Source organism: Planomicrobium stackebrandtii (genome assembly GCF_030814955.1).
In the GTDB taxonomy this organism is placed as follows: Bacteria; Bacillota; Bacilli; order Bacillales_A; family Planococcaceae; genus Planococcus; species Planococcus stackebrandtii.
Genome location: NZ_JAUSWB010000005.1, coordinates 57672 through 390328, shown reverse-complemented (window position 1 = coordinate 390328; position 332657 = coordinate 57672). Strand labels below are relative to the sequence as shown.

The 332657-nt window shown below is 45.2% G+C and carries 323 protein-coding genes, 3 pseudogenes and 6 riboswitches (1 of these 332 only partly in view); of the genes and pseudogenes, 97 read left to right on the top strand and 229 right to left on the bottom strand.

Annotated features, from left to right (window positions below; all coding sequences use genetic code 11):
* Positions 1–133 precede the first annotated feature (133 nt).
* From QOZ98_RS11670 to QOZ98_RS11660, 3 genes are all read right to left on the bottom strand, one after another.
* A complete protein-coding gene (locus QOZ98_RS11670; RefSeq protein ID WP_308787612.1) occupies positions 134–760 on the bottom strand; it encodes a YIP1 family protein in 627 nt (208 codons plus the stop codon).
* 199 nt (positions 761–959) lie between these two features.
* Complete coding sequence (locus QOZ98_RS11665) at positions 960–1859, bottom strand: SDR family NAD(P)-dependent oxidoreductase (protein ID WP_308787611.1); 900 nt, start codon at positions 1857–1859, stop codon at positions 960–962.
* 28 nt (positions 1860–1887) lie between these two features.
* Positions 1888–2790: an SDR family NAD(P)-dependent oxidoreductase gene (locus QOZ98_RS11660; protein ID WP_308787610.1), complete on the bottom strand. Its 903-nt coding sequence runs from the start codon at positions 2788–2790 to the stop codon at positions 1888–1890.
* Positions 2791–2927: 137 nt separating this feature from the next.
* Between QOZ98_RS11660 and QOZ98_RS11655 the strand changes: the two genes are divergently transcribed.
* From QOZ98_RS11655 to moaC, 3 genes are read left to right on the top strand one after another with little or no spacing between them, the layout of a single operon-like run.
* Entirely contained in the window at positions 2928–3095 is a 168-nt protein-coding gene (locus QOZ98_RS11655; protein ID WP_308787609.1) for an alpha/beta fold hydrolase, read from the top strand.
* On the top strand, positions 3095–3787 hold the full coding sequence (locus QOZ98_RS11650; protein ID WP_308787629.1) for an alpha/beta fold hydrolase: 693 nt from the start codon (positions 3095–3097) through the stop codon (positions 3785–3787). The genes QOZ98_RS11655 and QOZ98_RS11650 overlap by 1 nt, the downstream gene beginning before the upstream one ends.
* Positions 3788–3847: 60 nt before the next feature.
* Positions 3848–4336: a cyclic pyranopterin monophosphate synthase MoaC gene (gene moaC / locus QOZ98_RS11645; protein WP_308787608.1), complete on the top strand. Its 489-nt coding sequence runs from the start codon at positions 3848–3850 to the stop codon at positions 4334–4336.
* A gap of 105 nt (positions 4337–4441) precedes the next feature.
* Here moaC and QOZ98_RS11640 read toward each other — a convergent pair whose 3' ends face one another.
* From QOZ98_RS11640 to modA, 5 genes are all read right to left on the bottom strand, one after another.
* Positions 4442–4957, bottom strand: a complete 516-nt coding sequence (locus tag QOZ98_RS11640) for a MogA/MoaB family molybdenum cofactor biosynthesis protein (RefSeq protein WP_308787607.1) — start codon at positions 4955–4957, stop codon at positions 4442–4444.
* A gap of 18 nt (positions 4958–4975) precedes the next feature.
* Positions 4976–5995 carry a ThiF family adenylyltransferase gene (locus QOZ98_RS11635; RefSeq protein ID WP_308787606.1) on the bottom strand — a complete coding sequence of 340 codons (1020 nt, stop codon included), beginning with the start codon at positions 5993–5995 and terminating at the stop codon, positions 4976–4978.
* Positions 5996–6084: 89 nt separating this feature from the next.
* A complete protein-coding gene (locus QOZ98_RS11630; RefSeq protein WP_308787605.1) occupies positions 6085–6723 on the bottom strand; it encodes an ATP-binding cassette domain-containing protein in 639 nt (212 codons plus the stop codon).
* Positions 6724–6727: 4 nt separating this feature from the next.
* Positions 6728–7411, bottom strand: coding sequence for a molybdate ABC transporter permease subunit (gene modB, locus QOZ98_RS11625; protein ID WP_308787604.1), 684 nt, complete (start codon positions 7409–7411; stop codon positions 6728–6730).
* Entirely contained in the window at positions 7408–8175 is a 768-nt protein-coding gene (gene modA, locus QOZ98_RS11620; RefSeq protein ID WP_308787603.1) for a molybdate ABC transporter substrate-binding protein, read from the bottom strand. The genes modB and modA overlap by 4 nt, the downstream gene beginning before the upstream one ends.
* A gap of 171 nt (positions 8176–8346) precedes the next feature.
* Positions 8347–8457, top strand: a riboswitch (SAM riboswitch).
* Positions 8458–8538: 81 nt separating this feature from the next.
* Here modA and QOZ98_RS11615 point away from each other — a divergent pair.
* A complete protein-coding gene (locus QOZ98_RS11615) occupies positions 8539–9201 on the top strand; it encodes a sulfite oxidase-like oxidoreductase (protein ID WP_308787628.1) in 663 nt (220 codons plus the stop codon).
* Positions 9202–9398: 197 nt separating this feature from the next.
* Here the strand turns inward: QOZ98_RS11615 and QOZ98_RS11610 are convergent, their stop codons facing one another.
* Positions 9399–10292 carry an alpha/beta hydrolase gene (locus QOZ98_RS11610; RefSeq protein ID WP_308787602.1) on the bottom strand — a complete coding sequence of 298 codons (894 nt, stop codon included), beginning with the start codon at positions 10290–10292 and terminating at the stop codon, positions 9399–9401.
* A gap of 988 nt (positions 10293–11280) precedes the next feature.
* On the opposite strand from QOZ98_RS11610, the gene QOZ98_RS11605 reads away from it, so the two are divergent.
* Entirely contained in the window at positions 11281–12219 is a 939-nt protein-coding gene (locus QOZ98_RS11605) for a Gfo/Idh/MocA family protein (protein WP_308787601.1), read from the top strand.
* A gap of 93 nt (positions 12220–12312) precedes the next feature.
* Positions 12313–12984: an HAD family hydrolase gene (locus tag QOZ98_RS11600; protein WP_308787600.1), complete on the top strand. Its 672-nt coding sequence runs from the start codon at positions 12313–12315 to the stop codon at positions 12982–12984.
* A gap of 115 nt (positions 12985–13099) precedes the next feature.
* Here QOZ98_RS11600 and QOZ98_RS11595 read toward each other — a convergent pair whose 3' ends face one another.
* Entirely contained in the window at positions 13100–13825 is a 726-nt protein-coding gene (locus tag QOZ98_RS11595) for a class I SAM-dependent methyltransferase (protein WP_308787599.1), read from the bottom strand.
* A gap of 166 nt (positions 13826–13991) precedes the next feature.
* On the opposite strand from QOZ98_RS11595, the gene QOZ98_RS11590 reads away from it, so the two are divergent.
* A complete protein-coding gene (locus QOZ98_RS11590; RefSeq protein WP_308787598.1) occupies positions 13992–14579 on the top strand; it encodes a hypothetical protein in 588 nt (195 codons plus the stop codon).
* Positions 14580–14755: 176 nt separating this feature from the next.
* Here QOZ98_RS11590 and QOZ98_RS11585 read toward each other — a convergent pair whose 3' ends face one another.
* Both QOZ98_RS11585 and QOZ98_RS11580 read right to left on the bottom strand, forming a co-directional pair.
* The gene (locus tag QOZ98_RS11585) at positions 14756–15148 is read right to left on the bottom strand and encodes an RDD family protein (RefSeq protein WP_308787597.1); all 393 of its coding nucleotides are present in this window, start codon (positions 15146–15148) and stop codon (positions 14756–14758) included.
* Positions 15149–15153: 5 nt separating this feature from the next.
* Positions 15154–15543 carry a DUF4181 domain-containing protein gene (locus QOZ98_RS11580; protein WP_308787596.1) on the bottom strand — a complete coding sequence of 130 codons (390 nt, stop codon included), beginning with the start codon at positions 15541–15543 and terminating at the stop codon, positions 15154–15156.
* A gap of 137 nt (positions 15544–15680) precedes the next feature.
* Here QOZ98_RS11580 and QOZ98_RS11575 point away from each other — a divergent pair, with 137 nt between their 5' ends.
* A complete protein-coding gene (locus tag QOZ98_RS11575) occupies positions 15681–16025 on the top strand; it encodes a hypothetical protein (protein ID WP_308787595.1) in 345 nt (114 codons plus the stop codon).
* Between the two features lie 67 nt (positions 16026–16092).
* On the top strand, positions 16093–16695 hold the full coding sequence (locus tag QOZ98_RS11570) for a hypothetical protein (RefSeq protein WP_308787594.1): 603 nt from the start codon (positions 16093–16095) through the stop codon (positions 16693–16695).
* Positions 16696–16758: 63 nt separating this feature from the next.
* Here the strand turns inward: QOZ98_RS11570 and QOZ98_RS11565 are convergent, their stop codons facing one another.
* The gene (locus tag QOZ98_RS11565; protein WP_308787593.1) at positions 16759–17493 is read right to left on the bottom strand and encodes a glucose 1-dehydrogenase; all 735 of its coding nucleotides are present in this window, start codon (positions 17491–17493) and stop codon (positions 16759–16761) included.
* Positions 17494–17649: 156 nt separating this feature from the next.
* Here QOZ98_RS11565 and QOZ98_RS11560 point away from each other — a divergent pair, with 156 nt between their 5' ends.
* A complete protein-coding gene (locus QOZ98_RS11560; RefSeq protein ID WP_308787592.1) occupies positions 17650–18234 on the top strand; it encodes a TetR/AcrR family transcriptional regulator in 585 nt (194 codons plus the stop codon).
* Between the two features lie 71 nt (positions 18235–18305).
* Here QOZ98_RS11560 and QOZ98_RS11555 read toward each other — a convergent pair whose 3' ends face one another.
* The gene (locus tag QOZ98_RS11555) at positions 18306–18677 is read right to left on the bottom strand and encodes a hypothetical protein (RefSeq protein ID WP_308787591.1); all 372 of its coding nucleotides are present in this window, start codon (positions 18675–18677) and stop codon (positions 18306–18308) included.
* A gap of 386 nt (positions 18678–19063) precedes the next feature.
* On the opposite strand from QOZ98_RS11555, the gene QOZ98_RS11550 reads away from it, so the two are divergent.
* Positions 19064–20296 (top strand): AI-2E family transporter, encoded by a 1233-nt coding sequence (locus QOZ98_RS11550; protein ID WP_308787590.1) that lies wholly within the window; start codon positions 19064–19066, stop codon positions 20294–20296.
* Positions 20297–20352: 56 nt separating this feature from the next.
* Here QOZ98_RS11550 and QOZ98_RS11545 read toward each other — a convergent pair whose 3' ends face one another.
* From QOZ98_RS11545 to QOZ98_RS11535, 3 genes are all read right to left on the bottom strand, one after another.
* Positions 20353–20799: a DUF4357 domain-containing protein gene (locus QOZ98_RS11545; RefSeq protein WP_308787589.1), complete on the bottom strand. Its 447-nt coding sequence runs from the start codon at positions 20797–20799 to the stop codon at positions 20353–20355.
* Positions 20800–20935: 136 nt separating this feature from the next.
* Positions 20936–23830, bottom strand: a complete 2895-nt coding sequence (locus tag QOZ98_RS11540) for a DEAD/DEAH box helicase (RefSeq protein WP_308787588.1) — start codon at positions 23828–23830, stop codon at positions 20936–20938.
* Between the two features lie 31 nt (positions 23831–23861).
* A complete protein-coding gene (locus QOZ98_RS11535) occupies positions 23862–24266 on the bottom strand; it encodes a (deoxy)nucleoside triphosphate pyrophosphohydrolase (RefSeq protein WP_308787587.1) in 405 nt (134 codons plus the stop codon).
* Between the two features lie 256 nt (positions 24267–24522).
* Here QOZ98_RS11535 and QOZ98_RS11530 point away from each other — a divergent pair, with 256 nt between their 5' ends.
* From QOZ98_RS11530 to QOZ98_RS11520, 3 genes are all read left to right on the top strand, one after another.
* Positions 24523–25878 (top strand): hypothetical protein, encoded by a 1356-nt coding sequence (locus QOZ98_RS11530; RefSeq protein ID WP_308787586.1) that lies wholly within the window; start codon positions 24523–24525, stop codon positions 25876–25878.
* A gap of 185 nt (positions 25879–26063) precedes the next feature.
* Positions 26064–26441, top strand: coding sequence for a hypothetical protein (locus QOZ98_RS11525; RefSeq protein ID WP_142826712.1), 378 nt, complete (start codon positions 26064–26066; stop codon positions 26439–26441).
* A gap of 181 nt (positions 26442–26622) precedes the next feature.
* The gene (locus QOZ98_RS11520) at positions 26623–26808 is read left to right on the top strand and encodes a LapA family protein (RefSeq protein ID WP_308787585.1); all 186 of its coding nucleotides are present in this window, start codon (positions 26623–26625) and stop codon (positions 26806–26808) included.
* Between the two features lie 225 nt (positions 26809–27033).
* On the opposite strand, the gene QOZ98_RS11515 is transcribed toward QOZ98_RS11520, so the two are convergent.
* From QOZ98_RS11515 to QOZ98_RS11475, 9 genes are all read right to left on the bottom strand, one after another.
* Complete coding sequence (locus QOZ98_RS11515) at positions 27034–27486, bottom strand: hypothetical protein (RefSeq protein ID WP_308787584.1); 453 nt, start codon at positions 27484–27486, stop codon at positions 27034–27036.
* 422 nt (positions 27487–27908) lie between these two features.
* Positions 27909–28928: a 2-hydroxyacid dehydrogenase gene (locus tag QOZ98_RS11510; RefSeq protein ID WP_308787583.1), complete on the bottom strand. Its 1020-nt coding sequence runs from the start codon at positions 28926–28928 to the stop codon at positions 27909–27911.
* Positions 28929–29219: 291 nt separating this feature from the next.
* Positions 29220–29822 carry a flavin reductase family protein gene (locus tag QOZ98_RS11505; protein ID WP_308787582.1) on the bottom strand — a complete coding sequence of 201 codons (603 nt, stop codon included), beginning with the start codon at positions 29820–29822 and terminating at the stop codon, positions 29220–29222.
* 24 nt (positions 29823–29846) lie between these two features.
* A complete protein-coding gene (locus tag QOZ98_RS11500; protein WP_308787581.1) occupies positions 29847–31106 on the bottom strand; it encodes an MFS transporter in 1260 nt (419 codons plus the stop codon).
* Between the two features lie 25 nt (positions 31107–31131).
* Positions 31132–32655: a sodium:solute symporter family protein gene (locus tag QOZ98_RS11495; RefSeq protein WP_308787580.1), complete on the bottom strand. Its 1524-nt coding sequence runs from the start codon at positions 32653–32655 to the stop codon at positions 31132–31134.
* Positions 32648–32908, bottom strand: coding sequence for a hypothetical protein (locus tag QOZ98_RS11490; RefSeq protein WP_308787579.1), 261 nt, complete (start codon positions 32906–32908; stop codon positions 32648–32650). Before QOZ98_RS11490 ends, QOZ98_RS11495 begins: the two co-directional genes overlap by 8 nt.
* 63 nt (positions 32909–32971) lie before the next feature.
* Positions 32972–33571, bottom strand: coding sequence for a 3-isopropylmalate dehydratase small subunit (gene leuD, locus QOZ98_RS11485; protein WP_308787578.1), 600 nt, complete (start codon positions 33569–33571; stop codon positions 32972–32974).
* 3 nt (positions 33572–33574) lie between these two features.
* Positions 33575–34993 (bottom strand): 3-isopropylmalate dehydratase large subunit, encoded by a 1419-nt coding sequence (gene leuC, locus QOZ98_RS11480; RefSeq protein ID WP_308787577.1) that lies wholly within the window; start codon positions 34991–34993, stop codon positions 33575–33577.
* Between the two features lie 19 nt (positions 34994–35012).
* Positions 35013–36221, bottom strand: a complete 1209-nt coding sequence (locus QOZ98_RS11475) for a CaiB/BaiF CoA transferase family protein (protein WP_308787627.1) — start codon at positions 36219–36221, stop codon at positions 35013–35015.
* A 380-nt stretch (positions 36222–36601) separates the two neighbouring features.
* Here QOZ98_RS11475 and QOZ98_RS11470 point away from each other — a divergent pair, with 380 nt between their 5' ends.
* From QOZ98_RS11470 to QOZ98_RS11460, 3 genes and pseudogenes are all read left to right on the top strand, one after another.
* The gene (locus QOZ98_RS11470) at positions 36602–37270 is read left to right on the top strand and encodes a GntR family transcriptional regulator (RefSeq protein ID WP_308787576.1); all 669 of its coding nucleotides are present in this window, start codon (positions 36602–36604) and stop codon (positions 37268–37270) included.
* Positions 37270–38145, top strand: a complete 876-nt coding sequence (locus QOZ98_RS11465) for a hydroxymethylglutaryl-CoA lyase (RefSeq protein WP_308787575.1) — start codon at positions 37270–37272, stop codon at positions 38143–38145. The genes QOZ98_RS11470 and QOZ98_RS11465 overlap by 1 nt, the downstream gene beginning before the upstream one ends.
* Positions 38146–38322: 177 nt before the next feature.
* A pseudogene (locus QOZ98_RS11460) lies at positions 38323–38718 on the top strand (RidA family protein); the annotation flags it as partial.
* Between the two features lie 103 nt (positions 38719–38821).
* Here the strand turns inward: QOZ98_RS11460 and QOZ98_RS11455 are convergent.
* From QOZ98_RS11455 to QOZ98_RS11445, 3 genes are all read right to left on the bottom strand, one after another.
* Positions 38822–39355 carry a glutathione peroxidase gene (locus QOZ98_RS11455; RefSeq protein WP_308787574.1) on the bottom strand — a complete coding sequence of 178 codons (534 nt, stop codon included), beginning with the start codon at positions 39353–39355 and terminating at the stop codon, positions 38822–38824.
* 163 nt (positions 39356–39518) lie between these two features.
* Positions 39519–40487, bottom strand: a complete 969-nt coding sequence (locus QOZ98_RS11450; protein WP_308787573.1) for an aldo/keto reductase — start codon at positions 40485–40487, stop codon at positions 39519–39521.
* Between the two features lie 32 nt (positions 40488–40519).
* Entirely contained in the window at positions 40520–41308 is a 789-nt protein-coding gene (locus QOZ98_RS11445; RefSeq protein ID WP_308787572.1) for an N-acyl homoserine lactonase family protein, read from the bottom strand.
* A gap of 520 nt (positions 41309–41828) precedes the next feature.
* Here QOZ98_RS11445 and QOZ98_RS11440 point away from each other — a divergent pair.
* Entirely contained in the window at positions 41829–44225 is a 2397-nt protein-coding gene (locus QOZ98_RS11440; protein WP_308787571.1) for a putative bifunctional diguanylate cyclase/phosphodiesterase, read from the top strand.
* Positions 44226–44460: 235 nt separating this feature from the next.
* Here the strand turns inward: QOZ98_RS11440 and QOZ98_RS11435 are convergent, their stop codons facing one another.
* A complete protein-coding gene (locus QOZ98_RS11435; RefSeq protein ID WP_308787570.1) occupies positions 44461–46758 on the bottom strand; it encodes a bifunctional diguanylate cyclase/phosphodiesterase in 2298 nt (765 codons plus the stop codon).
* A gap of 499 nt (positions 46759–47257) precedes the next feature.
* The gene (locus tag QOZ98_RS11430; RefSeq protein WP_308787569.1) at positions 47258–47692 is read right to left on the bottom strand and encodes a YndM family protein; all 435 of its coding nucleotides are present in this window, start codon (positions 47690–47692) and stop codon (positions 47258–47260) included.
* Between the two features lie 243 nt (positions 47693–47935).
* Here QOZ98_RS11430 and QOZ98_RS11425 point away from each other — a divergent pair, with 243 nt between their 5' ends.
* Complete coding sequence (locus QOZ98_RS11425) at positions 47936–48247, top strand: hypothetical protein (RefSeq protein WP_308787568.1); 312 nt, start codon at positions 47936–47938, stop codon at positions 48245–48247.
* A 507-nt stretch (positions 48248–48754) separates the two neighbouring features.
* Here QOZ98_RS11425 and QOZ98_RS11420 read toward each other — a convergent pair.
* The 8 genes and pseudogenes from QOZ98_RS11420 to zwf all read right to left on the bottom strand — a co-directional run bounded on the left by QOZ98_RS11420 (position 48755) and on the right by zwf (position 56383).
* Positions 48755–49360: a flavin reductase family protein gene (locus QOZ98_RS11420; RefSeq protein ID WP_308787567.1), complete on the bottom strand. Its 606-nt coding sequence runs from the start codon at positions 49358–49360 to the stop codon at positions 48755–48757.
* 173 nt (positions 49361–49533) lie between these two features.
* Positions 49534–50076 carry an NADPH-dependent FMN reductase gene (locus tag QOZ98_RS11415; protein WP_407676707.1) on the bottom strand — a complete coding sequence of 181 codons (543 nt, stop codon included), beginning with the start codon at positions 50074–50076 and terminating at the stop codon, positions 49534–49536.
* 65 nt (positions 50077–50141) lie between these two features.
* Positions 50142–51125, bottom strand: coding sequence for a ring-cleaving dioxygenase (locus QOZ98_RS11410; protein ID WP_308787565.1), 984 nt, complete (start codon positions 51123–51125; stop codon positions 50142–50144).
* Between the two features lie 70 nt (positions 51126–51195).
* Positions 51196–51630: a MarR family winged helix-turn-helix transcriptional regulator gene (locus QOZ98_RS11405; RefSeq protein WP_308787564.1), complete on the bottom strand. Its 435-nt coding sequence runs from the start codon at positions 51628–51630 to the stop codon at positions 51196–51198.
* Between the two features lie 193 nt (positions 51631–51823).
* On the bottom strand, positions 51824–52162 hold the full coding sequence (locus QOZ98_RS11400; RefSeq protein ID WP_142826692.1) for an ArsR/SmtB family transcription factor: 339 nt from the start codon (positions 52160–52162) through the stop codon (positions 51824–51826).
* Positions 52163–52183: 21 nt separating this feature from the next.
* Positions 52184–53950, bottom strand: a complete 1767-nt coding sequence (locus QOZ98_RS11395; protein ID WP_308787563.1) for a SulP family inorganic anion transporter — start codon at positions 53948–53950, stop codon at positions 52184–52186.
* 193 nt (positions 53951–54143) lie between these two features.
* Positions 54144–54706, bottom strand: a pseudogene (locus tag QOZ98_RS11390) (NADPH-dependent FMN reductase).
* Between the two features lie 159 nt (positions 54707–54865).
* Complete coding sequence (zwf, locus tag QOZ98_RS11385; RefSeq protein ID WP_308787562.1) at positions 54866–56383, bottom strand: glucose-6-phosphate dehydrogenase; 1518 nt, start codon at positions 56381–56383, stop codon at positions 54866–54868.
* A gap of 275 nt (positions 56384–56658) precedes the next feature.
* On the opposite strand from zwf, the gene hxlA reads away from it, so the two are divergent.
* From hxlA to QOZ98_RS11345, 8 genes are all read left to right on the top strand, one after another.
* Entirely contained in the window at positions 56659–57300 is a 642-nt protein-coding gene (gene hxlA / locus QOZ98_RS11380; RefSeq protein WP_308787561.1) for a 3-hexulose-6-phosphate synthase, read from the top strand.
* Position 57301: 1 nt separating this feature from the next.
* Complete coding sequence (gene hxlB, locus QOZ98_RS11375; protein WP_308787560.1) at positions 57302–57856, top strand: 6-phospho-3-hexuloisomerase; 555 nt, start codon at positions 57302–57304, stop codon at positions 57854–57856.
* A gap of 166 nt (positions 57857–58022) precedes the next feature.
* A complete protein-coding gene (locus QOZ98_RS11370) occupies positions 58023–58643 on the top strand; it encodes a cyclase family protein (protein WP_308787559.1) in 621 nt (206 codons plus the stop codon).
* A gap of 32 nt (positions 58644–58675) precedes the next feature.
* On the top strand, positions 58676–59536 hold the full coding sequence (locus QOZ98_RS11365; protein ID WP_308787558.1) for a Cof-type HAD-IIB family hydrolase: 861 nt from the start codon (positions 58676–58678) through the stop codon (positions 59534–59536).
* Positions 59508–59870 (top strand): winged helix-turn-helix transcriptional regulator, encoded by a 363-nt coding sequence (locus QOZ98_RS11360; protein ID WP_308787557.1) that lies wholly within the window; start codon positions 59508–59510, stop codon positions 59868–59870. Before QOZ98_RS11365 ends, QOZ98_RS11360 begins: the two co-directional genes overlap by 29 nt.
* 198 nt (positions 59871–60068) lie before the next feature.
* The gene (locus tag QOZ98_RS11355; RefSeq protein WP_308787556.1) at positions 60069–61148 is read left to right on the top strand and encodes an AI-2E family transporter; all 1080 of its coding nucleotides are present in this window, start codon (positions 60069–60071) and stop codon (positions 61146–61148) included.
* A gap of 99 nt (positions 61149–61247) precedes the next feature.
* Entirely contained in the window at positions 61248–62093 is an 846-nt protein-coding gene (locus QOZ98_RS11350; RefSeq protein WP_308787555.1) for an SDR family oxidoreductase, read from the top strand.
* Positions 62094–62564: 471 nt separating this feature from the next.
* On the top strand, positions 62565–63458 hold the full coding sequence (locus tag QOZ98_RS11345; protein WP_308787554.1) for an SDR family oxidoreductase: 894 nt from the start codon (positions 62565–62567) through the stop codon (positions 63456–63458).
* 109 nt (positions 63459–63567) lie between these two features.
* Here the strand turns inward: QOZ98_RS11345 and QOZ98_RS11340 are convergent, their stop codons facing one another.
* The 3 genes from QOZ98_RS11340 to QOZ98_RS11330 form a co-directional block, all read right to left on the bottom strand.
* On the bottom strand, positions 63568–64125 hold the full coding sequence (locus tag QOZ98_RS11340) for a copper resistance CopC family protein (protein ID WP_308787553.1): 558 nt from the start codon (positions 64123–64125) through the stop codon (positions 63568–63570).
* Between the two features lie 47 nt (positions 64126–64172).
* Positions 64173–64427, bottom strand: a complete 255-nt coding sequence (locus QOZ98_RS11335; protein WP_308787552.1) for an anti-sigma factor — start codon at positions 64425–64427, stop codon at positions 64173–64175.
* A 96-nt stretch (positions 64428–64523) separates the two neighbouring features.
* On the bottom strand, positions 64524–65885 hold the full coding sequence (locus QOZ98_RS11330; RefSeq protein WP_308785682.1) for a copper amine oxidase: 1362 nt from the start codon (positions 65883–65885) through the stop codon (positions 64524–64526).
* Positions 65886–66342: 457 nt separating this feature from the next.
* Between QOZ98_RS11330 and QOZ98_RS11325 the strand changes: the two genes are divergently transcribed.
* Positions 66343–66834, top strand: coding sequence for a plastocyanin/azurin family copper-binding protein (locus QOZ98_RS11325; protein WP_308787551.1), 492 nt, complete (start codon positions 66343–66345; stop codon positions 66832–66834).
* Between the two features lie 628 nt (positions 66835–67462).
* The gene (locus QOZ98_RS11320; protein ID WP_308787550.1) at positions 67463–69085 is read left to right on the top strand and encodes a sensor domain-containing diguanylate cyclase; all 1623 of its coding nucleotides are present in this window, start codon (positions 67463–67465) and stop codon (positions 69083–69085) included.
* A gap of 93 nt (positions 69086–69178) precedes the next feature.
* Here the strand turns inward: QOZ98_RS11320 and QOZ98_RS11315 are convergent, their stop codons facing one another.
* The 4 genes from QOZ98_RS11315 to QOZ98_RS11300 all read right to left on the bottom strand — a co-directional run bounded on the left by QOZ98_RS11315 (position 69179) and on the right by QOZ98_RS11300 (position 73610).
* Positions 69179–69769, bottom strand: coding sequence for a DUF2812 domain-containing protein (locus QOZ98_RS11315; protein ID WP_308787549.1), 591 nt, complete (start codon positions 69767–69769; stop codon positions 69179–69181).
* The gene (locus tag QOZ98_RS11310; protein ID WP_308787548.1) at positions 69756–70079 is read right to left on the bottom strand and encodes a PadR family transcriptional regulator; all 324 of its coding nucleotides are present in this window, start codon (positions 70077–70079) and stop codon (positions 69756–69758) included. Before QOZ98_RS11310 ends, QOZ98_RS11315 begins: the two co-directional genes overlap by 14 nt.
* Positions 70080–70267: 188 nt before the next feature.
* Positions 70268–71707 carry a 6-phospho-beta-glucosidase BglA gene (gene bglA, locus QOZ98_RS11305; protein WP_308787547.1) on the bottom strand — a complete coding sequence of 480 codons (1440 nt, stop codon included), beginning with the start codon at positions 71705–71707 and terminating at the stop codon, positions 70268–70270.
* A gap of 13 nt (positions 71708–71720) precedes the next feature.
* Positions 71721–73610 carry a beta-glucoside-specific PTS transporter subunit IIABC gene (locus QOZ98_RS11300; protein ID WP_308787546.1) on the bottom strand — a complete coding sequence of 630 codons (1890 nt, stop codon included), beginning with the start codon at positions 73608–73610 and terminating at the stop codon, positions 71721–71723.
* A gap of 167 nt (positions 73611–73777) precedes the next feature.
* Here QOZ98_RS11300 and QOZ98_RS11295 point away from each other — a divergent pair, with 167 nt between their 5' ends.
* Positions 73778–74479 (top strand): GntR family transcriptional regulator, encoded by a 702-nt coding sequence (locus tag QOZ98_RS11295; RefSeq protein WP_308787545.1) that lies wholly within the window; start codon positions 73778–73780, stop codon positions 74477–74479.
* A 157-nt stretch (positions 74480–74636) separates the two neighbouring features.
* Here the strand turns inward: QOZ98_RS11295 and QOZ98_RS11290 are convergent, their stop codons facing one another.
* From QOZ98_RS11290 to QOZ98_RS11275, 4 genes are all read right to left on the bottom strand, one after another.
* The gene (locus QOZ98_RS11290) at positions 74637–74927 is read right to left on the bottom strand and encodes a hypothetical protein (RefSeq protein WP_308787544.1); all 291 of its coding nucleotides are present in this window, start codon (positions 74925–74927) and stop codon (positions 74637–74639) included.
* Between the two features lie 68 nt (positions 74928–74995).
* A complete protein-coding gene (locus tag QOZ98_RS11285; protein ID WP_308787543.1) occupies positions 74996–75490 on the bottom strand; it encodes a DinB family protein in 495 nt (164 codons plus the stop codon).
* 75 nt (positions 75491–75565) lie between these two features.
* Entirely contained in the window at positions 75566–76504 is a 939-nt protein-coding gene (locus QOZ98_RS11280) for a magnesium transporter CorA family protein (RefSeq protein ID WP_308787542.1), read from the bottom strand.
* Between the two features lie 268 nt (positions 76505–76772).
* Positions 76773–77024, bottom strand: a complete 252-nt coding sequence (locus QOZ98_RS11275; protein WP_308787541.1) for a hypothetical protein — start codon at positions 77022–77024, stop codon at positions 76773–76775.
* A gap of 550 nt (positions 77025–77574) precedes the next feature.
* Between QOZ98_RS11275 and QOZ98_RS11270 the strand changes: the two genes are divergently transcribed.
* Positions 77575–78195, top strand: a complete 621-nt coding sequence (locus QOZ98_RS11270; RefSeq protein ID WP_308787540.1) for a hypothetical protein — start codon at positions 77575–77577, stop codon at positions 78193–78195.
* A 58-nt stretch (positions 78196–78253) separates the two neighbouring features.
* Here the strand turns inward: QOZ98_RS11270 and QOZ98_RS11265 are convergent, their stop codons facing one another.
* The 3 genes from QOZ98_RS11265 to QOZ98_RS11255 all read right to left on the bottom strand — a co-directional run bounded on the left by QOZ98_RS11265 (position 78254) and on the right by QOZ98_RS11255 (position 80118).
* Positions 78254–78643 carry a lipoprotein gene (locus tag QOZ98_RS11265; RefSeq protein WP_308787539.1) on the bottom strand — a complete coding sequence of 130 codons (390 nt, stop codon included), beginning with the start codon at positions 78641–78643 and terminating at the stop codon, positions 78254–78256.
* 422 nt (positions 78644–79065) lie between these two features.
* Entirely contained in the window at positions 79066–79254 is a 189-nt protein-coding gene (locus QOZ98_RS11260; protein WP_142828619.1) for a hypothetical protein, read from the bottom strand.
* Positions 79255–79809: 555 nt separating this feature from the next.
* Positions 79810–80118: a TIGR04104 family putative zinc finger protein gene (locus QOZ98_RS11255; protein WP_308787538.1), complete on the bottom strand. Its 309-nt coding sequence runs from the start codon at positions 80116–80118 to the stop codon at positions 79810–79812.
* A 214-nt stretch (positions 80119–80332) separates the two neighbouring features.
* Between QOZ98_RS11255 and QOZ98_RS11250 the strand changes: the two genes are divergently transcribed.
* Both QOZ98_RS11250 and QOZ98_RS11245 read left to right on the top strand, forming a co-directional pair.
* Positions 80333–80482 (top strand): hypothetical protein, encoded by a 150-nt coding sequence (locus tag QOZ98_RS11250; RefSeq protein WP_308787537.1) that lies wholly within the window; start codon positions 80333–80335, stop codon positions 80480–80482.
* 67 nt (positions 80483–80549) lie between these two features.
* On the top strand, positions 80550–80975 hold the full coding sequence (locus tag QOZ98_RS11245; protein ID WP_308787536.1) for a hypothetical protein: 426 nt from the start codon (positions 80550–80552) through the stop codon (positions 80973–80975).
* Positions 80976–81068: 93 nt separating this feature from the next.
* On the opposite strand, the gene QOZ98_RS11240 is transcribed toward QOZ98_RS11245, so the two are convergent.
* The 3 genes from QOZ98_RS11240 to QOZ98_RS11225 all read right to left on the bottom strand — a co-directional run bounded on the left by QOZ98_RS11240 (position 81069) and on the right by QOZ98_RS11225 (position 85178).
* Positions 81069–83903 (bottom strand): YhgE/Pip domain-containing protein, encoded by a 2835-nt coding sequence (locus QOZ98_RS11240; RefSeq protein ID WP_308787626.1) that lies wholly within the window; start codon positions 83901–83903, stop codon positions 81069–81071.
* Between the two features lie 2 nt (positions 83904–83905).
* The gene (locus tag QOZ98_RS11235) at positions 83906–84412 is read right to left on the bottom strand and encodes an RrF2 family transcriptional regulator (protein WP_308787535.1); all 507 of its coding nucleotides are present in this window, start codon (positions 84410–84412) and stop codon (positions 83906–83908) included.
* Positions 84413–84983: 571 nt separating this feature from the next.
* The gene (locus QOZ98_RS11225) at positions 84984–85178 is read right to left on the bottom strand and encodes a hypothetical protein (RefSeq protein ID WP_308787534.1); all 195 of its coding nucleotides are present in this window, start codon (positions 85176–85178) and stop codon (positions 84984–84986) included.
* Positions 85179–85594: 416 nt separating this feature from the next.
* Between QOZ98_RS11225 and QOZ98_RS11220 the strand changes: the two genes are divergently transcribed.
* Both QOZ98_RS11220 and QOZ98_RS11215 read left to right on the top strand, forming a co-directional pair.
* Positions 85595–86539, top strand: coding sequence for an arsenic resistance protein (locus QOZ98_RS11220; protein WP_308787533.1), 945 nt, complete (start codon positions 85595–85597; stop codon positions 86537–86539).
* A gap of 428 nt (positions 86540–86967) precedes the next feature.
* Positions 86968–88377: a DHA2 family efflux MFS transporter permease subunit gene (locus QOZ98_RS11215; RefSeq protein WP_308787532.1), complete on the top strand. Its 1410-nt coding sequence runs from the start codon at positions 86968–86970 to the stop codon at positions 88375–88377.
* Between the two features lie 172 nt (positions 88378–88549).
* On the opposite strand, the gene QOZ98_RS11210 is transcribed toward QOZ98_RS11215, so the two are convergent.
* Positions 88550–89179 (bottom strand): hypothetical protein, encoded by a 630-nt coding sequence (locus tag QOZ98_RS11210; protein WP_308787531.1) that lies wholly within the window; start codon positions 89177–89179, stop codon positions 88550–88552.
* Between the two features lie 593 nt (positions 89180–89772).
* Here QOZ98_RS11210 and QOZ98_RS11205 point away from each other — a divergent pair.
* Both QOZ98_RS11205 and QOZ98_RS11200 read left to right on the top strand, forming a co-directional pair.
* Positions 89773–90129 (top strand): hypothetical protein, encoded by a 357-nt coding sequence (locus QOZ98_RS11205; protein ID WP_407676709.1) that lies wholly within the window; start codon positions 89773–89775, stop codon positions 90127–90129.
* Between the two features lie 32 nt (positions 90130–90161).
* Positions 90162–90728 (top strand): hypothetical protein, encoded by a 567-nt coding sequence (locus QOZ98_RS11200; protein WP_308787530.1) that lies wholly within the window; start codon positions 90162–90164, stop codon positions 90726–90728.
* Positions 90729–90814: 86 nt separating this feature from the next.
* Here QOZ98_RS11200 and QOZ98_RS11195 read toward each other — a convergent pair whose 3' ends face one another.
* Complete coding sequence (locus QOZ98_RS11195; RefSeq protein ID WP_308787529.1) at positions 90815–91222, bottom strand: DUF4181 domain-containing protein; 408 nt, start codon at positions 91220–91222, stop codon at positions 90815–90817.
* A 24-nt stretch (positions 91223–91246) separates the two neighbouring features.
* Positions 91247–91462: a DUF6366 family protein gene (locus tag QOZ98_RS11190; protein ID WP_308787528.1), complete on the bottom strand. Its 216-nt coding sequence runs from the start codon at positions 91460–91462 to the stop codon at positions 91247–91249.
* 142 nt (positions 91463–91604) lie between these two features.
* Between QOZ98_RS11190 and QOZ98_RS11185 the strand changes: the two genes are divergently transcribed.
* Positions 91605–91781 (top strand): hypothetical protein, encoded by a 177-nt coding sequence (locus tag QOZ98_RS11185; RefSeq protein ID WP_308787527.1) that lies wholly within the window; start codon positions 91605–91607, stop codon positions 91779–91781.
* An 82-nt stretch (positions 91782–91863) separates the two neighbouring features.
* On the opposite strand, the gene QOZ98_RS11180 is transcribed toward QOZ98_RS11185, so the two are convergent.
* The 17 genes from QOZ98_RS11180 to QOZ98_RS11100 form a co-directional block, all read right to left on the bottom strand.
* On the bottom strand, positions 91864–92604 hold the full coding sequence (locus tag QOZ98_RS11180; protein WP_308787526.1) for a GntR family transcriptional regulator: 741 nt from the start codon (positions 92602–92604) through the stop codon (positions 91864–91866).
* Between the two features lie 80 nt (positions 92605–92684).
* Positions 92685–93500: a PfkB family carbohydrate kinase gene (locus QOZ98_RS11175; RefSeq protein WP_308787525.1), complete on the bottom strand. Its 816-nt coding sequence runs from the start codon at positions 93498–93500 to the stop codon at positions 92685–92687.
* Between the two features lie 15 nt (positions 93501–93515).
* Positions 93516–94442 (bottom strand): carbohydrate ABC transporter permease, encoded by a 927-nt coding sequence (locus tag QOZ98_RS11170; RefSeq protein ID WP_308787524.1) that lies wholly within the window; start codon positions 94440–94442, stop codon positions 93516–93518.
* Between the two features lies 1 nt (position 94443).
* On the bottom strand, positions 94444–95346 hold the full coding sequence (locus QOZ98_RS11165; protein WP_308787523.1) for a carbohydrate ABC transporter permease: 903 nt from the start codon (positions 95344–95346) through the stop codon (positions 94444–94446).
* Positions 95347–95403: 57 nt separating this feature from the next.
* The gene (locus tag QOZ98_RS11160) at positions 95404–96675 is read right to left on the bottom strand and encodes an ABC transporter substrate-binding protein (protein WP_308787522.1); all 1272 of its coding nucleotides are present in this window, start codon (positions 96673–96675) and stop codon (positions 95404–95406) included.
* Between the two features lie 34 nt (positions 96676–96709).
* Complete coding sequence (locus tag QOZ98_RS11155; RefSeq protein WP_308787521.1) at positions 96710–97756, bottom strand: SIS domain-containing protein; 1047 nt, start codon at positions 97754–97756, stop codon at positions 96710–96712.
* A 751-nt stretch (positions 97757–98507) separates the two neighbouring features.
* Complete coding sequence (locus QOZ98_RS11150) at positions 98508–98828, bottom strand: Zn-ribbon domain-containing OB-fold protein (RefSeq protein WP_308787520.1); 321 nt, start codon at positions 98826–98828, stop codon at positions 98508–98510.
* Between the two features lie 3 nt (positions 98829–98831).
* Positions 98832–99965 (bottom strand): thiolase C-terminal domain-containing protein, encoded by a 1134-nt coding sequence (locus QOZ98_RS11145; protein WP_308787519.1) that lies wholly within the window; start codon positions 99963–99965, stop codon positions 98832–98834.
* A complete protein-coding gene (locus tag QOZ98_RS11140) occupies positions 99962–101443 on the bottom strand; it encodes a class I adenylate-forming enzyme family protein (protein WP_308787518.1) in 1482 nt (493 codons plus the stop codon). The genes QOZ98_RS11145 and QOZ98_RS11140 overlap by 4 nt, the downstream gene beginning before the upstream one ends.
* Positions 101444–101450: 7 nt before the next feature.
* Complete coding sequence (locus QOZ98_RS11135; protein ID WP_308787517.1) at positions 101451–101972, bottom strand: DNA-binding protein; 522 nt, start codon at positions 101970–101972, stop codon at positions 101451–101453.
* The gene (locus QOZ98_RS11130; RefSeq protein ID WP_308787516.1) at positions 101965–102711 is read right to left on the bottom strand and encodes an SDR family NAD(P)-dependent oxidoreductase; all 747 of its coding nucleotides are present in this window, start codon (positions 102709–102711) and stop codon (positions 101965–101967) included. Before QOZ98_RS11130 ends, QOZ98_RS11135 begins: the two co-directional genes overlap by 8 nt.
* Before the next feature lie 12 nt (positions 102712–102723).
* On the bottom strand, positions 102724–104049 hold the full coding sequence (locus tag QOZ98_RS11125) for a TRAP transporter large permease (protein WP_308787515.1): 1326 nt from the start codon (positions 104047–104049) through the stop codon (positions 102724–102726).
* Positions 104046–104537, bottom strand: coding sequence for a TRAP transporter small permease (locus QOZ98_RS11120; RefSeq protein WP_308787514.1), 492 nt, complete (start codon positions 104535–104537; stop codon positions 104046–104048). The genes QOZ98_RS11125 and QOZ98_RS11120 overlap by 4 nt, the downstream gene beginning before the upstream one ends.
* A 14-nt stretch (positions 104538–104551) precedes the next feature.
* Complete coding sequence (locus tag QOZ98_RS11115; RefSeq protein WP_308787513.1) at positions 104552–105580, bottom strand: DctP family TRAP transporter solute-binding subunit; 1029 nt, start codon at positions 105578–105580, stop codon at positions 104552–104554.
* A gap of 12 nt (positions 105581–105592) precedes the next feature.
* The gene (locus QOZ98_RS11110) at positions 105593–106912 is read right to left on the bottom strand and encodes a (Fe-S)-binding protein (RefSeq protein WP_308787512.1); all 1320 of its coding nucleotides are present in this window, start codon (positions 106910–106912) and stop codon (positions 105593–105595) included.
* Positions 106905–108305 carry an FAD-binding oxidoreductase gene (locus QOZ98_RS11105; protein ID WP_308787511.1) on the bottom strand — a complete coding sequence of 467 codons (1401 nt, stop codon included), beginning with the start codon at positions 108303–108305 and terminating at the stop codon, positions 106905–106907. Before QOZ98_RS11105 ends, QOZ98_RS11110 begins: the two co-directional genes overlap by 8 nt.
* Positions 108306–108462: 157 nt before the next feature.
* Complete coding sequence (locus tag QOZ98_RS11100; RefSeq protein ID WP_308787510.1) at positions 108463–109554, bottom strand: CdaR family transcriptional regulator; 1092 nt, start codon at positions 109552–109554, stop codon at positions 108463–108465.
* A 160-nt stretch (positions 109555–109714) separates the two neighbouring features.
* Between QOZ98_RS11100 and QOZ98_RS11095 the strand changes: the two genes are divergently transcribed.
* Positions 109715–110671, top strand: coding sequence for a bile acid:sodium symporter family protein (locus QOZ98_RS11095; protein WP_308787509.1), 957 nt, complete (start codon positions 109715–109717; stop codon positions 110669–110671).
* 181 nt (positions 110672–110852) lie between these two features.
* Here QOZ98_RS11095 and QOZ98_RS11090 read toward each other — a convergent pair whose 3' ends face one another.
* The 8 genes from QOZ98_RS11090 to QOZ98_RS11055 form a co-directional block, all read right to left on the bottom strand.
* Complete coding sequence (locus QOZ98_RS11090; protein ID WP_308787508.1) at positions 110853–111803, bottom strand: ribose-phosphate diphosphokinase; 951 nt, start codon at positions 111801–111803, stop codon at positions 110853–110855.
* 500 nt (positions 111804–112303) lie between these two features.
* A complete protein-coding gene (locus QOZ98_RS11085; RefSeq protein WP_308787507.1) occupies positions 112304–113065 on the bottom strand; it encodes an HNH endonuclease in 762 nt (253 codons plus the stop codon).
* 124 nt (positions 113066–113189) lie between these two features.
* The gene (locus tag QOZ98_RS11080) at positions 113190–113957 is read right to left on the bottom strand and encodes a DUF6339 family protein (protein ID WP_308787506.1); all 768 of its coding nucleotides are present in this window, start codon (positions 113955–113957) and stop codon (positions 113190–113192) included.
* Positions 113954–114805: a hypothetical protein gene (locus QOZ98_RS11075; protein WP_308787505.1), complete on the bottom strand. Its 852-nt coding sequence runs from the start codon at positions 114803–114805 to the stop codon at positions 113954–113956. Before QOZ98_RS11075 ends, QOZ98_RS11080 begins: the two co-directional genes overlap by 4 nt.
* A complete protein-coding gene (locus QOZ98_RS11070) occupies positions 114792–116723 on the bottom strand; it encodes a hypothetical protein (protein WP_308787504.1) in 1932 nt (643 codons plus the stop codon). The genes QOZ98_RS11075 and QOZ98_RS11070 overlap by 14 nt, the downstream gene beginning before the upstream one ends.
* A gap of 103 nt (positions 116724–116826) precedes the next feature.
* Positions 116827–117090 (bottom strand): hypothetical protein, encoded by a 264-nt coding sequence (locus tag QOZ98_RS11065; protein ID WP_308787503.1) that lies wholly within the window; start codon positions 117088–117090, stop codon positions 116827–116829.
* A gap of 125 nt (positions 117091–117215) precedes the next feature.
* Positions 117216–118445: a DGQHR domain-containing protein gene (locus tag QOZ98_RS11060; protein ID WP_308787502.1), complete on the bottom strand. Its 1230-nt coding sequence runs from the start codon at positions 118443–118445 to the stop codon at positions 117216–117218.
* A gap of 23 nt (positions 118446–118468) precedes the next feature.
* Complete coding sequence (locus QOZ98_RS11055; RefSeq protein WP_308787501.1) at positions 118469–118942, bottom strand: HNH endonuclease; 474 nt, start codon at positions 118940–118942, stop codon at positions 118469–118471.
* Between the two features lie 324 nt (positions 118943–119266).
* On the opposite strand from QOZ98_RS11055, the gene QOZ98_RS11050 reads away from it, so the two are divergent.
* The 3 genes from QOZ98_RS11050 to dcm all read left to right on the top strand — a co-directional run bounded on the left by QOZ98_RS11050 (position 119267) and on the right by dcm (position 121888).
* Positions 119267–119851 (top strand): hypothetical protein, encoded by a 585-nt coding sequence (locus QOZ98_RS11050; protein WP_308787500.1) that lies wholly within the window; start codon positions 119267–119269, stop codon positions 119849–119851.
* A gap of 209 nt (positions 119852–120060) precedes the next feature.
* Entirely contained in the window at positions 120061–120504 is a 444-nt protein-coding gene (locus QOZ98_RS11045; RefSeq protein ID WP_308787499.1) for a very short patch repair endonuclease, read from the top strand.
* Positions 120505–120625: 121 nt separating this feature from the next.
* Positions 120626–121888: a DNA (cytosine-5-)-methyltransferase gene (gene dcm / locus QOZ98_RS11040; RefSeq protein WP_308787498.1), complete on the top strand. Its 1263-nt coding sequence runs from the start codon at positions 120626–120628 to the stop codon at positions 121886–121888.
* A gap of 173 nt (positions 121889–122061) precedes the next feature.
* Here dcm and QOZ98_RS11035 read toward each other — a convergent pair whose 3' ends face one another.
* From QOZ98_RS11035 to QOZ98_RS11010, 6 genes are all read right to left on the bottom strand, one after another.
* Positions 122062–123534 (bottom strand): MutH/Sau3AI family endonuclease, encoded by a 1473-nt coding sequence (locus QOZ98_RS11035; RefSeq protein WP_308787497.1) that lies wholly within the window; start codon positions 123532–123534, stop codon positions 122062–122064.
* A 319-nt stretch (positions 123535–123853) separates the two neighbouring features.
* A complete protein-coding gene (locus tag QOZ98_RS11030; protein ID WP_308787496.1) occupies positions 123854–124825 on the bottom strand; it encodes a DNA/RNA non-specific endonuclease in 972 nt (323 codons plus the stop codon).
* 195 nt (positions 124826–125020) lie between these two features.
* The gene (locus QOZ98_RS11025) at positions 125021–127336 is read right to left on the bottom strand and encodes an MMPL family transporter (RefSeq protein WP_308787495.1); all 2316 of its coding nucleotides are present in this window, start codon (positions 127334–127336) and stop codon (positions 125021–125023) included.
* Between the two features lie 26 nt (positions 127337–127362).
* Positions 127363–127974: a TetR/AcrR family transcriptional regulator gene (locus QOZ98_RS11020; RefSeq protein WP_308787494.1), complete on the bottom strand. Its 612-nt coding sequence runs from the start codon at positions 127972–127974 to the stop codon at positions 127363–127365.
* Between the two features lie 540 nt (positions 127975–128514).
* A complete protein-coding gene (locus tag QOZ98_RS11015) occupies positions 128515–128769 on the bottom strand; it encodes a hypothetical protein (RefSeq protein ID WP_142828585.1) in 255 nt (84 codons plus the stop codon).
* A 23-nt stretch (positions 128770–128792) separates the two neighbouring features.
* Complete coding sequence (locus QOZ98_RS11010; protein WP_308787493.1) at positions 128793–129686, bottom strand: acyl-ACP desaturase; 894 nt, start codon at positions 129684–129686, stop codon at positions 128793–128795.
* 212 nt (positions 129687–129898) lie between these two features.
* Here QOZ98_RS11010 and QOZ98_RS11005 point away from each other — a divergent pair, with 212 nt between their 5' ends.
* Both QOZ98_RS11005 and QOZ98_RS11000 read left to right on the top strand, forming a co-directional pair.
* A complete protein-coding gene (locus tag QOZ98_RS11005; protein ID WP_308787492.1) occupies positions 129899–130462 on the top strand; it encodes a GNAT family N-acetyltransferase in 564 nt (187 codons plus the stop codon).
* Between the two features lie 57 nt (positions 130463–130519).
* Positions 130520–130804 (top strand): annotated as a pseudogene (locus QOZ98_RS11000) (cyanophycinase); the annotation flags it as partial.
* Between the two features lie 451 nt (positions 130805–131255).
* On the opposite strand, the gene QOZ98_RS10995 reads toward QOZ98_RS11000, so the two are convergent.
* On the bottom strand, positions 131256–132341 hold the full coding sequence (locus QOZ98_RS10995; protein ID WP_308787491.1) for a fatty acid desaturase family protein: 1086 nt from the start codon (positions 132339–132341) through the stop codon (positions 131256–131258).
* A gap of 466 nt (positions 132342–132807) precedes the next feature.
* On the opposite strand from QOZ98_RS10995, the gene QOZ98_RS10990 reads away from it, so the two are divergent.
* Entirely contained in the window at positions 132808–133059 is a 252-nt protein-coding gene (locus tag QOZ98_RS10990) for a hypothetical protein (RefSeq protein WP_308787490.1), read from the top strand.
* A 176-nt stretch (positions 133060–133235) separates the two neighbouring features.
* On the opposite strand, the gene QOZ98_RS10985 is transcribed toward QOZ98_RS10990, so the two are convergent.
* Positions 133236–134309: an aldo/keto reductase gene (locus tag QOZ98_RS10985; protein ID WP_308787489.1), complete on the bottom strand. Its 1074-nt coding sequence runs from the start codon at positions 134307–134309 to the stop codon at positions 133236–133238.
* Positions 134310–134704: 395 nt separating this feature from the next.
* On the opposite strand from QOZ98_RS10985, the gene abc-f reads away from it, so the two are divergent.
* Positions 134705–136339, top strand: coding sequence for a ribosomal protection-like ABC-F family protein (gene abc-f, locus QOZ98_RS10980; RefSeq protein ID WP_308787488.1), 1635 nt, complete (start codon positions 134705–134707; stop codon positions 136337–136339).
* A gap of 500 nt (positions 136340–136839) precedes the next feature.
* Here the strand turns inward: abc-f and QOZ98_RS10975 are convergent, their stop codons facing one another.
* The 7 genes from QOZ98_RS10975 to QOZ98_RS10945 all read right to left on the bottom strand — a co-directional run bounded on the left by QOZ98_RS10975 (position 136840) and on the right by QOZ98_RS10945 (position 141794).
* Entirely contained in the window at positions 136840–138063 is a 1224-nt protein-coding gene (locus tag QOZ98_RS10975) for an ABC transporter permease (protein WP_308787487.1), read from the bottom strand.
* The gene (locus QOZ98_RS10970; RefSeq protein ID WP_308787486.1) at positions 138056–138988 is read right to left on the bottom strand and encodes an ABC transporter ATP-binding protein; all 933 of its coding nucleotides are present in this window, start codon (positions 138986–138988) and stop codon (positions 138056–138058) included. Before QOZ98_RS10970 ends, QOZ98_RS10975 begins: the two co-directional genes overlap by 8 nt.
* Positions 138989–139019: 31 nt before the next feature.
* The gene (locus QOZ98_RS10965) at positions 139020–139865 is read right to left on the bottom strand and encodes an ABC transporter ATP-binding protein (protein ID WP_308787485.1); all 846 of its coding nucleotides are present in this window, start codon (positions 139863–139865) and stop codon (positions 139020–139022) included.
* A 3-nt stretch (positions 139866–139868) separates the two neighbouring features.
* The gene (locus QOZ98_RS10960; RefSeq protein WP_308787484.1) at positions 139869–140258 is read right to left on the bottom strand and encodes a GntR family transcriptional regulator; all 390 of its coding nucleotides are present in this window, start codon (positions 140256–140258) and stop codon (positions 139869–139871) included.
* Between the two features lie 15 nt (positions 140259–140273).
* Positions 140274–140996, bottom strand: a complete 723-nt coding sequence (locus QOZ98_RS10955; protein WP_308787483.1) for a hypothetical protein — start codon at positions 140994–140996, stop codon at positions 140274–140276.
* Positions 140997–141179: 183 nt separating this feature from the next.
* Complete coding sequence (locus tag QOZ98_RS10950) at positions 141180–141509, bottom strand: TIGR04104 family putative zinc finger protein (protein WP_308787482.1); 330 nt, start codon at positions 141507–141509, stop codon at positions 141180–141182.
* Positions 141510–141524: 15 nt separating this feature from the next.
* A complete protein-coding gene (locus QOZ98_RS10945; protein ID WP_308787481.1) occupies positions 141525–141794 on the bottom strand; it encodes a hypothetical protein in 270 nt (89 codons plus the stop codon).
* Positions 141795–141962: 168 nt separating this feature from the next.
* Here QOZ98_RS10945 and QOZ98_RS10940 point away from each other — a divergent pair, with 168 nt between their 5' ends.
* Positions 141963–142781 (top strand): aldo/keto reductase, encoded by an 819-nt coding sequence (locus QOZ98_RS10940; RefSeq protein WP_308787480.1) that lies wholly within the window; start codon positions 141963–141965, stop codon positions 142779–142781.
* A gap of 283 nt (positions 142782–143064) precedes the next feature.
* On the opposite strand, the gene QOZ98_RS10935 is transcribed toward QOZ98_RS10940, so the two are convergent.
* The 6 genes from QOZ98_RS10935 to QOZ98_RS10910 all read right to left on the bottom strand — a co-directional run bounded on the left by QOZ98_RS10935 (position 143065) and on the right by QOZ98_RS10910 (position 152150).
* The gene (locus QOZ98_RS10935; protein WP_308787479.1) at positions 143065–145053 is read right to left on the bottom strand and encodes a glycosyl hydrolase 53 family protein; all 1989 of its coding nucleotides are present in this window, start codon (positions 145051–145053) and stop codon (positions 143065–143067) included.
* 350 nt (positions 145054–145403) lie between these two features.
* Positions 145404–147467 carry a beta-galactosidase gene (locus QOZ98_RS10930; protein ID WP_308787624.1) on the bottom strand — a complete coding sequence of 688 codons (2064 nt, stop codon included), beginning with the start codon at positions 147465–147467 and terminating at the stop codon, positions 145404–145406.
* Between the two features lie 31 nt (positions 147468–147498).
* A complete protein-coding gene (locus QOZ98_RS10925) occupies positions 147499–148338 on the bottom strand; it encodes a sugar ABC transporter permease (RefSeq protein WP_142828570.1) in 840 nt (279 codons plus the stop codon).
* A gap of 2 nt (positions 148339–148340) precedes the next feature.
* Entirely contained in the window at positions 148341–149597 is a 1257-nt protein-coding gene (locus QOZ98_RS10920) for a sugar ABC transporter permease (RefSeq protein WP_308787478.1), read from the bottom strand.
* Positions 149598–149707: 110 nt separating this feature from the next.
* A complete protein-coding gene (locus QOZ98_RS10915) occupies positions 149708–150958 on the bottom strand; it encodes an extracellular solute-binding protein (RefSeq protein WP_308787623.1) in 1251 nt (416 codons plus the stop codon).
* Positions 150959–151157: 199 nt separating this feature from the next.
* On the bottom strand, positions 151158–152150 hold the full coding sequence (locus QOZ98_RS10910) for a LacI family DNA-binding transcriptional regulator (protein ID WP_308787477.1): 993 nt from the start codon (positions 152148–152150) through the stop codon (positions 151158–151160).
* A 446-nt stretch (positions 152151–152596) separates the two neighbouring features.
* On the opposite strand from QOZ98_RS10910, the gene QOZ98_RS10905 reads away from it, so the two are divergent.
* Entirely contained in the window at positions 152597–154210 is a 1614-nt protein-coding gene (locus QOZ98_RS10905; protein WP_308787476.1) for a glutathione ABC transporter substrate-binding protein, read from the top strand.
* A gap of 69 nt (positions 154211–154279) precedes the next feature.
* Here QOZ98_RS10905 and QOZ98_RS10900 read toward each other — a convergent pair whose 3' ends face one another.
* Positions 154280–155347: a M42 family metallopeptidase gene (locus tag QOZ98_RS10900; protein ID WP_308787475.1), complete on the bottom strand. Its 1068-nt coding sequence runs from the start codon at positions 155345–155347 to the stop codon at positions 154280–154282.
* A 163-nt stretch (positions 155348–155510) separates the two neighbouring features.
* On the opposite strand from QOZ98_RS10900, the gene QOZ98_RS10895 reads away from it, so the two are divergent.
* The 4 genes from QOZ98_RS10895 to QOZ98_RS10880 all read left to right on the top strand — a co-directional run bounded on the left by QOZ98_RS10895 (position 155511) and on the right by QOZ98_RS10880 (position 160610).
* Positions 155511–156635: an amidohydrolase gene (locus QOZ98_RS10895; RefSeq protein ID WP_308787474.1), complete on the top strand. Its 1125-nt coding sequence runs from the start codon at positions 155511–155513 to the stop codon at positions 156633–156635.
* A gap of 143 nt (positions 156636–156778) precedes the next feature.
* On the top strand, positions 156779–157597 hold the full coding sequence (locus tag QOZ98_RS10890; protein ID WP_308787473.1) for an alpha/beta fold hydrolase: 819 nt from the start codon (positions 156779–156781) through the stop codon (positions 157595–157597).
* A gap of 648 nt (positions 157598–158245) precedes the next feature.
* Entirely contained in the window at positions 158246–159580 is a 1335-nt protein-coding gene (locus QOZ98_RS10885; RefSeq protein ID WP_308787472.1) for a hypothetical protein, read from the top strand.
* 58 nt (positions 159581–159638) lie between these two features.
* Positions 159639–160610, top strand: coding sequence for a class F sortase (locus tag QOZ98_RS10880; protein WP_308787471.1), 972 nt, complete (start codon positions 159639–159641; stop codon positions 160608–160610).
* A 72-nt stretch (positions 160611–160682) separates the two neighbouring features.
* Here the strand turns inward: QOZ98_RS10880 and QOZ98_RS10875 are convergent, their stop codons facing one another.
* Genes QOZ98_RS10875 through QOZ98_RS10865 form a run of 3 tightly spaced genes read right to left on the bottom strand, consistent with a single transcriptional unit; the run spans position 160683 to position 162636 of the window.
* Positions 160683–161180 (bottom strand): methylated-DNA--[protein]-cysteine S-methyltransferase, encoded by a 498-nt coding sequence (locus tag QOZ98_RS10875; protein ID WP_308787470.1) that lies wholly within the window; start codon positions 161178–161180, stop codon positions 160683–160685.
* Entirely contained in the window at positions 161177–162070 is an 894-nt protein-coding gene (locus QOZ98_RS10870; RefSeq protein WP_308787469.1) for a DNA-3-methyladenine glycosylase family protein, read from the bottom strand. The genes QOZ98_RS10875 and QOZ98_RS10870 overlap by 4 nt, the downstream gene beginning before the upstream one ends.
* Entirely contained in the window at positions 162067–162636 is a 570-nt protein-coding gene (locus QOZ98_RS10865) for a bifunctional transcriptional activator/DNA repair enzyme AdaA (RefSeq protein ID WP_308787622.1), read from the bottom strand. Before QOZ98_RS10865 ends, QOZ98_RS10870 begins: the two co-directional genes overlap by 4 nt.
* Positions 162637–162985: 349 nt before the next feature.
* On the opposite strand from QOZ98_RS10865, the gene QOZ98_RS10860 reads away from it, so the two are divergent.
* Positions 162986–163342 (top strand): hypothetical protein, encoded by a 357-nt coding sequence (locus QOZ98_RS10860; protein ID WP_308787468.1) that lies wholly within the window; start codon positions 162986–162988, stop codon positions 163340–163342.
* A gap of 81 nt (positions 163343–163423) precedes the next feature.
* Here the strand turns inward: QOZ98_RS10860 and QOZ98_RS10855 are convergent, their stop codons facing one another.
* Positions 163424–164305 carry a fumarylacetoacetate hydrolase family protein gene (locus tag QOZ98_RS10855; protein ID WP_308787467.1) on the bottom strand — a complete coding sequence of 294 codons (882 nt, stop codon included), beginning with the start codon at positions 164303–164305 and terminating at the stop codon, positions 163424–163426.
* 330 nt (positions 164306–164635) lie between these two features.
* On the opposite strand from QOZ98_RS10855, the gene QOZ98_RS10850 reads away from it, so the two are divergent.
* Positions 164636–165595, top strand: a complete 960-nt coding sequence (locus QOZ98_RS10850) for a sugar-binding transcriptional regulator (RefSeq protein ID WP_308787466.1) — start codon at positions 164636–164638, stop codon at positions 165593–165595.
* A gap of 118 nt (positions 165596–165713) precedes the next feature.
* Here QOZ98_RS10850 and lpdA read toward each other — a convergent pair whose 3' ends face one another.
* The 31 genes from lpdA to QOZ98_RS10695 form a co-directional block, all read right to left on the bottom strand.
* Positions 165714–167096: a dihydrolipoyl dehydrogenase gene (gene lpdA, locus QOZ98_RS10845; protein WP_308787465.1), complete on the bottom strand. Its 1383-nt coding sequence runs from the start codon at positions 167094–167096 to the stop codon at positions 165714–165716.
* Between the two features lie 13 nt (positions 167097–167109).
* A complete protein-coding gene (locus QOZ98_RS10840; RefSeq protein WP_308787464.1) occupies positions 167110–168444 on the bottom strand; it encodes a dihydrolipoamide acetyltransferase family protein in 1335 nt (444 codons plus the stop codon).
* A gap of 12 nt (positions 168445–168456) precedes the next feature.
* The gene (locus QOZ98_RS10835) at positions 168457–169440 is read right to left on the bottom strand and encodes an alpha-ketoacid dehydrogenase subunit beta (RefSeq protein WP_308787463.1); all 984 of its coding nucleotides are present in this window, start codon (positions 169438–169440) and stop codon (positions 168457–168459) included.
* A 24-nt stretch (positions 169441–169464) separates the two neighbouring features.
* Positions 169465–170448 (bottom strand): thiamine pyrophosphate-dependent dehydrogenase E1 component subunit alpha, encoded by a 984-nt coding sequence (locus QOZ98_RS10830; protein WP_142828552.1) that lies wholly within the window; start codon positions 170446–170448, stop codon positions 169465–169467.
* Positions 170449–170585: 137 nt separating this feature from the next.
* The gene (locus QOZ98_RS10825) at positions 170586–170933 is read right to left on the bottom strand and encodes a bh protein (RefSeq protein ID WP_142828551.1); all 348 of its coding nucleotides are present in this window, start codon (positions 170931–170933) and stop codon (positions 170586–170588) included.
* Between the two features lie 57 nt (positions 170934–170990).
* On the bottom strand, positions 170991–172316 hold the full coding sequence (locus QOZ98_RS10820; RefSeq protein ID WP_308787462.1) for an NAD(P)H-dependent oxidoreductase: 1326 nt from the start codon (positions 172314–172316) through the stop codon (positions 170991–170993).
* An 18-nt stretch (positions 172317–172334) separates the two neighbouring features.
* Positions 172335–172700 carry a PTS glucitol/sorbitol transporter subunit IIA gene (locus tag QOZ98_RS10815; RefSeq protein ID WP_308787461.1) on the bottom strand — a complete coding sequence of 122 codons (366 nt, stop codon included), beginning with the start codon at positions 172698–172700 and terminating at the stop codon, positions 172335–172337.
* 31 nt (positions 172701–172731) lie between these two features.
* Positions 172732–173784, bottom strand: a complete 1053-nt coding sequence (gene srlE / locus QOZ98_RS10810) for a PTS glucitol/sorbitol transporter subunit IIB (protein ID WP_308787460.1) — start codon at positions 173782–173784, stop codon at positions 172732–172734.
* 35 nt (positions 173785–173819) lie between these two features.
* The gene (srlA, locus tag QOZ98_RS10805; RefSeq protein WP_308787459.1) at positions 173820–174347 is read right to left on the bottom strand and encodes a PTS glucitol/sorbitol transporter subunit IIC; all 528 of its coding nucleotides are present in this window, start codon (positions 174345–174347) and stop codon (positions 173820–173822) included.
* 13 nt (positions 174348–174360) lie between these two features.
* Entirely contained in the window at positions 174361–174747 is a 387-nt protein-coding gene (locus QOZ98_RS10800) for a transcriptional regulator GutM (protein ID WP_308787458.1), read from the bottom strand.
* Positions 174748–175032: 285 nt separating this feature from the next.
* Complete coding sequence (locus QOZ98_RS10795) at positions 175033–176367, bottom strand: MmgE/PrpD family protein (RefSeq protein WP_308787457.1); 1335 nt, start codon at positions 176365–176367, stop codon at positions 175033–175035.
* 2 nt (positions 176368–176369) lie between these two features.
* Positions 176370–177026 carry a GntR family transcriptional regulator gene (locus tag QOZ98_RS10790; RefSeq protein WP_308787456.1) on the bottom strand — a complete coding sequence of 219 codons (657 nt, stop codon included), beginning with the start codon at positions 177024–177026 and terminating at the stop codon, positions 176370–176372.
* Between the two features lie 177 nt (positions 177027–177203).
* The gene (locus tag QOZ98_RS10785; RefSeq protein ID WP_308787455.1) at positions 177204–177890 is read right to left on the bottom strand and encodes a FusB/FusC family EF-G-binding protein; all 687 of its coding nucleotides are present in this window, start codon (positions 177888–177890) and stop codon (positions 177204–177206) included.
* Between the two features lie 346 nt (positions 177891–178236).
* Positions 178237–178935, bottom strand: coding sequence for an aspartate/glutamate racemase family protein (locus tag QOZ98_RS10780; RefSeq protein WP_308787454.1), 699 nt, complete (start codon positions 178933–178935; stop codon positions 178237–178239).
* Between the two features lie 145 nt (positions 178936–179080).
* The gene (locus QOZ98_RS10775) at positions 179081–179824 is read right to left on the bottom strand and encodes an SDR family NAD(P)-dependent oxidoreductase (RefSeq protein ID WP_308787453.1); all 744 of its coding nucleotides are present in this window, start codon (positions 179822–179824) and stop codon (positions 179081–179083) included.
* A 92-nt stretch (positions 179825–179916) separates the two neighbouring features.
* Positions 179917–180771 (bottom strand): phosphonate ABC transporter, permease protein PhnE, encoded by an 855-nt coding sequence (phnE, locus tag QOZ98_RS10770; RefSeq protein ID WP_308787452.1) that lies wholly within the window; start codon positions 180769–180771, stop codon positions 179917–179919.
* Positions 180771–181559 (bottom strand): PhnE/PtxC family ABC transporter permease, encoded by a 789-nt coding sequence (locus tag QOZ98_RS10765; protein ID WP_308787451.1) that lies wholly within the window; start codon positions 181557–181559, stop codon positions 180771–180773. Before QOZ98_RS10765 ends, phnE begins: the two co-directional genes overlap by 1 nt.
* Before the next feature lie 12 nt (positions 181560–181571).
* Positions 181572–182354, bottom strand: coding sequence for a phosphonate ABC transporter ATP-binding protein (gene phnC, locus QOZ98_RS10760; RefSeq protein ID WP_308787450.1), 783 nt, complete (start codon positions 182352–182354; stop codon positions 181572–181574).
* A 78-nt stretch (positions 182355–182432) separates the two neighbouring features.
* Complete coding sequence (locus tag QOZ98_RS10755) at positions 182433–183473, bottom strand: PhnD/SsuA/transferrin family substrate-binding protein (RefSeq protein WP_308787621.1); 1041 nt, start codon at positions 183471–183473, stop codon at positions 182433–182435.
* A gap of 103 nt (positions 183474–183576) precedes the next feature.
* On the bottom strand, positions 183577–184392 hold the full coding sequence (locus QOZ98_RS10750) for a PHP domain-containing protein (protein WP_308787620.1): 816 nt from the start codon (positions 184390–184392) through the stop codon (positions 183577–183579).
* Positions 184382–185107 (bottom strand): phosphonate C-P lyase system protein PhnL, encoded by a 726-nt coding sequence (phnL, locus tag QOZ98_RS10745; protein ID WP_308787449.1) that lies wholly within the window; start codon positions 185105–185107, stop codon positions 184382–184384. The genes QOZ98_RS10750 and phnL overlap by 11 nt, the downstream gene beginning before the upstream one ends.
* A gap of 72 nt (positions 185108–185179) precedes the next feature.
* Entirely contained in the window at positions 185180–186361 is a 1182-nt protein-coding gene (gene phnM / locus QOZ98_RS10740; protein ID WP_308787448.1) for a phosphonate metabolism protein PhnM, read from the bottom strand.
* 13 nt (positions 186362–186374) lie between these two features.
* Entirely contained in the window at positions 186375–187214 is an 840-nt protein-coding gene (locus QOZ98_RS10735; RefSeq protein WP_308787447.1) for an ATP-binding cassette domain-containing protein, read from the bottom strand.
* A complete protein-coding gene (locus tag QOZ98_RS10730; protein WP_308787446.1) occupies positions 187207–188073 on the bottom strand; it encodes an alpha-D-ribose 1-methylphosphonate 5-phosphate C-P-lyase PhnJ in 867 nt (288 codons plus the stop codon). The genes QOZ98_RS10735 and QOZ98_RS10730 overlap by 8 nt, the downstream gene beginning before the upstream one ends.
* Entirely contained in the window at positions 188063–189178 is a 1116-nt protein-coding gene (locus tag QOZ98_RS10725; protein ID WP_308787445.1) for a carbon-phosphorus lyase complex subunit PhnI, read from the bottom strand. Before QOZ98_RS10725 ends, QOZ98_RS10730 begins: the two co-directional genes overlap by 11 nt.
* Positions 189179–189775: a phosphonate C-P lyase system protein PhnH gene (gene phnH, locus QOZ98_RS10720; protein ID WP_308787444.1), complete on the bottom strand. Its 597-nt coding sequence runs from the start codon at positions 189773–189775 to the stop codon at positions 189179–189181. It abuts the gene before it with no gap.
* 36 nt (positions 189776–189811) lie between these two features.
* Complete coding sequence (gene phnG, locus QOZ98_RS10715) at positions 189812–190234, bottom strand: phosphonate C-P lyase system protein PhnG (protein ID WP_308787443.1); 423 nt, start codon at positions 190232–190234, stop codon at positions 189812–189814.
* Between the two features lie 147 nt (positions 190235–190381).
* The gene (locus tag QOZ98_RS10710; RefSeq protein ID WP_308787442.1) at positions 190382–191068 is read right to left on the bottom strand and encodes a GntR family transcriptional regulator; all 687 of its coding nucleotides are present in this window, start codon (positions 191066–191068) and stop codon (positions 190382–190384) included.
* Between the two features lie 64 nt (positions 191069–191132).
* The gene (pabB, locus tag QOZ98_RS10705; protein WP_308787441.1) at positions 191133–192902 is read right to left on the bottom strand and encodes an aminodeoxychorismate synthase component I; all 1770 of its coding nucleotides are present in this window, start codon (positions 192900–192902) and stop codon (positions 191133–191135) included.
* Positions 192877–193500, bottom strand: a complete 624-nt coding sequence (locus QOZ98_RS10700; protein ID WP_308787440.1) for an anthranilate synthase component II — start codon at positions 193498–193500, stop codon at positions 192877–192879. The genes pabB and QOZ98_RS10700 overlap by 26 nt, the downstream gene beginning before the upstream one ends.
* 167 nt (positions 193501–193667) lie before the next feature.
* On the bottom strand, positions 193668–194474 hold the full coding sequence (locus QOZ98_RS10695) for an IclR family transcriptional regulator domain-containing protein (protein WP_308787439.1): 807 nt from the start codon (positions 194472–194474) through the stop codon (positions 193668–193670).
* A gap of 173 nt (positions 194475–194647) precedes the next feature.
* Here QOZ98_RS10695 and QOZ98_RS10690 point away from each other — a divergent pair, with 173 nt between their 5' ends.
* The 8 genes from QOZ98_RS10690 to QOZ98_RS10655 all read left to right on the top strand — a co-directional run bounded on the left by QOZ98_RS10690 (position 194648) and on the right by QOZ98_RS10655 (position 202472).
* Positions 194648–195415, top strand: coding sequence for a dioxygenase family protein (locus QOZ98_RS10690; RefSeq protein WP_308787438.1), 768 nt, complete (start codon positions 194648–194650; stop codon positions 195413–195415).
* 84 nt (positions 195416–195499) lie between these two features.
* Positions 195500–196333, top strand: coding sequence for an alpha/beta fold hydrolase (locus QOZ98_RS10685; protein ID WP_308787437.1), 834 nt, complete (start codon positions 195500–195502; stop codon positions 196331–196333).
* 40 nt (positions 196334–196373) lie between these two features.
* The gene (locus tag QOZ98_RS10680; RefSeq protein WP_308787436.1) at positions 196374–198032 is read left to right on the top strand and encodes an SLC13 family permease; all 1659 of its coding nucleotides are present in this window, start codon (positions 196374–196376) and stop codon (positions 198030–198032) included.
* A 22-nt stretch (positions 198033–198054) separates the two neighbouring features.
* On the top strand, positions 198055–198774 hold the full coding sequence (locus tag QOZ98_RS10675; protein ID WP_308787435.1) for a carboxymuconolactone decarboxylase family protein: 720 nt from the start codon (positions 198055–198057) through the stop codon (positions 198772–198774).
* Positions 198775–198795: 21 nt separating this feature from the next.
* Positions 198796–199482 carry a CoA transferase subunit A gene (locus QOZ98_RS10670; protein WP_308787434.1) on the top strand — a complete coding sequence of 229 codons (687 nt, stop codon included), beginning with the start codon at positions 198796–198798 and terminating at the stop codon, positions 199480–199482.
* Complete coding sequence (locus QOZ98_RS10665; protein WP_308787433.1) at positions 199479–200120, top strand: 3-oxoacid CoA-transferase subunit B; 642 nt, start codon at positions 199479–199481, stop codon at positions 200118–200120. The genes QOZ98_RS10670 and QOZ98_RS10665 overlap by 4 nt, the downstream gene beginning before the upstream one ends.
* Before the next feature lie 22 nt (positions 200121–200142).
* The gene (locus QOZ98_RS10660; protein WP_308787432.1) at positions 200143–201282 is read left to right on the top strand and encodes a muconate cycloisomerase family protein; all 1140 of its coding nucleotides are present in this window, start codon (positions 200143–200145) and stop codon (positions 201280–201282) included.
* Positions 201279–202472, top strand: a complete 1194-nt coding sequence (locus tag QOZ98_RS10655; RefSeq protein ID WP_308787431.1) for a thiolase family protein — start codon at positions 201279–201281, stop codon at positions 202470–202472. The genes QOZ98_RS10660 and QOZ98_RS10655 overlap by 4 nt, the downstream gene beginning before the upstream one ends.
* A gap of 86 nt (positions 202473–202558) precedes the next feature.
* Here the strand turns inward: QOZ98_RS10655 and QOZ98_RS10650 are convergent, their stop codons facing one another.
* The 17 genes from QOZ98_RS10650 to QOZ98_RS10570 form a co-directional block, all read right to left on the bottom strand.
* A complete protein-coding gene (locus QOZ98_RS10650; RefSeq protein ID WP_308787430.1) occupies positions 202559–202906 on the bottom strand; it encodes a GNAT family N-acetyltransferase in 348 nt (115 codons plus the stop codon).
* Between the two features lie 27 nt (positions 202907–202933).
* Positions 202934–203338, bottom strand: a complete 405-nt coding sequence (locus tag QOZ98_RS10645) for a DUF1259 domain-containing protein (protein WP_308787429.1) — start codon at positions 203336–203338, stop codon at positions 202934–202936.
* 496 nt (positions 203339–203834) lie between these two features.
* A complete protein-coding gene (locus tag QOZ98_RS10640) occupies positions 203835–204035 on the bottom strand; it encodes a hypothetical protein (protein ID WP_308787428.1) in 201 nt (66 codons plus the stop codon).
* A 64-nt stretch (positions 204036–204099) separates the two neighbouring features.
* Positions 204100–204555, bottom strand: a complete 456-nt coding sequence (locus tag QOZ98_RS10635; protein WP_308787427.1) for a flavodoxin domain-containing protein — start codon at positions 204553–204555, stop codon at positions 204100–204102.
* The gene (locus QOZ98_RS10630) at positions 204536–205582 is read right to left on the bottom strand and encodes a ribonucleotide-diphosphate reductase subunit beta (RefSeq protein ID WP_308787426.1); all 1047 of its coding nucleotides are present in this window, start codon (positions 205580–205582) and stop codon (positions 204536–204538) included. The genes QOZ98_RS10635 and QOZ98_RS10630 overlap by 20 nt, the downstream gene beginning before the upstream one ends.
* Before the next feature lie 12 nt (positions 205583–205594).
* Positions 205595–207880: a ribonucleoside-diphosphate reductase subunit alpha gene (locus tag QOZ98_RS10625; protein ID WP_308787425.1), complete on the bottom strand. Its 2286-nt coding sequence runs from the start codon at positions 207878–207880 to the stop codon at positions 205595–205597.
* 1 nt (position 207881) lies between these two features.
* Positions 207882–208367, bottom strand: coding sequence for an acyl-CoA thioesterase (locus QOZ98_RS10620; protein WP_308787619.1), 486 nt, complete (start codon positions 208365–208367; stop codon positions 207882–207884).
* Between the two features lie 150 nt (positions 208368–208517).
* Positions 208518–208694: riboswitch (cobalamin riboswitch) on the bottom strand.
* Between the two features lie 102 nt (positions 208695–208796).
* A complete protein-coding gene (locus tag QOZ98_RS10615) occupies positions 208797–209576 on the bottom strand; it encodes a PAS domain S-box protein (protein WP_308787424.1) in 780 nt (259 codons plus the stop codon).
* A 133-nt stretch (positions 209577–209709) separates the two neighbouring features.
* On the bottom strand, positions 209710–209895 hold the full coding sequence (locus tag QOZ98_RS10610; protein ID WP_308787423.1) for a DUF3934 family protein: 186 nt from the start codon (positions 209893–209895) through the stop codon (positions 209710–209712).
* Between the two features lie 171 nt (positions 209896–210066).
* Positions 210067–210543, bottom strand: coding sequence for a glutathione peroxidase (locus QOZ98_RS10605; protein ID WP_308787422.1), 477 nt, complete (start codon positions 210541–210543; stop codon positions 210067–210069).
* Between the two features lie 39 nt (positions 210544–210582).
* Positions 210583–211020, bottom strand: coding sequence for a MarR family winged helix-turn-helix transcriptional regulator (locus tag QOZ98_RS10600; protein ID WP_308787421.1), 438 nt, complete (start codon positions 211018–211020; stop codon positions 210583–210585).
* A gap of 23 nt (positions 211021–211043) precedes the next feature.
* A complete protein-coding gene (locus QOZ98_RS10595) occupies positions 211044–211463 on the bottom strand; it encodes an organic hydroperoxide resistance protein (RefSeq protein WP_308787420.1) in 420 nt (139 codons plus the stop codon).
* A 166-nt stretch (positions 211464–211629) separates the two neighbouring features.
* Positions 211630–212187, bottom strand: coding sequence for a methyltransferase family protein (locus QOZ98_RS10590; RefSeq protein WP_308787419.1), 558 nt, complete (start codon positions 212185–212187; stop codon positions 211630–211632).
* 413 nt (positions 212188–212600) lie between these two features.
* Entirely contained in the window at positions 212601–214253 is a 1653-nt protein-coding gene (locus QOZ98_RS10585) for a b(o/a)3-type cytochrome-c oxidase subunit 1 (RefSeq protein ID WP_308787418.1), read from the bottom strand.
* Positions 214250–214723 carry a cytochrome c oxidase subunit II gene (locus tag QOZ98_RS10580; RefSeq protein WP_142828515.1) on the bottom strand — a complete coding sequence of 158 codons (474 nt, stop codon included), beginning with the start codon at positions 214721–214723 and terminating at the stop codon, positions 214250–214252. Before QOZ98_RS10580 ends, QOZ98_RS10585 begins: the two co-directional genes overlap by 4 nt.
* Positions 214724–214748: 25 nt before the next feature.
* Positions 214749–214871, bottom strand: coding sequence for a cytochrome C oxidase subunit II (locus QOZ98_RS10575; protein WP_308787417.1), 123 nt, complete (start codon positions 214869–214871; stop codon positions 214749–214751).
* 151 nt (positions 214872–215022) lie between these two features.
* On the bottom strand, positions 215023–215685 hold the full coding sequence (locus tag QOZ98_RS10570; RefSeq protein WP_407676708.1) for a Crp/Fnr family transcriptional regulator: 663 nt from the start codon (positions 215683–215685) through the stop codon (positions 215023–215025).
* A 222-nt stretch (positions 215686–215907) separates the two neighbouring features.
* Here QOZ98_RS10570 and QOZ98_RS10565 point away from each other — a divergent pair, with 222 nt between their 5' ends.
* Positions 215908–216372, top strand: a complete 465-nt coding sequence (locus QOZ98_RS10565; protein WP_142828512.1) for a universal stress protein — start codon at positions 215908–215910, stop codon at positions 216370–216372.
* 342 nt (positions 216373–216714) lie between these two features.
* A complete protein-coding gene (locus tag QOZ98_RS10560; protein ID WP_308787415.1) occupies positions 216715–218073 on the top strand; it encodes a murein hydrolase activator EnvC family protein in 1359 nt (452 codons plus the stop codon).
* A gap of 75 nt (positions 218074–218148) precedes the next feature.
* On the opposite strand, the gene QOZ98_RS10555 is transcribed toward QOZ98_RS10560, so the two are convergent.
* On the bottom strand, positions 218149–219189 hold the full coding sequence (locus QOZ98_RS10555) for an NAD(P)-dependent alcohol dehydrogenase (RefSeq protein ID WP_308787414.1): 1041 nt from the start codon (positions 219187–219189) through the stop codon (positions 218149–218151).
* 270 nt (positions 219190–219459) lie between these two features.
* Between QOZ98_RS10555 and QOZ98_RS10550 the strand changes: the two genes are divergently transcribed.
* A complete protein-coding gene (locus QOZ98_RS10550) occupies positions 219460–219870 on the top strand; it encodes a MerR family transcriptional regulator (RefSeq protein WP_308787413.1) in 411 nt (136 codons plus the stop codon).
* A gap of 111 nt (positions 219871–219981) precedes the next feature.
* Here QOZ98_RS10550 and QOZ98_RS10545 read toward each other — a convergent pair whose 3' ends face one another.
* Positions 219982–220326 (bottom strand): hypothetical protein, encoded by a 345-nt coding sequence (locus tag QOZ98_RS10545; protein WP_308787412.1) that lies wholly within the window; start codon positions 220324–220326, stop codon positions 219982–219984.
* Between the two features lie 451 nt (positions 220327–220777).
* Positions 220778–221257 carry a hypothetical protein gene (locus QOZ98_RS10540; protein WP_308787411.1) on the bottom strand — a complete coding sequence of 160 codons (480 nt, stop codon included), beginning with the start codon at positions 221255–221257 and terminating at the stop codon, positions 220778–220780.
* Positions 221258–221583: 326 nt separating this feature from the next.
* Between QOZ98_RS10540 and QOZ98_RS10535 the strand changes: the two genes are divergently transcribed.
* Complete coding sequence (locus tag QOZ98_RS10535; RefSeq protein ID WP_308787410.1) at positions 221584–221781, top strand: hypothetical protein; 198 nt, start codon at positions 221584–221586, stop codon at positions 221779–221781.
* A gap of 405 nt (positions 221782–222186) precedes the next feature.
* Here QOZ98_RS10535 and panB read toward each other — a convergent pair whose 3' ends face one another.
* From panB to QOZ98_RS10505, 6 genes are all read right to left on the bottom strand, one after another.
* Positions 222187–223023 (bottom strand): 3-methyl-2-oxobutanoate hydroxymethyltransferase, encoded by an 837-nt coding sequence (gene panB / locus QOZ98_RS10530; RefSeq protein WP_308787409.1) that lies wholly within the window; start codon positions 223021–223023, stop codon positions 222187–222189.
* Positions 223024–223340: 317 nt separating this feature from the next.
* A complete protein-coding gene (locus tag QOZ98_RS10525; RefSeq protein ID WP_308787408.1) occupies positions 223341–223874 on the bottom strand; it encodes a GNAT family N-acetyltransferase in 534 nt (177 codons plus the stop codon).
* 25 nt (positions 223875–223899) lie between these two features.
* The gene (locus QOZ98_RS10520; protein ID WP_308787618.1) at positions 223900–224244 is read right to left on the bottom strand and encodes a DUF6176 family protein; all 345 of its coding nucleotides are present in this window, start codon (positions 224242–224244) and stop codon (positions 223900–223902) included.
* Positions 224245–224250: 6 nt separating this feature from the next.
* Positions 224251–224733, bottom strand: a complete 483-nt coding sequence (locus QOZ98_RS10515; protein ID WP_308787407.1) for a GNAT family N-acetyltransferase — start codon at positions 224731–224733, stop codon at positions 224251–224253.
* Positions 224733–225491, bottom strand: a complete 759-nt coding sequence (locus QOZ98_RS10510; protein ID WP_308787617.1) for an alpha/beta hydrolase — start codon at positions 225489–225491, stop codon at positions 224733–224735. Before QOZ98_RS10510 ends, QOZ98_RS10515 begins: the two co-directional genes overlap by 1 nt.
* Positions 225492–225521: 30 nt before the next feature.
* On the bottom strand, positions 225522–226217 hold the full coding sequence (locus QOZ98_RS10505) for a Type 1 glutamine amidotransferase-like domain-containing protein (RefSeq protein WP_308787406.1): 696 nt from the start codon (positions 226215–226217) through the stop codon (positions 225522–225524).
* Positions 226218–226323: 106 nt separating this feature from the next.
* Between QOZ98_RS10505 and QOZ98_RS10500 the strand changes: the two genes are divergently transcribed.
* A complete protein-coding gene (locus tag QOZ98_RS10500; protein WP_308787405.1) occupies positions 226324–227094 on the top strand; it encodes a nucleotidyltransferase domain-containing protein in 771 nt (256 codons plus the stop codon).
* Positions 227095–227136: 42 nt separating this feature from the next.
* Here QOZ98_RS10500 and QOZ98_RS10495 read toward each other — a convergent pair whose 3' ends face one another.
* From QOZ98_RS10495 to gnd, 12 genes are all read right to left on the bottom strand, one after another.
* Positions 227137–227832 (bottom strand): Na-translocating system protein MpsC family protein, encoded by a 696-nt coding sequence (locus QOZ98_RS10495; RefSeq protein WP_308787404.1) that lies wholly within the window; start codon positions 227830–227832, stop codon positions 227137–227139.
* A gap of 164 nt (positions 227833–227996) precedes the next feature.
* Positions 227997–228365, bottom strand: coding sequence for a DUF4181 domain-containing protein (locus tag QOZ98_RS10490; RefSeq protein WP_308787403.1), 369 nt, complete (start codon positions 228363–228365; stop codon positions 227997–227999).
* 18 nt (positions 228366–228383) lie between these two features.
* Complete coding sequence (locus QOZ98_RS10485; RefSeq protein ID WP_308787402.1) at positions 228384–228932, bottom strand: GNAT family N-acetyltransferase; 549 nt, start codon at positions 228930–228932, stop codon at positions 228384–228386.
* Entirely contained in the window at positions 228883–229446 is a 564-nt protein-coding gene (locus tag QOZ98_RS10480) for a GNAT family N-acetyltransferase (RefSeq protein ID WP_308787401.1), read from the bottom strand. The genes QOZ98_RS10485 and QOZ98_RS10480 overlap by 50 nt, the downstream gene beginning before the upstream one ends.
* Positions 229447–229461: 15 nt before the next feature.
* Entirely contained in the window at positions 229462–230001 is a 540-nt protein-coding gene (locus tag QOZ98_RS10475) for a GNAT family N-acetyltransferase (RefSeq protein ID WP_308787400.1), read from the bottom strand.
* Between the two features lie 47 nt (positions 230002–230048).
* Positions 230049–230453, bottom strand: a complete 405-nt coding sequence (locus tag QOZ98_RS10470) for a GNAT family N-acetyltransferase (RefSeq protein ID WP_308787399.1) — start codon at positions 230451–230453, stop codon at positions 230049–230051.
* On the bottom strand, positions 230450–230614 hold the full coding sequence (locus tag QOZ98_RS10465; protein WP_308787398.1) for a hypothetical protein: 165 nt from the start codon (positions 230612–230614) through the stop codon (positions 230450–230452). Before QOZ98_RS10465 ends, QOZ98_RS10470 begins: the two co-directional genes overlap by 4 nt.
* Before the next feature lie 20 nt (positions 230615–230634).
* Positions 230635–231063, bottom strand: coding sequence for a DUF4181 domain-containing protein (locus tag QOZ98_RS10460; RefSeq protein WP_308787397.1), 429 nt, complete (start codon positions 231061–231063; stop codon positions 230635–230637).
* Positions 231053–232723, bottom strand: coding sequence for an FAD-binding dehydrogenase (locus tag QOZ98_RS10455; RefSeq protein WP_308787396.1), 1671 nt, complete (start codon positions 232721–232723; stop codon positions 231053–231055). Before QOZ98_RS10455 ends, QOZ98_RS10460 begins: the two co-directional genes overlap by 11 nt.
* Positions 232724–233172: 449 nt before the next feature.
* On the bottom strand, positions 233173–234717 hold the full coding sequence (gene gntK / locus QOZ98_RS10450) for a gluconokinase (protein ID WP_308787395.1): 1545 nt from the start codon (positions 234715–234717) through the stop codon (positions 233173–233175).
* Between the two features lie 66 nt (positions 234718–234783).
* Positions 234784–236124 (bottom strand): GntT/GntP/DsdX family permease, encoded by a 1341-nt coding sequence (locus QOZ98_RS10445; protein WP_308787394.1) that lies wholly within the window; start codon positions 236122–236124, stop codon positions 234784–234786.
* Positions 236125–236274: 150 nt separating this feature from the next.
* Positions 236275–237159 (bottom strand): phosphogluconate dehydrogenase (NAD(+)-dependent, decarboxylating), encoded by an 885-nt coding sequence (gene gnd, locus QOZ98_RS10440; protein ID WP_308787393.1) that lies wholly within the window; start codon positions 237157–237159, stop codon positions 236275–236277.
* A gap of 128 nt (positions 237160–237287) precedes the next feature.
* Between gnd and QOZ98_RS10435 the strand changes: the two genes are divergently transcribed.
* The gene (locus QOZ98_RS10435; RefSeq protein ID WP_308787392.1) at positions 237288–238139 is read left to right on the top strand and encodes a MurR/RpiR family transcriptional regulator; all 852 of its coding nucleotides are present in this window, start codon (positions 237288–237290) and stop codon (positions 238137–238139) included.
* Positions 238140–238178: 39 nt separating this feature from the next.
* Here the strand turns inward: QOZ98_RS10435 and QOZ98_RS10430 are convergent, their stop codons facing one another.
* Both QOZ98_RS10430 and QOZ98_RS10425 read right to left on the bottom strand, forming a co-directional pair.
* The gene (locus QOZ98_RS10430; protein ID WP_308787391.1) at positions 238179–239402 is read right to left on the bottom strand and encodes an MFS transporter; all 1224 of its coding nucleotides are present in this window, start codon (positions 239400–239402) and stop codon (positions 238179–238181) included.
* Positions 239403–239772: 370 nt separating this feature from the next.
* Positions 239773–240132 (bottom strand): winged helix-turn-helix transcriptional regulator, encoded by a 360-nt coding sequence (locus tag QOZ98_RS10425; RefSeq protein ID WP_142828463.1) that lies wholly within the window; start codon positions 240130–240132, stop codon positions 239773–239775.
* A 140-nt stretch (positions 240133–240272) separates the two neighbouring features.
* Here QOZ98_RS10425 and QOZ98_RS10420 point away from each other — a divergent pair, with 140 nt between their 5' ends.
* The 5 genes from QOZ98_RS10420 to QOZ98_RS10400 all read left to right on the top strand — a co-directional run bounded on the left by QOZ98_RS10420 (position 240273) and on the right by QOZ98_RS10400 (position 246606).
* The gene (locus QOZ98_RS10420; RefSeq protein ID WP_308787390.1) at positions 240273–241499 is read left to right on the top strand and encodes an MFS transporter; all 1227 of its coding nucleotides are present in this window, start codon (positions 240273–240275) and stop codon (positions 241497–241499) included.
* A gap of 7 nt (positions 241500–241506) precedes the next feature.
* Positions 241507–242355 carry an aldo/keto reductase gene (locus QOZ98_RS10415; RefSeq protein WP_308787389.1) on the top strand — a complete coding sequence of 283 codons (849 nt, stop codon included), beginning with the start codon at positions 241507–241509 and terminating at the stop codon, positions 242353–242355.
* Positions 242356–242609: 254 nt separating this feature from the next.
* A complete protein-coding gene (locus QOZ98_RS10410; protein WP_308787388.1) occupies positions 242610–244499 on the top strand; it encodes a DUF4084 domain-containing protein in 1890 nt (629 codons plus the stop codon).
* Between the two features lie 193 nt (positions 244500–244692).
* Positions 244693–245916, top strand: a complete 1224-nt coding sequence (locus QOZ98_RS10405) for a dicarboxylate/amino acid:cation symporter (RefSeq protein WP_308787387.1) — start codon at positions 244693–244695, stop codon at positions 245914–245916.
* A gap of 96 nt (positions 245917–246012) precedes the next feature.
* A complete protein-coding gene (locus QOZ98_RS10400; protein ID WP_308787386.1) occupies positions 246013–246606 on the top strand; it encodes a histidine phosphatase family protein in 594 nt (197 codons plus the stop codon).
* Here the strand turns inward: QOZ98_RS10400 and QOZ98_RS10395 are convergent.
* On the bottom strand, positions 246600–247412 hold the full coding sequence (locus tag QOZ98_RS10395; protein WP_308787385.1) for a protein phosphatase 2C domain-containing protein: 813 nt from the start codon (positions 247410–247412) through the stop codon (positions 246600–246602). The two genes, QOZ98_RS10400 and QOZ98_RS10395, sit on opposite strands and share 7 nt — an antisense overlap.
* Positions 247413–247575: 163 nt before the next feature.
* On the opposite strand from QOZ98_RS10395, the gene QOZ98_RS10390 reads away from it, so the two are divergent.
* Both QOZ98_RS10390 and QOZ98_RS10385 read left to right on the top strand, forming a co-directional pair.
* The gene (locus tag QOZ98_RS10390) at positions 247576–247920 is read left to right on the top strand and encodes a heme oxygenase (RefSeq protein WP_308787384.1); all 345 of its coding nucleotides are present in this window, start codon (positions 247576–247578) and stop codon (positions 247918–247920) included.
* Positions 247921–248019: 99 nt separating this feature from the next.
* On the top strand, positions 248020–249219 hold the full coding sequence (locus QOZ98_RS10385; RefSeq protein ID WP_308787383.1) for an MFS transporter: 1200 nt from the start codon (positions 248020–248022) through the stop codon (positions 249217–249219).
* Between the two features lie 276 nt (positions 249220–249495).
* Here QOZ98_RS10385 and QOZ98_RS10380 read toward each other — a convergent pair whose 3' ends face one another.
* Positions 249496–249912, bottom strand: coding sequence for a cupin domain-containing protein (locus tag QOZ98_RS10380; protein ID WP_308787382.1), 417 nt, complete (start codon positions 249910–249912; stop codon positions 249496–249498).
* Positions 249913–249994: 82 nt separating this feature from the next.
* On the bottom strand, positions 249995–251044 hold the full coding sequence (locus QOZ98_RS10375) for an NAD(P)/FAD-dependent oxidoreductase (RefSeq protein WP_308787381.1): 1050 nt from the start codon (positions 251042–251044) through the stop codon (positions 249995–249997).
* Between the two features lie 132 nt (positions 251045–251176).
* Between QOZ98_RS10375 and QOZ98_RS10370 the strand changes: the two genes are divergently transcribed.
* The 4 genes from QOZ98_RS10370 to QOZ98_RS10355 all read left to right on the top strand — a co-directional run bounded on the left by QOZ98_RS10370 (position 251177) and on the right by QOZ98_RS10355 (position 255069).
* Positions 251177–251968 (top strand): ABC transporter ATP-binding protein, encoded by a 792-nt coding sequence (locus QOZ98_RS10370; protein ID WP_308787380.1) that lies wholly within the window; start codon positions 251177–251179, stop codon positions 251966–251968.
* A gap of 5 nt (positions 251969–251973) precedes the next feature.
* A complete protein-coding gene (locus QOZ98_RS10365) occupies positions 251974–252900 on the top strand; it encodes an iron-hydroxamate ABC transporter substrate-binding protein (protein ID WP_308787379.1) in 927 nt (308 codons plus the stop codon).
* 166 nt (positions 252901–253066) lie between these two features.
* The gene (locus tag QOZ98_RS10360) at positions 253067–254065 is read left to right on the top strand and encodes a FecCD family ABC transporter permease (RefSeq protein WP_308787378.1); all 999 of its coding nucleotides are present in this window, start codon (positions 253067–253069) and stop codon (positions 254063–254065) included.
* The gene (locus tag QOZ98_RS10355; protein WP_308787377.1) at positions 254062–255069 is read left to right on the top strand and encodes a FecCD family ABC transporter permease; all 1008 of its coding nucleotides are present in this window, start codon (positions 254062–254064) and stop codon (positions 255067–255069) included. Before QOZ98_RS10360 ends, QOZ98_RS10355 begins: the two co-directional genes overlap by 4 nt.
* Positions 255070–255133: 64 nt before the next feature.
* Here the strand turns inward: QOZ98_RS10355 and QOZ98_RS10350 are convergent, their stop codons facing one another.
* Genes QOZ98_RS10350 through QOZ98_RS10330 form a run of 5 tightly spaced genes read right to left on the bottom strand, consistent with a single transcriptional unit; the run spans position 255134 to position 259108 of the window.
* Positions 255134–255916: an FAD synthetase family protein gene (locus QOZ98_RS10350; protein ID WP_308787376.1), complete on the bottom strand. Its 783-nt coding sequence runs from the start codon at positions 255914–255916 to the stop codon at positions 255134–255136.
* Between the two features lie 16 nt (positions 255917–255932).
* Positions 255933–256940 (bottom strand): 4-hydroxy-2-oxovalerate aldolase, encoded by a 1008-nt coding sequence (dmpG, locus tag QOZ98_RS10345; RefSeq protein WP_308787375.1) that lies wholly within the window; start codon positions 256938–256940, stop codon positions 255933–255935.
* A 12-nt stretch (positions 256941–256952) separates the two neighbouring features.
* Positions 256953–257834, bottom strand: coding sequence for an acetaldehyde dehydrogenase (acetylating) (locus QOZ98_RS10340; protein ID WP_308787374.1), 882 nt, complete (start codon positions 257832–257834; stop codon positions 256953–256955).
* Positions 257831–258622: a 2-keto-4-pentenoate hydratase gene (locus QOZ98_RS10335; RefSeq protein WP_308787373.1), complete on the bottom strand. Its 792-nt coding sequence runs from the start codon at positions 258620–258622 to the stop codon at positions 257831–257833. The genes QOZ98_RS10340 and QOZ98_RS10335 overlap by 4 nt, the downstream gene beginning before the upstream one ends.
* Before the next feature lie 12 nt (positions 258623–258634).
* Complete coding sequence (locus QOZ98_RS10330; protein ID WP_308787372.1) at positions 258635–259108, bottom strand: flavin reductase family protein; 474 nt, start codon at positions 259106–259108, stop codon at positions 258635–258637.
* Between the two features lie 361 nt (positions 259109–259469).
* Between QOZ98_RS10330 and QOZ98_RS10325 the strand changes: the two genes are divergently transcribed.
* The 4 genes from QOZ98_RS10325 (at position 259470) to QOZ98_RS10310 (ending at position 264777) form a co-directional block, all read left to right on the top strand.
* Positions 259470–261290, top strand: coding sequence for a helix-turn-helix domain-containing protein (locus QOZ98_RS10325; protein ID WP_308787371.1), 1821 nt, complete (start codon positions 259470–259472; stop codon positions 261288–261290).
* A gap of 332 nt (positions 261291–261622) precedes the next feature.
* A complete protein-coding gene (locus QOZ98_RS10320; protein ID WP_308787370.1) occupies positions 261623–262828 on the top strand; it encodes an acyl-CoA dehydrogenase family protein in 1206 nt (401 codons plus the stop codon).
* 23 nt (positions 262829–262851) lie between these two features.
* Entirely contained in the window at positions 262852–263823 is a 972-nt protein-coding gene (locus tag QOZ98_RS10315; protein ID WP_308787369.1) for a catechol 2,3-dioxygenase, read from the top strand.
* 117 nt (positions 263824–263940) lie between these two features.
* Positions 263941–264777, top strand: coding sequence for an alpha/beta fold hydrolase (locus tag QOZ98_RS10310; RefSeq protein WP_308787368.1), 837 nt, complete (start codon positions 263941–263943; stop codon positions 264775–264777).
* Between the two features lie 348 nt (positions 264778–265125).
* Here the strand turns inward: QOZ98_RS10310 and QOZ98_RS10305 are convergent, their stop codons facing one another.
* Positions 265126–266130, bottom strand: a complete 1005-nt coding sequence (locus tag QOZ98_RS10305) for an EAL domain-containing protein (protein ID WP_308787367.1) — start codon at positions 266128–266130, stop codon at positions 265126–265128.
* 287 nt (positions 266131–266417) lie between these two features.
* Between QOZ98_RS10305 and QOZ98_RS10300 the strand changes: the two genes are divergently transcribed.
* The gene (locus QOZ98_RS10300; protein ID WP_142828446.1) at positions 266418–266954 is read left to right on the top strand and encodes a dihydrofolate reductase family protein; all 537 of its coding nucleotides are present in this window, start codon (positions 266418–266420) and stop codon (positions 266952–266954) included.
* Between the two features lie 46 nt (positions 266955–267000).
* On the opposite strand, the gene QOZ98_RS10295 is transcribed toward QOZ98_RS10300, so the two are convergent.
* The 5 genes from QOZ98_RS10295 to mtnK form a co-directional block, all read right to left on the bottom strand.
* Positions 267001–268038: an ABC transporter permease gene (locus QOZ98_RS10295; RefSeq protein WP_308787366.1), complete on the bottom strand. Its 1038-nt coding sequence runs from the start codon at positions 268036–268038 to the stop codon at positions 267001–267003.
* Entirely contained in the window at positions 267962–269518 is a 1557-nt protein-coding gene (locus QOZ98_RS10290) for a sugar ABC transporter ATP-binding protein (protein WP_308787365.1), read from the bottom strand. Before QOZ98_RS10290 ends, QOZ98_RS10295 begins: the two co-directional genes overlap by 77 nt.
* A gap of 63 nt (positions 269519–269581) precedes the next feature.
* Positions 269582–270664, bottom strand: a complete 1083-nt coding sequence (locus tag QOZ98_RS10285) for a sugar ABC transporter substrate-binding protein (RefSeq protein ID WP_308787364.1) — start codon at positions 270662–270664, stop codon at positions 269582–269584.
* Positions 270661–271722 carry an S-methyl-5-thioribose-1-phosphate isomerase gene (gene mtnA, locus QOZ98_RS10280; protein WP_308787363.1) on the bottom strand — a complete coding sequence of 354 codons (1062 nt, stop codon included), beginning with the start codon at positions 271720–271722 and terminating at the stop codon, positions 270661–270663. Before mtnA ends, QOZ98_RS10285 begins: the two co-directional genes overlap by 4 nt.
* Positions 271719–272909, bottom strand: coding sequence for an S-methyl-5-thioribose kinase (gene mtnK, locus QOZ98_RS10275; protein WP_308787362.1), 1191 nt, complete (start codon positions 272907–272909; stop codon positions 271719–271721). The genes mtnA and mtnK overlap by 4 nt, the downstream gene beginning before the upstream one ends.
* Positions 272910–272985: 76 nt before the next feature.
* Positions 272986–273137: riboswitch (SAM riboswitch) on the bottom strand.
* Positions 273138–273494: 357 nt separating this feature from the next.
* Positions 273495–273604, top strand: a riboswitch (SAM riboswitch).
* A 73-nt stretch (positions 273605–273677) separates the two neighbouring features.
* Here mtnK and mtnW point away from each other — a divergent pair.
* The 5 genes from mtnW (at position 273678) to QOZ98_RS10250 (ending at position 280061) form a co-directional block, all read left to right on the top strand.
* A complete protein-coding gene (gene mtnW, locus QOZ98_RS10270) occupies positions 273678–274892 on the top strand; it encodes a 2,3-diketo-5-methylthiopentyl-1-phosphate enolase (RefSeq protein ID WP_308787361.1) in 1215 nt (404 codons plus the stop codon).
* Between the two features lie 5 nt (positions 274893–274897).
* Positions 274898–275563: a 2-hydroxy-3-keto-5-methylthiopentenyl-1-phosphate phosphatase gene (locus QOZ98_RS10265; RefSeq protein ID WP_308787360.1), complete on the top strand. Its 666-nt coding sequence runs from the start codon at positions 274898–274900 to the stop codon at positions 275561–275563.
* Positions 275560–276174 (top strand): methylthioribulose 1-phosphate dehydratase, encoded by a 615-nt coding sequence (locus QOZ98_RS10260; protein ID WP_308787359.1) that lies wholly within the window; start codon positions 275560–275562, stop codon positions 276172–276174. The genes QOZ98_RS10265 and QOZ98_RS10260 overlap by 4 nt, the downstream gene beginning before the upstream one ends.
* 15 nt (positions 276175–276189) lie before the next feature.
* A complete protein-coding gene (locus QOZ98_RS10255) occupies positions 276190–276726 on the top strand; it encodes a 1,2-dihydroxy-3-keto-5-methylthiopentene dioxygenase (RefSeq protein WP_308787358.1) in 537 nt (178 codons plus the stop codon).
* Between the two features lie 134 nt (positions 276727–276860).
* Complete coding sequence (locus tag QOZ98_RS10250) at positions 276861–280061, top strand: hypothetical protein (protein WP_308787357.1); 3201 nt, start codon at positions 276861–276863, stop codon at positions 280059–280061.
* Between the two features lie 32 nt (positions 280062–280093).
* Here QOZ98_RS10250 and QOZ98_RS10245 read toward each other — a convergent pair whose 3' ends face one another.
* The 3 genes from QOZ98_RS10245 to QOZ98_RS10235 all read right to left on the bottom strand — a co-directional run bounded on the left by QOZ98_RS10245 (position 280094) and on the right by QOZ98_RS10235 (position 283621).
* Positions 280094–281533 carry a glycosyltransferase gene (locus QOZ98_RS10245; protein ID WP_308787356.1) on the bottom strand — a complete coding sequence of 480 codons (1440 nt, stop codon included), beginning with the start codon at positions 281531–281533 and terminating at the stop codon, positions 280094–280096.
* Entirely contained in the window at positions 281530–282576 is a 1047-nt protein-coding gene (locus QOZ98_RS10240) for a hypothetical protein (protein WP_308787355.1), read from the bottom strand. Before QOZ98_RS10240 ends, QOZ98_RS10245 begins: the two co-directional genes overlap by 4 nt.
* A gap of 175 nt (positions 282577–282751) precedes the next feature.
* Positions 282752–283621, bottom strand: a complete 870-nt coding sequence (locus QOZ98_RS10235) for an amidase (RefSeq protein ID WP_308787354.1) — start codon at positions 283619–283621, stop codon at positions 282752–282754.
* Positions 283622–283666: 45 nt separating this feature from the next.
* Positions 283667–283754: riboswitch (cyclic di-GMP riboswitch) on the bottom strand.
* 125 nt (positions 283755–283879) lie between these two features.
* Here QOZ98_RS10235 and mgtE point away from each other — a divergent pair.
* Complete coding sequence (mgtE, locus tag QOZ98_RS10230) at positions 283880–285238, top strand: magnesium transporter (RefSeq protein WP_308787353.1); 1359 nt, start codon at positions 283880–283882, stop codon at positions 285236–285238.
* A 77-nt stretch (positions 285239–285315) separates the two neighbouring features.
* Positions 285316–285720, top strand: a complete 405-nt coding sequence (locus tag QOZ98_RS10225) for a DUF4395 domain-containing protein (protein WP_308787352.1) — start codon at positions 285316–285318, stop codon at positions 285718–285720.
* Between the two features lie 53 nt (positions 285721–285773).
* On the opposite strand, the gene QOZ98_RS10220 is transcribed toward QOZ98_RS10225, so the two are convergent.
* The 12 genes from QOZ98_RS10220 to mnmH all read right to left on the bottom strand — a co-directional run bounded on the left by QOZ98_RS10220 (position 285774) and on the right by mnmH (position 302842).
* Positions 285774–287051 (bottom strand): glutamate-5-semialdehyde dehydrogenase, encoded by a 1278-nt coding sequence (locus QOZ98_RS10220; RefSeq protein WP_308787351.1) that lies wholly within the window; start codon positions 287049–287051, stop codon positions 285774–285776.
* Between the two features lie 29 nt (positions 287052–287080).
* The gene (gene proB, locus QOZ98_RS10215; RefSeq protein WP_308787350.1) at positions 287081–287851 is read right to left on the bottom strand and encodes a glutamate 5-kinase; all 771 of its coding nucleotides are present in this window, start codon (positions 287849–287851) and stop codon (positions 287081–287083) included.
* Positions 287852–288283: 432 nt separating this feature from the next.
* Positions 288284–289531, bottom strand: coding sequence for a TerD family protein (locus QOZ98_RS10210; RefSeq protein WP_308787349.1), 1248 nt, complete (start codon positions 289529–289531; stop codon positions 288284–288286).
* Positions 289532–289660: 129 nt separating this feature from the next.
* The gene (locus QOZ98_RS10205) at positions 289661–291097 is read right to left on the bottom strand and encodes a carbon starvation CstA family protein (protein WP_308787348.1); all 1437 of its coding nucleotides are present in this window, start codon (positions 291095–291097) and stop codon (positions 289661–289663) included.
* A gap of 282 nt (positions 291098–291379) precedes the next feature.
* Complete coding sequence (locus tag QOZ98_RS10200; RefSeq protein WP_308787347.1) at positions 291380–292381, bottom strand: hypothetical protein; 1002 nt, start codon at positions 292379–292381, stop codon at positions 291380–291382.
* A gap of 273 nt (positions 292382–292654) precedes the next feature.
* Positions 292655–293299, bottom strand: coding sequence for a DUF4352 domain-containing protein (locus tag QOZ98_RS10195; RefSeq protein ID WP_308787346.1), 645 nt, complete (start codon positions 293297–293299; stop codon positions 292655–292657).
* A 35-nt stretch (positions 293300–293334) separates the two neighbouring features.
* Positions 293335–294762: an alkaline phosphatase gene (locus QOZ98_RS10190; RefSeq protein WP_308787345.1), complete on the bottom strand. Its 1428-nt coding sequence runs from the start codon at positions 294760–294762 to the stop codon at positions 293335–293337.
* Between the two features lie 148 nt (positions 294763–294910).
* A complete protein-coding gene (locus tag QOZ98_RS10185; protein ID WP_308787616.1) occupies positions 294911–296116 on the bottom strand; it encodes a multidrug effflux MFS transporter in 1206 nt (401 codons plus the stop codon).
* A 390-nt stretch (positions 296117–296506) separates the two neighbouring features.
* Positions 296507–297580 (bottom strand): branched-chain amino acid aminotransferase, encoded by a 1074-nt coding sequence (locus QOZ98_RS10180; protein WP_308787344.1) that lies wholly within the window; start codon positions 297578–297580, stop codon positions 296507–296509.
* A 148-nt stretch (positions 297581–297728) separates the two neighbouring features.
* A complete protein-coding gene (locus tag QOZ98_RS10175) occupies positions 297729–298343 on the bottom strand; it encodes an NUDIX hydrolase (RefSeq protein ID WP_308787343.1) in 615 nt (204 codons plus the stop codon).
* Positions 298344–298440: 97 nt separating this feature from the next.
* Complete coding sequence (locus tag QOZ98_RS10170; protein WP_308787342.1) at positions 298441–301596, bottom strand: DEAD/DEAH box helicase; 3156 nt, start codon at positions 301594–301596, stop codon at positions 298441–298443.
* A gap of 187 nt (positions 301597–301783) precedes the next feature.
* Positions 301784–302842 carry a tRNA 2-selenouridine(34) synthase MnmH gene (gene mnmH, locus QOZ98_RS10165; RefSeq protein WP_308787341.1) on the bottom strand — a complete coding sequence of 353 codons (1059 nt, stop codon included), beginning with the start codon at positions 302840–302842 and terminating at the stop codon, positions 301784–301786.
* A 393-nt stretch (positions 302843–303235) separates the two neighbouring features.
* Here mnmH and QOZ98_RS10160 point away from each other — a divergent pair, with 393 nt between their 5' ends.
* Positions 303236–304495: a YeeE/YedE family protein gene (locus QOZ98_RS10160; protein WP_308787340.1), complete on the top strand. Its 1260-nt coding sequence runs from the start codon at positions 303236–303238 to the stop codon at positions 304493–304495.
* 78 nt (positions 304496–304573) lie between these two features.
* On the opposite strand, the gene QOZ98_RS10155 is transcribed toward QOZ98_RS10160, so the two are convergent.
* Entirely contained in the window at positions 304574–305455 is an 882-nt protein-coding gene (locus tag QOZ98_RS10155; protein WP_308787339.1) for a Cof-type HAD-IIB family hydrolase, read from the bottom strand.
* A 342-nt stretch (positions 305456–305797) separates the two neighbouring features.
* Here QOZ98_RS10155 and glcT point away from each other — a divergent pair, with 342 nt between their 5' ends.
* From glcT to QOZ98_RS10135, 4 genes are all read left to right on the top strand, one after another.
* Complete coding sequence (glcT, locus tag QOZ98_RS10150) at positions 305798–306640, top strand: glucose PTS transporter transcription antiterminator GlcT (RefSeq protein WP_308787338.1); 843 nt, start codon at positions 305798–305800, stop codon at positions 306638–306640.
* Positions 306641–306800: 160 nt separating this feature from the next.
* Positions 306801–308837 (top strand): glucose-specific PTS transporter subunit IIBC, encoded by a 2037-nt coding sequence (gene ptsG / locus QOZ98_RS10145; RefSeq protein WP_308787337.1) that lies wholly within the window; start codon positions 306801–306803, stop codon positions 308835–308837.
* A gap of 93 nt (positions 308838–308930) precedes the next feature.
* Complete coding sequence (locus QOZ98_RS10140) at positions 308931–309740, top strand: endonuclease/exonuclease/phosphatase family protein (RefSeq protein ID WP_308787336.1); 810 nt, start codon at positions 308931–308933, stop codon at positions 309738–309740.
* 217 nt (positions 309741–309957) lie between these two features.
* Positions 309958–310500, top strand: coding sequence for an ECF transporter S component (locus QOZ98_RS10135; RefSeq protein ID WP_308787335.1), 543 nt, complete (start codon positions 309958–309960; stop codon positions 310498–310500).
* 65 nt (positions 310501–310565) lie between these two features.
* On the opposite strand, the gene QOZ98_RS10130 is transcribed toward QOZ98_RS10135, so the two are convergent.
* From QOZ98_RS10130 to QOZ98_RS10065, 14 genes are all read right to left on the bottom strand, one after another.
* Positions 310566–311207 (bottom strand): O-methyltransferase, encoded by a 642-nt coding sequence (locus tag QOZ98_RS10130; protein WP_308787334.1) that lies wholly within the window; start codon positions 311205–311207, stop codon positions 310566–310568.
* Between the two features lie 270 nt (positions 311208–311477).
* Positions 311478–313007 carry a malate:quinone oxidoreductase gene (locus QOZ98_RS10125; protein WP_308787333.1) on the bottom strand — a complete coding sequence of 510 codons (1530 nt, stop codon included), beginning with the start codon at positions 313005–313007 and terminating at the stop codon, positions 311478–311480.
* Between the two features lie 242 nt (positions 313008–313249).
* The gene (locus QOZ98_RS10120) at positions 313250–314398 is read right to left on the bottom strand and encodes a mannitol-1-phosphate 5-dehydrogenase (RefSeq protein ID WP_308787332.1); all 1149 of its coding nucleotides are present in this window, start codon (positions 314396–314398) and stop codon (positions 313250–313252) included.
* A gap of 6 nt (positions 314399–314404) precedes the next feature.
* Positions 314405–316492, bottom strand: a complete 2088-nt coding sequence (locus QOZ98_RS10115; RefSeq protein ID WP_308787331.1) for a BglG family transcription antiterminator — start codon at positions 316490–316492, stop codon at positions 314405–314407.
* Positions 316493–316588: 96 nt separating this feature from the next.
* Complete coding sequence (locus tag QOZ98_RS10110) at positions 316589–318502, bottom strand: PTS mannitol transporter subunit IICBA (RefSeq protein WP_308787330.1); 1914 nt, start codon at positions 318500–318502, stop codon at positions 316589–316591.
* Between the two features lie 278 nt (positions 318503–318780).
* The gene (locus QOZ98_RS10105) at positions 318781–319920 is read right to left on the bottom strand and encodes a sensor histidine kinase (protein ID WP_308787329.1); all 1140 of its coding nucleotides are present in this window, start codon (positions 319918–319920) and stop codon (positions 318781–318783) included.
* Positions 319904–320596, bottom strand: coding sequence for a response regulator transcription factor (locus QOZ98_RS10100; protein WP_308787328.1), 693 nt, complete (start codon positions 320594–320596; stop codon positions 319904–319906). The genes QOZ98_RS10105 and QOZ98_RS10100 overlap by 17 nt, the downstream gene beginning before the upstream one ends.
* A 29-nt stretch (positions 320597–320625) precedes the next feature.
* The gene (locus tag QOZ98_RS10095; protein WP_308787327.1) at positions 320626–321204 is read right to left on the bottom strand and encodes a VanZ family protein; all 579 of its coding nucleotides are present in this window, start codon (positions 321202–321204) and stop codon (positions 320626–320628) included.
* Positions 321205–321447: 243 nt separating this feature from the next.
* The gene (locus tag QOZ98_RS10090; RefSeq protein WP_308787326.1) at positions 321448–321948 is read right to left on the bottom strand and encodes an LURP-one-related/scramblase family protein; all 501 of its coding nucleotides are present in this window, start codon (positions 321946–321948) and stop codon (positions 321448–321450) included.
* A gap of 181 nt (positions 321949–322129) precedes the next feature.
* A complete protein-coding gene (locus tag QOZ98_RS10085; protein ID WP_308787615.1) occupies positions 322130–322582 on the bottom strand; it encodes a helix-turn-helix domain-containing protein in 453 nt (150 codons plus the stop codon).
* Positions 322583–322754: 172 nt separating this feature from the next.
* Complete coding sequence (mmuM, locus tag QOZ98_RS10080; protein ID WP_308787325.1) at positions 322755–323690, bottom strand: homocysteine S-methyltransferase; 936 nt, start codon at positions 323688–323690, stop codon at positions 322755–322757.
* Positions 323691–323732: 42 nt separating this feature from the next.
* Complete coding sequence (locus QOZ98_RS10075; protein WP_308787324.1) at positions 323733–324473, bottom strand: amino acid ABC transporter ATP-binding protein; 741 nt, start codon at positions 324471–324473, stop codon at positions 323733–323735.
* A complete protein-coding gene (locus QOZ98_RS10070) occupies positions 324470–325192 on the bottom strand; it encodes an amino acid ABC transporter permease (protein WP_308787323.1) in 723 nt (240 codons plus the stop codon). The genes QOZ98_RS10075 and QOZ98_RS10070 overlap by 4 nt, the downstream gene beginning before the upstream one ends.
* A gap of 21 nt (positions 325193–325213) precedes the next feature.
* Positions 325214–326029, bottom strand: a complete 816-nt coding sequence (locus QOZ98_RS10065; protein WP_308787322.1) for a transporter substrate-binding domain-containing protein — start codon at positions 326027–326029, stop codon at positions 325214–325216.
* A 191-nt stretch (positions 326030–326220) separates the two neighbouring features.
* Positions 326221–326325, bottom strand: a riboswitch (SAM riboswitch).
* A 225-nt stretch (positions 326326–326550) separates the two neighbouring features.
* Between QOZ98_RS10065 and solA the strand changes: the two genes are divergently transcribed.
* On the top strand, positions 326551–327738 hold the full coding sequence (gene solA, locus QOZ98_RS10060) for an N-methyl-L-tryptophan oxidase (protein WP_308787321.1): 1188 nt from the start codon (positions 326551–326553) through the stop codon (positions 327736–327738).
* A 76-nt stretch (positions 327739–327814) separates the two neighbouring features.
* Here solA and katG read toward each other — a convergent pair whose 3' ends face one another.
* The 4 genes from katG to QOZ98_RS10040 form a co-directional block, all read right to left on the bottom strand.
* A complete protein-coding gene (katG, locus tag QOZ98_RS10055; protein ID WP_308787320.1) occupies positions 327815–330064 on the bottom strand; it encodes a catalase/peroxidase HPI in 2250 nt (749 codons plus the stop codon).
* A gap of 259 nt (positions 330065–330323) precedes the next feature.
* Complete coding sequence (locus tag QOZ98_RS10050; RefSeq protein WP_308787319.1) at positions 330324–330956, bottom strand: Yip1 family protein; 633 nt, start codon at positions 330954–330956, stop codon at positions 330324–330326.
* 214 nt (positions 330957–331170) lie between these two features.
* Entirely contained in the window at positions 331171–331941 is a 771-nt protein-coding gene (locus tag QOZ98_RS10045; protein WP_308787318.1) for an alpha/beta hydrolase, read from the bottom strand.
* Between the two features lie 191 nt (positions 331942–332132).
* Positions 332133–332657 carry the end of a Gfo/Idh/MocA family protein gene (locus QOZ98_RS10040; RefSeq protein ID WP_308787317.1) on the bottom strand. Its footprint extends 534 nt past the window's final position, so only the last 525 of its 1059 coding nucleotides appear in the window; the start codon falls outside the window, past its right edge; the stop codon is at positions 332133–332135.

The following is a 332657-nucleotide window of genomic DNA, read 5'->3' as shown; positions in this document are numbered from 1 at the left end:
GAGGCTGAAGCTGAGCCCACGGAAAGCGAAGTGGCCGGACCGGTTGGGATGATACACTACTATTCATTTTGGTTAGATTTTGTCTACAGTCTGAAACAAGGCAGCCGGATAGGCTGCCTTGTTTTTTTAACTCCTATACAAGCGCCATCACAATTACAGCAACAATAGCCGAAATCGCAGTAATGAACAGCACGGTCGGGATAATGATGATAAAAAAACCTTTCCAAGCAGAAAGCCTATGCGCTTCACCTACTGCCTTGCACTGGATAAAGAAAGTCCAGATGGAGACAACGGCTAAGATCATGATGAAAAGTAATGACAGCAGATCCGGGGCTGTAAAAGGCATTTCATTTTCTTGCAGGAAATAGGTTTCCGGCATCAACAGCATCCACAAAAGGATGATTGGACTAATCCAAATCTGCGGAATCTGACCTGTCAAAATTGCCCGAAACATACCCGTGTAAGTGGCTTCGCCTTTAAATAACTTGCCGACCACCAAGTAAATGGCAGCACCTATGGCGGTACTTACTGCAACACCGATTGGCCCCAGTAAAAGTGCTCCCAACAAAATTCCCAAGACCGGAAATACCTGTTCAGAGCTCATCGTGCTGAGCAGCCCTCCGGCAAAGCCTGCCATCACAATCAGCAGGAAGATAAAGCCGGAAGACTTTTCTTCGATGACGTTCCGCACTGCAGCACGAGGCCGTGTCCAAATTGCAGTAAATGGATTTAAGTTTTCATAGCCTTCTGTTTTATACAAATTTATTCCCACCTTTAGTAGTTAGATGTTACCACTATTCAAGCATACTGGAATATTAATGTAAATGATAGGAAATTTAGCCATATATCAAATCAAAAGCAATTCTTTTTAAAACTGGAAAAAGCCAGCCTCCTCCTGAGACTGACTTTCCCACTCATTATGTTTCTATCACCGCATGATTTATTTTGAATGATCTTGCTTACTCCTTTTTCATCCGCTCCCGGATACCGCCTTCCACCTCGGACCCCTTTTCCATCGGAATGTACAGGCTGCCATTGGTTGGACCGGCAGGAGGAGCATCTTCAATAACTTTCTTAACAAATTTGGCATTCATTTTTTCTGTAGCGCCGGGGAGAATATGGCTGGAGACAGCCGACGCTTTCGATTTGGCGCCAACCGCTACCGTTTCCTGCGGCTTATCAATCAACTCGATGATCGCATCAATGACAATTTGCGGATCATCCATCGGCTTCATCTCAGCCATATGCCCTGTGTAATTTCCAGTGTGCTCAAACCAAGGCGTATCCGTTGCCCACGGCAGCACGGTACAGACGTGTATATCGTCAAAGCCTTCGAGTTTGACCTCTTCGTTCAACGCGGAGCTGAGCCCCAATACTGCGTGCTTACTGGCACTGTATCCTGTGTAATAGGGAAAAGCGATTTCACTTGTAACCGAACCAACATTGATGAGGATGCCGCGTTTCATTTCCTTGAAATGGCGCAGTGCAAAATGGCTGCCGTTAATGGTTCCTTTGACGTTGACATCAACCACCCGGACCAAATCCTTGACTGGAATTTCTGTAAAAGGACCGATGGCACCAACGCCGGCATTGTTGATCCAGACATCGATTTTGCCGAAGCGGGCGAGGGCTGTTTCAAAGAGATGCGCCACTTGCTCTTCTTGGCTGACATCTGTGGTTACTGCAATCGCATTCGGACCCAGTTCCTCCGCCAGTTTCTCAAGCAATCCGGTCCGGCGCGCAGCAAGCACGAGGTTAGCGCCTTGTGCCGCCAATTCTCTCGCGACACCTTTCCCGAATCCACTGGAAGCACCCGTAATCAAGACTGTCATTCCTTCATGGGATCTCTTTTTTGCCATTGCCTATTCCTCCTCATTTCACATTCAGTCATTTTTGTTCTTTCAATCGCTCACGCAAATTCCCGGATATACCAGTCCCTTCAGGACCCGAATCATATAGGCTCCCCGAAGTTGGCGGTGCAGGCGGTGCATCCTGAATCATTTTTAAGAGAGAGCGTCCGGTCAGCCCTTTTGTCGTTTTCGGCAGCAGAGAACCTGCAGCTGCAATGCCTTTGGATTTAGTGCCGATTTCCACTGTCTTTTGCGGGTTATCGATTAATCCGATGATGGAATCGACGACTTTCTGCGGATCATCCGCCGGGCCCACAATAATTTCATGGCCACTGTAGTTGCCGGCATGCTGGGTCCAAGGCGTATCGGTCACCCATGGATCCACCGAACAGACATGGATGTCCTCAAAGCCATCCATCCGCATTTCCTGATGCAAGCCGTTGCTTAGACCTGAAATACCGTATTTGCTGCCTGTATACGCAGCTCCAAAAGGCATCGGCGTTTTGCTGGCGAAAGAAGAAACATTGATCAGCGTTCCATATCGCTGTTTCTTGAACTGATTTAAAGCATAATGGCTGCCATAAATGGTACCCAGAAAATTGATGTCCACCGTCCGGTTCAAATCCTTCAACGGAGTATCGGTGAAAGAACCATATGTTCCAATGCCGGCGTTATTGATCCATACATCGATGCTGCTGAATACACCCATCACCGTCTCGAACAGTTTTGCAACATCTTCTTCCCGGCTGACGTCAGTTGTCACTGCAATTGCATTGGGTCCACAGGACTCCGCCAGTGCTTCTATTTCCTTCGTGCGACGCGCGGCCAGGACAACATTGGCCCCTTTTGCCGCCAACTGCTGCGCTACCCCTTTGCCGATTCCGCTCGAGGTTCCGGTGATGACGACCGTCAGTCCTGCATGTGTTTTTTTAGTTGCCATTGGTATTCCTCCCATCATTGAAACTGTCTTTATTTCTTACTAAGTACCCCTTTCCTTTTATCAAAAACGTATTTTCCAAAGGGGTTCAAAAAGTCTTTTTCAGGGAATCAGTAATATAAAAAGATAGGAGAGAGAATATGCTGCTCAGGGATTTTCAGACTAGCGTCATCAACACCGGTGAAGCGGAAATTTTTTTACGCTTCGGGGGAGAGGGTCCTCCACTGCTTTTGCTCCATGGCCACCCGCAAACCCATACCATGTGGCATGAGCTGGCTCCACGGCTGGCAAAAATTATACTGTCGTGATGCCGGACCTGCGGGGATATGGGGACAGCTCTAAGCCAGAATCAGCCCATGACCATTCAACGTATTCCAAACGGGCGATGGCGAGAGACCAGATAGAGGTCATGAAACAGCTTGGATTTTCCCGATTCACAGTCATCGGACATGATCGCGGAGCACGCTGCGCTTATCGACTGGCTCTCGACTTTCCGGCAGCAGTAGAAAAGTTAGTGGTCATGGACATCATACCAACCGGAGAAACATTCAGAAGGGCTGATCAAGATTTCGCCATGGGATATTGGCATTGGTTCTTCCTTGCTCAGCCTTTCGACTTTCCGGAACGGGTAATTGGAGAAAACCCCGACAATTTCTATTTTCAAGGTACGCGCCACCTGTTCCATCCGGAAGCGCTCGCGGAATATTGGCGCGGCATCCACAACCCCGGAACAATCCATGCCATGTGCGAGGATTACCGGGCCGCAGCAACAATCGATTTTGAATTGGATGAATCCGACCGGGGAATCATAAAAATCGCTTGCCCTGTCCTTGTCCTTTGGGGTGAAAAAGGGTCTTTGCCAAATTGGTATGAGGTGCTGGATGTTTGGAAAGACTGGGCAGATGACGTGAGAGGCCTCGGAATCGACTGCGGCCATTACCTTGCGGAAGAAGCGCCTGAGGAAACCTATAAGGAGCTGCAAAAGTTCTTAAATGTTTGAAAAAGGATTTCTTCCAGCCATGCTATACTGAAAACATCCACTACTGAAAGGATGATTCTGTTGTCAGAACTGACTCATTTCAATGCCCAGGGGCGCGCCAAAATGGTCGACGTCTCCGATAAGAAAGACAGCGTCCGCACAGCCCGCTCCACTACATCCGTTCTGCTGAACAAAGCGATTTACCAGCAGATCAAGGAAGGCACCAATAAAAAAGGGGATGTTTTTGCCGTTGCCCAGGTAGCCGGCATCATGGCCGCCAAAAATACGGCTCAGATTATCCCGATGTGCCATCCCTTGGCACTCAGCGGTGTCGATATCGAATTCCAATGGAATGTCGATGAAGATGCCAATCATTATGAAGTGCTGCTGACAGCTGAAGTCAAAACGAAAGGGCCGACAGGTGTCGAGATGGAAGCTCTTACAGCCGCTTCTGCTGCAGCATTAACGATCTATGATATGTGCAAAGCCGCCGGCAAAGAAATGGTTATCGGTCCGACGATGCTGCTTCAGAAAACTGGCGGAAAATCAGGCGACTATCTGCGAAAGTAATCGCACCTCCTTTAATCAGCTAGAAAAAAAGCCTATGAATCTGTCACGTTACTGACGGATCCATAGGCTTTCGATATTTGCTTGGTCATTTTTCTTGTCAACTGACTATCCACGCGGCTCACGATGTTTGGTCAATTCAAAGTAGATGTGCTGGATTTCCGGCAAGATTAACCGCTCCATTGCCAATTTCACGGCTCCCCGGGAACCCGGCAGGACAAAAATGGCTTTGTCATTGGCTGCGCCCGCCGCTGCACGGCTTAAGAGTGCCTTCGTACCAACGTCTTCCGTAAAGCTAACGTAACGGAATAGCTCTCCAAACCCGTCAATTTCCTTTTCGAAAAACGGTTCGACTGCTTCCAGCGTGACATCGCGCTTCGCAATCCCCGTTCCGCCGGTTGTGACAATCACATCGATTTCATCCTTCTCCAGCCAGTCGGATAGGATGACCCGGATAGCCGCTACGTCATCTGATACAATAGCATAATCCACGAGCTCCAGTCCCTTGTCCAAAGCTAACTGCTGCACGAGCTTGCCTCCGGTATCCGTTTCCTGTGTCCGAGTATCACTGATGGTCAATACCGCCATGCGCACCTGATGATCCGTTTGGAACGATTCCGACATACAAATCCCCCTTCCTCATTACCCAAATACTTGATGGTACAATTTCCGGCCTTCTGCCACATTGTGGACGCCGTGAATCAGCAATCGGCCATTACCGAACAATACCATGCGGTGATGGAACACTTTCAGTTCGACAAAATAAGGTGTCCGCTTTACTCCAGCTTCCAGCTGGTTGCCGACTTTTTCAGCATCATCCAATGTGATGGGCCGGTTGGGATCAGGCAAAATCTGCACTGCATCACGCCCGCACAAAACCGCATAAGAACTCACGCCTGTTTCGTTAAGCGATGGAAATACGGCATCCGGTCCACATGTTTTACAATGAGGATCTTTGATGCGTGAAACGCCGATATCCAGCTGGCTGTTGTCCCATAAGTTAAAATGATGGATTTTTTTCCGCATCGCTTCATGGTTGCCGCTCAGCCATTTTAACGCTTCCGTACATTGAAGCGCAGCGGTTACCTGGACCGCTGGTGAGATGATGCCGACCGTATCGCAAGTTTCGTTGATTGCCGGAAGTACCGGCAGCAGGCAGCGGAAACAGGAACTTTCCCCCGGTATAAATGGAAAAACCACTCCCGAACTGCCAACACAAGCGCCATAAATCCAAGGTACGCCATATTTGACTGAAGCATCATTGATCAACAGCCGGGTTTCAAAATTGTCAGTGGCATCAACGATCAAGTCGCTTATGGCTGCCAGTTTTTCCACCCCTGCTGCATCCAAGTGCTCCAAATAAGTGAACAAACGCAGATCACTGCGAATGGCTTTCAGCCTTTGCTCCGCCGCAGCCACTTTCGGCAGCATTTGCTGGGCATCCGTTTCAGTGAAAAGCTGCTGGCGCTGCAAATTCGACAGCTCTACATAATCGCGGTCGACCAAGTGTATGGTTCCGACACCGGCACGCGTCAGCGTTTCGGCGATTGCCGAACCCAACGCTCCGCAGCCGATAATCGTGACAGTCGATAAAGCCAGCTTTTCTTGACCGGTTTGTCCAAGCGGCTTGAATAGGACTTGCCTTGAATAGCGTTCATCCACGTTGATTCCCACTTTCTATCGCTTGATTTCTCAAGCCTTTTCTTCATTTCATTAAGTTTACCATTGGCACTCCAAAACTGCAGGCAGCATTAATATACCGTTTGTTCAGTCATCTGTCCTTTTTCAATACGCAAGATTCGGTCTGCCAGCTTTTCGGCATCCGCAATTCGGTGGGTCACAAAGATGATCGGGATTTGCCATTTCTCGTGAATCCGCAGCAATTCGTCCTGGCAACGGTCGCGATTGGCGTCGTCCAATGCTGAAAAAGGTTCATCAAGCAACAGGATATCCGGCTGGACAGCCATTGCACGCGTCAATGCGACACGCTGTTTCTCCCCTCCTGAAATCTGATGCGGGTATTTGCCAAGCAAGCCGGTGATGCCAAGAATTTTTGTCAGTTCGGTAATATGCGAAACATCAGTCCCCCGGGACAGCGCATACAATATGTTTTGTTCGACGCTCAAATGCGGAAACAATGCGTAGTCCTGAAACAAATAGCCGACTTTCCTTTTTTGGATCTTCAGCGGCTTTTGTCCTCCGCTGAAAAACTCTTGGCCGTTTAAGGAAATCGTACCAACATCCGGGTGGACGATGCCTGCCAGGCAATTCAGCAGCGTGGTTTTGCCCGAACCGGAAGAGCCAACCAGTGCCAGGATCTCCCGGTCCAGCTCAAATTGCATCTCCAAACTGAAATGGTCCAGTTGTTTTTGAAAATCCACTAAAAGCATGGGCTCACTCCCTCCCGATTCGTATAGCAGTTTTTTTGCGCCAGTAGTTGACCCAGGTGATGGCAGCCACTCCAAGCGAGGAAATAATCACTACCCAAAACAAGGCTTTTTCCATATCTCCTGCTTCATAGGCAAAATAAATCGCCAACGGCACCGTTTCCGTCACGCCAGGAATATAGCCGGCAATCATTAATGTTGCACCAAATTCACCGATGCCACGCGCGAAAGCTAGAATTAGACCTGCGAGAATTCCCGACCAGGCCAGTGGAAACGTGATGGTCCGAAAAATGCGCCATTCGGAGACTCCCATCGTCCGTGCCACGTTCTCCCAACGCGGATCCACTTTTTCATACGCAGCAAGAACGCTTTGATACATCAGCGGCAAAGAAACGACAAATGAAGCGATGGCCGCACCAATCCAGGTGAAAACTACGCGAAACCCAAACCACTGCTCCAATAAGATGCCAAGTGGACCATTGACGCCGAACAATACGATCAAACCGAATCCGATGACTGTCGGAGGCAAAACCAACGGCAGCAAAATCAAGGCTTCCACAAAGCTTTTGCCGAAAAAGTCGCGCCTGTTCATCAATCGCGCCAGCGCCAGGCTGACCAAAAATACAAAAAAAGTGGAAATAACTGCGACTCTCAGCGACAGCCAAAGCGGAGAAAGATCATATGGCATCATTTGTTTTCTCCACTTGGCCCTAAAAAGCCGTATTCTTCAAGAATAGCCTGCCCTTTTGGACCGGTGACAAAATCCAAAAATGCTTCTGCTGCGGGCTGTTTTTGTGAAGCCCCTACGACAGCTCCAGGATAGACGACAGGATCCGTCTGCCCTGGCATTTCAAGCGTCCCCCTTATTTCCCGGGAAATAGCAGCATCGGAGGAATAGATGATGCCCAGTTCGGCATTTCCGCTTTCGATATAAGTTACAACTTGCCGTGCATCTTTAGCATAGATAAGGCGGCCTTCAAGCAGTTCCCACAAATCTTGGCTGGCCAGCGCCTGCTTCGTATAATCTCCAAGCGGTACACTGTCAGGTTCTCCGACTGCAATGGTTTCTTCTGTATTCATTAATGTTTCCGCAAAATCAGCTGTTTCCGGAAACTCTTCGAGCGAAGCCAGGACCAGGCGATTTTCAGCGAAAGGCATTACGCTTTCTGATTCGATAAGCTGTTGGGACCGAAGTAAATCCATATCTTTTTCACTGGCAGACAAAAATAAATCAGCTGGCGCCCCCTGCTCGATTTGGCTGCGCAGTTTGCTTGATGATCCGTAGTTAAAGCTCAGTTCAATATCCGGTTCTACCTTTTGAAATTCCTCTTCCATCTTCCCCATCGCTTCCGTCAGGCTGGAGGCAGTTGAAACCAACAGTTCCCCGTCATCTGCTGATGTATTGCTGCAGCCGCACATGAGCACAATACTTATAAGACCGATCATTTTTTTCATTTAAAGGACTCCTTATTCGTTTGAAGCAGAGATCTCTCTTTCTGGGCAATTTCTCCACGTACTTCCAGTATAACGCCAGCGGGAGAGAAGCTGAATAATTTTCCGAATAATCTTGTAAGAAAGGAAGAGATTAGGTAAAATGAGGCAAGCAAAAAATTAAATACTGCATCACCCTTATCAAGAGAGGCAGAGGGAATGGCCCGACGACGCCCGGCAACCGCCAGTTCACTAACTGGAATGGTGCCAAATCCAACAGAACCGCAGAGTTCTGATAGATGAGGAAGAGAATTTTGCCGACAGACAACCACTCTTCCACTTTTCAATGGAAGAGTTTTATTAATTTTAGGGAGTGATCGCATGAAGTTGAGCAAAGCCGAACGCATTAAACGAACACGGGTCCCTGTAGTAGATCCCGCTCTGGCCGAGCGCCTGCCGCCTGGGCAAGTCCTCACTGAGCGCTTTCCTGTCCTGCACGAAGGCGATGTTCCGGAATACGATATGGCGACTTGGACACTGAAAATCTTCGGGCAGGTCGACAAAGAAATCACCCTGCATTACGACGATCTATTGAAGTTGCCGCAAACAACCGTGACCCGCGACATCCACTGCGTGACGCGCTGGTCCCGCTTCGACAATACGTTTACGGGCGTCCGCTTTATCGACTTGATGAAAGAATTGGGCGTCACGCCTAAAAGCGGCTACGTCATGCTGCATGGCGACTATGACTACACGACCAATGTCGCTCTGTCAGACCTTGACCGCGAGGATGTACTGCTTGCCCACTCACTTGACGGTGAGCCATTAACTGCCAAGCATGGCTACCCACTCCGATTCGTGGTGCCCCATCTGTATTTTTGGAAAAGCGTCAAATGGGTCCGCGGCATCGAATTTATCGATGAAAACCAACCCGGCTTCTGGGAACAAAATGGGTTCCACATGAATGGCGATCCGTTTCAGGAAGAGCGCTTTTCCGGTGAAGACCTGGAAATTCCAGATGATGAATGGGAGAAAAAAGATTTCGACTGACTCCGGCCACTCGAAATATCAAGGAAATGGCCCTCTTGCTTAGCAAGAAGACCTAAAAAACAGATGTGTTTGAAAATATTCCTGAATAGCCCGGCGTTGGTTGAGTTTAACTTAAGTTTCTTAACAAGCTGTAAAAACACAGTAAGCTTCTTCGCGAAGCTTACTGTGTTTTTAGTTACTTGCAAGCTATTTGAAATTTAGCCTTCTGTTAATTCGTTTAAAGTCGATATGATAAAATCCGGCCGATCCAAATGTATCGAATGTCCTGCGCTCTTTGCAAACTTAACTGTACTTTTTTTCGAAAGCTTTCCTTGTTCGAGTATTAATTGCTGCCACATGTTTTCTAACATCAACAGTTCCGATTCAGGCAAACCTCTGCTGATACCTTCTTGAATTACATAGTCTTTGTCGCGGCCGATAGCGACTAGTGGAGTATCGCCTAGCATACCCAGGTTTTTTATCGTTTTTGCATCTATTTTATAGTTTACGAATTCAGATATCATTGCTTTGTACAAGTTTGGCTTTTGCCGAAACTGGATTAATTGCTTTTGTATATGTGAAGGCAGCTTTTTCTGGTTTTCGGTTAATTGGGAATGAATAATTTCTCTGAGTTCTTCTTCGGTCATACTTGCATAGTTTTGAAAATCCTCTCGCCAATTTTTGTTAGATGAATTTCCCATTAGCCCAGGAAGTTCAAGCTCATCCAGTCTTTCCAAGTCCTCAGATGTAGAATCAATTAAGAGCAATGCTTTTACTTTTTCAGGATAGAGTTTTGAAAAATGCTGTGCGCATAAGCCCCCATAAGAATGTCCGACCAGAATGACTGGATCTACTATTTCTAACCTCTCCATTAGTTGCTTCATCTCTTCAGCATTAGCCGTTGTCGTGCGTTCTTCTTCTCCTATTTCACTTTCTCCTGATCCTGGACGGTGGAACATAATAATTTTATTCGTTTTACTCAGCGCTTCGGTCACTTCAAACCATTCCTCAAACGAACAGCCCATTCCCGGTAAAATAAAGATAGGTACTCCATTTTTTCCTTTTTGCACTACTTCCATTTTTCGATCATTGATGGTGATAAACTGGTTCATAGTTTTCGCTCCTTATCTTGAAGAACACACAATAACCGTTTTCTTCTCCCAGTTGTTTGTATGAATTTTTAAAATATAAATCGCTCAAAATCAATGATATTCAAGAGATATATCCCAGTACATTTCATATTTGGCATCTAGGAACGCTAATTTTTTTCTGTACATATTTTTGCGTGGACAGAGACAAACAAATGCATTTCCTCGTCCCGCCCTCTTTCAAACCTTTTAGGCGTTATTCCCAAATAAAACTGCCATTTTGGTGTCACTGTGATTTCTCGTAATCCGAAAATCGGTCATCTCCTTAACAAGAAGAGTATTGATAGCAGGTTCCAAGTGTTTACAAAAACTTCCATGAAATCTGTTGTAAACTGAGTTATAGGGATGGCCTCTTTTCGGTAAATTGATTGTGGTGACTTATTTTTGCAATAAAAGGTCTTCTTTTTCTATTTATTCATTTACACCAGATATTTTACACGCTCTCAACTGCATTTAAATTACATTCAAGTTTTAGTAAAAGGAATATGTGAAAATAAGTAGAGAAAGGATCAGTAGACCAGATTTAATCCAAATCAATTTATTACTAACGCCAGTCTTTTTTTCTAAATGATATATGTAATGGACTAGTATCAAAAAACCAGCAAAAGTTAATAAGAAATTTGTCGTAGTCGAACTTTCGACAAGCGATATATATCCTAGAAGTCCAAATGCCAGTAAGAGCATGCCTATTGCAGCAACTATCATATAGATGTAAGAAATGCCAATTTTTTTCTTCTCCATTTTTCTCTTCCTCTCTAAGTTTCAGCCTTGGCAACTTTAGTCTTATTTTCGTCAACTTACTTTTACCGACTAGTTCATATACTTATTTTACCATTCCAAAATTTTAATAACAGAAATTTTCCGCTTCACAGAGGAAAAGAGTCCCCCTCCCTTTTGGAAATCTGCGTTAGAATAGAAGACAAGCACATCAGCTACCCTAGGAGGAACTACAATGAAATTTGGCATTATCGGAACCAATTGGATCACTGACCGGTTCATCAAAGCGGCAAAGCAGCATCCAGAATTCACGATTGGAGCGGTCTATTCCCGCACGATGGAAACCGGCAGTGCCTTTGCCGCAAAGCATGAAGTTGAAAACGTCTATACCGATTTGGCTGCGATGTTCAGCAGTGGAGATATTGAAGCTGTTTACATCGCATCCCCCAACGCTTTCCATGCCGAGCAAAGCATCCTGGCGATGGAGCATGGCATTCACGTCCTGTGCGAAAAGCCTGCAGTTACGTCAGTCGAGGAAATGGACCGCGTGATCGAAGCATCGCATACGCATAACATCACCTTTATGGAAGCCATGAAATCGACGGTTACTCCGTCGTTCCTGAATTTGAAAAAGAATTTAAGTAAGATCGGACCCGTTCGCCGATTCGTCTTTCATTACAATCAATATTCTTCGCGCTATGATAATTATAAAAACGGCATCATTGAAAATGCCTTTAAGCCGGAGCTTGGCAACGGCGCCAAAATGGATCTCGGTGTTTACGGGATTGCACCTGTCATCCATTTAGCAGGCGCACCCGAGTCGGCCATGAAGAATAATTACTTATTGTCGACGGGTGCTGATGGACAAGGCAGCATGATTTTGAACTACCCTGATATGGAAGCCATCATTATGTATTCGAAGATTTCGGATTCGTTTATGCCGAGTGAAATTCAAGGCGAGAACGGCATTATTGAAATAGACCGGATCAGCGACCCGAAACACATCACCATCAAATACAGAGACGGCAGCACAGAGGACCTTTCTGTAGCGCATGAATTCGATACGATGTATTATGAGCTGGCAGAGTTCATGGAGTGCGTCAAAAATGGACAACTGGAATCCGCGATCAACACGCACGCCATTTCACGTGAAGTGGCAAAGCTGCTAAGTTAAAGCAGAAGAAATCACCGCCTTTCGCTCTATCTGTTGAGCGTCCTGCAGATAATTAAAAATAAAAATCATTATTTCCAGCAAAGGAAGTGCCTTATGATAAAAGGAATCATATTTGATTTTGACGGTTTGATTTTTGATACGGAAACACATCAATACCATATTTTGCAGGAAATGTTCGGCGAACATGGCAGCGAGCTGCCGCTTGCGCTGTGGCAAAATGAAATCGGCACGGACAGCGGATTTTCTCCATTCCACTATATGGAAGAACAGATTGGGAAGCCAGTCGAGCACGCGCTTCTCGCAGAAAAGTACGAAGAAAAATTTCTTTCGACATTGTCCCTGGAAAAGGCTCGTGACGGCGTGGAAGATTACCTGCAGATGGCAAAAGAACTGGAATTGAAGATTGGCTTAGCGTCCAGCTCCAGCTATCGCTGGGTTTCCGGCCATTTGAAAAACCTCGATCTGTACGATTACTTCCATTGCATCCGGACTTCGGACCATGTGGAAAAAGTGAAACCCGACCCCGCTTTGTATATTCAAGCGGCTCAGTGTCTGGAGCTGCACCCTGAAGAATGCCTGGTTTTTGAAGACTCTGCGCATGGAGCAATGGCAGCGAAGCGTGCGGGCATGGGCTGTGTCATCGTGCCGAACAAAGTGACCCATACCATGGATTTCTGTGAGGTTGAACATAGGCTGGATTCGATGGCGGATATGCCGTTAAAAGATTTGATTGAGTATGTGTCTTCATTGAAAGCAGATCGTTAAACTCAAAAGATGGCTTCTGTTATTCAACCAGAGCCATCTTTTTTGATTTGCATATTATTTTCTCGGTAGTGGCAATAAAAAATGATTTGAGAACACTTTTTGTCTCATTTTTCTTTTACTCCAACTGCGTCGCGGCAATACCGAAATAAGTTCCCGGTTCTTCCGAAAATTCCACCCGTTCGAAATGGGCTTTGAACCCTGCCTCCGCAAGCAGCGCATCCCACTCCGGCATGGAAAACAAGCCGGCTTTCATGCTGTCGTGTTCATGGGTGACCTGCCCGTCCCTGTCCCGCATAACATAGGCATATTCCGTTACCAGCATATGGTCATCCGGGTCGCTGTCATAGCTCCATTCCAAATACCGCATACCTCGTCCATCCTTATCGATTCCACCATGACCTGTCCGCGGTTCGAAAGTTTCCGTGTATTCATCCGGCATGATAAACAGCAGGCCGTCCGGTTTCAGATGCTTTTTGGCGTTTTTCATGACCGCCAGCAAATCGGCTTTTTCTGTAAAATAGGTGATCGCATCATGAATGAATACCAGATCATACGTGCCCTCGACTTCGATTGTCCGCATATCTCCTTGCAGGTGCGGACAATCCGGATTCAGCTCGCGGCTGACCGCCAGCATGTCCGGGGACAGATCCGTCAAAGTCATCGAAAAATACTTTTTCAGGTAAAAGGCATTGCTGCCACCTCCGGAACCAAACTCCAGGGCATCTTTGACCGCGGGATGGTACCGCTTGATAATTTTCAAGAAAAGCTCGGCTTCTTCTTCGTATTCCGTGTGCGGAGACATTAGCGGCCACCATTCTGCCAATTCCTTGTACAGCTTCACGTGGATCACCCTTCCGACTTTTCTTTTATTATATAGCGGCTAAGAAAAGTTTGATAGAAACAACTTATCCATCACTGCAAGCAAACATAGACTAGTTAAACCAGGACTATTAAACTACAATAGACTTAACTTGAAATTTGTCTTATTTGAAGAGAGGAGATGAAAAATGAAAAAAGTTGTTTTGTCGTTTGTCAGCATCGCTGTAATTGTCCTCGCTATCTATCTCGTCACCAGCTATCACATCACTCCAGAGGGGGCATACAATGAACTGCTAGAATCGACAGATGCCACACCTATTCAGACGATAGATGAGGGGCATGTCATCTTGATTGATGACAAAGGTGCGCTTTCCGTTGCACTCATGATTACCGAGTACCGCTTCTTAGTTACGACACTGTATACGGACTTCGAAATTTTCCCCACCAACCTCAACGTGTTCGATGTGGATCTCGATCAAACCATTGCATTTCTAAACGCACCCGGGAATTGGGAGTACACTTACGGTCTTGTTAAAAGTGAAGAAGTAAAATACTTAGAAAGTCCAGGAGACCCTGAATTTGAAGACGCGTTAGCAATTTATCCGCTAACAGACTATATTTCCAACGCCGATGCCGAAGATGTCATTCTCTGGTTTTTTCCTCAGGAGTTAGAAAAGGACACACTGTCCTCCGACCTTAATTTTTTGGATGGGAACGAAGAAGCAGTCGAAGAAATTAAAAATGATTATTTGATAGAGGAGTTTTTCGTTAAATAAAGCGTCACAAAAAGCCGCAGTTGAATCGCTGTTTGAGCACAAGGAAACAGGTTACTGATTCTTAGTACCTTTGTAATCCTCTCTAGCCTAATCTAAAACTGCGGAATTGTTGCTCCAGGCTCTTAAGAAAACATAAAAAAGCTTTCCTTTTCTCAAGGAAAGCCCAATATCGATTTTCAGTTCAACTCTTTAACCATGGTATGCGCATAAAGATCGTGCGGTAATTTTTCGCCTTGATAGGCATCATAGGCATCCCGATCTTTCAAGTACACAATAGGACTAACCGTATCACGATGCACCATCCGTTTCAAAATCTGCTTTGAGGTCGGCTCACCGCCATTTTCGTTTTGCACCTCAATGCTCATCAATTTCTGGCCGATGGTCTGCCCGCTAAGCCGCAGCTGGGCATATTCCAAGCCCCAGAAAATTACGCTTGGCGACACTACCGTATAGACAAAACTACTTTTCGTATTCTTTTTTAACAAAGGTTCTAGTGCAAACGATATTACTGAAGAAATCACTGTGTCGATCAATATCGCTTTTCCTCGTTTTTTTGTTAATTCATTCATACCATTCACCCTTCCATAAGTAGTATTAGGCAGAAGGCCGATAAAATCAGTACGGATTCCGACCATTCATACCAATAACGCTCGTTTTCCCGGTGCAGCAGCCACTCCTCGAGACCCATGAAAAATGTCTGCAGAATAAACAGGCCTGCAATGGGGCTCAACCGGACTGCCAGCGACAGTTCGGAGATTTCCATTTCCACATATACATACATCATCGCAAACACAAACCCTACAAAAATAGTTCCCTGTACGACTAATCCATACCAAATTTTATCCTCGTGAAAAATACTTCTCGAAGTTCTTTTTATGCCGCGCTTTCTTTTCAAATAAAAATGTGCAAAAAGAAAATAGGATGTAAAAAGAACAGCTAATCCAACGATCAAAGCTGGCTGCATGAAAAACCTCCTACATGATGTACTTCTACATTTCGGCCCTGTTCCCCTTCTTTAATCGCAGTGGAATTTAATGAAAAACAACTGAGCTTTCTGACGTTCCTATGGTAAAGTTGTGGCATACGACAGGAGGAACTTGCTTGAACATCGATACCGATTCGCTTGTATTATTTCTATTTGCATGGACGATCCCTTTCTTTATGATGAGGCGGGCCTATTTGAAGATGGATGCAGACGACCAAAGATCAGCGGTGGATGATTTTAAATCGCGCCGATTTATTTTCACGATCGGGTTTGTAGTGCTCGGATTTTTCTTCCTGCATCTTAGCAGTTTGCTTTCTGTCACACCACTGAAAACAATTGGGCTGTTCATATTCGTTGCAGGCGGCATTTTTTCAATAATCGATACGTGGAGGATCAGCAAGCCAAGAAGCTTGGTAATGTTTGCCTTGATGTGTTTGATGATATACCTGAACGTGGACTGACGGTTTGCCGTCATGCCTCTCAGGGAACCCATGAGTTAATAGAGTAAGAGAAAAAGGGGTGTTGACTGTGATCTTTTTTATTATTTGGCTGCTGCTGGTCGGCTACGCTGTGTTTCTGGCACCCGGCGGCGAGGCCGATCCCGTCCTGTCGAACATATTTAGTGGCAATTTCGGAGAAATCGATCCGCTGGTGTTTGCCGTTTTCAATTCGCTGGGCTTGTTTCCGATGGTGTTTTTGACTTTGCTGCTGCTGAATGACCGGCAGAAATGGCCGGCGTGGCCGTTCGCGCTGCTGTCTTTTGTGGTCGGCGCTTTTTCGCTCTTGCTTTATTTCGCATTTGGCGACCGAAAAGCCGAAAGAAGGCTGCGGACTCCGGGTTGGCTCGTCCGCTTTCTCAGTTCCCGGTTCTGGCTGATTCTCCTGATGGTGTCTTGGGCCGCTAATAGCCTGACGCTGCTGCAGGGTTTTTCACTGACAGCTTACCGCGAAGCCTTTTTTGAATCGGGTCTGGTTTCTGTCATGACCGTCGACTGGTTTGTGCTATGGGGCTTGTCCGTCTATGCCGTCCACCGCTTCTATCCAGAGGCGCGGCTTAAAATCTTTGCGTGGATTCCGATTATCGGACCAGTGATTGTGCTGTTCATCAATAAAAAACGTCTGACGCTTTAAAAACTTCGATAAACAAATAAGGCCGTTACGCAGCATTTAGCGTAACGGCCTTATTTTTTCTGCTTATTGCGCGGTCATGCCGCCATCTACTACAAACTCTGACCCTGTGGAATAACTTGCTTCATCAGATGCCAGGAACAAGACCATATTGGAAACTTCCTCCGACTGGGCAACGCGCTTTAATGGAATGTGCTTGGAAAATTCTTCGACAGCCGCTTTTGTGTCTTCCTGAACAACCATTGGCGTCGCGATGACACCCGGATGGACAGAGTTCACGCGGATGCCGTAGTTGGCGCATTCCATGGCTGCTGCTTTGGTCATGCCGCGGACGGCGAATTTTGTATCGGTATAGCCGATTGCTCCGGCCACTAAGCCGTTCATCGATGAAATATTGACGATCGAACCGCCGCCGGCTTTTTGCATGAATGGGATGACCGTCTTCATGCCAAGGAATACCGAAACCTGGTTAATATCCACAATGCGGCGATACTCTTCTTCCGTCGTCTGCAAGATTGATTTTGCCATCGTAATGCCGGCATTGTTGACCAGTACATTTACCTGACCAAATACTCGTTCTGCTCTAGTCACTACAGCCTCCCAGTCTTCAGCGCTTGTCACGTTGTGCTTGATGAACAATGCGTTCTCTCCAAGTTCCGCTGCCAAAGCCTGGCCTTTCTCTTCATTCAAATCTGTCAGTACAACCTTCGCACCTTCCTCGATAAACTTCTTCGCGTGGGATGCGCCCATGCCTTGTGCCGCACCGGTAATGATTGCAACTTTGTTCGTTAAACGCGCCATGTTTTATTCCTCCTATGATTAGCTGAAAATCCATTCATAAATAAACTACATTTGTAATTTAACAGATAATAAATCAATTTGTCCATATGGAAAGATTCATGTCATACTAAATTCACAAACCTGTCCATTTTTCGGACACAACAGGAGGAGAACAGCTTGAATGGCACAGAAGACCGCCGCATCTTGCGGACACAAAAAAAGCTGAAAACGTCGCTGCTGCAGTTATTGCAAGAAAAAAGCCTCGATGAGCTGACCATCACGGAAGTCACGAAACAGGCAAAATGCAACCGTGTCACGTTCTACTCCCATTACAAGGATTTGAACGAGCTTCTTGCCGCTATCGTTGCCGATCATCTGAACGGCCTCGCAAGTTATTTCCGAAAAGGCTTTGAGGATTTGGAGCGCTTTTCTTCGACAGATGTGCAGCGTCATCTGCCGATTTTCGAATACATTTACAACCACCAATTCGTCTTCCGGCTGATCATCACAGGGGAGGTGCTGCCAGGCTCGCAAAACCAATTTTGCGAAAGCCTCGTCCAAGTTGCCGCAACCGAGCTTCGCCTTGAGGAGGAAAGCGAATTGGAAATTCCAACACTCAATTATTTCATGACATATGGCAGCCTTGGTTTCTTCCTCTACTGGACCCAACAGGATTTTAAGGACTCTCCTTTAGTCATGGCTGAAAAACTGGCTGCGCTGCATGGCAAAATGTACACAGGTGCTGTCGTGCTGGACAAATAGCGATCATGAAAAAAAGCATTCCGCTCAGGGAATGCTTTTTTCTAGGATGAACTTCTTTTGATTCGAAAAACTTAAAACAGTTCTGTTTGCCACCTGATAATAGCGATGAAGATGATCATCGCCAGCGCTGTAATCGTGAAGTAAACAATGGATGCCTGATATTTCCTTGATCCTTTTAGGTATTTCCACTCCAAATAGATTTGCGCTGCGCATACGAGCAAAAAAACACTTAACAGCCAAAAGAAAAATACGGCTAGCGAATCTATGAAAACGATATATAAAACAATTATTGCTGCAAGCATAGCCCAACCATTCCAGCGCTCGAATCTTTTGACCGGCATACCTGCCCGCTCTTCCTCATCAATGCCGAACCGTTTTTTTAAATACATGCGCAAAAATCCGAAGCCGAAAATGACAATCAACCAAATAATTAATAGCCACATACTTCACACCTCCTAAGCTCTTGTCTATTCTACAGATAAAATGGGGCATAGTTCCAAATTAACGTTATCTTTACGTAAAAACTCCGTTATTTATCCCCGACGTTACTGGATATGTGGATGGTTTCCTTGTAAAACGGGGATAACTTTGCCGTTTCGTTATATTTGACAGTTATCCACATGTGGATAACGTATCGTAGATGTTTTCTGACAATCGGAGGAATGATAGTTTATGGGACGGAGATGGAGGGAGATAAAGGCTGGAAAAATAAACTTTCCTGTCAGTGTGAAAACTGCGCCATACGGGTATTTTAGGCTTATAATGAAGGAAAGATTACAATATTTGCCTAGCGTCTCAAGCTGTTTTATTCAGGAAAGAGGTGCACGTGATGGAGCAGGACAAAAACAAAAATGCGTTGAGCCATGCAGCTTCCTGGTTTGTGAAATGGGTGCTGAACAACAAGGCGGTATCCGTACTGGTCATTATTCTTTTGATTTTATTGAATTTATTGCTGCTGCCAAAAGTCAGCTACGTCTTTCAGCCATTCTTCGCTTTTTTTGATGTCATGGGACTGCCGCTGATCATGGCAGGCGTCTTGTATTACCTGCTGAATCCGCTTATCGACTGGATGGAAACGAAAAACATTAAGCGCATCGGGGGCATTTCCATCGTCTTTGTCGTGATTATCGGTTTGCTTGCCTGGGGCATCGCGACCCTGATCCCCATCATTCGCGAGCAGACGCTGGGCCTGCTGGAGAATTGGCAGGATTATTTAGCCAGCTTCATCTCACAGATCGATAGCTTTTTCCAAAGCAATATTCTGTCGCAGCTGCAAACACAGCTGACCGGCAATGGAGACAGCCTCTCCACTTCCATCACGGAGCAGGCGGATGATGTCGTTGGTACAACCGTCACCGGCATTGGCAGTGTCTTCGGCATCCTGACGACTACCGTGCTGGCAGTGATTACGACCCCCTTCATCCTGTTTTACCTATTGAAGGACGGCCATCACTTGCCCTACCACATCATGAAGCTTGTCCCATCGAAAATGCGGGAACATACCTATGTCCTGCTGCGTGAAATGAACCTGCAAATCAGCCAGTATATCCGCGGCCAGCTGATTGTCGCCTTTTTTGTCGGGCTGATGTTCTGGATCGGCTTGAGCGTTGTCGGCCTTGAATATGCCCTAACCCTTGGAATCCTGGCGGGTGCTTTGAACTTGATTCCGTTTTTAGGTACTTTTATCGCCTTATTGCCGATCGTCATCATTGCCCTCGTAGTCCATTCGCCGATCATGCTGGTCAAAGTGCTAATTGTCTTTTTCATCGAGCAGACACTGGAAGGACGCGTCATCCAGCCGCTCGTTCTCGGCAGTAACTTAAGTATCCATCCCGTGACCATCATCGCGGTCTTGCTGACAGCTGGCAACCTCTTTGGCATTCCGGGAGTCATTCTCGGAATCCCGGCCTATGCGGTCAGCAAAGTAATTCTCTCGCATCTGTTCAATTGGTACCAGACTTATACCGGATTATATGACGATGAATACAATCCGGCGCCAAAGCCGCTGATTTCAGAAAAGAAAAGAAAAAAACAGCTGAGCTTGAAAAAGAAATTGAGATGACTAAAAACACAAAAAAGCGTAAGGGCCGAATATCGGTCCTTACGCTTTTTCATAGACTAGTTCTTTTCCGCCTCTTTCCAGTCATGCGACCCGCGTACCCAGCCGCCGATCACCGCGCCCATCGCCATCATCGGCGAATTGAACTCGGTATCTTCCATCAGCAAGAGCTGATGCTGAAACGGTACAAGCAGCTTATCCAGCACCAGATTTTCCCGCAGCTTGATGTACTTTTTCGGGCATTTCGGCGAAGTCGATGCCGCAAACTTGGATCCGCGCTGTACAACAAACTTTTCACCCCGGTAAAACCCGGTCGCATCTGCTCCACGCTTGGAAGTGATGGAAAAAATGTCAGGCGCTAGCTCCTTTTCAGGATAAAGCTGCAGCATCCCCGATTCGAACGGATCGATGATTTGCTCCTCGCTGGTTTGGGCGTCCAGCTCCAGAAATTGATAAAGCTCACCTTCCGTGGGATGCTGGATTTTTTTCACATAGTATTCCTTCATCTTTTCTTCCTCCTCTAAAGTAAGTTTCGACTCTCGCTGAAGTAGCGGATGTCTGGTTACTGTAGAAATAGAGCAAGAGATTGAAAAAGGATACAATCGCGGGAAAATAAACTTTGGTATCAATGAGATTACAAAATCAATTTTCCTCGCTGGCAATATAATGATATAGCTTTCCTTCCACCATGTTTTCCAGCGCTAAATTCATATGAACTACGGGTATATCCTTTAAGTTTTTATCTTTCATTAACGCTTGTTCCACACTGGACTTATCCGGAAGAGCCTGTCCCAGATAATAAAAATCCCCGCCTTCGTCATCGTCTTTCTTAATAAACAAATGAAGATCAATATTGCTTTCTGCAGCACCAATAATTGTTTTTACTTCTGCAGACGCTAATGTACGGTTACTTCTTGTGGACCATGTGAAGATTTCGGGACTGATAAAGCCTTCCGTATACGCCACACTCGATTCCACTTCGTCATTTTTATGGTAGGTAACGAAAATCGGGCAGGTCCCATGCTTTGTTTTATAGCCATAAATCGTCGAGCTTTCGTCACTTGTCCAATTTAATAATCGGCAAGCATCTTTGCGGGTATATTTTTTATAAAGTGTTAAGGGCTTATCGCATCGATAATTTTTGTTTAACTCTTTTGCACTTATGACAATATCCAATAACATCGCCTGAAAGCTTGAATTTTGCTCTAGACTTTCTTGAATTTCCTCATTAAATTCAATGCCATCTATCCCGAAATCCACCAGTGGCGTCGTGCCATATTTTTTTCGGGAGCCTTGGTTGAAAAAACTCAGGTCCATGATTCGTTGCACCGACGCTAAGGTTTCTGAATCAAATGAGCAGTTATATGATTGTATGTATTGTTCATACGTATCCATTGTGACTTTTTCTTTTTTGAGCAATAGTTCGAGCAACAGGATTTCATGCAGCCGCTTGCCATTTAAGATTTCCAAAGAAAGCATAGTTAACACCTGTTCTTCGTACGCATTTACCAATGGATCAATTTCCTTAAGCTTCAATAAAAACTGGTGATAGGTTGTATACTTCTGAACAATCACTAACGGATCGATTGAATTGTGGTGAATAAAATCCTGAAGCTGTGGAATATGCCCTATTCTGTTTTTCAACTCGATATAGGCTTCGCGAAGAATCTTCATGTCACTTAAGTTGCTTTTTTTAATCGCTGAGAACACTCGATTTTTCGCTATTTCTTCAAAGTTCACAGTGGAAATGCCTTTGATGTAGCTCGTGTCTTTCATTCGGCGGCGAATATTGTCCTTGTTCTGCGAACGCTCACCAGACAAAGCGATGGGAATGAGGTAGTTATTTTTATAATTCCCAATAAAATCAATGATTGTCACAAATTCTTTGGATCCATGTTTTCGAAGCCCGCGTCCGAGCTGCTGAATAAAAATGATGCTCGACTGTGTTTGTTTCAGCATAACTACTTGATTGACGCTTGGAATATCAATCCCTTCGTTGAAGATATCAACAGTCAAAATATAATCAATGACGCCATTTTCCAACCGTTCGACCTGCAAAATACGCTCTTCTTGAGAATTTTGGCCGGTCAACGCGACAGTCTTTAAGCCTCTGCGGTTAAGCTCTTCTGAAAGTTTGATAGCTTCTTCTTTTCTGCTGCAGAACATGAGACCTCTTACTTTGTCGCCTGAATGGCCATAGTAATAGACCTTTTGCAGAAGATGATCGACACGTTCTTCCGTTATCAGTTTTGAAAAAACCGTCGCTTCGTCAATCACGCCTTCTTCATACTCAACATCTGTTACGCCAAAATAGTGAAACGGACAAAGCATGTCTTCTTCCAATGCTTCCTGCAAGCGAATTTCGTAAGCCACATTGTAATCGAAGAGCTCGTAAATATTGAAGTCATCTGTACGTTCAGGTGTCGCAGTCATTCCCATTAAAAACTTAGGTTGAAAATGCTCAATTACCCTTTGATATGATTTCGCTCCTGCTTTATGTACTTCATCAATTAAAATATAGTCAAACGCCTGCGGGTCTAATTGACGGAGCGTTTCTTCCTTCGAAATAGTTTGGATTGTTGCGAATAAATATCGCGCATCCGTCTCCCGCAAATTACCCGAAAGAATCCCGAAATCTTTTTCTACACCGCCTAATATTCGAATAAAATCAGCTTTGGCTTTTTGAAGAATTTGTTCTCTGTGGACGATAAACAACATTCGTTTTGGTGCAAACTCCCGTACATCAAAAGCGGATAGGTAGGTTTTCCCTGTACCGGTCGCTGAAATCACCAAGCCTTTGTCATTCCCAGATTCCCGCACTGCTTGGATTTCCTGAAGAGCGGCTTTCTGCATTTTGTTAGGTTTGATGTTGATGGATTCTTCTAACGGATTTTCTGTATACACTTCAGGGAATTCGGCCACATTGGTCAATTCTTTCCGGTATTCCATGGGCACATACGATTGTTCGTAGCTTGTGATCCATTGTTCTGTCAGCGGCTGCGCGCTTTCCCACACTTCCTCGAATTGATGATAAAAGTGAGAAACGAATTCGCCATTTTCATGCGAGCTCAATTTGACGTTCCATTCGTAGTTAACCTTTAATGCTTGCGCCGTTAAATTAGAGCTCCCTACGATTAACGTTTGATGCGTGTCATGAGAGAAAATATATCCTTTTGAATGAAAGCCTTTCATACTGGATAATCGGACTTCCACATTATTGATTTTCATCAGTTCTTTAAATACTTTCGGTTGGTTAAAGTTCAAAAAAGTCGAGGTCAGGATTCTTCCTTTAATCCCCTTTTGCTGCAGGTCCGATAAATGGGTTTTTAAAGTCGCTAAGCCACTTTCCGTCACAAAAGCTACAGAAAAGAGAAACGATTGACAGCTATCCAATTCTTCCGTAATGGAATTTAATACAGTCTCATTTGTTTTTGTGTTATTGATCAGTAAAGTAGGCTTAAAACGTTCTCCACTCGGCTTTGTTTGATCGATAAATCCTTTGTATATCGAGTCTTCTAAACTCTGAAGTAAATTCATATTCGTCCTCCGCTCCTCCCAAGTAACCCCCTTATTTCTGAGCTTGGTACGTCTGTTTTAATTTCTGTATCGCCGGTATGTCTGCCGGTGCCCATTCGAGCTTTTCCAGTTCATGCGCTTTCAACCACTGGATTGCAATATGCTCTGTTAACACTGGTTTCCCTTGGACTAATTGGCAATAAAATGTCGTTAAATGGACGATTCCAAAATCGTATTCATACACCGTATGCTCAAGCCGGTCACCAATTTCTACCTGACAATGCATTTCTTCTTGAATTTCTCGTTGCAGGGCTGATTGAGGCGTTTCTGTTTTTTCAATCTTTCCACCCGGAAATTCCCATAAGCCGGGCAAACTTTTTTCCATGCCCCGCTGCGCACATAAGATTTTGTCACCACTTGTGATGACTGCTCCAACTACATGTATATCTTTTTTCATAAGTTTCTTCACCTGCTTCTATAATGATTAGTGATACTAATAACTGTAAAAGTTTCAATTTTCTTTATTCTACCATTTTCTATATGACGATCTATTCTTCTTTGTTATCAAATTTGAATCATTTGCTAAAATACTGTTCCAGCAGTAGATAACTTGGCTTTATATTACGAAATTTTCTAAAGCAACTTTAAAGACGCCCCCAAACTTTTCTGTCAAACTAAATAAAACCGTACCATTTCCAAAAGGAGTCCTTCACATGAAACCAATCATCCGCCCTCTCAGCACCCTGCTCATGGGTGGAACTTATTTGCTGTCTTTTTTCGTTTCTTTTCCTTACTCCACTCTTTTGGTCAGCCTGTTCGCGCTAGTTGTGCTCATTTCCTATTTCCCGTACCTCCCGCGGACGCCGAAAATCCTGATTTCGGTGCTGCTCGTTGTGGGGTTATTGATGGACACGAGCGGCAATGGGGTGCGGGAGTTTTTTGGGGCGCTTCAAACCAACGCCAACCTCTTGGCGATTTTCATCTTTGTGCCATTGCTGTCGATTCCGATTCAGCAGGGGCAGTATTTAAAGTACATAGAAGTCATTTTCGCCCACTCCATTAAGAAAACACATCATCTTTACTTGTTTTCGACAGTGGCTGCTGGCAGTATCGGTGCTGTCATGAACGTCGGGACGCTCCCGATCCTCTATGATTTGACGGATACCTCATCGTTCAAACCATTTGACGAAGTGCGCTTGAAGGCTCTGAGCCGAGGATTTGTCATGGCCTTTTTGTGGTCGCCATATTTCATCTCCATGGCTTTGGTGCTGTCGTATTTTGATGTTACCTGGCTGCAGCTTTTCCCAATCGGCCTTGCGGTCACCGCCATCATGATGGGCCTCGGCTTTTTGGGGGAGCGCAAAAACAATCTCTCTATACCAAAAGCAGTTGCCGTTAAAAACACGGTGAGCCTTGGTACGGCCAAGCGGAAAGTGTTTGAGCTCGCTGTGATCCTGCTGACTGTTACTGCTGCTATCCTTTTTATTGAGAGTTTGAGCGATTTATCCGTGTTGACCATCATTCCGCTGACGGCGATTGTCGTCTCTGCCGTATGGTCATTGTTCCTCGGTACTCCACGTGAGCTTGTCGCGAATTCCCAGCAATACATCCACGTTAAAGTTCCGTCAATGGGAAATGAGCTGTCGATTTTCATCATTGCCGGTGCTTTTGGTACGGCTCTTCTAAACAATGGAGCAGACGATTGGATTCGTTCCCTTTTGGAAGCGTTGAATATTACCCATGTCTTGCTTTTGATTCCGGTGCTGGCCTTGCTGATGACCATTCCGGCATGGATTGGTGTCCATCCGATCATTACCGCCGCTATTTTGGCCATTACTTTGAGCAACTCTCCATTGTTTGCGGATGACCATCTGTATTTGAGCCTTGGTTTGCTGGCCGGGTGGATCCTGGCCATTCTGTCTTCTCCATTTTCCGGACTGAATTTGCTGTTGGCTGCGATTAGCCGGAAAAACTCTGTCTATATCGCATTTAAACTGAATTTTAAGTTCGCCTTGCTGATCTGGATTGTTTGCTATTTGGTGATCTCCGCTTTGTATTTCATTCTTTGAGCGTCTAATAAACTCAGTCTTGAGACACCGCAGCCCCCTAAGCTTTTTCGCAGCAAATAAAATAATATTTCACCTTAACTTCACAATAAGAAACTGATTTTCTTCATTCCCTGTTATATCCAACTAGCTTTGTTACACTAAGGGAAAGGCTTAGCTACTATACCAACACCGAGAGGATTTTTATTTTGAAGACCTATTGGCTTATCGTTGCCGTATTATTGATTAATTTATGTACACTCCTGGTGAATGATTATTTCCCTGGAACGCTTTCTTCGCTCGGCATTCCCACGTGGATCCTGTTTGCAGTGATTGCCCTCATGGTCGTATTGAGCGCATTGACGCTTCGGCCGCGCCGGGAAAAGAAACGCTACATGATCATTTTCCCCGTACTGATGATCGTGGTGCCATTGCTCGTGCTCGCTGTCTTAACCTTGCTTGGCGGAGAATCCCGCAACAGCATCTCGCTGTCGAGCCCTTCATTGTGGGTCGGTGCTGCGGCAACCTTGTGGATTTTCTGGCTCGAATACCTCCGCGCATCCAAAAAAGAGGCAGAGGATACATAAGTTTTAACCGAAGAACAGAGCTTTCTTTCATTAGACTGCAATAGTATTTGTAACAAAGAAACCGTTAATTCCCATAGGAACTAACGGTTTCTTTGATATACTATTAGCAAAAATGTATTTAAAAGCAGAATCTATCCGAATCCTTCGGGAATTTGAGCATTATATTAAAAGGAGAAATTATATGGAAAAGATTATCGCCTTATCCCCGATACTTCTAATGGTGTTTTTAGCTGGCCTTATTATCGTTTTTTTGTTCTTTATGGCAAAAAGTTCAACTCGTTCAGTAAAAATAACCGAATACGAAAAGAAAATCCAAGCATTGGAAGAAGAAAATCAAAGACTCAAAAATAGCCAGGACAGTATGTAAGGCACCTCAAGCCTCTAGATATTTTAAACCCTTAACTAGTAAGTTCAAACAAAAAACAGCACTCCGATCCGCATTTTCGTGAATTGAAGTGCTATTTTGCATAGCGAACCCTATTGTATTTTGTAAAGATAATTGTAACTTAAATTTTTCTTTACTTATTTTCAATTACTTGTTCAACTAAAAACATTAATTGAACAAGAGTTTTCACATACTTTTCGGCTGCTCTCATAAACTGCTGATTCTAATAATCTCTCCTATGTTATAACCTACCCAAGCCCCAATAAATGGGAAATGATAGCTGGGAGAGTCCAATCGCGCAGAGCTAAAATCCACAACAAACAATAAAATTGCAATACCAACACCTACAATACTGATGCCGGCAGCTTCAATTATTCTATTTCGTCTCCACCGTTTCTCTCCCAGGCGATCTTTATCAAATTCCTGCACACGTTTACTTGTCTTTGTACCAACTGGGCGTCCGGTTTTTAGGGTGTACAAGGTGATGGCTAGCACTATCCACATCAGTACAAAAAATATCCCAATAATGATGGAATGCCTCCCGCTATCAGCAAAATAAACAAGCAGCAAGAACAACAACAGCATGGCAAGATTGCCTTGAACTAATTGTATCTTTTTTAAATGCTTAACTTCTTGTACATCCCATTGCGCTTCATCCATGATATCCTACCTTTCATTTTGACAACTCCTTTAACTCTGCTGCCTCATTAGTGGAGGTGTAATGGCTCACAATCTTAAGATCTATTTTAACACAAGTAGTCAGATTACTCCTAAAAAGGTGGAAATCAATAAATATTCCATTTAACGGAAAATAAATGCATGTTAACTTACGTATGAATCTATAGGTCAATATGTTGGCCTATGCTGCCATTGTCATCCAACAAATTAGGAAACAAATCACACTGCAATTTAAATGTACTTTACAAGTAAAACATTGTTGCAGCAATAGAAAAAGACCATCAAGTTTATACGCAATTTGATGGCCTTTTGCATTATAGGTTTAATATTGGCGATAAGAATTAGACACCGTTAGCAAGATAATTTTGTTGCTATTGCGCCACTAAAAAAGCAGTGCCTCTTTCTCATTTTGAGTTGAATTTCTCGGAGAATCGGTGTGGATCTTCCAACAATTCCTGTAACTCCTTGACCACGTCCGGAGGATTTTTGCCGGTCACACCAGCAACCAGGTTTTCCGCGGCTTTCATGGCCATCGCTGCGCGCGTTTTTTCCGTAGCTGATCCGATATGCGGGAGAGCGACGACCTGCTCCATCTGCAGCAGCGGGTTGTCCGGGCTGACGGGCTCCTGTTCAAAGACGTCGAGACCCGCTCCGCGAATCTGCCCTGTTTCCAAAGCCTGGATCAACGCTCTTTCATCCACGACTGCACCTCGGGCACAATTAATGAAAATGGCGCTGTTCTTCATCTTTTCAAACTGCTTTTCTCCCATTAAATGATGTGTTTCGGGAGTCAATGGCACAATCAGGACGACGAAATCGGATTTTTCCAGAAGTGTTTCCAGCTCGCTATAGACGATGCCATATTTCTCTTCCAGTTCGGGCTTAGGGGTGCGGCTGTTGTAAAGGACATCCATTTCAAAACCCAATCGTGCTCGTCTGACAATTTTTTCGCCAATGCGGCCCATACCGATGATGCCCATGGTCGCGTGATGGACGTCGATGCCAAATAAGTCGTGGGACTCCGTTTCTTTATCCCATTTCCCTTGCTTCACGAAATTGTTCAGTTCGGGTACGCGTCTCGCAGTGGCAAGCACCAGGCTGAAGACCAGATCGGCCACCGTTTCATCCAGCACAAAAGGCGTATGCGTACCGAGCACCTTATGCCGTTTCATGGCTTCCAGGTCAAAGGAATCGTAGCCGACAGCCGAATTGCTGATGACTTTCAAGTTGGGCGCACCCTCCAACAGTTTATCCGTAACAGGTGCATGCTGAACCAGCACGCCTTCCACATCCTTTATTTCTTCCATCAGTATGTCCAGCGGTATCCGTCCTTCCCCCTCCCACTTCCGGTAATCACAATGTTCTCCGATGTATTCTTCCACTTCTTGTGAGATAGGGCGGGCGATATAAACTTTAGGTTTCATGTGGTGCCTCCTCTTTAATTTTAGGGCTTGTCAGTAACTTCGATACTGTGGAGCCCATTCCCTTGTTTAAACTAGTTACTTGTTTCATTTATTAGGATGTCACCAAAGAAAGAAGAACCGGCGGCAATAAACCAACAAAAAAAGCTGCCCTATATTGCGAAGGGCAGCTTGTTATCAAGTAGCTTACTTTGTTTTTATTGGTTGTATATTCTTTAGAAGCAATCCTTATTCCATAGTATGGTAATCATAACATCCATCAAATCCGACTTTTCCGTTAGCCGTTGCCGTTCCTCAGTTACCCCTCGGTAATGTAAAAAAACCCTGCATTTCACTATAGCCGTTTGCCAATCGGCCGAGCGGCTTCAGTTTTTCCAGATCCACTTTATAGTTTCCAAGGTAGTAGGCGTCTTTAATATGGTAATGGACCACCTTCCCAAGAATCAAGTGGTCGCTTCCCAGTTCAATGATGCGGTCAAGTTCGAGCTCAAATGAAATAGGCGCTTCTCCCACTTTTGGGGGAGCAACGGATACACTGTCTGCTGCTGTCACTCCAGCGGCTTCGAATTCATCCACATCACTCGGAAAATTTTTAGCGCTTTCATGCATTTCATTGCCCAATTCCGCATTGACAATGTTAATGACGTACTGCCTTTGCGACCGAATGTTTTCCAGCGTATCCTTGACGGTGCCTTCCCGCTCTCCAACGCCCGGTCCGATTGAGATGCACAGCATCGGCGGATTTCTTGAGGCGACAGTGAAGAAGCTGAAAGGTGCGAGGTTGCGCTTGCCATTTTCGTCTATGCTGGATACCCAGGCAATCGCTCTCGGCACTACAGATCCTGACATCAATTTATACGCCTGCTGCGTATCAATATCTCTTAAATCAATATTCATGCTAACTCCTCCAGTGAAGTTTCATCAACCCTCATCTTGTATTTTCTGATTCCTATGTTCTTTTTTCACGATAACCATTGCCAAAAGCAGCAGAGCAATAACCGCAGCCAGCATAAGGGCAAGGAACAGCCAGCCATATGTGAAATCACCAGTCACATCAACGATATAGCCGAACAGCGGCGGCCCGATAATGACCCCCCATGAACCCAGGGTCAAACTGAAGCCGCTGGCAATGCCTGCCTGTTTGATCGGCACGAGCTCGGTTGCAGCATTCATCCAGATTCCATTAAAGCCTGAAATGCAAAAACCGAACAGCACCGTAATCGGCACCATTACCCAAAAGGACGTTCCTTCTGGCAGCTGACTGATGACAAGCGAAGTCAAAATCGATAAGGACGCGATTATGACCAGAACGATAATTCTCTTGCCCGAAAACAAATTGTCGCTGATTACTCCCCAGGCAACACGGCCGAACGAACCGCTGACTTCGGAGATGACCAGCAGCATGCCGGCCAATACTAAGCTGATGCCCAGATGCTCGTAAGCAAACAGCACAATATACGTATTCAGGATGAGTTGGCTTCCGCTCAGTCCCATTGCCGCAAGACTGACGAGGACCAGCGGTTTTTCCTGGAACATCTGAAGAATTGAAGCAAACAAGCGTGCCGGCTTTTCCGTCCCCTGCGATTCTGCTGCCGGGGGATCGTGATAAAACCGATAAGCCAACAAGCCGGTGATGATTAATAGCAGGCAGGCTCCGAACAGGACTGGCCGCCAGCCCCAGGCAACAGCAGCTGGCAGCATCAAAAGTGCGGCCAGAGCCGAACCAAGGGTGACGCCCATCTGTTTGATGCCCATAGCCGTTCCGCGTTTTTCGGAAAACCAGTAGATGATGCCTTTATTGGACGTCGGATGCATCGTCCCGTAGCCGATTCCTCCAAGCACTACCATGAATAACACCAGTGCATAGACAGAAGTTAGCGTCATGAGAATGAAGGACAGTCCCAGGCATAACGATAAAAGAAAGAGCAGCTTTTTTGATCCAATCCGATCCGCCACAAAGCCAGCGGGAATTGACACCAAAGACTGCCCCAAAAATAATGCGGCCGGCAGCATACCGATTTGCGCTTTCGTCAGCGACAGATCTTCTCCGATCAATACCCCAAGCGGTGCTAAGCTTCGGCCGACAAATGCTACCATGATTTGGGCAATCAGCAGCCATGTAAGCATCCGCCAAGGGTTTATGTTTATCAATATGCCATCTTGCAGTATGGATTTATTCATGCCTAGTCATCTCTTTTTATGAGCTTTAATCAGAGTATTCTCTCCGATAAGCCAAGTCGATTTTTTTCAAGTCTTCCTCTTCTTCTTCTGTTACGGTCACTGTTACAAGGTAAGAGCCGACAACCGCGATCAGGAAGTTGGCAGCCAAGCCAATAACTCCGCCGTGAACCCCAAATATAGTTTTATGCCCAGTCCACGTAAGGACTCCTGCAATGATGGCCCCTGTTAACATCCCCCAAAATACAGGTTGTGCAGCCATTCGTTTCCAATACAAACCGAGAACAAATGCCGGGAATACTTGAACCAGCAATTCGAATTTCAAAACAAAAATTTCATATAAAGTTGCTGGCGGATACCAGGCGATCCACAATAGGATAGCTACAGCAAAGATACCCGTCACTTTCCCGACCAAAACTTTCTTGCGCTCCGGTGCGTTAGGATTTATGAACCGGCCGTAGATATCGTTGGACACAATGGATGAAAAACTCAATAATACAGAATCTGCCGTCGATACAATTGCCGCAACAATCGCACCAAAGAAGATGATCATTACCCAGTAAAAGAACCCATTGATGCCTGCTATTTCGTTGGCCATCAAACCGACCAGCTGCTCCGATCCAGCCACATCCAGGTTGGGTATAAGGGCAATCCCTAAAATTCCGATGATGAATACAAGCCCCGTTGTAATCGGCGGCATCCAAGCCATCCGGGAAAATGAACGTTTTAGCGTACGCTCGCTTTCAGCCGCAAAAATCCGTTGAACTGCATGCGGGTATATTGCAGCTCCAAAGCCGACCAGCAGGATCATGCTCAGCCAATTGACTGAAGTCATCATTTCCGGAACCCCGAGCTTGGCTGGTTCGGTTTCAGCGATAAATTGGGTGGCGCCTGCAAAGTTGCCGCCGACCAAATAAACAGCTCCCGCGAGGAATATCACGATGCCGACCATTAAAACGAGGCCCTGCATGACATCCGTGAATGCAACCGCTTTCATTCCACCCAACCATTCATAAATCAGCATGACCAGCACAAAGGCGATAACGGCTACTTGGTACGGAATGGTTCCTCCCGTCAGGCTTGAAGCTGCCTGTCCGATAGCTACCAGCTGCTCCAAAAGATAATTTCCAAGACCCCAAAGCATTAACAGTACAGCCAAAATGGTGACTGCCTTAGATTTGAAACGGTAATCAATCCAGTCGGCCGGCGTGATAAAGTTCAGCTTTTTGGATATTACATATAACCTTGGAGCAAACAATAAGTAGACGCCGATAATGATCGTCATAAACGTAATGGACTGCAGCCAGGCGAAACCGGTCCGATAAGCAGTCGGCGCATATCCGATAATTGTATTCCCACTATATTGTGTCGCATAAAGTGTGAAGAACAAAGCGATGAAGCCTAGATTTTTTCCGGCCAAGTAATAGTTGCTCATGCTATCATGAAGCGTTTTGTCGCCGCGCCCTGAAAAATAACCGATCAGCAGCATGACAACCGCATAGGCAGATAAGATTAAGACACCATCCATACCTGAAAAGGTTAAATCATTCATTCGCTTTCCTCCTCTTCTCTTCTTCTTCAATATCCTCCACAATATTCCAGTGTTTCAAAGTTGCCCAGCTCAAGTAAGCGCAAAGCAGGAGTGAAAAACCAACAATGATCCATGCCCAATAAGGGATGCCTAAAATGAGTGGTTCGTATGATCCTGCCGGCATATACCAGGGAACATTGCCGAGCACAATCAGTACCAGAACAATCCAAATCCATTTTTTACGAATCGGTTCTTTGATTGGCTTATTGTCCATAAGAAAGCTCCTTTTAACGTTCTGTTATTTTGATCACCTGCAACCCTTATCCTTTAATCCTTTTCAGAGGGAGTAATGAATTTTATGGTTTTTTTCAAAATCGGTGATTTCGGCATCGTATTGAATTGTTGCTGAAATTTCATCGAGTCCATTAAGGAGCATATTCCGCCGGTAATCGTCCACTTCAAAATCCTTTTCATACCCTTGCCCATCTGCTATGAAGTTTTTTTCCAGATTGACTGTCAACTGATAACCCGGGACAGACGCTTTTTCAAAAAGCTGCTGCACGTCTTCCGCTGGCAGCTGAATCGGCAGAATGCCGTTTTTAAAACAATTGTTATAGAAAATATCCGCAAATGATGGAGCGATGACGGCACGGAAGCCGAAATCATCGATGGCCCATGGAGCGTGTTCGCGAGATGAACCACAGCCGAAATTGTCACGGGTCAGCAGAACTGTGGCATTGCGGTAAGGTTCACGATTTAGCAGAAAATCAGGATTTTCGTGTTCGTTTTTGTCGAAGCGCCAGTCATAAAATAAAAACTGCCCATATCCGCTCCTTTTAATGCGCTTCAAAAACTGTTTCGGAATGATGGCATCCGTATCGATATTCGCCCGGTCAAGCGGCGCTACAATTCCAGTATGTGTTTTAAAGGCTTCCAATGATTACACCCCTTCTCCCACTTTAATCGGCCAGTTGCGGACATCTACAAAATGTCCTTTGATTGCCGCTGCTGCTGCCATGGATGGGCTGACCAAATGTGATTTTGAATCCCTTCCTTGACGCCCTTCAAAGTTGCGGTTTGAAGTGGAGGCAACACGATCTCCAGGCTTTGCGATGTCGGGATTCATCCCAAGACACATGCTGCATCCGGCTTCCCGCCATTCAAATCCGGCATCCATGAAGATTTCTGCCAGTCCTTCTTCCTCAGCCTGCTGTTTGACAGACTGCGAACCCGGCACCACAAGAGCACGAATCCCTGATGCCACTCGATAACCGGCAACCACTTTAGCGGCTTCACGCAAGTCCTGAATACGCCCGTTTGTACAGGATCCGATAAAAACCGTATTGACGGCAATATCCGTTATGGCCGTTCCAGGCTCCAAATCCATGTAGGCCAATGCGCTTTCAATCATTTGGCGTTTTTCTTCTGCCACCTCCGAAGGTCCCGGCACCTTACTGTTTATGCCAACCACCAAACCTGGATTGGTTCCCCATGTCACCTGCGGTTCGATTTCCGAACAGTCAAATTCGACAGCACGGTCAAAATCAGCATCTTCGTCGCTTTGAAGCAGTTGCCAATCTTCCAGCACCGCCTCCCATTCTTGCCCTTGCGGCACATATTCCTTTCCTTTCAAATAGTCGAAAGTCGTAGCATCCGGGGCAATCAGCCCAGCACGTGCGCCGATTTCAATAGACATATTGCATACCGTCATCCGTTCTTCCATTGTCAGATCGCGGATTGCTTCGCCGCGGTACTCCAGGACGTAGCCGGTCGCAAAATCATGGCCATACTTCCCGATCAGCGCAAGGATCAAATCTTTTGCAGTGACGCCGATTGGCAGCTTGCCGTTAAAATTGATGGCCATCGTCTTTGATTTATACTGCTTTAGCGTCTGGGTAGCCAGTACATGTTCGACTTCGCTTGTACCAATACCAAAAGCAAGTGTTCCGAAAGCGCCGTGTGTTGCAGTATGACTATCGCCGCAGACAATTGTTTGTCCAGGCTGCGTCAGTCCAAGCTCCGGCGCGATGATATGGACAATCCCCTGCCTGGCGCTAAAAAGGTCGAACAATTCAATGCCGAAATCCTTGCAGTTTTGGCGTAATGCTTCTACTTGCTGCTCAGCTATTTTGTCTTCGAACGGGAGATGGCGATCTGTTGTTGGGATCGAATGATCCATCGTCGCCAATGTCCGATCCGGACGGCGGACTTTCCGGTTTGCCAGCCGAAGTCCATCAAAAGCTTGCGGTGACGTTACTTCATGAATCAAGTGAAGATCGATATAAATAATATCTGGCTGCGCTTGCTGTTGCACCACGACGTGGCGGTCCCAAATTTTTTCATAAAGCGTTTTGCCCATAGCAGCTTCCTTCTTTCGGTCAGATAATTTGGTGGTCCTTTAAGTCCTTCAGTTTTTCTTCATCATAGTTCAACAATTTTCCATAAACGGCGGCGTTGTCTTTGCCGATGGATTCAGCTCCCACATGCTTCACTTTTCCAGGAGTCCTGCTAAGTTTCGGGACTACGCCAGGCATCGGAAATTCACCGAGGACCGGATGCTCCGTTTTGATGATCATGTCTCTCGCTGCATAATGCGGATCTTCCACAATATCTTTCGCTGAATAGATGCGCCCGGACGGAACCCCTTTCTCTGCCAGTATTTCCAGCAGCTCTTTCGTATTTATGGATTTCGTCCATTTCTCAATTAATTGGTCAAGCTCTGTCATATGCTCGCTTCTGGCATGATGCGTATGGTATTTCGGGCTTTCAAACAATTCCGGCTGCCCCATCGCTTCACAAAGCCTTTTGAAAACCCCATCTGCATTTCCACCGATGACCACATAGGTATTTTCTTTCGTCAGGTAAATATTAGACGGTGCCACACCCGGAAGAATATTCCCCATCCGCTCACGCACATAACCCGCCAGCAGATAATCAGGGATGGTGCTTTCCATAACCGAAAACACTGACTCATATATGGCCGTGTCGACCATTTGCCCTTTTCCTGAGAAATGCCGTTCATTCAATGCGGTCAATGTACCGATCGTCGCGAACAGTGCCGCTAACGTATCTCCCAGCGAAACTCCGATTCTCGAAGGTGCCCTGTCAGGAAATCCGGTCACGTGGCGGATACCGCCCATCGCTTCACCCACACTGCCAAATCCAGCGCGTTTGTGGTAAGGCCCAGTTTGCCCGTAGCCTGATGTGCGTGTCATGATGATCCGGGGGTTGATCTCAGATAATTCTTCATAAGAAAGATTCCATTTTTCCATGGTGCCCGGCCGGAAATTTTCGATGACTATATCCGCTTCTTTGACCAGATCCCTGAAAATGTTCTGTCCTTCTTGGGTCCTCAAGTTTAACGTCACAGATTTTTTGTTGCGTGACTGGATCGGCCACCAAAGTCCTTCACCGTCTTTTTGCTGCCCCCATTGCCTCATCGGGTCCGCTTTGTCCGGTGCTTCAATCTTGATGATTTCCGCTCCAAAATCTCCAAGCATGCGTCCGGTAAATGGGCCCGCAAGCAATGTCCCCAGTTCCAGCACCCGGATTCCTTCGAGTGGCGATCTTTCTTGTTGTTCGTTCATCGTCGCCGTACCAAGAGTCGTTCCATCTGCTTCCATTGTGTGATTATCTGTTGTCATCCATTGCACCTCCGAGGTATAATTCTGTAGCCTTGAAACAAGCCTCTACTGAGAGCGCTTTCTTTTCTGGTATAGCCTTCGTCTTTTTCAATTGCTGCTAACTGCGATTTCTTCGAAAGATCCAAAGTTAAAAACATAATTTTCTAACAATTTAGCAATTGATTAAAAACTATCACATTGTATACAGTAGGTCAACTCATTTTTCATCCTTAGTAATTTAATAGCTATAAATACCGAAAACACATTTATATTCATAGTAAATTGATTATAGTTTGCTGTTGCGTTTTTTATTGTATACAATAAATTAAAAGTGAGGAGATTATATGAACCCGTATAACGCGATCAAGAACGCAATCATTATCGGAGAATATGAGCCAGGCAAGCGTTTAACAGAAGAAGCTCTTGCGGAATCACTGCAAGTGAGCCGAACCCCGATCCGGGATGCCATTAAACAACTGGAATCGGACGGGCTGATTATTCCATTTAAACGCAGAGGTTATATCGTCAAGGAGTTTTCCATCGAAGACATCCGCCAAATTTATAATTTGCGTGCATTGCTGGAAAGTCATGGCGCCGGCGAAGCCGCTTTAAACCGCACCAAAGAAGAACTGCAGTTTATGCATGAAAAAAATACAGCTTATGAGCAAGCCATCAGCGAACTGAAAAGATCCGATATCTCCACCATAAAAAACATTCAGCAAGCCAATCAGGAGTTCCATGAAGAAATTTTCAAAGCGACGAAAAACGAGCACCTCAGGTCCCATATTTCCAAAGTTGTTGTCGTCCCTTTGATCTTCCGTTCATTTTATTGGTATAACGAACGCCAGCTTCTTCGTTCATTGGAAGTGCATAAGACTATTTTGAAAGCGATTGAGAACCGGGAACCGGAACGTGCGAAAATCGCCATGCAGGAGCACATCTATCAAGGCCGGGATGATGTCCTGGTCCAGATGGCCAACCCGAAAATAGAGTTATCGAAAGGGGAAGTCTAATGATTGAAATTTGTGAAGTGGGTCCTCGTGACGGACTGCAGAATGAAAAGAAACTGGTCACCACTGACCAAAAAGTTGATATGATCACCAAACTGATCGATGCAGGCGCCAAAAAAATAGAAGCAGTATCATTTGTAAATCCGAAAGTTGTTCCGCAAATGGCTGACGCTGAAGAAGTCATGAAGCTAGTTCCCCGGCTTGACGGCGTTTCCTATGCAGGTCTTGTCTTGAGCTATTCCGGTTTGAAGAGAGCGTTGGAAACAGCTGTCGACAGTTATCATGTTGTAACGGCAACCAGCGATGCCTTCAATTTAAAAAATGCCAGAAAAACCGTTGATCAGAATGTAGCGGAGCTAGTGAAGGTCATAAAAGAAGCGGCTGATGCGAAGAAAACAGTAGCAGGCGTTCTCGGCACAGCTTTCGGCTGTCCATTTTCTGGAGATGTTCCTGTTAACCGGGTGCTGGAAATAGCCGAGACCTTCGTCAAAGCAGGCGCAACCGAAATAACATTGGCCGACACAACCGGGCTGGCCACTCCCCTCCAAGTGAGTCATTTGGTTCAGGAATTCCAGAAGCAGTACGGAAATGACATTAAACTCGGCCTCCACTTTCACAATACAAGAGGGTTGGGGTTGGCAAATGTATTAGCGGGCTATCAATCGGGAATCCGCTGCTTCGATTCCTCAATCGGCGGTCTGGGCGGCTGTCCTTTTGCGCCGAAAGCCGTCGGCAATGTCTGCACCGAAGATATGGTCAATATGTTTGTCGGCATGGGCATCGAAACTGGAATGGACCTCCAAGGACTCATCGATACCGCTGTATGGATGGAATTGCAGATGGAGCGCCCGCTGGATGGGATGATGATGAAGCAGTAAGGTGGACAAGCTCGGTAGAATTCAAAACTACGCGCATGCGAAAAAGCTTAATCTGAACAAAGCAGATTAAGACTCTTTTGTAAGAAGTTGCAGTATAGTGCACTATGGAATAATTACAATTAGGTAAAAAAATTCAGTTGCTAACCTTTCAACCACCCAGAAAGGCGGAAAATTCAAATGGACAACAGCAAAATCACACGACGAAATCCTGAGAACATGCCAAAACCTGTCGGCAATTACAGTCACATCACCAAAATACCGAGAAATGCCGAACTGTATGTAACTTCCGGTCAAATTGGCGTGGATCTCAGCGGGAAACTTCCAGAGAGCTTTAATCAGCAACTTATCAATACCTTCGCCAATATACGAAAAGTGCTGGCTTCCGAGCAGTTAACCGCCGGTGACATCATCAAAGTGAACATATGGGCAACCGAGAAGATTGATTGGGAGTTCATGTACTCCGAGTGGTCAAAATTGTTCGGCGGGGAGTATCCTGCAATGACTGTTGGGTACATCACGGAATTGGGCTGGCCTGAAATCAAAATTGAAATTGAGATTTGGGCCGCTAAAGTTTATCACGAAGATCTTTTTTTATGGAGACAAAAGAAAAAAGCAAGGCTGAGCGGGTATCCGTTCAGCCTTGCTTTTGGTTTTCTGCTTTCTTCTATCCTATTCATCAAGCTTCTTTCACAAGCTGCTCAATGATGCGTTCCATCTCTTTCGGTTTGACTGTCGGCGCAAAGCGATGCACCACATTCCCTTTACGGTCTACCAGGAATTTGGTGAAATTCCATTGGATATCAGAGCTTTCCACCATGTCGCGGTCTTCTCTTTGCAAAGCACCCGCCTCGTCAAATTCCTCATCCGCCGCAGCCTGGCTGCGCAAATACTGATATATCGGATGAGCATTTTCGCCATTTACTTCGATTTTTTGGGCAAGCGGAAAACTGACACCAAAATTGGTTGAACAGAACTCCATTATTTCTTCGTCCGTGCCAGGCTCCTGTCCCCCGAACTGATCGCATGGAAACCCGATGATTTCAAAGCCTTTTTCTTTATGCGCTTTGTACAATCCTTCCAATTCTTCGTATTGGGGGGTCAATCCGCATTTACTGGCGGTGTTGACGAACAATAGGACCTCGCCTTTCAAAGTTCCGAAATCTATTTTTTCCCCATTTGATAATTTTGTCTGGTACGAATAAATCGACATGAAAATCCTCCTTCAATAACTATGGTGTATTTACTCCATACAAGCTTAGTATCCCGCTTTTCGGCATCACTTACAAATTCGCTGTTTTCATAAACCAGAAAAACGAAAAAGGACTCCCCCCTTAATAGCAAGGGACAAGTCCTCCTCCTCTTCCGTTAAACCTTTACCCTTCTTCCGATCGATCCGTTGCCGAAGGCGGTGCTGCCGATAATCCCGAGATTTCCTGTCGCCACTCCGGTGTCATGTCGATTTTCAACGCTGCAAGAGAAGGCTCCAGTTGCTCAAGACTGCGGGCTCCGATAATCGGTGCGGTAACGTCAGGATTGGACATGACCCAGGCAACGGCGAGTGTGGCCGGATGCATTTCCCGCTCAGCTGCATATTGCGCGAAGCGGTCGGCGGTCTCAAAATAGGAATTATCAGCATATCGTTTCTGGTAATTTTTCTGCACGACCAGCCTGGCCTGTTCCGGTTTTTTACCGCCTGCATATTTCCCGGTCAACAAGCCGCCGCCCAGCGGACTATAGGAAATCACTCCCATATTCTCTGCAGCAGCAAGCGGCAGAATTTCCACTTCTGCCTGCCGTTTCACCAGGTTGTACATCGGCTGCACACATTCGAAACGGGCCAGGCTTTCTTTGGCCGAGATGCCTAGAGCGGTGGCGATTTGCCAAGCAGCCCAATTGCTTACTGCAGGATAAAGTATTTTCCCTTGGCGCTGAAGGTCATCCATGGTCCGTAAGGTTTCTTCAATCGGCGTCAGTGGATCGAAAGCGTGGACAAAGTAAAACTCAATTCGGTCCGTCTTTAATCGCTTCAGGCTGTTTTCAACTTCCAGCATCATATGCCGGCGGGACAATCCTTTATTGTTAATGCCGGGCCCAGTGGCTCCATTGACTTTCGTCGTCAAGACGATATCGTTCCGGCTGTCCGCAATGCATCTGCCCAGTATCTCTTCTGATACCCCTTTATTGTAGACATTGGCGCAGTCGAAAAAGTTGATGCCTTCTTCCCGGCATCGGTTAAACATGACACGCGAGGTTTCTTCGTCGGCGTTCCCACCGAACGACATCGTCCCAAAACACAGCTTTGATACTTGAATCCCAGTATTGCCAAGTGTTTCATAGTCCATCGTCTTTCCCCCTTTGATCGTTCTCCAATCAATCACGATATCCGTACAATAATTCCTTCAAGCTCAGGACTCGGTGCCGGGAACCTTTCCATCACTTTCGGGTCATGGCCCGGGACCAGAATGGTTGCCTCATCACTCACCGAAAGGACCAGATCGAATGCCTCATACATTTTCGATAGATCATGGATAATTGGATAAGGACGGTCTTGTTCAAAATTTGCATAGAAATGGCTGACATCGGACATTAGGATGACGTTTCCTTCCACAGTTTGCACTTTGACGAATTGCAGACCCGCTGAATGGCCGCCTGTCCCGTATACCGTGATGCCCGGTACAATTTCTTTAATGCCAGACACGAAATCCACGCGGCCTTCCAGGTTTTCTTTAACCAGAAGCAAGACGTCTTCCACTTCCACCAATTGCCTAAACTCCTTGCGGCAAGCGTTCTTTCCTGTCCAAAACATCATCTCGGCTTCCTGCAGAATGAACTGGGCAACCGGGAACTTTTCCAGATTCCCGATATGGTCGTAATGCATATGCGTCACGATGACATGGTTGACATCTTCCGTTTTGATGCCCAAACTGCCCAAGGTTTCAATGGGGCATCTTAAAAAGTCACGCTTTCTTCGAACCGCCACCGCTTCAGTGAATCCGGCGTCAATGACAACCGTATGCGTATTGGATTTCGCGACCCAGATAAAATAATCCATCGGCATGGAACCATCTTCATGGGGATCGCTCCTGCCATAAAAATGTTCAGATGCCCTCGCTTCTCTTGCAGCATATTTGATCGCAAACACTTCGTAGACCCCTTCGTTCATGACTCTCCCCCTAACATGACCCACTGTTTGAAAATTAAGTTTATTATACGCGCCTTTTATGTATTCCATAGCACTGGTTAAATATCCTTTAGTTTATAAATGTTTTAATTCTTAAAGCCGCTTAGAAAAAATCACTTTCAAAAAAAGCACAGCCGAAACGATAATTTTCCGTATGGGCTGTGCTTCCATTTCATCCACACATCAACATTTCACTTAACCATTTTTTATTGATAACTACTAATAATTTTTATAACAATTATATATGGTTATCCAGCAATGCTATCTTGTTATTCCGCATTAAAGTAGGCTTCTTTGCTGTGAACCATATAAAAGTACCTTCTGTTTAAATAGGCCATTAGACTTTATATATGAAAATTAATGAATAATTATTTACACAAAATTGTTATTATCTGTAATATTTATATTTCTTTATACGAAAAACTTCTTTATAATGAAAAGAAATATGAGTGAATTTGTTAAATTCCAATAGTTCTTTTCAAATTCCGCTACTAAAAATGAGGTGAAGAAGATCAATCCTTCCAAAACAAAAAACCTGTTCGCCGGTTTTATCCTTCTTCACATTTCTGTCTATTATGGCTGGATTATATTTGGCGGTACCGGAAGCAGCCAATTGCTGGGCCTTCATTTACTGTCATGGATCGCTCCTTTGGCTGCTGCAATCACCCTGCTCACTGTCTATTTGAAATCAGCCGGCAGGGACCGCTATTTCTGGCTTTTGGCTTCACTGGGATGCCTCAGCTACACGATTGCTGAAAGTATTTGGCTATACAGCCACATCGCAACAAATAGCGAAGTCGCGTATCCAGGATGGCCAGATCTGTTTTATTTTCTTCAGATGTTTTTCTACATAGCCGCTTTTGCTCATCAAATTTTGCAAAAGAAAGAGAGCGCCTACCAGATTAAATTTCTTTTTGATATGGCTGTCCTTGTCTCGGTATCCACAGCGCTCAGCTGGCATTTTCTAATTTCCCCCCTTGTTGCAGGCTCTTCAACTCCTCTGCTGTTTGCTGTATCGATCGGCTACCCTGTCGGTGATTTGCTGCTGCTGTTCGGGGCCATCAGCCTTTACATCGGCTCTCTCCACTTTTTCCCGCGTCGTGTTCTGGCTTTGATTGTGGCGGGGTTGATCGTGCAGGTAATTGCGGATAACGTGCATCTCTACTCAACAATCGCCGGCAGTTACAGCTACGGTAATTTATACGATCCCCTGTGGTCTTTTGGCCTGCTCTTGATGGCACTTGCCAGCTTGCAGGCACTTGAAACTTCAGAAGAAACAGTTTCGCAAACCGCTATTGCACTGCCTGACGGAAAAATCACTTTGCGGCTGCTCCTTCCTTACTTCAGCATGATTCTGCTGTTTGTCGTCATGATCTTTGAACAAAGAGGGGAGATGAACGGGCTGATTGCCGGCGCTGGAGCTTCTGTTCTCCTGTTGATCACCAGACAGATTTTTACTTTGCGGAACAACCAAAAGCTGTTATACCAATACCACAGCCTGACTTCCGTGCTCGAGCACAAAATTGAACAGCGAACGGAAGAAATTACTTCCAAAAACCACCAGCTGGAAAAAGCTGTGCAACAGATGAAGCACATGGCTTATCACGATGTGCTGAGCGGGTTGCCGAACAGGCGGCTGTTTTTGGAGAAGCTTGAAACTTCCATATTTGAGGCGGCACAAAGTTCAAAAAAAGTCGCCGTTGTGTTTATTGATTTGGACCGGTTTAAAAATGTTAATGATACTTTCGGCCATGAGTTCGGGGATTTACTGCTGCGGCGTTTTTCGCAAAAAATCAGTGAAAACCTGCGGTCCAACGATGTTATTTCCCGGCAGGGCGGCGATGAATTCACGTTAATTCTCAACGATATCCAAACCGAAAACGACATTGTTCCAATGATCCACAGACTGCAGTCTGCTCTTTCAATGCCGCTTACTGTCAATGAACAGGAATTGCATATCTCAATGAGCATTGGCATCTCTGTCTTTCCTAAAGATGGTGATACTACAGAAGAATTACTGAAGCACGCCGACAGCGCCATGTATCGTGCAAAGGAAAATGGGAAGAACAGTTACCAATTCTTTACGGATGAAATGGCTTTTACTTCCTCTAGAAAAATAGCACTCGAAAATGATCTGCGCCGCGCAATTACTTATGATGAATTTATCTTGCACTATCAGCCGCAGGTTCAGACTTCAACGGGAGAAATTATCGGCATGGAAGCATTGATTCGCTGGCAAAAAGCAGCCGGGGACGTTATTTCACCAGGCGAGTTTATTCCTTTGGCAGAAGAAACACGGCTGATCCTGCCGATGGGTGAATGGGTGCTCTATACAGCCTGCCGGCAGGCTAAAGAATGGCATGATGCAGGCTTTTCTCAGCTAAAACTGGCTGTGAATTTATCGCCCCTGCAGTTTGCGCAGGATGATTTGCTGTACACCATCGAACAGGCTCTTGAGCAAACAGGTTTTCCCGCTTCTTCGCTCGAACTTGAAATTACGGAAAGCGTTGCCGTTGACGACGCGGAAAAAGCTATTTTCCGCATGCAGGCATTGCGGCAACTGGGCGTGCAGATTGCCATCGACGATTTTGGCACCGGCTACTCGTCGTTGAGCTACCTGAAGCGCTTTCCACTCAACAACTTGAAAATCGCTCAGCCTTTTGTTCAAGACATGGCTGCCAACCTTGATGACAAAGCACTGGTTGAAGCCATGATTTTCATTGCCCACAGCTTGGACATGTCAGTCATTGCGGAAGGTGTGGAAACCGAAGAGCAGCTGGCATTACTGAAAGAACTCGACTGCGATGAAATCCAGGGCTATTTCTACAGCAAGCCGCTGACTGCCGAGAAATTTACAGCTTTGCTGGCGAGCGGACTTTCTTCACAAAGTGTTATGTAGCTCATTTGATTGGATTAACGGCGATGACTGCCGCTCAGGCGTCCCAAAAGACCAACCGCTTTCTTTAACCCTTCCCCTTTTCCCTTAAAGTGACTCGAATTACAGCTTTTCAAAGATTTCAACACAAAACAAACAACTCCTATTTTTGTATGATTGATTACACAAAAATCAATCATACACTAGGAGTTGTTTGTTATTTTTTTAAAATTTAATCGTTATCTTCTCTTAATTTACGCTAAAGCGAACTTTCATGAAGGATATCCTTTAGTTCGATTAATTTATTTAAAGGAATCGGTTCGCTGAAATAGTAGCCTTGCAGCGACGATAGATTTTTTGCTGTGACAAACTCCAACTGATGGATCGTCTCAATTCCTTCTGTTACCACTTCAATTCCTAAGTCATGTAAAATCCCGTAAATACCTTTTAAAAGAATCGTATCCTTTTCATTTTCTGGAACTTTTTGCAGGAAGCTACGATCAATTTTTACGATATCTACATTCAATTTAACTAAGTTGAAAAGAGAGGAGGCACCTACCCCAAAATCATCCAGGGCTACACATATGCCTCTTGCTTTTAACTCTTTAATAAAAATAGCAATTTCTTCATATTCGGTTACGGTGTCGCTTTCGGTGATTTCTATTTGCAATAATTCTGCCGGAAAACCATTTTCCTTCAAAGAACTATCGATAACCGTAAACAACTCATTTTTAGACTTCAGTTGAAATTTCGAAACGTTTACAGCTACTTTAAGCGCTTCATTATATCGCCGGTTCCATTCACCGGCATCTTTTATCGCCTTGCGAATAACCCATTCCCCTAATTCCCTGATGACGCCAATCTCTTCAGCCAACGGAATAAAATGCAACGGCATAATCACTCCATGCTCGGGATGATTCCACCTGACCAAAGCTTCAATTCCCTGTATATGATTTCCCGAACTATCCATGATCGGCTGGTATTCGAGATAAAGCTGATCTAAAGAAACGGCACTCATCAAATCGTTTTTAAGAGTCAAATAATACTTATACAATTGTTTACCGGTCATTTCCTGATAAAAGATGTAATTATTTTTCCCCGTCTGTTTGGCTTCATACATCGCGCTATCTGCGTATTGCAGCAGGTCATCGAGCGTTTTTCCGTCAGTTGGATAAAAACTGACTCCTACACTTGAAGAGATCATTGCCTTCGCCTTGCTCAAAATGAATTCCCTTCGGATTTCACCCATTAACAGCTCGATTTCCTCAACCAGCTCGGATCGTTCCTTATAATCAGTCAAAAGTATAAATTCATCTCCGCCTATGCGGAACAACACACTCCCTCTGTGGTTGGCGTTATCTATGAACCGCAAGCCGATTTGCTTAAGCAACTCATCCCCGTTGCTATGGCCATATAAGTCATTAACCCGCTTAAATCCGTCCAGATCAAAGAATAAAATCGCAAAAGAAGCGTCTTCTTCATTTGCTTTCTTTTCAAATTCTTTGTATAAATTAAATCGATTAGGAAGACTAGTCAATTGATCATAATAAGCCAGTTTCGATACTTCGCTATGAGCTTTTTCCAAGCTCTCCAGCATGCCTTGAACGGACTTTTCCAAGTCGGTGATTTCATCTTTCGCTGTTTTCGAATTTCGTACGTTTAAGGAAAGAGGTTTTTCAAAATCCACATCTTTTAACTGGATAGATAAATAAGAAATTCTCGACAAAACAAAAAAGTCCAACAAATAATAAACCAAGAAAGTAAGCAATAAGGTGGTAAGCGAAAGAGTCAAAAACAAATCGTTCATGCTGCCCAATTTTTCCTTATAATACTCTGCTTCTCTTTTAATTTCTAAGAATAAGCCATCTCCGATATCCATTCTTTCAACCAAAACTTGATCATTTTCGTTATTGAGAACAGGCAGTGAACCTCCTTCTTCTTCAATATTCAGAGTTCGAACATCCACCGCCAATTCATTTCGCATCTTGTCGAAGAAATTATCATTTAATACTTTACCCATTATTAAAGAGCCGGCTGAAGGGCCTTCTCCTTCGCTTGTCAGGATGGGCTCGCTTACTAGCATTAAGTAACCAAACGGTTCTTGATACAAGATGAGCCTACCATTTTGTTCATTTATTGCTTCCAACAATTTGGGAATTGAAGGGAAACTGCCCTCTAGCTCCAGCGGTGTACCGTCCTCCAGATTATAGCCGTCAGAAAAGATTACATTCTCATTATTATCGATATATAACATAAGGTTTATATCGATATTCTCAAACGTGTCTAACAGGATATTGGAGGCAATATAATCCTCATTCTGATCTTGCAAAAACTGATAAGTATCATCCCAGACTGCCCAGTCCGCATTAAGGCGCTGGAGATCTTCACCTTTTCCATTTATATATGCTTGAACGCGGTCGCTGTCAATATCCAACGATGCTTTATCCATCTCTTGAGCATCATCCAATATGAGGGGCCGGATAAACAAAAAAAGTAAAAGGATAAACGTACCCATTGTAATTGCAACCAGTCCTGCAGTCTTTATTTTCAACTTCATTTTATAATCTCCCGCAAATATAGAATTTTTTTCAAATAAATAGATATATTTATACTAATTTATTCTATTATAACAGAGGTTTTTTCAATAAATATGATATTTTTATTGATTTCCAACTATTTTTTCTTCAGTAAACACTGTGGATGAATGAAGAAAAAATAAGGCTAACTGGCGCGGGTATCCGATTCAATATAGGAATTGGTTTCAGCTTTGGAAAAAAGCTAAGGATAGTTAAAAACTCATTGTTGTAGGACATGCTTAGAGTCAGTTTAGCCTTCGAAGTCTTTTACAAGCTTCTAAAAGTGGTCGAACAATCATTATTTTCTCCCTTTTTTTCGTAAAATTGTTTTCAGCGTTTTGCTAATTGAGTCTGTATATCAAAAAGCAGGAGAAGGCACGAATTGTGCCTTCTCCTGCTTTTTCATTGAAACAAAAACGGTTCCTCTTTTCCATCAAAATAACACATTAAAAAAGACCCCGATTAAGGGCCTATTTTGAATCAACGAGTTGTCGTTGTTGTATGGTCATTTTTCTCTGGGAAAACATTGCGGTCAAGGTACTTATGGAAGAACCATTCTCCTGCACCGATCACCAATGCAGAGATAATCGCAGCTTGCATAAGGTCCTCGGTATCGGCAAACAAGGCTTCACCCATCACCCAAATCACCAAGAAGGCCGTTACAATATCGGCTACTGTCGCAATGGCATTGCGTTTTGTGTGGTCGGATTCATTATGATTCGCTCTATTATTGTCTGAGCGATTTCCGGTTTTACGGAAAATCAGAAGATCCCCCAATACATAAGCAACCAAAGTCAAAACAACGCTGATCAATAGCGTATCACTGAACTCCACATCATAAATTCCTGTCAGAATAACTAAAAGGACAACGGCAATCATAACAAATTTGATAATAAGAGCTTTTACATGATTCAAGATGTACTCCTCCTTCGTCTAATTTTTAGGTTCAAATTACATATACCCAGCTATTTTTTAAACTAATCCTATTCCAAAAATTATTTTTCATTTTTTATGATCTTTTAAGTTATACAAAGTAAACTGATTTCAATGAATGACACCTGCACTCTAATTCTAAAAAAATGCTACGTATGCTAAAACCAGGATTAAAGTTGAGAAGATTGGGGAATCTCTTTTGAAAAAGATAGAAGAGGGATGTCTATGCTTCCGGTATTTGAAGAGGATGAAAAAACATTGATTGACGCCATGAGATTAAACGGATTCAATCAAAAGTACAGCGTTAAGAAAAAGATTAAGGAGACCGGTCTCTATTCGATATACCTCATCTCCGCAAACGAACAAATTATGCTGAATGATGAGGTGCTGCTGATCGAACATCCTCCCGCTAAAGAACCATCCGCACATATTTTACCCATCAACCTTACGGAATCAGGAACGGCAACCGAAATAATGAAAGAAATTGCTGAGGCTGTAAGCGCTCATTTTGCCCGGAACGAATACTGGTTCCGCTAATGCATGGAACGCCTTATTAACCATTGATGCACAACAGTTTAAATGATTTTTTCATTTTTATTCATTAGATTAGAAGTTCGAGAAAAGACTGGAAAAGCGCCAAAGGTGACAGACCATATGAAAGAACAGAATGAAAACGATGGAACTAAAGGGCACAAAAAAGCAGAAAAGCAACAGGACCAGAAGAATCAACAATCCTGAATTACGTTTTAAAATAAACCCCGAACAAACCACTTTTTATCTGGTTCGTTCGGGGTTTATTACTGCGGATAAAATTTTCACTATTTCTTTAAATAAAACAAACAAAATCTTCCTTTTATTTGTATTGATGTGACTTAGTTTTGTTTCGATAACTCTTGATATTTTTATCTATCGCCATTTTATTGTTCGTAGTTCAACTTCGGATTTAAATGAATTTCAATCCGCATGCCTATATTGAATTTAACTATATCTGTGCTAGTACTTCAGTTTTTGCAAGCTTACTGAATTAGTTTTCCCGGACTTTTTCTACTTCGGCCGCTCCAGCGAAAAGATTTCGCCAATAGCCGCATAGTTCGATCCTGCCAGCCGGCTCACTGCATCCAATCCTCGCGGGTCGATGCGGCCATTTTCGTAAATACTGTCGTCCACATGAAACTGGACGACTTGTCCGATAAACAAATCACTGCCTGGACCGTCGCCTCCCAGTGCAACAGATTCCACTAAGCGGCACTCCATGCGGATCTTCGATTCCTGAACCCCAGGAACCGAAACGAGCAGACTCGGAATCTGCGTCAGGCCGGCCATTTCCACTTCACTTTCCGAGGGTGGCAAAGAAGCCGCAGTTTCATTGATCTTGCCGACATTGTCGCGGTCCACAACATGCACCACAAACTCACCATTCGCGTAAATATTGCGAGCTGTATCCTTCAGCTCCGCTGCCGGCCGCTGAATTGACAGAGAGACCATTGGCGGATTGGAGGAGACGATGTTGAAATAGCTGAACGGCGCTCCGTTGACCACGCCCGACTCTGATTGAGTCGTTACGAATGCGATGGGGCGCGGAATGATCGAGCCGACCAGCAGTTTATAGTTGTCCCGTTCTTTGTTTTGTTCCGGATTAATTGAGATCATGCTTATCTGCTCCTTTACTGATGGAATTGAAACTTGCATTGATTTTTCTAGTGTAAGAGTAGGGAAAAAAATTCTACTACTTTAAGTATCTCTCTGCACATCTCTATTGTAGCCAAAAAAACAGAATGTGCGGGCTTTCCTGCACATTCTGTGATTTAGGCTGCAAAATTAGATTAGCGGATTGTTTTCAATGCGGTTGACCATGGGATGACCTGATCCAGCATTTGATTGACAGAATCTGCCTGGACTGGTGCCGCTTTTAGTTCGGCTCCGTTTTCAAAATCTGTGAACAGCGACAAAGCCGGGTGGACGCGTACATCCGCCACTGACAATTCACCTAAAATGCCGCGCAAATGTTCTGCAGCACGTGCTCCGCCTACTGAACCATAAGATACGATGCCGGCTGCTTTATTGTTCCATTCCACACGCAGGTAATCGAGGGCATTTTTCAATGATCCTGTGATTGAGTGGTTGTACTCCTGTGCGATAAAGACAAAGCCATCCTGTTTTGCGACTGCTTCAGACCAGCCGGCTGCACCGGATACGTCTCCGCCATTTTCGCCAAGCAGCGGCAATTTGTAGTCAGCGATGTCGATGATTGTATAGTTCGCGTCTCCGCGCTTGTCTGCCAATTCTTTTACCCAGTTTCCGACCTGTGGGCTTAAGCGCCCTTCACGTGTGGAACCTAAGATGATGCCGATGTTTAACTTTGTCATGGGTGTTTCCTCCTCTTGTTGTTTTCCAAAAATTCTACTGAATATGCTCATATTTTTCTCCCTTTTTACAGATATTCTTTTTCGATGGTGCGTGTGCTGCGCACGGTGTCAATCGGACGCACTAATTTCTCGATTTGGCCGCGTTTAGATTCCAAAAATGGCGGCAATGACAATTTTTCTCCAACTGTTTCGTAAGGCTCATCGCCCATAAAGCCAGGTCCGTCTGTTGCCCATTCGAACAGGATGCCTTGTGCTACCCGCACATACAACGACTCAAAGAAAAAGCGGTCGACGTAGCCGGACGTATTGAATCCAAGATTTTGCATGCGGTCGATCCACTCCTGCAATACGCTCGTATCCGCTACCCGGAAGGCTGCGTGGTGGACGGTGCCAAAGCCCTGGCGCCCTGATGGCAGCAATTTGTTGTGCTCGACAATCACTTGCGCTCCGTTTCCGCCTTCGCCCACTTCAAACAGGTAAAAAGATCCTTCTTTTGCGACTTGGCGCATGAGCATGGCTTTTTCCAATACTTCTTTGAATGATTCGAATTCCGCGATGCGGATATGGATAGGGCCAAGGCCTGTGATAGCGAACTCCAGTGGAACCGGTCCATTCTGCCATGGCGTCCCGGATGCTACGCCTTCGTTGTTTTCATCCGATATCAACATGTACTGCTGATCGTCGAAATCGACGAATGATAAGGTTTTCTTGCCGAATACGTCCTGGATGCCTTTATGCTTCACTTCGTATTTGTCAAAGCGCTTGATCCAGTAAGACAAGGCTTCATCCGTCGGGACACGGAATGCTGTTTTGTAGATTTCATTTGTGCCGTGGGTGCCTTTCGGGATGTTCGGGAAATCGAAGAACGTCATGTCGGTCCCCGCCGAACCCTTGTCATCCGCAAAAAATAAATGATAGGTTTGGATATCATCCTGGTTAACGGTTTTTTTGACCAGGCGCATGCCCAGTACATAAGTGAAAAACTCGTAGTTTTTTTCAGCGCTGCTCGTGATTGCGGTTACGTGGTGCATTCCTTTTAATTCGTTCATAAGTATCTCTCCTCATTTTTGGTATAAGTATGGTTATTATCTCGAATCCGAGATATAGGATTAAAAAAATTTAAGCATTTTGTGATCGGCAACCTATCTTTTTGACGGTGCAGATCATTTCTTCCAGTTCCTGCTGCTTAATTCCTTGAAATACATTATTGACGGCTTGTTCGTGCTTCGGAAAAATCGTTTCCATCAATTGCTGGCCTTCAGATGTCAGTTCCGCAAAAGTCACGCGACGGTCTTCCGGGCATGCTTTTCGTTCGACGTAATTTTTCGCTTCCAGTTTATCGACCACATAAGTGATGCTGCTGCTGGCAATCAGAACTTTTTTGCCGATGGATTGAATCGGCTGCCTTCCCCGATGGTACAGCAATTCCAGCACCGAAAACTCGGTCGGGTTCAGCCCGTATTGCGCGACATCCTTTTTAATCAGTTCGTGAAGAGCGTCTGTGGCTCGAACCAGTACAGTCAATGCTTTCAAGTTAAGATTCGGCACTTCCATTCGGTTCACCTCATTTACCTTGAATTAATATATCTTTAATTCGAGATAATCATAACATGTGATTTTTTAAACGTCAACCATCTGAACTGAGTTATCTCTGGGTCTGCTGAGTACAGCCGTTGCCACACCTTTTTTTTTGTATAAAAAAAGAATGGATATCAATCTCTCCATTCCTCAGTGTTTCCATTAAAGTCTACTCTTCTTTATCCGTATACTTGAGCCGATCCAAAATCGTAATCGTTTCCGACAGCTGGTTGTTGAAGATCCTTTTAGCCACATCCAATAGTTCCGTGATCATCGGGTCCCGCAACGAATAAATGACGCGATTTCCTTCTTTTGTGCCGGTGACAATATTTTTCGCTTTTAAAACCGTCAGCTGCTGTGATACGGCCGATCCTTCACTTTCAGCTAATAGCTGGATTTCATTCACACTTTTATCGCCTTCAGCTAATATTTCCAGAATGCGAATCCGAAGTGGATGAGCCAGAGCCTTAAAAAATTCAGATTTAAACCGCTGCATTTCCATATCCAAGCCGTCTCTTCCCTTCTATAGCTATTTTAAATTGTTCGCTTTTTTGTCGGTTGCCGTTTTTACGAATTCCAGTCCAGCTGAAAGAGCCGTACATTCCTTGAAAGCAAAATGCTGGCAGCCCAAGCATTTGGTTTTGTCGAGCTTGCCCAAGGAAAAGTTGATAGCTTCGCCGGTATGCTCAAAGAAATGCTCTTCTCCAGTATAGGCATACAATCCGGTTTTTTTCATTACCGATATCGGATGGGGTTTCATGCCAGAGATTAAAACAGTGCCCTGCTTTGAAAAATCTGTGATGATGCTGGACAAATACGATTCACCTGTTGTGTCCATAAAAGGCACTTTGCCCATTCTGAGCATCAGTACATTCGGTTTGTAATTGATGGTATTCATAATGGATTGCTCAAAAGCCTGGGCTGAACCAAAAAACAAAGGCCCTTCTATATTGTATATGCTTATTTGCGGGCAATCGTGAATATCTGTCACCATATGCGTCCCCATTTTTTCATCTTTGTGGTCTGGGTCGGGCAGCGCTTTTGCTGTTACCAGCAACTCACTCATTTGTTTGGTGAACAAAATGACAGCAAATAGGAGCCCGACTTCCACAGCGACAGTCAAACTGACAAAAACGGTCAACAGAAAAGTGGCAGCCAAAACCAGCGAATCTGCTGTTTTTGTTTTTAACAGGGCGACAAACACATGCCTTTCGCTCATATTCCAAGCGACGATCATTAAGACGGGCGCCATGCTCGCCAATGGAATCACTGAGGCATAAGGGGCAAATAGAATAAGGACCAGGAGAACAACCACCCCATGGATTATCCCTGAAAACGGAGACACTGCCCCGTTTTTTATATTGGTTGCTGTTCGGGCGATGGCGCCGGTAGCAGGAATTCCGCCGAACAAAGGAGTAACCATATTCGCAATGCCCTGGCCAACCAGTTCACGATTGCTGTTGTGCTTACTGCCTGTCATGCCGTCAGCAACAACGGCAGAGAGCAAAGACTCAATCCCACCCAGCATAGCAATGACAAATGCTGGGCCAATCAGCAGTTGGAGGCGCTCAAAAGTAATTTCGGGAACATGAAATTGTGGAAGAGCATTTGAAATTTCCCCAAAAGTAGAACCGATCGTTGCAACTTCAGCAGGAAAAAAAACACTCGCAACGACAGTGGAAACGAGTAAACCGATTAAAGGTCCGGGAACTTTGGGAATAATCTTTGGAGTTACAATAACTGTAATCAGGCAGACAACAGCGGTTAAGACACTATATAGATTGACAGTTTGGATATGGAGGAAGATTTCTTTAACATTCGGCAAGAAGGATTCGTGTTTTTCTACACCGGTCAATCCTAAAAAATTTGCTACCTGCCCCACAAAAATGATGACAGCTATTCCAGACGTAAAGCCGATCGTTACCGGACGCGGGATATATTTTATCAATGAACCGAGTTTGAAAATCCCCATAAAGAGCATGATGACACCGGCCATAAATCCTGCCAGCAGCAAGCTTTCGTACCCGTAAGCGATGACTATGGCAAACAAGACCGGGATAAAGGCTCCTGTAGGACCGCCAATTTGAAATTTGGATCCACCGAAAATCGAAATGAGAATACCGGCAATGATGGTGGTATAGATTCCGTACTCCGGATTTACTCCGGAAGCGATGGCAAAAGCCATCCCTAAAGGAATGGCGATAACGCCGACAACCAAACCTGAGAGAAGGTCCTTTTTGAAGCTTTGGAATGAATAACCTGCGTATCTTCCAGTGAGAAACGGCTTCTTCTTCATAATAAAGACCTTCTTTTTCTTTTTATAGTATATCTGATTATTTGAATATTGCTTAATTCAAATATACACCCAGTCGGTCTATTGTCAACTATTTTCGATTCAAGATAATTTATTGACCCCAAAAGATCTTCAACGCAAAAAGAGCAATCCGAAAAACGGACTGCTCTTGGTATTGATTGTACTGTAAGATTTTTTATTTATTCCGCAAAGGTTCAAATGCATTGGTCCAGGCGTTGACCTGATCGAGCAATGTTGTAACCGAACCTTCATGGACATCTGCCGGTTTGAATTCACTCATCTTAACAAAATCAGTGAACAAAGACATTGCCGGATGGGCTCGGACAGAAGCTACCTGCAGCTCCGCTAAAATGATGCGCAGCGATTCAGCTGCACGGACGCCGCCCGAAGAACCATAGCTGACAATGCCTGCTGCTTTGTTGTTCCACTCTACATACAAATAATCGATGGCATTTTTCAACGCTGACGTTACGCCATGATTATATTCCGGACAAACGAAGACATAGCCATCTAGTTCTGCAATTTTTTGAGACCATGGAATCGCTTCAGGGGTTTTGTAATCCTGGCTATATGCAGCTGATATTGGCTCTGCATACATCGGCAAATTGTAATCCGCCAAATCCACGATTTCATATTCCGCATCTCCGCGCTTGTCTGCGATGCTCTTAACCCATTCTGCAACCTGCACGCTGTTGCGTCCAGGACGTGTGTTCCTGTGATGATACCGATTTTTGTCATAGATAAATTCCTCCTCAAATTGTGATCCTTCTTCGATTACGAACTTTCACTCCTTGATGCCCCTTTATCATATGACAAATACCTCTCAGTTTCAAACTAAATGTCTGAATAGTCTTTTTAATCTTTGGCGGAGCTATGTGCTCTTGCCAAGAATGGTTTCTACCACCATTTATATCCATCAGCCATCAACAATTCATTGGCAGCTCTCGGACCCTTTGAACCGGCAGGATAAAAATGCAACGGCAGTAAATCTTCCTGGAAAGCTTCCAATACCGGTTGAATCCATTCCCACGACAGTTCCACTTCTCTCCAGTTGGCAAAAAATGTGGAGTTGCCGCGGAGTGCATCGTAGAGCAGCAGCTCGTAAGCTTCCGGCTGATCTTCTGAGTTCGTGGACAAATTGGTCCAAACCGGCTTGAATTGGTTGCTGGCAGCATCTTTTAAATTTACGCGCAGCGAAATGCTTTCATTGGGGCTGATTTCAACCATCACTAAATTGGGAGCGGCTCCTTTTAGCATTTCTGAATCCATCGCTCTGTTTTCAAACTCAATGACAATTTGAGTAGATTTTTCATTCATTCGCTTGCCGGTCCGGATATAAAAAGGAATCCCTCTCCACGATGGATGGTCAATCGCAATTCGTGCGGCAACATACGTATCATTTTTCGAGAGATCAGCGACTCCCTCTTCTTCCCGGTACCCGGCAGCCGGAGAATCTTGAATCTCTCCAGACTCGTACTGTCCACGGATAATGTTCTGATGCGCCTGTTCTTTTACAATCGGTTGAAGCGACTCAATGATTTCGGTCTTATTAACCCGGCTTGTATTTACCATAAGGTTGTCCGGCAAATGAACGGCAGTCATCATTACCAGCTGCAACAGGTGATTTTGGACCATGTCGCGAATCGCCCCGGCCTTGTCATAATAACCTGCCCGGTCTTCTATCCCGACCGTCTCGCTCGCTGTAATTTGGACATTTGAAATTTGGTGATGGTTCAGCAGCGACCCCAGCACCGGATTTGCCATAACCAGGGTTTTCAGGTTTTGAACCATCGGCTTGCCAAGATAGTGGTCTATTCTGTAGATTTCCTCTTCCTTGAACACTTTCCCCAAATTATGATTGAGTGTTCTTGCCGTCTCCAGATCCCGGCCAAATGGTTTTTCGACAATGAGGCGATTCCATCCGCTGCTCTTTGAGACTCCGGTTGCGTGCAGGTTGGAAGCAATTCCATCGATTAACCCTGGCGCCACTGACAAGTAAAACAGCCGATTTTGCGGAATGCCCAGTTCGTTTTCTCTTTTTTCGATGAGTTCATCCAGCTGTTGATAGGCCTCTGTTTCGGTTGCATCGAATATGCAATACCGGAACTTCTCTAAAAACTCTTGCAAAGTAGCTGACTGAACAGCTTTTCTGGAGTAGGTATGGAGCGATTTTTCTATTTTCTCTTGAAACACTCCGTCTGTGTAATTTCTTCTGCCCAACCCCACAATCGAAATTGTGTCTGGCAGCTTGTTATCAAGATATAAGTTATAAAGCGCAGGAAACAGCTTTCGCTGTGCCAGATCCCCGGTCGCTCCAAACAAAACAAAAGTCATGTCTTGCATGACCCATTCTCTTTGAGATTCGTCCAATTCATCTATACGATTAAATTCTTCCGTTAAACTCTCGATACTCATGCACTAAACCTCTCCCACTCTATCACTCTATTTTCTGCAGCTTGTAAACGCATCTGATAATCACAACAGCTTCCATTATAGTAGCTTGTCTCCCTTTATGTAAGTACGCAGCTTAAAACACATTAGGTGCCTGGCACAGAAACAATTCTATCCATGCCATCACTGATGGTATACTTTTTGTCAGTATGTGATTTCAAAGTGCGTACTTCACAAAAATGCCAGTAGGACTTAGACTGAGTGTGAGCCAAAATAAGAATATGAGGAGATTCATATATATGAAATTACAACTAGCATTAGATTTAGTAGACATTCCACAAGCAATCGAATTGGTTAAAGAAGTAGAGGCTTTTATCGATATCGTTGAAATCGGAACTCCGGTCATCAACAAAGAAGGCTTAAAAGCCGTTACAGAAATGAAAGCAGCGTTTCCGAACCTGGAAGTTCTTGCAGACGTAAAAATCATGGACGCTGCAGCTTATGAAGTATCGAATGCCTCTGCGGCAGGTGCAGACATTGTCACAATCCTTGCACAAGCAGAAGATTCATCTATCAAAGGCGCAGTTGAAGAAGCGAAAAAACAAGGCAAGAAAATTCTTGTAGACATGATTGCTGTAAAAGACGTTAAAACACGTGCGGCAGAACTTGATCTTCTTGGAGCAGATTACATCTGTGTCCACACTGGATACGATTTGCAGGCAGAAGGCAAAGATTCTTTTGAAGACTTGCGCACCATTAAAAGCGTCGTGAAAAACGCACGCACAGCTATAGCTGGCGGCATCAAACTGGAAACATTGCCAGAAGTCATCAAAGCACAACCTGACTTGATCATTGTCGGCGGCGGCATCACAAGCAAAGACGACAAAGGCGCAGAAGCTGAAAAAATCCAGAACCTGATCAAAGAAAGCGTGACCGTGTAACATGAACACCACGAGCTTTACAGAAGAAATTTTGGCCGAACTAAACCAGACGCTAACACTTATTGACGATACAGAAGCTGAAAAGCTGGTGACCGGCATCCTGCAGGCAGAGAAAATATTTGTCGCAGGCGGCGGCCGCTCCGGCTTTATGGCAAAAGCCTTTGTCATGCGCATGATGCACGTCGGCTTGGATGCATATGTGGTAGGCGAAACGGTGACTCCGAATTTGGAACCCGATGATATTTTCATCGTCGGTTCCGGTTCGGGCGAAACCCAGAGCCTTGCAGCGATGACAGAAAAAGCAAAAGACATCGGTGCTTTGGTAGTGGCTATAACCATTAATCCTCAGTCTGCAATTGGAAGTCTCGCAGACATTACAATTGAAATTCCGGCTCAAGCAAAAGCGGACGGTGCCAGCGGCAAGTCCATCCAACCGATGGGCTCACTGTTTGAGCAGTCGCTTCTCCTATTCTACGATGCGGTGATTCTGAGATTTATGGATAAAAAAGGGCTCGAATCCGATACTATGTACGGCAGGCATGCCAATTTAGAGTAAAATAAATAAGCATGAGCCTGAATTTTTTAGGCTCATGCTTATTTTTCTTGTTCCACAGACCCAAAGCTGGGAATAGTCCAAGCACTTTCACTGGACAGACGCCCAAAAAGCATGCCAAGCTGAACATACTGTGAAAGAAACTATCTGCAACGGAAGGATTGATTGGATGAAAATGTATGATGTAACAGGTGAAATTTTTGAAGGAATGGCCGTATATAAAGACAAACCGGAGAAACAGCCAAAACTAAATCAGCTGACAAACGGCTATGTGACAGAAACACGTTTGGAGATGGATGTCCATACAGGAACGCACATCGACGCCCCGCTTCATATGACTGTTGGCGGCGAAACGTTTGAATCGATTTCGTTGGACAAACTTGTAGGGCAATGCAAAGTGCTGGATTTGACGGCATCCGAGAATGGCATTTCAAAAGCGGACCTGGAAGGGTTCGAGATTGAAAAGGAAGACTTTGTTCTATTTAAAACAAAAAACTCTTTTGACGACCATTTCAATTTCGACTTTATCTACCTTGCAGAAGACGGGGCAAACTACCTTGCAGAGCTCGGGATTCGCGGAGTGGGAACAGACGCCCTTGGAATCGAACGAAGCCAGGAAGGCCACCCAACGCATAAAACATTATTCGCCCATGACATCATCATCATCGAAGGCCTGCGCTTGAAGGAAGTTGAGCAAGGCGAATACTTTATGGTGGCAGCGCCGCTAAAATTAGCCGGCACCGATGCTTCTCCTGCCAGAGTCATGCTGTTTGAAGGATTGAATTTTTAAAGTTGGCAAAAGAAATTCCAAGGAGCAAACCTATGTATAAAATGATTGCGATCGACCTTGATGGAACGCTCTTCACAGACGAACTGACCATTTCACCGGGAACCGTGGCTGCCGTCCAAAAAGCGATAGAACTGGGAACGGTGGTCACGATTGCGACGGGAAGGATGTTCTCTTCCGCAAAACTCGTGGCACAGCAGTTGGGAATCGATGCACCGCTGATCACTTACCAAGGTGCTATGATCAAGGCTGTAGGGGAAGCGGACGCATTGTATGAGCGTGCCGTCTCCCCTGACATTGCCAAAAAGTTAATCCACATTGCCCGTGAGAAAAACATTCACTTGCAAGTCTATCAAAACGATATTCTTTACGGGGCTGCGGAAACGGACAAGCTGATCGCTTATGCCAATGCTGTCCAAGTACCGTATGCAGTAGAACCAGACTTGATGAGGCTCGCGCAAAAAGGGTTTACGAAACTGCTCTTTATCGACGAACCCGATGTATTGGATCTTCTGCAAAAAGAATTGCAGATAATATTCGGCGACTCGGCCTATATCGAGAAGTCCAAAAAGAACTACTTGGAAGTGACGCATCCTGAAGCAAACAAAGGAACTGCTCTTTTGTTCCTGGCGAACCATCTTGGCATCGACCGCTCTGAAATTATCGGGATCGGCGATAACCACAATGATTTTGAGCTGGTCAAAGCGGCCGGCTTTGGCATCGCCATGGGCAATGCTGTACAGGAAGTGAAAGAGATTGCCGACTACACCTCGCTTACCAACAATGACGAAGGTGTACGCCATGCGATTGATGCGTTTATTCTGGAACCGCGGAAAGTGGCCGCAGCGGAGAGAGGAAGCGAAGACCATGCCCAACTTGGGAGAAAAAAGCTTTAATTGCGAAAAAGAACTGACGCTTTCGATCATCGGCGGAAAGTGGAAGATGTTGATCCTCTGGCATTTAGGCAAAGAAGGAACAAAACGGTTTGGCGAGCTGAAAAATCTGATGCCAGGCATCACCCAGCGCATGCTTGTGACTCAATTGCGTGAACTGGAAGAACACTTGATTGTACATCGCGAAATCTATCCGGTTGTGCCCCCTAAAGTCGAGTATTCTCTTACCGACCAGGGACGCAGCCTGATTCCCATTCTTGACTCCATGTACGAATGGGGCAAAGATTATATGGAGCAAAATTTGGACATGACGATTGAAACCAATAAAAATGCTTGAACGAACAAAGCGGATTGCAGCAATATGCAATCCGCTTTTTCTATGGATTCAAATTATGCAGATTAAAGTGATACCGTTAAGGGTACTTGTGCTAAAAGTGGACTATGACCAAAAAAAGGCTTCTTGACCGCTATAGTTGTATCTGTTTTGCTACACACCTTTAACTCTACATTTATACATATCGAAAGGAGTGTTCTAATGACACATAAAGTCTGGTTTCAGACAGCTGTCGCAATTATTTTGACTTTAGTCATCATTCGTTTATTTATCGAAGTGCAAGGTGTATTTTCACCACTTTTCGTAGTTGTTGAAACGATTTTCTTGCCGTTGCTGATTGGCGGAGTGCTGTTTTATTTAACTCGGCCCATCCTTCATTTTCTGCAAAAAAAGAACTTTCCCAAATGGGCAGCCATCTTACTTATTTTTGCGTTAATGGGTCTCCTTTTATGGCTATTTTATATTTTGCTTGCACCAATTGTTTCTGAGCAAATAAATTCACTGGCGGATAATGGCCCGGAAATTATCGAAAGAGCAGAAGAATATGGACAATACCTTTTGAACCAACGCGAACATTTGCCGGATTCTGTACGAGAACAAGTAAACGGGCTGACTGGACAATTCACTGATTTGGCCGGCAATATCAGCTCTTGGTTCCTGGCGTTCCTAATGGGATTGTTTTCAGGTGTTCTTGCGCTCATCCTCGTCCCTTTTTTCCTGGTTTATATTTTAATTGACCACCGTAAGTTTGCACCATTTGTTGCTCAGTTTTTCTCTGGAGAACGAAAAACCTGGATTCGCAAAACTTTGCATGATATAGATGAAACCTTAAAGTCCTATATTGTGGGTCAGCTATTTGTGAGTTTGATTGTAGGTACCATGCTGCTGATCGGATACTTGATCATTGGACTTGACTATGCGTTCCTGCTCGCTTTAATCGGAGTCGCGACTAATGTCATCCCTTTCCTTGGACCTTATATCGCAGTAATTCCAGCCATGATTATTGCACTGGTTCAAGATCCTATTATGGCAGTGTACGTAGCCATTATTATGCTGTTGGCACAGCAAATTGAAGGGAATCTCATCACGCCGAACATCATGGGCAACGCACTGAATGTCCATCCACTAACCGTTATCACTTTAATACTAGCCGCCGGGAATATTGCCGGCATTTGGGGCATCATACTGGCCGTTCCTTTTTACGCCGTTGTCAAAACAATCATATCCAATTTCTATGCCAAACGAAAAGACATTGAGGAAAAAGCTACAGAAAAAGTTTAATACAAGAGGCTCTTTCGTATCCAAAGGTGGATGCTGGTTAGGCAATCGTCCATACCAATTGCGGTTAGAAAGCAAATTTGACAGAAAGCGGTGACTCTAATGACTGTTCTGGTGACCGGTTTTACTGGCAATTCAGGCTATGAGGTTGCTCAGAGTTTAAGGAACAAAGGCCTGCTATTCAAGTGTGCAGTCCGCAATACCGAAAAAGCCATCAAGCATTATGGCAATAAATATGATTTTGTCGCTTTGGATTTTGCTGATCCAGACACTTTTAAGCGAGCATTGCAAGGGGTTAACCAAATTTTTTTAATGTATCCACCAGGTGGAAGCCTGCGATTTGCTGAGTTTCTGGAGCAAGCAAAACAAATGGAAGTTCAGCATATTACCTATTTGTCAGTAAAAGACGCCCAATTTTTGCCGTTTATCCACCATTATAAAAACGAAAAGCTGATTAGAAAATCAGGTATTCCGTATACCTTTGTCCGTGCCGGCTATTTCATGCAAAACCTGAACGACTTTTTACGCGAGGAAATCAAAGAAAATCGACGTATTTTTGTTCCGGCTGGCAAGGGCAAAACAAGCTTTGTCGACGTTCGCGATTTGGCTGAGGTGGTTTCTTTATCTTTTCAAGATCCACAGCTCCATAAAAATAAAGCTTATACGATCACAGGCTCTGAAGCGTTGAATTTTTCACAAGTAGCTGAAAAGATGACCCATGTTCTTCGCGTAGCCATATCCTACACAAATCCATCGGCGAAAGATTTCAAGCAATATATGGTAAGCCACGGAAAAGATAAAGGGTTCATTAATGTCGTCGTCGGCATCCACTTCCCCACCAAACTGGGCTTGGCGAAAGGCGTAACTTCTGATTATCAAAAAGTGACAGGCAAGCAGCCAAGAAAAATAGAGACATACATTCACGATTACCAGAATTTTTGGAAGTAGGATTCTTGCTGATGTGTTAGCAGCAGTTGGGTTCTCGGGTTAACATTTGTTTTAGTTTTTATGGCTCCATCAAAGGAAATGATCTAATATACTCTCTCTCAATCTATATAAGTTGAACTAATAATCTTCAGCCGCCGATATTTCGCAGCTGTCGGCGCATATTCCTCATCTCTTCAAGTTGGAGAATGGAACACACGAGCTCCTTTTTTGCTATGTAAATGGTTCAACGCCTGCTGGGCGGAGCGATAAGATGGGTGTTCTTCGCGGTTTATCATGGGAGGCATGCCCAAATCCGGCAGAAGCGGTTTCTAAAATAAGAATTCTCAAGTTCAACTTATGTAGTAATAGATAGAGTAAATCACAACATTTTTCTTCATGGAGCGCTTACATTCTCTTCGGCAGGTTTCACCCTGCTTTTTAGTGGTAGACAGAAAGAGAAACCATCTTTTACCACTATGAGGAGCGATTTAAATGTCGAATATCCCAAACCCGAGAACGCAATACACAACGGAAGACTTTCCGAAACAATATCAAGAGCCGCCCGGCCTTCAAAACGAAATGAGCCCGCTTCCCGATTGCGGAGAAAAGAGCTATACCGGATCAGGCAAACTAACCGGACGCAAAGCGCTTGTAACCGGCGGTGACTCTGGAATCGGCCGTGCAGCCGCTATTGCCTATGCACGAGAAGGCGCAGACGTCGCCATCAACTATTTGCCGGTGGAACAGCCGGATGCAGAAGAAGTCAAAAAACTGATCGAAGCAGAAGGGCGCAAAGCCATTTTGATCCCGGGAGATTTGAGCAGCGAATCTTTTTGCAAAGAACTTGTCGAACAGGCACATTCGGAACTTGGCGGACTGGACATCCTGGCATTAGTGGCAGGCAAACAGCAAGCGGTCGAAGACATTTTGGATTTGCCGATAGAGCAGCTTGAAAAAACCTTCCAAGTCAACGTCTATTCCATGTACTGGACGGTAAAAGCAGCACTTCCGCATCTTCCTGCAGGGGCTTCCATCATCACGACCAGCTCTGTTGAAGGGTTTGACCCGAGCCCGATGCTGCTCGATTACGCAGCAACGAAATTTGCCATTATCGGCTTCACGAAAGCCCTATCTAAACAACTGGCAGAGAAGGGCATCCGTGTAAATTCAGTTGCTCCAGGCCCAATCTGGACAGCTCTGCAAATTTCAGGCGGACAGCCTCAGGAAAACATTCCGGAATTCGGAAAAGGCACACCTGAGACTCCACTTGGCCGCGCAGGACAGCCTGTTGAATTGTCATCTGTCTACGTATTCCTGGCTTCAACCGAATCCAGCTACGTGACCGGACAAATTTACAGCATAACCGGCGGAATGCCAACTGCTTAACCATAAACTTTATAACTGAGTTACAGAAAAAGCCTACAGAACCGATTTTTCGGCGCTGTAAGCTTTTTCTTTATCTTAAAGTCACTTTCCTGCAACAATTAATCATTTTTCACTTTTTCTTCAATAGCCTGTAAGCGATAAACACGACTGCCAGCAATGCTGCCACAAGGAAAACTGTAATTATCGAGTTTCCTTCATCTTCTGCGGGTTGGACAGCATTCTCTTCTTCAGCTGGAGTTTCTGTTTCAACTACAGCTTCTTCTGTTGTTGGTTCTTCTTCTGTTTCTGCCTCTTCTGCCGCAGGTTCCTCTGCAACTGCTTCAACATTCAACTCAAACGGCACTTCGCCTTCTATCGGATGGCCATCTGCTCCAATGATTTCCCAGCGGATGGTGTAAGCCGCATTTGGCAGTTCTTCCGACAGAGATCCCGTCATGACACTATCTGAAAGTGTGATTTCGTCAAATTCATAAGTAGTTCCTTCACTTTCCAACGTCATCGAGCTTCCCTGTTCGATGACAGTTCCAAAAGTCAGAACCACTTCTTCCAACGGTTCAACCATGACTTCTCCTTCTGCAGGTGATGACGAAGACAGCGTCGTATGCGCCTGCCCGATCAAAGGCAGCGAAAAAATAGCTAGTACGAGTAGCGTTATAATTTTTTTCATCCCTTATTCCCTCATTTCCGATTTCTTGGCTTTGGCTTTCCCCTTCACTATATACTATAGCCAAGTGATGCCGAGCTGGAATCCGTCCCTTCTTCAAATACTATAGCCAATATCCTGGCTTTCATACCGTTAAAGAATGTTGTTTCATTCATTAATTCGGGAAGTTCGCTCATTAATGCTGCAAGTTCCCGGCACTCCCGACAAACCGCTAAGTGCTTTTCAATTCTCTCTTCCCACTGTTTATCAAATGGCAGAGATCCATTGAAGCAATCTATCACAAGGTCACATTCCATCTTCATCATTGAATCTCTCCTTTTGCATTATCAGGGAATAGGCTGCTGTTGCGGAAAACAAAAAGCTAGCCGGTTAGGCTAGCTTTTTATCATCTTTAACAAAGCTTACTGCTTACGTGTGCGAACAGCTACTGCCGTCGTCAGAGCCGCAAGCATTAAGCCAGCCAGTACCCATAGGAATGGGAATGATCCGGTATCCGCTGTGCCGCCCATGCCTGTCGCAGGCATTTCCGATGGCATTTCCGTTGCCCCGAATTCTTCCGGGAACTGGTCCACAATCGCTGCAGACAAGCCAGCTGCCGGCATCGTCATGTGTGCATACGCTTCACGAATCGAGCTGTACGCCGTTTCGTAATCGCCTGCTACGTATGAATCAAATGCGGTCAACAGCTGTTCCACGTGTGCTGTTAAGCCTTCTTCCAGTGCATCCGCCGGAACGCGTCCTTCTGTTGCCGAATCCAGCAAGGCTGCCTGTTCCACGATGTATTCATCCAGTTCCGCACGTGCCTGTTCCTGGCCTTCTGTGTTCTCTTCACCTGTCGCAACTACATAGTCGACAAAATAGCCGATGTGCGATTTCCACGTTTCATCAAACTGTGCGCCGGCTTCTTCGCCGTAGACAGACGTGACGGCAGCCGTCAGGTCATCCGCATTGGCTAAAAGTGCAGCTGATGCCTGGTCAAAGCTTTCCGCGCCGTCAGCACCGTCTTGCATCGCCATGGCCGCAAGTCCAGCGTGCTCCGTGAACGTCGCGTTCAACGTAGCGCGCAAGTCCACTGCCGGGGTATCCGGGTTGGTGTTGTCGAATTTCTCTGGGAATTGCGTCGTGATGGCAATCGACAAGCTTTCCGCGAACATGCTCATGTGGTGGATCGATTCGCGTTCGCCGGCATAAGCCGCTTCGAAGTCCCCCGCTACATACGCATCAAACGCCGTGATCAGCTGATCCACGTGCACGTCCAGTCCTTCTTGAACCGCTGCGGCTGGCAAGAGTCCTTCTGTTGCCGTATCAAAGAAGGCCGATTGTTCCACTTTGTATTCTTCCAAAGCAGCTAACGCCTGATCTTTCGCTTCCTGGTTGTCTTCACCAGTTGCAACTACATAATCAACGAAATAGCCGATGTGCGAATTCCACACTTCCAGGAATGCCGCTCCGCCTTCTTCACCGTAGACCGAAGTCACGGCTGCGGCCAGGTCATCGGAGTTAGCTAGAAGAGCTGCAGAAGCTTGATCAAAATCTTCCGCTCCATCTGCGCCTTTGCGCATCGTTTCAACCGCTAGAAAGGCATGTTCCGTTAATACGGTATCAAGTGCAATGCGTAATTCTGCGGCCGGTGTCGCCGTGCTTGACTCCATCGCCGTTTCGCTTGCCGGAGTTGAATGGCCGTGGCTATCTGCCAATGCCGCCGTTGGTACCAATAAGGCTAATGATAGTGGAAGTGCTAAAAGACATTTGTTTAATTTCATAAAGTATCGCTCCCTTTTTCTTTTTTTTGGTTATATAGGAATAACGCACAGGCAAATCATTTAGATCACTTTATTTTAAAGTTAATTGGATTTAGTTGAATTATTCATCTTAACTGCTGAAATTCCGCGGGTGAATCGATGAAACCCATGTTCTTTCGACACTATTGCGCGGCCTCAATCGCGGCGCACTGGGGCAGGAGCATGCTTCTTTGCTCTACTCAAACCGGATAAACCGGTCGATAATATGATGGCTCTTAATTTCACCTTATATAGAAGGTTTTATTTTCATTCATTAGAGAGCTTCTTTTTTCTTTCCGCATTTGCTTCTCTGTATAATAGTGGGTAGATAAATATGCGTGTTTTTCGTTCTCTCAAAGAAAATATTTTTGACAAACGATAATCTACTTCGACTTTTCTTACGTTCTATAAGAAAGAACAAAGTAGAGGAGGAGAAAAAATGATCCATAAAAAGTTCGGATTACTACTAGCCGCCGGAATTCTTTCACTGGCAGCTTGTGGAGAAGAGCAGCCGACAGCCAACGAGAGTGCTGAAGAAGAAGTTGTGGAACAGGAAAACACAGCGGAGGAAGAGACAAGTACAGAAGAAGAAACTATTGAGGAAGAAGAAGCACCTACGGAACAACCAGAAGAGGAACCTGCCGAAGACAGCGCACCGGAAGCTGAGAGCGGTGCCGCTTCTGCTTTATTGTCAAATGGTGAGATGACCAGTTACGTATTTAATGAAGCGGGCGAGTTTTCGATCTTTTGCGAGCCCCATCCAGTCATGGAAATGACGGTCATCGTAGAAGAAGGCGCAGAACAAACGGGTGAAGTTGCCATAGATATTGCGGACTATGAGTTTGGGGAAGAAACCGTCACAGTTGCCCCAGGCACAACCATAGTATGGACCAATCAAGACCAGGTCCAGCATAATGTCGCGATTAAGTAAACAACCCGAACCAAAACAAAGCAGCCCAGGTATTTTGAAACCTATACCTGGGCTGCTTTTCTTTGTATTCAGTTTTGAAATCGCCATTCAGCAAAATACTCGTTAGCGGAATTTTAGTGTGGCTCTTCAAATACTTGACGCAGTTCAATCTGTCCTTCCCCATGTCCTATAGGGTCCGGCATCCGCTCCTTTAGCTATAACCCGCACGCACACTCATCTATAAAAATAAATAATAATAAACTAATTCTTTGGACTAATATTACAGTTTTTTTAATTTATAACAAGCAATAGTTAATATAGACTATATTAAGTCGAGGAAACGCTGTATATAATTCTTTCTAGCAAGTATTTAAAATAAGTAATTATATCCACCTTTTATTCACTTCGAGTTATTAATTGCCCGGAAAACTTTAGTTGTACAATGAGAGTGTTTATAAAAACCAATCTATTTTTCTGCTTTCTTCGTTGTGAGAGTGAAAAAATTTATAGTTTGGGTGAAAATCCATCCTATCTTTATAGCCTTCCAATCAGGCTTTTTTCTATGGTCGAATTTTCTATACGCTCCATAGCTTTTTCGAGAACCTACTATTACAGAACATTTACTTTTATGAGCTTTGGAGGATGAGTCATGCGTTTATCGTTAAGTCTTCGGACACAACTATCCATTATTTTTGCAGGCACTACCATCCTGCTGATTTTGATCTTCGGCGGTGTTTATGGTGAACGCTCGATCAAACAGGTCGAAGTGGAAATCGGAAACTCGCTTAGTGAATCTGCTTATTTGATGGAGAATAATTTAGATCAGTATATGTGGTCCCGCTACGGCGAAACCATTATGCTCAGCAGCTTGTCCGATATCAGGCAGCTGGAGGACCAGGACGAAGTAGAATCCATGCTCAACCAAACACAGGCGACTTTCCCATCGTTTTCATGGATTGGGCTTACGGACCGAGACGGAACAGTGGTTGCATCTACGGATTCAATCCTAAAAGGAGCCGATATTTCCGAACGGCCGGTTTATTTGGAGGCATTGGAAAAAACCTTTATTGGCGACGTCCACGAGGCAGTATTGCTGGCTGATCTCCTGCCCAACCCAACGGGAGAAGAAATGAAGTTCGTCGATATCAGCACTCCAATTTATGACGACAATGACGACTTTATAGGCGTTTTAGCGACTCACTTAAGCTGGGAATGGGTTGAAGAAGTTGAGGCTTCTATGCTTGATTCGCTGAAAAATCGGGACAGCATCGAGTTTTTGATTGTCAGTAAAATAGATGATGTTGTTATTTTAGGTCCTGATGACCTGCTGGGAAAACCGCTGAATGTGGAAAGCATAGAGTTGGCCAGAACCGGCCAAAATGGGTCGATTATTGAAACTTGGCCGGATGACAAAGAGTATGTCACTGGCTACATGATGGAAAATGGCTATAAGGAGTATCCTGGGTTGGGATGGACGATTTTAGTCAGACAACCAGTGGAAGTTGCCTATGCCCCTACCAAAGAGCTTATGATGTTTTTCCTCATATCCGGACTAATCTTCGTTCTTCTTTTCGCTGTGATCGGCTGGTTTCTTGCGGAACGGTTAACTTCGCCATTAAAAAACATCGCTGGTGCAGCCGATCGCCTGAGGCTCGGGGAGTTTGTCCAGATTCCGCTTTACCGGGGGACATCGGAATTGGAAACCTTATCCCTTTCGTTAAGAAAACTGGTTTCAGATCTTACTCATACAGAATCGGCTTTAGTGGAAATGAAGGAAGTAGCCAACCGGGATGAGCTCACAGGGTTGGCAAACCGGTACGCTCTGGATTATTACTTACGTGAATTTATTCAAAAACAAAAAATGGCAATCGTCTTATATATAGACTTGGATGGATTTAAACTGATCAATGACACACTGGGCCACAATGCAGGCGACGAACTTCTTATCCAAGTAGCCCACCGGCTGCAGAAGATTGTCAGAGAAGGGGAAATGATTTCGAGGGTAGGCGGTGATGAATTTATAGTTGTCCTGCCAGTAGGGAAAGGCGATCTGGCCAACAGAGGAAAGATTGTCGGAGAAAAAATCATTTCATCTATCAATAAGCCGTACTCGCTCGATGGGCAAAGCGCTTCTGTCAGCTGCAGCATCGGAGCCGCTTTTTGGGAAGCATCCGGTTCAATCAATATCGAAGAGACGATCAGAACAGCAGACGAAGCTCTGTATGCAGCAAAAAGAGAAGGAAAAAACCGGATTCACGTGTACGGCTGCTGATTTTATTTCGGACTAAAAAATATACAACAAAAAGGGACACTGACATGAAAAAGTCAGTGTCCCTTTTTTAATGGCCATATCAATAGTCATTGCTTATTCCACTTTCTTTACCCGCTTTAAATATTTCAGATACATCCATGCAAATGCTATCCCCCATACAAGAAGAAGCCACGGGGCGCCGAACCTTATTAACGCAAAAGGCGTTTCGAATAAAAAAGAGAAGAGGAACTGCCCGCCTTCCTTCTCCCAAAGTCCTGGTGTGAAATATGCCTCTTTCAGGCTTTTATAAGGAGAAGAATTGTTCAATATGGAAAACGTGATGAGCAGCAGCAAAAACCCCATAGTTCCGTAATAGGCGAGCAACCGGTGGAGATAGGCTTTTTGCGATGCTTGGTCTGAAAACAGTTCATCTTTTCCATCCGCCGGTTTGAGCCAGTAATGCAGCCAAGTGCTTCCTAAATGCTGCCAGCCGTACTCTTCGTACAATTCGATATAGCGACTCTTGGCTTCTTTTGTTTTAAAGGATTGATAATCGATTCGGATGATCTGATCTGAAGTTGTTGTTTTTTCAAAATCATACATGCCGATTGAACTTACATGTTTGCATAGCCAGCCTTTTTCGGCCATCGCATTCAACCAGTTTTCTTCTTTTTGAATATCCATAAACAACTTAAACTTCTTCATGATTCGCGCCCCCTCCATAAAGTGAAAGAATATGCTGCAAACGCTCCTGTTCGATTCCCAAAATATCCGTCCCTTCACTTGTTATCCGATATACTTTTCTCCTCGAATCTTCAGACGGCAAAAGCTCAATCCAGTGGTACTTCAAAAGGTTTTCGATGGCTCCATACAAAGTTCCCGCAGCGATTCGGACTTGCCCGTTGCTCATCAATTCGACTTTTTGCATGATAGCATATCCATGCAATGGTTCCCTGACAGCCAATAAAATATAATGCATCGTTTCCGTCAACGGGAGCAATTTATGCCTCTTCATGTATTCATCTCCTATACAGTTGAACTATATAATTCTATTTTACACAGTCAAACTGTATAGTTCAACTGTATATAAAATTCCTGGAAAATATTTTCCCGAACTATCCATCGCCATTACTTCCACGCACATAAAAAGAAGAGAAGCTGCGAATCAGCTTCTCTCCTCCAGGCTTTACTATTAACTTCTTTTTACAATTCTTCGCCATTCGTCCCAATCACTTTTTTGTACCATTCAAAAGAATCTTTTTTGGATCGTTTCATGGATCCGTTCCCTTCGTTATCACGGTCGACATGTATCATGCCGTAGCGTTTTTTCATTTCGCCTGTTGTGAATGAAACGATGTCGATAATTCCCCATGGCGTATAGCCCATCAGTTCAACCCCGTCATACGTAACGGCTTTTTTCAAGGCTTCGATATGGGATTTCAAATAGTCGATTCGTTGCGCATCGTGGATTGTACCGTCTTCTTCCACAGTGTCAATTGCGCCAAAGCCGTTTTCAACGATAAACAAAGGAATCTGGTAGCGGTCGTAAAGGCGGTTTAATGTATACCTCAAGCCGGTAGGGTCGATTGCCCAGCCCCAGTCGCTCGATTGGATATAGGGATTTTCCACGCCATTCGGCAATCCGCCGTTGACGATGCTGCCAAGATTGTCATTTTCAACATCGCTTTTTACCGTCGTCGACATGTAATAGCTGAATCCTAAATAGTCGACTTTGCCGTCTCTCAAGATTTCGTCATCGCCCGGTGCCATTTGGATGTTGTAGCCTTCCCGTTCAAACTCTTTCAACACGTAGTTTGGGTAAAAGCCGCGCACATGAACATCCGGGAAGAAATAGCGCTGTCTCATTTCTTCTTCTGCGAGCATGACGTCTGCCGGATTTGAAGAATACGGATAGATCGGCACATGGGACACCATTGCCCCAATCTGGAATTCAGGATTGATAGCCTTTCCTTTTGATACAGCAAGTGCGCTCGCAATCAGTTCGTGATGCCCTGCCTGGTACATCACTTCTTTGGCATTTTCTCCTTCTCCAATGACAACGCCTGAATTTGTCCATAGGAAGATCGGGTTGTTGACGTCCATTTTATTGTTGATTTCGTTGAAGGTCATCCAGTATTTCACTTTATCCTGGTAGCGGTTAAAGCAAACTTCTGCGAATTTGACGAAATGGTCGACCACTTTGCGGCTTCTGAATCCGCCGTACTCTCTTGCCAAGTGGAGCGGCATTTCAAAGTGGGATAGCGTGATGACTGGCTCAATTCCATTTTTCAACAATTCGTCAAATACATTATCATAAAACTGCAATCCTTCTTCGCAAGGCTCTGCCTCGTCTCCTTTTGGAAAAATCCGGCTCCATGCGATGGACGTACGCAAACAGTTTAACCCCATTTCGGCAAACAAAGCGATATCTTCTTTGTATTTGCTGTAGAAATCGATTGCTTCATGGTTCGGATAAAACGTATCCGCTTGGATCGTTTCCGTTATTTCTCTTGCCACACCATGTTCTCCAGCTGTCATAACATCAACGACGCTCGGCCCTTTTCCGCCTTGGTCCCATCCGCCTTCAAATTGGTGAGCGGCTAAAGCGCCGCCCCATAAAAAATCATTTGGTAGTTTTCCCATTTTATCTCTCTCCTTATTTAACAACTGTCAGTAATTTGTCGCCGACCAAGCCATCTAAAATATTCTCAATGATCACTTCTTTATAAGAATCCGTATTGGTAATGATCAAAGGTGTCGTTATTCTGATGCCCTCATTTTCAATAAACTCCCGGTCAAACGTCATAAGCAAATCGCCTTTTTTTATTTTTGCGCCGTCTTCCACGTGCAGCGTAAACGGCTTTCCTTTCAGCATGACGGTATCCAAGCCGACATGGACAAGCAGTTCAGCACCTGAATTGGAACGCAAGCCGATTGCGTGTTTCGTCAATGCAATCATCACGACGGTTCCGTCAAACGGAGCATACAATTTGTTGTCCAGCGGCTCTATGGCAACGCCTTTGCCCATCGCACCTGAACTGAACACTTTATCCGAAACCTCTGAAAGCGGAATCACTTGCCCTCTCAACGGGGCATGGATGGATTCTTCGTTTAAGTTTTGGAAATCCGGTTCTGGTTGTTCTTTCACCGGGTTCTCGGGACTCGCATTTTCTGCTGCATTTTCACCAAATCCAAAAATTTGAATCAATACGATTGGCAGAATAATCGCAATCGCAGACCCGATCAAGATTCCCCAAATTGATGAAGGAAAATCCGGGCTAATGCCATTGACGATGGTTAAAGGTCCCGGCAATCCTGCGTACGCAAAGTAATTGGGATTGAAGAAACTTGCGGTTATGGCTCCCACTGCACCCGCTATGCTCCCAAAAATAAATGGTTTTTTGAATTTCAATGTAATTCCGTAAATGGCCGGTTCGGTAATGCCGAACAGTCCCGTGACGCCGGCTGAAATCCCCAGCTTTTTGGTCGCCTGGCTTTTAGCTTTAATGATAACACCCAATACAGCACCAATTTGGGCAATGACGGCAATCGTTTGATAAGCCTGGAAAGAATCGCGGCCGTACAAATCGAAGTTCGCTAATACCATTGGCGTGACTCCCCAGTGGATGCCGAAAATGACCAGCACTTGCCAGAATCCACCAATGAGTGCTCCAGCCACGGCCGGTGCGTTTTCCGCTAAGAAGTTATAGCCGTTCGCAATTCCATTGGCTCCTAACGTAGAAAGCGGACCAATCAACAGAATGGTCACCGGAACCATGATGACCAGACATAGCAATGGAACAAATAATGGCCGCACAATTTCGTGTATGCGCTTATTTAAAAATCGCTCCAAGTAAGACAGGATCCACACTAGAAATAGCGGAGGCAATACAGAAGATGTATAGACTGTCTGAGACAATGCCATCCCCATGAATGTAATGGTTTCTCCCTCTGCAATTCGTCCGGCCATCTCCGCCCAAGTCGGGCTGACTAATGCCGCACTCGCGGCAACCGCGATAAACGTATTGGTCTTGAAATGATTCGATGCGGTTATGGCAATGAAAATCGGTAAAAATGTAAATGGTGCCCAAGAAATAAAGCTAAAAACTTCATACGTCCCGGTTGCCGCAAAACTCGGAAACAGCAAATTGATTAAAATCAATGCGCCCTGCAAAATACCTGCTGCCGCTAAAATATAAACAAATGGTGCAAAAACAGCGGACATCGTTGCGATGATGCGATTTAAAATGGTCCCTTTGTTTGCACTGGCATCATCTGTCGTGTCGAGTTCAACCAAGTTTGCAAACTCTTCATAAACCTCTCCCACATGCTGCCCAATGACCACTTGGAACTGGCCGCCATTTTCAACGACCGTGATCACGCCCGGCATTTCCGACACATGAGCCTTGGCTTCCGGCTTTGAACGTTTCAAGACAATGCGAAGTCTAGTGGCACAGCGTGCGGCACTCACTATGTTCTCTTCCCCGCCCACAGCTTCCAATATATCTTTTGCCAGTTTTGAATAATCCCTGATTTTTGCTCCCATTTGTCTCACCCCTTTATTTGAATACTCTTACATATTAATTGTACCGGTACAATTAATCAAGTACCAAACAATATAATTATTCATTCTAAATTTACCTGAATGAGCTTTTGGATGCTTTATGGTATAATTCGGGTATCTTTTAGACACTAAAACAAAGAGGTATGCATATGTTAAAATATCAGCACATCGCAGATGAATTGGAAAATTACATAGAAGAACATAAGCTTCAGCAAGGCGATAAACTGCCTGTGCTTCAAGATCTGATGCTCCAATTTGATGTAAGCAAAAGTACGGTGACAAAAGCATTGGAACTGCTGGAGAAAAAAGGGGTCGTTTTCCAAGTCAGAGGAAGCGGTATTTTTGTCAGAAGGCATAAGCGAACAGGCTATATCAGCCTCCTTTCCAATCAAGGATTCAAAAAAACGCTGGAAGAATTCCAAATCACCTCCGAAGTGATTGAACTCGATGTACGAAAACCGACAAAAGAAGCAGCATTCAATTTGAATATCAGCCTCAACGACGATGTGTACTATGTAAAAAGAATTCGCTTTATCCATGGGCAGACGCTGTGCCTGGAGGAATCTTATTTCAATAAATCACTTGTTACCTATTTAAACAAAGAAATTATTACCGAATCGATCTTCAACTACATTACGGAAGGGTTAGGGTTGAGCATCGGATTTGCCGATACGTTTCTTCATGTCGACAAACTGACTGTTGAAGAAGCCCGCTACTTAGCGCTAAAAGAAGGCGATCCCAAATTGGAAGTCGAATCTATTTTCCACTTGACCAATGGCCAGCCATTCGACTTTTCCAAAGTCACATACAACTATGTGCAGTCGCAGTTTTTTCTTCAAGCAGTTCTTTAGAATAGAAGACGGTACTACCCAATAAATCCACATAAAAAGGACGGAGAAAAAAGTATCTTTTTCTCCGTCCTTTTTCGATTGGATTTCTTTAACGAGCTGTCCTTGGAAAATACAATGCGCAATGTACATATGACGCTTCTTACAGCTTCGATTCTTTTTAATGTGCAATATGTATACTGCCGTTCTCCATAATTCGAATCGGCTGATAACTTTTCATAAATTCCACTCCGACATATCCAGTAGAATTCAAATCTGATACCCCTTTTATATAAGCCTCTTCGTCTACAATCAATCGATAGAAGAAACAAGTTCCATCACTGGTATCTAACGACTCTTCAAATACGAACTTCTCTCCATACTTCTCTTCAAAATAATCGATTGCTTCTTCATGACTTTGAAACACTGGCAATTCGGCTTGTTCATATTTGCTTATTCCCTTTTCCGCCATCATTTCCTCTCCTTCCAACCCTTAAATTACTTCTTCGCAATTCTTTCTCTGTTCCTTCAAAACTCATCTTACAGATAACTTTCCAGCTCTTCTTTCTGGCGCAGGTGATGTCGGGAGTGCATTTCAACAAGTCCAAGCCATTCCTTTGCATTCAGCCAGCCGAATCCTCCGTGTTCAACTTTATAATTCGGGTTGATCAAGTTCACTTTTGCTTCCCAGTTTTCCAATCTCCCAATCAGTTCATCCAGCCTGCTTGCCAGCTGTTCTTGGCTGTCGGAATTATTGGGTGGTGCATTCATTTCATCCGGCAGCCTGATTTTAACCGGCGGAAATCCGCCCGCTTTCATTAATTGTTCTCCCGTCCGTGTTTTTCCGAGCGGTTGTTCTTCATTTAGCGATGCACAACTTTCTGCGCTGTCGAGGTACTCATGCGCCACTAGAATTATATGGTCATACATCTGGTCAATGGACCAAACGCCTTCTTTCGGGATATACCGAAGCTGCTCTGGAGAATAGTTACTAAGTTCCTGTTTAAAATGGAACAGTAATTCTTTGCCGCTCATCCAAATCCTCCTTTAAATACTTTAATAGAAATTCTTTAAATTACTAAAGCAATCTTTGACGGTAATTGAACAATTTTAGAAGATCCTTCTTCTCCATAACGCCAAGCCGATTAAAACCACAAAGACCAAGGCGATTGCCAGTGTAATCACCCAAGAGACCGGGTCTTGATTCTCAATCGGCAATGTCACGTTCATCCCAAAGAAACTGAACACCAGTGTAGGAAGCGTTAAAAAAACGGTAAATAGGGTAAGAGTTTTCATTGTATTGTTCAACTCATTGGATATCAGCGAAGAATAGGAACCCGTTATACTATTCAATATTCTCGTATACAATTCGGTGGTTTCAATTCCTTGGTTATTTTCAATTTTCACATCTTCCAGGAGATCTTGGTCGTCTTCATATAATTTAATGGAATGAACACGAAACAGCTTGGTGATGACATCTCCATTAGACTTTAAGGAAGTGAGAAAATACACTAAGCTTTTCTCGATTTCCATTAAGTCGTAAAGCTGCTTGCTCGTTAATGAATCACGCAAGTTGCCTTCTATTTTAAGCCGGTGTTTATTCAGTTGCTTTAAGTTATCTAAATACTGAGTTGAGATGGCCAATAATACTTCTAATGCAAAACGGCTTTTCATTAAGGTGCTGACATTTTTCTTTATAAGGTCGTTTAAAAAGCTGCTCGGCTGGTGACAAACCGTTACGATGTAATCGGCTCCCACGATTATGCCGATCGGAATGGTGATGTACGAATTAAACTGACTATTATTGGAGTCGACTATCGGAAAATCATTAATAATCAACGTACTATTCGCCTCTTCATCGTATTCAATGCGGGCCGTTTCTTCTAAATCCAACGGGTCTTCCAGAAACTCAATCGGGATATTGCAAAGTTGGGATACTCTCTCGAGTTCTTCTTTTGTCGGCGCGGTAATATTGATCCAGCAGTTGTTTTCAAAGTTCTCAACGACTTCTAAAATTCCATCGGGAGAGGATTTATAGATGCTAAGCATTCTATATCCCCCTTTCTATTTTTAATTGAAGGCCGTTTCCAACCACAAATTTAACCCTACCTCAAAATCAAAATAAAAAAAGCTTTTTATAGAAAAAAAGAAGAAAAGATAGGCTTTAATCAGCCTCTCACCTTCCTTCATATCTTCTGCTATTTCGATTTCAGTTTTCATTTCGCTTGCATTCCATTACCAAATCATAAGCATACAACTATGGTATAAGTTAAATATCATCGTACAAAATTTGATTTTTTATCTAAACGCCCCTAACTTATAGTTTGCTAAACTCTGCGCCAATTAATAAAAGATAAGCCATTCCCAACATTGCAAGGTTTGATAGAGTTCCTGCGAGGACGTACCACAGTTCTTTAGATCCTAAAGCAAATCCTATCCCCAATAACGAAATCAACCCAATTATAATTGCATCTGTTCTATCATCTATTGGCAAAAAGAAAAAAACTATACTGGTTATTGCAGCTAGTATTGATAAATAGCCTAACGTGTTTCTTTTATTCCTCTTCATGATTTTACCTCCAGAAAATAGATAGATGCTTCTTTTACTTATCTCTGTTTATCTTGATGGTTTTAACTTATCTTTACTTTATAAATGAATTAAAGCTGCCATTTCTTTATCTTGCAGATTATCATATCCAGTCGAATTTATTTATAATAACGATGCGCTTTCACAAAAAGTTTCCAGTGGTGAATGTGAATTAGAGTAATCTTTTGCCTAAGGAGATTTGTACAGACAAAGGGGAGAGTAAGATGCAATTTGATCAGCCTCTTCTCCCCGTTTTGAATGTATGCAGCTTCTTTTAAATCGGGATATGCAAACCGGGATCTTTTCAAATTAAATCTTCAAAACCTTATAGAGCAGCCTTTTGAATGTATTATTTTTTCTCATGAAAAAAGTTTTGATAAATTTCCTGATAAAGTCCTTAGAATGCGGAATTCGAATGTAACTTAATTGCTAATAAGTTACATTCAGCTAACGTTATGTAAACTGCAAATTAAAGATAAAAGTGTGATACTAAGAACTAGAGATATTCTTTAATGTAAAGGAGGCAAAACTTATGAGTAAGGTTTACATCATTCCTGAAACTATTAGGTCGGATGGAGAAATGTTCTTATGTGACAACGTTCAAAACCTTGTAAAGTTTTATATGGGCCCCTCAGAATCGGCTAATGATCCTGATTCTGATTCGACATGTGAAATGCTAATTGATTTCATTTGTACAAAAGCCCTGTTTCCAATCTTTCTTACATTTGAACCGTTTAGTGGGATGGAAAAGGATTTAGAACGCCTTTCTCAACGCAATAATATTGAATACACATTAAGATTCGAGGGGCTGAAAAACAAACGCTTTCCTGTTTTTAAACTCACCATAGAAACCCCTTCTTCCCTGACTTATGTTCTACAAGAAACTTTTGGGATAGCATCTAGTAATAACTTCTACGCATTTTCTTTTTCCGATAATATCGTGTATAAACCAGTGATATATAAGAGTTGGTTTGGACGCGAGAAGACCTGGATATGGCCACACTTTGACATGAACGGGGCCTCAACGGTTATGGAAATTTGGAATGACGGGAATGGGTTTAACCTCTATACAACCGAATCCCACTTCTCAACAATTGAGAAGTTAGCTAAATATTTCCCACCCAGAACATGGATTGTAAAGAATGAAGATTGACTGTAACTTAATTCACAATAAGTTACAGTCAAATTTAGAAAAGCCATTAAATAAACTTTTAGTTACTTGTCAAAACTAAACTTTCTTTTTGTTCATCCCATTCAATTACTCCAGGGATTTCATCATCCTCAGCATACATAACACATGTTGTGCACGTTGTAGAATCAAATTCGGCATAACTGCCATCTTCGTTTAAAGTACGTGAACCTCCAAATGATTCTTGGTCCTTCTTGTAGAAAAATTGAAAGGTTACTTCTTCAGGCTTTGATTCTTCACCTATATACTCGATTGTTCCCGAAGACTCTCGAACACCGTCCCCCAGATTCTTAAGCAAATAGGTTACTTTCCAGTTCTCACTTTCGCCTGAAAAATTTATTGACTCATCACTATTACTACAACCACTTAGTACTACTAACGTAAAAGCTATTAATAAGAGAATCCTTTTCATTGTAATCTCTCCTCTATCGCTAAAAAGATTAAGTACTATATTGACCTTTTCTTAACAATTCCCCTTATCGTTCTCTATTTAACAAAAGAGTTGAATGTAACTTAACTGCACATAAGTTACATTCAGTTCAGAGTCTTTGTTCAAAGCTACCGTTTAGATTTGGCCAGCTTTTTAAAATTCGTTAGGTTGGTTTTTTAAATACTGAACCAAGGTAATTAACTGTTCTTCTCGTTTCTAGCTCTTTTTAAGTTCATTCTCATATCAGCAAGCCAATCTCGTTTGATTTACCGGATTCGGTAATGTCTGCTCTCAAAAAAGAAAGCTATGTTTTCTAACCAACAAACGAACAAAAAAATGAGCTGGGAAATGCTGCTCCAAGCTCATGGTATCCGTTAGTTATATAACCAATTCCGTTCATTCATTTAAAACATTCCACCTTGATTGTTATCCCGTCCAGCATCCCTGCGAGCCTCTGCTTCGGCTAAATTCTGGTTCAAAGTCTTTTCCTGTTTATTTAAGTTGTATTTTCCCCGAGTCAAAACATCCACAAGAAAACTACCGGCAAATAAAGCTGCCAAGGAACCCCAAAAGATCCACATCATCCAATGCATATATTTCACCCCTTTTCATTTCAGTCATTGCTTCCATCACCCATGACTTCTTAGTATTATTATACGGTTACTACTGGAATAAGTTTCAATATTCAATATTTTAAAAGCAACAATTTATACTTTGTTTCCAGTCGATTACAAATCTAATTATTGTTGAATTGCTTACGCAGTTATTCAACATTGGGCTTGGAAGAAATAAATAAAATCCTTCTGCTTCCTGCACTAAACAACCGAGGCTGCCTTTTTCTGCTTGCCGCACCTTTCGCATGTGTAGACATATAACGCCGGGACTTCGCTGTCTTGGCTAATGCGCTTGTATTTATGCAGTCCGATTCTGCACAACAAGCTGCTTTCCTTGTTGGTCAGCAGCAATAACGGGATCAAGCCTATAAGACTGGCAGCGATCAAAATATAAGGCAAGTTTTACAGATTGAAGGTTTCATCGACTCCAGCCAACAAAAGAACGACGCCGGCCAACAGAAAAAATGAAAAGACGATTTTCAGCTTGGCAATCACCAGAACACCTCCTTCGCTTCTTTTAAAAACAGCTTGACCTCATGTTTCTCCCTGCTGCACATTAGACAATTCGACTAAAGAGAGATTGGCCACTATCAATCCAACAGCCAACGGAACAGCCAGCAGCAGCGAAGTTCCAAAGTCCTGAGGCAGCAAGGGACGGACGACCACGGTAAGGACTAAGCTCACTATCGCCGCGATGCCAATCCGATTCAAAGACTTTTTAGATATGTACTGTTTATCTCCGCAGCGCGAACACGTTCTCCCGCTAGTTCCCCTGTATTTAAATGCGATTTTGCATGTATCTTTCAAACTCCATCTATGTCCACAATTTTGGCATTTCGGCATTTAGTAACCTCCAGAACAAATCTTTTCTTCTATCTTCCAAATACCCTAATTTGTGTGAGATAAAAGAGAATTGGCCAATGGGCTATTTTTTAAAATGAAGAATGGTATTATGGAAATTATAGTTACTAATAATCCCATTATTTACTAATATCCATTCAAACTGATGACTTCAACTTGCCGCTTCAAATAATTACAGGAGGTGCATTCTCCAGATATGAAAAACTTTGCAGATGACATGGCCGGAGCGATTTTAGATATTTTAAAGTTGGTTTGTTACTTTGTAGCCGGTGGATTGATTGTGACCGTTTTATTGTATGCCATCACGTGGGGCATCGAATGGATACTCGTCCCTATCATGACGTAGCGGTTTGACTTTGACCGAACGATAAAGTTCAGTAAGCAGAGATAAACGCTTTTGGGAGCTGATTAAAATGAAATATTTCTTCAAGTTGAATATAATCAGTATGCTGTATGCTCTCATCGTATTTATTCCATTCGAACTGATGTTGAATGTTTACCGCATCAGCAGACTGACAGAATGGAGTATTGGTACGGTGAATATCTTGACCAGTATAGTTCTACTTGCTGCATTTATCGGGGGGACAATGCTGATTTATTCCCTAACCCAAAAGTGGTTGGATCAGAGAAAAGCGAACTTGATAGCCGCAATTTTGTGGCTCCCTTATTTTGTTCTTTTCGTTTTTGCATTTGCTTTCCTTTTCCCTATAACCTATGGAGGAGACGACCCAAACCCTGTGATCGGCCTTTTGGCAATGGGTGGAATGTTGTGTTATCCATTTTACATTCTGCTCCTCAATTCGATTGCTATGTGGAAAGATGAGGAAATTGCAGATTAACCTTTGACTCAATTAACTTTGATATTAGTTATTGGCAAACCAAAAGCCTCTCTCAACTGTCATGTAAGCTGACAGTTGAGAGAGGCTTTTCTGTTAGTTTTCTTCCGCCAGCCTGAATGCTTTTCTGCTTCTGAGACAAAGCACCAGCCACAGCAGTACATTGAAGACAACGAAAAATGCACCGAGCACGCAGATGCTCATCACAAATGTGTCTATCCCATATGCCGAAGACATCGATTCCCGAAAGCCGAGCAGCGCATAGCTCATCGGAACAAAATCATGCACAGTCTGGAAAAATCCATTGGTCAGCTCTACCGGGAACATGCCGCCGCTTGCCCCCAATTGGAGAACGAGCAGGATCATCGCCACAAACCGGCCCGGATTTCCAAACGTCATCCCCAGGAACATGATCAGGAACATATAGGTGAGCGAAGTGATGACCGAGACCGCGATAAACTCTCCGATATGCTCCACTTGAAGGTGGAAGCCGAACAGCATGATGGCGTCGACAATGAGTGCAGCGGCCGTTGCCTGGACAAAGCCGAGTGAGAATTTGCTGAGCCACCAGGCTGTGCCTGATGTCGGGCGTCCTGCCGGTGCATTGATCGGGAATACCAGGTTGAATGATAAAGCCCCAACAAAAAGACCAAGCGACAAAATATACGGTGCCAGTGCATGGCCGTAGTTCGGCACTTCGCTGCGCTGGCTCTCGGTCGCGGTTGCCGGAGCAGCAAGCAAGTCGATGTTGGCATCCGCCAGTTGCGTGCCGTTTACGTCTTCTGCTCCTTCCGCCAAGCTGTCAGCAAGTTCAGATGACCCTTCTGAAAGTTTGCCGAGGCCGTCCCCGAGTTCACCCGAACCTTCTTCCAGCTGATCTGCTCCACCACGAAGGCCGGCTGCACCATCCGCAAGGTCCACTGCCCCGCCGGAAAGCGCCGGAACTCCTTCCGCCAGCCGATTGGCCCCATCCGCTAATTCGCCGGAACCGGAATTCAGCGCTGCCGAGTTGGCAGCCAGCCCATCGGCTCCCTGTTGAAGCTGACCGGCTCCTTGTGCCGCTTCTGATACTCCGGCCGCATAAGCAGCAGTTCCTTGCTCTAATTCCAAGGAGCCTTGCTGCAAGGCGCTCGCACCTTCAACAAGTCCTTCCGAACCGGAAGCAAGCGACGATACGCCTTCGTTCAACGACGAACTGCCTTGCGCTAAACGGTCGACGGCTTCCGCCAGCTTAGGAAGATTTTCCGTAGCTTTTTCCGCTCCTGCCAGCAGTTTGCCACTGCCTTGCATGGTTGCCTCTGCACCTGCTGCAAGAGAGGATGCACCCGGGATCAGCTGATCTGTAAGTGCACTATGGACCGCTCCATATCCGTCGAGTGCCTGAACCGCTTGAGGATTTACTTGCTCCACAGCGCTGTTCAATTCCGCGATCTGTGCCGGCAATGAACCAAGCGACTGAAATGCGGGAATCAGTTGGTCATTCAAATCGGCGGATACTGCAGCGAGGTTCGCTTCAAGCGTTTCAACAGCGGCCTGCTGCATCGCTGCTTGTTCTTGGGTACTGCCGGATACTGCAGCTGTCAGCTCTGCCTGCTGCTCTTCGGTCAGACTGCCAAAGGCTGGTGATGCTTGCAGCGCTTCAACTGCCGAGCCGGAAGATGCTGCCTGCAATTCCTCCACTCCTTGCTGCGCCGCAGCCAAATTGGCCTGCAGCGCTGATGCATCCTGCACATTGCTCGCAGCAACAGCGCCGTTTAATTGGCTGAGGCTTGCTTGAATGCCTGCGAGCCCCTGCTGCAAGCTGTCGATTTGATCGGCAGCGGGCAGGCCGCTATCCAATGCATCCAGACCTTCTTGCAATGCCGAACTTCCGGTCTTTAGTTCGCCAAGGCCTTCGCTCAGCGCCGCTTGGCCGGAAACCAGTTGCTGAATGCCTGAAGAACTGTCCACTAGTCCGCTCGTTTGCGCTTGCAGTTCATGAAGTCCCTCATCCAGCTGTGCACTGCCTTGCTGAGTTTCCGAAAGCCCCTCACTCAACTGCTCCGCTCCCGGCCCAAGAGATCCAAGACCTTCAGCCAGTTTTTCGGAACCTCGAACGAGCGTGGATCCTTTGTCGTTCAATTCCGCTGTCCCTGCAGCAAGTCCATTGACTCCGCTCTGCAGTTTCCCTACCCCTTCCGTATAGTCAAAAATCCCTTTGTTCAGCCCTTCTGCCCCTTCCTGCAACGCGGTAGCACCGCTCGCAAACTGGCCAACGCCAATTTCCAATTGTTCGGCGCCTTCCTGGAAAGTCAAAGTGCCTTCTGACAGTTCGAGCAGCCCTGCCGTTAGGTCGGTGTTGCCGTCCTGCAGCTCTACCGTTCCTGCATCCAGCTGTTCTGCGCCGTCTGCGGCTTTTCCGATACCGTCTCCTAGTGTTTTAATTTGCGTAAAAACCGCTTTTACGTATTCTTTCGTGACGTTTTCCGCTATTTCTTCTTTGATGCTCGTCGTCGCCTGCTTGCTGACCGCTTCAATGAAAAAACCGCGGCCGGGGTTGGTTTCATACTGCAAATTCATGGCTTTTGGCTTGTCGTCCATGACAGATGCCGCATTTGCCGAGAAATTTTCCGGAATGGTCAATACCATGAAATAGTCGCCATCGTTCATTCCTCGCTGTGCTTCTTTGGCATCTGTAAAATGCCAGTCAAGCGTGTCGTTTTCTTTCAGGTTGCCGACCAGTTCGTCACCGACAGCAAAGGTCTTGCCTTCATACTCTACGGCTGCATCTTCGTTAACGACTGCCACTGGCAATTGATCGGTTTTTCCATAAGGATCCCACGACGAACCAAGGAAAAATCCACCATAAATAATAGGAATGAACATCATGACGATCATCGTTCCGAGTAAAAGAGGTTTGGAAAACAGCTGCTTCCATTCCCGTTTCAGCATGTTCACTTGTCATCATCCCGTTCTTTGTCTATTACGTCGCTTAAGGTTTCCCGATTCCAGTTTAAAGTCGGCAAATTCGACGTGCCTAATCCTTCTTTCAACAGATCTGCTGCTGTTACTTTAGAAAAATACTCGATCAGCAAGCGGTCTCCTTGCGAAAAGACGCTGCGGAGAAGCTCCTGCCCTTTTTCGGTGTATTGCTTGTCATGAAACGCGAGTCCGATCAACCCCGTATCCGGATACATCTGAATCGGCCCTTCCATCGCTTCAATCACATCAAGCATGGTAATATCCGCTGCGGGTTTCGCAAGCGAAACACCGCCGTTATTCCCTGAAACCGACACGGCAATCCCCTGGACGACCAATTTTCTAATAATCTTTTTCATATAGGAAGGCGATACGCCCAAGCGCTTGCTGATTTCATCTGAAGCGAGTGGCGCGCTGCTTTCCTGTGTGGCAAGCAAGACGATAATGCATAAGGCTTGCTCTACCCCTTTGGTCAATTGCATCGTGAACACCTCTTTCTTCTACTTTTAATATCCATTATGGATATTCTTTATCCAATTAGTGATGATACGCTCTTTTTTAAAAAATGCAATAGCTGAGTTTGCATTTTCAGCTGATCGGCGAAAAAGAACAAAAGTAAAAACAGCGAAGACTGATCCCTCGCTGCTTTTACATTAGGCGTATTTGCTTCAAACCTTCAAGACTGATTCTTTTCAACGCATTCGGTGCAAGTAAACCGGCCTTCATTTTTTAGATAAGCTTTAATTTCTGTAAATCCTTTTCTTTTGGGGTACCGCATCTTTACATGCACGACCTCGCCCCCTTCAATTTCCCTGTTGCACAATGAGCACTTCGGATTTTCGTTAAACACTGGAATCGCCTCCGGTTCTGTTTAGTAATGCTGGTTTCTAAGAGATTTCTTTCCCCTCTTGCTAATCAGATCGATACGTATTCCTTTTATCGCTTTTACGCTTCGAATTTCTTAACTTGTCCAGCCCCAATGCTATCGGGATCGGAATCATCAGCAGACCATAGGAAAGGCGCGTTAAAAATTGAGCATTTTCAGTGCCTGGATTATTGAACAAGTAGATGTTCAATACGATACACCCAATACCTGAAGATAGCGCCAGTACCAGCAAGACTGACCGTAAAACTATTAAATACAAGCTGCATCACCTCGTCATTTTCTTTTTCAAAAGTGAAAAGAGAAAGACCACCACAATAAAAAACAAAACTGTGAGTGTTACGTCTATCCAGTTGAGCATTCAATTCCTCCTTCTCCCTGTTCTATTTTGATTTATGTAGGTCACTCTACAAAACATAAGACATTTTGTGATCAAGTAAGCAAAAGCCCTATGCTGAAAACTTTCCTTCTTCTTAATTAATACGAATGAATTCGTATTAAGTTACATTCACCAAAAACCTTCTGACCAGTTCAGCATCTTAGTACACTTCATCCATGCCACCCCGTGAATTTCGTCCATCTTAAGAATAAAGTTATTATTTCCACTCTCCATTATACCAAAAATGCCCATAAATGTTATTCTTGAAGTTCAGTATCTATCTATGCAACAAATGAGTAAACAATTTTTTGCAAGTTCATTTTAGCGCTGGTTTTTCAGTATTCACCGGCCATGCTACGATTAAAAACACATAACATTTCGGTTAGGTCAGGTGAACTGCATATGAGCTTATTTGAAAAACTATATACAGTGCTAATTTTGCTGGCGGCCGTTATCGGAATCGGCGCCGGACAAATCGAAGCAATCCGGACAAACGCCGAACACGTTATTATTCCACTCCTCCTAGTGATGCTCTATCTGACCTTTTTGCAGATTCCGCTCCAAAAGGCGAAGCAAGCTTTTGGCAATATCCGATTTTCTTCGGTGACGCTGCTGATGAATTTTGTGTGGACGCCGCTTCTTGCCTGGTTCTTGGCTTCGCTGTTTCTGGGAGACCAGCCAGCTCTTTATATCGGCTTTATCATGCTGCTGGTGACGCCGTGCACAGACTGGTATTTGGTCTTCACCGGAATCGCTAAAGGCAACTTGGCGTTGTCGACGGCGATCCTGCCCGTGAACTTGATTCTGCAAATTATTCTATTGCCGTTCTACCTCCTGCTGTTCGGAGGTACTGCGGGCGTGATTGAGCTTTCGTTTTTGCTGGAAAGCGTTGTTGCTGTGCTGCTCCTTCCTTTATTGTTGGCAATTGCTACAAAAGTGCTCGCTAAAAACCGGACTTGGCCTTCAACAGCCAAATGGAGTGCGCTGCCAGTCGTGTTTCTTAGCTTGGCCATCGCGGCCATGTTCGCTTCCCAAGGCGATCTGCTGCTGAATAACCTGGACTTGCTGTGGCACCTTCTTGTGCCTATCCTGCTGTTTTTCGTGATAAATTTCATTGTCGGCCAAAAGGCGGGAGGACTTATGAAGTTTTCTTATGAAGACACAGCCAGTCTGAATCTCACGACACTGGCGAGAAACTCTCCTATCGCACTGGCCATCGCGCTGACCGCATTTCCCAATCAGCCGCTTATTGCCTTAACGTTAGTGATCGGCCCTTTGCTTGAATTGCCGGTTCTTGCTGTTGCCACACAAGTTTTGCTGAGTCTTCGGAAACGCACCCTGACTTAAAAAGCACAAACGACTCTGCAAAGTCGTTTGTGTTTTTTTCGTTCTTATTCAACGCTGACATTTAGAAATTTTTATTTTTCAATTAAATCTTTTGTGTTTTTTTTGCTTTATTTCCCAATAAAACTATTGAGATTTTTCGAAAAGTGGTAGCACACCCCTTAGAAATGGCGCTAACCCTTGCTGCAGCTGGTTATTCCGACGATTTCCAAACTAGATTCTCTTCTAAAGGATCTGTTCTAAGCGTTTTCATTCCCGACAACATATTGTGCGTATTTTCACATGCAATTTATAAGCTTTTATTCGCAGATAATATGTCAAAGCTGTGGCGGGCCTCTCTTCCAGCCCTTCGAATTATATTGAGTTTTTAAAAGAATTTTTGCTATAGTAGCAAATAGAATCTAAAACTATAGATAGAAAGAAGTTGCGTTATGAAATCTCATGTACAAGTAAAAAGACCAAAAACGATGGCCGCTATTTTAATGATTGGCTCTTTTATTGGGTTATTTGGTGAAACTGCATTAAACATGGCGTTGACCAACATCATGGAAGACTTCGCTATCACCGCAGGGACTGCCCAGTGGCTAACGACCGGCTATTTACTGGTATTGGCCATCTTGGTGCCGTTGTCAGCTTACCTGGTCCGCTGGTTTACGACGCGCCAGCTGATTGTTTCGGCATTGCTCATTTCTTCCCTCGGCGCATTGCTTGCCGCGCTGGCACCGAGTTTTTCTTTCTTGCTGGTCGGCCGTTTGGTCCAAGCGATCGGAACCGGCATCTTCCTGCCGTTAATGTTTAGTGTCATTCTCTTAATCTTCCCGATCCAAAAACGCGGCTCGGTGATGGGCATTGTCGGGTTGGTCATCACCGCAGGTCCCGCTCTTGGACCTACGTTAAGCGGATTGATCATCAATGCCAGCAGCTGGCATTACATTTTCTTTATGATGGTCGCGTTAAATGTCCTGTTGTTAATCGGTGCGTTAAAGACCGAGAACGTCTCGGATATCACCAAACCGAAAATTGACGTCGTCTCGCTCCTATTATCAACGATCGCTTTTGGAGGAATCATCTTTTCCTTGGCGACTTTGGCAGAAACAGCCTTTAGCGAACCGACTGTTTGGGCTCCATTGCTTGCAGGTGTGATCGCCTTGCTGCTGTTCATCAGCCGCCAGCTGAAGATGCCGCAGCCAATGGTCAACTTGCGCGTTTTCAAATACCCGATGTTCACACTTGGAACTGTGCTGATGTTCTTGACCTTGTTCGTCATTCTTTCGGTGGCGATCCTGATTCCGATTTACTTGAAGAGTGTACTGGCTTATACGTCGATTGCCGCAGGTTTGTTGATGCTGCCGGCGAACTTGATCAACATCATCATGGCGCCGATCGTTGGATCCAACTTTGACCGGGTGGGCGCCCGCATCTTTACCCGTGCCGGTTTTGCACTCGTAACCGTTGCAGCTGTCGTTTTCCTTCTGATTTTGTCAGCGACAACTCCGGTATGGCAAATTATTGCCGCTCTGTGCATTTTGTTCCTGGGTATTTCCATGACGATTATGCCCGCACAGACTCACGCGATGAATCAACTGCCGCCAGAGTTGTACGCAGATGGTTCAGCCGCTATGAATACCCTAACTCAATTGGCAGGAGCTGCAGGTACGGCAATCGCAATCACCTTATTCACAGCTGGCCAAGAAAACTACATTGCAGACTTTGGCGCAGGCAATCCCGCTGAGTTTCTGGCCTTCGGCACCCATCACGCGTTCTACGCGGTGTTGGCAGCTGCAGCTATTGGCTTGATCGGATCCTTGTTTATCAAAAACAACCGTGCCATTGCGAAATAACGCAAAACCCTTAACTAGCACTCTAAACCATACAATAGCACTCCGATTCGCAAGGTTTCCAAACCTGAAATCTGCGGATCGGGGTGCTATTTTTTCTTATGCAGCCCCTCCATATCGATTATTTTAAACGTAAAAAAACGCCACCCGAAGGCAGCGTTCATAAAGACTGTTTCTATTCATTGCTTCTCAATTCTTCAAGCAGGCCGTCCTCATACCCATCCAAATATTCTATCTTCCCGATCTTCCCTTCTTCAGGGGCAATTGCACTTCCTTCGAAATCGAATTGATTGGATTCACCGTTTTCATCCTTGTACTCTACTTGGAAAGTGAAATTGTATAGCGTTTTTTCGTTTTCGCTTTGAGCGATGTCAATAGCAGAAGTGTTTAATTCATAATCGGAATCAAAACCAGCATACATAAAAGCGGATGTATTTATGAAAGTATCGTACCCGTTCTCTGTAAAATAGGATGCATAAGTTTCTTCCACATAGCTCATTAGTGCTTGATATTCAGGTGATTCCAGATAGGCTTCATAATCATCCATATATTTGTCTGAAATTTGAGCTTTCATAGCTGTATCGAGTAATTCTTTATATTTCTCGTCCGGCCCATTGAATTCCTTTTCGATAACAGCACGGATCGCTTGTTCACTTTCATCGACTGTCTCTTCCGCTTCTGCTCCAGTGCCCTCTGCGGTACCGTTAGCTGAACAACCCACAATCAATAAAATAGCGAAAATCAAATACAGAATACCGACAGCTTTTTTCATAAAGACGGGTTCGCTTGTTTTAGAAAAACACATAAAATTCCCCCCTTATAATTTTAAAAAATCTTCGACGTTTCGCACGATAAATGTGTTCATAATAGTAATACGAATGAAGCTTCGAATAGATTCACTTTTCTTACAATTAATTTACAATTATATATTACTGCAAAAGAACTTCTTCTTTTTAACTAGAACTAACAACTGAATCAGCGGTCGTTTTATAGTTGAAAGGGCTGTTCATTCATTTGTTAAAAAGGCACGATTTAAATTAGGAAGCTTGATATGAAAGCATCAATAAGACCGCTAATTCGGCTGCGAATTAACGGTTTTATTGATACTTTAGTTTTGATTTCGCGTCTCCAGATTGAATCTTTCACTTCTATCGCAATATCCAACGCCTGCTAAATTTTAGAAAGGTTATCTATGGAAGCCCCACTGAGTTCATCTTAAAAAAAGCGTTAAAATTGAGAGAACTGGTAAAATCATGAAACTTTATTGGGATTTATTAGTATAGTAACAACAAGCATTTTGAACTCGAGGAGATTGGAGGAGAGAAAAGGATGACAACATCAAAAACCAGATTTAAAAGACTGCTTAGATTGAACGAAATTGAATTTTTCCAAATTGAAATGAGTGATACCGACAAAGCAGCATTTTTGTTATATATCGATGAAAGATGGCCAGCAAACTCGCAAGATGGAAATAAAGTTTCTATCTATTTAATCTCTGATTTTGACCTGTCAGATTCCAGTTATGAGGATGTGATAAGTTTTAACAATGATCTTCTCGGAATGAAATACAATTGCTCTTACGTGATGGACATACTGAGAGTCAAAGAAGAATTCGATTTTAATTTCCCCTATGATATGCTCGCCATTTCTACATATGTTCAAACACTGTTAACTAAGCTACATAGCGCTAAAGAGCTTCCTGCTTTAAAAGAAAATGATTTCAACTATTTATCGCAACAGATGTCTGCACGATAGTTTTTTAATAATAAACGCTGGAGGATAAAAGGATGACAAAAAAGCTAGTGTACGCTGCTTTACTGCTCGGGGTTATCGGATTGGGCTGTATGTTCTTTTATATGAGTCAATATGTAATTCAAAATGAGGAAGCGGCTATTCATAAGGAGCTGACAGATTGGCAAAGCAGAGGAGAAGATGTCGAATTCGAGTTTACGACGCTTGATATGGTGCAGTTAGACGATACAAGCTCCCATGTTGTGTTTTTTGAAACGCCCGACCGCAATGTCGGCTACGCGCATTTGATCAAAGGCTGGAACGGAAAATTCAAGATTAACCAATCTGGATGGGGAACAGATTTAGTATCTTTTAGTGATCTTAAAACGAATAAAGGAACATATGGATTAGTAACTGGCAAAAATCAAGGATTGGAAATTGATCACATCAAAGCGGAGTCCAATGACCGGAATTTCAGCTTCACTTTTACTCTCCCAAAAGAAGAGAACTTCTTAGTCTATGAAAAGCTGCCCGGCAATCTGAAAAACACTTTCCTTCCGCACATCACGCTTTATGATGAAAATGGAGAGGACCTTTACCCAATGAGACTACCGGATAACTAAACGGAATGCAGATTTTGGTATACTAAAAATAGAACCATAGAGGCTGTCATCCAGCGCCTCCACGATTCTTATCGATAAATGATCTTTTAATATCCTAGGTTAAGCAAATCAAACTGAAAGGTTACGGCCAGCATGGCTACAAAAACCACCATTTCTCCAATTGTCAGGATCGCCTGCTTGGGGTTGTCCGAGTATTTCCACTCAAAAAATGCCCTAACGCTAAAGTCCGCGATTACCACCAGAAACATTGGCACGAGAAAAAATAGTATGGGATACTCCTCAAAAATAACCCAATATAAAAACGTCATCTGCGCCACCAGCGCCAAAGTTCTAATAAACCAATCAACTTTCTTATGAGTCTTGTTGATATGGTTGTAAGAAAACCACTCCCGTTTTTCTTCCTCAATGTTAAATAGTTTTCTTAAAAAGAACTTTACCAACCTAATCAATACATATAAAATTATGATGCCCAATCCAACTTTCAACCAAAACATGCTACGTCCTCCTTGAAGACCTCTTTAATTAAAAAAGAATTGGTAAATGACATAGCCTAAAAATAGCACAAGAATTAATAAGACCATGCCTTTCCAACCCATGTCGCCCGCAATGTCTGTGACGTTGCCGTTTCCGGCGCTGTTATCAAATCCATCACGCGCAGAGCCTCCAGGATTGCGTTTCAACTCATTTTGTCTGAGGCGTTCTCTGGTTTCCTTAGCATTCTTTCTCGATTCCATCCCACTTCCCCCTCCAATTTACTAATAATTCAATTAATGTATAATGTTATTATGACATAGATTTTTGGTCCTGCTCTTTATTGTTCAAAAAAAGAAGAGTCAACATGTGAGGAAGATCCAGAATAGAACGGAGGGAAAATCCATGAGTGCAAATCTGCTGTTGTCGATTGTGATGATAGTTGTCGGCGTGGTTTTTTTGATTTTGTCGTTCCTGTTTCCAGATGAAATTACAATCGGTGCCTTTATCGCATCCTTGGCCATTGCGGCATTCTTTTATGGACTGCACAAGAAACAAAAGAACCAGATTCATAGCCATTGAATAGAAAAAACACCGCAGAAAATTTTCTGCGGTGTTTTTCATGTAAGCTCTAACTGGCTCATCACTTGATGACTCTATTCGGTCACTCGGTATAATCAGCTTCAATATAGAATTTCACCCGTTCGCCGACCATGTAATACTTGGAGTAATGGACGGGCGACCCATCCGGGCAATAAATGATCTTCTTCACCAGGATGACGGGTGAAGTTTTATTAATTCCTAGGTGTTTGCAAAGCTCTGCTGGGGGGTGGACGTATTCAATCTCTTTTTTCACTTTTGTGAAGGGGATCTTATACTTTTCACGGATCAATGCAAAAGTAGAGACACTGTCATCGAGCAGGTCATAAATGCCGGGATATATATTCACCGGCAAATAGGCAAAGTCTATGCTGAACGGCCCTTCCGCATCTTTGACGAGGCGGACGAGTTCGACGAATTCGGTTTGTTCATGTGCAAAGGCTCTTGAGACTTCAGCATCGTCTGTGATGATCCGCTTGTGCAAAATCTCTTTTTCGATGTTGTTTTCCTCTGTAGACAGCCCTTCCGTAAAGCCTTTCAGATTCAAAAGATGAAGGTCTTTTTTAGAAGCCCGGACAAACGTGCCTTTGCCGCGAATCACTTCGATGACGCCTTCTTCGCCCAGTTCCTTAATGGCCCGGCGTATGGTGATGCGGCTGACGTCAAAAATTCCACACAGCTCGGATTCGTTTGGAATCTTGTCTCCCGCTTTCAGGTTGTTGGTTTTGATCCATGCCTTGATGCCCGACTTTATCTGCTCATACAGCAATACAGGACTATCCGTATCAACGCTGTTTTGATTCATGATTCAAGCTCCCCCCTATACTTAACATTCGATCATTCTGTGATTTAACTGTACATGAGGAGCAATTCGAAAACAAATTTTTAGAATTCTTTCGGGTAGCCGATCCCGCCATAAAATCCGCATGTCACTTCAGCGGACGCTGTAGCTTTTTCGATTGCTTTTTCCATGCTTTCGCCGTTTATATAATTCACCAGAAATCCGCCGATCAAACTATCGCCTGCTCCCATCGTGTCGACAACCGCAATTTCCTGTAATCTCTGTTCAAAAACCTTCTCATCACTGATAAACAAAGCCGGCTCGCTGCCCCTTGTCAGAGCCGCTGCTTTAAAACCGAACCCTTTCAGCTTTTGGACAAACCAGTTCAGCTCTTCTTCCGACAAATCTGCCGCTGAGAAAAAAGCATATTGGATAAATGGCGCCACCTTTTCGATATAGTCCAGCTCCAGGTGGTTGGAGAAATCGTACGAGATGTCAATGACCTTCGCCAGCTTCTCCAGTTCACTTTCCATGGAAGAATAGCAGCTGACGTGGCAGACATCGAACGCTTCAATGAAATCCAGATCTTCTTCAATGAGCTGCAGTTTGAACCGGCGTTGGACTGAATTTTTCGCTCCACTCATGAACACGCGGTCGCCTTCATCCGTCAGGGCAACACGCGGCTGGCCGCTGATCCCTTCCGCTGTACGGGACAGCCCGAAGTCGATGCCTTCTTTTTCCAGCGCATATTTGATGTGCTGCGCTTTTTCATCGGTTGCGAAGATGCCGATGTATGCAGCCTCCTCAGCCCCATTTTTCCGCGCATTGACGGCAACATTGACGCAATTGCCTCCCGGGTAGTATTTCTGTTGATCCAAATAGCAATCCACTACATTATCTCCAACCGCAATCAGCTTCATTCCAAATTCCTCCTCTTATCCTTTCACAGATCCTTCCGACAACCCTCTGACCAAATATCGCTGCAGGAAAATCAACAGGACGACCATCGGGATGGTCGCAATCACCATTCCTGCAAGCAGCACACCCCAATCGGTTCTGAGTGCATCCCTGAAATTCATCAAGCCGGACGGAATGGTTTTCAGCACGTCCGAATCAATGAACACCGTCGCAAACATAAACTCGTTCCAGGCGAAGTAAGCCGTCAACACGATTGTCGTTACAATGATGGGAACCGACAGCGGCAAGTAGATGCGGGCGTAAATGCCAAACTCACTGCAGCCGTCAATGATGGCCGATTCTTCAAGTTCCCTTGGGATACTCAGGAAGAACGCACGGATCAGGATGATCGTCAGTGGCAGACGATATGCCACATACGTTAAGATCAAGGCCCAATGCGTGTTGATCAAATCCATCCAAGTCAGCATTTCAAAAAGTGGGATCAGCGCAACCTGGGGGTTCATCATGATGCCTCCGATGGTGAATATCAGGGCCACATCAATCCATCTCGATTTGTAGCGGGACAACGTAAACGCTGCCATTGATCCAATGATGACGACGAGGACGATAGTCACCACAGTTACCAAAAGGCTGTTGATGAAATATCCGGAAATCCCCATCGACCAGGCCGTCGCGTAGTTCTCGAAATGCCAGACAGATGGCAGCCCCCATACATTGTTATAGATTTCATCATAACTTTTTAAGGAAGAAACCACCATCCAAAACAGTGGGTAAAGGATAACAAAAGCAAACAACAGCAGACCCAGCAGAATCATATTTTTCGAAACTTTCGTCGACAGGCTGGTTTTTCTAGCCGCTTTAACGCCTTTTGCCGAGCGCTCTTTCGTACGCTCCTGGTCACGCGCGAGAAGGTCGGATTTGATATTTTCATTTGTTTTTGTCATCCTATTCATCCTTTCCGGTTCCTGAAACCTTGATTTGGATCAGGGCGAAAATCGCAGTGACTACGAAAATCAGCGTGGCAACAGCGGACCCGTAACCCATATTGTCTTTGAAAAAGCCCTGCTGGTACATATACACCGATAAGGTCATCGAACTCGTTCCCGGACCGCCGTTGGTCAGTATGTACGGTTCGTTGAAAACGAGCATGGATCCTGTGATGGTGATGAGCATGTTGACGAATAAGGCTTCTTTTACTTGCGGAATGGTGATGCTGAAAAACTGCCGGATTTTTCCGGCGCCGTCAATGTTCGCCGCTTCATACAGCTCTTTGGGTATTTTCTGGATTGCTACGATAAACAGCATCGTGATAAAGCCGATGCTCTGCCATTGAGACATCGCGATGACTGCATAAATGGAAGTTGTCGCATTTCCAAGCCACGGCACTGCCAGATTGCCCAAGCCGACCAGTTCCAAAAAGCTGTTTAACAGCCCCATTTGAGGATTGTAGATAAAGTTGAACAGCAAGGCGATAACCGAAATCGAAATCATAACCGGTATGAAATAGATGACACGAAGCATCGGTGCTATCCGTCGGAAGAGCTTGTCTTCCAGGATCGTGGCCAGAATCAACGCGAATGCTACCTGAAAAATAACGGAGATTATGGCGTACTTGATGTTGTTAATCAAGGCAGTCATTACGACTTTATCGCCAAGCAGCTGCTGGAAAGCTGAAAACCCGACATATTCTTTCGTCGGAGAAAAGACGCTAAAGTCAAAAAAGCTGTTATAGAAGTTTTGGACGAGTGGAATATAGATGAAGATTCCCAAGAACAAGAGGCTCGGCAATATGAACAAGGCTGGGATCATCCGGTTTCTTCTGGCAATCATACGTGCACCTTCTTTCATTTTAATAAGTCCTAATATTCATGAGAACATTAGGACTTATCCAGTTCTGGATTGCTGCTATTTTTGGTTTTCCGCTTCCTGCTGCGCTTCTTTCAAGATATCCTCAGGCGTTGTCTGCCCTGTGGCCAAGCTTTGCCCGCCGCGCATAAAGACGTCTGCCACATTGATGTTGACCGCATTATCAAACCATGGCGCGGTCGATGATGCATTAGTGATCAGTTCATATGCCTCTAAACTTGCCGGGTTGACGTTTTCTTCTGTTACCGCTCCTTCAATGGCATTCAACTGCCCGTCTGTTTTCGTGAAGTCAGCAGCCGTTTCTTCGGAAGTCAGGAATTTCAGGAAATCGATGGTTTCTTCTGGTGCGTTTTTGCTGACCATCCAGCCTTCAGGTGCGCCTGTAAGTGCGGTTGGGTCGCCTTTTCCGCCTTCAACTTCCGGAAAGTCAAAGAATCCGAATTCCACATCGCCCGCTTCCTCGACCATCTTGATCTCCGCAAACTGCATATACAATATCGGGACTTCACCGGCAGCGAACATATTGCGCGCCGCTTCGTGATCGATTGCAGTGGAAACTTCGCCCATATAGCTTGTCAGTTCATTGAACATTTCAAGGCCCTGAACATAGCCTGGATCCGTGAACTCGGCTGTTTCCGAGTTATAGTCTTTTTCCAGCACTGCCGGATCAACGACACGTTCGAAAATAGTGCCGAGGTAATGGGAAATTGCCCATGTATTGGTCAGCCCTTCAACCAATGGCTGTTCAAATCCTGCAGCTTGCAGCTTATCGAGCGCTGCAATCAGCTCGTCATAAGTCGTTGGAATTTCGATGTTGTTTTCTTCAAAAACCGCTTTGTTATAGAAGAACGCTTTGCCATCCACTGTAAACGGAATGCCGTACGTCGTGTCATCAAATGTAAAACCGCCAAACTGGGAATCGATGATTTTCGATGACCATTCCTCGTCTTCTTGAATCACGTCATTCAATGGCATGATGCGTTCAGAGGAAACGAGATTTTCTGCGAATGAATCAGACCATGCTGTGAAAATGTCAGGCAGTTCGTCGCTTGATACCAAAACACGGACCTTTTCTTTGTACGCATCATTCAAGACATAGTCCACATTGATGTGGACATCCGGGTTCTGCTCCATGTACTCTTTGATTTTTTCATCATAGAAAGATTTTCTTGGTTCGTTCGGCCATCTGTGGAAAAAGTCGATTTCGACTTTCCCATCCGCATTGGCACTTTGTTCTCCACCTGAATTACATGCAGCTAATAACGTCGAAAGCAGAAGCAACAAAATCGAAAAGCACAATGTCTTCTTCATTTCGTATCCCCTTTCTCCTGAACCCCGTTTATTTTTAGTAATCCATTTTCCACATATATCTTCTGACAGACAACGGATGGCCCGTGTGTTCAGCCAGTGCATCTGCATACAGGCGAAGAACCGATCCTGTAAGCGCCGGGCCGAAGTATTCTTGCAAGTCTTCGTCTACACCTTCATAATTCAAGGTTTCGATGTCGACCACTTCCACTTTGTCGCTGAATTTCTGTACGAAGTCCAGTGCGCGCTCATCCAGCGGACGGCTTGTTCCTGAGCCTTTTACTACCAGGAACGGCACATCGTAATCCGTGATTTCAAAAGGTCCATGGAAGAACTCTCCGGAATGGATGGCGTTTGAATGGATCCACAGCATTTCCATCAACAAGCAGCTCGTAAATGAGTAGGCGTGGTGGATATAGGCGCCGCTGGCCATTGTGTAGATAATCTTTTCGCGTTTGTTCTTTTTGCCGAACTCGTTAGCAGCATCCGCAAACTGTTCGATATTTTTCTGAATGAGATCACCGACATTCGGCAGCTGGCTGACGACGCGCTGGTATTTTTCGTTTGGAGACAATGTGTTCAACAGTTCAAAGATCAATGTGTAGAAAATGCCGACTTCGCCGTCGATGGCATCCGAACCGTCTTTGTAGTTGTAGTGAACGATGTGTTCAGCGGCCTGGCATAAAGGAGATTCCGCTTCCTTTGAGATGGATACAGTCAATGCGCCTTTTTCACGCGCGAAGCTCGCCGCTTCCACCGTTTCAGGAGTGGTTCCCGAATGGGAGCGCAGGATCACCAGCGTATTTTCCCCGACGCCTTTCGGATTGCGGTGGATAAACTCATTGGCAGTGTACACAAAGCTCGGAATTTCCGTTTCCTTGCTGATGAAGTATTCGCCGAACGACAGGGAAGCCATGGAACCGCCGCATGCAACAAAGTAAACGTTCTTAATGTCACGGGCTTTTACCGCCTCCACTACCTTCGCAATTTGAGCCGCATGCTCCGACTTCATGACTGCTCCTTGTACTTCACTGATGATTCCGCCTGCCACTTCTTCAATAATTGTACCTTGTTCCTGTTTCATTCCAACACCTCCAAAATTTATAACGTCATATGACGTTATATTAATTAGTATTATATGCCGAAGTATTTCAAATAGTCAATGTAATTTGAAAATTTAAATTATTTTATTTTTTAAAGGTATTTTAAACACTCTACCAACAGCGCTTCACCTTTATTTTTTGATTCATTAACTCTAAAATTTTCTCCTGTCTCTACCAATCGAAGTTGATTACCCCCACCCGAAATACAAAACAACAAAAAAAGCACCGCATATAGCGGCGCTCAAACTGTAGACAAAGCCTTGCCAAAATGAATAGGAGTCTATAACCCCCGACCGCTCCAGCCACTTCGCTTTCCGGAGGATCAGAGCATCACTGCTTACACAAAAGTCTTCTCGACCAGCGCGGTTGGGAGCGGTTGGCTTTGATCAAAGAAAGAAGGAAGCCTGCTAATCAGTTCCAAAAATAAGTCCCACCAACCCGGATAAACCTTATACTCAAGGAGTTGGAGCGCAAGGTGGCGACTCTTGCAGTACGCGTCCGCCTTGAGCTCGGAATCCGGTATATATAAGATGAAAGGTAAAACTATTCTCTCAATGATCCAAATATTCTCTTGTTTACAAGCTCAGCGGCGCCCTAAGGTGAACACAAATCAACTTTAATAAATCAGTAAAAAGAGATCTATCCCTATTATGATTTGAACCCCGAATGGTAGACACTTTAAAAGTGATCCATTTGGGGTTCAGTTTAGAGGAAGGGTCCAGCTTGTTTATACTAATGCAGTTGAACCCGTTCTGGGACCTTCTTATAAATATATGCCCCTTTTTCAAGGCGGTCAAAAGTGACCTTATCTCCAATTTCTACATCTTCCTCCATCCGGGTAGTGACTTTGGCATTTGCCTCATCTAGGTCAACTAACACAACATTATATGGCGCTATATCAGCGAATTCAGCAGGAGCGATATGAATTTTGGTGTAGCTGTAGACAGTTCCATCATCACTGACTTCCTTTTCTGCGAATTCAGAACTCCTGCATTCTGGACAGTAGAATCTTTTAGAAATTGAGTCTTTTTCACAGCAAGAATAAATTTTCATCTTCTACACCCTCTCCAGGATATGGACAGTCGAATAGGAACCGGTGCCCCCTAAATTTTGAGCCAATGCCAATCGTGGATTTTTCGCCAGCTGGTTCGCCGCATTCCCTCTTAACTGCCGGACCAGTTGATAAATTTGAGCCAAGCCGGTAGCGCCGATTGGATGCCCACGCGATAAGAGTCCTCCGCTCGTATTGACGGGTTTATCTCCATCCACTTTTGTGCGTCCTTCTTCGACCGCTTTCCAGCCTTCCAAACGATTGAAGAATCCAAGTTCTTCGGTAGCAATTATTTCAGTCATGGAAAAACAGTCATGAATTTCCACAACATCAATATCTTCCGGACCCAACCCAGCTTTTTCATAAGCCAGCCGGCCAGATTCTCCAATCGCCGGAATCGACAGCAGATCAATTGCGTCCTGCATTTTTGTCGGTCCTGAGACTTGGGAACTCGCCTTTACAGCGATGGGTGATTTCTTCTTCGAAATCACCACAGCAGCAGCCCCATCCGTCATAGGAGAACAATCAAACAATCCTAAAGGATCAGTGATCATCCGGGCTGACAAAATCTCTTCCAAACTCGTATGTTTGGGGAACTGAGCAAGTGGGTTATTGACGCCATTCTCCCGATTTTTTAGCGCCACTCGTGCCAAATGCTCTTTTGAAGCACCTGTTTCATAAAAATACCGGTTCGCTAACACGCCAAAAAATCCAGGGAACGTTAGGCCAGCCATTTTTTCAGTCGTGGTCGTATCCATCGCCGAGTTGATCGCTTGAGTAACATCCGGAGTGGATGCATGCTTCATCTTTTCAGCTCCCGCCACCAAGACGGTGTCGTATTCGCCACTCATGATGCCAAGAATCCCTTGTCGGAACGCTATTCCACCTGAAGCACAAGCGCCTTCCACTTTAGTGGAAGGGATGTAACCAAGGCCGAGTTCATTTGCGACGATGGCACCCAGAATTTCCTGGTTTGAAATGCTGCCCCCCATAAAATTGCCGACAAATACCGCATCAATTTTTGGATTTCCGGCATCTTTCACAGCTTCGTTGCAAGCTTCCAGCAAGAGTTCTTTTAAAGAAGATTCAAGCCTTCCGAACTTCGTCATTCCAATGCCGTGAATATATGTGCTGGTCATTTTGTCACCTCCACATGCCGTTGTTTCATTTCGCGTTTCAATATTTTTCCGTAAGAGCTTTTTGGCAGTTCTTCCACAATGAAAATCTCTTTCGGTTTTTTAAAGCTTGCTAAATTCTCTTTGCATAAGGCAATCAAGCTCTCTACAGTTACCTCTTTTTTCCCATTCGGTACGACAAAAGCGACGACGCACTCTCCCCATTTATCATCAGAAACACCGATGACACAAGTTTCTTTGACTCCTTTATGAAGGTTCAGCACTTCTTCCACTTCACGGGGATAGATGTTCACACCACCAGAAATGATGACATCCTTCTTGCGGTCCACAATATAAACATATCCCTTTTCGTCACGTCTTCCCAAGTCACCTGTATACAACCAGCCGTCCTGAAGTGTTTCCGAGGTCGCTTTTTCATTATTCCAATAGCCCTTCATTACTAAAGAACCTTTGGCTATAATTTCGCCGACTTCCCCATGGGCCACTTCTTGGTTCTCGCCATCGACAATTTTCACGTCAACGAACATGCCAATGCGTCCGCAGGAATCCAAGCGATGCTGAATTTCGTTTCTCGGCATCATGGTAATGCACATCGGCGCTTCGACTTGACCATAAGTTTCAACAAAAATAGTACCCGCCTTATCAATTGCTTCTTGAAGTTTGCTTGCCGCAATGGGAGAGCCCGCCATATTGATGGATTTAACAGCTGCCAGTTTAGAAGCATCGAAGTTTGGATGCTGAATCATTAAATTGACCATTGTCGGCACTAGAAATAAGACCGACACCTTATCTTCCGCCAAATGATCCAAAAACTCTTCAGGTTCGAATTTATTGTAAACCATCTGAGTTGAACCATATAGCCAAGCGACATGGCTCAAAAAGTTCGCTCCATGTGTAAGCGGCGCTACATGCCCGATAATGTCTTCATAATCCACTTCACAGACCTGTGCCAACGACAAAGCACCTGCAATAATGTTTCGATGCGAAAGCATGACGCCTTTCGGGTTTCCAGTGGTTCCTGAGGTATACATGATCGCAAATAAATCATCCTCGCCAACTTCTTCGGAGAAGGTCCGGCCGAGAAATTTTGCTACTATTTCTTCATATCCTTCACCAATATAAAGGACCGGCACATTCACTTCAATCGCATCAATCAACCCTTGTTCCCCAATCAGTATGCTCAGTTCTGCATCATCAATCATAAACTTATGCTCTTTTGGATGAAGCCGGTAATTCAAAGGCACTTTGACCAATCCAGCCAAAGCTACGGCAATGTCCAACTCGATATGCTCCAGCCGGTTGGACATCAAGATTCCGATACGATCGCCCTTTTTCAGGCCTCGACTATTCAAATATGCCGCTAACGCTTTGGAACGGGCAATAAACTCTTTATAGGTAAAAGAACGCCTCTCGTCTTTGACCGCTATTTTCTCAGGATACGCATCTGCTGATTTAATCGCCAGCTGTCCTAAATTTTCCATTAAACCCTCACTCCTTCTCTCTGAACTGGAATACAGGCATTCCCCAATGGGAATCTCGGCCGCGCTGCAATTCTATTCCGGTTAACGGAAAAATAATGAACTCCACCGTTACGGCTACAGGATTTTCTCCATCTAAAAAATGGCCACCATTCAGCTGCTTATCGCAATCAATCATCATTCCATGAAAATGCACATCTAATTTCCCGTCTTCACCAAAACCTACGAACCCTGAGCCTGATAGCAGTTCAACAGCAGAGTTCGATTTCACTTTTTCAGAATACCGCAAAGTACCTTCCTTCTCTCCCCGCTCCGCCTGCACAAAAGTCGCATGCTTCAAGGAACCGAAACATTGAAAGTGGGCTGATTCTACACTGAAATGGGCACAAACTTCTTTTATGCCTCCTAATAAATCGACATCATTCATTAACCGTCCAGCAATCCGATGCGATGTCTCATCATTTATGGCTTGTATTCGACTTTTATCCAATGCTGACTCCCCTATCACGGCCTGAATGCGATTTTTATCCAATGCTGATCCCTCCATCAACTTTCAGTACTTGGGAAGTGGTGTAACCGGCTTCTTTTGTAGCAAAATACAAGACAGCGTTTGCAATATCATTGGGTTCACCCATCCGGTCGATGACCTGGTTGCTTGTATCATATGCAACGCCGGCAGTGATTGCCGTGGTAGTTGCTCCGGGTGCAACTGAATTGCACGTAATGTTGTATTTCCCAAGTTCTTTTGCCACCCATTTGGTCAGGGCAATAATTCCGCCTTTTGATGCGGCATAAGCAGGGCCGGAGCGGCCGTTTTTCTCGTCGCCGGACACGACGCCGCCGTTAATTCCAGAGACGGAACTGATGTTGATAATGCGCCCGTATTCGGCTTCTTTCATATAGGGATAAACAACTGCCTGTGTAAACAGGAATGCAGCTTTCAGGTTCGTGTCCAGATCGCGGTCCCACATTTCCAACGTCATATCTTCCAGATCTAGTCGGCTGGCTGTTCCAGCATTATTTACCAGAATATGAATTTCCTCGAATTTTTCTATGGTTCGGTTTACAACTGCTTTTACGAATTCGGGGTCTCTGATGTCACCTAGACATTCCAGGTATTCAGCGTCCCCTAACAGGTCAATTGTTTTTTCACAAGAATTCAAATCCACTAAAACAATTTTTGCGCCTTCTTTTGCCATTTGCGCCGATACCGCCTGTCCGATTCCACTTGCTGCTCCAGTAATGATGGCTACTTCATTTTTCAATCTCATATAATCTTCCTCCTATTTCACATTTAGTAAATCTGGCAAGAATGTTGATAATTCTGGAATATAAGTAACCATTAACAGAACGATTATTGCTGCTATGATGAAAGGCACAACCCCTCTTGAAATCTCAACAATATTCGTCTTCGAAATACCAGCCGCTACGTAAAGGTTGAGCCCAACAGGCGGTGTAAACAACCCGATTGCTAAGTTAACAGTCATAAATACACCGAATACGGTCGGATCCACTTCCAGGAAAAGCATGATCGGCAGAAGAATCGGGATAAATATGTAATAAGCTGAAATAGCATCGATAAATGCTCCGGCGATCAAAAGTAGAACATTTACCAATAACAGAATAATGATTGGATTACTTGTGAATCCCATAATTCCATCTGAAATGTCACGGGCAATCTGCTCAGTGGTAATAATATACGCAAAAACGGAGGCTGCACTGACAATGATCATTACAACTGCAGTTTGCAATGCTGCTTCGATAAAGATTTTATAAATACTGCTGAAAGCATTTTTGCGATTAACAAAAATGCCGACGAGCAATCCATAAACCACTGCGACAACCGCGGCTTCAGTAGGAGTAAAGAAGCCCCCGTAAATACCACCTAAGATAATAACTGGAATCATTAGTCCAGGAAGTGCGTGCAGAAAAGCGGTCCAACGTTCTTTTCCGGTTGCTTTGCGGATTTCAAGCCCTCCGGGGATAATGAATTGTCCGCTCTTTTCCTGTCTGTAACGTACAATCATCGCTGCAATCACAAAAGCAATTCCCATCAAAATGCCGGGAATGACACCAGCCATAAAGAGCCGGTTGATTGTAACGGGAATCTGGTCACCCGCAACAACTGCGAACACGATAAACGCAATACTCGGCGGAATGACAATTCCAATCGCTCCAGAACTGGCGACTAACGCCCCTGCAGTTTCTTTTTTATAGCCATTTTTCACCATCGCCGGAATCAGTATTCCACCAATTGCAGCAACCGTCGCAGGGCCAGATCCTGAAATGGCGGCAAAGAAGATGGCCACAATTACGGTTACAAAGATGATGCCGCTCTTACGGTGTCCGACGAGCGTCTGGGCAAAATCGATTAAGCGCTTAGAAATGCCGACATGCTCCATAATCACTCCAGCCAGTATAAAGAATGGGATAGCGAGCAACGTGAACTTCGCCACACTCGTATACATGATATCCGTCACCATTTCCAAACCGAAGATGCCATTGGCATATACCAAGACAGCAATAGAAGAGACTCCGAGAGATATGGCGATAGGAACCCGCAAGAAAACTAGTAAGAAAAACAAACCAAACAACATTAAAGCCATCATTTAGCCTCATCTCCTTCCCGGCCACTAGTGCTCAAATAGCTAAGTTCTTCGACACATACTTGTATGGTTCGTACTACACATAAAAAGGCACCGATCGGCAATGCGGAAGATAAAACCCATTGCGGCCATCCCAATGCCGGCGTGGTTTGTCCGATATCCATCTGGAAGAGGACCATTTGAATGCCATACCATAATAGAATACCGAATAACACCAAACCCATTAATGTAGAAAATAGCACAAGTAATTTTTTGAAGAGTGGATTCATGTGGTCAAAAATCAAGGTAAAGCCAAGGTGTGCGTAACGACGCACACCAACAGCCGTACCGACAAATGTCAGCAAAACAAACAAATTAATGGTAATCTCTTCAGTAAAAGAAAGGGAGATATTCGCTAGATTTCGTGAGACGACATTTCCGAATGCAATGATCGTCATAATCAGAAATGCCGCAAATAAAATAACTTCTTCTAAATAGTTTAGAATTTTCAATTGATAGACCCCTTTCACTCACCTTGGAAAGCTTTTAGTAGGTCCGCGCCCCAGACGTCCGTGTATTTCTCATAAATCGGTTGGACTGCTTCTTTAAATTGTGCAAGTTCTTCTTCGTTTGGAGTGTAGAACTGCATGCCTGCAGCTTCCAACTCTTCAATTTGTTTCGCTTCTTTTTCACGTGCGATTTCAATTTGGAAGTCAGCTGCTTCTTTACCAAGACGATCGAACAATTCCTTGTCTTCATCACTCATTGAATCGTATAGCTTCTTGTTCATGCCAAGAACCAGCGGATCATACGAATAGTTCCACATCGTGATGTAGTCTTGTACTTCGGCAAGTTTCGATGAATGAATTACATCAATCGGGTTTTCCTGTCCATCGATTGTCCCTTGCTGCAATGCGGTAAACACTTCTGAGAAAGTCATCGTTTGCGGATCTGTTCCTAATTGACGATACAAATCGGTGTACATCGTGATACCAGGAATCCTGATTTTTAATCCCTTCAGGTCTTCCGGCGATTTTACTTCAAGCTTACTGTTTGTCAGTTGACGGAAACCATTTTGACCATATCCCAAAGCTTGAACACCTTTTTCCGCCAAAATTCCTTTAAGCATTTCTCCGCCTTCGCCATTGAAAACAGGATCTACTTCTTCTGTGCTGTTAAACAGGAACGGAGCACTTGCCACACCAAACCGGTCATCCAGTATCGAGTAGATGATTGTCGAGTTGAACGTCAAATCAATCGTCCCTTTTGCCAAACCTTCTACGGCTTTACCTGAGTCTCCTCCCGATAATTGCTCATTTGCAAAAAGCTCGAGATTGATCCGGCCATCAGACTCTTCAGCAAGATCCGCTTTCAATTTCTCCGCAGCTTCATACCAAGTGGAAGATTCAGAAACGGTCACTGACATCTTCAAATCATATTCTTCGCCTTCAGCTTCCGCTTCAGCAGACTCTCCACTGGTTCCTGATCCACAAGCTCCTAAAATTAAGGCTACCGACATTCCCATTGCTGCAATACTGAATTTTTTCTTCAACATAAACATTCACCCCTAGTTTTGGTTTTTTTGTACTACTTCATGTAGAAAATCGACGATATGTACTGCCTGCATTTCTTTTTCCAACCCTTCCTGCTGGATGCCGACTTGCATCTGCATTAGACAGCCTGGATTGGAAGTGATAATTTTTGCCGGCTGTAATTCTTTCACTCCCTTCATCTTCAAATCGAGGATTTTCTTAGCCATTTCCGGCTGAAGCAAATTGTAGATACCGGCGGAACCGCAGCAACTTCCCGCATCAATCAATTCTTTATATTCAAAGCCCGGCGCGTCTTGCAGAAGTGACCGGGGCTCCAAAAACACTTTGTTCACATTGCGCAAATGACAGGAATCCTGATAGGTCACAATCGCGCCCTCTTCAGCTGTCATCGCCTTCAACTGAAGGTTCATACCGAGTCTTACGAAAAGAGAAGAGATATCAATTGTTTTCCTGGAAAAGCGCTCTGCTTTTTTCCGGTATTGCGGTTCGCTCTGCAGGTGCTTTCCATACTCAGAAAGAAAGGCTCCGCAGCCGCCAGCATTATTGACGATGAAGGCGTAATCATCAGAGTCGAACGCATCAATATTGGCCTTGGCATTTCTCATCCCTTTTTCCAGCTCGCCGCTATGGCCATGGAGGGCTCCGCAGCATTGCTGTTCTTTCGGAAGAATGACTTCAGCACCCAGCCATTCGAGCAATTCTATCGTCTTGCGGTTGGTTTCCTGGAACAAGGTATCCATAAGACAACCAGTGAAGAATGCTACCTGGGTTGTTTTTGGTTTTTCCAACATTGTTCTTTTTTTCTTGCTTTCTACTTTTGGCAAGACGCCTTCCATCTCTTTCATGAAAGGGGGAAAGAGATTTAAAAAACCAATTTTGCGCGTTGTTGCCTGTAAGCCGGACCGCTGGTAGAACTGCACCAGCTTAACGGTAGAAGCCATTTTTTTCTGGTCTGCGAAAACACCATCGAAGGCTGCTTTGCGAACCATTTTCTCAACCCCACCCTGTGGCTTCGCCTGCTGGACTGCTACGCGTGTTTCCTCTATCAGGACACCGTATTGCACTCCGGCTGGACATGCAGGTTCACAAGCCCTGCAGCCCAGGCACATATCAAAAGCCTCTTCCACTGAACCGTCCCAGACGACATCTCCGTCTCTCATCGCTTTCATCAAAGAAATTCGTCCTCTGGGAGAATGCGTTTCATCCTGGTTTGTGGCTAAGTAAGTAGGACAGGCCGGCAAACAGAATCCACACCGCATACAGTCCATTAAGTATTCTTCACTGACGTTTTCTTGAAAAGATTCTTGCATCCGCTGCTGCAATTCACTAACCATTGTGAATCACCAGCCTCTTCTTCATTTCTTTTGCGAAAATCTTACCGGGATTCATAATGTTTTGCGGATCAATCGATTGTTTGATATTCCGCATTAGCTTCATACCGGATGCTCCCAGCTTCCATTCGAGATAAGGCGCTTTCATTTCTCCGACACCGTGCTCCCCGGTGATCGTTCCACCAAGTTCAATTGCTACTTGGAATATTTCCTCCAAAGCCTTTTCCACCCGTTCCATCTCTTCTTTATCCCGGACGTCCGTCAGACATGTCGGATGTAGATTGCCGTCCCCCGCATGGCCGAATGTGTTGATTTGCACATCGTATTTCACCGCAATTTCCTGGATAGCTTTGACCATTTTGGCAATCTCAGAACGGGGCACCGTTGCATCTTCCAAAATCGTTGTCGGACGCTTTCGGGATAGGGCGGAAAGCGCTGCCCTTCTTCCGGTCTTTAAAATGTCCGCTTCTTTTTCCGAAGCGGCGAGAATCGCTGAGGTAGCCCCGTTCTCTTCCGCTATGGCAATCATTTTCTGGATGTCTTCATCCACCTGCTCATCGTTTCCATCCTGCTCCATCAGCAGCATCGCTTCGGCTTCCCTCGGCAATCCGATTTTCATGAAATCCTCTACCGCTCCAATCGTACCTTTATCCATGAATTCAAGAGTCACTGGAATAATCCGGTTTGCAATGATGGCTGAAACTGTTTTTGCGGCGTCTTCCATCGAGTTGAAATAAGCAATCCCTGTTTTTTTAGTTACTGGCAGCGGTATCAATTTCAAAGTGATTTCCGTGATAACGCCAAGCGTTCCTTCCGCACCCACCAGCAACGACATCAAGTCGTAGCCTGCTACGTCTTTCGCAAGTTTACCCCCGAGCTTCATCACTTCTCCATCAGGAGCAACAAAAGTAAGCGCTTTCACATAATCCTTTGTTACCCCATATTTCAAGCCACGCAGTCCTCCAGAGTTCTCGCTAACGTTGCCCCCGATGGTCGAGATTTTCATCGAACTTGGGTCTGGAGGATAAAACAGGCCATTTTGCTCGACATAAATACTTAAATCTTGTGTAATGACGCCGGGTTGGACGGTAACAGTTAAATTTTCCTTATCCAATTCCAGTATCTTGTTCATGTTGTTGAATAGGAGAACGATTCCTCCCTGGTTCGGAACGGTACCTGCTGCCAAGTTTGTTCCAGATCCTCTGGGCACAATCGGAATTTGTTCTTTTGCACAAATTTTCACAATCTCTGTGATATCTTCTGTGTTTTTAGGTGAAAGGACTAAATCAGGCATCGCCTGAAAATTTGCTGTTGCATCATAGGAGTAAGCGAGCAGATGCGCTTGAGAATCTTTCACATTTTCTGCTCCTACTATTGATATAAAAGGATTTTTCATTTTAACCTCCACTTTTTTCACCGCCTTTGCGTTAACTCTTTCACCAATTATAATATTCTAACTATTCTTTCATCTATGTAATTTAAAAACAAAATTTGTCACAAATTCGTCAATATTTTTGTATAAAAGACCAAATGACCCTATGGGAACCAAAGGGTCATTTCTTTCTGTAAAGGCGAATCGCTGTATGCAGAATGACTAAATCATTTGTATCATGCAAATTTACACTCAATATAGATTGTATTTTGTTTAACCTATAAATCAATGTATTTTTGTGGATATGGAGGCCATCCGCCACCTCTTGAATAGAATTCTTCTTCTGGACCCACGTCTCCAAACTTAACATCAAATCTTCTTCTTTCATTAGAGGTTCGATTGTCCGTCTTAAAAATTCTTTCTGCACTTCTTCGGGAATGGAGTAATAAAGCAACTCCAACTTTAAATCTTCCTCAAATACGATTCTTTCCTGTCTTTCAGATACCGCTAACGCTGTTTCTGCCTGCCGAAACGATTCTTTCAATTCATAAAAATGATTGACATTCCCTATACCAATCGGTAATTTTTGTTTCGCTTTTTTTTGCATCTTAACTAATAAGCTTTGTAAATCGTTCAGTAATTTTTCTTTTGTAATCTCCGGAACCAGCAGAACCAACTTCTCCATCCCCCAGCGAATGATCTTTAGTTCAGGATGGAGGGTCTGGACACGCAACAGGTTTTCCACATCCATAATTTCAAGCTGCTGATACATCTTAATGACCACAATTCGCTTATAAAGCGAACTGTCGATATTGATCATCCTTGCCCGGTCTTCGATCACTTCGATTGAAGAGTCTGTCGTTACCAAATCAAAGAAAAAGAATTCGATTTCGCGGATGCCCCGCTCTTTTTCCTGCTTTGAAATGGATTCTGTGATGAAAAGTTCCGCCACTTTTCTTACAAGCTTTGCATATTTATCGACTTCAGCAGGCTTGCCTGTGATACCCAGAACCCCAATCGGTGTTCCTGAAACGATGATTGGCATAACAATGCCCGGCCGCACTCCCCGCAGTCGTTCGCACATCTCTTTGTTCATGTGGATCTCCTGCTGATTTTTCATCGAGTTGGCGGCCCCTTCATGGTATGTATTTAACCTTGAAGAATCTGTGCTTGCGATAATAAAGCCGTTTTTATCTGTCACGATTACATTTTTATCAATAAGTGAAGAAAGTTCTTGTACCATCTGAGAACTCAGTGTTCCAAAGTCAAACATACTTCCACCTCCCTTATCCCCTACTATAAACTAAATTTTCATTTTATTTTCTGTCAGTTTCATAAGTTCAAGAGCTTTAAAAAGACTGAACTTTAAAAATTAATGGCGTATAATGGAATTTATCTTAAAAAATGTTCGTTCAGAGGAGGAAGATAAAAGAATGGTCTATATTAAATTTATCTCTGAAAAACTTCCATTTCTCATATTGCTCGTTTCAGTCGGAACTTATTTTTCTCCTATCCATTGGCAAGTATCTCCTTGGGTGCCAAGCTTGCTACTCGGAACCGTTATCTTTTTTGCTGGCCTCTCGATGAATATCGACGCATTTAAAGAGATCAAAAAGAAGACTCGGGAATTGCTGCTGATCACCGGGTTGAAATGGACGCTGACTGTGTCCGTCTCTATCGCACTCGCTCACCTGTTCTTTTCAGCAAAGCCGGAAATCGCTGCCGGCCTTGTCTTGGCAGGCACCGTACCAAGTGCGACAGCCGCCACTGTCTATACTTTTCTAGCAGGAGGCAACGCCTCGCTTGTAGTCGCCGCCTCTTTGCTCGACGTCGCCATCAGTCCCATCGTCACACCGCTCGCGATGCTTGGCTTGTCCAGTGAACAAGTCGCTATTTCTTTTTCCGATCTTCTGCTATCGTTCCTGCTAATCGTCGTTTTACCATTGGTACTCGGTCTAGCAGTCCAAAAGGCGCTCCCTAAACTAAAATCCTATACCGGAGCTGCTACTAAACTTGGAACATGCGCGGCACTGCTTCTGATTGTCCACACAATCATCGGCAGCGGAAAAGGAGCGATCACCTCCGAATTGAGTACAATCCCATTGTTAATTGTCGCAACTTTCATCCAAGTGACCTTACCGATGGCTGCCGCTTACTTTATCGCTAAGGCGCTGAAGATGGAAGAGCCTGACGCCCGTGCAGCATTGTTTCAAGTCGGTCTATGTAACACCGCGCTCGCTGCAATACTTGCATATAAGTTCATTGGGGAACTCGGTGTCTTAGCGCCAATCTTTAATATGATTTTCAACTTGTCCATTGGCGCCATGATTGCCAACCGGTTCGGCAAAGAAGACCTTTTGACTAAAAAAGAAAATTGCCGAAGGCTGTAAATGAATCTGTTAATGCCAGAAAATAAATAAGCCGGCATCTTCATAAGAATGAAGAACCAGCTTTTTGCTATTTGTATGTTTTTTTAAGTTGAATCATTCTGCTTTTTTATTTTCGGAAAACATAAAGCAATTGTACTGAATCGAAAAAAGAAGCTTTTCTGCTATTGTCGGACACCTGCGTTTATTCGAATAGTGGCGTAACCGGTTTTTCGTTGTGTACGTGCTCAATCGCTTCAGCTAACAACGGAGCCACGGACAGAATCGTGATTTTCGGCGTCTGTTTTTCTTTCGGTACACGGATGGTGTTGGTAACCACCAGTTCCGTAACAGCCGACTCTTCGATGCGTTGAACCGCTTGGCCTGATAGGACCGCATGGGTGCAGCACGCATAAACAGCTTTCGCACCATTTTCAACCAGCACATTGGCAGCCAACGAAATTGTCTTAGCCGTATCAATGATATCCACGATGATGATGACGTTTTTGCCTTCGATGTCCCCGACGATGTTCACCGTCTCGGGTTCACCTGACTGCATCCGGCGCTTGTCGATAAAGCCGATTGGAACGTCCAAATGGCTCGCCAGTTTACGGGCTCTGCCCAAACCGCCGTTGTCCGGTGCTACAACTATGGCATCTTCCAATCCTTTATCGAGAAAATGCTTCGACAGGATCTTTTCACCAAGCAACTGATCTACCGGCATATTGAAGAATCCTTGAATTTGGGGAGCATGCAAATCCATGGTGATAATGTGTGTAGCCCCTGCTTTTGCCAGCATATTCGCTACCAGTTTCGCCGTAATCGGTTCACGCGAACTTGCTTTCCGGTCCTGGCGCGCATAGCCATAATAAGGCATGACGACGTTGATGGTTTCCGCAGATGCCCGCTTGAGCGCATCGATCATGATCAGCAGTTCCATGACATGCTCATTGCCCGGCTGCGATGTCGATTGGATCAAATAGACCTCTTTGCCTCGAACACTTTCTTCAATGTGAATTTGAACTTCGCCATCGCTAAAGTGGTTAATGGAGCTTTTCCCCAGCTTACAGCCGAGCTCATCTGCGATTTCCTGGGCCAATTCCGGATTTGAATTCAATGTAAAAAGCTTAAACTTTTCCCCTAATTGATAAGCCAAATGATAGCCCCCTTCAAAAATTTGTTGAACCTATTTGATAGCTGAACCTCTTATAGCCAATGTCAACCAACTGGCATAGTAGTTGCAGCAGTTGCTTTTATGATAACGTTTTGTTGCTAGAATAGCTAGCAGCCTATGGATATACACCCTCTCATTTAATTAATAAAAATATTTATGAATCCTTAATTCCTTAATTAAATTACGCGGATTAATTAATATACTTAAAAATGATTCGATGACAGATTGTTGCATACATGCTTCAAATCCCTTCAAAGAATTTAATCACACTATAATGTCCAATTTTTTTAGACACAGAAAAAAGAAGTTGAAGAACTAGCAAAAGTATTCAAGTGAAAATTTTTACACTTTCTTACACAGAGCAAATGCTGGATTCTCAAAAGACGTGAGAATCCAGCATTTATATTATCACTTTATTTTCGAATCCAAAAAGTATTAATGAGAAAGAATTGAATTGTTATAAATTGTTTTTGAAGAAATCTTTATACATCTCGAATTATAGATTTTAATCCTCCTTTTTTAGGCCATGGTCTTTTTCTATGCAACATTCGATGACAATTCGCGCAAACCAATACTAAATCTATCATTCGAGTCTTGGTAGAGTCTTCATATTCAGAAATTGGAACTGTATGATGACATTCTATATATCCTTCGCCAAGTTCTCCATAAGTCTTATAAAAATCAAATGTACAAATTTCGCATACTAAATTATTTTCTTTTATAGCTTGACGTTTCTTTTCTTTTACAGCTTTTATATTTCTTTCACGATGTCTATGCAAGCGATATAAAATCTTGCCTTCTGGAAATACCTCTTCCTCATAGGAATCTTCAGGAGTTGCACATACTTGTTTTTCACTTGAAATATTTAATAATATACTATTAACTACATTACTAAGTTCTTCTGTTCGTTGATAAAATTCTTTCCAAACTTCTTCCTCTAACTTACCTCCACCTTTTAAACCTTCACCTTCATAATTAGGATCTAATCTTAAAAAGTTACTCATTTTCATATTTATGCTATTCGGATTACGGAAGTTTAATAATGCATATCTGTTTTCATGTATGGGTAGAACATTTAAAACTTCGCTAAGTTTCAATACTTCTTCCTGGTAGTTACTAGTTTTGTTAGGATGGTTTTTGAAGTACAAATCTAGCGCAAGTATCAATTCATCCCTTTTCCAAGCAGGATTCTTTTTTGGAATTATATCGTTTGAAATTACTTTATTTGATTTGTCTGAGACCAAAATATTTCATCTCCCCGCTTTTATAATTCCTATTTATTATATGCTCTTAATGAATGTTGTTTTTCATTTAAAAAGTTAACTAACTTTATTTGAAGGGATATGGAATTGCAATGATATGAACAAATTATGCTTCCACTCTTTCTTGCACACTAAGATTAAAAGTATCATTAAGATTCTCCGCTACCAGTTCTTCCACTTCATTTACTGATAGTAAGTCGAGTATCATAGCCCCGCCTAATATATTTAAATATTTAGTTGCTTGTAAAAAATGTTCACGTTTAATTGCAACCCCATCTTCTTTAATTTTATATAAAGCCTTCAAGATACCTATAGTGATTGTACGGTTGGAAGTGAAGTTGCTTGAGAAAAAAATAACACTACGAGCAGAAAAATCTCTTTCTGTAAAAAAATCTGTCAGCCAATATGGATTTTTATCATTTGACGCATCATAGGTCATATAACCAACCCACCAGAGGCGGGAAAGAATATGAACAAAAAGGGAACGCTTAGTTCCATGTTTAAAGAATAAGCTAGAAAACATTCGACTCTCATTCTTTTCTTCGATATCTCTTCGTAGACGATAAAACGTGAAATCTCTAAATTGATTATGTGCTAACCCTGTCCACATTCTTTCTTGCGTAGCTAGCGTAACAGGTAAATGACTTAAAGAATTATAAATAGCCCTGACATTATACTGATCACTTATCGAATAATCATCGTCATAAGATAATTCAGGCATATCGAACTCTATGTTAGTTTCTAATACTTTCCCTTCTTCACTGAAGTAAGTATCGAACCACTTTCCATCTCCACTATAATATTTTTTTAAATATGCCTTACTATTAACTTTCAAGTCTTGCAGAGTTTTTTCAGATACAAAAGTCAATCTCATATTTGCTCCTCCCATGAATTTAGTTTTGTAATCTCCGCAAAACTAGTCGATAATGGTTTTCTGAGAACCAGCTGAGCCGCTTTCAAAGATGAGAGTTTCTCTGTACCAATATCTTCGATACTATAATTGTTCTCCTCAAAAATTTTCTCCAGCACTTGATACCACGTATACTCTTCTAAATCTCTTCTGTTTTCTTGAATTTTTGAAAAGACATATACCAAGCTTGGAAATATCACCGTCGATATTATTGTATTTTTCAGGTTTGTATTTGCATTATTTGCATACGAGTCGTACTCAGTGGCTGGTAGAGATATAATTATATTTGATGCATGTAGTTCAACTTCCATATAGTCTTTTTCCATACCTTTATGAATATCTATAATAGAAGGTAAGTTCATATATTCCGTGTCATCGTCATGCAAAGTTATTTCCAACGCATCTCCAATTCCCAAGAAGTTTCCCTTCTCAAATTTTATAATCATCCCCTGATACCACTCACTCAAAAACGAGTTTTTATAATCTTCAATCTCTGACTCTGCCACTATAAAAGCATGCAGAAAAACCTTTCCTCTCAATTGCATCACATTAACAGTCTTATTGATTTCGGGCTCCGAGCAAGTGATAATTTCCCGATAACTAGTTTGGGGGCATTCCAAATGTACAGCGAATAAGGCTTTCCCTGCTTCTATTAAATCTTCAAGCACTTCATTTTCGAGAAAAAACTTAGCTAGAATTTTAAGTTCACCGAACTCTTCTTTAGTAGCATACTCTACGTTTAAACTCGAATTAACATAATCGTCAGTGAACATACTAAGTACAGGATATGGATACGAATTAGCTATTTTCATAAACGCCCGCCTCCATTACGCAATAATTAGAATATTCAATCTTTATATTCAAATCCAAATTAGTACTTTTATTTGGATTAATAAAATGAAGAGTATTTCCTGAAATCTTCTCAACGGATATTTCAGGATTATTGAATGATACATCTTTAATAGGCAGATCAAAATTACTCTGTTCACCTATTAATTTAAACTTGATTTGTCCTTTTTCAATTTCCTTTTGGGGTATCAGCATAAATCTATATTCTCCATCCTCTTTATTAACACATGAGTATCGTTGCTTGCTGTGGATGTAAAGAGTTTTGAGAAGCAATTTTTCTGCGCTATCTACCTCACCTTTAGAATCGCGATTTATATCATTTGTTCCACCTGGATCAGTAACATTATTATCTGGTACTCCTCCCCCTTGTCCACTTTTCTTACCATCGCCATTACCACCAAATTCACCTTCAGAAAAATCAAATTCTCCTAGCATCTGCTCCGGGGTTTTTTCTATATTAGTAGAATTACTAACACTAGCGGGTTTCTGTCGAATTTCTTTTACATCAATAAACTTTGTTTTTGCTTTGATAGATTCAATTTTCTCTCCACCCTTGCCATCCATCATACTTTTATTCGGCAAGAAATCGCTTAGGCCAATTGCATTCATTGTATCAGCCACTTCTTGATGATAAGTTGCCTTAACTGTGTCACGAATAAACTTACGCAAATCAGAAAATATTTTTTCTCCTAATTTCGGATTTTCTTCAAACCTGTTTGAAAGCCAAGCATTGTGAGCCGGATTTTCCATTTGTTTAAATACTTTATTCATATTTCTACCTTTCATTAATAAAAGACCCGTGAATGAAATACTTCCACTTATATTACTTTGTTCAAAGATTCGCATACCAGTTTTCCTTGTCATTAACACACGTCGGTTTAAATCTTCTCCATCTAATAACAGAAGTTCCGCTTCACCTTCTTTAAACTCTAAGCCATCCTTATATTTTTTTGGCGGATATGGAACTTTAACCGTTTGACTAGAGGTTAGAAGCCTAAAATAGTTTTTTAAGATTTGATTTTCATTATTATCTTCTAATCCATTAATTAAATCTGAGATATTTAAGTGATTAACTACAAATCCATCGACATTCACAATCAATTTTTCTTGAAAAACAGTAAGAAAAAAGTTTCTTAATATCGACTGGATCATTTCATCCTTCCACTCTTGCCTACCGTTAAAAGCTGTTATGAAAATATCAGTCCCTGTCTCTCTCCTATTAAAATAGGAATCGAGCTTAAGTAGAGTTGGGATTGCATTCGAATTTTCATTATTTGTAAAGTAACCCTTCCCCAATGTCACAGAATTATCTTTATTGCGGAATGACATTATATCTGCTACTCCAATATGTGACGAGTGCCCATCTTTATCTAGACTGGAATAGAATAACGTTCTTAAATTCGAGCTCAAAAAAGGTGCTGCTTTTCCTATACCAAAGCTCCCCCCCGATTCATCCTTTTTATTTGAAGAACCCGCTTCTTTGATTAGAGAACTCCATGGCGAACCCAATTCAGCTTTTTGAGCTCCTACCAACCCGACAGTATTAAAATCACTTATGCGTAAACATTCAATATTACTTTCTTTTAATATAGTTATAGCAGAATTAATAAATCTTAAACTTTTCTCATTTCCATTTCTCCATGTTTCCTTACCTTCATAGAAAGCATTAGACAGTTCTAATTTCCCAGGCAATCCGTTAGAAATAAATTTTTTAAATTCCACAATGACCGGTCTATCTGGATCTTTAACCGCATCCAAAGAGTTTTGACAGATTTCACGAGTCAAAGAATCAATAGGGTTATCTCTAAAAGTCTCTAACCCTGCATTATTTATAGAGTTTATATTTCCACCAGTAACCGCAGGAAAATTCCAAAATTCCATAAATTTCACCTACCTTTTATATTTTTAACATTTTGTCTATATTTAATTTAAAATGCTTTTACAAATAATATTCAAATTACAAAGAAAGTATATTAATAAGGGATTAACTTTTATAGAGTGTAGACATTTGCCCATTCATTCCTGGGAAAGCATATAGAGATTTATAAAAGACTACATCAGTAAAGTCTTGTAAAATTTTCTCCGCTAGTTCTTGATGAATATATGTTACATCCTTATATGACTCTAATTCTGCATTATTCTGGGATTCGTAATTAAAAATGAAGATATTTTTAATTCCTTGTTTTTTTAATATACTTATCCAAAATGGAGTATCTATGTTAATACCTAAAATTATATGAGCAACCATTATGCATTCGTCCTTTAATTAAGATAGTTCAATCCCATAAAATTTAGTAAAAAATATTCAGTTTTCAATATTTATAGGTTAAATACTAGTACATGATAAGTAAGATTAAAATTTAAATTAAATGATTATTTATGATCTGCAATATGTTGAGTTAAAGATGTCGATATGGCATTTATACCTTTACCACTCGAATATCCCCCATACACTTCACTCTTCCAGTTTATTGGAAACGATTGATTTTCATCTATTTCTAGGATGTTATTTTTTTTTAAAGTTTTGGATATTATTTTTTTGTAATCTTGGACACTAGGTACCCCATCTGAAACAGTGACCAGATTATGAATTGTACTAAATAACCTCATCATTATCTGAAAACCTAGAGATTTAACTAAAACGTGATTTTTTTCATCAGACCATGCTTCCGGAAAAACCTCACTCCACGCTGTAAAGTAATCATTGATTAAATCTATCTGTCGATTCAAACTCATCTTCTTACCCAGATGTGGCAGTATGAAATTCTTTAGTAGCTTTGAAAAAGTACTATTTGTTACGTATGTTTTTTTCATCTCTTTTGGTCTTTTTCCATCTACTGTTTTAATTCTCTGATAGAGAATCGAACTTTCATTTTTATCTAAACCATCGATGATATTACTTGCTACCTCTTCATCCCCGGCTAGAACCCCAGCTATAGATTTCATAGCTAAAGTATGAACTTGACTAGGCTTTTCTTGTTTTTCATTAATATCAATAAATATTCGAGCCATTTCTTTTTCAGGTAAATCTAAGTAAACTGTGAGTGGCAATTCAAAATCCATCCGGCCAGCAGAATATAATCCTTCTGTACGATGATGCGCATCGATTAAAACTCCTGGAAACAGTATCTCCTCACTATTCCCTTCTAAGTATCCATCTTGATCTATCGGAAGAGATTTTAATTTCTTCTCATACTTGTCTAAATCAATAGAATAAACTGCTACATTCTTTTCCATTATCGATTCTTCAAAACTGACGATTCCTGATAAGTTTGGATGTTTCCCATCTCTGTTTGTGATTAAATTCATTACAACAGCATTTGGAGATGAAAATTTTGAAATGTCCATGGACTTTGATGAAATTTCAGTTATTTTACTTTCCTTCAATGCTCTTTGGATTCCTTTTGGATTGTCGTAATCCTTTGGAATACGACGGGCAATTACAAAAGAAGCATCAACAGGTAATGCTGAGAAATACATTGCATACTCATTTTGTTGGTTCAATTTTATCAATCTTATTTTAAAACTTTTGCCTGACCTCTCTTTAATCTTCATTATTAAACTTATCAACTCGTCTTTTTTCTTAGAATAGGATTTACTCATCACTAACAGCTCCCTTTTCTCCACTATATTATTAGTTCTTTGTAGTCATATCTACCATGCTTCTCCAAATTACATGTTCCACAGAGAAACTGTAAATTCTCTATTGTATCTAACCCACCTTTTACCAAAGGTATTTTATGATCTACTTGCAAATTCTCTATACTTGAACAATGTGCACAGTTTTCATTTCTTTTATTTAAAAGCTTATATTGTTCTATAATTAATTTGCTTCTTTGCACATTCACATTTCCCAGGTAATACCTCCAGAGAGCATCCAAATGAACTTCTGAAAAATTTTTACAGCTTCTTGAATTCAAATAATCCCTAAAGTCAAACCTTCCTCTACTACTTGTCTTCCATTTCAATAAATCCTTTTCATCTGGTCGAAGTTGTTCCACTATCAATTCTTGAACAGTAGGAATAACTTTTTTATAGATATTTTCTTTTTCGACATCAAAATTATTTAAAAGTGCTGTAATCTTTTCATTTTCTTCCATACCTTATTCTCCTAACTAACTAAAAGAATAAAATTCTTTTGTTATTTGTGTTTTACACCAAAGTCAAAGCTTAAAAATTCGAATAAAGATAATAACAGGAATCTGGTTATTTTTAAACTTTAGCTTTTTATTTCCTACATACAAAATAATTACACATCAATATACCTAATAAAAAGATAAAAGAATTACGTAATTTTCAATAACATTAATTAATAATATTTTTTTAACTATTTTATCTAGATAAAATCCAATAATAGGATATTAAATAATCCAATTTAATGATAACATAAAATTCTAACAAATATATCTAAGGGAGAATGCTAAATGCCATTTGAAGAAAATATTATTATCATGAAAGAAAAGTCAAAAGTTGCAGCTAGTCAAGAGAAGCATGCCAATCAATTTTCTCCAGACTCAAAATATCCTAACTTAAAACTTTTTTATCCCGGAAAACTTCAAAATCAAGGTGATTACAAATTGGAATTCTATAGTACTCCACTTACACATCCCGATATAGTTAGAGCTATTTATGAATTTACACTACGTGGGCATGGCCAATTTATTGCAAACTTTTTGGTGGATATTTATAAAAACGGTTTAAAATCCACCCATAATTCTAATCATCAAATAGTTATCAATAAGTTAACTATAGATATGGATGAATTTAAACATTTAGTCTACTGGATTGTACTCCAAGAAGACATAAACTTTCCGAGACCAACTTACAAAGGCGTGAATATGCCTTTTTGGAGATATATAGAGGGAATAATGGCAGCAGAGCATCCTAATTTAATTAACTTAGATCAGGTTATAAGAAGAACTAATAACTATGGCGCTCCACCTCCTCAACCTTTTACACACGCCAATTTAAATCCTTACTTAAGAAAAAGCATAGAGCAGATTAGATAAGTACAATACATATAAACCCCCCAATTCTTTTTTAGAGTTGGGGGGTTTATATGTAGCAGACCATGAAGATCTAACCAATATGAATAATGATTTATATTTACAGATTAATAATTAACTCATCTATTACAATTATCACAAATTATAAGTCTTTGACTTAGCAATGAGGGTAACTATTTACTAACGAAGTATATGATAGGAGCTGGATTTTCATGTCTGATATCATGTCTAAAGAACAACGCAGAAAAACAATGAGTGCTATCCGTGCTCAATCAAAATTGGAAAATATGTTTACTAAAAGACTTTGGAGGCACGGACTACGCTTCCGTAAGAATGTCAGAAAGCTATGTGGAACTCCCGATGTAGTAATTCAAAAATATAAAGTTGTGATTTTTGTCGACTCCTGTTTTTGGCATGGTTGCCCTCTTCACTTCAGACGACCAAAAAGTAATCAGGAGTTCTGGGACAAAAAAATTACCCGAAACCGCGAACGGGATAAAGAAGTTGACAAATATTATATCGAAAAAGGCTGGAACTTAAAGCGGATTTGGGAGCACGAAATACGAAAAGATTTAGAAGCAACTGTAGATGAAACAATAGAGTTCATTAATAGCGCAAAGGATGCTACGAAATCGTCTAGAGTAACAAAAAAGTAGACATCTTATTAATAAAAGATATAATAATTCACATTTTTTCTGCAAATATGCTACTATAGACTGTCGATCCTAACACTTTTTTTAGGTATAATTAAGAAAAAACCGAAAGGATGTTCGGTAAATGGAACAGATAAAGACACTACGAGTCATCGAACTCTTTGCCGGTGTCGGCGGATTCCGACTCGGATTACAGAAAGCCAACCATGAAATCTTCGATGTAGTATGGGGCAACCAGTGGGAACCTTCACGCAAAGCACAAGACGCCTTCGACTGCTACACACGAAATTTTGATACAGGAATTCATTCGAACGAAGACATCACAAAGGTTTCCGACGATACATTCCACGACCTCCGAGCCGATCTCCTTGTGGGCGGCTTCCCTTGCCAAGACTACTCGGTGGCACGCACCAAGTCAGGAGAACAGGGGATTCAAGGTAAGAAGGGCGTCCTCTTCTGGGAAATCAAGCGAGTGATTGAGAACACCCATCCGAAATATGTCCTGCTGGAGAACGTCGACCGCCTGTTGAAATCCCCTTCTTCCCAAAGAGGGCGGGACTTCGCAGTCATGCTGGCCACTTTCAGGGATATGAATTACTCTGTCGAGTGGCGTGTCATCAACGCGGCTGAATACGGCATGGCACAGCGCCGTCGCCGGGTGTTCATCTTCGCCTATAAGAACGGCATCTCTTTCGAGAATCAACAGAAAAACTTCTCTCCTGCAGATATCGTTTTCAATGAAGGTTTCTTCGCCAAGCCTTTTCCGGTCGAAGAGGAACCTTACAAAGACCGCATCTCCTCTGTCGAGCTCCCATCGGATATTGTGGAAATTTCCGATGAATTCTCATACGGATTCCATAATTCGGGCTATATGAAGGGCGGCAAAGTCTTTACGGCACACCTCTCTCCTACATTGGAGGAGCCTATTCCACTTAAGGGTATCCTAGTCGATGAAGAGGCGGTCCCTGAAAAGTTCTACCTGACTGAAGCGAACATCGAGAAATTTGCTTACTTGCGCGGCCCTAAGAGAATCGAGCGGAAAACCACCGAAGGGCATGTCTACCACTTCTCCGAAGGCGGGATGTCCCCTGTGGATGAATTGGACAAGCCGGGTCGAACCATGCTGACAAGCGAAGGTTCAACTAACCGAAGTACCCATATCATCGAAGTCGATGGCAGGAAGCGTTTCCTAACCCCCGTCGAATGCGAGCGTTTGAACGGGTTCCCGGATAATTGGACGGCCGGAATGACAGACCGCATGCGCTATTTCTGTATGGGGAATGCCCTTGTAGTGGATCTGATTCATCGAATGGGCATCCGGATTGAAGAGATTGAAAAAGTGAATGAAGTAAATGAACTCCAAATGGAATTCCCAGCTTTTGGCTGACATCATAGATGTCAGTTTTTTTATTATCCAAAAAGTTTGCTCAAACATTACTGTTTTGATTGAGGATATTTGATAAAACAAAAAATCTGTTCACAGGAAAAACACCATCTCGCTTCTGAACAAGCACTATTCTCAATCGATTAGTTTTCTTTCAACTTTTCGTCCAGATTTTATTAAATATGCTCTACATTTCTTAACATCTCAGTAATAACCTCTCCACGCATCCAAAAATATTGCGAATACATATTGAGGCCGTTAAGTTCTAACGTCTTTTTAGTTGAGTCTGCTCCTGTTCCACGTACAAAGAAAGTGTAATCCTTGGATTTAGGAAAGTTGAGCGAAGTTCTAACTGTATTTGTTTTCTTATTCATACGAGGCCTATTGAATTTGTCTACCTCAATAACCTCTACTAATTCGTCATTATTTACTAAATCGCGAATACGCTGCCATACGGGCTTCACTTCATTTTCTATAATCTCCTCAGAAAATACGAGGCGTTTAAATCCAAGGAATTTATTATCTAAAAGAGGCGCTTTTGTAGACGGTTCCTCGAAAATGATTCCTAAGATTTGTTGTCCACTGAAGTAATTGTAAGCAAACGATTCTTCAAATGGAATATTTACATCTGTCCATTCAGCAAAATCAATTCTAAATAGCTTTGTATCCTCTGTTCGTTTACCATCTTTTGTTTGGACAATTGTTTTTGGAACAAGCCCAACCTTACTGAAAAGATCTATTTTACTTATTTTTTTAGCTGTCCCACCGAACATTTTTACAACAATCTGTTCAGAGATTGATTTTGAAGCATCTTTGCCACTCTCCAAATCGAAAGCGATACTCAATTTTTCAACTAGCTCGCGAACAGTGTTTCCTTTATATTTTACAGCTAGCTTACGCAGTTCTTCATCTAATTCTTTGAAACTAGAGTACGTTTCAGTTAATTCCTCAAATTGTGCACCAAAATGTTTTTGGACTAATGTGGAAACAGCAGATCGCTTCAATCTAAATCGAGGAGGATTTGGCCATTTTGGTGCTGTATCGATTAACATGAGCTGCTTACGTAATTCAGATGAAATACGTGGATACTCTGCTTTTGCATTGGTGTAGTTATCCTTTAAATATTGAATAAAATCACGAACTATCAGCCAGTCATTTTTCAAAATCTCTTTCTCTTCTTCAGAAAACTCATGAAAATGATAGCCCTTAATAGGGAAGTTTGCATAATCGGCAGCCTTTACTGTGATAGGTGAATCGTAATGGTAATAAACCAGCAACATATGCTCTATTTTGCTCCAAAAATGAGATGTATTGAATTCTTCATTTATAATATTACCTGGCGAAACCGCTGTAATAGACATCGGCTCCTTCGCTTCATAAAGGAATTCGCCTTTCTTTTTAGGTTTACGTATACCGGTTGATTTTAATTCCGTCGGCGTACCATCAACTAACAAATCTGGTTTTTTATTTGAATTAGCTGGATATCCTAAAATAGATTGCTCCACTACATCGCCAGCAATTCCTGTTATTTTAGAATGGGCAACGGTTCGAGCAAACACGTTTTTCGTATCAACTTCGCCTAACGTTTTATTTACTACGTTTTTAAAAATCTGTTCTAATTCATCTCTTTTAAATTTATGTAGTGCCATAACGACTCCTCCCCTTTATAATCGGACTTACTTCTAGAATACGATACATAACACTTTAAAACACAGAGATTTATTAAAAACATAATTGGTAATCTTTTTATGTAGATAAATTAGAACATTCAATATAGCAAGAATGGTTATTAATGGAGAGCGTAAAATATCTTGTGTGAATATAAAGCACAAAGCGATAAACTTTAGACATGCACGGACTGAAGGTCTTTACTCAAATAGAAAGTTACAGGGAATCGCAGCATGCCTTACATCATTCAAGGAAGAAACTAGCTTTCTGTCATTTATCTTGCTCTAAAGTTCTCGGAGCTTACTCGCCAACCATCCCATCATCGTCATTATCCCGCATATGCGGATATAACCAATGATCACTCATGATCGGCATACTAAAACCTGCTGCTTCGGCTTCTTTGATTGTCACCTGTCCATTGCCGTTTGTATCGACACTGGCTACATCACCGCCTGTGTTTGCAGCGGGTGACTCGACAGGCTGATTGTCTGTGTCTGAACTAGAGTCAGTAGGCTCACTGCCTGTTAACCCGAGGGATGCGTTTACTTCATCCGGATTCACGTTGTCAAAGGTATCCACGACTTCGTTGCCCATTACCGTATAGGTATATTGATAACTGGAAGGGATCTGCGTTTCCGTATCCGGATAGGTGATGATGGCTTCAAAATTAGTGGCTCCCCCTGCGTCACGGATGACGTCTTCCATGTACGCTTGATCGCCATGGCGGTTAAGCGTACTTTCTTGCGGCGTAATATTATAGGCATTCGACACCCCTCCAAGAGAATCCGCAAGGACATGCCCCTCATCCAATACGTCACTTTCGACCCCAGGCACCTTGGCTTCATCGGAATAGTACCTGCCAGACGATAAGACAGGTTCGGTGCTGTCATCCTGTACAATAATTTCGTCTGCAACGACACGCTCCAGCTGCCCATGTTCATTCGTGAAGGCCCAATAGTCACGGTCTCCATAGCCAATGTTAACGGCAACGTTCGGTTCACGCGTTCCAGACACATCCCCGCCATCCACTTCGATCAGTTCGTATCCTTCGAACAGCTCCTCAGTTGGTTCGGCTGCTGGTTCCTCTGCGGCGGATTCCTCCACAACCGGAGGGACCGTTTCTTCTGTATCGATGCTTTCATTTGCTTCAGCTGTGGTTACTTCTTGTGCAACTGTTTCTGTATCTGTAATTGCTGCATCTTCTATTTCCGTACATCCCACCATAAAAATAACCGTTAAAAGGACGACTAGATACTTCATTTTCTTTTTCATTTAAAGACGCTCCTCTACTAGTTCCATGCTGTTTTAAAATGTTAATTTATAAAAATTAACATTTTAAACATAATAATACTAGTATATTCCAATATTAACTTTATGGTAGTAAATACTTTTATGAAAAATTGATTTTAAAAGAATTACAAGGCAAAACAAAAGCTGCCGGGAGTTTCCCGGCAGCTTAAAGTATGATCATACAGGATTTTCTTCTGCATTTTTCACTTTCACTTTTTCTTCCTTATCCAGTTCCTGCAGGAGTTTTTCTCCTTCGATGTCCAAATCCGGCAGAAGCTTATCAAGCCATTTCGGCAGCCACCAGATTTTGTCACCGAACATCGACATGACCGCTGGCACGAAGATCATCCGGATCAGGAAGGCATCCACAAGAATCCCGAATGCCAAGGCAAAGCCGATCTGCTTGATCATGATGTCGTCCGTGAAGATAAAGCCGGAGAACACCGAGACCATGATCAACGCTGCAGCGACGACCACTTTGCTCGCGGTCTTATACCCATTCACAATGGCACGATCGCCTTTTTGTCCGTGAATATAAGCTTCGCGCATGGAAGAAACAAGAAATACCTGGTAATCCATTGCGAGACCATATAAGATCCCCGTCACCAGTATCGGAATAAAGCTCAACAAGGGACCGCCTGTATCAATTCCGAACACAGAACCGAACCAGCCCCACTGGAACACGGCTGTAGTTGCACCAAATGTGGCCATGATGCTCAGCAGGAAGCCGACAGTCGCTTTGATCGGTATGATGATTGAGCGGAACACAACAAGCAGGATGAGAAGCGACAGGATGACGATGATTCCGATGTAGATTGGGAATACTTCAGCTAATTTCTCTGAGATGTCGATATTGACCGCAGTCAAGCCGGTCACGCCAACTTCAAGCTGTGTGCCTTCGACAGTTGCCGCGTCTGACCGCAAGCTTTCCACCAACTCTTTTGTCGTATCATCTGTCGGTCCGCTTGCTGGAATGATTGAAACGATGGCGATGGTTCCGTCTTCGTTAAAGCCGCCCGGGGACACTTCAGAAATGCCGTCAAGCTGAGCGATATTCGTCAGCAGCTGAACGTATTCCTCTGGATCGACTGGACCCGCATCTTCATTTTCTGCAACGAGCAGCAACGGTCCGTTATAGCCTTCGCCAAAGCTGTCAGATATAATGTCGTAGCTTTGTCTGACAGCCGTATCTTCGTTGGCACTAGCACCGGATGGCATGCCAAGATTCATCTGCAGTACCGGAACCGAAAGAGTGCCAAGAACTGCAATGACGAGCAGAACCGCGACCCATTTGGCTTTGAGGATGCCGGCGATCCAGCTATGCGCAAAGCTTGGTTTAGAGTCTGTTTTTGCCTGTTCTTTCTGTCTTGTCTTAACGGAAACGATTCGTTCACCGATCAGCCCAAGCAATGCGGGCAGAAGGGTCAGTGCGACGAGCAAGTCGATCAGGACAGTCAGCGAAGCGACGATCGCCATGCTGCTCAGGAAAGAAATACCGATGACAAGCAAGCCGCTGAGTGCGATGATGACGGTCAGAGCGGCAAAAAATACCGCACTGCCTGCTGTACCCAGTGCACGGGCTGCCGCTTCTTTTGCGGACAGCTTTTGATCGATGATCAGCTTGCGCTGTCTGTTGACAATGAATAACGCGTAATCAATTCCGACTGCCAGACCAATCATCAAACCCAGGACCGGTGTCAGACTATTGATCTCAAAAAAGCTGGATACGGCGAACGTGCCGCCGACACCTACGCCGACGCCGATCAATGCCACAACAAGCGGCAAACCGGCCGCAATGAGCGAACCGAGCGTGACAACGAGGATCACACCGGCAATTGCCAGTCCAATAATTTCATGCGTGCCGCCGATCGGGATGTCCACCCCTTGCAGTGTGCCTGTCGGGATGACTTCCATCGATGTGTCATCTTCCACGGTAGACGCAGCCGCTGACAATTCAGCGCGCTCATCTTCCGTCAGGTCTTCCGCCTGTTTTGTCATCTGGAATTGGAATAAAGCGACGGTGCCATCTTCAGAAATTTGAACGCCTGGAACCGGCATTTCCTGAACCACGAAAGGCCGGTGGGTGACTGTTGGCGTCTGCAGCTGGCTCAACATTGCCTGCATTTCCTCCATCTGGGCCATCGCTTCCCCGTCCTGCAGCATATCCATCGGATTCACCACATAATCCAACTCATAAATTTCGTTCACGGCCAGTGCGAGAGCTCCCGCATTTGCCGCTTCATCAATCGTTTCCCCTTCCGGAACCTCAAAAATATAACTTCCCTGACCGCCCGAAGCAACCGGGAAATCTTCCGCCAACTGATCCAGAACATCCTGGGCAGCGGTTCCATCAATTCTCGTTTCACTGCTTGTGTTCACACCATTTGTGACGATGGCAGTAATGATGACTCCTAAAATAAGCAGCCAGCTGGCAATGAAAATCCAGGGCTTGCTGTATGCCGTTTTTCCGATGCTGTAAAAAAACTTTGACACGTTTGCAACTCCGTTCTCTATTTTCTTTAATTGAAGCCTTTTCGTAAATGAGCAAAGACAATATCGACATACTTGTTAAACTCATTGTCTGTCCCATGTTGTTCCCCATCTTCCGGCAATTTCACATCGATGCTTTCATCAAGAACCGGCAAAACCGCACCGAACACAGCGCCGATCAGAATATGGTAATACTCTTCCGGATAATCGCTGCCAAACTCCTCACTGATGCCGCGTCTGGCAAAATCCTGTACTTCCTTTAGCGCACCGGTTACATACAACTTAAGTGTAGGATGATTCCGGGACAGGGAAATGAGCCAGTTGAGCCGCTTTAGTTTATTAATCGTAAAGCTGCCCCGAATATACATTTCGATGGTGCTCAGAGGCGTATAATCCTTCGCAGAAAATGAAAATTGGTCGTCTTGCTCCAAGTAATCATTCATCGTCAAAGAATTGGCGATCGCTTCTTCCTTGCATGAAAAATAATTGGCAAACGTCCGGCGCGAATAGCCGGCCTTTGTGACTATATCTTCCACTACAAAACCATCCACTCCCCGCTCCACTGCCAAATCGAAGGCAGCCTCAGCCAAAGCCTGGCGGGTCGCTGTTTTTTTCTTATCCCGTAAACTGCTGTCTGACATTTTGTCACCTCATTTTCGATACTTTTATGTTATAACATAAAAAGTGCACAAAGGGCAAACTTTCTCTTTGTGCACTTTTATAGAAAATTGTATAAGTTTCATTCAGTCGAAAAATCGTACCGTTGTGTCAAGCACAATTAAAGTAAACAGGTTGGAGGGCACAAGTGTCTCTATGTTATGGCTGTGGTCAACTTATTTAAAATTCACCATTCCTCCTCCCTATTTCTTTTCAAAATCATTGTTATCCAAGTGTACGTGTGGATCCTTCTCAATATTTTAGAACGTAAAAAGCCACCCTCCAAAGAAGATGGCTTTCCTTTTTCCGACTCCTGTATCCTCGGTTTCTCATATATAATGAAGCAATTATTTATTCTTGCCGTGTTAATATCATTGGAACCTAGTTGGATTTTTTCACCAAACCAAATTTCATCTATTTCACTAAAGTGATGCATCTTTCATACAGTACGTACTTGTCATACTGTTTTAAGAGATTCAATTTATTGCTCATATGCTTTAGGCTCAATAACTATAGTTGAGTAATTAATTTTCGATTTCAAGAATAGCTTCGATTTCTTCTTGGATCTCTTTATTCACCAAAAGAGAACGTTTTTTTCTCAATTCAAGATCCATTTCTTTGTCAATGAACTTATTCGTATGTTTGTCAAAACAATTAAAACAAATAGAGTAAAAGTCTTTTTTCTCATTCTCTAAAAAATTAAATTCCCATGTTTCAATTTCCAAATAACTTACTTTATCTTTCGTTTCTTTTCCACATAATTCACAAGTTGTTTTCATTATAAAAGAACCCTTTCATCCATCTACCTTTTATTTTTTTCCTGGCGATCTTTAATTCTTTTTAGTCGCCCGTGATATTTCATTATATTTGCTTGTGATTGTTTGGCCTCTTCGCTAGTAGGTTGCAAGTTGGCAATATCCCAGTATTTAATAACGACATCTAATACTTGGTCAAAGTATTGGAGTGGTCCATAATTCGTATCTATTGCAATGGTTTTCATTCTATCGGTAAAGTCTGGCATAACGGCACCTGGCATAGAGAAATTAATAATTACCTTCTCAAAATAAACAATGAAATTCGGATCAAGTTCAAGATGGGCTTTCACTGTGTCGCGATAGAATGCATAATGAAGTGCTTCGTCTTTCGCTACACGTCGAAGTAATGTTGCTAAATCTTTGTCGTGAAGACCCGCTACCTTAGCTACATTATTATAAAAAACCAGTGTAGCTAACTCTTGCAAAGTAGTATAAGCCATGGTTGCTAGAGGATTAGTGAAATCTGGAAACCAGCCACTTTCAACTACTCGTTTTCTTAATTCATGCAATCTTGCGGGATTTACGTTTCGTGTCACCAATAAATACGTTTCAAGTACGTTAGAGTGCTGGTCTTCTTCAGCCGTCCAAGTGCGTACGAAATCATTTATTACTTCCATTGAATTTTTAAATGTATAATCCAAATGTGAAGTATACCAAGGTAAATTTACTTCTGTAAGTAATGCTGTTTCTACGGCAATAATTACACCTTTTGGAAGAGTTACTTGACTCTCCTCCCAAGGAACTCGTTTAAAGGACATGGCCTTGTCCCATGGTATAAATTCGTGATAGCTCCAGTCAATATTTGCAGAGCGTTCCTTATGTAATTGATATAATTCTTTAAGTCGCGGTTCTAAGCGTATATCCAAATCTGAATTTAACATTATCTTTTCTCCTTTAGGTGTTTTTCTAACTTTAAACCATTTGAACTTTTTTAACAATTATAATGGTGATATTCTGGCTGGCTTACTAATTTAACTAAAGATGTGATTAAGAAAGGGTAAACTTCAATTAACGGACCCTTTTTGAACGATTGCTGCCTCCCTCGCTTGAGCCGTAAAGGGAAATTAAATGGAATGAAGGGCGTGTTAGTGGAATGGTCGATCTAGGTAATAAACCCCTATTAGCAGGAGATAAAGTTATTCTTAGACCGTTTAAAAATGAAGATTTTCCTTTTATAGAGGAATGTTTAAAGGACCCGGAAGTATTAAAATTGACGGGAAGCAGTTCGGATTTTAATCGGGAAGCAACACTCCATTGGTACAATACAAGAAATAAACAAACTGATCGCTTGGATCTTGCGATTATTGACCAATCCAAGGGCTTCTTAGTAGGAGAAGTCGTAATCAATGCATACGATGAAAAAAATCATAGCATGAATTTCAGAATTCTCATTGGACCGAGAGGACGAAATCAAGGATTAGGAACGGAAGCAACTCGACTCATCATTGATTATGTATTTAAAAAGACGACACTCGCTCAATTAACTTTAAGTGTTTTCGACTTTAATCCACGGGCACATTATGTTTACGAAAAGGTTGGCTTTGTACAATCGAGCATTGATAAAAACGATTGGGAGTTCGAAGGCAACTGGATTGACTCTATTAATATGAAGTTAACACGAGAGAATTGGCTCAACAGAAGAAAAAATGGGCATTGAACAAAAAGGGGCAACGCAGTAAATTACTGTTGTTTATAATTTGTTACGGAGGTATTTATGAACACTCACTACTATTTAGGTTGGTTTAACAATTTTTTTCCTGAGCATCTGAGTGAAGTGTTGCGGGAGGATATAACAGATAGAAAATCGCTCATTATGATTAGCTCAAATCCATTAGATGATGAAGTAGATGGTGCAGCTGAGCGCTCGTGGCTTAATCATGCTGGCATCTTATTTGATGACTATCATTTAATCAATTATGGCGTTCAAAAAGAAGATGCTCACACCTTGATTCAAAACGCTTCCGTCATTTTCTTACTCGGTGGCGATACAATTAAACAAAAGGTTTGAATTTCCATTAGCATAAACTTATCTTTGCAATCGAAAAAAACGCACCATCCCTAGAACTGTTTCCATCCCAGAATTGATGCGTTTTCTTCATCCGTTACTATATTAAACTTTTAATACCCTATTCTTCTTCCAAAACGATCAGGTCGTAGCTTCTGATGGTAGCGTCTGTTTCAAAGGCGACTGAGACATCGACCTGCTCATTGTCCAGCGATCGCTGCGTCAGCCCTAGCTTATTTGGGAATGCATAAAAATCCGATTATACTAAGATATTTACTAAAGTGGTTATTCATATTTAGAGCTCCACCTCCCGATTTCAGAAGACACTGCCAGGTTTAGCTGGCGCCGCAAAGGAAGTCAGCCCGTTATTTTAAAAAAAGAATCACAAAAGGGCTGTCCCCAAAAGTCATTTTTCATGACCTTTGAGGACAGCCCCTTCAGAACTTTAAGCTTGTTTTATTCCCTCTCTACTACCGCTGCCATTCATCGGCCGCGGCTTAATTGCTTCTGGATTCAGACCATTCCCGAGCGATCCATAGGCCAAACCTGCCTGAGGATCGATTAAGTCTTTCCCATTGTAGTAGACTCTGGGAGTTTTCCATAATGCTTTTAAAGCACTCGACATGGGCATCTCGTGATAGCGAGTTGGCCAGTTATCCTTTATGTGTTCTTTGACCAAAGGATAATACTTCGAGCTCATACTCGGAAAGATGTGATGTTCGGTGTGATAGGAAAAGTTAAAATGCAATACGTCAACCCACCGCGGAACCGTCACCGATAAGGTATTGGCCAGTGGATCATTTACCGGAACGAGTGGATTCAACCGGTGATTAGTCGAAATGTATCCCATGACAATTGCATTCGCAATTAAATGTGGGATCAAAAATATAAACAGCCAGTTTGTTATTCCCACAAAGAAAATCAGCCCTATCCAGGAAACCCACGGCAATAAAAACTGGAACCAGACTGCCCTGCGTTTTTCAGGCTGAAACTCCTTAATGTAAGCGAAAAATATTTTAGTCGAGTGCAGTGTGAATGTAAAACACAAAGCGAAAAACTCCAGAGATGCACGGACTGAAAACGGCAATCGGTAGATCAGTTTCAGCGCAGGCTTTTTGTCTAAGTCTTCTTTTGACAACCACGTATCGGGATCTTTCTCTTCATGCTGCGTATGAACATGGTGGGTCACGTTATGCCATTTGCGCCATAGCAGCGGCCCCGTTAGAAGAGGGAAAAAGAAAACAGCTCCCAGGAAATTGCGCAATCCGGCTCCTTTCACTACCGTTCCGTGTAGGATTTCATGCCCCAGGAATCCCATTGCGGCAAAACTCGCTCCGATTACAAATGAGATGGCGATGTTCGCAAGAAAGGGTAAATCATATAGGCCAATCGCCAACATTCCTGCGATTGTAATAAGTAGATAGGCGAGTCCGCCAAGTAAACGGCCCGGAACCCGGTTAAATGCTTTTTTGGGCAGATGCGGCGATACTTTAGACGCGTACCAGCCAAATGAGTGAAACTCTTTATTCATGTTATTTCCTCCAATTGATATGCAATTACTTCTTCTTTTCATACGATCAGGTACAACCAAAAAACTGGGACAGTAGGGTTTAAATAGATAATCACACTTGCAGACGTCTTTTATATGTTCAAGGGGACAGCCTTTTATGTACGATTAGATGTTCAAGATCTTATAAAAGTTTTAAACGCTGCTTCGAGCGCCTTTAATTTGTAGCCTCCTAAATTCCTCTTCTAAAGCCACAAGCACTGGTTGCAAGAATTCTACTATGCTCTACTGTATAGGTTAACTCCACAAATTCATAATATTTATATGATCTTTTCTTTACTTTTTTATCTTTCTTCTCAATAAACCGAATATAATCAGCCGTTTTTAGAGGTTGAAGTTTAATGAGTCAGGGTAGAAGAGAAATACAAGCACCCATAGAAGAAAATAGAATCATTCAAGAAATTAAAGCTAAACTTGAGGAGGAAACAGAATGGAACAGAGATTAGCAGTCACTAATGATATACTGTTTTTCGCTTTTAGATATGCATTAGGCAGCAGTTCAGATGCCTCTGTACTGGTAATTGGCACCATCAAAGAAAATATCAGCAGTGTAAAAGAGTTCGATTTGAGAAAATACATCCGTGAAATATACGAGTGCAGAAATTCAGGCATAATCACAGATGAGGCAACTTGGCTTGATTTTGCAGATTATCTTCAGGACGAATTGAGGAGCAGGGAGTAATAAAAGATCTGCCTGGATCGTCTTAGGAGTCAATCAGTAAGCTGAAAGCTGCTTAGTTGAATTAGTGATTTTCCCCTGTAGTTTCTTTTTCTTCAGAACAAGCCTTAAAAAGACAAAAACGCACCCATCCCAAGAGCCACCTAAGCTCAGGATAGGTGCCTTTTCTTAATCTTTTTTTATTCCTCTATCCCCATCGACTTCTTATACCCTTCCAAATACGTCTTCTCAGACGGACTGCTCATGTCAAACGAGCTCATGGTGCGGTGCCAGTTCGGATAAATCGGCACCGGACGCGCAGTGGATTCGATCAGGTCGTGCTCGTCTTGCGTCAGCTTGATTTCAAAAGACGCGATGTTTTCTTTCAGCTGCTCCTCGTTGCGGGCTGCGATGACGATTGGTCCGACGTTCGGACGGTCACGGACCCATGCATAGGCGATTTGCGGTACCGAAGCGTTATGGTTGGCTGCGACCTCTTCCAAGGCGTCGATGACCTGGTACAGCCGCTCCTGGTCCTGCACCCAAGGCTCTGGCCATCCGGCGCCTTGGCGTGTGTTCTCAGGCGCTTGTTTGTTGCGGCCGATCTTGCCGTTCAAGAGCCCTTCGCCTAGCGGACTCCAGATCATCGAACCGATGCCGAGCTCGCTGCCGGCCGGAAGCAGTTCGTATTCCGCTTCCCGTGCTTCGGGTGTGTAGTAGATTTGCTGCGTGATCGGCGGGATGTTGCCGGACTGTTCCGCGACCGTAAACGTTCTGGCCAAGGCCCAGCCGCTGTAGTTCGATACGCCCCAATGGCGAATCTTGCCGGACTTCACGAGGCTGGTCATCGCTTCCACCGTTTCCTCGACCGGCGTCTGCCCGTCCCACAAGTGGACAAAATAGACATCGAGATAGTCTGTGCCGAGTCGCTCGAGCGACCCTTCAATGGACGTCAGGATGTTGCTTCGTGAAGCTCCTCTAGCGTTAGGGTTATTTTCGTCTATGTGAAAGCCAGTTTTCGATGTCAGCAACAGTTCGTCGCGCCGTCCTTTAATGGCTGCGCCTAAAACGCGCTCCGCATCCCCTTTTGAATACAGATTGGCGGTATCGAACATATTGATGCCAGCTTCCAGCGACATGTCGACCATCCGGCGCGCCAGCTTTTCATCGATGTTGCCCGCTGCTTCAAAACCGTTTGTTCCACTGAAAGGGACCGTCCCGAGTATGTACTTCGGAACACGCAAACCTGAGTTTCCTAAATATATATATTCCATAATTGCCTCCTCGTTTAGATGCATTGTTTTTTATATTGGACAATACTTGGTTACCCTTTGGCTGCAAGGGCAAAACGGATGCTTTCCTATATTTTTGAAAGCTGACTCCCGAAGTCTTCGTGTTTTCTGCTGTAAACGGCGTAAATCCTGTGCTATACTGGCCTTATCAAACGACAGAAAGGCTGATGGGTGGACGATGCGTAACTAATCTTGTTTTAGCGGCTGAAATTTATAATTTCAACTCATGCAAAATAGGATTAGTCTGCCCACATCTTGATAAACTGTCGAGCCATTGTAAGCTAATGGCTTGTTTCGATCGGGCACCATACGGCTAATCCTTCCAAATTTATTTGGGAGGATTTTTTAGTTCTCCCTGAACCGAAGGGATTGATTGGATGAAAGAACTACTGAAATTGCAAGATGTCCGCTTTGAATTGATGGACACGGTGATTTTCGAAAAGGTCAACGCAAGCGTTCAGCAAGGCGAGGTCATCGGCATCATCGGCAAAAACGGAGCCGGTAAGTCAACCTTGCTTCGGCTGATTGCTGGTGAATTGGAGCCATCAACAGGCGACATCCACTGGCTCCAGCCGAACATCGACACCGTATTTGTGGAACAAGAAACGGAAACGCACTCGTTCAGCGAAGTCACGGCTTCCGAAAGCGCGCTGCTGAAAAAATGGCACGTGCCGGAACATGACTTCCCGCTTCTCAGCGGAGGGGAAAAACTGAAAGCCCGGCTTTCTGCTGGTTTGTCCCGGAATGCCCAACTGCTGTTGCTGGACGAGCCGACCAACCATTTGGACAGCGATAGCATCAGGCTGTTGCTGGCGCAAATCCGCAAGTATCCGGGCACCATCATTATGGTGTCGCATAACCGCCACTTTCTGGATGCAGTTGCAACGAAAATCTGGTCGCTCGAAAACCATAAACTGATCGAACACATCGGCAATTACACCAGCTATACGGAAGCCCGGCAGCAGAAACGGTTGACCCAGCAGCGCGAATACGACAAGCAGCAAAAGATGGTGGAGCGCATCGAATCGCAGATGGACGTGCTCACTTCCTGGTCGCATAAAGCCCATGACGAATCGACCACGCAGGAAGGCTATAAAGAACATTACCGGATGAAAGCCAAACGCATGGACAAGCAGGTCAAATCCAAGCAGAAGCGGCTGGAAAAAGAGTTGGACAAGATCCACGCAGAAGCGCCCGAACCTGAATACGAAGTCAGCTTCTCGATGAACGCCACGCATAAAACCGGCAAGCATTTTCTCGAAGTGAGAGATCTGTCGAAAGCGTTCGGCGGCAAACTGCTGTTTAAAAAAGTGAATTTCGTTATTTTGCACGGGGAAAAAGTCGCCATTGAAGGCGCAAACGGCAGCGGCAAGACGACCTTATTGAAAATCCTGCTCGGGCAGGAACCTGCGGAGGGTAGTGTTTGGCTGTCCCCTTCTGCGAGCATCGGCTACTTGACGCAGGAAGTGTTTGACTTGCCGCTCGAGAAAACGCCGGGTGAGCTGTTTTACAAAGAGACGTTCATAGCGCGCGGCAAAGTCCAGAACTTGATGAAGCATCTCGGCTTTACGGCCGCGCAGTGGAAAGAACCGATCGGCGCCATGAGCATGGGTGAACGCATCAAGTGCAAGTTGATGGTCTATATTCTGGAGGAACGGGACGCGCTGATTCTGGACGAGCCGACCAACCACCTCGACTTGCCGTCGCGTAAGCAGCTCGAGGAGACGCTTGCGCAGTATACGGGCACGATGCTGGTCGTCTCCCATGATCAGGCTTTTCGGGAAAGAACGACCACCAGCAAGCTGGTCATTGCAGATCACCGCATAGAGAAACAACTCGACGCACCCGCTCCGGAACGGGACGAAAATGAGGAATTGCTGATGCGACTTGAAACGGAACGGCAGGAAGTCCTTGGGAAACTGAGTTTCATGACCGCAAAAGACAAGGATTATGCAGCGCTTGACCAGCGGTTTATTGAACTGACGCAGGAGATTAACAGACTGAAATCCTAAATAGCACCTGAGAGAAAGCCGGGTCTAAGATAGACCATTGCCAATATGTAACGAAAGGGACCTTGGTCAAAAAGACCATCAGCAATCGGAAATTCAGAGAGTTTACTGGAATCGGTCCTCCGTCGATCGCTCCAAAACTGTTTGCTGGCTCGAAGATAACCCATCTAGGCAGTTTTAAAGACCGCCAACTACCTCATGCCGGAAACATTTAGCCCGCGGACAGTATTATGCCGAGTTTGGACTGTATTTCATGAGTTTGGACTGTATTTTTCGCATTTGGAGTGTATTTCACTCAACTTGGACAATAAACTCTATAAATGGAATAAAATAATTCTTCTTTTCAAATAAAATCCAAAAAAGGCTTAGACCCGCAAACTACTTTCAGAGAAAACCGTATACAAAGCAAAACCACTGGAGAAAAATCAATCATTTTTCTCCAGTGGTTTTATTCTAGGGACTTATGGGACAGACCCCTTTTTCAAATGGAAGTATTTATATTTCTAGGCGCGGATCCATTTCCAAATTTCGCCTGGTGTCGCATTTTTGCCATACATCAAAATACCAATCTTAAATATTTTCCCGGCCAGCTTCATGAAGACCCAGACACTAACAATGAGGATTGCCAACCCGATGATGATTTCAATCCACGGCCACTCTTCAAGGAGCGACAAACGGAGAATCAGGATCGCTGGCGAAGTGAACGGAATATACGAACCGACTTGTGCCCAGATGCCGCTTGGGTCATTAAACACCGGTCCGACAAAGATCAACGCTGCAAACGGCAGCATCATGATCATCCCTTGGAAGTTTCCAGCAGTCGAAATGTCTGCCATTGTGGCCCCGATGCCGACGAAAAGAGCGGCAAACAATAAGTAGCCCAATACTGCGATTACCAACATCAATGCCAATTCCGGCACGAATAAATACTCAAGTATCGGCACATCGATTTTCCAGACCAGAACCGGCAGCACCAGCACAATAAAGACGAGCACTTGAATGATGCCGAGCACAAAATACCCGATAATCTTGCCTTGCATCAGCTCACCTGGAGTCAGAGAAGACAAGATAATTTCTGCGATTTTGTCTTTTTTCTCTTGAGATGCACTTTGGAAAATCGCCATGCCTGTAAAGACGATCGACAGCAAGACGGCTGCCGCAAATATGCCCGGTACGATGCGCTCCAGGAAGGCGTCATCCATCCCTGCTTCAGTTTCTGCAGATGCATCGGGCGAAGCTTCTTCAAACACAACACCTTGGGTAATAACGCTTGCTTCCTCAGGCGTCAATCCGAGCTCTTCAATTTGCATCGCCTGCAAAGGAGCCCCCAGCAACTGCACTTCATTTATAAAATCGGGACTGATTTCCTCGCTTTGGTAAACCGGCAAGACGCCTCCGTCAAATGCCCGCTCATCGATAAAGACATACGCACTGTTCTCTTCGGATTCGAGTGCCCCTGCAGCTTCCTCTTCCGAAATATCGGTTGGCTGCAGTTCCCATTCGGCTCCAGCTTGCTGGACTGTCGCTTCCAGATTTTCATAGACGCCCAGCTGGTCGTTGACAAATACCGTTGTCGACACTGCGTCCTCATCAGAGTTATTGAACAGGTCGGGAATGAGGTAAAATGCCAGAAACAGAATAGGCGATATAAACAAACCGATAAGGAATGTTTTGTTTTTCATATTCCGTTTGATTTCCCATTTGGCGACTTTCTTCGTATTACGCATCCAAATTCTCCTCTCTCTTCAAGAGATTTTTATCTGTTGCGATGTCGATGAATATTTCATGGAGGGAAATCCGGTCGATGGATAATTCCTGGACATCCAGCTGCGCAGGCAGATTCTTCAGCCAATTGGCCGGCTGTACGTCTTTGGACAAGTACAGCACCGCCGTTTCTTCGTTTTGCTCGACACGCTCGACTTCAGGCAGGCTTTCCAATAAACTCCGTTCATTCACGCCGTGGATGGTGCATTTGAAATTGGCGTATTGCTTTTTCACGTCATCCAGCGGTCCGTAAATCACTTTTGTGCCGCGGTGGATCAGGAACAGCCGATCGGCCATTTCTTCGACCAGGTTCATTTGGTGAGACGACAGCAAAATCGCCGTGCCGTTTTGCGCCAAGCCGCGGATTTCGTTTTTGAACAATTCCTGGCTGACGGGATCTAGGCCGGAAAAAGGTTCATCAAGGATCAAGAGTTCCGGTTCGTGAAGAATAGCGGCGATAAACTGGACTTTCTGCCCCATGCCTTTTGACAATTCTTCCACCGACACCTTATCTTTTCCTTCCAAGTCGAATTTTTTTAACAGCTCAAGCGCACGTTCTTTCGCGCGGTCCAGCGGGTAGTCTTTCAGTTCCGCCAAATACAACAGGATGTCCATGACTTTGACGTTTTTATACAAGCCGCGTTCTTCCGGCAAATAGCCGATTTTATTGCGCGGAATATCCTTCTTTCCTTTGTCCCGGAATGTGATGGTCCCTTCATCCGGATACATGATGCCCATGATGTTGCGGATGGTGGTGGATTTCCCGGCTCCGTTTGGTCCGAGCAGCGCCATGATCTCGCCTTTTTTCACTTCAAATGAAATATTCGATACGATTTTTTTGTCTTTGAAAGACTTCCCTAAATTATCTACAGTCAGCATCGTCTCCACTTGCTTTCATCCTTTCTTGTTCAAGATTGGGTTACTTGAGTAACAGATCGATAATTTCTTCTAAATCCAGTGCGGCGTGATCGATTACCGTGATGTTTTGGACCGCAAAATAATGTTCTGCAGCAGCGGGATCTTCAGATACAAGCTGCTGGCGGTCTCGCGACACTTCTCCGGGGACCGAATCACCAGGTACTCCATCGAGCCAGTAGCGCCGGTAGCTTTCCAGCAGCGCTTCTTTTTCGAAATGGCCAATCGCCTTGCCATCTCTCATGACGAAGAGGTAGTCCGCCAGTTTCCGCAAATCATCTGTCTGGTGGCTGGTGATGATGACGGCCCGTTCTTTAGCGTCCATCCAGTCGATCAGCAAATCCATGAAATGCCGTTTGGACGGAATGTCGAGAAATGCCGTCGGCTCGTCAAGAATTAAGACTTCTGTATTTCGCGGCAGCGCCAGTGCCAAGCTCAGCTTTTGCTGCATGCCTTGTGACATTTTGCCGAACCGTTTGTCCAGCGGAATATCAAACAGCCTAACCATCTGCTCGAACAGGGCTTCATCCCACTCTCCATATAAAGAAGAAATCATTTCTTTCAGCGTCGTGCCGGTATAAGCATCCCACCCGATGATCTTTTGAGGTTGAAAGGCAAGCTTCTGTTTCCAGCTTTCGTCCTTGCCCGCTACGGTTTCGCCAAAAACTTCGATCGTTCCCGCATCGGCATTCGCCAAATTCATGACCAGTTTCAGCAAGGTGCTTTTTCCTGAGCCATTGTTGCCGACCAGTCCGGTGATTGTCCCGGGCTCGATTGTCAAACTGATCGGCCCCAGCTGAAAATCGTCCATGTTTTTTTGCAGAGCGTTTATTTCTATCCATGAAGGCATCGCTTATTCTCCTTTCTTGCGCTTTTCCAGAATTGCATGGAAGATCGCTGTCATTTCTTCATCGCTGTAGTCGTAGCTGCGGGCAGTCTCGATGGCCCGTTCAAAGCTTTCAGAAACCGAAGCCGTTTTCACTTCCTGCTTTAATGCGTTTTTTATTTCCGCTACATACGTGCCTTTGCCGTGGGCGGTTTCGATAAAGCCCTGTGCTTCGAGGTCCTGATAGGCGCGACGTATCGTGATGACGCTGATTTCAAGGTCTTTTGACAGGGCCCGGATGGAAGGCAGCGGCGTTCCGGCAGTGAGATGGCCGCCTGCAATCAATGCCTTCAATTGTTTTTCAATCTGATGGTAAATGGGTTCACGCGATTCTTTGGATAAGCGTATCGGCAGCAAGACCAGGCCCCCCTTTCATAAGAAATCCGCTTTTTCAATATCTTTTTTCATGACCCTTTGCCAGTAATTCCATCCCGCATAGATGACCAACAGGGAAACACCGATGGACAGCAGCGGCCAGTTTTGAGCCAGTCCGATTGTCCAGTAAATCAGGCCTTCTTCTGCCAGCCACTGAAAAGCGGCGTAAAAAACGGCAATGCCGAGCACAAGATAAATCATCGATTTGGCCAGTAGTTTCGTTTCGAATGTTCCGCCTGCTTCACTTGCCGCCATGGCAAAGCCCAGTGCGACTGAAACCGCCAGCCAAATGGTGACAAAAGCCGTGTAGCTCAACGGCGTGATCATTTCCCGAAAACCGGGAGACACAACCAACAGCATGACGAGTAACATTAACTGGTACGGAAAAGAATACACACTGTGGATGATGAAGCGGCTTTTGACAATCACCGCTTTTGGAACCGGCAGCTGCTGGAGCATAATGACTGCAGGAACAGCCCATAAATCCCCGTCCATTTTCTGCATCTGGAATATTTTCGGTTTCATCCAGGCCGGAAACATAATGAACAGCAGCAAAAACAATAAATCAAACGCATAAAAGTTGTCTGCCAGGTAATTATCAAATGATGTTAGAAAAATAAAACCGACGATTGTGTAAAAAGCCAACATGAGCAACGAACGCTTCATTCTTGCCTTTAGTTCAAAACCCGCCAGCCAAGCCGCTTGTTTCCATGTGTGCATAGGTGATCACTCCTCTTCTACTGTTACACTGTATATACTCACATACACAGTAACAAATTTGCTTCGAAGTTGTCAATCGTTTCAACAAAAAATTCTGAAAATGATGTTCCAGCTAATCGCTAAAAAGAGCTCTGCCGCAAGTTGGGGGCACTTGCGGCAAAGCTCTTATGATTGCTGGATCGTTTATTTTTTGGGTGCAGCTTCCCGCCTTAACAGCCCAGCTTCATTGTCTTTGGACAGTTTCATAAAGAACGGATACACGAACAGGGCCATTAGAATTAACATCGGCGTAAGCAATAAAATGTCCCATCCATCTAAATCAAAAATCATTGCCGACACAATAATGATAAAAGCTGGAAGGAAACTGTATATTCGTGTTACCTTTCTCGACTTCGCTACAATGTATTGTGTTTGCCCACAGTATGGGCAGTTTGCTTTATTCGTAAGCTTTAAGGTTTTTAAAACAATCCTTTTCCACGTCCATTTTCGTCCGCAGTTTTCACAGCTTGGCATCTTTACACTCCTTCTTTATTTTGAATATCTTGCATTGTCTCTTTTCAGGTAGCGGGTAAAATAAGCACCGGTGATCAACAGTGCCACGGTCAGCGCCATGGAGACTACTCCAAGGAATCCAAGCCAATAGCCTGCTAGGTTGATCACACCGATCAGCAGAAAGCAGATCGAAGTTACCAGGCTTTTGGGATCTGTGTCAGGAGTTTGTTTCACTTTCTTGAATAATTTATTGACTGCAAATCCTATAAAGATGAGGAGCAGTAGGGTTGCAATAGTTGGCCACACGTTCAGCCGCCTCCTTTTATTTCCCTGTTTCTATATTTACGCGTGGGATTGCAGGAAGTTTCTTATTCCGAAGCTTTCGTGGTTTAGAGCATCCTAAACTCTGGACCCCGTTGCCAGAAAAGTCGTACAATAAGGAAGAACCATAAGCAAAGGGGAGGAATTTTTTCTATGGCAAACGACAAGGTTTTCACTTTCCACAACGGGGTTGAAATTCCCGATATCGGATTCGGCACTTGGCAGATTCCGAACGAAGAAGCTTACGCAGCAGTGACGACTGCTTTGGAAAATGACTATACGCATATCGATACAGCGCTGGCCTATCAGAACGAAGAAAACGTCGGCAAAGCGATTCATGACTTCAATATTTCCCGGGAAAAGGTCTTTATCACCAGCAAGCTTCCGGCTCAAATCAAAGGCTATGACGTGACACTTGCAGCTTTTGAAGAAACCATTTCAAATCTTGGTGTTGATTATTTGGATCTTTATTTGATTCATGCGCCGTGGCCTTGGGATGAAATCGGCAAGGATTGCACCGAAGGCAATATCGAATCGTGGAAAGCGATGGAGAAGCTATACAAAGACGGCAAAATCCGCGCAATCGGCGTGTCCAACTTCTCAGAAAAGGATATCCAGGCACTTTTGGATGCCTGTGACATCGTGCCGATGGCCAACCAAATTCCGTTCTATATCGGCCGCGACCAAGCGGGCTTGCTTGAGTTCTGCAAAAAGCATAACATTGTTGTCGAAGCTTATTCGCCGCTGGCAACCGGACAGATCTTGAACAGCCCTGACATCAAAGAAATGGCTGCTAAATATGGCGTAACGCCTGCTCAATTGTGCATCCGTTATTGTCTGGAGCACGGCACATTGCCACTCCCGAAATCAACGAATAAAGAACGCATCATCGAAAATAGCCAACTGGAGTTCACCATTTCTCCAGAAGATGTCCAAAAGCTGGATGCTTTTGAAGACGTTCGCGCTAAATAACAAAAAAACCGCCAATCGGCGGTTTTTTCAATTTTTATATGAAATGTTTCTTGAAAATCTGGTGTTCCATGCCGATTATTCGAGAATCTGCTTGGTTTTTTCCATCTTTTTGGATATACCGTCCAAAATGGGCTAAATACTGTCCGTACTGCGCCAAATACTGTCCAAAACTGCGCGAATACTGTCCAAATACCACCTTTTACTGTCCAAACTCATTTCCCAACAAAATTTGAAGCAGTTTTCCCCCGCGAATCAATGCTGTATTTCCAGATTGGACGTTCAATTATTGATTAGCCGATTCGGCATCTTGTACCCGGAACAAAGAAAAGTCATCCAGACTTCCCCAGGCGCCGCCATCCGCTTTCACGCTTCCGCCAATCGTCACCGTTCCGTCTTCCACAAGGATTCCATCCAGTTCCGGCTGGCTCCAGTTAGCCCACCCGTTTACAGAGATATCCATCGTGTAACGCTCGCCTGCCGTTTCAGCGTAAATGTACATCTCGGAATTCTCGGCGTCTCCGCCCTGCAAAAAGGCAGAAAGCTTATAGTAGCCAGGCTCCAAACCCGTAATGGTTTGCTCAACCTGGAAATCGACTCGGTCTGCTGAGTAGAAATGCAGCGAATAGTTTCCAGATTTGGCATCCGATGCTTTGTTCTGATAGCTCGTGTGAGCAGCCGAACCGTTTCGGTGGGTGATCTCCCATACGCTCTGGTCGCTGCTTTCAAATCCTGGGTTCTTCACGAAGTTTTCTGGAGAGATTTCCAGGTTCGCTTTGACCGTCCGGCCGTCTTCCAGTTCTCCATTGATCACATAACTGCCGGCGCCGCTGTTGACTGCCTGCTGCAATGCTTCTTCATCCCAAGCGACTTGCGCTGAGCCTTCGCTTCTGTCGTTGTAAGTGACAGTCACCATTTGGGGCAACGCAATTGCCTCTCCCGCAACAGCTGAGATGGTGAGATCTTTTACCTCGTCAATTTGCAATGGAGCTGCTGCCCCTGTCTCCAAGTATTTGAAAACATTCAAAGATGGCAACGGACGGCCGTTAAAATCGAACAGGGCCTGATTGTCGACTGCACTGCCGCCGTACCATTCGCCGGCGTCTTCAGGATCGTATTCCGCAGCAAAGCTTGTCGCCCAGCCTGAACCGTATTTTTCCCAAAGCATTTTGCTCTTCTTCAGCTTTTTGTCAGGCGCTACGGGAATCCAAGCCGGTTCCCAGTAAAACACACCGAGTCCCGCGTCGCCTATTTCTGCAACAGCCGCCGCCACATCTCTGACCGCATGTGCTTGCCCTTGAACCGTAATTGGATAGTCTAAGGTTTGGCCGGTGCTTCTCGGTGCGGTATTTTCGTGGCCATCGCCGTCTTCTGCCGTGTAGGCATATGAAGTTTCCGCAACCATGACTTTTTTGCCATACGTATCCGCTACACTCTTGAGGACCGAAGACAAATTCGTTAATGTGCCGTGCCAGAATGGATAATACGAGCTGGCGAAGACATCGTAGTCCACCTTATTGTCTTCAAGTGTTTGCGCGATCGATGCATATCTTCCCGCAGTTTCCGGGTTGGTGAAGTGCAGCGCGACCAAAATTTCCGGATCAAGCTCTCTGACCGCCTGGCTTCCCTCGTTAAACAGCTCGCTCATGTTGTTCCAGTCTCTTTCACCTGCCATGGCGCCGTTTGTTTCGTTTCCGATCTGCACCATGCCGATGTCAACACCTTCATCAATCATCGCTTGCAGGCTGTCTTCGGTAAAATCGTGAAGCGCGGTTTTCTTGTCTTCAAAGCTTAAGTCTGCCCAAGCTTTTGGCGCCTGCTGCTTGGCAGGGTCTGCCCAGAAATCGGAGTAATGGAAATCCACCAGCACCTGCATGCCATTAGCAGTCGCTCGTTTGCCGATTTCAATCGCCTTTTCCACATCGTTGTTGCCTCCGCCATAACCGTTTCCTTCCGAATCATACGGGTCGTTCCAAACGCGCACTCGGACATAATTGACGCCGGATTGCTCTAATGTCTTGAAGATGTCCTGCTTCTTCCCGGCTTCGTTGTAGAACTTTACTCCGCTGTCTTCCAGTGCAAGTATGCTGGACACATCGACGCCTTTAATAAAATCGTCATCAATTCCAGGCACGCGCTCAACGAAAATATCAGTTTGTACCGGTTCGGGTTCTGCGGCCATTGCTAGTGTATTGCTCAAACCTAGAGAACCCATCACCATCACAGCTGCAGATGCAGCCGCAAGTGAAGCTTTCCATTTTCTACTCTTTGTCATCTTCTTTCCACATCCTTTGATTTATTGTCAAAAAGGATTTTGAGAACCCTTTTACAACCAGAACCAGTTGGAATTTGTTAAAAAGCACCCGCTCAACAGAATTTCTATTAAGAGCGGGTGCCATAGACATTTATATAAGGGGTTTTGTAAAACTATATTCTGTATTTCAGTTGTTATCGCAAGACTAATTCCCGAATAATTGGACATACGTTCTATAAAACCCCAAATACGTTCTGTTGCGTGCGAAATACGTTCCAAAGTGGCTCGATTACGTTCCACAGCAGTCTAAATACGTTCCAAAAGGCCTTTTTACTAGCCGACCTCATTTTTCAGCAATAAAAGTTTTCTCCTTAGCCATTTACCGCCAAAATCCGCACTTCATACTTCGCCAATGCCAGCTCGCCAGACAAGTCCTCGCCGGTCACCAAGTCTTTAGCTTTCGCATCAATCGACACGGTTTGCTCCTGCTCGGTGAAATTCATGACGAATGCGTAGTCTTGGGCTGCATCCTGGCGTACCTGGACCGAAACGCCGGGACCGTGTGCAATCGGGAATACCGGTTGGAGCGACAACTCGCGGATCAACCCTTGGTAGAAATCGCGGTGGAACTGCTCTTCCAAACGGCCGCCAATATAATAAGCCTCCCCTTTTTCATAGCGGTTGCTTGTCACCGCTGGAGTTTCCGCATAAAAATCCTGTTCATACGTTCCGACGACATCCGCTGAATGGTTTTCTAACACCGTCGCGTAATCCGTCAGTTCGTAGGAACGTCCCCCGTAATGGACCGCATTCCGATCGCTTGGATACAGCGTATCCGTTTCAACCGGATTGATGCCGAATACATCTCGCAGGTCTTGATGCCACCCGCCTAAATACGTTAGGTCATACTCATTGACGATGCCGCTGATATAAGTCATCACCACGGTGCCGCCGTCTGCCACAAAACGCTTCAATCGGGCGATTGTTCGTTCGCTCGCCAAGTACAGCATCGGCACGACAAGCAACTTATAGCCCGAGAAATCCTGTTCTTTCGTAATAACATCAACCGGAATGTCCTGTTCCCAGAATGTCCGGTAATGCTCCTGCAACGTTTGCGGGTAGGACTTCGTCTCGCTTCCGTAGCCTTGGGCATGGTCCAGCGCCCAGTTGTTTTCCCAGTCGTACAGGATGGCGACGTCTGCCGGGCGATTGGTTCCGACCACTTGGGACAGCTTGCCTAACGTCTCGCCGACTTTGGATACTTCTTTAAAGACGCGGTTTTCCGCGCTGTTGTCATGGTCGACGACCGCTCCGTGGAATTTTTCTGAAGAGCCGCGTGATTTGCGCCATTGGAAATACAGGATGCTGTCTGAGCCATGCGCCACCATCTGCATGGAAGACAACAGATGCATGCCTGGCCGCTTGGCCTTATTGACTTTATGCCAGTTGACAGCGCTTGGCGTGGATTCCATCAGCAAAAACGGCTGCTGCTTCAAGCTGCGGTACAGATCGTTGATAAAGCCGACTTTCATCGCCAAGTTGGCGGTCGTTTCCCAATCATTGTGCCACGCCGGGTACGCGTCCCAGCTGATGACGTCCAAATGCTTGGCGAACTTGCTGTAATCCAAGCTCTGGAAAGGAATTAAATCATGCGTGTCTGCCATGAAATTGGTGGTGATCGGAATGTCCGGCGTCAACTCTTTGATCGCTGTTACTTCATTTTCAAAGAACGAAATTGTCTGGTCTGTTACAAAACGTTTCCAATCCAAGTTCAAACCGTGCACCATGTTTTCGCCGATTGGCGACGGCGATTCGATTTGTGACCAGTCGCTGAACGTGTGGCTCCAAAACGGCCCCCACCAGGAATCGTTCAAGGCTTTCAAGTCGTCGGCGTATTTCACTTTCAACCAGCTTCTGAACGCATCCTGGCATTTGTCGCAATGGCATTCGCCGCCGTATTCATTGGAGATATGCCACATGAGCAACGCAGGATGCTTGCCGTAGCGTTCTGCGAGCATCCGGTTCATCTTGGCCGTTTTTTCGCGGTAGACCGGTGATGTGAAGCAATGGTTGTGACGCCCTCCGTGCAATTGCTGAACGCGTGATTCGTTGACCCGCAAAACTTCCGGATATTTTTGCGACATCCAGGCTGGACGCGCTCCGCTCGGCGTCGCTAAAATGACGCGGCCGCCGATGCTGGCGATGTTGTCGATAATGCTATCCAGCCATTCAAAATGAAACTGGCCTTCTTCCGGTTCCAGCGTGCTCCAGGCAAAGATGCCCAACGAGAACGTATTGCTGCCCGAAAGCTTCATCAACTTCAGGTCTTCTGCTAAGATCTCCGGATGGTCTAACCATTGGTCAGGGTTGTAGTCTCCACCGTGCAGCATGAAACGAGCCGCGGTGGTATAGGTTTTTTCATTTGTAGGCATAATGTTCTCCTTCCGGTTGCTGCAGTTTTTGCTGTCAGCCTTTTGTTCCGCCTGCCGTCAAACCTGACACAAAGTTCTTTTGCAGCAGGAGGAAAATGATGGCGATCGGGATGCTGATCAAAATGGCGCCGGCGGCAAAGGTTGTAAAGCTCGCACCCATGACGTCATTGACCAAATTATAGAGGCCGATCGGCAATGTGTAATACTCTGGCGACCGCAGGATTGTTGACGCCAGGATAAAGTCCCCAAGCGGCCCCGTAAATCCAGTCATCGCTACGACTGCGATCATCGGCTTTGATAGCGGCATAATGATCTGCAGAAAAATTCTCGTGTTGCTTGCGCCGTCGATTTTGGCGCTTTCATCCAGATCCATCGGAATGGAATCCATATAGCCTTTCATCAAATACGTGTTCAGCGGGATCAATCCGCCGATATACAACAGGATCAACAGCCAGTGGCTGTTCATCATTCCAAGAATCTGCGCTAATACGAAAAGGGCAATCAACGCAGAAAACTGAGGAATCATCTGCAGCAATAAGAACAGCGTCAATGCATTTTGTCGTCCTTTAAAACGGAACCGTGAAAAGGCATAGGCGGTAAACGACACACAGATGACCGCACCGATCATGGTGAACAAGCTGATTTTCAAGGAATTCAAATACCATTGAACATACTGTAGGCTTTCACTTCCCGCAAACAATTCCCGGTAATGGTCCAATGTCGGATTTTGAGGAATCATCGTCGTGCTGATCAAGCTGTTGCCGGGATTAAAGCTGGCTCCTATGGTCCACAGCAGCGGATAAATGATGATGATTGCCATAAAGATCAAAATCGCATGGGAAATCAGGAGACGAAAAAATTTTGCTCGGTTCATTTTCAAGCCCCCTCCTTAAATGCGTCGGTCCGTCTGAACTGCCATAGCGCAATCGCGATGACGAAGACAGACAACAAAATCGTCAATGCGGCTGCCAGCGAATACTGGCTTGACTGCAAGGTCAGCTTATAAATCCAGGAGACGAGGATATCGGTTCCTCCGGCAGTGGATCCGGGAACGGATGGCCCCCCGCCATTAAAGAGGTAAATGATATTGAAATTATTGAAGTTGAACGTATACTGCGTAATGATGACTGGCGCTGTGGCAATTAAAATCATCGGCATGGTGATGTTGCGGAACTGCGCAAAAATCGACGCACCGTCAATTCGGGCCGCTTCATACAGGTCATCCGGAATCGATTGAAGAACGCCCGTCGTGACCAGGAAGATAAATGGAAAGCCGAGCCATCCCTGCATGAGGATCAACGCCAGCTTGGTCCAGTTTTCGTCTGTCAGCCAAGGAATGGCATCGATGCCGACCATCGCCAAAATATCGTTGTTGATGGCGCCGAAGCTGTCATTAAACAACCCGGCAAAAATCAAAATCGTCACAAACCCTGGAACTGCCCAAGGCAATACGAGTACCGTCCGGTAAAACTTCTTGAAGCGAAGATCTTTTTGATTGACCAATACGGCCATAAAAATGCCGAGAGCGACTTGAAGCGTGGAAGCGACAAGCGTCCAGATCACGGTCCAGCCGAGAACACTAAAAAAAGTCGAGCGCCAAATATCGACGGTGAAAATTTTCGCGAATGTATCAAATCCCACCCAATCGGCTAAATTAGCCGGCGGAGAATGGTATAAATCATAATTTGTAAAAGCCAGTGCAAAACTGAAAAGAATCGGAAAAATGACCGCGAAAATCAGGATAAACAACGACGGCCCGCTGATCAAATACGGGTAGCCCTGTGCGATCAAGTTTTGGTAATCGCGTTTCAACGAGCTCATCGGCCTGTTTTCATCACGCCGCTGGCCGTTTTTATAGGCATCCCGCAAATTTACATAGTAGAAAGCAAGACCAAAAATCGTCACGATGATCGCAATCAAACCTTCAGCTAAAAGAAAAATTGAGTTATCGCGCGGGACTTCCGTACCGAGTGTGGCAAGTCCCCAAAAGCCCATGTTCAGAAGGTCGCCGAACACCACGAAAAAGGAGATGCCAAAACCGAGAAACAGGAGTCCTTTAATCCACTGCTTATTATAAAATTGGCCAAGTCCGGGCAGAATTGATAACAATAAGGCTATTTTACGAGCTTGCACTTTCCTCACCTCTTTTTATGTATGGCCCGGCAAACCCGTTTGTTTACCGGCCTTTACAACAAATGGCGCCAACCGTTTTAACGTTTGACACCATTTCTCGCTATTGCAAATCAGTTGCCGCCATGAGTGGCTTCAATTTGTCCTTCAATTGTTTCAACAGCCTGGTTTAATGCGTCTTCAGGTTCTGCTTTGCCTGTCGCGATGGTCTGCAAGGCTGAGTCAGCCGGCGTCCACACTTCATTCATCGACGGGATGTTCGGCGTCAATTCGGCAAAGATGGATTGCTCCGCTACTGCTTGGGCAACTTCGCTTTCAGCTACGACTGGGTCGTTAGCCAACGCTTCTACTGCAGGAACTTCCTGTGTTTCTTCAAAACGGGTACGGGAATTTTCTTCATTTGCCAGGAACACCAGCAATTCTTCGGCAAGTTCTGCATTTTCCGAATAAGCGCTGACGTTGTAGCTTTTCACCCCAATAAATGAACTCATGTTTTCGCCATTGTCCAATTCTGGCAATTTCGCCATTCCAAAGTTGACGCCTGCATCCGTGAACGGATCCACGTTCCAAGGTCCGGAAATAATTGCAGCTGCTTTTCCTTCAGTGAACAAGGACTCTAATACATTAATGCCCTGTTCCCCGATAATTCCTGCCGGGAATAAACCTTCATCGTAGAATTTCTGGATGTAATTTGCACCTTCGATCGATCCTTCATTGTTCAGTCCAACATCCGTCGGGTCGTAGTTGCCATCGGCATCCTGTCCGAAGATGTAGCCGCCGTAGCCGCTCATAACACTTTGTGCGTAATAGATCTGGTCAAACAACGCCAGGAATCCGAACTGGTCGCCCGTTGCCGTTTCCTTCGAATACTCGTACCACTCTTCAAGCGTCGCCGGCAATTCTTCTTCCGTGATCAAATCTTTGTTGTAGTAAAGGATTGTCGACTCTACCGCTTTCGGCAATCCGTAGACTTTTCCGTCTACCATTTGTGACTGCATAGCCGCATCCGTATAAATGGATTGAACGTCTTCTTCAACTGCTACTTCTTTGACCAACCCTTCAATAACTGCCGTGCCGATTTGGTCGCCCGCCATGGTCAAGACGTCCGGTCCGGTTCCGCCTGGCCCATCAAGGCGCAAGTCTTCAATCTGCTGTGCATATGGTTTTTCAACAATTGTGATCGTTACATCATTTTCTTCTTCAAACTGTGCCACGGCATCTCGGATCCCGTCAGCTTTCTCGATATCTTCCCAGACAATCAGTTCACGGTCCTGTTCTTCAGCAGCTTCCCCGCCTGAAGAGCCTTCCCCGCTCTCCTGTGGTCCACATGCACCCAATGCCAAACTTAATGCGACTCCACTCATTAAACCAATATACTTATTAGATTTCTTCACGAACAAACACCCTCTCAAGTCATTTTCGAAACTCTCTCCCAAGTTTCTGATGAAAGCGCTTCCTGAAATTCAATATAGCATTGTTAGAAAAAACTGTAAACAATTAATTTACTGAAAAAAGTAAAAAGTTTTACGAAAATAAAAAACAACCTGTTTTACAGGCTGTTTTCTAGTTCGTGCTTTTTCTGACAATCAAGCTTGCCCCCAAGTACAAGGTCTTTGTGCATTCCCGTTTTTCCAGCAGTTGCTCGAGCAATAAGGAAATGGCATTCTTGCAGATCTCCGCCATGTCGATATGGAATGTAGTGAGGGGCGGTGAAATGTATTTGGCAATGCTGATATTGTTGATGCTGACGACACTGACTCTTTTCGGTATTTGGATACCGTGTTCATTTAACGCCTGAAGGCACCCGACCGCAATCGGATCCGCCGCGATAAAAAAAGCGGTCGGCAACTGGTCGCCCAACTCTTCTATCGCGCTGGTCATCAGTTGATAACCATTGTCTACTGAAAATCCCCGATGGCAATACACATAGCGATCCTGCAACAGCCCTTTTTTCTCCATGTAATCACGGAAAGTCTGCTCGCGGATATCCATTTCGTCGCCGTCTGTATTTGGATTGTGGTAGGTGCCGCCGATAAAGCCGATATCCTGGTGGCCTTTCTCAATGAGAAAGTCGATTGTTTTTCTGGTGATCTGCGCCAAATCCGGTTTTACCGAATCAAAATGCTCCGGATCCGGTGTGGAATCGATAAACACACCATGAGGCGTCAGCTTTCGCAGATGTGCAATTTCTTTATCTGCAAATGTTCCCACTGCGATAAAGCCTTCAATATTATCTGGAATTTGGCTGATGCCGCCCTCTATTTTATAAGTGGTCAATTCCACGTTGGAAAGCTTGGCCATTTTTTCTATTTCAATGCGCATGGTCTTAAAATAAACGTCTTCCAACTCTTCTCTTTCGGTCAGCCAATACAAAAAAGCGATGTTTTTCACGAGTGATTTAACCGTTTTTTTCCGATAGTTCAGCTCTTCCGCTGCATCAAATATCTTTTCCCGTGTTTCTTCAGGCACCGACAAGCTTTGGTCATTGCTCAGCACGCGCGAAACCGTAGAAATAGAAAATCCGGATTTTTCTCCGATGTCTTTAATTGTAGCCAATCCTTCCACCTCCACTTATGATTCAAATCTAATTAAGTAAATTGTTTTACTTAATTTTTACTTGTTTTTTCCTAATTGTCAAGTTATATTAAATTGCTATATAGAACTTACCATTTTATTGACTTATCAAGGGGGAAACACTGTATTTTTCTTTCTGCAGAAGAGACGCCGTTCGATTTTCACACCGGCCGAAGATTTGGAAATAGATTCACCAATGGTTGTGAACAAAGCAAATGACCTAAGTAGAGGGCTAAATCTTTAGGCAAACATCTCGGAGTTTGTTTAGAAACACAGGCATCTCCCGCATTGCTCCACCCTTTCGGATGTTTTGGCTACTAAAATGCGGGACATTGGATTGTTTTGGCAAAAACAATATGCTATCATTGTTATCAGAATATTGCGTCTAGAGTGATATTCCAAAATATGAAGATACAGGGGGAAACTACATGGCATTACCGAGAAAATCAGCTTGGCCTTTTTTATTATTGCTTGTTCTTGCATTGTTCCTGGCAGGATGCGCAGGCGGCGGCAGTGACGACTCTGCAGGTTCAGAGGATGAACCGGCTCCGGACAGCGGCGAGGCGACCCAAGGCGGCGACCTGATACTTGCCGTATTATCCGATGCTTCTTCTTTGGATCCACATGGCGCTAATGACGTACCATCTTCTGTCATTCAGGCAAATATTTTTGAAACCTTAGTAAATCGCGATGAAAACAGCGAAATCATTCCAGGCTTGGCAGAATCATGGGAGCCGGTCGATGAGCTGACTTGGTCTTTCCAGCTTCGTGAAGATGTAACTTTCCATGACGGCGAACCCTTTAACGCAGAAGCCGTCAAAGTGAATTTGGACCGCATTCGCGACGAAGCTTTGGCATCTCCACGCTTTAACTTGTATGAGATGATCTCGGAAGTTGAAGTGATCGGTGATTATGAAGTCCAGATTACCACGGAATATGCCTTTTCTCCATTGCTTGCCCATCTTTCTCACGCAGGCGGCGGCATGATTTCACCAGCATCTATTGAAGCCGATTATGAAGCGGTTGCCGGAGGCGCTGATCCATTCTCGGTTGTTTCCGAAAACCCGGTTGGTACAGGGTTCTTTAAATTTGAATCTTGGGAACCAGGCTCAGAAATTCGCCTGTCGAAAAACGAAGACTATTGGGATACTCCAGCAAATGTAGACACGGTGACATTCCGCGTCGTGCCTGATTCACAGGTGCGCGCAGCAGACCTTGAAACCGGAAACGTCCACATTATCGACCCGGTTCAGCCAAACGAAGTGTCCCGCATCGAAAACTCAGGGGTTGCCTCCATTACACAGGAGCAATCCGCGAGTATTGCCTATCTCGGATTCAATACCGAAAAAGCACCATTTGATGATCCATTAGTGCGTCAGGCGATTTCCTATGCCATCGACCGCGAAGCGATCATCAGCGGCATTTATGATGGTGTCGGTACTGTCGCGCAAGGCCCGGTTGCACCTGGCATCTTCGGCTACACCGAAGACGTTGAGTCAATTGATTTTAATATGGATGAGGCACGGGCTCTTCTTGAAGAAGCCGGCATGGCAGATGGATTCACGACAAGCATCTGGACAAACGATAATCCGCAGCGCCAGGCAATTGCAGTCCTTGTACAGGAAGCTCTTGCTGAATTGAATATTGAGGTTGCCATTGAAGTAATGGAATTCGGCTCTTATATTGAACGGACTTCTGCAGGGGATCACGATATGTTCATCCTTGGCTGGTCCAACTCTACGGGAGACGCAGATTATACGCTGTACCCGCTGTTCCATTCAGCTTCCAAAGGAAATCCTGGGAACCGTTCGTTCTACGACAACCCGGAATTCGATGCGTTGCTTGATGAGGGACGCCGTTCAACTGAAGCTGCTGAACGCGAAGAAATTTACGCAGAAGCGCAAGCGATGCTGGCAGAAGATGCCCCTATGGCTTACCTTCTCCACCAGGATTACCTGGTTGGCGTCGCTGATACCGTAACCGGATTCGAAATCGATGCAGCTGGAATCTATCAGCTGCGAAACGTCTCTATTACGCAATAAAGCCCTAAAAAACCGAAGCCATTTTTACTGGCTTCGGTTTTTTTGTGGTTCCAAAACATTGGTCCAGGATCAGACAAACTTCATGTCTCCCCATTCAGCACTGTCTCTCAGCATCGCTTTCAGCAAAGTAAAGCCAGCTTCAAAATCCTTCAAATCCGCCATTTCGATGGGCGAATGGGAATAGCGGCGCGGGAAAGTGATCGCCGCCCCTAAAATGCCCTCTTTCACCAGGTGAACTGCCGATAGATCCGTCGTCCCGTTGGGCATAACCGACAATTGAATCGGCACATCGTTTCTCTCGGCATATTTGATGATCAAGTCTTTCATTTGCGGAGCCATCAAATTGCCGCGTGCACCTCCACCGGACAACAAGGGCAGCACCGGCCCTCTGCCGATAGCAATCGGATATGTGTTGCCGTCCGGGGTATCTGCGCAGGCAATCGTATCAAGAATGATGGCATAGTCGGGATCAATCTTGTAACCGGCTATTTGTGCTCCCCGCAGACCGACCTCTTCTTGTACCGCGATCACTCCGACCATGGTGCCGCTAAAGTCTTTATCTTGAAAGGTTTTGAATAATTCCACTAACATGACACAGCAGCTGCGGTTATCGATCGCCTTGCCACAGATCAAGTCGCTATTGGTAAACCGGTCAAGATCGCTGATATAAGTGATTGAGTCCCCGATTTCAATGCCCATCTTCAGCACTCTTTCTTTGGAGCGAGCTCCAACATCGACGTACATCTCGCCAATCGGCAAAACTTTGGTTTTTTCGCTGGCGGTCTGCAGATGTCCAGCTTTCACACCGACGACGCCAAAGTGGCCGTTCACATTCACTTTGCGTCCAACCAGCAAGGCATCCATCATACCGCCGGTCCGTTCCATCCGCAGAAACCCTTTGCTGTCGATGGCGCTGACCATGCAGCCGATTTCATCCGAATGGGCCGATACCAATACTGTCGGCCCGGGTTTACTGCCTTCCAAGACGGCATAGATATTGCCCATATGATCAATCTCAACAGTTGCCAGCGGTTCCAGCAATTCGGCCAGCCGTTTGACCACCTGGTGTTCTCTTCCGGGACTGCCCGGCAAAGCTGCAAGCTCTTTTAGTTCTTGGAAAAATTGCTCTTTAAACATATGCATTCTCCTCTTCTTGGATTCTTTACAAGGTTTATTCTACTTGAAAATAGTCTGTCAGTCTTTCGGAAAATTTTGTTTATTCCGAATAGAAGCCATCATCTCACTCTCCACATAATGGTAAACTAATTAATAAGTTTATTCAGAAAGGGGATTTTTATTGATGATCATGATTCAAAATGCGTGTGTTTGGAATGGCAAGGGCAAAATTTTCGAGAATTTTTCTTTACTGATCGATGATAAAAAATTCATCGGCATGGGGGAAGGTCTGGAATTGCCTGCCAGCTGCAAAACGATTGATGCTGGCGGCAAAATTGTCACACAGGGACTCATCGATGTCCACACCCACCTTGGAATTACCGAAGAAGGCATTGGGAAAGACGGCAAAGACCATAACGAAACAAGCAGCCCTGTTACCCCTCAACTGCGTGCAATCGATGGGATCAACCCGTTGGATAGAGGCTTTGAGGATGCGCGCCAGGCCGGCATCACGACAGTTCAGGTTATGCCGGGAAGCGCCAATGTCATTGGCGGCGAAATGTCAGTGCTGAAAACAACAGGTCATATCGTTGATGAAATGGTCATCCGCTCCCCTTCCGGCATGAAAGCGGCAACCGGAGAAAACCCGAAAGTGTTCCACGGTGGAAAAGGAAAAATGCCGACTACCCGAATGGGTGTGGCCGCACTGCTGCGGGAAAACTTGATCGACGCGCGAAATTACATGGAAAGTGAGAAAAAAGAGCGCAAACTCGGGATGGAGAATTTGGTGAAAGTCTTGAACAAAGAAATCCCCCTCCGGGTTCATGCGCACCGGGCGGATGACATTGTCACGGTGCTGCGCTTAAAGCGCGAGTTCGGAATCGATGTCACAATCGAACATTGCACCGAAGGACATCAGATTGCTGACTACATCGTTAAGCACGATGTCCGGGTTTCCGTCGGCCCCACTTTGTCGACACGCTCGAAAGTCGAATTGAAGGACAAGCAATGGTCGACGATCAAATCGCTGCTTGATGCGGGAGTACCTTGCTCGATCACCACAGACCACCCAGTAATCGGCATCCAGTATTTGCTGACAAGCGCCATCCATGCCATCAACCACGGTATTTCAGAAACACAGGCATTGCGCGCACTAACCTCCGATGCTGCAAAACATCTGGGTGTGGAAAACCGTGTAGGTTCGATTGAAGTCGGAAAAGATGCCGATTTCGTCATTTGGAGCGGCAATCCGTTTGAGCTTCAGCACCATCCTGAAGACGTTTTTATTGATGGCGCCAAAGTAAACTAAAATTTTTTTCATCCCATTTATCCTTTGCGGACGCTCGCTAGCCGAAATTTGAAAAGGAGTCTTTGATCTATTGCAGTTTATTTCCTGCCAGCATAGGGAAGCATATCATCAATACATTTTTTAAATTAGAGGAGGAGAAGTTTTTGGGACATTATATTGAAGTGGAAGACGGCGTGAAAGTTTATGCAGAAGATGTAGGATCGGGGCAGCCGGTAGTATTTATCCACGGCTGGCCACTGAACAGCAAATCATTTGAGTCGCAGATCAGCATCCTTGCGCAGCAAAACTTCCGGTTCATCGGCATCGACCTGAGAGGCTACGGAAAATCGGACAAACCGTGGTCAGGCTACGATTACGATACAGCAGCTAGCGATGTTAAAGCGGTCGTTGATCACTTGAAACTTGAAAATTTCGTGCTTGCCGGATTTTCCATGGGCGGACCCATTGCAATTCGCTTCTTAACAAAGTTTGGCCAGCAGGACGTAGACAAATTGCTATTGATGGGAGCGGCGGCTCCTGTGTTCACGCAACGCGACGATTTCAAGATCAACTTGAAACCCAAAGAAGTGGATGACATCATCAAACAAATCAAAGAAGATCGACCGGCTTTTCTTGCTCAATTTGCGGATATGTTCTTTGAACAGAAAAAATCACCGCAATTCCTGCAGTGGTTTCAGCAGCTTGGCCTTGAAGCCGGAGCGCATTCGACCATCAACTCGGCAATTGCATTGAGAGATGAAGACTTGCGCGGCGAATTGGCAGGCATCACCGTGCCAACAGCCATTTTCCACGGGAAAAAAGATGGAATTTGTGCCTATGAACTGGGCGAAGAACTTGAAAAACAAATACCCAATTCCGTTCTTGTTCCATTTAAGGACAGCGGACATGGCATCAACGCAGATGAACCCGAGCGTTTTAACAATGAGTTATTGAGTTTCCTCAGAAGCTCTGGCGTAAAATAAGAATATCCAGAAGGTGTTCATATTAAATGAAAAAACCGCCAAAGTGGCGGTTTTTTTATTTTCATTAAAGTTTGATTCCTGTAATCGATAGTTTTAGGTTGAGTAGGAGAGAAACCGGCTTGAATTTCAGCTTTTCCAGCTTTTATTAGCATGATTATTTCCAGTTAAATGGATATACAATCCAAATCAAACAAAATACAGTCTATTCCCCACCAAATACTGTCCAATCCGGCCAGAATACTGTCCAAACGACCCTATTTACCAGCCAAACGCGATTTCCAGCCAAAAAGAGCCGAATGGAAACAGTTTGCCACAGCAAACTGCCTCTGTCCGTGAGCAAAATCCGCTCACTCCCAACTGTTGCTCTGTAATTTCCATGGTGAAGTTTTATTCATCAATCAGCTGAACAGCTATACAAGAGCTGGTTTCATTACACTCTTAACCATTTACAGCATCGATCTGATTTCATTTTAAAATCACCAGCTATGGCAATCCTTCATCTTACCTCACCCAAATTGTTGCAGTGGATTTCCATTCCAAAGAAGCTTTCCCTATCCTAACGTGCAGTTTCTTTTTTTCAAAAAAGTGATCTAATCTCTGAACCCCTCCGTTATGTTTATATGAATTCAAAAATGAGGAGTGGTTTTTATGAAATGGAATAAAGTTTTAGTACCTGTACTTGGAGCCGCGTTACTAATACCCGGAATGGCAACAACCGCATTGGCAGATGAGCTGCCGCCAACAGAAACAACCGGCGTGGAACTTCGCGCAACATTGGATTCTCTGTTATCGGAGCATTACGCACTCGCTGTCGATTCCATGATGAAAGTCTATGATGGAGACGAAGCGGCAGAAGCAGCAATAGCAGCACTTGATGCCAACGCAGCTGACATGGAGCCGGTCATCGCATCTGTTTACGGCGAAGAAGGCGGAGCGGCTTTTGTCGAAATCTTTGATAAGCACAACATGGGCACGGACGATTACGCCGCTGCTGTGAAAGCCGGCGATGAAGCCATGCAAGAAGAAGCGTTAGTCGAGATTCAGTCATTTGTTGACGACATGGGTGCATTTCTTGGCACCGCAACAGAAGGCAACCTTCCGGAAGACGGCGCAACTGCTGCTCTTCGCGAGCATGAAGATTTCGTTCAGGAAACATTCGATCTATATGTAGAAGGTGACTACGAAGCGGCTTACACGTCTTACCTGGAAGGCTTCACGCAAATCTTTGGAGCCGGAAGCGCCATCAGTGGAGCAATTTCCGCTCAGTTCCCAGATCAGTTTTCTGATCCGAATACACCAGCCGGCGACTTCCGTTCGACAGTCAACCGCATTGCGGCTGAACATTTCGCTTTAGCGCAATTGAGCATGACAAAAGGCTATAATGGTTCTGAGGACTTTGACTTTGCCGATTGGGCACAAGATCAAAACACAGAAGAGTTCCGGACAGCACTTGCTTCTGTCTACGGTGAAGAAGCAAGCAACCAATTTGTTGAACTTTGGAACAACCAGCACATCTCCGTACAAGGTGACCTTGTGACTGCAGCAGCAGCTGACGATCAGCCCGCTGTCGAAGAAGCAACAACTACTTTGACCAGCACGTTTGCAACAGACCTAGGAACTTTCTTGAACGGCGCAACGGAAGACCGCATGCCTTTGGATGAAACCATTGCAGGCGTACAAGCACATGAAACTTCTGTTGTGGATACGTTCCAGCAATACGTCTCAGGCGATTATGCTGCATCTTACGAAACATACCGTGCAGGCTATGCCATCATGTTTGATATCGGCAAAGGATTGAGCGGCGCAATTGTTGATCAATTCCCTGAGAACTTTGAAAACACGGCACCTGAAAAAATGCCGGCAACAGGACTTGGCGGCACTGCTGGCCAGTCGAATACAATGATCCTTTGGATTACATTAAGCACGATGATCTTGTTGGCAGCTGGAACAATCACATACCGCCAAACCAAAAACCAGCAATAACAAATTCAGGGAGGGCCAGTGGCTCTCTCTGTTCCTGATTGGAAAGGAGGAAATGCAGATGAAGCAGCTTGTCACTATGGGAACAGCCATCATTTTATGTCTCGCTTTGTTCATCATTTTGGAGCCTTTGGCTGCCAGCCCAACGGTTGAAGAAAAGGTTGAACCCGTTGAATCCACTGAGCAAGCCGAGCAAGAGGCAGATGAGGAAGAGGTATCCGGCAACTATGTCGACAAGATCGCGGAGTTTCCTATCCTTCCGGAACAACGGGAAAAGCTGCAAATGCTGCAGCGGGAACGCCAGGAAAGCATAAAAGGCATGGAGCCTTCTCAGATTGAAGTTCCTTCTATCGGTGTCAAAGCGGCCATCGAGCCAACCGGCATTTTGGATAACGGCGAAATGGGTGTGCCGGAAGATGTAGATCAAGTTGGCTGGTTTGAGCCTGGCTTTAAAGCGGGCGCAAAAGGCAATGCCGTGTTGGCTGGACATGTCGACAGCTTGACGGGTCCGGCTGTCTTTTATGAGCTGACGGATGTAAAGGTTGGGGAAACCGTAATTTTGACGGATGCCGATGGACGCGAGATGGTTTTTGAGGTGAAGAACCTGACCAGCTACGAAACCGATGAAGCACCAATCGAAGAAATCTTCGGCAACTCGGACAAGCGGATGATCAACTTGATCACTTGCACTGGTGATTTTAACCGCGACATTGGATCGCATGAAGAACGCCTGGTCGTTACAGCCGAATTGGTTTCCGATTCGAGTGTTAAAGAAACACCGCCAGAGCCCCCTGCAAATGTGGCGGCTACTGCTTTCAACATCTCCTGGCACGCGGTGCGTGACGACGCTATTATCGGCTACCGCATCTATGAAGAAGATATTGAAACAGGCGAAATAGAGAAAATCGAAACTGTCTCGCTGTTTGACAGAAAGAAAGTCGAACTCGAAACGGATGACTCAAAACGCTATTTTGTCACTTCGGTGGATGTCGATTTGAATGAATCTGAAAAAGCGGAAGCGCAAGTGAAGTAAGAAACACAGTAAAGCACGTGCAAAACAATAATGAACCCCAGCTGATCAAAATCAGCTGGGGTTCATTATTGTTTATTTTAGGGTTTGAGCATGTTCAGCAAACTCTTTTTCATGGCGGAGCAGCCACTCTTTTCGGGTCAGCGTGCCCGTGTAGCCGGTCAGTTTGCCGGTAGAGCCGATGATGCGATGGCAAGGTACAACAATGGTGAGCTTGTTTTTGCTGTTGGCGTTCCCTACTGCTCTCACGGCCTTGTCGCTGCCGATTGCTTTGGCAATTGCTCCGTATGATACGGTTTCGGCATATGGAACTTCGGTCAATGCCGCCCATACTTTTTGCTGGAATGCGGTGCCAGTAGAGGTAACAGGAAAATCGAATTCCATGCGTTGTCCTTTAAAATATTCTTTCAACTGCTGCTGGCAATCCACAATCACTTGCGGGCTGCCTGGATCGACCGGAAAATCCACTGTGTTTTTTTCACTGAACAGGATGGAAATGATGGCGTCGTCAGTTCCAACGATTTCCACAATGCCAATGGGAGATTGAAATTCAGCGTGATGCAATCCATTCATAATAAAGACCTCCATAGATAGAATGTGGCATATGCCTGCCATCCTTCCCAGTTTTTCGCAAGCTCTGTAATTTCTTCGATTGTCGGCTTCCGGTCCATTTCCAATTGCGCCTTTAAAGCATTGTGCAGGCCGACGTCTGCCAGCGGAAAAGCCGATTGGCTGTGAAGGCATTTCATCATAACGTAATTCGCCGACCATGCACCAATTCCCCGAAGTTCCAATAATGAGCTTTCCATATCCGTTTCCTGGAGCAGCTGTTCTTTTTTCAGGTCACCGGTGGCAATTGCTGATGCAATGCCAAGAATATATTCCGCTTTCCTGCCGGTGAGCTGCAGCGCTCTTAAATCAGCGATGTCCAGCTTGGCAATCGTCTCAGCGCTTGGAAACGCCCAAAATTGCTCGCCTTCGTAAACGAGCGATTCCCCGTAATTCTCGACAAACCTTTTCTTCAAGGTATAGGCGAACGTGAGATTGATCTGCTGCCCCATGACCGCCCATACGAGTGCTTCAAACAAATCCGGAACGCCCATGACCCGCAACCCGTAATATTGCTGGACCACTCCGCTCAGCACCGGATCCGTTTCCGCCATGGCATAAAACCCACGCAAATCTGTTGCTAAATCAAACCAGTCCTCCACATAGGCAACAGCCCTCTTTCTTTCAGCTTCTGGCGGAGCGCCAAGCGGAAACTCGATGCGCAAAGCTCCAGCCGCTGACATTACGCGAAACAGCACAAGCTGCCCATTAAGCTTCAGCAGCTTGGTTACAACGCCGTCTTTAAGCTGGTACAAGTTTTCCTGTGAGGATCGGCCAAGATGAACAAGACATTCCGCAAAATTAAAATCAGCAGGCGTTTTGATTTCTACAAACAGCGCTTCACCCTGTCTCATGAAGAAACCGGCTGGCTTAACTTCCGGAATTCATGCGGAGAGTGAGCTTTGAGCTTGCGGAATATTTTATAGAAATTGGATGGGCTTTGAAAGCCTGTTTCAAAACACACTTCGAGATTTGATAAGCTGGTTCGCTTCAACAGTTCGGCCGCCTTGTCGATCCGGATCTTTTCCAGGGTGGTCCGTGGAGTTTCCAAAGTTTCCTGTTTGAACACACGCTCAAGGTAAGACGGACTCATGCCGACATGAGCAGCTATATCCTGCAAGCTTATGCTTTCCCGATAATTGGCCGTCAGGTATGCCATCACTTGGCGTGTAAGTTCTTCGTCAGGTGAATATTCCGTTTCCGGCTGGCATCTTTTGCATGCCCGAAATCCTTTTTCTTCAGCTTCAGCCATGGTCAAAAAAAAGTCGACGTTGATCTTTTTCGGTTTCCGGGACCGGCAGGATGGACGGCAATAAATTTTGGTTGTTTTAACTGCTGTGTAAAAAAGGCCGTCATACTTCCGGTCACAGGCCATCACTTTTTCCCACATCTCATCAAAGGAAAAACTTATTTTCTCCATCATCTGGTCTCCCTCCGCTTGAATTAATGATTTTCGCCTGATGATATTCCACAAATCCATCTCTTAGCGCAGGCGCGCCCAGGGGCGAGGCGCTAAGTAAAAGCTGGGTTCTGTAGTTCAACTTATATTTTGATCCATCTTATTAATAGATTCTTTGCCTCATTATATCCCAGAACCGTGCAATCTTCAGCTATGCGCTTTCCTTGTTTTCTCCATTCTATAACCATGAAGCGGACTATGCATCCTCAATCTTGCCTTTACGGTCTGGAAAATTGCGAGTGAAAAAATTTTACTTCCAGCCACATTCTCTTATAATGGGTAAGATGTCTATGAAAGAAGGAATAAGTTCATGATACAAATTTTTTGGTACGTTTACGCTGCACTTCTGGCTACGTCCACAATTGCATTTTTCATTCATGGCGGCTACAAAAGCCCAGTTTTTCTGATTGACCTGGCCTTTACGGTCATTGCCTGGATTGGCCTGTTCGGATTTGTGACCCATTTCCAGATTTTCACGCCATTTGCATGGCAAGTGATTCTTGGCGCAGTGGTGTTATGGGACCTGTTGTTTTTCTTCTTTATCAAGGCGCATTTCACTGAACAAGAGCCGGAAGCCGGTACGCTTTCCATGACCGTCTTTTCAGGACTGTTTATGCTGGTATTGCTCGGCCCTCTTTATTACGCTTTATTCCAATACGCATTCTAAGGGCTCTGTCCTGCCGAATGCCAAAGACCGCCTGTATCCAATTTCTAATGGACATAGGCGGTCTTTTTTATGGGCAAAATCCTACCCTTTCAGATCCTCCACCGGGTTCTCCAAAGGTTCAAAGCCATCGATTCGGCAGCCCACCACGTCGCCTTGCCGAATTACCACGGCGCCCGGGGTTCCGGTTGAAATAATATCACCTGGCAGCAAGGTCATGACTTTGGAATGGAAGGAAATCAAAAATTGAGGCTGAAAAGTCATATTCGAGACCGTATTTTCCCTGTGTACTTCCCCGTTGATCATGGTGGCCACTTTCAGCGCAAGAACGTCGTCCACTTCATCGGGCGTCACGAGATGAGGGCCGAAGCTGAAGAACGTATCGAAACTTTTGGCCCTTGTTAAATAACGCGGATTTTTCTGCAGAATGTCTTCCGCTGTCATATCGATGATTGTCGTGTAACCGGCAACAACATCCAATGCGTTTTCTTCCGATACATCTTTGCATGTCTTGCCAATGATGATGCCGAGTTCAGATTCTGCTGTGGTGCGCTCGGATTGCAGCGGCACCTGGATTGTTTCGCCTGGCCCAATAATCGTGGTGGCCGGTTTCATGAAACTTGCAGGTTCTGTGCTGGGTGACACTTCATGGAGGTCAGCTGCATGTTCCACATAATTCAAGCCAATTCCCCAGATTTTCTGCGGACGGCGATAAAGCGGAGCATAGCTGACCTGATCAAAAGGCAGGATCAATTCCTTAAAAGATTCTTCTTTTGTTTTTTGCTGAAATTCATCCTGAAACCAATGATTCAACGCACTCAACTGATCGGATTCCATTAATTCCAATAAATTGGTTGTCCACTGCTGGTTGAATGTTTTGTTTAACTGCTCAAATGTCACCACCCCTGTTGGCAGCACTAATGCGGCCGTTTCCTGACCTTGTTGTTTGATTGTTGCTAAGCGCATTTTTCCATTCCTCCCTTTCGTCTGCAAGAAGCTTTTTCTAATGAGCCCATTAATATGCAAAACTTGTATCCTTTTTATTTTAACTCAACAAATGACGGAAAATTCTATTATTTTAAAAGAGAGCTTAGCTGTAAAACTCTCTTAAAAGAAATCCAGGTAACTTTTGGGTATAAAAGTGAACATTTTAAATGCATCTGCCCCCGCCAAGTTACGCAATCCCTGTCACGGCGGTGTATACAAAGGAGCTTGGAAAACGTATAATAAGGACATGAAAGCGGTTTATAAGATGGCTTATACCCGCAAATCGGACTCTGACGAGAAGGTGCTACGATGATGAATTGGGAAGAACGCAGACAGATCGTAAAGGTCGCTAACCTCTACTATTTCGACGGTCAAACCCAGGCGCAAATCGCCAGTAAGATGGGCGTCTCCCGCCCAGTCATTTCAAAATTGCTGAACAAAGCAAGGGAAATGGGCATTGTGGAAATTTATATCAAGGATGAAAACGCGCATACCGTTGAGTTGGAGCAGCAGCTGGAGAAAACCTATGGACTTAAGGAAGCACTGGTTGTGCCAGCCGCCAATTTGAGCACAGAAATGGTCAAGCATGCTCTCGGCAAAGCAGCGTCTTCCTATGTGTCGAAAAATATTAAAGGCATTAAATCACTGGGCATTTCCTGGGGCAGCACCTTGTCCAAGTTTGTGCAAGAGTATCCGTTTGAACAACACCGGGATTTACAGATTGTCCCGCTGGTGGGGGGAATGGGCCGAAAATTTGTGGACATCCATTCGAATCTGCTTGCTTACCAATTGGCACAGAAGATGAACTCCTATTGTTCCTATTTATACGCACCTGCAATGGTGGAATCACTGGAACTAAAAGAGCGCTTGGTTCAGTCGGAAGATATTGCGATGGTTCTGAAAGAAGGACGCAGCGTGGAAATGGCAGTGGTGGGACTTGGCAATCCGTTTGAAGGCTCGACCATGACGGAGATGCAATATTTGACTTCGAACGATTTGGATTCTTTAAAGCTCGCTGGTGCGGCGGGAGATATCGGTTCACGTTTTTATGACGCGGACGGCTACCAGATCAAACATCCGTTGAATGATTTGGTTATTGGCCTGGATCTTGAAGAATTTAAAAAAATACCGCAGGTTATCGGCATTGTCGAAGGTGCCCATAAAGTGGAAAGCATACGCGCTGCTTTAAAAGGCGGCTACCTGGACGTATTGGTTATCGATGACGTAACAGCAGACTTGCTGCTTCATCCCCCGAAATCAACTGTCTGAACTTAATTATAAAAGCCGATTGGTCCGATGCTCAAAGCATGGGACCAATCGGCTTTTTTATAAACCAGTATACTGGCTCTTTGCTTGTTGTCCAGATTATGCGGACGTCTGCACATTTCTAATGATGTACCCCTTTTCCAAGCCAGGAAGCAGCAGCTTCATACAGACTTTCTGAAACGGTCGGATGTGCATGGATCATCGATGCCAACTCGTCTACTGTTCCTTCTAACCGCATATAGGCAGAAGGCTCCGCAATCATTTCGGTCACATGCGGACCAACCATGGAAACGCCCAGGATTTCGCCATATTTGGTATCGGCTATTAGTTTGGTGAAGCCTTCCTTTTCGTCCAAAGTCAGCGCCTTGGCGTTTCCAGCATGATCGACTTTCACTACTTTATAGGAAATCCCTTTTTGTTCTGCCTCTTCTTCCGTCATCCCAACACTTGCAATTTCAGGGCTTGTATACACACAGCGCGGCACGACATGATAATCGATTACCTCTTTTTGCCCCGCTGCATTGGCAGCAGCAACCAGTCCTTCAGCGCTTGCTACATGGGCAAGCTGCCAGTTGCCGACCAGGTCCCCAGCTGCGTAAATATTCGGCAGGCTCGTGGCCATGTATTCATCCACTTTTACAAAAGGCCCATTCATCGCCAAGCCCAGTGAATCGAACGCCGACGTTTTTGGAGATCTGCCGACTGACAGCAGAATCATTTCTGCCTGCAACGTTTCTTTCTGTCCTTTTTGGTTTTCTGTATGAACCAGATGAGGGCCGCTTCCATGTTCCACTGCCGTTACTTTGGTCGATGCCAAAATAGAGATCCCTTTCTTTTTCAACGACTTCGCCAGCACTTTTGCAGCTTCCGGGTCTTCGCTCGGCACAATCCGTCCGCTCATTTCAACGATGGTCACCGGTACCCCAAGTGCCGCAAAGATGCAGGCAAACTCCACGCCGATGATGCCGCCGCCGACGATAACCATTGAAGCTGGAATGTCGGTGATGCTAAAAATTGTGTCGCTGGTATGGTAGTTTTCTTCTTGCAGCCCTGGAATCGGCGGAACAATCGGTTTCGAACCGGTCGCCAAAATGATTTTTTCGGCTTTGACTGTTTCTTCTTTGCCGTTTTGATCCACTCGAATGATGCCGTCCGGCTGCACTTCTCCATAGCCGTTCAAGACATCAATTTTTCCTTGTTTCATCAAATAGGCGATGCCCGTCCGCAGTTTTTGAATAACTTCGTCTTTGCGTTTCATCATCTTGGACATCGATACTGTTACAGGTCCTGTTTCGATGCCCCAGTTTTTGGCTTTCTCGATGTTTTCTATGACTTCGGCGTGCCGCAGCAAGGTCTTGGAAGGAATGCAGCCGCGATTGAGGCATGTCCCGCCCAGCTCCCGCGCTTCCACCAAAGCCACCGTCCTCCCCAGTTTTGCTGCTCTGATAGCAGCTACGTAGCCTGCCGGTCCACCGCCGATCACCGCCACTTCATATGTCTTCAATAGGATCGACCCCTTACATTAATAATTCATATGGATTTTCAAGCACCGCCTTCAAATCCGTTAAAAAGGCGGCCGCAGGGGCTCCGTCAATGACGCGGTGGTCAAATGACAGCCCGACTCCCATCATGGGACGCAGCACAATCTGGCCGTTCAGGCCGACCGGCTTTTCATTGATTCGGCCGATTCCAAGAATCGCCGATTCCGGCTGATTGATGACGGGGTTGAATGTATCGACCGCGTACATTCCAAGGTTGCTGATAGTAAAGGTACCGCCTGACATTTCGTCAGGCTTTAGTTTGCTGGCTTTGGCTGCCTGTCCTGCTGTTTTGCAGGCGACAGTCAGTTCGGCCAATCCTTTTCTGTCTGCATCTTTAATGACCGGCACCAACAGGCCATTTTCAAGTGCTACCGCCAATCCAATATTAATGGCGCCATGATGGACGATTTCATTGCCTTCCAAGGAAACATTGATGTTCGGGTGGCGTTTTAAGGCATGTGCCGTCGCTTTCAAAATGATTTCTGTGTAGCTGAGGCGGTAACCGGTCTGTTGTTCAATCGGCCCCAGCAATTGTTTGCGCATGGCTACTGCTTCAGACATATCAATTTCACTGTTGAGCGTAACATGCGGGGCGGTCGTTTTGCTGTGGAGCATCCGATCGGCCACAGCTTTTCGGATTCCTGCCATTTTCACACGTTTGGCCGGTTGGGCTCCAAGAGCGGCTGGCTGGCCAGCCTTTTCTACGTCTGCCCGGTAAATTTTCCCACGTGAACCAGTTCCGGCGACTTGCTGCAGGTCCACCCCTTCAGCTGCCGCTACTTTTTCAGCAAGCGGCGTAGCACGGCTGGCAACGGCGGCAGCGGCAGCTGGGGCAAAGCTTTCAACATCTGCCTGGTGAATCCGGCCGTTCGGACCCGAGCCGTCGACTTCGGTAAGGTGGATTTCCCTTTCCCGGGCGACTCTTCTGGCAGCCGGAGTTGCCCGGACTTTTTCCGGCTGTTCAGAGGGGTTCTCTGTCATTTCGGCCTCTGGCTGCTGTTCCGGCGTTTCCCGGGCGGCGGGCTTGCTGCTGACGCCCGATTCTCCAGGAGGCGAATCCGGAACTTCTTCTCCCGCTTCGCCGATATAGCCAACAACATGGTTGATCGGCACTTCATCGTCTTCTTCAAAATAGCGTTTCAAAAGAGTTCCTTCTTCATAGGACTCGACTTCGATGTTGATTTTATCGGTCATGATTTCAAAAAGCGGTTCCCCGACTTCGACCAGGTCCCCTTCTTCTTTGAACCATTGAAGCAGTGTACCGACTTCCATGGTGCTGCTGAGCTTCGGCATGAAAATTTCTTTAGCCATCCTTTTTCCTCCTTACAGGCGGTTTAGCGTTTCTTTGACGACTGTCACGATATCAGCCACTGCTGGAACCGCCGCTTTTTCCAGCTCCGGGTTATAAGGAATCGGAACCGCTTTGCCGCCCAGCCGCTTGATGGGTGCATCCAAATAATCAAAAGCTTCACTTTCCGCAATCAGGCTGGCAATTTCGCCGCCAAATCCGCCGCGCTTTACCGCCTCATGGACAACCACTAAGCGTCCGGTCTTTTTGACGGATTGGACGATGGTCTCGATGTCGAGCGGCACAAGTGTCCGGGGGTCGATTACTTCCACATGAATGCCTTCTTTTTCAAGCTCTTCAGCCGCTTCCAGCGATTTATGGACCATAAATGCTGTAGCAACGATGGTTACATCCTCACCTTGTTTTTTAATGTCAGCTTTGCCCAGTGGAATGGAATAGGCTTCTTCCGGAACATCCGATTTTGTGCGATAGCACAGTTTGTGTTCATAAAAAATGACTGGGTTGTCGTCGTCAATCGCTGCTTTTAATAAGCCCTTGGCGTCGTAGGCTGTTGACGGCTGCACCACTTTCAGGCCGGGAATATGTGCCATCCAAGCCTCCAAGCTTTGCGAATGCTGTGCTGCTGCCCCAGTTCCAGAACCGGCTGGCGTCCGGAGCACCATTGGCACTTTTCCTTTACCGCCGTACATATAGCGGATTTTTGCTGCCTGATTGACCATATTGTCCATCGCAATGGTCATAAAATCGGAAAACTGCAATTCCAGAATCGGACGCATTCCGGTTAATGCCGCTCCGACCGCCGTACCTGAGATGGCCGCTTCTGAAATAGGCGTATTGCGGATCCGTTCTGGACCAAATTCCTCAATCATTCCGCGTGTAACACCGAATGCGCCGCCATAGACCCCGATATCTTCGCCTAGCACAAACACATCTTCGTTTTCGCGCATTTCCTGGCTCATGGCTTCTCTTACTGCTTCTAAATAGGTCAGCTCTCTCATGCGTCGATTCTCCTTTGCTCCGCCTTATGCGTAAATGTCTTCCATCAAAGCATCCAATGTCGGCTCTGGACTGTTTTTAGCGAATTCCACGGACTCTTCGATTTCTTTTTTCGCATCCGCTTTGATTTCATCTGCGTCCTGCTGCGTGAAAATTCCTTCTTCGATCATTATTTCAGCCATCAGTTTGATCGGATCCCGCAAGAGCCACTCTTTTTCTTCCTCGCGTGTCCGGTACTTTTTGGCATCGCTCTTTGAATGCCCTTTCGAACGGTACGTTTTCGCTTCGACAATGGAAGGCCCTTCGCCGTTCCGCGCCCGTTCTACTGCTTCATTGACGCCATTCATGACGTCGAATACATCGTTGCCATCGACGACTTTTCCCGGAATGCCATAGCTTGCAGCACGTGCGGCAATGTCTTCGATATTGATCATTTCCCGCACCGGACCCGACATGCCGTATTGGTTGTTTTCACAAATAAAGACGACCGGCAATTTCCAAATGGACGCCAGGTTGATCGCTTCATGGAAGCTGCCTTCATTTGAAGCCCCGTCCCCGAAGAAACATAAGACAACGTATCCCGCTCTTTTCATCTGAGAAGTCAGGGCAGCTCCCGCAGCAATCGCAAATCCGCCTCCGACGATGCCATTGGCTCCAAGATTTCCTTTATCGACATCCGCGATGTGCATCGATCCGCCTTTGCCTTTGCAATAGCCTGTCGTCCGTCCAAATAGTTCCGCCATCATGCCGTTGACGGTTGCTCCTTTGGCAATGCAATGGCCATGGCCGCGGTGTGTGCTGGTGATTTTGTCCCGCTCCTCCAAGACAGCAATTGATCCAACTGCAGAAGCTTCCTGTCCAACACTCAAGTGAGTCGTTCCATGAATCATCCCTTTTGCAAAAAACTCATCCACCTTTTCTTCAAAAAATCGGATCAGCCACATTTGCTTGTATAGCTCTCTTAACTCGGTTTCTTTTACTTGAGGCGGCAACTTCAGTTTTTGTGTCATCCTTCTTCCTCCTTTTACATATGTTCTAGTACGTGACATATGTAAAATATAATATTATTTGATTATTTAGTCAAGTTATTTGAAAGGGCCCTCCCTCTCGTATGAATATAGAGAAGTCTGGCCCTTGGACAGAGATGCTATTTAACTCGGCTTTTTTTCTGTTTGTATTGCTTGAGTATCTTTCGTGAAGCATTGACGTCTTTCAGAAGACGGTATGGTTTGCTGACAGTGCGAACCGGCAGGGAAACGAGCAGATGGCTCAAGTCGTCTTTGTACTCCTGCGTGATCCGAGTCGGCTTGGAAGAAATCCGGTCATAAACTTCTTTATAAAATTTCTTATTAACATCCACGCGGAGCTGCTTGGTCTTATTGCATTGCTCGCATCGAATGCTTTTTATATCGTTATTGATATATGTGATTTCATGATTTACTTCTTCTCGGCAATGGCTGCAAAATAAAGCTGCTTCCATAGTTTTAATTTCCATGTTTGGACACCTTCTCATTTCGTTGATTGGGTTTTTCTCTACATGAAATTCGGTGGACTAGGCTTTCACTGTGGTCTCTTTTTCAGTTTCCGCCTTAAATGTGTCATCCTGCATGCGGCGCAGGCGCCAAATTGTCGAATCTTTGGTTTGTTCGACATCATCGTAGCCGATAATTTCACCTTTTTTGATATCCCGCTTTAAGCGGACATTTTTGTCGACCAATCCTAGCGGCAATGCTCCTTTGGCACGGGCATCCTGTGCTGTCAGTATATGGCCGTATACCGTAAATCCTCCGATGCTGTCCAGAAAATCGCCGGCGGCTAAGTCGATCTTTGCTACGGTCACTGTTTCCGCCTGAAGCCCATGCCAAGGCGCAATGGTCGCTTCATTGTAGATATAGGCGCGGGCGATGGAAATCGGGGTTTCCAGGCTAGTCAGGTGATATGGGCGGTAAAGCACATAGTTCGGCCCGTCCCCCATGCTCAAATACTTCAGTTCGTGATTCACTTCTTCTTTTTCAGAAGCGATAATAGCGAAGACCCCTGGTGCGATGCCGTTGATGTATTCAACGATCCCTTTATTGCTGATCTCTCCGCCATCTTCCTTCAATTTAAAGATTTCCGGCAAGCCTTTGACATCACTTACAAACCCGTGCATGCCCGGTTTATCAGGCAAAAAACCTGTCGCATTGGCCACTGCCGTCATTTCAACCATCGTTTTCGTGCCGTCCTGGAAAGAAGCAAGCATTTTCGGACTGGCTCCTTTTCGGGCTGCTTCTTCCGCTGCCGTATCCGGATTGGCATTTAAGTTCAGCGGGTTATTTTTTCCTTTTCCAAGAGCCACGACTTCAAACCCTAGCGCATCCGCAAAATCGAATAATTCCATGATGGCTCCGGGTTCATCACCGGCAGATCCCGTATAGACCACTCCGCTGGCATCAGCCATTTTCTTCAAAATAACCCCTACAGTAACGTCAGCCTCTACGTTCAACATAACGATATGCTTGCGGTTCAGGATGGCATCCCATGCAATTTTTGCTCCGATGTCAGGAACACCGGTTGCGTCGACGACAACATCGACTTCTGGCAGTGAAGTGACCAGTTGGGCATCTGTCGTCGCCACCACTTTGCCTTCTTTGACGGCCGCTGCCGCTTCCTTCACATTATTGGTTTCTATAACATCGTCAGCCTGAACCCCTGACTTTACATATGCATTGGTGACATTGCCGATTTGAATATCCGCTGTGATGACCACACGCATACCTGCCATGCTTTCAATCTGGGAAATCATTCCTCTCCCCATCTGGCCAGCTCCCACCAGCCCAACTCTGATGATATCGCCATTTCGCTCAATTTCTTCGAGTTTTCTATTTATTCCCAGCATGAGCCAACCTCCTCTTTTTTAACGTTTAATAATGCGAATCGCGGAACCGACCTGCAATTCGGGCATTGCTTTCTTTTCGACGCACATGGTTCCCGGCAGACTGGCTTCTGTTTCGCCATTAAAGGCGATGGTGCAATGGCCGATTTCTTCCAGCGTGTCATTGACCTTGCTTCCCACGAATAAAATTTCGTACTGCTGTCCGCTGATTTCCAGCACATCTCCGGCTTCGACTTTCTCCAAAAGATCTGCCCGTTCATGAATCACGCCGATTGACCGCAGCGATTCGGGAACCGTATCGTTAAAAATGACCAGCATGTTTTCTTCAATGAAAATTTCCACTTCTTCACCAATTTCTGTTATTTTCGCTTCATATTTTTTTGTCATCATATCCTCCACCTGACTGCCCCCTTATTTTTTAGCTGTACAGTCCAAAACTGAACAGATATGCAATAACAACTGCTACTGGACCTGTTATGACACGTGACAGCAACACCGCGGGAACTCCGACTTCAATCGTTTCCGGCTCTGCTTCTCCCAATGTCAAACCAACTGGCACAAAATCTGCCCCAACCTGCGGATTGATGGCAAACAGCGCAGGCAGCGCCAATTCCGGCGGAATATTCCCACGGCCAATTTCTACACCGATCAGAACTCCAACTACCTGTGCAATAACGGCTCCTGGCCCGAGCAAAGGGGATAAGATTGGCAATGCACAAATAACAGACAAGAGCAGCAAACCGCCAATATTCCCAGCTAATGGCGATACGAAGTTGGCGATCAAGTCACCGATTCCGGTATAGGTAATGATTCCGATCAGCATACTGACAAAAGCCATGAACGGCAAAATGTTCTTCAGCACCTGATCAATCGTTTCCCGGCCAGCCTGGTAGAAAATCCCGACTACTTTACCGGCTCCGCGGCCGATTTTCTCGATGATGTTCATCTTTTTCGGCTTCTGGTAGCCAGCTGCCTTCAGCTTGGCTTCTTCTTTTATCTCCTGCGGCGTCTTTTCACGTGCTGCTGGACTTCGAACTTTTTCGACGGCGTCCTCCACAGCATCCTGATCTTCGTAAGGAGCTGCTACTGCCGCAATGTTTTCATGCTTGACCCCGGAAACGAAGTTTTCTTCGTTGATAAACTTCATCAGCGGCCCTGACGGAGAGGTGGCGTTGATATTGACCGTTAGGATGTTCATTTTCGGGTAAACGCCACAGCGTGCTGTTCCACCGCAATCGATGACGACACAAGCCATGGTTTCTTTATCGTAGGAACCTTTAAATCCATCTACCGCTTCGGCACCGGTCAAATCCGCAATTTCCTGTGCAATCGGATGAATGCCGCCGCCTGTTACCGACACAATGTAACGTTTTTCTTCATTTGGCCGAATGGTCAGTGGACCGCCCCATCCGCCTCTGCCTTTAGTTATGGTCACTGGCTTATAATTCAATGGCGTGTGATTGCTGCTCATTTTCTTTGCCTCCCTTTTTTAAACCATCCGGATCATTAAACTTCCATGCCACGCGCTTTCATCATGCGGACCGTGATAATCTCAGTGACAATGCCGCGTATCAGAATCACGATGATTCCTACAATAAAGAAGCGGATCGCCAACGGCCCCAACGAAAATCCGAGCTGCGTGATGCCAGCGGAAATTCCCAAGTATACGAATAATTCAGCGGGATTGGCGTGTGGGAACAAGCCTGTTATCGGATGCACAAAGGAAACCGCTGAATCGTAGAATGCCGGCTTTTGTTTTTCGGGCAAAAATTTCCCGAACGTATAAGCCATCGGATTGGTCAGGAAGAAAACCGCCAAGACGGGAAACAACGTGTAGCGCAAAATGATATTTTTTGTACTTTTGCGGGCAAGGTTATTGATGCGCTCTTCCCCGACCAAGCGGATAAATGCATTAACGGCAGTAATCAGTACCACAAGAAGAGGAATAATGCCGGTTACCAGACCTACAAATGTATCGCCCCCTGCTTGGAACATGCCTATAAACCCTTCGGCCAATCTAACTAAAAAGTCCATTTTTTCTTCCTCCTTATACCGCTAGATTTGTCTTTTCATTCATTTGTGCCTCTATTTTTTCAATTGCCATCTCAAAAGCTAAATCCACCGGTTCTTCCCCAAGACTTGCCTTTAATGTGTCCAGCGGCAAACCAACATATTTCGCAAATGGCTCAAAACGGCTGAATACCGTCACCCCTCGCATCAACTGGCTTTCAACAACAGTTCCAGTTTCGTCCGTTACGATAATTGCTATTGCCCCTATCCCCAGTTTTTGTTTTTTGACCCCCACCCCCAAGTATCCTGACGGTCTTCTGCTCAGCTTTTTAATCGTGCCGTGGTAATTTTTCAGTTGCGCTTTGGCCATCCAAAGTTGAAGCAGCCAGACGGCGGCAAACACAACGATGAACCATCCCCACATAATTTATGCCCCCCTTTACATTTGTTCAGTGACGTGACATTTGATATTACCCCTATTATAAAAGCGCTTTCACAATAAATCAATAGTAATTAAAAGAAAATTCAAATTATTTTACACGGTATTTTTTCCGGTCTTTCACTCCACTTCAACTTAAAAAATATAAAAGTTCAACTTAAGAAGCCATATTTCATCCACCGCTTTGGGCATGGCTTACACTAAAAGATAAAAAACGCAAAAAAAAGAAGCCTCTCACCAGGAGGGGAGGCTTCGTTCCCTGCAATCGCTTTACTGTTTGGCAGCTTTCGTAAACGCAATTAAAGAGGTTAAACTATCAAGCTGCTGTATTTCATTTATAGCGTCGATCAGCCCATTGGCTTGTTCCGCTCCTATAATCGGATAGGTCAGTTTCTTGAACTTTCTCACCAAATCTTCGTCTGTCATTGGATTTTCGATGCTTCCTGTCGCATTTTTTACGATGTGTTCGATTTCGCGTCCGTCTTTCAAGAAAGCAGTGGCAATCACTCTTTCCTCTTTGACCGTCTCATCTACCCTAGGCTTAATCTTAGTCCTGAAATCGACAATTGCAGGATCTTTCACTTTCGAATCTGCATATTGGCCTTCGCCTGCATCTCCTTCAAGAAAGGCTACAGCCCCTGTATGGTAAATACTGAATTTGCCGGCTAAACCGGTTGGCGGTGCCGACTTTCCTGTCAGTTCCAGAACATACGGATGGACAACCAGTTCAATCCGTTCCACCTCTTCCGCTTTTACTTGCTTGCCTAAAGCAATGCAGGCATCGATGGAGGGATGGAGAACAATTCCACAGGCATAGGGTTTAAAAGCATTTTTCAACAGCTCCCACTGCTCACCCCAGTGAACGTTCACTTTCGAAAGATCGTGTTCAGGAGCCAGAACATTGGCAAATCCTCTTTTGGCTTCCAATACTTCTGTAGAGCTAGTAAAATTCCGCTTTGCCAATAAGGCAGCCATCAATCCATTTTGGGCTGCCTTTCCTGGATGGAATGGCTTCGTCATCGTCCCGAACATTTCCCGCAATCCGAAAGACTGGGTTCCGGCAATCCCCAGCGCCCAAATCATTTGCTCTTCGCTCAATTCCAATAAAATTCCGGCTGCAACTGCTGCTCCGAAAACCCCTGTTGAGCTGGTGATGTGGTATCCCAGTTGATAATGGCTCGGATACACAGCATTGGCAATACGCAGCTCTGCTTCACACCCTAGGATAAAGGCATGCAATACTTTCTCGCCTGGCAAATCCATTTTTTCGGCAAGCGCGAAAACCACAGGAGCTACTGGGCCGCTTGGGTGATGGATGGTGTCCAAGTGGGTGTCGTCATAATCAAAGATGTGAGAAGACATACCGTTAATCAGGCTTCCTAATAAAAGGTCCACTTTTTCTGTCCGCCCAAAAATCGAAACTTGTTCTGCTGATTGGGTATCTTCTTTTAACGCGAGCACCATGTCAACAGAAGGATGGCTTGAAGCGCCGATTGCCACGCCCATCCAATTGAGGAGGCTCTTCTTACCGTGCTGCCGGACGTCTTCTGGAATCTCTTTTATGCTCGTCTTTAAAATATTTTCCACTAATGTTTTCGTCACCATGATTACATTCCACCCTCCGCTATCTTCTTCATTGCATGAATTTTTGCTTGCCGAACATGATATTTTGCCACGCTCTCTGCAAAATCTCCATCACCCAGCTTAATAGCTTCAAGAATCTTTTTGTGCTCTTCGATATTTTCAAGCGGCCGTCCGGAATAGGACAGCGACGTCGTCATTAACAAGTTGATCTGGGTTTGCAGCATGTTCATGATGACTTCCAGATAAATATTTCCGGAAAGTCTCGCCAGCGCCAAATGAAACGCTGAATTGATGTCGGATAATTTTTCGATCTCTTTAGCAAGAGCTTTCTTTTCAGCTCTTTCAATGTAGCCAGTCAGTTCTTCCATCATTTCAGCTGTATGGATCTGCGCTAGTTTTCTTACCGCTAGACCTTCCAGAAGTTCACGCACTTCATAAAGTTCTGCCGCCTTTTCTGCAGATAAGGTGATGACCTTTGCTCCTTTATGCGGTTCATGGATGACTACTCCCTGCTCTTCCAGTTTTCGAATAGCTTCCCTGATGGGGGTACGGCTGACACCCAGTCTTTCAGCAAGGTCCCGTTCCGTCAATGTATCGCCTGCTTTTATTTCGCCTTTCCGTATAGCGCTATACAAATAGTCATACACGGCATTCTTCTTTACCTCGCTAATTAGCTTCATGCGTCTAATCCTCCATTTAAGTTCCTAAATGGTATACCATCTTGTAGATACAGTCTATATTTATCAGAAAAATAAGTCAAATACTAATTTAGCTTCTTTTAATGGTATACCAAATAAAAAAGAACCATCCCCCAAGAATCGGTTTTCAAGACGATTGGGAACGGTTCTTTTGTGTGTTTATTTTTGGAACTGGCCGATAAATTCATTCAAGCGGTCCAGCGTTTTGACATTGTCATTGCAGGCTGCAGAATCCTGGCAAATGTAATTGCCGCGCTTGATAAACTGATCCTGTCCCGAGCTTTTCGTTTTGGCGATGAACATGCCGACTTCACTATGGCGGTTGCATAAGGTGCAGATGCCCTGCTTGCCGCTGCGGGTAAAGCTGCCTTGCACACCGATCAATCCATCGTTTTCATGGGCCACCAAATACATCAAATTGGAACTTTCCGTCCACGCTAAATAGGAAGTCCGGCCAAGGTTGATATTCTCAAGCTTTGGACCCTTCAATTTTTTTGCTTTAGGAAATAGCTTTTTCAATCCCTGGTCGCTGACTGCGTTAAATGGAATGATGTAGGGCTGAAGCTGTTCAAGAAAAGTTTCCGCATCACCGAGTTCTTTTACCTGCACCAACGGCTGAAGGATTTTCTTTTGCTGCTCGGTGAGGGATGGGAACAGCTTATACACTTTTTCGTGCGCGAGATGCCGCAGGACATTCAATACCTCTGCATCATTTGTGCTGGCTTGCCCTGCCACCAGAATTTTGGTCTGGTCCTTGATGAAATTGTATTGGTCGTTCCGGATAAATGCTTTCAGATTGTCCGCCGTGCTGTCGCTGTTGTGGTCTGTTTCTTTAACATGGATCATATGAGCCCACTCCTTATGTTTTTTTAACTGCGTCTATAAGGAAGCAAGCCGGGCAGAAAGAACGGCTGGATTTTGCGGGAGCGATTAAAGATTGCTTGTAGCCCCATGCAAAGTATCGCCTCTCCAAATACCAGGCTTTGCATGAGTTTTTTCTGACGCTGACAATTGGACACCGATTGTCATCTGATATCACCTCCTTTAAAGGCAAGGGTTTAGCTTGTGGTTTTATCATACTTTATCCAGCGCCGGTTTTCCATCCAGCTGATTCTCATCGGGTCTCCAGAGAAAAAAACCGTTCCACACAGTCAGGACGGTTTTTGGGCATTGAATTGGCTGACTCTATGGATCAGTCGCTTAGAATCATTTTGACAATCTCATCTACATGAATTTCTACGGTGTTCAGTTGGGGAATGTCCAGGTCTTCCGGTTTGAAGATCATCGGAAACTCGGTGCAGCCGAGAATAAGACCTTCGATACCCTGCTGCTCAATCAGCCGGTTGGCAATTCCCAAAAGCTCTTTTTTCGTTTCTTCTTTGACAATTCCCTTTTCCAGCTCCTCAACGATTTTCCCATGAATAAATTGCTGTTCATCTTTGTTTGGGACAACTACCTCTTGGCCGGTTGCGATAAATGGATTTTTAAAAAAATCGCTTTCCATGGTGAATTGGGTCCCCAATAGGCCAATCTTTTGAAGCTTCATATCCTGAGCTTTGCGGTATGTTGCTTCAACAATGCTGATCATCGGGATGTTCACTTTCTGCTGAATCTGTTTAAAGACGAGGTGCGGTGTGTTCGCCGAAATGACCGCGAAATCCGCTCCTCCTCTTTCCAGGCTTAGTACAGCAGCTGCCAAATATTCCGCCAGCTCCTCTTCCTGCCCACTTTCGAGCAAATCGAATATTTTGTACATATTGATGCTGTAGATCAGCAATTCCGGCAGGCTTTCCTGGTTTCCAGTCCGCTGCTGGAACTCACTGATAATGGTTTGGTAGTAGTCGACCGTGGACTCAGGTCCTGTCCCCCCGATCATTCCCAGTTTCTTCATAACAGCTCCTCCTTTCGATTCGGCACCTCCTCGCTGAATGCCGCTCTTTTATACAGCCACCTTATTTGAAAATTCCCTAATGACTGCAAATAAAACTTTCCAATAGAAAAAGAGCCACATGCAGCAGCTCTCTTGTACCTCTTATTTACTGAGCGGTATAGCCACCGTCGACCATCAGTGTGCTGCCCGTTACAAATTCATTTTCAACAAGGAATACCATGGCATGCGCAATTTCTTCCGGCTGCCCCAGTCTGCCGACAGGATGCTTGCCCACCAATGCGTCATAAAAGTCACCCAAAGCCTCTTTACTGACCATACCGGATTCCACATAGCCGGGTGCCAATGCATTTACTCGAATTCCATGCTCTGCGTATTGCAATGCCAGGGATTTGGTCATCAGATTTACCGCGCCTTTAGTGGCATTATAAGCAAAAGCACCACCTTCTCCAACAGATCCCAAAATGGAAGACGTGTTGATGATGACTCCGCCATCGCCATTTTTCAGCATATTCTTAATCGCGTGTTTGGCACCGAAAAAGACACCATCCTGGTTGATGGAAATGACTTTATGGTAGTCTTCATACGTCAATTCATGGGTGACTCCAAGGACGCCGACGCCCGCATTGTTGACCATAATGTCAACTCTTCCGAAAAGCTCGACCGTTGCCGCAACCAATTTTTCAACTGATGCTTCACTGGCTACATCGACATTAACAAAAGCGATGTCGGCGTCTCCCTGCTTCAGCTGCTGTTCTGCCTTTTTGCCGCCTTCTTCGTTAAAGTCAGCAATTACCACTTTTGCCCCTTTTTCAAGAAACGCTTTTGCTGTTGCCAATCCAATACCGGATGCTCCACCTGTAACGATTGCCACTTTCCCTGCTAAATCCATCTGTTCTTCCTCCTCATGTCGGAAAATTCTCTCACCTTCTATCAAACCACAGCAATCAGATTATTACAACTTTTCTGAAGAGGAGGAAATCCTCAATTTGCAGATTTTGCAGCAGCCGGGAAATAGCGTTCCTTCATCTTGGTCGATAGGATTTCTAAGACGATGGCAAAAATCAAAATCATGTAAGTGATCATTCCCACTTCCCGCAAATCGAAATAGAATCCGGAAGCCATGAATAATTCAAAGCCGATTCCACCTGCTCCTGCAGCTGCGCCCATGGCAACTGCCACCGCAAAATTAATTTCAAAGCGCAGGAATGTCCAAGACAAAAGATAGGTGAAAGTTGATGGGAGAACCGCGTGCACGACGATATGCCACCAGTTGGCTCCTGTTGCACGCAATGCTTCAAGAATCCCTTGATCTACTTCTTCAAAAGCTTCTGAAAATGCTTTAACCAAGTAAGCGATCGAGTGGAACAACATGCCGAGCACTGCTGCTTCACTGCCTAATCCAGCTGCAATGGCAAAAATCAATACCCATAAAACAGTTGGAACCGCACGGACAAAAGCGACAATGACTCGCACTGTTTTTGAAATCCACGCTTTTGATAAATTCGATGCCGCCATCAGTGCCAGAAAAAACGCGATGATGGCTCCAAATATTGTTGACAAAAATGCCAACCCTAATGTGACGCCCATTTGATAAAATGCTTGCCCCCAAGTGAAATGGGATAGCGCAGGTTCCAGAAACATCGTTTTTAAATTATAGAAAGTTTCTGGGATTGCCTTGGACAAGTCCAGTCCCGTGTAATCGAAGAATAAAAACGCCGCAATCGTCAGGGCTATGAGCACCGTAACGGTCCATGTCATGACGCGTTCCGACTTGCTTCCCATCTTAATCGCTATCCGGCCGCTGGCTTCACGTTTTATGTAGGTACTTGCATCCATTAGATAATCACCTTCCTGATATAATTTGACATCAGCTCGATGACAATCACAGCAAGAATAATACTGAATGTGACCAAGGCGACAGCATTGTAATTTAATGTCTTGTAGTACAGGTCAAACGTATAACCGATTCCTGTACCGGTTAAGATGCCTACTAAAGTGGCGTTGCGGATATTGGTTTCAATCATAAATAAAATCCAGCTAATCATCTGTGGCATGCATTGAGGCACAACCGCTTTAAAAACAATCTGAAAATATGTCGCACCGGTTGCCCGCAAAGCTTCAACCGCACTTTGGCTTGCTTCGTCTATCGATTCGATAAAAGCTCTTGTCAGAAACCCAACAGAGCCCACAAATAAGGCTAAGTATCCAGTCACCGAGTTTTGTCCAAAAGACAGCAAGAGAATCAATGCCCAAGCTACAACCGGTATATTTCGAGAGGCGGATGCGACAAACCGCGCAAACACGCCAAAGACTTTTTTGGTTCCTGTTGTTTTCGAACCCATCAAACTTAAAAAGAACGCAACGGCCGTACCGGTTGTTGTGGCTGCAATGGACATGAGAATCGTTTCAAGCAATTTCTCTAAAATGGTTGGAAGGCGCTCAAGAGATTCCTGGGTAATCATCAGATTCGAGAGGATCCAAGCGCCCGCTTTTGGCAAAGTGGCGATTCCATGGATTATATTGAATCCGGTAATTGCGGAAGACGCAAGAGTCATTCCAATAATCAGCAGGATAAAAAAGATTGTCTGCCATTTTCGGCTGGCTTTCATTGTTTTTTCATTCACTGTAATTGCCCCTTACACCATGATTAGTTCACGGATTTCTGGAGTAGCCTGTGTCTGTGTGCCATAAATCTGATCGGTATGGTTTCGGTGCAGCCTGTAACTTGGTCCATCAAAGACGATTCCGCCTTTGTTCAAACCGATAATCCGGTCAGAGTAGCTTTTAGCTATCTCTACTTGGTGGAGATTGACGATACAAGTGATGCCAAGCTCTTGGGTGATTGACTTTAAATGGTCCATAATCACTTTTGAAGCGTTGGGATCGAGCGACGCAATGGGTTCATCGCATAGGACGATTTTTGGTTCTTGAATTAGGGAACGTGCAATGCCAACGCGTTGCTGCTGGCCGCCGCTCAACTGATCACAACGTTTATAAGCATGCTCTTCAATGCCCAACTTTTTCAAAAGGAAAAAGGCATGTTCTTTTTCTGCTTCCGTAAAACGCCCTAAAACTCCTTGAATGGTTGTTTTATAACCAAATCGTCCGTGCAGCACATTCTCGATAACCGATAAGCGCGGCACCAAATTATAATGCTGAAAAATCATACCGATATTCGTACGCACTTTTCGCAGTTCTTTTTTGTTCAACTTTCCGACTTCCTGACCATCGAAAACGACTTTTCCTTCATCAATTTCGACCATTCGATTGATGCATCGGAGAAGTGTCGATTTACCAGCTCCAGAAGGTCCGATGATCGATAGAAATTCACCAGATTCCACTTCAAAATTCAACCCTTGCAGCACTTTCGCATCCGAATTATAGGACTTTCCGAGATCTTTGATTTGCAGTAAAGGCATGCTCATCGTCTCCTCTTCACCTTAATTTGTCAGACAGCGCATTCTCCTTGAAGGGAACGCGCGGCTGTCTTTCGGTTATTATTTAGATAGTTCACGGATTGGATCGAACCATGCATCTTCAACTGGTGCAAAACGCTCATCTGCTGATTTGAAGAACAGTCCTGATTCGCCCGAGTCTTCCGGCACAAAGATTTTTTCGTTGTTTGCGATTTCGTCTGAAGTGAATAATTCTTGTAAGGCGTCATAATCCTCTTGGCCAAGCACTTCCATATTGGCTACAAACGGGGCATTCAGTACAGGTGTAACACCCATTAATGCAAATTCGCTGCCTGTTACTGTATTAAACGGTTCTGCTGCATCATCTTTGACTTTATAGATTGAACCGACTTCATTGGCTTCGCCTTCCGTTACTTCCACATAGTTTTCCACGCACGTATCACAGAATGCAGCTACTTCTGCGCTGTCATTCAATAAATTTACAGCTGACCCTTGGTGAGAGTTTCCGAAAAGTACTTGTGAGAATAACGGACCGCCTTCCATCAAGTCTTCCGCTGTCAGATCCTCGTAACCAGATTGCTCAGCAAAATGGCTGATGATGGTCGAAGAAGGGACGACAAACCCGGAAGTGGAGCTATTTGAAACAAAGGACATTTTTTTCTGTTCCAGCGTATCCAGTGAGAATTCGCCGTCCACTTGGAACTCTTCTTGAGCATCGACATTAACTGCCAGCCAACTATGATAGATTGCATCATCGAGTGTACCTGATTCTCCTGTTGGCACGACCAACGGTTCAATTGCATCGTTTCCATTTTTTGCTTCAATATATCCCTGTGCTCCCATAAACGCCAAATCTGCATTATTATTGACCAATGTCTCAATCGCAATGGCGTAATCGGTTGTCAATTGGTGCTCGACTTTTTTGCCTGTCGCTTGTTCGATAGCTGCTCCAATTTCATCACGGGAAGAAGTCATGTCCGATCCCGATTCATTTGGGTACCAGACCACTTTTATCACATCATCCACTTCTGTTTTTCCCGCTTCCGCGTTGCCTTCCGAACATGCCGATAACATTAGAGCCGCTCCAACCAATAGTGCCATTGCTGAACTTTTTTTCTTCATGGTCGATTCTCCTTTTTGTGTATCCGGAATGAGCAGGCGTCCCTGCTTTGTCTGTTTCATTACAACACAACTCAAAAGCGAAATACTGAAATTTACAGGAACTTCATAGTCTTTTAACGATGTTAATATCTTCAGGGCTGACGATATCTCCAGGCTCTACAGCTGTACCGAAAGCTCCATGGTAATCACTGCCGCCGGTCATCACCAAACCGTATTGCTGGGCAAGCTCTTCCACTTTTTGATGGTGTTTGGCTGAATGGTCGAAATGATTGCGTTCGATTCCACCCAGGCCCGCTTCCAGCAACTCGGGTACCAGATCAAAGGAATCGAGCTGTCCCGGATGCGCCACAACAGCCAGGCCCCCATCAGCGACAATGGCCCGGACGGCCTCTGCTGCATCAACATAATCAACGTCTCCTGCTGCGACACCCGTCCCTTTGAACAAACTTTTATAAAGAAACTTGTATTCTTTAGATGTATAGTGGGCATCCGTCAGCTGCTGCATAATATGCTGCTTATAGACAGTAGTTGATGGCTTTGCCGATTCTATGATCGTTTCGGCATTCAAATGAAATCCCGCTGCTTGAATTTGGCTCACTTGCCACATCGAATGGCTGTGGCGAAGTTCCAGCAACCTGCTGCATACTCTCGTAATCGCTGGGGCTTCCGGGGAAAAATGATAACCCAGTATATGCACTTTTCGCTGCCGCTTGAAATCATAAGCCGAAATTTCAATTCCAGGTATCGCTTGAATGCCATAGGTTTCAGCGATCCGTTGTTGTTCCTGCCAACCTGACACTGTGTCATGATCGACAAAACTGATGGCTGTCAGTCCAGCTTTTTTCGCTTTTTTAATGACTCTCTCTACTGAATCCGCTCCGTCTGAATAATAGCTATGGACATGCAAATCAGCTTTCAGCGCCCACACCCACTTTTTCACCGACAGCCATCTTTCTCGTTTGCATGTCATAAACTTTATCGCAAAGCCCTTCCATGAATTCAATGTCATGAAAAATCCCGACCAGGGTTGTGCCGTTAAGCTTCAACTTTTCAATAATTTCACGGACCTTCATTTTCGATTGCTGATCCAAGCTTGCTGTCGGTTCATCGAGCAGCAGCAAACGCGGTTGTTTAACCGTCGCCATCGCGATGTTCAGGCGCAACTTTTCGCCCCCTGAAAAAGTGTTCGGGTAACTGTCCCAAAGTTTCGGATCGATTTCGAAGTGAGCCAACGCTTTTTCTGCTTCCTCGCCGGCCACATCTTCCGTCGAACCCATCTCCAATAAGGCATTGGTCACCAACTGGCGGCAGGTCGTCCGTGGCATGACATTCAAAAACTGAGAAACATAGCCAATTTCGTATTTCCGCAAGTGCAGCATTTGCCGCTCCGTAATATGTGCCAGGTCCACCACTCCAAAAGCGGAAGAATCGTACATCATCTTTCCATGATCCGGCAAATAGGTGCGGTAGATACTTTTTAAAATGGTCGATTTGCCGCTGCCGCTTTTTCCGACGATGCCGATAAATTCACCTGTTTCCAAGGAAAAATGGATGTCTTTTATAGCCGGCATGACTTTATTTAAATGATGGATGGTGAAGCGTTTCTCAAAGCCCGCTATTTCCAGCATTGCCATAGTATTGCCTCCTTTTTCAGCTTAAGAATAGTTGCGACACGATGTCGCGCTATCGGGCGCTTCCGCTTTTCGTTATTTTATCCGGTAGTTCGTAGTCGTGATCAACGCGCCATTGACCATTGTTGCCGTCAGCATCGGGTAGCCGTCATCCATGCGTTCGATTACCAGGAGATCAGCTCTTTTCCCAGGTTTGATCGATCCAAGCTCGTCGTCCATTTTCACTGCTTTTGCCGGATTCAACGTGACCATCTGGAACATTGCGTGCAAATCGTTGCCGTATTTCTCATGCAGATCAAAGACCGCATGCAGCAAAGCCGGAGGATAATAGTCGCTGCACAGGATATCCATACAGCCGTGTCCGATGGCTTCCGCTGCGGACAGATTGCCGGAATGGGAGCCGCCCAGCATCACATTGGGAGCTCCGGCGATGGTATGGATGCCCATTTCTTTTGCTTTGATGGCGACTTCCAGAGTAATCGGAAACTCACTGATGGTGGTACCGAAGCTTTGCACCAAATCCAGTTTCTTAACGTCGTCGTCATCGTGGGAAGCGACAGCGATCCCGCGGGCAAGCGCAATATCCGCTACTTCTTTGATTTTTTCTGCTGCCAGGTATTCGGTACTTTGGCGTTCTGCAATGAGTACATTGACGTCTTCATCCGAAATTTCCCGGTAGCCTTTCAGGGTTTCCCGGTAGACTTCCAAGTTCCTGTATTGGCCTTGTCCTGGCGTATGGTCCATGAATGACAGCAGATGCACTTTGCCATCCTCGATATTTCTCACCAGCTGGTCCACTTCATCGATGTTATCGATTTCGAAACGGGCATGCAGACGATGGCGGATTAAATGCAGCCGGTTATGCGTCGCTTCGATGGCATCCACCATACGTTGGATATTGTTCGGATTGCGCATCGGTTTATGCGAAAATACGTCTTCTTTATAGAATGATAAGGAATGGAACATTGTTGTGATGCCGTGGCTGATCAGGATTTTTTCCGCTTCGCGCAAACTGATGTCGAAGTCCATCATACTGGTCGGACGCGGAGAAGCGATCGTTTCGATGTAATCGGAGTGGATATCGATAAAACCGGGAGAGATGTAGCCTCCATTGGCATCAATCAGCCTGGCATCCGGATAATCCACTACTGCCTCTTCCGGGATGATTGACTGGATAATTTCCCCTTCCACTACGACTGCGAACCCCTCGTCTATTGATTGCTCAGTTACGATTTTGCCATTATGGATAATATACAAAGTATCGATCCTCCTAGAGTAATGAGTACACAAGTTGCTGCGTGTACGCATGTTGTGGGTCTTCTAATACTTGATCAGTCAAGCCCTGTTCGATGATTTCACCGTTCAGCATGACGATGGTCCGGTCAGCCAGCATACGGATAACCGCTAAATCGTGCGATACCACTATCATGCTGATGCCAAGCTCACGCTGGATTTTTTTGATCAAGTCCAAGACGTTTGCCTGAACCGACAAATCGAGCCCAGTTGTCACTTCGTCCAAAAACAGGATGGGAGGATTGTTCGACAATGCCTTAGCAATCTGGACGCGTTGCTGCATACCGCCTGAGAAATTGCGCGGTTCTTCTTTCATGCGATGCAGTGGAATATGAACATTTCCCAGCAGTCTTTTGCTGGTCGCTTCCATCTCCCCAACATTTCTGTTGCCTGCTGCAATGAGTTTTTCCGCAATATTTCCCACCGAGGAAAAGTTCATTTTCAAGCCGTGCACCGGATTTTGATAGACCATTCCATAATCGTGGTTGCGGATGGAGCGCTTTTGCTGGGAAGACAACTCAAAGACATTAGTACCCGTCAAAGCAGGTGTTTGGATATATGCTTCTCCTGACGCTACGTCAGTGTCGAAGTACAGGCATTGCATCAATGTGGACTTGCCGCTGCCGCTTTCCCCCACAATTCCCAAAATTTCTCCAGGATAGAGATCAAGTGACACATCACGGACTGCATAAACTGTGCCGCATACGGTGCAGTAGTTTTTCTCCAATCGATTAGAATCCAAATTGGCACAATGGGAACAACCGGATCCAAATTGCTTGCGCAAGTTACGTACTTTCAATATTGGTTCTTCATGCATAACTGTTTTCCACCCCGGCTTTCTCCGTGCTGTTCAATTGCTCCATGCAATAACTGGTATCGTTGCATTGATAGACGGTTTCTCCCGTTTTCTGGTCAATCAATTCATCGAGAAAGATATGCGCCGATCCACATAACCGGCATTCCTGGCCTTCAAATGATTCAACAGCAAATGGGTAATCTTCAAAAGCCAAAGATTCGACAGCGGTATAAGGCGGCACGGCATAGATTTTCTTTTCTCGTCCGGCACCAAGTAAAATCAACGCTTCCGATTGATGCATTTTGGGATTATCAAAGCGTGGAATTGGGCTTGGTGCCATCACATAGCGTCCATTGACATAAACCGGATGATCCGCAGCAGTTGCTGTCTTCCCGTATTTGACAATCTGTTCGAACAGCATCAGCCAGGCACCGCTGTAATCGTCTTCGGAATGCATGCGTTTGGTTGCGTACTCGCGTGCCTCCACTGGACGAAGAGGTTCAGGCATCGGCACTTGAAGAACGAGGATCTGGTCTTTCGTCAACGGTATTTCCGGAATGCGGTGGCGGGATTGAATCAAATCAGCCTCTTCGGTTTGATCCGTTACTTGAACACCTGTTGTTTCTTGAACCAGTTTCTTGATACTAACCGCATTGACCGATTCATCTGCCCCTTGGTCGATAACTTTCAGCACATCAGTTTTGCCGATCAAAGACAATGTCAACTGAAGACCGCCTGTTCCCCAACCGCGCGCAATCGGCATTTCCCGTGAAGCGAAAGGCACCTGATAGCCTGGAATAGCGACGGCTTTCAGCGTAGCCCGGCGAATCTCTTTTTTGGAACCTTCATCAAAAAAAGCAAAATGCGTATTAGCTCTCAACTTCCTGCACCTCCTTTTTCACTTGGCGAATACTATCCAACTTAGATTGGAACGTGACGTAATGAGGGAGTTTTAAATGAGAAATAAAGCCGGTGGATTCCACCGAATCGATATGCAATAAAACAAATTCCTCATCGTGAGTCGGAAAATCCGTATTAGGATGTTCTAAGCACTGATCCAAGATGCTCATCGCAATCGCTTTTGTCTCGTTTTGTCCGTAACAGGCACCATAGCCAATTTCAAATTCCAATTCGTCTTTATTGTTGTCATTTTTTACGGTTACCGGCACAAATGACTCGACTTCCGTTATACGGATTTCACCTATATAAAACTGATCTTCCGGTTCCTGATCCACTTCATTCAGATGGATGGTGTAAATCGGTATTTTACCGACACGAACTTCGCCGACAGTAGGATGAACTTGGCCGTACCCCCGCAGAGATGCATAACCAAATGATGTTACCGCCCCGGTTTGGCCGCGCGTCATTACCTGCAGCCGTGCACTTCTTGTCGTCGGAAACTGAAGGCTTTTCTTAGTGACGTCAGTCGGGGCTGTATTGTCCGGATTGTATGTCTCGAACAGGCCCTCCTCGCGCAAATAATCCACGACTTTTGGAAAATAGACCACTTCTTTCGAACCTTGAATAGCTGAAAAGTTACTTTTATAATCCTCCAGCCATCGGCGATTAGTTTCCATGCTTTCTTCCAACAACCTGAAATCCAACAGCCGATGGGTGTAATCATACGTGGCACCCAGCAACTGGCCGCCTGGAATATCCTTAAAGCTTGCAGAAATCCGCCGTTCGACCAGCATCGTTTCCGCTTCGACTGTTTCACTGTAGTAATGGCGCGGCAAAGTTGAACGGTGTGCACGCATCAAGAAAACAGCTTCTTCCAAACTGCCTTCTCCTTGCTTGATGGCCAAAGCCGCCAATTCCGGTGAATAAAGGCTGCTTTCTGACATAACCTGGTCAATCATGCTGCTCATCGTCGCCAGGATCGTGTTGATTTCTAAAATCTCTTGACCTTTTAACCGTTCATAAGTCAGGCGTTTAATCGAAGCCTCTATGGCCTGAGTTCCGCCTTTTACAGGAACATAGCCCATCTATTTCACCTCCATCGGAATTGCTGAAACTGTTCTCGGCAGACAAGCGATTTGAGAGGAGCCATCCGCAAAAATCATGTCAATGCCCATCGGATACTCCTTGATGCGACTGTCTCTGGCTTGCCAGAATCGGAATGGTTGCCCCGTCGATAAATGAGCTGCCGTTTCAATTCCAGGCCCCGTCAGCACTAATGCATCTTCATTTGATAAAACCGCACTTTCAATAATCCAAGTTGCCGATTGCTGAGGGTCGATCAGGTTGCCAATTTTGCATTGCGCCATTGCCTCTAAAACGTCCGATTCCTCATCTTCCTGAAGAACGAGAATGAAATCAGCCTCTTTCACTGAAGCACAACGGGCTGAAGTGTAATCCGAAATTTTCTCAATCAAATCCTGTCGATTTTTTGACAAGACATGAAAAGTCACTTCCGCATCCAGCAAAACCATTGCGCTTAAAATAAACGAATCAGCACAACCGAAATCTACATCCACTTGCTTCGTTTCTTGTTCAATCGATGAAATGGTTCCTGGCCGTGACATGCTATGTAATAGTTTTCGGTAAACCTGCTGCAAGTCGTGTATTTGATCAATCGCCATATAATCTCTCCTGTGTCAGTTAGTTTAGTGGTTCAATTAAACTTCCATTGTTTCAAAGCTGACTTTGGTTTCGAATAGTTCCGCTTGCTGCTGCGCTTTCGCCATTCTGATTTTCTTTTCTTCTTCCAAAAGCTGATGTTCCCAATCAGCTGCTTCGGGCAACTGAGCCTTATAGGCTGCGTCAATGATTGCCAAATGCGTCGCACGCTGTTCATCCATGCCTACCAGCAATCCAGTTCCGATTTTCCCTGAAATCTCCACTTTTGCTTCTGTTATTAGGACCTCTCCCATATAAAACAAGGAATTCTTTGCTGATTCCCTCATCTTGACCATAATCATTCCTTGCTCAGGCACTGAAACTTCGCGGCATTCGTACTTTTGCGTGATACTGACTGCCAAAGCCTTTGCTAAACTTCCATCTCCTTGAATAAGAATCTCAGTTCTTTTACGTCTTTTCATATTCACTGCCTCCTTGTCTACACGTTCATCCTAACTTGTTGCCAAGTGGCTGTGTTTTAAGCTCTAGTAAAGCTTATGTAAAGACGCTTTACATAAAGAGATAAAAAAAACAGACAAAGGAAAGGTATCCTTTGTCTGTTTTGATCACTACATGGTGATGTCATATTTGAATTTATCGCTGCGGTATAAGATCCTTGTGTGTTCCAGAACCTCTCCTGTAGCTGCATCGATGCAATCATTCTCTACTATAATGAGCGGCACCATACTTTGGCAATGCAGAAGCTGCTGTTCTTTTGAGGTTGGAAAAGAGATGCCAAGCATGGTTTTGCTGCTGGCAAATTCGGTGTGGCCGTGCTTCCGGTAATAAGCGAACATCGAACTGATGCCAGTCCTTTCTTTTTCAATGTCTGGAAACATCTTTTCGCTCACGAAGGAATTGTGGATAGCCATCGGTTGTCCATCAATAATTCGGATTCTGGAAACCTTATAAACGTGATCTATTGGCTCACAATTTAACAGTTTGTAAACTTTTTCTTCAAAGCCAATTTTTTCACAGCTGATGAGGCGTGTTTCTAAATCGTAGCCTGCCTGTTCCATTTTTTCAGTGAAGCTGACTTTTCCAGTTAAGTGAAGTTGAATCTGCATGGATTCTTCTTTTAAAAATCGTCCCTTGCCTTGCTTTGAATAAATATAGCCCCGCTCCTCCAGTTTCGACAAGGCGGCACGAGCTGTCATGCGCGTTACTCCGTAGCGATTTGCCAATTCATTTTCTGAAGGCAGCTTTGTTCCTGCTGAAAATTGCTTTGACTCAATTTTCTCCATCAACTCATCCAAGATTTCCTTTTCCTTATCGAATGAAATAATAAAACCTCCTTCTCTAGCGCTTTCAACTCATCGTCTAGTTGTCGGTTTGACTTATTTCTACGCTGCTCATTAGTTCCACGGAAAGCCAGCCCCTAACGCCATTGATCAGCCAAATAGCTTCGTAATCCTGAAGCTCTTCTTTATAGATGATCCTTTCTTCGATGACCTGCTGATCCAGCAAATGCTGCCTGAATGTACCTGCCAGCAAGCCGCAAGAAACTGGCGGTGTGTAAAAACTGCCGTCTTTTTCAAGCACCAGATTGCCGATGGTGAATTCGGTCAGCTGCTGTTTTTCATTCCACAACAATACCGAAAACACCTCTTTTGAAAGATTATTAGCTGCCTGCTCATATACTTCACGGTGAGTTGTTTTGTGGAAAAGGAATGGATCTTTGCTGTTTACTGCTGAACTGGCCAAAGCACATTTTACCGGTTCTGCGATCGGAGCTGTTTTCTGAGCCTGCACCTCTACTTGCCCTTTATGATTCAGCAGCAAACGGACTTTGAAGATTCCTTGCGGGTATTTTTTCGCGACACTCTCCAATTCCCACTCAGCTCCCTGAATATTTCCCGGGAAATGAAAATAGTCGGCAGAATCCTGGAGACGCGCCATATGATAAGGCAACAGCGGATAGTTCCCATCCTCCAGCTTTAAGGATTCCAGCAGGCTGAACACCGGCCTTTTCGCTGTCAGAACCTCGGCTTTTGTCTGCAATTCATTGTACTCTCCTTCGGAAGTAGAGTCCCAGGTAATGCCGCCGCCCACACCGTAACGCGCTGTGCCTTTTTCCTGGTCAACCACGACGGTTCGGATAGGCACATTGAAGACGGCATTTTTCTCAGGAGTGATGAAACCAATGGCACCGCAGTATACATCTCGCGGCGTTTGCTCCAACGCGGCTATGTATTTCATCGTGCTGATTTTGGGAGCGCCTGTAATCGATCCGCATGGAAATAACGCTTGAAACCAATTTAATATAGTCGCTGCGGGGTCCAGTTTCGCGCTGACTGTCGACGTCAGCTGATGAACTGTTGGATAGGTTTCAACCGTAAATAAAGGGGCCGCTTTAACCGTTCCCTGTTCCGCTAATCGGCTCATGTCATTGCGGAGCAAGTCAACAATCATCAGGTTTTCAGCCCGCTCTTTTTCAGAAGCTAGCAGTGCCGTGATTTGTTTTTTGTCTTCCTGTGTTGTGCGTCCCCGTGGTGCCGTGCCCTTCATCGGCTTGGCTGTCAGCTTGCCTTCGTAAACTTTAAAGAACAGTTCGGGAGATGCTGATAGCACACGGAACCTTCCCAGATTCAGATAGGCGCCATAGTCGGCTTGCTGATTTCTCGCCAACTGGCGGTAAAACCCAAGGTCGCTGCCTGTAAATTCCGAAATAAGGCGTTCCGTGTAGTTTACCTGGTAGGTTTCGCCGTCTTCTATTGCCTGTTTGATCTCTTGAATTCCTTCTTTATACCGTTCCACAGAGCTTGCCATTTCCCAATCCGAAACTGTATATGGCAGATCTTCCGAAAGAGAAAAGCTTTTCTTCGGTTCATTAAAAATCCCGAACCAGACAAGCGGCATTTCAACTCCTGCCTGCACTTGCATTTCAGGATGAAAAGCAGGAGCCGCTTCGTAGGAAACGTATCCCGCCGCGTAAAATCCAGCAGCAACCGCCTTTTCTATCTTTCCCAAAATTTCCGGTACTTCTGAAAGAATGCCGGTTTCGAGAACTTCTAAAGGTTCACTGAAAAGAAGTGGTTCAATTTCTCCAATTTCATTTCGGAACTCATACACTAGGTAAGGGTTCAACAAAATCAGCACCTCCCTTGTTGTTGGCATTCCACTGTTTAGCATGTTCATAGCTGTTTTTCAGCATAGCAAAGCCCTCCACTGTCAAAATCGATTCCGGATGAAACTGGATTCCTTCAACTGGCAAAGTATGATGGCGGACAGCCATAATCGCCCCATCCTCTGAACGGGCTGTCACTGATAAACACTCGGGCAGCGGTTCTTCCGCAACTAATGAATGGTAGCGGGTCACAGCTGAAGGGTTGGAAATTCCATTAAACAGCCCTTTTCCATCGTGCGTCAGCATGGAGACTTTTCCGTGCATCGGTGTGCTCGCTTTAACAATCCGCCCGCCGAAATGCTCGATTATGGTTTGATGCCCCAGGCAAACACCGAATATAGGGATTCGGCCGCTCAGTTTCCTTAACACTTCCGGGCTTGCTCCATCGGCAGCCGGGCGCCCTGGGCCAGGCGACAGCACAATCAGATCAGGTCCAAGTGCTTCTATTTGTGTTGCCGTGAGTTCATTTTTCTGGAAAACAAGCACTTTCCCATCCAGCTGTTCAAAATAATGGACCAGGTTATAGGTGAATGAATCCTGGTTATCGATGATGATGATCATGAGGAACACCTCTTAATTTCACTTTATTTGGGTCTGTCAGATGCTCCTATTATACGCTGTTGGCGGGTCAAGATGGAAATTTCTCCATTATAAAAAGCCGGCTGCGGAGCACTCCGTTTTCTGCGAATAAAAAAACCGCCTTATGGCGATTTTTCATTTTAACTTTATTAAATATAAGTTGAACTATCGGTAGCTGCAATGGCCTGGCTGATTTTTTCGGCACTGTCTTGAAGAACCGGTAAAAATTCTTCACGGAGCGTTTCTTTCGAAGTTCTACCGGCATGTGCGGAACAATTGATTGCCGCAATAACTTTGCCAGCTTTATTGCGCAGCGGCACGGCGATGGAGCGCAATCCTTCTTCGAATTGCTGATCTACTCCTCCCCAGCCCCGCTCGCGCACTTCGGCAAGGGTTTGGCGCAACTGCTCTTTATCTGTGATGGTCTTGCTTGTAAATTGTTCAAATTCAATAGCAGCCATGTACTTCTCCAACTCATCCTCAGACAAATAGGCGAGCAGCACATGCCCCATTGAAGTGGCATAAGCCGGGAGACGGGAACCAACGTCCAGATTGATGGACATGATGCGTTTTGTGGAAACCCGTGCCACGTAAAGAACGTCGGTGCCGTCTAAAATGGAAATCGAACACGATTCCTCAGTCTTTGCAACAAACTCCCTCATAAATGGATGAGCCAAGCTCCAAGTATTGTTTGATGACAAATAAGCATAGCCAAGCGATAAAGTTCGTGCTGTCAGTGAATACGTATTATTCTCGGATTCAGCAAATCCTAAATGTTCCAATGTCAAAAGAATACGGCGCGCTGTAGGACGGCTCAATCCTGTTTTCTTTGCAACACCGCTCACTGTGAGAGCGCGATCCTGCTGTGAAAAAGCTTGTATCACCTGTAATCCACGATCCAGCGATTGAATATAATCCCCGGTGTTTTTAAAATTGTCTGATTCTTTTATTGACAAAGTCACTACCCCCTATGCTAAGATGAACTTGTACGCATAACGATACATCGTACGTATATCGTACAATAATTAATTTTAAGTTGCAAGGATTATATTTTTTACCGGTTGTGAAGGCGTTTACATTTTTGGCTTCACACTTAAAATACCCATCACATTATTAGGAGGAATTTAAGATGACAGAAAAAGCGGCAGTAAACGAGCGTGTATTGGGAGCTTATGAAGGGTTTGTTAAGCACTTGAAGAACTTCCTGGATGAACAGCAATTCAATCATGAAGAATACACGAAATTTGTTGAATGGGCGGATCGCTTAGGGCGCAGCGGAGAAATCCCGTTATTCCTTGATGTTTTTGTTGAAACCTATGTATTGGAAGCGAAATACAAAAATTCACCAGGAACCGAACCTTCTCTTCTTGGACCTTATTATGAAGAAGGATCTCCTGTCCTTGAAGAATCACCTTTTGTTATGCCACAGAGAGAAGATGAGCCCGGCGACAAACTGACTTTCCGTGGAAATGTCAGCTCGGTCAACGGACCCTTGGCAAAAACAAAAGTGGAATGGTGGCAGGACGATGCAGATGGCTTGTATTCAAACTATGACTCGCCTGCTCCAGCCTTCAATTTGCGCGGCCAGTTCCATACAGACGAAAACGGCGATTTTGAAGTTCATTCCATCGTACCCATTCCTTATCAAATTCCGACAAATGGACCGACTGGTGAGTTTACTTTTTCAGCCGGCTACCATGCTTACCGCCCGGCCCATATTCACATCAAATTTGAACATGAGGGGCATGAAACTTTGATCACGCAAGTATTCTTCGAAGGTGACGAATGGTTGGAGACAGATGTTGCCAACGGAGTCCGTTCTTCTCTATTAACTAAGCTTGAAGATAAAGGGGATCGTAAAGAAGCATCACTGAATTTTGTTATGAGAACCGAATAAACAAATTAAAAGCTGCCGGGATCCTCTTGGCAGCTGATTCTTTTTAGCACAGCATTTTACAAATATGGACTGGGGTGGATTTAAGTGGAATTTTATAAAGTGAATGTCAATGGAAACGAAATTCAAGTAGCCGATTATCCAGGAGAAAAAGGAACAATCATCGCCATACACGGATTAACAGGGACGCATAAGAATATGCATTATTATGCTGAACAATTCAAAGCCGATTACCGGTTTATCTCGATAGACCTCCGTGGCCGCGGCAACAGCGCGGCGGCTGACTCCGACACCTCCATCTTCAAGCATGCTGATGATGTATTGGGCTTGATTGAAGAATTAAAGATCGTGAATCCGATCTTGCTCGGCTATTCGATGGGTGCTTTCATTTCGACGATTGTCGCCAGCCGGCTGAAATCGGTCGAGGCGCTGATCTTGCTCGATGGCGCTGCCAAGGCATCAGAACACCAGAGAGGGATTGTCCAGCCTTCACTCGGAAGAATCAGCCGTGAATTCACTTCAAAGCAGCATTATACGGAAGAAATCCAAAAGATTTACGCGAATCTCGGAATTCAATGGAACGGCGTATTGCAGGAAACGGCGGAATATGAAGTCGGTCCCGCAAACGGCCATTGGGAAAACAAAGCCACTGAATCCCGCATCGTGACGGATTTTGACAGTTTTTATTCTTTTGATCCAAAAGAAATCTGTCAGCAAATTGATTGTCCTGTCCTTTTGGTTTATGCCGAAGGAAATATTGGTGCCATGCCTCCACTTTTTTACCTGTCAGATTACGATGAGACGCAAAAGCACACCAAGAGAATTCAGACGGTCGTTTCAGACTGCAACCATTACACCATGGTTTTTGAAAAGCGAGAAGAAATCCTGCAGGCGGTCAACAGCTTTCTGAAAGAATTGTAAAACAGCATCCTACAAAGGGTTGTATGGGGGGAAATCATATATGAAATATTCATTAAAAACCTTAAAGACAAGTATGTGGAAATCACATAAGCAAACGAAAGATCTGCTGACGATGGCTGAACTTCGGAATTCTAGCGGTGCTGGGGTGGCAACAACGGAGTTTCCTCGGACAGAATCCACCGGCAAGGAAAGCGAAAAACACTTTCGAAAAAAATCCTATAACCTATCCCAAAAAATCGGCCTTTTCTTAGGGCCTGCTTTATTTCTAATAATCTTGTTTTTACTGCCGCTTCCCGGACTCAGCACGGAAGGCCGTGCGGTATTAGCCGTTACTGCCTGGATGGCGGTTTGGTGGATCCTTGAAGCAATGCCGCTTGGCATCACTTCTTTGATGCCGCTGGTGCTGCTGCCCTTGCTGCAGACAGTGGAGGCAGGCGTTGTCGCATCAAGCTACGGCGATAACTTGATCTTCCTGTTCATCGGCGGATTCGCCCTCGCTTTGGCACTGGAACGCTGGAACCTTCATGAACGAATCGCCTTATCCATCATCAGTGCAGTCGGTGCAAGCACTTCAGGCCTGGTACTCGGCTTTATGCTTGCAACAGGATTTCTGTCGATGTGGGTTTCTAATATGGCTACGGTCATGCTGATGATTCCCATCGGTTTGGCAATTATTGCAAAAGTCGTTACATTAATGAAAGAAGATGACGTCCATACGAAAGAAGAAGAAACAAAGTTCACTAAATCCATCATCTTCGCCATCGGCTTTGGCGGAACAATCGGCGGCAGCGCCACCTTGATCGGAACACCGACGAATCTGGTGCTCGCGGGATTGGCGAGTGAACTGCTGGGCTTTGAAATTTCTTTTGCACAATTCTTTATTTTCGCCTTTCCGTTAGTGGCATTGCTGATGATCGTTTCGATTTTCTACATTACAAAAATCGCCTATCCAATGAAAGTTAAAAACATCAAAAACGGTAAGCAATTCGTAGTTGACCGCAAAAAAGAACTTGGCAAAATGAGTTATGAAGAAAAAGTCGTACTGGGCATCTTCAGCTTAACCGCCTTTATGTGGATGACCAGAACCTTTTTCTGGAGTGATATCATTCCAGGCTTGAGCGATACAATGATTGCGGTGGTTGCGGCCATCCTCCTTCATTTAATCCCAGCCTCGGGCGATTCCGGAGAACGGATTTTAGACGGCGATTCGTTGAAGAACATGCCGTGGGGCGTTCTGCTATTGGTCGGCGGCGGCCTCGCGCTGGCATCCGGCTTTAATGGTACAGATCTCGCTTCATGGATTGGCAGCCAACTGCTGCTGCTAGAAGGCACTTCTTACCTGCTGATTCTCGCCGTTACTACGTTGCTTGGCATCGCTATGACTCAAGTAACACCGAACACCGCGACTGTAACCATTCTCGTACCGATTACTGCCGCTCTCGCCTTGGCGATCGATGTTCATCCGCTGCCATTGATGACCGCTGTGGCAATGGGTGCCGGCTTTGCATTCATGCTGCCGATTGGTACGCCTTCCAATGCGATCATTTTTGCAACCGGAAAAATCACCATGGTGGATATGCTGAGAAAAGGATCGGGACTGACGGTTCTGGCTTTCCTGCTCATTGTAGTGTTCGTCTACTTTATCCTTCCAGTCGTGTTTGGCATCAATCAGCATGAATATCCCGAAAGCTTAAAATAACTAAAATTCAGGAGTGAGATATATGAGCAAAGCTTTAGATTATTTCAAGGAAGTGTACGATGTAGTACCAGGATGGGTGCAGAAAATGCACGATTACAGCCCAGCTGTATTGGACACCTATACCGGCATCCGCGGAGAAATCATGCAGGATAGTGCGTTGTCCCGCAAGGAAAAAGATGCATTGATCGCCAGTATGAACGCAGCCCGCCTATACTCCCGCAGCATGCTGTTTCATACAAAAGGAGCCATCGACTTTGGCTATACCGTACCGGAATTGGCCGAGTTTTTCCTGACTTCCTACTTATACAAAGGTGATCAGGCCATGGCATTGGCTCTTGAAGCCATTTCTTATGCACTTGAATTAAAGGGCAAGACAGTAGCACAACCGGCGCAGTCTCCTGAACGGGCCGCTGATTCCTTAAAGATCATCATTGACTGGCTCGATGGCGAGGATACATCTTACCTGAAAGAGACATTGGCGCTCATCCGCTCCGGAAAACCGGAAGACGTGAAGGCCAAGATATTAGAAGACGGGTTAATTTCTTCCCGTTTGAAGCATTTGAACATGGCTGGCAACTTCATCGTAGAACTGAACGGCAAAGACGCTGCCCCTTGGATGGAAAAGGCGCGTACTGCCGGCGCATCGGAAGCGGATCTGGCGGATATCGGCTATATCTGCATTTTGACTGCCGGCATCCCTGCCTGGTTTGAATTGAGCGATTCATTGAAAACAACCGAATAATTACCGAATGGAGGATTAAAGATGTCAAAAATACAGCAAGATATAACTCAAGCTCTGAAGTGCATTAAATCTGGAGATACAGTTTTAGTCGGAGGGTTCGGTCTTGTCGGTGCACCGCTTACATTGATCGACGGATTGACGGAACGCGATGTCAACGAACTGACCATCGTCAGCAATAACCTTGGGGAATCCGGCAAAGGACTCGGAATCCTGCTCAATCAAAACAAAATCAAAAAAGGCATCGGCTCTTATTTCACCAGCAACCGAGATGTCGGCGACAAATACCAGAAGGGCGAAATTGAACTGGAACTGCTTCCGCAAGGCACGCTGGCCGAATCCCTTCGAGCTGGAGGCGCGGGCCTCGGCGGCTACTATACAACCACGGGAGTCGGCACGGATTTGGCGATCGGCAAAGAAGAACGCGAAATCGACGGCATCAACTACATCCTGGAAAAAGCGATCCGCGCCGACGTAGCATTGATTCGTGCCCACAAAGCAGATACTTTGGGGAACCTGGTCTACTACAAAACGGCACGCAACTTCAATCCTTTGATGGCCACGGCTGCAAAAATCGTCATCGTCGAAGTGGATGAAATCGTTGAAGCGGGCGAATTGAACCCTGAAGAAGTGGTAACTCCCTTCATCTATATCGATACCATCGTCAAAGCACAGCAGGTGTTGACGAAAGAAGGAGTGGTGGCTGTATGACGGTCCAATTAAACAAAGCAGAAATGCAGCACGCCATTGCAGCTCGAGTTGCACAAGAGCTTGAAGGCCCATGCATCGTCAATTTGGGCATCGGGATTCCGACTTTGGTTGCCGAGTACATGACAGAAGACAATATTTACCTTCATACAGAAAACGGACTGCTTGGTGTAACCGATGTGGACGATGAAGCGATCGATCCAAACCTTGTCAATGCCGGCAAATTGCCGGTTGGTGAAGCAGTTGGCGCTTCCTTCTTCAACAGCTCGGATTCATTTGCCATGATCCGTGGAGGCCATGTGGATGTGGCCATTCTCGGCGCACTCCAAGTGGATGAGACCGGTGTAATTGCCAATTGGGCCGTTCCCGGCAAGAACATCATGGGTGTCGGCGGCGCGATGGATTTATTGGTCGGAGCGAAAAAAGTGTTCGTGACGATGAGCCATACGTCGAAGGACGGCAGTTCCAAGCTATTGAAAGAATGCACCTACCCGATCACTTCAACACGCCAAGTCGATATGATCTTCACAGAGCTGGCGGTATTCAAAGTGAACGCTGGCCAACTGAAACTGGTGGATCTGATGCCTGGTGCAACAATTGAAGAAGTCCGTGAAAAAACCGAAGCAGCGTTTACAGAGTAAAAAAGAAAGTGGGTTTATATGCATGAAAATCCGTTCATTTGACGTTTATATAGTAGATCTCCCGACCATCCGTCCACACCAATTAGCGATGCACACCATCGTCTCGCAAACGATATTGCTCGGCTGTGCTACCGACGAAGATGGGCGCGAAGGCTGGGCGGAAGTCGCCACTATCGGCGGCGCTTCCTATGGTGAATCCACCCCGGAAGCAATCAAAACCAATATCGATGCTTATATCACGCCTTTGGTCATTGGCCAAAATCCTATCCACTTCGATAAGATTATGAACGATGTGTCGAAGCTGGTACGCGGCAATTACTTTGCCAAAGCACTGGTCGAAGGAGCAATTGTCGATCTGGCAGCGAAAAGCAAAAACATCGCTGCCTTTGAATTGTTTGGCGGACAGATCCATAAATCATTGCCCATTGCCTGGACCTTGGCAAGCGGCAATACTGATGCCGATATCGAAGAAGCCAAGGAAATGCTTGAGAAAAAACGGCACAACATCTTTAAGTTAAAAATCGGCAAGGGCGATCCATACAAAAACGTGGAACATGTCCGGAAAATCAAACAGGCAATTGGTGATCAGGCGCGCCTCACTGTCGACGTCAACCAAGCATGGGACGAGGATACATCGAATTACTGCATCGCTCTTCTTCAGGATGCCGGTGTCTCAATGGTGGAACAGCCGCTTCCAGCTTGGGATTTTGAAGGCATGTCACGTTTGGCGTCTAAATTCTCAGTGCCGATCATGGCGGATGAAGCGGCAACCAGCATCCAGGATGTTTTTCGGATAGCCAAATACCGCGCCGGAAATTCCATAGCCTTGAAACCGTGCAAACATGGCGGATTGACACAAACAAAAAAAGTTGCCGGTATTGCGGAAGCCTCTGGGCTAGGGCTCTACGGGGGAACGATGATCGAATCGAGCCTTGGGACCGCCATGTGCGCCCAATTGTATGCTACGCTGCCTGAAATGAAATTTGGCACCGAAATATTCGGTCCTTTATTATTTAAAGACAATCTCACAGTCAACGACATCCGCTTTGAGAACTTTAGAGTAATTGTGCCGGACGGTCCCGGCTTTGGCATGGAAATTGACAAAGAAAAAGTAAAACATTACGCACGCAAATTCCAGTCAGAAACGGAGATGACAATTTGAAAAATGTAGTGATAGTAGATTCAGTCCGGACCGCAATTGGCAAGCTCGGCGGCGGCATTGGAAACGAAACGGTCGACTTTCTAGGCTCCCATGTCATTGAAGATTTGCTTCGCCGGACTCAATTGGATCCTTCCGCTGTGGAAGAAGTCATTTTAGGGCAAGCTAAACAAAGCGCGGATGTCTCCAACTTGGCCAGAGTGGCCATGCTGCGTGCAGGCATACCGGTCGAAGTACCAGGCTATACCATCCATCGCCAATGCGGTTCAGGAGTACAGGCATTGAATTCAGCCGCACAGCAAATCCAGACGGGCCTCAGTGACATCATCATCGCCGGCGGAGCCGAATCGATGAGCACCGCCCCCTATTATGTGAACAATGTGCGATTCGGTACAAAATCCGGAGATACCCTGCTGAAAGATCCGAATACGGCAAGCCAGCCGGGTTCGCAGCCACGTGAAACTTACGGCGAACTGAACATGGGCATTACAGCTGAGAATGTCGCAGACAAATACGGTATCTCACGCCAGCAGCAGGATGAATTTGCGATGGAAAGCCAGGAAAAAGCCGCCAACGCCATTGCAAAAGGCTATTTTGAGGCCCAGATTGCACCTTATTCGGTAAAAACGAGAAAAGGTGTAACTGAATTCAACACCGATGAACATCCGAGAGAAACGACTCTGGAAAAATTATCGCTCTTGAAGCCGGTCTTCAAAGAAGGCGGCACTGTTACGGCAGGCAATGCCAGCGGCCGGAATGACGGCGCTGCGGCATTATTGGTCATGTCGGAAGATGAAGCTGCGAAGCGCGGCTATCAGCCAAAAGCTCGTGTTCTTGCTCAGGCTTCTGTTGGCTGTTCTCCTGAACTGATGGGCATGGGTCCCGTACAGGCAACTTTCAAAGCTTTGAAACAAGCCGGCTTAAAAGTGGAAGACATTGATATTGTCGAATTGAATGAAGCTTTCGCCTCCCAATCCGCTGCCTGCATCAACGAAATCGGACTGGATCGCAGCAAAGTCAATCCAAACGGCGGCGCGATTGCCATGGGCCACCCCATCGGCGCAACAGGTGCCATTCTTTTAACGAAATTAATACATGAACTCGAACGCACCGGCAAGAAATACGGTTTAGTGACGCTCTGTATTGCTGGCGGTATGGGAATTGCCACAATTATTGAAAATATGAAGGCATAATAATAGAAAAGGCAGAAGCACCGAAAAATCGGACTTCTGCCTTTATTGTGCTCTAAATTCTTATTATTTTTTAGTTTGTTTTTATTTCAAACCTTGCATTTCATCATGAAGGGTTTTGTTTCTTCCGTAGGCAGTGCTTTTCGGTTGTCCATCAGCTTCTCTACACGTGCCACCATCATATGGCCAATTCCTTCTCCCCGAAATGAAGGAATCACGGTAACATGCTGTACTGTAAAGTTTTCAGCATCTTCTATATGAATACCAATCGCGCCTACATAACTATCTCCCGATTTCCAGAGAAAAAGTCGCCAGTCGGCGTGTTCGTTGTACAATTCCATAGTCTTTTTCAGGTGTTTGACATCACGCTCTTTAGGCATGAATGACAGCAGGCCCATCGCGATTTTTTCGTTTGGCCGTTTGTATCTGGTCAGCATGGAGATCTCCTTTCTTTCAGCAGCTGCTCAAACCAGAGAATTTTGTTCGATGGCGTCGAAAGCCGCAGACAGCCTGGCGGCAAAATCCTCAGGTGGCTCCTCTGAAGATAAATACACGCAAATGATATCCGGATTGATATCCATTCGGTGCTGATAGCTGGTTGGCAACGGAATTGGATGCTGGTGAAGCGCATTGACAAAAGAAGCCAGCTCTCCCGGCAGCAAAAAAATCTCCGCCTGGTTGAACGCTTTTCCATTAACCTTTAAGTTTTTAAAAGAAATATCATGATCTAATGTGCAAATAAAGTTTTTATTATGGGAAGAAATATTTATGGTCCTTTTTCTTTTGATCAGACATTCTCTTCCTTCCACTTCCACCTCAGCATTCATCAACAGACCCACTTGTTCCGCCAGTTGCTCTAAATGTTCCATCCTGCTCATCCTTTCTGTTTTTTTCCAGAAATTGAAAATCATTGTTAAAAACAGGAGTTCATTGCAAAAAAATGCCGAAAAGAATCGGAAGACTCTTTTCGGCGTTGCCTACAGCACTATTGTCTGTCACATCCAGCCAAATTATTTATGCATTATCCACTTCTCATGGGCATGTAGATAGCAGCAATTTAGATGATTAACGGAAATTTTAGGTTTTCTGTTCATTCTAATCTGCTGGTTCTCGAAAGAGGTGCAAAGCTTTCAGGCTGAACTTTAACAAACGCCATGGGATATCCGTATTCCCGCACCGACTTTGTATAAACGTCCAAAGTTTCCCCCGAAAAAGTCCCCGCTGTTTTCCAGCCGGAAGGAGCGAAACACTTCTACTCTTTTCTTTTCTATACCCCTTTGCTTGAATAAAACACTTTTGCTCCGAAATAAAAAACCGCCTTTCGGCGATTTTTTATTTCGTTTGAATTCATTTTAAAAGAGGAAATCAATCTTCCTCTTCAGAATCTTCTTCTTCGTCATCATCGTCGTCTTCAGAATCCGAATCATCCGTATTGGAATCTTCTTCATTCTGCATTTCTGAGTCATTATTGTCTTCTTCGGTTGGTTCGCTGTTGCCGCATGCTGCGAGCATTCCTATTGATAAAAAACCTGACGCTCCAAGCTTAAGCCATTTTCCTTGTACCATTTTACCGCTCCTCAAAACATCATTTGTATAGTCATCCATACCCTTTGATTTGAGAGGGAAACCTTTAGGAAGTGCGCGGCTTGATCAGTTTCACCATTTTCTCGCAGCGTATGGCATCACTCGGCTGAGGCATCAATTCCACTTTCAGGGTAGCTATCAATTGCGTCTTCACATACAGCATGTCGCGGAAACGGTCGACCGCGCCGCAAAACTCCGCAAAAAAGCTGTCGCCGGTTCCAAAAACAGCTGTCTGAAGCTGTTTTCTGTCCAACTTCTCAATCGCTTGGTACAGCTCCTGCATTTCTTCCGGAATTTCACCGCTTCCCCATGTATAAGTGCCGATTAGTACCACATCACAGCTGGACAATTCGGACAGCGGAAATTCCTCTACCCGGTACAGCTTGCTCCGGAACTCTTGGCTCAGCACGGATTCCTGCAGCATCTCCGCCAACTGCTCCGTGTTGCCGGTTACTGAAGCATAGACAATCGCCAATTTAGGATTACAGTTCGTCAAAGCCATTGGACTGCGACACTTTTGTATACGTCCGTGATTTCTGCTCGAAAAAGTCGGACTTGGTTTCATTCATCATGTCATCGCCAAATACCTGGATCCATGGCATCGGATTGCTGCGTTCTTCGTAAAGGTTGTCCAAACCGAGCTGGCGCAGCCGTTTGTTGGCCAAGTATTCTACGTAGCCCGCAAACTCCTCCAGATCCAGCCCCTCGATATCGGCCAAAATGTAGTGCGCCCATTCTTTTTCGAGCTGCACGGCCTGATCGACTGTCTTGTAGATATATTGAATGTTTTCATCCGTATTCAGTTCCGGGTTTTCCGTCAGCATGATCCGAATAAACTGGGCAATAAAATAAGCATGCTGCATCTCGTCGCGCTGGATATAGCTGATCATCGTACTGGTTTTCAGCATTTTCTGCTGGCGTGCCAGGTGATAGAAAAAGGCAAAACCCGCATAGAAATAAATGCCTTCCAGATTAATCGAATTGACGCTCAGTTTGAACAAGTTCTGCGGCGTCGGATTTTGGCGGAACTCCTCATAAGCATCCAAAATCAACTCGTTGCGTTTTTGGACGACCGGATCGCTTTTTGCCTGGTTGAAACGCGCATTCTGCTCGCTCACCGAGACCAGCGAACTCAAAATATAGGAATACGACTCGGTATGGACCGCTTCCTGCTGGGAAATGACCGCGAAAATGGCTTTGAAGCTGGAATCGGTGACGTAATCCATCGCCTGGCTCATTGTCGGCGTCTGCAGGCTGTCGAGTGATGCCAGCTGCGTGTTGATGCGCAAAAAGACATCTTTCTCGACATCACTCAAGCTGTCCCATTGCTTGATGTCATCCTGCATATTGATTTCCTGGGCTTTCCAGAAGTTGGCCAAAAGCGCTTGGTACAAATCGTACATTTGCGGATAAGCAATATCGTTCCAGTTCAATAAGCCTGACGACCGGCCGTTCAAGACGCCGGTCGATTTGTTCGGGTGTTCCGGGTTCAATAATTTAATCTTCGTCAACGGTTCATGTATGGTCATGGAAATCCTCCTTTAGCTTTGGCATGCTTCGCATTCTTCAATTTCCGCCTGTGACGTGCTGCGGACGTAATAGGTTGTTTTCAGGTGGTGCTTCCATGCTTCCAGATGAAGCTCCAACAATTCTTTCGCTTTGATGGTGTGCGGCACATAAAAGTTAAAGCTGATGGACTGATCGATATGCCGCTGACGCGCAGCGTTTTGGCGGATGCTCCATTTCTGATCCAGCACGTGGCGCGCACGGCGGTAATAATCGTAGGTGTTGTGGTCCAAGTCAGGTGCCGTCACTTTGAACTTGAAGTTCTTTTTCTCTTCTGCATATTCAACGGCATAAAGAGGATCGATGCCATCTGTTGAACCGCCGATTTTGGCAGTCGATGAGTTGGGTGCGACCGCCATCATCCAACCGTTGCGGACACCCGTCGATGCCACTTCCTGCTGCAGCTTGTTCCAGCGTTCACTGCTGTAGTTCCGGCGTTCAAAGTACTCGCCTGTCTGCCATTCAGAGCCCTCAAATTTGCTGAAGGCCCCTTTTTCATCAGCCAGCTGCATCGAAGCGCGGATTGTCTGATAAGCGATTTCCTCGTACAGCGTATCCGCAAATTCCACAGCCTTTTCACTTTCCCAATGGATGCCTTCAAGCGCCAACAGGTGGTGCCATCCGAAAGTTCCGACGCCCACCCCGCGATATTTTTTATTGGTGGCATCGGCCTGCCCGACAGAAATCGTATTCAAATCAATGACGTTATCCAGCATACGCACCTGGATCGGTATTACCCGCTCCAAGACGTCCGCTTTGACCGCTCTTGGCAAGTTAATCGAAGACAAGTTACAGACGACAAAATCGCCCGGCTTGCGGATCATGACAAGGTTGCCGTCTTCATCGGTGTATTCTTTCACGATGGTTGTAGCCGACATGTTTTGTGTTATTTCTGTACACAAATTACTGCAGTAGATCGACGTCAGCCCTCTGCCTCTTGTGTGCTTGTTCGGGTTTTGGCGGTTGACTTCGTCCCGGTAGAACATATACGGCGTGCCGGTTTCCAGCTGGGAAACCATGATGCGCGCCATGATCTCCATGGCACGGTATGTTTTGCGCGGCAGTAACGGATGCTCTACCGCTTCCTGGTATTTCTCGCGGAAGTATTTTTTATCGGCCTCGTCGTAAAAGTCCTCAAGTCCGAGTGCGTTGCCGTCTTCGTCTTTCCAACCCATCACTTGCTTGATTTGGTGCGGGCAGAACGTATGCCATTCCCCGATGCTCCGCCCGTTTTCGTCTTTTTCCTGCAGACGTTCCATAAACAGATCTGGAATCGACACACCGGTGAAAATGTCGTGCGCTTTGCGGCGTTCGTCGCCGTTGTTGGTTTTCAGATCCAAGAAGCCGTTCATGATGTCTTTATGGAAGACATCCAAGTAAATCGCTACTGCGCCTTGGCGCTGACCCAATTGATCTACGCTGACCGCCGTATCGTTGATCAGGCGGATCCACGGCACGACGCCTGAGGAATTGCCTTTAAACTTTTTGATATCCGAGCCCAAAGCCCGTACTTTTCCGTAATAAATGCCGATGCCGCCGCCGTCTTTGCTGAGGCGAGCGATGTCCCAGTTGTTCAGATAAATGCCGTCCAGTGAATCGTCTACGGTATCGATAAAGCAGGAAGACAATTGCCCGAAGCTTTTGCCGGCATTCGACAAAGTCGGCGTCGCCACTGTCATGTACAGATGGCTCATTGCCCAGTATGCTTCTTTCACCAGCTCCAGCCGGCGCTCTTCTGGTTCGTTTTGCATCAACGTCATCGCAATGACAAGAAAACGCTCCTGCGGCAGCTCAAACAACCGTCCTTCGTAATCTTTCGCCAAATAACGGTCAGCCAGCAGAAATAGGCCAATGTAATTGAACAGCAAATCACGCTCCGGTTCGATTTCCTTGCCCAGTTCGGTGATTTCCTCTTTCGAATAGCTTGACAAAAGCTCTCCTGAATAAATTCCGATTTGTGAGAGCTCACCAATCAGGCTATAAAAGTCGCCATATTTTTGGAAAGCAGGATAATTCCGGCTGCTTCCGGCTTTTTCATACAAGTTGCTTGCATACAATTCTGCCGCGGTGTACGTCCAGTCGGGCTCATCCATCGTGATGCGGTTCAACGCATAAAGCAGGGACTGCTCGCCTTTTGCCTGTGCAGCCAATTTCGCTGTCCGCTCCAGCAGCTCCTTCGTATCCAGTCCGTATACTTCTGTTGCTCGTTGAAGAGCTCGTTCTACTGCATGTATTTCTGCTGTTTCAACTTTTGTGTTCATATCAGCTCAGCTCCTTTGCGTATTCGTTCACTTGCATGCGGCGTTGTTTTCTTTCTTGTGCGCTATTGAATAGTTGTTCTTCAGCTGCCGTTTCTGGAATCACCCCGGTTACAGGAGTCGGTTTGCTATCGCTGTCGACAGCAACCATCGTCAGAATGGCGGTTGTTGTCAAACTTTTAGTGCCTTTTTCAATTTGCTGGCATTCAGCTTTCACGTATACTTCCATCGATGTTCTTCCGGTAGATATAACAACACCTTCTAAAATAAGGACATCCCCCACTTTTGCAGAAGACAGGAAATTCACAGTGTCGATTGAAGCCGTCACGACTGCTTTGCCGCTGTGCCTCATCGCAGTAATCGCAGCAATTTCATCTATGTATGCCAATACCGTGCCGCCGAAAATAGTGCCCATATGATTGGTGTCAGGCGGCAGCACCAGCCTTGTTTGAATGGTTCTTGCTACACCTGCAGCTAACGCTTCTGTCATTTGCATTCAATCCTCCATTTTTATCACAAAAAGAAAAACCCATCCTCTCGGGGAGGATGGGTTGAAAACGCAGAATGTCGAGTGAAGCCAGCAAAAAGGAGCTGCTCCACACAAAATACCTTCGTTATCCCTCTCAGCTCCCGGAGAAGATCATAAACTATAACGAAGGCAGGTCTCCTGGCTCGTGCGTCGTCCTTGCCATCTCCTTCCCGTCCATTGGACAGTGGATTGTGATGGCTCGTCAGCACTTACAGTTGCGGGAACAGCTCCGGAATTTACCGGATTCCCTATTAAGCCTTTTCAGGCACCTTCATTATTGGTTCTACCATATATAGTTTTCTGTTCAATAAAAAACACTAAATATTGTATTTCTAAACTATAAATCACTTTCATAAATTTGACAAGCGATTTTAAAGGCAAAGCAAGAATTTAATAATTGGCGGTTAAGTGTTTTTTCAACGCCTGCTTTACTGTACCCATGGTTGTTAATTGACTGAAATCCACACGTGCTTCCACAGCTTTTAACGCCAGTTCCGGACGAATTCCAGTAAAAATTAACCCAATGCCCAACAAGCGCATGATCTGGTCTATTTTATAAAGAAACTCTGCTACCACATTGTCGATATTGTAAATACCCGAAACGTCGACGATGAGATAGTGCAGTTCGTGTCCTTGAACTTTCTGCGGAATAATATCGAGCAACCGTGTGCTTCGATCGCCATCCACCGAGCCGACAAGCGGCATAACAGCCAAGCCATCGATAATCGGAACGATTGGCGTTGAAACTTCTTTTTTCAATTGCAGCAATTCGCGCTCGTTTTTTTTCTGAACTGTAACGTCTCGTATAATGGATTGAATTGCCGTCGTGTCACCATATTCAACAGGGTAGCAATACAATTCAACCTCAGCTATTGTCCCATCAAAGCGTTTAACGGTCGTATCCATCAATTCTCCGATGGTTCGGTCCTCCATGCCTTTGCGGATTCGCTCAGCAATCATTTCTTTATAATCTTCCGTAAAGACGTCTACTACATTCGCCCCGACAAGTTCGGCTTGGCTGGCTTTTAAAAACTCAGCGCCTGATTGATTTATGTATAAGACCTTTTGTTTAGAATGAATTATGGTTGTTTCATCAGAATACTCGGCGATTCTCTGATACAATTCTTCTTTTTCCGGAATATTCAATAACGGATCTGATACACTTTTCATTCTTTTTCACTCCTTCCGTTAAAAAACGGCTGTTATTCCATCTTACACTTTTCCGGAAAAACTTTCATGATTCATCTATTCCTCAAAAATTGAATAAAAAAAGTTGCCCTTTTGGACAACAAAGCTTTCCTATTTATTCATCGACCCATTCAGATTCAGAAGCTCGTTCTTTTTCTGTTTTTGGTTCGTCGGCTTTTTTATTGTTTTTGCTGGTGTAAGGTTTAAAACTTTTGGCTTTGTTGGCGCCTGCTTTCCAGCGAGTCCAGCCTTTTTTGCCGGTTCCTTGACCTGTACCGCTTTTCGCTTTTGCTTTGCTCATTCTAATCACTCCATTACTGCTACGATGATGTACAGCTTATCACATCAAGGGCTAGAGTGAAACAGAAATGTTCGGCTTACGTGCGATCAGTATAGCCAATCAAGCACTTCACAGCTACTTTTAAAGTACCTGCAGAAGAATAATGGCCATATGCTACGTCATTCCATAACTTTACTTAGCCAACACTTTCTGAACGTCTTTTTCAAATGATTCGGGTTTGTCTTTTGGAGAGAATCTTGAAACAATGTTGCCATTTTGGTCAATCAAGAATTTTGTGAAATTCCATTTGATCCCGCTTGATAGAAATCCTTTTGTGTTATCGGTCAAATAGTTGAAAAGCGGATGCGCATCTTTGCCGTTAACCTTCACCAGGTCGTGCATCGGGAACGTCACCCCATAAGTTGTGCGGCAAGCTTCCTGCGCTTCTTCGCCGGTAGCTTTTTCCTGGCCGAATTGATTGGATGGGAAGCCTAAAACTACTAATCCCTGGTCTTTATAGTCCTCATACATTTTCTCCAGGCTGTCGAACTGGTCTCTTAGGCCGCATTTGGTTGCCGTATTGACAATCAGCATGGCTTTGCCTTTGTATTCGCTTAGTTGATAGTCTTCTCCGTTCGGCTTTGTCACGGCAATATCGTAAATATTCATCTGGCATCACTCCTCATTTTTGCTTGAGAATCACTTCTGTTACAGATTCATGCTCTTAAAAGAAGCATTCAGCTCTTTCAGGTTTTTCATCAGTTCAATCGCATCGACGCCCATAAAATTGCAGCAGATTAGTTTTTCCAGGACGGCTTGCTCGACTCCTGCATGTTCACTCCGTGCTTTATCGGTTAGTGAAATGGTAAATGCGCGCTTGTCTGTTTGGGATTGCTGTTTAGTCAGTCGCCCTTGTTCGATCATGCGGTTGATGATCGGATTTAAGGTTCCTGTGCCAAGCCCCAGCCGTTCACCGATATTTTTCGTCAGCAGTCCGTCTTGCTCCCAGAGAACCAGGAGCACCAGGTACTGCGGAAATGTCAGATTGAACGGCTCTAACGCTTTTGCATACATCTTCGAAAAGTTACTGGAAGCTTTATAGACTTCAAAGCATAATTGCTGTTCAAGTTTTGTCGGTTTTTCCATTTGCATCTCACCTATACTAAAGATTATCGAACGCTGATTTCCACATCCACTGATCCTTTGATCGCTTTTGAATATGGGCAGTACTGATGCGCTTTTTCTACGTATTCGTGTTTCAGCTCTTCTTCGATGCCGGTGATGTCGACAACAAGTTTCACTGCCAGCTTAACGCCGCCGTTATCCTTATCGCCGATCAATGCAACAGTTGCTGTGACTTCGCTTTTCTCTATTTCCACTTTACCAGCTTCCAGCACCAATTCCAATGCGCTGTTAAAGCATGCGCTGTAACCTGCCGCGAAAAGCTGTTCAGGATTCGTAGCCGTTGTCGCTGAACCGCCAAGAGCCTGTGGTTTTGCTACATCCAAATAGAAAATATTGTCCGGTGAATATACAGCCCCGTCTCTTCCGCCTGTGTTAATCATCGTTGTTTCAAATAGTGTTTTCATTTTATATGTACCTCCAGTCATTTATATCGCACACGATTTACATTAAACTATATCGTGTACGATGTAAAAAGAAATGCTCACTCAAACAAAAAAGCCTTTATAAGCCGGAACGGCGAATAAAAGCTTTTGGTCAGAGGCATGTGTTTATTTGTCGGCCTTGCAGATGTCAGTAGATGAAAGGAATCAGCCGCGCACGCTCTTTCATCCATTGCTGATAATCCGAGCCAAATTTCTCAATGAGCAACCGCTCTTCGTAATTGATTCGCTGAAGCAAAGCCCATATCATCGCTCCACTTCCGAGAACCGCAGCAATGGGGCTGCTGAAAAACAAAGCCATGCCAAGTGTGATGAACAGCAAGCCGGTATAAAGCGGATGGCGCAGCTTCCGGTAAGGGCCAGTGCTGACAATTTCATCGCCTTCGCGAACTGTAACGTAACGTGTGAATTGCGACTTGAGATGCAAAATTCCCCAAAACCGCAGAAAAACCCCCAGCGCCAGCAAAACAATCCCCAGCAGTTGGCTAATAATAACCAGATTCTCGAACGGCTCCAGTTCCTGAAAAAATGCCGCTGCAAGAATTGTGCCGATCAAAGCTGCTAATATCGAAAAAAAAGTGCGTTTTTCCAATGGATCGCCCTGTCCGATGCCGCGATTGCGGAAAATTAGGAATTCACTGACCCAAATCAAGCTTATTGCTGTAAAAATCATTTCAATGATGGTCATCGCATAAGCCTCAACTTCCTGTTCTTTTGCTTCCAATATTATAGAACATTTAAAAGGAATACAATTTCCATCCCTTGTCACCACCTTCAAGGGGATGGGTTTTTTTGTGGGGATTTGGGCTGAGCGACCGTAAATTTAGTTGAACGACTGCAAATCAAATTAAGCGACCACAAATTCTTACGAGCGACCATAAATCCACAGCGCATGTATTTAAAGACAGAGAAAAGCCTTTTGCCGACTTAGCAAAAGGCTCTTTCATAAAATTTTATCCAAATCTTCTCAGTCACTTTGAAAAACCAAAGCTTATGCCTTCAGTTTACTCTTCCGTCGAAGAGATTTCGACCAGCATTGCCGTAAATGCGATAAAGACAACCGTCAATGAAATGACCATCGTGAACATTATTCCTCAACTCCTACCAAGTTTTGAATCCTTCCGAGCCTGGAGGTGCATGTTGAATCATATGGCTTAATGGAATCGCGTACGCTACTGCAATGAGCAGCACAGCAAGGCCGATCCAAATCCACCAGTTTTCCAGCCATTTCGGAGTGCGGGACATGTCGCTTTCCGCCATCGGGAAGTCCACTAAGTCCTTCTCTTCAATCGCTTTAGGCGATAAGAACATCGTCATGACAACGATATAGATGAGAATCATTGCCGAAACGAAGAGAATGCTTCCCCCGACGGCCATTGTGACATGATTAGTCAGGATGCCGTCAAACCATTCCATTGCGGAAGGGTGATTGTTATAGCCTGAATATGCAGTTCTTCGCGGCGCTCCGAGAAGCCCTAAAATATGCTGCGATGTTGACATCAAGAGCATCCCGATCGACCAGGTGATGATTTGGACCAATCCAAGCATCTTCATGGCTTTCGTGAATTTTCTTCCTGTCAGATACGGGATCAGCCAGAATGTCAGTCCCATAAACGTCATGGCCACTGGCGTTCCGACCGTGATGTGGAAATGTCCAACAATCCATAAGGTATTGTGGACGACTTCGTTCAGCTGGAAGCTGGCATTGATAATGCCGCCAGCCCCACCGGGAATAAAGAATGCCATGGCGATAAAAATGGACGTGAAGCGGATATCTTTCCAAGGCAGCTTCGTAAACCATCCGAAAAGGCCTTTTCCGCCATTTTTGCGTCCGGCAATTTCAAAAGTTGCAAACATCGAAAATGCTGTCATTAATGAAGGAACGATGACCATAAACGTCAGGACCACCTGCAGGAACTTCCAGAAGTTCGAAATTCCGGGTTCTGTCAGCTGATGGTGGAAACCGACCGGAATGGAAAACAGGATAAAGAGAACGAAAGACAAACGAGCCAACGAATCGCTGAATACTTTTACCCCAAGAATTTTCGGGACAATAACGTACCAAGCCATATATGCCGGCAACAGCCAGAAGTATACCAAGGGATGCCCGAAAAACCAGAACAAGGTACGGCTCAGTTCCACATCAATGGTATCGGTCCAGCCGAATGCCCACGGGATGTATTGGAACACGACTGTCGCGACCACACCAAGGCACGCGATGATCCACATGATGATTGTGGTGATGGTCATGAACGCGAACAACGGGCTCAACTGTCCTTTGTTATTTTTTCGCCATACCCGGTAATGCCCGACTAACGCGAAACTGCTGATCCATGTTCCGATAATCACCAAGGCAAGTCCTACATAGTAAAAGCCACTTGCCTTTAGCGGCGCATAAAAGGTGTACAGAACAGAAGCTTCTCCTGCCACGATCATGGCAGTCGCCATTACGGTCCCAAGCAGCGTCACCCAGAAACCGACCCAGGAAAACAACCGGACTTTCGGGCCAAAGCTTCCAAGGCTCTTGCTCATGCCCGTAATAAAGAAACCAAAAATAAAGAATGTCGTAAAGATAAGTGCGAGCAGCACGCCATGTGCCGTTAGAATTTGATAGTAATCCAGCCAAGCTGGCAGCTGAAGAGCATCGTTGCGGATAAAGACCTGAAGCAGCCCACATAATGTACCGATTAAAAATGCGGCATAAGCTACACCAATATTCCATAAAGCGAGTTTGCGATCTTGCACAGCAATCATTCCTCGTACACCTCTATCTCTGTATACATCATATGGTGCCCCGTTCCGCAATATTCGTTGCAAAGAATCAAATACGTGCCGGGTTTTTCAAATGTGTAGGATTTTGTTGTGATGCGTCCTGGAACGACCATCATGTTGACCTTTGTGTTATCGATGGTAAAACTATGGACCACATCAGTGCTGGTCACTTTAAAAACGATTTCCTTGCCAACCGGCACTTTTAGTTCCGGTGCCGTATAGCCGAAAGCCAGTGCAACAATGGCGACCTGGTACGTATCATCGTCCAATTGGGTTACTCCCGGATTATCGAACGGTGCGGTTTCGTTTACTTTTTTAGGATCGATGGTTTCCATCCCCCCCGCAGGGGTATGGTCTTGAGAAAATGCACTCACTCCGACCACGCTTAAAAACACGATCAGTGAAGCAATACCGAATACCAGCCAAATTTTTTCATACTTATGAAGATGCATTCCAATCCATTCCTTTCTTTCTCCCTTAACGGGCTACATACATTAAATAAACGGCGATCCACATCACAATGATGATCAGCCCTACTATAAATACACTCACTAAAGTACCTTTCAGATTAGGTTCCGGCTCCCGGTTTTCCTGACTCATTTTTTCTCACCTCTTATGAAAATCATTCTTACTTTCAGCCTATGCTATCCTGCTGATTAGCACTGTGACATTTCTCACACCCAAAGCATATTTTTGACAGATTGACAAATTTCAGACAAAAAAGAGCTTGCCCCAGGGGCAAGCTCTTGTACTAATCAATTTTGCATAGATAGATCGGGCAGTTTTCGCAATTTGTCTCTCTCTTCAAATGTTCAATATTATGCAAAAGTATTTTCCCTTCACTCATAGTCAATAATTCACGTTTTTTCAAATCATTCAACATCCGGTTGACGACTTCCCTCGTCATCCCGCAAAAGTTTGCCAATTCCTGATTGGTCAGCACCATATCAATCAAGATACCCTTTTCAGTTTGGACTCCGTAGCTGTTGGAAAGTCTGATCAAAGTCGAATACAGCGCTCCCTTTTTGCCATGCAGCAGCAAATCACGGAATTTCGTCTGTGTTTTCTGCTGGTCAATGCCCATCCACTTCATAAAGGCGACAGACAACTTGCCGTTGGACAGCAAGGCTTCTTCCAAATCGTTGATCGAAATGTGAAGGCAAACCGTGTCTTCAATGGCACGTGCATCCAGCATATACTTAGGAGCTTCGGAAAAAATAGTCACTTCGCCAACCATTTGGCCCGGTCCGCAAATTTTTAACGTCAACTCGCGGCCGTTTGGCGTCACTTTTTCAATCTGAATTTTACCTGAGCGAATGATAAAGACTCCACCGATGGAATCTCCTTCACGAAATAAATAATTATCCTTTTTTAAACTTTTGACTTGATGGCGTATGGTCAGCAATTCTTTCATTTCTGTCAATGCATCTGCACTTCCTATATTAGCCTTCAAATCGGCTCCACCTTCCTTATGCTTCCGAACAGCCTCTTGTCTTTATTTTACCACGAATGGCCTAAGCTATTATGTAAAGTTCATCATTACGACACCAGTTCTTTAAAGATTGTAAAAACTAAGAAGGAACTCTATGTACCGATAGCGAATTCCTTTAAGTAGAGAGACGAGGAGGAATGCTGAATGACTTTAAAATATTCCAATATTCTAGTAGCAGTAGACGGTTCCAAAGAATCTGAGTTGGCATTCAAGAAAGGTGCAGCCGCCGCTGCCCGCAACAACGCCACCTTGCACTTGGCCCATATTATCGACAACCGTTCATTTGGTTCCATTGAAGCCTACGACCGCACGATTGCTGACCGCACGAAAAAAACATCCGAAGAACTATTAGCTAAGTACAAAGACGAAGCGCTGGCTGCCGGCGTAGAAAATGTAAATGTCATCATTGAATACGGAGTTCCAAAAATTGCGATTCCAAAAGAATTAGCACCTAAATTAAATGCTGATGTCATTGTTTGCGGTGCAACCGGACTAAATGCTGCAGAACGGTTTATAATGGGCAGCGTTTCCGAACGCATTGTCCGTACAGCTAAATGCGATGTATTGGTTGTCAGACGAGAACAAGCTGACGTATTAGCAGACGAATAAACGCATGCCTTTTCCCATTTTTTTGGGAAAAGGCTTTTTTTTTTTTGGTTTTTTCTCTCTTATGTAGTTTGTCAGCCCTCTTAATCAGCTAGTAAAATAGGTCCTTTTTTCAAAAAATACTAGTACAGTTCCTTAGGACTACTTACACAGTTGTCTGACTCTTTGTCATGTTCGAATTCAAATTGATAAGAAACTGTAATAATAAACAGGTTTATACGATGGTACAATGGGTCTGCTGGATTTTCCCTAATGCAAAAGAATTGGCAGGGAAAATCACCGAGATATTCTAATTTTTCACGATAACTTATAGATAGCCACGGAAAACGAAAGGGGAGCAAGAGTTTGAAACCATTATCAAAATTTCTAATGATCGCTTTATCAGCTGTATTGGCTTTAACCATGTTTTTGCCTACCGCAAATGCTGACAAATTGAGTGATTTAGAGAAACAAAAACAGGAGGTTCAACAGAAGCAAAGCGAATTGAACTCCGGAATTCAACAGAAAACCAGCGAAATCTCTCAAAACCAAACCACACTCGAAAAAATCATCGCAAAAATCCGCGAGTTGGACAACCAAATCATCGAAACACAAACCAAAATTGACGTTGCTCAAGCCGAAATCGACCAGACAAAAGTCGAAATCGACGAATTGAGAAAGTCCATTGAAGAATTGGAAAGAAAAATTGCAGAACGCGAAGAACTTCTAAAAGAACGTGCACGTGCGATCCAGTTAAGCGGAGGCTCAGTCGACTACATAGATGTACTTCTTGGAGCAAACAGCTTTGTCGATTTTATTGACCGCTTTTCAGCAGTCAATATCTTAATAGAAGCAGACCGTGAAATTATGCGGGAACAAGCAGCTGATAAAAAACTTCTAGCTGAGCAAAAAGCAGAAGTGGAAACCAAGCTTGCTGAACAAGAAGCTAAAAAAGCAGAATTGGTCACTTTGAAAAATTCACTTGATGCACAAAAAAATGAACAAGCTCAACTTGAAACTGACTTAAAAGCTGAACAATCGCGTTTAGCGAAAGAAAAATCAACGCTTGAATCAGAACATAGCGAAACAATGAACGTCAGTGCAGAGTTAGAGAAAAAAATTGGTGCAGAGCAAGCACGTCTTGCAGAGATTGCACGCAAAGCAGAAGAAGCACGTTTAGCCAAAGAAGCAGCAGCACGTAAAGCGGAAGCCGAGCGTCAAGCAGCCGCATCTGCTGCAGAAGCAACGGCCGCAGCAGTTTCTGCACCTGCTGCTGCTCCAGAAGTTACACAAACTTCGGTAGCTTCAAATGCAGGCAGTTCAACATTCATCCTTCCTTCAACAGGCAGATTTACTTCTGGATTCGGTGGCCGTGACATTGGCGCCGGAGCAGAGTCGCATCTTGGAATGGATATTGCGAATTCACCTGGCACACCGATTGTAGCTGCAGCCAGCGGCATGGTTTCACATGCCGGCAACATGGGTGGATATGGAAATGTCGTTATCCTTACACACTCCATTAACGGCCAGACACACTCTACTGTCTACGGCCACATGAACTCAATCAATGTATCTGTGGGACAATCAGTTTCACAGGGGCAACAAGTCGGCGGAATGGGCAATACAGGCCGTTCAACCGGTACACATCTTCACTTTGAAATTCATGTAGGACCTTGGAATGGCGCGCGTTCAAACGCGGTCAACCCTGCTCCATACGTACGATAATAGAAAAAACCGGTTTCTCATTTGAGAAGCCGGTTTTTTTCATTTTGTTAAGATGAGATCATGGATTTTCTCTACTTAAATTGTGCTGACGTCAATAACGAATCGGTACTTCACATCTGAAGCTAATACACGATCATAAGCTTCGTCAATCTGGTCGGCTGAAATGACTTCGATGTTCGGAACAATGTTATGTTCTGCACAGAAGTCCAGCATTTCCTGAGTTTCACGAATTCCTCCAATCATTGAACCCGCAAACGAACGGCGATGGCCAATGAGAGAAAATACGTTTACTGCTAACGGCTCTGCCGGCGCGCCTACGTTTACGAGAGTGCCGTCCAACGCCAGCAGCGATAAGTAAGAATCCATATCAAGCTTGGCACTTACCGTATTGATGATCAAATCAAAAGTGCCGGCAAGTTTCTCGAACGTTTCAGCGTCGCTGGTGGCGTAGTGGTCTTTTGCTCCGAATTTCAAACTGTCTTCTTTTTTATTCAATGTTTGTGACAAGACGGTAACTTCAGCACCCATGGCATGTGCAATCTTAACAGCCATGTGTCCAAGACCGCCCATACCCACGACCGCTACTTTCTTGCCTGGACCAGCATTCCAATGATTCAGCGGTGAAAAAGTCGTTATGCCAGCGCAAAGCAATGGTGCTGCAGCATCAAGTCCAATATTATCTGGAATTCGGACTACAAACCCTTCCGTTACGACGATGTGGGTAGAATAGCCGCCTTGAGTCTGCTCGCCGTATTTGTCGATACCGGCATAAGTCGGTACATTTCCTTTCAGGCAATACTGCTCTTCGCCTTTTTCGCAGTTTTCGCATTCGCCGCAGGAATCAACCATACAGCCTACTCCTACACGATCTCCAACCTTGTATTTGGTGACCTCAGATCCAACTTCTGTAACAATCCCGGCAATTTCATGGCCAGGCACGAGAGGATAGTTTACCGGGCCCCATTCGCCGTGTGCAGTGTGAATATCTGAATGGCAGATCCCCGAATATTTGATTTCAATCAGTACGTCTTGCGTATCAAGGTCGCGGCGTTTAATTTCCGTTTCTTCAAAAGGTGTGTCTGGACCGTTGACAGCTCGTGATTTAACAGTAATCATATAAAAACCTCCTACGTATTTTAAGAGAATCTGTCTGCACTGTCCATTAACGGAAAACCTTATTTAAGTTTTTCGTTAAATTTTCAGACAAGGCAATGTTCTCTTTCCTAACCAATCTTAAGGGCTATAGTTAACTCTAGGTCAAGTGGGAAGCAGAAATCCTTTCGTTTCATATAACCAGGCTTTGACTTTCAACAAATCCAATGATAAAATTCTTCCGAAACCTAGAGTGGGCTCGAGGTATAACTTATATAAAAGAGGAGACAAATCATGAAAACTTTTTCCATCAGCGAAGTTGCAAAAGAATTGGATTTGACCGTATATACATTGCGCTATTACGACAAGGAAGGACTTATGCCATTTGTAGAACGGACACCAAGCGGAACCCGCCTGTTCAAAGAAACCGACATCGGCGCTTTGAAAATCGTAGAATGCTTGAAAGCGAGCGGCATGCCTATTAAGGAAATCAAAAACTTCATTGATTGGTGCTCTGATGGAGATTCCACATTGCAGCAGCGGTACGACATGTTCGTAGAGCGAAAAGCTACAGTCGAAGCGCAAATGGAAGAACTAAAAAAGACAATGGAAATCATCGAACATAAATGTTTCTATTACAAGACTGCTTTGGAGGCTGGCACAGAAGATATCCATAAGAATAATAAAATTGGAAGTTTCGACTGATATAGCGTCCGTGATCCTACTTTGACGTTAAAAGCCAGATGAAAAATTCAAGAAATCGATCTGGTATATTCCTCTCGCTAAAAATGGGCCATTCCTGTTGTTCGCCTTCCTTCAGTCAAGCATATGTATTGAAGTAATCATACCGATTGCAAGTTGCCGTTCACCGAACGAATCTTCATACGTGATGGTCCACTGCTCCTGGTCCAGCTTTTGAATCGTGCAACGATAATAGTGGAAATGTCTTTCTTGCCAGGATTGGATAAACACGGTGCACTTACGCTCACGGGCTACTATCAGCATATCAATGATGGCCCCTTGTTCATCGGCACTGAGCATCGGCTGCGGATCATTAACAGCATCGTTGTTGAAATCCCAAGCATGTTCTGATACGAAAAGTCCATCCCATCGTGTTTGCCTTCTTAAATAACTTTTGCCGGTACTGCTTCTTTCTTCCATATTTTTCACTCCTTTTAAATAAGAACGTTTGTTCTTATTATACCCATTAAAAGTAGTGATTGCTCTATTTTGAAAAAGTATTTATTTTTGAAGAAGAACTATAAAAAAAGAGGGAAAGCTTTTCAGCTTCCTCTCTTCCGATAGTTTCTCATATGTTAACTAAGATTTCCCCACTTCCTTACCCTTCCAGCGGGCTGCTAATAAGTTCCGCCTATGCCGGCTGCTAGCGTGAAAATCCATCTTATCCACTCGAACTTTTCTTCCAACTAGCGAAAGACAATAAAGACAACTGTAATTCCGATCAACGTATCCAACAAGAAATTCAATTTCATAAGGAAAAGCGACTTTCTTCTATCTATTTCAAAACCGAATCGGTTAGTTTTGTCTTACTCAAATACGCTCCATTACTAGCCGACTTCATAGTCTATATGGAATTAGAGGACTTTTACTTTTAAAAGGTAATTTCCCAATCTGATTTTAACTTGGACAGCAAATCCTTTGGAGGATCGGCAATGAAATAGGAGTTTCCTTCTTGATTTACTTGAATCGTTCCATCTTTATAAAAAAGAAGAAGATAAAAATCCTCGCTTGTACTGTTTACGCTTGGTTCGTTATAAAGCAACATCCGGTAATTCCCAGGCTCTTCTAAATCATCCCTTCTGTCTTGAAGTTCCTGCTCACTTGCTTCAACCAGCTCTTTCCCATTCAATATATCAATCAGGGCATTCGCTTTACCTTCTCCACTTACTAAAGTTTCTTCGTAACCACTGTTTTCAACCATTGAAGACGCACCAGAAACCAGAACTCCCTCGTAACCTGCTATATTGTTAATCGTGAGCGTTTCCGAAGCTTTATCTCCCATGCAGCCACTTAGTAAAAGAATTAAAAGACAAAAAGATAGTAGTAAGAGCAATTTATTTGAGCTATTCATTTGATCTCTCCAATTCTAATGCATTATGGATTGATTATATCATAAATGGTAAATTTTACAATATTGCATTCCTCAAAAACCTGCTTCCTAGAAATAGTACTGTTCGTAAAAGCACACTTTTATAAAGAAAAAAAGAAACTCATGTACGAGCTTCTTCTCTTCCGATAACCTCATGATATGTAAACTAAATTATTTTCTTAAAGTTAGTTTTCTTCTTGGAGAACTGATTCTTCTTAGCGTACATATTTCCAACCAATACTTTATTTATAAATACTATAAACCAAGTCTATGGTAATATGAGGATGAAAATAAGTGGGGGTGAATTGATGAATAAAATTTTAGCATTCACAATTTTAGGGATGGGGTTAACTGGTGCCGTTTTAATCATCTCAGTTGCTCTGTTATTTAATCCACCAATTGGCAATTTATTAAAGGTGGTTGTTGCTGGTTCAACAACAATTTTCGTTATATTAGCCATCTCAGCTCGAGTCCTTCGTCGGCGATTAGATGAAATAAGAGAGTAAGATATTCATTAAGTTAATAAAGTCTTTATTAAGGAGCAGACAAATGTGTCTGCTCCTTTACCACGTAGAATGATTTTAAATTGAAGGTGGATCACTCATAAACGTCATAAAACCATTACTCAAAGCGTTCGTAAGAGTACACCTTTATGAGCGCTCAAAAAGGGTTGAAAACCGTCAAAAATAGCGTTCGTAAACGTGTCAAAACACTTTACGAACGTTCGCCAATTTGCACACATATTTACGAACGCTTTTCGAAACTTATTAAAGAATATAATTTTCCCCAGTAAATTTACCACCTTAGGCTTTACCAAATACGCTTTTATAACTATGACAAAAAAGAAGACCATCAATTGAACCACAAGAAACCCCGGCACCTTTTCCGAGATGCCGGGGTTTTCCTTCTATCTATTCTTTTCCTCCATACAACTGCTGGAGTTCTTCTTCTTTCATGGTAAAACGATGCTCTTCGGCCGGAAAAGCGCCTGATTTCACTTCATCGACATATTGAGTGAGGCCTTGCTTCATGATATCCCCGGTTTCTGCATAAGAGCGTACGAACTTCGCTAAATGATGCGATCCGTATTTCAGGACGTCATGATAAACGAGAACCTGTCCATCCGTTTCACTGCCGGCACCAATGCCGATCACCGGAATCGTCAGTGCTGCCGTAACTTTCTGTGCCAACTGATACGGGATGCATTCCAGCACAAGCATGCAAGCCCCCGCCGCTTCACATGCACGTGCATCGTCAATCAGTTTCTGTGCAGCATGTGCGGTCTTCCCTTGCACTTTATAGCCGCCAAGGACACCTGCCGATTGCGGAAGCAATCCTAAGTGAGCGACAACCGGGATACCTGTACGTGTCAGCAATTTCACGACATCCACTACTTCGTCTGCGCCTTCAAGCTTCAATGCCTCGGCTCCGGTTTCCTGAAAAATACGGACCGCGTTGTCGAGGGTGCGTTCTGCACTTCCATGAAACGAAGCAAATGGCATATCCACTACCAAAAAGGTATCAGGGGCTCCGCGGCGCGCCGCCTTGCCGTGATGAATCATGTCATCGACAGTCACTTTGACAGTCGAATCGTAACCCAAAACGACCATTCCAAGAGAATCCCCCACAAGGATTACATCCACACCGGCTTGTTCGGCAAGCTTTGCTGAAGGATAATCATAGGCGGTGAGCATGGCGATTTTTTCATTCTGTGTTTTCATTTTGATAAGTGAAGCTGTATTCTTCATTTTTCTCTCTCCTTTCGGGAGGAAAACCGAAATAAAGCCCGTCGGTTCCAAAACTGGACAGACGGGCAGAAAGTTTATGATAGGTTTTCTCCGTCCCTGTCGATTTAAGATCAAGGCAGAACTATTCGATTGTTGAGTGTTTTGTATGGGTGCAGTTCAACAATGATACCGCCCTTATTGCCACTATAGCAGAAGCTCGCATGTTGGAACATATTATCTCTTCCGGAAAATTCTGTTCAACTTTCGCTTTCATAAAAAACACCATCTGTATTTTAATCAAATGCGAAGGGTAGCGACAGTTTCAATTCAGTTGACCTTTACCATTTCCATTCATCTTCAAGAATTCCGTAAAGTAAAGAATCACGCCACCCATTGTTCATGCGCAAATTTTGCCGGAGTCGCCCTTCCTTGACCATTCCTGCCTTTTCAAGCACTCGTTGCGATCCCATATTTTGAGGGTCGCAACGAGCCTCTATTCGGTGAAGCCTGCGCTCTTCAAACCCGAACTTTAAAAGCACTAAAGCTAGATCTGAAGCAATTCCTTGTCCCCAATAATCCGGATGAAGAATATAACCGATTTCACCCGATCGGTTGGTGCTATCTATAGCCGATAGTTCTCCTGCTCCAATAACTCTATCCGTTCCTTTCCAAACAATCGCAAAAGTGAAGCCAGTGCGTGGCTGTTCAAGCTGTTGCTGGAGCACATCCGTTATGTATCGCTTGGTTTCTTGCGGTGAATTGGGTCCCCATGGCTGGTACTGGGAAACAATTTCCTGAGAGGCATAGGTATGGACTGCTTTCCAATCCTCCTGAACGAATTCCCGTAAATAGAACCGGATTGTTTCAAGCATTTTATCGCCTCCCGCTCTAATTAGTTCAATCCATGGCGCCTCTTACTTTCTCCTGGATCATGACCACTTGCGCATCCATGTCCACTGACTCATAGCTTGAATCGATGCAGTCGTTCCAGTATGCCATATGCTTTTTGTCCACTTCGTGGCTGGAGCTTTCCAGTTCAGCTCCGCCTTGTCCTTGTACCGAATGCCAGTATAAATACGTTGTGCCACCAATCTCTTCTTTAAAAATTGTTTCGACAAACATTTTTTCATCGTTGAGCGTCAGTAAAACTTTCTCCATATGCTCATTCAAAAATCCCATCCAATGGTCAACTGTTTCGTTTTTTCCTTCCTTAACTTTAAACCTTGAAAGTTCCGCAGTCAGCTTCATTCAATCTACGTCCTTTGCTGTTTTTTTGAAATATCCCAAAGTGGCTCTGTTGTTCAATTCTTCAATGACACCTGTTGCCCGGTAGCCCAAGTTTATGTAGAAACGGCAATTCCCTTCTTCCTCCAGAATGGTCGCGAGCTCCCATATGCCGGCTTCTGCATGGAGCAGTTCTGCCTGTTTCATCGCTTCACCGGCTATGCCGAGCCCTTGAAAACGCGGATCGACAAATAAAGGGCTGACCCAAAACCGGTTGCCTGCATCCCGTTTAATGCGGATTGCCCCCGCCATTTTTTCTTGTGCCATAATTTTATAATAGAAGGAACCTTGGCTTTCTATTCTGCCAAGCACCCGTTCCAATTTTTCGTTTGCCGGGTTGGTGTCGTAGTCCTGGTATCTCTCCAATAGCGGCAAAAATGCGGATTTTTGCATAGCGAGAATCGCGGATGCGTCCGAGGCCGTTGCTTTCTCCAGTCTTATTTTCATCAGAGCACCTCATTGTTTAAAAAAGTAAAAAGCTTCGGAACCCTTTTTTTGAAAGACCGGTAATGGTGCTCTTCGCCTTCTTGCACTTTAAAATCTGCGATCGGCACCTTCTTTTTCACGGCCTTATAAACTGCACGATTGGAAGCCAGGAACTCTTTGCTTATGAAGGTCCCTCTTCCTGCTTCACTTGACCCGCAATCCATATATAAACTGCGGATTTCTGAAAGGTTTGTGCCTGCCACTAATTCTTCTATCTTTTCTTGATTTGCATAAAATGCTCCTGAGAAAAGGATCAGGTAGTTAAAAGTCTTAGGGTAACGGCAGGCCGCGTACACCGTAATCAAGCTGCCCATCGATATTCCAGCCATTGCCGTCCGGTTTTCTAACGTCCTGTACTTTGCATCTATACAGGGCTTGAGTTCATCAACGATAAATTCGATGTACTTTGCTCCCTTTCCCCCAAAAGAAGGGAAATCCGTTTCTAAAAACTGCTTGCTGTATGCCCCATTCTCCCATGGACAATACTCATTTTTTCGCTTTTGGCTATTTTGATCAATTGCCACAACAATAACGTCCAGCCGGGTTTCATCTAAATATTTCTCAAGCTCCAACGATGTCCCCCCGATTGCCTCGTCATTTCGAAAAACGTTCTGTCCGTCGTGCATATACAGCACTGGATAGTGTTTTTGGCCAAGCTGGTAGCCTGAAGGCAAATAGACCTGAATCCTTCGCTCCTGTTGAAAAGCTTTTATCGTCATCGAAAAAATATCCAGCATCGCTATTCTCCTTTATGTCTCCAGCTGCCCTAAAAACTCAACCGCCAACTCTTCTTCTCCACCACTAGTAACCCAGTAAGCTTTAGCCGCCTGCCTTGAACTGACAATGCGTTTGATATCCTCTTCTACATAATGAACAGCAGCACCGTCGTCTGCTGCAATACCTGACTGCAAAGTTCCTTGATCCACAAACTGCCGGTACGTCGGCCTTCTTTCGGCTTCCCCGTCGTAATGCGGGCAATGGCTGCCCTTTAGAAATCCAAGCGCCTGGAGCGGCTCAAGTTTATCGCCGTATGAATCCGTAACGCCTTCCTCGTACCAGCAGATAGAGCCTGCACTGAGCCCTGCCAGTACAATGCCTTGCTCCCAAGCCTTTCTCAGAATTTTGTCCAATCCCCATTCTTTCCACAGCACCAACAGGTTTTTGGTATTGCCGCCGCCTACATAGACGATGTCCTGCTCCAGAATGAACCGTTCCAGATCTCGTGTCGGCGGTTTGAATAGAGACAAGTGGCTAGGTACACATTCCTGTTGGTTAAAAAAATCATAGAACCTTTCAATATAGCTATCGGCATCCCCGCTTGCTGTCGGAATAAAACAGATTTTCGGGTAGGATTTGTTGGCCTGGTCGAGTATGTATTGGTCCAACAACGGATTTTCAGATTCCATCGAAAATCCGCCACCGCCCATTGCAATGATCTGGCGCATATTTTTCACCCTTTCATAATTTCTTATTTCTATTTATTCTTCAAATTGGAAGGTTTATCCTTCTATGCTATAGTAATAAAAACAAATTCAGCCATGGGGGATTGTCATGCTTGTACAAGAAGTCGCGGTCGAAAAAATTTCAGCCAGTTTAATGCAAAGTCCCTATGTCCGAGCCGTTTTCTTGAAAGGTTCCATGGGCAGAAATGAACACGATGAACATTCGGATATCGACATGTATTGCCTGGTCGACAAAGAGCAGGAAGACTTTTTCCTGGCGGAGCGCATCATGCACATTCAAGCTTATCGGCCAGTGCTGTTTCAGGACGACGTCTTCATCATCGCCCCGCAGCTCATAGCAGTCTTTGATGATTTGCTTCATATCGACCTTTTTACAGTAACAGTGGAATCATTCACGCCAAAGGATTTCTTCAAAGTCGTCTATGATCCGGACAACCTGCTTGAGCAATTTGAAGAATCGCAGAGTCTGACGCTCAGCAAAGAAGAGTATAAAGACCATGTCATTGATGTTGCCTGGTTTTTATTTCAATACCGCAAAGCAAGTGCCAGAGGAAATGGTGTTTGGGCAGTGAAGATGCTGTCGCATGTCCAAGAGCACTTGGCACGTGTTTTATTGTACCGGTATGCTCCGGACCGGGCGCAATTGGGCTTGAAAGCCATCAGCCATTCCCTTCCGGAGTTTGTATTTGCGGAAATTGAGAGCATCTCCAGTCTCATGACTCCACTGGATCACCCGCAGGCCGCTTCACAAATCCGACAGCTGCTGGCGAAAGAAGCAGCCTGGATTGATGAGCGTGTAGCCGATCGCGATAAAATTATGCCATTGATGCAAAAGATGATCGAAATTCAGAAAAATTAAACAAGCGAAAAGCGCCATATGATGGCGCTTTTCGCTTGTTCTTCACATTTCCGGTTCGATCATTAACACCGTATACCCGATATCTTCTTTAAAGTCCCAATCAGTGAAGGCCTCAATGATGTCCCTCTTTAAAATTCGCTCGAAAGAAGAACTATTAATGAGTTTTGATTCCAATGGCCGCTTTGCGAGTTTGAGTACTTCCGTAAAGTTGTTTTTGATCAATTCCTTTTCAATTTCCACAAAAATTCCGGTTCTTCGAATCAGGACAGTCTCTGCATTCAACCAAAAAACTTCCGTTTTCTCCGGTTCTTTTTGAGCTTTTTTACTGACATCAGCCACTTCCTGGCAAAATGCGCTTTTGTTTATGCCTACTGGCCATTCGCTGATCTGTTCATCACCTTCTTCATTGAGGGCCAGAATCAGCAAGCCGGTCTTATTTTTCAGATTCCAATCTGCATAGACTTCTTTAATATCCAGTTCAGCTGACTTTAGCAAACCCAGCTTTATTTCATCATTCAGCTCAGCCATCAGCAAGTCCCTTATTTTCTGCACCTGTATTGCTTCATTTTGGGCCATTAGCACTTTTTCAGTAGGTGCGAGAAATTCGCGCAGATGAATGAGGACAAACGGTTTGTGGACGTCGACAATTACAGAAGCCGGCCCTTTTCCAAAATGAGTGCGCAATAGGCCGGAAATATATCCTCCTGCTTCGGCCTCGATATTTTTTTCCATGGTCATGGCTGCTTCTCCTTTAACTGCTGCAAAGTTTGTTGCTGATGCTATTCCCCTAAAGCGGATCACTTAACCCTTCAATGGTTCGGTCAGGCTAATATCACCAGGAGAAAAATAGATCTGCAGACTAAACACCCATACACTTTCAGCCGATAGAAGGAATTAGTCCATTATGCCAAGATAAAAAAACTCAACAGCAAGACTGCAGCAATGGCCGCTTCTGTTAATTGGCTGATCCAGATATGTTCATTTTTAGCATATTTCCACTCCATGAAAGCACGGCTGACTGAGCTGATAAGGAAATATAGAAAAAGATAATACACCCAATTGATGCTTCCCATCAATTGATTGCCCAAGCTTATTGCCCCGAAAAGAAAACCGATCATCAGTAGTGCTTCCATTAACGCGTGAGTCCGGTTCAATGGCCAATACAGCAATTCTTTGCGCTTGGAAATTTCCCAGCGTTTTCTTACGTATTGCCCTGCAAAAAAGTTTGCAACAATATAAAACAAACAAAGCATAAGCGCCTTGGCTATCAAACTTTTTCCGCCTCCTTTTTAGCAATCATTTACCCATTCTGTTGTGAGCAAGGAAAAAACAAAGGCATCATGGGATTGGTTCTGTTGGTGCAAGTAGCCGCGCAACCGCCCTTCTAGTGTAAAGCCAAGCTTTTCCAAAAGCCGGTTTGACGAAGTGTTTTCCGGAAAAGTCACAGCTCCGATCCGATACAGACCGAGTTCTGCAAAAGCATGCTTTAAAACACCGTGTATCGCTTCCTGCATCAATTGCCGGCGCCAATAATCCGGATGCAGTTCATAGCCGATTTCCGCTTTTTGCGCTTTCAGATTCAGGTTGTTCAGTCCGATTGTGCCGATAAAACGGTCCGTCTCTTTGAGGCGAATTGCCCAACGCACCCCGCGTTCCGCATGAAAGCTGGCATGAAACGACCGGATGATTTCGACTGCCTCTTCCTCGTGTACTAAAGGATCCATTCCGTAATAGGCAATCACTTCAACACGTGACATAATGTCAAAAAATGCTGCTGCATCCTTTTCTTCAACTTTCTCCAAGCGCAGCCTTGCGGTTTCCAGTAGTGGAAATTCCATCGTTTTCCTCCTTTTCAATAGCAAACACCCAAACTTTTCTTCCAGACAGGTGAATTTCCTTTTCCATCGCCATTCCAATATGCTGTGCCACTTTTTGCGAAGCTCTGTTATCCCGCTGAATCAGCGAAATGAGGCGGCTTCTTCCCAATTGTTGCAAGCCATAGTCACGCAAAGCTCTTGCCGCTTCTTTGGCATACCCTTGACCCCAAAATTCTTTGGCTATCCAATAGCCGACTTCCAATTCATCAACTTTTTCAACCGTTTGCGTTACAAGGCCGGCATGGCCGATCCGCCTGCCATCTGACTTCCGCACAAGCAGCAAAAGGCCGCTTTGGAAATTTTCTTGATAAGAGCGATAGATCCAGTAAAGAAATTTAAGTGCTTCACTTCGATCTCTGGTCTGACCCTTGCCGATATAGCGGATCATTTCAGGATCGGACAGCAATGACCACAAAAAATGAAAATCTTCATCTTTATAAGGCCGGAACTCGAGCCTGTCAGACTGAGGATACATCGTAACAGCCCCTCTCTAAAGATCGCGCGGATTGATGATGGCCAGCATTTGATGGTCCTGCCATTCGCCGTTGATTTGAACATTCTTGATGGCGATTCCTTCTTTATGGAACCCTGCCTTTTCCAGGACCCGGATGGAAGCATCATTTCCCGGCATGACACCAGCTTCGATGCGGTGCAGTGCCAGCTTTTGAAAAGCATACGCCACGACCAACTTTAACGCTTCTGTCGTATAGCCTTTATTATTATATTTCTTATCCAAGGCATACCCGACAACCGCACTTTGCAGCGGGCCTCTCATTACTTGAACGAGACTGATTGTCCCGACTAGTATACCTGTCTCATTCTCAAAAATTCCGAAGCTGTAGGCCTGATCACTTTCTTTTTGTTCCGCATAAATCTCAATCAGTTCCTTTTGAATCGCCAATGTATAGAAATCCGGATAGCGGGTCATTGAATACGCTTCAAACAGGGTCCGATTCTCCATTTCCAGCTTCAGCTTTTCTGTCGCATCTTCCGGAAGAAAAAACCTGATATGTATCCGCTCGCTTTTCATTTAAACGTCGCTCCTTTGGTTTAAAACGTTCCACGTGAAACAGCTGTTCATTTACCCATTGTTTTACGGAAGCCATAAAACGGCCGGTAGCCCTGTGCCTCATAGAAACTGCGGGAGGTGCTGCTGGCCAGCAGTTCCAACCGGGCTTTCGGGTACATGCTGTGAACAGCCTGCATCAGCTTTTTCCCGATTCCTGACTTTCGGTAATGGAGGCTTACCAGCAATTCGCAAATATAGAGAGAAACGAATCCGTCTGTCAGTCCCCGCAAACACCCCACTACCTGTCCATCAACTTCAGCAACAACTGCCACAGAAGAATTTGCCCATGCCTGTTTTGTATCTTGTTCTTTCGTCACCAAATTGCTCCATTGTTCTTGTTTGTTTAAATCATGGACTGCTGGAAAATCCGCTTCCCGGTATGGGCGGATAACTAAAGCTTCTTGTATTTTCATCTGCCGCTCTCCTTTGCGCTTTCTTTTAGCAATGCAATAATTTCTTGATTTTGTTCGATCTGTTTTTCTGAATTAAGACGGATCATTCTAACCCATCTCAATGCAAAGGCTGCAATAAAAACGGGAACTAATATAGCAAGGACTGCAATGGCATCGCCCATCTTTTTTTCCTCCTTTCATTTCAGAGATTATAGACATACTCAAGAAATTCCGGAAATAAACTTATTCCAAAAGCAATGAGGATGACAGTGGTCGTCAGCGACTCCAGCAGCGTGTACATATACTCGTAAGGATTTTCCGCATGTTTTTTCTGAAATGCCGCTTGGACCACAAGCTGGACAGCTCCGATGACAACTGAAATCAGCAGCACATAAAGACTGGCGGCACCATATTCAAAAAGTAGCATTGGCACTGAAATCGCCGCAACCACGGATATCCCTTTTAATATCCTGTCCCATTTCTTCTGGTCTTCATACACTTCATTCTTTGAAAAGAACGGTTTTCTTTCTACTCCGAAGATTTTCCGCAAAACGGTATTTGTTAAAAAAGTGCTGGCGGCCACCCCCATTATAAAAAGGATTACCCGCCATCCTATCCCTTCAAATAACACTCACAGAACCCCCTTCGTTCACCACTGCTCTGCCCGCCGTCCTTCCCGAAAACAAGCAGCCGCCAAGAAAAGTGCCTTCAAGCGACCGATAGCCGTGGACGCCTCCGCCTCCGAATCCCGCTGCTTCTCCTGCAGCATACAGGCCAGGTACCGGTTGCCCATTATTATCCAGTACTCTGGCAGACAAATCTGTCTGCAAGCCGCCCAAGGTTTTGCGGCTGACAATATTCAGGCGAACCGCAATGAGCGGCCCTTTTTTCTGGTCCAGCAATTTATGCGGAACCGCTACTCGGATCAGCCGATCGCCCCGGTAATTCCGCGCGCCGCGCATCGCTGTAATCTGCAAATCTTTTGAGAAAGGATTATCGAGTTGCCGGTCACGCGCTTCTATCTGCTGCTTGATCTTTAAAAAATCCACCAGATTCTCACCGGTCAGTTTGTTCATTCCTGTTACCAGTTCCTCCAGCGTATCGGCTACGATAAAGTCTTCTCCCTTATCCATAAACGCCTGCACCGGCGCTGTAGCTCCGGGGCGGATACGGGATAACACTTGCGGAATGCTTTTGCCGGTCAAATCCGGGTTTTGTTCGGAACCTGACAGCGCAAATTCCTTTTCGATGATTTTCTGTGTCAGGATGAACCAGGAATAGCTGTAGCCGGTCTTTTGAATGGTTTCAAGCGTTCCAAGTGTATCGAATCCCGGAAAATTTGGTGCTGGAAAACGCTGCCCAGTTGCATCGAACCACATGGAAGATGGCCCCGGCAAAATACGAATGCCGTGTTTGCTCCAGACCGGGCTCCAATTTTTGATGCCTTCGGTATAATGCCACATCCGGTCACGGTTGACGATGCGCCCTCCAGCTTTTTCCGTGATGGCAAGCATTCTGCCATCAACATGCGCCGGCACGCCGGACAGCATCGTCTCGGGTGCTTTGCCCAACCGGCTCGGCCAATTCTGTTTGATCAGTTCATGGTTGCCGCCGATGCCGCCGCTCGTCACGACTACAGCCCGTGCTTCGCAACGGAAATTGGCGACTACCTGCCGGGAACTCGCTTCTCCCCGCTCGGCGTTGCTCGGCTCCAGCAGTGAACCTGAAACACCTGTCACCACTCCATTTTCAGTGAGCAGCTCATCTACTTGATGCCTTGGCCGATAATCAACAAGGCCATTCTTCATATGCTCACGCACCCGCCGCTCGAAAGGCGCAACGATGCCCGGTCCCGTTCCCCAGACGATATGAAAACGCGGCACCGAATTGCCATGCCCTTCCGCCAAATAGCCGCCGCGTTCTGCCCAACCTACGACAGGAAAGAATCTGACGCCCATGCCGGCCAGCCAGGTCCGTTTTTCATTCGCTGCGAAATCCACATACGCCTCTGCCCATTTCTTCCCCCAATAATCTTCATCCTGCTCCTTGTCAAAACCGGCTGCCCCAAGCCAGTCCTGCCACGCTAATTCTTTCGAGTCGTTAATGCCCATACGCCGCTGTTCAGGCGAATCGATCAAAAACAGCCCTCCGAACGACCACCACGCCTGACCGCCAAAAGACGCTTCCGGCTCCTGGTCCAACAGCAACACTTTTTTGCCCGCGTCAGCAATTTCCGCTGCCGCCACCAGCCCCGCAAGGCCAGCCCCTACTACAATTGCATCGAATTCCATCCTTACATCCCCCTTGATGTTGAATGATTCATTTACTGCTTTTATTCCGCTTTAACGGTCAGTATTACTCCCGCTCTGCAAACGGGAGATCCACTGACCATAAAAGTCCGATTGGATCTACTAACAATCAGTGGGGATGCCCCACTGATTGAAGTTTCTCTTTATCGTATCATGAGCGATTGGGAAATTATAGATAATTTTCATCCGTTTTCTGATTGTTTGCTTTATTTCGCTATCGATTCTGCTGAACGACCATATTTTTTTCTAAGCGACCATAAATTCTATTGAGCGACCACATTTTTTCCTGAACGCCTATAAATTTTTCTGAGCGACCATAAACCAGCCAGAAGCAACTATCAGATTTTATTCGAACAAATAAAGAAAGTATTCCCAAAAAATCAACCATAAAAAACACCCTGGACCAGCTTTCTGGTCCAGGGTGTCGCATCTCACTCCAAATGCTTCCGTTGGAAGTCTGAAATGCTTTCGTATTCTTCAGTCAGCAGGCGTGATAAACGGATATAAATCGGCAACAATTCGCGATAGACGCTGGCTGCTGCTTCGTCGGGTTCATGCGTATGCGTCTGGCCGATCATTTCGGAGACGATGCTGAAATCCTCGATCTCCCCCGTGGCGTACATGCCAAGAACGACAGCGCCAAGGCAGGAACTTTCAAAGCTCTCTGGAACGATCACTGGTTTGCCGAAAACATCAGCCAATAGCTGGCGCCACATTTCCGAACGGGCAAAGCCGCCTGATGCCTGGATGCGCACCGGTTCACCGGCCAGTTCCTCGACTGCCAGCAGGACGGTATACAAATTATAGACGATGCCTTCCAGCACGGAACGGATCATGTGCTGCTTTTTATGATGGATGCTGAGTCCGAAAAACGAGCCACGGGCATTGGCATCCCAAAGCGGCGCCCGTTCCCCTGTCAAATAGGGATGAAACAGCAAGCCATCTGCGCCGGGGTTGACCGTCTCAGCGATTTTCGTCAACACATCGTAAGAATCAATGCCGAGGCGTTTCGCTGTTTCGACTTCTGAGGAAGCAAACTCATCCCGCAGCCAGCGCAGGACAATGCCGCCATTGTTAACCGGTCCGCCGACCACCCAATGATTTTCAGTCAATGCGTAGCAAAACGTCCGGCCTTTTGGATCTGTTTTCGGTTCAGCGGTGACGGTGCGTATAGCCCCGCTTGTGCCGATTGTAACTGCCAGAACGCCAGGTTCAATAGCGTCAACGCCCAGATTTGCCAATACGCCGTCGCTTGCACCGATAATAAACGGAACGTCTTCAGGAATGCCCATGAACAAGGCATGTTCCGGAACGATTCCTGTCAATCCATGTGTAGTCGGAACCGGCCGCGACAACTGTTCAGGTGTGATGCCTGCCACAGCCAAAGCTTCTTTGTCCCAATCCAGCTCCTGCAGGTTGAAAAGACCTGTCGCAGAAGCAATTGAATGGTCGACTACATATTCTCCAAACAATTCATGGAAAACGTATTCCTTGATGCCGATAAACTTCGCAGCCTGCTTACAGACTTCCGGTTTTTCATCTTTCAGCCAGACCAATTTTGCCAGTGGCGACATCGCATGGATCGGCGTACCGGTACGCAAGTAGATTTCATGACCATTTAGCTGTTCTTTTATGTGCTTGGCGTGTTTCGAGCTTCTCGTATCAGCCCAGGTGATGCTTTGCGTCAGCAGGCTTCCTGAAGCGTCCACTGCAATGAGGCTGTGCATCGCCGAACTGAATGATACCAGTTTCAGCTGCTGCGGATCAATTTCACTTTTGCGGATGGTTTTTCGGACAGAGGTCAATACGGCGCGGAAAATTTCCTCTGGATCCTGTTCCGCTATGAGCGGGCTCGGCGTCTCCAGTGCATAAAAAACGGTATCGGCTTCTATTACTTTTCCGGACTTATTGAACAAAACTGCTTTGGTCGAAGTGGTACCGATATCCACTCCCAAATAATATGACTGCTCAGGCATAGGAGCCCTCCTCTATATACAAGAAAAAGAAAAAGGAAAAATTCCCTTTTTCTCTTCAAGTTTAATTTAGATAAAAAAGCTTATGATCAAGACTACCACGAAACCGGTGAGGCCGATAATGGTTTCCATGACCGTCCAGGATTTCAATGTATCTTTGACGTCCATTCCAAAATAACGGTTTACAAGCCAGAAGCCTGAGTCGTTGACGTGAGAAAGAACAGTTGCACCTGATGCAATGGAGATAACGATCAAGCCTAAAGCCGGTCCAGTCATGCCGATCATTTCAAGAAGCGGAGTGATTAGGCCTGCTGCAGTTACCATGGCAACGGTCGCAGAACCTTGCGCAACACGTACTGCCGTGGCAATCAAGAACGCCAGAACGATTGGCGGCAAAGCCGAATCGCCCATCATATCGCCAAGCACATCGCCGACACCAGAGTCGATCAGTACTTGTTTGAAAACGCCGCCTGCTCCTGTTACCAAGATGATGATTCCGGCAGGTTCAAGCGCTTTGGTCGCAATATCCTGTACTTCCTGGCGCGAATAGCCGCGCTTTGTGCCCAGCAAGTAGAAGGTCAGCAATGTTGCAATGGTCAATGCCACAAATGGATGCCCAAGGAACGTTAAAATTTCACGCAGCATATTGCCTTCTTCAAGCAATACGCCTGATAAAGTGTTCAATAGGATCAAAACAAGTGGAATCAAGATCAACGAAGTAATCATACCGAAGCTCGGCAGATCCTTGTCGTATTCCTTTTGTTCAATCTCCATGTAATCCGGAATTTCAATATGAATCCGCTTACCGATGAAACGACCGAACACTGGTCCTGCTAGAATCATCGCTGGAACCCCTGCGATTACCCCGAATAGGATAACCCATCCAAGCTCTGCACCGACCAATTCAGCAACTGCGATCGGTCCTGGAGTCGGCGGGATGAAACTATGCGTAACGGCTAGTCCGGCTAATAGCGGAATCCCGTAATGGAGAAGCGACTTGCCTGTTTTTCTCGCCAAGCCGTACACAATTGGCACCAAAATAATGAAACCAACATCAAAGAATACGGGAATTGCGACAATAAACCCGGTAACGCCCAATGCCCATTGTGCTTTGTCTTCACCAAATTTGCTGATCATCGTAGCGGCTAAACGTTCTGCACCACCCGATACCTCAAGCATTTTACCGAACATGGCACCAAGGCCGACAACTACAGCGACAAAGCCGAGTGTGCCCCCCATACCATTTTGAATGGATGTAATAACTTCGTTAAGCGGCATGCCCGCGGCGATACCAACCAGCAAACTGACAAGCAATAATGCCACAAATGCGTGTAATTTAGTGCGAATAACTAAGAATAATAATAAGAATATGCCTGCAAGCGCGACCATAATTAACGTTGAACCTGACAATTTTTTTCCCCCTCAATGTGCAACTTCAGCTCATTATGCTGAAGTTTAAATTAGCCCTTGAGCTCTGCTTTGAGCTTAGCTGGCGCCCATCCCTGGGTGCGCCAGCGAATTTCTACACTTTCTATAGAAGTAACCCTATAACAATCCTTCTTATTTCTTCTCTACGGCATGCCCGCCGAATTCATTGCGCTGTGCTGCCACAACTTTCCCTGCAAAAGTATCGTCTTCCAATGAGCGGTAGCGCATCATCAGTGACAACGTAATGACTGGTGCCGGCACATTCAAATCAAGTGCAGTTTCCACGGTCCATTTGCCTTCGCCTGAAGAATTCATGACGCCTTTGATGCTGTCGAGTTTAGCATCTTTAGAAAATGCATTTTTCGTCATTTCCATCAAATATGAGCTGATAATCGATCCATTGTTCCAAACTCCAGCCACTTTTTCGTAATCAAAATCAAATTGGCTTTTGTTTAGGATGTCGAAGCCTTCTGCAATTGACTGCATCATGCCGTATTCAATTCCGTTATGGATCATTTTCAGGAAATGTCCGCTTCCCGCTTCTCCCGTATACAAATAGCCATCTTCTACAGAGATGTCTTTTAATAGAGGTTCAATGGTTTTGAACTTCTCTGCATCGCCGCCGATCATCGAACAAATTCCGTGGCGTGCCCCTGCTGTTCCACCACTTGTCCCGCAATCAAAAAAGTAAATGCCCTGCTCCTTTAAAGTTGCTGCACGGCGTACCGTATCCTTGTAGTTCGAATTTCCGCCATCAATAATGGAATCTCCCTCTTCAAGTAAAGGCGTCAAATGCGCAATGACCGATTCAGTAATTTCACCTGCTGGCACCATTAGCCAAAACGTACGAGGTGCTGTCAGCTCTTTCACCATTTCTTCAATAGAAGATACTTGGCTGAAATCGCTTTCTTCGATTGTCGCGTGGCTGTCATACCCGACAACTTTATGGTTATGGTCCACCAAGTTAAGCGCCAAATTCAATCCCATTTTTCCTAAACCAATAATTCCAATTTCCATTGTGGAATCCTCCTTTAAAATAAAAGAATATTTTTCCTTAATGAACTCATTGTATCAAATATTTTTCCGCACGCAACATGTTATTCTATAATAGACGAAAATACTTTTACAGAAACGAGGCGCGATTCATGAAAGAACAGCAATTTGCGCTGGCTGCCATACGCGGTAGTTACCGCCATTTCAGTGAAAAAGAAAAAAAGATTGCCGATTATGTATTAAACGACCCAAAGAATATTATTCATTTGACCATCAACCAGATCGCGGATGAACTGGGGTTGGCTGAATCGACGGTTTTCCGTTTCTGCCAGCGAATCGGCTTTAAGGGATTTCAAGCCTTTAAGATTTCGCTTGCCGCAGAAGTAGTGGCACCGTTAAAAGACATTCACGAAAAAATTGAAGAAGGAGACAGCATCAGTACCGTCACCGAAAAAGTATTCAGGTCCAATATTAAGACGTTGGAAGACACTCTTCAGATTGTGGATGCCGAAGCGATGGCGCAGGCAACTGAAAAACTGATGGCTGCCCGAAAGATCGACTTTTATGGCAATGGCGGTTCCGCTATGGTGGCCATGGACGGTTACCACAAGTTTGTCCGTCTCGGACTGCAAGTTTCCATGAACCTCGACTCCCATATGCAGCTGATGGCCGCTTCTCAACTTCAATCGGACGATGTGGCGATCGTCATTTCCCATTCTGGTACGACCACTGACGTTCTTGATGTCCTGCGGGTTTTGAAGGAAAAAGGTGTCACTATCATCTCTGTTACCAACTTTGCCAAGTCCCCTTTATCAAAAGGTGCGGACATTGCACTGTACACAGTTTCAGAAGAAACCGATTTCCGTTCCGAAGCCTTGTCCTCCCGCATCGGCCAATTGAGTTTGATCGATGCGCTTTACACCAATTTGATGATTGCCCGCGGCAATGAAGGCAAAAAAGCCCTTCAGGATATGCGCGAAGCGATGTCGCATAAACGTTTATAGCATAAAAGGCCGGTCCTATTTTAAAGGAACGGCCTTTTTTCATTTTGATCGCTCTTTCTTTTTAAAACCGGCTGGCGAAGCGGCGACTGGCTTGAGGTATTTCATTTCGTTTTTCACCAATGTGTAGACTACTAGAACTCCCATCATCAGCATGCACATAGATCCGCCAACGATTACGGGACGTATGGAAAAGAGTTCTGCTGCCGCTCCTGCTGACACAGTCAGAAGGATAACGGCTAAGGCTTCCAACAAACCGTAAATACTGAGGACTCTGCCCATCACAGCAACCGGAATATGATCCTGTACATAAGTCTGGAATCCGGTGTTGGCAAAAGCTAAGAAGAACGCCAAAATCAGGAATCCGGCCGCCACCGAATAGACCAAATAACCGACAGCAGTGAACACAGCACCACTTGCCATCAGGAAAGCCGCAGAAAACTGATAGGCCCATAAGGAAACAATGATCGAGCCGACAATGATGCCAAGTCCAGCCAAGCTGACCAATAATCCATAGCGTTGTTCGGACAAACCTAAAACGGTTATGGAAAAAGCCGCTTCCAATGAGTCCAAGGCCGCCGCAAGAAAAAGTATGCTGCTGAAAACAAAGTACACTCTCATAACGTTAAGGTTTTGAAAACTGAAGTCTTTTACGATTTGCCAGTCTTTCAGCAATAAGTGAACTGAAAAATTTTCCGCAACAGAGGCTTCTTTTCCCAGATTCGGCAGCATCATCGTCAACAGAGCTGAAATGAGCAGTGCGCCTGCATTTATATAAAGCGCTAAGCTCGGTGTTCCAATCAATAAAAGCAATCCGGCCAGAGCGGGCCCCACTAAAAAAGCACCCGAATCAATCAGGCTTCTAAAGGCATTAAATCTCTTTCTTTGTGACGGGTCCAACAGCAGCGTGACATAGACCATGGACGCAGGCTGAAAGATAGAGCTTCCTACCCCATTCAGAAAAACAATCATGTAAATAACAGGCAGCGAAGTGACAAAAGGCAAAGAGCCGATTAACGATGCCCGTAAAATATCCAGTGCGATCAAAATCGACCTTTTGTTCATCCGGTCGATTAAGGTTCCTCCCCATACATTTGTGAGTACTGATGCTGCTGGCTGCATCAAGTAGAGAACGGATACCGCCAACACCGATCCTCCTGCCATTTCCAAAACCCGCAGATTTAGTGCGATCAGATACACCCATGCTCCAATATTCGCAATTCCAATGGCCATCAGCATAATGAGTGGCGCTTTCCAATGCCCCATTCTCTATTCCCCCGCTCACCTTTTATTTGAAAAATAAAAAAATCCCACCTCCAAGACCCTTGTCTTGGAGGCGAGATTCGGTTTCGCGGTGCCACTCCAGTTGTTTCGACATGTCGCCACATCGAACTCATCAAGTACGGCAGGATTGCTGCTTATACTTTAGCTCTGTAACAGGAGCTCCTGTCACACCATCGCCGTTTAATCGGTTCCGATGCGCTGCTCAGAGTTTTGATTCAATCATCCGTTCTTGTTCCTTTTCAGCTGCCGGAACTCTCTGGAAAGAATGGATTGACCTACTCTTCTCTTCAAGGCATTTTGTTTTTTACATCCTAGCATTTTATCCCATTGCCTGTAAATGTATTTTTAACACCTATTCATTCAAAATCCCTTCCTGCAATACAGCAGATTTATCCCCATACACTTTTGTCAGGTGCATGTCGCCCCATGAACAAAGGGAATTCAAGATTCCTTCCAAGCTAATGCCGTATTCGCTCAGCTCATACTCTACTTTTGGCGGGACCTGGTTGTAGACAATGCGGTTGATGACTCCATCACTTTCAAGTTCACGCAGTTGCTGCGTCAACATTTTCTGGGTGATGTCCGGCATGAGCCGTTTCAGTTCACTGGTCCGTTTTTTGCCGCGCATCAAATGGCAAAGAATGACGGTTTTCCATTTGCCTCCGATCACTTCCAAAGTTGCCTCTACAGATATATTGTATTTCTTCTCCATTGCGCTACTCCCTTTCTAATAGGCACTAAAAAGTATCTACAGCACTTTAAAGTGCGTACTTCCTTTTGTTTACTCCATACCACATACTAGCATTTATCGACCGAAATTGATTGATGAAAACCTATTTGGAGGAGAAAAATATGTCTATTAATAAAAAAAGAAGCACCTTAGCCTTATTGGCACTGGCACTCAGCGCGTTTGCCATCGGCACGACCGAATTCATCAGCGTTGGCCTGTTGCCGATGATTGCGGAGGATTTGACCATCAGCGTTACAACAGCCGGCTTGACGGTTTCACTTTATGCGTTAGGTGTCATGTTCGGTGCGCCTGTCCTGACGTCACTGACAGCCAATATGTCACGAAAATCCCTGCTGCTGTGGATCATGGTGGTATTCATACTCGGCAATGTGCTTGCTGCGACCGCAACTACAGTCGGGGTCCTGCTGATGGCACGAGTGGTTTCAGCTCTTGCTCACGGGGTATTCATGGCTATCGGGGCTACCATTGCCGCTGACTTGGTTCCTGAAAACAAACGAGCCAGCGCAATTGCGATCATGTTCACCGGATTGACTGTCGCTACGGTCACAGGCGTTCCTTTCGGTACATTCCTGGGGCAGCAGTTTGGCTGGCGCGCAGCGTTCATGGCCATTGTCGTCATCGGGATTATCGCGTTTATCGGAAACAGTGTCTGGATTCCGGCTGACTTGAAGAAAGCTGTCCGCACTTCTTTCCGTGACCAAGTGAAATTGGTGACAAACGGCCGGCTGCTGCTGGTTTTTGCGATTACAGCCCTTGGTTATGGCGGCACGTTCGTGGTATTCACTTACCTGTCTCCATTGCTGCAGGAAGTAAGCGGATTTGAGGCAGGAACAGTCACGCTCATTCTGGTAATCTATGGTATTGCCATCGCCATCGGCAATACGGTTGGCGGCAAGCTTGCCAACCAGAATCCAATCAAAGCCTTGTTCTATATGTTCCTGATTCAATCGGTCATTTTGCTTGTCCTGGCTTTTACCGCGCCGTTCAAAATCGCCGGCCTCATCACCATCATCATTATGGGCCTTTTCGCTTTCATGAATGTTCCGGGACTGCAGGTTTATGCAGTGATGCTTGCGGAGCGCTACGTACCGAGTGCAGTGGATGTGGCATCAGCCATCAACATCTCTGCGTTTAATGCCGGCATTGCCATTGGCGCGTTTCTGGGAGGCTTAGTGGCTGACTCAATTGGCCTCATCCATACATCGTGGATTGGTGCCATCATGGTTTTCGGCGCTGTTTTACTGAGCGCATGGAGCCGTCACTTGGAAAACAAAGAAACACGCACCCAAACCGTTCCACACCAATTGCACGAAACACCAATCAACTAACTGGAGGATGATGAAAATGAAGAACTTACAGGATACTACTACTTTGCACAACGGCGTTAACATGCCCTGGCTCGGCCTCGGCGTATTTAAAGTCAACGAAGGATCGGAAGTTATCGATGCAGTCAGTACTGCGATTGCCCATGGCTACCGCAGCATTGATACAGCGGCAGCTTATGGCAACGAAGACGGCGTTGGCCAGGGAATTCGCGAAGGATTGGAAAAAGCGGACATTTCAAGAGAAGAGCTTTTTGTCACTTCGAAAGTATGGAATTCAGATTTGGGCTATGAAGAGACTCTCGCTGCCTATGAAACCAGCCTGAAAAAACTGGGCCTGGATTATCTGGATCTGTATTTGATCCACTGGCCGGTTGAAGGAAAATTCAAAGATGCGTGGCGCGCTTTGGAAACCTTGTACAAAGAAGGACGTGTCAAAGCGATTGGCGTCAGCAACTTCCATATCCATCACCTGGAGGAATTAATGAAAGACGCAGAAATCATGCCCATGATCGATCAGGTTGAATACCATCCGCGTCTGGCTCAGCAAGAATTGCATGAGTTCTGCAAAGCGCATAACATCCAGCTTGAAGCCTGGTCTCCTTTAATGCAGGGTGAACTGCTGAATCATCCTTTGCTTGTGGAAATTGCGGCCAAAACTGAAAAAACGGTTGCACAGGTCATCCTTCGCTGGGATCTTCAAAATGGCGTCGTGACCATTCCAAAATCCATTAAAGAAGTGCGGATTATCCAAAATTCGCAGATTTTCGATTTTGAACTTACAGATGATGATATGCAACGGATTTCACAATTGAACGAAAACCGTCGAGTCGGTCCGGATCCGGACAACTATGATTTTTAATTCCACAAAAGCCTCCTCTATTCTAATAGAAGGAGGCTTTTTTCTGTAAATCAACGTTATCTGGTCGTGCAATTCGGCAGAGATATTTTTTTAATTTAGTTTTTATAATTTTTTCTTAAAATAATAAAAAAAAGCATTATATTTACAGTAGATATAACGTACTATGATAACAAGCACTTTTTCCGGGAATACTCCGTTAACTCTCTGTTCTGGAGCTTAACTAATTTCGATTTTTGAGCAGTGAGGTTTATCCAATGAAATCTAACAATAAAAAACGGCTGGCTCTTAGTTTCATTATATTTTACGCACTGCTGTATTTTGTCTGGTTGAATGTCTGGGCAGACAATGAAGCTGTTTTGACATTAGGCGGGAATGTTCTTTCCAGCATAGGCTGTCTGATTGCTTCAGTCTGGCTTTTCCAAACTTCACGCAAAAGTACAGGCAACGAAAAAGTCTTTTGGCTGCTCCTCGCGATCGGTACTTTGAATTACTTTGTCGCCGAGGTTCTATGGATAATTTATGAAAACCTCTTGTTTGGTGAAGTTCCTTTTCCAGGACCTCCCGACCTATTTTACTTGCTTCAATTTGGTTTTTACTTGGCAGCTTTTTCATTTAAGTTGGTTAAGGAAACAAAAAAGCATCAGTTTATAAAATTCTTTTTCGACGTGCTGATCGTCATGGTCGTTGCTGCTACGTTCAGCTGGCATTTTCTGCTCAGTCCGATTATTGAAGTCGGCGATATTGCGACATATCCCCTACTTGTTTCGCTGGCTTATCCAATAGGTGATTTAACCCTTTTGCTTGGAGTACTCAGTATTTACCTCGGGATACAGAAATCTACGTTCAACAAGAGCCTGTTTTTTCTTTCGCTGGGACTATTTTTTCAAATCATTGCTGATTCTGCCTATGTGTACTTAATTTCTGTGGATCAATACCATTCAGGCAGCCTGATTGATCCTCTATTCGCTTTGGCCGTCCTATTAATAGGTTTTTCCGGATTTTTGAGCACTGCACAACCATTGGATCCCGAAGCAGCTTTACTAGATGAAAAACCTGTACAGCAGCTGGATTTCCTTCGCCTTTCCCTTCCTTACGTTACCGTTTTGATTTTGTTCTTTTTCATGGCCTCCCGCTCTTCTGGTATTTATGTGGTGACAATCGGTTCAGGAATTTCCATCCTATTGGTCATATTCAGGCAAATTATAATTATTTCGGAAAATCAGCAATTGCTTCAGAAATACCAGGATAAAACCGAGCAGCTTGATGTAAGTGAGCAGCGCTATAAGTCTTTGTTTGATTATCATCCGGATGCTGTCTATTCACTTGATGTGACCGGGCGCTTTGAAAGCGCTAATCCATCCAGCAATGCTCTTTTCGGGTATGAGAAAGACGAGTTGCTTGGCCTTTCAAGCTCTTTATTCATTGAAAAGGAAATGCAGCTCCAAGCTGCTCAGTATTTGGAAAATGCCTTGCGGGGCCAGCCGCAAAGCTACGAAGTGCCGATGCGCAGCCGGTTCGGTGAATTCCATTACCTCAGTATCACCAACATTCCGATTATGGTTCGAAACGATATTGTCGGCATCTTTGGCATCGGCAAAGACATTACAGAGAATAAGAAAAACGAAGAAAAAATTCAGTTTTTAGCTTATCATGACCCGTTGACTGGCTTGGCAAATCGGCTGTATTTTGGAGAGTCTTTAAAAAAGGCGGTGTCAGAAGGCGAACTGCTGAACGAAATGTTTGCCGTCATGTTTATCGATCTGGATCACTTTAAAGAAGTTAACGATACATTGGGGCATGATATCGGAGATGAGCTGCTGATCTCTGTTGCAAACAGGATTACGGGCTGTGTCAATGATCATGACCTTGTTGCCCGTCACGGTGGAGATGAATTCACATTAATCATGCGCCATGTCAGCGGGTTGGAAGCTGTTGCACAAACGGCTGAAAAAATCCTTGAATCACTAAAGCAAGCACATCACATTAACGGCGCTGAAATTTTCAGCCCGCCAAGCATCGGCATTGCTGTTTATCCATTAGATGCTTCGACCCCTATGGATCTAATGAAGAAAGCCGATAAAGCCATGTATGAGGTCAAAGCCAATGGCAAAGGCCATTATCAATTCAGCAAAGAAACGATCTGAATAACCCCCAAACAGGCCTCGGGTGGCGCTGTTTGGGGGTTATTTGGTTGCCAGACGTTCTCTCTGTCTTTTGCATTTGTTCTGTGGAACAGCAAGCAGACATTTTGACAGGCCCGCTCACTCTGTTATAAGTTAGGAGGGTTAATTCCGATAGATTTTATAAGGATTACTAGTTTAAACAAGGAGTGAGACTATGAAAACCGCTTGGAGATACTATGTCAATGCTTCATTGATTTTTAAAATTACCATTGCACTCATACTCGGCGTCGGCGTCGGTTTGATATTTGGGGAACAGGCAGCTGTTCTGGCTCCGCTTGGCGATTTGCTGCTGAACTTATTGACCTTCCTGATCATTCCGCTGATTCTTTTTACTATGATGGTCGGCATTAACCAATCTTCCATCGGAGATCTTGGAAGAATGGGTGGCAAGGTCTTCGCTTACTATACCCTCAGTTCTGCGTTCGCTATTATTGTCGGATTGGCCGTAGCCAGTTTTTTTCAGCCGGGCACCGGCATGCAGCTGCAGGGCAATGAAACTTTTGATGTTCCGGAAAACCCTGGAATCGTCAGTGTCCTGCTGAACATTGTCCCTTCAAATATTTTCACAGCTTTTACCGAGCTGAATCTGCTTGGCATCATTTTCACCGCCTTCGCTTTTGGCATCGCGCTGTCCTATATGCGCCATTCCAGTGAATTGGAAAGCCTAGGCGAGCATTTGTACAAAACCGTAAATGCGCTGAACGAAATGACCATGCTGGTATTAAAGGCCGTTTTGCAATACGTGCCGATCGGAATTTTCGCCATTATGGCTGAGACTGTCGGAAGCCAAGGCTTCAATACGCTTTTGTCACTCGGTGAAATGGTCCTCGTATTGTACGTGGCCCTGATTGCGCAAGTGCTTCTCTATACGTCGGTTTTGCTCATATTCAAAGTAAAGCCCGGTCAGTTCTTCAAACAGGCACGCACTCCGATGCTGACTGCATTTGTTACACAAAGCAGTTCGGGGACGTTGCCATTGACCTTGGATGCCGCTAAAAATCTGGGGCTTTCGAAAAGCCTGTATGGATTCAGCCTGCCGCTCGGCGCGACCATTAATATGGACGGGGCCGCCATCCGGATTGCTGTATCAGCCGTTTTTGCTGCGAATCTCGTGGGAGATCCGTTAAGCCTGTCCGAAATGCTGATGGTGGTGCTGGTCGGAACTCTGGCGTCTATCGGAACCGCTGGCGTTCCGGGTGCTGGAATAGTCATGATTGCCACTGTATTTGTCCAATTGGGCTTGCCGATGGAAGCTGTCGCATTGCTGGTTTCTATTGATGCTTTAGTCGGAATGGGCTGCACCGCTTTGAACATTACCGGCGACCTGGTCGGAACCACGGTGATTGATAAAAACGAAAAGAAACGAAAAACCGCATAATATGATAAAGGAGGCTGCCTTTTTAGGCTGCCTCACTTTTTAAAATCCGTTGATTCCGTTATGCTGGTAAGTAATTCACCAAAGGAGATGGCTCCATTGACAACAATTGGATTGGTACGGCACGGCATAACGGATTGGAACATACAGGGCATTGCCCAAGGATCTTCGGATGTCCCGCTCAATGAAACGGGACGCCAGCAGGCCGAGTCGCTTGCAAACCGCCTTGCGGCTGAAGAAAGTTGGGACTTGATCATCTCAAGCGACTTGTCCCGTGCAAAAGAGACAGCTGAAATTATTGGCCGAACGCTCTATTTGCCCGTCAGCCATTTCGATACGCGGCTGCGTGAAAGAAGCGGCGGCAAAATTGAAGGCACGACAGAAAGAGAGCGCCTTGAAAAATGGGGACCCGACTGGCGAAATCTCGATTTGGCGATGGAGGACCTGGGGGAGGCAACCGAACGGGGGTTGGCCTGCCTCGAGGACATTCTGGAAAATTTTCATGGCCAGCGTGTGCTGCTGGTCAGCCACGGAGCTTTGATCGGCCTTATGCTCCAAAAACTCATGCCCGAAAAATTCAAGGAAACCTCCATGGACAATACGTCCATTACAATTTTAAAAAATGCTGATAGCCGCTGGGATTGCTCCCTGTTTAATTGCACGGTCCATCTGGCAAAGAGCGAAAGCTACTGATTGCTGGCATAGCTTGCCTGTTCCGGTACATCCACTTTCCACGAAACCACGGTCGCGCTGTCGCGAACGTGGTTTTTCTGGATAGTTGCCAGTAACGCAGCCACCCCGTCAGTTGATGCGGCTCCCTTGCACTGGTGCCATATGCTTTTAGGCTCGGCAAATACCGCACCTGGACATTCCACCAGTCCGTCTGTTGCCAGTAGAAGCTGATTTTCTCCTTGCCGCAACTCCCTTACACCGCTGCTGAAGCATGGAATTTGCTGTTCGAACGTGTTCACCTGTCCGATCCATTCGTAAAACTGGCGCTGGTTGATTTGGTATTGGCCGAAAGCCGAAAGCTCTGGATGAAAAGCATACAACAGGCAATCCCCGATGGAAAACCAGTACAAGTACTTTCCTTTTCTTACCGCTATCAGACAAGCTGTCTCGCCCTGCACGCACCGGCATGCTTCCATAAAGCTCTGTTCCTGGAATAGTTCCAGCAATTTCCGTTCAAATCCGTTAAAAAAATTTACACCAAGCTTATCTGATAGCAGAGAAGTGAGTGCAGTTTGATGCTGCACTATTTGTTCAATAACCAGTTCGGCACTCTGGGCTGAATTATGCGCATCCAAAATCGCCACGAATTCCCAGTCCTCTTGTTCGTTGACCCAGACCAGGCAGCCATCTTCGTTCTTGGTCTGGCCAGCATCAGAATTTCCGCCAAATCGCCCAACCACCACCCGGCCGATTTGCTGAACGTCGGGCTGATCGATGTAAGGAGCGTTGCTTCCTGTCCAGCTAAATTTTTTTATTTGTTGCGTCATGCATCCAACCTCATTTCCAATATTCTTACAATTATAGTTTACGGGAAGAGGATTGGACAGAAAAAGATAATCGATAGCGTCAGCATACACATCATTTTTCAGAATGTGATAAAGTTAGTAACAGTGAGCAACATAAATTTGAGTGAAAAAGGAGAGATTCTTGATGTATATCGTAACCAACCGTATTAAAATGAAACCGGGATTCGCAGAAAAAATGGCTCCTAACTTTGCCCGGCCAGGTGCTTTGCAAGAAATGGAAGGCTTCGTCAAAGTCGAAGTGACAGTTACTCAGAACTTGACCGAATACGATGAATTGAACGTCAACATGTACTGGGAGAACCTGGAGAACTTTGAAGCCTGGAAAACCAGCGATACCTTCAAGGAAGCCCATAAGCGCCCTGAAGCAAGTTCAGACAGCAATGAACCGAAAAAAGAATCGCCGATGCTCGGCAGTGAATTGGTAATCACCAAAATCGCCGCTCTTGTCGAAGCGAAAACTTCAAACTAATAAAAAAAGACAGATAGCCTGATTTTGGCTGTCTGTTTCTTTTGTGGATATCCCTTTCTCTGTCCCAGGAATTACATTACCCAGCAAGGAGCATTTCTATTGAACAACTCAAAACCCGCTTTATGGACAAAAGATTTTATCGTCACTGCTTTAGTGAATTTTTTCTTGGTCCTTATTTTCTATCTCTTGATGGTCACCATCGCCGTTTACGCCGTCGAGGAATATAACGCGTCAACGAGTGAAGCCGGTCTGGTTACCGGAATTTTCATCCTGGGTGCACTGGCTGGAAGGCTGATTATCGGCCGCAGCATCGATAAAATTGGCCGTAAACGGACCTTGATCATCGGCCTTGCTTTGTTTACGCTGACTACCTTTTTCTATTTCCTGAACTTTGGCTTGCCGTTTCTTTTGCTCAACCGTTTTCTTCACGGCATGACCCTAGGGATGGCGAGTACGGCAGCCGGAACCATCGTTGCTCAGATCATTCCGATGAGGCGCAAAGGCGAAGGCATCGGCTACTTCAGCCTCAGTGCAACATTGGCGACTGCTTTTGGGCCGTTCATTGGGTTAATGATGAGCCAGTACAGCAGCTATGAAATGATTTTTTCGCTGTGTCTGGCGTTGGGTGTCATCAGTTTGATCGTCTCTTTATTTCTTTATGTACCACCCATCGAGGCTCCACCTTTCTCTAACGAAACGAAAGGGTTTAAAGTTTCCGATTACATTGAACCGAAAGCTGTGCCGATTGCGCTCGTTTGTCTGGCAATTGCCCTTTGTTATTCCAGTGTTCTGTCCTTCATCAATTTCTACGCCATGGAAGAGAATTTAGTGGAAGCCGCCAGCTATTTCTTCCTGGTCTATGCGCTGGCAATATTGGTTTCACGGCCATTTACCGGGCGGCTGATGGATTTGAAAGGTGCGAACTTTATCATGTATCCGGCCTTTGCCGTTTTTGCAGCCGGTTTGTTCCTGTTGAACCTTTCGAGCAGCAGTGCAGGCTTGCTGGTTGCCGGTGCATTGATCGGCTTTGGCTTCGGCAATATGCAGTCAACAGCACAAGCCGTGGCAGTCAAGCTGACACCGCCTCACCGAATGGGGCTTGCCACTTCGACATTTTTCATTTCGATGGATGCCGGACTCGGCTTTGGCCCCTATCTTTTGGGCTTCGTAATTCCGTTAATCGGCTATAGCTCGCTGTATGGCATTCTTGGCTTTGCAGTTCTGGCAACCGCATTCCTGTACTATATGCTGCACGGCAAAAAAGAGCGCGCGGATGCGGCGGCTTTGGCTTATAAGTAATCTTTATAAGTTGAATGAAAGAAGGTTACTTTGGCCGCTTCGGGCACGGTTCCCACAAGCAGCCGGAGAAGCATCTGTCTCTTTGCTTCGTCCAGCCGGTGTACGCGCCGGCACTCAGAAACTCTGGAAGCAAGCTTTTGAATTTTATCGTCTGCTATTAAATTGCTCGAGCAACTAGCGAAGACTTTTATGGAAGCGATAAGGCAGCATGAGTTCTGTTAAAATATTTATTTCATAAATGTAAAAAAAAAAAACCGGCCACTAGGGCCGTTTTTTTTATTCTTCCTCTTCTTCTGCTTTTTCAGCAATCGCTTTGGTTTTATGGACCGTGCCGTGTGGATGTTCAGGCGGCGCGTAGATTGAATAGATTTTTAAAGGCTTGTCGCCTGTGTTTGTGACGTTATGCCATTTTCCTGCCGGAATCATGATGGCGTAGTCATCTTCAGCGTTTTCTTCAAATGTCAGGTTTTCTTCGCTGTCGCCCATTTGGACAAATCCTTTTCCAGCTTCTACCCGCAGGAATTGATCACCTTCGTGGACTTCCAGGCCGATGTCATCCCCTACTTCGATGCTCATCACGGTTACCTGCAAGTTTTGTCCCGTCCACAGCGCGGTGCGGAACGTGTCATTTTGTTTCGTCGCCTCTTCAATATTTACTACAAACGATTCTGCTCCATAATCCTTTAATTCCATTGTCAATTCCTCCTCCAAATTTGCTTAACAGCCTTCTATACCTCTGATGGGGCTGCCTGAAACAATTCGAAAGAGTCTTTTCTTATACCAATAATTGCTTGACCAATTCCTTGTTGCGCTTTTTGAATACTTCATTATGAGAGGACACCATCGCGATTTTATGCGCGTCCGGCTGGATGTAATGCTTGGCTTTATTGACGGCATTCGCTGCATCATGGAAAGTCCCGGCAATCAAATTCAGTTTCCCTTCATGCTGGAGGATGTCTCCGGCTGCAAAAAGGCCCGCCACTGAAGACTCGCTGCTTGGTGTACCCGCAATGTAATAATCGTCTGCGATTTCAATATTTAAGGGGCTGTTCCCAAGCAAACTGATGTCGCGTTCGTATCCGTGATTGATGATCATTTCGTCGATAGGCAGCACTTGGATTTTTTTTGTTTCCTGGTGGGTCAGTTCGACGAATTCAATGGCATCACGGTCATCTGAAGCGATCAGGCGTGTGATATTGGTATGCAGGCAGCAAATGGCTGATCCATTCATCAACTGTGTCACTTGCGCTTCATGGCCCGCCAGTTCCGGCTTGCGGTACGTCACATAAACTTGCTTGGCAATCGGCTCAAGTTCATTGGCCCAGTCGATAGCTGAGTTTCCGCCTCCTGAGATGAGGACCGTCTTGCCTTTAAAGCGGCCCAGTGATTTGACCGTGTAATTCAGATTCGAGACTTCAAAGCGTTCGGCCCCTTCAATCTTCAGTTTTTGAGGATTTAGGATACCGCCGCCAACTGCGACAATGACTGTTTTCGATAAATGCACTTGCCCTGAAGAGCCGATCAGCTCAAAAATTCCTTCTTCGTTTTTCGCTATTGACTCCACTTTTTCATTCAATACAACTTCCGGGTGAAATGTCAGCCCTTGTGCAACCAATTGATCGATAAGCTTTGCCCCCTGGATCGGCGGCTGTCCTCCTACATCCCAAATCACCTTCTCCGGGTACACGTGAATTTTGCCGCCCAATTGCGGCTGGAATTCGATAATCTTAGTTTTCATTTCCCGCAATCCGCTGTAAAAGGCTGAATAGAGTCCCGCAGGACCCCCACCTATAATCGTTACATCAAAAACCTCGTTTTTCACCATCTATTTTCACTCCTATCCCTCTATATTACGTATTGACAATGCTTCAAATTAGTCTTATAGTATTGATTGTACTGAAATTGAGAATCATTATCAACGAAAAAGATAAAGAATTTAGAAAAGGAGGTTTTTAGGATGGTGCGTTTGTTCACCGAGGAGCTGAATATCAGCTATGGAGACCGCTTGATTGTCAAAGATTTGACCGTCCAAATTCCAGACAAAAAAATTACGACAATCATCGGTTCCAACGGCTGCGGCAAATCAACGCTGCTAAAGGCGATTACTCGTGTGATTTCGCATCAGTCCGGAACTGTAGTATTAGATGGCAGCAACATTGCCCAGGAAAACACAAAGTCTCTGGCAAAAAAAATGGCCATTCTTCCTCAAACACCTGACAGTGCCGCCGGATTAACGGTTGGCGAGCTCGTTTCCTACGGCCGCTTTCCTTATCAGAAAGGTTTTGGCCGGCTGTCGAAACGGGACTATGAGATCATCAATTGGGCACTCGACGTCACCGGCACTCAGTTCTTCAAATACCACCCGGTTGACGCCTTGTCCGGCGGCCAGCGCCAGCGCGTTTGGATTGCGATGGCGTTGGCACAGGAAACCGAAATGATCTTTCTCGATGAGCCAACCACCTACTTGGACATGGCACATCAGCTGGAAATTTTGGAATTGCTGCAGCAGTTGAACCGGGAACAGGAACGGACCATCATCATGGTGCTCCACGACCTGAACCAGGCGGCGCGTTTTGCCGATCACATCATCGCCATGAAAGATGGCCAGATTGTAAAAGCCGGCAATTGCCATGAAGTCATTACACAACCCGTATTAAAAGAAGTATTCCGGATCGACGCTGAAATTGGGTTGGATCCGCGAACACAAAAACCAATGTGCACTACATATAACTTAATCAAAGGAGTCTAACCGACATGAAAAAATTATTTTTGCCCCTATTCCTATTCACTTTGCTGCTGATTCTTGGCGCCTGCAATTCCGAGTCAACCACTGAGGAAACGGAAAGCGCAACGGCTGATCAATCTTCCGAAACCATTACATATGAATCGGAAAGCGGACCTATCGAAGTTCCTGCAGATCCACAGCGTGTAGTCATGCTCTCTTCTTACGCCGGTGACGCAATATCTTTGGACGTTCCTTTAGTAGGAGTAACTTCCTGGGCAAAAAACAACCCGCGTTTTGAAGAAGAGCTGGCAGACGTGGAAGAAGTAGCAGAAACAGACCTGGAAAAAATCATCGAATTGGAACCTGACTTAATCATTGGCGCTTCAACTACAACCAACATCGATAAATTGAGTGAAATCGCACCAACGGTCACGTACACTTACAACAACGTCGGCTATTTGGAGCAACATCTGGAAATCGGTAAAGTATTAAACAAAGAAGAAGAAGCACAAGCTTGGATCACCGACTTCCAGGAACGCGCACAGCAAGCTGGAGAAGAAATCCGCGCTGAAATCGGCGAAGACACAACCGTTTCCGTTATTGAAAACTTCGATAAGCAAATCTATGTATTTGGAGACAACTGGGGACGCGGAACGGAAATCCTTTACCAGGAAATGAAATTAAAAATGCCGGCAAAAGTGGAAGAAATGGCTTTAGCAGACGGTTACTATATGCTTTCTCAGGAAGTGTTGCCGGAATACATGGGTGATTACGTCATCTTCAGCAAAGACAGCACGCAAGACAACTCCTTCCAGGAAACGGATCTTTACCAAAACACGCCTGCCGCTCAAAACGGGCAGATCTTTGAAGCTGATGCAAAAGAATTTTACTTCAACGATCCAATTTCATTGGAATACCAATTGGAATTCTTTATTGAGAATTTTTTAGGCCAGTGAAATTGCTGTAGAATCATTATTTCATGAACCGCTTTGTGAAATATTTGTTGTGTACGATTAAGCAGTTCAACTTATATAACTAATAATTTCATTCAACTTATATACTAAAAAAGAGGAATTCTGATTTTAGAATTCCTCTTTTATTCTCAGGAAAAGATGATGATTAATGAGCCCTAAAGTTTCCTTTCCAATCAAATTTATCTTAAGCCTGCTTCTGCTGGTGCTGACGCTTGTCGTCTCGTTGGTCTTCGGAGCGGCAGACATCAGTTTAAAAGAAGTTGGGCTGGCGTTGTTTTCGACCAGTTCCAGCGATGGCATCGGCGTTATTCGAGAAATCCGGCTGCCGCGTGAAATTGCCGCCATCTTTGTAGGTTCTGCTTTAGCAGTATCTGGCGCGATGATGCAAGGCATGACCCGCAATCCACTGGCCGATCCGGGTCTTCTCGGTTTGACGGCCGGTGCCAATGCGGCCCTTGCTTTCACTTTAGCTTTCATTCCTGCCGCCAATTATTTTGGCATCATGATTGCCTGCTTTGTTGGAGCAGCAGCTGGTGCCGCATTAGTGTTCGGCATCGGCGCCGCGAAAAAAGGCGGCTTTTCGCCGTTTCGGATCGTTCTTGCCGGAGCTGCCATTTCCGCCTTTCTGACAGCAATTGCCGAAGGGATCGGCCTATACTTCAATATTTCGAAAAACGTTTCCCAATGGACAGCAGGCGGGTTGATCGGCACTTCCTGGGGGCAGCTGCAAGTGGTTGTGCCGTTTATCGCTGTGTCTTTGCTGATTGCGTTGGTGCTGTCACGCCAATTGACCATTCTCAGCTTAAGTGAAGAAGCTGCGATTGGCCTTGGGCAAAAAACAGCGCAAATTAAAGCGATCCTGTTTGTTGTTATCACATTGCTTGCAGGTGCCGCCGTTGCACTGGCCGGCAATATGGCCTTTATCGGCTTGATGATTCCGCATGTCGTCCGGTCAGTCGTAGGAACCGATTACCGCTTCATCATCCCGATGTCCGCCGTTGCCGGAGCCATTTTCATGCTGCTTGCAGACCTGATTGGCCGGACCATCAATTCGCCGTTTGAAACACCGGTTGCAGCAATCATTGCGATCATCGGATTGCCATTCTTCCTGATCATTGTCCGTAAAGGAGGCAAAGCATTCGCATGATTCATCCAAGCTTACGCAAAAAACAACGAATTTCGTATTACTCATTGCTGGCGTTGATCCTGTTGACGGCGATCGCCAGTATGGGCTTGGGTTATTCTCCCATCTCCTATGACCGATTGATCCCGGCAATTTTCGGCCATGGTACATTTAAAGAAGAATTTATCCTGTTTTCCATTCGCTTGCCGCGCATTTTAATCACGGTGCTTGCCGGAATGGCGCTGGCTTTGTCCGGGGCTATTTTGCAAAGTGTGACGCGCAATGACCTGGCTGATCCCGGAATCATCGGCATTAACTCAGGAGCCGGCGTTGCCATAGCCGTTTTCTTCTTGTTCATTCCCGTAGAGGCGGGTGCTTTTGTCTACTTGCTGCCCGTCGTTGCTTTTGGCGGAGCGCTGGCGACTGCTGCATTGATTTACGCATTTTCCTATTCACGCGTTTCCGGTTTGCAGCCCATCCGCCTTGTACTTGTCGGCATCGGTTTTTCGATGGCTTTGTCGGGTGTCATGATTGTTTTGATTTCTTCTGCTGAGCCGGAAAAAGTCGATTTTATCGCCAACTGGCTGGCCGGCAATATTTGGGGAGCGGATTGGCCATTTATTGTGGCCATCCTCCCTTGGCTATTGGTGCTGATTCCGTTTACCATGTACAAGGCCAACCGCATGAACGTGCTTGGCCTCAGTGACCCTGTAGCTGTCGGCATCGGCGTTTCCATTGAAAAAGAGCGCATTGTTCTGCTGCTTGCTGCTGTGGCACTTGCTGCTGCCGCCGTCTCGGTTACCGGCGGGATTGCATTCATTGGACTGATGGCTCCGCATATTGCAAAAGCCATCGTCGGTCCTCGTCACCAAATGTTCTTGCCGCTCGCCATCCTGATCGGCGGCTGGCTTTTGCTGCTGGCAGATACCGTCGGCCGGAACCTGCTTGAACCTGCCGGGATTCCAGCAGGCATCATGGCCGCACTGATTGGAGCTCCTTATTTTATTTATCTGCTGTTGAAGAAATGACAGACAAAACCCAGCAAGCTTCGTTGTGAAGCTTGCTGGGTTTTTATTTGCCGGAAAGCCTCTATCAAAAGCTCTCTACAGATCGAATCCATTCTATTTTAACGGCGTTTGACCACCGGTTGAAATCATGCGTAAATCTGGCTTCTTTTTCATTCAATACTTGTGCGTTGCAGACCACTATTTCGTTGTTGATGTGGAGCTTCACCTCGTATTGGCCCGGTGCAGGCAAAGAATAGAAGGGGAGAAGCCCATTTTTAGGGCACCAATTGACCGCATAGAATTTCCCCAACAGCTTTCGGAGTACATCAATATTTCCTTTTGCCAAAGCTTGGCGAATGCGGGTGGAACTGATTTTCTCTCCATCGTATTCCATCAGCTCGATGAAGGAGACCCCGAAATGTCCTTCACCCTGTTTTTTCAGCGTATCCGTGCAACCGCTGCCTTTTGATCCATAATGGAAATCAACTCCACAGACAACGTGCACAGCATTCAAACCGATCAAAAAGTTCTCTACGAAATCAGCCGGCGTCAGCCTCGCGATGTCACGGTCAAAGTGAACCAAAAATAGGGTGTCGACGCCAAGTTCTTCAAGCACAGCCTGCTTTTCCTCGAGCGGAATCAAATAGTGGAACGGCGTTTGCTGATTTCCCACCACTGTTTTTGGATGTGGAAAAAAGCTCATGACCGCTGTCGGCACCCCGCAATCACCAGCGAGGCGTTTCGCCTCTTCAATGACGGATAAATGCCCTTTATGCAAACCGTCAAAAAAGCCAATTGCAAACACCTGCCGCTGAAATTGATTTTGCCATTCCGGCATATTTTGACTTGTTAAGTGAATCGTTTGCATAAAAAGCCCTCCCGCATTAGTTTTTTGCTGCTAACCCTTGTGCCACATCGTAGATCAAATCTTCCTGTCCGCCAACTGCCTTCATGCGGCCCAGCTCCACTAAAATATCACGTTCATCGACACCAAATCGTTTGGCGGCAACATTGGTGTGCAGAAGGAAACTGGAGTAGACGCCTGAATAACCCATGACGAGACTCGAACCTGTTATCTCCTGAGGCCGCGGCATAAATGGCGCCACTACATCATTTGCTGCATCCATGATTTTGTAGAGATCGATGCCCGTCTGATAGCCAAGACGTTCCAAAACGGCAACCATTACTTCTGTTTGTGTATTGCCGCTCCCGGCGCCTAAAGCGCGCAGGCTGCCATCGATAAAAGTGGCACCGGCTTGGACTGCCGCCACGGTGTTCGCCATAGCCATCGACAGGTTGTTGTGTCCGTGGAAGCCTATTTCACAGCCGATCGATTGTTTCAAAGCGGAAATACGTTCGGTCACATCCTGCGGCAGCATATAACCGGCAGAGTCGGTGACGTAAACCACTTCCGCGCCGTAGCTTTCAAACAGTTTCGCCTGTTCGACAATTTTTTCGGTGGTAGCCATATGGGACATCATCAGGAAGCCGACTGTTTTCAGCCCTAATTCACGCCCCAGTGCAATATGTTGCGCTGCAACATCCGCCTCTGTGACATGGGTCGCCACACGGACCATTTTAGCGCCAGCTTTTACAGCATTCTGCAAATCACCTTTTACACCGATGCCCGGAATCAATAAGACTGATACTTCCGCTTGTTTGCATTCATCTGCGGCGATTTCAATCAATTTCAGCTCATCATGCGCTGACAAGCCATACTGCAGGGATGATCCACCCAGGCCATCGCCATGGGATACTTCAAAATAGCGGACACCCGCTGCATCCAAGCCACGTGCTGTTTCACGGACTTGCTGTGGAGTAAATGCATGTGACATCGCATGGCTTCCGTCACGGAGTGTCACGTCCAGTATTTCAAATGATTTCTTGTCCATTTGTACCTCTCCTTACGCGTTTGCCGCTATTAGCTCTTTTGCCATTTCATTGGCTGTTTTGGCAGCCGCTGCCGTCATGATGTCCAAGTTGCCGGAATAGGCCGGAAAGAAATCGCCTGCCCCTTCAACTTCCAAAAAGACCGATACCCGCTGCCCATCGAATTGCGGTGTTCCACGCAAACGGTAGCCAGGTACGTATTCCTGCACCTCTTTCACCATCTTCTCGATTGAAACCACAACCTCTGCTTGATCAAAATCCTTATCTTTAATCAAGGCATTGACCGTATCGCGCATGATAACCGGCGGCTCTGCGGGATTGAGTATAATGATGGCTTTTCCTTTTTCAGCTCCGCCAACCGCCTCAATCGCCCGCGCCGTCGTATGCGTAAACTCATCGATATTGGCACGCGTTCCGGGACCGGCACTTTTGCTGGCGACCGTCGCTACGATTTCGGCATACTGAACAGGAACAATCCGGCTGATGGCATATACTATCGGAATCGTTGCTTGTCCTCCGCACGTTACCATATTAACGTTCGGAGAAGCGAAATTCGCTGTCAAATTTACGGTAGGAACTGTGAATGGTCCGATTGCCGCCGGGGTCAAGTCAATGACTTTCTTGCCGGCTGCCGTCAGCAGATCGCTATGAGCCTGATGTGCATAGGCACTGGTTGCATCAAAGACGACATCAACCAGATCGATTTGCTCCATCAATCCGTCGATCCCCGTGGAAATGGCGGTATAGCCCGAATCTTTCGCTCGCTTCAGCCCTTCAGAATCGGGATCGATCCCGACCATGACACTCATTTCCAGTGAATCGCACCGTTCGATTTTATACATTAGATCTGTACCGATATTTCCTGAACCGATGATTCCAACTTTTAATTTACTCATTTTTTCACCTCTGCCGGTTGAAATGAAATATTGACTTCACCCAATTCACCGAAGTCCGCCTTGAAACTGTCGCCATTGGTAAATGGCAAGGCTTTAGATAAGGCGCCTGACAGAACGAACATGCCAGGCTGAATGCTGATGTCATAACGGCTCACTTCGTTGGCCAGCCAGACGACAGCGTTCAACGGATTTCCCAATACCGCATCACTGCTTGCAGTATCGATGCATTCATCGTTTTTGTATACCGACATCTCGATGTTCGCAATGTCAATATTCGATAATGATGTTTTTTGTGAACCCAGCACCGCACCCGCCGATGATCCATTATCCGCTACGGTATCTTCAAATTTGATGCGCCAATCCGCTATCCGGCTGTCGATGATTTCTATGGATGGAACCACATAATCCGTCGCATCGATGACATCCTCTATCGTGACGTCCGGACCTTTCAGGGACTTCTTGAAGACAAAAGCAATTTCAAATTCCACTTTGGGCTGGATGAATTTCTCTAGATCCACTCCATCCGTTTCCGCAAAAACCATGCTGTCGAGGATAAATCCGTAATCCGGTGTATGGACGTTCAGCATTTCCTGCATGACCTTGCTCGTCAACCCGATTTTAAGGCCTTTGACAACGGCCCCTTCACTTACTTTTTGCTGTATTTGATGCAACTGGATGCGGTAGGCATCATCAGCTGTCAGCTGCGCTTCGCTTTCAGTTATAGGCGCAATAGGCTGCCTGAACAGCTCTGCATCCAGTAGTTTCCGCGCAATTGTCTGAATTTCCATTAGCTCACCTGCTCACGATTTATTTGTTTCGAGTGCTGTTAACTCGCAATATTGTCCACAGTAATAAAGAAGCGGACTTTTCTCCTGCAGTTCAAGGCCTGTTACTCTCCCGATGAACAAAGTATGATCCCCTTCTTGATGGACAGATGCGACATCACAGGTTATTTGAGCGACGGCACCTTCTATGACCGGCAATCCATTCAAAGTGGAAAACTGGATTTCGCCCTGCGGCTTTCCAGCAAAATGCTGCGAAATCTGTTCTTGATCTTCAGCCAGGATATTAACTGCAAAACGCTGTGATTTTGTTACTTTTTCTAAAAAGCGTGCACGATGCCCGACTGAAATGACCACCAGTTTCGGATCTAAGGATACCGACATGAAAGCATTTGCTGTCATACCATGAATGTCCCCTTCGTAGGCGGTTGTCAACACTGTCACCCCGGTTGCGAATTTCCCCATTGCCTGTCTGAATAACAAATCATCCATTTTACATTCTCCTTTGTATTATGATATGGTGACGAGACTACTTTTTTGTAACCGCTTACTTTCTTTTTGCGTCACTTGACAGTAGATGAATTTTGGTATTTACTGAATTGAAATTCTTACACCTTGAGAATAGCATCTCCATAAATCCAAAAATACAACCGATGAGTAGCAATTTTCTGTTAATATTAGTTTAAACTATCTAAAAGTTTTATTAATATAATAATTTATCTGAAAATTACCAATTGAGAAAAATTTTATGGTTATCAAAGTTGATACTATTTAAGTTGAACAAAAAACTGTTAATTATCCAAAATATGATTCTTACTAAATAATCTACGGATCAGATGAGGAGGAAGAAAAAATGAATCCCAAAGAATTGCACTTAAAAGATGTGTTCGACTCTGAGAAAGAGACCATTATATCAGAATTATATGATCGGGTGATCACGATTCCAATTGAAGCCAGAACCGCCTTGAAAAAAGAGCTCTTTACAGTCATCGGCAAAGACCGTACGAAGGGTGTCTTTACCCGTTATGGCTGGCATTGCGGGGTCGGTGATGGAGAAAAATCAAAGTTGTTCAAATGGGACAATGTTTGGGAAGCTGTACACGCCGGGCCAAAATTCCATATGCTGCATGGCTACTTGGATAAAGTAGAAATTCTGGAAATACGTACGGATCAGGAGCAACTGGAGTTCATTGAAGTGCTGTGGGTCAATACATTTGAAGCAGACCAGCATTTGAAAGCCTATCCATTAAGTGAGGAGCCCGTTTGCCATACCTTGTGCGGTTATGCCAGCGGCTACTTGTCGACAGTACTGGGGCAGCCGGTGCTGGTAAAGGAAATTGAATGCCGCGCGATGGGCCATGAGCAGTGTAAATGCATCTGTATGCCAATCGAAAAATGGGGAGACGAAATTTCCGATGAGCAGGATTATTACCAGGCGACCAGCATGATCAACGAATTGGATGAAGTAACTGAAAAGCTGAAAACCGAACGCGATCACTTGAACAAAGCCAATGACATCCATCAGCAATTGATTCAGGAATTGCTTTCCAAACAGGGGATTCAAAAGATTGTTGATATTTTATTTGAAACTACAGGCCTGACTGCATTTATCGAAAATGAAAACCACCATGTCCTTGTCCATGCCGGCCATTTGGAGGAAAAGCTTGATTTGCAGGCCTTCACTTCCAAGCAAACGACCTTCACTCCTTATTCAAAAGACTTTTCATTATTGCGGACACCCATTTTCTACGAACAGCAGATAAAAGGCTATTGCTCATTTGTTTATCCCAATGATGAACAACCAAATGATCTCGACTACATGATCATCGAAAAGGCTGGATTGACCTCTTCAATTATTCTGCTCAATGAAAATATTAAAATTAATACAGAGCAAAACATTAAACGGAGTTTTTTAAATGACCTTTTGGAAAGCCGTTTAACGGAAGAAGAACTGTACAAGGTTTCCTACTACCTAAACTTCGATTCCTCTTCCTCCTATTGGATGCTGGCAATCGACCGGAATCGGAAGGAACACGAGAATGAAATCGAGTTTAACGAAGAATTGATCCGTTACATTAATTTATTTTTGAATGAACGCAATATCAATACAATCGTTTCGCAGAAGCTGGATAAAATCATTATCTTGATTGAATACCCTTCTTTTGAAAACTTGAATATAAGCCAAGAAAAGTTTATTGACCAATTATTGAAGCATTGCCTGCGCCGTTTCTCTGCATATCGATTTTCCATAGGAGTCAGTACCGTAATCCAGGATTTTATGGATATAACTATTCTCTATAAAGAAGCCTTGGCCGCTTTGCGCTCCACCAATGAACAATCCAATATCTCCTATTTCAAGGAATTGGGTCTTGAAAGTGTGCTGTTCCAAATACAGGATGAAGTGCTGATCGAGCGGTTTGTAAATCAGCATATCGGAAAATTGCTGGAAATAGACGTTGAATGCGATTTGATCAAGACGCTTTACGCATATATAGACAACGGCAACAGCATCAACAATACCGCCAAAAAATTATCGATGTCCATAAGCGGACTGCGCTATCGTCTAGCCAAGATCAGTGAAATCCTCCAGCAGGATTTGGCGGATACCCAGGCGGTATTTTCGATTTACCTGGCCATCAATATTCTTAAATCAAAAGGGACAATTAGTATCTAAAACAACTAAGCCTTGCCTCTCATTACGCAGAGACAAGGCTTTTTTGTATGGCACCAAATCAACGTAAGATTAAGTTGTCTCACCATTTAACTATATAAGAAAAATATAAAAATAGTCATTAAATATGAATTTATTATTAATAAAGGATAAATATTAATTCTTATTTTTAATTTATTATTTTAAAAAAATATTTAAACGGATATGTTTTAAAGTCACCATATTTTCCATAGCTTTCATGCCTATTTTCTGATTTTTCTGCCTGTTATGATTCATTTAATTCCAAACCGCTGATAAAGAGGTTTTGAAAACGCTTACCAAAAGGAGGAATGGAAATGTCAATCAATCAATTGGAAGTCCAGCAAACAACACTGAACCGGGAAGAATTGCTCGAGAAAGCGAAAGGTATTGGGCTGATTGCTGAAAAGTATGCTTCTGAAGCAGAAAAAAATGCCAAGCTTTCTGAAGAGGTTATCGAAAAGATCAAAGAAGCTCAGTTTCATAAACTACTCCGCCCCAAAGAATATGGTGGCCAGGATCTGGACTATTTCACATTCGGAGAAATGATTCGGACAATCGCTTATCATAGTGTGCCCGCAGCATGGTTAAGCTACTTCTTCGTTATACACGAAACATGGCCCGCTTTTCTTCCGAAAGAAAGCCGAGATTTACTATTCAATCAAGGCGGCCTGATGGCAGATGTCTTTGCACCGGTCGGAAAAGTCACGGACGACGGAGAAGGATATCGCCTATCGGGGCAATGGAATTTCTGCAGTGGCGTTTTATGGAGTGATTGGATTGCACTGGGTGCCGTCGCAAAATTAAAAGACCGTTCAGAACCTGAATATAGCATGTACATTGTCCATAAAGATGATGTTAAGATCATCAACAATTGGGATACGTTAGGGTTGAGAGGCACAGGAAGCAATGGCGTCTTAGTCGATAATGTCTATATTCCTCCTAACCGGGTGTTCAAGATGGCCCGCGTGATGGCCGGTGAAGGCCTCGGGGAAGACAATTACGATCCTGACTACCAAATCGCGAATGTCCCCTATATGCAGTTCTTTTTAATGGGCTTCCAATTTATCCAAATCGGTGGAGTCGAACGGCTGCTGGACATTTTCCAGAGCAAAACTGAGAACCGCATCCGCATTTTCAACAACGGCCAAAATGAAAAAGAAGCGGCCAGCAGCCAGCGCGTATTGGCGGAAATGAAAATTCAGCTGAGCGCATTAAAAGGTTTGTCGAATGAATATGTTGAAAAATTAACCTACTACCAAAAAAACAGCATGGTGACGTTGGAAGAAGAAGAACGCGAAAAATTATTCGCCACTCGGGGATATGTTGCGAAAAGCGCCGCAGAAATGGCATTGCGCGTGATGCTGACATTGGGCGGCAACTCTGTTTTCAAAACAGATCCAACAGAGATGTTTTTACGTGACCTTATTACGGTTGCAGTCCATCCAACACATCTTTATGAAGATTCCTTGGCAGCTTACGGAAAATCCATTTTCGGCTTTAAAGGAAACCCAACGTGGTAAAAAAATCTGAGGAGGCAAATAAAATGACAAAAGAACCGATTTTAGACATTGCACAATTAGCCCATGTAGAAATTTACAGTACAGATGTGGAAGGCTCGGTGAAATTCTTCCGGGAGATCCTGGGAATGGAAGAATCCCACCGCGAAGGCAATTCGGTGTACATGCGGGCATATGAAGACTTTTACCACAACACCTTGATCATCACTGCCAATGACGAAGCGGGGCTCGGGCATGTCGCCTGGCGCGCCACTTCTCCGCAGGCGCTGGAACGCCGTGCGCAAGCGATCGAAGCAACAGGCTATGGCCTTGGCTGGATCGACGGCGATATCGGGCACGGACGTGCGTACCAGTTCACTTTGCCGGATGGCCATAAGATGGAAATCCTATGGGATGTAGAATATTACCAGGCACCGGAAGACCAGAAAACACCGTTGTTGAACCGTCCGCAAAAGCGTCCGGCAAGAGGTGTGCCGGTCCGAAGAATCGACCATGTCAACTTATCGGCAAGCGAAACGAACGAGAACGTGAAGTTCCTGGAAGAAGCGCTTGGCTTCAAAGTGCGCGAGCGCATCTTGGACGGAGACGATAAAGACGTTGCGGCTTGGCTAAGCGTCACGAACTTGGTGCATGATATCGCAGTCATGGGCGATGCACTCGGTGAAAAAGGCCGTCTGCACCATATCTGCTACTGGTACGGCTACCCGCAACACTTGTCAGATGTTTCCGATTTATTACTTGAAGCTGGATTTAAGATTGAAGCCGGTCCAGGAAAGCATGGTGTAACGCAAGCTGCCTTCCTCTATGTAATCGAACCAGGCGGCAACCGGGTTGAGTTATTCGGAGATTCCGGCTACCAGATTTTTGATCCGGCCTGGAAAACAATCGAGTGGAAAGACGCCGACCTTGAACACTCGATCGTCTGGCACGGTTCCAACTTGCCTGCGGAATTCTTTGAATACGCAACACCGGTGAGAACAAAAACACCTGTTGAATAAGAGCCCGGTTTCACGCACGAATATACGAAAAGAATGTCCCGGCATTTGCTGAAAGGGCTGGAGGAAACTAGCAATAGTTTCTTCTGGCCTGTTTAATAGACTGGAAGGAGAATGATGATGACAACAACTGCAAACATCGCTTCAAAATTCATCGACATCAACGGCATCAACACGCATTACCACGAGGAAGGCACGGGGGAAGAGACAATTATCCTGATCCACGGCTCCGGCCCCGGCGTTTCCGCTTTTGCGAACTGGCGCCTCGTTATCCCGAAACTGAGTGAGAATTACCATGTATTCGCCCCTGACATCATCGGCTTCGGTGAAACAGATAAACGGGAAAGCAACGACTATCCCGTGGATTTATGGGTCGAGCATTTGATCGGCTTTATTGAAGCAGTATCGGATGGCCCGGTCTATCTGGTGGGCAATTCGATGGGCGGCGCTTTGTCGCTGCATGTCGCTTTACAACGGCCAGATCTAGTGAAAAAATTAATACTGATGGGAAGTGCAGGTATCCAGTTCCCTATTTCAGAAGGATTAGAACGGGTATGGGGCTATGAAGCGAGCCTGGAAGAAATGCGCGAACTGATCAAATTGTTCTCCTATAACCAGGAAGCGGCGAACAATGAAGAACTCGTCCGACTGCGCTACGAAGCGAGCATGCGCCCGGACGTCAAGCAATCGTTCGAGGCGATGTTCCCGGAACCGCGTCAGGACAAGCTCGATGAACTGGCATTGACGGACGACGAAATCCGCCAAATCCAGATTCCGGCGCTGCTGTTCCATGGCCTGAACGACCAGGTCATTCCGATTGAAGATACCAGTTACCGCCTGATTAAGCTCCTGCCGCACGCAGAGCTTCATGTGTTCAATGAATGCGGACATTGGACACAGATTGAGAAGACCGAACCGTTCGTGGAGCATATTTTAAGTTTCATCAAACAACAGTGACCATTCAAAAAAACGTTGAGAATTTATTTTCTCAACGCTTTTTCTGTCTTGCAATGCTACAGCTTCTTGCGCATCCAACTGTTTCTTGCGCATCGACCATGAAGAACCTTTCTACTGTCGAATAGAAAGTGGTACCCGGTAATAAGATCTTAACTGTCAATCCAAGCAGCACCTGAAATTCCTTATTTCTGATTAATTGGGAAAAGCCTTTATCATCCTCCTCAAGGTTTAAAATGATATCATGCTAGTTGTTCCTCTCACTCTTTCAATTATGGTTTCAACATTTCTTCGTTATATAGGTTTCCAATAAAAAAACCAACAACCATGACAGTTGTTGGCTCTTTCAATTTATACTTCTTGGTGCTGATCGTACAAAGGCGATGCTGCCGGTTTCCCAAAATAATAGCCTTGGAATAATTGGTATCCGCTTTGCTTCAGCCAGTCAAAATCCTCACGGGTTTCAATGCCTTCTGCTAATGGAATCGAGCCGATTTCCAGAGCTTTCGCCAAAAACTTCTTCGCGACTCTCTGCTTTTCCACATCTTCTGCTACATTTTGGACATACTGCATGTCCAGCTTCATATACTTCGGTTTCAAGTCGGCCAAAAGCTCGATGGTGCTATAGCCCTCGCCCACGTCATCCAATGCGTAATCGAACCCTTTTTCCCGGTAATAAGTTAAGATTTTTTTCAAATGATCAATATCGTCGACTCTTTCTGTTTCCACTACTTCAAATACCAGTGATTTTGGATTTACCCCTAATTGCTCAGACAGCGAAATTGTCGAGCGCAGGCAAAATTCAGGCGAGTAAATGGACGTAGGAATAAAGTTGATGAATGCTTTTTCGCCTTTTAATGCAGCTGCATACTTTACGGCAGTCATTCTGCATACCCGGTCCAATGCATACAAACGTCCGCGTGATTTTGCGGCCGGAAAAATTTCATTCGGGTAGATCATTGAGCCATCTTCGTTTTTAAAGCGTGCCAGCATTTCATAGGCAAAGATGCTCTCATCCGCAGCCACGATTGGCTGATAGTGGCACGTAAGCCTTTCGTGTTGAATGACATCGTCAATCCATTCCGTTGCGAAAACCTGAGGCATTTCTTCCAGTGGCTGCCATGCTTCCTGATTGATGCGGAACAGCACTTGGTCCACATCCAATAAGTCGCTGCAAAAGTCCAGAAATTCTCTGGCGCCTATTTCGTCCATCTGCAGCTTGCTGCCTTTACTGATAACCTCGATTTCTCTTCTTTCCAAATGATCTATGACTATCTGCAAAGCCGAAAGATTCGTTTCACCTTCCAGCTTGATTTCAAATTTTATTGCCGCAACTGAGCAGCTATTACATTGCATACATAATTCCTCCCCTTTATATGGTATTTATAGTTTACTTTATAAGTAATAAGAATTGTTAGTTTTTTGCAAAAAAATTATTTAAACCTAAAAAAAATAACTATCTAAGGCTGGCTGTTTTTTTTCCGCAATTGACGCACTCGATTTGGGAAACTGTTTAATCCAATTTTTGTTGGGCAGATTGACGATGGAGTGCGTTTAAAATAAAGGACTTTTTCTGTCAGCGGAGAATATATACATTAATTGTCTTCTGTATCGGTTTTAGCTGAGAAAAAGGAGCTGTTCGTATGGGGAAAATCATTGTTGCGATGTATTTGACACTTGACGGGGTCATGGAGGAGCCGTCCTGGACTGCACCCTACTGGGATGATGAGATAGCTAAATACCAGTTGGACCTCCTGTTCCGCAGTGACGCACTTCTGCTTGGAAGGGTTACTTATGAGGGATTTGCTGCAGCATGGCCGGCAGCCGAAGATGAAGAAGGCTTTGCCGACCGGATGAACCAGCTGCCAAAGTACGTGGTCTCCACCAGCCTGAAGCGTACAGAATGGAACGCACGCTTAATCACCGACAATGTAGCTCAGGAAGTTGCCAAACTGAAAAAAACCGGACAGCGGCTATTGGTCTACGGCAGTGCGGAACTGATCGAAACTTTACTGAAGCACGATCTGATCGATGAATTGCACTTGATGACCTTCCCGCTCATTTTAGGAGAAGGCAAACGGCTGTTCAAGGAAAATGCCGACCAGAAAATGTTCAACCTGAAGGAAATCCGTTCAACTGACTCGGGCGTCCTCATCGCCAGCTATACGCCCGATAAATAAAAGCAAAACAAAAAGGCTTCCACAATGGGAGCCCTTTGTTTTGCTTTTATGCTTTAGAAAACTTCTTTTTGGCGTAAACATAAGTAACAGCCAGTGCAGCTACCAAAACGCCGCCTTTGATAATATCAAAAGCGTAGTATGGAAGGTTGAGGATCGTCAATCCGTTTAGCAGGATCCCGATGACTGCGGCACCGAAAAATGTGCCAAGTGCATTCGGTTTGCCTGCTCCTAAAACCGAGTAGCCGACAAAGACAGCTGCCACTGCTTCCATCATCAATGGAGCTCCTGCATCAATCTGCCCTGAACCTACGCGTGCAGTGAAAAGAATACCGGCCATAGAAGCAAAAATACCAGATATTACATAGGCAGTAAACTTCACTTTTTTGACGCTGACGCCTGACAAAGTAGCCGCTTCGGCATTTCCGCCTGTCATGTAAAGCACTCTTCCCCAGCGTGTATGGTTAAGCACCACATAAGAAGCAAGGACCATCACCAGCATGATCCATACCGGAACCGGCAGACCCAGCATCTGTCCCTGGCCAATCCATAAAAAGGCTTCCGATAATTGCCCTGGTGCTGTCCCGCCTGAAGTCAGGGGCATATTATTGTAGATCGAATAGCCTTCAGTATATGTGCGGTGCAAACCGGCCACAATATACATCATGCTCAAGGTCGCCAGCAAATCCGGAATGCCGATGACCACAATGAGAAAGCTGTTGACGGCCCCGACAAACACACCGATCAATAGCGGCAGTATCAGTACGAGCCATAGCGGCATATCGTACCAGACCATCAACGAGGCGGAAACGACTGTCGATAACGACATGGTCGAACCAACGGACAAATCAAAGCCGTCCACTACCAGCGTGAACGTCACGCCCAAAGCGAGTAAAGTGACAATGGAAATCGAGCGCAGAATGTCCGAGAAATTGCCGTACGTGAAAAAGGCGTCGCTGATGGTGCTGAAATAAAAAATAATGAAAATGAGTAAGGCAATGGCGCCGTATTTAAATAGAAACTGAATCGCGTTTTCTTTCACCGAATTCTTGTTTTTCCCCAAGCTCTTCTTTTCCGCCACTTGCATACAATAAAATCCTTTCTTGGGTCGCTTCTTGTCGTGACAATTCTTTCACGATTTGACCGTTGTACATTACGAGAATGCGATCGGAAATTCCGATGGCTTCATGAATTTCACTTGAAAAATACAAACACCCTTTGCCGCTTTCAGCTAACTGGCGGATCAATTTAAAAATGTCGACTTTCGCTCCAATATCAACGCCTTTTGTCGGTTCATCAAATAGGTACAGAGCAGAATTGAGCGAAATCCATTTGCCGATAGCTACTTTTTGCTGGTTCCCCCCGCTTAAATGGACAAGCGGTGTTTCTGTACTGCCGGTTTTGATGCGCAGCCGCTCAATGATTTCATTGGCATAACGCTTTTCGGCTTTCCGATCCATCAACAGACGCTTAGAAAATTGTTTAAGGTTGGGAAATGATGCATTGGCTTCCAGCGATTCCTGCACAAATAATCCTTCTTTTCGCCGTTCCTCTGGAATCAATGCCATCCCCGCTTTGATGGCATCTGCCGGATGTTTGATCTTGGCGTTTTTCCCATCCAGCTTAATCGTTCCGGATGTTAAAGGAGTGCCGCCGAACAACGCTTTCGCGAGTTCTGTTTTGCCGGCACCCACTAATCCGACAATACCCACTACTTCGCCTGCCGCAACAGTCAGCGACAAATCCTTGAGCTTTTGGCCATCCGATAAATTCGACACTTCCAGCAAAGCCGCTCCGATGTCGTGCGCCCGCGGCTCTAATTCGTGGCTGAGTGCTGCACCCAGCATCGCTTCAATTACCCCGTCCTGATCGGCTTGAGCCGTATCATAGGTTTGGACAAGCGTCCCTTCACGCATAACGGTGATCCGGTCGCTGATTTCAAATACTTCCGGCAGACGGTGGGAAATGAAAACACAGCCCACGCCTTGCGCTTTTAATTTCGCAATAACCGTATACAGCTTCTCCGATTCATGAATCGACAGCGGCGCCGTTGGTTCATCGAAAATAATGATTTTCGCCGAATGGACCAACGCTCTCGCAATCAGCACCATCTGCTTTTCCGCCAAGGTCAGTCGCGCCGCTTTCTGCTGGACATTGATGTTGTCCGCCTGCAGCTCATGCAGCACCGATCGGGCCTGTTCGTTGATCCTCTGCCTGGAAACAAACAGATTTCCTTTTTCTGCAAAGGTATCCAGGAGAATATTTTCCGCCACGGTCAACTCGGACACAATGGCGGTGTCCACTTCCTGGTAAACACAGTAGATTCCTTGCTGTTTGGCGGCTTTCGGCGAATCCAGCCGAATGGCGGCGCCGTCGAGGTAGATTGATCCTTCATCCTGCTGATAGACGCCAGACAAAATTTTAATCAAGGTGCTTTTTCCTGCACCGTTAACGCCCAGAATGGCATGGACTTCACCTTTTTTCAATTGGAACTCCGCTCCTTGAAGCGCAGTGACGGTGCCGAATTTCTTTCCGATAGCGGTCATCGAAAGTAACGGTTCTACCATAGAAATGCCCCTTTCTGATAAAAGAGCTGTCCCATCTTTCAGGACAGCTCGAAATGGTGAAGTTTATTGGCCTTCCAATTCGCGCAGGTCATCTGTATAGCCTTGGTCGCTTGCGCCCCAGCCTTCTACGTATTCGCTCAACTCATCCGTGGTTACCGTTTCTTCCGGCAAGTTTTCCGCCTCGATGAATACCGGCTCCAGAACCACTTTTTCTTCCGGCTGCTCGCCGTTCAACAACTGATACAGGTAACGCACTTGAATACGTCCGATATCCGCAGGATCAACAGCTGCAGAAGCGAGCCATGGGCTGCCGTCTTTTTGCATCAATTGCAGATCTTCATCGCTCATGTCAATGCCGTACACTTTAATATCAGTACGCCCTGCCTGTTCAATGGCACGGACGGCACCTTTTGCAAATTCATCCCAAGAAGCCCAGACTGCTGTGATCTCGCCTTCGTTCGGGTATTGCTTCAAAACAGCTTCCATCTGTGATTGTGTATCCAATGCCGTGTTGTCAGTAGCAGAACCAAATGCCGTTACTTCCTGGATGCCCGGATTGTCCGTCATGAATTTCTCGTAGGCAACCTGGCGTCTTTCCATCGGCGCAAAGCCGGCTGTCCAGATTTTGACGATATTGGCTTCGCCGCCGTTATCTTCCGCCAGTTTTTCCAACGTCATTTCAGCCATTTGCTGGTCGCCCTGCTCTAAAGAAACAACGCCTTCCACATCAATGCCCGTATCAAACGCCACTACCGGAATTCCGGCTTCCAGCGCTTTTTCAACACCTTGGTTCAAGGCTTCTTTTGTTCCGTGGTCAATCAAAATCCCGTCGACGCCCTGGTTGATCGCAGCATCCAGATTGGAGGCCATTTTTGCCAAATCGCCTTCAGAGGTGAACACGGTCGCTTTGCCGCCAAAACTCTCAACCTGTTCTTCTACGCCCGCAATATATTGAGCAGAAAATGTGCCCAGATTGATTTGCATGATCAATGCAATTTCCTTGCCGGCAAGCGGGTGGTCAGAGGCTTCGCTTTCAGTATCTGAAGAAGTTTCTTCTTCGCTGACGTCCCCCTGTGGCTGGCAAGCAGCCAATAACATACTGATAAATAATAATGCGGCTAGCAGCCAGATGGATTGTTTTTTCATGTTCTTTCTCCTTTTCCTGCAGTTGCACCAAGCAAATCAGGGATGTTTTTTTGATAGTCGGATTGTATAATGCCTTTTTCAGTAATAATGGCAGTGATTAAATGTGCCGGTGTTACATCAAATGCCGGGTTGAACACTTTCGTGCCCAGCGGCGCTACCGGCTGCCCATTCATATGGGTGATTTCTTCCGGATTGCGCTCTTCGATTGGAATCGAGCTTCCGTCTTCTATCGATAGATCAAAGGTCGAAGCCGGCGCCGCCACGTAAAACGGTATGCTGAATGCGGCAGCCAGCAACGCTAAATTATAAGTGCCAATTTTATTCGCGGTATCGCCATTGGCTGCGATGCGGTCGGCACCGACAATGATGGCTTCAACCTCTTTTGCTTTGATGGTGTGTGCGGCCATGCTGTCGGTGATTAACGTAACGTCAACTCCGGACTGCTGCAGCTCCCATACCGTCAGGCGGGCGCCTTGATAAATCGGACGGGTTTCGCAGGCGAACACTTCAAACTCTCGGCCTCGTTCACTGCCCAGATGAAACGGGGCTAATGCCGTGCCGTACTTGGCTGTGGCAATCGAGCCTGCGTTGCAGATGGTCATCACCCGCGTCTGCTCCTGCAGCAACACCAATGCATGCTCGCCGATGCTGCGGCACGACTCTTCATCTTCCTTGTGGATCTTCACCGCTTCAGCCAATATCAGCAGCTTTGCTTGCGGTACATTTTCCGCCTCTCGCACCTTGTCTTTTAAGCGGCTGAGCGCCCAGCCGAGATTGACCGCAGTCGGCCTGGACGAATTCAAGTACGCCGCGTCTTTTTCGACGTATTGCTGAAAAGCTTCCAGTGAATCCGTGTCATGCCGCTTGGCGCCGTTAGCCAGTCCATATGCTGCGGTGATGCCGATGGCGGGTGCACCGCGGACCTTTAATGCAAGGATCGCATCGTAGACGTCTTCGACGGTTTCAAGTGTCAAATATTCAATGGCATGCGGCAGTTTTTGCTGATCCAGAATGGTCAGCTGCTGGCCGTCCCATTTGATGGACAAAGGAATGCTCATATTCGCGCCTCCTCCAGAATTTGCAGTAAATCCTCAATTGATGCGATTTCCTGACGCTGGAGAATTAAAGCCTGGCCAGTCTTCAACGCCTGTTTTTTAGAGCTGATTCTGTTTTTCGTGTCTTCGATGCTGTCCAAGTCTTTGACATGCGCCAAACCGATTGTCCGGCGAATCAATTCGCACCCGGCAAAACCGGCCACATCTGTCAGCACTTTGCCAAGTACATACTCCAGGTAGCCGTCCGTCTCCTTGAACGATTCAACACTCTGTTTTTTCCATAACTCCGCAAATGAATAAGCAAAAACGTTCCATGTCTTTCCGATATCCTCGACAATCACTTGTCGATTTTCGCCTTCGCGCGTGATGGATTGGAAAATGAGATTGGCCAGGAACAAGCCGACATCAAATCCGATCGGGCCATAAAAACCAAACTCCGGATCGATAACCTTTGTTTCTGTCTGGCTGGCAAAAATACTGCCTGTGTGAAGGTCGCCATGCAGCAACGCTTCCGATTCGGTCAAAAAGCTTTTCTTTAACTTAGCTACTTCCAGCTGCAGCTTCCGATCGCTCCAAACCGCTTCTGCCGCCGTTTGAAGCTGCGGTTCGTAATCGTTGGTATCGAGGTCAAAGAATGGATCGGTAAAAATAAGATCTTCCGTAATCTTGCATAGCTCGGGATTGGAAAATTCCGCAGCCAAACGCTTTTTTTCAAAAGGATGCAAGCCGTAATCAGAGGTGTGGAATAAAGTCAGTGCAAGGTATTCGCCGATATCCTGCGACAACCTTGGAAAATTCTTTCCGTTAATCAACCCTTCCCGCGCAATCTCCAAGTGGGACAAATCTTCCATTACGGTAATGGCCAGTTCTTCATCAGTGGCGTAGACAACCGGCACCAAGGAAGGAACAAATTCTCCGTGCTTTCGGAGTACATTGGCTTCGATCGTTGCCCGCTTTAATGTCAGCGGCCAGCTTTCGCCGATGATCTTGGCATACGGCAGCGCCTGCTTGATGATCAGCCGTTTGCCTGTCTTCGGGTCTTCAATCTGAAAAACATAATTCAAGTTGCCGTCGCCGATTTCCCGGCAAGTCAATTGGGCAGCGGGGTCAAATGTATGGACAGTTTTCGCCAAGGCGATTGCTGTTTCTTCTGTTAATGCTTTATAAGTAGTTGGAACTGTCAGCGTCATGATGGATCTTCCTTTCATCTGCAATATAAAAAGCCTCTTTCATAAAAGAAAGAGGCCAGAATAAGAGATTCCATGCCTCTTATCTTTCAGAAATAAATTTCTGATGGAATTAGCACCGTGCCTTGCAGGAATTTATCCTGGCGCCAAAGCGCCCCGTCTCACAACGGTATTACGGTCGGTTGCTGGGCGTCATCGGGCCAATATCCCTCTGCCAGCTCTTGATAAGAGTACTACGTGTTATTCAATTAAGTTATGAAAAGAATCCTATCACGATTCAGAATTAACTGTCAATCCATTTTTCCAATAAAAACAATTTTATGATAACAGAGTTGACAGATTTCTGCGCACATGAAATAATCGGAATTACTTTACTGTATTCAATTAAGATTCCGCAAACCAGCTCCGCTTTTCTGCGGGAGCAGCATGAGCCGGAGCCACTGGACTGAGCACAGCGAGGGAAGCGGCGGAGGCCATGTCCGTGGAAAGCGTCCACCTGGAACGATTTCTTCTTTGCAGAAGCATCTATTTAGTATGATTACGAAAATCGTTGAACCCTATAAAACTGCCATACCCAATTTCATATCTTTCTTATTCAGAGCAGGTGGAGGGACAAGCCCTATGATACCCGGCAACCGGTCCAATGATGGACACGGTGCTAATTCTTGCAGCCAGAACCGATGGCTGAGAAATAAGAAGTTGTTAACGCCCTTAACCTCTTCTTATTTGAAGAGGTTTTATTTTTTAAATTTGCATGGGAGTGTGGAATAGATGAGCGTATTGACTGCTACTTATCAAGTGTACGGAAAGCCTGGTTCGTTCGAGAAAAAGGCGGAAGGCATTGCTTTGGGACTGACCATCGGCTCCTGGACCGATTTGCCGCTGCTCGAACAGGAACAGCTGAAACACCATAAAGGAAATGTTGTTTCCATCGAGGAATTCGAGCAAGACCTCCACCCGCTGAAGCCGGATCTAATAAAGGCAGAGCTTGAAATTGCTTACCCGAGCATTAATTTCTCGGCCGACCTGCCAGCCATCTTAACCACCGTGTTCGGCAAACTGTCCCTGGATGGCGAAGTGAAGCTATTGGATCTGGATTTTAGCCATGATCTGCTCAGCCACTTTCCCGGACCGCGCTTCGGTATCGAAGAAATTCGCAACACACTCGGCGTGCGGGGACGGCCGCTTCTTATGAGTATTTTCAAAGGCGTCATCGGCCGCGACCTCGATTTCCTGTCCACTCAATTGCGCGAGCAGGCACTCGGCGGCGTGGATTTGGTTAAAGACGACGAAATTCTATTCGACAATCCACTGACGCCATTCGAAAGCCGTATCACAACAGGCAAAAGAGTACTGGATGATGTCTATGAAAAAACAGGACACCGCACGCTTTATGCAGTGAATCTGTCAGGCAGAACTTCCGAACTGAGAGAAAAAGCACGAAAAGCACGCGAGCTTGGAGCTGATGCCTTGTTGTTTAACGTCCACGCTTATGGACTGGATGTGCTGCAGGAACTCGCGGAAGACGATGACATCGCTTTGCCGCTCATGGCACACCCAGCTTTCAGCGGCGCCTTCACTTCCTCAGCCTTTTATGGTCTTGCCACACCGCTGGCACTTGGAAAATTGATCCGTTATGCCGGCGCTGACTTTTCACTGTTCCCTTCACCTTACGGCAGTGTCGCACTTGAAAAAACAGCAGCCCTTGCACTTGGCAAAGAATTGACAATGGATAGCCCGCTGAAACGCAGCTTCCCTGTCCCATCCGCTGGCATCCATCCTGGGCTTGTGCCTTTGCTAATGGCAGATTACGGAATCGACTGTGTCATCAATGCCGGCGGCGGGGTCCACGGACATCCCGCTGGAGCAGCTGGCGGCGGACAGGCATTCAGACAAGCCATTGATGCCGTGCTGCAAGGCGAAACCTTGCAGGATGCGGGCAAACAGCACAAAGAATTACAAACTGCACTTGAGCTATGGGGGTGAAAAGATTGAACAAACCGATTATTTTCTGTGATTTTGACGGCACGATTACAGCCAATGACAACATCATCGCCATCCTGAAGAAGTTTGATCCACCGGGCTGGGAACCAGTCAAAGACCAGATCCTTGACCAATCCATCTCCATACGTGAGGGTGTTGCGAAGATGTTTTCTCTACTCCCGGTTTCGGCAAAAGACGATGTCATTTCCTATGTTTTGGAACAGGCGGAAATACGCGAAGGCTTCAGCGATTTTGTTGCCTATGCGAAAAAACAGCAGCTTTCTTTATATATTGTCAGCGGCGGCATCGATTTCTTTGTCTATCCGCTGCTTGAACCTTTCGGGCCTTTTGACGGCATCTACTGCAACAGCGCCAACTTTTCACAAGACACGATTAACCTGGAATTCCCGCATGGCTGCGACGAAACTTGCACCAGCCAAGGCTGCGGCTGCTGTAAGCCCTCTGTCATCCGTGATCTTTTGGATGATGGTACCAAAAGCATCGTGATCGGAGATTCCATCAGTGATTGGGAAGCTGCCAAAGAAGCCGATTTCGTCATTGCCCGGGATTTGCTGGCTGAAAAATGCCATGAGGCCGGCATCAATTATGAACCGTTTGAAACCTTCCATGAAGTCATCGCCATTGTCGATGAATACATAGGGGTGAAATCATGACTGCATTACAGGACAAATGGCTGGAACTGGCAGATGTCAAAGACGAGCTGGCGGTTCGCGACTGGTTTATGGGAACCAGCGGCAATCTCGCCATCAAAGTGGCGGACGAACCGTTGGAGTTCCTGGTAACCGCGAGCGGAAAAGACAAGAAAAAGCGCACAGATGAAGATTTTTTGCTTGTCGATGCCAATGGCCAGCCAGCTGTTGAAACATCGCTGAAACCCTCTGCCGAAACCTTATTGCATTGTGCAATTTACGGAAAGACAAGCGCCGGCTGCAGCCTCCATGTCCATACAGTCGCCAATAATGTCATTTCCGAATTATACGGCGATGCCGGAAAAATCGATTTCCAGGGACAGGAACTGATCAAAGCCTTCGGATTATGGGAAGAAGACGCGGTACTGACGATTCCCATCATCCCCAACCACGCAGATATTCCAAAACTCGCCCATGAATTTGAATCATCCATTACCGCTGATAAAGGAGCGGTGCTGATCCGCAACCACGGCATCACCGTCTGGGGAAAAGATGGCTTTGAAGCGAAAAAACTGCTTGAAGCTTGTGAGTTTTTATTTCAATACCAATTGGCATTGCAACTACACTTAAAATAAGAGAGGAAGATTAGAATGGCTATTATTAAAATTCAAGGAACAAACGAAACAATTGAAGCGCAAAACGAGGTTGCAGCATTTCTGGAGCAGCAGGAAGTCGTTTATGAACATTGGGACAACAGTAAATTGCCGGAACATCTTCGCGAAAAATTCGACTTAAGCGATGAAAACAAAGATGAAATTCTTCAAGCATTCAAAATTGAAATCGATGACATTTCAGAACGCCGCGGTTACCAGGCAGCGGATATCATTTCCCTGTCTGACTCCAATCCGAAACTGGATGAGTTATTGAAAAACTTCCAGCGCAAACATATCCATACAGATGATGAAGTGCGCTACATCGTCAGTGGTCATGGCGTCTTTATCATCCAAGGAAAAGACGAACGCTTTTTTGAAGTCCACCTGACTCCAGGCGACTTGATTTCGGTACCGGAAAACATTACACATTACTTTACACTTGCTGATGACCGCAAAGTTGTAGCCGTTCGCATCTTTGTAACAACAGAAGGCTGGGTACCGGTTTACCAGGAGGAAAGCAACGTTCAAAACTAATAATATGGTCCAAAGATCCGACTATGTCGGGTCTTTTTTATTTGAAAAAATAGGTAATTTATTTCTATTTTATCCAATTTTTAAGCTATAATAATCTCCGAGTTATATTTTGCAAATAGAAGAGAGTGGTTTGAATGAAGAAAATGCTTCTGTCCTTATTGGCAGTTGTAGTTTTAATTGGCTTACCTATTGTGATCTGGTTTTTTCAGGAAGAAAAAATAGTGAATGTAGCGATTGTTGATAAGACGGTTCCGACCGAAAGCTACCGGGAGCATAAAGGATTGACCTGGCTGCTGAACCACCATCGCTATGTATCTGAATCCGAAGGCGCGTATCAAGCCGATGCTGATTATTACGGCTTTGTTCCGGATGAAGAAGCGGAAAGCTACACGACTCGTGAATTGCCTGAAGATTTGTCTGGAACCGACCTCATTTACCTGGCGGATTCTTATGGCGTATACGAGGAAGACCTCCCGTGGCAAACCGCGGAAAAAAAACCTGGCAGTTCGTCCATGATTTCCGGCGGACTTCAAATGGATGAATGGCAGACCATTAAAAAGCAGGTAGAGTCTCAAGGAACGGACTTGGTTGTGGAATTCAATACTTTCGCCTCCCCTACTCCAAAAGAAGTGGCCCAGGACATGAACGAGTTTTTGGGACTCGAGTGGAGCGGCTGGAGTGGACGCCGTTTTGTGGACCTTCACGCACCTGAAGGCGAAGTGCCTCAGTGGATAGTGGATAACTATGAGAAAAACGATATGAAATGGAATTTTGAAGGCGCTGGATTTGTCCTGGTCAATGATGAAGAAGGCGAAATTGTGGTCCTTTCCGAAGAGGCCGGAGAAGTCGGCGCTGAGGGGCTCCACTTAGACTTTACTGAACAAGGAACTGCCCAGTTCGATTTAACAGATAGCCCTTCTTTCGGTTATTGGTTTGATATTAACGAAGCGGCTGCAGGCACCGAAGTTCTGGCAGACTACCAATGGGATCTTGAAAGTGCAGGCAGCAAGAAACTAAAAGCTGCCGGCATCCCCGAGAACTTTCCCGCTGTATTCTATCAGTCCAGACAAGGAGCAGACCTCTATTATTTTGCTGGAGATTTTGTCGACATTGACGACACCCCGAGCTTCTATCGCTACTCGAGCTTCTCGAAACTGCGCTCGTTCATTTCCATGGAATCACTGGATGCCGAAAAGAGTTTTTACTGGCAAACTTACGTACCGATGATGGAAACCATTTTGGCAAATACAGAAGACAAGAACACAGAGGTTGAGACGGTCAAAGCAACTGCCGCCGAAAAGGAAGGCATTGCTTATCCTTCCCGCGTAAACGGACAGGCGTTCGAAGTCTACCAGGACGGCGAATGGCAGCCATTCACCATTAAAGGCGTCAATATGGGAATGGCCAAACCGGGAACATTTCCCGGAGAAGCCGCAATTACACGGGAGGAGTATGACCGCTGGTTCCAGGCAATTGGCGAAATGAATGCCAATGCAGTGCGCGTCTATACTCTCCATCCTCCAGCGTTCTATGAAGCCTTTGGCGCTTACAATGCCAGCGCCAAAGAGCCCCTTTATCTGTATCACGGCGTCTGGATTGATGAAGAACCTTTGGTGGAGACCTTAGATGCCTTCACCCCTGAAATCACTGAACGATTTCAGGCTGAAGTCAAAAAAATAGTGGACGTCATCCACGGCAATGCGGTCGTAAAGCAAGAACCTGGCCATGCTTATGGAAGCTATAAGACAGATATCTCCCCTTACGTCATCGGTTGGATGATCGGCATCGAATGGTTTCCTTTGACGGTCCATCAGATGGAGCTTGACTACCCTGACCTGGGCGACTATGATGGCACCCACGTATACACAGAAGGCGCCAATCCCATGGAACATTGGCTGGCACAACAATTGGACCGCCTTGCGGAATACGAGCTGGACGAATACCAAAGCATGCGTCCGCTGAGCTTTACCAACTGGGTGACGACAGACAATATCGATCAGCCTGCAGAACCGAGTGAACAGGAAGACATGGCCACCGTCGATCCCAATCACATCAAAACGAAAGGTATAACCAATACGGTCGGCATGTTTGCGTCTTACCATGTCTATCCGTACTACCCTGATTTTCTGAATTTGGACGAACGCTATACCGAATTTGTAGACCACCGCGGAGAGTTCAATAACTACGCGGGTTACTTGAAAGATTTAAATGATTCCCACGACATGCCAATTGTCATCGCCGAGTTTGGTGTGCCCGCTTCGCGCGGCATGACCCATGAAAACCCGTTCGGCTGGAATCAGGGATTTGTTTCTGAACAGCAGCAGGGTGACATTGTCAGCCATCTGTATGAAGATATTCTCGAAGAAGGGATGCTCGGCGGAATGGTATTCACTTGGCAGGACGAATGGTTTAAGCGCACCTGGAATACAATGGATTATGACAATCCAAATGAACGGCCCTTCTGGTCAAATGCCCAAACCAACGAGCAGCAGTTCGGCCTGCTGAGCTTTGACCGCCATAAAGTGAAAGTCGATGGACAGGACGATTGGACAGACGGCCAAACACTTTACGAAAAACGGGACGGAGCGCTCAGATCGCTGGCTTTGGATTCGGATGAACGATATGTCTACATTAAAGCCCAATTCGATCCGGCCAATAAAACCTGGTGGAACGAACAGGATTTCAACCTGTATTTCAGCGTCCGTGACAATAAAGGCATCGCAGTTGATGCTTTGAAAAACACAGAATTTCTGGCGGACTTCCAGTTAAAAATCGAAGGATTGGAGCAGGCCCGTTTATTGGTGGCCGGCGATTATGACAGCTTCTACTATGATTATCACGAACGTTTGGAGATGATTCCAGCAGAAGAAAACATCGAATCGACTTTCCACCCGATCCGCCTGGCCTTGAACAAAGAATTTGTTCGCCCCGATACCGGCGAAGTGTATCCGTTTGATGCATATGAAACGGGCATCTTGCGATTCGGCATTGCCAATCCGGAGCACGAAGACTATGATTCTCTGAATGATTATTATTACGACAAAGAAACCGGAATCATGGAAATTCGGATTCCGTGGATGCTGCTGAATGCCAAAGACCCAGCCAAACGGGAATTTATCGGCGATCTTCAGAAAGATGGCATTGAATCTTCCGAAACGATTGACGGGCTGGATGTCACAGCTGCTTTAACCCGACAAGACGGAAAAGCGGCTGAAACTTTCGATGCTGACCAAGCAGCCCAGTACACATGGGACACCTGGGGTTTGCCACAATCCGAGGAGCGGCTGAAGCAATCTTATTACATTCTTCAAAAGACCTTTGGCGAGACAAAGTGACATAAACCAAATAACAAAAAGAAGGAAGCCGTTTACAGGCTTCCTTCTTTTTGTTCGTCATCGGAGAATACACCTTTACGTTCCATGTCTCCCCATACTGATTTTTTCTTGAAGGCGTAAAACAAGCCTTGGACCCGCCAGAAGTTCATCAGGATCCGGTACCAGAATGTCTCGGTCAACGCATAGACGTAAAGGACAAGGATGCTTCTGACGGTCGGATATTTGTGGTAGGTCCACTCTTCCAGCAGCACGGCAAGTGCGGACAACAAGGAGCCATACAGCACCATTACCAGCAGCATGATAACGGCAATGTCCGTTTCAATGAAGGAAAAGGCGAAGCCGCCGATAATGATGAAATAACCCATCACTTCAAAGACCGCGCTGAGCAATTCAATAAAAACGTAATAAGGCATCGAAAACATTCCGATTCCTCTGTATTTCGGATTGAACATCATTCCACGGTGCGTCCACAGCGTTTCGGCAAGGCCTCTTTGCCAGCGGATGCGCTGTGCACGCAGGGAAGCAACCGTGCTCGGTGCTTCGGTCCAGCAGACCGGATCCTGGATGTATTCAATCCGCTGTTTTGATTTTTCGTCTTTGATGGATCGGTGCAACCGGACAATCAATTCCATGTCTTCACCGACAGTATCGGTTTTATAGCCCCCTACTTTGATGACCCGGCTTTTCTCGAAAACACCGAACGCTCCGGAAATGATCAACAGGATATTGACCCGGCTAAAGCCGAGACGGCCGATCAGAAAGGCACGGAAGTATTCGATAATCTGCATGACTTCCAGGGGCTTTTTCGGCAATGCTACCTGTTCGATGACGCCGCGGTTGATTTTGCAGCCATTGGCAATTCTTACAGTCCCGCCGGTCGCTGTCACCATCCCACTGGAATCAACAATCGGTTTCATGGTTTTCAGCAAGGCATCCTGCTCGAGGATCGAATCGCCGTCAATCGCCGCAAAATACGGATATCGCGAGAAATTGACGCCTGCATTTAAAGCATCTGCTTTTCCGCCATTTTCTTTTTCAATCAAAAATAGATTAGGGTGAAGAGACGAGCGATAAGCCCGTTTGATCTCCCCCGTTTTAAAATAGGTCCGAATCGCCAATTCAATTGGTTCCATCTTGAATTGGGCCATCACTTTTTCGCTGGTCTTATCTGTAGATCCATCGTTGACTACAATGATCTCATATTGAGGATAATTCAAATTCAATAAGGAACGGACCGTACTGGCCACTCCCGCTTCCTCGTTATAGGCAGGAACCAGGATGGAAATTGGATACGTGTCTTTATTGATCGACATTTCCTCAATTTGTTCCTGGCGGTTCAACTTTTTTTCTTTGCTTATTTTGGGGCTGGCTACCAGAAAAAGGACCAAGTAAATTGCGCCGGCTGCGAGCATATAGCCGATTATTGCCCAGGAAATAATTTCGATGAATAATGTAATTCCGGTTCCACTCATGTGAAGTTTGCACCTTCCCTTGTCAGCATATGTTTGGCGATATCCCTCGCATACGCATCCGCGTGATCAGCCGACACCTGCTCAAGCACATGGTTGCCGCCTCTGAAGACTTTAAGATTTTCAGCCCCTGCAAAACGGACCCACCAGATATTGTCCGACAGCAAATAGATCAAATTTGGCTTGTACTGCTCAAAATGGCAGGCGCCTGTCAGCTTAGCGGCATACATTCGCTCTTGCCAGTGTTTTGAATCAAAGAATCCGGAAAGAATAGCAGGGTCTGTCATTTTCTTATAATTGCACAAGCTGCTCATGGCCTTCAGGCGGACTTCCATGCGTTCGTCCAGTAATTTCTTTTCGACAAATGGAAAGATCATGTCAATCTGGTGTTCTCCACTGAAACTGATAAAGGCATAAAGCATATTTTCCGAGATATCCTCTTTTGATTGCATCCGCTCCAGTGTCATCTTCAGTAAATTCTCATCCAAGCGGTACAGCAATTCTTTTATCATCCCGAATGACAAGTCTTTGCTTCCAACAGCTGCATCCATCAGCCTCACTTCCTGCAATGTGGCACAGACACGGATGCATTGGCGAAACTCTTCATCCCGTTTGCTGATTTTTGCGAAATGCTGATAGACATCTTCCTTTAAAGAAAAAAGCCGGAAATCCTCAATAAAGTACAGTGCATTGATGCGTTCTGCCCAATTTCCTTTTTTTAAGGTACGACGGTAATGCTCCGCTAAATGCTTGTCTGCCAGCATATGAATAGTTGTTTTCTGCTCCTCCTGCAAATCTTCAGCTAAAAATTCATCGAGCATCCTTTCCATAAGCTTAAAACGATTTCGCTTGGCAGCAGGCAAAGCTGGCTCGGCCTGCTGCGTCCCTTTAATGTATTGCTGGAATTGCGGCTTTAAGATTACCATCATTTTTCTAATTTCATTTTCTCGCGCTAAGTTTTTCATTTTCCAGCCAATCAGCAAAGCCAATATCAGCAATTGGATCCCCAACAAACTAAAGACGACCCATATAAAAATTTCGATCATCAACAACTCTCCTTTTTCAGAAGCCTAATTTATCAACTTTTATACATCCAAATATTTTTAAAAAAATTTAAAAAATGATAATTTATGGATATTATATCATGTCCAGCCCTGTTTTACTGATAGAAAAAACAGCAAGGTTGAGCCCAATCGGCCAACCTTGCTGTTTACCGTCTTTTTATGGAGCCATCGTCTTCCAGCTGTCCACGTGGTGGATCGCGATGCCGCCAAATCCTTTTGCGCCGGCATAATGGGCGGATACTGCAGCGAGCTCACCTTCCATAAAGGCTTCTCCTTCTTCGTAGAAAGAAATGGCATCCCCTTCATCGGTTTGGCCAGTTTCAACGCCTACTACTACTGCCTTGCCATATTTTTCTCCATAAGCAATTTCGTTTTTCACCAGTTCCGTAATCATGGCGGCCGAATCCCGGTAGGCCATCAAGGTGACGCTGTGCGTATTCGCGATTACCCATTCAGCGAGTACACCTTTGCCATAGGTATTTTTATAGGAAATTTCATCGAACCAGAAAGGAAGATCAGCTTCCAACGGCAAGTTCAATGCAGCCGTGCTGGATTTCGCTTTTGTCAGCAGGGCTTGATAAGACTTGATGGTCGCTGCCCGGTTAGTGTTCCAGCCGCTGTACAGATAGGGCTCGACATCCAGGTGAACTCCGGCAAATCTTTGGGCCGGAGCAGCCCCTTGCTGATAAGCCGATAACCAGGACATCAACCGATCCTGTTTAATAAAACCTTTCGGCGCTACCCAATCAGCAGCTCCGTCAAGTGCATAGATGGCCATGCCGGCAGCTCCCGCTTTTTCGATAAAACTCTGATAAACACTCGTCGGAATATCGGCATCGATCTGCACATAGACCTTGTTGACATCCTTGCTTTCCAGAAATGCCAGCGTACCCGCTTCATCACTGTAGATCATCCATGGATTCCATAGCCAGGTGGCTTTAACATCCACCTCAGCAGCTTGGGCATCAAAACCACTTTGTGTCAGCATAAACAACAACCACACACCCGCCATCATTAATTTTTTCATTTTCTTTTCCTCCCGCTCTGTCAGCCGTGGCTCACAGAACGAGACCCAGGCAACCTGACAACCTTGCGTTTTTCAACGGTTAGGCTCATAGCTTTGCGTCCTTCCCTTTCGGTGAAGTTTGCCTTTTTCAGATTTTCATTATTATATGTCAAATAATTCAATTCTACCATCTTTTTTTTTGCCCTTTTCAAACAGGGGATTTAACGCAATAATCAACAATAGGATTCTTGTATTACCTGAATGGAAGGAGTAAACGAAATGTCAACAGCATTACTTGAAGACGAAATCACGTTGGCTTTGATCAAGTCTTTAAAAGAAAGCAAAGTAAATGAGTTTCAGGACATCCTGGACGAACTCCAGCCATATGATATGGCCATACAATACCGGCATCTGCCGGACAAGCACCGCAATAAATTCCTGCTGTTTTTGACGATCCGCCAATTGACGGACGTCATGCAGGAACTCTCCAAAAATGAGCAAATCAATATTCTTCAAAAATTGGGGCTGGAAAAATCCGCTAAAGTTCTAGACCGCATGGACAATGATGATTTGGCATTGCTGTTGGCGGATCTGGAGCCTGAGCGAATCGAAGAACTCCTGTCGCAGATCAATCAGGACGATTCCCGGTTTGTCCAACGCACCATGACTTATCCCCCTGAAACTGCCGGACGTTTGATGAATAACCGGTATGTGTGGATTCCGCGCCATTCCACCATTCGGGAAGCCGTCGATAAGATTAAGCATTTTGCCGAATTGGCCGAGTACCTCAACTACCTTTATGTTGTAGACGAAGACAAAAAACTGGTGGGTGTCGTTTCCTATAAGGATTTGATCCTCGGAAACCTTGAGGACAAAATCGAAGAAGTCATGTACAATCGCGTCGTGAAGGCCGATGTCTTGACCGATCAGGAAGATGCAGCCCAATTGATCAGCCGCTATGATTTTGTCACGCTGCCGATTGTGGAAAAAGACAACACCCTCGCCGGCGTCATAACAGTCGATGACGTTATCGATGTCGTCATGCAGGAAGCAAACGAAGACATTGAAAAACTTTCGGCTTCAGGTAAATCAATCGACTTTAACACACCAGCTTTGACGGCAGCTTATCGCCGCTTGCCCTGGCTGGTTCTTCTGCTGTTCATCGGGCTGTTTTCCGGCGGCATCATCAGCCGCTTTGAAGATACTCTCCAAACAGTGGTCGCCTTGACGTTTTTTATGCCGATGATTGCCGGGATGACCGGAAACACCGGAACCCAATCGCTGTCTGTAGTGGTCCGTGGACTGGCATCGCAAAAGCTTGATGCCCATCAGACCATCAAGCTCATCATCAGAGAGCTATGGGTGGGCATTATTATCGGCGCGATTTGTTCCGTACTGATCTTACTGGTTGCTTATGTATGGCAGGGCAATTTTATGTTGGGCATTGTAGTCGGCGGTTCCTTGCTGATGACCTTAATCATCGGAACTTTAGCCGGCACGATTATTCCGCTCATCCTTTACCGGTTGAATATTGATCCAGCTGTGGCATCCGGCCCGTTAATTACGACTATCAATGACATTCTGTCCCTGCTGATTTATTTCGGCATGGCCACTCTGTTTATTTCTCAGTTGATGTAATTCGTTGTTTCAAGCAATTATCTTTATTCCCAGTAAGTTACTCGGTATAATAGGTGGAAATCCCAGGAGGCGAGTCCATGACGATTCCGAAACCCCTTGTCCAAACCAATCAAGCTTTTATCGTCGCTACTGTGTTAGCGGCGCTCTTGCTCCATCCAGCCATTCTGTTATTGCCGTTTGCTGTTGGAGTTTATACATTGATGACAAAGAAGAATCCCGTGATTCTATTCAGCCGTCGCTTTTTGAATAAGCCGATGGCAGATTATCAGCAGGAAGACAGGGATCAACAGCTGTTCAACCAGTGGATTGCAACCATTTGTTTAGGGCTGTCGCTCGTGTTTTTCACACTTGGCATTCCGCTTCTGGCTTACGCCTTCAGCATCATGGTCATTATCGCAGCAGGAGTTGCGCTCATGGGCTATTGCATCGGCTGCACCATCCGTTACCGCTATATGATGTGGAAACACAATCGAACAGCATAAAGAAAAAACCGGAGGCAATGAGCTTCCGGTTTTTTCTGTTTATAACAAAATCATTATTTTATTTGTCCGTTGCCGCGCACAATGTACTTTGTTGACGTCAATGCAGGCAAGCCCATAGGTCCGCGGGCATGGAGCTTTTGTGTGCTGATGCCGATTTCTGCTCCAAAGCCGAATTCAAAGCCGTCCGTAAAACGAGTTGAAGCGTTGTGATACACAGCTGCTGCATCAATTTCCATAAAGAATTGATCGACATTTTCAGAGTTGGAAGAGATGATCGCTTCTGAATGCTTGGTTCCATAGGTGTTGATGTGATCGATTGCTTCACCTATGCCATCAACGGTTTTCAGCGCCACTTCCAGACCCAAATATTCAGTTCCCCAATCCCCTTCTACTGCAGGTATTACATTAGGAGAGAGTTTCTGTACTTCTTGATCACCATGAATCTTCACTTGCTGTTCCTGCAATGCGGCCAATAACTGCGGCAAATGCTTTTCAGCCCAAGCTTTATGGACCAATATACTTTCACAGGAATTACAGACTGATGGCCGCTGGGTTTTGGCGTTCAGCGCTATAGCAATTGCCATTTTAAGATCTGCTGTTTCATCGATGTAAATATGGCAGTTTCCTGCCCCCGTTTCCAATACCGGCACGGTAGAGTTTTGGACGACAGTCTGGATGAGTTTCGCACCGCCCCTAGGAATCAGCACATCCAGGTATTGATTCAGCTTGAACATGTGCGAGGCCGCTTCTCTGCTGGTGTCTTCCAGTAATTGCACCGATTCGACGGGCAGGTCAGTTTTCTCAAGCGCACCACGAATCACAGAAACAATGGCTTTATTGGAATGGATCGCTGTGGAGCTGCCGCGCAGCACTACTGCATTGCCGGTTTTTAGGCATAGGCTGGACGCATCAACTGTGACATTCGGCCGCGCTTCATAAATCATGCCGACCACACCTAAAGGAACACGGATTTTGGACATTGTCAGACCGTTCGGCCGCTCCCACTTTTCCAGTACTTCACCGACCGGGTCTGCCAGCTTGGTCAATTGAATCAAAGCATCCGCCATATCCTTTAACCGCAATGGATCCAGTTGAAGGCGGTCCACTAAGGATTCACTCATGCCGTTTTGCCGTCCCGCTTCAACATCCTTGCTGTTTTCTTCTAAAATATAAGCTTGCTCTTCCAGTAAGTGCGTGGAAATAGTGCGCAAAGCATTATTTTTTTGTTTGGTTGTCGACTTGGCCAGCACTGCTGAAGCCTGCTTTGCTTGAATCGCCTTTTGAAGAAGTTCACTTTTTTCAGTTTGCTGTTCTTGAAGAAGTTCCGTCATTCCTGATACCCCTTTCGATTTTCCCTTGCTCAAACACCCATTTTTGCTTTCACACCGATATAGGTTCCATCGCCTTTGCCTTGAAAAATATCCACCAGTTTTTCACTGCCCGTTCCAGAACCGATAAATACTTGAACTCCGAAAGCCAATGCAGTCCGTGCTGCTTCTACTTTTGACTTCATGCCGCCTGTTCCAACAGTCGAGCCGTCTGAGGATGTCGCATCCACTAGTTCATCGGGGATTTCCTGAAGATGAAGGTATTTTTGAGCCTGTGGGTTGGTTCTTGGATTATCCTGATAAATGCCGTTGATATCTGTTAAAATCACCAGGAAATCAGCGTGGACAAGGCCACTGACTAATGCCGACAGCATATCATTATCGCCAAATGTCAGCTCTTCCACTGAAACAGAGTCGTTCTCATTGATAATTGGCAGGACGTTTCGTTCCAATAGCTTGGAAATGGTCGCATTAGCATTTTTGTAGAGATCTTTTGTTAACAACAGCTGTGCAGCCACAATGCTGTGCTTCTTGCATTCGTCTGCGTATGCTTGCAGCAACAGGCTTTGGCCAACTGCTGCCGCTGACTGTTTATCAACAACCGTATCCGGACGCGATAAATAGCCCATGCCCGTACATCCTGCAGCTACTGCTCCAGATGAGATCAATATCACTTCATGGCCATGTTCTTTTAAGCGAGCCAGTGCATCCACGTGCTCACGCAACTTTTCAATCGACAGTGTACCGTGCTCATCTGTCAATGAGCTGCTGCCTATCTTCACAACAATTCTTTTCTTCTCCACGTGCAGTCACCACCCGATTTTAATAAATAAAAAAGTTCTTCCTTTTCATTAAAAGCGGAAGAACCTTGCCTCCGTGACTTTATTTCCTTATTTTTCGCCGAATCTGTTTAATAGAGTTATTATGCACTGTTTTGTATTTTAAGTCAATTCAATAAACCATTTTTTCCTATATAAAAGTGTTTTTAATAATTAAATATACGAAATATATGAATATTTATGCAAAGCAATGAAAAGTAAATAGATGTTTTTCAGTCTATCAGCCGCTTTTGGAAGGTGCTCGCAGAATAAAGTTCGGATTATTCTATATAAAAAGAAAATTTTTTGATGGAAACGCCAGTCTATCACATATGCTTTAATCGGCATACAGAACTTTAGGCGGAAAATTTAAAATAAAAAAAGCATGGATTCAGGAATCCACGCTTCATTCTTCGCTTATTTAGAACCAGCGCTCCAGGTCATTCCCCAGTTGAAAGCTTTGTCCATTTCCCGGTGCCCCGAAAAATACTCGACCACTTTTTTGACACTCAAGGTTTGATTTTTTTCGTTTTCGATCAATGCGATGGCACACATCCGCTTGCCTTTGCGGTGTTCATCCAAACGGACCTCGACATCAGGCCCGCTTTTTTGTTTCAATGTGACAATTCCGTCCACTTCTGCCCAATTGGCTGCACCTTCGTAAATAAAAGCGTAAACCAAAATCCGTTTGAATTTCATAAGCTGGTCTCCATTGATCCGAAGATTTTCCCCGCTCTTGGATGTACCTGTCCGGTCATCGTGGTCCAATGCTACATGCGGCAGCTGCTTTAAGTTTCCGAAGGCATTACCAAGCGCCTGGACAACTCCTTTGGAACCATCCTCCAACTCAAACAAACAGCCCAAGTCCAAATCCACCGAATTGCTGGCATTGAGGATTGATGACAAAAAGCCACCACCTGTTTTTTGTGTCCAGTTCAAGTTGACAACGATTTCACCTAATGGCGAATCGGTTTTGCTCAAGTTGATCTTGTCTCCTGCTTTTTTCAGCTCCACCTTCTTCAAGTTTACCGCAGCGGGCTTGGGGCTGGCTGCTTCCGTTTTTACAGGAGGGCTTTTTTTGGTGAAGGCGTCTGCCGGCAGCTCAAGATTAAATTGCTTGCACAGCTCCCTGATGTCTCCCGAAACACTTTGGCCAATTGCTGAAAACTTCCATTCTCCATTGTGCAGGTAAACCTCTCCTGCTAACAGCGTCAAATCCGCATTAAACTCTTTGCCTAAATCAAATCTGCATAGTTCTTTTTTCGTTTGGTCATCTTCAATTCGAACAAAGGCGTTTGACACTTGGCCAAAACTTTGCTTTTTAGCGGCTCCGTCATAAATTGTGATTGCGATGGCAACTTTTTTGATGTCAGCTGGAATTTTTTCCAAATCAATTGTCAGCTGTTCGTCATCCCCTGCACCCGCTCCGGTTTGATTGTCCTTTGTCAGCTGAACTGCTGTGCCGCCGCCAGTCAGGTTGTTGTAAAAAACCAGATTTTCTTTCCCGGCAACTTTTCCTTGCGCATCCACCAGCAAAGCCACTGCATCCAAGTCAATCGATGAATCTGTCTGGCTGATATCCCATCCCAAGCCAATCTTCAACTGTTTTAATCCAGGATGCACTTTTGTTAAATCCACTTTTTGCCCTTTGATCAATACCACCATTTGTTTTCCTCCTCGAAGAAAATATTAGTTAATTTAACTATACTGTAAAATTATCCTATTTCCACTCAATCTGTTGCTTTTCACAAAAACAATCCCGCCAGGTTTTACCAAGCGGGATTGCGCGGTCTTTTATAGCGGGCGATAATCTGCCTGCAGCTGCTTTAAGCTTCTGTATTTCAAAATTTGCGCTACATACCACAGCAGTACTACCAATGTGATGCAGGCTCCGATAATGGCGGAAATCTGGTAATCCATATTCAATCCTTCTGGTGCGTAGAAGATGTACATGGATACGACTGCAGTCATGAAGATTGCAGGAACTCCGGCCACCCAGTGGAATTTAAAGTTCTTCAACAGGTAGACAGCTGCCGTCCATAGCATGAATGTTGCCACCAGCTGATTGGTCCAGCCAACATATCTCCACAGGAACGTGTAGTCGATAGTCGCCATATAGAACGTTGGAATCGCCAGCGGAATGGTTACCAGCAAAACTTTTACTTTGCCTTCCATGTTAACGAATTTCGCGAGGATATCTGTCAGGATCATCCGTGACGAACGAAGTGCGGTGTCACCTGTTGTAATTGGCAGGATAATTACCCCGAAGATGGCCAGCAATCCGCCCATCGTACCCAGCAAGGAAATCGAGATTTCATTGACAACGCCAGATGGGCCACCAGCAGCAAGTGCCGCTCCCAGTCCATCCGTGCCGTTGAAGAAAGTCATGCCGGCTGCTGCCCAGATTAAGGCGATGATGCCTTCGATGATCATGGCTCCGTAAAAAATCTTGCGGCCGTCTGTCTCTTTTTTCATCGTCCGTGCAATGATGGGGCTTTGCGTGCTATGAAACCCTGAAATCGCGCCGCATGAAATGGTCACCATCAATAATGGCCAAATCGGCAGATCCCCTGGATGCAGGTTGGCAAACGTCAGGTTTGGCATCGGTTTTCCGGAAAACACCAAAGCAACCGCCACTGCAACCGCCATAAATAATAAAATTGCGCCTAACAGGGGATAAATTCGGCCAATCACTTTGTTGATCGGCAAAATAGTCGCCAAAATAAAATAGAAGAAAATAATAACTAAAGCTGTCATAAAATTAAGCGGCGTAATTTGCGCAATCAATTGTGCAGGGCCTGCAGTAAAAGCTGCAGTCACAAGCAGCATCAAAACCAGCGACAAGCCGTTGATAAATACTTTGGCGTTCTTGCCCAAGTATTTCCCTACCAAGGTCGGGAACTGTGCACCTCCGTGGCGCATGGACATGACTCCCGAAAAGTAATCATGCACCCCTCCGGCAAAAATACAGCCAAAGACGATCCAGACAAATGCAACAGGACCATACAAAGCTCCGGCAACTGCTCCGTATATCGGTCCAAGGCCGGCAATATTCAATAATTGAATCAGGTTGCCTTTCCACCAGCTCATCGGCACAAAATCCAATGTGTCTGTTTTGGAATAAGCCGGGGTCAGCGTGTTGTCATCGACTCCAAATACACGCTCGATAAATTTTGAATAAAATACATAACCTAGAATAAGTAAAATTAAGGCAGCGAAAAAAGTAATCATATGGCGTTTCCTCCTGATGTCGTGTTGAATGTATAAATTATGATAACATGTTTTTTCAATATATAAACATAATATTTAGAAAAAAACAAATATACTGTAAAATAACTATAGCAATTCACAACAAACCAGTTTCACTAATTTCATGTACCTATATATGAATTTTTTCACAAACTTTGAATAGTATTTTAGAAGAAACAGCTAATAAAATATTATTCTTTAACCGTTTTTTGACCTATCAAAAAGCGCACAGGGAAAGTTTCTCCCGTGCGCCGGTGATTTTTTTCAAATTCTTGCTTTTCGTATTCCCTGTATGGCGTCAATTGCCGAAGAAATTATTACGACTGCCACTATGCTGCCAATCAGCCAATTGAGAGCGGATGGCCCGCCGAAAACATTCTCAACTCCTTGGCGAAAGGCCTGATTAATCAGATTGGAATTGGTGAAGACCAATACAAAAATCAGCACGGATGTGAGCTGAACAAAGGTGTTGAACAACGCCAATTTGTTGGTCCATTGTACGGCACGCCATTGATAGGCCGCCAAAGTGATCTCGAGCACCACGACCAGGATGATCAAAGGCCAATAGGAGACCAATACTTCCTGATTGAAGATGGGCGTCGTAAACTCCAGTCCCCCCTGCTGCCCTTCCTGGTAAATCCCGAGCAGCTTGTCTGCATTAAAGTACACCGTCGTCCAGATTGCTGTCCAGATCAGGCTGCCGAATATTTGGCTCCTTGGAATTTTTTTATCTTTCGAGATATGCGGCCGGTCGGAAAACTCCCTCAAGCTATCCGGTGTCCATTCTTCGAAATTCAGTGCAAGCGGCCTTTGTGATTTTGAATGCTCAGCCCGCTCCACAATTGCCAGCACCAGCGTCAACCAGAATACAGCCTGAATCACCGTGTTGATGATTCCAGAAATGATGCCTCCAACTAAATCTCCAATGATGGTGAAGACCGGTTCTTCTCCTGCGCCTGACACTATCGTGACAATTAGGATAATAATGGTGGCCACCGCTATGGCAATCGGAAGAATAAGCTTCAGCAACTGAAGATATAAATCATAATACCTGGGACCAATCAAATACAGTGGACGTTCGGCATAGCTGCTGGCCAGAACAGCGGGGTGGCCCAGTTCGGAAAGAATGTTTTTGACGTCCTGTTCCGAGTAATCTTTCGGCAGCCTCGCTCCAATCATCGACCTCAGTTCCGCCTCAACTTCGCCCCGTTTTTTTTCAGGTAGCCTTCTCATCACTTCCTTTACATACAGTTCAATCAGCTTCATGGAAAAATCCTCCCTCTACGAATACCTAAAACTGCCCGCCGCCTTTTGCTGGCTCTTCTTCGCCTGATCGCTGCCCCAATAAGCAATGGACGATTCGTTTTTCCCGAACGTGTTCTGTTCTTTTTCTGCTGCATTTATCATACAACGTAATTTCTATTTTAAAAATAGAATTCGTTTTATTTATCTAATTATTCTGATATTTATATTGCAATTTGTTTAGAAACGAAAAAAAGCAGGCTCATGTCAATGAACCTGCCGAGCTTCAGCTGCTGGTTATTCGAAAGCTTTGTCGAACTCCAATGCTTCTGCTATTTTGTTGTCCTCGGTGTCATAGACATCACTTGTGGTGATCGTCATCGAGTCAAAGCTGCCTTCTTCAACAATAAATCCGATATTGCCCCGCTTTGTTTCGCCGGCCGCAAGTTCGCCGTTCAGTTCTTCCAGGTAAATATCATCTTCCCAAATCTTCAGTTCCTCTGCAGCAGTTTCCAATAAGGCCACTGGCGCAAAATGCAGAGGTTCATTCGAAGTATTCGTAATTTCCACGAACATTTTCACGACTTCAAACTCCTGGTCATGCGTATAAGAATGGAAAAAATCAATCAGGCTGTAATCGGGCTTTAGCTGAAGAATTTTTGATTCTTCTACAGTCAGCTCAACAGGACCCACCTCATAGGTTTCCTCGTCCATGTTCACCGCTTTGACCGCAGCTTCTCCTTTAGCATCCCGCTCTTTTTGGCCGGCTTGCTGCAGCAAGCGGTCATCCGTCACTTGCGGGCTTAGTACGTAGTCTTCGTAATACTCCGGAATATCATTTTGATCGGAAGCGGCTGAAGCCACCACGGTCGAATCTGCCTGTTCCGAACACCCTCCAAGCAAGAAAGCAGAGAGCGCCAATAAATAAAGAGCTTTTTTCACGTCAGTCCCTCATTTCACTGCTGTTTTATGCTGTCTTACTTATCGTCTATTTCCACTTTTGCTTTTAGTAAATCAAAAATGATTTGTGCGTGGTCAGTGTTGTCGAGCTGTCCTTCGAACTTATCGCTTGCTGGACCATAGGCGTAAACGGGCACATCTTCTCCTGTGTGGCCGCCAGTTGTCCAGCCGGTATGCGACCGTTTATCGAAAATCTTCTCGATGGAATTGTCGATGGCTGTGTACTCGCCGCCCTCTGCTGCTTTTTTCACAGCATCAATTTCTTCAGTTGTCAGGTCAAGATCAATATACTCAGCCAAAGTTTCTTCCACGCCGGCGCCGCCGACGATTTGTTCAGCCATGAAATCGGGTGTACGTTTTGCCGCTTTGATCGGCTCTCCGAACCAGTTGTAGATGCCGTCAGCGCCGATGGAAAAACCGCCGGTCGAATGGTCAGCCGTTGCAACAACAAGCGTATTGCCGTCTTCTTCTGCAAACTTGATCGCTGCCTGGAATGCTTTGTCGTAATCCTCCATCTCGCTCATCGCAGCCACGATGTCGTTGTCATGTCCTGCCCAGTCAACTTGGCTGCCTTCTACCATCAGGAAGAAGCCTTCATCATCTTCCGATAACCGGTCAATGGCCGATTCCGTCATTTCCGCCAATGATGGCGTGCTGTCGTCACGGTCGATCATTTTCGGCAGACCAGCCGGTGCAAACAACCCAAGCACTTGCTCGTCATCGTTGCTTAACAACTCGTCACGGTCTGTGACATAGCTGTAGCCGTCTTTCTGGAACTCCTCCGTTAGGTCACGGTCACTCCGCTCAAACAAATCGGCTCCCCCGCCCAGAAGAACATCGACTTTGTGTTCGCCATCGATCAACTCGTCATAATAGTCATCTGCAATTGCATTCATGTTTTTTCGTGCAATGTCGTGTGCCCCGAAAGATGCCGGAGTCGCATGTGTAATTTCAGAACTTGCAACCAAGCCCGTTGCCTTGCCTTTTTCTTTCGCTGCTTCAAGAACTGTTTTTACTTCACTTTCATCGTTATCTACGGCGATGGCATTGTTATAGGTTTTAATGCCGGCTGCCATTGCTGTAGCAGCTGAAGCCGAATCCGTGATGTTTTGCGCAGGATCTTCCGGATAAGTCGATTGCTGTCCGACCAAATACGAATCAAACGACATGTCTTCAACCATTTTCGTGGAAGCATCGTCTTTTAAGTAACGGTAAGCGGATGTATAAGAAGTCCCAACTCCGTCGCCAATCAGGAAAATGACGTTCTGCACTTCGTCTTTTTTGCCGCCTTTGCCTTTGCCCTGGCTATGTTCGGGTGCTTTCCCTTGGTTCTTGCCGGGAGCATGCGCGTCAGCTGATGGAGCAAAAGAATGGATGCCTGTTAGAGCCACTGCAGAAGCCAAAGCAATCGGAAGTACTTTCAATTTCAAGTTTTTATGTATCATTTTTTTCCCTCCAGTCATTTGATGAACAAGCTCAGTGTAGAGTTCTATTGTTAAGCGTTGATGAGAAATTTGTTTAGCTTTTGTAAACTGACAAAAACAGGTATTTTTACGCAATACAAAAAGCCCAGAATAAATTCCGGGCTTTTGATCACTTGGCAGTTGATGGAGTGGTATTTTTCGCAAGAAATATATAAGCCAGCAAGGCAATGGAACACATGATGAAAATGACCAGCCCCATTGGAACTGCCGTATCTTCTCCTGCAATCCCTACTAATGGCGCAGTTGCCGCTCCAAGAATGAAAGGCAGCAAGCCAAGCAATGCTGAAGCACTTCCAGCTACATGGCCTTGGCTTTCCATGGCAAGAGTGAAAGCGGCGGTCCCCACCACACCGATGGACGTGATGAAAAAGAAGATAGGAATGACGACCGCCCATAATGGCCCATCCAGTAAAACCACAGCCAATAAAACGGCGCCGGCAGTTGTGGCAGTATAGAGTGCCGTTTCCAAAAACCGTTTTTCAGACCAGACATACGAGAAGCGGCCGACAGCGTAACTGCCGATAATCAGTCCGATGCCGTTCATGCCAAACAGCAGGCTGAACGTCTGCGGTGATACTCCGTACACATTCTGATAGATGAAGGGAGTACCCGACACATAAGCGAAAACGCCGCCGATCAGAAAGCCTTGCGCCAACGCATACCCTGTAAACTGGCGGTTTTTTAAGATTCCTGCAAAATTGCTGAATGTTGCCTTCAGATTGCTTGGCACCCGTTTTTCAGGCGGCAGGCTTTCCTTGAGGCGGAAAGCTGAAACAAGCAGCAGAATAATCCCCAGAACCGTCAGCACCAGGAAAATCCCTCTCCAGTCTGCAAACAGCAAGACTCCACTGCCGACAGAAGGCGCCAGCAACGGCACGAGGTTGTTGACAACCATCAACAAAGCAAATAATCTTGTCAATTCTGCTCCATTGCTGACATCCCGCACAATTGCCCGGGAAATAACCAATCCGCCAGAAGCTGCAAAACCTTGCACAAAACGCAAAAGAACAAATATGTAGATGTTCGGAGCAAATATACAAGCAATCGATGCCACGATGTAAGCCACCAGGGAAATCAATAGCGGCTTTCGTCTTCCTTGCACATCGCTAAGTGCACCCGTGATCAACTGGCCAAGTGCGAGTCCAAGCAAACAAGCGGTCAAACTCAATTGAACAGATGTCGCATTGGTTTCATAGACGTCTGCAAGAATTGGAAAAGCCGGCAAATACATATCGATCGTAAACGGAATCAAAGAAGTCAGAGCACCCATCAGCAAAATAAAATGGACGCGTTTTAAACCAGTCGAGCTTTCCAATATTTTCACACCTTCTTTTCTATATAAGTTGAACTAAAGAAACCAGCTTTGGCCGATGCGACAGGCTAAGAGCCGCACATAAGAAATGCACTCAAGCCTTCAAATCTAATTCGATTTGCGAAATATCCACCGCGTAACAATACCCATTAAAAATAATTAGTGCAACTTATTCCATTCACCTAAGACTTGATGTTCTTCTTTGCAGTAAAATTAACGTTTTCTAACATAACATAAAAGCTCCTGTATTTCTTTAAATATGTTCTCTTTTTTCTCTATTTTTAGATCTTAAATTCCAATAAGACAACTAAAAACCTGCGGCTGTCTGCTTATCTTGAAGGATAAGCAGACAGCCGCAGGCCCAAGCAAATGATTAGCCATGCTGATTTTTCTTTATTTTACTTCCACAGTCCAACCGAGCGTATCTTCGATTTTCCCTGTTTGGATGCCCGTAATGGTATCGTATAGTTTTTGCGACAATTCACCGATTTCATGGTTGTTGATGATCATCTTTTTGCCTTGCCAGTTAAGTTCTCCGACTGGGGAAATGACAGCGGCCGTACCGGTTCCAAAAACTTCCTCTACGTGGCCCGCTTCGTATGCTTCGTACAGCTCATCAATCGAAACGCGCTTTTCGGTTACGGTAATTCCCCATGTTCCCAGCAGTTCGATAATGGACATGCGGGTAATGCCTTTTAAGATGCTGCCGTTCAGCTCAGGCGTTACCACTTCTCCGTTAATTTTGAAGAAGATGTTCATGCTGCCGACTTCTTCAATGTATTTTTTCTCAACTCCATCCAGCCACAGCACATCCGCATTGCCTTCTTTCTTGGCATTGGCCTGCGCCTGATAGCCGGATGAATAGTTACCGGCTGTTTTAGCCATACCGGTACCGCCTTTTACGGCGCGGGTAAACTTATCTTCCACGTGAATGACAACCGGCTGAAGGCCGCCTGGGAAATAAGAGCCTACCGGCGACAGGATGACCATGTATTTATAAGTCTGAGATGGTCCGACTGCAAGGTTGGCGTCTGTCGAAATAATATAAGGCCGGATATACAGGGAAGTTCCCGGTGTTTTCGGAACCCAGTCTTTTTCGAGCTTGATCAATTGCGTCAAGTGCTCCAAAGCCTGCTCTTCATCGATTGGCGGAATGCTCAGGCGCTCGCTTGAGAGGTTCAGGCGCTCAAAGTTTTTCTCCGGACGGAACAACAAGATGCGTCCATCTTCTGTATGATAGGCTTTCATGCCTTCGAAGACCGTTTGGCCGTAATGGAAAATCATCGCTGCCGGATCTAACGTAATTGGTCCGTAGGGAACAATCTTTGGATCATACCAGCCTTTTTGCGTTTCATATTCCAAAATATACATATGGTCTGTAAACGTCGTCCCGAATGGCACCTGGTCTTTCACCGGCTTTGCTTTTTTGCTGTTGTTCTCAATAACTTCAAGTTGATGTGTCGTCATCGTCAGGACTCCTTTTTTGTGGAAATAATTTTAATTATCAGTAATGTGAATAATTATACACGTTCCTACTATCCTTTAAAAGCTTCTCCGTTCCACAATTCCGAAATTGCGATAAAAGGCCCCTTCGTTTCCAAAACAAAAAGACCATTCAGCGAATGATCTCAATAAAGTGTGCAAGAATTTTAGCGGTAAGGCCCCAAATAACTTTGTCCTCATAAATGTAGAAGTGTTCATCTACTTGACGCGTCCGCCAATTGTAATTTTCCCCTCCGGCAATCAAATCGTACGGAAAGCTTTCCTCCGGCTGGATATCAAAATTGATGCGGTATACTTTCGGCTCGTTTTCCAGGAAAAAGGACAATGGCACCGTAAAGATGCTGTCGACTTCCGGAGGATTGGGCACAAACTTGGCATCCCGCTCGATAACGCCGGCAAAGGTATAGACGATCATGCCAAAAGGCGAAACAATATAGTCCAATGGAAAAATATCCGAAATTTCGGCTCTGCTTATCCCCAATTCCTCAATTGTTTCCCGGACTGCGGTGTCTTCTTCCGTCTGGTCCTTATAATCAATCCTGCCTCCAGGAAAACAGATTTCACCGGGCTGATTTCTTAAGTCATAGGAGCGGACTTCAAAGAGGACATGAATTTCTCCGTCTTTTTCAATTAAGGGCAGAAGAATTGCATATTTTGAAAAATCCTTGTTTCCCAATACATCGGGAATTCGGTTTTTCACTTTATCCAGCATGCTTTTCGGATCCATATAAGCACCTCATCTCTTTCATCCATTTTACCAAACCCGGCGCAATAATTCCTTTTCGGAAGAAGCCATTTGCAGTCCAGCAGCTGAGATAGGCTGTCTACATCGTCAAAATTTCCCGTATGTCATCGGCTGTCATCGCTTTCAGCGGTTCTTCCCCTGACTGGATCACATCATCAATCAGGTTCTTCTTTTTCATCTGCAGTTCATTGATTTTTTCTTCAATGGTGCCTTTGGCGACGAGCCGAATGACTTGGACTTCTTTTTTCTGCCCCATGCGATGAGCCCGGTCAGCGGCTTGCTGCTCGATCGCCGGATTCCACCAAAGGTCATATAAGATAACTGTATCGGCTCCGGTCAAATTCAGACCGGTTCCGCCAGCTTTCAGGGAAATCAAAAACAAATTTCCTTGTCCTTCATTGAAACGGCGGCAGAGGTCCACCCGCTCTATCGGCGGCGTCTGGCCATCCAAATAAAAATAAGGTACGCCTTCTCTTGCCAATTGATGGCCGATGATGCCAAGCATTTGAGTAAATTGTGAAAACACCAGCACACGCCGGCCAGATAGGCGGCATTCCTCTACAAGTTCCATCAGCTGATCAAACTTGGCGGACCCGCCCTCGTAGCCTTCGACAAACAGGGCGGGATGACAGCATAATTGGCGCAGCCTCGTCAGCCCTGCCAGAATCCGGATACGGTTTTTCTGAAAACTGTCTTTGTTCAGGTGCTTCAGCGCATCCTGTTTTAATTCGGCTAAATAAGCCGCATATAATTTCTTCTGTTCTTTTTGCAATTCCGAAAAATGCATTGTCTCCACTTTATCCGGCAGCTCGGTCAAGACATCCGCCTTGATGCGGCGAAGGATAAACGGCCGCACCCGTTTCTTGATGCTGTCGCGCCTCATTTCACTGAACAGCCGGCGATTCGGCAGCAGCTCCGGAAACACCACATTGAAAATCGACCACAATTCATCCAGCGAATTTTCGATTGGCGTGCCTGTCAGTGCGAACCGGTAATCCGCCTGAATTTCCTTGACCGCTTTTGCCGTTTGGGTAACTGGATTTTTAAAAGCTTGTGCTTCGTCCAAAAACAAACTGTGGAAACTGTGGTTCCGGTACAGCACCTGATCCATGCGGAGCGATGGATAGGAAGTGATGACCACATCCAAACCTTGTGTTTTCTCAATCAATGAAGCTCGTTGTTTTTTATTGCCATCAATGATTCCGGCTTTCACGCTGGGTGCAAACTTCTCCAGCTCATTCAGCCAGTTGTAGACAAGCGATGAAGGGGCGACTACCAGCACAGGCTGCTGCTGTTTGCGAACTTCCGGCAACACCGAAACGATGAAGGCAATGCTTTGCAAGGTTTTGCCGAGCCCCATGTCATCAGCCAAAATTCCACCGAATTTATACTTGGCCAACAACTTGAGCCAGCGGAAACCAGCCTCCTGGTAATCACGCAGCACCCCATTCAGACTTTCCGGTATATCAGTCGCCAGCTCGTCCGGTTGAGTCAAGTTTTGCAGCAAATGAGCAAAATTGGCACCTGGATCGAGCAGTTGCCCGTCATCCAACGAAGCTGCCAAATGCAGACCGTGGATCAGCGGCACGCGGATTTCCTCACGTCCGAAATTAGCTGCAGTAACATCCAATTCACGCAGGAAATCGTTTAATTCCATGAATTCAGCGGTCTCAAGCGACATTAACGTACCGTTAGGGATCCGATAATACGGCCGCTTTTCCTCTAACGCTTTCAAAATCTTTTTGATTTCCGCCTCCGGAACGTCCTGAAGATCAAAGCGGAACTCCAGCCAATCGGTGCGCTCGCTAATTTCAACTTTCACTTTCGGACCGCCGTAACTTTTTTGAACACGCAGCTTAACGGCAGTCGTCGCGTAAATCTGCATCAGCTCTTCCAGTACGGGAATAACGTGGTACAGGAAATGGTATTCCAATTTCTCGTCCTGCATATAGAAGCCGCCATCAGTTTGTATAAAGGCGCTGTCTTTCATAATCCGCAGAATTTCCTGCTCCTGCTGGCGTTGCCGGCGGATCCCTGGATAATGGCGGAAGTCGTCTTCCGGTTCTTCACAGGGATTGATGACCAAATGGCCATAATGGAATTCCACTCCGGCCAGCAGCCGGTGTTTGATGCGGTCAAGATACAGCTTGGCGCGAAGAGGGGTTTCCACCAGCCGTTCGGCTACAGCTTCGGCAATGTGCACTTTTCCTAAACGCTCCAGCCCCGGAACGACCGTAGCCATGAAATGGTCCATGTCCTCTGCCGGAATGAGCAGCTGATCAATGGATCCCAGCAGCAATTTCTTCAGTTCCACCAGGCGCCGGGTATCTTCTTCAGCCAAATAGACCAAGGCACCGTCTGCAACAGCCATGTCGTATGCTTTCAGAATGAGCACACTCTCCAACCCTTCAACGTCCAGCCGAAAGCCGCCCGAACGGTTTTGATCAAAATGAAAAGACAGCGGCAGCTCTTTTTCAATGCGGAGGCCTTCCGTAACCCGTCCCACACCGACAAGCTTAACGTTAGGTGAAGCCTGCAGCAATGGCAGCAGCCGCTCCCAATCTGAAGCAGCCAGGACCAGCATGTCTGGCTCTTCTCTATTTCCAGCCCCTGTAATCCGTGTTTTTGCCAAGTAAGTAAGAACCTTTTCGTTTTCTTCCTGCAGGCGATGATCCTGCGGTGAATAGTGGAGAGCCGGTGATTCTGTATAAGGGTCTTCCATCTTTACGGCCGCCAAAAAGTCGGCAATATTCCATATGGCTTCAAGTTCCTCTGTTCCAACTGCAAGCCGCAGACCGAACACATAGCCTGCTCCATCTAATGAGACCGGGAGGATGCTGAATTCCACTTGAAGCGTTTGGCGCTTATCAAAATACTGCCGCCTGCCTTTTGTGCCTGCGGTTTGCCGCGCAAACACATCCAGCATTTTGGTAGTAGGGTTTTCGCTTTGCTGCATATCATCAATAGCCAGCAGAACACCGGCAATATGATGGCAATAAGTCTTTACAAAACCGACCGGTGGACAGCTGCAGGAAGCCAGGATTTCCCCATCGGATTCCTGCCTGACGCTGACATGGAATTCATTGCGCCCGGTGATGATGCCTTTGATCAGCCGGTCTTCATTGGCATCCGGCATCAGTCGGATTTTGCCGGCCTGAATAAAAGCACGGCCTTTTTTGTAAGCAGCCTGCCCGCATAATTTTTTTATTTTTGTTTCATTAAGTGAAAAGTTCATAAGAGCAGTTCCTTTCTAAGATGGCTGAATCCTGGAAACGGTGGAGTCGGGTTTATCGGTTCCTTCCATTATCTCTGACTGCGTGCAGCTAATCAACTTCGCTACTCGCTCATTAACGCTGACGAAAGAAAATCCCTTCAACACGAAGTTGAAGGGAATTTCTGTACATGAAAATGATTTTTTCCGTTCAACCCACGTTGCCTGCCGGAGACTTCTCAATCTCCGGAATCTGTCTTTTGATCGCTTCGATGGCTTCTTCCAAGTTTTGGACCTGCAGCACCTTTTTTTGCTGATCCGGGTATTGAAGGCCGGTATGCTTGTACCGGGAATCGTAATAATACTCCAGCAGCAAGCGCACGGCAGAGTCGAATTCACCGGTTTCCAGATCCGATTCGATCTGTTTTGAAATATCTTGCGGCATCCGTGTTTTGATCCGTTGGAAAGCAGCGATGCATTCGGCCTGGTATTCCACGGGACGGTAATCTTCGATAATTTCTTTGATTCGTTCTTCCATCGGCATATCAATAATAAGCTGGACGCTGTTGGCTTTCAGTTCCGTCACCCAATTGGGGATGACCACTTTGCCAATCCGCGCACTTTCCGCTTCAAACAGCACGAACGGCGCCTTTTGGAGTTCACGGAATTGCTGAACAAACAGCGAGTCGAATTTTTTTTGGTTGTTCGGCTCCACGCCGATATGGCCGAAAATCGATCCTTTGTGATTGGCCAGCCCCTCCAAATCGATAACAGGGTAGCCCTGTTTTTCCAATGCTTTTAAAATTCTTGTTTTGCCTGTTCCGGTTAAGCCGTTCAATACATAAGCTTTAAAAGGAGCTTCCGGCTGCTCAAGCTGATTAATGACCCATCTGCGGTATTCACGGATCCCGCCTTCCAGCCGGTTGACGTGAACGTCCATCAGCGACAACAGCGTGGCTGTTGTTCGGCTGCGCATGCCGCCGCGCCAGCAAAACACTGTTTTATTGCCTTCAATCTGTTTAAACTGCCGAACAAATTCGGGCAGCTTAGCGGATATAATTTCAAGGCCGCGCACTTTGGCTGCTTCTACATTTGCCTGTTTATAAAGAGTGCCAATCTCGGCACGTTCTGCATCATCAAAAAATGGAATATTGATGCTCTCGGGAATCGAGAAATTTTGAAATTCGGATGGCGACCTGACATCGATCAGCACCATCTTTTTCTTTTCACTTAAAGGAATCAATTCTTTTACTGTAATATCAGTGAACATCCATTTTCCTCCAAACACGCACTTGTTTTAACTATTTTCTAAGTATACACCCATCCCGAACGCTTTTCGTTTTTTAGTGCTTATCTATAGGAAGTGCTCACTTTCTCTTTTCCATTTTGCCAGTCAAAGTTATTTCTATATATTTTGAACTGATGATTTTCGCCTGCTGATTTGCTCCTTCTTTTAGCGCCTGCGCGTCCAGGGTCAAGACGAGGGGGAAAAGCTGTTTTCTTTAGTACAACATATACAGTATTTAATTTTCTCCAAAGAGCTTTTCACTTTCAAAAAAGCCCAGAAATCAAGGTTCTGAAGCACTTTCTTTTGACACCGAAAGGCTCAAGCATTATGATAACGGAGTATTCCCGACTAACTCACTAAGAAAAGGATGGTTTCATGACTTCAATTACGAAAGTTCAACCGGTCAACGATGCACAAGACCCCGTTGCACGAAAAGATACAGCTTTAAACAGCCCGCAAGTTTCACTGATTGTCGGCGGACTGGCCGTTGCAGCCTTATTGATGGTTTATCTGCTGGCTACTCAGCACGTTTCCCAGCCAATCCTGCTGATCATCGGACTATTGCTCGGCTATACCCTATTCCACGCACGCTTCGGTTTTACTTCAGCATTCCGGCGCCTTGCCTCTGTCGGCAACGGACAGGCAATGCGTTCGCATATGCTCATGCTGGCAGTCGCCGTAACGTTGTTTGCGCCAATCTTGGCGTACGGCTACTCGTTCTTCGGAACTGAAGTTGCCGGCTATGTTTCGCCGGTTGGCGTCAGCTTGGTCGTTGGTGCCTTTATCTTCGGAATCGGCATGCAGCTTGGCGGCGGCTGTGCTTCCGGCACCTTGTATGCAATTGGCGGCGGACGTACCGTTATGTTTGTTACTTTGCTGTTCTTCATCATCGGAACGACGATCGGTGCTTACCATCTGCCATTCTGGACTGAAGAAATGCCGGCGTTTGAACCAATTTCATTGGCAACGTCTACTGGACTCGGCTATGGCGGCGCTTGGCTTGTATCGATTGTCATTTTCGGTTTGATTGCCTTAATCAGCGTGGTTATCGAGAAAAAAAGACGTGCACCAAAAATGGCGCCTGTGCCGTCTGCATCTGGATGGAGACGGATTTTCCGCGGCTCATGGCCGTTATTTGCAGCTGCGATTGTCCTGGCCGTTTTAAATGCTTTAACATTAATGGTTCGTGGAACACCATGGGGCATTACATCTGCCTTTGCTCTTTGGGGATCGAAAATCGCTGAGTTGTTCGGCGCTGACGTAGCAAGCTGGGGATATTGGCAAGGCGCCAATGCGGCCATGCTCGAGTCTTCGATCTTTGCAGATTCTACTACGATTTTAAACTTCGGTGTTATCATCGGGGCGTTCGTCGCTTCAGCAGCCGGCGGCTTGTTCAAGTTCACCAAAGTACGAGTGGGCAATTTCTTCGCTTCTGTTATCGGCGGCTTGCTTATGGGCTATGGTGCCCGTCTGGCATTCGGTTGTAACATCGGCGCTTATTTTGGCGGCATTGCTTCGTTCAGCCTGCACGGCTATATTTGGGGCATCTTGGCTTTGGCTGGAACGTTCGTTGCTTTGTATCTTCGTCCACTGTTCGGACTGTCAGTACCGAAATCCAATGATTCGGTTTGCTGACAAAAACACCGTATAAATTCAAATCCCCCAAAACGCTCATTTTGCAGTGGCCGTTTTGGGGGATTTTTGTTATTCGATTTACGCTTTTGGTGCTTTTGCTTCCAATTGCGCCCATACCTTTGTTTTCAAGTAATGATAGACACCATTTTCGTCGCAGCTAAACTCCGTTACTTCATCCACCAGTTCCTGTATATGCTCTGCCGCATTTTTCATCGCTACGGCGTGGCTGACATATTCGAACATTTTAATATCGTTATCGCTGTCTCCGATCGCCAATGTCTCACAGCCGGTCAAACCGAACCGCTCCAGCATCTGGGCAATGCCCGATGCTTTGTTGACGCCTGCGACCATCACTTCGGCGTTATGCGGAGAAGAAGGAGTCATCGAAAATTCCATGTTTTCCTGCAGTAACTTCAATTCAATTTTCCAGTCATTGATTTCATCGCGGGTTCTTGCGAAAAAGTAAAACTTGGAAAAATGACTGCCTTTAATTTCGTTTGTCCATTCAATTTCCTCTTCGATCGCTTTTTGGCGTGAAATCCATTCATTGATCTGCACGGAATCGGGTTTGGGATCCCGAACGGCCGCTTCAATAAACGCCTTATCCTGCTCCAGCACCAACCGTGGTTCTCTATGCGGAAAAAGCTCGTAGTAGATTTCGCGTTCCCGCGCCTTCGTTAAAACCGTTTCCACCAAATCCATCGGCAGTGCATGCTCAAACACCACTTCTTCGCCGATATATCCGGCCATGCCATTTGCGGTGATGATGCCATCTACCGCAAATCCTTCCGGAAGCATTTCCGCCAGTTCATCCGCAGATCTTCCTGTTGCGATAAAAACGAAAACTCCTGCGCTTCGCAGTTCATCTATGATTTCTTTCGTATCCATGCTTACTTCGTTTGTATGATTTAAAATAGTCCCGTCCATATCCAAAAAGACGGCTTTAGGGTTAACTGCCACTCCATTACCTCCTGATGTTAAAAACAATTGATTTAGCCTCAGTATACGCCTTGCTTTTTTTAAACTCAACGAATGTGCAGCAGCCCTTATTGGATTCGCCAGTTTAATGGCTATTGCAGAAAGCAAAGAAATGCTAGAATAAGAGACAGGGAAATTTTCAGATTTTTTATGTACCGATGGCGAAAAGATCCGCTTTAACCAGGCGGCTCTTCTCCATTTCAGGAAGCATTGCGCCCACCACGTTTAACAAGCTGCTTCTGGAGGGCTTATATAGATTGCAGGAAAATCGTTTGTGATGCCAGTCAGACCGGCAATAAAATCCGGAGGCAGATGGAGGCTTAAATGAAACAGATCTTGACCATACAAAAAGTATTGAATAATAATGTCGTCATTGCCAGCAATGACATGTACAAAGAAGCCGTATTGATCGGCAATGGCCTTGGCTTTAACCGGAAAAAGGGAGATTCTGTTCCATTCGATGAAGCAGACAAAACCTTTTTGCTGCAGGACGAAAAGGAAATGGAGCATTACGTCAATCTGCTTCCTCATATTGAGGAGAAACTCATTGCCTTTATTCACGAGCTGCTGCTGTTTATCGAAGAAAAAATGGGCAAGGAACTGAATGAACATATCCACGTGGCGCTGACAGACCATATCGCGTTTGCCATTAACCGGGCAAAAAAAGGAATCCAGTTCTCCAACCCTTTCTTGTTTGAGATCGAGTCACTGTATCCGAAAGAATATATGGTGGCCAAAGAAGTGGTCCAAAAAGTGGAAGAGCGGACAGGAGTTTCGTTTCCGGAAGGGGAAATCGGCTTTATTGCGCTTCATGTCCACAGCGCCGTTACCGACAAGTCTTTGCGCGATATCAACCGCTACCATACTTTGATTTCGAAAATGGTTGGAATCATCGAAGACAGCCTGGACATCCATTTGGAAAAAGACAATATTGACTACCACCGCCTTATCCAGCACCTTCACCGTGCCATCGACCGCGCCGATAAAGGAGATCCGCTGGGAGAAGAAAATAAATTGGCGGCTATGTTGAAAAGTGAATATCCTGTATGCTATAATCTTGCTTGGAAGCTCATTAAAGTAATGCAAAACCAATTGAATAAGCCTGTGGATGAAGCTGAAGTCATGTATTTGACCATTCATCTGCAACGCTTGACACATAAATTCTGACCATACGTGTTACTGATTCGATCAGGCATGAGTATGAAAAGATGCAAAAGTTGACGCTTAGGACGATTCTGCCCTCTTATCGACTTTTCCCTTTTCTGCTCATGCCTTTTTTGTATTCAATTGGCCTGTTCTATATTCGAAACAACGAGGAGGAAATCAGATGTCATTCAATTTGTTCGGTACATTGCAAAAAGTTGGTAAAGCCCTCATGCTGCCTGTGGCCCTATTGCCTGCTGCCGGTATCCTATTGGCTTTTGGTACCAGCTTTGCACAAGACTCATTTTTGGAAGCGGTTCCGTTTATGGGAGCTGACTGGATTCAGTCATTATTATTTGTTATGGCGGAAGCCGGAGGCGTTATTTTTGATAACCTGCCTTTACTGTTTGCTGTAGGTGTCGCCATCGGCCTTGCCGGCGGTGATGGAGTAGCGGGACTCGCTGCCATCATCGGTTATCTGATCATGAACGTCACGATGAAAGCTTTTGGTGGAATTACCTTGGAAATGACCGCTGATCCGGCATACGCCAATGTATTGGGAATTCCGACACTGCAGACAGGCGTATTCGGCGGAATTATCGTCGGTGTGATGGCTGCTTACATGTACAATAAATTCTTCAAAATCGAATTGCCACAGTTTTTAGGCTTCTTTGCAGGAAAGCGCTTTGTTCCAATCATTACCGCTTTCTCAGCTGTTTTCCTTGGTATTGTGATGTACCTGGTTTGGCCATTCGCTCAAACTGGTTTGAATACACTTTCTCACTTTATGCTGGAAACAAACCGCACACTTGCGGCATTCGTATTCGGAACCATTGAACGCTCATTGATTCCTTTTGGTCTCCACCATATTTTCTACTCACCGTTTTGGTTTGAATTTGGCCAATACACAAATGCTGCCGGAGAAATTATCCGCGGCGATCAACGCATCTTCTTTGCTCAACTGCAGGACGGTGTGGACTTTACTGCCGGTACATTCATGACTGGTAAATTCCCGTTCATGATGTTCGGCCTACCGGCTGCAGCACTTGCCATCTACCATTGTGCACGCCCCGAGAAAAAGAAAATTGTCGGAGGTATCATGCTTTCAGGTGCTTTGACTTCATTCCTTACAGGAATCACTGAACCTCTTGAGTTCTCATTCTTGTTTGTAGCACCGGTTCTGTTCGGTATCCATGCCATTTTCGCAGGACTATCATTTATGACCATGCACTTGCTGGATGTTAAGATCGGTATGACATTCTCCGGCGGACTGATTGACTTCCTGCTGTTCGGCGTTTTGCCCGGCAGAACAGAATGGTTCTGGGTCATCGTGGTCGGTCTGGTCTTCTCAGTCATCTACTACTTTGGTTTCCGTTTCGCCATCCAGAAATTCAATTTGATGACGCCTGGACGCGAAGCAGATGAAGAAGGCGATGAAGAAACAACAGAAGTTGGCGACTTGCCACATGAAATTCTTGCTGCCATGGGCGGACAGGAAAACATCACCCATCTTGATGCATGTATCACACGCCTGCGTGTCAGCGTAGCAGACAAAGGCAATGTTGATAAAAACAGGTTGAAAAAACTTGGCGCATCCGGCGTCATGGAAGTCGGCAATAACATTCAGGCAATCTTTGGACCTGTGTCGGATAACCTGCGCGGACAAATGCAGGACATTATGGATGGCAAATCGCCCCGGCCAACTGCTAAAACCGCAGCTCCAACTGAAAATGCAGTTGCATCGGCAACACCACTAGAATTCAATAGCCCGATTACAGGTGAACTTCTACCGATTTCAGAAGTTCCCGATCAAGTATTCTCAGGCAAAATGGTCGGAGACGGATTTGCCATCAAGCCGACAGAAGGAAAAGTTTATTCGCCGGTAAACGGCAAAGTCGTTACGGTCTTCCCTACCAAGCATGCTATCGGCATCGCGGCAGACAACGGCACGGAAATTCTGATCCACATCGGTATTGATACAGTCCACCTGAAAGGTGAAGGATTTACTTCACATATTGAACAAGGCGACTTAGTTGAACAAGGACAGCTTCTGATGGAGATGGACTTGGATTACATCGCTGAAAACGCGGCTTCAATCATTACGCCGATTGTCTTCACGAACCTTGAAGAAGGCCAATCTATCAAACTTACAAAATCCGGGGCTGTAGCAGCCAAGGAACAGGACATCATGGAAATTATCCATGGCGAACCTGTCGTTTGATGTAAAGCCAAACTAAAGCCCAGCTGCATTCGGAAAATTTCCGTATGCAGCTGGGCTTTCTTCTATAAACAAACAAATCAGGAGGCTGAACCAATGAATCTTTTAACCTTGAATTGCCATTCATGGCACGAAGAAAATCAGCATGACAAAATACGCCACTTTGCCGAAACCATTAAAGAAAAGGATTATGATGTCATTGCCCTTCAGGAAGTCAACCAATCAATTAAAGCAAAACTGCTGTACGGAGAAATTAAGGAAGATAATTTTGGAGTCGTTCTGCTGCAGGAGCTTGAAAAGATAGGTGTTTCGAATTATTCACTTGTATGGAGTTTTTCCCACTTGGTCTACGGCATCTACGAAGAAGGCGTCGCCATTTTAACGAAGCATACCATTCTAGAAGAAGACTCTTTTTTCGTCAGCCAAAGCACAGCCATCGATTACTGGAAGACGCGAAAAATCGTTGGCGTTACAATCGATTGCGAAGGCACTCCAATGTCTTTCTACTCCTGTCATATGGGTTGGTGGATCGACGAGGAAGAACCTTTTAAGCAGCAGGCAGAACGTCTTCTGCAACAAGTCAAACAGGATGGCCTGCTCTTTCTGATGGGAGACTTTAACAACAGTGCTTCTCTTTCAGGAGAGGGCTATGACTTCTTAATCGGCCACGGGCTTCACGATACGTATGAGTTGGCAGAACATAAGGACGAGGGAACAACAGTCGAAGGAAAAATTACCGGATGGAATGACAACAAAGAAGATTTGCGCATCGATCTGATCTTGGCGAATTGCCCTGTAAATGTTCGATCTTCTCAGGTCATTTTCAACAACCGCAACAAATCCGTTATTTCGGATCACTTTGGCGTAGAAGCAATAGTGGTTATTCCCAGATCATCAGAATCATGAAACAAGTACAAACTTAAAGTGGAGATTTGACGCTTCACTCTTCGCAGTTGAAACAGCGAATGCCTGCAGCGATTTCTAAGAATCTGCTCTTCCTTGGTCGTTTAAGTTGCCCTAAAACAAAACTGACCCCTAAGTTTTCTTCGGAATTGATACTTTTAACTAGTCCACACCTCTGCTAATCTTATTTGAAAAAGAAAAGATAGGAAGGTTACCGACGATGCAAAAAACAACTAGCTATTCACCTGCGAATAATTCCCGCACTCTTGATTTGGTTTTGACTTCCATGGCCATTGCACTTGTCTTTGTTGCCACGTTATTATTGAATATCCGCCTGCCGATTGCGGCAAACGGCGGCCTTGTCCACCTGGGTACTGCCATGCTCTTCATCATTGCGATCCTGTTCGGTCCAAAAAAAGGGCTGATTGCCGGTGCAGTCGGCATGGGATTGTTTGACCTCGTTTCCGGATGGACGTTGTGGGCACCGATTACGATCCTGGCGCGAGGCCTGCAAGGTTACCTGGTTGGTAAAATCGCTTGGTCTGGCGGCAGAAACGGCGGCAGTACACGCTTCAATATTTTAGCTGCCATCGTGTCAATTCCATTAATGGTCGCTATTTACTATTTGGGTGAAGCCATCATTTTCAGCAGTTGGATCATTCCGGCAGCTTCTATTCCCGGCAACCTTGTCCAAAATACTGTCGGCCTGATTATCGCCATTCCAGTGGCAATTGCCTTGAAGAAAACACCATTCTTTAAATAACCTGCCTTGGGATAAACTTCGATCTATAGAAAAAAGAGCGTGCCTAAACTTGGGCACGCTCTTTTTCAGTTATTCACTTTTGATAAGGTCAGCCCGTCCCCCACCGGAATCAGCATGGATTCGAGCTGTGGATGATTGGCCACTGTTTTATTGAAAGCTTTCATAATTTCGGTATTGCGTTTGGCTTGGATGGTCTCATCCACTACTGTTCCTGCTGCCAGTACATTGTCCGCCACAATCAAAGCGCCGGGCCCTGCCAGCTTCAGGCAATAGTTTAAGTAATTTTCATAGTTTTCTTTGTCCGCATCGATAAAGAAAAAGTCGAACTTCCGATTTTCCTCAACCAGCTTTTCCAGGCTCTCTAAAGCCGCTCCTGTCCGATATACAACCTGTTCACCAAAGCCCGCTTTCTCCAAATTTCGGTAAGCCAATTGTGCGTAGCTTTCCTCAAGTTCAAGAGAAGTCAGTTTGCCTTCTTTATTGTTGAACCCTCTAACCAGGCAAATTCCGCTATAACCGCCAAGAGCTCCAATTTCTAAAACATTTTTTGCATTTGAAATTGATACCAGCATCGTCAGCAATTTGCCGGATGAAGGCGATACCGAAATCGACGGCATCCCATTTTCTTCTATCGAAGAAACAACGTTCTCCAAAATTGGATCTTTGGCCGTGAATACCGTATTGATATAGTAATTTGTTTTCTTCATGGTCTGCAGCTCCTTTTTTTGTCAATGGATCTCTATCTTCATTTTATAAGCCGCTTCTGCCGCTCTGAGCAGGACTCCCGCAAGAAACAAATCAACAAGCAAAAATCATGAGTTTAACTTACATATCCATTTTTCCATATTCTTTTGTACCCGTTGTTTCTTCTTCATACACAAATAAATTAGATCTGTTTGCGGACAAAATTGTCCAAAAAAAGCCCCTTTCATCATTTCGGATGAAAAGGGCTTTCACGATGCATTATTATATGGAACTTAGATTTCTATTGGGCTTTTTTCATCCAGTTGCAATGCTTTAGCTGTTGATGTATGAATTTCCTGAAGAAGCTCAGGGTTTTCAGACAAGGAAACACCGTAAGATGGAATCATTTCTTTGATTTTTGGTTCCCAGCCGCCTACTTCGTCCGGGAAGCATTTTTTGAAGATCTCCAGCATCGCATGAACGGCTGTGGACGCACCAGGAGAAGCACCAAGCAACGCAGCAACCGAACCGTCTGCAGCAGTGACAATTTCTGTACCAAACTGGAGAGTTCCTTTGCCTTTATCTGTATCTTTGATGACCTGTACACGTTGCCCGGCTACGACAACATCCCAATCCTTAAGCTTGGCAGTCGGAATAAACTCACGCAATTCTTCCACGCGTTTTTCATTCGACAGCATAACCTGCTGGATGAGATATTTTGTTAAGGACATCTCTTTTGCGCCTGCCGCCAGCATCGTGAAGACGTTGTTCGGTTTTACAGATCCGATCAAGTCCATGTTCGAACCTGTTTTCAGGAATTTCGGCGAGAAGCCGGCAAACGGTCCGAACAACAACGATTTCTTGTTGTCGATAAAACGCGTGTCCAAATGCGGCACTGACATCGGAGGAGCTCCGACTTTCGCTTTTCCGTATACTTTTGCGTGGTGCTGTTCGACGATTTCCGGATCGTTGCAGACCAGGAACATCCCGCTTACAGGGAATCCGCCAATGTGCTTGGATTCCGGAATGCCAGTTTTTTGAAGCAATGGCAAGCTTCCGCCGCCGCCGCCAATAAAGACGAAGTCCGCACTGTGGTATTCGATTTTATCGTTTGCAAGGTCTTCCACTTTTACTTCCCACGTGCCGTCGCCGCTGCGTTTAATGTCTTTGACAGCGTGTTTGTAATTGATCTCGACCTGCTGTTCCTTCAAGTGGTCAAACAGCATTTCCGTTAAGGCGCCGAAGTTGACGTCTGTTCCAGAATCGATTTTAGTTGCTGCCATTGCATCGGCTGAAGAACGGCCTTCCATGATAAGCGGAATCCATTCTTTCAATTTTGCTGGATCAGCTGAATATTCCATTCCTTTGAACAAAGGGCTCTTAGACAATGCTTCAAAACGCGTATTCAGGAAACGGACATTTTCTTCTCCCTGCACTAAACTCATGTGCGGAATCGACATGATAAAGTCTTGTGGGTTGGCAATGCGTTTATTGTTTACAAGAAACGACCAGAACTGTCTTGACAGCTGGAATTGCTCATTAATGCTGATCGCTTTTTTGATATCTACAGAACCGTCAGCCTGTTCCGGCGTATAGTTAAGCTCACAAAGTGCGGCGTGCCCTGTTCCGGCATTATTCCATTCGTTCGAGCTTTCAGATCCCGCTTTTTCAAGTTTTTCAAACACTTTAATATTCCAATCGGGTGCAAGCTCTTTAAGCATGGAGCCTAAAGTTGCGCTCATGACTCCGGCACCAATTAAGATGACATTTCTTTTTTTCTGTTGGTTGTCCATTATAACCTTCCTTATCCCGTATATTTGCATATAGGTGCAGCTGCTCCTGATCAAATAATACAAAAAGCCAGGCTTAACCGAAACGCACCTTTTCTGCCTCAATTATATAATTATATCATATTTTTTGAATGCAACTATCTAGTTTTGCCTGTCAAGTATACCTCACTTGGTGACAGTACAAAAGAAAGATGCCCGTTTCCAGTTTAAGGACTTTATAAAACGTACAAATGGCAGACACATGGGGCGTATCTGCCATTTGGATTCCATCTATTTCAGCGTTTTTGGGCTTGCAAGGTTTCGTACTGGCGAACGACTTCTTTAGTGATGTCACTGTCTTCCGGCAAGCCGCTGAATGTTTTCAGCGCAGCTGCAGGTCCAGACTTCCGGATCACTTCCTGGATTTCCATGGCTTCCTCGTCTTCCGGATAATCAAACAGCAGGGCAGCTGCAATGGCGTTGGCCAGATGCGTGTATGACAATCCAGCCTTTTGTGCCTGCGTTGCCGGACGGATCAACCGGTCTTCCGGGCCGAGTTTACGGATAGGTGCACGGCCGACTCGTGTTACACCGTCATTCAAATAGGCATTTTTAAAGCGTTCAATGTTCTTGTTGATATAAGCCAAATGCTCTTCTTCATCGAGGCCGTATTCCTTCACCAGATAAGCGCCGGTTTCTTTGAGCGTTTCTCTGACTTGTTCCACAATCTTGTCATCACCCAAGGTTTCGTCGATTGTGGACTTTCCAGCAAGATAGCCCAGGTAAGCAATTACGGCATGGCCTGTGTTTACTGTAAACAGCTTGCGTTCAATGAACGGAGCAAGGTCTTCAACCATTTTCATGCCGGTTACTGAAGGAATGTCTTCCGTCGTTTCCACAACCCATTCGAAATAAGGTTCAACCAGAACGTCCAGTGAACTTTGGTCCTGGATTGGAACAATGCGGTCAACTGCTGAGTTAAAGAAGTAAACTTTTCCTTCCAGCCCATTTTTTGCATCTTCGTCCAAATTGTCCAGGATGTGCTGTTTGAGGATATCCGTAGCCCCAATTTGGTTCTCACAGGCAATGACGTAAATCTTGTCATCTGTTGCCGCTACGCGTTTGGCTAAGCCACGGGCAATCAGCGGTGCGATTCTCGGCAAGATGTTCGGGCCAATCGCTGTCGTTAAATAAGTTGCTTTTTGGATTGCGTCGACCACATCGTTATCATGCGTCATGTTATTAATGCCGGATACGTTTTCAATGGTGATGGATTCTTCCTGGGACTGAGCCATTTTTACCTTATAGCTTTTTTCTTCGTTCAGCTTATTGATAACCTGCTCTGCAACATCCACAAATGTTACGTGGTAGCCCGATTCGGAAAATAAAGCCCCGATAAATCCTCTGCCAATGTTTCCTGCGCCAAAATGAATGGTTTGTTTCACTGATCATCATTCCTTTATCAAATTATTTTGTAGATACTCCAAGAAAATGTCTTCTAATTTTTGGCGAATCACTTTCTCGTTCGAAGAGGAGAAAATCATCATCGATACGTCGCTTTCAATCAAACTGGTGCTGATCAAGCTCAATATTTCCTGCTCTCTGCCCGTCAGCGCGGTGGGTGCCAGCATCAGCAGCAGATTTTTCATCGGCATAGTTACGCCGTCCATTCCTTTAACCAGGAGTGGATTGTCCAAGTGGACGATTTGGAAGACCGGTTTTTGAATCGAATCGTCACGGCAGTGAAAAAGCGCCATATTGGTATCTGGAATCCCCAATCCGCCTTTCTTTTCCCGCTCTTTCAATTCTTGCATGGCCGAGGCGGAATCTGTAATCAGCCCTTCCGCTTTCGCCAGTTCAATGACTTCCTTCAACACGTCCCAATGATCAGTGGCAAGATGTTTATGGATGACCTTGAAATTGGCGAGAATCGCATCTATGCTGGCCTGCACTTCTTTTATTTCCCGCAGGACCTGATGTATATTGGGGCGGCCTTTCAGTACCAAGGCACCGCTAGAATTTCCTGGATTTAAGTATTGCCTTTTCCCGGTGATTTTCTCCACATTTTTTTGCAGATAACTTTCGATATAACCAATATCCCGATCGCTAAGCAATGGGCTCACCATAATGTAGTCGACTTCTGTAACCGGCAGCCGGATAGTTGAAATCACCAAGTCATAATCCTGAAAATGTGCCGTTTGAAAATCATTGATCGACAGGATTTCCACCGAATTGATTTCCGGCAGTTCTTTTTGAATTCGGCTTGCCAGCATTTTCGAAGTCCCGATGCCTGTCGGACAAATGACGACCGCATCAATTCGGACCTTTTCTTCCTTCATCAGCAAAGCCGAACCAAAATGGAGGACGATAAAAGCCGTTTCATCAGCTGAAAAATCGAGATCTTTAAACTCGTTTTCCAATCCCTGCTTGACCGCCATAAACAGCACCGGGTATTTCCGCCTGATTTCATCCGTCAACGGATTAAACGATTCGAGCTTTTGGTTTAACCGGAAGATTGAAGGCCCCATGTGCGCAAGCAGCCCCTGGTATAGCGAAAAATCATCGATCAAATCGACATGAAGCTGCGCTGAAACATCGCGGATCAAGTTTTTTATAAGCCGTCCAAGCAGCACGCTGTCATAATAGGCTAAATCCGCCGCCTGAACTTTCGAGCCTTTCAAAATGACCGCTAAAAAATGCACATCGGCGTCCGTCAGACTAACCGAAAGCTGCTCTTGCAACTCTTTACTCACATTTTCCATCAACCGGTACTCGTTGTCAGAGTTTTTCCCTGTCCGGTCTCCCGGCTCCAGCATGAATCCAGCTTCTGTCCGCTGAAGCGCCAGGCAGCTGTAGACGACCAATCCGATATAGTCGCTGTCCGCCAGCCTGGTTTGTTCTTTATTGATTTTTTGGTCCACCAATTGATCCACGACCGCCAAGTATTGGGGCGAAAAATATCCAAGAATGTTCTCTTCTTGGCTTTTTCCCTGTTGAAGAAAATACAAACTCTCGATCATTTCCTCGTAGAAGTAAGCGAGGATAAAGCTGCCAAGAGCGTGGCGCTTGTCGGCTTCTTCGCCATCCACTTCGACGCCCACGCCTCTTGTCCGCGACAACTCAATCGTAAACTTCCGCAGCCAGTCGGTTACCTCATCCAAATAGGCAGTCAAGGTGGCGGTGCTGATCCCCAGCTGTCCGGCAAGCACCTGCTTTTTGAAAAAAGGCCCTTCGTGCAATAAAATCACCAGCAGTTTCAGCTTTCTCTCTTCCGGGGTTTCATCTGCCGGACTGACCGTCATCAGGTTTTGGATCAGCCGGTAAACTTGTTCATTTTTACCCGCAATAAATAGCCCCTCGTCTCCCGTGCGTTCAACAGTCAGTTCAAATTGCTGCAGCATTTTCCCTACTGATTTCAAGTCCCGCTGGATTGTCCGGGCACTGACATCCAAATATGAAGACAGCGAATGCACCGTATGTTTTCCGGAAGTTCTGACAATCAGTTCGATAATGGATTTTTCCCTAAACGTGATAAACATTCAGCTCACTCATTTCACTTTTGGATGCCTTCTTCAAGACCAGGAAATGCAGATAGAACAAAAAGGCAGGAATCCCCGCCTTTCTGTTGCTGCTATTCAGTTGCTGTTGATAATGGCCATTAGTTCTTTAGCCGTTTTCGCATTAACCAGCTGATCGACATTGTCCTGTTCGGCACAAATGACGGCGATTCCTGAAAGGATTTCCAAATGCGTGCCATCCTTACCGGCGATGCCAAAAATCATTTTTGCACTTTCTCCATTAAAGTCTACTCCATTTGGAACCTGAACAACAGTAAAGCCTGAATTGATGACGGATTTTTTTGCTTCTTCCGTTCCGTGAGGGATCGCGACATTGTTGCCCATATAAGTCGTCGTTATTTCCTCCCGCTTCAACATTTCGTTCACATAAGACTCTTCAACATATCCAGCGTTGACCAATGCTTGTCCCGCGAAGCGGATTGCGTCTTCTTTTGTGCGGAATTTCTGTCCGATAAAGACATTTTCCTCAAGCAGGAGCTGATCATCTTCTGGATTGTGCGGAACAGCTGCTTCGCTTTCTTCCGCCAGCTCATGCTGATCACCAGTCCCTCCATTTTGCAGACGGTCGATCAGTTTGTCATACTCCGGGCTTGATAGGAAGTTGTCGACTGAAATATGGTAAGCATCCGGCACTTTATTTTCGGCACGCGGCGTCAGTTTTTCCTGTGTAATAACGATTTGGGAATCGGCAGGAATCGTGCTGATGGCTGTATTCGACACGGCTACGCCAAGTCCGGCTTCTTTTACTTTCTTGCGCAGAAGAGAAGCGCCCATTGCACTTGATCCCATTCCCGCATCACAGGCAAAAACGATTTTTTGTACATTTGACGGGAACACTCCGTTCGCAGCACCTGCTGGTGACGTTATTTCCCGGGAAATAGAACTTTTCTTGCCTTTCATTTGTTCCATTTTCTTTGTTGCTTCTTCCATATCTTCATCTGTTTGCTTGCTGGATTTCAAAACGATTGCTGAAATGGCGAATGACACGGCTGTAGCTACAAAGACAGCTGCAAAGTTGGCCAGATAAGCCATGCTTTCAGGAGGTGTAACTGCTGCAATCGCCAAGATGCTTCCCGGTGATGCAGGAGCAACCAGTCCGCCACCCATTAACACAAGTGTAAAGACGCCGCTCATCCCGCCGAAAATGACAGCCAACAAAAGCATCGGCTTCATCAATACGTATGGGAAATAAATTTCGTGAATGCCTCCAAAGAAATGGATAATTGCTGCACCAGGCGCTGATTGCTTCGCGATGCCTTTTCCAAACAGCATAAACCCAAGCAACACTCCAAGTCCTGGCCCTGGATTCGCTTCCAGAAGGAACAGGATTGATTTCCCTGTCTGCTGAACTTGCTCCAACCCGATCGGTGTCAATACACCGTGGTTGATGGCGTTGTTCAGGAATAAAATCTTCGCTGGTTCGATCAAGATGCTGGTTAATGGCAATAAGCCTGCATCAAGCAACCAGTCTACACCTGAAACCAGAACGCTGGTAAAAGAACTTACAGCCGGTCCAATTCCCAGAAATGCAAAAATGGCAAGTGCACCACCCAAAATACCTGCAGAAAAGTTGTTGACCAGCATTTCAAAGCCAGTGCGTACTTTTCCTTCGATCAATTGGTCAAACTTCTTGATGACATAGGCACCAAGCGGCCCCATAATCATGGCGCCAAGGAACATTGGCGTATCGGGAGCCCCGACAATAACACCCATTGTCGCGATGGTTCCGACCACTCCACCCCGTTGGTCGTAAATCAACCGGCCTCCTGTGTAACCGATCAGCAGCGGCAGCATGTAAGTAACCATCGGTCCTACGAGTGTGCCAAGATTTTCATTCGGGAAAAACCCGGTTGGGATGAATAGCGCTGTTATCAATCCCCATGCAATAAATGCACCGATATTCGGCAAAACCATCGAGCTCAGGAAATTCCCGAACTTCTGCACGCGAATCTTCATTTTTGAATCGTTCATGTAATCCTCTCCTTCTAACTATACTTATAATGTTCCTTTATCATAGACCTCAGATGGAAGCGCATTCAATAACAAGGAAAGTCAACTTTGTCGGGCTTGTCGTGACAAGAGTGTTGTTTTACAGAAAAAGACTGTCCCTCGTCAGTAAGCATGACGAAAGGACAGCCTTTTTTATTGTAGTAATTCCATAAAAATAGTCAAAGATTATAAAACAGGAAAGTCTTTCTGAAAAAGCAACGGAATCCTCTGAGCCTGCTACAGAAACTTGCTGTGCAATCTTAAATTGGGAAATCGGGTATTGAAACCCGTGCTCCTTCACTCTTTTTAGGAAGTTTCACCACAAAAGCAGTTTTGCCCAATGTGCTTTCTGCTCTGATTTGGCCGCCATGCAATTCCAAAATGCTTTTTACAATTGCTAAGCCTAATCCTGAACCGCCTGTATACTGGGAACGTGATTTTTCGACTCTATAGAACCGTTCGAATAGGTAGGGCAAATCGATGCTTGGGATAGCCTGGCCATAGCTAGCTATTTCGATTTCGATAAGTTCTTCCGATTCTTTTACCGAGAGGTCAATATACTTTCCTTCTTTGCCATACCGGATGGCATTTTCGATCAGATTTTCAAATACTCTTGCCAGCTTTGGTCCTTCTCCCATGACAAACGGCCTTTCCGTGAATGAAAAGTGCTGCCGCATCTCCATTCCTGCTTCTTTAAGCTGGAACTGGAACTGAACGGATAATTGGTTCATCATTTCCTCCAGATTGATCGGCACTTCGTTGATCAGCGCTTCTTTATTCTGCACCAGGGTGTACTCGAATAAATCATTCAGTAATTGGTTGAGTTCGTGAGATTTCTGATGGATGATTTGGATGTAATACCTGAGCTCCACTTCACTTTTATACCGGTCTTCGTTGATCAAATCCAAATAGCCGACAATTGAAGTTAAGGGCGAACGAAGGTCATGGGCGACATTGGTGATCAAATCGTTCTTTATCTCAGCCGCTTTTTTTTGCTCGGCTTTCGCTCCTTCTAGTTGCAGGATGATCTGATTCACTTCTCTCGCTAATTCCCCTATCACCCCTTCATCTTCGTTTGTCAGCTCCTGATCAAACTGCCCTTTTGCGATGCTTTCCATTTCTTTCATCATATTCTTCATCGTACTTTCTATATATCTCTGCCGCTCAATAAGATAAAAGAAGGATACGAACAGAGCGAATGGCAGTAAACATAATAGGATGATAGGCACCAAACCGAAAGAGCCGCTCAGCTCGATAAAATCTGCAAGCCGGGAAGATTGTGTTTCCAGGAAATATAGTGCAAAAATAAAGACTTGAGCGGTTCCGGCTGTCAGTAAGACTGCCAGAACGATATATAGCAGTATTTTCCAAATCGGAATGAACTTAATGACTTTTTTCAATTTTATAGCCTACTCCCCAAACAGTTTGAATCAGAGCTTCCCCAGGATTAGCTGCTTGCATCTTATCCCGAAGGTTTTTTATATGCACCATAACTGTTTTGTTTGATCCCATACTGTCTTCTTCCCACAGCCGCCTGAAAATTTCCTCCGAGCTAAATACAGTGCCCTGGTTTTTAGCCAGCAAATAAAAGATGTCGAATTCGCTGGAAGTCAATTTGATTTCCTTGCCATGTATGCTGACGCCGTGACCCTTTTTGTCGATTTTCCAGGAATGGATCTGTATGCTCTCATGTTCCTTGTCTGGCGGACTATAGCTTGCGCGCCGCAGCAAGCCTTTTACCCGCGCATTCAATTCCAGAGGATTAAACGGTTTGGTCATATAATCATCCGCACCCGTTATCAGACCGGTGATTTTGTCCATGTCCTGCACCTTGGCACTGAGCATAAGAATTGGCACCTGGCTGGTTGCCCGCACTTGCCGGCAAAACTCCAAACCGTCCATGCGGGGCATCATAATATCCAAAACAATCAGATCGATAGAGGCACGTTCGATGACTGCCAATGCCTCTAGTCCATCCCACGCCTGCAGGACATCATATCCTTCATTTCGTAAATAGATCTCTGCCAGCCTCGCAATATCACGGTCATCGTCAACAATTAAAACAGTTTGGCTCACGCTTGTTTTCCCCCTCTATAAAATCTATCCTACCGATCTATTCCGGCTCTTTTTTCCAAGTTGAATTTGTAGAAAAAGGTTTGAGCCTGTGAAATTCTTAAAATTTGCCTTATTAGTAGAAACCCTATCACAGCCCCTAATGTATTCGCAATCAAATCATTGATATCTGTACTTCTCCCGTTTCCGAGCAATATCCGGATAGCTAATTGGGTGAGTTCAAACGACAAGCTAACATAAAACCCAAGCCGCGCTGCCTGTTTAACAGAGCGGATTTTTCGGCTCAAAAACGGCAAGTACATGCCGAAGGGCACCAGCATGATGATATTCAATGCGAAAGTCTTCAGATCAATCGTCAAGACCGGAATAAAGTTAGTTGATTTGTACCACGGGGTTAGGTTTCGATATTCACCGAGATTCACCTCAATTGGGAAAAACACCAAATGCATCATAGCTAAAAAATAAACGGCAAAAGACAGCATTAGCGTAAATTGGCCTAAAGCATAGTTTTTCTTTAACAAGGTGGCAACAAGCAAGTAAATAAGAAAAAGTAGAAACGCCGGCAACAGGATGTAAGTAGAATTGATTGTAAAGATGATTGAATCACTCATTTTTCTTCCTCCTAGCAATAATTATTTTGTTTGGCTTTTGGATCGGTGCGCCTTTCTTCAAGGGATAAGTAAAGTATAAGCAGCATTTTTAAAGTTTTTCTTAAGAAAAGAGAAATGATTTTTTAATATTGAACAATAAAAAAAGAAGCCATTCCAGCAGCCATTTAATGGCCAGGGAATCGCTTCTTTTTAACTGATATTTTTTTGAATAGCTGAAACTCAATTTCACTAGCGGACGTTAAATTACGCAGAACCCCCGGAAGACGCAGCTGCTGCCTGATCGGCTTTCACACAATCGATCGCTACAACAACGGCAATGACAACTGTCTCCATCTCTTCATCCAGAATCTCGACCTTGTAGCTATCGCCCCAGCTGAACCAAACTTTGTTCACCTGGCCGATGACTTCCCCATGCTGTAACAGTTGAAAATCCATATCCCACCAGTTTCCGCGAATCTCGATGCCGGTGCCGTCAATCGTATAGCGCGCCTTGAATATGGAAAATTCCTTCTTAATCGTCAAGCGTTCCTGGCCATTGACCTCAACAAAAAATTTTGGCAGGAAACTAAAAGTTTTTTTGGTGATGAGCGCAACTTCATCTCTTGTCATATTCATAATGGAGAAGGTTTTTGGAATCTGCATAAAGCTGCCTTCTACGTAGTAAACATCGTTTCCCTGCTGATCCTTCACGGTAAACTTACCGCTCAAAGCGAATACTCTTTGCTTGATGTAGAGTTGTTTCATTTTATCTTCTCCTTTTGGTAAGCTGACACTCTTGTATATGAAATAGATTCTATGGTTGTTTTATTCAACACAGCCTAGGAAAATGCCTTCACTCAGAATAAAGATATAAGATTGCCTTGAAGTTCTACAAATTTAAAAACCACCTAAAACACTTTAGCAGGAAGGTTTTAGGTGGTTCTATTTAAATATACTTATCTTTAAAATAATCAGAACCGATACCGCCAGCTACCATCAAAAATAACGGCAGGAAGTTTGAGAGAAATCTTGGAACACCTTCTGGCATTACAATGGATGTTCCGAAAAAGTAATTCGATGCGAAAATGATGATTTTCGATACTAGTAAAAAGACTCCTAGCATAAACACACTATCACAAAAAACTTTCCACTTTGGGTGCGCCAGCTGCTTACTGTCCTGAATCACTTTGTCCTTCAATTCTTCATCACTCCTTAACAGCTCATCTATTGTCACGCCAAACAAATCACTCAAATTGATGATCACTTCAATGCTTGGGTAGTTTTTTCCGGTTTCCCATTTTGAAACGGATTGCCGGCTCACATGAATCTTGTCAGCAAGATCCGCCTGCGACCACCCCTTCTTTTCTCTTTCACTTTTCAAACGTTCACTGAAAACCATAGTCTCACTCGCCTTTCCTTCTAATTTCAGTATTAAGAAACAGCTACATAAAGTAAAGATAGTTCTAGGCGCATCTGGGTGCAACCTCTGCTTGCTTTCTTTAGAATTCATATAGATGAAACAAAAAGGGATCAAAGCGGCCACACGGCTCCTCGATCCCTTTAAAACTATTTCATTTACGAGCCCAAGCGGCAATGCCTGCAATGTCCTCAGGAGTTGTTCTGCAGCACCCTCCGATGATTTGAGCACCCGCTTCATGCCAGCGTTGTGTGCTCGAGGCAAACTGATTTGCCGAAGATCCTTCTCCCCATGTTTTGCTTGTCGGGTCGTATTCTTCGCCTGAATTTGGATAAACAATGATTGGCTTCGCTGTCTGGCTTCTTACTTCAGTAATCAGCGACTCAATAATATGAGGTGCTGAACAGTTGATGCCGATTGCGGCCACTTGATCCTGTTCATCCAACCACTGTGCACAATTGGAGATTTTTTCTCCGTCGCTTATATGATGTTCATCTTTCGCACTGAAACTGAACCACGCATAGACATCCGGAAATTCTTTTAATACTTTCACGATGGCTTTAGCTTCTGCCAGGCAGGGAATGGTTTCACACGCCAAAATGTCCGCCCCCGCATCAACTAATACCCGGATCCGCTCCTTATGGAAGGCAATCAGTTCCTCTTCGCTTACCGAATAATCGCCGCGGTATTCAGAGCCATCCGACAAAAAAGCGCCATACGGGCCGACAGAAGCGGCAACCAATGGTTTCGGTCTGTTCGACTGATTTTCCAACTCTCCCCAAAACTCATCCCGTGCTTCTGCTGCAAGTTGGACAGACTGTTTGATCAAGCCGATTGCTTCTTCCCCGCTCACCCCTCTTTCTTTATACCCTCTGATGGTTGCCTGGTAGCTGGCGGTAATTGCACAGTCTGCGCCTGCCTGGAAATAGTCGAGGTGAACTTTTTTGATCAACTCCGGATTTTCCATTAATACTTTTGCCGACCACAGGCTGTCATTTAAATTGCAGCCGTAGTTTTCCAGCTCTGTAGCCATTGCCCCGTCAAGAATGACGATCGGAAAGTGATTTAAAATTTGTTCAATCGGGTTCATTCCTAAACATCCTTTCCAAATCCGAGCTTATCTAGTCATTTATTAATTGTTTCTTGTCGCTTTGCTTAAAAATTGCTTGGTTCTTTCCATTTTAGGGTCAGTAAAAAGCTGCTCAGGCGTGCCTTCTTCGATAATGACACCATCTTCCATAAAGATGATCCGATCCGAGATTTCACGTGCGAAATTAAGTTCGTGTGTAACGATAAACATCGTTTTCCCTGTATCTGCTACAGCTCTGATTGTTGCCAACACTTCATCCACCAGCTCCGGATCTAAAGAAGATGTCGGTTCATCAAATAATAAAACTTCCGGATTGAGCGCAAGTGCCCGAGCGATGCCAACCCGTTGCTGCTGCCCGCCTGACAGTTGTGCCGGATAGTGGCTTAGTTTGTCTGACAAGCCCACTCGTTCAAGAATTTCCAAGCTCCTCTTTTTCGCTTCATCCTTCTTCAATTGTTTAACGCTTGTTAAGCCAATCATCACATTTTGGAGCACAGTCAAATTTTTGAACAAGTTGTATTGTTGAAAAACCATGCCTGTCGACGTTCTTAATGCAAAGACATCCGATTTGCTGGCTGATTCGACATTCACTCTTTTGCCGCCGATTTCCACTATGCCGCTGGTCGGCTGTTCCAGGAAGTTGATGCAACGCAGTAATGTCGATTTGCCTGAACCGCTCGGCCCTAAAATAGAAACTACCTCGCCTTTGTCGACGCCTATGTTAATTCCCTTCAGCACGTGATGGCTGTCGTAGTATTTATGTATGTTTTCCAGTTTGATCATGAAGCAATCCCTCTTTCATATCTGCGAGCCCGCTTCTCTAATTTGACCAGCAATCGCTCTACTGCAATGCACAGAATCCAATAAACAATGGACACCGCGATATATACTTCGAAAAATGCCAAGCCGCGGGAGCCAAGAATTTTGGCTTGCCCCATAATGTCCACAACCCCAATGATAAAGACCAAGGACGTGTCTTTAATCGTGCTGATGAACATGTTGCCCAGGTTTGGAATCGCGACGGCCAGTGCCTGTGGGAAAATAATTTGAAGCATCATTTGCGTTGGCTTCATCCCGATTGCTTTCGCTGCTTCAAATTGTCCGCGATCAACCGATTCAATCGCCGACCGGATTGTCTCCGACAAATAAGCACCCAGATTGATCGAAAACGCCAGCAGCGCATACACTTCAGGCGCAATGCTGTTGACGTCGGCAGACTGAAGCCACCCATACTCGATCTGCAAGTAGTAAATGATCTTAGGAATGCCGTAAAACACCAGATAGATTTGAACCAATAGAGGAGTTCCTCTGATAAAAGATACGTATATTGACGTAACTACGCTTAATACCGGAACCTTGTATATTTTGATCAATGCGGTAAAAACCCCGATAAACAAACTTAACACCAATGAGCCGACAGCTATTCCAATGGTAATCGGAAGCCGTGAAACAATAGCAGGAAAGCTTTCGATTAAAAAATTAATATCCAGTAAGTTTTCCATTTTTTCTTTCCTTCCACAAACCTATTCGGGGATATATTCTCCGCCAGTCCATTTGATCGACAGTTCCGCTAACGTGCCGTCTTCTTTAAGTTCTTTCAAAATCGGATCAATCAATGCCTTTAGCTCTTCCCCCTCTTCGCCATTTTTCAAAACAATTCCCATATCATCGTTCACCAGGGGCTGTCCAACAATCTCTACTCCTAAATCATTTTTCTCCAGTACTGCATCGATCATGATCGGATCGTTGACGTAAGCATCAACACGGCCATTTTGTACGTCCTGCAACATTTCTGAAGGGTTTCCGCTTTCGCTGTATTTCAAATCAATCGGAGTGTCTGCTGTTTCGTTGTATTCCTCCAGCAGCAGCGTGTACGAATCTCCCGCTAAAGCGCCCACTGACTTGCCTTCCAAATCCTCTACAGTCTGGATATCTTCTCTTCCAGTTTTCACCGCAATCACCGTTTCAGCTGCAAAATAAGATTCATTAGTGAACAAATACTTTTCCTGGCGCTCCGGTGTTTTTGCCACCTGATCCGCTATTGCCTGGATCTTATTGGACTCCAGTGCGAGAAACATGCTGTCCCAAGGAACGGCAACAAATTCAAATGTATAGCCATCCAGTCTTTCGTCGATTACTTTAACCATCTCAACATCATACCCTGTCAGTTCATTCGAATCGTCTGCAAAAGCGAAAGGCGGGTAATCATTTTGTGTTCCCACTGTAATGACTTGATCCCCCGTTGCGCTTGCTGCTTCTTCCGACGAACATCCGCTTAATGCCCCAATTGCACTTATTGATAAAAACAGTGATCCCAATACATAATTTTTTCTTGTCATTTTCAAGCTCCTTTTTTTGGACAGAGAGTGGCAAATCAATTTCATAGTGAAAGGCAATAGCAGATTTATTGTTATTGCGATTTATTAAGTCACAGCGAATCTCCTTTCTTGTATCCAGGGTAAAAATCACCCATGAATTTCCTTTTAAAATAAAAAAAACCTCTTCCAATAGGAAAGAGGTTTTAGCCGAATTCTTATCTCTCAGAATAAAACACTCTGCAGGAATTAGCACCTCTCATAAAAATGATGGTTGCTGGACGTCATAGGGCCTGTCCCTCAGTCTCTCTTGATAAGTTATTTAGTTTTTACATATTAACGATAGTATGGGACATTGTCTCTCTTGTCAAACACATTTTTCTTCAAATTTGAACTTTTATAAAAATTTGAAAGAAACAGGCGAAAAATGAACGATTGACAAGCTTTCGAATCTTACATACTATCTACTAATAATTCATATTCAACGTTCGAGAAGCAGTTGTTTTTGAACCTGACATTATTTCTATAAAGAATGGAGTGAGAAAATGACTGAACAAGCTGTTTTTGATGTTGCAATAATTGGTGCAGGAACGATGGGAATGGCTGCTGGTGCTTTTTTGGCGCAGCAAAAAGTAAAAACCCTATTAATCGATGCATTTGATCCGCCGCACAGCCATGGCAGCCACCACGGGGATACCCGTCTGATCCGGCATGCGTACGGGGAAGGCAGGCAATACGTAACGTTAGTGAAACGTGCCCAGCAATTGTGGGAAGAGCTGGAACAGCAAACAGGATATAAGATCTTCGAAAAAACTGGTGTGATCGGCTTAGGCCCGAAAGATTCACCTTTTCTAGAAGAAACAATTGCTTCTGCCCAGAAGCATGACCTTTCGTTAGAGCTTCTAACTGGCCGGGAAATCAATGCAAGATGGCCAGGATTTTCAGTACCAGATCATTTTACCGGCTGCTTCGAAGCGGACTCAGGAGTCATTTACAGCGAAAATGCCATTCAGGCATATAAAGAAACGGCGCTTGCACATGGGGCGCAACTTGTTCCTAATACAGCCGTTCAGCATATCGATCTAAGCGACGAAAAGGGTGTAAAGATTACAACGGAACTCACAACATTTTATGCCAAGAAAATCATCGTCACTGCAGGAGCCTGGGCGGCAAAGCTGCTGCCGGATTTAGAGCTGCCCATTCAGCCAACACGCAAAGCCGTTGCTTGGTTTGAAGCGCCTTCCGAACTGTACGATGCCGCTAATTTCCCGGCTTTTTTTGTAGAAGATCAGCATAAGAAGTTTTATGGTTTTCCCATTTTGAATGGCGGTGGGATCAAAATTGGAAGATCTGATGGTGGCCAGCCGATCGACCCAGACCTCCAAACGCAAAACTTTGGATTATACGAAACAGATGAAAACGACTTGCGGGAAGGTCTGGAACATTACTTGCCACAGGCAAATGGCAAACTAAAGCAAGGAAAAACGTGTCTATACACACTTTCAAGCGATAATGATTTTATCGTTGATGTTCATCCGGAAGACAGCCGCGTCCTCTTTGCCTGCGGATTTTCCGGACACGGCTTCAAGTTTGGCAGTGTCATGGGAGAAGTATTGAGCCAATTGGCTATAACAGGCGAAAGCAAGCTGGACATTTCAATCTTCGCTCTTAGCAGATTTGGTTTGCAGCCTCAATCACCAAATCTTGAGAACAAATACCCGAAAAAAGTGTGAGTGACAAAAGATCCAAAATCTTTTTTTTACAAAAAAATCCCGGTCAGCATTTTGCGCTGACCGGGATTTTTGTTTACTAGTTTTCTAGGTTAAAACGATCGGCATTCATCACTTTGTTCCATGCTTTGATGAAATCGCGAACGAATTTCTCTTGGTTGTCGTCTTGTGCGTAAACTTCGGCAACTGCACGAAGAATCGCATTCGAGCCGAATACTAAGTCAAAGCGTGTTGCAGTGCGAACAACTTCGCCTGTCGTACGGTTTTTGCCTTCGTATTTATTGAATTCTACTGGCGTCCACTCGATATTCATGTCCAACAAGTTAACGAAGAAATCGTTTGTTAACACGCCGACTTTGTCGGTGAAGATTCCTTCTGTCGCTCCTTGGTAGTTTGCACCGAATGCGCGCATGCCGCCGACTAGAACAGTCATTTCTGGAGCTGTTAAGCCAAGCAAGTTCGCTTTATCCAGCAGCATTTCTTCTGGGCTTGTTGCATATTCCTTCTTCTGGTAGTTTCTGAAACCGTCCGAAATCGGCTCCAACACTTCGAAGCTTTCCGCATCGGTTTGTGCTTCAAGTGCATCTCCGCGCCCTTGAGTGAATGGTACCGCAATATCAAATCCAGCTGCTTTTACAGCTTGTTCAATTGCAACATTTCCTCCCAACACGATCAAGTCAGCGATGCTGATTTTGTTGTCAGTGCCTGCTTTTAAGTGCTCGTAGAAGTAAAGAACTTTCGCCAATTCTTCTGGCTCGTTTACTTCCCACTCGCGTTGTGGAGCGAATCGAATCCGTGCTCCGTTGGCACCGCCGCGCTTGTCTGAATCACGGTATGTGCTGGCAGAAGCCCAAGCTGTTTTGACCAATAGCTGCGGGTTTATTCCGCTTTCAAGGATCTTCACTTTCAGCTCATCCAATTCCTTGTCTTTTAATGTACCTGGTGCTGCCGGTACTGGATCTTGCCAGATCAAATCTTCTGCTGGAACTTCTGGTCCCAAATAACGCTCTTTTGGTCCCATGTCGCGGTGAAGAAGTTTGAACCATGCGCGGGCAAAGGCATCTTGGAACTCTTCCATGTTTTCGTAGTAACGGCGTGAAATCTTTTCGTATGCCGGATCCATGCGAAGTGCCATGTCTGCCGTTGTCATCATCGTTTTCACTTTGATTGAAGAATCTTCCGCGTCAGGTGCCATCTGTTCTTCTGACAGATCTTTTGCCGTCCATTGGTAAGCGCCTGCGGGAGATTTTGTCAATTCCCACTCGTAGCCAAACAATTGCTCGTAATAGCCATTATCCCATTGTATCGGGTTGGCAGTCCAAGCGCCTTCGATACCGCTTGAAATCGTATCGCGGCCTTTTCCTGAACCGTATGTGCTCTTCCAGCCCATTCCCAGGTTCTCCATTACAGCTGCTTCCGGATCATCGCCTACGTTAGAGGCATCTCCAGCTCCGTGAGCTTTACCGAATGTATGTCCACCTGCGATCAACGCAACTGTCTCTTCGTCGTTCATTCCCATGCGTGCAAAAGTCTCACGAATGTCAAAAGCACTTCCAAGAGGATCCGGCTTGCCATTTGGTCCTTGCGGATCTACATAGATCAAGCCCATTACAACTGCTGCAAGAGGTTTTTCTAATTCGCGGTCCCCTGAATAACGGTTATCTGATAGCCACTCTTTTTCATTGCCCCAATAAACGTCTTCTTCTGGTGCCCAAATGTCTTCACGGCCTCCACCGAATCCGAAGGTTTTGAAGCCCATCGATTCAAGTGCCACGTTGCCCGTTAAGAGAAGTAAATCAGCCCATGAAATTTTGTTTCCGTATTTTTTCTTGATCGGCCACAACAAACGGCGGGCCTTGTCCAAGTTCACGTTATCCGGCCAGCTGTTAAGCGGTGCAAAACGCTGGTTTCCGGTAGCACCGCCTCCACGGCCGTCCAGTGCACGGTAAGTACCTGCGGCGTGCCACGACATGCGGATAAATAAACCGCCGTAATGGCCATAGTCAGCCGGCCACCATTCTTGGCTGTTGGTCATCAAATCGTGAAGATCCTGCTTTAATGCATCATAATCCAATTTCTCGAATTCTGCCTTGTAATCAAATTCTTCCCCTAGAGGATTCGATTTTTTATCATGCTGATGAAGGATGTTGACATTCAGCATGTTCGGCCACCAGTCTTTATTCTGGGTCTTGCCTGGTTTGTTCGATGTTGTAATGGCACTATCTTTGTGCCCACCTGTTTGGCTGCTTGGTTGCCCGCCTGCGCCCGTTATCGGACATTGTGCATCTGATGCAGCGGTGTGGCGCTTTTGCTCATTGTTGTTTTCCATCTTTAAAACCCTCCTAAAAATAATGAAAATAGTGAACGTTACTCCAAAACTATTGATGCCGGCTATTGCTAACGGCATGTAATAATTCTTACATTAGAATTATACTAAACTAGAGAAGAACTGAACAGTAATAAGGATGAAAATTTGAACAACTCTTTTCTGCAATCTCTGAATGGAGAAAAGCTGCTCCGATTTCTTCCCAATCTTTTCACTATTGCTTCAACTTTTCGCTGTACACTCAAACAACTCCCGATCAGAGCTAGTTAAAAAACGAGGCGAACAGGACAAAAACAATAACAAGAACAATGAGCGTGATAAGGATGCCCGGCAGCACGACAATGAAAAATCCTTTCCAAGACGACACACGATGCGCTTCGCCTACTGCTTTGCAGACGATGATGAATGTCCAAACAGACACTGCCCCCATTACCAAAGACATGACGACGACAAGCGGATCGCCTTCCACATCCCTCCGGTCCGCAAAGAAAGTTGATGGTGACGCAAAAGCCCAGACAATCAGCAGCGGCAAGAGCCAAATTTGTGGGATTTGCGCTGTGGCAAGCGCCTTGAACATTTCCTGATAGGTTGCCGTTCCTTTAAACAAACGCCCAACCAGCATCAATATAGCTGCACCCAAAAAATAGCCAAATGCACTTCCTATCGGACCGGTAATCAACGCCTGAAGAATAGCTGACCACGCCTGCATATCAGCATTTTGGGTGTTCATGAGCCCGATCAGGCCTGAAGCAAATCCCGTCAAGATAATAAGGAAAATGATGTATTTGGCGGACTTGCGGTCAATAACGAAGCGTACGGTTTCACGTGTGCGCAGCCAAATATCGGTTAATGGATTGACTTCCTGCTCTTTGCGTAATCGATTTTCTCTTACCATGGCGCCTCTCTCCTTTCCTTTAGTTATCTCAATGGCGGCAGCAGCATCTCTCCATTCCCCCCATACTTATACAATACACTCTTACACTTCCCATTACCTGAATTTTCAGTTTCATAAAACTATATAATTAGAATCAAAAAATATAGAAAACATAAAAGGCATTCTTTCAGGCAGATAAAACCTGAAAGAATGCCTTTTATGAAAACAATAAGTTTTAAAGCGGGTCGCCAGCTGGCAATGAAAAGATTTTTTCGATAAATTGAAGAGCCTTTTCAATGATAAAATCCAGCTCATGATCCATAGAAGCAATGTGGTAGGAATTATGCAGTTCGTATTTCTGCGTGTTTTCTGATTGAACTTTACTTAGAATATACTCTGTATTGCCGGGCGGTACAACGTGATCTTCAAGCGATTGGAAACAAACGACCGGACAACGTACGTCCGCGAGTTTAGCATCGACAGCATTCATGTAACGTAATAGTTGCTGATACGCTTTGACCGGTGCCTGCTCATAGGTGATTTCCACCGCATCCGCGTTTTTGATATCCGGTTGGCCTTCTGAGACATAACCGGAGGACGGCTGGTTGCGGTACGTTTCAAACGCAGGAATGTCGATCGCCGGATTGATCAGGACAATTCCTTGAATGTCCGGGTGGCGGCTGGCCAAATCCAAGCTTAAGGTGCCACCCATCGATTGGCCGATAACGAAAACTGCCGAACATGTCTGCTCCAGTTCTTTATAGGCCTCTTCTACCCGGGCAAACCAATCATTGCAGGTAAACTGTTCAAGGTCTTTAGGATGCGTGCCGTGGCCGGGGAGCCTCGGACAGGAAACTGTATAGCCATGTGCAGCAATCGCTTCGCCCAATTCCTTAACACTTTGCGGCGTGCCTAAAAAGCCATGGCACAACAAAATGCCGGTGCTGTTTCCTTTCAGAAAAAATGAGTCAGCTTGAGGGATAACGGGATATTGTTCATTACTCATGCAAATCCTCCTTTAGCTGTTCTAAAGCAAGAAAGTTTCCTCTTGCCGATTGTTGTATACTGGACCTGCTAAAAAAAGCTTATTCACATTAGACTATAATTAAAACCTACTTGTCAACTAAGCTTTAAAATCGCATTGGTTAAGGTATTATATTTCCAATGCGCTGTCCGAACTGAAAAAAGAGTCTCTCCTTATTGGTGAAGGAGAGACTCTTTTTCGATGGTGACGACCTGGTTTGTTTCCGCAGCTTCCATGATGCCTAAAATGACTTTCAGCGATTGGAGTGCGTCTTCTCCGGTAACAATCGGCTCCTGGTCCAAGCGAATGGCATCAATAAAAGCATCGATGACGCCGCTGGGGGTTTGGTTATCATTTGTCTGAATCGCTTCCAGCTCATAGTTTACTTTTTCCCCGGATTGCATGATGATTTCCAGCTGATACTGGTCGTTATGGTAAATTTTCATGATGCCTTTCTCGCAATAGACAATGGTGCTGTTGTCTTCTTCGCCGTAATACGTCCAGGAAAACGCAGCGTTTCCAATACGTCCTTTTTTGGTTGCCAGGCTGCATACCAGATTGTCGCATACTCCAATCGGCTCTCCGTTCTCATCCACTTTATGCAACGCCCCTTGAAATGCGCTTACTTGGACAATTTCGTCGTCGAGCAAATAATGCAGCAAATCAATTTTGTGGATGCCGAGGTCTCCGCCGACGCC

What these genes read in the sequence shown, in the direction of transcription:
- QOZ98_RS11665 (WP_308787611.1), bottom strand. Translation starts at nt 1,859, where the DNA reads ATGGCAAAAAAGAGATCCCATGAAGGAATGACAGTCTTGATTACGGGT.
- QOZ98_RS11660 (WP_308787610.1), bottom strand. Translation starts at nt 2,790, where the DNA reads ATGGCAACTAAAAAAACACATGCAGGACTGACGGTCGTCATCACCGGA.
- QOZ98_RS11655 (WP_308787609.1), top strand. Translation starts at nt 2,928, where the DNA reads ATGCTGCTCAGGGATTTTCAGACTAGCGTCATCAACACCGGTGAAGCG.
- QOZ98_RS11650 (WP_308787629.1), top strand. Translation starts at nt 3,095, where the DNA reads ATGCCGGACCTGCGGGGATATGGGGACAGCTCTAAGCCAGAATCAGCC.
- QOZ98_RS11640 (WP_308787607.1), bottom strand. Translation starts at nt 4,957, where the DNA reads ATGTCGGAATCGTTCCAAACGGATCATCAGGTGCGCATGGCGGTATTG.
- QOZ98_RS11630 (WP_308787605.1), bottom strand. Translation starts at nt 6,723, where the DNA reads ATGCTTTTAGTGGATTTTCAAAAACAACTGGACCATTTCAGTTTGGAG.
- modB (WP_308787604.1), bottom strand. Translation starts at nt 7,411, where the DNA reads ATGATGCCATATGATCTTTCTCCGCTTTGGCTGTCGCTGAGAGTCGCA.
- modA (WP_308787603.1), bottom strand. Translation starts at nt 8,175, where the DNA reads ATGAAAAAAATGATCGGTCTTATAAGTATTGTGCTCATGTGCGGCTGC.
- QOZ98_RS11610 (WP_308787602.1), bottom strand. Translation starts at nt 10,292, where the DNA reads ATGAACCAGTTTATCACCATCAATGATCGAAAAATGGAAGTAGTGCAA.
- QOZ98_RS11605 (WP_308787601.1), top strand. Translation starts at nt 11,281, where the DNA reads ATGAAATTTGGCATTATCGGAACCAATTGGATCACTGACCGGTTCATC.
- QOZ98_RS11600 (WP_308787600.1), top strand. Translation starts at nt 12,313, where the DNA reads ATGATAAAAGGAATCATATTTGATTTTGACGGTTTGATTTTTGATACG.
- QOZ98_RS11590 (WP_308787598.1), top strand. Translation starts at nt 13,992, where the DNA reads ATGAAAAAAGTTGTTTTGTCGTTTGTCAGCATCGCTGTAATTGTCCTC.
- QOZ98_RS11585 (WP_308787597.1), bottom strand. Translation starts at nt 15,148, where the DNA reads ATGAATGAATTAACAAAAAAACGAGGAAAAGCGATATTGATCGACACA.
- QOZ98_RS11580 (WP_308787596.1), bottom strand. Translation starts at nt 15,543, where the DNA reads ATGCAGCCAGCTTTGATCGTTGGATTAGCTGTTCTTTTTACATCCTAT.
- QOZ98_RS11565 (WP_308787593.1), bottom strand. Translation starts at nt 17,493, where the DNA reads ATGGCGCGTTTAACGAACAAAGTTGCAATCATTACCGGTGCGGCACAA.
- QOZ98_RS11555 (WP_308787591.1), bottom strand. Translation starts at nt 18,677, where the DNA reads ATGTGGCTATTAATTATTTGGTTGATTGTCATTTTCGGCTTCGGATTT.
- QOZ98_RS11550 (WP_308787590.1), top strand. Translation starts at nt 19,064, where the DNA reads ATGGAGCAGGACAAAAACAAAAATGCGTTGAGCCATGCAGCTTCCTGG.
- QOZ98_RS11545 (WP_308787589.1), bottom strand. Translation starts at nt 20,799, where the DNA reads ATGAAGGAATACTATGTGAAAAAAATCCAGCATCCCACGGAAGGTGAG.
- QOZ98_RS11540 (WP_308787588.1), bottom strand. Translation starts at nt 23,830, where the DNA reads ATGAATTTACTTCAGAGTTTAGAAGACTCGATATACAAAGGATTTATC.
- QOZ98_RS11535 (WP_308787587.1), bottom strand. Translation starts at nt 24,266, where the DNA reads ATGAAAAAAGATATACATGTAGTTGGAGCAGTCATCACAAGTGGTGAC.
- QOZ98_RS11530 (WP_308787586.1), top strand. Translation starts at nt 24,523, where the DNA reads ATGAAACCAATCATCCGCCCTCTCAGCACCCTGCTCATGGGTGGAACT.
- QOZ98_RS11520 (WP_308787585.1), top strand. Translation starts at nt 26,623, where the DNA reads ATGGAAAAGATTATCGCCTTATCCCCGATACTTCTAATGGTGTTTTTA.
- QOZ98_RS11515 (WP_308787584.1), bottom strand. Translation starts at nt 27,486, where the DNA reads ATGGATGAAGCGCAATGGGATGTACAAGAAGTTAAGCATTTAAAAAAG.
- QOZ98_RS11510 (WP_308787583.1), bottom strand. Translation starts at nt 28,928, where the DNA reads ATGAAACCTAAAGTTTATATCGCCCGCCCTATCTCACAAGAAGTGGAA.
- QOZ98_RS11505 (WP_308787582.1), bottom strand. Translation starts at nt 29,822, where the DNA reads ATGAATATTGATTTAAGAGATATTGATACGCAGCAGGCGTATAAATTG.
- QOZ98_RS11500 (WP_308787581.1), bottom strand. Translation starts at nt 31,106, where the DNA reads ATGAATAAATCCATACTGCAAGATGGCATATTGATAAACATAAACCCT.
- QOZ98_RS11495 (WP_308787580.1), bottom strand. Translation starts at nt 32,655, where the DNA reads ATGAATGATTTAACCTTTTCAGGTATGGATGGTGTCTTAATCTTATCT.
- QOZ98_RS11490 (WP_308787579.1), bottom strand. Translation starts at nt 32,908, where the DNA reads ATGGACAATAAGCCAATCAAAGAACCGATTCGTAAAAAATGGATTTGG.
- leuC (WP_308787577.1), bottom strand. Translation starts at nt 34,993, where the DNA reads ATGGGCAAAACGCTTTATGAAAAAATTTGGGACCGCCACGTCGTGGTG.
- QOZ98_RS11475 (WP_308787627.1), bottom strand. Translation starts at nt 36,221, where the DNA reads ATGAACGAACAACAAGAAAGATCGCCACTCGAAGGAATCCGGGTGCTG.
- QOZ98_RS11470 (WP_308787576.1), top strand. Translation starts at nt 36,602, where the DNA reads ATGAACCCGTATAACGCGATCAAGAACGCAATCATTATCGGAGAATAT.
- QOZ98_RS11465 (WP_308787575.1), top strand. Translation starts at nt 37,270, where the DNA reads ATGATTGAAATTTGTGAAGTGGGTCCTCGTGACGGACTGCAGAATGAA.
- QOZ98_RS11455 (WP_308787574.1), bottom strand. Translation starts at nt 39,355, where the DNA reads ATGTCGATTTATTCGTACCAGACAAAATTATCAAATGGGGAAAAAATA.
- QOZ98_RS11450 (WP_308787573.1), bottom strand. Translation starts at nt 40,487, where the DNA reads ATGGACTATGAAACACTTGGCAATACTGGGATTCAAGTATCAAAGCTG.
- QOZ98_RS11445 (WP_308787572.1), bottom strand. Translation starts at nt 41,308, where the DNA reads ATGAACGAAGGGGTCTACGAAGTGTTTGCGATCAAATATGCTGCAAGA.
- QOZ98_RS11435 (WP_308787570.1), bottom strand. Translation starts at nt 46,758, where the DNA reads ATGAAGTTGAAAATAAAGACTGCAGGACTGGTTGCAATTACAATGGGT.
- QOZ98_RS11425 (WP_308787568.1), top strand. Translation starts at nt 47,936, where the DNA reads ATGCTTCCGGTATTTGAAGAGGATGAAAAAACATTGATTGACGCCATG.
- QOZ98_RS11420 (WP_308787567.1), bottom strand. Translation starts at nt 49,360, where the DNA reads ATGATCTCAATTAATCCGGAACAAAACAAAGAACGGGACAACTATAAA.
- QOZ98_RS11415 (WP_407676707.1), bottom strand. Translation starts at nt 50,076, where the DNA reads ATGACAAAGTTAAACATCGGCATCATCTTAGGTTCCACACGTGAAGGG.
- QOZ98_RS11410 (WP_308787565.1), bottom strand. Translation starts at nt 51,125, where the DNA reads ATGAACGAATTAAAAGGAATGCACCACGTAACCGCAATCACGAGCAGC.
- QOZ98_RS11405 (WP_308787564.1), bottom strand. Translation starts at nt 51,630, where the DNA reads ATGGAAGTGCCGAATCTTAACTTGAAAGCATTGACTGTACTGGTTCGA.
- QOZ98_RS11395 (WP_308787563.1), bottom strand. Translation starts at nt 53,950, where the DNA reads ATGAAGAAGAAGCCGTTTCTCACTGGAAGATACGCAGGTTATTCATTC.
- zwf (WP_308787562.1), bottom strand. Translation starts at nt 56,383, where the DNA reads ATGAGTATCGAGAGTTTAACGGAAGAATTTAATCGTATAGATGAATTG.
- hxlA (WP_308787561.1), top strand. Translation starts at nt 56,659, where the DNA reads ATGAAATTACAACTAGCATTAGATTTAGTAGACATTCCACAAGCAATC.
- hxlB (WP_308787560.1), top strand. Translation starts at nt 57,302, where the DNA reads ATGAACACCACGAGCTTTACAGAAGAAATTTTGGCCGAACTAAACCAG.
- QOZ98_RS11370 (WP_308787559.1), top strand. Translation starts at nt 58,023, where the DNA reads ATGAAAATGTATGATGTAACAGGTGAAATTTTTGAAGGAATGGCCGTA.
- QOZ98_RS11365 (WP_308787558.1), top strand. Translation starts at nt 58,676, where the DNA reads ATGTATAAAATGATTGCGATCGACCTTGATGGAACGCTCTTCACAGAC.
- QOZ98_RS11360 (WP_308787557.1), top strand. Translation starts at nt 59,508, where the DNA reads ATGCCCAACTTGGGAGAAAAAAGCTTTAATTGCGAAAAAGAACTGACG.
- QOZ98_RS11355 (WP_308787556.1), top strand. Translation starts at nt 60,069, where the DNA reads ATGACACATAAAGTCTGGTTTCAGACAGCTGTCGCAATTATTTTGACT.
- QOZ98_RS11350 (WP_308787555.1), top strand. Translation starts at nt 61,248, where the DNA reads ATGACTGTTCTGGTGACCGGTTTTACTGGCAATTCAGGCTATGAGGTT.
- QOZ98_RS11345 (WP_308787554.1), top strand. Translation starts at nt 62,565, where the DNA reads ATGTCGAATATCCCAAACCCGAGAACGCAATACACAACGGAAGACTTT.
- QOZ98_RS11340 (WP_308787553.1), bottom strand. Translation starts at nt 64,125, where the DNA reads ATGAAAAAAATTATAACGCTACTCGTACTAGCTATTTTTTCGCTGCCT.
- QOZ98_RS11335 (WP_308787552.1), bottom strand. Translation starts at nt 64,427, where the DNA reads ATGATGAAGATGGAATGTGACCTTGTGATAGATTGCTTCAATGGATCT.
- QOZ98_RS11330 (WP_308785682.1), bottom strand. Translation starts at nt 65,885, where the DNA reads ATGAAATTAAACAAATGTCTTTTAGCACTTCCACTATCATTAGCCTTA.
- QOZ98_RS11325 (WP_308787551.1), top strand. Translation starts at nt 66,343, where the DNA reads ATGATCCATAAAAAGTTCGGATTACTACTAGCCGCCGGAATTCTTTCA.
- QOZ98_RS11320 (WP_308787550.1), top strand. Translation starts at nt 67,463, where the DNA reads ATGCGTTTATCGTTAAGTCTTCGGACACAACTATCCATTATTTTTGCA.
- QOZ98_RS11315 (WP_308787549.1), bottom strand. Translation starts at nt 69,769, where the DNA reads ATGAAGAAGTTTAAGTTGTTTATGGATATTCAAAAAGAAGAAAACTGG.
- QOZ98_RS11310 (WP_308787548.1), bottom strand. Translation starts at nt 70,079, where the DNA reads ATGAAGAGGCATAAATTGCTCCCGTTGACGGAAACGATGCATTATATT.
- bglA (WP_308787547.1), bottom strand. Translation starts at nt 71,707, where the DNA reads ATGGGAAAACTACCAAATGATTTTTTATGGGGCGGCGCTTTAGCCGCT.
- QOZ98_RS11300 (WP_308787546.1), bottom strand. Translation starts at nt 73,610, where the DNA reads ATGGGAGCAAAAATCAGGGATTATTCAAAACTGGCAAAAGATATATTG.
- QOZ98_RS11295 (WP_308787545.1), top strand. Translation starts at nt 73,778, where the DNA reads ATGTTAAAATATCAGCACATCGCAGATGAATTGGAAAATTACATAGAA.
- QOZ98_RS11290 (WP_308787544.1), bottom strand. Translation starts at nt 74,927, where the DNA reads ATGGCGGAAAAGGGAATAAGCAAATATGAACAAGCCGAATTGCCAGTG.
- QOZ98_RS11285 (WP_308787543.1), bottom strand. Translation starts at nt 75,490, where the DNA reads ATGAGCGGCAAAGAATTACTGTTCCATTTTAAACAGGAACTTAGTAAC.
- QOZ98_RS11280 (WP_308787542.1), bottom strand. Translation starts at nt 76,504, where the DNA reads ATGCTTAGCATCTATAAATCCTCTCCCGATGGAATTTTAGAAGTCGTT.
- QOZ98_RS11275 (WP_308787541.1), bottom strand. Translation starts at nt 77,024, where the DNA reads ATGAAGAGGAATAAAAGAAACACGTTAGGCTATTTATCAATACTAGCT.
- QOZ98_RS11270 (WP_308787540.1), top strand. Translation starts at nt 77,575, where the DNA reads ATGAGTAAGGTTTACATCATTCCTGAAACTATTAGGTCGGATGGAGAA.
- QOZ98_RS11265 (WP_308787539.1), bottom strand. Translation starts at nt 78,643, where the DNA reads ATGAAAAGGATTCTCTTATTAATAGCTTTTACGTTAGTAGTACTAAGT.
- QOZ98_RS11260 (WP_142828619.1), bottom strand. Translation starts at nt 79,254, where the DNA reads ATGCATTGGATGATGTGGATCTTTTGGGGTTCCTTGGCAGCTTTATTT.
- QOZ98_RS11255 (WP_308787538.1), bottom strand. Translation starts at nt 80,118, where the DNA reads ATGCCGAAATGCCAAAATTGTGGACATAGATGGAGTTTGAAAGATACA.
- QOZ98_RS11250 (WP_308787537.1), top strand. Translation starts at nt 80,333, where the DNA reads ATGAAAAACTTTGCAGATGACATGGCCGGAGCGATTTTAGATATTTTA.
- QOZ98_RS11245 (WP_308787536.1), top strand. Translation starts at nt 80,550, where the DNA reads ATGAAATATTTCTTCAAGTTGAATATAATCAGTATGCTGTATGCTCTC.
- QOZ98_RS11240 (WP_308787626.1), bottom strand. Translation starts at nt 83,903, where the DNA reads ATGCTGAAACGGGAATGGAAGCAGCTGTTTTCCAAACCTCTTTTACTC.
- QOZ98_RS11235 (WP_308787535.1), bottom strand. Translation starts at nt 84,412, where the DNA reads ATGCAATTGACCAAAGGGGTAGAGCAAGCCTTATGCATTATCGTCTTG.
- QOZ98_RS11220 (WP_308787533.1), top strand. Translation starts at nt 85,595, where the DNA reads ATGAGCTTATTTGAAAAACTATATACAGTGCTAATTTTGCTGGCGGCC.
- QOZ98_RS11215 (WP_308787532.1), top strand. Translation starts at nt 86,968, where the DNA reads ATGAAATCTCATGTACAAGTAAAAAGACCAAAAACGATGGCCGCTATT.
- QOZ98_RS11210 (WP_308787531.1), bottom strand. Translation starts at nt 89,179, where the DNA reads ATGTGTTTTTCTAAAACAAGCGAACCCGTCTTTATGAAAAAAGCTGTC.
- QOZ98_RS11205 (WP_407676709.1), top strand. Translation starts at nt 89,773, where the DNA reads ATGAGTGATACCGACAAAGCAGCATTTTTGTTATATATCGATGAAAGA.
- QOZ98_RS11200 (WP_308787530.1), top strand. Translation starts at nt 90,162, where the DNA reads ATGACAAAAAAGCTAGTGTACGCTGCTTTACTGCTCGGGGTTATCGGA.
- QOZ98_RS11195 (WP_308787529.1), bottom strand. Translation starts at nt 91,222, where the DNA reads ATGTTTTGGTTGAAAGTTGGATTGGGCATCATAATTTTATATGTATTG.
- QOZ98_RS11190 (WP_308787528.1), bottom strand. Translation starts at nt 91,462, where the DNA reads ATGGAATCGAGAAAGAATGCTAAGGAAACCAGAGAACGCCTCAGACAA.
- QOZ98_RS11185 (WP_308787527.1), top strand. Translation starts at nt 91,605, where the DNA reads ATGAGTGCAAATCTGCTGTTGTCGATTGTGATGATAGTTGTCGGCGTG.
- QOZ98_RS11180 (WP_308787526.1), bottom strand. Translation starts at nt 92,604, where the DNA reads ATGAATCAAAACAGCGTTGATACGGATAGTCCTGTATTGCTGTATGAG.
- QOZ98_RS11175 (WP_308787525.1), bottom strand. Translation starts at nt 93,500, where the DNA reads ATGAAGCTGATTGCGGTTGGAGATAATGTAGTGGATTGCTATTTGGAT.
- QOZ98_RS11170 (WP_308787524.1), bottom strand. Translation starts at nt 94,442, where the DNA reads ATGACAAAAACAAATGAAAATATCAAATCCGACCTTCTCGCGCGTGAC.
- QOZ98_RS11165 (WP_308787523.1), bottom strand. Translation starts at nt 95,346, where the DNA reads ATGAAAGAAGGTGCACGTATGATTGCCAGAAGAAACCGGATGATCCCA.
- QOZ98_RS11160 (WP_308787522.1), bottom strand. Translation starts at nt 96,675, where the DNA reads ATGAAGAAGACATTGTGCTTTTCGATTTTGTTGCTTCTGCTTTCGACG.
- QOZ98_RS11155 (WP_308787521.1), bottom strand. Translation starts at nt 97,756, where the DNA reads ATGAAACAGGAACAAGGTACAATTATTGAAGAAGTGGCAGGCGGAATC.
- QOZ98_RS11150 (WP_308787520.1), bottom strand. Translation starts at nt 98,828, where the DNA reads ATGAAAATTTATTCTTGCTGTGAAAAAGACTCAATTTCTAAAAGATTC.
- QOZ98_RS11145 (WP_308787519.1), bottom strand. Translation starts at nt 99,965, where the DNA reads ATGACCAGCACATATATTCACGGCATTGGAATGACGAAGTTCGGAAGG.
- QOZ98_RS11140 (WP_308787518.1), bottom strand. Translation starts at nt 101,443, where the DNA reads ATGGAAAATTTAGGACAGCTGGCGATTAAATCAGCAGATGCGTATCCT.
- QOZ98_RS11130 (WP_308787516.1), bottom strand. Translation starts at nt 102,711, where the DNA reads ATGAGATTGAAAAATGAAGTAGCCATCATTACTGGAGCAGCAAGTGGA.
- QOZ98_RS11125 (WP_308787515.1), bottom strand. Translation starts at nt 104,049, where the DNA reads ATGATGGCTTTAATGTTGTTTGGTTTGTTTTTCTTACTAGTTTTCTTG.
- QOZ98_RS11115 (WP_308787513.1), bottom strand. Translation starts at nt 105,580, where the DNA reads ATGTTGAAGAAAAAATTCAGTATTGCAGCAATGGGAATGTCGGTAGCC.
- QOZ98_RS11110 (WP_308787512.1), bottom strand. Translation starts at nt 106,912, where the DNA reads ATGGTTAGTGAATTGCAGCAGCGGATGCAAGAATCTTTTCAAGAAAAC.
- QOZ98_RS11105 (WP_308787511.1), bottom strand. Translation starts at nt 108,305, where the DNA reads ATGAAAAATCCTTTTATATCAATAGTAGGAGCAGAAAATGTGAAAGAT.
- QOZ98_RS11100 (WP_308787510.1), bottom strand. Translation starts at nt 109,554, where the DNA reads ATGTTTGACTTTGGAACACTGAGTTCTCAGATGGTACAAGAACTTTCT.
- QOZ98_RS11095 (WP_308787509.1), top strand. Translation starts at nt 109,715, where the DNA reads ATGGTCTATATTAAATTTATCTCTGAAAAACTTCCATTTCTCATATTG.
- QOZ98_RS11080 (WP_308787506.1), bottom strand. Translation starts at nt 113,957, where the DNA reads ATGAGATTGACTTTTGTATCTGAAAAAACTCTGCAAGACTTGAAAGTT.
- QOZ98_RS11075 (WP_308787505.1), bottom strand. Translation starts at nt 114,805, where the DNA reads ATGAAAATAGCTAATTCGTATCCATATCCTGTACTTAGTATGTTCACT.
- QOZ98_RS11070 (WP_308787504.1), bottom strand. Translation starts at nt 116,723, where the DNA reads ATGGAATTTTGGAATTTTCCTGCGGTTACTGGTGGAAATATAAACTCT.
- QOZ98_RS11065 (WP_308787503.1), bottom strand. Translation starts at nt 117,090, where the DNA reads ATGGTTGCTCATATAATTTTAGGTATTAACATAGATACTCCATTTTGG.
- QOZ98_RS11060 (WP_308787502.1), bottom strand. Translation starts at nt 118,445, where the DNA reads ATGAGTAAATCCTATTCTAAGAAAAAAGACGAGTTGATAAGTTTAATA.
- QOZ98_RS11055 (WP_308787501.1), bottom strand. Translation starts at nt 118,942, where the DNA reads ATGGAAGAAAATGAAAAGATTACAGCACTTTTAAATAATTTTGATGTC.
- QOZ98_RS11050 (WP_308787500.1), top strand. Translation starts at nt 119,267, where the DNA reads ATGCCATTTGAAGAAAATATTATTATCATGAAAGAAAAGTCAAAAGTT.
- QOZ98_RS11045 (WP_308787499.1), top strand. Translation starts at nt 120,061, where the DNA reads ATGTCTGATATCATGTCTAAAGAACAACGCAGAAAAACAATGAGTGCT.
- dcm (WP_308787498.1), top strand. Translation starts at nt 120,626, where the DNA reads ATGGAACAGATAAAGACACTACGAGTCATCGAACTCTTTGCCGGTGTC.
- QOZ98_RS11035 (WP_308787497.1), bottom strand. Translation starts at nt 123,534, where the DNA reads ATGGCACTACATAAATTTAAAAGAGATGAATTAGAACAGATTTTTAAA.
- QOZ98_RS11030 (WP_308787496.1), bottom strand. Translation starts at nt 124,825, where the DNA reads ATGAAAAAGAAAATGAAGTATCTAGTCGTCCTTTTAACGGTTATTTTT.
- QOZ98_RS11020 (WP_308787494.1), bottom strand. Translation starts at nt 127,974, where the DNA reads ATGTCAGACAGCAGTTTACGGGATAAGAAAAAAACAGCGACCCGCCAG.
- QOZ98_RS11015 (WP_142828585.1), bottom strand. Translation starts at nt 128,769, where the DNA reads ATGAAAACAACTTGTGAATTATGTGGAAAAGAAACGAAAGATAAAGTA.
- QOZ98_RS11010 (WP_308787493.1), bottom strand. Translation starts at nt 129,686, where the DNA reads ATGTTAAATTCAGATTTGGATATACGCTTAGAACCGCGACTTAAAGAA.
- QOZ98_RS11005 (WP_308787492.1), top strand. Translation starts at nt 129,899, where the DNA reads ATGGTCGATCTAGGTAATAAACCCCTATTAGCAGGAGATAAAGTTATT.
- QOZ98_RS10995 (WP_308787491.1), bottom strand. Translation starts at nt 132,341, where the DNA reads ATGAATAAAGAGTTTCACTCATTTGGCTGGTACGCGTCTAAAGTATCG.
- QOZ98_RS10990 (WP_308787490.1), top strand. Translation starts at nt 132,808, where the DNA reads ATGGAACAGAGATTAGCAGTCACTAATGATATACTGTTTTTCGCTTTT.
- QOZ98_RS10985 (WP_308787489.1), bottom strand. Translation starts at nt 134,309, where the DNA reads ATGGAATATATATATTTAGGAAACTCAGGTTTGCGTGTTCCGAAGTAC.
- abc-f (WP_308787488.1), top strand. Translation starts at nt 134,705, where the DNA reads ATGAAAGAACTACTGAAATTGCAAGATGTCCGCTTTGAATTGATGGAC.
- QOZ98_RS10975 (WP_308787487.1), bottom strand. Translation starts at nt 138,063, where the DNA reads ATGCGTAATACGAAGAAAGTCGCCAAATGGGAAATCAAACGGAATATG.
- QOZ98_RS10965 (WP_308787485.1), bottom strand. Translation starts at nt 139,865, where the DNA reads ATGCCTTCATGGATAGAAATAAACGCTCTGCAAAAAAACATGGACGAT.
- QOZ98_RS10955 (WP_308787483.1), bottom strand. Translation starts at nt 140,996, where the DNA reads ATGCACACATGGAAACAAGCGGCTTGGCTGGCGGGTTTTGAACTAAAG.
- QOZ98_RS10950 (WP_308787482.1), bottom strand. Translation starts at nt 141,509, where the DNA reads ATGCCAAGCTGTGAAAACTGCGGACGAAAATGGACGTGGAAAAGGATT.
- QOZ98_RS10940 (WP_308787480.1), top strand. Translation starts at nt 141,963, where the DNA reads ATGGCAAACGACAAGGTTTTCACTTTCCACAACGGGGTTGAAATTCCC.
- QOZ98_RS10935 (WP_308787479.1), bottom strand. Translation starts at nt 145,053, where the DNA reads ATGACAAAGAGTAGAAAATGGAAAGCTTCACTTGCGGCTGCATCTGCA.
- QOZ98_RS10925 (WP_142828570.1), bottom strand. Translation starts at nt 148,338, where the DNA reads ATGAACCGAGCAAAATTTTTTCGTCTCCTGATTTCCCATGCGATTTTG.
- QOZ98_RS10915 (WP_308787623.1), bottom strand. Translation starts at nt 150,958, where the DNA reads ATGAGTGGAGTCGCATTAAGTTTGGCATTGGGTGCATGTGGACCACAG.
- QOZ98_RS10905 (WP_308787476.1), top strand. Translation starts at nt 152,597, where the DNA reads ATGGCATTACCGAGAAAATCAGCTTGGCCTTTTTTATTATTGCTTGTT.
- QOZ98_RS10900 (WP_308787475.1), bottom strand. Translation starts at nt 155,347, where the DNA reads ATGTTTAAAGAGCAATTTTTCCAAGAACTAAAAGAGCTTGCAGCTTTG.
- QOZ98_RS10895 (WP_308787474.1), top strand. Translation starts at nt 155,511, where the DNA reads ATGATCATGATTCAAAATGCGTGTGTTTGGAATGGCAAGGGCAAAATT.
- QOZ98_RS10885 (WP_308787472.1), top strand. Translation starts at nt 158,246, where the DNA reads ATGAAATGGAATAAAGTTTTAGTACCTGTACTTGGAGCCGCGTTACTA.
- QOZ98_RS10880 (WP_308787471.1), top strand. Translation starts at nt 159,639, where the DNA reads ATGAAGCAGCTTGTCACTATGGGAACAGCCATCATTTTATGTCTCGCT.
- QOZ98_RS10875 (WP_308787470.1), bottom strand. Translation starts at nt 161,180, where the DNA reads ATGAATGGATTGCATCACGCTGAATTTCAATCTCCCATTGGCATTGTG.
- QOZ98_RS10870 (WP_308787469.1), bottom strand. Translation starts at nt 162,070, where the DNA reads ATGAGACAGGGTGAAGCGCTGTTTGTAGAAATCAAAACGCCTGCTGAT.
- QOZ98_RS10865 (WP_308787622.1), bottom strand. Translation starts at nt 162,636, where the DNA reads ATGGAGAAAATAAGTTTTTCCTTTGATGAGATGTGGGAAAAAGTGATG.
- QOZ98_RS10860 (WP_308787468.1), top strand. Translation starts at nt 162,986, where the DNA reads ATGATACAAATTTTTTGGTACGTTTACGCTGCACTTCTGGCTACGTCC.
- QOZ98_RS10855 (WP_308787467.1), bottom strand. Translation starts at nt 164,305, where the DNA reads ATGCGCTTAGCAACAATCAAACAACAAGGTCAGGAAACGGCCGCATTA.
- QOZ98_RS10850 (WP_308787466.1), top strand. Translation starts at nt 164,636, where the DNA reads ATGATGAATTGGGAAGAACGCAGACAGATCGTAAAGGTCGCTAACCTC.
- QOZ98_RS10840 (WP_308787464.1), bottom strand. Translation starts at nt 168,444, where the DNA reads ATGGCTAAAGAAATTTTCATGCCGAAGCTCAGCAGCACCATGGAAGTC.
- QOZ98_RS10835 (WP_308787463.1), bottom strand. Translation starts at nt 169,440, where the DNA reads ATGAGAGAGCTGACCTATTTAGAAGCAGTAAGAGAAGCCATGAGCCAG.
- QOZ98_RS10830 (WP_142828552.1), bottom strand. Translation starts at nt 170,448, where the DNA reads ATGACACAAAAACTGAAGTTGCCGCCTCAAGTAAAAGAAACCGAGTTA.
- QOZ98_RS10825 (WP_142828551.1), bottom strand. Translation starts at nt 170,933, where the DNA reads ATGGAAATTAAAACTATGGAAGCAGCTTTATTTTGCAGCCATTGCCGA.
- QOZ98_RS10820 (WP_308787462.1), bottom strand. Translation starts at nt 172,316, where the DNA reads ATGCTGGGAATAAATAGAAAACTCGAAGAAATTGAGCGAAATGGCGAT.
- QOZ98_RS10815 (WP_308787461.1), bottom strand. Translation starts at nt 172,700, where the DNA reads ATGACAAAAAAATATGAAGCGAAAATAACAGAAATTGGTGAAGAAGTG.
- srlE (WP_308787460.1), bottom strand. Translation starts at nt 173,784, where the DNA reads ATGAGCAGCAATCACACGCCATTGAATTATAAGCCAGTGACCATAACT.
- srlA (WP_308787459.1), bottom strand. Translation starts at nt 174,347, where the DNA reads ATGGACTTTTTAGTTAGATTGGCCGAAGGGTTTATAGGCATGTTCCAA.
- QOZ98_RS10800 (WP_308787458.1), bottom strand. Translation starts at nt 174,747, where the DNA reads ATGTGGGGATGGTTCATCGTTGTGTTTGCCGCCGTCTGGCTGCTTCAA.
- QOZ98_RS10795 (WP_308787457.1), bottom strand. Translation starts at nt 176,367, where the DNA reads ATGGTGACGAAAACATTAGTGGAAAATATTTTAAAGACGAGCATAAAA.
- QOZ98_RS10790 (WP_308787456.1), bottom strand. Translation starts at nt 177,026, where the DNA reads ATGAAGCTAATTAGCGAGGTAAAGAAGAATGCCGTGTATGACTATTTG.
- QOZ98_RS10785 (WP_308787455.1), bottom strand. Translation starts at nt 177,890, where the DNA reads ATGATCCATGTTAAAGAAACAGACCACAACAGCGACAGCACGGCGGAC.
- QOZ98_RS10780 (WP_308787454.1), bottom strand. Translation starts at nt 178,935, where the DNA reads ATGAAGAAACTGGGAATGATCGGGGGGACAGGACCTGAGTCCACGGTC.
- QOZ98_RS10775 (WP_308787453.1), bottom strand. Translation starts at nt 179,824, where the DNA reads ATGGATTTAGCAGGGAAAGTGGCAATCGTTACAGGTGGAGCATCCGGT.
- phnE (WP_308787452.1), bottom strand. Translation starts at nt 180,771, where the DNA reads ATGGATGCAAGTACCTACATAAAACGTGAAGCCAGCGGCCGGATAGCG.
- phnC (WP_308787450.1), bottom strand. Translation starts at nt 182,354, where the DNA reads ATGCCTTTACTGCAAATCAAAGATCTCGGAAAGTCCTATAATTCGGAT.
- QOZ98_RS10755 (WP_308787621.1), bottom strand. Translation starts at nt 183,473, where the DNA reads ATGAAGAAAAAAAGTTCAGCAATGGCACTATTGGTTGGAGCGGCTCTA.
- phnL (WP_308787449.1), bottom strand. Translation starts at nt 185,107, where the DNA reads ATGGCAATGCTGGAAATAGCGGGCTTTGAGAAACGCTTCACCATCCAT.
- QOZ98_RS10735 (WP_308787447.1), bottom strand. Translation starts at nt 187,214, where the DNA reads ATGCATGAAGAACCAATATTGAAAGTACGTAACTTGCGCAAGCAATTT.
- QOZ98_RS10725 (WP_308787445.1), bottom strand. Translation starts at nt 189,178, where the DNA reads ATGGGCTATGTTCCTGTAAAAGGCGGAACTCAGGCCATAGAGGCTTCG.
- phnH (WP_308787444.1), bottom strand. Translation starts at nt 189,775, where the DNA reads ATGGCGATTGATCAAATACACGACTTGCAGCAGGTTTACCGAAAACTA.
- phnG (WP_308787443.1), bottom strand. Translation starts at nt 190,234, where the DNA reads ATGAAAAGACGTAAAAGAACTGAGATTCTTATTCAAGGAGATGGAAGT.
- QOZ98_RS10700 (WP_308787440.1), bottom strand. Translation starts at nt 193,500, where the DNA reads ATGATCATCATCATCGATAACCAGGATTCATTCACCTATAACCTGGTC.
- QOZ98_RS10690 (WP_308787438.1), top strand. Translation starts at nt 194,648, where the DNA reads ATGACAGAAAAAGCGGCAGTAAACGAGCGTGTATTGGGAGCTTATGAA.
- QOZ98_RS10680 (WP_308787436.1), top strand. Translation starts at nt 196,374, where the DNA reads ATGAAATATTCATTAAAAACCTTAAAGACAAGTATGTGGAAATCACAT.
- QOZ98_RS10675 (WP_308787435.1), top strand. Translation starts at nt 198,055, where the DNA reads ATGAGCAAAGCTTTAGATTATTTCAAGGAAGTGTACGATGTAGTACCA.
- QOZ98_RS10670 (WP_308787434.1), top strand. Translation starts at nt 198,796, where the DNA reads ATGTCAAAAATACAGCAAGATATAACTCAAGCTCTGAAGTGCATTAAA.
- QOZ98_RS10665 (WP_308787433.1), top strand. Translation starts at nt 199,479, where the DNA reads ATGACGGTCCAATTAAACAAAGCAGAAATGCAGCACGCCATTGCAGCT.
- QOZ98_RS10660 (WP_308787432.1), top strand. Translation starts at nt 200,143, where the DNA reads ATGAAAATCCGTTCATTTGACGTTTATATAGTAGATCTCCCGACCATC.
- QOZ98_RS10650 (WP_308787430.1), bottom strand. Translation starts at nt 202,906, where the DNA reads ATGCTGACCAGATACAAACGGCCAAACGAAAAAATCGCGATGGGCCTG.
- QOZ98_RS10645 (WP_308787429.1), bottom strand. Translation starts at nt 203,338, where the DNA reads ATGGAACATTTAGAGCAACTGGCGGAACAAGTGGGTCTGTTGATGAAT.
- QOZ98_RS10640 (WP_308787428.1), bottom strand. Translation starts at nt 204,035, where the DNA reads ATGGTACAAGGAAAATGGCTTAAGCTTGGAGCGTCAGGTTTTTTATCA.
- QOZ98_RS10635 (WP_308787427.1), bottom strand. Translation starts at nt 204,555, where the DNA reads ATGGCTTTGACGAACTGTAATCCTAAATTGGCGATTGTCTATGCTTCA.
- QOZ98_RS10630 (WP_308787426.1), bottom strand. Translation starts at nt 205,582, where the DNA reads ATGACCATACATGAACCGTTGACGAAGATTAAATTATTGAACCCGGAA.
- QOZ98_RS10625 (WP_308787425.1), bottom strand. Translation starts at nt 207,880, where the DNA reads ATGAACACAAAAGTTGAAACAGCAGAAATACATGCAGTAGAACGAGCT.
- QOZ98_RS10620 (WP_308787619.1), bottom strand. Translation starts at nt 208,367, where the DNA reads ATGACAGAAGCGTTAGCTGCAGGTGTAGCAAGAACCATTCAAACAAGG.
- QOZ98_RS10615 (WP_308787424.1), bottom strand. Translation starts at nt 209,576, where the DNA reads ATGAAAAGTGTATCAGATCCGTTATTGAATATTCCGGAAAAAGAAGAA.
- QOZ98_RS10610 (WP_308787423.1), bottom strand. Translation starts at nt 209,895, where the DNA reads ATGAGCAAAGCAAAAGCGAAAAGCGGTACAGGTCAAGGAACCGGCAAA.
- QOZ98_RS10605 (WP_308787422.1), bottom strand. Translation starts at nt 210,543, where the DNA reads ATGAATATTTACGATATTGCCGTGACAAAGCCGAACGGAGAAGACTAT.
- QOZ98_RS10600 (WP_308787421.1), bottom strand. Translation starts at nt 211,020, where the DNA reads ATGGAAAAACCGACAAAACTTGAACAGCAATTATGCTTTGAAGTCTAT.
- QOZ98_RS10595 (WP_308787420.1), bottom strand. Translation starts at nt 211,463, where the DNA reads ATGAAAACACTATTTGAAACAACGATGATTAACACAGGCGGAAGAGAC.
- QOZ98_RS10590 (WP_308787419.1), bottom strand. Translation starts at nt 212,187, where the DNA reads ATGACCATCATTGAAATGATTTTTACAGCAATAAGCTTGATTTGGGTC.
- QOZ98_RS10585 (WP_308787418.1), bottom strand. Translation starts at nt 214,253, where the DNA reads ATGATTGCTGTGCAAGATCGCAAACTCGCTTTATGGAATATTGGTGTA.
- QOZ98_RS10580 (WP_142828515.1), bottom strand. Translation starts at nt 214,723, where the DNA reads ATGCATCTTCATAAGTATGAAAAAATTTGGCTGGTATTCGGTATTGCT.
- QOZ98_RS10575 (WP_308787417.1), bottom strand. Translation starts at nt 214,871, where the DNA reads ATGAGTCAGGAAAACCGGGAGCCGGAACCTAATCTGAAAGGTACTTTA.
- QOZ98_RS10570 (WP_407676708.1), bottom strand. Translation starts at nt 215,685, where the DNA reads ATGAAAGAATTGCTGACCATACGCCATCAAGTCAAAAGTTTAAAAAAG.
- QOZ98_RS10565 (WP_142828512.1), top strand. Translation starts at nt 215,908, where the DNA reads ATGACTTTAAAATATTCCAATATTCTAGTAGCAGTAGACGGTTCCAAA.
- QOZ98_RS10555 (WP_308787414.1), bottom strand. Translation starts at nt 219,189, where the DNA reads ATGATTACTGTTAAATCACGAGCTGTCAACGGTCCAGACACACCTTTT.
- QOZ98_RS10550 (WP_308787413.1), top strand. Translation starts at nt 219,460, where the DNA reads ATGAAAACTTTTTCCATCAGCGAAGTTGCAAAAGAATTGGATTTGACC.
- QOZ98_RS10545 (WP_308787412.1), bottom strand. Translation starts at nt 220,326, where the DNA reads ATGGAAGAAAGAAGCAGTACCGGCAAAAGTTATTTAAGAAGGCAAACA.
- QOZ98_RS10540 (WP_308787411.1), bottom strand. Translation starts at nt 221,257, where the DNA reads ATGAATAGCTCAAATAAATTGCTCTTACTACTATCTTTTTGTCTTTTA.
- QOZ98_RS10535 (WP_308787410.1), top strand. Translation starts at nt 221,584, where the DNA reads ATGAATAAAATTTTAGCATTCACAATTTTAGGGATGGGGTTAACTGGT.
- panB (WP_308787409.1), bottom strand. Translation starts at nt 223,023, where the DNA reads ATGAAGAATACAGCTTCACTTATCAAAATGAAAACACAGAATGAAAAA.
- QOZ98_RS10525 (WP_308787408.1), bottom strand. Translation starts at nt 223,874, where the DNA reads ATGCTTGAAACAATCCGGTTCTATTTACGGGAATTCGTTCAGGAGGAT.
- QOZ98_RS10515 (WP_308787407.1), bottom strand. Translation starts at nt 224,733, where the DNA reads ATGAAAATAAGACTGGAGAAAGCAACGGCCTCGGACGCATCCGCGATT.
- QOZ98_RS10510 (WP_308787617.1), bottom strand. Translation starts at nt 225,491, where the DNA reads ATGACGATAAAAGCTTTTCAACAGGAGCGAAGGATTCAGGTCTATTTG.
- QOZ98_RS10505 (WP_308787406.1), bottom strand. Translation starts at nt 226,217, where the DNA reads ATGCGCCAGATCATTGCAATGGGCGGTGGCGGATTTTCGATGGAATCT.
- QOZ98_RS10500 (WP_308787405.1), top strand. Translation starts at nt 226,324, where the DNA reads ATGCTTGTACAAGAAGTCGCGGTCGAAAAAATTTCAGCCAGTTTAATG.
- QOZ98_RS10495 (WP_308787404.1), bottom strand. Translation starts at nt 227,832, where the DNA reads ATGACCATGGAAAAAAATATCGAGGCCGAAGCAGGAGGATATATTTCC.
- QOZ98_RS10485 (WP_308787402.1), bottom strand. Translation starts at nt 228,932, where the DNA reads ATGGAATTTCCACTACTGGAAACCGCAAGGCTGCGCTTGGAGAAAGTT.
- QOZ98_RS10480 (WP_308787401.1), bottom strand. Translation starts at nt 229,446, where the DNA reads ATGTATCCTCAGTCTGACAGGCTCGAGTTCCGGCCTTATAAAGATGAA.
- QOZ98_RS10475 (WP_308787400.1), bottom strand. Translation starts at nt 230,001, where the DNA reads ATGAAAAGCGAGCGGATACATATCAGGTTTTTTCTTCCGGAAGATGCG.
- QOZ98_RS10470 (WP_308787399.1), bottom strand. Translation starts at nt 230,453, where the DNA reads ATGAAAATACAAGAAGCTTTAGTTATCCGCCCATACCGGGAAGCGGAT.
- QOZ98_RS10465 (WP_308787398.1), bottom strand. Translation starts at nt 230,614, where the DNA reads ATGGGCGATGCCATTGCAGTCCTTGCTATATTAGTTCCCGTTTTTATT.
- QOZ98_RS10455 (WP_308787396.1), bottom strand. Translation starts at nt 232,723, where the DNA reads ATGGAATTCGATGCAATTGTAGTAGGGGCTGGCCTTGCGGGGCTGGTG.
- gntK (WP_308787395.1), bottom strand. Translation starts at nt 234,717, where the DNA reads ATGCCTGAGCAGTCATATTATTTGGGAGTGGATATCGGTACCACTTCG.
- gnd (WP_308787393.1), bottom strand. Translation starts at nt 237,159, where the DNA reads ATGGAAATTGGAATTATTGGTTTAGGAAAAATGGGATTGAATTTGGCG.
- QOZ98_RS10435 (WP_308787392.1), top strand. Translation starts at nt 237,288, where the DNA reads ATGAAAGAACAGCAATTTGCGCTGGCTGCCATACGCGGTAGTTACCGC.
- QOZ98_RS10430 (WP_308787391.1), bottom strand. Translation starts at nt 239,402, where the DNA reads ATGGGGCATTGGAAAGCGCCACTCATTATGCTGATGGCCATTGGAATT.
- QOZ98_RS10425 (WP_142828463.1), bottom strand. Translation starts at nt 240,132, where the DNA reads ATGGAGAAGAAATACAATATATCTGTAGAGGCAACTTTGGAAGTGATC.
- QOZ98_RS10420 (WP_308787390.1), top strand. Translation starts at nt 240,273, where the DNA reads ATGTCTATTAATAAAAAAAGAAGCACCTTAGCCTTATTGGCACTGGCA.
- QOZ98_RS10415 (WP_308787389.1), top strand. Translation starts at nt 241,507, where the DNA reads ATGATGAAAATGAAGAACTTACAGGATACTACTACTTTGCACAACGGC.
- QOZ98_RS10410 (WP_308787388.1), top strand. Translation starts at nt 242,610, where the DNA reads ATGAAATCTAACAATAAAAAACGGCTGGCTCTTAGTTTCATTATATTT.
- QOZ98_RS10405 (WP_308787387.1), top strand. Translation starts at nt 244,693, where the DNA reads ATGAAAACCGCTTGGAGATACTATGTCAATGCTTCATTGATTTTTAAA.
- QOZ98_RS10395 (WP_308787385.1), bottom strand. Translation starts at nt 247,412, where the DNA reads ATGACGCAACAAATAAAAAAATTTAGCTGGACAGGAAGCAACGCTCCT.
- QOZ98_RS10390 (WP_308787384.1), top strand. Translation starts at nt 247,576, where the DNA reads ATGTATATCGTAACCAACCGTATTAAAATGAAACCGGGATTCGCAGAA.
- QOZ98_RS10380 (WP_308787382.1), bottom strand. Translation starts at nt 249,912, where the DNA reads ATGGAATTAAAGGATTATGGAGCAGAATCGTTTGTAGTAAATATTGAA.
- QOZ98_RS10375 (WP_308787381.1), bottom strand. Translation starts at nt 251,044, where the DNA reads ATGGTGAAAAACGAGGTTTTTGATGTAACGATTATAGGTGGGGGTCCT.
- QOZ98_RS10370 (WP_308787380.1), top strand. Translation starts at nt 251,177, where the DNA reads ATGGTGCGTTTGTTCACCGAGGAGCTGAATATCAGCTATGGAGACCGC.
- QOZ98_RS10365 (WP_308787379.1), top strand. Translation starts at nt 251,974, where the DNA reads ATGAAAAAATTATTTTTGCCCCTATTCCTATTCACTTTGCTGCTGATT.
- QOZ98_RS10360 (WP_308787378.1), top strand. Translation starts at nt 253,067, where the DNA reads ATGAGCCCTAAAGTTTCCTTTCCAATCAAATTTATCTTAAGCCTGCTT.
- QOZ98_RS10355 (WP_308787377.1), top strand. Translation starts at nt 254,062, where the DNA reads ATGATTCATCCAAGCTTACGCAAAAAACAACGAATTTCGTATTACTCA.
- QOZ98_RS10350 (WP_308787376.1), bottom strand. Translation starts at nt 255,916, where the DNA reads ATGCAAACGATTCACTTAACAAGTCAAAATATGCCGGAATGGCAAAAT.
- dmpG (WP_308787375.1), bottom strand. Translation starts at nt 256,940, where the DNA reads ATGGACAAGAAATCATTTGAAATACTGGACGTGACACTCCGTGACGGA.
- QOZ98_RS10340 (WP_308787374.1), bottom strand. Translation starts at nt 257,834, where the DNA reads ATGAGTAAATTAAAAGTTGGAATCATCGGTTCAGGAAATATCGGTACA.
- QOZ98_RS10335 (WP_308787373.1), bottom strand. Translation starts at nt 258,622, where the DNA reads ATGGAAATTCAGACAATTGCGCGGAAACTACTGGATGCAGAGCTGTTC.
- QOZ98_RS10330 (WP_308787372.1), bottom strand. Translation starts at nt 259,108, where the DNA reads ATGGATGATTTGTTATTCAGACAGGCAATGGGGAAATTCGCAACCGGG.
- QOZ98_RS10325 (WP_308787371.1), top strand. Translation starts at nt 259,470, where the DNA reads ATGAATCCCAAAGAATTGCACTTAAAAGATGTGTTCGACTCTGAGAAA.
- QOZ98_RS10320 (WP_308787370.1), top strand. Translation starts at nt 261,623, where the DNA reads ATGTCAATCAATCAATTGGAAGTCCAGCAAACAACACTGAACCGGGAA.
- QOZ98_RS10315 (WP_308787369.1), top strand. Translation starts at nt 262,852, where the DNA reads ATGACAAAAGAACCGATTTTAGACATTGCACAATTAGCCCATGTAGAA.
- QOZ98_RS10310 (WP_308787368.1), top strand. Translation starts at nt 263,941, where the DNA reads ATGACAACAACTGCAAACATCGCTTCAAAATTCATCGACATCAACGGC.
- QOZ98_RS10305 (WP_308787367.1), bottom strand. Translation starts at nt 266,130, where the DNA reads ATGCAATGTAATAGCTGCTCAGTTGCGGCAATAAAATTTGAAATCAAG.
- QOZ98_RS10300 (WP_142828446.1), top strand. Translation starts at nt 266,418, where the DNA reads ATGGGGAAAATCATTGTTGCGATGTATTTGACACTTGACGGGGTCATG.
- QOZ98_RS10295 (WP_308787366.1), bottom strand. Translation starts at nt 268,038, where the DNA reads ATGCAAGTGGCGGAAAAGAAGAGCTTGGGGAAAAACAAGAATTCGGTG.
- QOZ98_RS10290 (WP_308787365.1), bottom strand. Translation starts at nt 269,518, where the DNA reads ATGGTAGAACCGTTACTTTCGATGACCGCTATCGGAAAGAAATTCGGC.
- QOZ98_RS10285 (WP_308787364.1), bottom strand. Translation starts at nt 270,664, where the DNA reads ATGAAAAAACAATCCATCTGGCTGCTAGCCGCATTATTATTTATCAGT.
- mtnA (WP_308787363.1), bottom strand. Translation starts at nt 271,722, where the DNA reads ATGAGCATTCCTTTGTCCATCAAATGGGACGGCCAGCAGCTGACCATT.
- mtnK (WP_308787362.1), bottom strand. Translation starts at nt 272,909, where the DNA reads ATGACGCTGACAGTTCCAACTACTTATAAAGCATTAACAGAAGAAACA.
- mtnW (WP_308787361.1), top strand. Translation starts at nt 273,678, where the DNA reads ATGAGCGTATTGACTGCTACTTATCAAGTGTACGGAAAGCCTGGTTCG.
- QOZ98_RS10260 (WP_308787359.1), top strand. Translation starts at nt 275,560, where the DNA reads ATGACTGCATTACAGGACAAATGGCTGGAACTGGCAGATGTCAAAGAC.
- QOZ98_RS10255 (WP_308787358.1), top strand. Translation starts at nt 276,190, where the DNA reads ATGGCTATTATTAAAATTCAAGGAACAAACGAAACAATTGAAGCGCAA.
- QOZ98_RS10250 (WP_308787357.1), top strand. Translation starts at nt 276,861, where the DNA reads ATGAAGAAAATGCTTCTGTCCTTATTGGCAGTTGTAGTTTTAATTGGC.
- QOZ98_RS10245 (WP_308787356.1), bottom strand. Translation starts at nt 281,533, where the DNA reads ATGAGTGGAACCGGAATTACATTATTCATCGAAATTATTTCCTGGGCA.
- QOZ98_RS10240 (WP_308787355.1), bottom strand. Translation starts at nt 282,576, where the DNA reads ATGATCGAAATTTTTATATGGGTCGTCTTTAGTTTGTTGGGGATCCAA.
- QOZ98_RS10235 (WP_308787354.1), bottom strand. Translation starts at nt 283,621, where the DNA reads ATGAAAAAATTAATGATGGCGGGTGTGTGGTTGTTGTTTATGCTGACA.
- mgtE (WP_308787353.1), top strand. Translation starts at nt 283,880, where the DNA reads ATGTCAACAGCATTACTTGAAGACGAAATCACGTTGGCTTTGATCAAG.
- QOZ98_RS10225 (WP_308787352.1), top strand. Translation starts at nt 285,316, where the DNA reads ATGACGATTCCGAAACCCCTTGTCCAAACCAATCAAGCTTTTATCGTC.
- QOZ98_RS10220 (WP_308787351.1), bottom strand. Translation starts at nt 287,051, where the DNA reads ATGACGGAACTTCTTCAAGAACAGCAAACTGAAAAAAGTGAACTTCTT.
- QOZ98_RS10210 (WP_308787349.1), bottom strand. Translation starts at nt 289,531, where the DNA reads ATGGTGGTATTGATCAAAGGGCAAAAAGTGGATTTAACAAAAGTGCAT.
- QOZ98_RS10205 (WP_308787348.1), bottom strand. Translation starts at nt 291,097, where the DNA reads ATGATTACTTTTTTCGCTGCCTTAATTTTACTTATTCTAGGTTATGTA.
- QOZ98_RS10200 (WP_308787347.1), bottom strand. Translation starts at nt 292,381, where the DNA reads ATGAAGCTGATTGAACTGTATGTAAAGGAAGTGATGAGAAGGCTACCT.
- QOZ98_RS10190 (WP_308787345.1), bottom strand. Translation starts at nt 294,762, where the DNA reads ATGATACATAAAAACTTGAAATTGAAAGTACTTCCGATTGCTTTGGCT.
- QOZ98_RS10180 (WP_308787344.1), bottom strand. Translation starts at nt 297,580, where the DNA reads ATGACGACACATCAACTTGAAGTTATTGAGAACAACAGCAAAAAAGCA.
- QOZ98_RS10175 (WP_308787343.1), bottom strand. Translation starts at nt 298,343, where the DNA reads ATGGATCCGAAAAGCATGCTGGATAAAGTGAAAAACCGAATTCCCGAT.
- QOZ98_RS10170 (WP_308787342.1), bottom strand. Translation starts at nt 301,596, where the DNA reads ATGAACTTTTCACTTAATGAAACAAAAATAAAAAAATTATGCGGGCAG.
- mnmH (WP_308787341.1), bottom strand. Translation starts at nt 302,842, where the DNA reads ATGTTCACTGATATTACAGTAAAAGAATTGATTCCTTTAAGTGAAAAG.
- QOZ98_RS10160 (WP_308787340.1), top strand. Translation starts at nt 303,236, where the DNA reads ATGACTTCAATTACGAAAGTTCAACCGGTCAACGATGCACAAGACCCC.
- glcT (WP_308787338.1), top strand. Translation starts at nt 305,798, where the DNA reads ATGAAACAGATCTTGACCATACAAAAAGTATTGAATAATAATGTCGTC.
- ptsG (WP_308787337.1), top strand. Translation starts at nt 306,801, where the DNA reads ATGTCATTCAATTTGTTCGGTACATTGCAAAAAGTTGGTAAAGCCCTC.
- QOZ98_RS10140 (WP_308787336.1), top strand. Translation starts at nt 308,931, where the DNA reads ATGAATCTTTTAACCTTGAATTGCCATTCATGGCACGAAGAAAATCAG.
- QOZ98_RS10135 (WP_308787335.1), top strand. Translation starts at nt 309,958, where the DNA reads ATGCAAAAAACAACTAGCTATTCACCTGCGAATAATTCCCGCACTCTT.
- QOZ98_RS10130 (WP_308787334.1), bottom strand. Translation starts at nt 311,207, where the DNA reads ATGAAGAAAACAAATTACTATATCAATACGGTATTCACGGCCAAAGAT.
- QOZ98_RS10125 (WP_308787333.1), bottom strand. Translation starts at nt 313,007, where the DNA reads ATGCAAATATACGGGATAAGGAAGGTTATAATGGACAACCAACAGAAA.
- QOZ98_RS10115 (WP_308787331.1), bottom strand. Translation starts at nt 316,492, where the DNA reads ATGTTTATCACGTTTAGGGAAAAATCCATTATCGAACTGATTGTCAGA.
- QOZ98_RS10110 (WP_308787330.1), bottom strand. Translation starts at nt 318,502, where the DNA reads ATGAACGATTCAAAAATGAAGATTCGCGTGCAGAAGTTCGGGAATTTC.
- QOZ98_RS10095 (WP_308787327.1), bottom strand. Translation starts at nt 321,204, where the DNA reads ATGAGTGATTCAATCATCTTTACAATCAATTCTACTTACATCCTGTTG.
- QOZ98_RS10090 (WP_308787326.1), bottom strand. Translation starts at nt 321,948, where the DNA reads ATGAAACAACTCTACATCAAGCAAAGAGTATTCGCTTTGAGCGGTAAG.
- QOZ98_RS10085 (WP_308787615.1), bottom strand. Translation starts at nt 322,582, where the DNA reads ATGGTTTTCAGTGAACGTTTGAAAAGTGAAAGAGAAAAGAAGGGGTGG.
- mmuM (WP_308787325.1), bottom strand. Translation starts at nt 323,690, where the DNA reads ATGAACCCGATTGAACAAATTTTAAATCACTTTCCGATCGTCATTCTT.
- QOZ98_RS10075 (WP_308787324.1), bottom strand. Translation starts at nt 324,473, where the DNA reads ATGATCAAACTGGAAAACATACATAAATACTACGACAGCCATCACGTG.
- QOZ98_RS10070 (WP_308787323.1), bottom strand. Translation starts at nt 325,192, where the DNA reads ATGGAAAACTTACTGGATATTAATTTTTTAATCGAAAGCTTTCCTGCT.
- QOZ98_RS10065 (WP_308787322.1), bottom strand. Translation starts at nt 326,029, where the DNA reads ATGACAAGAAAAAATTATGTATTGGGATCACTGTTTTTATCAATAAGT.
- solA (WP_308787321.1), top strand. Translation starts at nt 326,551, where the DNA reads ATGACTGAACAAGCTGTTTTTGATGTTGCAATAATTGGTGCAGGAACG.
- katG (WP_308787320.1), bottom strand. Translation starts at nt 330,064, where the DNA reads ATGGAAAACAACAATGAGCAAAAGCGCCACACCGCTGCATCAGATGCA.
- QOZ98_RS10050 (WP_308787319.1), bottom strand. Translation starts at nt 330,956, where the DNA reads ATGGTAAGAGAAAATCGATTACGCAAAGAGCAGGAAGTCAATCCATTA.
- QOZ98_RS10045 (WP_308787318.1), bottom strand. Translation starts at nt 331,941, where the DNA reads ATGAGTAATGAACAATATCCCGTTATCCCTCAAGCTGACTCATTTTTT.